We start from the raw sequence: 461,373 nt of genomic DNA on the forward strand, positions 1-461,373 counted from the left end.
TTTAATATAAGAGTTTCGCGGTGTAGCTCAGCTGGCTAGAGCGTCCGGTTCATACCCGGGAGGTCGGGGGTTCGATCCCCTCCGCCGCGATTATACATTTGGAAGAGCCTGGACCTTTAGCTCAGTTGGTTAGAGCAGACGGCTCATAACCGTCCGGTCGTAGGTTCGAGTCCTACAAGGTCCATTGTGACGTTGTTTATAGTTTTATTTTTATCATGGAGGATTACCCAAGTCCGGCTGAAGGGAACGGTCTTGAAAACCGTCAGGCGGGTAAAACCGTGCAAGGGTTCGAATCCCTTATCCTCCTTTCTTAGGAATTAAATTTCCTTAGTCTAATTATCGCGGGGTGGAGCAGTCAGGTAGCTCGTCGGGCTCATAACCCGAAGGTCGTAGGTTCAAATCCTGCCCCCGCAATTGCTTTTGATTTCAAAAGCACATAAAAAGAAAAGTATGGTTTGGTAGTTCAGCTGGTTAGAATGCCTGCCTGTCACGCAGGAGGTCGCGGGTTCGAGTCCCGTCCAGACCGCCATGCGGGTGTAGTTTAGTGGTAAAACCACAGCCTTCCAAGCTGTTGTCGCGAGTTCGATTCTCGTCACCCGCTTTTCTTTTTGGGCCTATAGCTCAGCTGGTTAGAGCGCACGCCTGATAAGCGTGAGGTCGATGGTTCGAGTCCATTTAGGCCCATAATTTTATAAAATGGCCCGTTGGTCAAGCGGTTAAGACACCGCCCTTTCACGGCGGTAACACGGGTTCGAGTCCCGTACGGGTCATAGTTTTGTTACGGAGGATTACCCAAGTCCGGCTGAAGGGAACGGTCTTGAAAACCGTCAGGCGGGTAAAACCGTGCAAGGGTTCGAATCCCTTATCCTCCTTTCTTAGGAATTAAGTTTCCTTAGTCTAATTATCGCGGGGTGGAGCAGTCAGGTAGCTCGTCGGGCTCATAACCCGAAGGTCGTAGGTTCAAATCCTGCCCCCGCAATTGCTTTTATTTTTTAAAGCATACATTTGCATAAAGCAAAAACGAATTGGTTTGGTAGTTCAGCTGGTTAGAATGCCTGCCTGTCACGCAGGAGGTCGCGGGTTCGAGTCCCGTCCAGACCGTTTTTGGCTCGGTAGCTCAGTTGGTAGAGCAATGGATTGAAGCTCCATGTGTCGGCAGTTCGATTCTGTCCCGCGCCATCCAAGAAAAATTTGCGGGTGTAGTTTAGTGGTAAAACCACAGCCTTCCAAGCTGTTGTCGCGAGTTCGATTCTCGTCACCCGCTTTTTTCTTATTTGGGGCCTATAGCTCAGCTGGTTAGAGCGCACGCCTGATAAGCGTGAGGTCGATGGTTCGAGTCCATTTAGGCCCATTTATTTCTTGGGGAAGTACTCAAGTGGCTGAAGAGGCGCCCCTGCTAAGGGTGTAGGTCGGGAAACCGGCGCGAGGGTTCAAATCCCTCCTTCTCCGTTTTTTATTTTTAATGGCCCGTTGGTCAAGCGGTTAAGACACCGCCCTTTCACGGCGGTAACACGGGTTCGAGTCCCGTACGGGTCATAGTGAAGCATACAAACATTGTTTGTATGCTTTTTTTATTTTTATTACAAAAAAATGTCGTTGAAAGCGTTGACATTTGTTGTAAATATGTTATTCTTTGGATGTAGGGATAAGTAAATAGATGGATAGTGATTGTTTAAAGACAAGCTAAACCTAATTTTTTCATGAAGCGACAGATGTGTCGTTCTTTTTGAAGAAATTGGGTTTTTCTTTTTTCAACGAAACACAAAGGAGGTGGGGCATTGATTATTCACAAAATTTTGAACAATAATGTGGTTATTACATTAGATGATGATAAACGAGAGCAAATTGTTATGGGCAAAGGAATTGCTTTTAAGAAACGCATTGGTGATTGGGTTCCTGATGAAAGCATCGATCAAGTTTTTTATTTAGCCAATCAAGAAACATCACTTAAGTTTCAAGAATTGTTAGGAAATATTCCTTTAGAGATGATGAAACTCTCGGATGACATTATTGTTTATGCAAAATCAACGTTGAAAAAGAGTTTGAATGATACCATTTATATTTCTCTGACGGATCATTTGTACACAGCTTTAGAAAGAAAAAAACAAGGAATTGCAATTAAGAATTTATTATTATGGGATATTAAACGTTTTTTTCCTGAAGAGTACGAAGTAGGAGTAAATGCTTTAAAAATGGTACAAAAGCGCGTAGGAATGGAATTGTCAACGGATGAGGCAGGTTTTATCGCATTGCACTTGGTGAATGCGGAGATGGAGGAAGAAGTCGGTAATATTTACGAATTGACAAAGTTGATGCAAGAGATTACAAATATCGTCAAATACTATTTTAAGGTAAGTTTTGATGAAGACTCTGTCTACTTTTATCGATTTAGCACACATTTAAAATTTTTCTGTTATCGCTTATTACACCAACGTGAAGTTGTCGAAAATGATGATGAAGAACTGTATGCGGTAATTAAAAAGAAATATCTCAACGCCTATCGTTGCGTGGAAAAGATCAGCTTGTATTTAAATGAGAACTATGACTATCAAGTTTCAAATGAAGAACGCTTGTACCTAACGATTCACATTGCACGAATTGTACAAACAACGGAACAATAAACGCACCACTTTGGATAGTGACATTCAGTTGGCTAAACCTTCAAATGAAAATAAATTTTTGGAGGAAAAAAAGATGGGAAAATATCATGAACTAGCAGAAAAAATTGTAAAAAATGTCGGTGGGCAAGAGAATATTAATAGTTTGACACATTGTATCACACGTCTTCGCTTCAAATTAAAAGATGAGAGTCAAGCGAATGATGATGTCTTAAAAAATATGGACGGTGTGGTAACTGTTATGAAAAGCGGCGGACAATACCAAGTCGTTATTGGGAACCATGTTCCAGCCGTTTACGAAGAAGTAGTTAGTATTGCAGGCTTGTCAGGAGAACGTGAAGAAGAAGCTTCCAGTGGGAATTTATTTGATCGCTTAATAGATATTTTAAGTGGTTGTTTCCAACCCTTTTTAGGGGCGTTAGCAGCGGCTGGGATGGTCAAAGGGTTAAATGCCTTATTGGTTTTCTTAAAGCTCTATACGGCTACGTCAGGGACTTATACCATGTTAAATGGGATTGGCGATGCAATTTTCTACTTTATGCCAGTTATTTTAGGTTATACAGCAGCTAAAAAATTCCGGTTGCATCCAATGGTAGGGATCGTGATTGGCGCAGCTTTATGTTACCCAACGATTCAAGGAAGTGCATTACAAACGGCCTTTGAAACAACAGCGGGTGCGGGAGCCGCAGCACCGTATAATTTATTCGGTTTACCTGCCTATAATACCTTTATGGGGATCCCTTGGGTCGGTGCGAACTATACAAGTAGTGTCGTACCAATCATCTTCATTATTGCTTTTGCGGCACAAGTTCAAAAAGTGTTTAAACGGATTATTCCAGAAGTTGTTCAAACGTTCTTAGTACCGTTTTTCGTCTTGTTGATTGCCTTACCAATTGGTTTCTTAGTAATTGGGCCAATCGTTAGCATGCTAACAGATTTATTAAGCGCTGGCTTTACAGCATTAATGAGTTTCTCACCAGCTTTGTATGGTTTGATTCTTGGCTTCTTCTGGCAAGTCTTAGTTATTTTTGGTTTACATTGGAGCGTTGTGCCATTAGCCATTATGCAAGTGACACAAGAAGGTTCAAGCCAAGTATTAACGGGATCATTTGCAGCTAGTTTTGCGCAAACAGCGGTTGTTTTAGCGATGTTCTTCAAATTGAAAGATAAAAAGTTAAAAGCTTTGTGTCCGCCAGCAATTATCTCTGGTATTTTTGGTGTAACAGAACCAGCGATTTATGGAATCACTTTGCCGAAAAAATGGCCATTTATTTATTCAATGATTGGTGGCGCTGTCGGTGGTTTATATTTGATGATCAACAATGTGACAGCTTATACAATGGGTGGTTTAGGAATTTTCGGTGTGCTAAACTTTATCAATGGTGATGATGCAAGTGGGATGATCCAGTCCTTTATTGCAATTGCCATTGCAGCGGTCGTTGGTTTTGGTCTAACATTCTTCTTCTGGAAAGACAATACAGTTGAGGAAGAAGAAGTGATTATTGATAAAACAACGATTAAAAAAGAAAATATTACAAGTCCAGTCAAAGGACGAGTGTTATCTTTAAAAAATGCAGAGGATCCTGCTTTTGCAAATGGAGCATTAGGAAATGGGGTCGTGATTGAACCAACGGAAGGCAAAGTGGTTGCACCCTTTGATGGAACGATTGTCACACTATTCCCAACAAAACATGCATTAGGTTTGATTTCAGATAACGGCACAGAATTATTGATTCATATTGGGATTGATACAGTTCAATTAGAAGGCGAAGGCTTTGAAGCTTTTGTAAAACAAGGTGACCGCGTGAAAAAAGGTCAAACATTAGTAACCTTTGATTTAGAAGGAATTAAAAAAGCTGGGTTTAGTACACAAATTCCAATCGTTGTGACGAATACAGCGGATTATTTAGATATTTTGGAAGTCGGCAGTAATGAAGTTTCAACAAGTGATGATTTGCTGACCGCTTTAATATAAAAAGATGTGGAGGAAGAGAATTTATGGCATTTAGAAAAGACTTTTTATGGGGTGGCGCAACAGCAGCCAATCAATGTGAAGGTGGCTATAACGAAGGCGGACGCGGTTTGGCAAACGTCGATTTAGCGCCAACGGGTCCAGATCGTTTTCCAGTAATCACTGGTGAAAAGAAAATGTTTAACTTTGATGAAGAACATTTCTATCCTGCACAAGAGGCAATTGATATGTATCATCGCTATAAAGAAGATATCGCCTTGTTTGGTGAAATGGGTTTTAAAACATACCGTTTATCCATTGCTTGGAGTCGAATTTTTCCAATGGGAGATGAAACAGAGCCGAATGAAGAAGGCTTGAAGTTCTATGAAGACTTGTTCAAAGAATGTCATAAATATGGGATTGAGCCACTAGTAACGATTACACACTTTGACTGCCCAATGCACTTAGTGAAAGAATATGGCGCTTGGCGTAGTCGTAAGTTAGTAGGTTTCTATGAAAATCTTTGCCGTGTAATTTTCAACCGATATAAAGGATTAGTCAAATATTGGTTAACATTTAACGAAATTAATATGATTTTACATGCACCATTTATGGGAGCAGGTCTATACTTTGAAGAAGGCGAAAACAAAGAACAAGTGAAATACCAAGCGGCCCATCATGAACTACTAGCAAGTGCAATTGCGACAAAAATTGCTCATGAGGTAGATCCTGAAAACCAAGTAGGTTGTATGTTAGCGGCTGGTTCCAACTACGCTTATACTTGTAAACCAGAAGATGTTTTCGCTGCTCGACAAGCAGATCGTGAAAATTATTTCTTTATTGATGTCCAATCACGTGGGGAATACCCTGCGTATGCTTTAAAAGAAATGGCCCGTAAAGGTATTCAAATTGAAATGGAAGAAGGCGACGAAGAACTTTTAAAAGAACATACGGTGGACTTCATTTCGTTCTCTTATTATTCTTCTCGTGTCACATCAACAGATCCAGAAATTAATGAGCAAACAGCTGGTAACATCTTTGCCTCTGTGAGAAATCCTTATTTAAAAGCCAGTGAATGGGGTTGGCAAATTGATCCGCTTGGTTTGAGAATTACGATGAATGATTTATATGATCGTTATCAAAAACCACTATTCATTGTTGAAAATGGCTTAGGAGCGGTAGACACACCAGACGAAAATGGTTATGTAGTCGATGATTATCGTATCGATTATTTGGCGGCGCATATTCAAGCGATGAAAGATGCCGTTGAACAAGATGATGTCGACTTGTTAGGCTATACGACTTGGGGCTGTATTGATTTAGTATCAGCTGGAACTGGTGAAATGAAAAAACGCTATGGCTTTATCTATGTGGATCGCGATAACGAAGGAAATGGTACGTTAAAACGAAGCAAGAAGAAATCGTTTGATTGGTACAAAAAAGTAATCGCAACAAATGGTGAAGATTTAAGTAATTAATAAAATTAGCAACTATTAAAGGGCGTTTGACGTTGGTAGAAAAAACAAGGACTCTTCTGCCAGCGTCAATTCCCTTGATGGTTTCTTTGTTATGCCTAAAAACAGAGGGAAAGAGGGATTTTATGGGATTTCCAGAAAATTTTTTATGGGGCGGCGCAACAGCTGCTAACCAATATGAAGGTGGCTACCTTTCAGGAGGCAAAGGTCTGAGTACATTAGATGCAATTACTGGTGGTAGTCAAACAGAACCGCGACGGATTACGTATTTAACTAAAGAGGGCCAAAAAGCTTCGTGTACGCGCGATCAAGCATTACCCGAAGGAGCGATTGGCTATATCGATGAAGAATTATACTATCCTAGTCATGTAGCGACGGACTTTTACCATCATTACGAAGAAGATATCGCCTTATTTGCAGAAATGGGTTTCAAATGTTTTCGGCTGTCTATCGCCTGGAGCCGGATTTGCCCAAATGGAACAAAAGAGATTAATGAAGAAGGCTTAGCCTTTTATGATAAAGTTTTTGATACTTTGCTGCGCCATGGAATTGAGCCTGTTGTGACGATTAACCATTTTGATATTCCGATGTATTTGGCCGATGAATATGATGGTTGGAAAAATCGTGAAGTGATTGATTTCTTTGTTTTCTTTTGCGAAACCATTTTTACACGTTACCAGGATAAAGTGAAGTATTGGATGACTTTTAATGAAATTAATTTTTTAAGAAGTTGGACGCAAATTGGGATTCACAATAATGATAAACAAAGTAAATATCAAGCAGCGCATCATCTATTTGTAGCAAGTGCGAAAGCAGTTGAATTGGGACATTCCATCAATCCAGATTTCCAGATTGGTATGATGGTGGCTTATATCCCGAGTTATCCTTTGTCCTGCAAACCTGAGGACGTGATGGCAGCTGTTCAATTTAACCGAGAGCAAGAATTTTATATGGATGTCCAGGCTAAGGGCTATTATCCAGCGCATAAGCTCAAAGAATTTGAGCGTGAAGGAATGACAATTCAAATGGAGTCAGAGGATTTAGCGATTATTCAAAAAGGAACAGTTGATTATATCGGGTTTAGTTATTATATGTCGACCGTTTCGACTGCTTATCCAGAAGAAGTAAAATATGTCGGAGGCAACCAAATGCCTGCGGTTAAAAATCCTTATTTGCAAGAATCTGAATGGGGCTGGGCTGTCGATCCTTTAGGGTTAAGAATTTCATTGTGTCAGTTGTCAGATCGTTACAATATGCCATTGTTTGTGGTTGAAAACGGGTTTGGCGCGGTAGACACATTGCAAGAGGATGGCTCGATTGTCGACGATTACCGCATTGATTATTTTAAACAACATATTGAAGCCATGAGAACCGCAATAGAAGAAGACGGGGTTAACTTAATTGGTTATACGCCATGGGGTTGTATTGACTTAGTTTCAGCAGGGACTGGCGAAATGAAAAAACGTTACGGCTTTATCTATGTAGATATGGATGACGAAGGTCAGGGAACCTTGAAACGAACTAAGAAAAAATCATTTAATTGGTACAAACAAGTTATCGCTAGTAATGGTGAAAACTTAACAACTGAGTAGAAAATGAGGGGAAATAAAAAATGAAAAAACGATTGACGATTGTGGGGATGCTTTTTCTGGCCATTTTAGTAATGGTTGGTTGTGGTAAAAATCAGCAAGCAACGACAAAAGAAAAAGAGACAAAACCTGAAGAACTAACTCTTTACATTGTGCGCCATGGAAAAACTATGTTAAATACGACGGACCGCGTACAAGGATGGTCAGATGCGGTCTTAACACCAGAAGGTGAAAAAGTTGTGACCGCAACTGGAATTGGCCTGAAAGATGTTGCCTTTCAAAATGCATATAGTAGTGATAGTGGCCGCGCCTTGCAAACTGCTCAACTTATTTTAGATCAAAATAAAGCAGGCAAAGACCTTGAAGTCGTGCGTGACCCAGATTTACGTGAATTTAATTTTGGTAGCTATGAAGGGGATTTAAACAAGACAATGTGGCAGGATATTGCTGATGATCAAGGTGTTTCCTTAGAAGAATTTATGAAAAACATGACCCCTGAATCCTTTGCCAACAGTGTAGCTAAACTGGATCAACAGCGCGAGGAAAGCAAGAATAACTGGCCTGCAGAAGACTATGCTACAATTACCAAACGTTTGAAAAAAGGCTTAGATAAAATTGTTGCCACAGAATCAGCCAATCCCGGGAATGGCAATGTTTTAGTGGTCTCTCATGGCTTGAGTATTTCAGCGTTGTTAGCAACTTTATTTGATGATTTTAAAGTCCCAGAAGGCGGGTTGAAGAATGCTAGTGTTACAACGATTCATTACAAAAATGGCGAGTATACTTTGGATAAAGTCAATGATGTCAGCTACTTAGAAGCAGGCAAAAAAGAATCAAAATAATCTAAGGCGTCGAGAAACAGTCTAGTTAGGAGTTGGTGGAGCAAGAAAAGGGTTGCTCCACCAACTCCTATTGTTTTTTTATTAAAAGTGAAGGCTTACCTCATCACATTTTTAAATAGAAGTGGTTCGAGCTCAAAAACGATTTATCGCATGACTATGCTGACTAGATTTTGGACCGTTTTTATACTAACTGAATAAAAGCATGTTCTGATGGGGTATTTTTACATTTATATTAAGTGAAAATTAGAAATTATTTTTTTAATTAGTGAATCAACTATTAAATAAATAGCATGAAAACATTGTGACATGTATCTGTTAAAAACCAGTCCTTTTTATGACTATTGTTGTTTTAGTTAATGAAATAGGTTGTTATTTATTATCTAAATTGTATAAGGCTGTTACTATGCTTGCTTATATTAGTAATGTGTTCCTATAAAATAGAATAATAGCTATGTCTATTTAAAATAGTGTATGCTACTATTTTTTACAACAGACAAATTTATGAAAGTAAGACTGTTTGTTGAAAAATAATTTATATATTAATGAAAAAGTTTAAGAAAGTGTATTGATGGTTTCAAGTGAAGCGATATAATTAATTTCATTAGAGAGAAGTGGTAGAATGGCGAGAAAGCAATGGTTTATTGTTAAGTCAATGTTACTATCATTCCTTATTTTGGGAGTCCTTTCCTTCATTTTCAAAGAATATATTTTTGAAAATGTTGGTTTATTGAGGGCTTCGTTAGCTCTGATAGTATTTTTCATTGGCGAGTATATCTATTTAGACTATACTTTATCAAATAACAGGGCTTTATTGATCTGTTCGGTGTTGATATTTCTGCTTTCAGCTTCATTGTTATTTTAATAAGGGAAGTGTAGGAAAAATAAATGATGATTTGAGACGGTTATTATCAGCTACTTAGAAGCAGGCGAAAAAGAGACAAAATAATCCCTGGCGTCGAGAAACAGTCTATTTAGGAGTTGGTGGAGCAAGAAAAGGGTTGCTCCACCAACTCCTATTGTTGTGTTCTTTTTTTATTAAAGGTAGAATCAGAAAGAAGAATTTTTTCATTGGGAGGAAATGAGATGAAAAATAGAACAAAATCACGCTGGAAAAAAATTGTCCTAGGACTCGGGCTTTTTTTAGTAATCTTAGTCATCGGCCTGACTATTTTTATTAAAAATAGTACGTATCAAGCGACCGATTCGGCCTTAAAAATAAGTCAAAGTGCCACGCAAGAAAAAAACTATGATTATTACACAAACGGGCAAAAAAATGATACAGCACTGATTTTTTATCCAGGTGCATTGGTTGCGCCCGCTAGTTATAGTGAATGGGCGCAAGAAGTTGCTACGAAAGGTTATGATGTCTATATTGTTCATTTTCCTTTGAATTTAGCGGTTCTTGCACCAAATGCTGCAGAACAAATTATAAAGGATCATCCACAACAAAACTTCGTTTTGGCTGGGCATTCTCTGGGTGGTGTGATGGCTAGTCGTTTTGTAGCGGAAAATGAGCAACGAATCAAAGGCATGATTTATTTAGCCAGCTATCCTGACGAAAAAGGTGCACTAAACAAGCAAAATCTGCCGGTTCTGTCAATAACAGCCACAAACGATGGTGTTTTAAATTGGACTAGCTATCAAAAAGCCAAACAGTTTTTGCCAAAAGATACGCAGTATGTATCTATCGAAGGTGGGAATCATGCAGGGTTTGGTAATTACGGTGTCCAAAAAGGAGACAACAAAGCGACAATTTCTAATGAGCAACAGCAAACAGAAATCAGTCAATTGATTGTAGCATGGCTACAATCACACCCCAATAAATAATCCGATGAGCCGAAATGTTATTTTTTCGGCTCATTTTTACTGCGATAAACAGAGGGGGTTACGCCTGTTTCTTTTTTAAAAGTGGTGGCAAAATATGCTGCGGTTTGGAAGCCAACTTTTTTCGCGATTTGTTGAATCGTAAGGGGTGAATGGAGAAGCAATTCTTGGGCGTGCCTAATTCGGACACTTGTTAAATAAGCTGACGGGGTTTGTTTCGTTTGCTCCTTAAAGGTTCGCTGCAAATGAAAGGGACTACCGTGGCAGGCTTGCGCTAAATAGTCTAAACTTAATGGTTCCGCTGAATGCCGATCAATAAATTGCTTAATTTGAGCAACCCATTCCTCATTAGGAACGACTTGCCCGGTTGGTTGACATCTTTTACATGGACGAAAACCAAGTGTTAAAGCTTCCTGAGCCGTTTTGAAAATCAGAACGTGGTTCTTGTTGGGCACACGGGAAGGGCACGAAGGACGACAAAAAATTTTAGTTGTGGTCACACCATAAAAAAAATCACCATCAAATTGCGTATTATTATTTTGAATGGCTTCCCAACGTTTCTGAGTAAGTCGATACGTTGTTTTCATTGTAAGCACACCTCCCATTTTCTTCATTGTAAAAGAATCCCTAATAAAAACAAGTAAAAAGTGATAGGAGCGCAAGATTTTGAAAGCCAAAAGAATTATAATGAAGATAAGAAAACACGAGAAAGAAGTGTAGAAATATGGCAAAAAAGATTTATTATGCGCAACAAGAATGGCAGAAAGATCACTATTATCTTGGTGTGACAGACGCTGGACTAGCTTTTGTAGGTTCAGCCAATCAATCGATAGAAGAGCTGAAAAACTGGTACCCTCAAGCACAATTAGAAGCTTCTGAAAAGAAAACTGCGCCTTATAAAGAAGCATTAATAAGTTATCTTAACCAACATTCGACAACGTTTGCTTGTCCCATAGACATCGAAGGAACGCCCTTTCAAAAAGAAGTTTGGCAGGCGTTGCAAGAAATCCCTTATGGTGAGACAATGACTTATCAAGAAATTTCAGAAAAAATTGGGCGTCCACGTGCGGTTCGAGCAGTTGGCACAGCGATTGGGAAAAATCCTTTATTAATGGTCATTCCTTGCCATCGAGTCATCGGCAGCAAGGGACAATTAACCGGTTACCGTGGTGGTTTAGCAATGAAACAAGCATTATTAACATTTGAACAGTCTTAAAAGGAGGCGGCGATGAACAACTATCAATGGTATACAGAACAATGGGGAAAACCTACAAGAGAGGATGATTTGCTGTTTTTATTGTTGACGGTGGGTGTTTTTCAAGTTGGTTTAAGTTGGAAAGCAGCAGCAGGGAAAAAAGTAGCATTCATGAAAAATTTTTGCCAAATGAAGCCGGAAAAAGTTGCCGCGCTGTTGCCTGACGAAGTCGATCAAATAGTAGCTGATCCAGATATGATTCGAAATCGGCGCAAAATTGAAGCAACCATTAAAAATGCGCAAGCAATTTTAAAAGTACAAGAAGAATTTGGCAGTTTTGCCAATTATCTATGGCAATTTGTAAAAAACGTCCCCGTTTTATCTATTTATGAAGAAGCATACCAAGTCCCGCGCACACAGCTTTTGTCAGATAACGTAGCAAAAGACTTAAAAAAGAGAGGATTTTCTTTTGTAGGTCCGATTGTCACCAATATGTTTCTGAAAGCTAGCGGGATTATCCAAGTGGAAATTTTAAATCCAGAATAAAGGAGTGTTAGGATGTTTGAAAATGAATCTCTTAGTTTTGAAGAACAAACAATTATTCAAGCAGCAGAGCGTTATGTTCAACAAGAATTAGCCAACGAAGCAAGTGGCCATGATTGGTGGCATATTTATCGAGTGACACAATTAGCAAAAACAATTGCAGAGAAAGAACAAGCAAATTTATTTTTATGTATATTAACAGCATTGTTACATGATATTGGCGATGAAAAATTTAACGAAAGTGAAGAGGCTGGCTTGCTAAAGGTGCAACAATGGTTGGAAGCAAATAACGTATCAACAGGGCAAACGAATCACATCCTTTCCATTATTGCTAATATGTCCTTTAAAGGAGGAAATACTGGGAAAACAGTCACTACATTAGAAGGAAAAGTGGTCCAGGATGCGGATCGACTAGATGCCATCGGCGCAATTGGAATTGCACGGGTGATGGCTTATTCGGGAAATAAAGGCCGTTTAATTCACGATCCTCACAAACAACCTCGTGAACAGTTAACCCAAGAAGAATACCGGAATGGGGAAGATACTGCTATTATGCATTTTTATGAGAAACTTTTAAAGTTAAAGGAACAAATGAATACAAATTATGGTCGCTTATTGGCGGAAAAGCGTCATCAATTTATGGAACTTTATCTGGAGGAATTTTATCAAGAGTGGGATGGACACCGATAAATGAGGGCCAACTAAAACAGTCAGTACATTTCTTTTTGAATTTTAAGAGAACTCTTTTTTACAAATACCTCAGAAGTGGTAAAATGATGGATGAATAAACGGGTGGTTTATCTTAGTTTTACGTTACATATAGGAGGTAATTATGGAGACAAAAAAATCGAGTGGCATGTTTGCAGTTATTGCCGCACTGATTGCGAATATTTTAGTAGCGATTAGTAAATTTGTTGGTTTTGCTTTAAGTGGTAGTACCGCTATGATGAATGAAAGTATCCACAGTGTCGTGGACTGTAGTAATCAGGTGTTATTACTTTTTGGGAATAAGCGCGCTTCTCGTGGACAAAGTGCGTTACATCAATTTGGAGAAGGCCGTGCAAAATACTTTTTTAGTACAATTGTTGCAACGATGCTCTTTTTTGGTGGGGGCGCGTTAGGCGTAATGGAGGCTATTCAGAAGTTACTGCATCCCTCTCATGAAGTAGAAAATGTGGCTATTGTCATTGGTATTTTAATTTTTGGTTTGCTTGTGGAAGGTAGCTCTTTGCGTGTAGCGATGAAAGAAATCAAAGAATTGAATACAGAGAAGTTATCGCTCTTAAAATTTTTGCGAGAAAGTCGTCACAGTGAAATTTTAATTATTTTTACGGAAGACTTTTGTGCGGTTATTGGTTTGTGTTTAGCTTTGGTGGGGACCCTTTTAACGATGGTAACTGGGATTGCTGCATTTGATGCTATCAGTGGTTTACTGATTGGTTTACTATTAATGTGTGCAGCCATTTTCTTAGCGAAAGAATTTTATAGTTTGATTGTAGGCGAAAGTGTGACCGCTACAGATTTAGCAAAAATTAAAACCGCATTTGATCGGGCGGATGTTGAAAAACTAATTGATGTAAAGACCGTTCATTTAGGCCCAACTGAAATTTTAGTAGCGGCAAAAATTGATGTGGTAGAACCAATGGAAGAAGATGCACCTGATGTTGTGAATGCGATTGAACGAGACATTCGCAGTAAAATGCCTGATAAAAAAATCTATATCTATATTGAAGTTGACGATTATGATGTGAATTACGTTCGTAAATAACAAATGAAAGAATAACTTTAAAAAACAATATGGGGGAAGAAACGATGCAAGAGGCAATTATAACAAGTACAGTAGATTTAACCAGTGGTGGTTGCAACGCCTGTGGTTTAGTGGAAGATACCGTCTACACATTAGCAATGAATGGAGTGGACATTCCGTTAGATGGCTTGACTGTTGCTCATCTAGTTTCTGCTGTTGTTGCCAGAAATGGATTTAAACAGGAGCTACAAATGGATATGCTAGATGACGAATATATCCTTTATCGAAAAGAAGACACAGCAGTAACCTTTAAAGAAGCGTACAATCATTTAAGCTACGATAACGGTTCTGAAAAAATCCAATCTAAAAATAAACTGGAAGATTTACCAGAACTTTTTGAACAAGTCAATCAAATCCTAACAACTGTTTTTGGAATTGAAACTGTCAATTTTATTATAGAATAAAGTACAAAATAGAACAGAAATTGGACAATCAATGAGTGAAAGAGATTGTCCAATCTCTGTTTTTTAATGTATAAATAGAAAATAAAGACAAAAAATGATTAAGTTAAGTGAACGCCTTTATCGACATAAATGATGTCACCGACCACACCACTAGCTAGTTCACTGACTAAAAAGGCACAAGTGTTTCCGACTTCTTCAATGGTTACGCCTGTTTTATCTGGTGTCCGCTCATTAGAAATACTAATCAATTGATCGTAGTCTTTTACACCAGTCACAGCCAATGTTTTAATCGCTCCTGCGGAGATTCCGTTGACACGAATTTTATCTGCAGCTAATTCAAAAGCTAAATATTTCACGGCAGTTTCTAAAGAAGCTTTAGCAATCCCCATCATATTGTAGTTAGGAATCGCACGTTCGGAACCTAAATACGTCAATGTGACAATTCCTGAACCAGGATTTAACAAAGGTTTCGCATAATGAGTGACTGCTAAAAGAGAGTAGCTACTAATATCTTGTGCTAATAGGAAACCATCACGAGTGATGTCACTAACGTTTCCAGACAATTCTTCTTTTTTGGCAAAAGCAATCGCATGGACTAGTCCATCGATTGTACCCACTTCATTTTTAATTGTTTCAAAGGCTGCTTGAATGGATGCATCAGAAGCAACATCGCATTCCACCAACAAATCATTTTCATCTGCTAATTTAACCACTTGCTTTTTCATGCGTTCGTTTTGATACGTATAAATAACATTGGCCCCTTGATCTTTTAATGCTTTTGCACAGCCCCAAGCAATACTTTTTTTGTTGGCAACACCCATTACGACGACATTCTTATTTTGTAAAAACATATAAAATCTCCTTTAATAAAAAATTTTTGTTGATAGAATAGGCTTTTCTTCATCAAAATGTAAAAGTTACATTTATTGAGTTGACGAATAAAATTTCAACTGGTATTATCTGTGTGAGAATGATAACAAAATCTTCTCAATTTTCTAATCTTGAAAAAAACAGACATTTTTCCTGATGTCTGAATTATTAACCAAAATACTTTGAAAGTCAAACTATTTTTCTTATTTTTTAAGAAAAAGTGCTGGAAACCGCATGAAATAATAGTTTGATAATCAAAATAAACTCGGAGGTACAGTATGAAAAGAGTGGTCATAACCGGCATGGGAGCCGTAACACCATTAGGCAATACCGTAAAAGAATTTTGGCATAATCTAGTGGATGGCAAGCTAGGAATTGGCAAAATTACTAAATTTGATTCTGAAGATACTGGGGTAGCTTTGGCTGGCGAAGTGAAAGAGTTTGACCCAAGTGCTGTTTTAGAACGCAAAGAGCAAAAAAGAATGGACTTATTTTCTCAATATGGCTTGGTGGCTGCTTTAGAAGCGTGGGAAATGAGTGGTTTAACAGAAGCAACGATTGACCCGACTCGTTTAGGTGTGATTGTCGGTAGTGGAATCGGCGGGATGACTACCTTACAAGACCAAGTACGGGTAATGGATAAAAAAGGCGCAAAACGCGTAACACCATTTTTCGTGCCTATGGTAATTGCTAATATGGCAGCGGGAAATATTTCGATTCGTTTAGGTGCAAAAGGACCTTCTCAAACTATCGTGACTGCTTGTGCTTCTGCGACGAATGCGATTGGTGAAGCTTTTCGCACGATTAAATATGGTTTAGCGGACATGATGGTAACTGGGGGGACAGAAGCTACAGTATGTGAAATTGGGATTGCAGGCTTTGCAGCATTGAATGCTTTAAATACAACAGAAGATGCGACTCGGGCTTCGATTCCTTTTGATAAAGAACGAAAAGGTTTTGTGATGGGTGAAGGCGCAGGAATGCTGGTTTTAGAAGAACTCGAGCATGCACAGAAACGTGGCGCAACTATCTACGGCGAAATTGTTGGATATGGCAGCAACTGTGATGCTAGCCACATGACCGCTCCTTTAAAAGACGGTAGTGGCGCGGCGGCTGCGATGGAAATGGCGATTGCAGAAGCAGGGATTACACCGGAACAAATTGGGTATATCAATGCTCATGGTACGTCAACCCCAGCGAATGATGCTGCGGAAACAACGGCCATCAAGCGTGTCTTTGGTGAGCGAGCATCGCAAATTCCAATTTCAAGTACAAAGAGTATGACTGGACATTTATTGGGCGCGGCTGGCGGTATCGAAGCGATCGCTTGTGTGCAAACATTGCAAGAAGGAAAAGCTCATCCGACAGTAGGCTACCAAGTAGCTGATCCAGATTGTGATTTAGATTATGTCACAGAAGGTGCACGTGACATTACAGCGGACTATACAATTAGTAATTCGTTTGGCTTTGGTGGCCATAATGGTGTAATTTGCTTGAAGAAATGGGAGGAAAACTAGTATGAAAAAAGTAATGACTGCAACAGAAATTATGGAAATGATTCCTAATCGCTATCCGATTTGTTATATTGATTATGTGGATGAAATTATTCCAAATGAAAAGATTATTGCAACAAAAAATGTGACAATTAACGAAGAATTTTTTCAAGGACATTTCCCTGGAAATCCAACAATGCCAGGCGTTTTGATTATTGAAGCATTGGCACAAGTAGGTTCGATTTTAATCTTAAAAATGGATCAATTTGAAGGTGAAACGGCCTATATTGGCGGTATCAACAAGGCCAAATTCCGTCAAAAAGTGGTCCCTGGTGATGTCTTGAAATTACATTTTGAAATCGTCAAATTACGTGACTTTGTCGGCATCGGCAAAGCGACTGCTTACGTGGAAGATAAAAAGGTCTGCGAATGTGAATTGACGTTTATTGTGGGACGATAAGAATCAATCAATTTTGGATACGTTAGTTTCCCTAAGAAAAGGAATAAGTCATATTGGCTTATTCCTTTTTAAATTTATATAAATAACACTAACGCAAAAAAACATGCTATAATCATAAAAAGCTTATGTGAAGGTAGTAAGCTTATGAGTAAAACAATTTACAGGAGGGTTTTTCTTTTGGATATTTTAGTAGAGTTTTCGGGACATAAATTGGCGAATGTGTTAATGAACGCATCAGGCATTCATTGTATGACAATTAAGGAAATGGATGAGTTAGCGGCTTCTCAAGCAGGTGCTTTTGTCGCTAAGACGGCAACACCTAATCCTCGTCAGGGCAATGAGGAACCTCGGTATTTTGATACACCATTAGGAAGTATTAACTCAATGGGCTTGCCTAATTTAGGGATTGATTATTATTTAGATTATCAGATTGCACGTCAAAAGGAATTTCCCGAGGAGTTACGCTTTTTATCTGTATCTGGTATGAATTATGAGGAAAATATCGCTATTTTAAAAAAAGTGCAAGAAAGTGAATACACAGGAGTGACAGAATTTAATTTGTCTTGTCCCAATTTGCCTGGTAAACCGCAAATTGCTTATGATTTTGAATTAACAGAAAAGCTTTTAACAGAAGTTTTCCAATTTTTTACTAAACCATTAGGTGTAAAATTACCCCCATTTTTTGATATTGCACATTTTGACGCAATGGCTGAAATTTTAAATAAATTCCCTTTAGTTTACGTGAATAGTATTAATAGCATCGGTAATGGTTTATATATTGACAGTGACAAGGAAGAAGTGGTCATTAAACCAAAAGGAGGCTTCGGTGGACTGGGCGGCGAATATGTCAAACCAACAGCGTTAGCCAATGTTCGTGCGTTTGCGCAACGTTTGAAACCAGAAATCAAAATTATTGGAACGGGCGGTATTACATGCGGAAAAGATGTTTTTGAGCATCTTTTATGTGGTGCGACATTAGTACAAGTCGGCACACAATTGCATCAAGAAGGTCCACAAGTTTTTGAGCGTCTAGCCAAAGAATTACAAGAAATCATGGCAGCAAAAGGTTATGAAAGTATTGAAGAATTTCGTGGGAAATTGAAAGAGATGTAACAAAAAAGAGGTCGGGACAGAACCGTTTAGCTCCGAGAAATAAGAAGAAATTTCCGGAAATTGCTCTTTAATTTTTGGAGAATTTCGGCTTATTTCCGAAGGAGTTGGTTCTGTTCCCGCCGTTTATCAGTTTTTGAGCGTGGAGCAAAAATCCAAAGTGATTTTTGTCCCACGCTCTTTTTTGTTATTTCACAGCCTTAACATTTTCCATAAAGGCTTCCAAATATTCAGGTTGTGTTAATTGTTGGTTACAGGTGTCGCTATCATGGCAAATGTAATTGCCTTTTTTCGTGTAGGTTCCGTCACCGCCTGATTTGGTGGTAGCTAGGAACATAGACACATTCGTGATTGTTTGACAGATGGAGCAAACACCTTTAACAATGGTGGGTGAAAGGGTGCCGTGGACGCCGATTAATTTATTTTCTCGATAAGCTAAGATAAATTTTTTCTGAGTCCCAGCGTCGTTCCAACCGACATAGGTATTGTTCCGTAAATCCATGTTTTCCCACTCAGGAATCTTTAACTTCTTCACTTTGCGAAAGACTTTCGTGACTTGTGGTGTTGAAGGTTCTTTAAAGGGCAACACGGTTTCTTTTAATTCATCTAAATATTTTTCAGCACGTGCGCGTGTTAAACGACGATCCATCACTTTGTCCAACAAAATCGTAACAGCAGGGTGTTCTTCTGGAAATAACCCATTGATTTTTTCGGCACATAGGGCCTGGACAGTTTTGACAGTCGTAGCATCGTTAACAGACGTATAGGTGTTTAGTAACACAGCGACTTGTTCTTTAATTATGTTAAATTGGTAAGGTTGAATAGTTGGGTTCATGATTTTAAATTCCTTTCAAATAGACCGAGTACATACGCTGAAAGGCAATTTGTCTCACCAACGTATGTTTAGTGACAGACAACCTCATGTGTTTTTGATAAAGATAGCGTTTGACGTATCATATCATCACCCCCTTTAATGATTGATTTTTTCTATGTAAAAAGTGAAAATAATTGATGAAAGCTTGGTAATTCTAACGCAATTCAAGAAAAAAGGCAAGTTAAACTCGTTTTATTTCCCAATTCAATGTCTGGGGAGTGATAAACTTCTAAAAAAGATACGTGATTTCCTAGATTAATCCTAGGTTATTTGCTACAATAATGAAGAATTAACCAGAGAAAAGGAGAAATTACAATGATTGCAGCAAGCGATTTAAAAGCCGGTATGACTTTTGAGCAAGACGGCAAATTAATTAAAGTAATGGAAGCTAGCCACCACAAACCAGGTAAAGGTAACACGGTTATGCGTATGAAATTAAAAGATGTTCGTACGGGTTCAACAACAGATACAACAATGCGCCCAGATGAAAAAGTGAAAAAAGCGCACATCGATACAAAACCGGTTCAATATTTATACAGCCAAGATGATATGGCTATTTTCATGGATTTAGAAACATATGAACAATATGAAGTACCAACTGCTTTAATTGAAGAAGAACTAAAATATTTATTAGAAAATATGGAAGTAAAAATTCAATTTTATGGTGAAGAAGTCATTGGTTTAACTTTACCAACAACGGTAATCTTACGTGTTGCTGAAACACAACCTTCAATCAAAGGCGCAACAGTAACTGGTTCTGGTAAACCCGCTACAATGGAAACAGGATTAGTTGTTAACGTTCCAGATTTTGTTGAAGCAGACGAATTATTAGAAATCAATACTGCGGAAGGTACGTATTTAAAACGTGCTAAATAAGTAGCAGAAAAACAGAAGGCTAGCCTTCTGTTTTTTTTGGTCTATTAATTCTTTTACCTATAAGAAAACCATTGGTGTGATAGGAAATAGCAATCGTTAGAATCGTTGACACTAGAAAATGGGAAATGGTATAGTTTGGTCAACACATGACGAAGGAGGAAATCAACCATGACGAAAAAACAAGCTAGCCTTTTTTTAGAAACGGAAAGCTGTTGTTGTATGGTGCAAAATAGTGCAGCATACTCTTTTGTGATGGGGAAAACCTCCGTTATTTCTGAAAAATTGCCTAACACGATTCCTCTCTGAATCTAGACAACCAGAAATAAACAAAAAAGGTGCTGATGCGATCAGCACCTTTTTGTTTTATGTACATGTATTAGAAGGAGGAATTCGCTATGATTGTTCAGTCAATTTTAGACACAATCGGAGCAACACCATTATTTGAATTTACAAGTGAACAATATCCTATGCCAGAAGGCACTAAAATTTATGCGAAGCTAGAATATTTGAATCCAGGTGGCAGTGTCAAAGATCGGCTTGGTGTGCATCTTCTCAAAGAAGCAATGAAAACGGGAAAGATAAATCAAGCCACAACAATTATTGAACCGACAGCGGGGAATACAGGGATTGGCCTGGCATTAGCAGCCAGTCAACTGGGCCTCAAGACAATCTTTGTTGTGCCAGAAAAATTTAGTCAGGAAAAACAACAGCTGATGCAAGCGTTAGGTGCTAAAATTGTCCCTTCGCCAACAGAGCAAGGGATTGTCGGAGCGATAACTAGTGCCCAAGACTTAGCCAAGGAAATTCCTAATAGTTACGTGCCGTTACAATTTGAAAATCCGGATAATCCTGCTGCTTACTACGAAGGATTAGGACCTGAAATTGTTCAAGACCTAGGCGGAAAGATTACTAGCTTTGTCGCAGGTTTAGGCAGTGGTGGAACGTTTGCAGGTGTTGGCAGATATCTCAAAGAACAAAATAGTAAGACGCAATTATGGGGCGTGGAGCCAGAAGGTTCAATTTTAAATGGCGGACCTGCACACGGACATGAAATCGAAGGCATTGGCGTGGAGTTCGTGCCGCCTTTTCTTAAACAGATTCCTGTGGACGGCTTTTATACCATTTCAGACGAGGATGGTTTTTTCTGGGTCAAACAATTAGCCAAGAAAAGCGCTTTGCTGGTGGGAAGCTCCAGCGGCGCAGCGTTTGCGGCGGCATTAAGAGAGGCGCGCCGCTTACCAGCAGGCAGCACAATTGTAACTATTTTTCCTGACGGTAGTGACCGTTATTTATCAAAAAATATTTATTCTTAGGAGGAAAACTTTTATGAAATTCAATACCAAATTAATTCATGGCGGCATTAGTAAAGATACAACAACAGGTGCAGTGAGTGTTCCTATTTATCAAACGTCAACCTTTGAACAAAACGGCGTGGGCCAGCCAAAAGAATATGAATATTCTCGTTCAGGTAATCCCACACGTCACGCGTTAGAAACCTTAATCGCTGAGTTAGAAGGTGGGAGCCATGGCTTTGCGTTTAGCTCAGGCTTAGCGGGTATTCATGCAATCATTTCTATGTTTGGACCCGAAGATCATATTTTATTAGGTGACGATGTCTATGGGGGCAGTTTCCGTTTATTGGACAAAGTATTTGTAGCAAATGGGTTAAGCTATACGATTGTAAACGCCAGCGACTTAGCAACAATTGAAGCCGCAATTCAGTCAAATACAAAAGCCTTGTTTTTGGAAACACCAAGTAATCCACTGTTAAAAATTACAGATATTGAAGCGGCGGCTAAGCTTGCTAAAAAACATCAGTTGTTAACTATTGTCGATAATACATTTGCGACGCCTTATTTTCAACGGCCGTTAGCGTTAGGTGCTGATATTGTGGTTCACAGCGGGACAAAATATTTAGGGGGCCATAGTGATGTAGTTTCTGGTTTAGTCGTAACGAATCATCCAGAAAGCGCAGAAAAGATTGCCTTTTTACAAAATGCGATTGGCGCTGTTTTAGGACCACATGATAGTTGGTTGGTCCAACGTAGTTTAAAAACATTAGGCGTCCGGATGGCAGCGCATGCCCAAAATGCTCAAAAAATCGCAGAATTTTTAGAAGCGCATCCAGCTGTAGCAACGGTGTATTATCCAGGACTAGCGAGTCATCCTGGTCACGAAATTGCGCAAAAACAGATGTCGGGGTTTAGTGGTATGATTTCTTTTGAATTAGCCAAGGATGAGCAAGTCGTTCCTTTCGTAGAAACGTTGGAAATTTTTACTTTAGCGGAAAGTTTAGGTGGCGTAGAAAGTTTAATTGAAGTACCTGCCATTATGACTCACGCATCTATTCCCAAAGAAAATCGTGAAGCTGTGGGAATTAAAGATGGACTCATTCGTTTATCTGTAGGAATTGAAGCAGTCGAAGATTTATTGGCTGATTTAGAAAAGGGATTACAAGCATAAACAAAAGGCCCTCGTCTTTAGACGAAGGCCTTTTGTTTATAATTCTTCTCCATTCGTAGCAATCACTTGTTGATACCAAGCAAACGATTTTTTCTTTCGCCGTTCCAACGTTCCGTGACCATCGTTGTCCTTATCTACATAAATGAAGCCATACCGTTTCTTCATTTCGCCTGTACTAGCGCTCACTAAATCGATGAATCCCCAAGGTGTATAGCCCATCAAATCAATGCCGTCATACGCAACGGCTTCTTTCATCATCTCGATATGTTCACGTAAATAAGCGATTCGGTAAGTGTCGTTAATCGTTCCGTCTGGTTCTAGCTCATCAATAGCACCAAAGCCATTTTCAACAATAAAGAGTGGTAATTCATACCGATCATTGAACCAATTCATTGCATAGCGTAAGCCCATAGGATCGATTTGCCAACCCCAATCAGATGTTGCTACATAAGGATTTCGCACCAAGTCTTTTGCTTCATTGTAGTCAAAAGTAGGGGCCTTTTCTGCACCTTTCACAGCAAACGACATGTAATAGCTAAAGCCAATATAATCAACACAGCCATTAGCCAAATCAGTTAAATCTTCTTCTGTGACATCTAATGAAATGTTTTTTCGTTTCAAATAGCATTGAATTGCACTTGGATAATGACCGCGGACATGAACATCGGTAAACCAATAACGTTTTTGCATTGCGCTAACACTCATCATCATATCCTCAGGATTACAAGAATAAGGATAAATAGGCACCATCGCAATCATACAGCCAATTTGGAAGTCGGGATTGATAGCGTGGCCAATTTTCACTGCACGTGCGCTAGCGACTAGTTCATAATGAGCAGCCTGATACATAATTGCTTCGCGGTCTTCTCCTTCCTGGTAAGCAATACCAGAGTTAGTAAAAGGTGCAAAATCTTCTTCATAATTGGCTTGGTTGTTAATTTCGTTAAAGGTCATCCAATATTTGACTTTTTTCTGGTAACGAGTGAAACAGACTTCAGCAAATTTGACAAAAAAATCAATGACTTGGCGATTGCGAAAGCCGCCATATTTTGTGACTAAATGATAAGGCATTTCAAAGTGAGACAGTGTCACGACTGGCTCAATGCCATTTTTCAAACACTCGTCAAAAAGTGCATCATAAAAACGAAGGCCTTCTTCATTGGGCGTTTCTTCATCTCCGTTAGGAAAAATTCGTGTCCAAGCAATAGAGGTTCGGAAACAATTTAAACCAAGTTCTTTGAATAGTTGAATATCTTCTTGATAGCGATGGTAAAAATCAATCGCTTCATGGTTAGGATAGTGTTCATCTGGTAAAACGCCTGCGGTAATTTTACGAGGAACGCCATGTGCACCAGCAGTCATTACATCCGCCACGCTCACCCCTTTACCGCCTTGGTCCCAGCCTCCTTCTAATTGATGAGCAGCGACAGCGCCGCCCCAAAGAAAATCATTTTTCAAAATTGACATATCGTTTCAGTCCTTTGTTCAAATTTTTATACGTTTTGTGCTTCGACTTTTTCAAGGGTTTCTTCAGTAATTGGTTGATTGGTTTCTTCTGCGTAATTAAGTGCATCCATTTTTTTAGCAAACGGTAAATAGATAAAGAAACTCATCGTTAGTACCACTACTTGAAGCAACGCTGCTTGCCAACCACCAACTAAAAGTCCAGAAATGATTGGAGGAGTAGTCCAGGGAACTTGTACCGCAGTAAAGAGAGGAACCAGTCCTGTGTACAAGGCAAAATATGTCACAACAGAAGAAACAATCGGTGTGATAATGAATGGCACAGCCATGATTGGGTTCATCACGATAGGTGTAGCAAAGACAATTGGCTCGTTAATATTGAAAACAGCTGGCCCAATTGAAAGCCGACCTAATTGCTTGAACTGAGCTGATTTGGCAAAGAAAACCATGAACACGACTAACCCGATTGTCATGCCCGCACCAGTGACCGTTAAAAATTGATCTAAAAATTGTTGTGTAACAATATGGCCGCCATTAGCCAGTGTTAAGTCTTTTCCTGATTTCAAAATTTCGGTGTTTTCTAAAGAGTTTGCTTGTAAAATAGGGCCCATGATACCGCCAACGATTGTTGACCCGTGAACACCGAAAAACCAAAAGAGCGGAATGACAAAACCTAATAGTAATGCGCCACCTAGTGAATCTGTGACTCCTTGAAGTGGTGATTGTAGCACTTCGTAAATAAAGTCAAAGAATGTCGTATTGAAGACTTTATCTAGAAGAATGAAAATTAGCATTGCACCAGTTACAATGACGCTGGCAGGAATTAACGCAGTAAAGGAATTGGCCACATTTTCTGGTACAGCTTCTGGTAATTTGATACGAATATCATGACGTAAAAACCAACTATATACAACGCCGACTAACAAACCAACAATAATAGCTGTAATCATCCCTTTGCCAGCTGTCCAATATTTGTTGATGACATTGCCAACTACTGCGCCAGAAACCGCATCTTTGACTTCAGATGACATAAACAAAATGAAAACTACCATGGCAATCATGCCCGCTGGGAGGCCTTCAAATCCCTCGCTTTTTACATATGAGTAGGCAATACCGATGACCGCAAATAACGACATAATCGCAAAAGATGCCCCATATGCTTGATTGAAATAAACAGCCAGACCGCTTGCGTTAACCCATTCAGAAATAGCTGTAACTGGGAAATTCGCTAATAGAAGAAACACGGAACCAACAATGGTAAAAGGCATCGTGTAAAGCATCCCGTTCCGTAAGGCAGTAATTGCTTTGGTATTGACGAATTTTAGTACTGGAGGTAATAATTTCTCGTTAATCCATTCGTTCATAAAAATCTCTCCTTTGAAGAATAATATAAATGCAAATGTATCCGTTTATATATTTACTATATAAGGTTATTTGAAGAAAAAATAGACTTTTGCTTGAATGAGAAACATGTACCAAGAAAAAAAACAAAAAAGCTCATACTGTTTTAGACAGCATGAGCTTTTGTGAAAAACAACTAGAAAGGTGTTTCATCTAGTTCCTTTAAAAGTTGACTTGCTTGATGAGCTAGGAGTTCAATTAAAGCAATGACAGGGATTTGAGTGGTTGTATTGACTGATTTATCTGCAAATGGAGAACGTTCGTCGGGCATATAATAGGAGATGTTGTAGTCAGCCAAGCGGGCAATAGTTGAATGTTGATTGTTGGTAATGCTTAGCACTTTGGCGCCAGCTGTTTTAAAATCGGTCATTTGTTTAATCATTTCATTGGTTTCCCCAGATACAGACAGAATCAAGGCTAATGTATTTTCAAATCCGCGCTTGGGGATAGGCGTAAAGGGATCAGCAATACTGTAAGAATTGATATTTAAGTTGGCAAAATAACGACTGCCATAACTACCTAAAATTCCGCTAGTACCAATGCCAGTAAAGGCAACGTGACGTGCTTGAACAATCATTTGGATTGCTGGACGAAGCATTTCGTAATAGGTTTCTTGGTTTAATTTTTTCAAAAAAGCATCGACGTGAACCGTGGCATCATAAAAATTTTCAAACGTTTGTGTTTGTTTGGCTTCTTCTTTCACTGCATATTTTAATTCGGAAAAACCAGCATAGCCCATTTTGTTACAAAATCGTAGAATCGTTGAGGTGGAGACATGACAGGAAGTAGCCAGTTGGCGAATGGTCTGTTGAGGGATTTGGTGCAGGTGTTCCAATACATAATGGTAAACGAGCATTTCTAATTCATTCAAGGTCTGAACCTTCTCTAAATCAAACAAAGTAATCCTCCTTTATATAAAAACTGAATATGTTATTTTTTTGTGTAAATCAAATAAACCAATTCTTATTTTTCTTGAAAAAAATGTAAAATAACTCAATAAAAAGTTTCTTATTTCCTATTTTACAAAAAGTAGCCCAATTATCCTAGTTTTTCTCTTTTTTCTTTTAAAAATAACAATGCGCACCCCTAGAGTTTTTTGTGAAAACAAGCTAAAATAGATAAGAAGAGAAAAGGAGGCGTTGATGTGGCACGGGAAGTAATTTTATTTATTGCAGCGAGTATTGATGGTTTCATTGCGGACAAAGCGGGCGGTGTTGCTTGGTTAGAAGAGAATATTCGTGGCGATGAAGAAGATCGTAGTTACGATGAAATGTATGAAAAAATAGACACTGTGGTAATGGGGCGGACTACTTATGATCAAGTGACACAAGAATTGTCCCCAGATGTGTATTTTTATGAAGACAAGCATTCTTATATCATTACCTCTCATCCAGAAACATCAACTGCTTCAAGAACTTTTACCAAGGAAGATCCCGTCACATTAATTCGTCGTCTCAAAGAAGAAGACGGCGCGGGAATTTGGATTGTTGGAGGCCCAAAAGTGGTTCAACCGCTTTTGGCAGCTGATTTAATTGATACCTTCATTTTGACGACAATACCACTGTTTCTGGGTGAGGGCATTGCTCTATACGAGACAATGGCTCAATCAATCCCAGTTCGTTTAAAACAGGTTTATCAAAAAAATGAGTTGGTTTATTCGATTTATCAACGTGAAAACAAAAATTAAAAAATAATTATTCGGTTGGGCAAGTTGCTTTCAAGGTTTTGAGTTTCTCATAGGGCGAGAGGAACAAAGCAACAGTTGTCTAGCCGTTTGTGTTGTTTTTGATTGACAAAGAAATGGTAGAGGAGAAAAAAAATGAAACATCAGATCAAAAAAAGGTTGTATATTTCACCGGTTCAAACAATTGTCTTAGGCTTTTTTTTATTAATTGTTGTAGGCACAATCTTATTAATGATGCCTTTTTCTGCACAAGCTGGACAAAAAACGCAATGGATTGATGCTTTTTTCGTGGCAACTTCCGCCGTCTGTGTTACAGGGCTTTCGCCTTTGAATACGGCGGAGCATTGGAGTCCTATCGGGCAAGTTATTATTATGATTTTGATTGAATTAGGCGGCTTAGGCTTTTTAACCGTTGCCACGATTTTCTTTAGTTTGCTGCGGAAAAAAGCGTCACTAAGTGTACGGATGTTGTATCAAGAAGCTTTAAATGTTAGTGAAGTTTCCGGAGTTTTTCGTTTAATGAAATATATTATGAAGTTTGCGGCCATTATTCAATTACTTGGAGCCTTCTTGTTGTCCTTTCAATTTGTGCCAACATTTGGGTGGAAAAAAGGGATGTTTTTTAGTCTCTTCCATGCCGTTTCGGCATTTTGTAATGCTGGCTTTGATTTGCTAGGGGATAGTATGGTTCCTTATCAAAATTCGCCTTATCTTTTACTAGTCATTAGCTTTTTAATTATAGCTGGTGGTTTAGGATTTATTGTGTGGCGCGATATTTTTGCAATGATTAAAGGCTATAAAAATAAAATTAAGCACCGTGTTAGTATTCATACACGCCTTGCTTTAACGGTGACCGCCACCTTTTTAGTCTTAGGGACCGTTATTTTTTACATTTCAGAATATCGCCATTTTCCAGCTGACATGTCTTTTTGGCAGCGTCTTGTCAACAGTTGGTTCTTGTCGGTTACACCAAGAACGGCTGGCTTTTATTCAGTTGATTATTTGAAAATGAGTAATCCAGGCCTGATTGTCACGATTTTGTGGATGTTTATTGGTGGCACTTCAGGATCAACCGCTGGCGGCTTGAAAACCACTACGTTTGGTGTGTTATTTTTACAATTTCGTGCAATTTTTAAAGGGAAACAGCGAGTGGAATTCCATGAACGCACAATTCCTGAGCGAGTAGTGCTCCAAGCGTTTACTTTGTTCTTCTTGGCAACTTTTTTATGTGTAACTGCTTCGGTTATTCTCTCGTTTACAGAAACATTACCTTTAAAAAACGGGATTGAGTATATTGTTTTTGAAGTGATTTCTGCATTTGGAACGGTCGGTTTAACAATGGGGTTAACACCAGATTTAACTGTTTTTGGTAAACTGGTGATTATTTTTCTAATGTTCATCGGTCGTGTGGGTGTGTACACGGTGTTATTGTCATTAATTAAGAAAGGCTTGGAAAGTCAGTCGAAAGTTCAATATCCAAAAGAATCAGTGATGATTGGTTAATAGAGAAAGAGGGAAATAGAATGGAATTTTTAGGTATTTTATGTTTGATTTTAATTACAACGACTTTAGCAGGTGTTGCTTGTAAAAGAGTAGGAATTCCTGCGGTAATTGGGCAATTGCTAGTAGGGATTGTGTTAGGTCCAGCGATGTTAAATATTGTGCATCAAGATGTGTTTGTGCATGACTTTTCAGAAATTGGTGTCATTATGCTGATGTTTATTGCTGGAATGGAATGTGAATTGGAATTATTGAAAAAATATGCGAAACCTAGTGTCATGGTCGCTATTTTGGGCATCGTTTTACCGGTTGGTTTTACTATGTTGATTGGTCAGCTGTTTGCTTTTTCTTGGAAAGAAGCTTTTTTCCTTGGGTTAGTTTTAGCAGCAACGTCGGTCAGCATTTCAGTAGAAGTATTAAGAGAGTTGAATGTTTTAAGTAGTAAAGAAGGTGCAACGATTCTTGGGGCTTCCGTCGTTGACGATATCGTGGTCGTGATTATTTTAAGTGTCGCTGTCGGCATGATTGGTGCAAGTACAGGCGGCAATACAGAAGTCAGCTTTATTGTTAAGTTAATTGAACAAGGCTTATTCTTTATTGGGATTTTCTTTTTGGTCCGCTTTATTGCTCCCTATTTACTACGTTTAAGTCAAAAAATGAACATTGGGTCGTCTGTTATTATCATGTCATTGATTATCTGTTTGGGCATGGCTTATTTGGCTGATTTAGTTGGTTTAAGTTCTGTCGTAGGTGCTTTTTTTGCAGGGATTGCTGTGGGACAAACGGATGCAAAAACAGAAATTGATTTCAATATTGAAGCTATTGGCTATGCCGTGTTTATTCCCGTCTTCTTTGCCAGCATTGGCTTATCAGTGACATTTAACACGTTAGGAAAGGATTTACCTTTTATTTTGGTAATGACGATTATGGCGATTTTAACGAAATTACTGGGCGGCGCCTGGGGAGCGAAAATGGTTGGTTTCTCCAATACAAGTTCTTTAATGGTCGGTGCTGGGATGGTTTCGCGTGGGGAAATGGCATTAATCATTGCGCAAATTGGTTACCAATCTAAATTACTTTCAGAAGCGTATTATACGAGCATGATTGTGGTAATTATCTTAACGACCTTAGTTGCACCGTTCTTATTGAAATACTTTGTTAAAAAACAAGAATCTGCGTTGCAATAAAAAAAGATGAGCAGAAGTTGTTGACAAAAAAATAAAATAGCTATATGATGAGTTCAAGATAAACGACTACGTTTGTAGTCAAAAACCTTGAACTCTTTTTTTATTGATGAAGGAGGAATTTAACGAGTATGGCAAAAGATAAATTAGCGACAATTACAGATGCAGAGTGGGAAGTCATGCGGGTTATTTGGACCCAAGGCAAGACCACGAGTCGTGAAGTGCATACACTTTTAAATGAGAAGAAAGAATGGAAATCAACGACCGTCAAGACGTTACTAAGTCGTTTAACAGATAAAGGGTTAGTTGGAACGGAGAAAGCAGGCAATAAATATATTTATTATCCGCTAGTAGAAGAACGTCGGAGCGTTGAAACGGTGGCAGACGAACTTTTAGCCAAGGTGTGCAGCCGTAAAGTTGGTTCCGTGGTAGAAACAATTTTAACAGAGAGTCAGTTGAGTTATGACGATTTGGATCGATTAGAGGAACTCTTGAAAGAGAAGCGCAAGACGGCGGTTGAATCCGTCCCTTGCAACTGTATTCCTGGTCAATGCCAATGTCATTTAATTTAAAAAGGAGTGAAAAAAATGGAAAGTAAAACGTTTGATATTGAAGGGATGAGCTGTGCTTCCTGTGCCCAAACGATTGAAAAGGCTACGGCGAAGTTACCTGGGATGGCAAAGGCAAGTGTCAATTTAGCTACGGAAAAATTAAGTGTCACGTATGATCAGACGGAAGTCACAGAAGAAGAAATTAAGGAAGCTGTGTCAGATGCTGGCTACAAGGCGATTAGCCCAGCCAAGCAACGAACGTTTACGATTGAAGGAATGAGTTGTGCTTCCTGTGCCCAAACGATTGAAAAAGCTGTGAACCAATTATCTGGTGTTCAACAAGCGATTGTTAATTTAGCCACGGAAAAACTGGTGGTTAGTTATGACGACCATCAAGTAACGAGTGCTAAAATTATCAAAGCAGTTACGGATGCAGGTTATCAAGCGACAGAAGAAGTCGCTGCAGGTGCAACAGCGGACCAAGATCGTGAAAAGAAACAAAAACATATTGCTGAGATGTGGCAACGTTTTTGGATCTCAGCGGTGTTTACAGTGCCCCTTCTTTATATTGCGATGGGACATATGGTAGGCTTACCATTGCCGGATTTTTTGAATCCAATGACACATGCGATGACCTTTGCAATGGTTCAATTGATTTTGACTTTACCCGTTCTATATGTCGGCAGAGAATTTTTCACAGTTGGTTTTAAAGCATTGTTTAAAGGGCATCCGAATATGTTTTCTTTGGTGGCTTTAGGAACCAGCGCTGCTTTTGTGTATAGTTTATATGGCACAGTCATGATATTTTTAGGAGACACAAGTTTTACAATGGCTCTTTATTATGAATCAGCGGGTGTTATTTTAACCTTAATTACATTAGGAAAATATTTCGAAGCTGTTTCAAAAGGGAAAACCTCAGATGCGATAAAAAAATTAATGGGTTTAGCGCCGAAAACTGCTCATATTTTACGTGATGGCGCAGAAATTGAAGTGCCAGTTGATGCTGTTCAGTTGGATGACATTGTGATTGTTCGCCCAGGAGATAAAATCCCTGTTGATGGAGTGATTGTTTCAGGCAGTAGTTCTGTGGATGAAGCCATGTTAACGGGCGAAAGTTTGCCTGTTGAAAAGAAAGTCGGTGATGCAGTAATTGGTGCTAGCATCAATAAAAATGGCAGCTTTCAATTCAAGGCGACAAAAGTGGGAAAAGAGACGGCCCTTGCCCAAATCATTCAATTAGTGGAAGATGCGCAAGGCTCAAAAGCGCCGATTGCACAATTAGCTGATAAAATTTCGGGTGTTTTTGTCCCAATCGTCATTGGTTTGGCTGTTCTTTCTGGCTTGGCTTGGTTCTTTTTAGGACAAGAGTCATGGATTTTCGCTTTGACAATTACTATTTCTGTGTTAGTGATTGCTTGTCCTTGTGCGCTCGGCTTGGCAACGCCGACTGCGATTATGGTGGGGACAGGTAAGGGCGCTGAAAATGGCGTTTTAATTAAAAGTGGGGATGCTTTAGAAACCACTCACAAAATTCAAACAATCGTGTTTGATAAAACAGGGACTATTACAGAAGGCAAACCGGTGGTTACAGATATTTTAGTTGCTGATTCAGCACTTTCAGAAGCTGAGTTACTAACATTAGCAGCTTCTGCAGAACAAGGATCAGAACATCCTCTAGGTGAAGCAATTGTGGGAGCGGCTAAAGAACGTCAATTGCCATTAGCAGAAGGAAGCGATTTTTCAGCGATTCCAGGTCACGGCATCCGTGTGACAGTCAACGAACGAGTCCTACTTTTGGGCAATATAAAATTAATGAAAGAAGAAGCAATCGAGCTATCAACGTTTGTTCAACAAGCGGATCGTTTGGCAGAAGAAGGGAAAACCCCAATGTTTGTGGCAAAAGATGGTTCGTTTGCGGGTATCATTGCGGTAGCAGATACTGTGAAGGATAGCAGTCAAACAGCCATTGCACGTTTGCATAAAATGGGGATCGAAGCCGTAATGATTACGGGAGACAACAAGCGTACTGCAGAGGCGATTGCGAAACAAGTAGGTATCGATCGTGTCTTAAGTGAAGTTTTACCAGAAGATAAAGCGTTAGAAGTGAAAAAACTACAAGCAGAAGGCAAAAAAGTTGCGATGGTGGGTGACGGGATTAATGATGCACCAGCACTTGCCCAAGCAGATGTGGGGATTGCTATTGGTTCAGGCACAGATGTTGCAATGGAATCGGCCGACATTGTGCTAATGCGTAGTGATTTAATGGATGTGCCTACAGCAGTTGAATTAAGTAAAGCGACCATCAAAAACATCAAAGAAAATCTTTTCTGGGCATTTGCCTATAATACATTAGGTATTCCAGTGGCTATGGGTGTGTTACACTTATTTGGTGGACCTTTGTTAAGTCCGATGATTGCAGCAGCAGCTATGAGTTTTAGTTCAGTCTCTGTCTTACTAAACGCCTTACGATTGAAAGGATTTAAACCTTCGACGGTGAAAAGAACTAGTGGAAGTCAAAAATAAAATTGAAAAGGATGAAGTGAAATGGAAAAAACAGTAAAAATTGATGGGATGAAATGTGATGGCTGTGTTCAAGCGGTCACTGAAAAATTTAGTGGAATTGACGGCGTAACGAATGTTGCGGTTCACTTGGCAGATCAAACAGCCGTTGTGACAGCAGATCGTGAAGTAAGCCAAGATGAACTGAATACCACGTTGGCAGATACAAAATTCAAGGTTGTCAGCGAATAACAAAAAACAGGGCCTACCATCATGAGTAGGCCCTGTTTTTTTGTTATGGAAGTTTGGCTTTGATTTCCTGATAAATCTTAGTCGTTTCTTGACCATCACGCGCAGTATAATAATAAACTTTCTTCCGCGTTTCTATTTTCAGAATCGGATGACTTTTTGTATAAATTAGTAAATAAGCAGGTTTTCCAGCGACTTTAAATTCTCCTGTTAAGTAACTATCTGTCGCAGCACCCATTGTGCGGATGCGTTCTTGAGGTAAGTCATCAATCAAAGAAACAGCAGTGATTTGGTTAAAAGGAATTGACCTTGTTTTTGCTAATGGGGCAGATAACTCAATTTGTTTATTTTCAATAGTTGCTTGAAAGGCATGACTAGAAAAATCATTTATAAACATCGGCACTGTGGCAAAGAACAGCACCGCAATCGTTAAAATACCAGTAGCGGCTAGAATAATTTTCCCAGCAGGCCGTCCTAGGTTAATAGATAAATTCATACCAATGCGATCAGGAACCATGATTTTGGGGTCCTTTGGATTGATATAAATCCCATACCGCCAATATTGATCATCATCCCCATAGCGATAATCGCCAGCCTGTAAAACGAATTGATCTTGTTTTTTGCGCATTGAAAATAGGTAGTAGAAGAGAAAGCCTACATAAACAAACAAAAGAATAAAATAACAAAAAGTAAGGGCCATCGCAACCGTATAATCAATTACAATTGTGAAAGTTGGTAAAATGGTTAGCGGTGCAAAAACTAAGGCGGATAAAACCATTAAAACAGACCAATGATGCCGAAATAAATCATTAATTTGCTGATTAATTTTTGAGTCACTAGTTAGCGGTTTGACAGGTAAGCGCGCGATAAAATAATAGCCGCCAATGAACAAACTTAACATCAAAACAGTAATTAAGAAAAGAATCCAGGAACCAATCGCCGTTTGCAAGGAATAAAAGCCCCCAGCAAAAGTAAGAATAATCGCAGGTAAAAACCACCAAAATGAAATAAGTTTCTGGTTTTTATTTAAAACTAATTGCGTATCGATTAAGAGAGGACGCTTAGGTAGCAACCAGCCGTTTTGCATTTTTAAAGCGGCCATTTTGCGAATATAAACGATTTGCAGATAGTAGCCACTGCCAATAAAACTAAATAAAAGTAACAGAAAAAGAAACAACAAAATCGAATCATAAGGAATAAATAACAAAGGTAAACTAAGAACACTAAAAACGGCTGCTAGTTGAACCAAGCGTTTTTTATAACGTTTTCGGATTGCTTGAACGCTGGGATCTTGTAGTTTATCTTCTGGTAAAGTGTTTTCCAAAATAATATTTTTGTGAGGATTTGCATAAATCCCCATAGTAAATGCCATAAAAAAAGCGACAGAAACTAGGATGAAATAAAAGAATACCGCCATTATAATGCACGCCCTTTCGAATCAAAATTTTGATAAATTTTCTGAATAAGTGCTTGGATTTCTGCTTCGGATTGCTGATGTAAAAAACTTTCAGCCAACAGAAGTTCTAAACGCTCATGCAATTGCTGTTGCCAAACAGCGGTAGCAGGTAACTTTGCGGCAATTTTGGTGCCGTTACGACGGTCAGTCACAATATAACCTGATTGCTTTAACTTATTATAAGCTTTTGAAACAGTCATCATATTGACCCCGATTTCGTCCGCCAATTGTCGGATAGAAGGCAAACTTTCATTGGGAACCAGTTCACCTTTGGCAATGCCTACAATGATTTGATCAATGAGTTGCTGATAGATGGGCTGTTCGCTTTGTTCATCTATTTCTAAAAGCATCGAATCACTCCTGTCTTATTTGTGCTATCTGTATTATATATACTAATACAAAAAGAGTTGGAAAGCAAGGAATTTAGAGTAAATGGTTGTTTCTGTTTAAAGAGAAGCATATAATGAAGAAGAACGTAAAATGAAAGGACGATGAAAATATGACAGCAATTGAACCAAAATTAACAGAGAAATTCCATCAAGATTTCTTGAACAATAATAAACAAAATGCCTTACAACGTAGTGTAGTAAAAAATGGTATCAGCGCTTCAGGTGAATCTGTACAAGGAGCCGTGAATAACGTACCCGTCTTTTCAGTCGACTTAGCTACTGGAAAAGTGGCCAATCAAAAACAAAGCGGTCGCTGCTGGATGTTTGCGGCGTTAAATACATTTAGACATAGAATGTTAAATGCGTTTCAATTAAAAGATTTTGAATTATCACAAAACTATACATTTTTCTGGGATAAATATGAAAAATCAAATTATTTCTATGAAAATATTATTGCAACAGCCGATCAACCGTTGACTAGTCGTAAAGTGGCCTTTTTATTAGCGACACCACAACAAGATGGTGGGCAATGGGATATGATCGTTTCAATTTTTGATAAATATGGCGTAGTGCCTAAAACGGCAATGCCTGAAAGCAGCAATAGTTCCAATTCACGTGATTTAAACAACTATTTAAATAAAAAATTACGCAAAGATGCAACAATTTTACGTAGTTTAATTGAAAAAGGCGCTTCTGCTGAAGAAGTCCAAAAAAACAAAGAAGCAATGTTACAAGAAATTTATAATTTCTTAGCAATCTCTTTAGGAACGCCGCCAGAAACCTTTGATTTTGAATACCGTGACGAAGAAAAAAATTATCATTTGGATCAAAATCTAACACCGCAAACATTCTTTGAAAAATACGTTGGCGTTAATTTACATGATTATGTAAGTATTATTAATGCTCCTACAGAAGATAAACCCTTCAACAAAACATACACTGTTGAAATGTTAGGGAATGTTGTCGGCGGCAAAGAAGTTAAATATTTAAATGTAGAAATGGCTGCTTTCAAAAAATTAGCTGCTGCACAATTGGAAAAAGGCGAATCTGTTTGGTTTGGTTGTGATGTCGGACAATCTTCAACACGTGACACAGGAATTATGGCATTAGACGTTTACGATATGAACGATCTTTTTGATATTGATTTTACGATGACTAAAGCAGAACGTTTAGACTTTGGTGAAAGCTTAATGACACACGCCATGGTTTTAACAGGTGTTGATATCGTTGATGGTCAAACAACAAAATGGAAAGTGGAAAATAGCTGGGGCGAAAAAGTCGGTGAAAATGGCTTCTTCGTTATGAGCGATGCGTGGATGGACGAATACACTTATCAAATCGTTGTGCACAAAGATTTATTAACTGATGAACAGAAAAAAGCTTGGGAACAAGCGCCAACTGTTTTGGCACCTTGGGATCCAATGGGAGCATTAGCATAAAACAGAAAAAGAAGGCCCCGCCGTCATGGCGGGGCCTTCTTTTTACGTTGGGCGGCGAACTTCACGGATTTCGCCCAATGTTGTATAATCATTGCCTGCTAAACGAGCAATCGGTTGGAGTTTTTCAGGTAAAATGTACTGATGTTCTTCATCGAAAACGGCTGAATCAAAATAGAAATCGGTAATTTCTACAATGAATAAATCCGTAATAATTTGACCTTCATGGTTAGCAATAGGTACATATTGATGTAAGCGAGCTTCCATCCGAATCGGCGCGGCTTTGATTGCTGGAACAGCAACAGTCTGGCTGGCAATGGTTTCAATACCGAATGTGTCAATTTCACTGATCTCTGCTGCTAAAGGTGCCGAAGTCTGATTCATTTGAGTAAGAACGTCTTCGTTAACGAAATGGATGACAAGTTCTTTAGTAGCCAAGATGTTTCGTGCCGTATCTTTAGGCTCTTTGTCTGGTCGTAAAATGGACAACGTTGCTAAAGGAATTTCAGCTGCCGCCGCATTAAAGAAACTAAAGGGAGCAGCGTTGACGACACCTGTAGCTGTATCTTGTGTTGTAACCCAAGCGATTGGCCGAGGAATAATACTTCCTGATAAAAATTTATACGCTGTTTTTGCAGATAACTCGTTACTATTGTAATGAATCATAGGAGCCTCCTAGAAAAAATACTAATTTCTTTGAACATTCGCATCTGAAGTATCGAAAGGACGCACAAATTCTTCAATCCCTGCCCGTTTTGGTTCTAAAAATGGCGGTAATGATAATTTTTCACCAGCGTGTTCATAGGTTTCATCCTCTAAAAATCCAGGACCATCGGTTGCCAGTTCAAATAAAACATGTGTTGCTGCCAAGAAATATTCAGATTTAAAGTAAAAACGTTCCACAAAGCCAGAATTAGGAAATTCCAAACGATTAATTTTTTCAATCCAGAAACGTAGTGCTTCCTCATCGGCAACGCGCAAGGCTAAGTGATGGACATTGCCGTAGCCTTCTTGGGCCGCTGGCAAATCTTCTCGATGCTCTACGATAATGCTGGCACCATTCCCACCTTCGCCAACTTCAAATAAATGGAAACTACCTTCAGCATCAATCAATTTGAACCCTAAAACTTCAGTTAAAACTAGTTGCAGATGTTCGTAATTTTCGACAGTTACAAAGGCTGGACCTAAGCCGATTAAAGCATGTTCACTAGGAACGTTAGATTTTTTCCAAGGCGTGCCAGCTGCAACACCTTGGTTCTTTTCATCAGAAATAAGTTGGTAACGTTGATTGTCAAAATCTTCAAATTCTAAATACTTTTTACCAAAACGTTCTTGAATTTCTCCATGATCAATTGCATATTCATTAAAGCGTGATACCCAGTAATCCAAAGCAGCATCATCTTTTACACGGAAGGAAGTACGAGAAATTGTATTGGTTCCTTTGGTTCCTTTAGGTAAGCCTGGAAAGTCAAAGAAAGTCATATCTGTTCCGGGAGAGCCGGCATCATCAGCAAAAAATAAATGATATGTTTCAATATCGTCTTGGTTGACAGTCTTCTTAATTAAACGTAGACCTAAAATATCGGTGAAAAAGTGATAAATTTTTTCAGCACTTGAAGTCATGGCAGTGACGTGGTGTAAACCTAAAATTTGTGTATTCATAATAAAAATCCTCCTAAAAGAAAAATAATTTTTTAATTAATTAACTTACTAAAAGTAAGTTTAAATGATTAGTCCTAAAAATGCAAAAGAAATGTCTCGAATTCGAACTATTATTTTTTAGTTGATTTTTTAAAAAAATAAGAATATAATAGCCTGAGATATTTTAATACATAAACTTTCGTAAACATCGCCGGATGCTTGCGACTAAAGTGTTAATGAACAGTTCTTAGGCCATAGCTGAACTGTTTGTTGGCACTTTTTTTGTTTGGAAGGGAAGGAAAACAAGATGAGTAAAGCTTGGTTAAAAGTTATTTTTGGCGCTTTTTGTGAAGTGATTTGGGTCATTGGTATGAAGCATAGTACAACATGGTGGGAGATTTTAGGGACAGTAATCGCAATCTTTATCAGTTTTTATGCGCTGATTAAAGCAGGAGAGGAATTGCCAGTTGGCACAGCCTATGCTGTATTTGTCGGCTTAAGTAGTGCTGGAACTATTGTGACAGATCATTTTTTATTCCACACACCATTGGGCATAGGAAAAGTTCTTTTTCTGTTGCTGTTATTAATAGGTGTAATTGGCTTAAAAATGGTAACTGGAAATAAAGAGGAGGAAACAAGATGAGTTGGTTATACTTAGTTATTGCAGGCTGTTTTGAAATCTTTGGCGTAGGTTCAATTAAATTATTTACAACAAAAAAAGACTTACGTTCATTGTTAATTTTAATTCTAGCGTTTAGTGGTAGTTTCTTATTTTTATATTTAGGGATGAGACAATTACCGATGGGCGTTTCTTATGCGGTTTGGACAGGAATTGGTACAGCAGGAGGCGCTATCTTAGGAATGCTCTTAGGTGAATCAAAAGACCTACGCCGGATATTTTTTATTTTTTTAATCATTGTTTCTGTGATTGGTTTAAAATTAATTGGTTAGAAGGCGAGAGAACATTGTTTGGATTATTGAAAGACAGGTGAGTAAAATTTAAAAAGAGACAGAACCAAATGCGGTGTTCTGTCTCAAAATAGCTTTTATTTTACAAGGTTACTATAACGTGTCGCAAATTCATTGTTGTAGGACTTGCCGTTGACATCTTGACCAACGTCCCAATTTGCAGACCAAGTCATTAAGCCACGGATAGGATTACCGTCTTTTGCTAACTGATCAAAAGTTTTGGCTACAGGGGTAGCCTCAACGACATAGCCGCTACCAGCAGCATCCCGATTTGCTGGTAAACCAAGGACTAATTTATCGTTTGGTATCTGTAGATAGCCGCGCGTGCCATGGATTAATGAATCAGACATATAATAGAGGAATTCGTATTTTAGAGCATCGTTGCTTTGAGCAACCCAAGTCATAATTTCATCGACCCAGACACCGTCGCCGCCTTGGTTATATAATTGTGGGGCAATGTAATCATAATAACCATTTAGGGAAGTAATGTATGTTTCATAAGCGGCACCAGGTTTTAAATAAGGGAATTCTGGCGCCATCGTAATGATGAAATTTTTTCCTTGTGCTCGATAATGGTCTTTGACTATTTTCAATGCAGCAGGGATGACGGTTTGGTTGTCGCCAGCAGTAATCGCCAATTGCTCTAAGTCAATGTCTAAACCATCAAAGCCGTATGTTTCCACTTGACGAATGATTTCATTCGCAAAGGCTTGTTCATCGCCTTTGACTAATTGGATATGTGCATCTGCTCCACCAAGTGCCAATAAAACTGCGCGACCTTGACTATTTAATTGTGCGACTTCTTGTCGGAAGGCAGTGTCTGTTTGGTTATAAGGCTTGAACGTAGGAATCCGTGTCGTGCCATCGCTTTTCATGAAGGAAACCGGTACGACATTGTAGGCTTGATTTACTTCTGAAAGGTTTAGTGATGCTGATGTTCCTTGTTTGTAACCATCGCGTCCTTTTGAGGCCCAGTTATGCCAATATCCAACCAACACTTTTTTGCCAGAGATATCTACCATCGTATCCGCAGCATCTGCAGAAGCTTGAGTAGGCGTTAACCACAAGCCAACTGCAACGGTTGAAAGAAGGAGAAAAGCAGGAATTATTTTTTTTAGCTTCATTTTTTGAGAACTCCTTTAATGTAGTTTAAGATGTGAGTATTTTTACTGAATGTTCACATCAATCGCTTGGTAAAAGGCGTTCACCGTATCACCAATGCCCCAGACAGCGTAAATGACATGATAACCTTTGCGGTCTGTCGGAATATTAATTGTTTGTTTAACAACTTTATTAGGAACTTCTTGTTTACCGTCAATTGAAGCAATTTTGTCGAAGTTTTTAATGTCTAATGGTTGATTGGGATTCCAGCCATTTTTAGTAATATAGTAATCCCAAGAAGCAGTTCTATGTTGGGCAGTTAAGTTCCAAGTGATGTCAAGGGGACCTGTTGTAATGTTTGTTTTGTGCCAACGAGTAGCTGTTTGTTCATCCAAAGGTTCAAAACCTGAGACACCTGCACTGGCTAATTTACCAGTAATAAACGTATTTTTGGGCGCTTCGATACTTTGAGGTTCCCATTGTGCACGACCAACATTTGTATTTAAGTTACCACCAGCAGAACTACCAAAGAAAGCACGACTTCCAGGACTTGCTACGTAACCATGAGCCTCTGAAACAGTAGGGGCCAATGCAGCGCCACCTAAAACAAAACTAAAAGCCAGGACGATTGTTAATAAACTCTTTTTCACGAAAAAAACCTCCTAAAAAATTATTTTGTATGCGCTTACAGATAGGAATATAACATAATAATCTTTCGGATACAAATAATAAGAAATGTTATTTTTAAAAATAAAACAATATTTTTTAAGTAATATTAAGAATGTTTTTAAATAATATAAATAATAGTGTTTTTCGAAGTTTTGTTAATTTTTCATTCGGAATCGCAATTGAAGAAATCACGTGGTATACTTTTAAGAAGAAACAATGACACGAAAGTAGCCATTGGAAAAAGGAGATTATTTCGTGGGAAAAAAACATACATCCTCTTATGAAGTTGCCTACTATGACGGCGATTTTACTGGTGCAATGAAGATACCGGCTTTGTTAGCGGTTGTCATTAAAGTATCAGAAGAACAAACAGAATTACTAGGAAGAGATGCGGCTTATGTCGCTCAATTTGGTCTAGGCTGGGTCATCACCAATTATGAAATAGAGATTCACCGTTTACCAAAAGTTGGTGAAAAAGTAGCAATTACAACGCAAGCTATGAGTTATAACAAATATTTTTGTTATCGTAACTTTTGGGTTCATGATGAAGAAGGCAATGAATGTGTCTTTGTGAAATCAACCTTTGTCTTAATGGATCAAAAAAATCGGAAAATCAGTAGTGTGTTACCAGAAATTATTGCACCTTTTGATTCTGAAAAAATCACTAAAATTTATCGCCATGAAAAAATTGAAAAAGTCACAGAGGGGAACTTTTTACCTTATCGTGTGCGTTTTTTTGATATTGATGGCAATCAACATGTTAATAATGCGATTTACTTTAATTGGTTATTGGATGTGTTAGGGTATGACTTTTTAACAACGCATCAACCGAAAAAAATTCTTGTGAAATTTGATAAAGAAGTAGAATATGGCCAAGAAGTCGAAAGTCATTACGAAATTGTCGAACAAGAAAATCAGTTGAAAACGCGCCATGAGATTCGGATTGATGGTCAAACCTATTGTGAAGCGAATATCGATTGGACCAACTAAGTTGAGAGGACGGTTTAGAAAAATAAAAAGTTACGCAGAGGAGGAAGGACATGATTCGCTTAGGATTAACATCTTTTAGTGAACACGACTATTTAACTGGAAAAAAACGGGCCACGCTTTATGAATATGCCAGTCATTTACCGCTAGTTGAAATGGACACGGCGTATTACGGGATTCCTCCCAAAGAACGAGTAGCTGAATGGGTCAAAGCAGTTCCCGAAAACTTTCGCTTTGTCATGAAAGTTTATAGTGGAATCAGTTGTCAAGGTGAGTGGCAAACCTATTATGCAAGTGAAGAAGAAATGATCACCGCTTTTTTAGAAAGTATGGCCCCATTAATTGAAAGTAAAAAATTATTTGCCTTTCTGGTACAATTTTCAGGAACATTTGGTTGTACGAAAGAAAATGTCGCTTACTTGCAAAAAATTCGTCACTGGTTTAAAGACCTACCTATCGCCATTGAATTACGAAATAATTCATGGTATCAACCAAACTTTGTAAAACAAATGTTGCAATTTATGAAAGAAAATCAATTTTCACTTGTGATTGTAGATGAACCGCAGATTCCTACGAATCCAGTGCCCTTTTATCCTTATGTAACGAATCCTAATCTCGTGCTCTTCCGGTTTCACGGACGTAATGCGGCTGGCTGGTTAGCCAATGATGCAGAGTGGCGAAAAAAAAGAACCCTTTATCATTATAATACGCAGGAAATCGCTGATTTAAGCGAAGCTGTTTTAAAAATGTCGCAAGAAGCTAAAGAAGTGGGCGTAATTTTTAATAATAATTCTGGCGGCGATGCCGCAGAAAACGCTCTACAGATGCAAAAAGTCTTGAATTTGAGTTACGATGATTTGAATCCAAAACAATTAGATTTATTTTGAGAAAGAAGGTAGCTGAATGTCTGAAAAGCAATCCCCTTATGAAATGGCTTGTGCCTTCCACGAGGTTTTTAATCCACAACAACCAGAGCAACCAACTGCTTTTTCGCCAGAGCTAGCCAGTCGACGAGCAGAGTTTAAAGTCGAAGAACTTGTGGAATTTTTATATAGTGCTGCTAATAATGACCAAGTGCTTTTTCAACAATTGGTCGACGGATTAAAAAAATCTGTCGATAAAGCAGAGCAGAAAGTCTTGGCGAAAGGCAAACCAGTATCTGATCCTTTAGTGGAGGAAGTGGATGCACTAGTCGATTTATTGTATTTTACTTATGGTTCGTTTTGCTTAATGGGCGTCAATCCAACAAAAATTATTGAAATCGTTCATCAAGCCAATATGGGGAAATTATTTCCAGATGGGCAGCCACATTATGATCCGGAAACAAATAAAGTATTAAAACCTGAAAATTGGGAACAAGATTTTGCGCCAGAAGCTAAAATTAAAGCGGAAATTCAACGCCAATTGAAAATTACTGAGACCAATGAAAAAGACGAATGAGAAAACTCATTCGTCTTTTTTATTAATCATGGAAGAACGTCCGATATAAGGCTTTGATGGCTTTTTCCTCTTGCTCTTTTTTGATACCAAACATAATACTTACTTCCGAAGATCCTTGGTTAATCATTTCTAAGTTGATTTTTTCTTTGGCTAACGCCATTGTACTTTCAGCAGTAACCCCAATTCGTTGGCGCATGCCTTCCCCGACAATCATAATCATGGAAAGGTGATGCGTGATGCGTAACTCATCAGGCGCTAAAACTTCTTGGAGTTGAGCCATCAGTCTATTTTCAATTTCAGCTGTTAACTGGTCTTCTCTTAAAACAATTGTGATGTCATCAATTCCTGAGGGCATATGCTCATAGCTTAAGGCTAATTTTTCTAGTACTTCTAAAAGCCGTCGCCCAAAACCTAACTCTCTATTCATTAAATACTTACTAATGTAAATACTTGCGAACCCTTGATCACTAGCAATTCCTACAACAGGGGCATGCTTCACTTTGCGAGAAGTGGTAATTAGGGTGCCAGGATGATGTGGGTTGTTAGTATTTTTGATAACGACTGGAATATTTGCGCGATAGGCAGGCATTAAAGCTTCGTCGTGGAGGACGGCAAATCCTGCATAAGCTAACTCCCGCATTTCTCTGTAGGTCAATTCTTGAATCGTTTGAGGCTGTTCAATAATTCCAGGATGGGCGACATAAATTCCGTCCACATCGGTAAAGTTTTCATACAAATCTGCTTGAACACCTGCGGCAACAATGGACCCTGTGATATCGGAACCGCCACGAGAAAAAGTACAAATTTCGCCGGCTTCTGTATAACCAAAGAAACCTGGAATAACCAAGATTTGTTGAGTCTCACGATAGGCACTAATTTTCTCTAAAGCTTTTGGTAAAATGCGGGCATTGCCTGGCTCAGGTGTCACTAGGAGACCTAATTCTTTTGGACTAATGTAGCGAGCATCTAAGCCATTCTGATTGAAAAAACTGGCAACAACTTTTGCATTATTGTCCTCGCCGCTAGCTAAAAAATAGTCAAATAAAAAAGCATTGTTTTCTTTTGGTAAAGTGGCTAATTGGCGAATCGAAATAGCAATATCAGCTAAAACTGCTTTATCCAAGTGTAATTCATCAAAAAGATCTTCATAACGACGAATGATGGCAGAGATTGTCGATTCAATTTCCTCATTATTTAAGTAGCGCTGATAGTATTGAATCAATAAATCAGTCACTTTAATATCTTGCGGGGTTCGCTTTCCAGGAGCAGATACAACAACAAACGTTCGGCGCGGCTCTTCCTTGACGATTTGTAAGACTTTCTGTAACTGTGGTGCTGATGCTAGCGAGCTACCGCCGAATTTAACTACGTTCACGTTTATCACTCCTGTTTTTAATTATTTTCTCATTTGTAGATTAGTAAAAGGATACCGAAAAACATTTAGAAAAGCAACCACTTATTTTCAGAAAGTTAGGAAATCATGAAAATATTTGTTCTTCATTTTTCCTTAAAATTTTGTTAAACTGTAAAGATATGAGTCGTAACGAAGGAGTTAAATAGTATGACAGAATCCAAAACTGCCATTATTTTTGATATGGACGGTGTCCTAGTAGATAGCGAAGCTTATTATTATGAGCGACGTAAAGCATTTTTAGCGGAATTTGATTTGACCATTGAGGGCCTAACCTTGCCGGAATTAGTCGGTGCGGATATGCGTTCATTATGGCAAAAGATTGAACAAGTCAACAAAAAAGAGCTAGATATTGCTTTTTTAAATGAACAATACATAGCCTATAAAAAAGCGCATCCGATAGATTATTTAGCTGTGCTTGATGAAAATGCGAAACGTGTTTTACAATTTTTAAAAAGACAAGGCTATAAAATCGGATTAGCTTCTTCTTCCACAAAAGACGCAATTGAAGAGGTTTTGACAGTGGGGCAATTAAGTAGTTATTTTGATGCGGTCGTGAGTGGGGAAGATTTCGAAGAAAGTAAACCGGCGCCGGATATTTATCTGCACACGTTACAAGAATTAGCTGTTGCGCCACAGGAATGTATAGCCATTGAAGATTCAGAAAAAGGCATTGCCTCTGCCAAAGAAGCTGGGCTAGAAGTTTGGGCGATGCGCGATGAACACTTTGGGATGGATCAAAGTCAAGCGGATGCCTTCTTAACACAACTAAGTGATATTTGTAAAAAAATTAGTGAAAATCGGATCGATGAAAGCAGTGAATCAACCCCTTCGTAAGAAGATCGCGGGTTTTCTTAAAAAAGTTTGTTATAACTAGTGAATGAATATACAGTTTGTGCTATAATTTTCTATAGGTATTTCTGCAAGAATGCCCTTTTTCAAGGGTCAGGAACAATAGATAACCGTGTGAAGAGAACAAACAACCTTTCTTTTATTATAGAAAAATTATCGGAGGAGCCAAAATGAAGAATAATTGGATTATCATTTTAGTACTAGTAATCGTTATTATTGCTGCGGTGCTATACTTAATTGGTTATTTTATGCGCAAAAAAAATCAAGAACAATTAGATGAATTAGAAGTTCGTAAAGAAGCCCTGTTTGACTTGCCAGTCTTTGAAGAAATCGATGACATTAAAAAAATGCATCTAGTTGGACAGAGTCAAAATAGTTTCCGTGAATGGAATCAACGCTGGGTAGAACTATCGACGCGTTCTTTCGCCGAACTAGAGAGTCAAATTTATGAAGTCGAAAATCAAAATGAAATTTTCCGTTTCATGAAAGCGAAGAAAGCAGTCGTGGAAGCGAATGAAACGATGACCGAAATGGAAGCCGAAGTGGAAGTCATTCGTAATGGCTTGAAAGAATTACGTGAAAGTGAAGAGCGCAATTCATTGGAAGTTCAAAAAGCTTTGGATGTCTATGAAGAATTAAGTAAATCACTAAAAGATGATAAAGCTAGCTTTGGTCCAGCTTACTCCGAAATCCAAAAACAATTAAGAAACGTCGAAATTGAATTCACACAATTTGTCACACTAAATACATCGGGGGACCCAATCGAGGCTCGAGAAGTCCTAGAAGATGCAGAACGTCATACGTATGAATTGGAAGACTTAATGAAACGGATTCCACCAATGTATGAAGAATTAAATGAAACTTTCCCAGATCAATTAAAAGAAATCGAAGAAGGCTACAACCAATTATTAGCTGACGATTATGTGTTCCCTGAACAAAACTTTGCTGAAGAAATTCAACATGCGAAAAAACGTGTCGAGAATTCAATGGCTGATTTAGAGAAAACAGAGATTGCCGCAGTAGAGGTTGCGAACCGTGACACAGCAACGGCGATTGATGCATTATATGAAGTGATGGAACGTGAGATTGAAGCGAAGAAATATGTCGTGACCAATCAAAAAATTATTGACGATTATATTTCTCATTCCTTAAAAAATAACCGTCAATTAATGATTGAATTGGACCATGTATCACAAAGCTACACCTTAAATAACAACGAGCTAGGACGTAGTCGTGGCTTCCAAACGGAAATTGAAGAAATTATCCGCCGTCAAAAAGACTTGGAACCTCGAATGAAAGAACATACCGTTCCTTACTCTGAAATTCAAGCGTTCTATAAAGAATGCTATAAGATTTTAGATGATATTGAAAATCAACAATTAGAAATCGATGCTTCATTGAAAGAACTAAGAAAAGGCGAAAAAGTCGCCCAAGAAAAAGTTGACGAATACGAATTCCGTTTACGGAGTATCAAACGGTATGTTGAAAAGCAACGATTGCCAGGTTTGTCTGCTGATTACTTAGAATTTTTCTATGTGGCAACGGATCGAATTGAAGATTTAAGCCGAGCCTTAAATAAAATGCGCATTAACATGGATGAAATCAATCGTTTGTGTGACTTATGCGAAGATGATTTAGAGTTATTAGATAAGAAAACAAAAGATTTAGTCAATGCAGCAGCTCTGACAGAACAAATGATGCAATATGCAAACCGCTATCGTCATACTCACGAGAACATCCGAGCGGCTTTAGATAAAAGCATGTATTTATTCTCGACAGAATTCCGTTATCAAGATGCATTAGATGAAATTGGAACGGCATTGGAAGCTGTTGAGCCAGGGGCGTTCAAACGAATCGAAGATTTTTATTTTAAAAATATCAATAACCCTAATTTAACAGCAATTTAATTAAACAATCACTAAACAGAGGTTTGTCGACAGACAAGCCTCTGTTTTTATGGCGTGGGGGTGACTTGAAGTGATACTTTAGAAAGTATATAATGGGAAAGAATTTTAAAAAAGAAGGGTGACAAATGATTTATTTTGATAATAGTGCAACTACACCGATTTACCCCCAGGCTTTAGATACATATGTAAAAACCAGTCAGCGGATTATTGGCAATCCGTCTAGTCTGCATGACTTAGGCAACCAAGCCAATCGGCTCTTACAACAAGCACGGAAGCAGATTGCGGAGCTAATCAATGTTTCAGCAAATGAAATCTATTTTACAAGTGGCGGAACTGAAGGAGATAACTGGGTTTTAAAAGGAACGGCAATCGAAAAACGAGAATTTGGTAATCATATTATTATTTCTGCAGTGGAACATCCAGCAGTTACAGAAACAGCGGAACAATTAGTCGAACTAGGTTTTGAACTTTCTTATGCGCCAGTGGATAAAGAAGGTCGTGTGAAAGTCGAGGAATTACAGAAATTAATTAGAAAAGAAACGATTTTGGTTTCTGTTATGGCAGTGAACAATGAAGTGGGAACGATTCAACCAATTAAAGAAATCAGCGAGGTTTTAGCGGAGTTTCCTAAAATTCATTTTCATGTAGACGCGGTTCAAGCAATTGGGAAAGTTAATTACTCAGAGTGGTTAACGGATCGGGTGGATTTTGCAACGTTTTCTGCACATAAATTTCATGGACCACGAGGCATTGGTTTTATGTATTGGAAACAAGGAAAACGTTTAGCGCCGCTTTTAACAGGAGGCGGGCAAGAAAACAACCAACGCAGTGGGACAGAAAACGTACCAGCAATTGTGGCAATGGCCAAAGCGTTGCGTTTGCATTTAGAGAACGAACAACAACGGCCGCAACATGTGGCGACATTACGGAGTTATTTATTAAAGGCGCTAGAAGAATTTCAAAATGTGACTGTTTTTTCACAAGATAATGAACATTTTGCGCCACACATTTTATGTTTTGCTTTGAAAGGGATTCGTGGCGAAGTGCTGGTCCATGCATTGGAAGAAAAACAGATTTATATTTCGACTACGAGTGCTTGTTCTAGCCGGAAAAAAATGGCTAGCAGCACCTTGTATGCCATGCATGTGCCAGGGGAATTAGCGACTTCCGCTGTGCGCATTAGTTTAGATGAAAGCAATACAATGGCAGAAATTGAACAATTTATGATTGTTTTCAACCAACTTTATCAAAAATTTTCTCGTGTAAATTAATAAAAAATAAGTCGGAGCCTAGAAATAGGCTCCGACTTATTTTTGCTCTCTTTATCGATTGAAGCGGTAGCCACTTCCCCAGAGTGTTTCAATTGGAGAGTCAGAAAGATTGGCTTTTTTTAATTTTTCCCGAATCCGTTTAATGTGAACAACGACAGTCGAAACCTCAGTATCTAAGGCATCAAACCCCCAGACACTTTCAAAAAGTTCTTCTTTATTCCACACACGGTTAGGATGTTCCATCAAGAAAACCAACAATTTGTATTCTTTGCTTGTAAAAATAACTTCATTTTCTAAAACAAACACTTTGTGGGCGGCAGTGTCGACAGCGATTTCATTGATTTTTAGTAATTGTGGTGGTTGTTCTGCCTTGCTTAACAATTGATAGCGGTTCATATGAGCTTTTGCTCGAGCGACCAATTCATTGGGACTAAACGGTTTAATTATATAATCATCCGCACCTAAGCCAAGACCACGAATTTTATCAATATCTTCTTTTTTAGCCGAAACAATCATGATCGGCGTTTGCTTTTTTTTCCGAATTGCACGACAGATTTCAAAACCATCCATAGTTGGCAGCATCACATCTAAAATAATTAAATCAAAGGGCTCATTTAAAGCTGCTTCCAATCCTTTTTTTCCATCATGTTCAATTGTGACAGTCATATCGTTAATTTCTAAATAATCTTTTTGCAAATCAGCAATGCTTGGATCATCTTCAATAATTAATACATGTGGTTTCATTTTTCATCCTCCAACAACGGCAGCGTAATTATCACGTTGGTGCCGTCTCCTTTTTTACTTGTGACAGTGATTGTTCCCTGATGATAGTCAATAATTTGTTTGACAATACTTAATCCCAAGCCGCTTCCTTTAACTGTTGGGGTTCGAGATTTGTCTACACGATAGAAGCGTTCGAATAAATAAGGTAATTCTTTTTTATCGATACCAATGCCGTTATCTGTAATGGTTAAAACTAAGTCTGTTTGATTATGCGTTAAAGAAATCGTAAAGGCTAGTTGTTCTTTAGTGGGATCCGCAAATTTAATGCTATTTTGAATTAGATTGGTAATCACGCGATTCATCTGCGTGGGATCCATTTGAACGTATAAAGCTTCGGTGGGAAGTACAGAAGTAATCACGAGTTCTTGTTCCAAACGGTATTCTTCAAGAATATGTGCAATAAAACGAGTGAAATTGGTCTTTTCCATTGTAAAGACAGCACGGTCTAGGTCTAATTTAGAATACAAAAATAATTCTTCAATTAAATCATTGAGGCCTAAACTTTTTTCATGAATGACCGTTAAATAGCGCTGTTTTTTTTCTTCGGTATTGGCAACACCATCCATCAAGCCTTCAACGTAACCAATGATAGAAGTAATTGGTGTTTTTAAGTCATGAGAAATATTGGCAATTAATTCTTTTCGATTATCTTCATATTTTTCGCGTTCCGCATTGGCTTCTTCTAAATCTTGCCACATTTGTTCAAAACTAAGTTGGAGCTGTTTGACTTCCGTTGAGACGGTTTGGTGGTTAGTTGGTGTAAATGGATTTTCTTTTTGGGCATCCTTACCCAATGTTTTAGTCGCTTTTTCTAATGCTTCTAATGGCTCGATAGTGGTTTTGGTTAAGCGCTTATTAATGAGCCAAGCTGCCGCAATTGCTACAAGGACAATTAACAAAATCATCCAGATAATCCAGCGTGTGAAGAATTCAAAAAGGCTACTTTCGCGTTTCAAGATAATAAAGCTCCCATTAGAACCATCTAAATAATGAAAATCGGATTTGACATAATGATACAGACGCCCTGCGTTATCCAGTGTGCCAGTTGGCGTAATATTATTCATTTCGTAGTTTGGAATATGTACAGACAAAGATTTTTCTACTAAATTATCCGAATAATAAGGAAACCGTGCATTCTTTCGAATAATCACACTTAATCCTTTTGCTTCAATTGTTTGAATCGTTTCCTTTAATTCTTTACTCAAAGGTGTATCTAGTAATTTCGGTGATTTTTTTAGCAGTTGATCTAAGGCCAAATAACTTTCTTCTTCGTTAGCGGTCAATGGTCGTTGCTTATTCATCATTCGGTAAGCTTGGGGCAAACTGGGGACAGTTCCTAATGTGATGTAAGAAGCTAAGGATAAAACAGCTAAAACAGAGGCTAAAGTAATAATGATGGCACTAATATAAGAAATAAAAAAGCGGCGTTTAATGGTCAAAAGCGTCCCTCCTAGTGGTTTTAATCTATTTCTTACTTATAGTGTATTACAAGTAAACAAAAAAAAGCTAGTATTGTTATTAACTTTTTTTCATTTGTTTATAATTTGTTCATTTTTCGGCAAGTAGGAGTTTATAAGGCTTTGCTATTCTAGGTATATCAAAAAGAAAAAAGGGGATTACCAACTATGAAAAAGAAAAAAGTTTTTAGTACGATTACCTTATTAACCTTTAGTACGTTGTTGATTGCAGGCTGTGCTGGCGGAGCCAACTCTGCAACAGATAAATCAAGTGCAGCTAGCTCAAGCACTGCAGTCTCTAGTACAGCGGAAACAGCTAAAGAGCAATCAAAAGGACAAGAATTAACAGAAATTTTATCCAGTACTGATTGGCAAGGTACAAAAGTTTACGACAAAAACAATAATGATTTAACAGCAGAAAATGCTAATTTTATTGGTTTAGCAAAATATGATGGTGAAACAGGTTTTTATGAATTTTTCGACAAAGAAACAGGTGAAACCCGTGGCGATGAAGGCACATTCTTCGTGACAGACGATGGCGAAAAGCGTATCTTAATTTCGGATACACAAAACTATCAAGCAGTGGTTGATTTAACGGAAGTGACGAAAGATAAATTTACCTATAAGCGAATGGGGAAAGATAAAGATGGGAAAGATGTAGAAGTCTTTGTAGAGCATGTCCCTTATTCTGATAAAAAGTTAACCTTTACGAACGGTCGTAAAGATTTAGAAACAGAAACTGGCAAAATTGTTACTAATGAACCTGGGGATGACATTTTAGGGGCCACATTATGGAATGGCACGAAAGTTTTAGATGAAGACGGTAACGATGTTACTGAAGCAAATAAAATGTTTATTAGTTTAGCGAAATTTGATAATAAAACAAGTAAATATGAATTCTTTGATTTAGAAACGGGTAAAACCCGTGGAGATTTTGGTTACTTCCAAGTAATTGATAATAACAAAATCCGTGCTCACGTTTCAATTGGTGACAATAAATATGGAGCTGCATTAGAATTAACAGAATTAAATGATAAACGTTTTACGTATACACGAATGGGTAAAGACAATAACGGCAAAGAAATTAAAGTCTTTGTGGAACATGAACCATATGAAGGAGACTTTACGCCAGACTTCACGTTCTAATTAGTTAATCACGAGTGGATGAAGCGGTCAAAAGGAAATAAAGGATTCTTTTGACCGCTTCATTTTTAATAAAAAAATAGTTTATAGTTGTTTTTAATCGTTTATAAATTGTTCATTTTTCTGACAGTGGTAGTTTAGAATCGTTTGTTAAGATTGGTTTATCAAAGAAAAGGAGCGATGCTTTATGAAAAAGAAAGTATTAAGTTCGATTACTTTAGTAACATTAAGTACGTTACTTATAGCAGGTTATGCAAGTCCAGCATTTGCAGGTCATGCAGCCAATCCAAATAGTGCTACAGCAAATTTAGGCAAACATCAAAACAATGGCCAAACAAAAGGCGATAAGGCGACTAAGATTTTATCTGGCACGGACTGGCAAGGAACCCGTGTTTATGATGCTGCTGGTAATGATTTAACGGCAGAAAATGCTAATTTTATTGGGTTAGCAAAATATGATGGTGAAACCGGTTTTTATGAGTTTTTCGACAAAAACACTGGGGAAACCCGTGGTGACGAAGGAACATTTTTTGTGACGGGTGATGGCACAAAACGAATTTTAATTTCGCGGACACAAAATTATCAAGCCGTAGTGGATTTAACCGAAGTGAGTAAAGACAAATTTACTTACAAGCGTTTAGGGAAAGATAAACTGGGGAATGATGTTGAAGTTTACGTGGAACACATCCCTTATCATGGGAAAAAATTAGCTTTTACAAATGGACGTGAAGCATTAACCAATCAAACTGGCAAAATTGTGACAAATAAATCAGGGGATAAAATTTTAGGAACAACCTTGTGGAATGGCACAAAAGTCGTAGATAAAAACGGTAATGATGTGACAGCGGCCAATCAAAATTTCATTAGTTTAGCGAAATTTGATCCAAACACAAGTAAATATGAATTTTTCAATTTACAAACAGGTGAAACCCGCGGCGATTTTGGGTACTTCCAAGTGGTGGACAATAACAAGATTCGGGCCCATGTATCTATTGGGACGAATCGTTACGGTGCGGCGCTAGAATTAACGGAACTAAACAATGATCGATTTACGTATACTCGAATGGGTAAAGATAATGCTGGTAATGATATTCAAGTGTTTGTAGAACATGAACCTTACCAAGGCACATATCATCCAGCCTTTACTTTCTAAAAGTCTCTTGTCTTCTCTCTCATTTAACAAAAGAACGTCCCCCAACGTTCTTTTGTTTTCTCTTCTTCTATAAATAAATTGTTATTAGTTACAATTAATTATTATTATTAAGATAATTATAATAATTATTATTTAATAATTTGTTCATATTATGGACAGGTGGAGTTAATAACTACTTGCTATCCTTAAATTATCAAGAGGGAAAGGGAGTAGTAGCTTATGAAGAAAAAAATCGTTGGTACAATTACATTGTTGGCTTTAAGTGCGTTATTAGTTGGTGGAGCAGGAGGGGCTTTGACGGCAGAAGCATACGTTCCTCAAAGCGTAGACAATCCCAATAATTTAGGGAATTTACCTGAGTATTTACGCTCGATTGGTATTCGGCAAGATGAAATGTTATCGGAAAAAGATTGGGCAGGTCAACGTGTCTATGATAAAAATGGGACCGATTTAACCGCTGAAAATCAGGATTTATTACATGCAATTAAGTTTGATGCAACCACTAGTTTTTATGAGTTTTTTGACAAAGAAACTGGGAAATCCACAGGTGATGAAGGGACCTTCTTTATGACCGCTGGCTTATCTGATAAGAGCTACTTAGTAATTATTTCTGAAACAAAGAATTATCAAGGTGTTTACCGGTCAAGAATGTTGTACCAAGATACTTTTACGTATACACAAACAGGGAAAGACAAAGCAGGAAATGATGTGGAAGTTTTTGTAGAAAATAAAGCAACCTCTGGTCCTGTCTATGGATATCCGCAACCTTTCCCAAATAATCGTCCGAGAACACTGGAATTTACGAATGGCCGACGTGCGATGACAGAGCAAACAGGGGCAATCGATATTAATCGACCTGGTGATGAGATTCTTGGAAAAACATCTTGGTTGTATGGTACGCCTGAGCGCTTATGGAACGGCACGAAAGTAGTGGATAAAGATGGCAATGATGTAACATCGGCTAATCAAAACTTCATTAGCTTAGCGAAATTTGACCAAGACAGCAGCAAATATGAATTTTTCAATTTACAAACGGGTGAAACCCGTGGCGACTATGGCTACTTTAAAGTAGGAAATCAAAATAAATTCCGTGCCCATGTGTCCATTGGAACCAATCGCTATGGCGCTGTCTTAGAATTAACAGAATTGAATGATAATCGTTTTACGTACACACGAATGGGTAAAGATAACGAAGGAAACGATATCCAAGTCTATGTGGAACATGAACCATACCAAGGAACTTTTGATCCTGAATTTACCTTTTAAGAACAAAACATACGAATGGAAACCAAAAAAAGTTTCGACTTCTTTTGGTTTCTCTCTTTTTAAAATAGAAAAACAGAGAAAGCGTTTTAATCGACAAATAAAAAAAGATTCGTTAGATTAGAACCACTGGAGACAAATCTCATATTTCTCTCGAGGAAAGGAAGTTGAGCACAATGAACAAAAAAATTTTAATGGGGCTATTAAGTGTCGTGACCATTCCATTACTTGCTGCGTGTCAAGGAGGAGAAACACCTTCTGCAGCATCAAAAAATAGTCAAACGGTGACTACTCAAAGTAGTGCAAAAACTGAAAGCACCAGTACAACCCGTTCGGTGGCTCAAACAACATCAAAAGAGGAAGTGAAAGAACCGATGAAGACCTATGAAGTGGGTGCGCTGTTAGAAGCAGCCAATCAACGAGATACGAAGAAGGTCAAGGAAATTTTACAAGATACTACTTATCAAGTGGATGAAGTCGACACAGAAGGCAACACACCGCTCAATATCGCTGTTCACAATAATGATATTGAGATTGCAAAAGCGTTGATTGATCGGGGTGCCGATATTAATCTGCAAAATAGCAGTAGTGATAGTCCCTATCTTTATGCGGGAGCGCAAGGACGTACGGAGATTTTAGCATATATGTTAAAAAATGCGACACCAGATTTAAATAAGCATAACCGTTACGGTGGCAATGCGTTAATTCCGGCAGCTGAAAAAGGACATATTGACAATGTGAAGCTCTTGTTAGAAGATGGACGAGAAGACATAGATTTCCAAAATGACTTTGGCTATACCGCGTTGATTGAGGCAGTGGGGTTACGTGAAGGGAACCAACTATACCAAGATATTGTAAAATTGTTAATGGAAAATGGTGCGGATCAATCCATTAAAGACAATTCTGGTCGAACAGCAATGGACTATGCCAATCAAAAAGGTTATACGGAAATTAGTAAAATTTTAGCACAGTACAACTAAGTATTGTGTCCTTTCGGGAAGGAATAAATACAGGTAGGAGTGAAGGAAAGCATGAATTATTGGTTAAAAAATGTTCGAATTGAAACAGGGTATCAAAAAGAAGGTGACTGGTTATCTGGGACAGTAACCAAAGAAGTGGCAATTGAAATAACAGATGGAGTATTTACGAAAATCATCCCCAATGAAGAATTGGTAGAAGAACCTGGGTTGACAATTATTGATGGTCACCATCAATTGATTTTACCAGGTTTGATTGAAAAACATTGTCACTTTGATAAAAGTAAACTAGGTGTTCCGTGGTATCCGGTGACGCCAGCGAAGTCAATTGTGGAACGTGTCGAAGCAGAAATCCCTTATTTAGATAATTTAGAACTTTCTTTAACAGAACGCGCCAACCATTTAATTGACTTAGAATTACCACATGGCGCGACAGCCTTCAGAACACATGTCGACGTGGAACCGATGACAGACTTACGTTATTTTGATGAAGTCCAAGCATTGGCCCAAACGAAACCATTTGCGGTAGAAATTGTCGTCTTTCCACAGCACGGCTTACTACGTTCAGATTCCGTTGAATTAGTTGATCAAGCATTGGCAAAAGGTGCCGATTTTATTGGTGGCGTGGATCCTTATTCACTAGATGGTGATTACAAAAAATCATTGGCTGAAACATTCCGCTTAGCAGATAAACATGGTGTCGGTGTGGATATTCATTTACATGACCGTCACGAAGCTGGGACAACAACGATTAAAGAAATTATCCGTTTAACGAAAGAATATGGCCTACAAGACAAAGTATTTATCAGCCATGCCTTCGGGTTAAATGATTTCATTGGTGAAGAACGTGATGAAGTTTATGATGCTTTAGCAGCAGAAAAAATTCATATTAATTCCAGCGTGCCAATCACACCTAACACGATTCCGCCAATTATGGAATTGTTACGTCATGGAGTCAATGTCCATCTTGGTTGTGACAATATCTACGATTGCTGGTCTCCTTATGGTGATGGCTCATTACAAGAAAAATTGGCTCGTTTAGGTGAACTTTTTAATGTGAAAGATCAAGATGCTTTAACCCAATTATTGGGCTTAGTGACAGATGGTGTCACAACTTTAGACGAACAAGGGCAAGCAAATTGGCCGCAAGTTGGTGCTGAAGCAACTTACTTACTCACTGAAGCAGAATGTGCGGCGGCTTTTGTCGCTCGTCAGACACCGGTGGAAATCAGTGTGGTAAAAGGAACCACACTTTATCAAAAATAACAAAAAGAAGCGAGATTTCTCGCTTCTTTTTGTTATTAAATTTATTTGGATTAGACGCTTAATTTTACAATTGAAAACGACATCCATCTTATATTTCATTGATGAAATTAGTGAGAAGAAGTATGATTTAATTTAGCTCTGATTACTTTTGATACATCGTTTTTCAACTGATCGAAATCTGATCTATAAGTAGCAATAAAAACCAATAAATCAACGCCTTCTTGCGTATCTAATTGGAAATCATAACCGTTTAATTGTAAAAATAAGTCGGTTGCCATTACAGCTGTCCGTTTAATTGCATTGTAAAAACAATGCTTTGTTGCAATGTTAATCATTAAAATAGCTGCTTTTTCTTCAATTGTTGGGTACAGGTCAACGTCAAAGACGAATTGTGCTGGTTGGTTGCTAGCCATTTCTAATGCATTACGATCTTTGATGCCAATTTGTTCTGCGGGAGAATACGTTTGGATCAAGAAAGTATTCATTTGAAATAGATCATCCGCTGATAAATAATAAATACTTTTCATTTAGTAACCAATTCTTTGTACAGCTCATTATGTTTTTGTTTTGAGTTCTCCATCATTTGTTGTAATTTTTTTTGATGTTCTGACATATTTTTTTTAACAATAATATCTTTTAATTTTTCTTCGTCTACATAAACGGTGTCTGTCGCAGTCGCACCAATGCTTTCTAGAAACTCTTTTGACAATGTCATAACAACAGAATTCCCAACTTTTCTAAGTTTTCTTTCTTTGATTTCCACTAGTAACCCACCTTTCGTATATATTGTATATACAGTATATCATGGATCATAAAAAAGTTTCTATCACAAGTCTAATACTTTAATAAAATTTCTTGATTGCTTATCGTTCCTTCAGCCAGCTATCCAATTGCTCAAATAAAGTGATGACCGAAGGATCTTTGGTTTGTTTTAAAAAATCATGTTCTAAATAGTAAACCGCTTTAAAGGTACTCTCAGGAATGGTCCGTCCGATTTTTTTGCTATAGCGGAACGGCACTTCTTCGTCTGAGCTGCTAGCTGTACTGAAACAAGGTGGAAACGTTTTTAATGTTTCGTCTGACAGTGCGTAAGCAGACCAGTCCTCATTTTCTGGTAATCCGTAAAAGTGCGGCAATAGCCCTTGCTGAATACTGTAATGATACAGCAGATAGCGAGAAAGAAAAGGATCATCCCAAACAGGCTTTGTTTGGTCAATGGTAGCTATTTCTTTAGCGGAAATGGTTTGCTTTAATAATTTTCGTGGCTCTTTAATAAATTCTAAATCTGTATAGCCGTAAAAATTGACTAAAAATTGTGGCGTCAAATTTAGTGTTTGTAATTGTTTGGTTAACTGTAACATTAAATAACCGCCAGCGGAACGCCCGCACAAACCAAAGGGCTGGTTTTGAATAATCTCTTCGTTTAGCAATTGGAAGGTTTCTGTGAGCGCCCCTAAGATGTGATCGATTTTTGTATTTGGAGCCAACAAATAGTCCAGTGCTAAAACGGTATAGCCATTGCTTGTAAACAGCTCCTTCAGTTCTTCTGGTAAATCACTTTTGGTTCCATAAATCATCCCGCCACCGTGTAAATAGACGACATAGTTCGTTGATTCAGTCGTAGTGGGGTAGATAGTAACTGTTGCGCCATTAGCGAGTGTTTGATTGTTTTTCAAGTGCACGTCTCCTCATCTTTATAATGTATGTGGCAATTTCATAATTTAACAATTGCAAGGGATTGGCTAAGTCAATATCAAGAAGTTGTTCCACTTTGTTTAAACGATAACGAATCGTTTTTGAATGAAGGAACATCGCTTCAGAGGTCTGTTTATAGTTGCGATTATTTTGGAAAAAACTGTACAAGGTTTCAAACAAATCGTAGTTATTTTCGGCTAATTGATAAAGTGCGCGAGGAATTAATTCGTCTAAATTTTCCAATTGGTCTTCGCGGATAAAATTTTTAAATACCCCGATATCGGCTAAGGTGACAATTGGTCCGTTATAAAAAGTTTCATTAAAGCGCAGAATGTCCAGACATTCAATCAGTAGCTCTTTAATCCCTTCTCGTGATTTTAAACTGCTGACGGCAACGGTAAGCGTGTCGTTTTCTTCTAAAAGTTCAGCTAATAAACGACTTAATTGCAGCTTTGTAATTTTTCCATCACTTTCATTGAAGTTAAAAAGGACCGCCGAATAATTTAGCTGATCAAAGAAGATGGATTTCACACGCAGGGTACGAAGTAAGACAATAATTCGTTCTTTCATGAGTTGTGTATTGGTGTCTTTGGTAGAAAAAGCAATCGCTTGGTAAGAATCTAGTTCTTGCATTTGCACTTCACGAAGCAAACTGTTTAGCTCGTCAGGATTTTGCGGTGTATTTTGTAAAATAGCATCCGCTAAGTTGTTCAAACGAGTATACCGTTCTTTTTTTAACAAATTTTCGGTATTGAATTTTTCTTGCAAGACATCAATCGCATTTTCGATAATCACTAAATCCGTTTCTTTAACCTTTTCATCTTGTAAATAAACCAGAAGTAAACAATTAGTGGAATAACTATTGAAAATAGAAACTTCTAGTGCCAACTGTTTTTTGGGGTTGGCATGAGAATAAAGTGTTAAAAGAGAGTAATCATTTTTAGTGAACTCACTGTTTTTTAGTTTTTCTCTTGAGAGCACAATCGCATCATGGGGTAAGTCGCCATCGCTAATTTCCAGATGTTTATCCAACATTTTTAAAGCAAAGGGTAATTTAATGATGTCATAAAATTCTTGCATAATCGTCTCAACCGTTGGGTAGTGGCGCTCTAATTTGGTGAAACGTTGGCGTACATCGTAATACGTACGTAAGACATGCGACTGATAATTCAACAAAGGCTCGTAAATCGTAAACAGAATTTTTTCATAGCTAATGTCTTGTGTGATTTTAATTAAAGGAATTTCATAATTGAAACATAATTCGATAAACCACTCTGGAATCATTTTAATGAATCGATCTGTTTTCAAAATTAAGCCGCTGATGCCAATTCGGCGCATCTTTACGAAAAAATTTTCCAACTCTTTTTCTGGTAAATCATGCAATGCGTAGAAAGAAGTCAAAATTAACTGATTCTTTCTACTCCAGTTCTCAATGTCAATCGCTTCTAAGACCATTGCCGAGTCAACTTCATTGTCTAAACCAATCTCTTTCGTCAAAATTTTACCTTTTTTTAAGTCACCTATCGATAATAACTCTCTTAATTTCATCATTTTCTCCTTTTTTCCTCTTATGGATAAAAATTATACCATTTTTTTAGAATTATGTCCGATGAAAACACTTTCTCGTTTCGATACAATAGCATTGTAAGGAATAGATAGGAGGATGAACAATGTTACACACAGTAATTTTGAAAAACAATTACCAAGACTCCATCAACTTAATGTTATTGACCAATAAAATCAATGCATTAGATGGTGTAACCATGAGTCAAATCATGATGGGAACAGATGCCAACAAAGACATCCTTAACAACACGAACTTGTTAACGGATGAGGCCAATAGTGCATCTGCAAACGACATGATGATTGTGGTTGACAGTGAAAAAGAAAACATCATGGAAGAAGTTATGCCAGCGATTGATGAATTCTTAGATGATTTATCAGCAAAGGGAACTAGTGAAGAAGCACAAGCAGCGACTTCTTGGTCAGAAGCGTTTGATCTTTTACCAGAGGCGAATGTAGCGCTATTCAGTATTCCTGGTGAATATGGTGCGCCAGAAATGGAACGTGCCTTAAAAAATGATTTACACGTGTTCTCTTTCACGGATAATGTGTCAATTGAAGATGAAGTACGTTTGAAAAAATTAGCGCATGAAAAAGGCTTACTAATGATGGGGCCTGACTGTGGAACTGGTATTATCTCAAGTATTCCAATCGCCTTTACAAATGTTGTTTCTCCAGGAAACATTGGCGTTGTTGGTGCTTCAGGGACAGGGATTCAAGAAGTTACAACGATTATTGACCGCTTAGGTGGCGGAGTTGTTCACGCCATTGGAACTGGTGGTCGTGACTTAAGCGACAAAGTAGGCGCTATCACAGTGAAAGATGCTATTGTGGCCTTAGAAAATCACGAACCAACCGATGTGATTACAGTCATCTCTAAACCACCTGCAAAAGAAGTTCGTGATGAAGTGGTTGAATTATTACAAAGCATTTCAAAACCAGTCGTTGCGATTTTCTTAGGAGAAAAACCAACAAGTCACGAAGGCAAAGTTTATCTAGCTCATACATTAGAAGAAACAGCTAAAATTGCTGTTGATTTAGCAAATGATGTGGCCGTGAAGAAAAATTACTTTGAAGCATTAGCAAAACCAGCTGTACCAACATTACCAGAAGATAAAGTTGTAAAAGGCTTATATTCAGGTGGTACATTAGCTTCTGAAGCAGGTATGTTAATTTCTGAAGCTTTAGACCTTGGCGGTTTAGTGAAAGCAGAAGGTTATGTCTTGAAATCTCATGGTTATGAAGTCATTGACTTAGGCGATGATATGTATACACAAGGTCGTCCACACCCAATGATTGACCCAGATGTTCGTATCGAAAAAATTCGTGAATATGCACAAGATGAAAAAACGGGGATTATCTTATTCGATGTGGTGTTAGGCTACGGTGCTCATGAAGACATGGTTGGTGCGTTATTACCAGCAATTGAAGAAGCGCGTGCCACAGCCAAAGAAGCAGGACGCGATCTTTACTTTGTTGCAACTGTTTGTGGGACGACGAAAGATCCGCAAAATTACCAATCGTCGGTTGATCGTTTGAAAGAAGGCGGCGTTTTAGTTGCAGAAAGCAATGCTAAAGCTGTTCAATTAGCTTTATTACTAAAAGGAATCGAAATTTCAGAAGACGATAAAGAAGTGGTTGCTTACAACGGACCAACTGTCGATGTACCAAAACCAGGCGAAAAAGTAATGGAACTATTAACAACCAAACCAAGAATTATTAACGTTGGGTTGCAAAGCTTTACAGAATCAATCGTTGATTACGGTGGCGAAACTGTTCAATTCAACTGGCGTCCGCGTGCCAACGGCAATAAAAAAATGATTAAAATTTTGGATGCCTTGGAAGATTACAGTGAACAAATCGAAGCTGAAAATCACAAAGTAACAGACAAAATTAAAAATGCACAACCATTCTTAGTAGATGTGGTACCTGCGAAATCAGTGATTCCAGAATTAAATGATGACGCACAAAAAACATTACTTCATGCTGGACCGCCAATCCAATGGTCTGAAATGACTGGACCAATGAAAGGTGCTTGTATCGGTGCTGCATTATTCGAACGTTGGGCAGACAATGAAGAAGATGCTTTGAAGATTTTTGAAGCTGGCGAAGTACGTTTCATTCCTTGTCACCATGTAAAAGCAGTAGGACCAATGGGCGGTATTACTTCTGGTAATATGCCAGTCTTTGTTGTAGAAAATCGCTTAGAAGGTAACGAAGCATACTGTATCTTGAATGAAGGTATCGGTAAAGTATTGCGTTTTGGTGCTTATTCACAAGAAGTAGTTGATCGTTTAGATTGGATTAAAGATGTTTTAGGACCAACTATTGCGAAAGCCTTGAAACTTTCTGAAGAAGGCTTGAACTTAAACGTATTGATTGCGCGCTCTATTACAATGGGTGACGAGTTCCACCAAAGAAATATTGCCGCATCTTTGAACTTCTTAAAAGAATTGTCTCCATTAATTATCAAAACAGATATTCCAGAAGATCAAAAATACGAAGTAATCAAATTCTTAGCTGACACAGATCAATTCTTCTTAAATGTCATGATGGCAACTGGAAAAGCAATTGTTGATGGTGCCCGTAAAGATACCAACGGAACGATTGTCACAACGATGACTCGTAACGGCGTGAACTTTGGGGTCCGGATTGCAGAAACAGGCGATCAATGGCATACCGCACCAGTAAATACACCAAAAGGTCTTTACTTCACTGGTTTCAGCGAAGAAGACGGAAATCCTGATGTCGGGGATAGTGCAATTACTGAAACAGTAGGCGTTGGAGCAATGGCTATGGTAGCTGCACCTGGCGTAACACGGTTTGTTGGTGCAGGTGGCTTTGAAGATGCGTTAGCAACCTCAAATGAAATGGCAAAAATCTGTGAAGGACACAACCCAACATTCTCAATTCCAACTTGGGATTTCCAAGGAACTTGTTTAGGAATTGATATCCGTAAAGTGGTGGAATTAGGAATTACACCAATCATCAATACAGGGATTGCACATAAAAATGCCGGTGTTGGTCAAATTGGTGCAGGGACAGTTAGAGCACCTCTAGGCTGTTTTGAAAAAGCCCTAGAAGCGTATGCTGAGAAACTAGGCATTACGGTTGAATAACCAACTAGTCATTAGTGACTACATTTTTCCTATCCACCAATATGGCAAGATGGGAACCATTCACAGTGTTTTTGAACGTTCATTTAATCTGAAAGTCCAGGATCAATTAATCAATGTTGCAAACTTCCATAATTATTTATCAAGCTTTGGTATGTTTTTGCCAGATCAATTGTTTCAAGAAATCTTTCCGTATGTACAACAAGGTAATAAAGTCAAAATCACAGAAAATCAGTTGACCTTTTACAGTACAGTCGGCGTGAAAACGATCCAACTCACACCTGCCGAGGTCGTTTCTTTAAACATTACTCATTTCAAGTTAGAAAAAGACCAATTACGCTTGTTGCGAGACCGCTTATTAGCGAGAAACTTAGAACGTAGAATTGGCCTGCCTTTAGACGAACGAGCAAAGCATATTTTCAAAAAAATGAGCCAAAAACAAAAAGTTTGGACACTATCGGAATGGCAAGAAGTAACGAATTATCTGATTGGTCGGGGCAAAGGGTTAACCCCGAGTGGTGATGACATTTTAGTGGCGTATCAAACAATTCTGTTCATACTTGCTGATGAAAGAGCTGCGGCGTTAGCCGCTACTCTTTCGGCAGCAAATTTATCCACAACAGATGTTAGTAAAGGCTATATTGCAAGCTCGGCTAAAGGATATGTAAATTCATTGTTGTATCAGTTACTCTTGGATTTGGAGAACCATCGGGATAATAGAGTTGACGAAAATATTGACAGAATTATACAAATCGGACATTCCTCTGGTAAAGATATGTCATTTGGAATGTTACTAGCTTTACAATCTGTAGAGTTAGATGAGAAGTGAGGAGAAGACATGGAGAATAGTAAAAAAAATCAAGCAGTGCAAGTGAGCAATAGTTACTGGATTAAAGTCGTAGCCATTTTCTTCGTAGGCTGGATTTTAATGTACGCAACACGAACTATTTTTAATCCAGTGATGGGGGTCATTGGAGAACAATTTGGTCTAAGTAACACACAACTTGGTTTAGCCAATAGTATCTTCTTTCTAACCTATGCTGTTGCACAGATTCCTTTTGGGATGATTGGCGATAAAATTGGGCGGAAATTAGTCATTGCTGTTGGGTTTATCGTTCTTGCTATTTCTACTTATTTTAGTGGATTAGCGACAACCTTTGTTATGTTTTTAGTCATTCGTGCAATTGCTGGTATTGGACAAGGAGCTTACTATGGCCCGCAATATGCGCTATCGACAGAAGCGATTCCAGCAAGTAAACGGACCATCGGTAATGCCATCATCAATAGTGGGATGGCCTTCGGTACATCAGGTGGGTACCTACTTTCAAGTAAGTTGGTTTTAGAAAATGGTGAACATTGGAGCAAACCATTCTTTATCATGGCGATTCCAACGTTTATCGTAGGAATTCTTTTCTATACAATTTTGAAAGAAAAAGTGATTCGTCCTGGTGAAGAAGCTGCACGAGCAGCTGCTGAAGAAGGACCACAAGAAAAGATCTCATTAAAAGAAATTTTCTCAAATCGTAATTTATTAGCCGCATTTATTTTATGTTTCACAAGTATTTATGCAAACTTTGTCATTATTACTTGGTTGCCACAATTTTTAATTGCTGAACGTGGCTTTACAGGAGCGAGCGTTGGTTTCATTTCATCACTTGTACCATGGGCCTCTATTCCAGGCGCCTTAATCTTCGCTCGTTTGAATGATAAAACAGGTGCGACGAAAAAATTAGTCTTTACATTAGTACCTTTAGCAATCCTATCTGTCTTTGCGATTGCTTTTGTAACAAATCGGACATTGTTAATTTCTGTTTTAATTCTTTATGGGTTAACAGGGAAATTAGCGTTAGATCCAATTATGGTGACTTTTGTTACCAAACATGCACCAAAAGCGGCCTTAGGAACAACGTTAAGTGCCTATAATTTTATTGGGATGTCAGGGTCAATCCTAGCACCGTATGTCACAGGATATTTAGCAGATACAGCAGGCTCAATGCAAGTTGGCTTCTATCTTTCTTGTGTACTATTAGTTATTGGTTTACTAGCTTTTGCTTTCTTAGCTAAAGATGAAAGTAAACCGAAATTAGGTTAATTATCCCTTCGATAATGACTGAAACAATCAAAATGAGCAAGACAAAATCTTTCATTTCGTAAACAAATTATTTCTTATCCGTCGATACTGAAAAGATTTTGTCTTTGCTTTACTAAAAAGGAGCGAATCAATCAATGAGTTTAAACGTAATTGCCCTAGGTGGGAATGCTATTTTAGATACGGATCCAACAGATGAAGGCCAAAAAGCCGTCGTTAATCACGCGGCCAAATATATTGCAGAATTTGTTGCTAAAGGGGAACAAGTCATTGTCTGTCACGGAAACGGACCACAAGTAGGGAATTTGCTTTTACAACAAAAAGCAGGCGAAAGTGAAAAAAATCCAGCGTTGAAATTGGATACTTGTGTTGCGATGACACAAGGAAGTATCGGTTACTGGTTACAAAATGCTTTAACTAATGAGTTTGAAAAACGTAACATTGCTAAACCAGTTATCTCTGTAGTTACGCAAGTGCGTGTGGACAAAGAAGATCCTTCGTTTAAAAAACCATCCAAACCAATTGGTCCATTCTATACAAAAGAAGAAGCTGACGCGGAAGCAGCCAAAGATGGCTCTACGTATGTGGAAGATGCTGGCCGTGGCTACCGAAAAGTTGTTCCATCACCAATGCCTAAAGAAATTGTTGAAAAAGAGGCGGTTCGTGCTTTAGTAGAGGCGGACGTTTTAACTATCTGTTCTGGTGGCGGGGGCATTCCGGTCGTAGCAGAAGACGGACAATACGTAGGTGTGGAAGCGGTTAACGACAAAGATTTCTCTGCACGTGTTTTAGCTGAAAACGTTGATGCAGACCGTTTGATTATTTTGACAGGCGTTGATAACATCTACATTAATTACAATCAACCAGATCAAAAAGCATTAGAACAAATCAGTGTAGCCGAAGCAGAAGAATACATTAAAGAAGGTCACTTTGCTGCTGGTAGTATGCTACCAAAAATCGAAGCTGCCTTAGACTTCGTAAAAGGTGATGACAAACGGAAAGCAATCATTACTTCTATCGAAAACTTAGAAAACATCGATAAAGAAGCAGGAACTGTGATCAGTCAAAAGGGGTAGTTTACCATGAAAAAACCGTCCATGATCACCCAAATTGCAATTGCTGTTGTCGTAGGAATCCTCGTAGGACTCTTGATTCCTGCTAGCGGCAATTACTTGAAAATAGTTGGAGATGTCTTTTTGCGACTGATGCAAATGGCTATTCCTATCTTGATCTTAGGACAAATTGTCCAAGCAGTTGGCAGTATTAATCCAAAAGAATTAACGAGCCTTGGGGGTAGAACAATCGCTGTTTTCGGGATTTCCTCCTTAGCTGCCGCTTTATGGGGCGTCCTAATGGCAGTCATTTTTAATCCAGGATACGGTGTTAAAATGACTGGCTTCCAAGATGCTTCTATTAAAGCGCAAGAAATCTCAATCACTGATACGATTTTAAATTTCGTTCCGAAAAATATTTTTGATTCACTGACTCAAGGATCGATTATTCAAATTATTGTCTTTGCATTATTTTTTGGTTTAGCACTGAATAAATACTTACAAAGCCATCCAGAGACACAACTCTTCCAAATAATTGTGGACTTTAATGAAGTTATCATTACAGTCATTCGATACGTCATGTATCTAGCACCTCTGGGGATTTTTGCTTTAATTGCTTCAACAATTAGTCACTTAGGCCTTCAAATTATTTTACCGTTAGTGAAGTATCTATTGGTCTATGGATTAGGAACTATTTTATTTTTGGGCATCTGGATTTTGGTTATCACATTGTACTGTAAAGTAAGTCCACTACGTTTAATTACAAACATGAAAAATATGTCTGTGATGGCCTTGGCGACAACTTCTTCAGCAATTACTTTACCAGTAGCTTTGGAAGAAACAGAAACAAAATTAGGTTTAAGTAAGCGAATTACTAACTTAGTGTTGCCGTTAGGTATGTCGTTAAACAGTAACGGTTCAGCGATGCATATGGCTTTTACTGTAATGACTATCGCTCAGATGTATCAGCTAGAGTTTGATATTACGAAAATGATTTACTTAGCAATTACAGCAACGTTTGTCTCACTAGCAAACGCAGTTGTTCCCGGTGCGGGCTTAGTCTCACTGGCAGTGATTGTTCCGCAAATGGGTTTACCCATTGAGAGTATTGCAATTTTTGCAGGCGTCGAATGGTTTGTTGGCATGTTACGAACAATTTTAAATGTCAATTCAGATGTTTACTCTGCTATTCTAGTTGCAAAATCAGTGGATGAAATTGACTATACTGTCTTTAACAGTAGCAATAAGTAGTGAAAAAAGGGGAGGAAATGCAAGGACGAAGAAGAAAATCACTTGTTTTCTTTCCCTTTTTTAAGATTAATGATAAAGGAGCAAGCGCAATGGAAGAAATGGTTGTCGTTACACCGGAGAAATTAGAAAAGCTGATGAAACAAAAATTAGAAGCTGCTGGTTTACATTCTGAACATGCCGAAGAAGTTGCTCGACATTTAACTTTTGCAGATGCTAGCGGTATTCATTCACATGGTGCGGTTCGTATGGATTATTATGCGGAACGGATTGCAAAAGGCGGGATCACGATTGATCCCGAATTATCATTTGAAAAAACTGGACCGTCCACTGCCATTTTTCATGGCGATAATGGCGTGGGTCAATTTGTTTGTAACGAAGCATTAGCTGCTGCAGTTGACCTAGCCAAAGAATCAGGGTTAGCATATGTTGGCGTTTCTCAAACGAGTCATAGCGGGACGTTATCGTATTATGTTAAAAAAGCAGCGGAACAAGGCATGGTTGCTCTTTCGATGTGTCAATCTGATCCAATGGTGGTACCGTTTGGTGGTACAAGCAATTATTTTGGAACAAATCCAATCGCTTTTGCAGCACCTAGAGCAGGTCATGAACCAGTCGTGTTTGATATGGCTACGACAGTACAGGCTTGGGGGAAAATTTTAGATGCACGTTCAAGAGATGTTGAAATTCCCGACACATGGGCAGTAGACGAAAAAGGCCAGCCAACGACTGATCCTTATGAAGTACGAGGTTTATTGCCGATTTCAGGACCAAAAGGATATGGACTAATGATGATGGTCGATGTCTTAGCTGGTTCGTTGTTAGGCTTACCTTTTGGCAAACATGTCAGCTCCATGTATGCGGATTTAACGGAGAAACGGAATCTGGGTCAGATGTTTTTAGTCATTGATCCAAGCCGCTTTACAGATTCTGAACGATTTAAAGAAAATATTAATCAAATGGTGGAAGAACTTCATAGTGTGCCTACAGCAGAAGGGTTTCAACAAGTTTACTATCCAGGAGAAATTGGTCAGCTAAACTATCAAAAAGCCATGTCAGAAGGCATTGAAATTCCACAAAGTATTTATGATTATTTAGTTAGTGAGATTGTACATTACGATAAATATGGCGGGCAAGGTGCCTTTGCCAAATAATGAGGAGCGCAGAGAGTATTCGCTGCTGCGTTGCTCTCGCCTTCTTTCTATTGGAGGAAAGTAAAATGAAAAAATCGTCAAAAGTAGCACTTATTTTTGCATTTTTAGTTAGTATTTTTGTGCCAGTTGCGGCCTTTGCTGATGAGATTGGGGATGTAGTTGCCCCGACAGGAATCATGGCATTAGTTGTGATTATTCCATTGATTGTTGTTTTGGTTCTATTGTTTATGAAAGTCGATATGATTATCGCTGGTTTAATCGGTGGCGTCTTAGCGATGCTGATTGGTGGCATTGGACTAGAAGAAGCGAATAAACAGATGTTGGAAGCTATCCCAATGATGTTAGGAATTACCGTTCCCATCATTAATTCAGCTGTTGCGATGGCGGTCTTTAAAGCAGGTAGTTATTCAGCTGCATTAACTTTAGCCAAACGAGGCACAAAAGGAAAAGTCGAGTATGTTTCAGCTTTTATTGTTATCTTATTAGCCGCAGCCACATATATGTCAGGAATTGGTGGCGGAAGTGCGATGGTTATTGCGCCATTGGCCTTTGCTGCAGTTGGCGTTGTTCCTGAATTAATTGCAGCAATGTCTTTAGCTGCTGCGGTATCATTTACAACATCACCCGCTTCATTAGAATCAAGTATTGTTTCAAAATTAGGCGATATCAGTGTCGGTTCATATGTTTCAACCATGCGACCTTACTGGTTATTCTTCGTAGCATTAGCGATTGTGTTAGCCTTTTGGGGAACGAAACATAGAAATGTTGGCTTTAAAGAGTCGGCAGATGATGAATTTGATAAAAAGAGCAATGGTGAATTATTTAAAATTACCTTGCCAGCCATTTTCTTATTGTTTGCTGTAATTTTCGGACCAATTGTGAATGATTTAATTGGTTTTGCCTTCTTTACGCCACTTGTATACATGATTTTAACATTAGTTTTAATTTTCTTATGTACAGATTTCTCAATGAACAAATCTGTCGAAGCGATGGTAGATGGGTCTACATATATTTTGACTCGTTTATTCCAAGTAGGGATTTTCTTAGCCTTTATTAATGTTATTGCACAAACAGGAACGTTTGCTGTCATCGCAGGTGTTGCTGAAAATGCACCAGCCTTTATTGTCGTGCCAGTTGCCATTTTAACAGGGATTTTAATTGGGATTCCAGCTGGGGCCTACGTGGGTTCTGTTTTAACTTTAGTGCTACCAGTTGCTGTATCGTTGAACTTCCCGCCGTTAGCATTAGGTTTTGTAGCAATGGGTGTTGGTTTAGGTAGTCAAATGAGTTTCGTTAATATTACTATGCAAGCTTTATCTTCAGGCTTCCAAATTCCAATTTTGGATGTTGTTAAAGGAAACGTGAAATGGTTAAGTATTGCCTCTGTACTATTATTAGTTATCGGTTTAATCTTTGGATAAAAAACAATTTAGGGAGTGGAAAACATGGATTTATTAATTAAACAAGTTCGTCTTCAAGACGGTGAAGCATTACAAGATGTAGCTATTAAAGAAGGAAAAATCATTGAAATCGCCCCAGTTATTACTGGCGATGCCAAAGAAGTCATCGAAGCAGATGGTCGTGTTTTAATCCCAGGTTTTGTAGAAAGCCATTTACATTTGGACAAGGCATTAATCGCTGATCGTAAACCAAATAAATCAGGTACGTTGAAAGAAGCAATTGAAGTAACCGCAGAATTAAAACCAACATTTACCGAAGAAGACATTTACGACCGTGCCAAACGTGCCTTAGAAATGTTAATCGTTCATGGAACCACGGCGTTAAGAACGCATGCAGAATTTGACCCAGCGCAAGGTTTTACTGGCTTCAAAACAATTATGCGTTTGAAAGAAGAATACAAAGAGTTAATTGACATGCAAGTAGTTGCGTTTCCGCAAGAAGGAATTTTTAAAGCCCCTGGAACAGAACAAATGATGTATGAAGCAATGGATATGGGCGCAGACGTTGTCGGCGGTATTCCTTATAATGATGCACCAGCGAAAGAACATATTGATTTAGTGTTTGAAATTGCTAAAAAATATGATAAAGATGTAGATTTACACCAAGATTTTGCCGATGAAGCTGATGATATGAGTATTGAATATTTATGTGAAAAAACCATCGCTGAAGGCTACCAAGGCCGTGTTTCAGTGGGCCACTTAACGGCATTGCATGCCTTACCTGAAGCAGAATTGGCGCCTATTATTGCAAAAATGGCGGAAGCGAATATTAGCGTGATGGCTTTACCAGCAACGGATTTACATTTAGGGGCTCGTGGTGATCAGTACAATGTTCGACGTGCGGTTACGCCAATCCGTAAATTACGCGATGGTGGCGTGAATGTCTGTATTGCTACAAATAATATTCGCAATGCTTTTACACCATATGGCACAGGGGATATTGTTCAAACAGCGATGTTAGCCATTCCTGTTGGACACCTAGGTGGAGCGGATGACTTAAAAACAGTGCTACCAATGGTAACAACAAGTCCTGCTCGTGCGATGGGACTAGAAGGATACGGTGTCGCAGTTGGGAATAAAGCAGATTTAGTCTTATTAGACACAAAAGTGGTTGAACATGCGATTATTGATATTCCAGAACGGTTATATGTTATTAAAAACGGCCGTGTTACAGTCAAGACAGACAAAAAAGTCGAAATCATTCGTTAAGAAAAAACAAAAAGCTCAAAATGTTAGTTGTCAAAACTAACATTTTGAGCTTTTTTGATAAAGGTGAAGATGTGTTTGATTGATCCTGTTTTAGTTATTTTTTTGTTCCACGAGTTCTATTTATTAACAGAATTAAATCATTTCTTTGCTACCAACCGAACTAATTGTTCTTGAATCGCTAGTAAGTCAGTTAAAGAAACTTGCGCATTAATTAATAAAAATGGTGCAGCTTGTTTTACTTGCAGCAAAGGCGTAGTGCTTAAATAAAGGTCGTACCTATCTTCTTCAGACAATTGATTAATTGCAAGGTGATAGAAACTTGCAAACGTTTCACGAATTCGTTGAATGATAATCGCTTCAATCGGTGTAGGTAAGTCTGTTTCTATTTTTATGTGAATTGTTTGATTGAAAGCTGTTGGAGCAGTAATTAACGTGTAGGCCATCGATAATTGAAGGCCTAAGCCAGTTTGTTTAGCTGGGTTCGAAACATAGATGTCTTGCTCGGCGACTATCTTTTGTGCATGCTCAAATAAATGAGCAAAATTTTGTAATAAATACTTCTTAATATTGTAGCCAGTAAGTGTAAAATCCATTTGTTCAAATAACTCTACGAAAAGAAGACCAGCCACTAATTGTTTTGTGAATAAGCCCCTGTTTTTTGTCGTTTCAAAGGCATGAGGGTTTTCTGTTTCAAGGGAGTGAAGAATCTTTTTAATAAAAGAATTCGTCTCTGAAAATGATTGGTTAGGTTCGATTAAATCTGTAAAGTGTTTGTTCGAGAGTTGTACTGTTGTATTTGTTAATAGAAATAAAAAAATCAGATGACTTTCACTCTTGGGTAACAGAAAGGCGTTCGTTAATTGATTTTCTAAATGTTCTTTTAGTAGATGATGAGTATCAACAAATTGAAGCAGTACTTCTTGATCTTCATCAGATAAAGAAGAAATAGATTCAGAAAGCAGGAAATTTGTCTGGAATCCCTTTCGATAACGAATAATATTTACCGCTAAAATATAACAAATAAGTTTCATATTCAATTGATTGGCTGGGAAATAGCCTAAAGCAATCAGCTCTTTCGCAAGGGTTTCACATTTTGTTTGCGAGACGTCAGCAAATGGCCAATCGAGACCAGAAAAAACGCGCCAAAAGAAAGCAATCATGAAAAAACGAATGCGTGGTTCAGCACCAACTAAACGAATCTCGCCTTTGGTTCTCTGGATCGAAAAATCAAAGGTTTTTAAAATGGTATCTAACTCAGCAACCTTATGCCGAACAGTTGATTCGGATAAGAATTGGTCCATACTAAATTTTGTTAAATGAATATTGCTTTCAAAGAATAGTTTTTCGAGCAATGTAAAATACGGACTACTTTGCAAAATTTGCTTCGTCAAAATTTTATATTCTTTTTTTGATCCCATGAAACAATAGCCTTTACCTCGCTTGGCAGAGAAAATATGTGAACAATTATTAGCCAATACATAAGGTTTACTAATTAAGGATTCGTAGTATTTATTGATTGAACGTCGATCCATTTGTAACAATTGACTAAGTGTTTCAATACGAATAAAGTTTTTTTTATGATACAACAAACGCAGTAAATCCAATTCCTTTTTAACTTCTGAGCCGAAAAAAGTGTCTAATATTTCCATTATTCTTCTCCAATTGGTTCGATTCTTTTTGTTAAAATAAGTATAACTTGTTTTTTATTCGATTGTTTAAAAAAATGTACTTAACAAGTACATTTTTTTGTCTCCTTAAAAGTTATTTCTGTAGTAAGTTACATATATCGCTCAAATTTCATTTGAATGAGAAATTACTTACCACAAAGGAGTTAAAAAAATTGAAAAAAACAACCTTATTTTTATTTATGTTCTTTTTCCTAATGACTATTTTTAGTATAGACGTTTCCGCAGAAACATACAATTTTAACTATAAAAATGACGAACAAGGTCATTATTTAACGAACGGAATTAGTGAGGGAGACACAAACAATTATGATTATGGTCATGCCCCTGAAGCGACATTTGACGAAGAAAAATATGTGAATTATGGAGATGAAGCTTATTTGAAGAAAAGTGTGGCGGCTGTAACAGGCCAGCAAGGGCTTTTTAATGTGACTTTAGATGTAAAAGGAAATCAGACAGAAAGCCCTATTGATCTAGTGTTAGTGATTGACTATTCTTCATCAATGAAAGGTGAAAAATTAAACAACGCTTTGAAAGGCTTGCAACAATTCGGCGAAGAACTATCAGATTCATTAACAGATGGTCATGTTCGAATTGGTATTGTTGCCTATAATCGACTAACTTACTCCACCGCGGATTTTTCTACAGACATGAATGACTTAGAAGACTTTTTAAGAAATACAGCCGAACCACATTCAGGTACATTTATGCAAAAAGGCTTGCTAGAAGGGCAACGTCTATTGGCTGAAAAAAGTCGTCCAAATGCAAAAAAGATGTTGGTTCATATTGGTGATGGTAGTGCAAATGCTAGTTTTTTACCTAGAGAAAATGCTCAAAGCTATCCCAATAATGGTGAAATTATCGATTACAACGGTTACCATACATCGTCCTACATGGAAGAGTTTCAAACAGAATCCAATCAGTACTATACAAGTAACAGTGCTTCTACTGATGCTAACGCTATCCAAACAAACAGTACAACAGTGACAGATAATACGTTAGGAACCATTGTTTCTCTAAAAAAATCAGGAGATACTTATTATTCAATTGCAGCTAATCCTTCGTTAAGAGGAGAGTATATTAGTAGGAATATAGCTTCTGATCCTAAAAATTATTTGATTATTGATGAAAATTTATCTGGTTTGGGCACTGCACTGAAAGAATTAGCTGGGAGTATCAATAATACTATCCATGAGGGGCTCATTATCGATCCAATGGGAGAAAATATTCTTTTACAAGGTGCTGGGAATTTCACAGAAGATAACTACCAACTAAAAGGTTGGCGAAAAATGCCAACGGGTGAATGGTTAGAGGCTAGTGACTTATTGACTGATGTCGTAGTTACAGAAGAAAATCAAGTGCTCCATATTTCTACTATTTCATTAGGAAAGAACGAACGTTTAACATTAACTTATCAGATTAGATTGAACACAGAAACAAATGATTTTAAAGGAGATACATGGTTTTTATGTAATGATCGTACTACGTTACAACCAACTCCAGAAGAAGAAACAGTTGATTTTCCGATTCCAGCAATTAAAGCACCTACTGTACAATTAAAATTGATTAAGAACTGGGAAAATATTACAGAAAAAGAAATTCCAGAAGCAATTCAATATCAAGTAACTCGAAAAGCGACAACAGATGAAACTGCTTGGTCCACTTCAGAAGTCATGCAATTAACCCAAAAAGAAGGCTATCAAAAGCTGATTAATCAAGTAACGGTTAATGGCGCAGAAGTAGCATTACCAAAGTTTAATAACAGGGGTGAAGACTTTGTATATCAGATAGAAGAAGTGAACGTGCCAGCTGAATTTGACAGTATAATGACAAAGACAAAGGATGAATTTATCCTTACAAATCGTCGTAAAGAAGTTGTTTCCAGCACAACAGATACAAGTACGAATGAGTCTTTAAGTTCTGAGACTGCTACGACAAATTCGAGTGCTGAAAAAACAATTGTTGTAGAAACTACCACAACAACCTCAGAACTCAAGAATAATAATTTCTCAGCAGAGACGAACACAACAGCAAAAAAAATAACGAAGGCTACCCCCAATGATAGACATTTGCCAAAAACAAACGAAACCCAGAAATTTCAAAGAGTATTCTTACTATTAGGTGGTTTGTTGGTAGGTTTATCTGGATTCTATTTACTTAAGCAGAGAAACTAAAATAATTCTTTAAATAAAGCAATAAAAGGCGGCTCAACGAAGCGGCCTTTTTCTTGATTCATTACCAAAATATAACGAATTTTGTAACAAAAACGTTTAATAAAAAGAAGGAAAAATGATTAATTTTACGAAAAAAAGCATATATCGACAAAAAAGAAGCAAAATTTGAATAAAAAAAGAAAAAATATGAAAAAAAATCGAAGAATTGTTTAACAATTGAAAACACGTGAAAACCAGTAATGGCAAGGTGTAAAAGCCTTACAAAAGGTAAGTTTACCTATTATGGAGAAAGAAGGAGTGATCTGAAATGTTTTTGTAACATTTCTATTGCTTAATTGAAATATGGGTGTGGTAGAATGTTTTTGTCGTAAGAAAAGATTAAGATATTTTAAATAAACTTTAGAAATTAATTCGGAGGAATGACAAGTGAAGAAACGTCTATTTGCATCAGTATTACTATGTTCATTAACGCTATCAGCAATTGCTACCCCAAGCATCGCTTTGGCGGACAATGTTGATAAAAAAATTGAAGAAAAAAATCAAGAAATTTCATCATTAAAAGCAAAACAAGGGGATTTAGCTTCACAAGTATCTTCTTTAGAAGCAGAAGTATCTTCAGTATTTGATGAAAGCATGGCTTTACGTGAACAAAAGCAAACACTAAAAGCAAAATCAGAACAATTACAACAAGAAATTACAAACTTGAATCAACGTATTGAAAAACGTAACGAAGCAATCAAAAATCAAGCACGTGATGTTCAAGTTAATGGACAAAGCACAACAATGCTAGATGCAGTTTTAGATGCGGACTCAGTTGCAGATGCAATCAGCCGTGTTCAAGCTGTTTCAACAATCGTAAGTGCCAACAACGACTTAATGCAACAACAAAAAGAAGACAAACAAGCGGTTGTTGATAAAAAAGCTGAAAACGAGAAAAAAGTGAAACAACTTGAAGCAACAGAAGCTGAATTAGAAACAAAACGTCAAGATTTACTTTCTAAACAATCTGAATTAAATGTAATGAAAGCTTCATTAGCATTAGAACAATCATCAGCTGAAAGTTCTAAAGCTGGCTTAGAAAAACAAAAAGCAGCTGCTGAAGCAGAGCAAGCACGCTTAGCTGCTGAACAAAAAGCTGCAGCTGAAAAAGCTAAACAAGCTGCTGCAAAACCAGTTCAAGCTAAAGCTGAAGTAAAAGCAGAAGCACCAGTTGCCTCTTCTTCAACAACAGAAGCGCAAGCACCAGCAAGCTCAAGCTCAGCAACTGAATCAAGCACGCAACAAACAACTGAAACAACTACACCAAGTACAGATAATAGTGCAACAGAAAATACTGGCTCTTCTTCATCAGAACAACCAGTACAACCTACAACACCAAGTGATAATGGAAATAATGGTGGCCAAACTGGTGGTGGAACAGTTACACCAACACCTACACCAGAACCAGAGAAACCAACACCACCAACACCAACACCTTCTGCTGATCCAACAATCAATGCATTGAACGTTCTACGTCAATCATTAGGTTTACGTCCAGTAGTATGGGATGCAGGTTTAGCAGCTTCTGCAACTGCTCGTGCAGCACAAGTTGAAGCAGGTGGTATCCCAAATGATCACTGGTCTCGCGGAGATGAAGTTATCGCAATTATGTGGGCTCCAGGTAACTCAGTAATCATGGCGTGGTACAATGAAACAAACATGGTAACAGCTTCAGGTAGCGGTCACCGTGATTGGGAAATTAACCCAGGTATTACACGTGTCGGTTTTGGTTACTCAGGTAGCACAATTGTAGGACACTCTGCCTAATCAGCAATGATAAAAATAGACGTAAGCAGCTTCTGAAAAGAAGCTGCTTTTTTCGTTACTATTTCATCCGTCTCCGTTGACAAATTTGCTAAACGTGGTATTCTAATTATAATCTAATAATTTCCGTTGAATAGGAAAGTAAATGCAAGACAGCTGGTAGAGAGACTTTGGTTGGTGAAAAAAGTTAGATGTCTGTATCGAAAAATGGCCTAGGAGGAATTTTTGTCGAAACGTAGGCAAAAACGTAATGTCTTTCGTTAACAAGACCGCTGATTATGATTGTCAGTTGAAGGGAAAGAGTCATCTTTCCGAAAAAAGGTGGTACCGCGATAATAATCGCCCTTTTACTAGTTACGGCTAGTAAAAGGGCGTTTTTTTATAAATAAAAATAGGAAAGAGTGAGGCAAATGAGTAGTCAGATTCCTTTTACAGTTGATCATGTGGGAAGTTTTTTACGTCCAGAAACAATTAAGAAAGCACGGAAAAAGGTCCAAGCAGGTGCTTTATCTCAAGCAGAGCTACGTCTTATTGAAGATGAAGAAATCAAAGCATTAGTAGCAAAACAAAAAGCTGGCGGCTTACGGGGAATCACAGATGGTGAATTTCGTCGCGGTTTTTGGCATATTGATTTCTTAGAAGGATTAAATGGCGTGACAGGCTATATTCCAGAAACGGGGTATAACCAAACCTTTCATGGAAAAGCAGCTCCGGCCTATAATATCCGCGTAGTGGATAAAATATCTTTTCCTACGCAACATCCATTTTTAGAGGACTTTTCATTTTTAAAAGAGGTGGTGGAAGTTGGTGATGGCACGGTAGCCAAAGCAACGATCCCTAGTCCGACCATGATTTTACGTCAAGAAATTTTATCCAACGACGGCACCTCGCGCATTCAAACAATTTATCCAGAGATTGGTGATTTTTATAAGGATTTAGCACAAACATATAAAGACGCAATTGCGGCCTTTTACGAGAGAGGTTGCCGTTATTTGCAATTTGATGATACAAATTGGGCGTTTCTAGCGGATCAGACAAAACAAGAAGAATTACGAGCAAAAGGAATACAGCCAGAAGAAATTGCACAAGTGTGTACCATGATTATTAATGAAGCCTTAGCTGGCAAGCCAGAAGATTTAACTGTAACCACACACATTTGCCGTGGGAACCATGCTTCGTCTTGGTTATTTTCAGGTGGTTATGAACCGATAGCAAAAGAATTATTTGCTACGAATTATGATGGTTTCTTCTTGGAATATGACTCAGATCGTGCAGGGGACTTTTCACCATTAAGACATTGGCAAAATAATGGCAGCAAAGTCGTTTTAGGTTTAGTTACTTCTAAGTTTCCTGAATTAGAAGAGACTGAACAAGTGAAAGCACGAATTGAAGAAGCCCAACAGTTTGTTCCTTTAGAAAACTTAAGTATTAGTCCGCAATGCGGTTTTGCTTCAACGGAAGAAGGAAATCGTTTGACGGAGAAAGAACAATGGCGCAAAGTTCAATTACTTCAAGAAATTGCTAGAGAAGTATGGTAAAAAAACTGGGACATAAGTCTAAACGGCTTATGTCCCAGTTTTTTCATTGTATTATTTTAAATATTGATCTTTAGTAAAATTCGTGTGTTCATACTCGCCGTTGTCACCATAAAAGCGGTTATAGCGTTGTTTGAATTTGCGGAATAAATAAATGACTGTCACTTTAACTAGGCAATACATTGGAATCCCAAAAATAACGCCCATTAAACCAAACAGTTCGCCCATAACTAACAAGACAAGTAAAATAGTAATCGGATGGACTTTTAATTTATCGCCCATCACACGAGGAATAACAAAATCACCATGAATCAATTGGATGGCAAACCAGACGATAACAAATTTAACTACCATAAATGTGGAATCCTGAAAGGCAATAATCAATCCAGGAATAAAGGCAATAAATGGCCCGATATAAGGAATAATACATAAAATACCCGCAGCTAAAGCTAAAATGCTACCAAATTGTAAACCAATTAATAGAAAAGCTGGCCAATACATAATCCCTAAAACCAACGAAGCAATGACTTGACCTTTTAGATAATCGCCAATTTGAATGTTGGCAATTTGGCTATATTCGTCAAAATCAGGACGAAAAGCTGGGGGAATGATGCCTTTTACAAAGCGATAAAACTTTTCTTTGTCTTTTAAAAGGAAAAAGGCGATGATAGGTCCTGTAAACAAGGTTAGGAAAGTAGAAGAAACTGCAGAAAAGACGCTTCCCAGACCTTGTGCGCCTGTTTGTAGGTAATCCCCTGCAAAGTCTTTAAAGGAGTTTGTAAGTTTGCCCCAGAGCTGATTAATCGACTCATTAGCAGATTCTAAATCTTTTGCAAAAGGTGTTTTAGCCATAAATTCTTGTACTGTTTGGAGCGTGCTTTTCCAAAAACTTGGGAATTGTTTGATTAATTCTTCCGTTTGGTCTTGGATAATTGGGAAAAGTTGCAGTCCAGCTAACACTAGTAATGCAATAATTAAGACATAGAGAATCGCAATCGCCCAAACACGGGGAATTTTTTTCTCAAGGCGTTTCACCATTGGATTAAGCAAATAAAATAGAATAATACCAAAAAGTACCGGGCCTAAGACGGCACTAAAAATAACAAAAATTGGTTTAAAGATAAATGAAACAGTGTTGAATAAAAAGATAGTTACAGCAATTAGACAAAGGATAGTTAATGTGTAAAGTAAATTTTTCCCACCTAAAAAGCGGATCCACTTGGTACTTTCTTTATCCATAAGTTGCTCCTTTCGTTAAGCTTTATTTCTAAAATGACCAATAATTTCAATGACACCCATGAAAATCAGGATAAATCCAAAGACTTGCATCAAAACTAAGAGACTTTTGAAGGGGTTGAAAACTAAAACAGCTCCAGCGATTAAAACCAGAATACTGTAGATAAGCGCGCCTGTTTGACGAGTATTTAAAGCAAAAGTCAATTGAACGAGGCCGTTTATAACAATGCTAATCCCTAATAAAAACGGCAGAATCGAAACGATCACTGGTGCAAAAAATAAAAAGGCTACTGCTAAGACGACAAAGATTAAACCTGTTACGAAACCAAGTCCCCAGCTACCCGTTTGTTTTTTTATTTTGTAGTCATCATAAATATTAATTAACCCTAAAAGCATCAAATAACCAGCAATTAAATAACCGACGAACTGGAAGAAAGCACCGGGATTAAAGACAATGGCACTTCCGATAACGATAAAGACGGCGTCGCGCAATAGGGTATGGCGCCGAAAATTTTCTCTAAAAGTTTGGAACATAAAAATCCTCCTCAATGTTATTGTTTCTTTTATTCTAGCGGAAAAAAGAAAAAAGTGCGAGTGGTAGCTCTAAAAAGTGTTGGAAACTGTGTCTTTAGAAAAAATAACATTAAAAATTAAAAAAGTCTTACAAATGAGCGAAAATTGGCATATAATGGAAAGTGAAATTTTATTTTAAGAAGGAGAGATTTGATGGATTTATTACCTTTATTAGGCGTATTGATCGTCATTGTCGGCTTCGCATTGAAATTTGATGCTATCTTGATTGTGATGGTTGCTTTAATAGTGACGGCTTTTACTGGCGGGCTTGGTTTGACATCAATGCTAGAAACACTAGGAACAACCTTTGTGAATAATCGAGGCATGGCTATCTTTATTATTATTATGTTAGCAACAGGAACGTTAGAGAGAAATGGCTTGAAAGAGTCAGCGGCTACGTTGATTAAACGATTCAAAAAGGTATCTGCTGGTGTGATTATTGACATTTATGGTGTCTTTCGGATTATCTTCGCCGCTTTTAACGTAAGTTTCGGTGGGGTAGCAGGTTTTGTGCGTCCGATTATTTTGCCAATGGCGTTAGGAACAATTGAATCAAAAAATTTACCAATGGTGCCAGAGTATGAAGAAGAACTAAAAGGGATGGCTTCAGCCATGGAAAATATCTGTTGGTTCTTTGGTCAAGTTCTGTTTGTTGGTGGGGCTGGGGCATTGCTTGTTCAATCAACATTGAAAGATTTAGGCTATGAAGTGACATTAGGTAAATTGGCTTTAGTGGAAGTACCAGTCGCCTTAGTTGCCTTAATTTCGGCAAGTATTTACTTTACTTTAAAAGAAAAAAGATTACGTAAAAAATATTATGGACAGGAGGGACTGAAATGAGTTTTTTCACAGATCCAAGTATTGATTTGAGTGCAAAGTTATTGGAAGTCCTTTATATTTTTATGGGTATTATCTTGTTATATACAAGTTTTCGTAGTTTTCGTGATAAAACCAATCAACATGCGTATGGGACTAGTTTATTCTGGGGGATTTTAGGGATCTTAATCGGTTTTGGTCGGTTTATTCCACCAGTTGCCTGTGGCGTACTTATTTTTGTGATGACAATTCCGGCAATTCTTCAAAAAGTGACAAAAGGAGAAAGTCGCTTACCTTCGAAAGAATACATGGAAAAAATGTCTCAAAAATTAGGAATGAAGATTTTTATTCCCGCACTAAGTATCGGGGTTTTTGCAATTCTTTTTGCCACATTGACTACTTTAGGAGCTTTAGTCGGTGTCGGTGTTGGTGTCTTTGTAGCGATTTTCATCATGATGTTCTTTTCTAAAAATAATACGCCGAAAGTATTTTTTGATGATGCGGCGGAAATGTTAGAAACAGTCGGTCCTCTTAGTACGTTGCCAATGCTATTAGCTTGTTTAGGTGCTGTTTTTACTAGCGCTGGTGTTGGTGAGATTATTTCAAAAGGGGTTAGTGCCGTAGTACCAGCAGGAAATGTCAATGTAGGGATTATTATTTATGCTGTGGGAATGGTTATTTTTACGGCTATCATGGGCAATGCCTTTGCAGCAATAACCGTGATGACAGTCGGAATTGGTGTGCCGTTTGTCTTTTCTTTAGGTGCAGATCCCGCATTAGTTGGGATGGTTGCCTTAACATGTGGTTTTTGTGGTACACTGTTAACACCGATGGCTGCGAACTTTAATATCGTACCTGTAGCCATGTTGGAAATGAAAGATAAGTACGGCGTCATTAAAAATCAATTGCCGATTGCACTCTTCATGTTAATTTTCCAAATTGTTTATATGATTCTATTCAAATAAGAAAGGATGATCGAAATGAAAGTTGTCGTTACTGGCTTTGATCCATTTGGAGGAGAAGCAATCAATCCTGCCTTTGAAGCAGTCAAAAAATTACCTGCTGAAATTGCAGGAGCTGAAATTATTAAAGTTGAGGTGCCAACTGTTTTTGGCACTAGTGGTGAAAAAGTGGCTGAAGCAATTGAAACCCATCAACCAGATATGGTGATTTGTGTTGGACAAGCAGGCGGCCGCCAAACAGTCACTGTTGAAAAAGTGGCGATTAATTTAGCGGAAGCGCGTATCCCGGATAATGCAGGACAACAACCAAGCGATGTGCCATTGGTTGAAGATGGAGCAACAGCCTATTTTACAAATTTACCGATTAAAGCGATGGTAAAAAATTGTCATGACCATCAATTACCTGCAGCGATTTCTTATACAGCAGGAACCTTTGTATGTAATGATATTATGTATCACTTACTACACTTAATTAACACTAAATATCCAACTATTCGTGGCGGATTTATTCATGTTCCGTTCCTACCAGAACAAACAATTGATAAACCAACGTTTGCTTCTATGTCATTAGAAGCAATCACAGATTCTTTGTTCTATATGATTGAAGCAGCGGTAAAAACGCAAGAAGATATTCAACTACAAGGTGGCACAACCCACTAATTAACTGGCGCTTTCGTGAGAACGGAGGCGCTTTTCTATTTTTACAAAAAGAAAAAGTAATTTTTGTTGGCGTGTGAAAAAATTTTTTATGCTATTTTCGTTGACAAGTCGGTTTCTTCTTGGTATATTGAGATTCATAAATTATTAGCCCAGTAGGAAATAGATGTTTTGTTCAGAAAGTCGATGGTTGCTGCGAATCGATCAAGTCTATTTGTGAATTACACTAATAAGTAGTGACAATTACATAATACATAAGCGAGAAGCAAGTAAGCTTCTAATTAAGGTGGTACCACGGAGAGATTCGTCCTTATTCTTTAAGGATGAATCTCTCTTTTTATGTAGCTTTAGGAGGCGTTTTCAATGAGTTGTGGAGGGGTTATTCGTTATCATAAGATCCTTTAATGTCAGAGTATTCAGAAAAAAGATTAGAGGAGAGTAACGAAATGAAAGAAAAACAGAAAAAGAAGACCGTGAGTGTTCGAGAAGCAAGTATCGTGTTATTAATTATTGTGGCAGCTATTGCAACAGGAGTAATTGGCTTAAAGATATCGCCAAATATTACTATTTTGTTTGTGATTGCATTGATTTTAGGCTACGCAATGTTTCGTAAAGTACCATTTGATCAAATGCATAAAGGGATTGTTGATGGCTTGAAGCCAGGAATTATTCCAATTTTTATTTTCATTTTAGTGGGGGCATTGATTGCCGTTTGGATTCAAGCAGGAATTATTCCAACGATTATGGTTTTTGGTTTTAAAATGATTAGTGTTAAATGGTTTGTGCCGTCAGTTTTTATTGTCTGTGCGATTGTCGGCAGTGCAGTAGGTAGTGCTTTTACAGTGATGTCAACAATTGGAATTGCCTTTTTCGGTATTGGCAGTACCTTAGGGTTAAATCCTGCTTTAGTTGTGGGGGCGATTGTTTCTGGTTCAGTTTTTGGTGATAAAATGTCACCTTTATCAGAATCAACAAACTTAGCCGCAGCGATTGTTGAAGCGGATTTGTTTAAACATATAAAAAACTTGATGTGGTCGACTGTACCAGCATTTATCGTCTCTTTAATCTTGTTTATGATTTTAGGGCAAACGTACGCGAATACTAGTCTGACAGAAGTAGTCCAAGTTATTCAAGTATTGGAAGACCACTTTACCATTTCCATTTGGTCATTGTTACCATTAGCCTTAATGTTAATCTGTGCCTGGCGCAAAATTCCAGCGATTATCACGATTTTGTTGAACATTATTGTGGCAGTAATTATGATTATTATTCAAAATCCGAAAGTATCGTTGCAGGCATTAGGAAACACATTGGAAAATGGGTTTGTTTCTCAAACGGGGAACGCACAAATTGATCAATTATTAAGTCGTGGCGGGATTATGAGTATGATGCCGACTGTGGCACTTATTATTCTAACGTTGTCTCTAGGTGGCTTATTAATGGAATTAGGATTGATTTCTGCGGTCATGGAAGTTGTTTCGCAGAAAATGAGCAGTACACCGAAATTGATTTTATCAACGTTATTAACAGGAATTGGCGTAAATATTTTTATTGGTGAACAATTCCTATCGGTTATTTTACCAGGGAATGCCTTTAAAGAAGTTTACAAAAAAGAAGGCTTGGATCCGACTGTTTTAGGCAGAACCTTGGAGGATGGCGGGACGGTTATTAATTACCTCATTCCTTGGGGGATTGCAGGTAGCTTCGTAGCGGGGACCTTTGGCGTACCAACGTTGACTTACTTACCATTTGTTTTCTTTAGCTTATTATCGCCGGTCTTCTCAATGGTCAGTGCGTTTACTGGTTTAGGGATTAAGCGGTTATCAGCAGAACCTGTTACCGAAAAATAGGTTGATTAAAATAGAACAGTTGATGGGGAATACTGTAGTTTCTCTCTGTCAATTGTTCTATTTTTCTTGTAAAAAAGGTTGCATTTTTAGAAAGAAACAGTTATAGTTGACTAGTCAATTGTTGACGAGTCATCTTTTTAAGGAGGAAACTATGTCGTTATCATTACGGGAAGTCAGCCAATTATTATGTCAGTTAAAGGTATTAGATCAAAAAATTACCAAAGTTTTTGAAGAGCAAGTTGGCTTGAGTTTGACTCGTTATGAGTTGCTGATGATTTTAAAAGAACGTCAGCCGTGTCTTCAAACGGAGATTCAAGAACACTTAAAAATCGATAGTGGTGCGGTCACTCGCCATTTGAAAATTTTAGAAGAGAAACAGTATGTGACACGACAGCGAAATCCAGAAAATAATCGGGAAGTGCTAGTGCATTTAACAGAAAAAGCACAACAAGAACTACAGCAATGTACAGCCAAGCAACAAACGGTAACAGAAATTATTCCCAGTACATTTACAAAGGACGACTGTCGCCAATTAAAAGAACTTTTGACAAAACTAGATCAAAGCATTACAACGAAAGAGGTATGATAGAATGACAACATATACAACGAATGATTTTTCAGAGATTGTTTTTGGCCGCAAATCGGTTCGGGTGTACGATGAAACCCATAAAATTTCTCATGAAGAAATGTTAACAATGATTCAAGAAGCGACCACTGCCCCTTCTTCTGTTAACATGCAACCATGGCGTTTTGTCGTAGTGGAAAGTGAAGCAGGCAAAGAAAAATTAAAACCCTTAATTCGCTTTAATACGCGTCAAAATGAAACATCTTCTGCAATGCTCTTAATTTTTGGTGATCTAAACTGCCATGAGCGAGGAGAGGAAATTTACAATCAAGCCTATGCTAGTGGTAAAATGCCTAAAGAAGTGCGGGACCAACAATTAGCAGCCATTATTCCCCATTATGAAAGTTTAAGCAGAGAACAAATGAATGACATCGTAAAAATTGATGCGAGTTTAGCAGCTATGCAATTTATGTTAGTGGCCCGAGCTCACGGATATGAAACAAATCCAATCGGTGGTTTTGAAGCGGAAAAATTAGCCGAAACATTTGGTTTAGATCAAGAGCGCTATGTCCCAGTAATGATTTTATCTGTGGGTAAGGGCATGGAAACTGGCTATGAATCTGTTCGTTTAGCACCAGAAAAAATCACGACATTTGAATAGGCAATAAAAAATGACGGCGTACGCTTGCATTAACCAACTTTCTTAAAGAAAGTTGGTTAATGCAACAGCGATGCCGTCATTGTCGTTGGATAAAGTGACTTCCGTTGCGATGCTTTTAAGCTCGTCAACGGCGTTTTCCATAGCAATCCCCGTGCCGGCCCATTCCAACATTGTATAATCGTTGTGACCATCACCAAAAGCAATTACTTCTTCAGCAGCTATACCTAACTGTAGGGTTAGTTTTTCTAAAGAACGCGCTTTATCAATATTTTTAGCGGTAAATTCAAAATAGAAAGGAGCGGAAAAAGCAGCGGTGACGGTTTCTTTGAAAGGCGCGTAGATAGCCTCATGATATTTTTGTAAATAGGCGGGTTCACCAGCAATTAAAATTTTGTTCAAGGGAAAGTTTAGTCTGGCGGCTAAATCACGCCACTCACATAATTGAAAGTTGCCGCCCCGTGATTCATATTCAATAATATTAAAATCACCAGTCTCTAAATGTAAGGTGTTATGAAAAACATCATTGACATACATAAATGTTTCATCATTAATCATTGGAATTACGTCAAATTGTTTCAAATGTTCTAAAATTTGTTGACTCAATGATTTTGAAATTGTCTGGTTAAATAGTTGTTGCTGACTGCCATGATGGGTGACACAAGCGCCGTTATAGGAAAGTAAGTGTCCATTATAATGAGCCATCTCCAATTCATCTGCTAAGGGCCGCATACCGTTAGTCGGGCGGCCAGAAGCCAAAATCAGTGAGAGGCCTTGTTTTTGTGCAGCTACTAATGCTTGTCGCGTTTTTGGTGAAATCTTTTTTTCTGAAGTTAATAAGGTACCATCAATATCCATTACAATTGCTTTGATTGCCATAATTGGCCTCCAATCCGAAGAGTTTCTTTCTTTTAGTATAAAAGTTTTTTCTATTAATGTAAACGGATTCTCTTGTGAGGTGTATAAAAGAATTATTTTACAAAAATCTATACTATTTTTTTGTGAAATTTCATATAATAGAAGTATTCTAATTATCTACATAGAGAGCGAGGGACAAGGAATATGAAGGAAAAAGAAATGCATTCGCTCTTTTTTAAACATAAGTTTGTGAAAGTAACTCCCTATTTACGTCGTTTTGGTCATCGTTTGAGTGGGATGATTATGCCAAATTTGAGTATTTTTATTGCGTGGAGCTTATTGTCTTTGGTGGCTGGCTATACGACAGGGAATCTACGGCTAGCTCTTTCTGAAGTCGAAACGATAATGATTCGAGTTGTTTTACCGATTTTAATTGGTTTTACAGGCGGAAAAATGTTCGAGGAACAACGTGGCGGCGTTGTTGCTGCTATTGCGACAGTGGGCGTGATTGTTTCCACAGATGTTCCACAGTTGTTTGGTGCTATGTTTATTGGCCCTTTAGCAGGATATACTTTCGCCAAAATTGAACAAATTTTCTTACCGAAAGTTAAAGAAGGCTATGAGATGCTGACTAAAAACTTTTTAGCAGGAATTGTGGGAGGACTGCTTTGCTGTTTTGGTATTCTGGTTGTAGCTCCTACTGTTGAAAGCGCTAGTTTTTGGCTGTATCAATTTTCTTCTTGGTTAATTGAAGCCAATCTTTTACCATTGGTTCACGTTTTCTTAGAACCCTTAAAAGTGTTATTTTTTAATAATGCGATTAATCATGGCTTATTAACGCCTCTAGGTTTAGAAGGTGCTAGTCAAACAGGTCAGTCCATTTTATTTTTATTGGAAACAAACCCTGGACCAGGCGTGGGCGTTTTGGTTGCTTTTCTGCTGTTTGGTCCTGTAGGACAACGAAAAACAGCAGGAGGCGCCACCATGATTCAATTGATTGGGGGTATTCATGAAATTTATTTTCCGTTTGTTTTGATGGATCCGCGCTTATTTTTAGCAGTAATTGCTGGAGGAATGAGTGGTACGCTTGTTTTTCAAATATTTAATGTGGGGCTAAGTGCTCCAGCTTCGCCAGGTTCATTGGTTGCGATTTTAGCCAATGCCCCGACTGATGCAAGGCTGGCGGTTTTTAGCGGAATTTTTGTTAGCTTTCTGTGCTCTTTTGCAATAGCAAGCTTGTTATTAAAACGTCAACGAGGAACTGAACCAGTTTCAATGATAAAGATGAAGGAGAAGGAGGAAGACCAAGTGGAAACAGTCACACCTAACTATCAGCAAATTTTATTTGTTTGTGATGCAGGAATGGGCTCAAGTGTCATGGGGGCTAGTTTGCTAAGCCGACAATTAAAAGCTGTGGACTTGGAGATACCTGTGACTTACCAGTCCGTTCATCAGATGAAGTGGAAGCCTAAGACATTAGTGGTCATTCAAGCAGAATTGAAACAGTTAGCACAAAAGTACGTCCCAGAAAAGGATATGGTGAGTGTTCAAAATTTTTTAGAAATTAAATCCTATTACCCGCAAGTTTTAGCCAAACTGACTGCTTCTTCTCAAGAGCAATCTTCACTTGGTTCAGAGTCTACTGAAACGAACCCGATAAAACAAATACAGAAGCTTGTTTTTTTATATGCCGAGAATGTTCGAGGATCGCAAACAATGGGAATGGAATTATTGCGGCAACAAGCGGCGAAACAAGGAGTCGCGATTGAAGTATCTAAAGAACCACTGGAAACAGTCTTTTTTACCAAGGAGACAACCTACGTAGTGACTCGTGAACTGGCGCAAGCCTATCATTTAGATATAACGCAACAAAATTTATACGTAGTTACTAGTTTTTTGAATAAGAAAGAGTATCAAGAATGGCTGGAAGGAGGAGCTGATAGATGTTTTTAACGACAAGAGAAACTGTTCTATTAACGGAATTAGTGAATAGTCCCACCCCCGTTTCAGTAAACCGCATGATGAATTTGTTAAAGGTTAGCCGCCGGACGGTATATCGTGAATTAGAAAATTTAGAAACCTCGCTAGCATCGATGGGCGCGACGTTGGAAAAAGTAGCTCGTGGGCGCTTTTCGATTCAAGCAGATGAAGCAGCGATGACGGAAATTCAGGCTGCTATTTTAGGAGAAGAGACACAGGAACTTTCTACTTTGGCGCGGCAACATGCGATTTTATTGACATTACTTCAAACAAAAGAGCCAGTCTCTATGCATTATTTTCTGGAAACGTATTGTATTAGTAATACGACTTTTTATGCCGATATTAAACAATTAGAAACACGGATTGCTCGGATTCCGTTGACGATTTCTCGGAATCAAGGCTATGAAGTGACTGGTTCTGAAAAATATCGCCGTCTTCTAATGGCGAATATTCTAAGTATGGAAATTAATGAGTACCAATTTTTTCATTTTACCGAATTAACAACAAACGACCATTTTTTCTTTCAGTTTATTCATGCAGAACATTTAGCATTTGCACAAAAAATTGTTCAGCCAGAAGTAGAAACTTTATTTCCAGCATTAAGTGATCGCAAATTACAACATTTGATTTTAATGTTAACAATTGCGATGGATCGGGTCACTGCAGGTTTTTATTTAGCTGATGAGACCTATACTGGGCAGATGAATAAGGCCTTTCTAAATTGTTCTAAACGACTTTTTTCAAAAGTCGCTGCTGAAACAAAACAACTATACGCTGTCAGTGAGATTGTTTTTTTTGCTAGCTTATTAAGTGATTTTTCTAATTCTTTTGATGAAGATTTTTTTGATGAACATTTTGACACTCAGCTGGCTTATGCAGTGAAACAACTGATTGAAGCAGTAAGTCAAGAAACGGAAGTTAATTTTTTCGAAGATACCAATCTGTATAAAATGTTGTTGACGCATTTATCAGGTGTTTTTTCTCGGGCGGTTTTACAAGAAGAAGATTTAACGAATCCCATTTTAGAACGGATTATGAATCAATATCAAGAAATAGCTGCGGCTTTACGCCAAGCGTTGCCGCAAATTTTTCCGCAAAAGAATTTATCGGAAGAGGAAATTGCCTACATGGTACTTCATTTTGCCAATTCTTTAGAGCGGAGTCCCAAAATTATGGAAGTTGATATTGCTGGTTTTTCTCCTAGCGGTTTGGCTTCGACAAGTATGCTGGAAATGCGATTACGGCGCTACTTTCCTTTTATCAACCAGATTCATTTTTTTCGGATTGCGGATTTAGGTAAGGTGAATGTTGAGGAAAACTATGACTTAGTGATTTCCACTTCGTTATTACCAGGATATAACGGTAAATATAAATTGATCTCACCGTTACTTTTAGACGATGAAATCCGCCAATTGAAAGAAGAGTTTAAGCGGATTAGTCACGAAAAACGCTCGCTTAGGAAAGCGCCTGTGAAAAAAATAGGTGGCGAAGAAAGCTACGAAACAGTGGTCGCTTTCATGGAAGAAATTAGTAAACTATTAGAAACATTTTTCATAGCAGATTTAAATAATCAAGCGGATTTAGCAGAAACCGTTCAACAAGCTCTCGCGCAACTTTCCGCAGATTTAATCACCGATAGTGCAATCGTCTGTCAGCAATTGATGAAACGTTACGAGCAAGCGCCTATTGGGATTCCTCAGACGGAAATGGCCTTATTCCATACCTCAAGTACAGCAGTGACACAGCCTGTTTTTTGTATTTTTAATCTGGCCCAGCCACTTATGATTGAAGGTATGGATAAAAAGCCGATGCAGTTACAACGTATGTTACTCATGCTAGCGCCAATGCCGATTGATGAAACAATCGGGAAAATTTTAGGAAAAATCAGTGGTGCGATTATTATGAATGATTTAAATACAGAAATTTTTCATTCAGGAAATGAAGCCATTGTTTATCAGTTGCTTTCGTCATTATTAATTGAAGAAATGAAAGGCTAGGTGTTGAGAGATGTTTGAAATTACAGCGGAGCAAATAATGTTGAATCAATCGTATGCTAGTTGGGAGGAAGCACTTGCAGCTTCTGGTGAATTACTGCTAAAAAATCAGTTGGTCACGCCTGACTATGTCAAAGCAATGTATCAACGTCAACAAAAAGTCAGTGTGTATATCGGTAACTTCGTGGCATTGCCTCATGCGGAAGGACAAGATGAACAAGTTTTAAAAGAAGGGATTTGCTTTATTCAAGTGCCTGATGGGGTCAACTTTGGTACGGAAGCAGATCGAAAAATAGCTACTTTGTTATTTGTCGTTGCTTTAAAAAGTCAACGGCAACTAAGCATGCTTCAAGAATTAGCTTTTTTCTGTTCAGATCTCGAAAACATTCAGCGGCTCAGTGATTGTCGAACAATAGATGAAGCGCAAAAAATTCTGGCTCAAGCCTAAAGTTACGTCTGAAAAAATCAATTCAATTTGAAATGTTCAATAATTATTGAAATAATTTTATATTAAAAAATAAAATATTTTAATTTGATAGATTAAACAAAAAAGATAAGAAGATTCCTTGACAAAAAATAGGCCCTATGATAAATTTAAAGTAACTTGTGACAAAGTCGTGCATGGATGCACTAAAAAGACACCCTATTGTGGTAGGGTGTCTTTTTTTGCTGTTTAGACAGCAGCGGTTGGAAGCAACTTGTTTATTCCTCGTTCTGTTTTTCCAACCAAATGGTTACAAGTTTCAGGACAATCCCGACAAAAATCGGCACAAGAATTTTTGTGACAATCTCGTACATGTGATGCACCTCCTTTCGAGGCAAGTCGCCAATTTGAGTATAGCATAAAAAGTTGTTCATTTATTATTTAAATTATTAGAAATGGAATAAGCGCGTGTTTTCTGGTTTTCGTAACGAGAGAACACGTGCTTTTTTCTTTCAACTTTTGGCACAATGGTTTGTGCCAAAGTACGACTTTTTCCAGATTCGGAAAGCGGATACAATTTAGTCAACAAGAAAAGTTACTTGAGAGAAGGGGAATAAAAATGGAACAAGTACCAGAAAAAAATAAAGTATCAATTAAAGCAAAAGTCCAAAGACTTGGCAGTACCTTATCTAGCATGGTGATGCCCAATATCGGGGCGTTGATTGCGTGGGGCGTTTTGACAGCGCTATTTATCCCAGATGGATATCTGCCAAATAAAGCCTTTGCCACGATGGTTGGCCCAATGTTGACCTATTTAATTCCATTATTAATTGGCTATACTGGTGGGAAAGTAATTGCAGGTGATCGCGGTGCCGTAGTTGGCGCAATTGCGACAATGGGCGTGATTGTGGGAACCGATATTCCGATGATGCTAGGTGCCATGATTATGGGTCCACTTGGTGGCTTTACAATTAAGAAATTTGATCAGTATTTCCAACATCGGATTAAAGCTGGTTTTGAAATGTTAGTAAACAATTTTTCAGCTGGATTGATTGGTTTTGCATTAGCTTTACTTGGTTTTTCAGCGATTGGCCCAATTGTCGATGCGCTGACTGCTGCAATGGCACGTGGTGTGGAAATCATTTTAAATGCTCATTTGATTCCATTAACGAGTATTTTTATTGAACCGGCAAAAGTGCTCTTTTTAAACAATGCGATTAATCATGGCATCTTAACACCCTTAGGGACAGAACAAGTCTTATCAGCTGGCAAATCAATTCTTTTCCTATTAGAAGCAAACCCTGGTCCTGGGTTAGGTGTCTTATTAGCATTTATGTTTTTTGGAAAAGGTGCGGCAAAATCTTCTGCGCCGGGAGCAATAATTATTCATTTCCTTGGTGGTATCCACGAAATTTACTTCCCATATGTAATGATGAAACCGTTATTATTCTTATCGGTTATTGCAGGTGGCGCGACAGGTAGTTTGGTTTTCCAAACGTTAGATGCTGGTTTACGTGCGCCCGCTTCACCAGGCTCCATTATAGCTATTTTAGCGATGACACCAATGGGTTCTTACTTACCAGTTATTTTAGGTGTTTTGGCAGCAACTGCTGTTTCCTTTGCAGTATCCGCAGTCATTTTAAAAGCAGATGCGAAAGAAGAAAGTGATGAATTTGCCCAAAAAGTGAAAGAAACCCAAGCTGCTAAAGCAGCATCAAAAGGATTAACTGTCACAAATGGTAGTGCTTCATTGTCAGGAATTCAACAAATTATTTTTGCTTGTGATGCTGGGATGGGCTCTAGTGCAATGGGGGCGTCTATCTTACGGAAAAAGGTCCAAGAGGCTGGTTTAGTACAAACTGTGACGAATCGGGCTATTAATAATTTGACCGATGAGGGAAATACATTGATTGTCACACAAGCGGAATTGCAAGAACGGGCCAAACAGAAAGCACCTAATGCAACCTTTGTAGCAGTTGAAAATTTCTTGAACTCACCACGTTATGATGAAATTGTGGCTGAACTATCAGGTACCAAAGAAAAAAACGACGCACAACCAACAGCCTCCAAAGCAACACCTGCTTCTGAAATTGAGGGAGATTTAGCAAATGTCAATGAAATTCTTTTGGTTCACGATGACCGTGTCGGGTCAGCAACGATGGGAATGAAAGTCTTAGAAGAAATTTTAGATAAAGAGAAAATTTCAATGCCGATTCGAAAAATTAATATTAATGAATTAACTCAACAAACACAGGCTTTAATTGTCACAAAAGCTGAACTAACGGAACAAGCCCGTAAAAAAGCCCCGAAAGCGACACACTTATCAGTAAAAAGTATGGTTAATCCCCAAAAATATGAAACAGTGGTTTCGCTCTTAAAAGAAAGTGCCTAGAGAGGAAGAAAACAATGGAAAATCTTACGAATATTTCAATTGAATTAAATCAACAGTTTAATACAAAAGAAGAAGCTATTCGCTTTTGCGGCGAAAAACTAGTCGAGGCAGGCTGTGTTGAGCCCGCTTATATCGAAGCAATGATTGAAAGAGACCAATTGCTATCTGTTTATATGGGGAATTTTATTGCCATTCCTCATGGAACAGAAGAAGCCAAAAAATTAGTGAAAAAATCAGGAATCTGTGTAGTGCAAGTCCCAGAGGGTGTTAATTTTGGCACCGAAGAAGATGAAAAAATTGCTACCGTATTATTTGGGATTGCCGGAGTCGGTGAAGAACATTTGCAATTAGTCCAACAAATTGCACTTTATTGTAGTGATATGGATAACGTGGTGCAACTTGCCGACGCATTAAGTAAAGAAGAAATAACAGAAAATTTAGCCATTGCTTAAAGGAGAGAATAAGAATGAACGCAGTACATTTTGGAGCAGGAAATATTGGACGCGGCTTTATCGGCGAAATTTTAGCTAAAAACGGGTTTCATATTACGTTTGTGGATGTTAATGAAACCATCATTCAAGCGTTAAAAGAACGTAAAAGTTATACAATTGAATTGGCCGATGCCTCACATCAACAAATTAACGTTGAAAATGTGACCGGGTTAAATAACATGACAGAACCAGAAAAAGTGGTAGAAGCAATTGCGGAAGCCGATTTAGTCACGACGGCAATTGGTCCCAATATTTTACCAAGAATTGCTGAATTAATTGCTCAAGGAATTGATGCACGTGCCGAAGCAAATTGTCAAAAGCCGCTGGATATTATCGCTTGTGAAAATATGATTGGTGGTTCAACCTTTTTAGCAGAAGAAGTGGCCAAATATTTGAAAAAACCAGCTTATGCTGAACAATGGATTGGTTTTCCTGATGCGGCGGTTGATCGGATTGTTCCATTACAAAAACATGAAGACCCACTTTTTGTTCAAGTTGAGCCTTTTTGTGAATGGGTCATTGATGATACCAACCGAAAAGCCAAAGAGATTCAGTTAGAAGGCGTTCATTACGTTGCTGATTTAGAGCCGTATATTGAACGAAAATTATTTAGTGTAAACACTGGCCATGCTACAGTTGCCTATACAGGGGCGTTGTTAGGCTATCAAACCATTGACGAAGCGATGCAGGACGCCTTAGTGGTAGCACAACTCAAATCAGTTTTGCAGGAAACCGGTAAACTTTTAGTGGCTAAATGGAATTTTGATGAACAAGAACATGCAGCCTATATTGAAAAAATTATTCAACGTTTCCAAAATAAATATATTTCAGATGCTATTACACGTGTAGCACGGACACCAATCAGAAAATTAGGTGCGCAAGAACGGTTTATTCGACCAATCCGTGAATTACAGGAACGCAATCTAGTGTCGCCGCATTTATTAGCAATGATTGGTATTGTCTTTAATTATCATGATCCAGAAGATGAACAAAGCCGTCAATTACAGGAAATGCTTGACCAAGAAAGCGTTGATACAGTGATCGCTGAAGTAACGGGCATTGAAGATCCAGAAACGGTTAAAAATATTAAACAAAACGTAGAACGCTATGCGCGACCACAAGTAGCATAATAACAAAATCCTTCTACCAAGATACTTCACATTTCTTAATTAAAGAAAAAAACAACCGCTCACTGATTAAAGTGAGGGGTTGTTTTTAACATATTGACTAAGTGGTTTTTGATAAAGCTCTCCTTTGAAGGTACCTGTATTGAAGTATTCAGCTAATTGGTAACCAATGAATGGGCCAGTAGTGAGTCCTGATGAACCAAGTCCGCTAGCAACCACAAGGTGGGGCATTTCTGGCAAAGGGCCAAAAAACGGAGCGAAATCGGATGTATAAGCACGTGTACCGACGCGGTAATGCATGGGTTGCTTAAAAAGCTGCTCTGCTTCTTTTAGAAATGGCGCAGTCCCAGAAGTTAGTTGTTGAAAAGCGCTAGCAGTCTCTTCTAAATCCCAGGCTTGTTCATTTTCGTGGGTGGCACCTAATAAAATTTTTCCTTGATTAAAAGGAATTAAATCGGCTTCGCCATCTAACATAGCAACAGGCCATTGCTGACTATTTGTAAAAGGGGTCTCGAAAACTAACAATTGTCCTTTTTGGGGACGAATGTCCACAGATAAATTTAAAGTAGCGAGTAATTCCTTTAAATGAGGACCAGGTGTTAAAGCGAGAAAATCAACGCTCTTTTTTTCTGAATTTGTGACAATTTCCCACCCTTGATTCAGTTGTCGAAAGTGCGCCCGTTGTGAGCAAAAAGTGACCCCTTTAGCTTCGGCGCGTTTCTGAAGATGGTTTAGATAAGCTGGTCCATCTAGGCGACCGCCGCCAGAAATAAAAAGTGAGGGAGTTTCCTTAAGTAGCGGTAAGAACTTCGCTGTTTGAACCGCTGACAACATCGTGATTTCTCCAATTTCGGGTGCAGTTTGCTTACGCTCTTCTGCCAAATGGGCTAAGTCTGCCAAAGCAGCTGCCGGACGCAAAATGACTGTCCCTGATTGACGATAAATATCCTCCGTCAGCTGAAAATCTTTGACTAGCTTTGGAAATAGGGCAGCGCCCTCTCGCGCTAATTGGTACCATTTCTTATTCCGACGTTTGGATAGCCAAGGGGAAATAATCCCAGCGCTCGCTTTAGTCGCTTGGCCGATCCCTTCATCATAAACGGTAATGTCAAATTTTTGTGGATCTAAATAATTAGCTAACGTCATTCCGATAATGCCGCCGCCAATAATGGCAATTTTTTTCATGCTTCTTCTCTCCTTCGAACAGTTGTATTGTAACACAAAAAAACCGCCTCTAGACAGAGACGATTGGGAGATAACTTGTTAACGGGTCCTTCTATGTGTGTAAATAGAATTGCCGCCTTCTAAAACGTGAACAATTTCTTGTGCCATTTCTGCCACAGGCACGGGATCATAGCCAATAAATAAGTTCTTTAAAAAGGGGATTTTCTTAAAAAAATAAATACATTTACTAAAAAGTATGGTGCCGGTACGTTCTTGACCTACAAGTAAACTAGGATAAAAAATCACTGCTTCGGCGACTTCTTGGTGGATTAGTTCCTCCGCTGCCAATTTGGCCTCCATATATTTTCTCAAAGGGAAAGGAACAGTATTGGCTGAAATAAATAAAAACTTAGCTGGCTTTTTTTGTTGTGCTAAAAAAGAGCTGATTTTTTTCACGGGCGTCAGAATTAGCCGTTGATAGGTTTTCTTTTTTCGTGGATTTTCAAATAAAATACCTACTGTATCAATGACCCAGTCAGCACGCTGGACTTGTTCTTGCCAATTCGTGTCACGAGTAACATCGGAGCATACCCACTGCACTTGGTGGCTCCAAGATGCGGAGAGCGTGGTAGGCTTTCCATGACGTGAAACACTGATGACTTGATGTTGGCGTTGGACTAAAATTTTCGCGATTTGTTGACCTAAAAAACCGCTACCGCCAAAAATAATGACTTTCATGGCAAGCCCTCACTTTCAATTGTTTCTTCTAGTGTACCTTAAATAAAAAAAGAAGCAAAAAATCTCGATTGCGCATAGTTTAGTTATAAATAACATAAAAATAACCTTTTTAGATTGTTGAAACACAAAGACCCAACAATGGTTATTTATTGTCGTGAAATAAATAAAAAAATGAACAAAAATGAAATAAATCAGACTAAAGGCCTAGAGAAATGCCCTTGTTTCTTGAATTCAAGCATGGTTAAATAGTTATAAGTGAACGACCGAGCAATTTAGTTTGTTGGGGAAAATAGACAGAATGAGGAGATGAAACGAAGAAAATGAAGAAGAAAACGATAATTATATTGGGGGCAGTTGCGGTAATTGCGGTTGGGGGCATCGTAACTGTGAATGCGTTAAATAAAAATGCACAACAAGTAGCTGTCAAGCAAGCGCCTAAAGATGACTGGGGAATTGACTATTTTGATGTTCCTGACTTGCAACAAATTTATATTAACGGTGTCATCCAACCGGAACAAATGGAAGCCTTTGCGCGTGATCAAAAAATAACAAAGGATCCAGAGATTAAGGTGAAAAACGGCGATGTCGTAGATGCAGGCACAGAACTATTTACTTACGAAGATGAGGCGGTCACAAAAGAAATTGAGGCACAACAAAATAGCTTAGCCAAATTAGAAACGAAGCGGGCGAATATCTATAATAAGTGGAATCGGGCCATTGATAAATTTAATAAAACTAAAGAAGAAGACCGCACGATGTCTGGTGATGATTTAAATGAACAATATCAAACAGAAGTCGATGCAGTAGATGAAGAGATTACCTTCACCAATGAAACCTTAGCGGATTTAGGAGCGAAGCAATATATTTCCACAAAGGCTAATTTCAAAGGTCGCGTATCAATTCCAGAAGTAAAAGATGCCAATTCACCGATTTTACGGTTAACTTCAGAAGATCTTTATTTAGCTGGGAAAGTGAATGAAAAGGACTTGACTAAAATTAGTGTTGGGCAAAAAGCTAAACTAACTTCTGTTTCCAATAATGTGGTTGTGGATGGCTCAATTTCTTACATCGATGATAATCCTCCTGAAGGCAACAGCGATGCCGCGAGTGGCAATCCAGAGGGCGGCACAACGATGTCTAGTTATAGCGTCAAAATTGCGTTGGCCAATTTAGACAAAGTCAAAAATGGCTATCATATGCAAGCAACCATTGATTTAGGCGATTTAGGGGCGATTGAGTTACCGAAAAAAGCGATTCAAAAAGAGGGTGAACAGGCCTACGTTTTAGTGAATGATTTTGGAACCATCATTCGTCGTGATGTCCAAGTCGGGCAAGAAAATGGCGACAAAATGGCGATTGAATCTGGCTTAGAATCAGCCGACCGAGTGGTTATTTCTTCAAAAAAACCAGTAAAAGTCGGTGATATTGTTGAATCAGATGCAGCGATTGCTTCTGATGAATCAGCAACCAACGAATCACTGACAGATGCGTCGAAATAGGAGGGCTTGATGGTGGAAGCAAACAATACAAATCAACCCCTCATTGAATTGCGGGACATTAACAAGTTCTATCCAGTAGGTAAGGAAAAACTACATGTTTTAAAAGAATTGAACTTGACCATCCATCAAGGAGAGTTCATTTTAATCATGGGGAAGTCCGGCAGCGGTAAGACAACGCTGATGAACATTATTGGTTTCTTGGATCGCTTAACAGACGGAAGTTATCATTTCTCAGGAACAGATGTTTCAAAATTGTCTGAAAATAAAAAATCAGCCTTTCGCAATGAATATCTAGGGTTTATTTTTCAACAATTTTTCTTGATTAATTCCTTAAATGTTAGTCAAAATGTTCAATTGCCCTGTGTTTATGAAGGGAAAAAAAGCCGCGCTGAGAAAAAAGCGATTGCTGAAAAATACCTAAAAATTGTCGGTTTGGAAACAAAAGCCAAATCAAAAGTTACTGAACTTTCTGGAGGACAGCAACAAAGAGTAGCCATTGCTCGTTCCTTGGTGAATGATCCATTATTGATTATGGCTGATGAACCGACTGGGGCATTGGATAGTGAAACGGGTACAGAAATTATGGAATTATTGAAAGAATTGAATGAACAGGGCAAAACAATTGTCATGGTGACACATGATGAAGATATGAAAAAATATGCCTCACGAGTGATTCATATGAAAGATGGTCGCTTTTTGGAAGAAGAGGTGATTAGATGATTGCTAATTTATTTGTTAGTACTTTTTTAAGCTTAAAGGCACATAAGTTGCGGGTATTTTTAACGATGGTCGGGATTATTATTGGGATTACATCAGTCGTAACGATTTCTGCGCTAGGTGAAGGGATGAAGCGTCAAGTTGTGAAGGCATCCAGTGCAGTGAACGCGGATGTTTTGAAGATTCATTATACAATGTCAGATGGTAGCAGTGACAATTTTATGTCCTATGAAGAGCCAGATTATACGTTTAGCCGAGTGGACTTGAAAAAATTACAAGACATTCAAGGAATTGAAAGTATTTATCCTCAATATGGTGAATCAATGATGGGGGGCGGAGACAATTTGTTTGTACCAATGGATTATTTTGGGGCGCAGGCGAATTTATCCATTACGTCGACTAAAGGGCAGAATGATATTTTATATGGTCGTGATTTTCAACCGAGCGATGCAAATACAGATGCGATTGTCTTAAATCATGATATCTTTGAAGCGCAAATTCGGCTTGATGATCCTAGCCAACTCATTGGAAAAGCTGTTTCAATTGGTGGTTATATGTACAAGGTGATTGGTATTTTAGCACCAAAAGATTTAGATAGTTTGGGCATGAACGATGATTGGGCAACTGCTATGAGTAGTTTTGTTTCTCGAGAATCATATAATAAATTAGCGAAAACAAAAGCAATTAGCGGCATCAATATTAAAGTTCGTGAGGGAGCGGACCGTGAAGCAATTTTAGGACAGGCAATCACTATTTTAAGTGAAAATCATCCTGAAGTGAAAGGAACGTTTAAAGAAAACGACCAAGACCAACAACTCCAACAACAAATGGAAGAAATGGTCACGGGTATGACAATGTTTCTGATGGCAATTACTGCAATCTCCCTATTAGTCGGGGGGATTGGCGTCATGAACATCATGTATGTGTCTGTCACGGAACGGAAACGAGAAATCGGGATTCGTCGGGCCATTGGTGCTAAACCACGAGTCATTTTATTCCAATTTTTAATGGAAGCAGCGTTTATCACATTGATTGGTGGTTTGATTGGTGTCGGCTGCGGCTACTTATTGGCAACTGTGGTCGGTGGGTATATTTCGATTACGCCAATTATTACGCCGTCCATCTTTGCTATTTCAACATTGGTTTCGGTCTTCACAGGTATCTTTTTCGGGATTATTCCAGCAATTGGTGCCTCGAGGATGGATCCGATTAAAGCGATTTATAATTAAAAAGAAGAGCTTGGTAGTCACATCTTTTTTGATGATCCTATCAAGCTCGCTTTTTTATTTCATGTCACTAAGAATTTTCTGAATCAATTCTTGTTGAAACTCTTTGGTATATTGTTCGGTGAGTTTCGCTTGTTCTTCTTGGGACATTGATGGATTCGCCATCATAGCAGCCATCATTTTTTTGCCAACTGTTTCAGTCCCTTCTTTTTTGATATCAGCGGCATGTTGTTCCATATATTCGCCTAATTTTTTGGCTTGATCAGCACTTAAAACTAGCCAGTCACTAGCAACGTTGAAGGTGTTTTCTTGTTTTGCAAATTGGTTATCGTTGTCAGCAAGGCCAAATAGTGTTTTGGCCCAAGACTCTTGATAAGACCATTTCGTTGTTTTTTGGACTAATGTGGCTTTTTGAGCATCTTTTTGAACTGTGTTTGTGACATTTTCCGTTCCTGTTTTTTGTAGTTTCTTTTTATCTGGTGTGTTATATAAATAAACTTTTTCGGAACCATCGCCCAACGGCTGGTACAATAACATGTTGGGGCCATCTTTGCTTGAACTACTGCTTTTTAGTTCAAACGTTTTGTCCTGAGTAACTTCGGTCATACCAAAATGATCTTTATCGTTTAAAACGATAAGACTTAACGAAGCTAAGAACCCTAAACCAAAAATAACCATACAGAATTTATGCCAGACTTTTCGGCCAAATACATTCGTATAGGCAAAGCCTAACACGCAAAGGATTAAAAGGAAAATAATCATTATTTCATTGCACCTACTTCCTTAACAGGCATCGCTTCTTTTTTATTTAAGAAGAAAGTAATCGCCAAGCCGAGAACGCCAAAGATTGTTGCCACGAAGAAGGCTGCGTGATAACCGTTTAATGTTGCGTTTGTTGCTTGATCGCGATAAGCGAGTGGGGCTGTTTTTAATAAGTCCGATGCAGGTAAGCCGTCTTTGGTAACATTTGTTAAAACACTAATCAAAACAGCTGTTCCAATTGAGCTGGCTACTTGTCGGAAGGTGTTGTTTACAGCAGTTCCGTGACTTAATAAATTCATTGGTAAAGCATTCATGCCAGAAGTTGTCACAGGCATCATGACCATCGAAATACCAAACATCCGAATCGCATATAGGACAATGATATAAATAATAGGTGTTGCTTTTGTTAAGAAAGCAAACGGTAACGTTGCAGCTGTTAAAATAAACATCCCAGTAATCGCAAGACGACGGGCACCAATTTTATCAAAAATGCGACCAGTTACTGGCATCATAAGTCCCATGACTAACGCTCCTGGTAAAAGCATTAACCCTGAATGGAAGGCAGATTCGCCACGAATATTTTGGATATACAAAGGTAAAACCATTTCGGCGCCAATCATTGCCATGTTGGTTACGCCAGATAAAATGGCCGCAACAGTAAAGACTTTTGATTTAAAAACGCGTAGTTCTAAGAAAGGTTGTTCTAAATGCAATTGTCGATATGTAAAAAGACATAAAACAATCGCACCAACAATTAAGAATCCATAGACTTGCGGGCTACCCCAACCTTTATCACCAACGCTTGAGAAACCGTAAAGTAAGCTACCAAAGCCGAGAGTAGAAAGAATGACCGATAAGACATCGATACTTGGATTAGATAATTGAATGACATTTTTCATTAAAAATGAAGCTAAAATTAGGACTAAAACGACAATTGGAATGACCATCCCAAAAAGGTCACGCCATGTATAAGAATCAATAATCCAACCAGATAATGTTGGACCTAAAGCGGGTGCTAATCCGATAACAATTCCCGTTGTGCCCATGGCAGCGCCACGTTTTTCAGGCGGGAAAATTGAAAGCATAATTGTTTGTAAAAGAGGCATAGATACACCGACCCCTGCGGCTTGAACAAGACGTCCAGTCAATAACATGCCGAAGTCTTGCGCTACAAAACAGATGATGGTTCCGATTAAGAACGTTGACATCGCTGTTATGTATAATTTTTTTGAACTGAATTTGTTAATCAACCAAGCACTGATGGGAATCATAATGCCGTTCACAAGTAGGAATCCAGTGGTTAGCCACTGTACACTTGAAGCTGAGATATCAAATTCTTTCATTAATGTAGGTAAGGCCGTCGTTAAAAGCGTTTGGTTTAAAATCGTACAAAATGTTCCGATTAGTAAAACACCGACTAGTAACGACCGGTTATAAGGTTTTCCGTGAATATCCACAGGTTGTTGTGAAGTCACATATATCGCTCCTTTTTCTGTAAGTTTCAAATTAAATTGCATTAACTACTTTACAACTAATTAGAATCTTTGTCAACTTACTTGACAAAGGTGTAAAAAAAACTACAATTAAGGAAAGGATAAGGGAAAGGAAGTTAAACTAATGTGGTCAAAAATGATTCAGCGTTTGTTAAATGAAGAAAATTTGTTGATAGGAATTAGTGAACTAAGTGAAATTGCTGAAGTTTCGCCACGTCAACTTCGTTATTGGGAAGAAAAAGGGTATATTTCTTCTATTGCGAAAGACGCAAACGGTCCACGGAAATATCGGTTACATACAGTCGTCAAAGTGCATTGGATCAAGCGTTTTTTAGATGAAGGATATACGTTACAAAGTGCGGTGGAAAAAGCAGAAGAGCAGCATCGTAATGTGGGGATGACGAAAAAAATCTTTAGTCAAATGTTTCATGGTATCTCAGAAGTTTGTCCCAATTACGTAGCGATTGATTTGGGCGATTTCGATGAAGAACAAAAATTATATGTTGTATTTAATGAAACCACAGAAGTCAGTGAGTATCTTTTAATTCCTAAGGATGCAGATGTTTCTGATGAGTTAAAGAAAAGAAAATAAGAATGAAATAGGACTGGGAGAAAGACCTGAAGTGAAAGTAAAACGTTACTGAATGAATCTTCGAGTTCTTTTTTTCTTGCAATTTCTTTATTTTTCTATATAATTTCTTATATGGAAAAGGAGGGTTTCGATGAAAGAAACAAAACCTTACGGAACAGTCTTGTTAAAAGCGGCTAAAATCATGGACTGTCTAAGTTTACAACCCGATCAAACCTTACAGGAAATTGCAAAGAATACCGAAATGACGGCATCAACGGCAATCAAAATTTTAGAAACCTTAACATTAATTGGCTATGTTCAAAAAGACACGAACAAGACGTACCGCTTAGGAACAAAATTGATTCGCTATGCGAATCAAAGTGTGGAGCAAATCGATTTAGCTGAAATTGCGGTACCTTATTTAGAAAACCTTCAAAATACGGTCGATGAAACCATTCATTTAGGGATTTTAAATAATAATGAAATTCTGTATATCAATAAATTAGAACCGAAAAATCAAACGATTCGCATGTCCTCGAAAGTGGGAATTACTCGACCTTTGTATAATTCGGCCATGGGTAAAGCCGTTTTAGCAGAATTTTCGGAAGAACAAGTGCAACAATATTTAGACACGCAGACATTAATTCCCTATACCGAAAATACGATTACCAATCCCTTGCGTTTGAAAAAAGAATTAAAACAAGTGCAACAAACGGGGGTTGCTTACGATGATGAAGAAATTGAACAAGATATTTTCTGTAGCGGAGTATCTTTAATGAAAGATGGCGAAATTGCGGGTGCTTTTAGTGTAAGCATGCCGAAATATCGTTTGACAGAGGAAAATAAAACGACGATTAATCAAGCCCTTTTGGCAACAAAAGCAGCGATTGAAGCGAAATTATAGTAGAAAAAGAAAGACAAACAAAAGTCGATTGGGATTTTTGTTTGTCTTTCTTTTTTTATTTTTGTAAAAACGTTTGCATTTTCTTTTTTTATCTGTATAATGAAGTTGTGAATTTCTTTATAATAAATATATATTTCTAAATAAGAAATGAGGGAGTCTGTTGAAGCGAGTATCAATTTTACAAAAATTAGAAAATGCTGGCGTGATTGCTGTGGTTCGCGGAAAGACAAAAGAGGAAGCGCTAAAAGCTAGTCAAGCCATTGTAGCAGGCGGTATGCGGGGGATTGAGTTAACCTTTACTGTTCCTCAAGCAACAGAAGTGATTCAGGAATTAGTTGCGTTATACCAAGAGAATCCTGACGTAGTCATTGGTGCGGGGACAGTTTTGGATGCTACGACTGCTCGTTTAGCTATTGTAGCAGGGGCTGAATATATTGTGAGTCCAAGCTTCGATGAAGAAACCGCTAAAATTTGCAATTTATATCAAGTTCCTTACTTGCCAGGCTGTATGACCATCACAGAAATGAAAGAAGCACTGAAAAGCGGAGCAGATATTATTAAACTATTTCCGGGAAGTGTTTATGGACCGAGTGTTATTTCAGCATTTAAAGCGCCATTGCCTCAGTTAAATATTATGCCAACGGGTGGTGTCAGTTTGGAAAATATGGCCGAGTGGTTCGCTGCAGGTGTGACGGCCGTCGGTGTTGGTGGCAATCTGTTAGCGCCAGCAGCAACTGGGGATTTTGAAAAAGTTCGTGAGGTTGCCCAAGCCTATATGGAAAAATTCCAAGCAATCAAAGGGGTGTAGGCACATGGGGAAAGTCGTAACATTGGGAGAAATCATGTTGCGTTTGTCTACGCCTGTCGGAATACGCGTAGCACAAACAGAAAATTTCGCTGTACATTACGGCGGTGGTGAAGCGAATGTAGCGATTTCGTTAGCGAACTATGGCCACCAAGTGACTTTTGCTAGTAAAGTGCCCGATAATTCATTAGGAGAAGCCGCCAAAAAGCATTTAAGTCGTTATGGGGTTTCAACGGAATTTGTACGAACTGGCGGAACACGTCTAGGAACGTATTACTTGGAAACTGGTACAGGAGAACGAGCAGCCAGTGTTGTCTATGATCGCGCCTATTCAAGCTTTGCTCAAATCGAAGAAATGGAATGGGACTTACATGAGCTGTTTTCAGGAGTAGAGATCTTTCATATTTCAGGGATTACAGCGGCGTTATCAAAAAATTGGCAAAGTATGACGGTTGCGTTAGTTAAAGCAGCGAAGCAAGCAGGGTGCCAAGTAAGTTTTGACATTAATTATCGAGGGAAACTTTGGTCCCAGAAAGAAGCGAGCGTGGCATTGAAGTCCATTCTTCCATTTGTTGATATTTGTTCAGCTGGGGTATTAGATGCTCGTTATTTATTGGAGATTCCAGAACCAGAGGAAGAACTTGAAGACGCATTAACGTGGTACTACCGAAAAATGCAAGAACGTTATCCCAACATTCAAGTATTTTATTCAACCAAACGTCAAGTTCATTCAGCGACAGATAATGAATTAATCGGAACGCTATGGTACAAAGGTGCGTATTATACGTCCAAATGTCATCGATTACAACCGATTGTTGACCGTGTCGGTGCCGGTGATGCGTTTGCTGGTGGGGTTTTACATGGCATATTAGCTGCCTATGATCCACAAACCTGCATTGATTTTGCGACAGCGGCTAGTGCGTTAAAACATACTGTCCATGGTGATTGTAATCAATTTAGTCAAAAAGAAGTCCTTGCTTTTTTGGCAACGGGCTCAGGAAAAATAAATAGATAGGAGATTTTAGTTATGCAAAATATGGAAACACGTTATACACATAGTCCGGCGGATATCCGTCACTATTCAACAGAACAATTGAGAGATGAATTTTTAGTAGAGAAAGTTTTTATTCCAGGTGCAATCAGCTTAACCTACACACATAATGATCGGATGATTTTTGGTGGTGTGACACCGACCACAGAAGAATTAGAAATTATTTTGGACAAAGAATTAGGGGTTGACTATTTCTTAGAACGCCGTGAACTAGGGGTTATTAATATTGGGGGACCAGGCTTTATTGAAATTGATGGCGCCAAAGAAACAATGAAAAAACAAGATGGCTATTATATTGGGAAAGAAACAAAACATGTTCGTTTTTCTTCAGAAAACCCTGATAATCCAGCGAAATTTTACATTAGTTGTGTCCCAGCACATCATAAATATCCGAACGTAAAAATTAGTATTGATGAAATTACCCCAATGGAAACGGGTGATCCATTAACATTGAACCAACGTAAAATTTACCAATACATTCATCCGAACGTTTGTGAAAGTTGCCAGTTACAAATGGGTTACACCATTTTAGAACCAGGTAGCGCTTGGAATACAATGCCTTGTCATACACATGAACGTCGTATGGAAGCGTATGTTTATTTTGATATGGAAGAAGATACGCGGATTTTCCACATGATGGGTAAACCAGACGAAACGAAACATTTAGTAATGAGTAATGAACAAGCAGCTATTTCACCAAGCTGGTCAATTCATTCTGGGGTTGGTACAAGTAATTATTCCTTTATTTGGGCCATGTGCGGAGAAAATATTACGTACACAGACATGGATATGGTTGCAATGGATCAATTAAAATAAACCAAAGAAAGAGGAGAAAACATGGAATTTAAAATGAATGATTTTCAATTAGATGGAAAAGTAGTGTTAATTACAGGTGCTGTTTATGGGATTGGCTTTGAGATTGCGAAATCCCTAGCTGAAGCAGGAGCAACAATTGTTTTTAATAACTTATCTCCTGAATCAGTTGAACAAGGCTTGGAAAATTATCGGGCCGCAGGGATTGAAGCACGTGGTTATGTGTGTGATGTCACTGATGAAGAGCAAGTTCAAGCGATGGTCGCTCAGATTAAAGAAGAAGTCGGCTCTATTGATATTTTAGTCAATAATGCGGGAATTATTAAACGAATTCCAATGGTGGATATGTCAGCAGAAGAGTTCCGTCAAGTGATTGATGTTGACTTGAATGCGCCATTTATTATGGCAAAAGCGGTTATTCCAGATATGATTGAAAAGGGTCATGGCAAAATTATCAATATCTGTTCAATGATGAGTGAACTAGGTCGTGAAACAGTTAGTGCGTACGCGGCAGCAAAAGGCGGACTAAAAATGTTAACGAAAAATATTGCTTCTGAATATGGACAATATAATATTCAATGTAATGGGATTGGACCTGGCTACATTGAAACGCCACAGACGGCGCCATTAAGAGAACCAGGGCATCCATTTAACGAATTCATCTTGGGACGAACACCTGCTAATCGTTGGGGCACGCCAGCAGACTTAGCTGGCCCAGCAGTTTTCTTAGCATCTAACGCTTCTGACTTTGTTAACGGACATATCTTATATGTCGATGGTGGAATTTTAGCTTATATTGGAAAACAACCATAAAAAATAAGTAAAAGGAGCGAGACTAGCAATCGCTCCTTTTACTTATGGCTAGCCTTCTACTAAAAACTCACATAAAAGAAAGAAGCAATCGCCACAGCAAATGAAATAATAGCAAACACTAAACTACTCCATAGTCCTAACAGAATAAATGGTGAGGTTCTTTTGCCGCCCTCTTTCTTTAAGTAGGAAAATGTCCGTCCAGTAACAATGAATTGCCAGATACTAATCAATAAAAAAATACCGCCAATTAAGTAACGCATGTCCTCGTCCTCCTTCTATTTAGTATACCACTTGATGAAAACGTTATCAAAACGCTGTATAAAAAAGTTGCCTTTCAAAAAAAGAGAAAGGCAACTTTTTGACGGTTTAACGGACGTCACCCATTAAGTTTTGGATTGGTTTTTTCACAATGAATAAGAGAATCCCAGCAACGACAGCTACAAGTCCGACAATCCCAAAATATGCTGACTCTGTTCCAGGTGTATAGAAACGAGCAATTTGAGCGTTAATGGCTTGTGAAGCGGCATCTGCTAATAACCAAATAGCAACGGTTTGAGCTTCGAAAGCTTTCGGTGCTAATTTTGTAGTAATCGATAAGCCAACGGGAGATAAACACATTTCTCCGACAATCATAATGAAGAAACTAAAGAATAACCAAAGTGGACTCACCCGTCCTTCGGTACCATAAAGTATACCTGGCAACATTAATAAGACGAAGGAAAGACCAGCAAAGACTAGCCCTAGTGAAAACTTCACAACTGTTGATGGTTGACGTTTGCCTAGTTTTGTCCATAATGTAACAAAAATAGGGGTCAAAATAACTACGAATACAGGATTTAATGATTGGAACCAGCTAGCGGCAATCGGGAAGCCAAACAAACTCGTTTGCGTCCGTTCATTTGCAAATAGAGCAAGAATAGACGAACCTTGTTCTTCCAATGACCAGAAAACAATTGCTGCTAAGAATAATGGCAAATAAGCCAGAACTTTTGGTTTTTCTTCAGCAGTGACATCTTTAGACGTTAACATTTTGCTGAAATAATAAACAGGTAACAGGATTCCTAACACGCTGATGGTATTAATAAAGAAATCAATTGTTAAATGTCCTGTGACATAGGCGCCACCAAAAATAAGTAAAGCAACGACAATTGCCAACATAAATGCTTTAGCAAATTTCTTTTGCTCTTCTTTAGACATTGGATTAGTTGGGGCCTGACCAATCCCAGCAAGAGATTTACGTCCTTGGAAATAATATTGTAGTAGCCCGAAGAACATCCCTACTGCGGCAACGGAAAAGCCTAAATGATAATTATATTCTTGTCCTAAAGTTCCGACAACAAGGGGAGCGATTAAGGCTCCGATATTAATCCCCATGTAAAAAATGGAGAAGCCTGCATCTCTACGTAAGTCAGTTTTTGAATAAAGATGGCCAACCATCCCTGAAACGTTTGGTTTTAACATCCCAGTCCCAAATACAATTAACATAATAGAAACGAATAAGGCGGGGACACCAAATGGGGTAGCGAGAACAATATGTCCAGCAATGATTAACAAACCACCAATAAAAACAGTTTTCCTTGAACCTAAGACACGGTCAGAGACCCAACCGCCAATGATACTGGACATGAAAACCATTGATCCATAAATGGACATGATGGCTAAGGCAGTTGCTTTGGGGAGACCTAAACCGCCATTGGCTACGGTATCGTAAATGTAATACATTAGAATAGCACGCATGCCGTAGTAACTGAAACGTTCCCACATTTCTGTGAAGAACAGTGTTGCTAGTCCTTTCGGTTGTCCCAGAAAGGATTTGTCTAATTTCTCAAGTTGTTCTTTGTCACTCATAGATAAAACTCCAATTCTTATAATATTCAGAATATTTGATAATAAAATGACTTAAATGTAGATTCATATATTTTATTACTCATAGATTGGAAAATAGAAAGAGAAAAAACTGATTACGTTTTTAAATAACAAGCGTTCGAGTGATTGTTTGTTTTTTATTCGTGAATTACAATAAAAATGAATATTTATTCTGCTTTATTTTCAATACTTTGTTTTCATAGTTGCTTTAGCTGTTCCTTTTTTGAATAAGATTAAAATGAATAAATAACAAGCAAAATATAAGATTTTTTTTGTTTAACTCTTTTTGTTTCAATAGGAAGTGCTTAGTGTTTTTTCAGAATCGAAAAATGAATACGACAAAAAATTTATCTATATAATAGAAGGAAAAATATAAATAGTGAATGATAAAAAAATTCAAAGAAAACACCTGTTCTTTTTAGGCGTGAGTTTTTGAAAAAAACATTCTTATGTCTAGTATCTTTAACATTTTGTTACTTTTTGACTGAAACGAATGTAAAAAAACCGACATTTAAGGGCTAATCAAGGGTTGGAAAACGGTTTCTCAAAAATAAAATCCTGTTTTTTTAACTTTTTTTCGCAAAATATAAACAGGATAATATCAAGCTTCCAGCAGCTTTTTATTACAAAATGTAACAAAACCGACATTCTAGTAATAAATTGTCACGAGATATTCACCTACGGCCGGCCATTCGATGATAAAGTATGTGAAGTCGTTTCGATAAAGCGAAGCAGACGTGGTTGTTGCCGAGTGCTAAGAGCAACAATCAAATATTTTTAATTACAAAGGAGAAACATACATGAAATCAATCAAAACGATTTTACTTGGAACAACTTTGGCCGCAGGTTTAGGATTATTCTTAGGAACAGACGCAAACGCAGAAAGCTTATATACAGTTAAAGCAGGAGATACTTTATCAACAATTTCTCATCAATTTGCAGGAGACAATAGCTTAATTCAAAAAATTGCTTCTGATAACAAATTGCCAAACCTTGATTTAATTTTTGAAGGAGAACAATTAGTTATTCGTTCAGAAAAAGAAGTTGCTAATACTCCAGCACCAGCTGTAGAAGTTGCACCAGTTCAACAAGTAGTTGAACAACCTGTTGCACAACCAGTACAACAAGAAGTACAACAACCTGTTGCTCAAGAAGTAGCGCAACCAGCAGCACCTGCCGCAAGCAGTGATGCAAAAGAGTGGATCGCACAACGTGAATCTAGTGGTTCTTACGATGCAACAAACGGTCAGTATATCGGTCGTTACCAATTATCTGCCTCTTATTTAAATGGTGACTATTCACCTGCCAACCAAGAACGCGTGGCAGATCAGTACGTAGCAGGTCGCTATGGTTCATGGGATGCAGCTAAATCATTCTGGTTAGCAAATGGTTGGTACTAAAATTAAATAAACGAAGTAATCTAATTACTTATTAAAAACCATAAACAAAAAAACAGTAACCTGTAAAGATTACTGTTTTTTTTGTCGATTTGTTAAGGTACAACGCCCCACGCTCGTCAATTGGTGGTCTGCGTTATATATTTTTGCTTCCCAAACTTGAAGGGTCTTTCCCGAGTGATCGGGCGTCGCAATCACGGTAAGGCTACCATCATGGACACTACGAAGATGATTTACTTGTAAGTCTATGCCGACAGCAAAAGTGTTTTCAGGAACGTTTTCGTTCGCACCTAAACTACAGGCAGTTTCAATTAAGACGCCGTTTAAGCCCCCGTGGACAAAGCCATAGGGTTGTTTATGCACGTCTTTTACCGCTAAAGTAAGCTGACATTTCTCAGCAGAAACGTGTTGAATCGTGATACCTAAATACTCTAAAAGATGAATAGTAATCAGTCCTTTCTAATAAAAGAGAGAATAAAAGGTTTTTTATTTATTATACAGGAATGAAGAAAATTTGAAATAGCCATGTTTTTTCTTAAAATTCAAGCGACTTTTTCTCTAAAGTGCCGATTCTTGTGTATAATAGAAAAGATGAGATTAATGAAGGAGGTTTCCTAATGAGAAACTGGACAACAATTAAAGAATATGATGAAATTTTATTTGAGCAAGAAGGCAAAGTAGCAAAAATTACTATCAACCGCCCGCATGTTCACAACGCATTCACACCAAAAACAGTCATGGAAATGATTGATGCATTCAACATTAGTCGTGATAAAGAAGATGTCGGGGTTATTATTTTAACAGGCGCAGGTGACCAAGCATTCTGTTCTGGTGGCGATCAAAAAGTTCGAGGTAATGGTGGTTACGTTGGCGAAGACAACATTCCACGTTTAAATGTGTTAGATTTACAACGGTTAATCCGTGTCATTCCCAAACCAGTCATCGCAATGGTGAAAGGCTGGTCCATTGGCGGCGGCAATGTTTTACAATTAGTTTGTGATTTAACAATTGCGGCGGAAAATGCTAAGTTTGGGCAAACAGGACCAAATGTCGGTAGCTTTGATGGTGGATACGGCTCAGGTTACTTGGCGCGCGTTATCGGCCATAAAAAAGCGAAAGAAGTTTGGTTTATGTGTAAACAGTATTCTGCTCAAGAAGCTTTAGATATGGGCTGGATTAATACGGTTGTTCCATTGGATCAAGTAGAAGATGTGACAATGGAGTGGGCAGAAGAAATGTTAACCAAAAGCCCGATTGCTTTACGGATGATTAAAGCCTCTTTAAATGCCGATACAGATGGCTTGGCTGGTGTGCAACAATTAGCTGGTGATGCGACACTTCTTTACTATACAATGGCTGAAGCACAAGAAGGCCGAGATGCATTTAAAGAAAAACGGACACCAGATTTCGATCAATTCCCTAAATTCCCATAAACCAATGACTTGGTTAAATAAACAAGTACAAAAACGTCCCGATCATCCTGCTTTTTATTTTCAGGATGAATCTTGGACGTTTTTAGAAGTGCAACAAGAAGTCAGCCATTGGGTAGCCACATATCAACAGGTGCTTGCACCAGAAGAAAAACGTGTGGCTTTATTCAGTAAGAACAGCAAAGAGTTGTATTTTTCAATTCTAGCCTTATGGGAATTGGGGAAAGAGTTATTATTTTTAAATACGCATTTGACACTTGCTGAACTGACTTTTCAGTTAAAAGATGCGCAAGTTAAAACGATTATTGGTGCGCCTGAAACGCAGGCTTTGTTAGAAGAAATTTCTTTTGTCGACGTTCAGCCAATGATTAAAAAACAGCATAGTCTTTCACATCAGGAGTTTCAACAGCCAAGTGACTTAGAGTCGGTGGCTTCTATTATGTATACATCGGGAACTACAGGACAGCCTAAAGGGGTCTTGCAACGGTTTAAAAATCATTTTGCCAGTGCTAGAGGCACCCAAGAAAATATGGGGATTACTGCTGAAGATTGTTGGTTGTGTGCAGTCCCATTATTTCACATTAGCGGATTGTCGATTGTTGTTCGACAACTCGTCTTAGGTTGTAGTATTCGCCTTTACGATAAATTTGATGAACAGCAAGTGACACAAGATTTACAAGAAGGCCGTGGAACCGTCATTTCAGTGGTTGCGACAATGTTACAACAATTATTGTCTGTCTATCCTGAAGCTGGCTACAGCGTCAGCTTTAAAGGAATGTTATTGGGCGGCGGACCGATTGCACCGGATAAATTAGCGCAGTGTGAGGAAAAAGGGATTCCAGTCATTCAATCTTATGGGATGACGGAAACGTGTTCGCAAGTTGTTGCCTTGAAATTTGAAGATGCGGCACTGAAAATCGGCTCTGCTGGGCAACCGTTAAAAGATATGCAGATCAAAATTGTTGATGAACTAGGACAAGAACAGCCAGAAAAGCAAGTCGGGGAAATTTTACTTAAGGGACCAAACGTTGTTTCAGGTTACCTTAACCATCGTCAACCTGAAAAATGGACAGCAGATGGTTGGTTTAAAACAGGCGACATGGGCTATTTAGATGCACAAGGTTACCTGTATTTGGTTAGTCGTTTAAGTGAACTCATTATCTCTGGTGGTGAAAATATTTACCCCACTGAGGTTGAACAGGTGTTACAGGCGATAACAGGAATTAAAGCAGCGGCAGTTGTAGGAGAACCAGATGCGCAATGGGGAGCCGTCCCAGTTGCATATGTGATTAGTGACCAAGAAATCACCTTAGCGCAAATTCAAGACCAGTGTTCACGAAAACTGGCAAAATATAAACGACCGAAACGCATTTATTTTTGTCATTCTTTCCCGCAAACAGCGAGTGGAAAGATTGCCAAACATCGTTTCATGACAGAAGAAAGAGAGGCGTTTTTAATCAGATGAAATTGCCTGATGAATTACGACAAGCCTATCAGAAGAATGCCCGTCAGTTCAGTTGGGTTTTTCCATTAGAAACAGAACAAACAGCCTTGGCAATTTTTGCCGCTGGTGAAAAGGCATACCAAGGAGAACGTTTTTTTTGGCAAACGCCGAAAAAAGATTTTGCTTTGGTTGGCTTCGGATATGAAACTATCTTAAAAGGCGCAGAAACAGAAACGCATCAATTGAACAACTTTTTAAAAAAAGAGGCGGCAACTCGTTTTCAAAATATGTCTATTTCTGGTACGGGGGCTCTTCTGTTTGGCGGTTTGCCTTTTGATACAGAACAAACGCCTACTGAGGCCTGGGGAGAGTTAGGGGAAGGTTGGTTTTATCTACCAAGTATTCTATTTACTTTTTCAGGTTCACGTATTTATGGAACGCTGAACTTTTCAGGTTCTAGTGAACAAGAAGTCGAGGAACGTTGGTCGACTTTGGTGGCTCAGTTTGATCGCTTGTTAGCTACCTGTGAGGAGTTGCCAGCTGTAGCGGAAACAAAGATTGACAAGGAAGAAGTTGCCGTGACTGAATGGCTACAAGCTGTCAACGAAACCGTAGCAGTCTTAAGAGAAGATGGCCCTTTAAAAAAAGTGGTTTTGGCTCGACAACTTGCTGTGAGCAGTCCTGAAAAAATTCGAAGTAACCAAGTGCTCGTTAATTTAATGGCACAACAACAAAATACGTATTTGTTTGCTTTAGAAGCCAAAGACACAAGTTTCATTGGTGCAACACCAGAACGACTTCTGTTGGGTACTAAAGAAACGTTTGCGACCGCTTGTATTGCAGGAACCATTAAAACGGGTCAAACACCAGAAGAAACGAAAACTTTAGGAGCACAACTTTTACAAGACCGCAAAAATACCGGAGAACACCAAATTGTGGTGGAACGTTTAGCGAAAGAGTTGGCGAAGATGACGACTTCTGAAAACAGTATTCAAGCATCCATTATTTTGGAAAATCGAGATGTACAACATCTTTATGTGCCAATCTCGGGTCAACGTAAGCCGGGAATTTCGTTCTTGGAAAGTGTGATGCAACTACACCCAACGCCAGCTTTAGGCGGTGAGCCCAAAGAGTTGGCAGTCGAATGGATTCGACAATATGAGCCAGGGAGTCGTGGGTTATATGGTGCGCCAATCGGTTGGATTTCAGGGAATGATGATAGTGGCGAGTTTGCTGTGGCCTTGCGTTCAGGTGTCTTTGCTGGTCAGCAAGGCGTTCTTTATGCAGGTTGTGGTATTGTTGCGGATTCCAAAGCAGAGCTAGAAAGAGAAGAAACGAAAATAAAATTTCAACCGATGTTACGAGGAATTGGAGGGCAGGTTTAATGAATCATCAAGAAACAATGACCGATTATTTAATAGCCTTTATTGAAGGCTTAAAAAATAGTGGGGTTGAACAAGCAGTCATTAGTCCAGGGTCCCGTTCCACACCACTGGCTTTATTACTTCATCGGGAAACCGCAATCCAAACTTTTGTCGATGTCGATGAACGTTCCGCTGCTTTTTTTGCTTTAGGATTAAGTAAAGCGAGTCAAAAACCAGTGGTCTTACTTTGTACCTCTGGAACAGCAGCTGCAAACTATTATCCAGCAATTTGTGAAGCCAATATTAGCCATGTACCCTTAGTCGTTTTAACAACGGATCGGCCGCATGAGTTACGTCAAGTTGGCGCTCCTCAAGCCATGGACCAATTACAAATGTATCAAAATCATGTGAAATTATTTGTTGAAATGGCTTTGCCAGAAGCAACAGAAGAGATGTTGAATTACGCCTATTGGCAAGGCGCTAAAGGAACAGCTTTCGCGCAACAAACGCCTGCAGCACCTGTTCATTTAAATTTTCCTTTGCGGGAACCATTATTACCTGACTTAGAGAGAAAAACAAAGAGTTCTCAACAAACGGCTTTATTCGCTGGTCAATCAATCCTTTCTACAGAACAAGTGCAACAGTTAGCGGATCAATGGTACCAGAAAAACGGCGTCTTGGTTGTCGGTGGCAGTCATACAGAGGAAGAAGCGGCGTTATTTATTCAATTAGCCGAAGCTTTGAAATGGCCTTTACTAGCGGATCCTTTAGCAAACATTGTGACACATGGTCAAAATAGTGAAGTTGTTATTGCACACAGTGATCTGTTTCTAAATGTGGCGACCTTGCCACAAGAACCAGAAGTGGTAGTGCGTTTTGGTTCGCTGCCAATTTCTAAAAACATCATGTTATGGTTGAAACGCTTAGCAACGACAGAGACTGCTTTTTATTTTGTGGACGAAAATGGGCAATGGCAAGAGCAATTGAAAAAATCACAAACAGTTATTCAGGCAAAGGAAACTACGTTTGTAGAACAATTGCTAACGGTTGTCAAACCAACAGAAGCGACTTGGTTAGCACAATGGCTCCTGCTGGAAAAAACGGTCTCTGAAGTTCTTCTAGAAACGCTGAACGCGACAGAATTAAATGAAACAACAGCCAGCTTAGCTGTTCACCAAACGATGAAAGAGAACGGTCAGTTATTTGTATCTAATAGTATGGCTATCCGCTACTTAGATCGATTTATGGATAGTCGCCCTTATCGGATGTTTGGAAATCGCGGCATCAACGGGATTGATGGGATTGTTTCAACTGCTTTAGGAATGAGTGCCGTAGCACCGACACAGCAAAACGTTCTACTGATTGGTGATTTAGCACTATATCATGATATGAATGGTTTATTTTTGGCTAAACGTTATCAGTTGCCGTTAACAATTGTTTTATTAAATAACAATGGTGGCGGGATTTTCTCTTTTCTATCTCAACGAACTTTACGTGAGGACGATTTCGAGCCTTTATTTGGAACACCGCTTGATTTAGATTTTTCGTTAGTTGCTGAACTTTACGGTGCTTCGTACCAAGAAGTCAAAACAATCGTGGAGCTTAAGCAAATTTTACAAGCAGCGGCTGAAGAACCACAATTTCAAGTGATCGAAGTCAAAGGAAATCGTCAAGAGAATGTTCATTTGTACGAATCAATTTTAGCTGAAATTGGTAGACGAGTAGAAAGACAGGGGATTTCATGGAACGGTTAATTCGGGGGATGCAGTACCATTATCAATGGTTAACACCTTTTGATGCAAAGCGAACGACACTAGTCTGTTTACATGGTTTCACAGGAACGTTAGCCACGTTTGCAGCCGTTTTCCCCAGTCAAACACCTTATAACGTTTTAGGAATTGACTTACCTGGGCATGGCGCGACTGCTAGTTTGGTAGCACCAGAGCGTTATACCATGAAACAGGTTTGCCATGATCTTGCTGAACTAACCGAATCGCTAAATTTGCCTTGCTTTTGTTTATTAGGCTATTCAATGGGCGCACGAACAGCTTTAGGTTTTGCATTACATTATCCACAAAAGGTACAGCATCTTTTATTGGAAAGTGGATCGCCAGGTTTGGCCACCGCCGCAGAACGTCAGACTCGTATCTGTCAAGATCATCGTTTGGCGGAACGTCTCTTAGAGGAACCGCTGGTGGATTTTATTGATTTCTGGCAAGAATTACCGTTATTTCAAACGCAAAAAGCCTTGCCTGTGGCACAGCAAATGGCCATTCGTCAGGAACGTTTGAGCCAATCGGCCTTTGGGTTGGCTAGTAGTTTGTGGTATATGGGTACAGGAGCGCAAGAGAGTTACTGGGAACGTCTAGCAGAATTGCAGCCGATTCCTACCGATTTATTGGTAGGCGGCGAAGATCAAAAATTTATTGGAATTGCGAAAAAAATGCAGGCACGTCAACCGTTGTTGAGGCTGACAATTTTTCCTGAAGCAGGACATTGTATCCATTTAGAACAACCAACGATTTTCTATGAAAAGGTGACAGCGTTATTGGAAGGAGCCATCTGAATGAACATTCAATCAATTGAAACCTATCAGGTTCGTTTGCCTTTAAAAACGCCGTTTGTCACGAGCTATGGTCGCCTGGAAGAAAAAGCGTTTGATTTATTTGTAATAACGGATGAGCAAGGAAATCAAGGGTTTGGCGAATTAGTGGCTTTTGAGCAACCTGATTATGTGCAAGAAACGTTGGTAACCGAACGCTTCATCATCCAACAGCATTTAATTCCGTTACTTTTAACAGAAGCGCTTGAACAGCCGCAAGAGGTTTCAACAATTTTTGAAGAAGTTAAAGGGCATTGGATGGGAAAAGCTGCGTTAGAAACTGCCATCTGGGATTTATATGCCAAACGGCAACAGAAGAGTTTAACTGAATTTTTTGGACCAACGCGGAGGAAAATTCCTGTAGGGATTAGTTTAGGGATTCAAGAAGACTTACCTCAATTGCTTAAACAAGTTCAGTTAGCTGTAGAAAAAGGGTATCAACGAGTGAAGCTGAAAATTCGTCCCGGTTATGATGTGGAACCCGTTGCTTTGATTCGTCAACATTTTCCTAACTTGCCTTTGATGGTTGATGCCAATTCAGCGTATACATTGGCTGATTTGCCTCAATTGCAACGTTTAGATCACTATCAATTAGCGATGATTGAACAGCCTTTTGCTGCAGATGATTTTTTAGATCACGCACAATTACAAAGAGAACTGAAGACAAGAATTTGTTTGGATGAAAATATTCGTAGTCTCAAAGACTGCCAAGTGGCGTTAGCATTGGGCAGTTGCCGTAGTATCAATTTGAAGATTCCTCGTGTAGGTGGGATTCACGAGGCGTTGAAGATTGCCACATTTTGCCAAGAAAATGATTTATTGGTTTGGTTAGGTGGCATGTTTGAGTCTGGTGTTGGACGTGCATTGAATTTGCAATTTGCGTCACAGCCTACCTTTTCCTTTCCAGGTGATATTTCAGCAACGGAACGCTATTTTTATGAAGATATCATCACGGAACCTTTTATTTTAGAGCAAGGGACAATGACCGTGCCTCAGGGACATGGTATTGGTGTTACACTTTCCCAGACGAATTTGCTAAAATACAGTCAGTATCAAAAAATCATGTAATGATAACAAAATTGCGCCTATGACTATGCAGAGAAGCATAATCTAGGCGCAATTTTTTATTTTTCTAATTGACTCGCTGCGGCTTCATCCAAGAGAACCGTTAAATTTGGATGGAGTTGAAGAATAGAGGCAGGATACGTTTCTGTGACAGGTCCTTGGAGCACTTGTTTGACCATCTGAGCTTTTTGTTCACCATTTACAATTAGGACAAGATGCTTAACTTTCATGATGCTGGCTGGCCCCATCGTAACAAAGGTCATGCCTGGCTGCATCATTTCAGGAACAAACCAAGGCTCTGAACCAGTGACGGTCACTTGGTAGGTTTCATTTTTAAAATGAGTGGTAGTGGGCATGTTCCCGCAAAAATGACCATCTGCTCCTAAGCCAATTAACATCAAATCTAAGCCGCCTGCGTCAGCAATCCGTTGTTCTTGTTGTTGAAAGTTTTCCACAGTTAATGGATGGATGTTTTGCTCGGATATTTCCGCAGGTGTCAAATACAGCGTCCGCAAATCTGTCAGAGTAATGCCTTCCTTTTGATGAGGAACGGGGATTTCATCAAAGTTATAATAATGAACATTATCAAAGTCAGATGAGTTTTTCACAATCGAGGCTAATTTTTGGTAAACAAGTGCTGGCGTTTTACCAGCGGTAATTGATAAATTCACTCGTTTATCTTGGCTCATCGTGCTTAGAAGTAACATTTTTGCCCATTCGCTCATCGTGTCGAAATCTTGTTTAATTAAAATTTTCATACTTGCTCACTCCATTCTTTGAATAAGCTAAGTATAATTTGTGGGAACCATCCCATGTCAAGCTCTTCACAAAAAGGATTTAATTAACGGTAGGCAAAAGAAAGAGGAGCAGCCGTCAAAACGACGACTGCCCCTCTTTTTAAAACTTAAGATAACCTGCAACGAGTTAACTTTTAGCTTTCTGTTCCACTTGCTCCAACGCTGGTCTAAACGTTCTTTTGACCAACACTGTTTAACAAAGAATTTTATTTTATTGTTCTTTTAACCATTTTTCTAGTTGTAAACGTTGCACTTTCATAGTAGCTGTGTGAGGGATTTCATCAAAAGCCATAATGATAGGTTCGTTTAAATGTGGTAAATCGGCTACTTGTGTCCACCAAGCGTCCCAATCCATTTCTTCCCCAGGGACAACCGCTAAAATTGGCTGAGGTTCATTTTCTTTGCCACGGACAATAATCACTTCTTCTAAGAAATCTAATGCATCCAATAAATGATCTTCAATAGCTAAATTACTGTCGATGTTTTCAATTAGATCTACTTGGCGATCTTTCAAGAATAAGTGGCCGCGTTCATCTAACATTCCGTAATCGCCGCTGTCCCACCATTCGCCGTAGACATTTTCTGTAAAGCGGGCATCTTCTTTGTAATATGTTAAGGCCCGTCCTTTTGATAAGAATTGGATATGGCCGTCCGTCATCGCAGGTAAAACTTGTCCTTTTTCATCGGTAATTCGAGCTTGTGTTAAATCCTCTAAACCAACGCCCATGTCACGAGCATCTGAATCTTTTAGGGATTCTAAAGTATGCGCTCGTAAGATCATTGGCCCGCATTCACTTTGTCCATAAACTTGTAGGAAAATTGGTTCATTGGCAGCAGATGCTTTTAAGAAAGCCACCATTGTAGCGTTGTTAATTGCATCAAAAGTAGAATGATAATAATGGACACTAGCGAAAGCTTCAGGTTTTTCTTTGGCCAAACGAACCCATTGAACGAAGTTATTGGGGTGTGTTTCTACAGCGATTGGTTGATAGGTGCTGAACATTTCAGCGACTTTTTCGCTCGAAGCATTTGCTAAAGGCATCATAGGGAAGCCCATGGCCATTAAAGAAGACACGCCAATGTTAAAACGAGAATGAACTGGCGAAATATGAAAGCCAACTAATTTCTTTTCAGCAATTTTTGTGAAAATGGTTTTTTGCCATTTTGTACGCCAACCCATAGAGTGATTGGAATGACAGATAAGTTTAGGAATACCTGTTGTTCCAGAGGTGTGGGTCATGTAGGCAATTTCGTCTTTAGTCAGTTCGTCTTGAGGAACTTCCGTGGCATCAGCTTCTAAAAGAGAAGCAACCGAAAGTTTTTTATTGGCAGAGCTATTACGAACAGCTTGAACTTTTTCAGCAGTCACATCATCAAATAAAATATAAGGATCTTCTAAACGATCAACGAATACTTCAATTGTTTCAAAAGGTAAATGGTATGAAACCATTACAGGAACGGCTGCTAGATATGAGGCTGCAACAGCTAGTAAATACGTGTCGAATTTAGGACTTTTATAAATAATAATTTTGTCGCCTTTTTTTACACCTAAAGCGGCTAATTGATATGCCCGTTTCAAAATTTCTTGATGGCTTTCACCATAAGTTGTTTCTAAGCCAAGTGCAGGAAAAGCAGGCAAAGATTCATCAAAAATAATTGGAACAGTTGGTGTTTTTTCTGCGGCTTCTTGATAGTTTGTGTAGAGGTTTAATGGTTGATAATCAAGTAAGTGTGTCAAGGGAAAGTCTCCTTTGTAAAATAGTTTGTGTACAAATGTACAAGTTCACTTTATCCTATCATAGAATGGGTTCTTTTTCTACGTCAAAAATACAACGTTAAATGTTATTTTTTATTATTCACAAGCACAACGTTTGCTGTATCTGACAAAGTTTCCTACAATAATTATGTAAGTAACAAGTTCTCAGAAGTGTAAAACTTTACAAAGGAGAGGAATTTACATGAAAAAAATCTATGAAACAACTATCATTAATACGGGTGGACGTGCAGGAGAAGTTCACTCACCGGATAAATCATTTTCTTATGCGGTTGCTTCGCCAGGTGTTAAGAAAGAAAATACAACAAATCCAGAACAATTATTCGCAGCGGCTTACAGTGCTTGCTTTAATGGTGCATTAGAATTAGTGATGGATCAAGAAAAAGTCGAAGGTAAAAGTACAGTAACTGCACGTGTATCCTTATTCCAAGGAGAAGATGGGTTTAGCGTTGGTGCTGAATTAGAAGTTCATATTGATGGGGTAGATCAAGCTAAAGCAGAAGAACTTGTTAAAAAAGCCCACGAAATTTGCCCATATTCTAAAGCAACAAGAAATAATATAGATGTTAAATTAACAGTGATTTAATTAAAAAAGAAGCGCTTTGTCATATAGACAAAGCGCTTCTTTTTTAGATAACAGTCCACAAATTATACATATTTAACAAAATAACTAAAAAAACAACTAAACTATAAATTTGGGCGACCCGTTGTTGAGATAATTTTTTACTGAAAAGACCGCCGACATAACCACCGAATAAAGCGGCAGGAATAATAGCCCAAAGAATTGTTAAATCAAAAACCGCAAACCCTGTGGTCAAGCCGATATTGCCAAGTTTGGCGAGTTGGGAGAAAAAAATAGTAATGATGGAATAGACAGTTGCTGATTTGATATCCATTCCAAAAAAGAGAATAAGGCAAGCTACATTAATGGGACCGCCACCGATGCCTAAAAAGGTTGATAGAATCCCTAAGCCTAATCCGACAATCAGAAAAATGCTCAATCCGTTGAGGTGTAAGTGCCAGTTGGAAAATTGATTGTAGAGAAGAACCAAAACCAAGGTCACCAACATGATGATATATTGGATTAGTTGTACTTTTTCTTCATTTGGCGCTAGTGCAATCGCCTGATTAAGAAGTAAATCACCTAACATACCGCCGACTAAGGAACCAAACGAAATACTCGCGGCTTTTTTCCATTCAATTTGGACACCATTTTGATACTGTTTATAAGTCGAAGAAATGGACATGACAAAAACAGCGACACTTGAATAGAACGCAATACTATTTAACGAATGGAACCCAAGAAAATCCAAAACAGGCTTAATAATGACGCCTCCACCCATCCCAGAGAGCGCCCCAACTGTATTGGATAGAAAAATAGTTATGAAATAAATCAGCAAAACCCGCACATAATCACTCCTAAACCGTTTTCTTTTAGTATAGCATAAAAATTATATAAGAAATGTAATTTCATTTGAAAATATTTTTAAAAAGAACTTGAAATGACATTTCTTTAATGGTATTCTACAAATACAAAAAAGAAAACGCATTCAAGGAGGATGAGAAAGCATGACAGTATCGATTGGTATTATTTTGATTTTATGTCTTTACACAGTTGTTGGTGTACTTGACCAAATTTCTATTCAGATTGGTCCATATACACCATTGTTTGCTGCAACGTTTACTGGCCTAGTCTTAGGAGATGTTCAAACAGGTTTGATGATTGGGGCAACGCTTCAATTGATGACATTAGGCGTAGCGACTTATGGAGGAGCAACAGTCCCAGACTTTCTTTCAGGGGCCATTATGGGAACGGCTTATGCAATCATTTCAGGGAAAGGGGCAGAGTATGGTATCGGAGTTGCGGTTCCGATTGGGTTATTATTAACACAACTAGATATTTTAGGCAGAATGGCTAATACGTTTTTCCAACACAAAGCAGATCGCTATGCGGAAGAAGGCAATTATAAAGGGGTCGAGCGCTGCAATGTTTTAGGAATTTTTCCTTGGACGATTTCTCGTGTCATCCCAGTATTTATTGGCCTAGCTTTTGGTGAACAAGTTGTAAACGCTATCAATAATTGGATTCCTATTTGGGTGATGAATGGGTTAAAAGCAGCAGGTGCTATTTTACCAGCGATGGGGATTGCTATTTTAATGCGTTACTTGCCAATTAAAACATACTGGCCTTATTTTATTATTGGGTTCGTGTTACTTGCTTATGGGGCCCAATTCTTCTCAGTTTTAGGTGTCGCACTGGTTGGCTTGGCTTTAGCAGCGATTTATGTGATGAATCATAACAAAGGCGGCGCAGCTACAACAAGTGGCACGGTTATTTACGAAGATGATGAGGAGGTTGAGATTGATGACTAACAAATTAACAAAAAAGGATATTAATAAAGTTTACGTCCGTAATCTTTTTGGCTATCAGTGGGGCTGGAACTATGAAAAAATGCAAGGACTTGGTTACGCTTGGGTGATGATGCCTGCATTAAAGCGACTATACAGTGAAGATCCAGTAGCTATGAAGAAAGCCTTGAAGACACATCTTGGCTTTATGAATACAACGCCAGCCATGTCGCATTTAATTGTCGGAGCTGATATGGCTTTGGAAGAAGAAGTTGGCATTGAAGATGAAACGGCCATTACTGGTTTGAAAACAGGTCTAATGGGTCCGTTTGCTGGTGTTGGTGATACCATTTTTATCGCGATTTATCGTGCGATTGTTTTTTCGATTGCAGCTTACATGGCGCAAGGGGGCCAGGTTGTTGGGTTACTGATCCCGTTAATTGCCGGAGCAGTGGTCCTATGGGTTCGCTATAAATTCACTTGGATTGGTTACCATCAAGGGAAAAAAATTGCGACAGAATTTGCGGATAAAATGAAATTGTTTACGCAAGGTGCAGCTATTTTAGGTTTAACGGTGGTCGGCGGTTTGATTCCTTCGGTAATTACTTACAAATTAGATTTAACTTATAAAATGGGAGATGTAACATTATCTGTTCAAGAAATGTTGGATAAAATTTTACCCGCATTAATTCCTTTAGGGATTGTTCTTTTATCCTATTGGTTACTAGGGAAAAAGAAAATGAATTCAACACGGCTAATCTTTGTTTTAATTTTAATTGGCATGGTTTTAGGTAATTTACAACCAATGTTGGCTTGGGTTGGCGGTTTATTTTAAAAAAATAGTATATAATAGGAGAGATTTATTATGACAATTGTACATGCAAGAGTAGATGAGCGTTTAATTCACGGACAAGTTGCAACCGTTTGGACGAATACGGTTGGCGCACAAAGAATCATGGTAGTAAATGATGCCGCTGTCAAAGATCAATTACAAATTGGTGCCTTAAAAATGGCTAAGCCTGCAGGAGTTAAATTATCCATTTTATCGAAACGTAAAGCGATTGAAAAAATTTTAGCAGGCAATTATGATGAAGAAAAAGTCTTTTTAATTACGAAAGACATTGCAGACATGGCGGCTTTAATTGATGGCGGTGTTCCGTTACAGAGCTTCAATGTCGGCAATATTTCTCAAAAAGAAGGCAGTCGAGCAATTAAAAAATCTGTTGCATTAACCGATGAAGATATTCAAACTGTTCGTCGTTTAACAGATAATGGGGTGACTATTACCGCACAGATGATCCCTTCTGAACCAAACGAAGCAATTTTAACTTTCATAAAATAGAAATGGAGATGAGAAGATGGAGCCAATCCGTTCAATCAGACAAAAATATAAGGACTTTTCCAAAGTAAATAAGAGAATCGCAGACTATATACTGAAGGATCCGACCCGTCTTCTCTCATTAACAGCAAACGAAATTGCTAGCAATAGCGAAACTTCTCCAGCATCAGTTACCCGTTTTTCTAAACAATTAGGGTTTGACAGCTGGGAAGAGTTAAAACTATCCATTGCAGCGGTACAAGCTGCCAGTAACGGTAAAAAAGATATTGATCCAATTGTAGCGGCAGATGATTCGGTGGATACTATTTGTATGAAAGTAGAATCTTTATTAAATGCTACGATTGAGGATTTATTTTATACAGTGGATAAACAAGCCTTGGAACGAGCAATCGCGCATGTTAAAAAAGCGGAAAAAATTCATTTGGTTGGAATTGGTGCCTCTTCTTTAACGACTTATAATCTTTATCACAAGTTTAACCGCGCTGGTCGCCAAGCAATTTTTAATTATGATAGTCACATGATGTTGGAGTTTTTAAATTATGCAACGGCACAAGACATTTTGATCACGGTCTCCTATAGTGGTTTGACAAAAGAAGCCTTAATCGCCTGTGAAATTGCCAAAAATAGAGGCGCAACGGTTATTTTTATTACCAGTAACGATGGAGAAAACGTGCGATCATTGAGCGATGAAGTTCTTTTAGTCCCCAATAATGAGCACCTCATTCGAGTTGGGGCTATTTCATCGATTGCTTCGTCAATGGCAATTGGCGATGTTCTGTATTTAGGTTCAATTCAAGATGATTTAGACACAGAAATCGAACGAAATATGATTGAAACGAGTCAACTTGTCAGCCGTCTAAAAGAGAAGTAGGGGTGTGCAAGCAAATGAACTTAGAAGGATTAACGACAGAAGCCAGAAATGAAGCGACTAAAAAGATTGACCAAGTGTCAACATTAGAAATGGTGACTTTAATAAATCAAGAAGACCAAAAGGTAGCACAAGCAATTGAAAAGGTGCTTCCGCAGATTGCTGCAGCAATTGATGCAGCGGCAGAACGATTTAAAAAAGGGGGCCGTTTAATCTATTGTGGTGCAGGAACGTCTGGACGTTTAGGTGCTTTGGATGCGATTGAATTAACGCCCACATATAGTGTGTCGCCAGAACGCGCATTTGGTATTTTAGCTGGTGGTGAAAAAGCAATGTATCAAGCAATTGAAGGCGCTGAAGACTCGAAAGAATTAGCTATCGAAGATTTAACGCAACATCAATTGACCGCCCGAGATGTCGTAATTGCGATTGCTGCTAGTGGTCGGACACCATATGCTGTTTCCGCAATTGAATACGGAAAAAAAGTGGGCGCTCTAACCATCTCCGTGACCTGTAATAATCAAAGTCCGATGAATCAATTGGCGGAAATTGGGATTGCGCCAATTGTCGGACCGGAAGTCATTACAGGGTCAACTAGAATGAAAGCGGGTTCAGCACAGAAAATGGTGTTAAATATGTTTTCAACAGGGATTATGGTTAAAGTAGGGAATATCTATCAAAATTTGATGGTCAACGTACAACCAACGAACGAAAAATTAATGCAACGTGCCACGAATATCATTAAAGAAGCAGCAGAAATCGAGGAATCGCAAGCCAAAGAATATTTGGAGGCAGCGCAGCTAGAAGTGTCACCAGCTATTGTAATGGCGAAAGCCCACGTTGATTTTCAAAAAGCCAAACAACTATTAGCAGAACATGACGGACGGATTTCAGAAGTTTTAGCATAGAAGTGGTGAACAATGAATCAAATCGCAATTCAAGAAACAATTCAGAGACTGATTAATCAGCAAGTCGTTCCGGGTGTCGCTTGGGGGACGATCACAGAAGATAGCTTATCAGAACAGTATACGGGCTTTTTAGGTAATACTGGTCCATTTGCAAGACAAAAGGTTTCATCAGCTAGCCTGTATGATTTAGCGTCCTTAACGAAAGTTATTGGGACAACAAATCGAATGTTACAATTAATCGATACAAATCAGCTTGCTTTTTCAACCACCGTGGGGGAAATCCTACCTGATTATCAAGGACTATCTTGTTCGATTGGGGAGCTTCTACTGCATCAGAGCGGACTGCCAGCTGATGTTGCCGATAAGAAAAATGTCACAAAAAAAAGCTTGCAAGAAATCATTTTGACGCATTCGTTATCTGAACGAGGAAAAACCATTTATTCTGATTTAGGGTATTACTTATTGGGAGAAATTATTCAAGTATTGGATCGCTGCTCATTAGAAGAGAGTTTTCAAACATACGTATTTCAACCAATGAACCTACAGCATACAAGTTTTACGGTCAGCGATTTTGCCCAGGCAGTGCCCACAGAGATTACAAAACAACGCGGCGTTATTCAGGGAGTGGTCCACGATTCGAAAGCCTATCAACTAAAAGCGCCAATCGGCAGTGCAGGTTTATTTGCAACTTTACCAGATTTACTCACTTTTGTTCAGTGTTTTATGAACAATCGCTACCCGTCTGGCAAACCATTATTTTCTGAAAAAATGTTCGATACTCTCTGGTCTATGAACCAAGGGGGACGTACATTTGGTTGGGAAGTGAAAAAGACGCAAGCCGGGGCAGACTATTTGTATCATACTGGCTTTACTGGAACGGCGATTGGTATGAAAAAAGAGACCAAAGAAGCCCTAATTTTGTTGACGAATCGGATTCATCCCACTCGTGAAGAACGTGGTTTTCTGAAAGCACGAACAAAAATTTATCAGCAGTATTTTTAGGAGGATATGATGAAACCAAAATTAATTTTAATGAGCCATGGACGGATGGCAGAAGAAACCTTAGCTTCTACTCAAATGATTGTCGGGGAATTAGCAGATGCTGCGATTGTGTCAATGACCGCAGAAGATGGCTTGAGCGGCACGCAAGCAAAACTGGCAGCAATCTTAAAAGAAGCTGGCAATGTCCCGACGCTTGTATTAGCTGATTTAAAAGGAGGAACACCTTGTAATGTGGCTATGATGGCCATGGGCACTTATCCGCAATTGCGAGTAGTCGCTGGACTTAATTTAGCAATGGCAATTGAAGCAGCCGTCTCACCTGTGGAAAATGTGGATGAATTAGCTGCATATTTAACGCAAATTGGCCAATCTGCGGTGACCACGATTGACTTACCTGAATTAACAGATGAAGAAGAATTTGAAGAATAGCAAAAAGGTGTTGTCTCAAAGACAACACCTTTTTTTAAGAACCAGGGATATTCCGTGGTTCGTTTTTGGTTGTGACAAAGAAAAAGAACAGACTTAGTAAAATAACTAGGATGCCATCGTTAAACATCGGATTTACGAAGTTTAAAATAGCACTTAAGATGACTGGCACGGTAGCACAATACGTAATAATTTTTAAACAATCAATCAAACGTAAAGAATAAAAACGTAATTTTGAATAGAGAGATGCACCGATAGCGGCAATCAGTAAGTCTAAAACTAAACCGATTAGAACAGGGTAGATAGCCACTAAAAAGACAATGAGTTTTGTCCACCAAGGGATTGCTGCTTCGCTTAGCGCAGTCTTGATACTCTGAGCGTTAACGCCATCTAAGGTTCCTTTACTATAGGGGAAGATAAATTGGTCGGTGCCTAGAATTGATTCAGTTGCGCCTGAATTTGGTAAGGCGACTACAAATTCATCTTGTAAAAAAGCCAAACCAAACGCATTACCAATTAAATCCTTTTGGACATCAGCGGCTGTACGTTTTCCATCTGGATCAAACGTAAAAATAATCGAGTCGGTTTGATAAATAAAACCAGATTCTTTGGCCTTTGTTTGCAACGTGCCATTTTCAATAGAAAAGTCAGGCAACTTTTCTGCAATTTTTTGGCCATCTTGTTGCACCTCTTGTAGCACAGAAAAGACTTGTTTGGTAATAGGTAGTGCTAAAATAGCGCTTAAAAAAACAGCATAGAGAATTACTTTCCAAAACGCCATTTTTTTCGCACGCCGTAATTCTGAAACTGAAAAAAAGGCCTGCTTAAATAATTGCAATGTATTCATTTATTTACTCCTCACATCATTCTTCTACAGGTCATTCTAGCGAATTTATGAGGGAAACACAAGGTAATCTCCCTCTTTTGTAAAACTTTTCTTTTGGCAAGCAAACTATTTTGTAGAAAGCGGTTCACTCTGTTATCATAATAGTTGTATGAAAGACGTATGTTACATACTAAAAAATAGGGGGATTTAAAAAATGACTTACACATTACCAGAGTTACCATATGCTTATGATGCATTAGAACCTTACATTGACGTGGAAACAATGCACTTACACCATGATAAACACCACAACACTTATGTGACTAACTTAAACGCAGCGATTGAAAAACATCCAGAATTAGGCGAAAAATCTGTAGAAGACTTAATTTCAGATATGAATGCTATTCCTGAAGATATCCGCACAGCCGTTCGTAACAATGGTGGCGGTCACGCAAACCATACATTCTTCTGGGAAATTATGGCACCAAATGCTGGTGGACAACCAACTGGCGCTATTAAAGAAGCAATCGATGAAACATTTGGTAGCTTTGATGAAATGAAAGCTGCTTTCAAAACAGCTGCAACTGGCCGCTTTGGTTCAGGTTGGGCTTGGTTAGTTGTGAATAACGGTAAATTAGAAATCACTTCAACACCAAACCAAGATTCACCATTAATGGATGGCCAAACACCTGTTTTAGGTCTTGACGTTTGGGAACATGCGTATTACTTAAAATATAAAAACGTTCGTCCAGATTACATTGAAGCATTCTGGAACGTTGTTAATTGGGATAAAGTAAACGAACTTTTTGCAGCAGCAAAATAAGTTTGCCAATTGTGAAGGAAAGAGTCAAATGACGGCTGTCATTTGACTCTTTCCTTTTACAAATCCAGGGTCGAAATAGTTATTCGTTTATGGCATACTAAAGTAAGTAGGGAAAGATAACGGATACATAAAGAAGGAGCTAAAAAAATGAATGTTATGATGCAAAAAGTACACGGGTCAGAAAATGATTTCTTTTTATTGGATGAAACACAGTTTGAGCGTTCTTTAACCGCTGAGGAAATTGAGCAATTGCGCATCCAGTTATGTTCGCGGGAAACAGGATTATTGGCGGGAGCAGATGGGTTACTTTTGGTAGGAGAAGGGACTCACGGCACGTCCAATGCTAGAATGCGAGTGATTAACAGCGATGGTAGTGAAGCAAGCATGTGCGGGAACGGCTTGCGTACGGTTGCCCGTTATTTAGCTGAAAAAAACCAAGAAAAATCATTTACAGTTGAAACAATGTTTGCAGATTTGAAAGTACGTCAAGCCCCCAATTTAGCTGAAGAAGTAGCGACTTACCAAGTGGAAATTTCACCAGTAAGTTTTGAAGCAGTCACTATCCCAATGCATTTAGGGGTCCAAACATTAATTGATGAAATCGTACCAGCCTTATCTAACACCATTCGCTTTACAGCGGTAGCAGTGCCTAATCCGCACCTTGTAGCATTTGTGGATCATGAAACCTTAAATGGTCCAGAATTTGAACGAATCGCTACCTATGTAAATAATGAAAATCCATATTTTCCAGAAGGGATAAATGTGAGTTTTGTTGAAATTCTTGGCAAAAATCAACTATTTGTTCGAACGTATGAACGTGGTGTAGGTTTTACAAGTGCTTGTGGGACAGCTATGTGCGCAAGTAGTTTACTTTATACGTTATTGAAAGATGGTGTTTTTTATGAAGAAATAACCGTCAAAAATGCTGGAGGTATGGTGAAAACAGTCGTCCACGAAACGTCAGATGGCAGTTATTGGATGGAATTAATTGGGAATGCCACGATTACGCATTTGATTGAAGGATCACTGACTGATTTACTAAATGGTGCATTTGAGAAAATAACTATCACTGAAACGAATGAACAAAAACATTATCAAGAATTTCTGCAAACACTTTCTCAAAAATAACAATTGTTCCTTGGTAAAGCGCTCTTTTATTTTACAATTGTGTTAAGTTCTTGTTCCAAAAAATAAAAAATATTGCTTGAATAAGCAAACTATGAGAAAATAAAGGGCATGAATTAAGAATTATTCTTAGATAAACGAGGAAGTGTCTTATGAAACTATGGAAAAAAGTAGTACTGGGCTTCTTGAGCGTCTTGCTAGTGGTAGTAGCTGGGGTATGTGCTTACGGGATTAAGATGTATTCAGATGCCAATTCAACAATTAATGGGATCTATCAATCAGTTAACCGTAAGTCCAATAAAGGAGCCACGGCCAATATTGATGCGCAAGAACCATTCTCTGTTCTTTTAATGGGGATTGACACAGGCGATTTAGGCCGAACAGAACAAGGTCGTTCAGATACTACAATGGTTGTAACCATCAACCCGAAAGAAAACAAGTCCACAATGATCAGTTTGGATAGAGATATTCTAACAGATATTGTTGGAAATGACACACAAGACAAATTGAACCATGCCTATGCATTTGGTGGCGCCGAAATGGCGATTAATACAGTCCAAGAATTACTGGATATTCCCATCCATCACTATGTATCCATCAATATGAAAGGGTTAAAAGACCTGATTGATGCGGTAGGCGGTATTGAAGTAGATAATACGATTGGTGAATTTACGTTGGACGGTATTACTGTTCCAGCAGGTAAAATCAAGTTAGATGGCACGACAGGTTTGGCTTATGCGCGGATGCGTCACGAAGATCCTGAAGGAGATGTGGGTCGTCAACGCCGCCAACGAGAAGTTGTTGAGAAAATCGTGCGCAAAGTCATGAGTTTTGATGGTGTTTCAAAATATCGAAAAATTCTTGATGCTGTTGAAGCCAATGTAAAAACAGACTTAACTTGGGATGACATGATGGACATCCAATCAAAATATTTGTCTGCCTTTAAAACAATTGACTCTGAACAATTACAAGGATACAGTGCAACTATTGATGATATTTATTATCAAGTCCTAGATCCAAATAGTTTATACAAAACACAAACAACACTTAGAAAACAACTTGGTTTAAAAGAACATGCTTCTGAACGTGAAAAAGATTTAGCCTTTTATAATCAGTTTAGCTATGCTGTTACAGATACTGCACTGATTGGTGAATCTGGTGATTCAAGTGCCAATAGCTCTACTAGTTCGAGTAGCACAGCGGACACCACAGCCGGTCAAACAGAATACAACGGCAATACGCAACAAGCAGCAGAAGGAGCCTATGATCCGAATACGTACGTTGACCCAAATACGTACGTTGACCCAAATACGTACACAGATCCAAACGCTTATGCTGATCCAAATACGTATGTGGATCCCAACGCACCACAATATTAATCTGTTAAACAAGCTCGAAAACTTCTATTTCTGATGGAAATAGAAGTTTTTTTCTTTTATTCTAGAAATTTTTTTCAGAAGGTGTTATAATTGGACTATACCAAAATAAACCGTAAGGAGCGTGTCAAAATGCAAATTATCCGTGTAGCAAATGCAGAAGAAGGCGGCAAAAAAGCGTTTGAATTAATTAAAGAAGGTATGAACAATGGTGCGAAAGTTTTAGGCTTAGCAACAGGTAGTACACCAGAAACATTATATAAAGAAATGACAGCAAGTGATGTCGACTTTACAGAAATGACTTCTGTAAACTTAGATGAATATGTTGGTTTAGGTGGCGAAGATGAGCAAAGTTACCGTTATTTCATGAACAAACACTTATTTGACAAAAAACCATTTAAAGAAACATTTGTACCAAATGGTAAAGCAGAAGATTTAGATGCTGCTTCCGCAGAATATGAAAAAATTATCGATGCACATCCAGTAGATATCCAAATCTTAGGTATTGGTCAAAATGGACACATTGGTTTCAACGAACCAGGCACACCTCTAGATAGCTTAACACATGTCGTTGAGTTGACTGAATCAACAATCAACGCAAATAAACGTTATTTTGACAAAGTAGAAGATGTCCCAACACGTGCTGTTTCTATGGGGATTGGCTCAATCATGAAAGGTAAAAAAATGATTTTAATGGCTTATGGCGAAGCAAAAGCAGAGGCCATTAAAGGGATGATTGACGGACCAGTAACAACAGACATGCCAGCAAGTGCATTACAAAACCATCAAGATGTTGTTGTAATCATTGATGATGCAGCTGCAAGTAAATTATAGTCATTGATGAAAAAGAACTTGAAACATAAGGATTTCCTTATGTTTCAAGTTCTTTTTTTGTTATACTGGAAGTAATAGAAGAAGAGGTGAAAAGGATGTTACAGCTAACAATTCCAGAAATTATTTTACGGTTAGTCCTAGCGATGGTGATGGGTGGCGCAATTGGTTTTGAAAGACAATATAAGAATCGCCCAGCAGGGATGCGCACTCACATTTTAGTTTGTATGGGCGCGGCTATTATTGCGTTAATTCAGTCGCAAATTGCAATCAATGCATTGAAAGATGCGTTAGCTAATCCGGCTTTGACGGGGGTCATTCGTTCAGATCAAGCAAGGTTGATCGCACAAGTTGTAAGTGGAATCGGCTTTTTAGGTGCTGGAACCATCATTGTAACGAAACAAAGTGTCACCGGATTGACGACAGCAGCGTCACTATGGACCGTTGCTGGTTTAGGGATCGCGGTGGGCATGGGCTACTATACGATTGCCTTAACAAGTTTTATCGGTGTATTATTTGCCTTAACCATTGTCAAACGAATTATTCACGTACCAACAATCAAAAAATTAGAAATTCGCTATCAACATAAACAAGAAACCAAAGAATTTATTAATCAGTATTTTGAAGAAAAACATATTGAAATTTATGATGTGAACTTCAATGTTTCTTGGGTGGATGATACAAAAATCTATACGAATATCTATACTATTGATTTGCCTAAAGGCCTAACGTATGCCGATGTTATCGAAGACCTATCTGTTTCAAATAATGTAACAAAATTACGATTGATTAATGTGTAGGAATTAAAAAATATCTCATGAAATGGATGCTTTTAGCGTTTGGTTTTATAGGGATAATGAAAATAGAGAGGGATGTAGGATGAAAAATAATCAAGAAAAAGCTAATGAGAAAATGAATATCTCTAATTCTTCTTTTGATAAAATGAATATAAAAGTAGATCCTTCGCAAAATGGTTCACCCCTTCCATTTCAAGTGGGAGATTTTGCTTCTACCAGATTTGAAAAAGGAGAAGAAAAATCTAGCCGAGAAATACTCCAATTTTATTTGGTGGGCATTATTTTATCTCTTATTGGGTATCTAGGGTTAATAAAAATTCCCGTATTTAAGAATGTTTTGGAAAATACTATCGGTTCTTTTGTTATTTTAGCCTGCATCATAATTTTTAGCTTTATTTTCTCCAAAATTATCCAGGTTGCTTTTAAAAGAAAAAAGTAAGCCATTTTGCATAAGCTAATTGTTATCCTGTTTATCAGGGGCAATGAGAAAAGAAATTACTTATAAGTTAGAGTAGGGTACATAATAAAATGGTTTCATACTCTAATTTATATATATATTTTACTTAGGGAGGTGAAAAGTATGTTTGGTTGGATTAGTTCTTGGTTCGGTGGCGGCTCATTCGGCGGTGGCGGCGCCTCAGGAAGTTGGTAAAATAAAAAGCTAGAAACGTTAATCGTTTCTAGCTTTTTGCTATTTATCTAAACCGTAAAGATAGTCATCATCTTTCATGGCTTCAACTGTTCCTAGTAAATAGCCATTTCCTACTTGAGAGAAGAAGTCATGGTTGCTAGTTCCTGTCGAAATACCATTCATTACAATCGGGTTCACATCATTGGCTGTATCCGCAAATAAGGGATCCATACCTAAGTTCATTAAAGCTTTGTTGGCGTTGTAACGTAAAAAGGTTTTTACTTCTTCGGTCCAACCTAAGTCATCATATAATTCTTCTGTATAACGTTCTTCGTTTTCGTACAATTCGTAAAGTAAATTATACATCCAGTCTTTTAGTTTATCTTGCTCATCTTCTGGTAATTCATTAAATCCTAATTGGAATTTATAGCCAATATACGTGCCGTGCACTGATTCATCACGGATAATCAATTTAATAATTTCAGCGACGTTCGCTAGTTTATTGTTTCCTAAATAGTAAAGGGGAGTGTAGAACCCAGAATAGAATAAAAACGTTTCTAAAAATACACTAGCAATTTTTTTCTCTAATGGAGTGCCGTTTTTATAAATTTCGTTAATCCGTTCTGCTTTATATTGCAGATGTTTGTTGGTATTTGTCCACTCAAAAATATCATCAATCTCTTTTTTTGTATTTAATGTACTGAAGATAGAAGAATAACTTTTGGCATGGACAGATTCCATGAATTGGATGTTATTTAAGACGGCTTCTTCATGGGGCGTCCGCACATCATTTCTCAGTTGATCCATGCCGCTTTCTGATTGAACAGTATCTAATAAAGTTAAACCGCCGAAAACGTAGCCGACAGTAGTTTTTTCTAAATCGGAAAGAGTCCGCCAATCATCTAAGTCATTGGATAACGGAATCCGTGTATCTAACCAAAATTGTTCGGTTAATTTTTCCCAAGTGGATTTATCAATGACGTCTTCAATGGCGTTCCAGTTAATTGCTTCATAATACGTTGCCATGGTTATTCCTCCTGTATGCTGGGACAGCAGTCTGTTTGACTAGTTGTCTCGTTTCTTCGCTTAAAACGTTCTACAGAGTCCAAATAGGAGCGTGCAGCCGTTCTTCTTTGTCCAGTATATCTGAAAATGTCCTGTTTAAAAAGAGAACATTCCTAAAAAATAAGACGCTCAAGCAGAACGCCTTATTTAAGTGCTTTTCATTAAATCACGCAAGACTCACATTGATTGCTGCCAATTTCTTCAGCATCATCTGTAAATGTACGAATATAGTAAATTGATTTAATCCCTTTGTTGAACGCATAATGACGTAAAATGTTCAAGTCACGGGTTGTTTGTTTTGGTGTTTCTTTCCATTCATACAAGCCTTCAGGGATTTCTGAACGCATAAACAAGGTTAAACTCATTCCCTGATCAACGTGTTGTTGCGCTGTTGCGTAGACATCAATCACTTTGCGCATATCCATGTCGTAAGCAGAAGTATAGTAAGGGATTGTATCATTAGCTAAATAAGGCGCTGGATAGTAAATCTTACCAATTTTCTTCTCTTGACGTTCTTCAATCATGCGAGTAATTGGATGAATGCTGGCACTAGTATCATTAATATATGAAATTGAACCATTTGGCGCTACGGCTAAACGATTTTGATGATAAAGACCATCTTTTTTCACAGCATCGCGTAACGCAGCCCAATCTTCAGCCGTTGGAATCTGAATGTCTTTAAAAATTTCTTTCACTTTATCAAATTTTGGTGTAAAGTTGCCTTCAATATATTTATCGAAGTAAGCACCAGAAGCATAATCTGATTTTTCAAAATTGTGGAAGACTTGGTTACGTTCTCTCGCAATTTGGTTACTTTCCATTAAAGTCCAGTAATTTAATAACATGAAATAAATGTCTGTAAAGTCTAATGATTCTTCAGAGCCGTATTCCATATGATTTTTAGCGAAGAAGGTGTGTAAGCCCATTGCGCCTAGCCCGATTGTATGGCTTAAACGATTTCCATTTTGGATAGTTGGTACGACATCAATTTCAGAAGCATCTGTTACAAAAGTTAACGCACGCGTCATAGCGCGGACAGATTTTCCAAAGTCAGGACTTTCCATTAAATTAACAATGTTAGTTGAACCTAAGTTACAACTAATATCTGTTCCTAAAACTTCATATTCTTGTTTCCCATTAATAACAGAAGGCGTTTGAACTTGAAGAATTTCAGAACATAAGTTACTCATGATAATCTTGCCATCAATCGGATTGTTTTTGTTAGCTGTATCAATATTGATGATATAAGGATAGCCAGATTCTTGTTGTAATTTAGAAATTTCATTTTCTAAGTCACGGGCTTTAATTTTACGTTTACGTATGTTTGGATTGGCCACTAGGTTATCATATTCTTTGGTGATATCTACATAGGAATAAGGCACACCATATTCGCGTTCCACACTATAAGGACTAAATAAATACATATCTTCGTTGTTACGTGTTAATTCGTAAAATTTATCAGGAACAATAACACCCAGAGACAACGTTTTTACACGGATTTTTTCATCAGCGTTTTCTTTTTTAGCAGATAGGAACATTTCAATATCTGGATGGAAGACATTTAGATAGACCACACCAGCACCTTGACGTTGACCTAGTTGGTTAGAGTAGCTAAAGCTATCTTCAAATAATTTCATAACAGGGACAACACCACTTGCTGCGCCATCGTAACCTTTGATTGGTGCGCCCGCTTCACGTAAGTTGGAAAGAGTAATCCCTACGCCACCGCCGATTCGTGATAATTGAAGGGCAGAATTAATTGAACGCCCAATGCTGTTCATATCATCTGTTACTTGAACTAAGAAACAAGAAACCAATTCACCTCGACGTTTACGCCCAGCGTTTAAGAAAGAAGGTGTGGCTGGTTGATACCGTTGATGGATCATTTCATCCGCCAATGTTAAAGCCAACTCTTCATCGCCATCCGCAAAATACAAGGCATTAAAGGCAACCCGATCTTCATATGTTTCTAAATACTCTGTTCCGGCGTTGTTCTTTAAAGCGTATTGAGAATAAAATTTATAAGCCGCCATGAAAGACTTGAATTGGAAATGTTGTTCATCTAAGAAAGCATATAATTTTTCAATAAAGTCCATTGAATATTTTTCGATGAATTCAGTTTCAATAAAATCTTCTTTCATTAAAAAGTTGATTTTTTCTTCAGCAGAGCTGAATTTACGTGTATTCGGTTCTACATTTTCTTTAAAGAAGGCTGCGAGTGCTTCTTTATCTTTATTTAAAGGGATTTGACCATCAACAGGACGGTTAATCTCGTTATTCAGTTTGAAATAGCTGACATCTTTAATTTCTTTTAGACTCAATTTCTTCCACTACTTTCTTAAAGGTCTCCACGTCTTCGTCTGTTCCGCTAAACTCAAAGGAGTATAGAAGCGGAACGTGGTAATCGCGGGCAATATCTTTGGCGGTATAGACAAATAATTCAGCAAAATTACGGTTGCCCCCACCAGCTACACCAACTAACAGTTCTTGGTTACTTTTATAATCAAGAAAGTCATTCACTACCTCTGTAATTTCTGCATCATAGGTAGGAATGACAAGAATAAAAGGCTCATTTATTTCAAAAAAAGGATTCGCTGGCTCAAGTTCATAAGCAGGCAAATCCAATTTTTTAATAAAGCGCCTTGTTTGACCGGTGACTGAAAAATAAACAAGTTTCATCTTAGCTAGCCAATTGTTTTAATTGGTCTGGACGGAAGCCAACAACGGTTGTTGCTTCAGATGTGATTACCGGTACGCTTTGGAACCCTTGTTCTTTTAACCAGTCGATAGCATCTGGTTGTGCGTCGATATTGATTTCTTCAAAAGCGATGTTATTTTCACTTAGGAAACGTTTCGCCATTTTACATTGGATACAGTTATTTTTTGAAAAGATTTTTACGTTCATTGAAAGTTCCTCCTCTTTTTTTCTACATAGACTAGTATAAATCTATGTAGAAAAAAGTCAACACTTTAACACTATATATTGTGGTGCGTTTTTCTCATAATACTAGTTTTTGTGTTTTTGAAAGAAAAATGAAAACACGTGAATCCTCGTTTTTGGGAGAAAAAACACATTGGTCAGTGTTTGACAAACAAAAAAATTAAAATTTTGAAAGAGAACATTTAGTGAAAAAACACTAAATATTGTGTTGACATTTGAGTTAGGCACAAGAAGAAAAAATAAGCGGATTTGTTATTGAATGAGTGGAATTTTATAGTAGCTAGTAACATAAAAAACAAGAGCTGACTTTTTTCAAAAATGGTAACCTGAAAAAAGTGTCTCTATATAGAAGGAAAATAGAAGAAAACAGGAGATACATCCAGAAATTCATTGACTTTCCGTGTAAGCAAGCGTATTCTTTTAATTGAGAACGATTCTCATTTTCGTTTGAAACTTTTTCACATGGAGGAAAGTAAATGATTACGTTAGCGCAGGCAGAAGTTGGTAAAGTCTATACAGTCGAAAGCGTCCAAGCAGATGTTCAGACAAAGAAACATCTGAACAATTTAGGTGTCGTTGCAGGCCAAGCAGTTGTCCTTGTCAATTATCAGAATCAAAATGGTATTGTTTTATTACATAATAGTCGAATTGCGCTGACAGATACGATTTTACAAGCGATTCATGTGGAGGAGCGCTCGGTGAATGAGAAAGTTTGGGTCTCCTTGGATACCTTGAAAGTTGGAGAACGCGCTACAACAGTAGGGATCCACGGACAAGGAGCGGTGAAACGTCGGTTGATGGACATGGGCTTAACAAAAGGAACAGTAATTTTTATTCGTAAAGTAGCTCCTTTAGCTGATCCAATTGAAATCAATGTACGTGGCTACGAACTAACGTTACGAAAAAGTGAAGCGGAACTAATCTTGGTTGAAAAGGAGGAAAGCGAATGACTCAGCAAATTGCACTAGCCGGCAACCCTAATAGCGGTAAAACGACAACGTTCAATATGTTAACAGGAGCCAACCAATATGTTGGAAACTGGCCAGGGGTGACTGTGGAACGCAAAGAGGGGGTGGCAAAGAAAGATAAGACACTCATTATTCAAGATTTGCCAGGGATTTACTCTCTTTCTCCTTATACGCCTGAAGAAATTGTGGCACGAGATTATCTTTTGGAGGACCAACCTTCAGTGATTTTGAATATTCTCGATGTGACCAATTTGGAACGGAATCTTTATTTAACAACACAATTAATTGAAACTGGATTACCGGTTGTTTGTGCGTTAAATATGATGGATTTGTTGGAAAAAAACGGCCAAACATTGAATAGTGAAAAGTTAAGTTATGGCTTAGGCGTGCCTGTCGTTGAGATTAGTGCTTTGAAGAATCGTGGGTTGGATCATGCTTTAAAACAAAGTAAGCAGCGAGCGAATGCCATAGAGACAGAGGTTATTTATCCTTCTTATGATAATCGCTTAGAAGCAGCACTTGCTGAAATTGTTGATATTTTAGGAAATACTGTTCCTGAAACGCAACAGCGTTGGTATAGTTTAAAACTTTTTGAACGAGATGTTCGAACCAAAGAGCAATTATTATTGAGTTCTTTTCAAGAAAAAGAAATTGAAGAAGTCATACAAATTACCGAAAAAATCTTTCAAGATGAAAGTGAAGCCATTATCATTAATGAACGCTATGCCTTTATTGCTCGATTAATTGCTTTGTGTGCGACGAAAAAAACAGAAATGACATTTACTCACAGTGATAAGATTGACCGAGTGGTAACCAATCGGTGGTTGGCGTTGCCAATCTTTGCGTTTGTGATGTGGTTGGTCTATTACTTGTCTATTCAAACGGTTGGTACAATGGGGACAGACTGGTTAAACGATGTCTTTTTTGGGGAATGGGTTCCTCAATTTGTGGGAAATTGGTTGGCGCAATGGCAAGTAGCGCCATGGATGCAAAGTTTAATTTTAGATGGGATCATTGCAGGTGTTGGGGCTGTGTTAGGCTTTTTACCACAACTGGCCGTCCTGTTTTTATGTTTAGGTTTTTTAGAAGATTGTGGCTATATGGCACGGATTGCCTTTGTCATGGATCGCTTGTTTCGGAAATTCGGCCTATCTGGTAAGTCGTTTATTCCAATGTTAATTGCGACAGGTTGTGGGGTCCCAGGCGTGATGGCTAGTCGAACGATTGAAAACGAACGCGATCGGCGAATGACTATTATGGTCACGACTTTTATGCCGTGTTCGGCGAAGTTGCCAATTATCGCTCTGATTGCAGGTGCATTTTTTCCTAACCAAAGTTGGGTCTCGCCCTCTGCTTATTTCTTAGGGGTTGCTTCCATTGTGTTATCAGGAATTGCTTTAAAAAAGACCAAGCATTTTTCGGGAGATCCAGCACCATTCATTATGGAACTTCCCGCCTATCATTTGCCACAGCTTAGAAGTGTGGTTCGGCATGCCTATGAACGATGTCGCTCATTTGTAAAAAAAGCAGGTACGATTATTTTTGTTTCCAGTATTCTCATTTGGTTCATGTCCCATTATTCTGTGACGTTTCAACCCGTTCCAGAAAGTCAAAGTATTCTAGCATTTCTAGGAAAAGGGTTGGCGGTGCTATTTATCCCATTAGGCTGGGGTAATTGGCAAGGGGCAGTTGCCACAATTACAGGATTGATAGCGAAAGAAAATATTATTGGTACCTTAGGCATTTTATTTGGCAATGTGAAAGATGTTTCTGAAAACGGGGTAGAAGTCTGGGGCGCACTGCAACACACCTTTACGCCAGTCGCGGCCTATTCGTTCTTAACTTTTAACTTATTATGTGCACCTTGTTTTGCTGCAATTGGCGCAATTCGTCGTGAAATGGGAGACCTCAAATGGACATTAGGAGCCATTGGTTATCAATGCGGTTTGGCTTATATGGTTAGTTTTGTGATTTATCAATTGGGCCATGTGTTAGTCGAAAAAGGCACACTAACTCTGGGGACTTTTTTAGCGATGGGTGTTGTTTTAGCTGGATTTTATTTCCTTATAAGAAAACCAAAGCCAGGCAAAGAAAGTGTCCAAGCAATCACTTCTTTAGAAAGAGGGTAATAACGGATGGCAACAATTATTTTATCCATTTTAATTTTTGGAACAGCAGGAATCATCACCTATCGACGAATCAAAAAAGGGGAAAGTTGTGAAGATTGTCAAACAGCTTGTCCTGTAAAAAAAGAACAATCTTCACAAGAATAACAACTGAAAAAAATTCCCTCTTGTATAAATAATAGCGGAGTGCTACAATATTGAGGTAGCTGAAAAGCTATTTTATACAACGGGGGCATAGCTCAGTTGGTTAGAGCATCTGACTCTTAATCAGAGGGTCTAGGGTTCGAATCCCTATGCCCCCATTGGGTGCCAAACCCACGAGAACGGTATTCTGTCGGCGTCTTAGGACGTTTCGAAGACGGAGTACGCGTTCTCTTTTTTTACATAAAATGTCGTGTGTCGTGAGAGATACACTAGTTAAATCGGTTAAAGAATGCTACGCTTAGAAGAGCGAGAAAGTACGTTATATAAAAAAAGTTAAAAATTTTTCAGGCTAAAAAAGCGAATTTAACAAAAAGCGCACTTTTTGGTTCCTATGAAACGAAAAAGTACGTACTATACAGCATGTACGGCACGGTATATGATGATATCAGAAAACGTTAAAGGAGCGAATCAAATGATTACATCACTAGCAGATACAGTAACATTAAACAACGGCACTAAAATTCCAGGAATGGGTCTCGGGGTATTCCAAATACCAGATGAAGAGACAGCAAAAGTGGTCGAAGAAGGGATTATCAATGGTTATCGTTTAATCGATACAGCGCAAATCTATGGCAATGAATCTGGCACAGGAGCGGGAATTAAAGCAGGCTTAGCGGTAACTGGTTTGAACCGTGAGGACTTATTTGTTACCTCGAAAGTTTGGAACGCGCATATTTCCTATGATGAAACAATTCAAGCTTTCAATGATAGTTTGGAACGTTTAGGTTTAGATTATTTAGATTTGTATTTAATTCATTGGCCAGGAAATAATTCTTACAAAGAATCATGGCAAGCTTTAGAAACTTTATATGCTGAAGGAAAAGTGAAAGCAATTGGTGTCAGCAACTTCCAAGTTCATCATTTAGAAGATTTACTTTCTTATGCAAAAGTTGTTCCGGTAATTAACCAAGTGGAACTACATCCAAAATTGGATCAAAAAGAAGTGCGTGATTTCTGTGAAAAACATGATATCAAAGTCCAAGCTTGGTCACCATTGATGCAAGGCCAATTATTATCGAATGAAACCATTTTGGCGATTGCTGAGAACCATAATAAATCAGCAGCGCAAGTGATTTTACGTTGGGATATTCAACAAGATATCTTATTAGCCGTGAAATCTGTCCACAAAGAACGGATGATTAGCAATGCAGCGGTCTTTGATTTTGAACTAAGTGCAGAAGAAATGGCACAAATTAACCAATTGAATGAATCGTTACGTGTGGGACCAGATCCAGACACGTTTGATTTCTAAAAATTAACTAGGAGGAGATACAATGAGTGAAGCAGTTAAAGGTTTTTCAGTAGTCAACCACGTGGGGATTACAGTCAGTAATTTGGATGAATCAGTAAAGTTTTATGAAGCATTAACAGGAACAAAAATCGCAAATCGTGATGAAATTGGTGGAAAACGGATGGCCCAAACACAAGGGTTAGATGATACATTAATCAAGTATGCCAATGTGCATCTAGAAAACATCAATATTGATTTATTAGAATATGTTAAACCAAACTCAGAAAAAGCTTCTTATTCCAACGAACAAATTAGTGCAATGCATATGTGTTTCGAAGTGGAAGATATTGATGCAGCTGTTGCACGTTTAAGAGCGATTGGCGTAGAACCTGATGGAGAGCCGATTACATTCCAAGAAGAAGATGGCTTGAAGAGCGGTTTTGGTACAGGTGTCGCTTACTTTACCGATCCAGATGGTACAAATTTAGAATTGATTGCTCCTAAAGGTCCATTTACACGAAATTAAGTTAAAAGACTTTCAAACAAACATCAAAAAGCCCCCCCGCATTCTAGTATCACTAACTAGAATGGGGGCTCTTTTTATTTTTTGAGACAGAAGTCGCTAAAGAAAAGATATTCCAAATCCGTAATTGATGGTATACTAAAACGTAACAAATAAAGGAGGAAGACAATTGATTCTTAGCGTCTTAACAGTTATTTATTTTATTAATGCAATTATTGCGGGAATTACCATTTTGTTAAAACCTCGAGATGTAGCAGCAATTTGGGCATGGCTACTCGTACTGATTGCTCTACCCGTTTTTGGTTTTTTCTTATATTTATTCTTTGGGCGCGGTTTAACCGACAAAAAGAAATTTTATTTGCAACAAAGTGATTTGCGGGAATTAGAGAATTTTCAGAATTTCCAAGAAGAAAGTTTTGAACTTTATAGTCAAAAGATGCCGACGGAGGAGCAACAACAGTTTACAGACTTTTTTTCCTCGTTGAATAGGATGCCTCTGACTAAGAAAAATGATGTTCAAATTTTTACGGATGGTACGGAAAAATTCAATGCGTTGATGGCGGACATAAAAAAAGCTCAGCACTCCATTCATATTGAATATTATGCCTTTGTAACGGATCATATCGGCACCAAAATTTTGAACTTATTAGAAGAAAAGGCGGCTGAAGGGGTTGAAGTGCGGTTGCTTTACGATGCCTTTGGCTCAAAGGGCACCAAGGTTCATCATTTGAATGAATTGAAAAAAAACGGTGGTTTTGTCCAAACGTTTATTACTTCTCAAAAAGCACTTTTGAAGTTTCGTTTGAATTATCATGATCACCGGAAAATTGTTGTTATTGACGGAAAAGTAGGCTACATTGGCGGCTTTAATGTTGCCGATCAATATGCCGGAACGACTAAAAAGTTTGGCTATTGGCGGGATACACATTTACGGATTCAAGGGCCAGCAGCCTCATTACTGCAAATGCGTTTTTTAATGGATTGGAACGTCTCTTCCCCCGAGAAAAATCGTGTGGCGTATCAATTGGATTATTTCTTTAAACTTGAAGCATTGGTGCCAGAGGCAAATACATCCATTCAGATGATTGCCAGTGGTCCTAACAGTGACCGTGAACAAATTAAATTGGCCTTTATTAAATTGATTACTTCTGCCAAGAAAAGAGTCTGGATTCAAACGCCGTATTTAGTTCCTGATGATAGTGTCTTGGCTGCTTTAAAGGTTGCTGCGGCTTCAGGAGTAGATGTTAAAATTATGATTCCAGATAAGCCCGACCATCCGTTTATTTATCGAGCAACACAGTATTACGGCCGCTTGTTGATGAAAGAAAATATTGAAATTTTAATTTATAACGGTGGTTTCTTACATGCGAAAACAATGATTATGGATGATGAAGTCTGCACAGTAGGTTCAGCCAATCAAGATATCCGAAGTTACAAATTAAACTTTGAAGCAAATGCTGTGTTATATGATAAAAAAATCATTGATCAATTAGAAGCAATTTTCTTAGAAGATCGAAAAAAATGTACAACAATGACTCCAGAAGTTGTTCGCGACATGTCCAAATGGTTGATTTTTAAACAACAAATTTCACGATTATTTTCACCAATTCTTTAAAACTGTTTTTCACAAAATGACGAACTTCGGATCAGAAGTTCGTCATTTTTCTTCGGGAATTCTATAAAAGTATAGAAAATCACAAAAAAAGTCAAAAAAATTTTAAAGAATATTTTTTAAATTTTTTCGTTATTTTTTTATCTTTAGTTGCTGTTAAAACAAATAAATCTTATTGTAAATTTGTTATTTTATTTTTGCGAAAAAGGGACATCTTTTATAAAAGTAAAAAAAATTAAGCAAAGAGTGTTGACAAAAAAAACGAAAAGGAATATGCTACATGTACAAGTTAAATACAAAGCAATGACAGAAAAGCAGTAGAGAAATAACCACTGTTACAGAAAGCTAGTGGCGCTGGAAACTAGTACACGTTATTTATCGAATTACATTCTTGAGCTTCTGCCTACAGGGCACGGGTAACAGCGTTATTTGTTAAGAGGTATATAGTATTTTAAATAAATTAAACTATGTATAAATTTGGGTGGTACCACGAGAAATTCGTCCCTAAGTCGTTTCGACGGCTTAGGGATTTTTTGTATTCTTTTTTTGAATACGTGGCAGACCAAAGAAAATTTCGTGAACCCGTGTATACATAGAAATAAACACGGGATATCGTGTAAAAACAAGTGTGTTAATCGTTTATTTCTTTAAATGAACGATTTCCTATAAAGAGATAATTATAAATATGGAGGGTGATAACATGAATATCATTGACGAGCTAGCATGGCGTGATGCAATCAATCAACAAACAAACGAAGAAGGATTAAGAGAACTTACAGAAAATACGAGCATTTCGCTATATTGCGGTGTCGATCCAACTGGAGATAGCATGCATATTGGACATTTAATTCCTTTTATGATGATGAAACGATTCCAATTAGCAGGTCATCACCCATACATTTTAATTGGTGGCGGAACTGGAACAATTGGTGACCCAAGTGGACGAACAACTGAACGTGTTTTACAAACGATGGAAGCTGTGCAACATAATGTGGACAGTCTTTCAAATCAAATGAAAAAATTATTTGGTAAAGATGCTGAGGTAACAATGGTGAACAACTACGATTGGTTATCAGAACTATCTTTATTAGATTTTTTAAGAGATTACGGGAAAAACTTTAATGTCAACACGATGTTGGCAAAAGACATTGTCGCTAGTCGTTTAGAAAGTGGCATTTCCTTTACAGAATTCACATACCAAATTCTTCAATCAATTGACTTTTACACATTGCATAAAAAACATAATATTCAATTGCAGATTGGTGGCGCTGATCAATGGGGCAATATCACTGCAGGATTAGATTTGATTCGTAAAAAAGAAGGACCAGAAGCCAAAGTATTCGGGTTAACCATTCCTTTAATGCTAAAAGCAGATGGTACAAAATTTGGGAAAACAGCGGGTGGCGCTATCTGGTTAGATCCTAAGAAAACCTCACCATTTGAATTCTACCAATTCTGGTTAAACCAAGATGATCGTGATGTCATCAAATACTTGAAATTCTTTACTTTCTTAGATAAAGAAGAAATCGATGCGTTAGCTGAAAAAGTTGAAAAAGAACCAGGTAAACGTGAAGCACAAAGACGCTTAGCTGAAGAAGTGACACGATTTGTTCACGATGATGCAGCATTAGAAGAAGCGCAAAAAATTTCAGAAGCTCTTTTCTCAGGCAATATTAAAGACTTAACGATTGAGGAAATCGAGCAAGGGTTAGAACATGTGCCAACTGTTGAAATTACCAAAGATGCTAAAAACATCGTAGATTGGTTAGTTGACACAGAAATCGAACCATCAAAACGTCAAGCTCGCGAAGATGTGAGCGGAGGAGCTATAAGTATTAACGGTGACCGAGTTACCGATTTAGATTTTGCAGTCGATCCAACACAACATTTCGATGGAAAATTCGTTGTTGTACGGAAAGGGAAGAAAAATTACTTTTTAGCAAAAGTAATGGATTAGAAATTGATAATAATTTCACGAAGAGAAGACGTGTGATTATTTGATCAAAGTTAAAATTCTATTTCTCCTTACAGGTAGTGGTGAAACCGTTAATACACCTAATAAGAGTGGGATTGTACACACAATCCCACTCTTATTTTTTTATATAATGGTTCTGACAAGACACCTTGTGAAAAAATTATAAAATTAAAGAGCTATGATAACCATTGTTATTTTTCTTCTTTACACTTTAGCCGTTTGGGTGTAAGTTGTGAATGCAAAATCTAATTCATTAAAATTTGTAAGGAGGAATTTTCGTATGAAAAACGAAAAATTAGCAAAAGGCGAAATGAACCTTAATGCACTATTCATTGGGGACAAAGCCGAAAACGGACAATTATATAAAGACTTGTTGATCGACTTAGTAGATGAACATTTAGGATGGCGTCAAAACTACATGCCACAAGACATGCCAGTTATCTCTTCTCAAGAACGCACATCTGAAAGCTACGAAAAAACTGTCAACCATATGAAAGATGTATTGAATGAAATCTCTTCTCGCATGCGTACACATTCAGTTCCATGGCATACAGCAGGTAGATATTGGGGACATATGAACTCAGAAACATTAATGCCTTCTCTATTAGCTTACAACTTTGCAATGCTATGGAACGGGAACAACGTTGCCTATGAATCTTCTCCAGCAACTTCTCAAATGGAAGAAGAAGTAGGACATGAATTTGCTCACTTAATGAGCTACAAAAATGGTTGGGGACACATCGTTGCTGATGGTTCTTTAGCTAACTTAGAAGGCTTATGGTATGCCCGTAACATTAAATCATTACCATTTGCTATGAAAGAAGTAAAACCAGAATTAGTTGCTGGCAAATCAGATTGGGAACTATTGAACATGCCAACAAAAGAAATTATGGACTTATTAGAATCAGCTGAAGATGAAATTGATGAAATCAAAGCTCATTCAGCTCGTTCAGGTAAACATTTACAAGCAATCGGTAAATGGTTAGTCCCACAAACTAAACACTATTCTTGGTTAAAAGCTGCTGATATTATCGGTATCGGTTTAGATCAAGTTATCCCAGTACCAGTTGACCATAACTACCGTATGGATATCAACGAATTAGAAAAAATCGTTCGTGGCTTAGCAGAAGAACAAATTCCAGTGCTAGGTGTTGTCGGTGTAGTTGGTTCTACTGAAGAAGGTGCCGTTGACTCAATCGATAAAATTATTGCTTTACGCGATGAATTAATGAAAGACGGTATTTACTATTATGTACACGTGGATGCTGCTTATGGTGGTTATGGACGTGCCATCTTCTTAGACGAAGACAACAACTTCATCCCTTACGAAGATTTACAAGATGTTCATGAAGAATACGGTGTCTTCAAAGAGAAAAAAGAACACATTTCAAGAGAAGTGTATGATGCATATAAAGCAATCGAATTAGCAGAATCAGTAACAATTGACCCTCATAAAATGGGTTATATCCCTTATTCAGCTGGTGGTATCGTTATCCAAGATATCCGTATGCGCGACGTTATTTCTTACTTCGCAACTTACGTATTTGAAAAAGGTGCCGATATTCCTGCATTACTAGGTGCTTATATCCTTGAAGGTTCAAAAGCTGGTGCAACAGCTGCTTCTGTATGGGCTGCACATCACGTTTTACCTTTAAACGTTGCAGGTTATGGTAAATTAATTGGTGCTTCAATTGAAGGATCACATCATTTCTATAACTTCTTGAATGATTTAACATTCAAAGTTGGCGACAAAGAAATCGAAGTCCACACATTAACTCATCCAGACTTCAACATGGTTGACTATGTGTTTAAAGAAAAAGGCAACGATGATTTAGTAGCAATGAACAAATTAAACCATGATGTATATGACTATGCATCATACGTTAAAGGAAATATTTACAACAACGAATTCATTACTTCACATACTGACTTTGCTATTCCAGATTATGGCAACAGCCCATTAAAATTTGTAAACAGCTTAGGATTTAGTGACGAAGAATGGAACCGTGCAGGTAAAGTAACTGTGTTACGTGCTGCTGTAATGACTCCATACATGAACGATAAAGAAGAATTTGATGTTTACGCTCCTAAGATTCAAGCTGCTTTACAAGAAAAATTAGAACAAATTTACGACGTAAAATAATTGAATCTTAAACGGAAAAAAGAAATGGTAACCGAACGAGGGAACGTTGGTCTGGTTGATTTATTCAATAGATAAATCAACCAGACGGCTAACCTCTTAACCAATTCTTTGTCTGGGTAAGAGGCAGTCGAATGACTGTTTTACTCAGCGTATAACAGTCATTCATGCTCCTTATCCAAAATCTTATAAGGAGTGTACAAAATTGGATAAACAACAAGTTAAAAAAATTGAATTAGGTACTTTTATCGGTTTAACAATGGCATTGTGTGCAACTGTACGTAGTATCCCAACACTTGCTGCTGTTGGTTGGACATTAATTTCTTACACAATTTTCGCGGTCTTATTCTTTGCTGGTCCAATCGCATTGATATCTGGTGAATTATCTACGATGCTTCCTCAAGAAGGTGGCCCTCAACTTTGGGTTAAAACTGCCTTAGGTAGCAAATGGGGTTTTGTTGTCGCTTGGTTACTATGGGTGCAAATGTTCCCAGGAATGGTAATGGTTGCTTCTACATTAGGCCCTTTGCTAGGTAATACATTTGGTAATGTTCATTTAGGTGAAAATCATTGGTTCGTATTAGGTTGTATCTTAGTGATTTACTGGATTATTACAATCTTAAACTTGAAATTTGACATGGCGAAAGTTGGCGGAAATATTGGTGTTTGGCTAGGTGTTTACATCCCAGTATTAGTTATGTTTGTTTTAGGTCTTCTTTCAATGATTAAAGTAGGCTTAACACCTGGCGGCTATTTAGGTGCCTTCTCTTGGTCAAAAGTTTTACCAAACTTAGAAAATATGGACACATTTAAATATCTAGCAGGGATTGCGTTTATCTTTGTTGGGATTGAAATGTCTTCTGTTTATATTCCTCGTTTGAAAGATGCAACAAAAAATTATACAAAAGGCGTTTTCATTTCATTAATTGGTTTAGTTTTATTAAACGTTATTAATGCAATGTTTGTTGCTAATATTGTTCCAAATGGCAAAATGGAATTGTCTAACATTACACAACCAATTTTGCTTTATTGTGACGTTTTAGGTTTACCAACAATTATTGGTAATATCTTTAGTTTCATGGTCTTCTTAGGTGTGTTATTACAATTATCTGCTTGGGTTACTGGACCATCAAAAACAATTATTCAAGTTGCTCGTGATGGCTTATTGCCACCAAAATTTGGTTTCCATCGCGAAAATAAATATGGCGTTTCTCGTAACGTTGTGTTAACACAATCTGTAGTTATCTCATTATTCGCTTTACTTTATGGGGTAATGGATGATGTCAACGCTGTATTCTTAACTTTAACAAATGCAACAACAATTATTTATAGTATTGTGTATGTATTGATTGCGATTTCCCTAATTAAATTACGTAAATCTCAACCAGATACACTACGTCCTTACCGAATTGGTAAAAAAGGTAATGGCTTAGCTTATTTAGTGGCAGCAATGTTAATTTTTAGTGTTATCATTGTTATTTTCGCCACATTAGGTACAACAACCGTGACTGATGCAGTCTTAGTTGCATTAATCACTATTGTTATGTTTGTGATTCCGTTAATCATTAATCGCTTTAAAAAAGCAAGTTGGGCAACGGAAGTAAAAGAAGATTTAGGTGAATAAAAAGGCTAGCAATTATTTTGCTGAGTGCCTCTTCACCTGATGACTATAGTAAATTGTCGTTTGGAAACTGAAGCAAGTTCGATTATTGCTTCAGTTTTCGCTTTCCATAAAAGGAGGTTTTCATATGAAATCAACGAAACCCACTGTTTCGTTCGCTGAAAGTTTAGGCATTTTGATTGCCTTGTTAGCGATTCTCGGGTACTTAATTATTGGTCAAAAATTAACCCCTCACATACCGATTCTTTTTGTATTCATGTTGTTGTTGCTTTATGGCAAATGGAAAGGATTTTCTTGGGATGAAATCCACGAAGGTATTGTGGAAGGGATTAAACCAGGGATCATTCCGATTATTATTTTCTTGCTGATAGGTGTCTTAGTTGCTACTTGGATCTTATCTGGGACGATTCCAACAATTATGGTCTATGGTTTTAAAATTATCTCAGTGAAGTTCTTCTTACCAACCGTTTTTGTGGTCTGTGCACTAGTTGGTGTGACGGTAGGGAGCTCCTTTACGACTGTTTCAACTATGGGGATTGCCTTTCTAGGTATTGGACATATTCTTGGATTTGACAATGCGATGACAGCTGGCGCAGTTGTTTCAGGTGCCTTTTTAGGGAACAACATTTCACCGTTATCTGATACAACAAACTTAGCTGCTGGAATTGGTGGCGTGAACCTTTTTGAACATATACTAAACATGATGTACACTGTTATTCCGGCGTTTATTATTTCGATTGTCGGCTATATCTTCTTGGGACATCAATCTGGTTCGGCGGATTTAAAATCGGTTGATGCAATGGTCCAAACGTTACATCAAGGGTTCTGGATTTCACCGATTACATTGTTGCCAGTAGCGGTTTTATTCTTATTCGCCTGGAAAAAGGTACCGGCTATTCCAACGTTACTAGTCGGCTCTACAGTGGCGGTCATCTTAGCTTTTATAAATGATCATCACCTAAGTTTAGCGAAAGTTTCTACCATCTTAATGAGTGGTTATGTGGCAGATACAGGGGATCAAAGTATTGATACACTTTTATCTCGTGGTGGGATTGAAAGCATGTTAGGTTCTGCTGCGTTGATTATTTTGGCATTAGGTTTAGGCGGCTTGTTGATTAAGTTTAACATCGTGGCTACTTTAATTGATAAAATTAAAGGCTATGTGAATAATCCAGCCAAATTAATCGCTTTAACTGCCTTAAGTTCTGTGGGAATTAACTTACTAGTTGGCGAACAATATTTGTCAATTATTTTACCAGGGGAAACATTTAAATCCTCATTTACTCGTTTAGGTATTGATAAAAAATATTTAACTCGTACTTTGGCAGATGCTGGGGCGGCAGTCAACTCGTTAATTCCTTGGGGAGTTAGTGGTACCTTCATTATGGGAACGTTAAAAGTTGGTGCACTAGAATACTTACCGTATGCCTTTTTCCCATTGCTTTGCCCTATTATTACCGTCATTCTGGGGATATTCTTAAAAAAACAACAAGGGGAAAACAAAAAAGCACCAGGGACTAACGTTGAATTGTGAGTTTTTTCAGATAATTAAACAATTGGTTACGATTGAACCTCAGTGTCTCTGCTGATTGGTTCAATCGTTTTTTCGTCACAGATTTTTTACAATTCTTCATATAATCTTTGAAGCTCCTTAAAGGCAATTTAATTATTCTAAGTTATGATACAAAGGATCAATCAAATAGGTGGATGAACGTGGTGTTAAACTCATAGAGACTAACAGTAGTTTATTCTTGCTCAATGTTGAGGTGTAGGTTCGAATCCTACCGTCCACTTTCTGTTATTTAAACCAACTAGAACGAAACACAAACAAGTGACGGATACACATGATTAAGGTACAATAAGGGTAGGGAAAACAAGGAGGAATTCTTATGAAAAAGATAGGGCTTATTTCTAGTACTTTTCTTTTAACCCTTGCTTTAGCAGCATGCGGCGGCGGAAAAAGTACAGAAAATACGGATAGTCGTTCCAGTGCTGCGGAAAGTACCACAGTCGAGAGCACAAAAGCATCTGCTACAAAAGAATCAAGTAGCAAAGCAGCAACAAAATCTAGTGATGCGAAATCGTCAGGAACAACAACAGCTGATTCGAAAGCAACAGCTTCTTCTACGAAGGAAGCGACAAATAATGGCTCAGCAGAGAAGCAATCACCAGCGAAAAATGCGAATCCAGATGACCAAGCCAACCAAGTGCTTAACCAGCTAGCAAACATGTTTCCTGGTCAAGGCTTACCGCAGGCAATTTTAACGAGTCAAACGAATAACTTTTTAACTGCAGCGACAACTTCACAAGCGGATCAAAACAATTTCCGTGTTTTATATTATGCAGAAAAAGAAGCGATTCCAGTGAATGATGCACGTGTTAATCAGTTAACGCCAATTAGTTCTTTTGAGAAAAAAACATATGGCTCTGATGCCGAAGCAAAAAATGCAGTGAACCAAATCATTGACAATGGCGGTCAACCAGTAGATTTAGGTTACAATATCACTGGTTATAAACAAGGGGCGGCAGGTTCTAGTTACTTATCTTGGCAAGAAGGCAATTGGAGTTTAGTCGTACGGGCCTCAAATATCAATGGTGAATCGCCTGATGATTTAGCGAAAAATGTTGTCAACATTTTGGAACAAGAAACATTACCAGCACCGAATACCGTTGGTCAAATCACACTGAACGTGGCAGGAACCACTGACTATAATCGAAACTCAGTAGTTTGGCAAGCCGGTACAGTCGTTTACTCTGTCCATCATTTTGACCCAATTCAAGCAGTGAAGATGGCAACATCGATTTAAATAATCAAAAGAAAGCGTGCAACAATGCCCATTGTCGCACGCTTTCTTTTATTATTTTTGTTCTGTATAACCTTGTGACTCCACCAATTCTTGGCTTTTCTTCATGCTGATTCCCTTAGAAGAATCTCCATCAATCTGGATACCATCCACTTTTTTTGCTTTATCATAATCAAGTTTTTCATAATTAATCGTCAATTTTTCGATGGCTTGTTTGTCCTCATAGGTCAGTTTGTAATCAAGCCCTTTGATGTCCTCATATTGTTTAGAAACGGGTTCCAACGCTGTTTTTGCCTCTTCTTTTGTAATCCCCAATTTGTCATAAGAAACAATGTTTTTAGCCGTTTGCGTTAAGACTTTATCTCCTTGGTACGTATAGGTTAAGGTGGAATCAATCCCATCTTGTGGCGAACCTACAAAGGTTTTTGTCTCTATTTTTGAACCGCAACTTGCAAGAAAGAATACCCCAATAAAAATTAAAAATACGCGTAAAAATTTTTTCATTTCTAGATAACCTCCTTTAGCTGTTTATTCTTGACTGTAACATAACACGCCAAATAATTACTGTTAAGTAGAAAGCTTGTGAGAAGTCCAGCAAATAAAAAACTTGCCTCTTCATTTTTATGAGAAGAGGCAAGTTTTTTATTTAGTAATATCACTTAAATCTGGTTGTGAGTGGGCCAACCGACTGGCAGCCGCAGCCGCAATTGCGCCCACGATATCATCCAAGAATGTGTGGACATGTTCGCCATCATGCGCATTTAACTCTTTTAAAATGCCTGGTTTTACCTTGTCGATATACCCATAGTTCGTAAAACCGATAGATCCATAAACATTTACAATGGAGAGCGCCATAATTTCGTCAATGCCATAAAGCCCTTCATCTTCCGTTAAAATTTCTTGTAACGGTGAGAGTAGCTTGTTTTCTTCTGCCAGAATATCCAGTTGGACACCTGTAATAATCGCGTTGTGTACTTCACGCTTTGTTAACACGGCATCAACACTTTCTAAACAAGTATCTAATGTTAAATTGTCAATATAATCTTTTTGTAAAAATAACACAAGTTCAGCTAAATCATTCATTGTTACGCCACGTTCTTGCAATAAACGACGTGCGCTATTTTCTAACGTATCTCCTTGGATTACCATTTTTTGTCCTCCTAATTTCTGCTTTAGTTGAAGTTCTTCTTTCATGGTACCAAAAAGAACGATAAAGGGGAATTAGAATCTATTTTGGTAGAGAATAATTTAGTTGAAGTGTTATTTTTAGTTAAAAATTACTAAGCGTTCGGTTGTAACGATGCCATCACTTGTTTTAATTGTGTCACTGATTTTTGGAAGAGTTCTTTTTCAGCGGCATTTAGATTCAATTCAATAATGTCAGTCACACCTTGATTGCCAACGACTGCAGGAATCCCTGTAAATACATCTTGTTGCCCATATTGCCCATCTAAGTAAGCTGAGACAGGTAAAATAGCTTGTTCATTATTTAAAATGGCTTTAACAATGCGTGCAGTACTCATACCAATCCCATAATAGGTCGCTTGTTTGCGATCGATAATTTCATAAGCTGTATTTTTCACTTTATCAGAAATGATTGGTAAATCGTCACTAGTTAAGCGCTCTGTTGTATCCACAATTTCTAAAATAGGTTTGGTACCAATCATGGTATGAGACCAAACAGCCACTTCAGAATCCCCGTGTTCGCCAATAATATAGCCGTGAACATTGCGTGGATCAATCGCTAAACGTTGAGACAGTTCTTTGCGGAAACGAGTTGTGTCCAAAGTTGTACCAGTTCCAATTACTCTTGAGACAGGTAAACCAGAAGCTTGCCAAGCCACATAAGTCAGTACATCGACAGGATTTGAGGCAATCACTAAAATTCCATCAAAACCAGATTTCATGATATTGTTAACAATTGTTTTCATAATTTCTGCATTGATTGAAACCAAATCTAGACGACTTTGCCCAGGTTTTTGATTAGCGCCAGCTGTAATCACGACGATATCGGCATCTTGGCAGTCTTGATAGTCGCCAGCCCAGACGTTTACATTTTCTTGACCCCAAGACACACCATCTAATAAGTCAATTGCTTCGCCTTCAGATTTGGCTTTGTCAATATCAACTAAGATTAATTCATTCGCAATCCCTTGGTTGATCATGGAATAGGCAATACTTGTGCCAACAAAACCAGTACCAATAATTGCGACTTTTTTGTTAAATACTTTCATCGTTCATCTCTTCTTTCTGTAATATTTCTTTCTTAGTGAATTATATCACGAACTTTTTAGGTGTAGTTATACCAATCTGTAATAGTCTTTATTAACAATTTAAATAAGGGAAGCGTGCTTTTTTTGTTATGATAAGAGTAGGAAAATAGAGGAGATAAGGAGGCAAAATGACAACGACAACAGTATATTATGCAAGCAATAATGAAAAACAGCCGAACTGTTTTCAACTAGTTATCGGTAGCTTTAGCTATGAACTTCCAAAAATAGAAATCTACGAAATCCTGGAATGTGTCGCTTCAGCATATGGCTATCAAAAAGAACCATTCATTGAAGAACAAACAGAATGTTTTGTTAAAGGCAACCGTTGTATACATGTTTCCCAACAAGCGACGACGTTGACTTTTGTTGTGAATGATCTGCGTTTAGTAATGGAAAAACAATGCCGGAATCACGAAGAAGTCTTTCAAGAAGTCAATCATATTTTATTGAATATTTTTGAGGAGACCCCTTGTGTTTTTCTCGAAAAGTAGGAAAGAAGGATTAAGATGAAACAGGTGAAAATAACAACTACCTCAGATTTGATTAATGGCGGCTGCAATGCCTGTCCGAATGTGAAGTGTACGAATTATCTTGTTCATGTAGAAGATGAAACAATTGCGTTAGAAACACTAACCGTTGCAGATTTAGTAACTTTATTAGCACTCAAAGAAGGGTTTCGTCAAAAATTAGTTATGGAAATGTTCGAAGAATATACGGTGTTTGAAAGGGAAACTCATCAAGTTGTATTCAAGGAAGAGGAAACGAGAATTCTTTTTCAATCAAAAAAACAGACCATTCAAAGCACTCTTTTGTCTAAAGAGCCACAACAAGTGTTCCAAGAAACCCAGCAAATTTTACACCAACTATTTGAGTTAGAACCTTTTGAATTTGAATTGGTAGAGGAAACTGATGAATAAAAAACAGGAAAACGATTTAGCGAAAGCTAAGTCGTTCTCCTGTTTTTTAGGTTTGTCGTTCACGAATTTTTTCAACGATTCGGTTATAAACTTCAGAGAAGGAAGTATTGGCATGGTGATCGGTCTGGACAATGAAAATTTTTCGAGAAGCAAAGGACTGATCAATTGGTTGCCAAGGGATCTCATCGGAAATAGATAATCGAGAAACAATTGATTGCCCAATGTTATTTTTTAGCAATTGTAACAGGACTTCGTTGTTGTTTAATTCGATAATTGGTAAGTTGATGCTGTGTTCGTTGAGATAAAGCTCATTGAAAAAACGTAAGCCAGAGTTCTTTTCTCTTAAGAGCCAAAATTTTGAAGCGGCATCTCCTGCTAGAACTAGTTGATCTTCATAAACAATTTCTTTGTGTAGATTTTTGGTTTCAATGGGTTTTTCAATTAGTCCAATGTGGGCATGATTATTTTGAACCATATCCACGACTTCGTTTGAATTCATCAGTTGAATCGAAAAGTTGATGAGTGGAAAAGCGGTAACCAAACTCTCCATAATATCTGGCAATAAATAAATAGCAACTGTATTTGAAGAGGCTATAATGCAGTCTTCTTTAAAATTCTCTTTTTCTGCAGCTTGCGCAAAAGAAGTAGTTAAGCTTTCAATAATCGAGAGCATTTTTGGATATAAAAAATCAGCTTCTTTGGTAGGAATAACCGATTGTTTTCCATTACGATAGAACAGCTTGATCGAAAAGTGTTGCTCTAATTTCTTGATTTGCAAAGAAACAGTTGGCTGAGAAATATACAATTGTTTGGCCGCCGCACTAAAATTTTTGGTTTCATACACAGCAATAAATGTTTTGATCCATTCGAACATAAAATCGCCTCTTTCTATTTACTATCTTAATAGTTGGTATTGCAAATATTTATTTTACAAATATAAATATTTCATTTAGTATAATAACATACTTTTGATTAATATCAATAATAATAAATAAAGACGGAGTGTGACTACATAATGGTAGAAAGTGCGAAAAAATTCTTGCGGAAAGTCCCGATTCCCATTTGCGGACTAATTTTAGGGATGGTTTCTTTGGGGAATTTACTTTATTCCTTGGGATATGCAACAATTGGGACCATTTATTGTGTACTTGGCAGTCTCTTAATGATTTTAGTTATTTTAAAAATTATTTTTACAATGAAACATGCATTAAGCACCTTAGATGATCCAATTATTGCTTCGGTATCACCAACATTTACAATGGCTTTAATGGTTATCTGTGTTTTCTTAGATCGGATATTTACCAATGCTGCTTGGATTAATGTGTTGTGGATTGGCGCAGTGATTTTACATTTTATTTTAATGATTTATTTTGTAGCGGTGCATATTTTTCCAACAAAAATCGAATTGGAACACATTTATCCAAGCTGGTTTATTACGTTTGTCGGCATTGGCGTTATTCCTAATACTTCTCAATTGTTTATCAATGAGTTGGGAAAAATTGTTTTTTGGGTAGCGTTGTTCTTTTATTTACTCTTGTTACCAATTTTAATCAAGAGAATTACGAAGTCGAAAGAAATGCCTGAATCGACCATTCCTTTATTGACGATTATGACAGCGCCAGGTTCGTTATGTTTAGCTGGCTATATTTCAATGGGTGGTCATTTGTATATGCCATTAGTTGTTTTCTTGCTAATTTTATCTCAATGTATTTATGGGATTGTAGTTGTGAATCTATATAAAATTATGCAAGTGACATTCTATCCAAGTTATGCTGCCTTTACATTCCCATTAGTGATTTCTGCGACAGCATTAGTCAAAGTTAAACCTTTATTTGCAGAAAAGGTAGGCCTAACGAGTCTGCTAAATATTTTGTCTACTTTTGAACTTTTATTAGCTGTGGCTATTGTAAGTTATGTGTTCATTCGATATTGCATTTTTTTATTCCAAAGAGAAAATAACACGAAAAAAGTGGAATTAAATTAAAAAAAAAGAGAGGAAGCAAAGAGGTGAAGAAACTATTAATTACTGGAGGAGCTGGCTTTATTGGTTCTAATTTGGCTAATTTTTATAGTCAACAGTATCAAGTTTTTGTGATTGATGATTTGTCCATGGGGCGAGTGTCAAATTTGCAACAAACTGAGCAGTTGGTTTTTATTAAAGGAAGTGTGACGGATCAGCAATTATTGGACGAAGTACTTTCAAAGCATTCGTTTGAGTACATCTTTCATCTTGCGGCTGTGGCAAGCGTGGCAAGTTCTGTGGCACAGCCTCTAGAGACCCACGAGGTCAATTTTTTAAGTGTATTGAAAATACTGGAATCAATAAAAAAATATCAAAAAAAGCTCAAACGTTTTGTTTTTGCTTCGTCGGCAGCCGTTTACGGTGCAGAGCCAACGTTGCCTAAAAGAGAAACTTCGGTGATTTGCCCTTTGAGTCCCTATGCTATTGATAAGTTTGCTGCTGAACGTTATGTTCTCAATGAATACCATTTACATGGGGTACCCACAAGTGCAGTTCGCTTCTTTAACGTCTATGGTCCCAATCAAAATCCTGCTTCACCCTATTCTGGTGTCCTGTCCATTTTGATGGATCGTTATATCCAATTAGAGCAAGGGCAAGCGAGCCAATTTCAAATATTTGGAGATGGTCAGCAAACACGTGACTTTATCTACATTGAGGATGTCCTAACTGCATTAGATTTAGTAGCAACCAAAAGTGAAGCGTTGGGACATGTTTATAATGTGGGTACCGAAGTTGCCATTTCCCTTAATCAATTAATTGAAGAAATGAACCAATTAGTGGGACTTTCTTTGCCAGTTTCTTATCAAAAGGAACGAGATGGCGATATAAAATATTCTCTTTCAGATAGTTCTGCTTTGAAAGGCTTAGGTTTTTCACCCGTTTATTCAATTCAAGAAGGACTTCAAAAATATCTTAAGTTTACCCATAATACCCAAAATAGATAAAAAAAGACGAGACTTATTTGTTAAGTCTCGCCTTTTTTTGTGCAAATGTTTCGCCCCAATGGCAAAGTGAAGAGAGGGCATCATAAAGAGCATATCCTTCCGGAGTGAGCGTATATTCCACACGAGGGGGCAGTTCGTTAAAGGATTCTCGATGGACTAGGCCATCTTTTTCCATTTCTCTCAAGCGATCTGTCAGGACGCGCTGAGTGATTCCGTCGAGCGCACGCATCAATTCACCGTTGCGCTTGGTTCCTTGGAATAATTCATCCATTAATGATAATTTCCATTTGCCGTTAATGGTGGAAAGGGCTAAGTTGATACTGGTTTGTTTATCAGTTGTCATAGTTTCTCCTTGTGACACGTAATGGTTACTTTTTTCTTCCTAGGTGAATAAAAAGTGCGTACTTTTTTTCTCCATCATAGTGAGTAATAATAACTATGTCAAGTAAGGCAAGAGGAAGGAAGAAGAAATATGATGTATCAAGATGTTGTTCGCAGCCGCCGCTCAGTTCGGGATTTTATGCCAGATGTTGAGATTCCAAAAGAGGAATTAATGGCCATAATTGAGGAAGCGATGTTCGCGCCAAATAGTACCAATTTAAATTCATGGCGTTTTTTAATTGTCACAGAAAAAGAACAAAAAGAAGCCCTTTACGAAGTTTCGATGCAACAACCAGCAGTTAAAGGGGCAGCGGCGGTGATTATTTTATTAGGTGATTTGACTGCTTATACAGTGGCCAATGCAGATGAAATCAGTGCTAAAGCTGTCGCACAAGGAACGATGACGGAAGAAATTCGTCAAGGAATTAATGAAAATGTTTCTTGGTACTATGATGTTAGCGAAGAACAAAAAAGAGAGTGGCTAATGTTAGACCAAGGCTTAGTTGCAATGCAGCTGATGCTTTCTGCAAAAGATCGAGGCTATGATACAGTGGCGATGTCTGGGTTTGAAACGGAAGCTGTTCGCAAGTTATTTAATATTGAGGATCATTTAGTGAACGGACTGATTATTCCGATTGGTAAAGCTCAAACACCCGGCTTTGAAACAGTCCGACGAGATGTTTCAGAAGTAGTAACTTGGTTAGACTAAAAAGCTAAACAGTTCTGTAACTGCTGTTTATTAGATTTTGAGCGTGGAACAAACATCCAAAGTGATTGTTGTCCCACGTTCGTTTTTTTGTTGATCATCCGCTTTTGAGAATGGCCAGAGAAGACGTTTAGTGAACCAATTTTGAAAGAAAGTGATACACTAGAAGAAAAAGAAGTGGGGCGACCTTATGCGTTATGTCATAATGCAGTCACGAGATATTCGTGAAAATTTAGCAACGGAAGATTATCTATTAAACACTCTCTCTTTTGAAGAGCCCTTAGTGTTGTTTTATATTCAGGAACCCTGTGTTATTTTAGGCCGAAATCAAAATGCTTATGAAGAAATTGACTTAGCTTATGCTAGAGAGAAGGGAATCGTTATTACTCGCCGTTTATCGGGCGGTGGTGCTGTTTATGATGATCTCGGGAATGTCAGCTTTAGTTTTGTTGTTCAGGAAGGACATCAAGCTTTTGGGGATTTTAAAGCGTTCACTAAACCAATTATTGAAGCATTACATAAAATGGGCGCAACGGGGGCCGAGATTAGCGGTCGCAATGATTTATTAATTGATGGGAAAAAATTTTCTGGCAATGCCATGTATACAAAAAAGGGGAAGATGTATACTCATGGTACCTTGATGTATGATGTTGATTTGGCAGAAGTTCAACGTGTTTTAACTGTTTCTAAGAAAAAAATTGAATCAAAAGGGACAAAATCTGTTCGGGGACGCGTAACCAATTTACGGCCGTACTTAGACGAAAAATATCAACAATTAACCATTGAGGAATTTCGCAATCGTTTACTGATGGAGCTCTTTGATGTCGAATCTCTAACTGAAATTGCTGAGAAAGAATATGTCCTAACCAAAGCAGATCAACAGGAAATTAGGAAATTGGTCGCTGAAGTGTATGGCAATGAAGCTTGGATTTTTGGTGAAGCGCCTAAATTTACGATCAAAAAAGAAGAAAAGTTTAAAGGCGGCATCGTGGATGCACGTTTGACTGTTGAAAAAGGTAAAATAATTGAGTTAACGATTTATGGTGATTACTTTGCCAAAAAAGAAACAGCGGAAATCGTTGCGGCTTTATTAGGTGTGGACTATCAGTATTCATCAATTTGGCAAGCATTAGCAGCGTTTAACTTTGAAGACTACTTTGTAAATATCACCAAAGAAGAATTTGTTCATTTATTGGTGGATTAATAAACGTGCTGGGACAAAAGTTAAAGAATCTTTTGTCCCAGCACGTTTATTTAATGATGGTTGGCTCTTGCTAGAAAAATTTCCCATGAACGTCCCAATTGCCAGTATCTTTGGCTTTTTTCAATGTTTGCATGCGACGGAAGCCAACAGGATGATCGGATAAGAAGTTACTCAATTTAAGCCAGATGGTATCATCATGTAAATCAATACTGTGAAAGTATTCTTCTAAATCCACACGACTGCCCATGTATTTTCCTGAAAATAAATAAATCATGCTTAAAGCACCTTCTTCGGCGTAGTATAAACCTGCGCGATCAGCGGTATATTCTTGCGTTCTTGTAAAACTTTTATCTAACGCAACTGGTTTCAAAATAATGGATAACATTAGCCGCCATAAATTAGTGTGCCCACATTTATGGTGTCCTAGCTCGTGTGCCAAAATAAAGCGAATCAGCGAAAAATCGCCTGTATTGTACGCGATATCCAACAAATCACTGTGAATGACAACATAGCGTCTGTGTAAAGAGCATTTTGCCGCAAAAGCGTTTAAGACACCATTCCCGTTGATTAAATAAAGACGTGGCATCCTTAATTTTTTAGTGCCAAAGCCCATTTCTTTTGCCAAATCAATATACAAGGAATAAATTTCTGGTAACTGATTTTCTGTAATTTCCACTCCGTTAGAAGCAGTATCCATGTACATATAACGAATGGTAAAAAAAGCAATGACTGGCGCAATTGGTGCAATTAAGACAATTAATAACCAGTCAGGAATCGGCAAATCACTCAATATCAATAAAGCAACTAACCCCAATGCGAAAAACAATAAAACAAAACCAATGATAATCATTGGTACTTCAAAACGATAACGTAACTTAGCAACAGAAATTTCTTTCTTTTTTTCCTGCGGTTGACACATAAACATTCCTCCCCAAACATTTCCCAAACACTTTTTCAAATAAAATGACTTACCTGTTACTTCTAATATACCATTGGTTAATCGATAATGACAATGGTGGGAACTTGAATAAAGGTAATTATATCAAGTGATTAATGAAAGGGACTCGTTGTACGCAGGGAATTGGTCTATCTTGATTAAATAAAATTTTAATAATCTAACTGTTTTAGACGTAATAAAGTAGTTTCTGGAGTTAATTTTTTAATAACATACAAACGCAAAATCGCATGTTCAATTTTTTGTTCTTCTGGCGATAGCTCCGAATTTATATAGGATAACTTCTCGATTAAATAGGTTAAAAATGAGCCAGCGCCTTGGCTACCCACTAAAAAGCTCATTTCTTCCGTTTCGGTTAATTGTTGTTTTTTTAAGTGGTATATTTCTTGTGCAAGTGCCCCCGAGATAATGATTTCATCTGTTTGCTTGTTCAAATTTGTTAGTAAGTCGCTTTTTGTTGCTACTGTAACAGTTTCCATTGCACTCATCCTTTGCTTTTATATGATACATCTAGTATAACATGGTCTCACTTTTTTTTATTTTTCCTCTTGCTCTGGTACGCGTTTCATAAGGTAAGCTAGGTGTATCAAAATATTGGAGGGTATGAAAATGAATGTTATAGTGGAGATAAGCGATAGACTTGGTATGGATTACTATTTTGTCTCGGTGACTACGACGGCCAAAAGTCTGCAGTTAAATAGTCCCAAAAAATACTATAAGATTTGGCATCAAGAAATTCCGTACCATCAGATAACGGAGTGGCACTTGACACAGCAGGAGGATATTCAGGAAATTTCTTTTGCTTGGCAGGAGACCTTTTATCGTTTTGTTGATTACGGGACAGGGATTGTGCCTTATTTAACTCAATTTTGTAAAGTAATGAGGTGAAAGTATGACAACAATTCGAGAAATTGCGCGCCTTTCAGGATCTTCAGTTACGACTGTTTCGCGTGTGATTAATCATCATCCGTATGTTTCTGAAGAAAAACGACTGAAAATCCAAGCAATTATCGATGAGTTGGGCTATAAGCCCAATATATTAGCGAGAAATCTTAGCTTTGGGAAAAGTAATACATTAGGTGTCATGGTTCCTTATACGAATCAACCTTATTTTGATGCTATTTTAAGTGGGATTATCCACCAAGCATTTCAACAAGGGATGATGGTCAGTTTATTACCAACGGATTATGATAAAGAAGTTGAAAAAAGTTACTTGGAAAAAATGGCCACGGGTGCGTTTGATGGCATGATTGTTTTGTCAAAGGCAAATCCTTTAAGTGTGTTTGCTCCGTATAAAGAGCAAGTTGTTTTTTGTGAAAAAATAGAAGACCCTAGTTATGCTAGTATCTATATCGATCGTTTAACCGTTTATCGGCGGGTCTTCCAAGCGTTGAAACAACAAGGATGTAGTGAAGTGGCAATTACGATTAACCGTGCACCAGAAAAAAGTACAAGCGCACGCTATTTAGTTGACGCATATCAGGAAATTTATGGAGCGATTCCTGAAAATCGGTTATTTAAGGACTGTTTAACCTATGAAGATGGGTGTGAAGTAGGACGTCACTGTGGGCAAGATCCAACGCTACAAGCGGTTGTGACCAACGGTGATGAAATTGCCGCAGGGATTCAAGCCGTTATTGAAAGACCACTCTTTTTAGTGGGACAGGAACAAACTTTATTAAGTGAAATTTTAAATTTTTCAACAATCTGTCATCCATTAATGGAATTAGGGGAAAAAGCCACACATTTATTTCAAGAAAAACGGCCGAAAACGATTCAATTGACTTCTACATTTATTAATCGACAACCAGATTTTTCTTTTTCTTAGAAAAAAGCTGGTTGTTTTTTCTTTGGTAGAATAAGGTTTTTCACTAAAAAATAAAAAAACTTACAAAAAGTAAGACGAAAAGCTTTACTTACTTTTAGTAAGGTAGTATAGTAAGCATGTAAACAAAATTAAATGAATTTACTGAGGAAATTCGAAAGGATGAACATATTATGTCAAAATTTACTGAAATGATGAAAAACCGTCGTTCAATCTATGCTTTAGGAGAAAACTTACCAATTTCAAAAGAAGAAGTAACTGCTTTAGTAAAAGAAGTTGTTAGAGAAAGTCCAACAGCTTTTAACTCTCAAACACAACGCGTGGTGTTCTTATTCGGCGATGCTCACAAAAAATTATGGGCAATGACTGAAGATGCCTTAAAACCATTAACTCCAGCAGAAGCATTTCCAAACACACAAGCTAAATTACAAGGTTTTGCAGCTGGTGCGGGTACAATTTTATTCTTTGAAGATACAGATATCGTGAAAAACTTACAAGATAGCTTCCCATTATATGCGGATAACTTCCCTGTTTGGTCTGAACAAGCAACTGGTTTAACACAAGCGAACGTTTGGACTGCCTTAGCGCAAGAAAATATTGGAGCAAACTTACAACACTACAACCCAGTCATTGACGAAGCGGTTGCTGCAGAATGGTCAATTCCTGCAAACTGGAATTTGCGTGCACAAATGGTCATTGGTTCCATTGAAGCGCCAGCTGGCGAAAAAGAATACATGGAAGATAGTGCTCGTTTTAAAGAATTCAACTAAATCATTGCTTTAGTAAAACGAAGAGGAAAGGAGTGAAAGCAAATGGTTCAAGCATTACCAAGTAATATTGGGATTCAACAAGTCACTTTGAAAGTGGCTGATTTAGATAAAATGGTAAACTTTTATACGAAAACAATTGGCTTAAAACTTTTAAAACAAGGAGAGGGACGTGCTTGGCTAGCGCCACAAGGCACCAACGATGCAATTCTTGTCTTAAAAGAACTAACAGCTGGGGAAGAAAATCAGGGTACCACTGGCTTGTACCATATTGCTTTCCTGCTACCAACCCGCAAAGATTTAGGCAATATGTTGCTGTGGCTTTTGCAGGAAAATGTGCAAATTGGCGCAGCAGATCATGGCTATAGTGAAGCCCTTTACTTAAGTGATCCAGAAAATAATGGCATCGAAATTTATTGGGATAAACCAGAAGAAGTCTGGGATATTCGTCCAAATGGTGAAATTATCGGTGTGACAGAAGAATTAGACGGTGATAGTTTAGCTGCAGAAGCTGACGGTCACTGGCTAGGAATTTCCGAAGGTTCTAAAATTGGGCACATTCATTTGAAAGTGGCCGATTTAGATGCCACTGAAACGTTCTATAAAAACTTAGGGTTTGGCTTAAAGTCTAACTTTGGTCAACAAGCGAAGTTTTTTGCAGCGGGTCAGTACCATCATCATATTGGGACAAATACATGGAGCGGCAAACAGCTGCCAACGATTCAAGAAAATCAATTTGGCTTAGAAAATTACACCTTCCGTTTGCCAACTGCGGCAGATTTAGAGATAGTCCAAGCCAATGCGGAAGAAGCAAAGTTACATTTTATTGCCAAAGATCATTTACTTGCGTTAGAAGATCCTAGCGGCATGATTATTCAATTTACCTATTAAAACCACTCTCAAACTAGCCCTTCGTTAGAAAATGAAGGACTAGTTTTTTTGTCTTTTTTGCATTATTTTGCATTTGTTTGCAAAATAATGCAAAAGATGCTATCTTTACTTAGAAGAGGTGAGGAAGCATGTTGATTGAAGAACGTTTAGCCAAGATTCAAAAAATAGTGAATGAACAAAAAAGTATTTCCATGGAAGCGTTAGCGGAGCAAGTCTCCGTTTCAAAAGATACTATTCGACGAGATTTAATTCGTTTAGAAAAGGAAGGACATTTAAAGAGAACGCACGGTGGCGCTATCTCAGTGCAGTCTGAAGCAACTATTTATGATTATGCTCAACGAATAATGAAGCATCCAGAGAAAAAACAAGCCATTGCCCAAAAAGTTTGGGCAAATATTCCCAAACAAGCGTCCATTTTTTTTGATTCATCAACCACGGTGGAAGCAGCTATTCGAGCGATGGAAAATAGTCCGATTCACGCGATCACGAACTCTCTCAGTCATGCGCTACTTCTAGCGCAAATGGATCAGACAAAAATTACAGTATTACCTGGGCAACTGCATAAACAACAACTCTTTTTGTTTGGGGCAGAAACAGTCGCTAAGGTTGGGGAATTTGCCCCCGACTATACATTATTAGGTGTGTTTGCGTTATCTGAACAAGGATTATTTATTCACACAGAAGAAGAAGGTCAAGTCAAACGGCGAATGATTCAACAAGGCAAACAAGTCATTGCCTTAGCAGACCAAACGAAATTAAACAAAACGGGTTTATTTAAAATTTGCGAATTAACAGAAATTGATTGTTTAGTGACAGATACACGACCTGATGAAAAATTCTGTGAGCAGTTAGCGCAAGCAGGCGTAACGTTGATTGTCGCAGATGAATAATGGAGGATAATAATGAAGCGAAAAATTAATTATACACATATTGCTGAACCTACTGTTTTTGAGAATGTTTTTCCAACGTATTTGACGAATGAAACGATGATGGCGCGTAAGCAGAAAGTATTACAACGAATGGAAACAGAAAAATTCGATCAATTGGTCTTCTATGCAGACAAAGAGCATGGCAGTAATTTTGAATACTTAACTGGCTTTATTCCGAGGTTTGAAGAAGGACTCCTTGTGTTAAATAAGGATGGTGCGGCGACAGTTATTTTAGGCAATGAAAATTTAAAACTGTGCCAACATGCCCGCATCTCAGCCGATTTAATTCATTATCCAGCTTTTTCGCTACCGAATCAACCAATGGCTGGGGAACAAAAGTTGTCGCAGATTTTTGAAACGCTTCTCGATGAAACTGCTCAAAAAATAGGTATCGTTGGGTGGAAAATGTTTACAACACAACAGCAAGAACCTGCTACGATGTTTGATGTGCCACATTTTATTGTCGAAGCACTGAAAAAAGCGCTGCCGAAAGAAGCTCGTTTACTAAATGGGACCCACTTATTGATTGGAGCAAAGGGGGCCCGCACAACAAATAATGCTAACGAATTGGCGCACTATGAATATGGGGCGAATTTGGCTTCTCGCAGTATGTTAAAGGCCTTAAATGCAATTGAAATAGGACAGCGTGAAACGGACATTGGGGCTTTGTTAAATGATGAAGGTCAAACGCCGACGGTAGTAACCATTGCGGCAACTGGTCAACGTTTTGAATATGCAAACATGTATCCGACTGCCAAAGAAATTCAGTTAGGTGATGCCTTATCATTAACTACAGGCTACAAAGGCGGCTTGTCTAGCCGAACAGGTTTTGTTATTGAAAACGAGCAGCAATTGCCAGAAGCGCAACGTGATTATTTAGAACGCGTAGCAAAACCCTATTTTCAAGCTGTCGTTCACTGGCTTGAAACCATTCGAATCGGACTGTTAGGGCGAGAAATGTACCAAGCGATTGAAGAACAGTTACCAAAAGAAATCTATCACTGGCATTTGAATCCTGGGCATTTAGTTTCGGATGATGAATGGATGTCGTCGCCTATTTATCCAGATTCAGCCATTCGCTTGGAAAGTGGCATGCTCTTTCAAGTGGATATTATTCCTTCTGTACCTGGTTATACAGGGGTGAGTGCAGAAGAATGTGTGGCTTTGGCTGATGAAACACTGCAAAAAGAGATTCAGCAAACTTATCCAGACATGTGGCAACGGATTACGACACGCAAAGCCTATTTAAAGGAGACATTGAAGATTGACTTACCAACGGAGGTTTTACCAATGTCTAATTTAGTTGGTTACTTACGGCCTTTTTATTTAGCTAAAGACAAAGCTTTGTGTGTAGAAAAACCAGCGCTTAAATGAATAGGCTCCTTTTTTTGAGTTTCTTTTGGGCCTTATTTATAATCAATATAGCGAAGGAAGAATACCAGAAGAGAGGCGTGATGGTAAATGCACTATCCTGAACATCTGAAAAAAGCAGTTTTAGCTAAAGCGAAAGACTTACCATTAGAAGGTTTTGTGGAAGGTCAAGGTCCGCAACAGCCAAAAGTGATGCTGATTGGGGAAGCCCCTGGAAAAGAAGAAATTAAAGAAAACGTACCATTTATAGGGCGTTCAGGTCAATTGTTGATGGAACAATTACAACAAGTTGGCTTAAGTCGTGAAACGGTGTATATCACCAGTGCGGTTAGGAGTCGGCCTTTTTCTGTAAAAACGAAGCAGATTGCAAAAACGGGAGAAAGAGTAACCAAGTTTCCTAATCGAACGCCCACCAAAGAAGAAATCAAAATTTTTGCGCCTTTGCTTGATTGGGAAATCGCTGTTTGCCAACCTGAACTAATTTTGACACTGGGGAATATTGGGTTGCAACGACTTTTAGGACCAAAGCCAACAATCACTGCAGTGCACGGAACGGTCATTCAGTCGCCCATTCAAACATTTGATGAGCAATCACAAAACTATCATTGGACGCAGAAAACCTATCAAATCATTCCACTCTTCCATCCAGCGGCTGTCTTTTATAATTATCGTTTAAAAGAAGTCGTGAAAGAAGATTGGCAAGTGGTTCAAAAACAACTGCAACTGCTTAAGAAAGTTTAAAATGAGAAAAATAGAAGGATGGTTGTTTTTTCGAAGAGAGAATGCTACCCTAGAAGTATCAATAAATAGACAGATTATTTAATCGCTGGGTTGAATAATTGAAGGATTCTGATTTTTGCGTAAGCCTTGAAGCAAAAAGAATGAGTCCTTTTTTTGTTAGAAGGAGATTTGGGTATGGAGCAAACACAGCAAAACCATTTTACTGCGTTGTTTTATAAAAATGTTCTGTTAGGAATTTTAAGTATGGCGGCGCAATCAATTTTTATTTTGGCGGACACATTTTTCATTGCAAATGGGATCGGCACCGAGGCATTGGCGGGGCTTAACATTGTCTTACCACTCGTTAATATTATTAATGGATTAGGTTGGATGTTTGGCGTTGGCGGCGCTACGTTGTTTTCGACCACGGTTGCGCAAAAAGAAATCAAAAAAGCCAATCAGTATTTTAGTTTAACGATTGGGTTAGTTTTCGTTATAGGGAGTCTCTTTACTTTAGCGAGCTTGATTTTTTCCGATCAAATTATTCGGGGACTTCAGGGGACCGGTGTCTTGTTTGGTTTGGCAAAGGAATATTATATGATTTACCTTAGCTGTTCATTATTATTTATTTTAAACAATTGCCTGATTACTTTTTTAAGAAATGACCATAATCCTCGTTTGGCAACGATTGCTTTTGTCAGTGGGGGAATTGTCAATATTATTTTGGATTATGTCTTTATTTATCAATTTGGGTGGGGCATGGCAGGCGCGGCCATTGCAACGGTGATGTCACCGTTAACAAGCTTAATCCTGATTACGTTGCATAAGTGGTCGCCGCAACGAGTTTTACGTTTTGAAAAGTTTAAAGTGAAATTTCAGGATGTTCGAGAAATTATGTCGATTGGTTTTTCTTCCTTTTTAAATGAATTTTCTTCGGCCTTTGTCATGTTTTTATTTAATATTGTTTTGTTAAACTTAGTTGGTCATGTGGCGATTTCAGCTTATGCGATTGTTGCCAATCTCAATATTATTGTGATTGCCATTTTTACAGGGATTGGGCAAGGGGCGCAACCATTACTCAGCCGATACTATGGTTTAGGGGAAACGAAGGTGTTGCGTAAATTTGTTAAACTTAGCTTTATTACGTATTTGGTTGCCGGCTTCCTGTTCTTTTTAATCAGTCAAGTGTTTACGGGACAAATTATTGAGGTCTTTAATAGCGAAGGGAACGACCAGTTGGCGCAAATTGCTAGGACAGCCATCCGCTTATATGCGATTTCCTTCTTGTTTACAGGATTGAATTTTATGGGGATTTATTACTTTTCGGCAGTTCGTAAACCGAAAATGGCACTAATGATTTCCTCTTTGCGTGGGTTCTTTTTAATTGTGCCAGTTTTATTTATTTTGGTGAAATTACTAGGATTAACCGGTGTTTGGTTAGCCATGCCTGTGGTTGAATTTGTTACGTTTGGACTAATGCTTGTGGGCTACCTTGCGTATCGAAACTATTTGAAAAAAAGAGAAACAGTAACCTGATGTTGGTTACTGCTTCTTTTTTGCTTAGTTTACATAGTTTTCAGTTAAAGTCATGAATTGTTCCACATCTTTTAGGACTTGATCAATGCCGGCTTGCCAGAAATCAGGTTTTGTTAAGTCAACATTTAAATGTTTTTTCGCTAATTCTTCGCTTGTCATCGAAGCAGTGTCTCTTAATAACGCAATGTATTGGTCTTCAAAAGAGCTGCCTTGTTGATTGGCATACGCATAGATACCCATGCTGAATAGATAGCCAAAAGTATATGGGAAATTATAGAAAGGCACATCATCAATAAAGAAGTGCAATTTGCTCGCCCAGAAATGAGGATGATAACTGCCAAGACTATCTTTGTAGCTTTCTTTTTGCGCCGCTAACATTAATTCAGTAATATCTTCTTCCGCTACTAAACCTTTTTGGCGCGCTTGATAAAAATTATTTTCAAAGATAAAACGTGCATGAATGTTCATAAACATGGCAATGGCATTTTGCATTTTTGTGTCTAAAAGGTTAATCTTTTCAACGTCTGATTTGGCCTCTTTTAAGGTAGCGTCAGCAACAATCAATTCTGCAAAGGTACTAGCTGTTTCTGCTACGTTCATGGCATACTCTCGATTCAATGAAGGTAAATCCCACATCACGCTACTATGGAAAGCGTGACCTAATTCATGGGCTAAAGTAGCTACTTCGTTGATTGAATTGCCAAAGGTCATGAAAATCCGCGACTCTTGTGTTTCAGGTAATTCTGTACAATAACCCCCAGGACGTTTGCCTGGACGATCTTCAGCTTCAATCCAACTTTTTTCAAAAGCCATTTGGGCAAAATCGGCCATTTTCGGACTGAATTTACGGAAATTTTCTAAAATAAAGGCAGCGGCTTGATCAAAGGAATACGTTTTTTCTTCTAAATCACCTAAAATAATTGGTGCATCTTGGTCTTGCCAATCCATTTTTTCTTTGCCGAATAATTGCGCTTTGCGCGTTAAAAAGTCGACGAATGGTTGTTTATTTTTTTGGATGGTTTCCCACATAACCGTTAATGTTTCTTGACTCATTCGATTATAGTTTAAGGGATTTTCTAAATAATCTGTAGTGCCATGCAATTTGTAATCAGATAAACGGAACCCATCTAAGTGATTTAGGGTGTCTGCTAAAATTGAAGCTTTGCCACTCCAAGCTTTCTCCCATGCTGTAAACAAACGTTGACGAACCTCTTTGTCAGGATCTCCCATCATGCGGTTAAAGGCTTGGCCTGCAGATAGTTCTGTCACAGAGCCATCTTTTTCTTCAAAAGGAATCACGATGGAAGCAACAATCGTATCGTAATGTGTACTCCAAGCATTTAACCCATCTAGAGAAAGCGTATTGATGATATTTTCTTCTTGTTCGGAAAGCAGTTTTTTTCCATCACGGCGTAATTCATTTAAGCGAAAAGCCATTGTTTTAAACGGTTCTTCGGCTAACAGGGCTTGCCAATGTTCAGCTGAAATCTCGGTGATTTTTTTAGTAAAAATGGTTTCAGCTAATTGAATCGCTGGCAACAGATTGTATAAATCGCCTGATAAAATTTTGGCCTTGGTATCATTAGTATTAGCAGAAATTAAAGCAGTTAAAAAACTATTACATTGTGAAAAGCCATTTGAGATTTTCCCTTGTAACGTTAAGATTTCAGCAAATTGTTCTTTGCCTTGGGCACTTTCTGGTGTCCATTCTGTGATTAATTGATGGTACTCTTTTGTTTGTTCGGTTAATTGAGTCATTCGTTGGCTAAGTTCTTTGGACTCGCTCCCATTGGGGAAAATACTGTCTAAATCCCATGTAATAGAATAGGTCATATCCAATCCTTCTTTCATTTTTTTCTTTTCAGTATATCATAAGACCTAAGAGAAGTTGTTTCTTTTTCCCTCGAAACCGACTATAATAAAAAAGAATTTTCCGTGGCAGGCACGGGGCAACTTGAAACCAAGAAAAGAGGATTATATGAAAAATTATTTGAAAGATAGTAATTTATATTTAGTCATTGCGTTTGTTATTATGGCCATTTTATTTTTCAGTTCATCACAGACGTATGAACAGCAATCACAAGTTGGTCTTTTAGATAAACTTCTGAGCAGTCATCCTTTTGAAGAACAATTAAAAAATATTTCTTTTCAATATGCTGGCAGTGAAGTGAGCATTCAAGCTAGTGGTTATAGTAAATTTGTTGAATTTTTTATTCGTAAGGGAGCCCATTTTGGTACGTATTTTCTATTAGGTGGTAGTTGGTTTATTGGATTAGTACCAAGAATCAAAGGTCTGTTTTTAACAGCTGTTGTTTCCTGGCTAGCTGCTACTGGCTATGCAGGTTTAGATGAATTTCATCAAATGATCACAGGCGGAAGGACCCCTCTTTTTCAAGATGTTATGTTGGATGCCATGGGTGCTTTGACAGCCATCGTTATTTGTTTGGTGGTTCATGGTTTGAAGAAAAATAAAAAAAGAAGACGCTAATTTAGAAGAGCTTCGTTTATTCGTCAGAACGGTGGGTAAGCGAGGGTCTTTTTTTGGTAGCGCTTGTTCCTAACTGAAAAGAAGAGTAGAATATAGGAGAATAGTAACGAAAAGTCAGGAGGAATCAAGGATGTCAGGACACAGCAAATGGAGCAACATTCAAGGGCGTAAAAATGCACAAGATGCCAAACGTGGGAAAATTTTCCAAAAAGTTTCAAGGGAAATCTATATGGCGGCAAAAGCAGGTGGCCCTGACCCCACAATGAATCCTGCTTTACGTTTAGCAGTCGATAAAGCTAAGTCAGCCAATATGCCCAATGATAATATTGCGCGCGCCATAAAAAAAGCCAGTAGTGCTGGTGAAGGGGAACATTATGACGAGGTAACTTATGAAGGATACGGGCCAGGTGGCGTGGCAGTTTTAGTTCATGCACTAACAGATAACCGCAACCGAACGGCCACCAATGTTCGCGTCGCGTTTACTCGAAATGGTGGCTCTTTAGGTGAAACGGGTTCGGTGAATTATATGTTTGATCGTAAAGGCTATATTGTCATTAAGCGAGAAGATCATGCAATTGAGGAAGACGATATGCTAGAAGTCGTTTTGGAAGCAGGCGGCGAGGATTTAGAAACATCACCAGAAGTATTTGAAATTTACACAGCACCAGAAGATTTTACAGCGGTTCGCGATGCTTTAGAACAAGCAGGTTATTCATTAGCACAAGCTGAATTAACAATGGTTCCGCAAACCTTACTAACCTTGAACGATGAACAAAAAGCGCAATTAGAGCGTTTGGTTGACAAGTTAGAAGACGATGATGATGTGTCAGAAGTATTTACCTCTGCAGAAAATCTATAAAATAAAGGGATGCTTGGCATCCTTTTATTCATAAAATGAAAGCGGATACAGAATGGAGGGCATTTTGAAAAAGAGAATTTGTTTACAAGCAATCAGGGAAGAAGCGGAAGCCTATTATCGTAACGGTGATTTTTATTGCTCGGAAGCGATTGTGGCGACCATTCGGCAACACTTCGATGCGGAGATTCCCATTGAAGCTGTGGCCATGGCTTCTGGGTTTCCTGTAGGTGTTGGAGGAGCGAAGTGTATTTGTGGTGCTCTTTCAGGCGGGGTTATGTGTCTGGGCTACTTTTTTGGTCGGACAGAAGCCAAAGGAGAACAAGTAAATAAAACGATGGCTTTAGCCAACGAATTGCATCAAAGTTTTCGACAAAAGCATCGAGTGGTTTGCTGCAGTATTTTGACAAGTAAAATGACGATGGGTTCACCTGAGCATATGGAACAATGCATTGGCTTTACTGGAGAAATCGCTGAAACAACCGCAAAAATTATTGCACGAGAACTTGCTTACGAATTAGTCTAGTAAAAAATGAGAGAGGAGCAACCAGATTCATTCACCTGAATCTGGTTGCTCCTCTCTCATTTAATGCGTAATCAATTAACCAAGTACTTTTTCATAAGCTTCCACTTGAGATAAGACACGTTGGAGCTGTAATTCATTTTCAATATAGTTGATTGAATTACCTAAATCTTCTTGGCGGTTTGTTTCTAAACGATCGACTTCTTTTTTTGCTTCGTTCAATAAGTGTAGAACTTCTTCCTTAGATAACATGTACTCACCTCCTTGCGCAGTTCATCTACTATTAGTGTACTCCTTTTTTTCAAAAAAGGGCAATAATAGGATATTAAAAAACAAAAATAGCGGTCCTAACCGCTATTTTTGTTTACTCATGGCGTTGTTGTGCTAAAATCGCTTCGATTCGTTCTCTTTGATCTGCCAAAAAGTGAGGCAAATAAAGGGGGATTTCATCAAAGTTTGAGCTTTGATTTTCATAGGCTTCGGCATCTAGCAGGCCTTTTTGTGTGGCTACTTCAAATAACAAGTGGTTCGGTTCTCTAAAATACAATGATTTGAAAAATTCGCGGTCTTTAACTCCTGAGTTTGTAAAATTCTTTTCCTCTAACAGGCTATCAACTTGCGTTAATTCTTGCGTATCTTCCACCCCAAAGGCGACGTGATGAACGCCACCAATTCCTTCAATGGCAAGCGGATTGGTACGGTCATCAATGATATGAACCTCTTGATAAAACTGTGGATGATGATTTTCCAGAACGGTTACTTCATGTGCAGTTTCAAAAAAAGGTACTGTTTCTTTTTCATGCCAATGTAAATAATCCACTAAAGGTTGTTTGGTAGCTGCGGCATATTGGACGCGTAATTGAATTGCATCAATGCCTAAAATTGCATGTTCTACTGGAATTTCAGCATGCTCAGCTGGAAAATAATCTTCCGCATTTTCAAATTCACGTAACGGAACAAGCGCCATTTGCGTATTATCGGGCGCTTCAAAACGCAAAATTGGGTGTTGGTTAAATGTTTCCACACCATAGTGGCAGATACCCGCTTGCTCAAGACGTTCTGCCCAAAAATCCAAAGAGGTGCGCGTTGGTACTTTTAAAATAGTTCGTTCAATCGTATTTGTTCCAAAGGATTGATCTTGGCCATCATTCAATTCAAAAAAAGTTAATTCGGTACCTGTTCGTTGCTCATTATCTGAGAAAAACAAGTGATACATGGTGTGATCGTCTTGGTTGATCGTTTTCATTAGTAATTTTAATCCCAGTGTATTATGATAGAAGTCAAATGTAGGCTTTATCAATCGATTTAAAATAGAGATGTGATGAATTTGTGCATACATAGTAAAATTCCTTTCTTGGAGGTTTATTAAATGAAACAATTTTTTCAAAAAGGGTCGAAACCTAATCAATTAGTTGTCGCTTTCCATGGTACTGGTGGCAATGAATATCAATTATTAACGACCATCGCAACCCTTTATCCAGAAGCGAGTGTTCTAAGTTACTTAGGAACAGAAGGTGTAGGCGAACAGCGACGCTTTTTTGCGCCATTAGTCAATGGAGCATTACCTCGTGCTAACTTTGATGAGCGAGTGACGGCGTTTCTAGAAGAAGTTTGGCAACCGCAAAAGTTATACGATGAAGTTATTTTTATAGGATACTCTAACGGTGCCAATTTTATTTTAGGCCTGTTAGAAAAGAACCCGACTATTGCTAACACTGTTATTTTACTGCATCCAAGCAATTTAGGCTATCAATATGTATCTGGTGAGTTTGCGACAAAAGTGATTGTCACAACAGGGGCTCAGGATGAGTTGAGTATTCCGGGACAAGTTCTTTCTTTAGCTAATCAATTAAAGAAACATTTCCCAGTCGACTTTTTGCTCGTTGATGGCGGTCATGTCTTATCAGAAGAAGAAGTAACGAAAATAAAAGAAGTTCTTTAAAAAACAAGCTGCAACCTTTGCTAATAAGTGGTTGCAGCTTGTTTTTTTCATGTGTGTTTAAATGATTTAGTTCTTTTTATTAATGAAAGCTTCCGCAAGGGCAAAGTCTCCTGCGTAAGGTTCATCTACGCCGTTTACTTTTTGATAAAGGTCGGCGCCTTTACCAGCTAAGACAATCGCATCATCAGCCGTTGTGCTTAAAGATAATGCGTGAGCAATTGCTTCGCCACGATCTAAAACGGTGTAAACAGGCATTTCTTTGGTAATATGGGCTTGAATTTCTTGGCAAATTTTTGCTGGATCTTCACTGGCTGGGTCATCGGTTGTTAGGACTGCAACATCAGCCAATTCAGAAAGAACCCTACCAAAGTCTTTGCGGCGAGAAATCGCTTTGTCTCCCGTGCTACCGACAAGAACAATTAAGCGGCCGTCAGGATGTTCTTCGCGGACAAAGGTTAAAAGATTCTTCAAACTATCATAGTTATGAGCGTAATCAACATAGACGGTTGCACCGTTGGTATTCGTTAAAGATTCCATCCGGCCAGGGACGGTGGTTGCTGCGATCCCTTGTTGACACTCTTCTTTTGAAGCTCCCACAAGGACACTAGCAATCGCCGCACTTAACGCATTACCTTTGTTAAAATCACCACCTAAACGAAGGTGATAAGAGCCGGCCAATCCTAACGCATCTGCAGGACTTTCAACGATAAAACGTAAGGAATCATCTGAAGAAACAGCGAATGAATAGTCAACTTCTGAAGCTGGCTGACTGCCATAGACAATGGCAGGGACTTTTTGCTGTTGTGCGGTTTCTTTAAGTAATGGAAAATAATCAGCTTCGTGATTCAACACAATGACTTTAGAATGTGTAATCAATTGACGTTTGCAATAAAAGTAATCGTCAAAGGTTGGATGTTCAATTGGACTGATATGGTCGGGGGTAATGTTTAAAAAAATGCCGACATCAAAAAATAACTTGTAGACACGATTAGTTTTGTAGGCTTGGGAAGAAACTTCCATAATAAAATGAGTCATCCCGTTAGCAACAGCGGTTGCCATCATTCGATACAAGTCCAAAGATTCGGGTGTAGTCAAGGCAGATTTAAAGAATGTTTTGCCATCTAATGTCGAATTCATGGTAGAAAGCAAGGCTGTTTTTTGTTGTGTAGCAACATCTAAAATATATTTGGTGAAATAAGCCGCTGTTGTTTTACCTTTGGTTCCAGTAAAGCCAATCAGTTTTAATTTATTTTGTGGATAATCATAAAAAGCCATGCTTAACACAGCCATTGCTTTTTTAATGTCAGTCACGATAATTCCTAGTTGCGCCGGAACCTCATAAGGCACCTCAGAAACATAGATTTCTAGGCCGTCTTTTACAGCATTTTCTAAATAGATTTCTTTAAAGTTTAATCCTTTACAAAAAAAGAGTGTTTCTGCTGTTACGTCTCTCGAATCGTAAGAAAGAGCCGTTACTTCTCGTTGACCTAACGTGTCGGAAAGGGTCAAGTGCCAGCCTTCTGGTGAAATAAATTCTTTTAATAAATCTTCTTTTTCTAAGCAATCGCGAATTGCGAATAATGAAATCGTCACTTTTTTTGCCTCCAAACGTTTCAACGAAATTTCAAAACTGATGTCATTATAGCATTATTTTTCTTTTAAAAAAACCATCTCGTTAGCGTGAGAAAATCCATGAGAAATGTTAAAATAGGATAATTCTTCGAGAAAGTCGTTGCATATCCCAAGATGAACAATTAAAATAAAGAAAGCATACTCAAAGAATATTGGAGGACAAAATGATCAATCAACCAAATTCAGTTGATCAACCAATCCTGACGAACCAAGAAAAAATGGTCAAAGGCTCAGCTTGGATGACAGCTAGTAATATTATCTCCCGCATGTTAGGGGCGATTTACATCATCCCCTGGTACGCTTGGATGGGCGAGCACGGAAACGAAGCGAACAGTTTGTTTTCAATGGGGTATACGATTTATGCCTTATTCCTAATGATCTCTACCGCCGGAATTCCAGGTGCGATTGCCAAGCAGACCTCGCATTATAATTCATTGAACGAATATAAAATTAGTCGACAGCTTTTTTATCGTGCCTTACAACTAATGGGTGGCTTAGGTGTGGTTTTTGCTATTGTGATGTATTTGGCATCTCCGGCATTAGCAGCTTTGTCTGGCGGAGGTCCTGAATTAGTTCCAACAATGCGTTCATTAAGTTTAGCCGTTTTAGTTTTCCCAAGCATGAGTGTCATTCGCGGTTATTTCCAAGGAAATCAAGAAATGATGCCCTTTGCTTTATCACAAATTGTTGAACAAGTAGCACGAGTTTTTTACATGTTATTAACCGCCTTTATTATCATGAAAGTCTTTGAAGGTAATTACGTTACAGCGGTGACCCAAGCCACTTTTGCGGCATTTATTGGGATGCTCGCAAGTTTTGCGGTTTTAGGTTATTACATGTACAAACAAAAACCATTATTTGATTATTTAGAAGAACACAGCGCCAATGAACATGAAATTGCTCCAAAAGAGTTATTGATTGAAACTTTTAAAGAGGCGATTCCTTTTATCGTAGTTGGCTCAGGGGTGACGGTCTTTAAACTTGTCGATCAGTTTACTTTCTCAAACTTTATGCGTTTGTTTACGGATTATTCAGATACCCAATTACGAGAGCTTTTCGGTATTTTTAATGCCAATCCGGACAAATTAACCATGATTGTCGTGGCTTTAGCGACTTCGATTTCGGCTACTGGATTACCGTTGATTACAGAAGCGGTCACCTTAAAAAATCACCGTGAGTTAGCGCGTTTGATTAGTAATAATTTACAACTTTTTGTGTTTGTAATGTTGCCAGCAACGTTCGGTATGATTGTTTTAGCGCAACCACTATACACTGTTTTTTACATGCCAGATGCTTTAGGCACTTCTTTATTAGTGCAAGCTTGTTATGCTAGTTTATTCTTGGGCTTGTATATGTTAGTGTCAAATATGTTGATGGGGATGTATGAAAATCGTGACGCAATGCGTTATTTAGGAATTGGTTTAGCAGTGAAATTAATCGTGCAATTCCCCGCAATCCGTTTATTTGAAGTTTACGGTCCGTTATTAGCAACGATGATTGGCTTTACGGTTTCTTGCGTATTGATTCTAAGAAGAATTCGTCAAGTGACACGTTTTAATTACAAATTAACCTTACGGCGAACATTGTTAATGTTCTGTATTACAGTCATCATGATGATTATCGCTTTGATTTTCCGTCAGTTCTTGTATCTATTTTTAGATCCAACTAGACGTTTCCAAGCTTTCATTATCGTTGTAATTGTGGCTGCTGCAGGAGGCGCTTTTTATGGCTATTCGGTCTTGAAGATTCGCTTAGCTGATCGTTTATTAGGGAAAAATGCCGCAAAATTACGTGCAAAATTCAATATTAAATAATAGCTGATTGAACTCCTTTCAGCAGATTCTCTTAAGAGACAAGGCTTGAGACATCGATCGATTCGATTTATGTCCCAAGCTATTTTTTTAAAGGAAAGAGGAATGACGATGCGTTTAGATAAATTTTTAGCCGATGTTGGTATCGGTAGTCGTAAAGAAATCAAACAATTGTTAAAGAAAAAAGTCGTTACGGTGAATGGTGACGTCGTAAAAGAAGCCAAAACACAAGTAAATGAAGAAACAGATCAAATTGCCTTGATGGGAGAAATTCTTACGTATCAGAAATTCTTTTATTACATGTTGCATAAACCACAAGGTGTCATTTCTGCGACGGAAGATCAGCGAGATGAAACGGTAATTGACTTGTTAACTGATCAGGATTACCGTGCCGACTTGTTCCCAGTTGGTCGCTTGGATAAAGATACGGAAGGCTTGCTTCTGTTAACTAATGATGGCCAGTTAGCGCATCAATTATTATCACCCAAAAAGCATGTGGATAAAGAATATTTAGCTGAAGTTGAGGGACTTGTGACAGCGGAAGATTGTCAACTGTTTGCGCAAGGATTTGCCTTGAAAGATGGAGAAATGGTTAAACCAAGTCGTTTAGTCATTGAGACGATCAATGAGGAAGAAGGGACTTCCGTAGTCCGTTTAGTGATTCAAGAGGGGAAATTCCATCAAGTCAAACGGATGTTAGCCACTGTAGGCAAACCTGTGATGTATTTAAAACGATTACGAATGGGCGAACTATGGTTAGATGAAACGTTAGAACTAGGGGAATATCGGCCCTTAACAGAAGCCGAATTACAACAACTACAACCTAAACAATCATACCTCAATTAAAATAAACAAAAACCCAGCCCTTTCTGCGGAAAAGATAAAAAATTTCTCGAAAAATAGTGTCGGGTTTCTTTCTTTTTCTGCATAAAATGGTATGATTGACTATGTAGAACTTTATGAATAGGAGTGACAACAAATGACAATTGATTGGACAAAAGAAGTCGAAGCACGTAAAGACGACTTATTAGAAGATTTACAAAACTTATTACGGATCAACAGTGAACGTGATGATGCACAAGCAACACCTGAAGCGCCCTTTGGACCTGGGCCAGTTGCTGGCTTAAAACACATGTTAGCGTATGGTGAACGTGATGGCTTTACGGTGAAAAATGTCGACAATTACGCTGGACACATTGAATACGGCGAAGGCGACGAAACGTTAGGGATTTTTGGTCATATGGACGTTGTTCCTGCTGGTGATGGTTGGGAAACAGATCCTTATGAACCAGTCATTAAAGATGGCAAAATTTATGCACGTGGCGCGAGCGATGATAAAGGCCCAAGTATGGCTGCTTATTACGCAATGAAAATTATCAAAGAATTAGGCTTACCCGTGTCTAAAAAAATTCGTTTCGTAGTAGGAAGTGACGAAGAAAGCGGCTGGGGCGATATGGATTACTATTTCCAACATGAAGAAGCGCCAGACTTTGGTTTCTCACCAGATGCTGAGTTCCCGATTATCAATGGGGAAAAAGGAAATGTGACTATTCGTTTAACTTTCCGAGGCGGTAACGGCGCTGATTATAAATTAGAAAGCTTCAAATCTGGCTTACGTGAAAACATGGTTCCGGGAACAGCAGATGCTGTTGTAACGGCTGCTTCAGCAGACGAAGCGGCTTCACTAGCTGCTAGCTTTGAAACATTCATCAAACAAGAAGCAAAAATTTCAGGTAACGCAGAACTTTCAGATAAAACAGTGACTTTCCATGTAGTTGGTAAAGGTGCTCACGGTGCTAGCCCACAATCTGGAATTAACGCAGCGACTTTCTTGGCAACTTTCTTAAATGATTACAGCTTTGCAGAAGGCGCATACAGCTTTATTAATACCATTGCTGAATTTATCCATGAAGATTTTTATGGCGAAAAATTAGGTGTGGCTTTTGAAGACGAAAAAATGGGTAAATTGACAATGAACGCTGGGATTGTTAACTTTGATCCAGAAAATCCTGAAAATAGCTTAGTAACATTAAACTTCCGCTATCCAAAAGGAACTTCAGCAGAAGAATTACAAGCAAAAGTTCAAGCAACAGTCGGTGAAACGGTCACTGCAACACAAGGAGATCGCAACCAAGAACCGCATTATGTACCAGTTGATGATCCATTGGTGGCAACGTTACTACAAGTTTACGAAGACCATACAGGCGAAAAAGGCCAAGAACAAATCATTGGTGGCGGTACTTATGGCCGCTTATTAAAACGTGGTGTTGCCTATGGCGCAATGTTCCCTGGCTACACAGACACAATGCACCAAGCCAACGAATTTATGGAATTAGATGACTTATTCCGAGCAGCTGCTATTTATGCAGATGCGATTTATCGTTTAGCGAAGTAAATTAAAAAAGCTGTTTTCGATTTTCGAAAACAGCTTTTTTTTGCAATTTTTGCCTTTTAAAAACCCAAAATCAGAACTGTCAATTTACTGAAAATTTCTTGCAAATCAAGGGATCCCACGATACGATAAATAGGAGAAAACGCAATGAGTGAAACACTTATTGTTAACTATTTAATCAAAGGACGTGTGAAGATGAACGTAGAAGAATTAGTTCAAAAAGCAAAAGATTTAATTGGAGAAGGCAACGTGGAACATGCGCAACAATTCATTGAAGAACATAAAGATGAATTAGGCGAACACTATCATAAAATTACAGCGCTGTTAGCTGATACAACGACCGATGGTTTGTTTGATAAAATTAAAGGATTGTTTCAATAGTTGAAAAAAATCTGAGATAAAAGTGTTTAGCTCCAAAAACCAAGTAGGTACGATGATTTCATCTGTTCATGCTTCACAGTGAAACATTGCAACTTTCGCCGTTTAACAGTTTTTGAGCGTGGAGCAAAAATCCAAAGTGATTTTTGTCCCACGCTCTTCTTTTTTTATTTAACTTTTAACCATTGTTTTGGCAACACATACGCAATTGGATTAAAAAGATAATCCGCTCCCCGTTTCACCACAGGCATATTCGTAATAGCTAAAATGAAGAGGGCTAAGAAGAAAAGTGCCAGGATTCGGAAAGTAAACCATTCTTTAAAGAGTGTGTCTAATTGTAAACCACTTTCCAACAGAATAATTAAGGGCATATGCAAGAGATAAGGGTAGAGGGTATCTTTTCCTAGGGCGCTTAAAGGTAACTTTCGTTTCGGCAATAATGCAAACCAAGAAAGAGACACCAATGCTGCAGCAACGTAAAAGAACAGCTGAATGAAACTACTGTATTCAAAGGCCGGACTAATTTCAGCGTAGGAAGCCCAACCAGTTAAGAAGCCCCAAAATTTCGTTGCCAATGACCATTGACTATTTACAAATAAAAAGGAGCTTAAAATTACACCTATCGCTGCCCATTTGACTTTGCGATGATCTAAAAAGGTTTGCAGCTTTTGAATATCCATTAAGTAGCCACAATAAAAGAAAGGGAAGAAGCCCAGAGTCCGTCCTAAAGACAAGAAACCTTCCACAGGTAAATAGCCTGAGGCGCAGCCGATAACAATGATGATTGGCAACATGATTTTCGGCTGAACGCGCTGAAGAAAGATGGTAATTAAGTAGAAACTTGCTAAGGAAAGTAAGTACCAAGGAACGCCTGTTTCGTTCAGTAAATCAAAATTCATTTTATTTGCAAAGGCGAAATTAGCAAGCGTAATCAACAACTTTGCTAAGAGATAAAGCCAAACAAAGGAAAGTAAGCGTAGATATTTTCGTTGTTTAATGGCATGTTTACTAAAGAGTCCAGAGACAAAAATAAAGGCTGGCATATGGAATGAATAGATCCAAAAGTTGATCGTTTCCATGAGTCGTGAAGGAGAAGCTTCACGATCTAAAATATGCCCAAGAATCACTAAGAAAATTAAAAAAAGTTTCACGTTGTCCCATTTATAAATTCGCTTGTCGTTTTCCATAACGATCACTCCTTTTAGTAGAAAACAGTTCACTTTTGTTTAAGGCAGAAGAGGACAATTTTTCCATTCATTGAGTAGATAATTGTAGATACGAACCGGCAGCCGTTAAATGAGCCCCACATACTTGCGCTTAAAACAAAAAATTAGGCAGGATGTTAGTCTTAAATTATACTGAAAGAGTGACGATCCTCCAAAGATTTTGTTTATTAAGAAGTGAAAGATGCGGTGAAAATAAATGATAAAATTTCAAAATGTTTCAAAAGTATATCAAGAAAATGCTGTTTTGTCCGATGTGAATTTAACAATCCAACAAGGCGAATTTTTTGTATTAGTAGGGCCGAGTGGTAGTGGAAAAACGACGACTTTGAAAATGATTAATCGGCTCATTGAGCCAACGACAGGTGAAGTGGCTCTCAATGAACAAGCGGTAACCAATTATCCTTTACGTGAATTACGACTAAAAATTGGCTATGTTCTTCAGCAAATTGCCTTATTTCCTAACTTAACCGTGGCGGAAAATATTGAGTTGATTCCTGAAATGAAAAAATGGCCCAAAGAGCAACGCAGAGAGCGAACCATTGAACTATTGAAAAAAGTTCAGCTGGATCCTGAGGAATATCTGCATCGTAAGCCAGCAGCGCTTTCAGGAGGCGAACAACAACGTATCGGAATTTTACGCGCCATTGCAGCTGAACCAGAAGTGATTTTAATGGATGAACCTTTTAGCGCGCTAGATCCAATTTCAAGACATCATCTTCAACGTTTGGTGAAAGAACTTCATCAGGAATTAGCGAGTACCATTGTTTTTGTAACCCATGATATGAATGAAGCTTTATTGTTAGGTGAGCGCATCTGTATTATGGACGCTGGCAAAATTATTCAAGTCGATACGCCAGAAGCCATTCAAAAACATCCGAAAAATAATTTTGTCGGTCAATTTTTCAAACAATCTTCGCCAGAACTAGCGAACTATTGTGGCGCTGACTTGACTGCATTTTTAGAAGCCGCAGATGAGACGATTGAGCCAGTGCCGACTGTTTTCATGGAAACCAATTTAAAAGAGATTGTCCAACTCATTAATGCGCAAGAGAAAGCAAATTTAGTAGAAAAACAACAAGTTTTAGGGTGTATCACCTCAAAAACGATTACTCGTTTTATGGAACAACTGTTGGAAAGCGAGGGACAGTAGATGCAAGCACTGATTGAAACTTTTTTCGCTCGAAAAGAAGAATATCTGCAAGCGTTAATCGAGCATATGCAATTGTCCTTTATTTCGTTATTATTCGCTGCATTGATTGCCATTCCTTTAGCCATTTATTTAACGAGTCATCGCAAGTTAGCGGAAAGTCTGTTACAAGTGACTGGGATTTTCCAAACCATCCCTTCTTTAGCCTTGCTAGGCTTACTGATTCCGTTAATTGGTATTGGTCGACCACCGGCAATTGTTGCGCTAGTGATTTATGCCTTATTCCCAATTTTACAAAACACCTATACTGGTTTGACGGAAATTGATCCTTCGTTAGAAGAAGCCGCAGAAGCATTTGGTATGAGTAAAAAAGAAAAATTGTTTAAGTTTGAGATACAAATGGCGTTACCATTTATTATTTCTGGGATTCGAACGGCTACCGTTTTAATTATTGGTACGGCCACATTGGCAGCGTTAATTGGAGCAGGCGGTTTAGGGACCTTCATTTTATTAGGAATTGATCGAAATAATTTATCGTTGATTTTTATTGGAGCTCTTTCATCAGCTGCACTAGCAGTCTTATTTAATTATGGAATTCATTGGTTGGAAAAAGCGAATGGGCGGCGACTAATCATTGGCGGTACTATTTTAGGCCTTTTGTTAGGTGGTTCATTTTTCTGGAATCAACAAACTTCTTCAAAGGAAAAACAGCTGACAATTGCTGGCAAATTAGGAGCGGAACCAGATATTATTATTAATATGTATAAAGCCTTAATTGAAGAAAATAGCGACATTCAGGTGACGTTAAAGCCAAACTTTGGCAAGACTACTTTTTTATATAATGCCTTGAAATCAGATGAAATCGATCTTTATCCAGAATTTACAGGAACAGTGATCGAGACCTTTTTAAAAAATCCTCCTCAGCTAGACAATCAACCTCAAGTAGTCTATGAAGCGGCACGCGCTGGCTTGAAAAAACAAGAAAACCTTACTTTGCTGAAACCGATGCGCTATGAAAATACGTATGCCGTCGCAGTTAAGCGCTCATTTGCAAAAGCGCATCAATTAAAAACGATTAGTGATTTACAGAAAATTAGCAATCAGTTGAAAGCAGGTTTTACGTTAGAATTTATTGATCGGCAAGATGGTTATAAGGGATTACAAGAAAAATATCATTTAAATCTGAATGTCCAATCGATGGAACCAGCATTACGCTATCAAGCGATTAATAATGGTGAGGTAAATGTGATTGATGCCTATTCAACGGATAGTGAATTGAGACAATACGATTTAGTAACGTTAGAAGATGATCAAGCGCTATTTCCGCCTTATCAAGGAGCACCACTTATTAAAACAGCAACGTTGGAAAAATATCCAGAATTAGCAGAAATATTGAATAAATTGGCAGGAAAAATTAGCGAAGAAGAAATGAGTGAAATGAATTATCAAGTCAATGTAGAAGGGCAAGATCCTAGCATAGTGGCGAAAGACTATTTAAAAGAAAAGAATCTTCTTAAATAAGTATTTTTTACTGAAAAAGACTGGTATATAAACACTTATCCAGTCTTTTTCAGATAAATAAAGAGTTTAATGTGAAAAGTACCTGTATTTTTACTCATTTTTGGATATAATAAAAGAAATGAATGGAGAGGAGTGGTCTATATGAAAAAAGCAGAACGTCAACGTTTGATTAAACAATTAATTATGCAACAAGAAATTGAAACACAAGATGAATTAATCACTCGTTTGGAAGAACTTGGCGTCCGAGCCACTCAAGCGACTGTTTCAAGAGATATCCGTGAAATGAGTATTGTTAAAACACATGGTGCAGATGGTCGTGTCAAATATGCAATTTTTTCTCAAGCACAAGGCACAAGCAGTGAAGAGAAATTACGAGAATCAGTGAAAGATTCAGTTGTTCGAATGGAGCGAGTACAATTTATTGTCATCTTGCATACAGAGATGGGAAATGCCGATGTGGTGAGTAACTTTTTAGATGAAGTAGCTTATCCAGAAGTGGCTGGTACAGTGGCTGGTGCGGATACGATTATTGTGATTACACGTTCAGAAGAGGATGCGGAACACTTTATCGAACGCATCGAAAATATGATTTTTTAAAATTGAAAGCATCAATAGAAGGGAGTTTTTTTCTTGGTAGAATTGAAAGCGCTACAAAACGGTTCGGATATTCGGGGAATTGCTTTGGATACGGAAGAGCAAACTGCAACATTAACCGCAACAGCAGTAGCCGAGATTGCGGTGGGCGTGGTTCGTTGGTTACAGGATAAAAAACAGCTGCCACGAAAGGCACAACAGCGCCTGACAATTGCAATCGGACATGATAGTCGTCTAACGGCGGAGCCGATTAAGCAAGCATTAGTAGATACGTTTCTTTCATTAGGTATTCAGGTGATTGACGTTGGTTTAGCTACGACGCCTGCTATGTTTATGGCTACTCAATTTCCAACGCTTCAATGTGATGCAGCGATTATGATTACAGCTAGCCATTTGCCTTACTACTTTAATGGCTTGAAGTTCTTCACAGCAGAAGGTGGAGCAGAGAAAGAAGATATTCGGTATATTTTATCTCATACTGATCCGCTGACAGCCAATGAAAATGGCACGCTGATGAAGCAAGAGTTACTGCCAATTTATGCGGAACATTTGGTGGCAAAAATCCGCCAAGGAATTCATTCGCCCGAAGAGAAACCTTTACAGGGCTTTCGAATTATCGTTGATGCGGGTAATGGGGCTGGGGGCTTCTTTGCGGAGCAGGTTCTTCAAGTTTTGGGCGCTGATACGACGGGATCACAGTTTTTAGAACCAGATGGGCATTTTCCTAATCATGTACCTAATCCAGATAATTCTGAAGCAATGAAAAGTATTCAAACGGCTGTTTTAGCTAATCAAGCAGATTTGGGCATTATTTTTGATACAGATGTAGATCGTTCGGCTGTGGTGGACCAATCAGGTGAGGTACTAAACCGAAATAATTTAATTGCTGTTTTAGCGGCAATCGTTTTAAAAGAAGCGCCTGGTAGTTATATTGTGACAAATTCGCCAACCTCAAGTCATTTAAAAACATTTATTGAAGAAAAAGGCGGCCAACAGATTCGTTATATTTCTGGTTACCGAAATGTCATTAATAAAATGATTGAATTGAATCATGGGGGCTTTCAGACGCCGTTAGCCATTGAAACCAGTGGTCATGCAGCGTTTCAAGAAAACTACAATCTGGATGATGGTGCATATGTCGTGGCAAAAATTTTAATGTTGTTACCAGAATTGAAACAAAATAATCAAACGTTAGGTGATCTAATTGCTACATTGAAGCAACCGGCAGAAACCAACGAATTTCGCTTCAAAATTACTGCGGAGGATGTTACTTGTTATGGGCAACAAGTCTTGCGAGACTTTGAATTGTTTGTAGAAAATCAAGCAGACTTTGCTGTGGACCGTGAAAACCAAGAAGGTGTTCGAGGAAACGTGTCTGGTCAATATGGCAGTGGGTGGTTTTTGCTACGCTTAAGTCTGCATGAACCGTTGCTTGTTCTTCAGGTAGAGAATGACCAAAACGATAAAAATGCGTGTGTCATCGAAAAAATTGCCACTTTTTTACAAAAATACGAGGAAATAGATAGTCAGCAAATAGAAAAATAATCTAGGAAATTAAAGGTGTTCTTATGTAAAATGTCTTAAAAGGAAAACACATTGGCTTTTCTCATTTTAGAGAAGAATATATCGAATATATTGCAAAACAGCAATGGGATAATGAATTGCTTCGGCATTTGAGCTGGGATGCTTTACATCCGTGGGGGCTTGAAGAATGGAAAGATTTCACGATTAATAAAGGAGAAGATGATCGATTTCTATTTGCTATTTTAGAAAATACGACAGAGAAATTTATTGGTTGGGTCTCGTTGTCTGATGTACAGTTGAAAAATAGAGGGGCCAATTTAGGGATTGCTATTTTACAAAAAGAGCAACGAGGTCAAGGATATGGCTTTGAGGCGGTGTCTTTAATTTGTAAATTTGCTTTTTATGAATTGGGTTTGCACAAAATCAGATTAGCTATCAATAGTAACAATCAAAAAGCGATTCATGTTTATGAAAAAGTAGGCTTCAAAAAAGAAGGAATTGATAGAGAAGCGTTATTTCAAGATGGCCAATGGCTAGATATCTACAATTACGGAATTTTACAAAAAGAGTGGCTACAAATGATTAAGGCTGAGAGTTAGCTCAGGAACTGTTTAACACCAAGACACTAAGCAAACGCAGATATGCCGTTCTCAGCAGTGAATGTGCGGTAAAATAAAAAAGCAGAAGAAATCGGCGGTTACCGTCCGATTTCTTCTGTTTTTTACCATAGACCAGGCGCTGCAGTCACAACGATTTGTTTTTTTGTAAACGGATGGAGTAAATGAAGTTGTGAAGCATGGAGCATTAAACGAGCTGCCTGCGATTTTGGGTTGTATAACGGATCACCAATAATTGGATGCCCTTCGCTAGCTAAATGGACCCGAATTTGGTGCGTCCGACCTGTTTCTAAAACACAGGTAACTGCGGTTTGATTATTAGAAAGAGCTTGGACCACTTGGACATGTGTAATCGCTGAATCCCCTTTTTGAGGATCAATCCGTCGTTTCCGGCGATCATGCCGATCACGACCAATCGGCTGATTGATTGTCTGTTCTTTTTGGTTAAAGTGACCAGCTACAATCGCTTGATATTGGCGGTAAATTTGTTTTGTTTCTAATAAACGCCCTAAAATAGGTAAGACAAAAGGATTTTTAGCAAAGACAATCGCACCACTGGTTTCTTTATCTAATCGATGAACGACATAAGGGACCTGATTTTTCTCAGCTAAATAGGCAGCAACATGATTTAACAAGGTGTCTGTTTCCTGTGGCTGATTTGGATGGGTTTTAATGCCATAAGGTTTATTTACAATCATTAAATGTTCATCTTCATATAGAACCTTCACACGCGTTGCTTCCCCCAAATGAATAGTGGGACGTACATAATCGGTTTCTTCAAACGTTAAGGTGACACAATCGCCAGCTTGGACTGGAAAATGAAAAGCAGCTGTTTCTCCATTGATTTTGACATTTTTTCGCGTGCGTAAAAAATGGCGCACTTTTCGAGGGACTAGCCACTCATTTTCTAATAGTTCTTTTACAGTCATTGTTGAAAAATTTTCAGGTAATCTCATTGAATATTCCACCAAATCCCACCTTTCACTGATTCGCTATTTAGTGTAACAAAGCTACTCAAAAGGTCAAGTCAGAACGGAAAAAAAGCTGAAATTTGTTAGAAAGGCAGTTCCTTGAGAGATTCTTAAACAAATTTACATAAAAAACGAAGAAAAGCATGATAGAATAGAGGCTAAATAAAGACTCGTTTCTAAGCGTAAGCAATTATTTACCTCTAGTGAAGGCCATATTTCCTTTGCTACAGCGAAAAGATCATTGAAATTGTTTTTCAAGAATTTTTCATGCTTTAGACCTAGGTCGTACCTGCAAGAATATGGTAGACTTAGCCAAGAAACGTAAACAGAGGGAGTACTATGGATAATCTTAAACAATTTTTTAGTAAAGTCGGTGTCGGATTACGTCATTTTTGGACGTGGATAAAGCCTTATTTAATACAATTCCATCAAGCCAGAAAGCGGATTTGGAAAAAGTATCAAATCAATAAAATTTTCTTGTTAATTGGTTTGGTAGTCGCTTTAGGTGCCAGTATTTATTTATTTTACTTAGCCAAGTCCGCAAACGTTGAGACCCTAAAATCGGGGCTAAGTGAATCAACACGCGTTTATGATGAATCAGGAAAAGAAGTCGGAAAATTATTCGGACAAAAAGGGACTTTTGTGGAACTGGATAATATTTCTCCTTATATTCAAGATGCGGTTATTTCAACTGAAGATCGCGGGTTTTATCAACATAAAGGGTATTCCATTAAAGGGATTGCTCGTGCGGTTGTTGGAAAATTGACCTTCGGGAAAATCGGTGGCGGTGGTGGCGGAAGTACAATTACGCAACAATTAGCCAAAAATGCTTACTTAACGCAAGAGCAAACGTTAGATAGGAAAGCCAGAGAATTATTTTTAGCGATTGAAATCGAAAAGAAATATTCGAAAAAAGATATCTTAGCAATGTATTTAAATAATTCTTATTTTGGTAATGGTGTCTGGGGCGTGCAAGATGCAGCTCGTAAATATTTTGGCGTGGATGCGTCCCAAGTTACAGTGGGGGAAGCCGCAACGCTAGCGGGCATGTTAAAAGGGCCAGGAATCTATAACCCAATTGATTACATTGACAATGCCACAGCGCGACGGAATACCGTTTTACAACTTATGGTCGACAATAAAAAACTGTCTCAAGAAGAAGCCAATCAAGAAGCGAGTGTTAACTTAGCGAATCTATTAAATGACACCTATGTTGGCGACGAAAATAGTTACAAATATCCATATTATTTTGATGCGGTAATTGATGAAGCGGTCAATCGTTATAAATTTAAAGAAGAAGATATTTTAAATAAAGGATACAAGATTTACACTTCTTTAAATCAGGGGTATCAAGATGCGATGGATGCAACTTATAAAAATGATGCACTATTTCCACCCAATGCAGAAGATGGTGCCATGGTTCAGAGTGGTTCTGTAGCCATTGATCCGAAAACTGGCGGCGTGCAAGCACTGGTGGGCGGTCGAGGGGAACATGTTTATCGAGGCTTTAACTTTGCAACGCAAACAAAACGTTCACCAGGCTCGTCCTTAAAACCAATTTCTGTCTATACACCAGCTTTAGAGGCTGGCTATAAACCAGACTCTGTTTTAGAAGATAAACCACAAGATTATTATCCAGCGCAAAACTATAGCCGCACGTACAGTGGAGAAGTTCCTATGTACCAAGCCTTAGGAGAAAGCTTAAATTTACCAGCGGTATGGTTATTACATCAAATTGGTTTAGATAAAGGCTATGAAAAAACAGAGAAATTTGGCATTCCATTATCAGAAAAAGATCGGTACTATGGTTTAGCCCTTGGGGGATTACAAACGGGTGTTTCGCCACTAACTATGGCGGGAGCTTATAGTGCCTTTGCCAATGAAGGCTATAAAACTGAAACGCATTTAATTACAAAAATCGTCGACTCAACTGGCGCAATTGTAGTTGATAATACTAAAGTCAAGAAAGAACAAGTCATTACCAAAGATGTTGCAGACGGGATTACAAGTATGCTGCTAGGGGTCTTTAGTTCTGGGAGCGGGGTCAACGCACAACCAGCAGGCTACGTAATGGCTGGTAAAACAGGTACGACAGAAACCAACTTCGATAGTAGTAAAACGAACGATCAGTGGGTGATTGGTTATACACCAGAAGTTGTCATTGCTACTTGGCTAGGCTTCCAAGAAACCAGTAAAACCCATTATCTGGAAGGTAGTAGCGCCACATATGCTTCTCAGGTGTTCAACAGTCAAGCCAGTGGCATCTTGCCACAAGTCAAACAAGCACAATTTCCTGTCGCGGATGCTTATGCCACAGGTGGGAAAGTTGTTGATAGCAACGATAGTTTAACTGGTGGTGCCAATTCTAATTGGCGGGATAACTTGAAAGATTTTGGAAACTCTGTTCAAGATGGCGCTAGCAATTTCGGAGATACATTGAATGAAGTTGGGGGACAAATTAAAGACGGCGCGAAAAAAGTCAAAGACAAGATTGAAGGAATTTTCGGAGGCTTATTAGGAAATTAGTTGGGAAAACCTAAGAGAAATGGTACAATAAAGATGAAACTATTGAGAAAAGAGGGATTCCATTGAGTAACATTTATGATACAGCCAATCAGATTGAACGTGAACTACGTGAGTTAGACGAATTTAAAGCATTACAAGCAGCGTATGAAGAAGTAAAAGCAGACGAAGCAGCTTACACATTGTTTAAAGAATTCCAAGGATTCCAACAAGGACTTCAAGAAAAACAAATGCGCGGCGAAGAATTCACGGATGAAGATGCTGAAAAAGCACAAAGCATTGCAACGAAAGTGCAAGAAACAGCAGTTATCAACGAATTAATGCAAAAAGAACAAGCGTTTAGCTTAGTTGTCAATGATTTAAACCGAATTATCATGACTCCTGTGCGTGATATGTATAACGATTAATAATAAACCCCCAGATAAGCAAGTGCTTCTCTGGGGGTTTATTATTATTTAATTTTGTGAATAGCTAGCTACTCTTGGTAATTTTGAATCGATAATTCTATAAAGTTTGTTAGCCAGTTTCCAAAATTTAAAATGTAAGCATGAGGGCCAATTAAGGTAATTCTAACAAGGTTTCTAGGCAAAAGCTGATATTCAAAACTTTTGTTTTGCTGATTACTACCGTAAACAGAGTTGAAATGTTTTAGTATTTTATTTTTAACGAATTCAATATCACTTTCTGTGTTAAGTGAGAAAGTCAATGTTACAAGGCCTTCATTGTTTTGTGGAACATCTTTTACATAAGATTCGATAGCGGTGTTCTTTACAATGATATCATCTGATTTTCCTAAAAAATCATAAATATCTCGTTCTGAGAAACGCCATTGTCCACCAATTTTTGTTCCTTTTATTTTTCCTTCTTTCAAATAATTTCGAATGGTTCTTGTGGTCACATTTAATTCTTGGGCTAATTGTTCTACAGACAACATATTTAGAAGTCTCCTTTAAATATTTATAATTTTATTAGCGTATTGACTATTTTTTTTATCGTGAGAGGTAAAGATGAATATTTTATCTTTGACACATTCTAATAATGTTTCAAAGATTGCTTGACTGGATTCTTCATCAATATTACTGGTACTCTCGTCTAAAATATAAACATCGGCATCCGCTAAAATAAGTCTTGCGACTGCAATTCTTTGTTTTTCTCCACCAGATAAATTACTACCGTTTTCAGTTAAAACAGTTTCCCAGTCCTTAGTTTTCAAAATAGGATTAAGAATGCCTGTATTTAAAATAAGTTGTTTTTGTTCATAGGATAGAGGCGTTCCCATACCAATATTTTTTTCTAAAGTTTCTGTGAGTATTGTTGGTTCTTGTGCCAAATAGGCAATTTTGTTTCTCAAACTTTTATTATTTATTGCATTGATTGGTAAATCGTTAATCATAATTCCTGCTGATTCTCGAAACTTTAGTAATAGTTTTAATAAAGATGATTTACCACTTCCAGATTTTCCCGTTAAATAAACTCGATCCCCATTTTGTAGGTTTTCTTGGATCCTGTATTGAAATTGGTTGCCGTCTATCTCGAATGTTGGAAAAAATAACTGGATGCTTGCAATAGCATCTATATCTATGTCACCATCTCTTTCTATATTTTTGTCTAAACTATCTTTTATAAATGTATTTGCTGTTGTTAAAGTATTTAAATCGATAGTAACTTTAGATAATTCACTCAAAGAGGAAAAAAACAAAGGCAAAAGGATACTTAATATAATTAGACTGGAAATGGGCAAGTTATCTGCCGCAATTAACATACTTGTTCGAATATAAACAAAAGTTTGGAAACTTTGATTAATAAAAGCAACAATACTACTAGTGCTTTGAGCGAATTTATTAGTACTAGCTACGGATTGATACATTAAATTGATTTTTTCGTAGAGTAAATTTTCTAATATTTCAGCTGAAATACCGGCTTTAACAGCATCTTGATTTGATAACGTAGAAATTAAATTTTTGTTTGCAACAGCTGCATTTTTTTGCATGTTTTCCATTCGAACTTTTAATTTTTTATTTATATACTTAAATCCAAAATAGTTTAAAGGAATCAATAAAACCATGAATAAAACAATTTCAATAGAAAGATAACTGACCATAAGTAAAGATAAAAGGATAGTGAAAATTGATTTAATTGTCACACTGAAGCTAGATATCAAAAATAAATAAAGTGCATCCACAGCACTAAAAATACGATTAATCAAATAGGTTGGCTCAAGAGTAATGTAAGAGTCATACTTAAGGTGTATCATTTTATTAATTAGAGTAAATAAGTAATTGGAATTGAATCTTGCAGCAAAATTTTCTTTATAAACCATGATAACTAATTGTATTACTAAAGACAATAACATGGCTAAGAAAATATAGATCATTGCCTGTGAATTAAGGTTTTTTTTATTTGTTAGATATTGAATGATAATTGGTGCAATTAAAGAGGTTAATGTGGTGACTATAGCAGTCAAACTAACTAGAAAAACAAATTTTTTATTTTTTTTCATAATCTTTTCCATGATTTGCAACTCCCCTTTCGTACTTAAACACATTGTATATAATTTCATAATAGATATCAATATTTTCGCTGTTTTTCCTAAATTATATTGAATAAAGAGGAAAATATTTGACCTTATGAGGAAAAGCATGTATTATTTGAAATATATTTAAGGAGCTGATTATTTAGGAGAGGAGGAATTTTCTATGAAATTTAATAAACCAGAATTGAAAAAAATTGGCAAAACAATTCAATTAGGCTGTATGTGTGGAATCCTTGTAGGTACTGGAACTTAAAAAACAATTTTGAATAAAGAAATGTAACTTAATCAAATTTTTCATTTAATATTACGAAACGATAAATCTTAGCTCCTTAAATTTTCTATCTTTAATTAATAATGTACGCTTAAGTTTAAATGCTCTCAGGTATACAAAGAAGGGAAGGATAATTTTTGTTAAAATTTTATTTTTATAGAAACAAGGTTATAGTACATAATCCAATTATTAGTAGTTGGATTGGTATAGAAGAAAATGAACTTCCTATTCTCGAAAAATATCTAAAAACTAGAGATAGACATGATATCTCAAAAGACTTATTAAGAAAAATAGAATTGTATAGAATCTTTGATTTCACTGACTTGGAAGTAGAGGAGAATTTTCATAAATTAATAGAAAATTTCTCTATTCCACGCACGGTATATATTGTTGTAACCGAAGAATGTAATTTAAAATGTACCTATTGTTATGCTGAAGCAGGTCCAGGTAAAAAGCTACGTAGAGAATTAGATTACGAAGAGTATGATAAGATTTTTAAACAGTTAAAGGTAGCTGGAGTAAAAAAAATTGTTTTTACAGGTGGAGAAGTTGGTTTAAAAAAGAACTTCTATAAGATATTAGATAATGCATATAAAAAAGGATTTATCTGCAACTTAATATCCAATGGTAGAGTAGCCTATAACATCAAACAAGCTAAGTTTTTATCTGAACGTTGTTACAAAATTACAATCAGTTTAGACTCTTTAAATGAAAATAACAATGATGACAATAGAGGAAGAGGATGCTTTAAAGTTGCTACAAAGGCTTTAGAGAATCTAATAAAACTTAACTTTAAAAATTTAGCCATTAATCAAACAATTACTAAAAATAATATTGCTGACATTGATACAATGGTTACCTTTGCAAAATCTCATAAAATAAACTTAAATATTGGAACTTTCTGTAAATTGGGTAGAGGATTTGACGATATTTCTCTTACAAAAGATGAAAGAAAAGAGATTAATCGGATTGCGATGAAATACAAGAAAGCTTTAAATCCATTTACAATTAAAGTTCATTGTGGTCAAGGTATCGGAGAATTTTCAATTGATCCCATGGGAAATGTCTATACTTGTAAGTTATTGGATCAAAAAGATTTTTACTTAGGGAATGTTAGAGCCGAACCGCTAGACTATATTTTTAAGAATAAAAAAATTGATCACTTCTCTTATTCGTCCCTTGGTATGGAGCCGTGTAAAAATTGTTCATTCAAACTGCTTTGTGGAGGCTCGTGTAGAGCAAATCATTATTATTCAAAGTCAAAGGATGATTCTTCGAATGTAATCAATAATGAGGAATGCAAAATAATCAAAGGAATGATTTTGGAACAAATGTATCAATTTGTATATGGAGGTAAAGAGCATGCTTAGTATTAATGAAAAAATTAATTATGAAGACAAAGGAGAGTTTTTAGTTATATCATTAAATGAGGATGGCTTTATGCTTGAAGATAAAACTTCAATATTTATTTTTCATAGAATCGAAGCTAAAAAATTTAAGAATATTGATGAAGCTGTGTCTAGGTTATCTAAAGAATTTGATACAGATAATCAAAATATGTATATAGTAAGAGAACAAATTAAGGCATTTATAGAAGAGCTATTGAAATATGATGTGGTGGTGATGAGGCAATGAGGTTTGTTGCAGAAGGAGTATCTATGTTGCCAACATATAAAGAGGGAGATATTTTAGTAGCACAATGTAGTAACTTTGAAATAAGTACAGGTAAAATTGTTGTAATAAAAAGTCTATACAACAACTTTTTTGCACATAGAGTAGTTAGTATAGGAGAAGGTCTAGCCATATGTAAAGGAGATAATTTTAAATATTTTGATCCCCCTGTAAGAACTAATTCAATTGTAGGCGTGATAGAGGATCAGGCAGATGACAGCTATGTGAAAGAGAAGATAAAAATAAGAGCAATATATAGTAATGAAAAAATTAGTGACAATTTTAATATCTTGGTTCTTTCTAAAAATCTATTGAGAGAGATACATTTAGAAAATTTGGTGAACTTTGAGGTACCTGTTGATTCAGAAGAATTCTGTATTTATTATAGATATTTAAGCAATAATTTACCTAAAAACCAAAATGATTTTTTTAATAAATTTGATTCAATATTCAGTATTTGAACTTATAGAAAGGACTACTTTAGTACCTGTTTTTAGAGTAATCCTAAATTTGAAATCATTTATAAAAATTTTCACTTATTATTCTTACCAATTATAGCTATTTTACTTTTATGAATATAAGAAGAAACGGACAATCTAAATACTTGCTTTTTCGACAGAATCAGTTAACCTGATTCTTTTTTTATTGAAAAAACGAACAAATTTTCGTATGTTTTTACTGACCAAGCTGGCAGAAAATGATATGATAAAGGAAGGAGAAAAGGAGGGGAAACGATGAAACTATTGCATACAGCTGATTTACACATGGATCGGTCTTTTGAAGGGTTAACTGGGATCCCGACAGCCTTAGCGAAGCGCTTAAGAGAAGCTAATCAACAATTGTTGATGAATATCGTAACAGTTGCCATTCGAGAAGCGGTGGACTTGGTTATTTTTGCAGGAGATACGTTTCATCAAAGTCAGACCTCTATTTCAATGCAAGCCCAATTGATGGCCGCATTAGAACAGTTGAAACAAGCAGAAATTCCTGTGATTCTAACATTTGGGAATCATGATTACTATAAAAAAGACCGCTATTGGTTTTCTTTTCCAGACAATGTTTTTTTATTTGAAAAAGAAATGGTTGAGACACTGTATTTTGAAACGAAAGCGGGCGAACAAGTGGCTGTTTCAGGGTTTAGTTATGAGCATCCCTGGATTGATGAAAATAAAGCACTAGAATTTCCTATCAAACAAGCAGAATCTGACATTCATATTGGGATTTATCATGGAGACACCAGTCGGAAAGCGCAACAAAATTATGCTCCGTTTACATGGAAGGATTTAAAAGCCACTGGCTATAATTATTGGGCATTGGGCCACATTCATCAGCCGCAAATTGTTAGTGAACAACCGCTAATTGTTTATCCTGGAACACCTCAAGGGCACACGAAAAAAGAACAGTCTTTACAAGGGGTTGCAGTGGTCACACTTTCCCAAAATCAAGCGACTGTTCAATTTGAAAAAGTCGCAGAAATAGATTGGACGAATGAAGAAATATCTCTGGCGCAATGCCGTGACACCCAAAGCGTTTTGTCTTATCTTGAAACCAGTTTGCTGACGAAGTGGCATGCGCATCAGCAACAGCAATTGATGGCGTTGACACTGAAAGAAACGCAACATTTGGATGTGACCGTGGTGCAAGCCATTGTCAATGGTGAACTATTAAGCTACTTACAGCAGCAGCTTTTACAAAAAACGCAAGGTGATTTTTTTGTTTATCGCCTAATATTGCAAGCAGAGGAACCAACGAAAGAACCGATCTATTTAGCCGCTAGTCCCAACTTATTAACGGCATTAGAAAAAACATACTTAGATCCAGTTATTTTTGAAGATACCACCAAGGAATTGTTACGTTATCCAGAATTTGCTGGAATTTTTTCAATGGATGAGCAGTGGCGATTAGAGAGCTTGCGCCTAGCACATGAGCAAATTAATGAAGACTTTACTATTCAGGAGGACCCACTATGAAATTACTTGCAGTAGAGATTGTGGGCTTTGGAAAATGGCAACAACAGAAAATTACATTTGAATCTGGTAATCAATTGCTGTACGGCGCAAATGAAGTTGGCAAGTCCACATTGTATCAATTCATTCAAGCAATGCTGTTTGGTTTTCCCACAAAGGGCAAAAGAAAACGCGATTACGCACCTAAAAATGGTGGTTCGTATGGTGGTCGTTTGTGGTTGGAACATCCTGTGTTTGGGGAAGTTCAAGTCGAGCGTTTTAAAGAAAAAAATAAAGGGCAAGCAATCATTTATTATCAACAACAAATGGGGGATGAAAAAACCTTACAGCAAATGTTACATCCGCTAACGAAAAAGTTATTTCAAGAGGTTTTTACTTTCCAACAAGAACAATTAATTACGAGTGACAAGTTGACAGAAGAGGAACTGCAAACATCCTTGTTAGCCATTGGTGTTTCTGGTAGTCAACAACTTTTGACTTACCGAAATGCGTACTTTAAAGAAGCACAAAAAATCTTTAAAGGTAAAGGACAGCAGCCATTACTCAATCAGAAGTTGGCGGCTTATCAAGAACTAAAAGAGCAAATTCAAGAGAAAGAAGCGCAGCAACGAACTTTTCAACAATTAGAAGAAACGATTCGCGAAACAGAACAACAGCGAGTGACACTGCAACAGCAATTAAAAGAAACGCAACAGGACTTGTTACAGGTTGCGGAACAGCAACGTCACTTTCCCTTGTACGAAGAATGGCAGTCACTACCTGAAGAAACAGAGAACGTTGTTTTAGTAAAAGAAGACCAAGTTCAATTAGAAGAAACCTTTCAAGAATATATGTACCTAGACAAAGAACGACAACGTTTGACCAAAGAGTTATCTCTTCAGTCAGAAGCGCTCGATGTTCCAGAAGGCTATGCTTTTTACCTAGAACAAGAAGCATTGATTCAACAATTGTTGAATCAACGCTATGATATGCAACAATTGATGACGGAATCGGAATGGATGACCCAAACCTTTGAGCAAAATCGTCAAGAAATGGTCCTTTTAGAGAACGAATGGTCATGGTCGCCTGAACGACCACCACAGCTTTTTTATGACAACGAAACCGTTCAAAAGTGGCGCCAACAACAAGTTGCGTATACGCAAGCTCTTCAAAAAGGACAAGAACAGAAAGCATTCTTGACTTCTCAAATTGAAAATCTGGAAGACCAGTTAACGGATTTTGAAAAAGCGCATGCCGCATTTTTTGGTGAAGCGACGCGTGCCCAAAAAGCGCAGAAAACAAGTCAACCACTTTGGTTATTGCTAGGAAGTATCCTTGCATTACTCGGTTTCTTTTTGCCAAGCCCTTTAAAATGGGGCCTAGTTCTCGTGGGAGTTAGTTTTATCGCGAAAGAAGTGCTTAGCTACGCCACTAGAAAAGAAGTTTCCTCTGATGAAGTGAAAGAAGAGTGGCAGACAAAACTTTCGCAACTAGATTATTTAAATGAACAGTTCCAACAGGCGCTGAATCAAGAACGTGAGGCACAACTGCAAGTGGAACAACTTGAACAAGCAGTAGCGGAGCAAGCCCAAGTCCATCAATTAGGAAAAATGCAACAAATTGATACTTTAATGAATCAGCGGGAATTGATTACGCGCTATTTATTGCTTGTTCAAACAAATGAAGAACTCATGAGTCAATTGAAGGAAAATCAACAAAAACGCCAAGTATTTGAAGAACAAATCTTCCCATTGATGACGCATTTACCCTTGCAAGGAAAGAGCCTTTCCGAAAAGTTACACTTTTTAGAAGGATTTGCTGAAGAAATGGAGAAGGTTCGCTTTGCTCAGGAGTATCAAGCAGATGGCTATCTCAAACAGCAGTTACGAGAGTTGAAAACTAAACAGCAAGAAGCATTAACACGAATTCAGCCTTTACTAATTCGTTATCGGATTCTATCAATCGCTGATGTTCCAAGTAGGATTCAACAGCTGACCACTCAGCAAGCTCAAGTTGGTCGTGGGCAAGAATTAGCGACACAATTAGGCAATCTGTTTCCAGAAGCGGTAACAGAAGCAGCGTTAAAAGACCGTTCTTTACAACTGGCGCAGCAACAAGCACTGGAAGAAAGTCAGTTAAATAAAATACAAGAACAGTATCAAGCGCTGATTTATGAAAAACAACAATTAATGACGGATGGTACCTTAGATGAGTTGTATCAACGACAAGCAATTTTAAAAGCGGAAATCAAAGAACTAGCTCAACGTTGGTCTGGGTATCAACTAGCGGGACAACTGCTAATGGACCTATTAACAGAGCTTTCGGAACAACAATTGCCCAGCTTATTACAGTATGCATCAAGCTACTTTGCACTTTTAACAAATCAGCGTTATCAATCAATCCAAGTAGCCGAAGGTCAACTAGTTGCGGTGACGAAAGAACAAGAAATGTTTTATTTACATGAATTATCAACTGGCACTAAAGATCAATTGATGATGGCTGTTCGTTTTGCCTTTTTAGCAGTCCAAGGCGAGCAACTGATTTGTCCAATTATCATTGATGATGGCTGGTTACACTATGATCATCAAAGAAAAGTCCAATTAGCTGAATTATTTACTAAGTTTGGTCAAAAACAGCAAGTCATTTGTTTTTCTTCTGACCAAGAAATGGTAAGCTATTATCAGGACTTACAACAAAGAGTAATTGCGTTAGAAGGAGGAAGCGTCAAGTGAAAAAATTACGTGAATTAACAGTAGAAGAACTTTTTGAATCATTTGTTCTAATTAAAAATGCCGATGTGCGTGTAGCTAAAAATGGGAAAAAGTTTATTGCCTTTACCTTTCAAGACACATCTGGCACGATTGACGGAAAATATTGGGACGCCTCTGAGGATGAAATTACACGATTTACTGCGGGAAACGTTGTTTTACTGAATGGGAAACGAGAAGTTTATCAAAACAAACCCCAAGTAAAAATTTTACACATGCGTTTAGCGACAGCAGAGGAACCAAGCCAGCCAAGTTTATATATGGAACGAGCGCCTTTGAAAAAAGAAGAGATGGTCGAGGAAATCAATCAAGTAATTTTTGAAATTACCAATGCTCATTGGAATCGTATTGTGCGCTATCTCATGACGAAATACCAACAAGAATTTTATGAATTTCCTGCAGCCAAACGGAACCATCATGCTTTTGCGAATGGCTTAGCTTACCACACTGTCTCAATGTTGCGCCTAGGCAAAGCAATTGCTAAGGAATATACTGAAATTAACACGTCACTATTATACGCGGGGATTATTTTACATGACTTAGGAAAAGTTTTAGAATTATCTGGCGCTATTACGACAGAATATACGGTGGCAGGGAACTTAATTGGTCATTTAGTTTTGGTGGATGAGGAAATTACCAAGGCGTGTTTGGCTTTGAAAATTGATGATCGAGAAGAAGACGTTGTCGTTCTTCGGCACATGGTCTTAGCCCACCATGGATTATTGGAATATGGCTCACCTGTGCGACCAAGAATTATGGAAGCGGAAATCTTACATCAAATTGATACCATGGATGCATCCATTCAAATGATGCTAGGGGCCATTCGGCAAACACAACCTGGGGAGTATACTGAACGAATCTTTGGTTTAGATAACCGCAGTTTCTATGTTCCAAAAGATAAATAAAAAAAGGGAGTGGTCAATCGACCACTCTCTTTTTTATGCTTATTTAGAAGAAGATTCTGTTGTTTTGCTTGAAGAATCTGTTGCTTTTTCAGAGTCGCTTGTTTTGGTATCACTTGTTTTAGAATCACTTGATTTTGATTCTTTTTTCTCTGAAGAAGAGCTTGAAGATTCAGTTTGCATGTAGCCTGCTAAAGCGTTCTTGAAGGCATCATCTTTAATTTTCACATTGGCCGCTTTTAATTCGTCACTAATAACTTTTGATTGGAATGTTGGGTCGGCTAATTTTGTATCTTCAGCAATTTTCTTGATCTCTTTTTCATAAGGTTTCATGTCATTGCCTTTTGCTTTGTTTTTCGTCATTTTCACTACATAGTAAGTTGTTTGGTACGTTTGTGCGTTTGTTGCAGCAATTGGTTCTGATACTTCGCCATCTTTTAGTTTGAAGGCTGCTTCTTTAACTTCGGCAGGAACAGTTGTTGATTGTGAATCAAATTTGATTTTACCGCCGTCTTTTTTCGTTGCAGCATCGGTTGATTTGTCTTTAGCAATTTTTGCGAAATCGCCGCCGTCAGTGATTTCTTTCTTGACAGCTTTTGCATCATCTTCTGAAGCAACTTGGATAATTTGTGCTTCTACTTCTGGATGGAAGCTTGCCCAAGCTGTTTTTAAGTCTTCATCTGTAATTTTTAAATGATCTTTCAAACCTACTTGCATTGCTTCTGTTTGTTCTAAACGTTTCTTGAATGATTTTTCAGTTAAACCAGCTTGTGTTAGTGCATCAGAGAATTTTCCGCCTTGCGCTTCCACTTGTTTTTTAGCGTCATCAAATTTCTTTTGAATGGCTTTGTCAGTTACTTTGTCGCCATATTTTTCATCAAAGACTTTATAGATAACCATTTGGCTAAATTCTTGTTGGCTCGTGCTTTGTTCTTTAATTTGGTTATAAAAATCATCAACAGTAATTGTTGAACCTTTCATTGTTGCGATATCTTTTGAACCGCTTGAACACGCTGCTAAACTAAAAACGGCCATTGCGCCCGCTGCAGCTAAGATTAGTTTTTTCTTCATTCTCTTATGCACTCCTGTTTTTTTTAGTTTTATTTCTGTTATAACTATACCATACCTCATTTTGAAAAAGAAAGAGTCTCAGGCATAGTTTCAAACAAAATTCGTATTTACGTCACACTTTTTATTTTTTTAATAACAAAAGAAATAATTAACATCAAAGACTTTACTTTTGCTTGTTAGTTTGTGTGTCGGGTAATTCAGCCGTGATTTTGGCAATTTGTTCTTTAATTTGAGCAATCCGAGGTTCCGCTTGGAATTTGAAATCAGTGATTTCTTGTTGCAGGTCTTTTGAAAATTCAGTTGCCAGTGGAACGTTTTCTTCGACAACTGCCAAATTTCGTTGCACCTGATCCCAGTCATTCGTGACTTGATTTTTCAGTGAACGATAGTCCTCTAGCTCATTGATTAAATGTTGTCGTGTTTCTTTCCCACTTCTTGGAGCAGCCAATAAACCGCCAATGGTACCGGCAGCTGCGCCAAAAAAGAGGCCTTTAATAAATTTTTTCATTTAGTTCACCTGCTTTGCAATGGTCTCAGCAATTTCTTGCATCGCTTCGGCGGAATAGTCCTCTTGATGGTTGCCAAAATGAATAGAGAAATCATCTTCTTTTGAATAACGGGGAATCAAATGAACGTGGGAATGGAAAACGGATTGATAAGCCACTTCCTTATTGTTATTTAAAATGTTTAATCCTTCCATTTCTGGAAAAGCTTTTTCTAATGCTCGTGCTACTTTAGGAATACGAGCAAAGACGTCACTTGCTAAAACGTCATTATATTCAAAAATATCAGCAACGTGTTGTTTTGGAATCATTAAGGTATGTCCTTTGGTCACTTGTGTGATGTCTAAAAACGCGTAGACTTTCTCGTCTTCATAGACTTTATAACTTGGGATTTCGCCGTTGATAATTTTACAAAAAATACAATCATTCATGAAAAATTCCTCTTTTCTCTAGGTTCTTTCCTTTACTTTACCACAAGTTGATTTCTCTGTGGATGAAAAAGTACGTGAGTTCGCTAAAAAGTTCGTTTCATTTCGTGTATAATAAGAGAAAGAAAAAAATCCATTTAATTAAGGGAGTAATTTTTGAATTCTTGGTTCGCTTAGGGTTTAATAATGGTAGAGAGAAAAGGTTGGAGGCAAAAGAAATGAGCTTAACAATTGAACATTTAACAGGAGGTTACGGCCATATTCCTGTCTTAAAAGATATTAATTTTGACGTCAAGTCTGGTGAAATGGTTGGTTTAATCGGCTTGAATGGTGCGGGGAAAAGTACCACCATCAAAAATATTATTGGGTTACTTACGCCGCAAAAAGGCAAAATTATGATTGACGGGGAAACATTGCAACAAGCCCCTGAAGAATATCGTAAAAAAATCGGGTATATTCCGGAAACACCTTCTTTATATGAAGAATTAACATTGAAAGAGCATATCGAAGTAACGGCCTTGGCTTATGATATTCCATTAGAAGAAGCATTCAAACGAGCAGAACCATTACTAAAAACGTTCCGTTTAGACAATAAATTGGAATGGTTTCCTGCTAATTTTTCAAAAGGCATGAAACAAAAAGTCATGGTACTTTGTGCATTCTTAATTGAACCGAGTTTATATATTATTGATGAACCTTTTCTAGGCTTAGATCCTTTAGCAATTCATGCTTTATTAGAATTAATGGATACGATGCGTAAGCAAGGGGCAGCGATTTTAATGTCCACGCATATTTTAGCAACAGCTGAAAAATATTGTGATCGTTTTGTGGTACTACACGAAGGGAAATTACGGGCAAACGGTACAATGGCTGAATTACGTGCAGAATTTAATTTACCAGAGTCTTCTTTAGATGATATTTATCTTGCCTTGACGAAGGAAGAAAAGGTGGGGTAACATGGGCGAATTTTTTAGTCAACGTTTGTCACGGCATTTCAAAAAAATGTCCAAGTACTTGCGCTATATTTTAAATGATCATTTTGTTTTAGTCTGTATGTTTTTATTAGGCGGATTAGGTCTGTACTATTCCCAGTTGTTAAAAGAATTACCTCGTGATTTTGTTTGGGGCAGACCGTTAATTCTATTGGGCTGGCTGCTACTCATTCAAGTTGGTAAGTTGGCTACTTTGACAGAAGAGCCAGACAAGGTTTTTTTATTACCAAAAGAAAAACAATTCGCTGCTTATCTGAAACGGGCGCTGCGCTACTCTTTAATTTTACCGATTGTGGTCAGCTTTCTAGGAAGTGGCCTATTGATGCCGTTGATTGTAGTCACAACAGGTTGGTCGTTTCAAACCTTCTTTTTATTTTTGGTCATGCTAGTTTGTATGATTTATACACATCTTAGTTTACAAAGCTATGGGCTCTATCATCTTTCGTCAACCACTTACCGTAGTTGGTGGTTCGTTTGGTTGATCAGTAGTCTCTTGATTATGACGGGAGCCATTTACTGGACGCCTTGGGTTGGTGTGATTGGTGGTATCATTCTGGCCGTTTGTTTATCGAGTATTTGGCAAAATAAGATGAAACAGAGTTTCTTGGATTGGGAAAAAATGATCCAAAAAGAACAAAACAGAATGCATAGAATTTATAAATTCATTCAGCTGTTTACAGATATTCCTGAAGTGAGTAGTACAGTGAAACGTCGTAAATACTTAGATCCTCTCCTCGGAGTAGTCAAAAAAACATCTGAGAACACGTATGCTTACTTATTCATTCGGAGCTTTTTACGAGGTAGCGAATATAGCGGCTTATTGTTTCGTTTGATTTTGGTTGGTGGCGTGCTACTCTTCTTTTTACAAGAATTCTGGATTGCGTTGGTAGTTGCTTTATTGTTTGTCTATTTAATCGGGTTCCAGTTGATTCCCATGTACACGCAATTTGATTATATGGTGATGACACAGCTATATCCAATTTCAATAGAAAAAAAACAAGCAGCAATTCGCCGGTTAATTGGCGGCGCATTGTCTGTTGCGGCCATTATTTTTGGTGGGATTGTCTGCCTTCGTTTAGGCAATTTGCAAAATAGCTTGATCATTCTGGGTGCCTTAATTGTAGAAGTTGTGATTTTCACTAAAATGTATGTTCCAATGCGCTTGAATAAGTTATAAAGATGAGAAAACCCAGCAAAATTTACAAAAGAACCACATAGAAGCTTGACGAAGCAAGGTTTGGCGACTAAAATGGTAATTGCTGTAAAAATTGCAATAAAATTGTGTTGAGATAGGAGATAATTTCCATGGAATTTCAGTTGGATAAAGACTGGCGTCTGCAGCCGATAAAGGGCGCAACTGGTCAAACATACATGGGAATAAAAGAAACAGAGAAAGTGTTCATTAAACGAAACACTTCTCCACTTCTTGCAGCATTGTCTAAAGAAGGGTTAGCCCCGAAGATGATTTGGACAAAGCGGACAGCGAATGGCGACGTACTAACAGCCCAAGAATGGCTGGAAGGACGTTTATTACATGCGGACGAAATTGGCAAACGCAATGACGTGATTGACGTGTTATACCAATTGCATCATTCCAATTTGCTGAAAGACATGTTGAAAAAAATTGGTGGCGAAGTTTGTACCCCGCTAACAATGTTGAAAGAGTATAAGCGTCAACTACCTAAAGAATTAAAACGAAACAGTTATTTAAAAGAAGTAATCACTTATTTATATAATCATTTACCAGAATATCCAGAGACTAGTTATGTAGCTGTCCACGGCGATGTGAATCATCGGAATTGGTTAGTCTCGAATAATTATCTCTATTTAGTAGATTGGGATTCTGTGATGGTCGCGGACCCAGCGGTAGATTTAGGAATGATTTTGAGTCATTATGTGCCTCGTTCCGGTTGGAATCAATGGTTACTATCTTATGGTTTAATTCCTAATGAAAGTACAGTTCAACGAATTTATTGGTATGGTTTATTTAGCTTTTTACAAGAGATTGTTCGTCATCACCAAGAGGGCGAAAGAAGAGCAATGACTGCAGAAATTTTACAATTAAAACGAATGTTTAGTAGTTAAACTAATTCATTTAACATCCACACAGGCTGGCGAATTTCACCAGTCTGTTTTTAAAAGAAAGGAATTTTAAATATGCGTGTAAGAAATAGACCCGGAGCAGCAGAATATATGGCAAAATATCCACAATATGTGGTAGAAGGTCCTGAAAAATGGCAAGGGAAATGGCAAGAACGTTTTGGCAATAATCATCCCATCCACATTGAAATTGGTTCAGGTAAAGGTCGTTTTATTTATGAAATGGCTAAAGCACATCCTGAAATTAATTATATTGGTATCGATATGCAATTAAGTATTTTATCGATTGCATTAGATAAGCTAGTGGCCGAGCCGTTACCTAATCTACAGTTATTGCGAGTAGACGGCGAAGCATTAACAGAATATTTTGCTGAAAATGAAGTAGATTTAATCTATTTAAATTTTTCAGATCCTTGGCCAAAGAAAAAACATGAAAAACGTCGTTTAACGTATAAAAACTTTTTAGCGACAGATGAAATTATCTTAAAACCAAATGGAGAAATTCATTTTAAAACGGATAATCAAGGGCTCTTCGAATACTCATTAAGTAGCTTTTCTAAATATGGCATGATTATTGAACGTGTATGGCTAGATTTGCATAATAGCGAGTTTGAAGGCAACATTATGACAGAATACGAAGAAAAATTTTCTAGTCGTGGTCAACGAATTTATCGAGTAGAAGCACGTTTTGTTGCAAAATAAAAACAAGCATTCCTTTATTTTAAGTGAAGGAATGCTTGTTTTCTATTATTTAAGAAAGCCTAAGTTGTCGTTCTTAAAGCATAGGCGTCCAATAAAATTCTGGCCAGAATGGATAATGGTAACCGTGAACGCACTTCATAATCGGGGAAAAAGGAGCCTTCTGATTTGAAGCCTACGAACGGAATTTCAATGTATTTCATTAAACTAGAGTGTTTGCTTGCAGTTAAAAGGATAGTCCCAATTTCTGAGTCGTAACAGTTTTTACCAGCGACAACTAATTCTTGGGTTTCTCCGTTTAAAGAAACAAAAAGAGCCACATCTTTTTTTGATAACTTTTTACTAATATTTTTAATAATTTCTGGGTCCGTATGCAGTTCACAGTATTTGCCAGCCAATTGAAACTTAACCATCATTTCCTGAGCAATTAATTCTGAAAAACCTCTAGCAAAGATAATAATCCGTCGAGAAGCCTTGATTTTTTGGATCGCATCTTCGATATTACCAATTTCAATCATGTTAATCGTGCGAGTTACTTCTTCTTCATTCTTTAAAATGGCTGTCCGAATTCCTCGGTCTACTTTTTCTAATGCTGAAAAATTTATATTTTGGTTTTCTTTATCTTTCAAGTGATGCTTGAAGGATGTGAAACCTTCATAGCCTTTCTTTTTCATGGTTCTTACAATCGTCGCAGTTGATACGTTGGCTCGTTCGCTTAATTTTACAATGGAATAATCAGGGATTTCTAAAATATGTGTTTCGATAAAATGCCAGAGATATTGCTCTGACTCACTCAATTTTTGTTCCATAATGGCCAGCCCTTCTTTCTTTCGCTAAAAAACATTTATAAGCCTATTTTTAATGAAAAAAAATAAAAAAGCTAGAGAAATTATGAAATTGTAAATGTTTTCTATATTTTTGCGAAAGAATGAAAACCTTTACATAGTATTTTGAGACATAATAAAGAGGAGAAAGGAGGAACTACAGTGACTATTTATACATGTACATTAAATTTAGCCATTGATTTATTTATCGAAACAGAAGAGCTAGTTCCTTTTGTCGTGAATCGCACGAAGGAAGATGATATTCAAGCAAACGGGAAAGGAGTCAATGTTTCCCTAATTTTAAAGATGTTAGGGATTGATAATACCGCTTTGGGAGTCAAAGCTGGTTTCACTGGGAACTATGTCGAGGATTATTTAAAAGAAAAAGAGATAACCACTGATTTTATCGAAGTCGCTGGCACAACGAGAATTAATGTGTTTACAAAAGTTACCCAAGATCAAAAGGAATACAAATTAGTCAATAAAGGACCAAAATTATCTGAAGAACATGTACGACGTTTTTTGAAAAAAATTTCAGAGTTACGTAAAGGGGATTATTTGTGCGTATCAGGAAGTTTACCACAAGGGGTTTCGCCAAGTATTTTGATTGAAATTAGCCGAATTTGTTTTGAAAAACAGGTGTTCTTAATCTTAGACAGTAGTTATGAAGAAATTTTAGATTGTTTGCCTTATCAACCATTTTTATTGAAACCAAATGAAGAAGAACTTCAAGAGTGGTTTCATACAGAAGTGCAGACTAAGGATGATTACATTTTTTACGGACAAGAATTACTGAAGCGGGGAGCCAAAAATATTTTACTTTCTTTAGGTAGTGAAGGGGCTTTATTTATGAATAATGAAAAGGTTCTTTCAGGTAATTCACCAACTGGAATGGTTGTGAATACAGCTTGTTCAGGGGATGCAATGTTAGGTACCTTTTTAGCTGGTTGGCATCAAGGACTTTCATTGGAAAAAAATTTAAAAAGAAGTATTGCAGCAGGTAGTTCAACAGCATTTCGCAAAGGATTGACAGATTTTTCAGATGTTCAGGAGTTAGAGCAACAAATAAAGATTCAAGAGGAGGAATAAACAGATGGCTACGTATCAATTAATAGCTGCTACAGGTTGTCCGACGGGAATAGCGCACACGTATATGGCACAGGAGGCATTGGAACAAGCTGCAAAACGTAAAGGTATTACGATTAAGGTTGAAACACATGGTCAGATTGGCATAGAAAATGAGTTAACACCTGCAGAAATCCAAGGAGCGGAGGCAGTCATTATTGCCGCCGACAAAGACGTTCAAGCAGAACGTTTTGCTGGGAAACGAATCATTGATGTCCCTGTCAGTGTGGGGATTAAAGAAGCAGATCGCTTAATTGAAGAAGCACTCGCAGGCAAAGGATCGATTGCAGCCGAAAACCAAGCAGTGGACGAACTTGAACAGGAGACACAAATTTCTTCAGGAAATGTTGGACATAGTATTTATAAAAACTTAATGAATGGCGTCTCTCACATGTTGCCGTTTGTAGTAGCAGGCGGCGTTTTAATTGCTCTTTCTTTTGCTATTTGGGGCATTTATTCATTTGATCCAGAAAGTAGTCAGTATAATGCTACCGCTGCTATGTTAAAAAGTATTGGTGATGCCTCAATGGGAATGATGGTGCCAATCTTATCTGCGTATATCGCAGAGGGGATTGCGAAACGACCTGGTTTGGTTGTGGGCTTTGTCGGTGGTTTGATTGCTAACACGGGTGGTACTGGCTTTTTAGGAGGGATATTATCTGGTTTCCTTGCTGGGTATTTCATTCTTTTATTACAAAGAGTATTTAAAGGTTTGCCTAAATCATTAGATGGTTTAAAAGCAATTTTCCTTTATCCAGTCATTGGCGTTGCAGTTATTGGTATCACTATGTCTTTATTAGCAGATCCGATGAAAGCTGTTAATGAAGGAATGATGAGCTTTTTAGCTAGTTTCCAAAACTCCAGTCCGTTGGTTTTAGGAATAATTGTGGGTTGTATGTGTGCCTTTGATATGGGAGGTCCAGTTAATAAAGCGGCCTATGTTACTGGGACGGCACTCTTAGCTCAAGGAAATACTTCTTTTATGGCAGGAGTTTCTGCTGCCTGCATAGCGCCACCTTTAATTACAGGCTTTGCTACATTATTCTTTGGAAAATACTTTGACACAAATGAACGCAATGCGGGGCTAGTGAACTTTATTTTAGGCTCCACACATATTACAGAAGGCGCTATTCCGTTTGCGGCAAAAGACCCATTAAAGGTTTTACCAATTATGATGCTCGGATCTTCAATTGCGGCAGTCCTAACGTATATGTTTGGGGTACAAGTGCCAGCACCTCATGGAGGATTTCTTGTTTTACCAGTTGTTACTCACGCTGTTCAATGGGTTCTGGCAATTTTAGCTGGTTCATTGGTAGGCGGTTTATTGCTAGGTTTTGTACAAAAAAGTAGAATCGCCAAACAAGAGCAATCGTTATCAAAAAAATGAAATAACAGGAATTAGGAGTGGATGGAATGGCTTTTATTAAAGAAAATCATATTTTTTTAAATCAACAGTTACAAACGCAAGAGGATGTTTTTCACTTTTTAGCAAAAAAATCAACAGAATTGGAAGTTGCTCAGGACGCACAGGAAGTTTTCAATAAGCTGAACGAGCGAGAACAAGAAGGAACAACGGGGATGATGAATGGGTTTGCGATACCTCATGCAAAAGCAGTAACGATTCAACAAGCGGCCATTATCATCGTTACCTTGGACCAAGGTGTTGAGTGGCAGAGCCTTGACAACCAATTAACGGAGTTTGTGATTGCGCTGTTTATTCCAGATGCCGAAGCTGGCACGACACATTTGAAATTACTCTCTTCTGTTGCGCGCCTCCTATTAAGAGAAGAAGTTACTTCTGGACTGAAACAAGCAAGTTCGCCAGCTGAAATTGCTACGTTACTAAATAATCAATTAGGAGAGGGAACAGAATGAAAAAAATTAGTGAACAAAAACGTAAACATTTAGAAAATCTGGTAGATGATCAAGGGATTATTGGCGCACTAGCCATTGATCAACGTGGGGCCTTAAAACGCATGATGGGAAAATACAAAGAGGTGACTGCGCAAGAAATCAGTGACTTTAAAGTATTAGTATCTCGTTGCTTAACACCAGAGACTTCAGCAATTTTGTTGGATCCAGAATATGGCCTAGCTGCTGCTGAAAATCGAGCACAGACTTCAGGTTTGTTACTTGCGTATGAAAAAACGGGCTACGATGCTTCGACACCAGGACGGTTACCCGATAGTCTTGATGTTTGGTCGGTTAAGCGTTTAAAAGAAGCGGGCGCAGACGCGTGTAAATTTTTACTTTACTACGATGTTGACGAAAGTGAAGCAATCAATGAACGAAAGAAAGCTTATATAGAACGGATTGGTTCAGAGTGTTTAGCCGAAGAAATTCCATTCTTTTTAGAAATTGTCTCTTATGATGCAAACAATTCGGATAGTGCTTCAAAAGAATACGCTAAAGTAAAACCGCACAAAGTAATTGAAGCGATGAAAGAATTTTCAAAGGATCGCTATAATGTTGATGTTTTAAAAGTAGAAGTCCCTGTGAATATGAATTTTGTAGAAGGTTTTGGCACTGAAAGTCTTTATAGCCAAGATGAAGCGCAGGCTTTTTTCAACATGCAAAGTGAAGCAACACAACTTCCATTTATTTTCTTGAGTGCAGGGGTTAGTGCTACGATGTTTCAGGAAACATTGAAATTTGCAAAAAAAGCAGGTTCCTCGTTTAATGGAGTCTTATGTGGTCGGGCAACTTGGGCAGACGGCGTGCTTCCATTTGTTCAACAAGGTGCTGAAGCAGCCGTTGCGTGGCTTGAAACAACTGGTAAAACAAATGTTGACGAATTAAATCAGGTTTTAAGAGAGAGCGCAGTATCAGTCTTTGAAAAAATCCAGTAATTAAGCTGAAAATACTTACTGAATTTGAACTAATTGGTCATCTGAATTAAATTTTTTCAGAAATCGTCTTCTTTAAGTGAACTCAATGTACGCAAACTCAAAAGATATGATATAATTATTTCGATATCGATGTATGAACACCCAAAAAGTAACAGTGCTTTACTTTATTTGGGGAAAGTTGGGGTATTATGGGAATTCCTAAAGAAGGCGAGTTTGTAACCATTCAGAGTTATAAACATGACGGACATTTACATCGAACGTGGCGTGATACGATGGTACTAAAAACGAGCGAGTATTCTTTAATTGGTGTGAACGATCACACGTTAGTAACGGAATCCGACGGACGTCGGTGGGTGACTCGTGAACCAGCCATTGTTTATTTTCACAAGAAATATTGGTTCAATATAATAGCAATGATTAGAGAAAAGGGGGTTTCGTATTACTGCAATCTGGCTTCGCCATATGTTTTAGATGACGAAGCGTTGAAGTATATTGATTATGATTTAGATATCAAGGTTTTTCCAGATGGTGAAAAACGTTTACTAGACGTTGATGAATATGAATTTCATAGCAAACTAATGGATTATCCAGAAGATATTGACTTCATTTTAAAAGAAAATGTCAAGACTTTAGTGGATTGGATTAATAACGAAAAAGGCCCCTTCTCGCCCGAATATGTAGATATCTGGTATCAACGTTATCAACAGCTATCAAAAAAATAGCCGATGTAAACAGCCCACAAAAGGAGCTTGGAGCATTAGCCAAAATGGCTAATGCTCCAAGCTCTAAATTTTCCGATTTAATTGGTGTTATAGTTCTTTATTCATTTCGTAGTGTTCAATGCCAGCATCCATAAAAGGTGCTCCTGTTTTTTGATAACCTAAACGTTCATAGAAGCCTACAGCGGTGACTTGTGCTCCTAGAGTAATCTTGTGGTAGCCTTGTTCTTTGGCAAAATTTTCCGCCGCTTCCATAATCACTCGTCCATAGTCGGCGCCACGGTAAGCTTTTTCAACGGCCATTCGTTGTAATTTCATAACGCCATTTTCTAGTGGAAGCAAGCGACAAGTTGCGACAGCTACATGATCCGTGTACAAAACAAAGTGAATACAATGTGCTTCATATTCATCGATTTCCATCTCTTCTGGTACCCCTTGTTCCGCTACGAATACGCGTTGACGAAGCCGGACAGCATCTAAATAAAGATCACTCATGGTATCTTTTGTTTGAGCTACATGCATAGAAAAACCCCCAAGTTCAGAATCTGTTTCTATTTTATTATACCACGAAAAAGTTCTAGCAATGAAGTATTCTCAATGACTGAGGGGGGAAGGTGTGATAAAATAAAACAGCAACAATTGAATAAAAATAAAGGAGGAGCCGCTGTGATTAATCGATTTAAAGAATCGAAATTATTTTTCTGGTCAGTTGAATTACTTGTCGTGGCCATGCTATTATTTATTGCTTCGAAAATTAATTTCTTATTTGCACCGATTGGGACATTCTTTTCAACGTTGTTTGCCCCAGTCTTAGTAGCAGGCTTTTTGTATTATTTACTAAATCCTGTGGTCAATCTACTAATGAAGACGAAAATGAAACGAATTTATGCCGTCTTACTGGTATTTTTATTACTAATCATCGCATTAGTTCTGATCTTATTAACAATTATCCCTAAGTTGGCAGATCAGCTAGCTAGTTTAGCATCAAGTATGCCGGATTTCTTTAAACAAGTGGAGACCTGGATTTATGAGATTGCGGAGTTACCTATTTTTAAACAAATTGATTTAACAAGCTATATTGAAAAAATGGATATTTCTTATGCAAATATTATCCAACAATTTTTAAGTAGTTTATCAAGTAGCTTAGGTTCAATCGTATCAACGGTGGCGTCAACCACCATTGTTTTGGTCACTGCGCCATTTATTTTATTTTATATGTTAAAAGATGGAGACAAGCTAGTACCAGCGATTCAACGTTTTTTACCTGAAAAAAGAAAAGATGATATCGTGGATCTTTTAGGACAATTGAACCAAACCTTATCCAGTTATATTAGTGGACAAGCGATTGAATGTTTATTTGTCGGTACATTTACGATTATTGGGTATTCATTGCTTGGCGTTCGTTATGCCTTTTTATTTGGTGTCATTGCCGGCTTTACGAATTTAATTCCCTATCTAGGCCCTTATCTAGGATTAGCGCCCGCTGTCTTAGTGACCATCTTTAATGAACCCGTCAAAGCAGCCTTATGTTGTTTAGTGGTGCTAGTGGTTCAACAATTGGACGGAAATATTATTTATCCAAACGTTATCGGAAAATCTCTAAAAATCCATCCATTAACGATTATTTTAATTTTATTGGTAGCAGGAAATTTAGCAGGTTTGCTAGGTATTTTCCTCGGCGTCCCATTTTACGCAATCTGCCGGACCATTATCTACTATGTTATTGATATGGTCAAAGCGGGTCGTAGTGAAAAAGTTACCAATGCCGTTCTTTTAGGGAATGAAACAAATACGAAAGAAAATAACGGTTAATGATTGAATCCGCTAATCTTTCGTGCTATGATTTTATGGATTAGGATAGAAAATAACCTGTCATAATACTGATTGTGTCTGTTTCTAAGCCTAACCATAAAAAGAGGAAGAACGTTAAAAGAGTACGAAAGTACAGCCTCGGAATTATCAACAATTAAGGAGAGAGAGAACATTATGAATAATGCTGACCCTGAGAGTCAGTCGCTAATTGCGCAACTTCTATTATTAGTCGTGTTGACGTTTATCAATGCCTTTTTGGCAGCGGCGGAAATTGCAGTCGTATCTGTTAACAAGAATCGTGTGGAACAAAAAGCGGAAGACGGCGACGCAAAAGCTCAAAAATTGCTTAAGGTATTGCAAGACCCCAATAACTTTTTATCCACAATCCAAGTAGGGATTACTTTGGTTAATATCCTATCTGGTGCTTCATTAGCAGAGACTTTATCTAGTCGTTTGGCCCCTGTATTAGGTGGCGGCGCCGCAGCTAAGAGTCTTGCCAGTATCATTATCTTAGCATTGTTAACGTACGTTTCTATTGTATTTGGTGAATTATACCCTAAACGAATTGCTATGAATAAATCAGAAGAAGTCGCTCAATTGACTTCTGGTGCAGTTCGCTTTTTAGGAGTTATCGCGCGTCCCTTCGTTTGGTTGCTATCGGCTTCGACCGATTTATTATCCAAAATCACACCAATGACTTTCGATGATGCTGATTCGAAGATGACACGAGATGAAATGCGCTATATGCTTGAAACAGAAGGTGTTTTGGAAAACGAAGAACTAGAAATGCTACAAGGTGTCTTTTCATTAGATACAAAAGTGGCACGAGAAGTAATGGTTCCTCGGACAGACGCATTCATGGTTGACATCCAAGATGATGTCCAAGAAAACATCAATTTAATTTTAGGAGAAAATTATTCTCGGATTCCTGTTTATAGTGAAGACAAAGATAAAATTGTTGGTATTTTACATACCAAAACGTTACTAAAAGCTGCACGTAATTTAGGCTTTGAAAACATTGAATTAGGCGCGATTATCCAAGAACCATTATTTGTCCCAGAAACCATTTTTATTGATGATTTACTTTATGAGTTAAAACGAACACAAAACCAAATGGCGATTTTACTAGATGAATATGGCGGTGTTGTCGGTTTAGCAACACTGGAAGATTTACTAGAAGAAATCGTTGGTGAAATTGACGATGAAACAGATGAAGTAGAAAATTTATATACACAAGTGGCTGACAATGAATATTTGGTTCAAGGACGCATGTTAATTGACGAATTTAATGAAGTATTTGAAACAGATTTACACATGAGCGATGTTGATACAATGGCAGGTTACTTAATTACAGCATTAGGAACCATTCCTGATGAAGGGGAAAAACCTTCTTTTGAAGTGGGCAATATTAAGTTAACTGCTGAAGAAATGGAAGGCACACGTTTGCTAGTCTTACGCGTTCATTTCTACGATGAAGAAACTGTCGATGAAGAACCAGAAGAAAATCGTCGTTTTTTCCGTAAAGAAATGGAAGATGACGAACCAAGACGTTAAAAATAACCTGTGACATCAGTCGTTTTGACTAATGTCGCAGGTTTTCCTTTTAAAAAACAGCCAACAGCAGCTCTTTATTCTCAAGGCTTGACATGATATACTAGCAAAGGTTAATCAAAAATTATGCTGAAGAAAATAAATAAATAAACATCACAAGTGATAAGGAGATTTTTATGACGATCAATCAAAAAGAAGCAGTCGATAGTCGCCGTACGTTTGCGATTATTTCCCATCCGGATGCTGGGAAAACAACGATTACTGAACAATTATTATTATTTGGGGGCGCCATCCGCCAAGCTGGAACCGTCAAAGGGAAAAAAACAGGGAACTTTGCCAAATCTGACTGGATGGAAATTGAAAAACAACGGGGAATTTCGGTAACGAGTTCTGTGATGCAATTTGACTATCAAGACAAACGGATTAATATCTTGGACACCCCAGGGCATGAGGATTTCTCAGAGGATACGTATCGGACATTGATGGCCGTGGATAGTGCTGTGATGGTTATTGACAGTGCCAAAGGGATTGAAGCACAAACGAAAAAACTTTTCCAAGTTGTTAAAAAACGTGGTATTCCAATTTTTACTTTTATTAACAAATTGGACCGTGACGGACGGGAACCATTGGAACTTTTAGAAGAATTGGAAGAACTATTGGATATTGAATCTTATCCAATGAACTGGCCAATTGGTATGGGAAAAGGCCTAGAAGGTCTATACGATATTTATAATGAACGTGTGGAATTATATCGTCCAGAAAATAATGGCGGGGAGCGTTTTATCCCTTTAAAAGATGGCGATATCCCGAGCGATTTACCATTGCACAATAACAGCGTCTATCAACAAGTGTTGGAAGATGTTGAGTTATTGGTAGAAGCAGGCGATGAATTTAGCGAGGAAAAAATCGCTCGTGGTGATCAAACGCCAGTCTTCTTCGGTTCTGCTTTGACAAACTTTGGGGTTCAAACATTTTTAGAAACCTTCTTACAATTTGCGCCTGCGCCACATGCGCATAAAACAGAAGAGGGTGGCGAAGTAAGTCCTTATGAAAAAGAATTTTCAGGCTTTGTCTTTAAAATTCAAGCGAATATGAACCCAGCCCATCGTGATCGAATTGCCTTTGTTCGAATTTGTTCAGGTGTTTTTGAAAGAGGCATGGACGTGACCTTAGGTAGAACAGGTAAAAAAGTCAAATTAAGCAACGTGACACAATTTATGGCGGATGCCCGCGAAAACGTCACAGAAGCTGTTGCAGGCGATATTATCGGCGTGTATGACACAGGAAATTACCAAATTGGCGATACTTTGTATGAAGGGAAAATGAATGTTCAATACGAAGAGTTGCCGTCATTTACCCCTGAATTATTCATGAAAGTGACTGCCAAAAACGTGATGAAACAAAAATCTTTCCATAAAGGAATTTACCAACTGGTTCAAGAAGGAGCCATTCAATTATATAAAACATATTTAACAGAAGAATATATCATTGGCGCCGTAGGTCAATTGCAGTTTGAAGTTTTCCAATACCGAATGTCCAATGAATACAATGCTGAAGTAGTAATGACGCCAATGGGTTCTAAAATTGCCCGCTGGATTAATCCAGAAGATTTAGATGAACGCATGAGCTCTAGCCGAAACATTTTGGCACGGGACCGTTTCGACCAACCATTGTTCTTATTTGAAAACCAATTTGCGGAACGCTGGTTTGCGGATAAGTATCCAGATGTTGAACTGAAAAGTTTGATGTAAAATTAATTTGTAATCAATTAGTAGCTGAATCTTTAGAAGATTGAAGCTCGGCGCAGTCATTCTCAAGATGATTGCGCTGAGCTTTTCTTGTTATAAGGTATTAAAGCAGGCGTGATTGTTTTTTTTGAGATAGAATACTTACTATAACGAACCTATCAAGGAGTGGACAAGAACATGAATTTTTATGGCATCGAGTATTTAAAAAGCCAATCTAATTTAAATGATTACTTAAAGTATTTTTTTATTTTTGCTTTGTTAATCGGGCTAGTCATTGTGTTTAGTTTTTATGTGCGACATCAAATTCAAACGAAATATCGTGAATTAAGTATTATTATTTTTTTATCATTATTATTTGTTTTAGGGGTTCAATATTCCAATTACCAACTGAACCAAAATCAGCATTCACAATCTTCACAAATGGTACATTTTGTCGAACAAGTGGCACAGGAAAAAAAGGTTTCTCCAGAAAAAGTTTATGTCAATGGTACACAATTGGCTGACGGAACCATAGTTAAAATTGACGAAGTCTTTTATAAAATGAGTTTAAGTACGGATCAGCAGTCTTATACGTTACAAGAAACGTATTTATTAACACCAACGATTGAAATCATAAAGTAAAGTGAGGGAAAATTAATGCAGTTTTATAGTCCAATTATTATTAAATTTGCTTTAGGTATTATTTGTTTAATTGTCCAAATTAATTTGATGGGAAAAGGCAATTTGGCGCCCACATCGGCTATGGACCAAGTGCAAAACTATGTATTGGGGGGCATTATTGGTGGTGTTATTTATAATGATTCAATTACGGTGCTCCAATTTGTATTAGTGTTAATTTTGTGGACATTATTAGTCTTAATTTTAAAATTTGCAAAAGAACACAATCGCTATGTGAAGCAAATTGTGGATGGTAAACCCATTACTTTAATCAAGGATGGACAGGTTGTGGTGAAGGAATGTTTGAAAAATGGTATTTCTGCAAATGATCTAATGTTTAAATTACGAGCAAATGGTATTTATGAAGTCCAGCTTGTTAAACGGGCGGTTTTAGAACAAAATGGTCAATTAACAATCGTCGAATATGGCGATGAAAGTATTCGTTATCCGATTATTGTGGACGGTCAAGCCAACATGGATGTCCTAGAGTTAATCAAAAAAGATGAGCACTGGCTGTTAACGCAAATCCAAGAACAAGGCTTCCAAAGATTACAGGAAATCTATCTAGGTGAATATTTATCTGGACAGTTAAGTTTATCACCATATGAAGGAAAAACGATTTCTTAGCTATACTTTTCATCCTACTTATATTAAAATAAAATGGTAATTCAATGAGTTTTAAAAGGAGGAAAAATGAAAACTAAAAAGATAGTTGTCGGGTTATTTTGTTCAATGATTGTTTTAACGGGGTGCCAACCAGATCAACGAACTGAAAAAATGAAAGAAAGTACTGAAGCAGAAGCAGTCCAAGTAACGAGTGGTGCCTCGGCAGCCACTAATGCCACTTCTGTAAAGCAGGAGGAGCAGACAAACACGGAGGATCAACCGAAGGAGAGTGCTGCCAAAGTGAGTTATGAGCGTAATGGACATACCTTTGAAGTTGATGCTGTTTCTGGCGCTACAGTAGAAGCTAATAATGGACAATCAGGAATTAGTCCAGAAGAAAAAGCCCAGAAGATGTATTGGTCAGGTCGTCCAGAAATCGGAGAAGTTCAAGGGGATTATTATCATCATGAAGTCGTGTTTGATGGCGGCTATACGGCTTTAATTGATGTCGTTGTTAAGGATCAACAAATTCAGTTAGTGGAATTTGATGAACGTGGACCTAAAAACTATTATTCTGAAGAATGGGCAGGAGTGACAAAACGTTTATCCGGCTATGCAAATTTTCAAGCGAACAACGCCCGAACTGATCAATCGTTAGTGACCGTTGTTAATACGATGACTTTTCTAGAAAATCAAATGGTTGCTGAAAATCGCCTAGATGGCGCATTCCAGACAGCCAAAGGTCAATCCAATAGCGCTAATAATGGTTATCTTCCTGCTGCTAGGGCTTTAGCCAAGGAAATCAAAGAACCTTCAAAAGAACATTATACAAGTCTAACAGAAGATTTTGGAGAGGGGCTTTCTGGACGTTTAACGGTTATTACGTTAAAAGATTCAGGGAAAATAACCGATCTTCGTTATGATGAATATTTTGCAGATACAGAAGAAGAGATTAAAGACGCAAAACTGAAGGCTTATTCTCGCCAATCAAAATATTTTTCTAAAGATTATGCTCAAAAATCGGGGGAAAATTTCAAAAAAGAAGTGGATGACTTAAGAAAAAAAGCAATCGAGGAAAACAAATTAGTCAGTCCGACAAATGAGGAAGCCTGGTCGGAAAATTATCAAAGGCTTGTAAAAAAAATAACGTCACAATAAATTAAAAAACTGCCGAAGTGGGGAAACTTCGGCAGTTTTTTTAGTTTTCCATGAGGGAAACTTTTAATGGAACAGACACTTCGGTCACATGGTTTAACTCAATGATAGAAATTTCATCTGGGTCATAAGCCTCTTTAGGTAATCGTTTTAACAGTTTTGCTAAAATTTCTTTTACTTCTGTCGGACGAATGCGACGATTTTTATTCATAATCAGAACTTCCACATGGTGAGCTGCTTCTGAATAGACAGCGGTCGTGTTTCCTGCTGAGTAGACTTTTACAAAGTAAGCATCCGTGTTTTCCAATTGTTTATTTACTAATTGTTTGTAGCTATTGGTCACATTCACTAATTTCATTTTATCACCTCATTATAGTTGTGTGCTGCAAAAGAGCGTTTCCAATTATGTACAGGAGTTCCAGATTGAATTTTTTCTATGAGGAACAAGTATACGAATATCTTTCTTCTATTATAGTTTTTTTTGATGAAAATAAAAAGTGAAAAGCATAAAAAAATCCGCACGCATTGTTATTAATGCGTGTGGATTTTTGATTATTCTGCTTGGTCAGATGTTGAAGTTTCTGTTTTAGTCACTTCTTGTGCGCCAGTTACGATAATTTTACCTTCGTTATCTAACGCTGCGACTAATTGATGATTTTCAGGATGATCTAGATAGTATTCAGCAATGCCGTCTTCAATTTGTTCTTGAATTGTTCGACGTAAAGGACGAGCGCCCATTGCAGGATCATAACCTAAATCAACGAGTTTCTCTTTGACTTCTGTTGGAACCTCAATGTGTAATTTTTGTTTAGCTAATAAGCCATTTACTTCTTCTAACATCAAGCTGACAATGTTCATCAGGTTTTCTTTGCTTAATGCTTTGAATTCGATAATACCATCGAAACGGTTAAGGAATTCGGGGGTGAAGAAGTTGTTCAATTGACCTAAAACAGATTTAGTCACACCTTCACGGGCAGCGCCAAAGCCAACGTTGGCTTCCACAGCACCTGTTCCAGCATTACTTGTCATGATAATGATGGTGTCTTTAAAGCTGACCGTACGACCTTGTGCATCTGTTAAACGACCATCGTCGAGAATTTGTAAAAACATGTGTAAAACATCAGGATGCGCTTTTTCAATTTCATCCAATAAAATTAAACTATAAGGATTACGACGGACTTTTTCTGTGAGTTGTCCAGCTTCGTCATACCCAACATAGCCTGGAGGAGAACCAATCAGTTTAGAGACACTGTGTTTTTCCATGTACTCACTCATATCGAAACGAACCATCGAATCTTCTGAACCGAATAGCTCAAAGGCTAATTGTTTTGCTAATTCTGTTTTACCAACGCCTGTTGGCCCTACAAATAAGAAGGAACCAATTGGGCGGTTTTGTTTGCCTAGGCCTACACGATTGCGACGAATCGCTTTAGCTACTTTATCGACGGCATCATCTTGTCCGACAACATGAGCTTTTAAGTCAACAGCTAAATTTTTCAATTGGGTTTGTTCTTTTTCTTTTAAGTCACCGACAGGAATGCCAGTTTTTTGTTCCACAATGGCTTCAATATCTTTTTCAGTGATGACGGGTGTTTCTTCATCGCTGATTTGTTTTTCTTTCATTGCTTGTAATTTATTGATTTGATCACGATAATAAGCCGCTTTTTCAAAATCTTCTTCTGCGGAAGCTTGTTGTTTTTGTTGTTCCGCTTCTGCTAATTTTTTATCAATTGTTTTTGGATCGACGAGTTGAATAGTTAGATTCATTTTTGAACCAGATTCATCTAACAAGTCAATCGCTTTATCTGGTAAAAAGCGATCTTGAATGTAACGATTGGATAAGTTTGCTGCTGCGTTAATCGCTTCATCTGTATATTTAACATGATGATAATCTTCATAACGTTTTTGCAAACCATGTAAAATCGTTATGGTTTCGGCAACGGTTGGCTCATCTACTTGGACTGGTTGCATCCGACGTTCTAAGGCAGCATCTTTTTCAATAATACGGTACTCATTTAAAGTTGTGGCACCGACTAATTGTAATTCACCACGTGCTAAGGCTGGTTTTAAAATATTGCCAGCATCCATATTGCCATCACCAGCAGCACCAGCACCCACAATTTCATGGACTTCATCAATAAATAAAATGACATTTTCAGCTTCAGTGATTTCTTCAATCAATTTTTGCATCCGTTCTTCAAATTGTCCGCGAATACCAGTTCCTTGAACAAGTGAAACCACATCTAAACGAATGACTTCTTTGTCCAATAATTTTTGGGGCACATCGCCATCGACAATTTTTTGGGCTAAACCTTCGACAACGGCTGTTTTACCAACACCTGGTTCACCGATTAAAACGGGGTTGTTTTTTGTACGGCGATTTAAGATTTCAATGACACGCTTAATTTCTTGGTCACGTCCTACCACAGGATCGATATCTCCTTGGCGTGCCGCTTCGGTGATGTTAATCCCATACTCGCCTAGTAAACCTTGACCAGCGCCAGCGCCTCCGCGAGGGGGTTGACCTCCATTACCACCATCACCAAATTGAGTGGGTGGTGTTTGTTGTTCATAAGGATTACCTTGTTGCATTTGGCGAGAAAGAGAACGATATAAATCGTCTAAACTCCCAAAGCCAAAAGGGTCTTGTCCCATATTTTGAGGGGAATTATTTGCTTGATTTTTTAATTTTTGATAGCAGCTTTGGCAATAGTCCAGTTGTTTTCTTTGACCATTCACATTTGCATATAAATGAATTGTTGCTTCATTTTGTTGACAATTTTGACAAATCATTGAATGAAACACATCCTTTCAAAATAACTGAGGCCAGAAAAATAGCTGTTTGCTCTATTATTTCTAGTAAACAGACCATTTTTCCTCAAACCAGCCAAGTACTAGATAGCAGGAATAAATTCTGTCTATAAAACCACTTGACCATTTTTGACCTTTGAGGTTATTATAGCATTTTTTGTAAGAGAATCAAGTAAAAGACCTTGTTTAAAAAAAGGCAAAGATTCGATTTTTTTACAGACAATTGCGCCATTTTCAAGTAAACTATAAGAGTTGATATTTAAGAGAAAGAGTGGTGAAATCAATGGCTGAAAATCCTTTTGTAGAAAAAATTGCTTCATTAAAAGCTGGAGAAATCTCTGAATTAATCGTGGAGCAAAATGAATTTTTCCAATTTCGTGATGCTTGGATTTCTTTGCCTGACCGCGCGGAAATTGTTGGAGAAGCGGGGTTAAATGGACGAATCATTTATCGTTACCAAAAAGAGGAAGAATAGTCAGTGCAAAACATCACGAAATTTAAGCAAAAAGTGTTGTGTAAGATAGAAAAAAATGGTAATCTTAGAAACTGAAAGGGTCTTTTTTCGAGTAGACGTTTGATTTTAGCGTATCAAGAAAGGAAAACCCTAACATAAAAATTTTTTATTTACGAAGGAGACCGATTTATATGGAAAAGAAAGAATTTCACATTGTAGCAGAAACAGGAATTCACGCACGTCCAGCTACTTTATTAGTACAAACTGCAAGCAAATTTAACTCAGATATTAACTTAGAATACAAAGGTAAATCTGTTAACTTAAAATCAATCATGGGCGTTATGTCTTTAGGCGTTGGTCAAGGTTCTGACGTAACAATCACTGTTGATGGTGCTGACGAAGCTGAAGGAATGGCAGCAATCGTTGAAACATTACAAAAAGAAGGATTGGCTGAATAATGTCTGAGATGCTAAAAGGGATTGCCGCAAGTGATGGCGTTGCTGTTGCTAAAGCTTACCTGCTAGTTCAACCTGACTTGTCTTTCAACAAAACTTCCGTAGAAGATACTGATGCAGAAGCAACTCGCTTAGACGATGCTTTAGCAAAATCTACTGAAGAGTTGCAAGCAATTCGCGACAAAGCAGCTCAAAGCCTTGGTGAAGCAGAAGCGCAAGTTTTCGATGCTCATTTAATGGTTTTATCTGACCCAGAAATGGTTGGTCAAATCAAACAAAATATCCAAGACAACAAAGTCAATGCAGAAGCTGCCTTGAAAGAAGTTACGGATATGTATATTGGTATGTTTGAAGCAATGGACGATAATGCTTACATGCAAGAGCGTGCAGCAGATATTCGTGACGTTGCCAAACGTATCTTAGCACATTTATTAGGTGTGACTCTTCCAAATCCTTCAATGATTAACGAAGAAGTAATCGTGGTTGCCCATGACTTAACACCTAGTGATACTGCACAATTAGACCGTACGTATGTTAAAGCCTTTGTGACAGACATCGGCGGACGTACTTCTCACTCAGCAATCATGGCTCGTTCGTTAGAAATCCCTGCAATCGTTGGTACAAAAGAAATTACTGACAAAGTAAAAGCAGGCGATATTTTAGCAGTGAACGGAATCATTGGGGATGTTATTATTGACCCAACAGATGCTGAAAAATCTGAATTTGAAGCAGAAGCAAAAGCTTATGCAGATCAAAAAGCAGAATGGGATAAACTAAAAAATGCAGAAACAGTGACAGCTGACGGCAAACATGTTGAGTTAGCTGCAAACATTGGTACACCAAAAGATTTAGAAGGCGTACACAAAAACGGCGGCGAAGCTGTTGGTTTATATCGTACAGAATTCTTATACATGGATTCATCTGACTTTCCAACTGAAGAGGACCAATACCAAGCGTATAAAGCAGTTCTTGAAGGAATGGAAGGAAAACCCGTTGTGGTTCGTACAATGGATATTGGTGGGGACAAAGAGCTTCCTTACCTGACATTACCACACGAAATGAACCCATTCTTAGGTTACCGTGCATTACGTATTAGCTTATCAGAACTAGGTGACGGCATGTTCCGTACACAAATGCGTGCATTATTACGTGCGTCTGTTCATGGTAACTTACGTATCATGTTCCCAATGGTTGCTACTTTGAAAGAATTTAGAGCAGCGAAAGCAATCTTTGAAGACGAAAAACAAAAATTAGTCAACGAAGGTGTTGAAGTTTCAAACGATATCCAAGTAGGTATTATGATTGAAATTCCAGCAGCTGCCGTATTAGCTGATAAATTTGCCAAAGAAGTTGACTTCTTTAGTGTTGGAACTAACGACTTAATCCAATACACAATGGCGGCAGACCGTATGAACGAACGCGTTTCTTACTTATACCAACCATACAACCCATCAATCTTACGTTTAATTAAAAATGTAATTGATGCAGCACATGCTGAAGGTAAATGGGCTGGTATGTGTGGTGAAATGGCGGGCGATCAAACAGCTGTTCCATTACTATTGGGTATGGGCTTAGATGAGTTCTCAATGAGTGCTACATCTATCCTTAAAACACGTAGCTTGATGAAACGTCTAGACACAACTAAAATGGCTGAACTTGCTGACCGCGCATTAAAAGAATGCGACACGATGGAAGAAGTCGTTGCATTAGTTGAAGAATATACAAAATAATTAAGTGATTATGAAAGCACATCGACAATTGTCGATGTGCTTTTTTATTGTTGCGATTCACGTATTTTTTTCTTGAAATAATAAATCGTGCTTCCCAAAATGAATAGAAAAACCAGCGTGATGCTACTCACTAGTTTCCAAGGGAAATTGGTGTGTTTTTCAGGTGGGAGGTTGACGGCGGTAGCATTGTATTTTTTAGCTTCTTTTTCTTGGATGACTAAGTGTTTTTCCCACGAATAGTCTTGATAGCCATCGTTTACTTTGATTTTTACAGTATAATTTCCAGGAACAAAAGGTTGTTCCTTTAAGTCAATCCGATAATTAAAATTTGTATTAGGGGCCATTGTTAACGACTCTTGGTGATTTTCGTAGCGAGGTTTAGCTTCTTTTTCATAATATAAAGAGGCATCGACTTGTAATTTTTTAATCATAGCCGCTTGTTTGTTTTGGAGATTCATTAATACGCGGTTACGACCGTTAGCTTGATCGGTTTTTACTTCATTTAAAGATAATTCTGGCTGAACAGGTTCATCTGTTTCACTAAGTAAGACGCCGACTACATAAGAAAAACGATTATTGATGGCCACGCCGTTTTCTGAGTGAGCAGGTTGTTCATCTGACTTTTGTTCAAAGTAGAGTCCTCCTAAAACATAACCATTAAATGGTTTTTCCGGTAAAGTAAGCTGACATTCAACAGTCTTGGTTGAGTGTTTAGGTAGGTGGATTTCTTTTGGCAATTGCGCAATCTCATTAAAAGTAAAAGGTGCAGATGGATCTTTTTTTGTTTCAGCATGAGAATAATCTGCCAAGCCATTATCATTAGTAATCGCTGCATTGGCTGAAGCTAGCACGGTAATGTCGTTGGCTGTTTGATTCGTTAGTTCGATTTGTAGCTTTTGTGTTTGGTTTGGAGCGACACGTAAATCAAAATAACTTGTTTCTTTGGTTCGTTGATTGTCGGGTAAAATGGCTTTTACAGAAAAAGTCATTTCGCTTGCTTCTACAGAATAAGAGCCAATAAAAAATAAAAAAATGATGACGCTAATAGCATGGAGCCATTTAAAAAGCTGCTGATTCATAGTGTGCACTCCTTTTTGATAATTTTTTATAAGAAGGTATTGCATGAAGTTGTTTCATGCAATACCTTGTTTGTTTTCTTTTAAAGTGGTGTATCATCCAAAATCCAAGTAAGCGTTGTTTTATATTGTTTAGCTGCAACTTTTTTCGTTGTCGCAGGAACAGTTAATTGAATGCCTTGAGCAGCGGTCGCTCCGCTACCAAAAGCTAATGTCCAAGTGCCCATTCCTGTTGAAAGAGCGGCAGTCGCCACAGGAGAAGTAGCGGCACCAGTTGGATCCAAGGTTACTGGGACCGTTAATGGCGCCAAAGAAAGTAACTGTGTTGAATTGGGTGTTGCTGCTAAAAAGGTCAAGGAAGCATTATCCAAAACAGCGGGTGTTGAATCACTTGTAGCAAATTGCGCACTCTGTTTAACTGATAATTTCCAGCCAAGATTTAGACCACGTTTGTCAGTTACTTGAACATAGTTTGGCACGCTAATTAAATCGCCAGTACTATTTTGCACTTGGTCTAGTTGTGCCGAATAGATTGCTGTACCGGCTTGAATTTGTTTTGATCCAAAATGGATATTTGAAACATAGTCAATACTAAGGGGTCCGGCTGTACCAGGTTGATGAGGATCAGCAGGATTAGGTGTCACAGGCTGAGAAGGGTTCGTCGGGTTGACAGGTGGCGTGACAGTATTATCAAGAGCAAACGTAATATCAGCGTTGGATTGAATAGAAGCGACTTGAGCTGCTTCAACTTTTGGACTATTTAAAAGCATAAGAGGCGTAGCAACGAACAAAATGCTTGAAATGCGCACGATCTTTTTCATTTTTTATTCCTTCTTTCTTGTTTATTTTTAACTTTTAAAAAAGCTAAAGCCTAATTAGAGGGGTGTATCAGAAAGAATCCATTGTAATTCGGCAGTGTAAGATTCTTTGACCGTTAAATTAAGGTCAGGAGCAACGCTTAAAAAAAGTCCATTTTGTTGGTTCCAAGGAATTTCTACATTGTTATCGTCCGTTGCGGTGTATTGATAAACTTCGGTTGCTAAAGAGGAGAGAGGAAAATCACTGCCATTTTTTCGATAAATGAAAGCTTGCTGGATCGTTTTATTTGTAGAAGTTGAATGCATGGGCTGACTCTCTCTTACCAACAAATGCCATGGTGTTTTTGCAACACGACCATCGGCAATGAGGAAAGGAGCGCTGATGGTCGATGGTGAGTATATGGTTCGTTTGCTGGGAAAAGGTAAATTTTTAAAGGAAACTGTAGTTGGCATCTGCACAAAACGGAGGGTACCGTTTTTGATAGGTAAAGACTGTTCCTTAGTGATTGGCGTAATTGGCGTTCCGCCACCATCATTGCCAGTAACCGTGCTAGAAAATAAAAGAAATTGGTTTATCCATTCTTCTGTAACCGTTGCTGTATATTGTAAGGTGAATTGTGTATTGGCTTCCGTAAAATTATCTGCTGGCAGCGAATTATGATAACTCCAATACGGCAAACCAGTGGAACTATCAGTTAAAAGTTGAAGCCCAGCTATTGGCGTACTTAAACCTGCTGCTGATTGTTTTGTTAATGTAGCAGCTGAAAGTTGGGACAGTCCTTTAGGCACCGTTGCTCGTAATTGCTGATTCATCCACGTTGCTGGTTGATTGGTTAAACGTGTGGTTAACGTAAAACGAATGATTTGACCACTTACGACAGAGTTTGCAGCTTCCCAGAGCCCTTGTGCATTTTTCCGCTCAATGATTTGCGTGACCGTTAGTTGAGGCACAGGATAAGCAACTGTTTGAGAAACAGTAGAACTGGTTAGCAAAGGCAGGCCAGTGCGATTGCTGAGCCCTTGGACCCACAAGCTGACCGTTTCTCCTCCTTGGAAAGTGGGTAAATTAGCAAATTGAAAATGGCCATTGGAATCTAAGGACGTTGTGGAAATAGAACCACCATTTATTTGTACTTTAACTTGATAGGTTCCGTTAGATGCTTGAGAAGCTTTACCTGAAAGTTGAGTTGAGCCGGCATTGGCGACTACGTTTGTGACTGGTTGGATTGACCAATTGACACTTTGGTCAGCTGAGGGGCTGCTTTGAATATAGTCGGTTGACGTTTTTGAACGAGCAAAGACAATTGTAGAGAGCGTGTCGCCATATTCTAATGGTGAAGCTAAAGAGATCGAGAAATTTCCGGCTGCATCGACAGAAATCCCTTTCACCACAATGGGGGTAGTGGTGCCATCATGGCGGTTCAAGGTTAATTGAACAGAGTAGTTATAGTTTGGGTCTTGTACTTGTTGAATGGTCCCTGTTACAGTAGTGTCCAGATGAATTGATTGAGTTAGTTTGGCTGGTGTGACTTGAGGAACGGGATAATTCCCTAAACTAAGTTGAGCTTTGCTAATTACGCCTGTTTTTGTATTATTCCCAATAATAATATTAATTGCACCTAATCCAGTGCCAACATCTGTAAAGGTTCCTCGAATCGGATAGTCTTTGCCGTTAAGAGCAGGAGGGATTGAAATTCCTCGTTTATAAAGTGCGCCCACATCAAACGAAATGGCGGCAGACCATTTGGTTCCGGGAAGTAACACCAAGGTGCTACTTGGAAAAGTCAGATAAACAGAATGATAAGTGCTACTATAAGAGAGGCTGACGCCGTTAGTTGAACTGTGAATATCTTGAGTGGCTGTTCCTGGATAACTGACAGTCCCTGTTAAAAGAGTCAGAAAATCTTGTTGCTTTAGAGTGTCGTTATCTAACTGGCTTGAAATTTCTGTAGGAAGTTGAATAGCAATAATCGGTCGATCATTAATTGCTAAGCCGATAAGTGTCACACTGTATTCATACGAAAGTGTGATAATATCTTGGTTATACGTTCCCGTGCTTAAGGTACTTTTTAAGGTGCTATTACCAACAGAAACACTAGCTGGCGTAGGTGCCATAGGTTCATCGTTTTCAGAGGAAGCATGGGTTTGCTCGGTTTCTTGTTCCACAATATCGGTTGCTTGAGTTGTTTGTTGTTCTGTTGAAACTGAGGTAAATGTTTCACTAAAAGTAGAGGCGTGAGTTGTAGGGTTCAGTGTTTCAGAATGAGCTATCAAAGGTTGAGTCAGCGATAAAAAAAGCCATGATATGATGCAAGAAAAGATTCCCCAGACGAACTTATTCAAAACCATCCTCTCCTTTTTTTGATATTATATGTATAATGATGAAAATATATAATGCGTAAATATTGAGTACATACATTCTATAATGGGCCATTCATAAAGTAAAGCGATTACATCCGATGATGAACAAGATATTTTGTTCACAATCTTTTAGGATTTTAAGAAGGAAATTTCTCGAAATTCTATGCTTTTTTAATCCGAAAAAATTAAAAAACTGATAGTTTGCTAAAAATCGAGTCTTTCTTTCACTTCTTAGCACTTAAAATATTTACATTTTCCTAGGGATAGTGTACTATTTAAAGGTATGCATAAATAAAGTTTGATGTATAAAATTAAATGTTATTCGGAGGGAAACAAATGTCTGCGAAATGGGAAAAAAAAGGCACTAATGATGGTGTATTAACTTTTTCAATCGAACAAGCAGTAATCGAAAAAGGATTAACGCAAGCGTTCAATAAAGTGAAAAAAAACTTAAACGTACCTGGTTTCCGTAAAGGAAAAGTATCACGTACTGTTTTTAACCGTATGTATGGAGAAGAAGCGTTATACGAAGATGCGTTAAACGCTGTTTTACCAGAAGCATATGAAGCGGCTGTTTTAGAAGCAGGAATTGAACCAGTAGCACAACCAAAAATTGATGTTGAAAGCATGAATAAAGGGGAAGACTGGGTTATCACTGCTGAAGTAACTGTAAAACCTGAAGTAAAATTAGGCGAATACAAAAACTTAACAGTGTCTAAACAAGACCGTGAAGTAACAGATGAAGACGTGGAAGCACGTTTGAAACGCGAACAAGAATCTCAAGCTGAATTAGTAATCAAAGAAGATGCCGCTGCTGAAAATGGCGACACTGTAGTTATCGACTTTGAAGGCTTCTTAGGCGACGAAGCATTTGAAGGCGGCAAAGGCGAAAATTACTCATTAGAATTAGGTTCTAATTCATTTATTCCAGGCTTTGAAGACCAATTAGTTGGCAAAAAAGCTGGCGAAGAAGTAGAAGTAAACGTTACTTTCCCTGAAGATTACCAAGCAGAAGATTTAGCTGGTAAAGAAGCAGTCTTCAAAGTAACTGTTCATGAAGTAAAAGCAAAAGAATTACCAGAATTGGATGATGAATTTGCAAAAGACGTTGACGATTCAGTAGAATCATTAGACGAATTAAAAGAAAAATTCCGTAAAGAATTGACAGAAGCAAAAGAAGCAGCAGCTGAAGAAGCAAAAGACGAAGAAGCAATTCGTTTAGCTGTTGAAAATGCTGAAATCGTTGAATTACCACACGTAATGGTTCACGACGAAGTTCACCGTTCAATGGATGAATTCTTAAACAACATGCAACGCCAAGGAATTTCTCCTGAAATGTACTACCAATTAACTGGTTCTACAGAAGAAGATTTACACAAACAATTTGAAGGCGAAGCAGAAACACGCACAAAAACAAACTTAGTGATTGAAGCAGTTGCCAAAGCTGAAAACATCGAAGTAACACAAGAAGACATCGATGCTGAAGTGAAAGATTTAGCAGAACAATACAACATGCCTGAAGCGCAAGTACGTAAAGTATTAAACAACGACATGTTAGAACACGATATTCGTATGAAACGTGCTGTTGAAACAATTACTGAAACAGCTGTTGAAAAATAAACATTTTTAATAAGCTCTTCATTCGATAGAGTTTTCTAAAACTGTAGATGGAAGGTGTCTTTCATCTACAGTTTTTTTCATATAAAATAACTTTTGAAAGGGTGTGTCAAAATGGATAAAAATTATTCGAAAATTAAATATGGATTAGTGGTGTTTGGCATCTTATGCTTGACGTACAATCTCTGGGAATTTTTTACGGCTAAGTATTCAACAAAACAAGGTGTGACGTTTGTTATCGAATGTTTACTTGGAATTGGGCTGATCTTTTTACCGGATCTTGTCAATAAATTTTTAAAAATTATTATGCCACCGACTATCGTTTATTTTTACTGGTTTTTCTTGTTTATTTCAGTATTCCTAGGAACCTCGTTGCATATGATTTCAATCATTTCGTTCTGGGATAAAATTTTACACTTTGTTAGTCCGATGCTGTTAACTGCTGTGGGTTATGGTATTGCTGCTTTCCTATTGAAGAAAACGAAGTACGCCGATGTTTCCCCGTGGTTATTTTTATTATTTGGGTTTGCATTTGCAGGGCTTTGTGGCGTCTTCTGGGAATTCTGGGAATTTATCTGCGATTCATTAGGAAACATGAACTTACAACGCTATAATATGTCCAACGGCCAACCATTTATTGGGCGTGCTGCTTTGATGGATACGATGGGGGATTTATTTACCAATACCCTTGGGGCCTTTGTGATGGGCGTGTACACGTATATCAGAAGCAAAGGAAATCCTGAGTATTTAGAAAATTATGCGATAAAGAGAAAATAATATAGGGAAGTAAAAAAACAAGTTCTTTTAAAAGAGCTTGTTTTTTTGTATTAAATTATTAAGAATATGCGAATTTGCATTTTTAACTAATAAAATAGTTTGGTAAAATTAGAATATAATGGTTATGTAATGATTTTTTTATGTGGATGCACCCCAGTGATATGTTCTAAATACTTATCAAAAGAACAAGTAACTAGAAAGATCAATACTTTGATGACTTATTATTCTTTAATACTATAAAATTGGAAGGGAGGAAGATTAGGGAAAATAACTGCCAAAGACAACGCAACGGGGAAGTGATAAAAAAACAAAATTGGTGTATTTAAGAAAGTGAAAAAAGCAGCGTCTTATGAAAAATTGTATCTTAAAAATAATCTATTTGATTACATATACTTTTAATTTTTCAATGAGATACTTTACGAAAAAAAGAAGTGGAGTGTAGGTTGTATATGAAAGAAACTGTGAAAAAAGCAAAACAAGAAATGAAAGATAGAAGTAGACCGTATCAGATGTATGGGTTTTATTTAGCAATTCCAATAATCCTTATGGTCATTTTTATTTTTGGATTTTTAGGAGTTGAAACCAATAAATCGTGGGGCTCGGTCTTATTTGTTACTACACTTATTGCGAACATGGGAGTGAGCAAGTTAGAAAAATTACCTAAAAGAAAATATGTTGCACCTGTACTAGTCTATGTAACGGAGGCAATAGCTGTATTCCTTTTACTTGTTTTCTTTGGTGCAATTATAGCTGGAGGGGCAAATTTTGTGATAATTGAATTAATTTTGTATGTTGTATTAGTATTAAGGATTATTACAATCATTTTTTTCTTTATTACTGCTAATGATATAAGAAAAGTTTATCCAACCATGAAACAAGAGGCCAAAGATTCACGAGCAGAATATCTAAGAGTAAAGAAGTTAGCTCAAAAAAGAATATAGTATAGTTAGTAATTCTATAATAAAAAAGCGATTCAACAATGGTTGAATCGCTTTTTTGCTGTTTTTTTTAAGCAGGTACTTCGACAGTTTTTTTCAAAAGTCCGTAGACAATTCCTGAAATAATCGCCCCAATTAAGATGAACAATAGATATAGTAATGGATTACTTAATAGGAAGACGACGAAGATTCCTCCATGTGGTGCTAATAATTTGATACCAAACGCACCAACCAACGCACCAGTAAAGGCAGAACCTACCACGAAACTTGGAATCACACGTAATGGGTCAGCTGCTGCAAAAGGAATTGCCCCTTCAGTGACAAAAGAAAGGCCCATTACAATATTGGTTAAGCCGGCATCTTGTTGATCTTTTGTAAATTTATTTTTAAATAAACGAGTTGCTACGAAAATTGCTAATGGAGGAACCATTCCGCCAGCCATTACAGAAGCCATGACCACGCTGCCACCTTCTGCAACAGTACTTGCTAGCGTAGCTGTACCGAAAACATAAGCAGCTTTGTTAACTGGTCCACCTAAGTCGATGGCCATCATACCAGCTAATAAGGCACCAAGTAAAGCTGCATTTGTGCCATCTAAGCCAAGTAGGAAATGATTTAACGCATCATTAATTGCTTTCATTGGGATGTTAATGACTAACATTAATAAGCCTGTAATAATCAAACCAAAAACTGGATAGAATAAAATGGTTTTAATTCCATCTAATGATTTTGGCAAGCCTTTGAAAACTTTACGTAAAAGAACCACTACATAACCAGCTAAGAAACCACCGATTAGGGCCCCAAGGAACCCAGCGCCTCCAGCGTTTGCTAACGCACCAGCGGCGAAACCAGCAACTAAGCCTGGACGATCCCCAATACTAGAAGCAATAAAACCAGCTAAGACAGGTAACATAAAGCCAAATGCTGCGCCACCAATTTGGTTAAACCAGCTAGCTACGTCATTGTAATTACCTAAATTGGCTAATTGATCTTGAGGAACCCCGATAAATTGATCAATCATAAAGGAAAGAGCAATGGCAATTCCGCCACCAATAACGAAAGGTAACATATGAGAAACACCATTCATTAAATCTTTATAGATACGAGAACCGATTGAACCTTCCGCTGAATCCTCTTGGTCGCTTGCAGCCGAGTCACTGCCATGGAAAGTAGGAGCTTCACCACTAATGGCTAAGTTAATTAGTTCTTCGGTTTTACGAATTCCATCACTGACGGGACGATTGACTAATTTTTTACCATCAAAACGATTCATTTCTACTTTTTTATCGGCTGCGACAATTACGCCATCAGCACGAGCAATATCTTCAGCAGTCAAACGATTTTTAATTCCTTCTGAACCGTTTGTTTCTACTTTAATGTCTACGCCCATTTCTTTTGCTTTTTTCTTCAGTGCATCTTCAGCCATGTAAGTGTGAGCAATTCCTGTAGGACAAGCAGTCACAGCAATAATATATTTACGATTGCTTTCTGGTGCTGGCGTTGTTTGTTCTTGTTCTGCTTTTTCTTCCGCTTCTTTTTGATCTTCTGCTGCTTTGAAAAGAGCTTGGACTGCTTCTGGAGTTTCCGCTTCTTTCAATTTGCCAACAAAGTCTGGATCGATAAGTAATCGAGAAAGGGCCGCAAGCGCTTGGAGATGTGTATCATTGGCGCCTTCTGGAGCAGCAATCATGAAGAATAGATAAGTAGGTTGTCCATCTAGTGCTTCATAATCAACACCTTTTTTACTTTTAGCGAAAAGAACTGTCGGTTCTTTTACGGCACTATTTTTTGCGTGAGGCATAGCGATGCCGTCGCCTAAACCAGTCGATGTTTGTGCTTCGCGTTTTAAAATTCCCTCTTTGTAAGTGTCAATGTCAGAGATGCGGCCACCATCGTATAATTTTTGGACCATTTCATCAATCGCGCCTTTTTTATCAGTAGCTTGTAAATCCATAATCATGACATCTTTTATTAATAAATCATTAATGTTCACTCTATTTTCCTCCCTTAGTGGATTTATTCTGAAATTTTTTCAATTGTTACTTCGTGAATAAGTTCTTGGATAAAATCTTCTGAGGCTAAATCATCAGAAAATGCGGTCGCGCTACCGCAAGCGACACCCCATTTGAAAGCCTCTAAAGGATCTTGTGTTTTTGAAAAGTTGCCAATAAAACCAGCAATCATTGAGTCGCCAGCGCCGACAGAATTTTTCAGTGGACGTTTTAAAACGTTGGAACGATAAACACCTTCTGTTGTGAAAAGTAATGCACCATCACCAGCCATTGAGATAATTACGTGTTGCGCTCCTTCTTCTAGTAACCGATGTCCATAAGGTAAAATGTCTTCAACACTTGTAAAGGTTGTATGATATAATTCTGCCAACTCATGATTATTTGGCTTGACCAATAAAGGCTTTTGTGACAAAGCGTTCATTAAATCTTCACCTGTTGTATCAATAACAAATTCTGCGCCTTTTTCCTTCACAATTTGGATTAACTCTTCGTAAAATCCTTTGCGTAGAGAAGCAGGTGTACTTCCTGAAAGAACAACAATATCACCAGCCTGAACACGACTAACTGCTTGTTTTAGTTCTTGAATTTCTTCGTTTGTTAGAGCAGGTCCTAAGCCGTTAATTTCTGTTTCAGTATCTGATTTCAATTTAATGTTGATTCGTGTATCAGCAGACACGGGAGTGAAATTCGTTTGGATTTCTTCTTTTTTCAACCAATCGGCAATGAATGAGCCTGTAAAACCACCTAAAAAACCTAAGGCAGTGGATTCTGTCTCCATACGTTTTAAGATACGTGAAACGTTGATTCCTTTGCCGCCAGGTAATTTAAAATCATTCGTCATCCGATTTAAATCACCAATTTGTAGATGATCGACATGAACGATAAAGTCGATAGAAGGGTTTAAAGTCACTGTGTAAATCATTTGTTTGCCTCCATTAAAATAGTTTTTTGCTGGAATCCTTGAAGTGATTCAGCAGGGCAGTAGTCAGTTAGTAAAGTAACTGACTCTAATTCTTCCACTTTGGTAAACGTTACTTCATTAAATTTTGTATGATCCAGTAAAACATAGGCTGTTTCTGCTTGATGAATAGCCAAGGCTTTTAGCGCTGCTTCTTCGGGATCAGGCGTTGTTAAACCAAACTCTAAATGTGCGCCGTTAGTTCCTAAAAAAGCTTTGTTAAAACGAAAATGTTGTAGCTGTTCCATACTAGTGGCACCAATGATTGCTTTAGTGGAGAGCTTCAAAGTACCACCAAGCATAATAGTGGGAATTTCCATATCGCTAAGTTTTGCAGCATGATGTACGGAATTCGTCACTACATGGATTTGTTTCCCAACTAAAAAAGGGATCATTTCTAACGTGGTTGAACCAGCATCTAAATAGATCATATCGCCATCTTGTACACAACTAGCGGCTAAAGAAGCAATCTTTTGCTTTTCGTGCGTGTTTTTGATTGATTTTTCCGTCATGTTTTGTTCAAAGCCTAAATTAAGAATACGCTTAGCGCCGCCGTGAATGCGTTCTAACAAATTGGCGTCTTCTAATTCTTGTAAATCGCGGCGGATTGTGGATTCTGAAGCATTGAACAAGCTAGCAAGTTCTTGCGATTTGACGACTGATTTTTGATCTAACAATTGTAAAATTTTTTGATGTCGTTCTTCCGTAAGCATTTTCATCCCTCATTTCATGGATATAATAGCACAAATGAAAACGCTAATCAATCTAAAACGGTCAAAAACATTCAAAAAAATTAAAAAACAGTCATAAAAAAAGAAAGCTGCTGAACTCAGGTTCAGCGGCTTTCTTTAATTCACTAAATCATTCGGTAAAGTTTTTTGATAAATCTCTTTTTTGACTTGGTAAGCGAGTTTTTCATCGGTCAAAATAATGAGCACATCGCCAACATGCATAACAGTATCACCATGTGTTAAAATTTCCGATTCGCCACGGCGAATGGAAGTGAGCAACATTTGTTTAGGCCAGACAAAATCACGTACCATCGTATCATCTAAGGAACTTTCTGCAGTGATAGGGAATTCAATAATCGTTTTGTGGCCACGAATATTACTTACTTTAGAAGGAACCAAACGTTCTAATAAGCTTTCATAAATTGGCTTGCCGCCAAGACTATCGATGGTAATATAACTAACTAAAGCGACAACCCCTAAAGACATTAAATGAGAAAAATTGCCGACCATTTCTGTTACTAAAATAATTGCTGTTAACGGTGCTTTACCAATCGCAGTAAAATAACCAGCCATGGCAAAAATTAAAAAGTTTTTCACAAAAATTGGATCCATCCCTACGTATTGGACAAGTAGACTGCCATACAATGTTCCGATAATGGCACCTAAAGTTAGAATAGGCAAGAAAATACCACCAGGGAGATTCGAACCGTAAGAAACCATTGAAAAAACAAAACGTAAAACCAGTAAGCCGACTAAAGCCCAAATCGTGGCCGGTTGATTGCCTAAAGCTAAAACAATTTGATTCCCACCGCCAAGTAAATGTGGAAAGAAATAACCAATCGGTAAAATCAAAATAAAAGGAATAAAACCATAATAATTAGAAGAAAGGCCTTTGATTTTTCCATATACTTTTGGTAAGGACAACAATGTTTTTTGATATATCCAACCTAATAATCCTAGCAAAACGCCCAGCAGGACTAATGTCCAATAGTACTCTAAAGGCAAAGATTTAACGGGACCAATATAAAGAACTGGCTGCAATCCGAAGAAATGCAAAGAAACAAAGTTAGCGGAAATGGCCGCAGAAAAAGAGGTTAACCAAACTAAAGGTGAAAAGGAATGGTGAACCTCTTCTAGAACAAATAAAAGTCCTGCGATTGGTGCATTAAAAGCGGCGGCTAAACCAGCACTGGCACCACTACTGATTAAAATTTTTTCTTCAGACTTGGTGCTTTGCCGCCATTGACTATAGCCTTGTCCAACCACTGCACCTAGTTGAATTGAAGGACCTTCACGTCCCAAAAATAGCCCAGGACTAATCGCTAAGATCCCACCGATAAATTTTTTCCAAAGCACTGGAAACCAATGAATTTCTAATTGACCTTGAAGTTGTCCTTCCACTTGGGGAATGCCACTGCCTTTAATTGCTGGTTCGCTCTTAATCAGTCGTCCTAATAAATAAGCAAGCACGAGAGAAAATAAGAACCAAGGAATCATCCAAAAGGTTTTTTCGTGAAACGTTTGATACAGATGCACGACTTGTTCGCCAATTTTTTCAATGCCTAAGCGAAATAAGCTGACAACAAAGCCGACCAAAATTCCGACGACGATGCCTTTAAGGATAAAGCCGATTCGGGTACCATCTAATTGTTTAATTTCATGTACATCATTATTCATTTCATTTTTAGCCTCCATCACTACTTACTAATGTACTGCGGTTTGACTTGATTTACAAGAAAATTTCATATAAAAAGAAAAAGATTTTTTGTTCTTTTCTAAAGAACTTCAAAGGGATTTTTGGTATACTGTATAAGATTGAAAAAAGAGAGAGGACGTTTAATATGACACAAAAACATGCCTTGGTTCAGGGAATGAATCCTCGACAAGAAGAAGCTGTTTTGCATACAGAAGGACCACTGTTAGTCATGGCTGGTGCTGGTAGTGGAAAAACGCGGGTTTTAACACACCGAATTGCCTATCTAATTGAGGAAAAAGAAGTAAATCCATGGAATATTTTGGCGATTACGTTTACCAATAAAGCTGCTAAAGAAATGAAAGAGCGTGTAAATAAATTACTGGAAACGGGTGGCGAAGATGTATGGGTCTCCACTTTTCACTCCATGTGTGTAAGAATTTTACGTCGTGATGTGGATCAGATTGGTTACAACCGTAATTTTACAATTATTGACCCATCGGAACAAAAAACATTAATGAAACGCATCTTAAACGACTTAAATATTGATTCAAAAAAATATGATCCTCGCTCAATTTTAGGTACGATTAGCAATGCCAAAAATGAATTACAAACGCCTGAAAAAGTTGCTGAAATGCAAGGTTCCTTATATGAAGAAATTGTCGCAAAATGCTATGAAGCCTATCAAAAAGAATTACGCAAAAACCAATGTATGGATTTTGATGATTTGATTATGAATACGATTCGTTTATTTAATGAACAACCAGATACGTTGGCGTTCTACCAAAATAAATTTCACTATATTCATGTGGATGAATACCAAGATACCAATCATGCACAATATACCTTAGTCAATTTATTGGCTGCACGTTTCAAAAATCTGTGTGTCGTAGGTGATGCCGACCAAAGTATCTATGGTTGGCGCGGGGCGGATATGCAAAATATCTTGGATTTTGAAAAAGATTATCCAGATGCCAGTGTAATTTTGCTAGAACAAAATTATCGATCCACCAAAAACATTTTGGCGGCTGCGAATGATGTCATCAAAAATAACCGTAACCGCCGCGAGAAAGAACTGTGGACAGAAAATATAGACGGTGAAAAGATTGTCTATTATCGTGGAGACACAGAACGGGATGAAACACAATTTATTGTGAGCCAAATCCAAAAAGAAATGCGGGAAAATGACCGAATTTATGGTGATTTTGCGGTATTATATCGGACCAATGCCCAATCCCGTGTAGTGGAAGAAATGCTCTTGAAATCTAATATTCCGTATACCATGGTGGGCGGACATAAATTCTACGACCGTAAAGAAATTAAAGATATTTTGGCTTATTTAAGTTTGATTGCCAATCCAGATGATTCGATTAGTTTTGAACGAATTGTCAATGAACCAAAACGAGGAATCGGTAAAAGTTCAATTGAAAAATTACGACTATTTGCGGATACGCATGGTTGGGCTTTGCTGGAAGCTGCCCAAAATGTTGATTTGGCAAATATTTCAGGAAAAGCGGGTAAAGAGCTTGGTAATTTTGGCATGATGATTCAAGACTTAACGAAAACAGTGCCCTATTTAACGATTACAGAATTGGTGAAAGAAACTTTACAACGTAGTGGTTATCGGGAAGCTTTGATGGCGCAAAATAATTTAGAGTCTCAAGCTCGCTTAGAAAACTTGGACGAATTTTTATCTGTGACACAAGAATTTGATAAACGTTTTGAAGCGCAAAACAACGACGATCCAAATGGCGAAGAAACAAAATTGGCGGATTTTTTAACAGATTTAGCCTTGGTTTCTGATTTAGATAATTTAGAAGAGAGCTCTTCGCAGGTAACCTTAATGACGTTGCATGCGGCCAAAGGGCTGGAATTTCCAGTGGTCTTTTTAATGGGCTTAGAAGAAGGGGTTTTCCCATTATCACGTGCCATGCTAGAAGAAAGTGAACTGGAAGAAGAACGGCGCTTGGCTTATGTTGGTATCACCCGAGCTGAAGAAGCCCTGTTTTTAACGAATGCTTATTCGAGAACATTATATGGTCGCACGCAATATAATCGACCAAGTCGCTTTTTAGAAGAAATTGAGGCGGAGCGTTTAATGAAACAAGGGGCGGCGGCCAATTTACAGAAAGCTCCAGCGCGCACCTTTGATCCTAAAGTATTCAAGCCCAGCGCAAGTAAACCAGCTTATACACAGCCAGCTACAAAATCAGTTAGCAACAAAGTGGCAAGTGGTGGCGAAAAAGTTTCTTGGCAAGCAGGTGATAAGGTCCAACATAAAGCATGGGGCGTTGGTACAGTCGTTCGTGTAGGCGGTTCGGCCAAAGACTTAGAGTTGGACATTGCTTTCCCAGAAAAAGGCATAAAACGGTTGTTAGCGGCATTTGCACCAATTGAAAAAATTTAACATGTAAAATAGGTCAGCGATTTAATGAGAAATCATCATTAGATAAATTCTTTTTATTTTCTATCTTAGTGTAAATGTGTTAAAAAGACGATAAGAGCATTACACTTATGAGGAGGAGTTCTACGATGGAACAACAACCATTAACATTAACGGCGGCGACAACTCGTGCGCAAGAATTAAGAAAACAACTCAATCAATATTCCCATGAATATTATGTCAAAGATCAACCATCCGTAGAAGATTATGTTTACGATCGTTTGTATAAAGAGTTAGTCGATATTGAAACGGAGTTTCCTGATTTAATCACGCCAGATTCGCCGACACAACGTGTAGGTGGCAAAGTTTTATCTGGTTTTGAAAAAGCTCCGCATGACATTCCAATGTATAGTTTAAATGATGGGTTTAGCAAGGAAGACATTTTTGCTTTTGATGAACGTGTTCGTAAGGCGATTGGTAAACCCGTTGCTTACTGTTGTGAGTTAAAAATTGATGGGTTAGCAATTTCATTACGTTATGAAAACGGGGTGTTTGTACGCGGAGCAACACGAGGCGATGGAACGGTTGGTGAAAACATTACAGAGAACTTACGAACGGTTCGCTCTGTACCGATGCGTTTAACGGAGCCCATTTCAGTGGAAGTTCGTGGCGAGTGCTACATGCCTAAACAATCCTTTGTCGCATTGAATGAAGAACGTGAAGAAAATGGCCAAGATATTTTTGCCAATCCTCGGAATGCAGCGGCGGGAAGCTTGCGCCAATTAGATACAAAAATTGTGGCGAAACGGAACTTAAATACGTTTTTATACACAGTTGCTGACTTTGGACCAATGAAAGCGAAGACGCAGTTTGAGGCATTAGAAGAGCTTTCTGCAATTGGTTTTAGAACCAATCCTGAACGTCAATTATGTCAGTCAATCGATGAAGTTTGGACCTACATTGAAGAATACCATGAAAAGCGGAGCACTTTGCCATACGAAATCGATGGAATTGTGATTAAAGTGAACGAATTTGCGTTGCAAGATGAATTAGGTTTCACTGTCAAAGCACCTCGCTGGGCGATTGCCTACAAATTTCCACCAGAAGAAGCAGAAACAGTAGTGGAAGATATTGAATGGACAATTGGGCGCACGGGGGTGGTCACTCCTACTGCGGTCATGGCTCCTGTACGAGTCGCGGGAACCACGGTTAGTCGGGCAAGTTTGCATAATGCAGATTTTATTCAAATGAAAGATATCCGTTTAAATGATCATGTTATTATTTACAAAGCCGGCGATATTATCCCAGAAGTAGCGCAAGTCCTAGTTGAAAAACGTGCAGCCGATAGTCAGCCTTATGAAATGCCGACACATTGTCCGATTTGTCATAGTGAGTTGGTGCATTTAGATGAGGAAGTGGCGTTACGTTGTATTAATCCTAAATGCCCTGCGCAAATTAAAGAAGGGCTGAATCACTTTGTCTCACGAAACGCAATGAACATTGATGGCTTGGGGCCACGAGTGTTAGCACAAATGTATGACAAAGGATTAGTGAAAGACGTAGCGGATCTGTATTTCTTAACAGAAGAACAATTAATGACTTTGGATAAAATCAAAGAAAAATCAGCAAACAACATTTATACTGCCATTCAAGGGAGTAAAGAAAACTCTGTAGAGCGTTTGATTTTTGGCTTAGGGATTCGCCATGTGGGTGCGAAAGCGGCGAAAATTTTAGCGGAGCATTTTGGTGATTTATCAACCTTAAGTCGAGCAACTGCGGAAGAAATTGTGGCTTTGGATTCAATTGGTGAAACAATCGCCGACAGCGTTGTGACGTATTTTGAAAATGAGGAAGTTCATGAATTAATGGCTGAACTGGAAAAAGCCCAAGTGAACTTGACATATAAAGGTCTCCGGACAGAACAATTAGCAGAAGTGGAGTCACCTTTCAAAGACAAAACAGTTGTTTTAACAGGAAAATTAACGCAGTACACTCGCGAAGAAGCCAAAGAAAAAATTGAAAATCTTGGTGGAAAAGTTACAGGGAGTGTTTCGAAAAAAACTGACATTGTGGTTGCTGGCGAAGATGCTGGCAGTAAATTAACCAAAGCTGAAAGCTTAGGCGTGACCGTTTGGAATGAACAAGAAATGGTCGATGCGTTAGATGCAAGTCATTTTTAAGAAGAAAAATTAACGTTGTCAGATTTTATGTAGTAATTTGATGGTATGCTTATTTTAGTCATAAAAGTTATATGAACGAGGACTTTCTGAGTTGAGAAAGGAGGTTGATGCTTATGCGCAATTCTTCTTACTTTAACGAAAGGAGCAATGTTTTTGTCCGTTGAAGCAGCGCTAGGACTGATGATTGGTTTTGCAACACTTGTTGTGACCATTATCTTCGGCATCTTAGCGCTTGTCTTAGACAACAAAAATAACCGTTCATAAGCTTTGAGGAGCTGAACGGTTAAGCGTTTGAAATAAAACCAATAACTCAGTAAGCCGCTAGTTCTTATAACTAGTAGTGGCTACTAGAGAGGTATGTTCCTGCATATCTCTCTTTTCATTTTCATAATAACATGTTTCCATCATTTTTGCGAGCGACAAATTATCAATGAAATTCAAGGTTTCATCTAAAATATCCGACCATTTTATGGTAGAATAGAAACAGAGTGAACAGCTGTGCTAAGCTGTTTAAAGAAATACAATCCAATTGATTAATCTGAAAATGAAAATTTCAGTAAATGATAGAAAGAAGGGTATCTATGGCAATTACAGAAGAACAAGTCAAACATGTCGCTAAATTATCAAAATTATCTTTCTCCGAAGAAGAATTAGCGGACTTTACCAATCAACTAGATAAAATTATTGATATGGTGGAATTACTAGAAGAAGTAGATACAACAGGGGTTCCTTTTACTTCAAATGTGAATGAATCAATCAATGTCATGCGTGAAGACGTAGCGACACCAGGAATGGACCGTAAAGAATTAATGCGGAATGTTCCGGAATCAGAGAATGGTTACATTAAAGTGCCTGCAATTATGGATAACGGGGAGGCAGGAGCCTAATGGAAAAATTATACGACAAATCGTTAACAGAGTTACATGATTTATTGGTTTCAAAAGAAATCACAGCAGTTGATTTAACCGAAGAAACATTAAATCGTATTCAAGATACAGAAGAACAACTAGGTTCTTTTATCACAGTTAGTGAAGAAAAAGCAATGGCATTAGCCAAAGCGATTGACTTAAAAGGCATCACTGAAAGTAATCCATTAGCTGGGATTCCAATTGGGATTAAAGACAACATTGTCACAAAAGATATTTTAACAACAGCTGGCTCAAAAATGTTACACAATTTTGACCCAATTTATGATGCGACCGTGATGGATAAAGTCTATCAAGCAGATATGATTCCAGTCGGAAAATTGAACATGGATGAATTTGCCATGGGCGGAAGTACGGAAACGTCTTACTTCAAGAAAACAAAAAATGCTTGGGATCAAACCAAAGTTCCTGGCGGTTCTTCTGGTGGTTCAGCTTCTGCTGTCGCAGCCGGACAAGTCCCGGTTTCTTTAGGGAGCGATACAGGTGGCAGTATCCGCCAACCAGCCGCATTCAACGGTATTGTGGGCTTGAAACCAACATATGGACGTGTGTCTCGTTTTGGTTTGATTGCTTTTGCTTCAAGTTTAGACCAAATTGGTCCATTGACACGAAATGTTAAAGACAATGCCTTAGCTTTAAATGCAATTAGTGGTTATGACGAAAAAGACGGCACTTCTGCAGGCGTTTCTGTTCCTGATTTTACGGCAGATTTAACTGGCGACATCAAAGGCATGAAAATTGCTTTACCAAAAGAATACTTAGGTGAAGGGGTACAACCTGATGTTCGTGAAGCGGTATTAAAAGCAGCAGAAACATTTAAATCTTTAGGAGCAACGGTGGAAGAAGTTAGTTTGCCACATTCTAAGTACGGCGTAGCGGTTTATTATATTATTGCCTCTTCAGAAGCAAGTTCAAACTTACAACGCTTTGATGGCATTCGTTATGGTTACCGTTCCGAAAATGTCCAAAATCTAGAAGATGTCTATGTTAATTCACGTTCTGAAGGTTTCGGAACAGAAGTTAAACGTCGGATTATGTTAGGAACATTCTCTTTAAGTGCTGGTTATTATGATGCGCACTTTAAAAAGGCTGGTCAAGTCCGTACACTAATCAAACAAGATTTTGAGAATGTCTTTGCGGATTATGACTTAATCATTGGCCCATCCACACCAACAGTTGCCTTTGGTCTAGGGGAAAACATCAATGATCCAATCACAATGTATATGAATGATATTTTAACCATTCCTGTCAACTTAGCAGGACTACCAGGCATGTCCATTCCAGCAGGATTCTCAGAAGGCTTGCCAGTTGGTTTACAAATTATTGGAAAACATTTTGACGAACATACAATGTATAAAGCAGCCTATGCTTTTGAACAAGCGACAGATTTCCATACGAAAAAACCAGTCATTTTAGGGGGGAACGATTAATGAACTTTGAAACTGTCATTGGATTAGAAGTCCACGTAGAATTGAAAACCAACTCTAAAATTTTCTCCTCTGCGCCAGCGCATTTCGGAGCAGAACCAAACAGCAACACAAATGTGGTTGACTGGAGTTACCCAGGTGTTTTGCCTGTCATGAATAAAGGTGCCTTAGAATTTGGCATGAAAGCAGCTCTTGCTTTGAACTGTGAAATTTCAAAAGAAACACATTTTGACCGTAAAAACTATTTTTACCCAGATAACCCGAAAGCATATCAAATTTCTCAATTTGATCAACCAATCGGACATGATGGTTGGATTGAAATTGAAGTTGAAGGGAAAAAGAAAAAAATTCGTATTGAACGAGTGCATTTAGAAGAAGATGCCGGCAAAAACATTCATGGCACAGATGGCTATTCTTATGTAGACTTGAATCGTCAAGGTACGCCTTTAATTGAAATCGTTTCTGAAGCAGACATGCGTTCACCAGAAGAAGCGTATGCTTATTTAGAAGCGTTGCGTTCAATTATCCAATTTACAGAAGTTTCTGATGTGAAAATGGAAGAAGGTTCTATGCGTTGTGATGCCAATATTTCTTTACGTCCGTATGGTCAAGAAGAATTTGGTACTAAAGCGGAATTAAAGAACTTGAACTCTATGAACTTTGTAAAAAAAGGTTTAGCTTATGAAGAAAAACGCCAGGCCAAAGTCCTATTATCTGGTGGCGAAATTCAACAAGAAACACGCCGCTTTGATGAAGCAACTAGTACAACGTTGCTTATGCGTGTTAAAGAAGGCTCAAGTGACTACCGTTACTTCCCAGAGCCAGATGTTCCTCGTTTTTCAATTGATGATGAATGGATTGAAAAAGTTCGCGCTAGTTTGCCAGAAATGCCAGCCTCACGTCGTGCCCGTTATATCAGTGAATTAGGGTTACCTGAATACGACGCAATGGTCTTGACTTTAACGAAAGAAATGTCAGATTTCTTTGAAGCAACCTTAGCAAACGGTGCAGATGCGAAACAAGCATCAAACTGGTTAATGGGCGAAGTTTCTGCTTACTTAAACAGTGAAAAAGTTGAATTAGCCGATACTAAACTAACACCAGAAAATCTAGCGGGTATGATTACTTTAATTAACGATGGCACAATCAGCTCGAAAATTGCGAAGAAAGTGTTCAAAGAGTTAATTGAAAACGGTGGAGATGCTAAAGAAGTTGTCGAAGCAAAAGGCCTTGTTCAATTATCTGATCCAGCGCAATTATTACCAATGATTAACGAAGTTTTAGACAACAACCAACAATCAATTGATGACTTTAAAAACGGAAAAGACCGTGCAGTTGGTTTCCTTGTTGGACAAATTATGAAAGCAACTCGTGGACAAGCAAACCCAGGTGTGGTTAACAAGTTATTGCAAGAAGAGCTTTCAAAACGATAAGAAAGTAGCAGGCAAACCATGAAAAAAGCTAGAGTGATTTATAATCCAACGTCAGGAAAAGAGTTAGTTAAAAAGAACTTAGCCGATATTTTATCTATTTTAGAAGAATGTGGTTATGAAGCCAGTGCATTTGCGACCACACCAGAAGAAAATTCAGCACGCAATGAAGCACATCGTGCTGCGCGTGCAGGATTTGATTTATTAGTAGCAGCAGGTGGAGATGGGACCATTAATGAAGTAGTGAATGGGATTGCTCCGTTGAAGCGGCGCCCTAAAATGGCCATTATTCCTGCTGGAACGACGAATGACTATGCACGGGCCTTGAAGATTCCTCGTGATAATATCGTTAAGGCAGCAGAAGTGATTAAAAAAAATCAAACTGTCAAAATGGATATTGGCCAAGCCGGCAAAAATTACTTTATCAATATTGCGGCGGGTGGTCATTTAACGGAACTGACTTATGAAGTTCCGTCAGAGTTGAAAAGTATTTTTGGTTACTTAGCGTACTTAGCCAAAGGAGCCGAAATGTTGCCGCGAGTGAAGCCGATTAAAATGCGCATGACATATGATGAAGGTGTGTACGAAGGCAACGCATCAATGTTTTTCCTAGGGCTGACTAACTCGGTGGGTGGTTTCGAGCAAATCGTACCAGATGCTAAATTAGATGATGGTAAGTTTTCATTAATCATTGTAAAAACAGCCAATATTTTTGAGATTCTTCATTTAGTTGCGTTAATGTTAAATGGTGGAAAGCATGTTGAAGATCATCGACTAATCTATACAAAGACCAGCTATTTACATGCAGAAACGTTAGAAAAGAACAATAAAATGATGATTAATTTAGATGGTGAATATGGAGGCGATGCTCCAATGACCTTTAAAAATATGCATCAACACATTGAAATTTTTGCAAATGGTGATGCACTGCCGTCCAATGCAATTATGGGTTCTGTCTTAACTGGTAGCGATGAGATTGTCGTAGAATCAGAAGACGAAGAGGAAGAAGCATATAACGAAGCCAGCAAAGAATTTGTCAAAGAAGTTGAACGACTAACAGACGAAGATATTGATGGCGATGGAAAGATTGCCGAAAAAGAAAAGCACTAGGTAGTCCGTGAATAGCTAATGAAAGATTTAGTTGATAAGATCTTTCATTGGCTATTTTTTGACTAAGGGAAAGGGTCTCATTCTTTTATTTACCCAAAAAGCTCAAACGGAATTGCTAAATCGCCATGAAAATTCGTTGTTGCTTTTCTTAGGTATTTTCATTAGAATGAGTGAAGTGTATAAAAAGAAGGAGCGACTTATGAAAAATTATCCAGTAAAGAAAAATGACGTCATTGAAGTAGAAATCATTGACTTGACGCATGAAGGTTTAGGCGTGGCAAAAGTGGACCATTATCCATTGTTTATTGAAAATGCCTTACCAGGTGAAAAACTTGAAATCAAAGTCTTAAAAACAGGCAAAAGTTTTGGTTATGGGAAAGTATTGACTGTCCTAAAAAGCAGTGAACAGCGTGTTCCCGTGAAAGATGAAAACTTTACAAAAGTCGGAATCAGTCCGTTGCAACATTTAGCGTACGGCGCCCAACTATCATTTAAAACGCAACAAGTCGAAAATGTTATGCAACGTGTTGCTAAATTACCAGAAGTCCCTGTTTTACCAACAATTGGGATGAACGATCCGTGGCATTACCGGAACAAAGCACAAATTCCCGTGCGTAAAATTGACAACCAACTACAAACAGGTTTTTTCCGGAAAAATAGCCATGATTTAATTCCAATGGAACATTTTTATATTCAAGACCCAGAAATTGATGCAGCAATTGTTAAAATCCGTGACATTATGCGTAAATATAGCGTAAAACCTTATAACGAATCTGATAATACAGGGAACTTACGCCATATTGTCGTTCGTCGTGGCTACCATACTGGGGAGATGATGGTTGTTCTAATTACGAGAACACCGAAATTATTCCCAATTAGTAAAATTGTGCCAGATATTTTGGAAGCTATTCCGGAAGTAGTCAGCATTGTACAAAATGTAAATTCAAAACGAACCAATGTCATTTTTGGCGACGAAACCATCTTATTACATGGGTCTGAAAAAATTACAGATACTATTTTTGATTTGAAATTTGAAATTTCCGCGCGTTCATTTTATCAAGTAAATCCACAACAAACAGAAGTGATGTATCAAAAAGTTAAAGAGTATGCGGCTTTAACAGGCAATGAAATTGTGGTGGATGCCTATTGCGGGATTGGAACGATTGGCTTAACTTTAGCCCAAGATGCAAAGCAAGTTTACGGTATTGAAGTAATTGAAGAAGCGGTCAAAGATGCAGAAAATAATGCTAAATTAAACAACATTGAGAATGCCACTTTCACGGCTGGTTTAGCGGAAGAATTATTGCCAAAATTAGTTGAAAATGGCTTGCAACCAGATGTTGTGGTGGTGGATCCACCACGGAAAGGGTTAGACGGTCAATTAGTAAACACATTAATTGAAACGCAACCTGAACGAATTGTTTATGTCAGCTGTAATCCAGCCACACTCGCTCGCGACATTGCATTATTAACAGAAGGTGGCTATGAAGCAAAAGAAATTCAACCAGTGGATAATTTCCCACAAACGACCCACATTGAATCTGTCACGTTATTAACAAAGGCGGTGGATTAAATGAATGAAAAAGAAAAAATGTTAGAATTAATTAAAAAGAAACAAGGTGGTGGCCGTTCTAAAAAAATGGAAACTCCCAAAAATGATCGTAAAAACATGCGCAAAGGGCCTAAAATTTTTAATAAATAAGCGGTTATCAGTAAAAAGTTGTCTCCCATTAATGAAATGGGCGACAACTTTTTTGTTAAAGCATTCCTAGCCAAACAAATAAGTTGTTATTTTGCTAGTAAATCTGTTATTTTAGACAAAAGACAAGGAGGGCTATTCAGTGGAATATGTAACAACATTAGAAGAATTAGAAGAAAAAATTACAGACAATCGTCTACAAGCCGTCTTTTTGACAGCAAAAAATTGTAGTGTTTGTACAGTTGATAAACCGATTGTCGAAAAAATTGCAACAAAATATGAATTTCCTACATACATTGCAGAAGCTGATAAAAGTCCAGAAATAATTGGACAATTAAATGCTTTTTCTGCACCGACCATTATCTTATACTATGAAGGAAAAGAAATTCATCGCCAAGCTAAAATTATTAACTTTCAAGAAATTGAAAAGAGAGTTCGACAAGTACAAGAAAATAGTTAATCAAAAAGGAAGCCACCGATCACGGAGAGGCTTCCTTTTTAATTATCTCGCTAAATGTTCAGTTTGTTGTTGAGAAAAAAGTTGATAACTGACAAAAACTTCTGCTCTTTTGTTTACTTCTAATTTAACGAAAATATTGTGGATATGTGTTTTTACTGTCCCGATTGATAGGAATAGTTCGTTGGCTATATCTTGATTTGTTTTGCACTCTAAAAGTAACGAAAGCACTTCTCGTTCTCGTTGCGTTAATTGATAGGCATCACAAAAAGGCGCCAAAAGTACGGGTTCATCTGATTGATTTTCTTCCAATTTAGCAGCGTCTTTTTCAAGAACCGACAGAGGAAAATCACGATTACAGAAGTAGATAATGGCGATGGAGAGAATGATTGTATAAATATCTTCAGAAACGTTTCGGTTGTTAATTTTAAAGACAATATCAGAATATTGGTCAATGTTAAAAATAACGAAGGTATCTTCCAAAAGAATCGCCACACCGAAACCAATGCTTAGCCAACCAATAAAACGAAGATATTTTTTCGCAAGGGCTGATAAAGGATCTATTCGTAGTTGATAGAGCGCATAGCATCCAAGGTAAATTAAAAATAGCTGATTGGGTAAATAGTACAACCAAACTTTTAAGGCGGAATTTTGTGAAAATGGAATAGCTAGCATCCATAAACCAATTAAAAATAACCAGACAAATTGATAATTTTTAAAAGGACGACCACTAATAGTATTGATAATAGCCAGATAGGCAAAATTACAACAAATAAAAATGATGGTCTTTAAAAAAGGTGCGGTCATAAAGGTCTGATTATATTCGGTTGCAAACGAATTAATGAACTCAGTCATATAAACAATCACATTGTCACAAATAAAAATAACCATTAAAAAGAGAAGCAATAAAAAAATCGGTTGTTTATTTTTCAAGTAAAGATTTAAGGTAAAGGTTGAAGTAAACGAATATAAAATAATCAACAAGATGTTATAAATAAAAACAAATGTCACGATTGGAAACCCCTTTCATCTTTTATTTTAAGTGAATGATTTTTCAAAATAATTATACCATTTTCAAATCTATGATTGGTCAGAAATTAGAGAGAAATCCGCCTAAACTTTTATAAACCCCTGGTGTACCAACGGTTTATAACCATAAATAAACTTTTTTTACTGAAAAATCACACCAAAAAAGAAAGCGTTTTCTAACTTTTGGCGGATAGTAAACTCTTCGCTAAACTTGGTAAAGTCAATGTGTAAACAAAAACAACTTTTAGGAGGAACACATCATGAAAAGAGATTACGTTACAACAGAAACATATACGAAAGAGGAAATGCACTACTTAGTCGATTTATCATTAAAAATTAAAGAAGCGATTAAAAATGGGTATTATCCGCAACTGTTAAAAAACAAATCTTTAGGAATGATTTTCCAACAATCTTCAACTCGAACACGAGTATCTTTTGAAACTGCAATGGAACAATTAGGTGGACATGGCGAATATTTAGCACCTGGTCAAATTCAATTAGGGGGACATGAAACGATTGAAGATACCAGCCGCGTATTGTCACGTTTAGTAGATATTTTGATGGCTCGTGTGGAACGTCACCATAGTATTGTTGATTTAGCTAATTGTGCTACTATCCCAGTCATTAACGGTATGTCTGATTACAATCATCCAACCCAAGAATTAGGTGATTTGTGTACCATGGTTGAGCATTTACCAGAAGGCAAAAAATTAGAAGATTGTAAAGTTGTCTTTGTCGGAGATGCGACACAAGTTTGTTTTTCTTTAGGATTAATCACAACAAAAATGGGCATGAATTTTGTTCACTTCGGTCCAGAAGGCTTCCAATTAAATGAAGAGCATCAAGCGAAATTAGCAAAAAATTGTGAAGTTTCAGGCGGTAGCTTTTTGGTCACAGATGATGCAAGTTCTGTTGAAGGCGCTGATTTCTTGTACACGGATGTTTGGTATGGCTTGTACGAAGCGGAATTATCTGAAGAAGAACGTATGAAGGTTTTCTATCCAAAATATCAAGTGAATCAAGAAATGATGGATCGAGCAGGCGCCAATTGTAAATTCATGCACTGTTTACCAGCAACACGTGGGGAAGAAGTAACTGATGAAGTAATTGACGGTAAAAATTCTATTTGTTTCGATGAAGCAGAAAACCGTTTAACATCTATTCGTGGCTTATTAGTATATCTTATGAATGATTATGAAGCAAAAAATCCTTATGATTTAATCAAACAAGCAGAAGCAAAAAAAGAACTAGAAGTTTTCTTAGACACTCAAAGCATTTAACGGCCAACTGTCCACTGATTGAAAAAATGAATCAGTGGACAGTTTATAAAGAGAGGAAGAGTCTTCATGGAGGGGAAAAAGAAATTTAGTTTAACGAGTGCCATTTTATCAGTCATCTGTGTGGTTTTCGTTGCTGAAGCAGCGGCGCCTGTTGCTGCAATTGGTAATTCTCAGTTTTTTTGGTGGATTTTCTTATTAATTGCATTCCTATTGCCATATGGGTTAATTTCATCAGAATTAGGAACAACTTATATTGGTGAAGGGGGCATCTATGATTGGGTGACCAAAGCATATGGTCATCGTTGGGGTGCCAGAGTTTCTTGGTATTATTGGATTAATTATCCATTGTGGCTAGCTTCATTAGCCGTTATGACGCCAGAACTATTAACGACAATTACAGGTATTAAGTTTTCAACACCGATGATGATTATTGTTGAATTAATTTTTACTTGGATTGTGGTTTGGATTAGTTTTTATCCAGTCAGCGACAGTATCTGGATTCTAAATGGAGCTGCCGTAATCAAGATGGTTTTAGCTGTCTTAATTGGTGGGCTAGGATTGTATGTAGCCTTGACGAAAGGTGTTGCCAATGAATTTACCTTGAAATCAATGCTGCCAACGTTTGACTTAAGGAGTTTATCTTTTATTTCTGTAATCATTTTTAATTTGTTAGGGTTTGAAGTCATCTGTACGTTTGCAGATGATATGGAAAATCCTAAGAAGCAAATTCCACAAGCTATTGTAGCAGCGGGGTTAGTCATTGCGGCCATTTATATTTTTTCAGCCTTTGGAATTGGGGTAGCGATTCCCACCGATCAAATTAGTACCGGCAGTGGTATGATGGATAGCTTTAAACTATTGACAGGCTCGACAGAAGGTTGGTTCATTATGTTGATGGCTTTCCTATTCCTTCTTACGTTGTTCGGCAACATGATTTCTTGGTCATTAGGAGTCAATAATACAGCTTGTTATGCTGCTGAAAATGGTGACATGCCTAAATTTTTTGAAAAACGTAGTAAGAAAAATGACATGCCAATTGGGGCTGCTTTGATGAATGGCATTGTGGCATCGGTGGTCATTGTATTAGCACCAATTTTACCTAATCAAGATTTATTCTGGGCCTTTTTCTCCTTGAATGTCGTCCTATTCTTGTTATCGTATATCCCAGTTTTCCCAGCTTTTTATAAGCTTAGAAAAATTGATCCCGATACACCACGTCCGTTTAAAGTTAACGGAAAACCAGGATTTTTAAAAGTTTTAGTGGTTTTACCAATGATTATGATTATTATTTCACTGATTTTCACAGCAGTACCTTTAGACTTTAGTCCCGCAGCATTAAATGAAAAATTACCAATCACAATTGGGGCAATCATTTTTATTCTGTTTGGTGAAGTAATTATTTACGTGAAAAAAATTAAGAAGGGAACGAAAGAAAATGGCTAAACGAATTGTAGGAAGTACCCCTAAACAAGATGGCTTTAGAATGCCAGGAGAATTTGAACCACAAGAGAAAGTTTGGATGATTTGGCCAGAAAGACCGGATAATTGGCGTGATGGTGGTAAACCTGTCCAAGAAGCTTTTACTAATGTGGCCAAAGCAATTAGTCAGTTTACACCGATGAATGTGGTGGTTTCTCAACAACAATTTCAAAATTGCCGTCGCCAATTGCCGCCAGAAATTACGGTTTACGAAATGTCAAACAATGATGCCTGGGTCCGTGATTGTGGACCATCATTTGTCATTAACGACCATGGAGAAATCCGTGGTGTGGATTGGACATTCAATGCTTGGGGGGGATTAGTAGATGGATTATATTTCCCTTGGGATCAAGACGATTTGGTTGCACAAAAAATTTGTGAAATTGAGCATGTAGATTCTTATCGTACAGATGATTTTGTTTTAGAAGGCGGTTCATTCCACGTAGATGGACAAGGAACAGTCTTGACTACAGAAATGTGCTTATTAAGTGAAGGTCGAAATCCACAACTTTCAAAAGAAGCAATCGAACAAAAATTATGCGACTATTTAAATGTTGAAAAAGTTCTTTGGCTAGGTGATGGAATTGACCCAGAAGAAACCAATGGTCACGTGGATGATGTAGCTTGTTTTATTGCACCTGGTGAAGTGGCTTGTATTTACACTGAAGATCAAAATAGCCCATTTTATGCAGCGGCACAAGATGCGTATCAACGTTTGCTTAAAATGACTGATGCTAAAGGACGCCAATTAAAAGTCCACAAATTATGCTGTCCTGTCAAAAATGTAACCATTAAAGGCTCCTTCAAAATTGATTTCGTGGAAGGAACCATGCCACGAGAAGATGGCGATATTTGTATCGCATCCTATATGAACTTTTTAATTACAAATGATGGCGTGATTGTGCCACAGTATGGTGATGAAAATGATCGTTTGGCTTTAGAGCAAGTTCAAACGATGTTCCCAGATAAAAAAATTGTCGGCGTTAATACGGTAGAAGTTGTTTATGGGGGCGGCAATATTCACTGTATCACACAACAAGAACCAAAGCGCTAGGAGGGAAACAGATGTCAAAAATAGTGATTGCATTAGGTGGAAATGCGTTAGGAAATTCTTCGAAAGAACAATTGGCAAAAGCACAAACCGCTGCAAAATCGATTGTTGATTTAATTGAACAAGGCCATCAAGTGGTGATTGCTCATGGCAACGGGCCACAAGTTGGCAAAATTCGCTTAGCTTTTGAGGAAACGAGTCAATCTCCAGAAGATGTCGTGCCGTTTCCTGAATGCACAGCAATGAGCCAAGGCTATATTGGCTATCATTTACAACAAGCAATTGATGAAGAACTAGTAGCCAGAAATTTAGGGGAACAACCAGTTGTTACGTTAATTACACAAGTCGTGGTGGATCCAAAAGACCCAGCGTTTACAAAACCAACAAAACCAATTGGTGGTTATTATGACGAAGAAACAGCCAAGCAGTTGATGGCGAAAACTGGGAACGTCTATCAAGAAGATGCGGGTCGAGGCTGGCGACGGGTAGTTCCTTCGCCAAAACCAGTTGATATTTACGAAAAAGTTAGCTTGCGAACACTTGTTGATGCAGGACAAATCGTAATTGCTTGTGGTGGTGGCGGGGTTCCTATTGCCTATGATGGTCCAGTCTATCATGGTGTAGATGCAGTCATTGATAAAGACTTTGCGGCAGCAAAAATGGCTGAACTCATTGAAGCAGATGTTTTTGTGGTATTAACTGCAGTGGAACATGTTTTTGTTAACTTTGGTCAAGCAAATCAACAAGCTTTGACCGATGTTACGGTTACGGCAATGCAACAATATATAGAAGAAAATCAATTTGCGCCAGGTAGTATGTTACCTAAGGTGGAAGCGGCCATCAGTTTTGCAGAAAGTAAACCAAACCGCCAGGCGATTATCGGGCTTTTAGAATTAGCTTCGGAAGCAATCAAAGGAGAAAGTGGTACACGAATTACACAATAAATTCTCAGTATTTAACTTTCACAAAAGACTAAAACATACGCATTTAGCGGACTAACTTAATCGTTAGAGAGTAGGACATCGGTCGTTTTGACGGATGTCCTACTCTCTATTTTGTCTTTTTAACGAACAAAACTGTTAGTTGTCATGCAAAAATAAACATAGTAAGATAATCTTTAAATGGTATAGGAGGATAAAAATGTCTAAATTTTTAAAAGTAATCGGAATAATTGCTGTTTTGTTAGTCATAATAGGCGCTGCAGCGTATTGGTTTATACTCAAAAAGTTCACTCCTGAGGCAGAAACCCCAGCAATGTACAATCAAGAGAGAATCGTTAAAACGATTGAAGACCAATTAAAAGAAACGGATGTACAAAAAGCTCGGACCAAAGCACCGTTGATTATTGAAAAAAATATCACTGAATTACAGCAAGCGATTGCCAACGGAGCATTGACCTATGAAGAACTTACGGCGTTTTATTTGGACCGTATTTTACAGTTCGATCAAATAGATAATGGCATGAACAGCATCTCTGAAATCAATCCGCAAGCAATTAAGGAAGCAAAGGCATTTGACCAGCAAGCCTCTCAAACACCTAAGAAGCCTTTGTATGGTATTCCTGTGACTTTGAAAGAAAATATAAATACGACCAACATGATTTCGAGTGCAGGAGCTTATGCCTTACGCACGTTCAAGCCTAAGGAAGATGCGGAAGTAGTTAAGAAGTTAACAGAGGCGCAAGCTTTGATTTTAGGAAAAGTAAACTTATCTGAACTAGCGAATTATATGTCAATGAAAGCACCAAGTGGCTATAGTTCCAAACATGGACAAACACTTAATCCTTATGGGCCACTCAAAATAACACCTTCAGGTTCAAGTTCTGGGAGTGCGGCTAGTGTGACGATGAATATCGGCGCCTTCTCTTTAGGCACTGAGACGATGGGATCGATTGTTTCCCCCGCTTCTCATCAATCAGTGGTTGGTTTTAAACCGACCCACAGTTCAGTAAGTGGCGAAGGTGTTTTACCATTGGCACCATCATTAGATACAGTTGGCCCGATTGCCCGAAGTGTCGTTGATGCTGCACAAGGCTATAATGCGTTTAAGAAAGACACGGTTCCGAGCATTGATTCAACGAAATTTACTAAAAATAACTTACAAGGTCAACGCATTGGGTTGCTAGAAATGCCAAGTGCTGAAGAAGAATTTGCGACTGCTAAAAAGGCCCTCCAAAAAGCTGGAGCAGAAGTGATTCCGGTAACGCCAGACATGGAAGGGATTGATGGCGGGGCAGTTATTTCCAATGAATTTAAGTTTGCATTGGAAGAATTTGCGAAACGTTATGACTTACCATTTAAAACACTGGAGGAACTAATTGCGTATAATCAACAAGATAAAAAGGTTCGTGCCAAGTATGGGCAAGATTTATTAGAAGCAGATGTTAAAAAGAAACAACCAGATAAAGAAATCATTCAAACAACCATTAAAAAAGCACAACAAACGTTTGATGCGTTGCTAAAAAAACAACAATTAGACGGATATGCCTTTATTGATTCTGAAGGTACGGGTTTAAGTGCCGTGGCAGGATATCCTGAATTGACGGTTCCTTTGGCGAAAAACAGTGAAGGACAACCTTATGGGCTGACTTTTACACAAACTGCCAATAAAGAGCAAACGTTATTTGAGCAAGCTTACAGCTTTGAACAAAGTACCAAAGGACGGATAGTACTTTCAGACAACGAGCTGTTGGCAAACAGTAAAAAAATAAATAGAGATGAGCAGTAAAGGGAAACTAGGAATGGCGAAACATCCGTATCAAACCTAATAAAGATAATCGACCTACAAATGAAAGGAATTGTTTGTAGGTCGATTATTTAGGTTAGTCATTTTTTTTGCTTTTTTAGGCGAATGTTTTCATGTAATAAGTTAATAAGTGGCCAGATTCGAGAAATACGGCCATCAATTTTTAAGCATTTCAATAAAAAGAGTGAACGATGGCTGTGTTTGAAGCATGAATATGTGTGGTTGCTTCCGCTTTCGCAACATTAATTTGGAGCGCTACCGTCGTAAAGGGTTCTGCCGCAGGAATCATTAGATGGAAACAAATCCATGAATACATAGAAGATTAAAGCAAGATGAAGAAAATATTGTGGCAATAAAGGATATCAGAATGCTTGTAGAATGACTATATGTAGTGTCTTTTTGTTTTTTTAATCAATATATAGTATTAAAATCTTCTTTTTATTCCGAAATCTGATTGACTTGTTTTTTAAAACGGAGTACTCTTATTGAGACGTCAACAGAGAAAAGTTTGGTTTTAGGAAGGTCGGAAATTTGTCGTGAATAAGAATTTTTTGGTGAATGATTTTAAAGGTTGGGAAACGAGAAGTTACTTGTTTTTAGCTTTGATGGTGGGGGTACAGTTGATTGCATTTGCTATCAATCCATCGAATTGGATTACGTTAGTAGGTGGTTTAGCCGGCATCATTTGTGTGAATTTAATTGCCCAAGGAAAAGTCAGCAATTACATTTTTGGCTTAATCAGTGCAGTGATTATTGGCTATTTTGGGTTAGTAACACGGGTATATGCGGAAGTTCTTTTACAAAGCTTCTATATTATTATGGACATTACAGGGCTTTATGCTTGGCTTCGGGCTAGCGAAGATGGCTCGGGTCAAGTAACCGAAGTAAAAGTTTTAAAAGGTATTCAGTGGTTGTATGCCTTTTTCACGTGGCTGCTCATTGGCGTAGCTGCATATATTTTGTTAGGTTTTGTAAATGATGCGCAACAACCATTAGATGCAATCACGTTCAGTGTTTCAGCGACAGGGATGTTATTGATGATTAAACGTTATCAATCGCAATTCGTGTTTTGGCTACTAGGAAATATTTTTTCAATTTTGTTATGGTTCCGAGCAGGGACGCACGCTGGTGGTGATTATGCGATATTTGTTATGTATTGTATGTATACTTTTAACTCAATTTTTGGTATGTTTAATTGGTTGAAGATAAAAAATAAAATGGAAAAAAATAGGTAGGGAGTTCGATGGCAGTGATTGTTTTAGCAGGTACGATTGGCGCTGGTAAATCTAGTTTAACAGCTTTAATTGCAAACCGTTTAGGTTCAGAAGCCTTTTACGAATCAGTTGATGATAATGAGGTATTACCTTTATTTTATGCGGAACCGGAAAAGTACGCATTTTTATTACAAATTTATTTTTTAAATAAACGTTTTGATAGTATTAAACAAGCATTAACGCATGAAAATAATGTATTGGATCGCTCGATTTATGAAGATTCATTACTTTTTCATTTAAATGCAGATTTAGGTCGTGCCAACGAAACAGAGGTCAAAGTGTACGATGACTTATTACAAAATATGCTCCAAGAATTGCCTTATGCTGCGCATAAAAAAAGACCTGATTTGTTAGTTCACATTCGTATTTCATTTCCCAAAATGTTGGAACGCATCAAAAAACGTGGCCGTCCTTATGAACAAATTGAGACAGATCCAACGTTGTATGATTACTATCAAATGTTGAACGAGCGTTATGATCAATGGTACGAAGACTATGATGAAAGTCCTAAAATTCAAATTGATGGCGATAAATATGATTTTGTCGAAGACCCTGAAGCGTGTCAATATGTCTTGGCGTTAATTGAGAAGAAAATTGAAGAATTAGAAAGATAAATAAAAAGAAGCAAGTCCGGACTTGCTTCTTTTTGACTTAAAATGTGGATAGATAGGCTAAAGTTGCTACTAAATAAAGGAGTGTAGTGCTAAATTATAGAATCGGATTTTAACCTTCCCCTAAGTTAAAATCGGATAATCTATCCATCGACAGTTTAAGTTTGTATAAAATAGCGGTAGCTATTATCAACGAAGTCATTCATCGGTTGACCTGACTTCTCTAGAAGTATACCATCGAAAATAACCAACAGTTGTTCAAAATTTGGACTTAGTAAGTGTAAATTTTGATTGAAAGTTTCTGTAAATCAATCATTTATTCAAAAAATAATGCTCGAAAGAAGGAAGATAAATGGGCCAAATTTGGTTTGAACGCATTCTACGTTGGCGCAAAAAAGCGCAACGATTTTTACAAGGACGTTATGCCCGGTTTGATGAATTGAATCGAACGCTGTTGCTAACAAGTGTTGTGCTGGCGCTCATCAATATTTTTACTGGCTATCTTTGGGTTCGGTTATTGATTTTAATCACAGTCGCCTACGTGTATTATCGCTTTTTTTCAAAACATATTCACCCGCGATTGAATGAAAATCAACGGTTTATTCTTCGAAAACAACACCTAATGCAAAAAGTTCATGCTTTTCGCAAGCGACACCTGACTCAGAAAAAGTATCGTTATTTTAAATGTCCAAAATGTCAGCAGTCATTACGTGCGCCGAAAGGACGAGGAACAATCAAAGTCACTTGTTCAAACTGCCAAAATCAATTTATCAAAAAAGTCTGACCTTCTGTGTTTTTTGGTCTAGGCAACTTTCGGACTTGTGGTATACTTGAGAAAAGAAACCATTGGATATTCTAAAAGGGGAATATCTTGTTAAAAAAGGAGAGAAAAAACAATGGAAATTAAACGCCAACAAGAAATTGTTGAAGCGTATCACTATGATATGCGAGTACCTGATTCAGAAGTAGAGACAGATTTACGTGTCAGTTTTTCACCAATTGAAGTAGAAGAAGAAAATTATCCAGAAAATAGCTCAGCACTTGTTGCTCGCTTAGAATTTCGAATTGTCTTTGACGAATTTGTTTTATCAGGGGCGATTAGCCAAATTAATCACATTATTGATCGTAAAATTGAAAAACAAGAAGATATTTCGCAAGAAGAAGTCGATGAACTTGTACGTCCTTTATTTAGCATCGTCGAACGTTTATCTTATGAAGTAACTGAAATTGCTCTGGATCGTCCAGGTGTTCAATTGAATTTTCAACAATCAGAAGAAGCGTAACCTTTAAAAACAGCGTTTATAACGGATTCCGTTACAAACGCTGTTTTTATTCTTGTGAAGATTTAGCAACCAAAGCTTTTTTAAACTGTTCATAATTTTTTGTAGCGATATCCACATAAGCAATCGGCTGACCAACTTTGGTGATTTTTTCGGGAAGATAGGGAGCGAGCATTTCATTGTACAAAATGAACGCAGCTTCTGGTACTTCCTCTGAAAGAACATCATAACTGATAAAGTCAATTTCATAGGTTGGTTGAAAAAAGGCTTTGATGTTTTGCTGCTCTTTATTTGAAAAGAGCCAAGGACCCGCATTTGCAGGGCTTCCCACAAATAACGTCGCTCCATCACGGTTGACAGAAAGGATCCAACAAATTTTTTGCATACGCTTACACCTCCTAGAACTAAGTATACCACGTCAGCTTAAAAGAAAGAGGACAAAAAACAAATTATTTTTACAGTGACTAGTAAAACAACACTTGGTGATAGTTTTAAACTATCACAACGGTTATTTTCTATCAAAAAGTAAGCAAATTATCCCACTATTTGTTATAAAATAAGGTACAATAGAACTATCACTGGAAACAGTTTGCTGTTTTCAGGGTATTTACTGGAGAGTGAGTACCGGGAACCTTTACTTCCTTTGATGTACTTGTCATTAAAAACATAGGGAGGAACTAAAATGACAACATTCATCACTGTATTAGTGATCCTTGCATTTATTGCTGTGTTATTCGGTTTCTACCAAATGCAAAAGAAACATTTAAAATTCTCAACACGTGTCTTTTCAGCATTGGGCGTGGGGATTGTTTTAGGTGCAATTATTCAATTTGCTTTTGGTACAGACAGTAAAATTACTACGCAATCAATGGAATGGATCGGGATTGTAGGTAATGGTTATGTAGCGTTTCTACAAATGCTCGTAATTCCGTTAGTATTTGTATCTATCGTAGGTGCATTTACAAAAATGAAAGAATCCAATAAATTAGGAAAAATTAGCTTTAATGTGTTAGCCACCTTACTAGGAACAACAGCAGTAGCTGCCTTGGTGGGGATTGGAACAACCTTAGCGTTTGGTCTTCAAGGGGCGAAATTCACGCAAGGTGCTGCAGAAACGTCAAGAATTGCCGAGTTAGCGACGCGTCAAGATGCGATTCAAGATTTGACGATTCCCCAACAAATCGTTTCATTCATTCCTAAAAATGTCTTTGCTGACTTTGCGGGAACACGACCAATGAGTACCATTGGGGTGGTAATCTTTGCTGCGTTTGTTGGTGTCGCTTATTTAGGCGTTCGTCGTAAAGCGCCAAAAGAAGCTGAATTTTTTGCAAATTTAATTGATAGTTTATATAAAATTACCATGCGAATTGTTACCTTAGTTTTACGCTTGACCCCTTATGGCGTGTTAGCGTTAATGATTAATGTTGTAGCAACAAGTGATTTTGTTGCGATTATTAACTTAGGTAAATTTGTGTTGGCATCGTATGTGGCCTTAATTATTGTTTTTGCCATTCACATGTTGATTTTAATTACTTTAAAAGTCAATCCAGTTACGTATCTAAAGAAAGTTTTTCCAGTCTTGAGCTTTGCTTTTACTTCTCGTTCAAGTGCAGGAGCTTTACCATTAAATATTGAAACACAAACCAAAGCACTAGGTGTTGATGATGCCACAGCAAACTTTGCTGGTAGTTTCGGTTTATCTATTGGACAAAATGGTTGTGCCGGCGTTTATCCAGCTATGTTAGCAACCATCGTTGCACCAACTGTTGGAATTGATGTCTTTAGTTTACAATTTATTTTAATGTTAGTAGCAGTTGTCACAATCAGTTCATTTGGCGTAGCCGGTGTCGGCGGCGGAGCAACCTTTGCTTCTCTAATCGTTTTAGGCGCAATGAACTTGCCGGTTGCAATTGTTGGTTTAGTAATTTCAGTTGAACCACTTATTGACATGGCGCGGACAGCTGTTAACGTTAACGATAGTATGGTTGCAGGTGTGTTAACAAGTGCTCGTATTCATGAATTAGATCGTGATGTCTTAAATGATCGCGACGTTGTCTTAGATGCAAATATCTAAATCAATAAAACGAAAAGTGTTTGAGCTGTGTCTTGCTCAAACACTTTTTTTTTGATTTTAAGCGAAAGTGCAGTAATTATTTAAAAGAACGTATATAATAAGTTGTTAACTAAATTCAAAAGGACGTGAAGGAATGTTTTCAAACCAAGTAAAGATTATGTTATATGTGAATAATGTTGAGGAATCTAGTCAATTTTGGCAAACGTTTGGCTTTGTTGAAAAGGAAAGAGAGGAAGTTGACGGCACATTGGTGGTAGAAATTGCGCCAAGTGAATCAGCAGAGACGATTATTGTTTTATATGATTTGGCCTTTATTCAAAAACATTCACCAGAAGTGGCGGGGAATACCCCTTCTCTAATGTTTGCTAGCGATGATATCATTGGTCTCTATAAAAAAATGCAAGAGGCTGGGGTTACTGTTGGTGAAATGGTTCAATTGCCAACAGGCTTAGTTTTTAATTTTGCAGATAACGATGATAATTACTTTGCTGTGATGGGGCAAGAAAGTAAATAAAAAACAGCTTGGCACCAGAATCTAGATTGATTCTGGTGCCAAGCTGTTTTTTATAAAAGTTGAAAGTTTTATAAATTTTACTAAAAACTGTAATTTTCATGAAAATATAGCGTATGATAATGCTGTTAATAGAATAGGCGGAGGTAAGCGGTATGCGTAAACGACATGCAAAGAAAAGACATGGAGGAGTGAATTGGCTTTTTATAGTATGTTTGTTGGTGGTGATTGGTGGTAGTGGTTATTTAATAAAAACGTTCTTTTTCACTAGAGATTCACAAGTTAGTCAAGAATCGAAAGTGGTCTTGGAAGAAGATCGCCGAAGTGATAATTATGCGAATTTAACCAAAGAAATAGTTGCACCAGATAGTGGCGAACTTGATCAAAAAATTCAAGAAACAAATTATATTGGTTCGGCTTTGATCATTAAAGATGATCAGGTTTTAGTAAATAAAGGATATGGCTTTGCCAATTTTGAAAAGCAACAAGCCAACACGCCAAACACAAGGTTTCAGATTGGCTCAATTCAAAAATCTTTTACCACAACCTTGATCTTAAAAGCGATTGAAGAAGGTAAACTTACATTAGATACAAAACTCGCTACGTTTTATCCGCAAGTACAAGGTGCTGAGGACATTACGATTAGCGATATGTTGAATATGACAAGCGGTTTAAAGTTATCAGCAATGCCTAATAATATCGTTACCGATGAAGAAATTATTCAATTTGTTAAACAAAATACCATTCAAGTCAATAAAGGAAAATACAATTATTCCCCAGTAAATTTTGTCCTTTTAGCAGGAATGTTAGAGAAAATGTATCAACGTACCTATCAAGAATTATTTAATAATCTTTATCACAAAACGGCTGGTTTAAAGAATTTTGGCTTCTATGAAACCTTATTGGAACAACCCAATAATTCAACAAGTTATAAATGGACAGAAGATAATTCATATAACCAAGTGCTCTCAATTCCCGCAGCTAGTTTTGCCCATGAATTTGGGACTGGGAATGTGGATATGACGACAGGTGATTTGTATTGGTACTTACATCAATTAATGAGTGGACACTTAGTTTCCACCGCACTTTTGCAAAAATTATGGACGTCTTCTCAGCAAAGTTCTTATCATGGCGGCATCTATGTTCATGATAATTATTTACGCTTACACGGCGTTGAAGCGGGTCAACAAGCCCTGGTTTTATTTTCAAAAGATATGAAAACCGGGGTCATATTGCTAACTAATTGTGTGAATCCAGCGAAATACAAAGAATTAATTGGTTCGTTGTTCCATGATGTAACCAATTTAACTGTTAAATTTTAAAGCAGAAGCAACAACGATCACTCCAAAGCCTTTTTAGGTTTCTTCTGAGAAACTTTATATTAAAATAAAGGGAAGAACGATCAAAGGGAGTGACGAAGATGAAGCAATCAAAAAATAAACAAGTTGTTATTGGTGAATCAACGGAAAAAAACATTTATCTTCAAGATATAGAACAGGAAACGCAAGCTTTTATTCTCCAAAACAATCCACAATTGACAGCTGAATCGATGATTACATTGGCGGAGTTACTTAATTATCGTTTGGATTACATGAAACAATTGGTCGCAAATGATTCTGAAAAAATCCAACAACTGAATGAATTGGTGGTTCAACATATCAAAGAAGATAAGCTGATTTCCAATAATATGAATGAAAAGATGGAAAAGAAATTAACCTTTGGCCAACGAGCAGCGGATACCATTGCTAAATTTGGCGGTAGCTGGGTGTTTATTGGCTTCTTTTGCTTCGTGTTGATTGCTTGGATCGTGATTAACTCTACCACTTTATTGGGACAACCATTTGACAAATATCCTTATATTTTGCTAAATCTCGCCTTATCTTGTTTAGCAGCTATCCAAGCACCGATTATTATGATGAGTCAAAACAGACAAGAAGCCCGTGATAGAGAACAAGCGAATAATGATTATAAAATTAACTTAAAAGCAGAAGTAGAAATTAATTTATTACATGAGAAAATGGATTATATTATCAATAATCAACTAGAAAATTTGGTAAAAATCCAAAATATTCAAATTGAACTTTTAGGTGAATTGCAAGAACAACTCGCCGCGACTTCTGAAAAGGAGTAATATAAAAAAGTAGCTCGTTGTTGCGTAATAATTATTACGCAACAACGAGCTACTTTTTTATTGTGTGTAAATACACAAGCAAAATAATCGCTTTCCCTTTTTTATTCACCGTATAATGGGATAGAATGACTTTATACAAAAGGGGAAAACAAGATGAAATACCAAGTATTACTTTATTACAAATATACAACAATTGAAGATCCAGAAGCTTTTGCGAAAGAGCATCTAGCTTTTTGCAAATCATTAAATTTAAAAGGCCGTATTTTAGTAGCGACAGAAGGGATTAACGGAACGTTATCTGGTACTGTCGAAGAAACAGAAAAGTACATGGAAGCAATGCAAGCAGATGAGCGCTTTAAGGATACATTCTTTAAAATTGATCCAGCAGAAGAAATGGCGTTCCGCAAAATGTTTGTTCGCCCACGTTCTGAATTAGTGGCGTTGAACTTAGAAGAAGACGTTGATCCATTAGAAACGACGGGGAAATATTTGGAACCTGCAGAATTTAAAGAAGCCTTACTAGACGAAGACACTGTTGTAATCGATGCTCGTAACGATTATGAATATGATTTAGGTCATTTCCGTGGTGCCGTGCGCCCAGATATCCGTAGCTTCCGTGAGTTACCACAATGGATTCGCGAGAACAAAGAACAATTTATGGATAAAAAAATTGTTACCTATTGTACTGGCGGGATTCGCTGTGAAAAATTTTCTGGCTGGTTATTAAAAGAAGGATTTGAAGATGTTGCTCAATTGCATGGTGGTATCGCCAACTATGGAAAAAATCCAGAAACACGTGGCGAACTTTGGGACGGCAAAATGTATGTCTTTGATGACCGAATCAGTGTCGAAATTAATCATGTTGATAAAAAAGTTATTGGGAAAGACTGGTTTGATGGGACACCTTGCGAACGCTACATTAACTGTGCAAACCCAGAATGTAATCGTCAAATCTTAACTTCAGAAGAAAATGAACATAAACATTTAGGCGGCTGCTCATTAGAATGTAGCCAGCATCCTGCCAACCGTTATGTAAAAAAATATAATTTAACAGAAGCAGAAGTTGCTGAACGTTTAGCTTTGTTAGAAGCGGTTGAAGTATAAAAATAATAAAAAAATAAACAAAAAAACTTCGAAAATTATTTTTCGAAGTTTTTTTGTTTATTTTTTTTGTCTTTAAAAGTGTTGATTTTAAAGCTTTCTTAGCTAAAACCATTTTATTTTTTAAAAGCGTCTGAAAAAAATAAAAAAATCTAATAAATATTTCTTTTATATAATGTTTATTGGCTGGGCCAGTCAATGTTGAAAATGGGGAAGGAGGAATTCAGATGAAAATCATAAAAAGGTTTAGTTTGGTATGTTTAGGGCTATTGATCATTGGGTTGCAAACAAAAAGCGTTATGGCTGAAGAAAATAATTATGAATCAAATGGTCAAGCGAGCTTCTATGGTACCTACGTTTATGAGAATGAAAAAGAGTCAAATGACGTAGCGGATACCCAACAATCAGAAGAACAGGGAAGAAACAATTTAACTGCTTCTGGACAAGCAGTTTTACCTAAAACAGGCGAGTCTGAAAATCCGCTGTATTCCTTGATAGGAGTTAATTTGTTGGGGGGAGTCATTTATTTAATTAATAAAATGAAACGAGAGAAGGAGCTTATTTAATGAAAAAAACTGTTTTACTTACATCGGCAACCATACTTTTAGGCGTAGGGTTTCAAGCAATAAACGCATCAGCAGCAGAAACTTTTCCGAAAGAATACAATACGGAAGGCACAATTACTTTTGAAGCAGGCGATAACGAAATCACACCACCTGTTGATCCAGAAAATCCCGATCCTACTGATCCAGTAGACCCAATTGATCCTCCAGGGCCAGGAACGGGTGGTGCCTTATCAATTGATTATGGTTCAAAATTTAAATTTGGCACACAAAAGATTTCTACGGCAGATCAAACGTATTATGCTGCGCCAGATGAAATGAAAGATGGTTCAAAAAAACCAACCTATGTACAAGTAACTGATAAAAGAGGAACGTTAGCAGGATGGAAACTAACGCTTTCCCAACCTGAACAATTTAAAACAGCTACTGGAGAGGAACTAGTCGGCGCTCAATTAACGTTTACAAAGGCAGAAGCTGCCTCAATGGTGGATGAAAAATATAAACCTACTGAAGTCAGTAGTACTATTTCCTTAACACCTGGTGTAAATAATAATCTAGCGATGAACGCTAAAAAAGAAACAGGTGTTGGGACTTGGGTTTATCGCTTTGGTTCAAATGAAGCAACAAATAAAGAAGCTGTCCAACTATTCGTTCCCGGAAAATCTGTAAAGCTTGCACAACAATATTCAACGAAGTTAGTTTGGGCATTAGAAGATACTCCCGCTAATAATTAAATAAAGGAGAAAAGCAATGAAAAAACAATTCACAGGAATCGTTCTATGCGGTACATTTGCAGTTGCTGGTTGGTCCTTACAAGCGAAGGCAGAAGAGCCAAAAGAGTATCGTTCGAATGGTTTAGTAGAATTTATTCCGAACGTAGATCCGACAGAACCGGTTGATCCAGAAAATCCCGATCCAGAAAAGCCAGTCAAACCAATTGATCCGACAGACCCAGAAGGTCCTAATCCAGGTACCCAAGGACCATTGTCTATTGATTATGCTTCAAGTTTTGACTTTGGGAAAAATCGTATTTCGAATAAAGACCAAGTATATTTTGCAAGAGCACAGCAATATCAAGAAAATCAAAAAGATACACCAAATTTTGTGCAAATTTCTGATAATAGAGGAACCAATAGTGGTTGGTCTTTAACGGTTACGCAAAAGGAGCAATTTAAAGCAACAAAGGCTACTTTAAATAGTCAGTTGACAGGTGCGCAAATTTCTTTAACTAACCCGACTGTTAATAGTAATGCGCAAAATGTTGTGAAACCAGAGGCAACAAATAAGATTGCCCTTGTTCCAGGGACCGCATCGCTAGTGGCAGCTGCGAAGCAAGGAACTGGTGCGGGAACTTGGGCTACTTATTGGGGCAAAGTAGAAGTGGTTGCAGAACGCGATGAAACCAATACGGTACACAATGTTAATGTTACAAAAGATGTTGCGCTATCAGTACCAGGGTCAACCCCTAAAGATGCTGTGAAATATCAAACAAAATTATTGTGGACGTTGACGGATGTACCAGGAATTTAAAAAGTAGAGGTGAAGAGAGATGCGAAACAAACAAAGCCTAGTCTTTTTGGCAAGTAGTTTATTCTTACTACTCCTTGCGCCTATTACTAGCGAAGCGATTAGTAATCCTTCGACAAATATCAACGAAGTCAATCGGGAAATAGTGGAGGAATCGGCCAATGATCAGGCAACTAGCGCTCCTTCTCACTCGGAAACATTAGAGCAAGAACCTTCCCTAGAAACGACAACAACAACCGATAATCATCCAGCAGAAACAGACCAATCAACGGCTACTTTAGAACCTAGCGAACAACAAAAGGATGACGATAACAGTGCAACGGAATCGGCGATAGTTGAACCACAGCCGCGCATGTTGGCTGCGCCATACGCTACTTCATTGCCGGATGATCCTAATATCATTCCAATCGACAAGGTGTTTCAAGAGCCAATTGGAAATGCAACAAGTATTTTAGAAGGTGGGAAGTTATTACAACTAAACCCAGCTGTTAAATCACAAAAAGGCGCTATTTGGTCAAAAAAACCAATCAGTTTATTGTCGGATTTTACCTTTAAAAGTTATTTGTATTTAGGAAACGAGTATGCAAATGCTGGTGATGGTATGACCTTTACCTTAACGAATGATCCTAGAATGTCCACAACGCCTCAAGAAGTCATTGGTTCACCTGGGATGGGAATCGGTGCATACTCCACGAAAGCGGGTCAACCTTATGTTAGAAATGCCTTATCGATTGAGTTTGATACCTATAAAAATACTGGTAGTTCCAACCGAATGGACCGAGAAATTTCACAAGATAAGGGAAATGGGCATTTAGCTTTTGTCACTCCGAAAGCTAATAACAACAGCTATACAGGGGAGCATTCAGGCGTCACCGTTGCGCCAACCTATCTATCTAATGGAACCTGGCGCATGTTGACTGTTCATTGGAATGCCGCAGCCAAAGCATTAACATATGATTTAGAAGGTGTGGGCACGAATACGTATGTAGTTTCAGATTTAAATGCACAATTTGGCGCAACAACGGTTTATTGGGGCTTTACATCTTCCACAGGTGGCAAATACCAAGAGAATGCTTTAGCAATGACACAAATTCCTACCAACGTTACGTCACAAGCAGCCCTTAGCGTGAACGGTCAGGAGTTTAGCTCAGCTGTTGAAGCAGTGAAAAATGATCAGGTGATACTACGGAATACATTGAATATTGACAATGACTTTATCGAAGATCGTCAACCGCAAGTAAGCATTGACTTACCTGATGAATTAGCATATGAAGAAAATTCATTAACGATTGATGGTAAAAAGGTAGCAGCCAAAGATCTGACACAAACAGGGAATCACTTAACAGTTGCTTTAAATGACTACCTAGTTTTAAAGAAGGACATGATGATTGAATTAAAAACAACCCTTCAAGATAATACGCCCGAAAAAGTTTTAACTATGAACTTTGACTATTATGAAGAAGGAACCTTACTGCAAAAGTCAAATAATGTAACGATTACTATTCCTAAACCAACAGAAAAAACAGTAACCGTTTTTTATAAAGACGCGGAAGGTAAAGATATTGCTCCACCTAAAAGTGTAACAGGGAAAATTGGTGCACCCTATCAAGAAAAACCCCTAGATATTTCTGGCTATGTTTTTACAAAAGACTCAGGCAATGCGGAAGGAACAATGACAGAGGAAACAAAAGATATTTATTTTTACTATCGTTTAGGGGAACTATATTTTAAAGAGGCACCAAAACAGATTACTTTTGGTACGGAAAAGATACGTAATCAACCACTAATTAAACTTGGGCATCCCACCGAAGGACTCAAAGTCGTGGATGAACGTAACGCAAATAATTGGCGCTTGCAACTAAAGCAAACGCAACCGTTAACAAATGATTCAATTGTAATGCCAGATGTTTTTTCTTTCGTTTCAACTGCTGGAAGCTCTCAGATTACAAATGAGGCAATTACGCTTTTAGAAAGTAATCAGAAAGGTGAAACAGATTTAACAGCATTACTTGATGAATCAAAACAACAAGGAATTCAAATCAATGTTCCTGTAGCTTATCAAAGAGTTGGAACATTTAAAGCTCGTTTATCTTGGGCGTTAGAAGACGTACCAGGAAATTAAAGAAAAGAATGGAGAAAAGAAAATGAAAAAAGTAACAACAGTATGTTTATCCACATTTATTTTAGGGAGCTTAGGCATGACTTCTCAAGCCTTTGCAGAAGATGGCGGTAGTTATACATCTAATGGTATCGTAGAATTTACACCAAGTGAAGATCCAACTAATCCGGTTGACCCAACGGATCCAACTAATCCAGTTGATCCTATTGACCCAACAGATCCTGAAGGTCCTAATCCAGGAACAAACGGTCCGTTGTCAATTGATTATGCGTCAAGTCTAGACTTCGGTGTTCAAAAAATCACGTCGAAGGATCAGACTTATTTTGCTGCTACCCAAAAATACAAGACGGTAGGCGCAACCGATGAAGTCAAAGAAGGGCCTAACTATGTCCAAGTAACAGATAACCGTGGAACCGAAGCTGGCTGGTCATTAAAAGTGAAACAAGAAGGACAATTTAAATCAACTTCTGGTAAAGAATTGACTGGGGCAGCTATCACGTTTAAAAACGGAAATGTAGTGACTGCTTCAGATTCAGGTAAACCAACAGGCCCAGCCACAATCACGTTGAATTCAGATGGTAGTCAATCAGATGTAATGAGTGCAGCAAAAGGAAACGGTGCAGGAACTTATTTATTTGATTGGGGAACAGATGCAACTACAGCTGCTAAAAGTATTGAGTTAACTGTTCCAGGTTCTACAACCAAATACGCTGAAAAATACGCCACAAAATTAACATGGACGTTGACAGACGCTCCAGGAAATTAAACGAATTTTAAAAAGAAGAATAGCGGGGAACATGGTTACCTGCTATTCACTACATATAGAAAAGGAGTAAATAATTTGAACAGAAAAAAACAACGATTTCTTTTTTTTCCGATACTACTAATTCTTTTAGCGTTAGTACCTAGCAATGGTTTTGCCAGTGAATTTAATTTTGCGGTTACGCCTATTCCATCAGAAAAACAAGTAGATAAAGAAAAAACTTACTTTGATTTATTACTAGAACCAAATGAAGAAACTGAGTTGAAAGTGAACTTACGCAATGATACAGATAAAGAAGTAAAGGTAGGTATTTCCATCAATAGTGCCATTACCAATTCAAATGTAATCGTGGAGTATGGTGAAAATAAGGGAAAAAAAGATCAAAGTTTAGCGTTTGATATAAAAGACTATGTTCAATACCCTAGCTCAGTTCGTTTAAAACCGAAAAGTGAACAAACGGTTTCTATTAACGTCAAAATGCCTAATACACCCTTTGATGGAGTGTTAGCTAGTGGTATCACTTTTAAAGAAGAAATGTCGGATGAAGGCAAACGTCAAGACGATAAAAGTCAGGGGTTATCCATTAAAAATGAGTATTCGTATGTCGTCGCATTATTGATGCAACAAAACAAAAAAAAGGTTGAGCCAAATTTACTTTTGAAAAAAGTCTCACCAGGACAGATTAATGCTAGAAATGTGATTTTAGTCAATCTACAAAATGATCAAAAAACATATATTAACCAAGTTGCCTTTTCGGCAGAGATTACCAAAAAGGGGCATGAAGAAGTTTTATATAAAGAGGAAAAAGCAAACATGCAAATTGCGCCAAATACCAATTTTTCTGTTCCTATTGCGCTAAAAGGGCAACCACTTAAGCCAGGAGATTACCATTTGTCTATGACCGTTGTTGGGAATAAAGATGCTGCAGGCTCATTTAAAAAATCAATAAACAATGAATCGATATCTTTTAGAAATCAATGGCAATTTGAAAAAGACTTTACAATTAATGGTGAAGTTGCCAAAGAATTAAATGAAAAAGATGTGACCTTAAAAGAAAATCATTCGAATTTATATTTGATGATTGGCTTACTACTATTATTGATAGTGATTTTAATCATTGCTTGGTTGATTTGGCGAAAAAAGAAACAGGAAAAAAACGAAAGAGAAATATAAAGAGTAGTTAATTTTTGATTTGATCATCGGCAACGTTTTTGTTTGTTTTTACTTATCAAACATGCAGTTTATTCAACAAACCTAACTCAAAAAAAGAAATAATAAGAAGGAGTATTGTTAAATATCGTCTGATACCACTTTACTAGTTATATTTTTTGTTTTGTTATGTAGCTAAAGTATTTGGCAATATATGTGAGAAAAATGGATAAATACAAACATTTACTATTATGGAGTACATTGTTACTCTCGTTTTTTCAAGTAACCACTGTGCAAGCAGCAGAAGAACGGAATCCAATTTATAATCCGACCAATCCAACAGAAGAAATTTATCCGATTGAGAATACTGGCACACCAGAAAAAATGGAAGAAACAAATGAAAGTACTATTACTAGCGAAACGCAAGCGGAAGAAAGTAGCGAAGACGTTAGTAAAAAAGAAGTGACAACCAATAATCCAAAAACAAATGAAGAAAGGCCTTCTTCCAAGAAAAGTCAGCATCAAGTATTTTTCACGGATGAATTATTTGATGCTAGCCATATCACCATTGTACCAAATAGCACAGGCGGTGCTGGAACGGAGGGGCAAAACACTTTTTACTTGAATTTCATACGGGAATTAGTAGGAACGGCTATTTATGGGAGAAAGAACTGATAAATGATGAATTATGAAATTTTTTTAAATAAAGAAGATCAACGAAGTTATTCCTTGCTAAGGCATTTAGAAGAAAGTCCCACGCTATCAGGTACTTTTATTGCACTTCGCGAAGAATTATCAATGTCGAATTTTTTAGTCAAAAAAACATTAGAAAAATTAAAAGCAGATATTGACAATCTAAAGTTAAGCGACAGCTTAACTTTAGTCGTTTCTGATGTAGATGTTACACTTGAAATTGATGGAAACTATTCAAGTAAACTTTTGCTCACGAAATACTTAACAGAATCGCTCTCTTTTAAATTAGTGTTGTCTTACTTTAGAGGAAATTATAGTTTGACAAAGTTTGCTGAATGTAATCATGTCAGCACCTCTGTGGCGTATAGTACCTTACAGCGGCTAAAAAAAGCCTTAAAGGAGTATCAGATCTATTTTAGTAAGCGGGAAATTGTCGGCAATCAAAAAGCAATTTCATTTTTTTTGTATAAATTGTTCACGCTTTCCAATCAACCAATTTCCGAACTATATTCGGTAAAAGTTTATAATGAAGCGAAACGTGTATTACAGTCTGTTGAGTTAAACTATACTTTCACCACCTATGAGCGACGCAATTTTTTCCATTATTTAGCTATTATGATTAACAACGAAGGACGTGCGGTGGAAGGGATCGATACGCGTGCACTGAATACATTTTCAGAGGAACTAATAAAAAAATCGCAAGTGGCATGGGCATTGGCCTCAAAATCATTAACGTATACGATTGTTTTTTTCTTATATTTGCATGGCAAACTAGAGAAAAAATATGTCATTCACGAAGATCCTACGATTGAAAGCCTAACTCGTGTTTTCATTGGAAGTTTTGAAAAAGCATTTAATTGTTTAGAGGAGTCAACAAGGAATACTCTAGAAGAAGGGTTAGCAATTATTCATTTCAATGTTATTTACTTTCCGATTAATATGTTTGACGATTTTGAAATGGATTTACAGTTTTTTAAGCAAACATATCCGGAATTTTATTTTTATTTAATTGAATATATTCGTTGGTTAACAGCAAAACATAAAAAAATTGCGAAAGCCAATCACTGTTTGTTTTTTAACTATCTATTGTTGCTAATTAATCATGTTCCGGTTCATTTAATTGCAGAGCCAGCCAAGGTCCTAATTGATTTTTCTTATGGAAAAGAGTATAACCAATTCATCAAAAAAAATTTATCCGTCTATGTGAATTTGAATGTAGAAATTATTGACCCGTTATCAGATACCTTACCAGATGTGGTGATTACCAATTTAAATAACTTGTATCAAGAAGAACAGAGTAAAGTTATGGTTTGGCTGGATCCACCTCGTTCGATTGATTGGGTCAATTTAACGCAATCATTATTGACTATTCAAGAAGAAAAATATCAACAACAAAAAGAATCGACAAAGACAAGCGGTGATCCTATCGAATAGAATCATCGCTTGTCTTTGTGTTTAAGTCTTTACAAAACCACCCAAGTGTTTTATAATATGAATATACATTCATATGAATAGAAAAACATTAATGAGGAGGCGCATAACAATGTCAAAACAAACAGGTGCACACACACATGAAGAAAAAGGTAAAAACGTTCCAGTTATTCTCTTTTTTACAGGATTGGCTCTTTTCTTTATCGGTTTATTTTTAGGGAACATGCTCTTAGTGAAAAATATTCTTTTCTCGTTAGCTGCTATTTTAGCTGGTTATCATATTATTGGGGAAGGCTTTGGAGATACGTATCGGGATACGAAAAACAATCGAAAGTTTTCGCCTAATATTCATTTGTTAATGACCTTAGCTGCAGTTGGTTCAGCATTAATGGGAAGTTTTGAAGAATCAGCATTGTTGATTTTGATTTTTGCGGCGGCGCATTTCCTTGAAGATTATGCCCAAGGCAAAAGCCAACGTGAAATTACAAAACTATTAAATTTAAATCCAACAGAAGCTCGCCTGATAACAGACGACGGCTCAATTCAAACTGTGTCAGTTGAACAATTGAAGATTGGTGACCGCGTGCAAGTCCTCAATGGTGCGCAAATTCCGACAGATGGCGTCGTGATTGAAGGAAGTACCGCTGTGGATGAATCATCTATTAATGGGGAAAGTATTCCCAAAGAAAAAAATAGTGGGGACCCAGTTTTTGGTAGTACTATGAACGGTTCAGGCACAATTGTTGTTGAAGTAACGAAAGATAGTTCAGAAACAGTTTTTGCAAAAATCGTACAGCTCGTGAACCAATCACAAGAAAATCAATCAGAAATTGCAAGCAAAATTAAACGATTTGAACCGAAATATGTCACACTAGTTTTAGCAGTTTTTCCACTAATTGTTTTAGGTGGCGCATTACTTTTCCAATTGACTTGGGCTGAAAGTTTTTACAGAGGCTTGGTCTTCTTAATTGCTGCCTCCCCTTGTGCTTTAGCAGCGAGTGCCGTTCCGGCAACTTTATCAGGAATTTCCAATTTAGCGAAACAAGGCGTTTTGTTTAAAGGTGGCTCATTCTTATCAAATTTAGCTGAAGTGAAAGCACTCGCTTTTGATAAAACAGGCACACTAACAAAAGGCAAACCTGAGGTCACAGATTATCTTTTTGTTGATGGCTTAGAAGCTCGCCAAGACGAATTAGTAGCTGTTTTAACAAATATGGAGAAAAAATCCAATCATCCATTGGCGACGGCGATTGTTAATCGCTTTGAAGCAGAAACAACGGCTTTAAATTTAGAAGTAGAAAATATTGTCGGGGTGGGTTTAGTAACGACCATTGCAGACACAACTTTTAGAATTGGTAAACCATCTAGTTTCGAACAAGTGCCAACAATCATTGAGAAACAAACAACGAAATTAGCGAGTGAAGGCAAAACGGTAGTGTACTTTGCCGAAAATGAACAAGTGATTGGTTTGGTGGCATTGATGGATGTTCCTAATGAAGAAGCAATGAACGCCATTCACTATTTCAAGTCACAAAATATTGAAACAACAATGATTACAGGAGATGCAAAACTTACGGGTGAAGCAGTTGGTCGCTTAGTAGGCGTGGACCAAGTTTTTGCTAATGTTTTACCTGAGGAAAAATCAGCGATTGTTGATCAATTAAAACGCGAAGTAGGAATGACTGGGATGGTTGGTGATGGCATTAACGATGCGCCCGCTTTAGTGAATGCTGATATCGGAGTGGCGATGGGGGATGGTACAGACATTGCTATCGATGTTGCAGACGTGGTAGTGATGAAAAATGATCTTTCTAAATTAGGCTATGCTCACCGTGTCTCAAAACGCTTGAATAAAATTGTGCAGCAAAATATTATTTTTTCAATGTTAGTGGTAGCAACATTAATTATCTTGAACTTTTTAGGTATTGCGAATATCGCATTTAGCGTACTTATTCATGAAGGAAGTACCTTAGTGGTCATTTTTAATGGCTTGCGTTTATTAGTTAATACAAAATAAGTCAAATAGTCATTTGCAAGAAAGGAGAGAAAGCGATGAATTCTTTAAAAATGATTGAACTTTCTCTCACCGACGTTGTCATTCGGATGGCTCTAGCCGTGGTTTTTGGAGCTTTGATTGGGTTAGAAAGAAGTATTAAAAGAAAAGGCTTCGGTATCAGTAGTAATGCCATTTTATGTTTGGCCTCCTGTACGATTTCCATTTTACAGATTCAATCGGTGGATATTTTAGTCGATGTGGTGAAACAAAATAGCGCCTTGGCATCCATTATTTCTATGGATATTACACGATATGGCGCCCAAGTGATTAGTGGTGTAGGCTTTCTCGGTGCAGGGATTATCGTTTTTAGAGAAAGGAAAGTTTCTGGGTTAACGACAGCAGTAATGATGTGGAATGTTACTATTATTGGTTTAGTCATTGGGATGGGCTTTTTAACCATTGCGTTTATCAATCTCGTGGCAACTTTGCTAGTATTAGCTCTGGCCCATTTTAAACGAAAAACTCCTTTAAAACGATTGCAGCTTATCGTAAAAATGAAGGAACCCATGATTAAAGAAAGCCGCCTGCATGAACAACTTCAAGCTTCTTTAGAAAAAGGGGAGCGCTTAGTAGAATTGACTTTGGAATCCGAACAAGAGGCAGTGACAGCAAAGATTTCTTATGTAGGCAAAGAAGATTTCTGGCATTCCAACTTGCACCATCTCTTAAAAGAAAAAGGGCACGTTCAATCTGTCTCTGTCACGGAAACAATTTAACCATAAAATAAAGCACTTGGGCGCTAGCGCGCGCCAAGTGCTTTTGTTTAAATATTTAATACTTTATCTAAGAAATCTTTTGTTCGAGGGTTTTGAGGATTTTCAAAGACTTGCTCTGGCGAACCATCTTCTAGGAAGTTACCGCCATCAATGAACATTACTCGGTTAGCCACTTCTTTTGCAAAGCCCATTTCGTGAGTAACTATGACCATTGTCATTCCTTGTTTTGCTAAATCTTTCATTACACCAAGAACATCGCCAACCATTTCTGGATCAAGAGCTGATGTTGGCTCATCGAAAAGCATAATATCAGGATTCATCGCTAACGCACGTGCAATTGCGACACGTTGTTTTTGACCACCAGATAAAGAATCTGGATAGGCATCTTTTTTATCTGCCAACCCAACACGTTCTAAAAGTTCTAACGCTTTTTTCTCCGCTTCGTCTTTTGACAAGCGACCTAAATCGGTTGGTGCTAAAACAATATTTTCTAAAATAGATAAATGTGGAAACAAATTGAAATGTTGGAAAACCATGCCGATATGTTGACGGACTTGGTTGATGTCCGTATTTTTATCTGTCAAGTTCGCACCATCAATAATAATGTCTCCGCTAGAAGCTTCTTCTAATTGATTCAAGCAACGTAAAAAAGTACTTTTACCAGAACCAGAAGGACCGATGACGCAGACTACGTCGCCTTCGTTAATAGAAACATTAATGTCGTTTAAGACCGTGTTGTCACCATATTTTTTTACTAAATGTTCAACTAAGATTTTTTCAGTCATATTAGTTCACCTTCTTTTCAAGGTTTTTCGCTAATTTAGTTAAGCTAGTAATTAAAATTAAGTAGATTAACGCAATAACGAAGTAAACCATTGTACTTTGTAATGTCCGAGCAACAATAATTTTTCCTGTTTGTAGTAGTTCGATTAAGCCAATTGCTGAAAGGATAGTTGTATCTTTCAATGAAATAACAAATTGGTTAATGAATGAAGGAATCATAATGCGAATCGCTTGTGGTAAAATAATTTTTTGCATTGTCCGATTATAGGAAAGACCTAAACTTCTTGAAGCTTCCATTTGGCCAACTGGAACAGCTTTGATTCCGCCGCGCACAATTTCAGAAATATAGGCACTGGCATTTAAAGTTAACGTGATAATCCCAGCAATGAAGACCGGGATATTAAAGCCAAGCACACCAGGTAATCCGAAATAGATGAAGAACGCTAAGACCATTAAAGGAATTCCACGAATTAAATCAACATAAATGGTTGAAAGTACACGTAATGCTTTGATTGGTGAAACGCTGAATAATCCGAAAATAACGCCGACAATTAAAGCAAGTACGAAGGAAATCAACGTTAATAGAATCGTCATCCATAAACCGTGTAACAATTGTTTCCAGTTGTTTTGCATGAAGCCAACAAACGTAGATTCGTCAGCTGTTTCTTCTTTGGCTTCGTTGCCATCTTTCACGTAAGTGCCGATAATTTTATCGTATTCACCTGTACGTTTCATTTCTTTTAAGCCTTCGTTAAACATTTCAAGTAGTTCAGGATTTTGCCCTTTTTTGACAGCAAAACCGTAAGAACCACCTTTTTCACGAGGAATTGGTGTCGCTAGTGGTTGATTTTGCGCAACCCCATAGCCAATGACAGGATAATCATCCATCATGGCATCAACTTCGCCAATTTCTAATGCACTGTATAATGCATCAGTTGTGTCTAAATACTTAATTGAGTAATCATATTTCTTTTTATTTTTTTCTAAGAAATCAGCACTTTCAGTACCAATTTTTACGCCGACTTTTTTGCCTTTTAAATCATCATACGATTTAATTTTGTCATTGCCTTTTTTGACCGCAATTTGAATACCGCTATCAAAGTAAGGAACAGAGAAGTCGAAGGCTTTTTTACGATCATCCGTAATCGTCATGCCTGCAACCATCCCATCTGCTTGACCAGATTCAACAGCTTGGACAGCAGAACTAAAACCAATAAATTTAAATTCAACAGTAAAACCTTGCAATTCAGCTGCACGTTTGACTAAATCTACATCAATTCCGACATAATCGCCTTGGGCATTTTGAAACTCAAACGGAGCAAATGTAGAATCACTAGCAATCACATATTTCTCTTTTTTAGGAGTGATTTTTTTCATCTGTTCGCCAGCGTCTTGTGTGTTTGTTTCATCGCCTGTCGCTAAGTAGTTGTTTAAAATTTTATCATAAGTACCATTGTCTTTAAGATTTTTCAAACCAGCGTTGAACTTTTTGATTAATTCAGGGTTTTGACCTTTTTTCACTGCGAAACCATAAGAACTGCCTGTTTCTTTATCGCCAACTAATTGTAATTTTTGACCATTTTTCACTGCGTAGCCCAATACAGGATAATCATCAACGATTGCATCCGCTTCGCCGTTTTCTAAGGCTTTATAAAGACCCGTTGCATCGTCAAAATTTTTGATGGTGTAGTCATATTTCTCTTTATTTTTTTCAAGGAAATTGGCACTTTCAGTTCCAACTTTAGCCGCAACCGTTTTGCCTTTTAAATCATCATATGATTTAATTTTGTCGTTTCCTTTTTTTACCGCTAATTGTAAACCGCTATCGAAGTATGGATCTGAAAAATCAAAGGATTTTTTTCGCTCATCCGTAATACTCATTCCAGCAATCATGCCATCAATTTGTTTAGATTGAATCGCTTGGACTGCACTATCGAAGCCTAATGGTTTTAAATCCACTTCAAAACCTTGATCTTTGGCAATCGCATCTAATAAATCAACGTCAATACCAATGTATTTTCCTTTTGAGTCTTGGAATTCAAAAGGGGCGAATGTTAAATCCGTTCCAATTGTATATTTCTTTCCTTCTGCATGTGCTGAAGTGCCACTAATGAATGTTAGCAGAGTTACCATCATCACAAAGAAAGAAAGTAAAAAGTGTTTCCTTTTCATAAAATACCTCCTAGTTTTGCATATTGAACAATTATATAGTAAGAAATAGGAAGCTGACAAGTATTTGAACGCTAAAAAGAGAAAAAAACTCTAATTTCCTTACATTTCATGTTATAAAACATGACATAGAAAATAAGAACAAAAGATTAAGATCAGTTGAAGTCCGAAACAGCAAAAGTGGCGAAAATATGTTCGGTATGTTAAACTAATAAGTGGACATTCTGCCAGAATGGGCCGATAATTTAAGAGAAATTAGACACTTTGAGGGGGAGTTATAAATGATCGAAAGAGAAACTTCCAATACCTTTCATTTGGCTTCTAAATATGAGCCTGCCGGAGATCAGCCAGCCGCTATTGCTGAACTAGTTGACGGTGTCAAAGGTGGAGAAAAAGCTCAAATTTTACTTGGAGCGACCGGAACAGGTAAAACATTTACAATCTCTAATGTGATTCAAGAAGTGAACAAACCAACATTAGTGATTGCACATAATAAAACACTAGCTGGACAATTATACGGGGAATTTAAAGAATTTTTCCCAGATAATGCGGTCGAGTATTTTGTCAGTTACTATGATTATTATCAACCAGAAGCATATGTACCCTCAAGTGATACATATATTGAAAAAGATTCCAGTATTAATGATGAAATTGATAAACTACGCCATTCAGCGACAAGTTCTTTATTGGAACGAAACGATGTCATCGTGGTAGCGTCAGTTTCTTGTATTTTTGGTTTAGGGGATCCGCGGGAATACAGTCAACAAGTTGTTTCATTACGTGTGGGAATGGAAATGGATCGTAATGAGTTACTAAAAAGCTTAGTCGATATTCAATTCGAACGAAATGATATTGATTTTCAACGGGGGCGTTTTCGTGTCCGCGGTGATGTGGTTGAGATATTCCCAGCTTCACGGGATGAGCATGCGCTACGTGTTGAATTTTTCGGAGACGAAATTGATCGAATTCGTGAAGTAGATGCGTTAACTGGTGAAATTGTCGGCGAAACAGAGCATGTCGCTATTTTTCCGGCAACACACTTTGTGACGAACGAAGAACATATGGAACATGCCATATCGCAGATCCAAGAAGAATTAGAGGCACGTTTGAAAGTGCTTCGCAGTGAAAACAAATTATTGGAAGCTCAACGTTTGGAACAGCGAACTAACTATGATATTGAGATGATGAGAGAGATGGGCTATACGTCAGGGATTGAGAATTACTCTCGACATATGGATGGTCGCCAAGAAGGAGAGCCGCCATATACGCTGTTGGACTTTTTCCCAGATGACTTCTTACTTGTAATCGATGAGTCTCATGTAACAATGCCGCAAATTAGAGGAATGTATAATGGCGACCGAGCACGGAAACAAATGTTAGTGGACTATGGTTTCCGTTTACCAAGTGCACTTGATAACCGACCGCTTCGTTTAGAAGAATTTGAACAACATGTAAACCAAATTGTTTATGTATCGGCAACACCAGGCCCTTATGAAATGGAACAAACAGAGACTGTTGTTCAACAAATCATTCGACCAACAGGTTTACTAGATCCAGAAGTAGAAATCCGCCCAATTATGGGTCAAATTGATGACTTGGTGGGCGAAATTCATGAACGGATCGAAAAAGATCAGCGGGTGTTTGTCACAACCTTAACGAAGAAAATGGCCGAAGATTTAACCGACTATTTCAAAGAATTAGGCTTAAAAGTTAAATATTTGCATAGTGATATAAAAACACTGGAAAGAACGGAGATCATTCGCGATTTACGATTAGGCGAATTTGATATTCTAATAGGTATTAACTTATTACGTGAAGGAATCGATGTGCCAGAAGTTTCCTTAATTGCGATTCTAGATGCGGATAAAGAAGGCTTCTTACGCAGTGAACGCTCGTTAGTGCAAACGATGGGACGGGCTGCCCGGAACGCCGAAGGAAAAGTCATTATGTATGCAGATAAAATCACCGATTCGATGCAACGAGCTATGGATGAAACGGCACGACGTCGGGCAATCCAAGAAGCATATAATGAAGAACATGGCATTGAACCAAAAACAATTATTAAAGAAATTCGTGATTTGATTTCTATTTCCAAAACAGCTGATAAAGATGAAACAGTGGTTCAATTGGATAAATCATATGAAGATTTATCAAGACAAGAAAAAGCTGATTTATTAATGAAACTTGAAAGAGAAATGAAAGATGCAGCCAAAGCATTAGACTTCGAAACTGCAGCCACATTACGAGATACCATTCTTGAATTGAAAGCTGCCAAATAAGTCAACCAACGGATTAAGTAAAAGATACGATGAACCATCGTGTCTTTTACTAATCTTTTCTCTATAGAATGACTTGAAATGATTTGACGTAAGAGATTTAGTAAAAGGAGAACATATATGGCAAATGATAAAATTGTGATTCATGGTGCACGCGCCCATAACTTAAAAAATATTGATGTCACGATTCCTCGTGACAAAATGGTTGTTGTAACTGGACTATCTGGTTCTGGTAAAAGTTCATTAGCATTTGATACGCTTTACGCAGAAGGGCAACGACGTTATGTAGAGAGTCTCTCTGCTTATGCGCGACAATTTTTGGGACAGATGGATAAACCAGATGTTGACAGCATCGATGGTTTAAGTCCAGCTATTTCAATTGATCAAAAGACGACAAGTAAAAACCCACGCTCAACAGTAGGGACGGTCACAGAAATCAATGATTATTTACGATTGTTATTTGCTCGGGTAGGTCATCCAATTTGTCCTAACGATCATATTGAAATTACCAGTCAGTCTGTTGAACAGATGGTTGATAAAGTCTTAGAGCTACCAGAGCGAACAAAAATTCAAATTTTGGCGCCTGTTGTGGTCAAGAAAAAAGGCCAACATAAAAAAGTGTTTGAAATGATCCAACGTGAAGGGTATGTCAGAATGCGGGTGGATGGTGAAACCTATGATGTTAGTGAGGCACCAGAACTTGAAAAAAATAAAAAACATGATATTGCGATTGTGATTGACCGTATCGTTGTGAAAGAAGGCATTCGCTCTCGCTTGTTTGATTCGTTTGAAGCGGCTTTGCGTTTAGCTGAAGGTTACGCAATTGTTGATGTGATTGGTCAAGAAGAAATGTTGTTTAGTGAACATTATGCTTGTCCTTATTGTGGGTTCACAGTCGGTGAATTGGAACCGCGCTTGTTTTCATTTAATGCACCATTTGGCGCTTGTCCCGATTGTGATGGTTTAGGTGTTAAATTAGAAGTGGACAAAGACTTAGTGATTCCAGATCCCACTAAAACCTTGAGAGAAGGAGCCATTGTTCCGTGGAACCCTATTAGTTCCCAATATTATCCACAAATGTTGGAACAAGCAGCCACCAGTTTTGGGATTGATATGGATACGCCGTTTGAAGAATTACCTGCAGACCAACAAGAAATTATTTTAAATGGTTCTGGCGAGAAAAACTTTCATTTTCATTATGAAAATGACTTTGGTGGTGTTCGTGATGTGGAAGTGCCATTTGAAGGGATTTTAAAAAATATTAAACGACGTTATCATGAAACAAATAGCGATTTTACACGAGATCAAATGCGGTTATACATGACAGAATTGACTTGTCGAAGCTGTCAAGGGTATCGTTTGAATCCGCAAGCTTTAGCTGTGAAAATCAATGGCACGCACATTGGTGAAGTCAGTGAATTAGCAATAAAAAATGCGGTCCAATTTTTTGAAGGTGTGTCTTTATCTGAACAAGAAACAACGATTGCTCGGCCAATTTTAAAAGAAGTCGAAGATCGGTTAACCTTCTTAAAAAATGTCGGGTTAGATTACTTAACCTTAAGTCGAGCTGCTGGTACACTTTCTGGCGGAGAAGCACAAAGAATTCGCTTAGCAACACAAATTGGCTCAAACTTATCAGGCGTCCTTTACATTTTAGATGAACCATCAATTGGTTTGCATCAACGAGATAACGACCGCTTGATTGACTCATTGAAAAAAATGCGGGACTTAGGCAATACATTAATTGTGGTGGAACACGATGAAGATACAATGATGGCTTCGGATTACTTGATTGATGTGGGACCTGGCGCTGGACATCTGGGCGGTGAAATTGTAGCCGCTGGTACGCCGGAAGAGGTTGCTAAAAATCCGCATTCATTGACCGGACAATATCTTTCTGGGAAAAAAGTGATTCCTGTACCAAAAGAACGTCGCAAAGGTAATGGCAAAGCGATCAAAGTCACTGGTGCCAGTGAAAATAATTTAAAAAATGTCAGTGTTGAATTTCCGCTGGGTGAATTTGTTGCTGTCACAGGCGTTTCAGGTTCAGGGAAAAGTACTTTAGTCAATCAAATTTTGAAAAAAGCGCTGGCCCAAAAATTAAATCGTAATTCCAATAAACCTGGGAAACACAAAAGCATCACTGGTTATGAAGCCATTGAAAAGATTGTTGACATTGACCAAAGTCCAATTGGTCGAACACCAAGAAGTAATCCAGCGACTTATACTAGTGTTTTTGATGACATTCGCGATTTGTTTGCCCAAACAAATGAAGCCAAGGTTCGTGGCTATAAAAAAGGTCGCTTTAGTTTTAACGTCAAAGGTGGCCGTTGTGAAGCTTGTCGCGGGGATGGTATCATCAAAATTGAAATGCACTTTTTACCTGATGTCTATGTGCCTTGCGAAGTTTGTCATGGCAAACGTTATAATTCTGAGACGTTAGAAGTTCATTATAAAGGCAAAAACATTTCTGATATTTTAGATATGACGGTGGAAGATGCCGTAGAATTTTTCAAACATATCCCTAAAATTCATCGTAAATTGCAAACAATTGTGGATGTAGGCTTAGGCTATGTGACATTGGGGCAGCCAGCAACTACTTTATCTGGTGGAGAAGCACAGCGGATGAAGCTAGCGAGTGAACTTCATAAAAATTCTAATGGGAAAAACTTTTATATTCTGGATGAACCAACAACAGGCTTGCATACCGATGATATTGCGCGGTTGCTTCTAGTATTAGAGCGTTTAGTGGAAGCGGGCAATACCGTTTTAGTGATTGAACATAACTTGGATGTCATCAAATCTGCGGACCATGTGATTGATCTAGGGCCAGAAGGTGGCGACGGTGGTGGGACGATCGTGGCGACAGGAACACCAGAAGAAGTTGCTAAAGTCAAAGACAGTTACACAGGATATTATTTAAAACGTGTTCTGAAATAAACATTAATGATTAGATAAAGAACCTTGTTTTTATGGGAAACAAGGTTTTTTTATTATAAAATAACAAATATTTTTTAATTAAAATTAAAAATAAATGTTGACTTAATGTGTAATTAAAAGATATACTATGTTTGTTAACAAAATAACAATGAACACGAAGGGAAGTCTTAAATGAAAAACAAAAAAATAACAACAGGTTTATTAACAGCAGGAATGGTCTTAGCTATCGGAATCACACCTTTTGTACATAGTAACACAATGGAAGCAGCGACCTTAATTTCACAATCAGACCATGAAAAAGTAATGAGCTTTACCAAGAAAGACTTAAAAGAAGCAACGGGCATTCAATTGGAGCCGGCGACAGTACAAGCCGTTCATCAGGAATTAAAGCAACAAATCACCTGGGAAACATTAGGCTATTCCACAATTGATGCGCAAAATATTGCGACACGTTTTACACAAAATACATATCAGGCTCTGGGGATTTTAACAGATATCGCCAACCATTCAGACCTTCAATTGAAAGTCATTACCATTAATAATCCATATCTAGCAACAGCTAAAATTGGTACCTTTAAGTGGGAAACCGTAACTCCTGAAGTTGGCGGGGACCATGAAACAGCAGACAATGAACTAACCACACCGACACCGACTGTTGCCAGTCTTCAAGAGATTGACGTAGAAATCGAATACGATGAAAATGAAATTGAGTTCACCTATGAAATAAAATCGAACGGAACAATTGAAGCAACGTATGAAGATGAATTTGCTGATTTAGAATTAGAAGGTAAGGCAGCACAAGACAAAATCATGACTCTTTTAGATGGATTGTCAATCAAAACAGCTACAAATGAACAAATTAAAGAACACATTACGAAAAAGTTAGCCGTGAATGAACAAGTAAAACAATTTGATTTTGAAGCTAATTTTACTGATAAAACAGAAATTGAGTTTGTATTAAAATAACACAGAATTATATAGTATAATTCAGCAATTAAAACAGCATTGACAAAAATGTCAATGCTGTTTTTCTATGAAAGAATAGAAATCTTTATAAGAATGATTGAAAAGCTTTCTTTGATACGCCCGGGGTGTTATAATATAGTGATGCAAGTGAAGGGAGTGTTGAATATGCCAGAAAATTTACAACTGGTTATTATTACAGGAATGAGTGGCGCTGGAAAAACAGTCGCTGTTCAAAGCTTTGAAGACATGGGCTATTTCTGTATCGACAATTTACCACCAAGCTTAATCCCAAAATTTTGGGAATTAATTAAAGAATCTGGAAAAGTTACCAAGATTGCGTTAGTGATCGATTTACGTTCACGGACCTTCTTTAGAGAAATTCAGGATATGTTAGTCGAACTTGAAAATACTAATTTTATTGATACAACGATTTTATTTTTAGATGCCACCGATGAAGAGTTGGTTTCTCGTTATAAAGAGACCCGGCGTGCGCATCCAATGGCGATGGATGGTTTAGTGACAGAAGGTATTCGTAAAGAACGTGCAATGCTGGAAGAAATCAAGGCGGATGCTCAGTTGGTCATTGACACCACGGACTTGTCCCCTCGTCAATTGCGGGAACGTTTGAATAAAGAACTAGCAACGAGAGAGACACACGAATTTCGAGTGGAAATGGTGTCCTTCGGCTTTAAATATGGGTTGCCGATTGATGCAGATATCGTTATGGATGTTCGCTTTTTACCTAACCCCCATTATATTGATGAACTACGACCGTTAACTGGAATGGATCAACCTGTTTATGATTATGTGATGGGCTTCCCAGAAACAGATGAATTTTATACCAAATTTATCGATTTACTGCGAACAGTCTTACCTGGATATAAAAAAGAAGGTAAAAGTAGCGTCACCATTGCAATTGGCTGTACTGGCGGACAACATCGCTCTGTTGCATTGACAGAACGTGTTGGTGCTGAATTAAAAGAGGAAGATTACCATGTAAATATTACCCACCGCGACCGCTTAAAAAGAAAAGAAACGGTTAATCGCTCTTAATGAAAACCTATCGAATTCGTAAACCGAAGATCGTGGTTGTTGGTGGTGGAACAGGCTTGCCAGTAATTTTGAAAAGTTTAAGAAATCAAAGTGTTGATATTACTGCCGTCGTAACGGTCGCTGATGATGGCGGTAGTAGTGGCGAGCTTCGTTCCTCTATTAATAACATGACACCTCCGGGAGATTTAAGAAATGTTTTAGTGGCATTGTCAGATATGCCACAATTATATGAAGATATTTTTCAATATCGTTTTGATAAATCAGATAGTCATTTTGCCAATCATGCAATCGGTAATTTAATCATTGCTGCTGTCTCAGAAATGAGAGGAAGTACGTATGAAGCGATTCAATTGCTTTCAAAAATGATGCATGTTGATGGACGGATTTATCCATCATCAGAACGGCCATTAACGTTACATGCCGTATTTAAGGATGGCTCAGTGGCGGTGGGAGAATCAAAAATTGCACTGGATCGCAAGACGATTGACCATGTGTTTGTAACAAATACACACGGAGAAGAACAGCCAAGAGCTGCGCGTAAAGTCGTCAAAGCAATTGAAGAAGCAGACATGGTCGTGTTAGGGCCAGGGAGTCTTTTTACAAGTATTTTACCTAATTTAGTTATTACAGAAATTGGTGAAGCCATCAAACAAACGGCAGCCGAAGTAGTCTATATTTGTAACATCATGACCCAAAAAGGGGAAACGGAACATTTTACGGATGCCGATCATGTTCGTGTCTTAAACGAGCATCTACAAGCGCAGTTTGTTGATACAGTACTGGTTAACACAGAAAAAGTACCAGAAAATTACATGGATCCTGAAATTTATGATGAATATTTAGTTCAAGTAAAGCATGATTTTCAAGGATTACGTGAAGAAGGATGCCGAGTCATTTCGACAGACTTTTTAGAATTAAGAGATGGCGGAGTTTTTCATGATGGGGAAAAAGTTGTTGAAGAACTTTTCCGTATCGTATTTGGAACGAAATATTAATTAATCAAAAGAATCAAGAGAGGAGGAGCTTAGATGTCTTTTGCCTCGGATGTCAAAAAAGAGTTAACTGGTTTAGAAGTCCATCGAGAACACGCGAAAGCAGAATTAGCAGCATTAATTCGGATGAACGGCTCACTTAGCTTAGTTAATCAACAGTTTGTCTTGAATGTACAAACGGAAAATGCTGCAATTGCTCGTCGAATGTATTCATTGCTGAAAGATCATTACCATGCACAAGCAGAATTATTAGTTCGTAAAAAAATGAAACTAAAGAAAAATAATGTTTACATTGTGCGTCTAAAACAAGATACACAAAAAATTCTAGCTGATTTGGATATTATGGATGGGGTCGTTTTTAATGGCAATGTGTCAAATGAAATCATGGGTAACGCGCAAAAAATGCGTTCCTATTTACGCGGGGCCTTTATGGCTTCTGGCTCAGTTAATAATCCGGAAACAAGTCGCTATCATTTAGAAATTTTTTCAATTTATGAAGAACACAATAATGATATTTGTAAGATGTTGAATTACTATGACTTAAACGCTCGAACATTGGGACGCCGAAATGGATATATTTGTTATTTAAAAGGTGCTGAAAAAATTGCCGACTTTTTAACGTTAATTGGTGCCACGAACTCTATGTTGAAATTTGAAGATGTCCGGATTGTCCGTGATATGCGGAATTCAGTAAATCGTTTAGTGAATTGCGAAACAGCGAATTTAAATAAAACTATTGATGCGGCTTCAAAACAAATTGAAAATATTCAATTTATTGAAAGTACAGTAGGGCTGACGTCATTACCGGAGAAACTTCAGGAAATCGCAGAATTACGGTTAGAGTATCCGGAAGTTAGTCTCAAAGAACTAGGGGAAATGATTCCTTCAGGAGCTATTTCTAAGTCAGGTATTAATCATCGTATTCGAAAAATTAATGAATTTGCAGAAAAATTACGAGAAAAAAGTGCGTAACTTTTCTGCTCCAGAAGTGAAGAATAACATTTCCGTTTGAAGTGCTATCCTTCACTTTTTCTTTAAGCGTGTAAAAAAAATTAAAGTGTGCAAAAAGTGTGTAGCACTGAAATGTAGTGTTGACCTGTGGTTTAAAGAAACGACGTTGGCACGAATGTTGCATGTAATAAAATGCAAGCGATTACTTATTGCTGTTTTTAACTAAAAGATTAAAAACTATTGGAGGGGTCAAAATGGTTCAACGATTAATTAGTGCAAATGCATCAGAAATCAAACGGATGTCAAAAGAAGAGCTGTTTCAGAGTATTAAAGCGAGCGAAGGGCGCGTAATTTTATCGGAAAATGTGGTAGTTCATCCATCCGTAGCAGGTGATATCACTTGTGCGGAAATGTCAAAAGCATATGGCGCAGACATGATTTTATTGAATGTTTTCGATGTTAATCAACCGATTGTAGTAGCCGCTTATGAAGGGCAATATACTGCGGAAACATGTGTCCCTAATGATGAGGTTGTTCATCGTTTGAAAGAACTAGTCGGTTTACCGATTGGCATGAATGTCGAACCTGTTGATGAAAATTTAGACTTAGCTTCAACGAGAGTTTCGATTGAACCAGGTAGAAAAGCATCAGCAGCTACTTTCAAAAAAGCCAATGAACTGGGTTTGGATTTTATCTTATTGACAGGTAATCCAGGAACTGGCGTGACCAACGACTTGATTGCTGAGAACGTGGCCTTAGCCAAAAAACATTTTGATGGCATCATTATTGCCGGAAAAATGCACAGTTCAGGCGTAGATGAACCAGTGGTCAGTTTAAAATCAGCTGAACAATTTATTGAAGCGGGCGCTGATATTGTCTTAGTCCCAGCAGTCGGCACGGTTTGGGGCATTGATGATCAACAAGTCAAAGAAGTTGTGGATTTTGCACATTCAAAAGGAAAATTAGTTATGAGTGCCATTGGAACTTCACAAGAAAGTGCTCAACCTGAAGTTATCCAAGCAATCGGCATTAGAAATAAAATTTTAGGCGTAGATATTCAACATATTGGCGATGCCAATATGGGCTTAGTTGGTATTGAAAATATTAAAGAGCTTTCTGATGCGATACGTGGGAAAAGACATACTGTTGCTAGAATGGCTCGTTCGATTAATCGTTAAAAAAGTGAACAGAGGCACGAATTCAGAAAATTTGAATTCGTGTCTTATGATTTTTTTATTGAAAAACGGTATACTAAAAGAGAAATAAAGGTTTGAAAGGATGAGGTTTTTTATGGATATTTCAGTAATTGATGCAACAAAAGTTAACACAGAAACAGGGCTTCATATTGGTGAGCGCAATGCCCCTGTCAAAATGATAGAATTTATCAATGTTCGCTGTCCTTATTGCAGAAAATGGTTTGAAGAGTCTGAGGAACTGTTAGCACAATTTGTCAAAAGTGGTAAAGTTGAACGTATCATTAAGCTGTTTGATAAAGAAAAAGAAAGTTTACAACGCGGCAATGTGATGCATCACTACATTGACTATTCAGCGCCTGAACAAGCACTGTCAGCATTGCATAAAATGTTTGCTACGCAAGATGAATGGGGAAACTTAACCTTAGAAGAAGTAGCGACGTATGCTGAAAAAAATCTGGGCTTAAAAGAACAAACAGATGCAACGCTTGTTTCCGCCGTGATTGCTGAAGCCAATGCGGCGCACATTCAATTTGTACCAACGATCATCATTGGTGAGCATATCTTTGACGAAAGTGTCACTGAAGAAGAATTACGAGGATACATTGAAAAATAAAAAAATGGAAACAGCGACCGTCGCTGTTTCCATTTTTTATTTTTAATTTAAGGCGCTACTATTTTCCATTACTTCATCGATTAAACCATATTCTTTTGCTTGTTCGGCAGTCATATAGTTATCACGATCGGTATCACGTTCAATTACTTCAATTGGTTGGCCAGTTCGTTCAGCTAAAATTGAATTTAAACGTTGACGAGTGTCTAAAATGTGACGAGCAGCAATTTCAATTTCTGTTGCTTGCCCTTGAGCGCCACCAAGTGGTTGGTGAATCATGATTTCCGCATTTGGTAAAGCGAAACGTTTGCCTTTTTGACCAGCTGTTAATAAGAAGCTACCCATAGAAGCCGCCATTCCTAATACGATCGTTTGGACATCCGCTTTAACGAAATTCATGGTATCGAAAATCGCTAAACCTGCAGAAACGCTACCACCAGGAGAGTTAATGTACAAGTAAATGTCTTTTTCTGAATCTTGGGCATCTAAGAATAATAACTGTGCAATCACTGAGTTTGCCACGTTATCATCGATAGGGCCGCTTAGCATAATGATGCGGTCTTTTAATAAACGAGAATAAATGTCATAAGCACGTTCACCGCGAGATGATTGTTCAATAACTGTTGGAATTAAATTCATAAGTAAATCCTCCTATATAAAGAAACTTTTAAAGTCATTCTATCACAAAGCACTTTGAATGCCTATGAAAAGTATACCTCTTTGGTCAATAAAGGTCAACGAAGTCGCTTGAAAAATTTTGTATCATTTTTTATCCGAAACTTTTGGATTATGTTATACTAAAATGGAAAATTAGAAAAGAGCGAGGGGAAAAATATGTTTGTTTTTATCGCCGGAATGGTAGGTGTAATCGTCGGTGCGCTAATAGTCACAGCAAGTGCCGCCTTACATTCATCTTACAAAGAGCGAAAAGAAGTACGTTATCGTGAACTAGAACATTTGGTTAAAGAAATTGAATCATTGAATTTATTAAATAAAAAAGTCAAAGAAATTTTACAAAAGCGTGAATTATATATAGACAGATCAATTGAATACTTATCGATGGATGATTGTTTCATCAGCATCGATGATTTTATTTATTTGGAATCATTTTCTGCTCAAAATAATTTTTACTTACCGACGTACTTAATTGAAGAATTTTTCAAAAAAATTGCGCATCGTAAAGTCATTTTGACGGCCAGCGAAGTTGCTGAAATGGGTGGTCACACCTATAAAGGCGGCCGTGTTATTTTAGAAAATTTTTCAGACGAGATTTTAGCAATTATTGAAGATAAAAAACGTAAAATGCAGCGTTTGTCTAACGAACCACTTCATTATTTTAAAGCGATTAAATAAAAAAAGAACCAGCGTACCCGCTAATTTTTTGGGGTATCTGGTTCTTTTTCTTGTTGTTCCATATCGGTCATAGTGTCTTCAATTTCTTTATGTAAGAAATAAGAAATAACTGTACGGATGATCACCAAGGTTGCCAATTTCAAAATATCTTGAAAAGTTGGTTTGACAATGGATTCAATAATATCAGCAGCAATTAAAATTTCTAAACTTAACAGAATGTAGCTGCCAAGGAAGTTTTTGATGAACGTATTCATTTTGGTTAAGGTAAAGCGGCTTTGATTTTGTCGTTCACTTTTAATGAAGTCTTTTCCTGCTAAACAAACACCCCAAACTAAAACAATAATCGAAAAAACATTCAGTCCTAAAATACATAGCTCAAAAAGTGGGGTTAAAAGCGTCATTAACTGATGGGGCCACTCATTCATCGTATTCACTCCTACCAAAAAGCCTTTTCTTTAACTATAACGAAACGGCTGACTAACGTCAAATATTGTTGAAATAAACGGGCTAAACTATTTAGCTTATAGAACAAAACTAAGAAAATTATGAATAGCATCTAACAATTAAGTAAAAGGACTGTAAAGGTTCTTTTACTTTTTTTGTGTAAAAAAAGACTTTTAAAAGGAATCAGGTGTCAAAAAGTAAGTGAAAACCAACTTTGTCAGTGGATAGTCTTTTCATTAATTTTTAAAAGACAAATTTTACGTTTTCAAGAGCCGAATACTGCCAAGTTTTAGCCTATAAAGGTGATAGAATCAGAAATTGAGTAAGAGATGTGTCACAAAAACAAGGGGACACATCGACTTGATGAAAGATTTAAGGAGCTGTAGTTGAAGTAAAGAGAAGCAAGTGTCCCAAACACTAGCGAAAGAAAATAGGGAGGATTAAAATGTTTAAGAAAGCAACGAAATTATTATCGACAATGGTGATTGTCGCTGGAACAGTTGTGGGAAATTTCAGTCCCACAATGGCTTTAGCCGAAGGAGTGGTTAAAGCAGGAGATACAGAAGGAATGACCAATACGGTGAAAGTGAAAGACGACAGTCTAGCTGATTGTAAACGGATATTGGAGGGACAAGCTACTTTCCCAGTTCAAGCGGGTGAAACGGAACCGGTTGATTTAGTGGTTGTTGAAGATGCCAGTGGTAGTTTTTCAGATAATTTTCCACATGTAAGACAAGCGATTGATGAAGTGGTTCAAGGATTATCTGATCAAGACCGCGTGATGCTGGCTTCGTATCGTGGCGGAAAACAATTTATATTTCCTGATGGAAAAGTAAAAATTAATTCAGCTGATTATGATATGAATGTGCGTGTTGATACTCAATTAACCCATGATAAAAGCCAATTTGTTTCTGGCTTTGGAGATGTTCGGACGTATGGTGGTACACCAACTGCCTCAGGATTGAAACTTGCTTTAGATACGTACAATCAAACACACGGAGATTTAACGAATCGAAAAACATATTTCTTATTAGTGACAGATGGGGTCGCTAATACACGTTTAGATGGTTACTTGCATAAAACCAACACCAATGATTCAATCAATGAATATCCAGATCCAAGACATCCTTTTCAAGTTTCGGTTGAGTATAGTAATGACTATCAAGGTGCAGCAGCAGAAGTTTTAGCGTTAAACCAAGAAATTACTAACCAAGGCTATGAAATGATTAATGCGTATTGGGAAAGTGTTGAATCTTTAAGTTCAGTAAATTCATATTTTGATAAATATAAAACAGAAGTGGGTCCTTTTGTAAAACAAGAGTTGCAACAAGGATCTAGCACACCAGAAGATTTTATTACAAGCCAATCTATTGATGATTTTACAACCCAATTAAAACAAATTGTCAAAGATCGTCTGGCGCAATCGACACCAGCAACAGCTTCATTAACAATTGCTGATCAATTTGACATTCAATCGGCGACCGCTACGGACGATGCTGGAAATGATGTGCCTGTTCAAATTAACGGACAAACCATTTCAGCAACTAGTACAGAAGGTTACGTAGGAAACATCACGATTCACTACGAAGTCAAAGAAAATACAGCGATTGATGCAGCAACCCTTGTAAGTAGTGGGACAATGAATCAAGGAACAATTGCTAAGGAATTTCCAGAAGCGACGATTCCTAAAAATGACAATGCGCATGCGTGTGACGTGACGCCAGAAGATCCAACGATTACAAAAGATATCGAAAATCAAGAGCACTTAGATTTAACCAATCGTGAAGATAGTTTCGATTGGCATGTCAAAACAGCCTTTGGTAACGAAACAAGTACTTGGCAACAAGCCAGTTTAGTGGATGATATTAACCAATTATTAGATATCCAAACAGTCGTTGTCACAGATGAAAATGGTAAAGATGTTACAGCTAACGGCACAGTAACACAAGAAAATAACAAAGTAACTTTTGAAATGAACAAACAAGCAGACAGCTATGACTATTTAAGTGGTCATACGTACACAATGACCATTACTACTAAAATCAAAGCTGATGCAACGGACGAAGAATTAGCACCTTATATTGAACAAGGTGGCATTCCCAACCAAGCCGACTTAAACTTTGGTAACGAAGGGGACGTGTTGCATTCCAACAAACCAACTGTAACACCGCCGCCAGTAGATCCAAATATTACTAAAGACGTAGAAGGTCAAGATCACTTAGATTTAACCAACCGCGATCAAGAATTTAAATGGAATGTCAAAACAGCCTTTGGCAACGAAACAAGCACGTGGACCCAAGCCAGCCTGGTAGATGACATTAATAAAGTGTTAGACATTACAGACGTGAAAGTTACTGATGAAAATGGTAAAGATGTTACAGCCAACGGCACAGTAACACAAGAAAATAACAAAGTAACTTTTGAAATGAACAAACAAGCAGACAGCTATGACTATTTAAGCGGTCATACGTACACAATGACTATTACCACTAAAATTAAAGCTGACGCAACGGACGAAGAATTAGCGCCTTATATTGAACAAGGCGGGATTCCCAACCAAGCCGACTTAAACTTTGGCAACGAAGGTGACGTGTTACATTCCAATAAACCAACAGTGACACCGCCTGCACCAACGCCAGAAGATCCAACGATTACAAAAGATATCGAAGGTCAAGAGCATTTAGATTTAACCAACCGCGACCAAGAATTTAAATGGAATGTCAAAACAGCCTTTGGCAACGAAACCAGCACGTGGACCCAAGCCAGCATGGTGGATGATATTAACCAATTATTAGACATCACAGACGTGAAAGTTACTGATGAAAATGGCAAAGATGTTACAGCTAATGGCAAAGTAACACAAGAAAATAACAAAGTAACTTTTGAAATGAATAAAAAAGATGACAGCTACTCATACTTAGCTGGACATACGTACACAATGACTATCACCACTAAAATTAAAGCTGATGCAACGGACGAAGAATTAGCGCCTTATATTGAACAAGGCGGGATTCCTAACCAAGCGGACTTAAACTTTGGCAATGAAGGTGACGTGTTGCATTCCAACAAGCCAACCGTAACACCGCCTGCACCAACGCCAGAAGATCCAACGATTACAAAAGATATCGAAGGCCAAGAACATTTAGATTTAACCAACCGCGATCAAGAATTTAAATGGAACGTCAAAACAGCTTTCGGTAACGAAACAAGCACTTGGACCCAAGCCAGCATGGTGGATGACATTAATAAAGTGTTAGACATCACAGACGTGAAAGTCACAGATGAAAATGGTAAAGATGTTACAGCCAATGGCACAGTAACACAAGAAAATAACAAAGTAACTTTTGAAATGAACAAACAAGCAGACAGCTACTCATACTTAGCTGGACATACGTACACAATGACTATTACCACTAAAATTAAAGACGGCGCAACCGATGAAGAATTAGCGCCTTATATTGAACAAGGCGGGATTCCTAACCAAGCGGACTTAAACTTTGGCAACGAAGGGGACGTGTTACATTCCAACAAGCCAACCGTAACACCGCCTGCACCAACGCCAGAAGATCCAACGATTACAAAAGATATCGAAGGCCAAGAACATTTAGATTTAACCAACCGTGACCAAGAATTTAAATGGAATGTTAAAACAGCCTTTGGTAACGAAACAAGCACTTGGACCCAAGCTAGTTTAGTGGATAACGTCAACCAATTATTAGATATCCAAAAAGTCGTTATCACTGATGAAAATGGTAAAGATGTTACAGCTAACGGCACAGTAACACAAGAAAATAACAAAGTAACCTTTACTATGAACAAAAAAGATGACAGCTACTCCTACTTAGCTGGACATACCTATACCATGACCATTACAACCAAAATTAAAACTGACGCAACGGCCAAAGAATTAGCGGCTTATATTGAACAAGGCGGGATTCCCAACCAAGCCGACTTAAACTTTGGCAATGAAGGTGACGTGTTGCATTCCAACAAGCCAACCGTAACACCGCCTGCACCAACGCCAGAAGACCCAAAAAAACCTGAACCTAAACAACCGCTAAAACCGAAAAAACCGTTGACGCCTACAAATCATCAAGCACCAACGAACCCAGTCAATTTTGGGAAATCAGCAAGTAAAGGAATTCATTTACCAATGACTAATACAACAGTAAATCCACTTTACATGATCGCAGGTTTAATTATCCTTATAGTGGCTATTAGCTTTGGTATAACAAAAAATAAAAAAAGAAAAAATTAGACAAACTAAAAAGGAAGAAAAAACATGAATAAAAAAATTTCGTTCAGTCTGTTAATTTTGTTACTTAGTTTGTTGGTAGGTTTTACATTTATTCCGCATAAAAAGGAATTAAGTTTCAATGAGTATCAAGAAAAAAAACACTCTGGCGAAACATTTTATGTTGTTTTAAAAAAGAAAAACTGTTCAGATTGTCAGGATTTCGAGAAACTATTACAAGCACCTAAACAGGTTTACTATGTAGAATTAACCAACAAAGAGACCATGAAGGAATGGTCAACATTTATCCGAGAAAATAAAGTTTTACATGTGCCATCTATGTTTAAAATAGATAACGGCCATCTCAAGAAAATTGATGGAGAAGGAGATGCGAATCAATTATTCGCAAACTATCAAAAAATAACGAAGTAAAAAGAATAAAAAGACAAGCCAAGTTTCCTAAATAAAGGAAACTTGTCTTGTCTTTTTTCTAGTAATAGTCGTTTATTAAATAACATGTGAAATGTTTTACAAATCCATTTTGGTTTGATAAAATAAACGCGAACATATGAATTTGTTTTCATTTGTTTTGGAAGGAGGAACGAATGATTGAATTGATTTTACTTTTGTCGGTGATTCTTTTAGGTTTATTGATTGGAAATAAAAGAGTTGATAAGTGGCTTTTTCTTAAGGCATTACTTTTGTTTTCTGTTATGCTAAGTGTGAGCATCTTAATTTCGGTAGCTATGTATTTATTATTAACAATAGGCGTTGCAAAAGTAATAGGAGAGCAGTTAGAGTCGTTATTTCTTTTAGGGATAGTCGTTATCATCAGTACGAGTCTTTTATTATATTTTTTATTGAATTTAACGACGAAAAAAATTGTTTTACCCATCGCTTTAATGAAAATAATTGAATATTATATTCAATGGGTATTGATTTATGTTACTATTTATCAAGTGATTTTTGATCAGTTTATTGTTTCTTCAGAAGTAAAAAATACGTTACAAGGGACTATTGATGAGCCAGTCGCAATCATTATTGTTATTTTGCCATCATTTATTTCAATTTGGATTGCCGTTGTTTTATTTAGGCTTCGTATGGAAGAACTTTAATCAGATACTTTTAGAATGGAGGAGTTTGTATGTCTGCTTGGCAAACATTTAAAAATGGAACAAGGCAATTTTTTAAAGACATCTTGCAGTACTTATGGTTATTTTTTACTTTAAATGTTTTATTATTATTGGTGGGTGGGGCTTTTAGTTGGGCTACTTCCAACGCACTAAAAACTCAAGGTATTCCTTATCTTTCGTTTAATAACCTGAATTTACTGTTAGAAAAGCCGCTTGCTCTGGTGTTATTAATTCTCTTGTTGTTACTTTTTTTAGGTGCAGTTTTTTATCAGTTTACCTTTTTATTATTAGGGATTTTTCAAATACGGCAGGATCATCGCTTTCATTTTAAAGGAGTTACCAAGGCATCTTTTAAGGTTCTTAAAAAGCAAGGTGCCCGTTCGTGGTTATTCTTTTTCGGTTATTTTGTTGTCATTGTCCCTTTTGGTAACCTGATTTTCCAAAGTAATCTATTGACGAAATTTGTGATTCCAGATTTTATTGTTGAATTTTTGTCCCAACGAATTCCTTACTTGGTTGGGTTACTGGCCTTTGGGTTATTAGTCTGGTATTTAGCTATTCGTTTCATTTACACGCTTCCATTAATGATTCTGGAGAGAAAAAAAGCGGGCGAGGCAGTTAAGGCTAGTTGGTCAATGACAAACAAACGATTATGGTTCATTATTCGTAATATTGCATTTGTGACGATCGCGGTATTTGTTTCAACGTATGTTATTTATGTGTTACTTTATCTTCTACAGTTGAAGTTAGATACCTTGAGCGATACCATTAGTTTGCTAGGTGGGATTTTAAATTTAACGGTTGTCCAATTTTTACAGTTTGTCTCTAATGCTTGGCTTTCAGTATTACTGATTAATTTCTTATATACACAATTAAATGTTCAAGCAGAAACGACGACAAAAGTTGCCTTTGACAAAGAAACGAAACGTAATAAATTAGTGACTATCGGAATGGGCCTAGGACTATTCACCATTTTTGGCGGCTATATAATTTTCAACGCTGTTTACTTAACAGGGCTATTAGAATCAAAACCTTTGATTATTTCGCATCGAGGGGTCACCAATAGTAATGGCGTGCAAAATACTATTCCTGCTATGGAAAGAACCATTAAATTTAAACCAGATTATATTGAAATTGATGTTCAAGAAACCAAAGACCATCAATTTGTTGTGATGCATGATGCAAACCTTCAAGAACTCGCCGGCGTCGATGGCACGCCACAAGAATTTACGTTGGCTGAATTAACAAAAATGACCGTTAAAGAAAATGGCCAAGAAGCACCAATTGCCAGTTTTGATGATTATTTAGCGAAAGCAAACCAAGCCAAACAAAAATTACTAGTAGAAATTAAAACGTCTAAACAAGATAGTCAAGGTGCGCTATCTAACTTTATTGAAAAATATGAACGTCCTTTGATAAAGAATAACCATCAGGTTCAATCTCTCGACTACAATGTGATCAAAGCGTTTAAAAAAGCCAAATCAAAAGTAAAAGTTAGTTTTATTTTGCCCTATAATTTCACTTTTCCAGAAACACAAGCTGATTTGTATACAATGGAAGCTACCACGTTGAACGATACCTTCATTTTAAAAGCTGACCAACAGAAAAAAGCAGTTTATGCTTGGACAGTTAATGACTCAGAGGTATTAAGTAAAATGCTCTTTATGGACGTTGCTGGAGTGATTACCGATGATTTGGAGTTAGTCAATGAAGAAGTCAATGACTTTGAAAAAAATCCATCGTACGCGGATCGTATTTTGCATTATATTTTTATGCTACCAAGTGTGGCTTCTCAATAAAAAATGAAGAAGAGGGTTAAACGAAATGAAAAAAGAATTTTCGCGAGTACTTCTTAAAAATCAATCAGATGAAATTCTTATTTTAAAAGATCGGCCAGACACTTGGAATTTCCCTGGCGGAAAACAAGAACTTGGTGAATCAGCGCTGGAATGTGCGATTCGTGAAATGAAAGAAGAATTAGCAGTGGAAATTACTGAACTTGAAGAAATTTTTACTGGACCACTCGTTTTTGATTCAATCGTTTGGCAAGGACATTTTTATTTTGCCAAACAAGCCCAAGGAAAAGTTACGCTGAACGAACCAAATAAAATTAAAGGCGTACAATTTATTAAGCGGTTTGAGGAAGTAAATTTTTCACCAGGATTAGCTCCGCTATTTGATTATTTGGCGCGTAGCGATTATTTAAAGTTAAACAAAACTAACTGGAAATAGAAAGAATAGGAGTGTTTTTTGCTAGGGCTTTGTCAAGCGCATCTTTGATTATTTTAGAAAGTCCAAGGAAAAGTCGTGGGCATTGTTTATTTCTAATAAATATGTTATAGTAATTAAGTAATCAATTTTGATAAGTAATTTGAGTTATATATTTAAAAACTATACTTCTCCTTTTGCCACTCAACATTTTTTGCAATAACTTGCATATTTTTATGCACTAGGAGGAAATATATATGAACAACGGTACAGTAAAATGGTTTAACGCAGATAAAGGTTTTGGATTTATTACAGGTGAAGATGGCAATGATGTATTTGCACATTTTTCAGCTATTCAATCAGATGGATTTAAAACTTTAGACGAAGGCCAAGCAGTAACTTTTGATACTGAAGAAAGTCCACGCGGCTTACAAGCAACGAACATCGTAAAAGCTTAATAATGAATGAAAACGGACCACGTGTTGGTCCGTTTTTTTGATAGCTGTTGTCTGATCTCGTCATTAATTACATAGCAAAACAAAGCAGAGGCCATTTAAAGGAGGAGAATCTGAAGACGACCTTAACTGAGCTGTTACTTGTAAGTGGATTATTTTGGCTAGTAATCATAATTGGTGTGATTGCGGGTAGCATATTTCTAATTAAGTATTTTAGAGGTCGGAGCTGAACGGTTCTGTTCCCGCCAATTATCAGGTTTTAAGCCTGGGACAAAAATCCAAAGTGATTTTTGCCCCAGGTTCTTTATTTAATTAGGGTATTAAGTTTTAGGTAAAATAATTAACAAATTAAAAGCAATTTACTATATAATCAGAAAGGGATCTTTAAGAGAGAAGCAGGTGTTTACTTGTCGTAATACTTTGTTTAGCAGATAGAAAAAGGAAACGTTATGCGTTACAATAGGAACGGAGGAATTTTAGCCTTATTGGATTTTTAGCTGAAGCAGAACAAATGTTGTCGCGTTAAGTGCGATTGAGCTTGCCACAAGCAACATTTGAAAAAACTACGGATAGAAAAATCATTCCTAAACAAGAAAAAAACACTCTTTAGATGAATAAAGAGTGTCCAGAAACGTTGATAAATCAACATATTTAAATAACGCGCCCTGAGGGAATCGAACCCCCGTCTCAAGAACCGGAATCTTACGTGATATCCACTACACTAAGGGCGCGGCACGAATACTAGTTTAGCTGATATTGACAAAAATTACAAGAGGGAGGACGAAAATAATGAAATTTGAGCAACGAATGTCCCAACAACAAAAACAAGTCCAGAAGTTGGCCATGACTCAACAGCTTCAACAATCCATTCAAATTTTACAATTTAATACGGAAGAACTCGCTGCCTTTGTTGAAGCGAAAGCACTAGAGAATCCATTGATTGATTTACAAGTAGATACGCAGTACACCACAGATTTTCCGATAACTAGTCGTTCTTACACCAACCAAGACGAAGAAAATAATTATATGAATCAAATTCCAGACTATCATTTATCATTATTTGAGTCTTTAATTGATCAAATTCATTTGAATTATCGAGATACATACTTGCGAACATTGGTATTGTTTTTAGTAGAATATATAGACGTGAATGGTTATTTAACGATTTCGTTAGAAGAAGCGGCAGAGAAAACCGAAGCAAGCGCCATTCAAATGCTAGATGCATTAACTTTGTTACAACAGCTAGATCCAGCAGGTGTGGGGGCACGCAATTTACAAGAATGTTTGATGCTACAAACAGAACGAGACGATACCGCGCCTAATTTAGCGTATATTTTATTGGAGGAAGAGTTTGATGCCTTAGTGAGTCGTAAATGGGGCCCGTTAGCTAAAAAATTCGGGATTGAATTAGCAGAAATTCAATTGATCTTTGATTATATACAAACGTTATCGCCAGCGCCAGGGAATATTTTTGATGCGACCGAGGAATTGTATATTCGACCAGATTTAACTGTCCGAATCAAGGAAGATCGAATAGTGGTGATTTCCAACAAAGCTGGTCGACCGACATTAAATTTTCAAGAAAATTATTTCAAACGAATGCAAGAGACTGACGACAAAGAAGTCCAAGAATATATTAAGGATAAGAAAAACGAATTTGAATGGTTAGAGCGCGCAGTGAATCAGCGGGGGGATACAATTTTACGTGTAGGGCAAGAAATTGTGCGCCGTCAAGAAGCCTTCTTTTTAGAAGCAGATCGGCCATTAAAACCAATGACTTTAAAAGAAATTGCGGATGCTTTGTCTATTCATGAATCGACAGTTAGTCGTGCGGTTAATGGAAAATATCTAGAAACCACGTTTGGTGTCTTTGAATTGCGCTCATTCTTCTCCACAAGTATTCTTTCATCAGAAGAAGATGGCGAGGATGTCTCAACAACGATGGTTAAAAAGCAACTACAAAAATTAATTGATCAAGAAGTAAAAAGTAAACCGTTATCTGATCAAAAATTAGTCGAGCGATTAAAAGATTCAGGTATGGAAATATCCCGGCGAACGGTGGCAAAATATCGTGAAGCCCTAGGGATTCCATCTTCATCTAAACGAAAACGATATGAGTAAACAACCAAAGCTTATGAGTGATTTTCATAAGCTTTGGTTGTTTTTTTACAATTTAAAAAATGTTGGTTTTTTGAATTGTAAAAAAAGCCTAAAGGAGACAAAGTTTGCTTGCCATTTCCTAGGAAAAAACGTATATTAAAGTTACTTGCTTCTTTAAATAAAGGAAAAGAATAATTTTATAGAAAAGTTGGAAAGCACAAATGAATCAGACAGCAAATAGCAAGAAAAAACGCTATATTACAGGTTTTGATGGCATTCGGACGATCGCTGTAATTGGCGTGATTTTGTATCACCTTTTTCCCCAAGTCATGCGAGGTGGCTACTTAGGTGTTCCGATTTTCTTTGTTGTTTCAGGTTATCTTATTAACGACTTGTTGCGGCAAGAATGGGCAGAAAATCAGACCATTGATTTAAAAGGATTTTATGTGCGAAGGATGAAACGGCTGTATCCAGCATTAATTGTGATGCTTTTAAGTGCAGTTAGTTATATTACACTCTTTCAGCAGGATTTATTAAACAATATTCGCAGCGTTGTCGCTAGTAGTGTTTTTTATTACAACAACTGGTGGCAAATTTTTAAAGGGTTTTCTTATTTTGATGGATTTGCGACACAATCGCCATTTGTACATATTTGGTCATTGGCAGTTGAAGCGCAAAATTATTTAATTTGGCCATTACTTTTTATTCTTCTGGAACGCTTTGTTCGTAAGCGCGGTCGAATTTTCAGCTTAGTTTTAATCGGCGCCTTAATTTCGGTGACGCTGATGGCCGTTTTATATGTTCCTGGCGCAGATCCTACACGTGTCTATTATGGAACAGACACACGTGTTTTTTCTATTTTACTAGGTAGTGCATTGGCGTATGTTTGGCCAAGCACACGTTTGAAAGAAGAAATTCCAGAAGCCTCTAAAAAAATCTTAAATGGTGCTGGTTTAAGTGCCTTAGTTCTTTTAGTATTAGCCTTTTTAACATTATCAGATCATACAAATTTTGTTTATTACGGCGGCATGTTTTTAATTAGTTTGGCAGCCACTGTCTTAGTGGCCGTCACTGCACATCCAGGGGCAGATATGAATCGTTGGTTAACGAATCCAGTCTTTACGTGGATAGGTAAACGGAGTTATGGCATTTACTTGTATCAATTCCCAATCATGATTTTTTATGAGGCCAAAATTAAGACCTTATCGGACCATGTTTTTCTACATTCATTGGTTGAAATAGCATTAATTTTAGTCGTGAGCGAATTGTCTTATCGTTTTATCGAACATCCACTGACACGATTGTCTTATAAGGATGTCTGGACTCAATTCACTGAGTTCTTACGGAAACCGTGGGACCTTCGTGAAAAAGGGACAATGGCCTTTATGACAGTGATTAGCGTGATTGCAGTATTCGGTTTAATTGTGGCTCCAGCAAACGCTAAAAGTGCGCAACAAGAGCAACTAGAAAAAAATATTGCGAAAAATCAGCAAAAAATTGAAGAACGTAAAAAAGAAGTCCAAGAAAGTGGCACGAAAAATAGTAGCACGTCCACAGAAAGTAGTACAAAACCGAGTGAAAGCCAAGACGTTCTACCCACACAACTTACACCAGAGCAAGTAAAAAAAGCGCAGAATTTAGAAATCACAACTATTGGTGATTCTGTTATTCTAGATGGTGCTAGCGGGTTACAAGATATTTTCCCTAAAATGATTATCGATGGGGAAGTGGGCCGTCAATTGTATAGTAGCATTTCACTAATTGGTGAACTAGACAAAAAGAAAATGCTCAAAGATACTGTTTTAGTGAGTTTAGGTACGAATGGTCCTTTTACAGAGGCACAATTTGATGAATTTATGAAAGCGTTAGGTAATCGAAAAGTTTATTGGATTAATGTTCGCGTCCCAACTAGAAGATGGCAAAATCAAGTGAATAGTTTACTTAGTCAAATGGACAAAAAATACGATAACTTAACGGTCATTGACTGGTTTAATTATAGTAACGCCCATGATGATTGGTTTTATGATGACCGAGTTCATCCAAATGTGGCAGGTGGCGAGCAATATACACACTTTATCGCGGAGAAAATTTTACAGTAGCAAGAAACTTCCAGCTCAGATGAAAGGGGCTGGAAGTTTTTTGTTGCAGATAAAGAAATCGTTTACAAAATATGGTGTTTACGTTACGATAAATAAATAATCATCGTTTTTATAGGAGGTAGATAATGAGAGAAAATCGGAGTGAGAACAGCGAAATTTATGCTGAAGATATTAGTTTTTTCTACAAAAAAAATTATTTTGTTTTGGAAGATATTAATTGGAAAATCGAAAAAGGACAATGTTGGGGGATTCTCGGGCACAACGGTGCGGGAAAAACGACACTAAGTTATTTAGTTTTAGGATTGCTGAAGCCGAGCAAAGGTGTAGTACATAATTATATAAAAAAGTAGAATATCTTCCGGAAATGGGTGGTTTCTATGAACGACTGACAGTCAGAGAAAATATACTTTTTAAATTGGAGCTGTCGGGGGAAAAACAAAAGTCAAAAAAATTGACACAAGTGTTAAAAGAATTTGGATTAATAGACTATGAGTTTAAACGTGTAGATAAATTGTCACAGGGATTAAAAAAAAGAGTTGCTTTAGCAATGCTTTTTTTAAGAGAGAGTGAAGCTTATTATTTTGACGAACCTACGAATGCTTTGGATCCAGAAATGAAAAAGAAGTTACGACAATTAATTATTCATTTAAAAGAAGCAGGAAAAATCATTTTAATTAATAGTCATGATTTAGCTTTCGTTGAAGAAATATGTACTAATTTTTTAATATTAAATAATGGAAAAGTCTGCTTCAATGAGCCAAATATAGGAGTCAATTTAGAAGAAATCTATTTGGAAAAAGTAGGTGAACACCATGAATAAAGAATTTTTTTATGAAATCCAAGTAGTGATTAAACGTGAGTTTCTGGAATTAAAAAGTCATCTTTGGAAATATTTCGGCTTAATGCTTTATTTGATTTTTTTTACAGTTTTCATTAGTAAAAGCGGCGGTTCAGAAGGAATTGTTTTGCCAAATGAAGCTAACTTATTTTCCAGCTTTACTTTGGCCGGTAGTTTTGCTGCTATGTTTATCATGAGTACAATGCTTCAAGAAAAAAAGCAAATGACTTTACCTCTATTAATTCTGTCTTCTGTCAGTATAACTAGGGTAGTTGTTGGGAAAATAGTGGTTGCTGTAATGATTAGTGTACCTTTTCAAGTGTTTCAACTACTTATTAGTCTTGTTATTTTAAATAACCAAAAGAGTCCATATCTTTATCTGTTGGCACCACAGAACATAGTTACTTTCCCTTTTATTACTTACCTGTTAGGAAGTTTAGTTCTATTGCTTTCGGTAATTATCAAAGATAAAAAGGTGGCAGAGTATCTTTCTGTTTTTTGTTCGCTGACTTTAGGTGGCATTCTCGCAAGTGCCTATATTTTATTCAATGTACAGTTTTCTTTAGTAAAGATTTTACTTTATTTTCTGTTTTTAATAAGTTGTAGTATTTTGCTAACTATGGCAACAAGTAAGATAGTTAAAAATTCGCTATTCTTTATTGAATAGTGTGATAGAAATTTATAATAGGTTAATGATTTTCTTGAAAACCTAAGCTTTTTTTTTAGATATCTGGTATACTGTTTTTGTTACAAGTTCCCGAAAGGATTTAGCAAGTAATTGTCGTTACTTACTAAAGATGCCTTGTAACCGAAACTATTTAGGGGGAATAACATTATGACAGAAAGACATTTATTTACATCAGAATCCGTTTCAGAAGGACATCCAGATAAGGTAGCTGACCAAGTCAGTGATGCAATTTTAGATGCGATTTTGGAGAAAGATCCGATGGCCCGCGTGGCATGTGAAACATCCGTAACAACTGGTTTAGTCCTAGTATTTGGAGAAATTTCTACAACAGCTTATGTAGATATCCAAAAAATTGTTCGTCAAACTGTGAAAGATATTGGTTATACACGAGCAAAATATGGATTTGATGGAGAGACTGTCGCAGTTCTTGTAGCAATCGATGAGCAATCACCTGATATCGCTCAAGGGGTTGACGCAGCCATAGAAGTGCGTGATCAAGATGAAAAAGACGATATTGGCGCTGGTGACCAAGGCTTAATGTTTGGTTTTGCCGTTGACGAAACACCAGAATTAATGCCATTACCGATTGCGTTAAGTCATCGTTTGGTTCGCCGTTTAGCAGAATTGCGGAAGGAAAAAGTCTTACCTTACTTACGTCCTGATGCAAAATCTCAAGTAACAGTGGAATATGATGATCAAGGTCAACCACAACGTGTGGATACGATTGTCATCAGTACACAACATGATGATGAAACAACCTTAGAACAAATCGAAAAAGATATTAAAGAACAAGTAATCAATGAGGTGATTCCTCATGAACTTTTAGATGATGAAACAAAATACTTTATCAACCCAACTGGTCGCTTTGTAATCGGTGGCCCTCAAGGAGATGCCGGCTTAACTGGTCGTAAAATTATCGTTGATACTTATGGCGGTTATGCTCGTCATGGCGGCGGTGCTTTTTCTGGAAAAGATGCAACCAAAGTTGACCGCTCTGCTAGTTATGCTGCGCGTTATATCGCGAAAAACATTGTTGCTGCTGGTTTGGCGAAAAAAGTAGAAGTCCAATTAGCTTATGCAATTGGTGTGGCGCAACCAGTGTCTATTTCTATTAATACGTTTGGTACGAGTGCTCTTCCAGAAAGTAAATTAATCGAAGCAGTTCGTAAAAACTTTGATTTACGTCCAGCAGGTATTATTGAAATGCTAGATTTACGTCGCCCAATTTATAAACAAACTGCGGCTTATGGTCATTTTGGTCGAACAGATATTGATTTACCTTGGGAACAAACAGATAAAGTTGAAGCGTTAAAAGCTAGTTTAGCTGAATAATTAAATAAAAAAAACAAGAAGTCAGCCAAGTATTGGCTGACTTCTTGTTTTTTTTGCAATAATTTTTTTATGAAAAAGCATTTTTTTTAAGACATTTTGTTCTTTTTTGTATAGAATAGCTATGGAGCAATTTAGAAAATTGACAATTGAATAGAAAAGGATGTGAACAAATGGCAAAAGAAACAAATGTTAAGTTAGTCACGGTGAGTGTTTTTGTGGCAACATTTATGACAGCCATTGAAGGGACCATTGTGTCTACTGCGATGCCAACGATTGTCGGCTCGTTACATGGCATGGAAATTATGAACTGGGTATTTTCAATTTATTTATTAACGAATGCGATGTTAACACCGATTTATGGGAAACTTGCGGATAAAATTGGTCGTAAACCTGTCTTCATGATTGGCATTATTATTTTTATTTTGGGCTCCTCGTTGTGTGGCTTTGCTCAAGATATGTTGACCTTAATTATTGCCCGCGCAATTCAAGGTGTGGGGGCAGGCGCAATTTTACCAGTTGCGTTAACGATTATTGCCGATATGTATACATTGGACAAGCGAGCGAAAATTTTAGGTTTAAACAGTGCCGCCTGGGGAATTGCTAGTATTTTTGGTCCGTTAGCAGGTGGTTTTATTGTAGATACAGTCGGTTGGCATTGGATTTTCTTCATTAATGTTCCTATTGGACTTGTTTTATTGGGCTTGATTAGTATTTTCTTAGTTGAACCAAAGCGGGAACGGACCAAGATGCCAATGGATATTTTGGGCAGCGTTACTTTGATGGCAGTGCTGCTAACGTTATTGCTAGGTTTTCAAATGATTAGCGATAATGGTTTTACATTAGTAACATTTGGTTGTTTGAGTTTGAGTGTGCTCTTTTTTGTAGCATTTGTGATGATAGAAAAACGCGCGCAAGACCCAGTGATTGATTTGCATTTATTTAATCAACCAACGTTTGTTTTAGTAAATCTTATTGCAGCGCTTATTAGCGGTTTCTTAATGGGGATTGATGTCTACATTCCGATGTGGATGCAAGGTGTCTTAGGAAAAAGTGCAGGAATTGGTGGCTTAGTTTTAGCGCCTATGTCGTTACTTTGGATGGCTGGATCATTTATAGCAAGTAGCTTTATGGAAAAATATGCTATGAAAAAAGTCTTAACGATTGGGTTATCGATTCTATTAGTCGGGACCATTTTTTTAGTGGTAATGCCAATGGCCGTTCCGTTTTGGCTTTTCTTTGTAGTGTCTTCTGTCTTAGGAGTTGGTTTTGGGATTACTATCACAACGACTACGGTGACAGCACAAAGTACAGTGGATCCTGAAAAAATGGGGGTTGCAACATCGTTTAATACGTTGGTGCGTACAATTGGGCAGACTGTGATGGTGTCAATTTTTGGTGTGATTTTAAATGCAGGAATGTTTGCGAAATTGGAAGCGAGCGCGTTAAACGTCGATGCAGATGTCATGAATCAATTAGTGAATCCACATACTGCAAATTTAATTCCAGCTGCGTTGTTAAAACCATTACGCGGTATCCTCTATGCAGGTCTGCATAATGTTTACTTAGTCGGTGCGGGCTTAGTTGTTGTCGCTCTTTTGTTAAATATTTTCGCAAAAGCGCAACGAGCGAAGGTTTAGTGGTACACTAATAGAAAGAGTATTGGAGGGAAAAGTAGATGGCCTTTTTACAAGCAAATATTTATTCAAATGTATTGGAAATGGAAGTGAATGTGAACGTAATTTTACCACAAGAAACGGTAAAAAAAGTGGGCACAAGTACCCAAGCAGCATTAACAGATATTCCCGTGTTGTATTTATTACATGGGATGGGAGGGAATCACAGTGTCTGGGCTCGCAGAACCTCTATTGAGCGGTATGTCGCTGATTTGGGGATTGCTGTCATTATGCCGTCCACGGATTTAGCTTGGTATACGGACACACAATACGATATGAACTATTGGACGTTTATCTCAGAAGAATTACCGAGAATTTGTCATCAACTCTTTCCACAGTTAAGTACAAAACGAGAAAAAACCTTTGCCGCTGGTTTGTCAATGGGTGGTTATGGCGCCTTGAAATTAGGATTAGCGAAACCAGAATCTTTTGCAGCCGTTGCTTCTTTGTCTGGGGCAGTTAGTTTATCATCCACTAGTTTTGGGGAATTATTAAAAGTCCGTAAGCGAAGCTATTGGGAAGGTATTTTTGGCCCGTTAGATCAAATTGAAGGTTCCATTCACGATCCGCTGTATTTATTACAACAATTAGTAGAAAGCCAAACAGAAATGCCCCAATTTTACCTTTGTTGTGGGGAGCAAGATATGTTACTTTCTGCTAATCAACAGATGGCTCAAGCGTTGGAACAGGCACAGGCAAGTTACACTTTTGAAACTGGACCAGGAGAACATGACTGGGTGTTCTGGGATGAATGGATTCAAAAAGCCTTGGCTTGGCTACCAATACCAAAATAGAGAAAGTAGTTTTCAATATTTATTTTAAAAGTTAACCCTTGGTCTGTCAGTCGAAATGACTGACGGACCAAGGGCTTTTTTTATTTAGATGAAGATGTGTTGTCTGCTTGCAACCCATCTAAGTAGGTTTTAACGGCTTGAATAAAGGCGGATTTCTGGTGGATGGAGTGTCGAAATTGAATGCTTTCCTCCATGTACGTTAACTCATTGTCGGAGACATATTGTTTCATGTGCAGCACTTGTTCTTTTAAATAGTCATCTCCGTTCAACACTTGCGAAACGAGCTGTTTTTCCTCCGTTGCGTCCATAATCATCCCAAATAAAAGATGTTGTAAAGACGTTACTGCTAAATGAGTCATTTCTGGTGAAAAACCTGCTTCTCTTAAAATGCCCATCATTTGATTCAAATGGCGTAATCGTTGGGGATAGGCAGGGACGGTTTGGATTTCGATAGCTACGGCACAGGGAAATTGTTGATAGAGATCATAATAGTTTTCCATGAAGGCTAGTAAGTCAGAATACCATTCACCACATAATGCAGGTTCTTGAAAGTGCTCTTCAATCGCTTCAGCCATACTTTGAAGTAAGGCTTGCTTATTTTTAAAATACCAATAAATTGCGGGCGCCTGTACACCAAGCTGTTTGGCGACTTTACGCATAGAAAGTTGTTCTAAAGTGGGACTTTTTTCTAACAAAGAAAATGCGGCTGCAATAATCGTGTCTTTTGATAATTTCGGTTCCATGATTTTAGCTCCTATTAAACGTTATCTTCGTAAGTTTATCAAAAAGAAGGTACACTTTATGATAGGAAAAACTTGTGAAAAATTAACTTGTTCGCTTGTATTTTACCACTAAAAATGGTAAATTATGAATCGGCCTTATTTTACAGTGTTAAATTGGTGAAGTCAATGAGCAAATTGATTTTTTTGTAATGGGGAAGAATTCGCAGACCAACACTGAAGAAGCAGGGAACTATTTTAAGAAAGTAGGGATAAGATGGACCTTATTATTCAACACGCCAAAAAATACAAAGGCTCGGTAGTTATTGCCTTGTTGGCGGTGATCGTAATGGTTGTCTCAGCACTTTGGCAACCAAAATTGTTACAACAAGTGTTGGAAGCAATTATGAATGACGATAGCGACAAAATGAAAAACTTAGGGATTCAATTAATTGCCATTGCAGGATTAGGACTCGTTGCAGGGGTTATTAATACAATTTTTTCTGCCAAAGTTGCCCAAGGTGTCAGTGCTGACATTCGTGAAGCAACTTTCCGCAAAATCCAAACCTTTTCATTTGGCAATATCGAAAAATTTTCAGCAGGTAACTTAGTTGTTCGTTTAACAAATGACGTTACTCAAATTCAAAATGTCATTATGATTGCGTTGCAGACACTTTTTAGAATTCCTTTTTTATTTATCGGGAGTTTTATTTTAGCGATGCTAACCTTGCCACAACTATGGTGGGTGATTGTTGCACTTGTCATCGCAGTTATTTTGATTTCTATGCTGTCCTTTTCGCAAATGGGCAAGCATTTCATGATTATTCAAAACTTGATTGATAAGATTAATGGTATTGCAAAAGAAAATTTGTTAGGCATTCGTGTCGTCAAATCATTTGTTCAAGAAAAAAATCAATTGTCACGTTTTACAAAAGTGAGTGAAGAATTAACCACCCATAACTTAATCGTAGGTAGCTTATTTGCTGTGATGATTCCAGCGTTTATGTTGGTGGCGAACTTAGCCGTTGTAGGCTCGATTTTCTTTGTGAGTAACTTAGTCAAGGATGATCCAACTTTAATCGGTGGTGTCGCTTCCTTTATGAACTATTTAATGCAAATCATGATGGCGATTATTATCGGCGGAATGATGATGATGATGACTTCTCGTGCCGCTGTTTCCATTAAGCGGATTAAAGAAGTGATGGAAACAGAACCAGATGTTACCTACAAAAAAGTCCCAGAACAAGAGTTAATTGGTAGTGTTGAGTTTGATCACGTATCTTTCCGTTATCCTGGGGATGAAGAAGATACCTTGAAAGACATCTCTTTCTCTATTCAGCCAGGTGAAATGATTGGGATTGTGGGCGCAACTGGGGCTGGTAAATCTACATTGGCACAATTAATTCCACGTTTGTTTGATCCGACAGAAGGAAAGATTGAAGTTGGTGGTGTCGATTTACGAGAAGTGAACGAACACAGTTTACGAAAAACAGTTTCCTTTGTGTTGCAAAAAGCAATCCTGTTCTCTGGAACGATTGCGCAAAATCTACGCCATGGTAAACGTGACGCTTCTGAAGCGGACATGGAACGGGCTTCAGGCATCGCCCAAGCCAAGGAATTTATTGAAAAATTGGCAGAAGGTTATGATGCACCCGTCGAAGAACGAAGTAATAACTTTTCTGGTGGACAAAAACAACGGTTATCAATTACTAGAGGTGTGATTGGTGAGCCTAAAATTTTGATTTTAGATGATAGTACCAGCGCGTTGGATGCTCGTTCGGAGCGGTTAGTCCGAGAAGCGTTGGATAAAGAGTTAAAAGAGACTACCACGATCGTTATTGCCCAAAAAATTTCTTCTGTTGTCCATGCAGATCGTATTTTAGTATTGGATAATGGACGTTTAGTCGGGGAAGGCACGCATGAAGAATTAGCAGCTACGAACCCCGTGTATCAAGAAATTTACGAAACTCAAAAAGGAAAGGAGGAAGCTTAATGACTGATTTAATAAAAGCTAGTAAATTTTTCTATCATTATTTAAAACGTTACAAAGTTTCTTTCCTCTTTATTTTCTTAGCAATTTTCGCAGCGACTTATTTACAAGTCAAAGCGCCGCAATTCGTTGGGGAAGCTATTCAGGAATTAGCGAAATATGCGGTTAATGTGATGCAAGGAAAAGACGATAAAAGTGCGTTCGTTTCTGTCATTTGGAAACTACTCATTTTTTATGTCTTAACTAGTGCCGCTAGTTTCATTTATAGTATTCTCTTTACACAAGTCGTGGGGAAATCGACAAACCGCATGCGGATTGGTTTGTTTAACAAACTAGAAAAATTGACGATTCGTTTCTTTGATTCTCATCAAGATGGTGAAATTTTAAGTCGTTTTACTAGTGACTTAGACAACATCCAAAACAGTTTAAACCAAGCGTTGCTACAAGTATTAACCAATATTGCCTTATTGGTTGGTGTCTTAATCATGATGTTCCGTCAAAATGTGGAACTGGCATGGGCCACAATTGCTTCTACGCCGATTGCGATTTTAATTGCGGTCTTTGTGATTAGCAAGGCGCGCAAATATGTCGATTTACAGCAAGATGAAGTGGGTAAATTAAATGGCTATATGGATGAAAAAATTAGTGGGCAACGTGTGATCATCACTAATGGCTTACAAGAAGAAACCATTGACGGCTTTTTAGAGCAAAATGAAAAAGTCCGTGCAGCTACGTATAAAGGTCAAGTGTATTCAGGATTACTTTTCCCAATGATGCAAGGAATGTCATTAGTCAATACGGCAATTGTTATTTTCTTTGGTGGTTGGTTAGCAATCAATGGCTCTGTTGATCGTGCTGCTGCGTTAGGTTTAGTCGTTATGTTTGTCCAATATTCTCAACAATATTATCAACCATTAATGCAAATTTCTTCAGGTTATAGCATGATTCAATTAGCTGTTACAGGCGCTCGTCGTTTAAATGAGATGTTTGATGAACCAGATGAAATTCGTCCCGAAAATGGCGAAAAATTAGAAGAGATTAACAAAGCTGTAGCTTTAAATCATGTTGTTTTTGGCTATAATCCAGAAACGCCTGTGTTGAAAGATGTTTCTATTCATGTGGATAAAGGTGAAATGGTCGCTTTAGTCGGACCGACAGGCTCAGGAAAAACAACGATTATGAATTTAATGAATCGCTTTTATGATGTGAATGAAGGCGCCGTGACGTTTGATGGTGTGGACATTCGTGAAATGGATTTAGATAGCTTGCGTTCACATGTAGGCATTGTTTTGCAAGAGTCCGTTCTATTTTCAGGAACAATTCGTGAGAATATTGCTTTTGGTAAGCCAGAGGCCACGGATGAAGAAATTGTTCAAGCGGCGAAACAAGCGAATATCCATGAATTTATTGTAAATCTTGAGCAAGGTTACGATACTGAGATTACGGAAGAGAATAATCTTTTCAGTACGGGGCAAAAGCAATTAGTAAGTATTGCACGAACGATTATTACCAATCCAGAATTATTAATTTTGGATGAAGCAACAAGTAATGTTGATACAGTAACAGAAGCCAAAATCCAAAAAGCGATGGACGAAGCAATTAAAGGGCGCACCAGTTTTGTGATTGCCCATCGTTTGAAAACGATTCTAAATGCGGATCGGATTATTGTTTTACGAGACGGTGAAGTCATTGAAGAAGGCAACCACCATGAACTAGTTGAACAAGATGGATTTTATGCGGAACTTTATAAAAATCAATTTGTTTTTGAATAAGTTGAAAGAGGTCGGGACAGAAGTGTGTAACTCCGAGAAATAAGAAGGAATTTCCGAAAATTGTTCTATAATTTTTGGAGAATTTCGACTTATTTCCGAAGGAGTTGCTTCTGTTCCCGCCGTTTATCAATTTTTAAGCCTGGAACAAAAATTCAAAGTGATTTTTGTCCCAGGCTCTTTTTGCTATGCTAAATAGAAAAAGGAGAAATATCAATGGAAAAATGAGGAATGTACGGCAATTACGGCGCACGTTTTTGGTGCTAAATACTTTATTTGTACTGAGTGTATTCAGAGAGAATCGATGGACAAAATCGGCGCTGCTTTTTTGGTTGTTGGCTAATAGTTTTTTATCTGGACTGCAGTGGTTGATTTATTTTGGGGGCGAAAAAGGCTGGCTGATACATCTGCAGCGGTGGTATTATTGCGCGATTCTTCTCCAAATAGCAGGCACATTGATTGTATATTTTTCGTTTTTTGTATAAAGGTCTCTCGTTTCTTGCCGGAGAATATGCTAAAATAAAAAGCAGCAGGGGGCGAGAAAACCATGGAAAAGCCAAATAAACGCAAAGCTGATTTAGAACGTACACGGCAAATTATTTTGTCTGTCGCTTCTGAATTATTCATGACAAAGGGGTTCAAAAATACCTCCACTCGTGAAATTGCTTTAAAAGCGAACATTACCCAACCGAATCTCTATCACCATTTTAAAAATAAAAAAGAACTGTATTTAGCTGTGATTGAAGAATTAACGTCCCGTGTTCAGGAAGAATTAGTCCCAATTGTTTCTGGAAATGCATCAGTAGAAGAAAAACTTTATCAATTAATCAAAGTTTTGTTAGATGAACATCCGACCAATCTTTTCTTAATGTTGAACGACATGTTTCAAGAAATGGGCCCTGATTACAATCGTACGCTGTATCAAATTTTCAAAAAAACCTATATCAATAATATTGCGGCTATTTTTGAAAGTGAACCTGAAACCAATTGCTTACAAGAGGGCATCAGTGTAGATGATGCAACTCGGTTTATTTTATATAACGTTAGTGCATTATTAAGTATTGAAAAAACGTACCAGCGAAAAACAGTGGATGACGATGTCAAAAAATTTATTCAATTTATGCTACATGGCGTTCTGAAAAGTCACAAATAAAAAATAGAGAAGCCCTGTTGAAAAACAGACTTCTCTATTTTTTTGTAAAATTCACTTATCAATCGATAAATAATTATTGATTTATCGATTGATAAGTGATATAGTTTATTTCGAAAAGAAGAAAGAGGTGAACCATTCATGTTTTTAGGATTTAATGAAATGAAGTATTCAAAAGGACGGTACGTCCTTGTAGTTTTAGTAATGGTCTTGATTGCTTGGTTAATTTTTATTTTGTCAGGTTTAGCGAACGGTTTAGCTCAAGGAAATCGTTTAGCGGTAGATCAATGGCAAGCGAATCAAGTGGTTTTATCAAAAGAGGCCAATAGTAATTTAAATGTATCAGTGTTAGATGAGAACGTGAAAGAAACGATTTCAGGAGGCAAAATTGCACCGATTGGTCAACAGTCGTTAGCCATCCGCCCAGCAGATGACAAAAAGGCTGAATTAACGAATGTTAGCTTATTTGGGATTGAAAAAGAAAGTTTTTTAATGCCAAAAGTGATTGAAGGAAACGCATTTACTGATAAAAATCAAGTGATTGCTTCAGAAACATTGAAAAATCAAGGATTTAAAATTGGCGACAAATTAACTGCAGGGAAATATGATGAGCAATTAGAAATTGTCGGCTTTATTTCTAAAAGTAGCTATAACATTGTGCCAGTTATTTACACTTCTCTGGATACTTGGCGGTCAATTAAATATGGTGACAATCCAGCAATGGCCAAAATGGTTAATGGTTTCATTGTTCGCAGCAAGGACAACACGGAAGTTAAAACGACTAATAAAGACAGCCAAGTTCTTTCAATTTCAGATTTTATTGAAAAACTGCCAGGATACAGCGCTCAAAACTTGACCTTGGATGGCATGATTTATTTCTTGATTGTGATTGCAGCGTTCATTATCGGTATTTTTATCTTTGTGATGACTTTACAGAAAACAGCAATGTTCGGTGTCTTAAAAGTTCAAGGGGTGCCGACTAGTTTCTTAGCAAAGGCAGTCATGCTACAAACCGCTTTATTGGCTGTTCTAGGAGTGGCGATTGGTCTTGCTTTAACGGGAATTACCGTGCTCTTTTTACCAGAAGCGATGCCTTATGCAACTAATGGACCACGCATGATTTTGTTTAGTGTACTATTGATTTTATCTGCATTAATTGGCGGGGCATTTTCAATTCGAACGATTGCTAAAATTGATCCGTTAATCGCGATTGGAGGTTAGAGACATGGCAAATGTTTTAGAAATGAAAAATATTTATAAAAAATATGGTGAAAAACATACAGAAGTGATCGCGTTAAAAGAATTATCTTTTGCGGTTCAGCCAGGTGAATTTGTCGCAGTAATTGGTCCTTCTGGTTCTGGTAAAAGTACCTTTTTAACGATTGCAGCTGGTTTACAGGCACCGACAAGTGGTGAAGTCATTGTTGGCGGGCAATCACTAAATAAGTTAACGAAAAAACAACGTTTGGCGCAACGTTTTCAAAAAATCGGCTTTATTTTACAAAGCTCTAATTTGGTGCCATTTTTAACAGTGGAAGATCAATTTCACTTAATTGAAAAAGTTGATAAGTCACGTAAAAATAGTGAATTAAAAGAGCAATTGTTAGAGACGTTGGGGTTAAAAGAATTACGAAATAGTTATCCTCGTGATCTCTCTGGTGGGGAAAGACAACGGGTAGCCATTGCGTGTGCATTGTATCATGAGCCAGACGTAATTTTGGCAGATGAACCTACGGCTAGTTTAGATACAGAAAAGGCGTTTGATGTTGTCCAATTACTAGCGAAAGAGGCTAAAGAGAAAGATAAAGGAATTATCATGGTGACACATGATGAGCGTTTGTTGAAATACTGTGATCGAGTGGTTCGTATTCGTGATGGTGAATTGACAGAGTAACAAAACAAATAAAAGAGAACATGGTCGGATTGCTAGAGACAATCCGATCATGTTCTCTTATTTCTTTTCAATACAGAAAAGAACAGGTGGCTGATTTTTTTGATTGATAAACTCATAACGTAAGACACTGTATACATCTTGTGGTAAGGCTTGCGTGTAATTCGTGACCAAATCAAGTTCCTCTGAACCACCTTCGTGGCCATAATAAACGACTAAAATAATGCGACTTCCTTTTACCAAATGAGGCAGTAACCCATCTAACGCCTGTTTAGTCGTAGCGGGTTTTGTAATAATTTCCTTATTACTTTTAGGTAAATAGCCTAAGTTAAAAATAGCGGCAGTGATTTCTGTTTCTTCATCTAGGACAGCATGAAGATGTTCATGTCCTAATGGAAATAACGTAGTTTGTGGGAGTAAATTAAGTTCTGTTAACTTTTGTTCTGTATTGATCAACGCTTCTTTTTGGATATCAAAGGCGAAAACTTCACCAGAAGGGCCAACCAGCTCTGCTAAGAATGCTGTATCATGACCATTTCCCATTGTTGCATCAATGACGAAGTCGCCAGGTTCCACCACTTCTTTTAAAAGTTGGTGACTAAAATGTAGGGCTGTTTGTAGCATTAATTGAAAACTTCCTTTCCTGAAATGACAGTATATTTTCCTTGATAACTGTTGCGGCGTTTCATTTCCGCATCAATCGCATTGAGGACTTCCCATTTTTTCAAACTCCACATCGGTCCGATAATTGTTTCAAAGGGAGCATCGCCTGTCAAGCGATGAATAACAATTTCGGGTGGAATCATTTCTAACTGATCACAAATCACTGAAACATAGGCTTCTTTGCTCATCAATTGTAAGCGTCCTTCATTATAATCCCGCATCATTTTGGTATTTGTCATTAAATGAAGTAAATGCAGTTTAATCCCTTGGATATCTGAATCCTGAATAGTTCGCCGCACATTTTCGCGCATCATGGCAGGTGTTTCCCCAGGTAGCCCGTTAATTAAATGTGTACAGACCCGAATCCCGTGTTTCCGTAATTTAGCCACACCATCTAGATATGTTTGATAATCATGCGCGCGATTAATGGCAGCGCTAGTTTCCTCAAACGTGGTTTGCAAACCCAACTCTACCCATAAATAAAAGCGTTCATTTAATTCGGCTAAATAGTTCACCACCTCATCAGGCAAACAATCAGGACGGGTACCAATGGATAAACCAACGACGCCTTTTTCATTGACTACTTGTTCAAACCGATGACGAATAACGTCAACTGGCGCATGTGTATTGGTGAAATTTTGGAAGTAAACAATGTATTGATCGACAGTTGGCCATTTTTGATGCATCAATTGGATTTCTTTTTGAAATTGAAGCGGCAGGGGATCGCTAGGTGCAACAATCATGTCGCCTGAGCCAGAAACACTACAGAACGTACAACCACCTTTGGCAACCGTCCCATCACGATTGGGGCAATCAAAGCCACCATCAATTGGCACTTTAAAAATCTTTTCACCAAACTGTTGACGAAGTGCATAGTTCCAAGTGTGATAGCGTTTATTTGGATCATCTGAATAAGGAAAAATTTGCATAATCAAGACTTCTTTCTAGCGTTGTTTGCTTTGAAATCGCCAAACAAAGCGTTTTTCTAAATAAATAGGGTAACTTAATAACAACCAAGCTAAACCAAGACAAAAACCACCTAAGATATCGCTAGGGAAATGGACACCTAAATAGATTCGACTAACCCCAATCATGAAAATCCCAATACCTAGTAAAATTTGCACACAAAGGCGGACCGTTTTATTTTTAATGAAAATTGGCAGAATCAATAAAATAGTGCCGTAGAACAAGGTACTTCCTACAGCATGTCCGCTAGGAAAACTATACGTATGTTCAGTTACTAAATGCTCCAAAGTAGGACGTTGGCGCATAAAGAATAATTTTAATAAAGAATTACCTACGCCAGCAATTAAGGCAGTATTAATAAAGAGCCATAATGCTTCAGCATAATATTTCCAAACAATAAATAGAGCAATGACAACGATCGCTAAGATGATAATCGTCAATGAATTGGCAAATTTGGTGTACCAAATAAAAAAGTTATTTAGCTGTGGAAAAGGACGACGAACAAAAGAAGTAATTGTTTGATCAAAGCCTTTGAGCCAGGTTGGATAAAAACGAACAACATAGCCTAAAAACATAAATACTAAAAGAAAACAACTACCTGCAAATTGATAATAAAGTTTGTTTTTCATAAAAAATCCTTTCAAAATTTAATCGCAACAATCCGTATTATACCATCAAAAGGGTAAAAAATTAAAAGATAATTTCATTGCCTGATTAGAGGGGATACAGATATTAAAAAAGTTCTGGCACCACAATGAGAGATTGTGCTGCCAGAACTTTTTTTAATGGCCATGTTTATTGATTATCGTCGTCAGGAGTATCAACGGTAATATCGCCGAATTCGCTAGAAAGGTTAAACTCTGTATCCGCACGACCATTCTTATAAGATGTTCGCTCTTTGTTTAAAAGTTGAACATCGCCTAATTTTGATTCCCCTTTGATTGAAATGTTACGCAAAATTTCTCCAGAATTTACATAAATATCTCCATGGACAAGAGCGACAGTTAATTTTTTAGGCACAGCAGGCATGTCTAAAGAAAAATCACCATTTTCACTTGAAAAGTTAGCTTCTCCTTTGAAATCATAGACGCTAATATCGCCATCTGTCGTTGTTGCTTGGATGTTTCCACGAGCATTTTGCACTCGAATATCACCAGAAATAGTAGTATTTTTGATTTCATCGAAATAGGCTGAATCCAACGTTATATCGCCGTCAGTGGTTTCAACTGTTGCTTTTTTAGCGGAAGTATCCGCTGAAAGGTAGATACCATCTGAAGAGTTAAGCGTCATTTTTTTGGCTTTAACACCCGATAGACTAACATAAGAATTTGGTAGATTAGTTGTTAATTCGTCTACGTTAAAAGCATTCAATGAAACTTGTGAATGGGTTGAGCCATCAATTACTAACTTTTTCACATTATTAGGAATCTGGACACTCACGTTCGGTGTGAAGTCACTAAAAATACCAATATTAAAGAATGACAATTCGGGTTGGTTTTGTGTGCGAGTGGTATTGATGGTTGCTGTTATTTTATTTTTTTCTTCTTTGACATCTAAGGTGCCTTCAGCTTTTGAATAAAAGGCATTATTCGGTGATCGTAATCCCATTTTGTTACTATCAGTTTTATAAATGGTATAAGGGCCTTTGCCTTTTAAGGATAAGTGAAGTTCTTCGCCTGCTTGTTTATTTTTTAGTGTATAACTTTCTTTTAGCGGCGTGACTGATTTTTCCGCTTGCTTGTAATAATAGACGGCGCCAGATCCACCAATTAGCATCGCTAAGACAGCAATGGATAAGAGAATCCCTGTTGTTTTTTTCATTAGATATCACCTCGTAAAACAGCAATGTTCCATTGGAAATAACGCTTAAAGACATGTGCTGAAAATTTTAAAATTGGTAGAAACAGTAACCAACCAATGATTGATGCACCAAATAAAAAGAGACTCATAGATAATTGGAAAAAGGAAGCGGCATTTGCTTGGGCAATAACACTATAAATACCATAAATTGGTGAAAATAAAGTTGCAGCTCCGGCAATGCCACAACCGACGTACATTAAGGCAATCCCTAAAATAACCCAAAACATGAAGAAAAAATTTAAACAGAAAATACCAAGCACTTGGAAAAATCGGGTTAGTGGCCGATGCTGTGGTCGTTGATAGTATGGAGAATCATTATCATAGTAAAATTCAGATTCTTCTTCATAGGGATGATCATAAGCAGGTGTAGCCGCTGGAATTTCTTGCCAGCCATTATTTTCAATTTTTCGTTCCGTCAATTCGATGCCTTGTTCTTTTAAAATTTCTTCTGCGATAACCCGTGGTTTCCCCAATGATTTTGCCACTTGTTCCTCTGTTTCGCCTTCCGCAACACGAGCATCAAATAACGCCTTGTATTTCGCAAGAATAATAGCTTGATCTTTTGGATTTAATGCTTTTAAATAAATTTTCAGCTCAATAATAAAATGTTCTTTATTCATTCCGCTCCCTCTTTCTACACGATTCATTTCTCATCTTAAACTATAATTTCTTTTTGAGCGAATAACAAGAGGAATTAAAAAAATCAGACTAAGGTAAAGAAGCGTCTACAACTAAAGTCGCAGTTTTTTTCCGAGTAGTAACAAGAGAGGAAATCCATGTTAAAAAACATTACTTCTTTACAATCTAGTTACAGTAATATGAAATTTTGTTGAAGTGTTTTTAATTCGCCAGAAAAAAAGGTATACTTGTTATAATAACAAAACTAAAAAATTACATTTACATATAAGTTAAAAAAGGAAAGTTGGGGACGTATCAATGAAGAAAGAATCAATGTCACGTATCGAAAGAAGGAAAGCACAACAAAGAAAGAAAACGCCAGTACAATGGAAGAAGAGCACTACTTTATTCAGCTCGGCGTTAATTGTTTCATCTGTAGGAACGCCCGTTGCGTTACTACCAGTGACTGCTGAGGCAACAGAAGAACAGCCAACAAATGCGGAAGTTGCCCAAGCACCTACTACGGAAACTGGCTTAGTAGAGACACCAACAACAGAAACTACGCCGGGAACTACGGAACAACCGACAACGGATTCGTCAACAACGACTGAATCGACAACTGAATCATCAAAAGAAACACCAACAACACCAAGTACCGAGCAACCAACAGCTGATTCAACTACACCTGTGGAATCAGGAACGACTGATTCTTCAGTAGCAGAAATTACGCCAGTAGCTCCTTCAGCAACCGAGTCTGAAGCAGCGCCTGCGGTTACACCCGATGATGAAGTAAAAGTACCAGAAGCTAGAGTAGCTTCTGCGCAAACTTTTTCAGCGTTATCACCGACGCAAAGTCCTTCAGAATTTATTGCCGAGTTAGCTCGTTGTGCACAACCTATTGCGCAAGCCAATGATTTATATGCATCAGTGATGATGGCTCAAGCAATCGTTGAAAGTGGTTGGGGAGCAAGTACGCTATCTAAGGCACCAAACTATAACTTATTTGGGATTAAAGGCAGCTACAATGGACAATCTGTCTATATGGATACATGGGAATATTTAAACGGTAAATGGTTAGTGAAAAAAGAACCTTTCCGTAAATATCCTTCTTACATGGAATCATTCCAAGATAATGCGCACGTGCTAAAAACAACTTCTTTCCAAGCGGGCGTTTACTATTATGCTGGGGCTTGGAAAAGCAATACAAGTTCGTACCGCGATGCAACTGCTTGGTTAACAGGTCGTTATGCGACAGATCCTAGCTACAATGCTAAATTAAATAATGTCATTACCGCATATAACTTAACTCAATATGATACACCATCTTCTGGTGGAAATACTGGGGGCGGAACAGTTAATCCAGGAACAGGCGGCTCGAACAATCAATCAGGAACGAACACGTACTATACTGTAAAATCAGGAGATACCTTGAATAAAATTGCCGCGCAATATGGTGTGAGCGTTGCTAATTTACGCTCATGGAATGGCATCTCTGGCGATTTAATTTTCGTTGGTCAAAAGCTCATCGTGAAAAAAGGTGCTTCAGGTAACACTGGTGGCTCAGGCAACGGTGGTTCTAACAATAATCAATCAGGAACGAACACGTACTATACTGTAAAATCAGGGGATACCTTGAATAAAATTGCCGCGCAATATGGCGTGAGCGTTGCTAATTTACGCTCATGGAATGGCATCTCTGGCGATTTAATTTTCGTTGGTCAAAAGCTCATCGTGAAAAAAGGTGCTTCAGGTAACACTGGTGGCTCAGGCAGCGGTGGTTCTAACAATAATCAATCAGGAACGAATACGTATTACACAATTAAATCAGGCGATACCTTGAACAAAATTGCCGCGCAATATGGTGTGAGCGTTGCTAATTTACGTTCATGGAACGGCATCTCTGGCGATTTAATCTTCGCTGGTCAAAAAATTATTGTGAAAAAAGGTACTTCAGGTAACACCGGCGGCTCAAGCAATGGTGGTTCTAACAATAATCAATCAGGAACGAATACGTACTACACGATTAAATCAGGGGATACCTTGAACAAAATTTCTGCACAATTCGGTGTTAGTGTGGCTAACTTACAAGCCTGGAATAACATCAGCGGTAGTTTGATTTTTGCTGGTCAAAAGATTATCGTGAAAAAAGGCGCTAACTCAGGTTCAACGAATACGAACAAGCCTACGAATAATGGTGGCGGTGCGACAACATCTTACACGATTAAATCAGGCGATACGTTGAATAAAATTTCTGCACAGTTTGGCGTGAGTGTTGCTAATCTACGTTCATGGAACGGGATCAAAGGCGATTTAATTTTTGCTGGTCAAACAATCATCGTGAAAAAAGGCGCTTCTGCAGGTGGCAATGCTTCTTCAACAAATAGTGCATCAGGCAAACGCCATACAGTTAAAAGCGGTGATTCACTTTGGGGCTTATCAATGCAATACGGAATCAGCATCCAAAAAATCAAACAATTAAATGGCTTAAGCGGGGATACAATTTATATTGGTCAAACTTTAAAAGTTGGTTAATTTAAGATTGAAAAAAATAGCTATCTTTGGTAACATGAGTCTTATAATAGAAAAAAACAATGAGAAGGAATAGTAGAAAGAACCATGTGATAGAGAGCGTATGGCTGGTGGAAATACGTACAGAAGCTTTTGAACTCGCCTTTAAGTTACTTTTTTGAACAAACCAAGTAGGAAAAGTCGGTGACGATCGTTAAGACGTTTGAGGTTAAGGTGACGGTGACTGACCGTTTCTTTGACGAATTTAGGTGGTACCACGTTGCATTTGTATGTTCACGTCCTATAGGACTTTTTCCTATAGGACTTTTTTTTATCACTAAGTGGCTAGTTTAAGTCAGAATAGTGACAATGGCTGCAGGTGGCAAATTTTAAGAATGAAAAATTTTATATTACTAGGAGGAATAACATGAGCTACAATCACAAAGAGATTGAGAAAAAATGGCAAAAATATTGGGCTAAGAACAATTGTTTCAATACATTGGACGACCCAAATAAAGAAAAATTTTATGCACTAGATATGTTTCCCTATCCATCTGGACAAGGCTTACATGTAGGTCACCCGGAAGGCTATACAGCAACCGATATTCTTTCACGTATGAAACGTGCGCAAGGCTATAATGTGTTGCATCCAATGGGCTGGGATGCGTTTGGTTTGCCAGCAGAACAATATGCGTTAGACACAGGAAATGACCCAGCTGAATTTACTAAGAAAAATATCGAAACATTCCGTCGCCAAATTAATTCATTAGGATTCAGCTATGATTGGAATCGCGAAATTAATACCACTGATCCTGAATATTACAAATGGACACAATGGATATTTACAAAATTATATGAAAAAGGGTTAGCTTATGAAGCAGAAGTTGCGGTTAACTGGGTACCTGAACTAGGAACTGTTATTTCAAATGAAGAAGTCATTGATGGAAAAAGTGAACGTGGCGGTTATGATGTGGTTCGCCGACCAATGCGTCAATGGATGCTGAAAATTACTGCTTATGCAGATCGCTTATTAGAAGATTTAGAGCTTGTTGATTGGCCAGAAAGTATTAAAGATATGCAACGAAATTGGATTGGACGTTCTGAAGGAGCCAATGTGACCTTTAAAGTCGCTGGTACAGAAGAAAGTTTCACGGTGTTTACAACCCGTCCTGATACCTTGTTCGGTGCAACCTATACTGTTCTAGCTCCTGAACTAGAACTAGTGAAAAAAATTACGACACCTGAACAAACAGCAGCTGTAGAAGCATATATTGAAGAAACCTCAAAAAAATCTGATTTAAATAGAACGGATTTAGCAAAAGAAAAAACAGGTGTTTTCACAGGTGCGTATGCGATAAATCCAGTCAATGGCCAAGAAATTCCAATTTGGATTGGCGATTATGTTTTAGCAAGCTATGGCACAGGCGCAATCATGGCGGTCCCAGCGCATGATGAACGGGATTACGAATTTGCGAAAACATTTGGCATTGATATCCTACCAGTAATCGCAGGTGGCGACATTACAACAGAAGCCTATACAGGTGATGGACCGCATATCAATTCTGATTTCTTAAATGGATTAAACAAAGCAGAAGCCATCGCTAAAATGAATGAGTGGCTAGAAGAAAATCACGTAGGGAAAAAAGAAGTATCTTATCGTTTACGTGACTGGTTATTCTCTCGTCAACGCTACTGGGGTGAACCAATTCCTGTGATACATTGGGAAGATGGAACAACCACAACGGTTCCTGAATCTGAGTTACCTCTACGTTTACCAGTAACATCGGATATTCGCCCAAGTGGAACTGGGGAATCGCCATTAGCAAACATTGATGAATGGGTCAATGTCGTCGACCCTGAAACTGGCATGAAGGGAAAACGTGAAACGAATACTATGCCACAATGGGCTGGAAGCTCTTGGTATTACTTACGATTCATTGATCCTCATAATAAAAATGAAATTGCTGATTTTGAAAAATTAAAACGTTGGTTACCAGTTGATATCTATATTGGTGGTGCCGAACATGCGGTGTTGCATTTACTTTATGCTCGTTTTTGGCATAAATTCTTATATGATATTGGTGTGGTTCCTACCAAAGAACCTTTCCAAAAATTATACAACCAAGGTATGATTTTAGGAGAAAACAACGAAAAAATGTCTAAATCACGTGGCAATGTTGTAAATCCCGATGATGTGGTGGCTAAATATGGTGCGGATACGTTACGTCTTTATGAAATGTTTATGGGCCCATTAGATGCTTCCATTGCTTGGAATGAAAATGGCTTAGAAGGAAGTCGTAAATTCTTAGATCGCGTTTGGCGTCTGATTGTTGATGAAGAAGGCAAAATGCGTGACCGAATTACCACAATTAATGATGGCCGTTTAACGAAAGTTTATCATCAAACGGTTAAAAAAGTGACAGAAGATATGGCAAACTTGCACTTTAATACAGCGATTTCTCAATTAATGGTTTTTGTGAATGAAGCCAATAAAGTGGATGCCTTACCTTATGAATATGTGGAAGGATTTGTCCAATTACTTGCGCCAATCGCGCCACATATTGGTGAAGAGCTATGGCAAATTTTAGGTAACGAGGAAAGTTTAACTTATGTCCCTTGGCCAACCTATGATGAAGCGGCTTTAGTAGAAGATGAAGTGGAAGTAGTTTTCCAAGTGAACGGAAAATTACGTGGCAAACAAAATGTCGCTCGTGGGTTAAGCAAAGAAGAATTAGAACAAATTGCAATGAACCATGAAGCTGTTAAAGAATTTATTGAAGGAAAAACAGTGCGCAAAGTGATTGCTGTTCCAGATAAATTAGTAAATATTGTTGCAAATTAAGTTATATATTTTAATACTAACTAGTAATATTCATTTATACTCATATGAAATTTCCGATAGTTTCTAGCTAGAGACTATCGGAAATTTATATAAGAATGAATAGGATATTTCATGTTACAATTTCCTTGCATTATTTATTTTTTATAAAAATAAGAAAAGTCAAGTCCAGACTCCTGTGTAAAATGCTATACAATGTTTTTACCATTTCTACTTATCAAAATTGATGTATTTTCTTGAAGAATAAATCCATTCATCATGTAGGTCCATAAGAACGGCTCCAATTAAGCGATTGGCTGATGTTTGATTGGGGAAGATGCGAATAATCTTTTCTCTTCTGCGTACTTCTTGATTCAGTCGTTCAATTAGATTGGTACTCTTTAGTCGATTGTGGGAATTTCCTTGTACGGTATATTGAAAGGCGTCTTCGAATCCATCATCCAATGATGCGCAAGCTTTTGAATATTTTGGTTGATCGATATAATCATGAATCAATCGATTTTTAGCCTCACGCGCTAAGTTAATATCTGTGAACTTAAAAATTCCTTTAACAGCTTCTCTGAAAGATTTTGAATTTTTTTTAGGAATGGTGGTAAAGATATTTCTTAGGAAGTGAACTTGGCATCTTTGCCAACTTACGTTGGTGAAGGATTTTCTAATGGCAGAGACTAATCCTTTGTGCGCATCAGAAATAACGAGTTCCGTACCTTGTAAACCGCGTTCTTTTAGGTATTCAAAAAATGTTGTCCAGGTCTCTTCGCTTTCGCCACTTTGAATCATGAAGCCGATAATTTCACGGTCGCCATCTTTGGTTATTCCAATCGCTATATGACAGCTTTTTGAGAGTACTCGATTTTCTTCTCGTACTTTTATATAGAGTACATCGGTCATTAAGTAAGGATAATTTTTTTCTGATAATAAACGATTCTGCCACTCGTTAACCATAGGTTCTAGCTGTTCTGTTAAGCTAGAAACGAAGGACTTAGAGACGGATTTACCACAAAGTTCTTCCACAATTTTTGATACTTTACGAGTTGAAACGCCTGATACATACATTTCCAACATTGAAGCCATGAGGGCTTTTTCGTTTCGTTGATAACGTTCAAACACTGTGGGTGAAAAATGGCCATCACGTGTTCTGGGTACTTTTAATTCTAGCGTGCCTACACGTGTCGTAAAGCTGCGCTCATAATAGCCATTTCGTTGACTTTGTCGGTTTTCTGTTCGTTCATATTCTTTTGCTTGAATATATTCTGTTCGTTGATTTTCCATTAGTTGATTAAATACCGTTGTTAAAATATTTTTAGAAACGTCATCCTTTACAGAATATTCAATAATGCTTTGAATCTCTTCGCTTTTCAGTGTAAAATGTACTTGGGTCATGTAAAAGTCCTCCTGGGTATGTTTTTGTCGTTAAAAACATTGTACCGTAAAAGGACTGTTATATGGCCTTTTTACTTTTACACAATTATACGGACTTTATCATAAGAAATTTTTTTAATTGTTAGTGTATTCTATTTGGAGGTTTATGAGAAAGGATAAAGATAATGAAAATAGAAAATTCAATTTTTAAATTGATAAATATAGTCAGTTCATTAGTCATTTTATTGACTATTTTTGGAGCTGTTCAATCCGATAATTTAAACTTGTCAGAATTAAAAGCGTCTCACCTGATTTGTATTCTATTTATAATAGTTGCTATGACAATGTTGATAGTTTCTAGCTATTATAGAAAAAGATTCCTTATTTTTTTTGAGAATATGATATTTTTTTTGAAAAAACATCTGAAAAAAATAACATTTATATTGATTGCCATTACAGTTGTTTTCCAAATAATTATTGTAGCAGTAACTACCGCCCCAATTGGTTGGGATGTTGGTAGTATTTTTAATGGGCTAAAAAACTTAGATGTAACCAATGAATCCATTAGCAATTATTTATCAATGTATCCTAATAATTCTTTTTTCTTTTTTTTAATGTTGGGAATTATTAATTCAGTGAATCACTTTTCTCCTAATATTGGTAATACATGGCTTTTTTGGCAGTTATTGAATATCGTTGTTTTAGATACGGGTATAGGTGTATTAACAGTAGCAGCTAATAGACTTTTTTCGAAAAGAGTTAGTTATCTAGTTTTATATCTATCTATGTTTAGTCTAGCATTATCACCATGGTTATTAGTTCTTTATACTGATAGTCTTTCCTTTATGTTTGTTTCTTTAGTACTATTGGTTTATTCTTTTCTTGGAAAAAAGAATAAACATCATTTTATATGTATTCTTTTTTTAGGGATATTATGTGGAATTACCTTTTTGATTAAACCTTCTGCAATTATATTTTTAATTGCTTGGACAATAGTATTTATAGTAATTTTTGTTGCAAATTACAAAAAAAACAGGAAATATGTTAACATACTCAGTGTTTGTTTATTTGTTATAGGAATGGTAAGTTCAGTAACTACATTTACTATTTATAAAAATCAACAGACGGTTATTCAATATGATAAAGAAAAACAATTCCCTATGACACATTGGATGATGATGGGTTTAACTGGAAGTGGCGGTTATAACTCACAAGATGTATCAACCATGAGTAAGCTCAAAACAACTAAGGAAAGGAAAGAGTATGCAGGGAAGACAATAAAAAAAAGGCTCCAAGATTATGGAGTAGGTGGTTATCTGAAATTTATTATCAAAAAGCATTTTAATAATACTGATCGTGGTGATTTTGGTTGGGGAAGCGATGGAACTCCTCAAAAACCAGAAAATAAATCTAAATCTAAATTTCAGAGTTTTTTCAGAGATTTTTACTATCAGCAAGGAAAAAGAACAAGGACACTCCGTTTTTATATGCAAATTTTATGGATATTTACGTTATTTGGTATGTACTTAACAACGGTCTCTTTTGATAAAAAACAAATTTCATATAGAGAATTAATCATAAAGCTTACTATTATTGGAGCTATGATGTTTCTACTATTATTTGAAGGTGGTCGCTCACGCTATTTAATTCAATTTTTACCATTTTTCTATTTACTTTCAGCAATTGGATGGGAAAGTGTGTTAACAGCAACTAATAGGAGGAAAAAAGAAAATGTCAAAACTTTTTATAGTAGTACCATGTTATAATGAAGAGGAAGTACTACCTATTTCCAGCAAGGTATTGTTGGATTTTTTAAAACGAATGATTGCTAAGAATAAAGTAAGTACAGAAAGTTCCATTTTGTTTGTGGATGATGGTAGTAAAGATAAAACATGGGCTATTATTAAAAGACTATCTGAACAAGAAGAACATTTTAAAGGTCTTAAATTTAGTCGCAACTTTGGTCACCAAAATGCACTTTTAGCTGGTATGACGACAGCGGTTCAATTTGCAGATATGATTGTTACGATTGATGCAGATTTACAAGATGATGTCGAGGCAATTGAGGGAATGATTGATGCTTATCATGATGGAAACGATGTTGTTTATGGCGTTCGTAGTAACCGTGATACAGATACCGCGTTCAAAAGAAAAACTGCAGAAATGTTTTATTCATTTATGAATAAACTAGGTGTGAATACCGTACCAAACCATGCAGATTTTCGTTTGATGAGCAATCGAGCGACTAAGGTATTACTAACTTTTAAAGAAGAAAACTTATTTTTAAGAGGGATGGTTCCATTAGTTGGATTTCCTAGTACAAAAGTTTATTATTCAAGAAATATTCGAGTAGCTGGTGAGTCAAAATATCCGCTAAAAAAAATGCTTAATTTTGCTATGGAAGGCATTACTTCCTTTTCAATTGTACCAATAAAAATGGTTAGAAACATAGGGTTTATTACTTTATTAATTGGTATCTTTTATATGATTTATAGTTTAATACAACATTTTACAGGAAATGTTGAAGCTGGTTGGTCTTCTCTTATCATCAGTATCTGGTTTTTAGGGGGAATTCAATTAATCAGTCTGTCTATTGTGGGCGAATATATTGGTAAAATTTATTCCGAAGTTAAGGGGCGACCACGTTTTATTATTGAAGAAGAAGTCTAAATTAAAAAATAGAATTTTTTAGTAAAATACAAAATTGAGCTCGAATACCGGCTGGAGAAATCTGGCCGGTATTTTTATGAAATGAACCGTTTACAGTATTGAACACTGAACCGAAGTTTCGTTTTGCTTCGCTGATAATTAGAGGAAATCAATTTATTAATTTCTTTTGTCAAGAATCGCTTTTATATTCGAGTGTTTAGCAATATGGAAAGGACAAAACTTTATCATTAAACAAATCAAGAAAAGGATTCAGCTAGAGCATCATTCTTAATTAGGATGTTCCGTTTTGATTATGTTTCGAATGCTTAAATTCAGGTGTATCCGTTGGCAGTTTTTTGATGAAGGACCTTAAAATTAAATTTTTCTACTATTTTGACTCATTCTTGTACAGTGGAATATGAAGAGATATTAAATTGCTTTGTCCAGTGTTTGATAGCATCTTTTCTCCATTTTGATAAGCTTTTACTACTTTGTTCTTGAATGCATAATCATATTTTGCTAGTTTAAATACGCCTCCAAAGTTAGATTTTTGTTCTAATTTTGGAGGCGTATTATACAGCTATATGGTCCTTCTTTTTTATAATAAATGTAAATGTCCATTTGGAAAATGATAATTGGAGCGGCGTTTAAATTCAAAGGTTGCGTCATCTTGGCTCAGCAACGGTTCGTTATGTGGATGGACACGACAAAGTTGTTTAATTTCATCCATGTTTTCAAAATTTTCGACTAAAATGCCGAAATCGTTCTCGCAAGTATAGTTGTAAACGACTGCGGTAGGATGTTGTTTAATCCCCATTTCTCGAGCAACTTTTTGGTCGGTTTGGAAAGATTCTTTGACAAAATCGGATTGTCGGTCTTTACGATACATATCAATATCCCCGCCGGCCGCTAGAAGTAGTTCTTCTGATAACTCAGGAGAGTAAGCTAGACCGTCTTCAGCTACTGCTTTTTGTAAGCCAATCAACAATTGTCGGCCTTTTTTTCGGCCTTGTAACTGTGCTGCTTTATAGTCAAGAGCGGCTGAGTATAAATCTTCAAAAATTCGATTCCGTCGTTTAATGTCATTAATCGGAATATGTTGACGACTCAAAAATTCATTGATCGTTTTCATGTTTAATAAAGGGATAAAGCGCAATTGTATTTTTTTCTTGTCGTTAACAGACAATTGTATAATTTCTTTTTCAATTTCTAAACAGACGCCGCCTAAAGGATTGACGAACAAATAAATTTCAACCATTCATACTTCCTCCAATGCCATGCTTTTTCAAATACAGGTGCCAGAACGTCAGTGCTTCGAATACTAAGGGGCAGTGGTCCGCATCATGCGTTGAATCTTGTTAGGTGCAAGCGTAATGGGAATGTTCAAATCAGCCATTAATGTTTGAAACGCTTGCTTGCCGCTTTCAGCTTCAGTAACTTCTAACTCTAATTCAAAATCGTGCTGTTGGTTATACCAACTTTCGTCTAACGCAAGTAGTCCTTGAGGAATTTGTTTTTCTGCACGTGCTGTTTTTAATGAACCAATTAAATGGATCGAGGCGATTTCAATACCTAATTCTTGTAATTTCTTCGCCACAGCCCCCTCAGTAGGGAGGTGATTCCTCTTGATAAAGTGGTTCGCCGTCTCAAGCGATAAAGGGTCATTGATTTCTAATAATCCTTCTGGCGCAGGAACTTTTAAGGTTAACTCACCACGATCTGCTAATACGCGAATTCTTAAGCCCATTCGTTGTGCTTTTAATTGAAAATCGTCCGTATCAAAATAATGATTTGTTTGCGTAAAAAAGTCCGTTTTTTGAATAGCAAAATGGTCGATTAATCGATTGAAATCTTGTGGACTAACTAATGTTTTAAATTCAATTTCTAAGTGCTCACTCATGGGGTTCTCTCTCTTTCTTAAATCACTCCAATTTTCACATATTATATAGGTTTCCGTCAAGAAAAGTGGTCTTCTCTGTGAAAAATTTTTCTAATGAAAGGCGTTTGGAAATCAAATAGCGAATAACACCCTATTTTAGGGAGGACTGTGGTAAAATAATCAGTGAATGAAATTCAAGGAAATTGAGGGATCTACCATGGAACGAGAGTGGGAGCTGTTTTTAGCGCCATATGAACAGGCGGTCAGCGAATTAAAAGTAAAACTACGAGGTATTCGTAAACAATTTCGGGAGCAAGATAAACACATACCAATTGAATTCGTTACAGGACGTGTGAAACCAGTAGATAGTATTTTGACCAAGACGGCTATTCGGCATATTCCTTTAAATCGGATTGAAGAAGAAATGCAAGACATTGCTGGTTTGCGGATTATGTGCCAATTTGTGGAAGACATTTACCAGGTAGTCGCACTTTTAAGAAATCGTAAAGACTTAAAAATTGTGGAAGAACGGGACTACATTGAAAATAAAAAAGAAAGTGGTTATCGTTCGTACCATGTGGTGGTGGAATATCCTGTGCAATTAGTCACTGGGGAAAAGATTATTTTGGCCGAAATCCAAATTCGGACACTTTCCATGAATTTTTGGGCAACGATTGAACATTCTTTGAATTATAAATATCAAGGTGTCTTTCCTGAAGAAATGAAAGAACGCCTTCAGCGAGCGGCAGAGGCAGCCTATTTATTAGATGAAGAAATGTCATCTATTCGTGAAGAAATTCAAGAAGCACAACATTACTTCTCTCATGGCCGTGGATTGCTAGAAAACGAATACTATAAGCAAATTAAAAACGAAACACCAGAAAATCAGTAAAGGAGTCTGCTTATGAAAGTGGCGATTGTTCATAACTCGGAAGAAAAATCGAAACAAGTCACAAAACAACTGACAACACTATTAGAGCAAAACCAAATTCAAATAGACAATCGTCAACCTGAACTTGTGATTTCAGTCGGCGGAGATGGTACGCTTCTTTCCGCTTTTCATCGATTTAATCATCTGTTAAACGAAGTAAGTTTCTTAGGTGTACATACCGGACACTTGGGTTTCTATACAGATTGGCGTGATTATGAATTAAAAGAACTAGTTGAGAGTTTGTGTATTCATCGTGAAAAAAGTACGAGTTATCCATTATTAGATGTGCGGATTCGGTTTAGAGATGGGAAACCAGATAAACATTTTTTAGCATTAAATGAATCAACAATTAAACGAGGAAACCGGACGATGGTGGGCGATGTGTTTATTAAAGACGAACTGTTTGAACGATTTCGTGGTGATGGGTTGTCGATTTCGACCCCAACCGGCTCTACTGCGTATAATAAAAGTATTGGTGGGGCTGTTTTGCATCCTAGCATTAATGCGTTTCAGTTAACCGAAATCGCCTCCTTAAACAATCGTGTCTTTCGAACATTGGGGTCACCGATTGTAATCGCACATACGGAGTGGCTGGAGATTAAATTACAGGAAAGTGATGATTATTTTGTCACGGTGGACCAATTAGATATTTATCAAGAAAATATCGCTTCCGTCTGCTATCGAATTGCAGACGAACGGATTCATTTTGCCTCTTATCGGCACATGCATTTTTGGCATCGAGTGAAAGATGCCTTTATTGGTGAGGATTAATTAAACGATGGAATTTCAATGGACATATGACAAAGAAACAACACAACAAGTGAAATATTTTTTAAAGGAACAAGGCGTTTCAAAAGGGTTATTAGCTAAGGTGAAATTTCAGGGTGGTAAAATTCAAGTGAATGGGACCGCTCAAAATGCCATCTATCCTTTACAAACTGGCGATGTCGTTAAAATGACGATTCCAGATGAAGCGGAACATGAGACATTATTAACAGATGATGAACCGATTGAAATTGTGTTTGAAGATGATCATTTTTTAGTAGTTAATAAGCCCGCTGGCATTGCCTCGATACCTGCTCAGTATCATCCTTCAGGAACGATGGCGAATCGTGTTAAGGGCTATTACAAGCGTCAAAATTATGTGAATCAAGTTATTCATGTCGTGACTCGTTTAGATCGAGATACTTCTGGGCTGATGTTATTTGCGAAACACGGCTTTGCTCATGCTTTAATTGATCAAGAATTACGAGAAAAAAAGGTGACAAAAATTTATTATGCCCTTGTTGGTGGAGCGATTGAGCAGTTAAACGAGCATCAATTGATTGAAAAGCCAATTGGGCGCGACTTGTCCTCTTTATTAAAACGCCAAGTTATCGAAACAGGTCAATTTGCTAGTACAGAATATTGGCTCGCAAAAAGAGGAGCCCAAGCAGCAGCTGTGCGCATTCAGCTCCATACAGGACGAACACATCAAATTCGGGTACATTTTGAAGCAATTGGCTGTTCATTATTAGGGGATGAGATGTATCATGGAGAGATGGATCAAGGAATTGAGCGGCAAGCGTTGCATTGCATGGAACTAATTTTTACTCATCCTTTTACCAAAGAAACGGTTCATCTGATTTCCCCACTAGCGGAGGATATGAAAAGTGTAGATGATACGTTATAATAATAAAGAGGCAGGAGGGGAAAGTGTAAGATGAATGAAGGCCAAGAAATGGAAGAGCAATTTGCCCTTCTTTTAGAAACGCTAAAAAATCAACAAATGAACGAATTTCGTGAGCTATTTTTAGCGTTACACATTTATGAACAAGGACAATTTTACCAATCGTTAGATGAAAAAGACCGACAACATTTATACAATTACCTATCTCCGAAAGAATTAGCGGATATGTTTGATGTTATCGAAGAAGATAATGAGAATATGAAAGATTATTTAGCTGAAATGCGCCCAAGTTATGCAGCCGATATGTTAGCTGAGATGTATACCGATAATGCGGTGGATTTACTAAATATGTTAGACAAAAGTCAAAAGGCGAAATATCTTAGTTTGTTAAGTAGTGAAGAAGCAGGCGAAATTAAAGAGTTACTTCATTACGAAGATGAAACTGCTGGGGCGATTATGACCACCGAATTTGTTTCGATTGTGGCGAATCAAACAGTGCGTTCTGCGATGTACGTCTTAAAGAATCAAGCGGACATGGCGGAAACAATCTATTACGTTTACGTAGTCGACCAAGAAAATCATTTAGTCGGCGTTATTTCGTTGCGGGATTTAATTGTTAATGATGATGATACCTTGATTGCTGATATTTTGAATGAACGGGTTATTTCAGTTCATGTTGGCGATGACCAAGAAGATGTCGCGCAAACAATTCGTGACTATGACTTCTTAGCTGTGCCAGTTACAGATTATGATGATCATTTGTTGGGGATTGTAACAGTTGATGATATTATTGATGTTATCGATGATGAGGCCGCTAGCGACTACTCTGGTTTAGCCGGGGTCGACGTTGAGGAAGTTAGTGAGAACCCTTTAAAAGCCGCTTCTAAACGATTACCTTGGTTAATTACGCTGCTGTTTTTAGGGATGTCTACGGCCTCGTTAATCAGTAATTATGAGTCGTTAGTTAGCGAAGCGAGTATTTTAGCCGTTTTTATTTCTTTAATTACCGGAACAGCCGGCAATGCCGGAACACAATCATTGGCGGTCGCGGTACGCCGTTTGGCTATGAAAGATGAAAAGGATAGTAATTTTGGTCGCTTAATCTTAAGTGAAGTACTCACGGGACTAGTGACGGGGGCTGTGACAGGTTTAACCATTATGATTGTGGTTGGCGTGTGGCAACATAATCTTCCGCTTGGATTTGTGATTGGGATGGCAATGCTCTGTGCAATTACTGTGGCGAATTTAGCAGGGAGTTTAATCCCGATGTTAATGGATAAATTAGGGTTTGATCCCGCAGTTGCCAGTGGCCCGTTTATTACTACCTTAAGTGATTTAACCAGTGTATTAATTTATTTCAATATTGCCAGCATGTTTATGCGTTATTTTGTTTAAAAAATTGCACTTATTTATCATGAGACTGAGGTAAAAGGATTCGTTGGTTTGCTTGAAATCAAAAAAGTGAGATAGCCGTTAATACGACGGCTACCTCACTTTTTTAGATACAAGAAATTAAACAATTTTTGTGCCATGGACTTCTGTGACTTTTAAAGTGTCCATCACAGTTTGAACGTTTTCTGTGGAAATACCGCCACCTGGTAAAATAAGAATCCGTTGATCTGCGTAGGCAATTAATTCTTTTAAATGATCAAAGTTGTCTTCGATAGGGGTACCAGCTGGCCCGCCATGAGTTAAAATACGCGTCACACCACGCTCAGCTAACCAGTCGATCGCCTTAAATTGGTTTTCTTTCGACAAGGCATCAAAAGCCATATGAAAAGTGATTTGCAAGCCTTCAGCTGTTTCAATGAATAAGTCCAAAGCTTCTTCATCTAACCAACCATCCTCAGTTAAACAGCCAATAACAATGCCGTCGGTTCCTAATTTCTTTGCTTCGATTAAATCGGTATGCATAATTTTTAATTCAATATCATTATAGACAAAATTGCCGCCACGAGGACGAATGATTGTCATCACTGGTACAGAATGTTCGCCAGCGTATGCTAAGACTTCTTCAATAACACCAGTACTTGGCGTCGTTCCACCCACGGCTAAGTTATCGCATAATTCGATGCGATTCGCACCTTTTTGAATGGCTTGGGGAATCTTAGTGAAATTTTCGGCACAGAATTCTTTAATCATTTCTTATCGCTCCTTGCTTTTTCTTCACAGGCATTGTACCATAATTCTGCTTACTACCATAGCCCTGAAAAAAAGAGTGCAACTTTTTATAAGAGAAAATGTTCATTTGATGAACGTAAGGAGTTTTAAATGTTAAAGAAAATTGAACGAGCACAACAATTATTGAAAAAAGAAGCAGCTGTATTTCGCTGTCCAACTTGTCATCAACCAATGCATGTAGAAGGGGTTGGTCTGATTTGTCAACAGAGGCATCAATTTGATTTATCCAAGAAAGGCACGTTATACTTTCTAAATCATGGCGTTCAGACAGAATATAATAAAAAAATGTTTACTTCTCGAGGAAAAATGATTCAAAGTGGCATGTACGCGCCTGTTTTAAACAAAATTATGCACTATCTTCCTCAAAATAAAACAGTAGTCGATGTTGGTTGTGGTGAAGGGAGTTTTCTAGCTGAGTTAAGTCAAGCAGGCTTATCTGGACTGAAAATCGGGTTTGATTTATCAAAGGAAGGAATCTATTTAGCAAGTAATCAGCCAATTGATGCGTTTTGGTGTGTGGCGGATTTAACGAATTTGCCATTTGCGGATCAAGGGCTTGATACGATTTTGAATATTTTTTCTCCTTCACATTATCAAGAATTTCGGCGAGTACTAAAAGCTGACGGGACTGTGATTAAAATTATTCCTGAAGAGAATTATTTAAAGGAATTACGAGCGGCTTTTTATCCCAATGACGAAAAGAAACAAAGTTATTCCAATCAAAAAGTAGTCCAACGTTTTGCCGAGGAATTAGCTGTGGAAGTAGATGAACGAATAACTTATTGCTTTGACATTCCCGAGGAAAGACGGTTGGATTTATTAGAAATGTCGCCATTAGAGTGGCAAGTTTCTCAAAAAGTTAAAGCCGAGCTACAACAGCGACCATTGGAAAAAATCACGATTGACGTCCGCTTGTTAGTAGGTCGTAAAAGATAGACTTTTTTGTGAAGAAAATCCTAAAAAAGTCTTGCAATAAAGTGACATTGGTGTTATATTACTTACAAGTTGTTTTTTCATTGGTTTTTATCAGGGTCCTGTTCTGATAAAAGTTAGTGAAGAGACCTTCACTAACGTAACGACTCGCCGTGCTAGACACCGAGACGGTACGTTTTTTTTATTGGTTAGAATAGCTGCCGCCTGACATCATCGCGTCATGCGGTTTTTTTTTGAAAATAAGTATTGTGGGCGCTATTTATTTTGAATTTATGCTAAAATGAACACGATTGATATTTGAGGAGCTGAAGATAGTTGACGAACCATATTGTTTTATTTGAACCACAAATTCCAGCAAATACTGGAAATATTGCACGGACATGTGCAGCGACGAATACACCGTTGCATTTAATCGAACCTTTAGGATTTTCAACAGATGATAAACACTTAAAACGTGCCGGATTAGATTATTGGAATGATGTAAATATTACGTATCATAAAGATTTGGCTGCCTTTTTAGCCCATGTGGCAGGCAAACACTTGCATTTAGTAACCAAATTTGCTCACCAAACATACAGCGAGGTCAATTATAATGATGGCGAGGACCATTATTTCCTTTTTGGAAAAGAAACAACGGGCTTACCAGAAACGTTTATGCGAGAAAACGAAGAAAAGTGTATCCGAATTCCTATGAATGATGAACATGTGCGCTCGTTGAATCTTTCTAACACTGCCGCACTAATTGTTTATGAAGCCTTACGTCAGCAAAATTTTCCGAACTTAGAACTGACGCATCATTATGAAAATGATAAATTGGATTAAAAAAAGTTAAGACAGTAGCGCTTTTTTCAAAAATGTCAGAAGAAAGTGGTTTTATTTTTACTGTTGGCCAATTTCCAAGCCTAGAACAAAAAACAATTTAGATTTTTGTTCTAGGCTTATTTTGCTTGGATTACTAGAAACTTCCATGGATATTTTCGCAGGGAAGTGATAAACTAGAAAGACATATGAAGAGATAAAGAAGTTTGGAGAAGTTACATGAAATTATATTTTACACGACATGGAAAAACTGAATGGAATCAACAGAAACGATTTCAAGGAATGACAGGAGATTCGCCGTTATTACCAACTAGTTATGATGAAATTAAACAATTAGGCCAATATTTACAAGATATTCCGTTTGAAAAAATTTATTCTAGTCCGCTATTACGTGCCAAAAATACTGCGCGGGGAATTCAACAAGAATTGAATCGTCCAGTTGAAATTGTTTATACAGATAGCTTAAAAGAATTAGGTTTAGGTCGTTTAGAAGGACAATATATTGAAGAAATGCGTAATTTTTATGGAGAAGAATTAGATCATTTACGGCATCGTTTAGATTTGTATGATCCAACAATTTTTGATGGTGAACCAATCGAGCAAGCGATTCAACGGATTTCAGAAACAGTTGCTGAAGCGGCGAAGCAGCACGAAGGTCCAGTTCTATTTGTCGGACACGGAGCAGCGCTGACGGCGGCAATCCAAGCGATGGCTGGTAAACCATTATCAGAATTACGGACAATGGGCGGGCTGTTAAACAATAGCCTTTCAATCCTTGAAACCAAAGAGGCATCAAGGAACATGCCGTACGACTTAACGTTATGGAATGATACGTCTTTTTTAGCTAAAGAAAAAGCACAATAAGCGCACAACAGAAAGGAGGGCTTGTAGTGGTAACACTTTTTGGTGAGGACGAAGAAAAAGCCTTTATTGTTGGGACTGTACAAGCAATCTTTTTTGAAAATCCCAGTAATTTTTATAAAGTCGTTCTTGTAAATGTGACCGATACAAATACAGATTATTTAGAAAAAGAAATTGTAGTAACTGGAAGTTTTGGCCAAGTTCAAGAAGAGGAACCCTACCGTTTCTTTGGTCATTTTGTGGACCATCCTCGTTATGGCAGACAGTTTCAGGTGGATAGTTATCAGCAAGAAAGACCGACTTCGGCTAGTGGGGTGGTTAACTATTTATCAAGTGACAAATTTCCTGGCATTGGTAAACGAACCGCTGAAAAAATTGTTGAAGTATTAGGGGAAAGTGCGATTGACCGAATTATTGATGACCCGAGTGTTTTGGAAGAAGTTACTGTTTTAAATGAAAAAAAACGTCAAGTAATCGTCGAAACAATTCGTTTGAATCACGGGATGGAGCAAGTGATTGTGGGACTAAATCGATACGGCTTCGGTAGTCAGTTAGCTTTTTCAATTTATCAAACGTATCAAGAAGAAACCCTTTCTGTGATTCAAGAAAATCCCTATCAGTTAGTTGAAGATATTGAGGGAGTCGGATTTAAACGAGCGGACAATATTGCTGAACAAATCGGCATTCAGGCGGATTCTGCTGTTCGAATTCGAGCGGCGATTTTACATGAAGTGTTTGAACACTCCATTCGCTCAGGCAATACGTATGTTCAAGCAGATGTTTTGTTAGAAGAAGCGATTCGGACCTTGGAAGCAAGTCGCCCAGTGGAAATCTCACCTGATCAAGTGGCCAATGAAATCATTACGTTAGTCGAACATGGAAAAATCCAACAAGAAGAGACTAAACTTTTTGAGAACAGTCTCTATTTTTCTGAATGGGGCATTGGTACTTCGATTCAGCGTTTACTTTCTCGTAAAAAAGAAATTCATTACGAGGAAGAAGAAGTCCAAAAAAATATCCGAATGATTGAGAAACGTTTAAATATTCAGTATGGCGACTCGCAACAAGCAGCGATTGAAGAAGCGATTAAATCGCCGTTATTTATTTTAACTGGAGGGCCCGGAACAGGGAAAACAACTGTTATTAATGGGATTGTCTCGTTGTTTGCGGAGCTAAATGGTCTTTCATTAGATCTCAAAGACTACACGCAGGAGATGTTTCCAATCTTGCTAGCGGCGCCAACTGGGCGAGCAGCGAAACGTATGAACGAAACGACAGGTTTACCTGCAAGTACCATCCATCGTTTGTTAGGCTTGACAGGTCGTGAAAAAAATCCGAGTTTAACCGCCAAAGAATTAGAAGGCGGTTTGCTAATTGTAGATGAAATGTCAATGGTGGATACTTGGTTAGCCAATACGTTATTAAAAGCTATTCCGACAAACATGCAAGTGATTTTTGTTGGTGATAAGGACCAGCTACCGTCTGTCGGTCCAGGTCAAGTCTTACATGACTTATTGCAAATTAACGAAATTCCCAAATGTGAGTTAAACGAAATTTATCGTCAAGGAGACGGTTCAAGTATTATTCCTCTTGCCCATGAAATTAAAGAAGGAAAGTTGCCTGCTGATTTTCAAAAAAATCAAAAGGATCGCTCGTTCTTTGCAAGTGATATTGGTCATATCGAAGAATACATTCGACAAATCGTCACAAAGGCAAAAGCAAAAGGGTTTACGCCACAAGATATCCAAGTTTTAGCGCCAATGTATCGTGGCGCAGCCGGCATTGATGCCTTGAATAAAATGATGCAAGAAATCTTCAATCCAAATGATGGTAAGAAAAAAGAAGTCAAATGGAATGACACCGTCTATCGGATTGGGGATAAAGTTTTGCAACTAGTCAATACGCCAGAATTAAATGTGTTCAATGGAGATATGGGAGAAATCGTCGGAATTACTTTGGCCAAAGACTCAGAGGACAAAGTGGACGAGTTGGTTTTACAGTTTGATAATAATGAAGTAACGTATAAAAGAAATGAATGGAATAAAATTACGCTATCGTATTGTTGTTCGATTCATAAAGCGCAAGGTAGTGAATTCCGCATGGTGTTACTGCCAATGGTTCATCAGTATAGCCGAATGCTGCAACGAAATTTGTTGTATACAGCAGTGACACGTAGTAAAGAATTATTAATTCTATTAGGGGAGGTTTCTGCTTTTGAAACATGTGTCAAAAACGAATCGGCTAGTCGCATGACGATGCTAAAAGAACGAATCGTGAACGCAGAACAAATGACCTTAACGATTAGAACTCAGTTAGAAGCCTATGAAGAAGGTTTAACGGCAGACCATCCATTTACTGAAAAGGAAACAAAAGCTGTCTCTTATGAAACTGAACAGCAATCAACGAAAGCCGATCAGATCAAAGAAACAGACGAGCAATTAGTTGAAACAACGGTACAAGAAGTTTCACTATTTGCTGATGAAGGGGAAGAGTCAACCCCAGAAACAGCAAAGAAAGCGACAAAAGTTGTCGAAGAACCATTACCAAAAGAACCACGACTAACAGTCGAAATTATTCAAACAAATGCTGTTGATCCAATGATTGGAATGAAGGAAACGACGCCTTATCAATTTATGTGAGAAAAGGAAAGAGTGCCATAAGTCGTTTTGACTTATGGCACTCTTTTTCAACCTTAAGGGACTCAGTTAAAACCAAAACAAACGTTTTTGTGTGGTATAAACCATATCAATACTTCGTTTGCCTAAAATCTCGCCATCTGCGTGAATGGTTTGTGGAATCGTCGAAACAATTCGAATTTTGCTTGATTGAAAATGATGAAAATGCTTAGATTTCCCTTGTTTTTGGCGAAGCAATAGGAAAATAAGCCACAAAATTTTAAAAATATTGATTCGTTCCACGACAACTAAGTCCACGACTGCTTTGCGAGGATTGGCCGTCGGCATAATTGATACGCCCCCGCCAAAATAAGGATGATTTGTGACCGTACATAGGAAAGCACGATTAAATGTGTATTGTTTACCATTCATTTCAACTAAAATTGGAAAGCCTTTTTGTTTAAAAAAGACATGAATGATTGAAGAAATATAGGAAAGCGAGCCAAGCTTAAATTTATTTAAGGCTTTTTTTGATGACGATTCGTTGGTTTTTTCCACGATTGCCGCATCTAACCCTAAGCCAACATTATTGGTGGCTAAGCCGATTTCTTCTTGGTTGGCTTCTACATAATGAATCGTTTGAATTTCTTTTGGTCGTCTGGTGCGCAGGATTTGATGCAATGCTTTATCAATATTCCTTGATAATCCCACCCCTCGTGCAAAATCATTTCCAGAGCCGCATGGAATATAGCTTAAAGGAATAGCTGAATCATATGGAAGTAATGAATTAATGACATTATGTAGTGTGCCATCGCCGCCTAGCACGACTAGGATTGGAAAAGTTGAAACGTCTAAGTCTTCAGACCAAGGAAGTAAAGTTGTTTCTGCAAGTTCCTTCGTCAATTCTTTTTCATGTCCAGCGTAATCAGTGTAAAGAGCCGTATATTTAAGTTCTTGTTGCTTGAGTTGTTGAATCACTTTTCTAGCGACTTTTCGGCCATTGCCGCTACTTGCTTGCTCGTTGATAATAAGATAGTAGTGAATGTTCATTGAGCTCCTCCTTTGAATCGCTATTGTCCATTATACCAGAGGGAGGAACTTCTGCGAATAAAGATTGCTTAAAAAAGTAAAAAATGACTAGAAAAAGGTACGAAACAATGCACGAGAGGTGAAAACTGCAAATAAGTGCAAAGTAAAACAGGGCTTTCATTGACTATTTTGACTTTCCATATTAGAATGTGAACTGTTGCAATTGTAACCAAGGTTCATCAACCATCCCTTGTAAAAAAACTCGGAGAAAGAAGGAAAAAGTATGCAAAATTCGTTTCAAGCCAATCGAAAGCTAAGAACAGTCTTAGCCAATGGTATCATTATGGGCTTATATATTGTCCTCTCTTTATTGGTTCGGCCAGTTTCTTCTGGTATGATTCAATTTAGAATTTCAGAAAGTTTGAATCACCTAGTCGTTTTCAATCGCAAATTGATGTGGGGTGTTTTAGGCGGCGTTATCTTTTTTAACTTATTTTTTGGTTTCGGTGTAATGGATGCTCTGTTTGGTGGAGCGCAAACATTATTTGCGTTGAGCTTAACAGCTTTTTTACAAAAAAAGGTACCAAGTATTCCTGTTAGAATGTGTCTAAATAGTCTATTTTTCACTGTAAGTATGTTTTTTATTGCCTTTATGCTAGTACCAAGTGGCGGCCAAGCATTTTGGACAACTTATGGTTGGTTAGCATTAAGTGAAGCGATTATTATGACGATTTCAGCACCAATCATGTACTTTATCAACAAGTCATTAAAATTTGAAACACGTATTTAATTGAAAAGATGTGGATAGAAATGATTCATCCTTTGAATGGCAGTGAAGAAAAGTGTCGTTGCTATTAGTGAACTAAGTGGTAGAATGAACTGTTTCTACCTCGTCTTTTTTACATAAAGAATAAGATCTACATTTTTTCTAAAAATTTTCATGTAAAACTTTACTAGTCTGTTGGAATACACTATGATAGTGTAAGATAAACGGACTATTGGAAAGTCACAGCAGAGGAGTTTGAACATGTACACATTTAAAATCGGTATTCCGGCAGAAGTACACGATACATTTGTTAAAAATCACCCATTATGTAATTTACTACAGTCATCTTCATGGGCAAAAGTCAAGGATAACTGGGGTTCTGAAATTGTTGGGGTTTATGAAAAGGATACATTAGTTGCATCAAGTTTAGTTTTAATCAAACCATTACCAGCCGGTTTTACGATGTTATATACACCAAGAGGTCCAGTAATGGACTATACAAATGAACGTTTGATCAGCTACTTTATGGCTGAATTGAAAAAATTTGGCAAGAAAAAACGAGCTTTATTTATAAAAATGGATCCAGCGGTTCACTATCAAGATTTCCATTTGGGAGAGGAACATCAACCGCATGCTGAAGCGACAGCTATTATTGAGACCTTGAAAAAAGCAGGGGCCAAATATCAAGGACTGACAATGGATATGGGGGCCACCATCCAGCCTCGCTTCCAAGCGAATATTTATCGTGAAGATTTTAGTGAGGAACAATTGTCAAAAAGTACCAAGAAAATGATTAAAACAGCTGAAAAAAAAGGGGTCGTTGTGCAGCAAGGGCATGTTGACTTTGTTGATGAATTTGAAAAAGTCATTCAATCAACCATGGAACGCCAACATATTTCTTTGAGGAATAGTGATTACTTTAAGAAGCTGTTGAACATTTACCCAGAAGACTCCTTTATTATGTTGGCGCAAGTCAATTTAAAGGAACGCTTAGATAGCACGCAACAACGCTATGACAAAAATCAAAAAGACTTGAGTAATTTGAAAGAAAATCAAGTGAAAAAGCGCCATAATTTAGAAGAATTAGATACTTCCTTGACTCGGGAACTAAAAGAATTAGAAGAAAATATCGCAGAAGCTGGTGAAATCGTCACGGTTGCTGGCGCCTTGGCTGTGACATTTGGTCCAACAAGTGAAATCCTTTATGCTGGCTTAGATGATCGTTATAAACGCTACATGCCAACTTATGTGACTTGGCGAGATGCCATTCAAGAATGTTTTAACCGTGGCTGCGAAAGCTGTAATATGGGCGGCTTAGAAGGTAGTTTAAATGATGGCTTAATTAAGTTTAAAGCGAACTTCAACCCAACGATTAATGAATTTATTGGGGAATTCGATTTACCGGTTAATAAATTATTATTTAAAGCCAGTGAATATGCTTATAAATTACGAAAACAAAAAAAATAAATAAAAAACACAGGGACTAAAAATCAAACTTGATTTTTAGTCCCTGTGTTTTTTTCTATAGTTTTTGTGTTGCATTCCGTTTCATTAAGCGAAGCAAAACGCTAGCAATTGCTGAAGCAGCTACACCAGCAACAAGAGCTTCTGGCACACCAGAACTGAAAATCGTCGCAATAATAGCTAGGTAAACAGCAGTTCCAGCTTTACCAATAATTTCAGCATAAGCTGAATTAAAAAGAAAATAAATCATGTTCATGACTAAAATGGTATTCGTTGCTGAGCCTAAAACACCAGCCACAAATAAGGAGACAGGTTGCGCTTTTTCCTTCGTTAATTTATTTAGCCATTTGTAAGCGAAATAAGGAACGACCCCAATTAAAATCCGCGGAATGAGCACAATTAAAAGTGCCTTCCAACTACCATGATCGGTACCGATCACAGGAATAAATGGAGAAAAAACAAACGACAAAGGTGTTGGTGCTGTCGTATTTTTAATTAAGCTAATGATCCCAAACGTGCCGCCCAACATACTACCGATTTTTGGCCCTAAAACAATGGAACCAATAATTACAGGAATATGCATCGTGGTCGAATTTAAAGGACCTAATGTGATAAATCCTAGTGGGGTTAAAGCCAGTAAAAGTAAGATAGCTAAGAACATTGCTGTTAACGTAAATTTTTTCGTGTTATTCATAAATTACTCCTTGTTATCAGATGCTAAAATTTTCATCACTGTTTGAAGGATATCTTCAACAGTGGCAAGTGCGCCACGACCATAATCGCCACAAGCTAATAGAGCTTCACGTGGGATTATTTCTTGATAGCCGACTTCTTTTAAAATGCCAATATTTCGTTGGACAATGGGGTTTTGGTACATATACGTATTCATCGCGGGCGCAATAATTTTGGGTGTTTCAGGATAAAGCGCCAAAGCAACTGTTGATAATAAGTCGTCGGCAATCCCATGGGCTAATTTCCCAATTGTATTGGCCGAAGCAGGTGCTACTAAAAATAAATCCGCTTTTTTAGCTAATTCAATGTGATTAATTTTACTGGGATCAATTTCCATCATGACATCCGTATGCACTGGATTCTTAGAAAGTGATTGTAACGTCAGCGGAGTGATGAACGCTGTGCTGCTTTTAGTCATTAAAATTTCCACATTGTAGCCAAGCTTAGCTAGTTGACTTGTAATATCTGCTGCTTTATATGCAGAAATGCTGCCAGAGACGCCTAATAAAATAGTTTTCATTGTTGTTCTCTCCATTTCTTTTCAACATTTTTAACGATCATTGAACCAATCCCTTGTTTTGAACAAGCTTCTTGGACAATGCCCGTTTCGTTAATTAATAATCCTTCGTGTTCTGTTTCATGAACGTTCATCAAGTCATTGGCTAAGACAAAGTCACACCGATTTTTAACCAAAGCGGCTTGTGCAACCTGGACAAGTTCTTCTTGTGAAACGTCGACAAGTAATTTAAAGCCCACTAAAACAGTTTGGGGTTGCTTGTCACGAATCATTTGGATGACTTTAGGATTTTTCTTTAGAAAAATTAATAATCGGTCCGTATCAGATGAAATTTTTGTTGCTGTTTGAGGAATATCAGCAATCTGATTCAATGTGTTTTGAACGATAGTTGCCAAGGCTTCTTTGGTCTTTGGCAATGTTTGTTCGCTTAATTGTTGAGCAAAAGAATCAATAAATTGTTCTTCCGTTTGCGCGGTTTCCGTCGTAAAATCACTGACTGCCATTGCGTGAACAATCGCATCAAATTGCTTTTCAGCAAAGAGTTGTTCTAACGTAGTAGCTAATTCAACCGTTGTTTCTATTTCTTTAATTGATAAGTCCAATTGTTGGGTTGGACGTAATGCATGTTTGGTTGTTACGTAGGTTACGTTGTGTCCAGCAGCTAAAAAACTTTCAGCAATTGCTTTTCCTAGTCCGCCAGAAGAATGATTGGTAATCGAACGAACATTATCAATCGGTTCTGACGTTCCGCCAGCAGTAACTAAAACATCCATAATCAAAACGCCTCCTTAAGAAATTCGGACAATGGTCCGTCCAATATGTTGGCCTGCTTGTAATGCTTCAAAAACAGGGGGAAGTTCTTCTAAAGTAATCTCTTGATACACAGCTTTTTCAGTGATGTCTAAATCAGTGGCAAGACGTTGCCAAACTATTTTTCGTTTGTCCATACCAACATTAACCGAATCAATGCCCAATAAATGAACGCCCCGTAAAATAAAGGGTAAAACGGTTGTCTCTAATGTAATTCCAGCAGCGCGGCCACAAATGGCTGAACGGCCATCATAACGAAGTTGTGGTAAAACAGCAGAAGTAATTTCCCCACCAGTGGTATCAATTGCAAAAGCAAAACGCTGTTTCATCAATGCTTTAACAGGAGTTGCTAAGAAATCTTCTACTAATAAGCATTCACTAACACCTAACTCTTTTAAAAGCTCAAAAGAATCTGGCTTTCTAGTTAATGCAGTGATTGAAGTGTAGCCTAATTGATGCAACATCGCAATAGACAATGTCGCAACACCGCCTGTCGCACCAGTTACAATAATGGGGGCTTCTTTGTCGTCGCGTAAGCCATCGTCTTCTAAAGCTGTGACAGATAATCCTGCCGTAAAGCCAGCAGTTCCGAAAATCATTGCTTCTTTGAGACTCATTTTTTCAGGAAGTGGAACTACCCAATCGCCAGGAACACGCACATATTCAGAATAACCACCAGTATGAGTAACCCCTAATTGATAGCCTGTTACGATCACTTTATCGCCTTCTTTGAAACGAGGATCTTCCGATGTGACAACGGTGCCACTGACATCAATTCCTGGAATCATTGGATAATTGCGAATCACACCGCCGTCTTTTTTTGAAGCTAAAGAGTCTTTAAAGTTAACTGAGGAGTAGGCTGCTTTGATTACTACAGTGCCTTCTGATAAATCGTCTAAAGTAATGGTTTCTAGTTGACCAATAACAGATGTATCTTGTTCTCTTAACGTAAATGCTTGAAATGAATTCATATAAAAACTCTCCTTCCAATTATGTAAAAAAGCAACTCGTCTTATTTTATCATATTCTGATTTTTTCGTATCATTTTTCTTCTTATAAACAGTAAGTTATACAGAAAAGAAAGATTGTGTGACAATTAGACTAGAAAAATAAAGAAAAATGGTTGAAATTTTTCAAAAAGTTCGTATACTAAAAAAGGTAAAACTAAACTGTAAGTTTAGTATTACAAAACTTTTGTTGAAAAGATTAGCTGAAAATAGAAACGAGGTGTGCCATGGAAATTGGTGAGAAGTTGAGAAATTTACGCATTCAGAAAAATTTAACACAAGAAGAATTAGGCGAAAGAACGGATTTATCCAAAGGCTATATTTCCCAATTGGAGCGGGATTTAAGCTCACCATCAATGGAAACATTTTTCTCAATTTTAGAAGTACTAGGCGTGACGCCAGAGCAGTTTTTTAGTCAGCAACCGCTTGAACAGAAAATTGTCTACAATGAAGAAGAAAGTACCCTCTATTATGATGAAGAACATGGCTATGAACTAAAATGGTTAATTCCAGCCTCAAATGAAAAAGAAATGGAACCTGTCATTATTACTTTTGATAAAAATGGCGAATACAAAACGTTTGAACCTTCTCTATCGGAAACATTTATTTATGTGATTGATGGCTCCATTCGTTTGACATTAGGGGAAGCCACGTATATTGCTAAAAAAGGTCAAACAATGTATTACCAAGCAACAGAACCTCACCAAATTAGCAACAATGGTCGAGGAAAAAGTCGTGCGTTAATTGTGGCGACAGAATCGTATTTATAAAGGACGAAATGGAGGAGTTTATCCAGTGAGAAACCATGTGATTTCATTTGAAAATGTTGTCAAACAATTTGACGATGAACCAGTATTAAAAAATGTCAGCTTTGAAATTGAAGAAGGAAAATTTTATACCTTATTAGGACCTTCAGGATGTGGCAAAACAACGATTTTGCGTATTATTGCGGGATTCAATGACGTGACTTCTGGCGATGTTTATTTTGATGGTAAAAGAATAAATGATGTACCTGCCAATAAACGCCAAGTCAATACCGTGTTTCAGGATTATGCTTTGTTTCCTCACATGAATGTTTTTGATAATGTTGCGTTTGGTTTAAAAATCAAAAAACTATCCAAAGCAGAAATTGAAAAAAAAGTGAAAGAGGCATTACGTTTGGTTCAATTACCCGGCTACGAAACACGTGAAATTAGTGAAATGTCTGGGGGCCAGCGTCAGCGGGTCGCAATTGCACGAGCGATTGTCAATGAGCCAAAAGTATTGCTTTTAGATGAGCCGTTATCCGCTTTAGATTTGAAATTACGCACAGCGATGCAATATGAACTACGTGATTTACAACAACGTTTAGGAATTACTTTTATTTTTGTGACCCATGATCAAGAAGAAGCATTAGCGATGAGTGATGAAATTTTTGTCATGAATAAAGGTCATATCGTGCAAAGTGGCACACCAGTCGATATTTATGATGAACCGATTAATCACTTTGTTGCTGACTTTGTAGGGGAAAGTAATATTGTGGATGGCGTGATGCTGGAAGATAATTTAGTTTCATTTGTGGGCAAAAAGTTTGAATGTGTCGATGGCGGCATGCGGAAAAATGAACCTGTAGAAGTCGTTTTACGTCCAGAAGACTTAACGATTACCACGCTTGAAAAAGGCAAGCTAACCGTAACGGTGGATACACAGTTATTCCGCGGCGTTCATTATGAAATTATTTGTTTTGATGAACAAGGAAACGAATGGATGGTGCATTCCACTCGAAAAGCCAAAGAAGGCGCTCAAGTAGGGCTCTCTTTTGAGCCAGAAGATATTCACGTGATGCGCTTCAATGAATCAGAAGAAGACTTTGATGCCCGTTTAGAAAGTTACGACGAGTAAACGAAAGGGGAAAATAAAATGAAAACAATGCGTCGAATTTATTCGATTCCCTATGTAATGTGGTTACTTTTATTCGTCATTGCGCCAGTGCTAATGATTATTTATCAATCATTTTTCGATATGAATGGCCAGTTTACCTTGGCGAATTACCAAACGTATTTTACATCAGGAACGTATTTAAGTATGACCGTTAATTCGGTTTGGTATGCTTTTCTGATTACCATTTTTACGTTATTGGTAAGTTATCCTACGGCTTATTTTTTGACAAAGCTCAAGCATAAACAGTTGTGGTTAATGCTAGTTATTTTACCAACATGGGTGAATTTATTATTAAAAGCTTATGCCTTTATTGGGATTTTCAGTATTCATGGGAGTATCAATCAGTTTATGAGTTTTATGGGTTTGGGTACGCACCAAATTCTGTTTACAGATTTCAGTTTTTTATTTGTCGCAACGTATATTGAAATTCCATTTATGATTATGCCGATTTTTAATGCCTTAGAAGAGATGAATCCTTCATTGATTAGTGCTAGTCGGGACTTAGGAGCTAGCAGTGCGGAAACGTTCCGCCGTGTCATTTTTCCTCTCTCCCTAAACGGTGTGAAAAGTGGTGTTCAAGCTGTCTTTATTCCTTCGCTCTCGCTCTTTATGTTAACACGTTTAATTGGCGGCAATCGGGTGATTACGTTGGGGACGGCGATTGAGGAGCACTTCTTAGTAACGCAAAACTGGGGCATGGGTTCAACAATTGGTGTGATTTTAATTGTTGCCATGTTTATTGTGATGTTGCTGACGGGTGAGAAGAAGAAAGGGCGTGGCAAATAATGCAAAAGAAAAAGTTTAAATGGTCTTATGTGTATTTATTCGTTGTCTTTGCGCTACTGTACGCACCAATCTTTTATTTGATTTTTTATTCGTTTAACGACACGCAAACGATGAATCAGTTTACTGGTTTTACGTTAGATAATTATCGGAACGTTTTCGAAGACACACGCTTGTTAACCATTGTTCTGAATACGTTTTTGCTAGCTTTCTTATCGGCTTTAATAGCAACCATCATTGGAACATTTGGCGCGATGGGGATTTATTATACAAAACGTCGTAAAAACCGGAACACGTTGCTTAGCTTTAATAACATTTTACTCGTTTCACCAGATGTTATTATTGGAGCCAGTTTCTTAATTTTCTTCACGGCAGTAGGGTTTATCAGTTTAGGTTTTACAAGTGTATTATTGTCGCATATTGCCTTTAGTATTCCAATTGTTGTTTTAATGGTTTTACCAAAACTACAAGAGATGAACGATTCTATGGTAGATGCGGCACGGGATTTAGGGGCCAATAATGTTCAAGTGATTAAAAATATTATTTTGCCTTTTTTAGCGCCAGGAATTATTGCTGGCTACTTTATGGCCTTTACTTATTCGTTGGACGATTTTGCCGTAACATTCTTTGTGACAGGCAATGGTTTTTCAACATTATCTGTTGAAATTTATTCACGAGCACGTCAGGGAATTAGTTTAGAAATCAATGCCTTAAGTGCGTTAGTGTTCCTATTCTCAATGATTCTAGTTGTCGGTTATTACTTTATCAGTAAAGACAATACGCCAAAACGTTTAAAGAAAATGCGTCGGGAACAAAGTGAGGTGGCCAAGTTAAAATGAAAAAATTACAGTCACTTTTTATTGGAATTATCGCTATTATTGTCATCTTGTTTTTTGGCGTGCGCCAATTGGAGAAAGCAAGTGGCATGGCAGGAGCAGATACCTTGACCATTTACAATTGGGGGGACTATATAGATCCGGCCTTGATTAAGAAATTTGAAAAAGAAACAGGCTATAAAGTCAATTACGAAACCTTTGATTCTAATGAAGCTATGTATACAAAAATTCAGCAAGGTGGCACAGCCTATGATATTGCCATTCCTTCTGAATATATGATTCAAAAAATGATGAAAGCGAAGATGCTTTTACCACTTGATCACAGCAAATTAAAAGGCTTAGAAAACATTGATGCACGCTTTTTAGATCAATCCTTTGATCCCAAAAATAAGTTTTCCGTTCCGTACTTCTGGGGCACGTTGGGGATTATTTATAATGATAAATTTATTGACGGTCGTCAGATCCAACATTGGGATGATTTATGGCGCCCGGAATTAAAAAATAATGTCATGCTGATTGATGGCGCTCGCGAAGTGTTAGGATTATCTTTGAACAGTTTAGGCTATTCGTTAAACAGTAAAAACGACCAACAATTACGTCAGGCTACCGATAAGTTAAACCGATTAACGAACAATGTCAAAGCAATTGTTGCCGATGAAATCAAAATGTACATGGCTAATGAAGAAAGTGCAGTTGCTGTAACTTTCTCTGGTGAAGCTGCTGAAATGCTAGAAAACAATGAACATCTACATTATGTGATTCCCAGTGAAGGCTCTAATCTCTGGTTTGATAACATTGTGATGCCTAAGACAGCCAAAAATAAAGAGGGTGCCTATGCATTTATGAACTTTATGTTACGACCAGAAAATGCAGCACAAAACGCAGAATATATTGGTTATTCCACACCAAATAAAGAAGCTAAAAAACTATTACCAAAAGAAGTTGCTGAAGATAAACAATTTTATCCAGATGATGAAACCATCAAACATTTAGAAGTTTACCAAGACTTAGGTCAAGAATACTTAGGAATTTATAATGATCTGTTCTTGGAGTTTAAGATGTATCGGAAATAAAAAAAGTACCTTCATAACTTTCGAATCGCCCCTAAAAGCTAGATTTTTAGTCTAACTTTTAGGGGCGGCTTTTATTCATACAAGCTTCTAATTGAGGCACGAAGAAACCTGTGCTACACTTTGTATAAAGCATAAAAGGAGCAAAGAAAATGAAGAGGAAAACAATCCGAATACTACTAATCAGTAGCGGGCTTATTTTAATCCTGCTGGTAGGTTACCGTTTGTATCTAGAATATCAAACAGATATTCAATTATTTTTGAATCCTAAAGCCAGTAAGACACAATTATTAGAGCGAATTCGTTCACATGGTTTTTCAGCAGCGCTATTGTTAGTTTTTTTGACCGCGATCATGTGTGCAGTACCAGGGATTCCAACCTCGGTAATTGGTGTGATTGCAGGATTGAGTTTTGGTCCCTTCAGCGGCACACTCATTAACGTTTTAGGGAATAGTTTGGGAAATTTAGTTGCAATCTTTTTGATGCATCATATAAAATTTTTAGATAGAAAAACGGAGACCAATCATTGGGTCCAGTCCATTCGACGGATGAAGCATCCAAAAATTGGGATTATGGTGGGCTACATGATTCCAATTATTCCTTCTTCTGTGATTAATTTTGCTGCAGATACTATGCAGTTGCCATTAAAAAATTTAATAGCCGCTATATTCATTGGTGTAATTCCTTCCTCAATACTTTACGCATGTGGAGGCGAAGCGCTCTTTCATGGATATAATAAAACGGCAGTATTGTTAATTGTGAGTGTTCTTTTGTTCGTTGGCTTGGTGGTCATTATTGAGAAAGATAGAAAAAGATTTCAAAAAACTGTTCTTTAAGAACGGTTTTTTTGTGCATTTGAACAATAAATCCTGTTAAATTTACAATTTTAAAAAGAAAGGACTTTGATAGAATGAAAGCGTAAACAATTTAAGGAGCTGATTTTGAATGCCAGATATTACAATATCTTGGGTTGCTGCAATTTTAGGATTAGTTGTAGCGATAGTATTAATTTTGAAAAAATTTAATCCTGTGTATTCCTTGTTTTTTGGTGCAATTGTTGGTTGTCTTATTGGAGGCGCTTCCCTGTCAGATACAGTCGCTGTTCTATTAAACGGAACACAAAGTATTATGGGAACCGCAATCCGTGTTTTAGCAGCCGGCATGTTGGCGGGTGTGATGATGGAATCTGGTGCGGCAGAATCAATTGCCAACGCCATTGTACAAAAGCTTGGCGAGAAAAAAGCTATTTTATCTTTGGCATTATCCACAATGGTAATTACAGCAGTGGGTGTATTCATTCCTGTTGCAGTGTTGATTGTTGCCCCGATTGCTCTATCTGTTGGGAAAAGTACGGGTATCAGTAAGTTATCATTATTGATTGCCTTATCAGGTGGCGGCAAAGCGGGCAATATTATTTCGCCTAATCCAAATACTATTGCAGCGGCGAACGGCTTTAATTTACCTTTAAGTGACGTTATGATTGCTGGTTTTATTCCAGCCGTATTTGGCTTAATTACAGCTGTTGTTCTTGCAAATATCATGAGAAGTAAAGGATCAATGGTCAAAGAAACGGATCTTGTAGAGGAACAAACAAAAGAATTATTACCTTTGAAAAAGGCGTTGATCGCGCCAGTGTTAGCGATTGTCTTATTATTACTTAATCCGATTGGCGCCGTTTTAAATATTTCTTTCATCAAAAGTTTGAATATTGATGCTCTGTATATTTTGCCGTTCGCCTCAGTTGTTGGGACAATTGCGATTGGGCAAACAAAACAACTGGCCTTTTATGCGTCTTCTGGCTTGAAGAGAGTAACCGATACCGTTTTAATTTTAATTGGTGCAGGTGCAATTGCTGGATTAATTTCTGTTTCTGATTTATCAACACAAATTGTCCACTTAATTTCTGTTATGGGAATTTCTGGAACCTTCTTGGCACCGATTTCTGGTATTTTAATGGGCTTAGCAGTTGGTTCAACATCCACAGCGGTTATTTTAGCGACAGGTTCTTTTGGACCAGCGATTTTAGATATGGGCACATCTTCACTTTCAGCAGCAGTCATGGTGCATACTGGGGCAACTGTGATTGATAGTGTTCCTCAAGGCAATTATTTCCATATTACGGCACAAAGTATGAATATGACGATTAAAGAAAGAATTCGAGTGATTCCTTATGAAATGTGTGTCGGTGGGGTAATGACGATTGTTGCAACCATTTTATATGGCTTTATTTTAAACTAGTTGGAAAGTAGGCGCGAAAAGATGACGAAAAAATTTGTTTTGGCTCCAGACTCATTTAAAGAAAGTATGAGTGCAAAAGAAGCCTGTCTGGCAATGGAAAAAGGGATTTTAGCTGTATTTAAAGATGCAGACATTCAACACGTCCCGATGGCAGACGGCGGGGAAGGAACGGTGGATTCCTTAGTGGATGCAACAGGAGGCACAAGAGTACCAGTGCGTGTGGCAGGACCGCTTCCTGATCAAATCGTTGAAACCTATTACGGCTTATTAGGTGACCAAGAAACGGTGGTCATTGAAATGGCGAAAGCCAACGGAATTGAATTGGTCAAAGCAGCAGAACGTAATCCCTTGATCACTTCTACTTATGGTACAGGAGAAATGATTCAACATGCGCTCAATCATGGGGCAAAAAAAATCATTATCGGCATTGGTGGTAGCGTGACAAATGATGGGGGTGCAGGTATGATTCAGGCACTTGGTGCGCGTTTGTTAGACAAGGAAGGGCAAGAATTGACGCGTGGCGGTGGTGCATTAGATAAACTGGCGCAGATCGATTTAACACAGTTTGATCAACGTATTTTTGCTACCGAAGTTCTAGTAGCAAGTGATGTGAATAACCCACTAACAGGGCCAACAGGGGCGTCTCATGTCTTTGGCCCGCAAAAAGGTGCGACAGAAGAAATGGTGGCTCAATTAGATAAAAACTTAGCCCATTATGCAGCGATTATCAAAAAAGAGGTCGGCATTGATGTTGAGATGATGCCAGGCGCAGGAGCTGCTGGTGGTTTGGGTGCAGGGTTACTAGCATTCACAAAAGCTCAGTTACGCCCAGGAATTGATATTGTCGTAGAAGTGAATCAATTAGAAGAAAAAATAAAAGCCGCTGATTATGTCTTTACTGGTGAAGGCGGGATGGATTTTCAAACAAAATTCGGCAAAGCCCCTTATGGCGTCTCACGTTTGGCCAAGAAGTATCAAAAACCGGTTTTCGCTTGTGCTGGCTATATCGGCAAAGATGTGGATGTCCTCTATGAAGAAGGGATGACGGCTATTTTTGGAATTTTGGCCAAAGCCGAACCATTGGAAGCAGCATTGAAAAATGGACCAGTTAACTTAGAAAGAACCGTTGAAAATATTGCTCGTACATTACAGCTGGTGCCTTGTGACTAAGAACTAACCATGGTATCATCAGTAATGAAAGCTGAAATAAAAATGTTCAGTCGTTGATCTGAAGAATTAAGCGTTTGGGACATAAGTCATTGCGGCTTATGTCCCAAACGCTACTCGCTTTTTAGAAAGTTGGCGATAGCAATGTTAAAATTAGACAAAATCCAAGCAAATAAAATTGTTGAAAAGTTGATGGCAGATATTCCTTATAACATCAATATTATGGATGAACGAGGAAAAATTATTGCGAGTGGAGATTCTGCTCGAATTGGGGAGCGCCATCGTGGCGCAGAAAGAGCCATCAATGAACGAAAAAATATTGAAATTTATAAAGATACTTCTTTAGAGAAAAAAGGCACCAATGAACCGATTATTTTGAATGATCACATTTTAGGTGTCGTAGGCATTTCAGGAGAACCAGACGAGGTGCGCAAATTTACCAAGCTTGTGCGCTCGATTGTTCTTTTACTGACAGAAGAATTAAATACACAACAAGAACGCGAAAAAAAGAAGAAACAAAAAAATCAGTTTATCCAGCACTTAATGCATGTTGATTCTGCTTACTCAGAAGCCTTAAAACTTGAAGCGTTGGAACTATATAACCTTCAATTAGATGACCAGAATCATTGTGTACTGACCAAGGACAAGCGCTTATTATCCAGTTATTATCCTGGCCATGAAATATTTGAATGGGAAAATTGTTATCTGGTGATTACTTCTGAACCACCTCAGATAACAAAGCCAGTAACAGAATACCTTGTAATAAGTTCGGAAAAAGCCACGATTCAACAAATGGTCCAAGAGGCACAAAACACGTATTTACTTCTATCATTTCTCCAATTAGAAAAGGCTAAGTTTTACCAAGCAGAAGATTTTTTCATTCAAGGAATTTTTAATTTTCCTTTTCATATTGAATTGGATTTTTTTGAAACCATCCAGACGATTTATGATGAATACTATGAAACCGTTATTTTTTTCGCCAATCATAACTTAAACATCAATGAAACCTCACAAGTATTACATATCCATCGAAATACATTGAATTACCGCTTGAAACGAATTCATGAATTGACGGGGATGGATCCAAAAGTTTGGCAAGATTTTTGGAAATTGTTCTATTATTTTGCCTATTGCTTTAAAGAACGTTTTGAAAAGTAGTGAGGAGCAGGAATGCTTGTTTGTTAAGCAAGTGTCAGCATATTTTTCGCCAGAATCAAAAATATCTTTTATAATAATTGTAAGGAATCAAACGATTTAGATATCAATGAGGAGTGGTGCCAGTGAAAAAAGCAGTTTTAATTGTTAACCCCAGTTCTGGTGGTGAAAAAGCCAAAGAATTTGAAACGTTAGCAGAAGAAAAATTAAAGCAGTTATTTGATGAAGTTGTAGTGAAACAAACAGAAAAAGGCGGCGATGCAGAACAATTTGCCCGTGAAGCTGCGGAAAGTCACTTCGACAGTGTTTTCGTAATGGGGGGAGATGGAACCGTTAATGAAGGAATTAGCGGGTTGGCAGAACAAGATTACCGCCCAAAATTTGGCTTTTTTCCTTTAGGAACGGTGAACGATTTAGCGCGAGCCTTGAATTTACCGATGGACCCTGAAGAAGCGATTCAACAATTAGATTTAGAAAAAACCAGTGCTTTAGATGTGGGGAAAATCAATGACGACTACTTTATGAATGTCGTTGCGATTGGGACGATTCCAGAGTCAATTAACGACGTGGACGTTGAACAAAAAACGAAGTTAGGAAAACTCGCTTATTTTATTTCAGGTGCCAAACATTTAGCGAATGCTCAAACGTATCCTTTTCATTTAAGCTTGGATCAAAAAGAACAAACCATTGAAAGTAGTACCGTTTTAGTTGGCTTAACGAATTCAATCGGTGGGTTTGAAACATTATTACCAGAGGCCCAAGTGGATGATGGCAAACTTCATTTAGTTTATTTAAAAGATCAATCATTGTGGGATGCAGTAAAAGCAGTCCCAGATTTGTTAAAAGGAGTCGACCAGTCCACTGATAATTTAGTTTACCTAACCTTTAAAGAAGGAACAATCTCCTTAGAAAACCAAGAAGAATTAACCACTAATGTGGATGGTGATGAAGGAGCTGCTTTGCCAATTACGCTGGAAATTTTACCTAAACACTTGACGGTCTATTGCGGTGAAGAACAAACAAAATAGCTGATTTTTTGAGAAAAGCTAGAACATTTCTATTTGTTTAAAAAACAGATAAGTTCTGGCTTTTCAAATCATCTAAAAGAGAATCAATCAGGGGCTATGCTATACTTTGTTTCTACATATTGATAGATAAGGGAGTTAATGAGATGAGAAGAAAAAAACATAAAAACAAAAAGAAACAAGAACTTTTTGAAGAGATTGAAAAACAAGAATTAGCAGAACAAGAAATTAAGCAATTGAATGAAGAAATCGAAGACCCAGAATTTCGTTCTTTTTTTCAAGATGTCTTGAAAAAATTTCCACAAAAAACGTCTACGGCCATAATGAATGCTTTCGCAACTTCTAAAGGTAAAGCAGAACAATTAGTGACGAACAGTCAAACACAACTCGACAAAGTATTTGATGAATTTTTGGCTGGTGTTTCACCTGACGTGAAAAAGAAAAGTCATCAAACGATTCATTTTGCTGCATTGTCAGCAGCAATTATTGGGTTTTCGCCAATTCCATTTTCGGATGCTTTTTTACTGGTACCTGTTCAATTAACTATGATGTCACGGCTGCATAAAATTTTTGGTCAGTCTTGGTCTGAAAGCTTAGGGAAAAGTTTAACCAAAGAATTAGTAGTGGTTAGTTTAGGTAAGAGTGCAGTCGGGAATATTCTAAAAGTGATTCCTGTTGTCGGAACTGTGACTGGTGGCATGGTCAATGCTTCAGTTGCGGTAGCAATTACGGAAGCGCTTGGCTGGGTGACCGTCAAAATGTTAAACGATGGTGTTGATATCTTTGATGATGTGATGTCTTTCAAAGGACAATTTTCAACATTATTTAAAGCCATCCAAAATGCTAAAAAGAAATAATCGCTGTATTGATTAACTAGGGTGAGACACATTTAAACTTTTTTAAGTAATTCGTAGCAAATTTCCAAGGTTTTCGTCACAAATTATTCACAGGTTCTCGTTAATATATAAGCATACCAACAAAACACCCAACATAAACACTTTTCATTTTTACTCCTCAAGTAAAAATAACTCCTTTCCACTCAGTCTACCCAACTGAGTGGTTTTTTTTTGCGAAAAAAGAGGGCGTTGAACAATTTGTTCAACGCCCTCTTTTAATAGATGGGGAAGTCATTTGTTAAGAATTATTTTTTCCATTCTGCTACTTGGTCTTTATGTGAATCAACCCAATCGCGTGCAGCTTCTTGTGGGTCTTTGCCTTCGTTAATTTCTAACATGACAGATTCCATATCCTTAGTGGTCCAATGGAAATTATCTAACACTTTGTAAGCTTCTGGTTGATCTTCTTTTAGGCCTTGGCGAGCCATTGTGTGAATCGCTTCTTCGCCGCCCATAGTGCCTTTTGGATCAGCTAAATATTTTAAATCATATTTTGCAAACATCCAGTGAGGAGACCAGCCAGTAATAACGATGTCTTCGTTGTTTTTAATTGCTTGTCCTAAGGCGACAGTCATGGCACCTGATGAAGAAGTTTCAACAGACCAATCTTTCAAATTAGGATAAGCTTCTTTAGTTTTCTCTGCTGCTGCAACAACACCAGCCCCAGGTTCAATTCCAGTAATCTTTTTCCCAGCTTGATCAGATAAATCTTCGATAGAATCAACATCCATATAAGAAGGGACGACAATTCCTAGCTTCGCACCTTTAAGGTTTTCACCAAGGTCGTCTAATTTATCTTTATATTGTTTATATTGCTCTGCGTGTGTTCCTGGTAGCCACGCACCAACCATGGCATCTGTTTCACCTTTAGCTACAGATTCCCACATAATTGCGTTATCTAAAGGAGTCGTTTTAACATCATACCCCATATCTTTTAAGACTTCGGCAACCACATGTGTGGAGGCTACTTCGGTATCCCATTCCACATAAGAAAGGGAAATTTGCTTATCATTTGTTGTTGTAAAAATTGAAGCACCAACTAAGCCAGCAACAATTACAACAACCGCTGCAATAATCCCATATTTTTTCTTTTTAGAGGTGGCACCAGCTGCTTTAGGGGCTGCTTTTTTATTATTTAAATGTTGAGTAAAACGGTCAATGATAATCGCTAAAATAACTAAAGCCACACCATTTACGAAACCGTTCCCGACTTGCGCACGTTGTAAAGCAGAAAGGACGCCACGTCCTAATCCAGGCGCACCAATCATTGAAGCAATAACTACCATTGATAGAGCTAGCATGGTTGTTTGGTTAACACCAGCCATAATCGTGTTTTTCGCTAAAGGTAATTCTAATTTGAATAATTTTTGCCAGCCAGTACTACCGTAAGAATCAGCTGCTTCAACAAGTTCATTTGGCACTTGTCGAATTCCTAAGTTCGTAAAGCGTACGGTTGGTGGTAAAGCGAAGATAACAGAGGCGAAGACCCCAGGAACCATACCAATTCCGAAGAATGCAACGGCTGGAATCAAGTAAACGAAACCAGGCATTGTTTGCATGAAGTCCAAAATCGGTGTAATAATACTCTTGGCTTTTTCGCTTTTCGCCATTAAAATCCCTAGTGGCACACCAATGATAATGGAAATAACACTAGAAAGTAAAACTAACGTAACGGTACTCATTAAATCGTTCCATAAGTTTTGGTTATAGATAAACATTAAGCCGATAAATGTGAATAAACTTAAGCCAATTTTTTTATTAGAAATAAAGAAAGCAGCAATCGTTAATAGCACAATCAGCACAAGTGGTGGTACGGCTGTTAGTAAGGCAGTAATGTTGTCCATTACACTTTGACCAATTGTTTGTAAAAAGCTGAATAATCCAGCAAATGTTGAAGTTAACCAATCAGTAAAACTTTCAACCCAAGACGCGACAGGTAATTGATACTTATTCATGTTCGTTCACCTCTGTTTCTGCAAGTGCTTCAAGTACGCTACCACGGATGACCACGCCTAATAGTTTGCCGTTATCAGTCACAGCAAGAGGCGTTTGTGCATCATAAATCAGTGGGAAAATATCATTCACTAACATATCTTTGTCGATTGTTTGAATTTCTGGATCCACACATTCTACAAGAGAAGTCCCATTTTTACGCGCTTCTAAAGCTTTTTCTGCGCGTACAACGCCTTTTAGTTGGCGTTTTTTATCCACGGCAAGTAACATACTCACTTCTTCTTGACGCATCCGTTTTAAAGCAACAGTTGGGCCATCAATTTCAATGTTAGTAGTTAAAGCAGGTACCATAATATTCTGGGCAGTTAAGACTTTTGAACGATCCACATCTTCCACGAAGGTTCGCACATATTCGTTGGCTGGGTTGGTTAAAATTTCTTCTCCAGTCCCAATTTGCATAATTTGACCATCTTTCATCAAGGCAATCCGGTCGCCGATTCGTAAAGCTTCATTCAAATCATGTGTGATAAAGATAATGGTTTTTTTGACATTTTCTTGTAAATCTAATAGTTCGTCTTGCATTTCACGACGAATTAACGGATCAAGAGCAGAGAACGCTTCATCCATTAATAAAATTTCTGGATCGTTAGCTAAGGCACGAGCAAGGCCGACACGTTGTTGCATCCCACCAGATAATTGACTTGGTAATTGGTCTTTAAAAGCAATTAAGCTAGAATTTTCTAAGGCTTTTTCAGCTTTTGCTTGGCGTTCTTCTTTAGGAACACCACGAATTTCTAAACCATATTCCGTATTTTCTAAGATAGTTCGATGGGGGAAAAGACCAAAGTTTTGGAAAACCATGCTCATTTTATTTCGACGTACTTCACGTAATCCTTCTTTATCTAAAGAAGAAATATCTTGTCCATCAATATAAATATTTCCTGAAGTTGGTTCAATCAAACGATTTAATAAACGAATTAATGTTGATTTCCCACTTCCTGATAACCCCATAATAACGAAAATTTCGCCTTCTTCAACTTCGAAATTTACATCATAAACACCGACTGTGGCACCCGTTTTTTCTAAAATTTCTGTTTTGCTTTTGTTGGCACGAATCATTTCAAGTGCCGGTTTGGTTTTCTTACCAAAGATTTTGGTAAGGTGATTTACTTTTACTTTTGGCAAATCATTGTTCCTCCTCAATAAAAAAGTGACTACATCAGACTACTATAAAGTTGTCACTTTGTCAAATTAGATGAAAATCTTTCTGAAAATGAAGAAAAACAGTATTTTAACTAGGTTTTATAGTGGTTTTTTATGAAAAATAGAAATAATAAATAAAAAAAGTGACTATTTACCGCAAGATAAGTAGTCACTTTGTTTTAAATTTCTTGATCAAAGTATTTTAATGAATAGTACTCAATGGGATTTTGAAATAAGTAACCATAAAAAAGAACTTGAACAACAGTGGTTAAAGAAATTTCCGTTTTTAAGTTCAACACAAGCACAGTTGCTAGAGATATACAGATAACAATTCCTAGAATATAGAAATAACGTAAAATCATTTGATTTGCTTTTAAACGGATAACTTGCCAGCGTTCATCATTTTTATATTCAACTTTTTTCTGTTTTTTGAATCGTTCAGTTAAATACATAAAAATCGCTAAGATACACATCGAACTAATTCCTAAAAGTGGTTTCAGTGTTTCAATATTCATTTAGTTTCCTCCTTTTGTTGATAAAATACTTCTGTGACGGGTTTTTTAAAAGCTACTGCAATATCAAAGGCTAGTTCTAAAGAGGGTGTGTATTTATACTTTTCAATAGAAATAACTGCTTGGCGTGAAATCCCAACTTTTTCTGCTAAATCAGCTTGTGTCCAGTTTTTTTGGGCTCTAAGAACCTTAAGTTTGTTTTTAATCAATGTAACTACCTCGTTTCTAAATGTAACGACTTCGTTACTTTATTTTAGCAATTTGAAAGGAATTTGTCAAAAGAAAAAAAGCTCAAATGAGCTTTTTAAGGATAGAAAAAATTCTGCACTCGTTGTAACGTTGATTCGTCATGTCCAACAAAATAAAGTGTGTCGTTCAACGAAATCTTTGCATATGGACCAGGTGAGACCAGAAGCTCTTCTTTGTGTTTGATGGCGATAATCGTTGCCGAAGTGTTTTGCCAAAAATTCATTTCGCTAATCGTCGCCTCAAGATAAGCAGCTTCTTCTGTTAAAACTAATGAATAAGGATTCATTGGATTGAAAGAATCAAAACGCTTTGTTTGTTCAACAAGAGTATCTAGAATGCTAGAAAAATGAGTAAGTTCTTCTTTTTGTTTCGCTACGCTATCTAGCAATTCTTCTTTAATTTCAGCAATCGTTTGAACGTCTTGATATTGTGTCACAAAGTCCTGCGCTTTTTCTTTTGATGCCACATAGAAGCCGCTGCCGTGTTTGGCTTTAACGATTTCTAAATCGACTAAAACGATAATGGCTTTGCGAGCTGTTTCTGGCGACACTTGGTATTGGTTAGCTAGGGTGGAACGGGCATGGATTTTATCTCCAACATGTAATTTGCCTTCTGCAATTTTTTCCGCAACATCAACGGCGATTTGTTGATATTTGGGCTTCGTTAAACTGATTTTTTTGGAAGCCATAGTGAATCCCTCCGTTAATTGTTATTTTCCATTTCTTCTAATTCTAAACTGAAATTTTCCCATTGCTCAAGTAGTTCATCTTGTTGCTGACGAGCGTCATCTAATTGTTGGTTTAAAGCCAGCAATTCAACATGATTTTCTAGAATGTCTGGTTGACTCATTTGTGCTTCTAATTGTGCAATTGTCGTATCTAACTGAGCAAGATTTTCTTCGACTTGTGTTATTTTTCTCTGCAAAGTACGGAGTAATTTTTGTTGCTCCTTATTTTGATAAAAGGTATTTTTGGCTGTGACTGGTTCGGGTTTTTTCGCCGCTTCTTCATTAGCTAAGAGGGCAGCGATTTCTTCTTCCTCTTGTTTCTTTTCTAAATAATAATCATAGTCGCCTAAATAAAGTTTGCTGCCTTTTTCAGAAAGCTCAACAACTTTTGTTGCAATTCGATTGATAAAGTAACGGTCATGGGAAACGAAGAGGATGGTTCCTTCATAATCAATCAGCGCATTTTCTAAAACTTCTTTATTATCGATATCCAAGTGATTGGTTGGCTCATCGAGAATCAAGAAATTGTCACGATCCATCGCTAGTTTTGCTAATGCCACACGGGCTTTTTCGCCACCGCTTAATAAAGGAATCGTTTTTTCAACATCATCTCCACTGAAGAGAAAGCCGCCTAAAATACTTCGAATCTCTTTTTCAGGTGTGGTTGGGTGTTCATCCCATAATTCCGCTAAGACCGTTTTATTGCCATGTAAATTGGCTTGCTCTTGGTCATAGTAACCTACAGAAACATTGGTGCCAAAAGTTTTACTTCCTTTAATGAAAGGAATGCGGTCAATAATTGATTTCAAGAGAGTGGATTTACCAATTCCGTTCGGTCCGACTAAGGCAATGGCTTCTTTACGACGAATATCCAAGTGAATAGGTTCGGATAAAATATGTTCTGGGTCGTAACCAATGGCGGCATCTTCGACTTGTAAAACAACATTTCCCGAGACTTTTTCACTATCGAAAAGAAAATGCGCCGATTTTTCATCTCCTTGAGGTCGGTCTAAACGGTCCATTTTTTCTAATACTTTTCGGCGACTTTGTGCACGTTTCGTTGTAGATGCACGAACCAGATTTTTGGCAACGAAATCTTCTAACTTATTGATTTCTTCTTGTTGCTTTTCATACGCTTTCCATTCACTGGCTAATTGTTCTGCTTTTAACTCTAAGTATTTGGAATAGTTTCCTTTGTAGTGAGTCATTTTTTTGCGACTCAGTTCATAAACTTCATTAACTACCTTATCTAAAAAATAACGATCGTGGGAAACAATCAATAGGGCGCCGGCATAGCTTGGCAAATAAGATTCCAGCCAAGAAAGCGTCTCGATATCTAAGTGGTTTGTAGGCTCGTCCAGAATTAAAATATCTGGTTTTTGTAAAAGCATTCTTGCTAATGCAAGCCGGGTTTTTTGACCACCAGATAAGGTTTGAATATCTTTCTTGTAAAAGGATTCATCAAAGCCAAAGCCGTGAAGGACTGAGCGAATTTCATTTTCATAGCCGTAGCCATTTTTTTCAGAAAATGTATGTTGCAATTGATCGTACTCTTTTAAAATTCCTTCATAAACGGAAGTGGTTGGCTCCATTTCACTAATTTTAGTTTCTAATTCTCGCATACGCTGTTCCATTTCTAGGATGTCAGCAAAGGCTTTTGTCATTTCTTCCCAAACGGTTTTATCTGATTCTAAGCCGGTATTTTGAGCTAAATAACCTAACGTAGCAGTTTTATTTTTGGCAATGGTTCCGCTATCGGGAGCATCAATGCCTGCAATGATTTTTAAAAAAGTCGATTTTCCAGCACCATTACGACCAACTAAGGCAATCCGACTTTTTGTTGCAATTTCTAAATGTATGTTTTCAAACAATGTTTCCGAGCCAAAATGCCGGGCAACTTGATTTGCTTGTAATAAAATCATCAGTAGTCCTCATTTCTAAATTCATTGCCCTTAGTGTAGCATAAAATCTGCTAAAATAGCACGTATCAAAAAATGCTTTGTGAAGGTTTATACCTTTTATCACAAACTTTTGAAGAAAAATGCTATTTTTGAGCCATAGAATTGCTTTTTATTGTGAAAAACTGCTATTATGTTAATGGATAAGATTTAAGTGAAAGTATTGGAGGTCCAATTGTGAAAGATCAAGTTATTCCAAAAGCAACGGCGCGACGCCTTCCTTTATATTATCGCTACTTAAGAATGTTACATGATACAGGAAAAAATAAAGTCTCATCAACTGAATTAAGTGAAGCGGTACAAGTAGACAGTGCGACTATTCGTCGTGACTTTTCATATTTTGGTGAATTAGGTAAACGTGGGTACGGCTATGATGTTGAAAACTTAATGAACTTTTTTGCAAAAACATTGAATGAAGATGAGTTAACCAATGTCGCATTAATCGGGGTTGGTAATTTAGGAAGTGCTTTATTAAAGTACAAATTCCATCAAAGCAACAGTATTCGTGTAAGTTGCGCATTTGATGTGAATGAAGATATTGTGGGACGCATTGTTGACGGTATTCCGGTTTATCCAATGGAAGATATGATGGAACAAATCCGTGTTCAACAAATCGAAGTAGCTATTTTAACTATTCCAGCTCGCAAAGCGCAAGAAGTTGTAAACAAACTTGCCGAAGCAGGGGTTAAAGGAATTCTAAACTTTACGGCTGCGCGTTTAGTAGCGCCACCTGAAGTATTAATTCAAAATGTTGACTTAACCAACGAATTACAAACATTGATTTATTTCTTACATCATGACAACGAATTGATTGACGAAGAAGAATAAGCAAAAGAAAAGGGCCTAGTCTTTAGACGAAGGCCCTTTTCTTATTGAATTGCACCATTATGCAAAAGTAGTTGAACAATAATCACAATCGTATTCATGCCGCAATGGGCAATAATTGAGGTCCAAATTTTTCCAGTTTGCTTGTACAAAAGAGCAAAGAAAAATCCCATAAAGAAATAAACAAAAAAGTGACCATCGGCATGTGCGAGTGAAAAAATCGCCGAACTAACAGTAGCCGCAATCCAGAAATTTGTAAAAGGCTGGATTAAATGGATAAATGCATAACGAAAGACGAATTCTTCCATAATCGGACCACCGATAGTAGTTGCCAAAATGAATAAAGGATTTGCCAAAATCACCGCCACAATAGCTTGCGTATTTTGAGAAGTAGCTTGTTCTCCTGTGATGGCTACTTCAATGGCAAAAGTAACCCCTTGAATCAGCATGGCAATGAAAATCCCACTAACACCTAGTAAAAAAATAAAAATAGGTGATTTCAAGGTTGCTGTTTCCTCTAAAGGAGAAGGTTCTGTTGTTTTTAAAAAGATGCCAATCATTACAAGGGCGCCAATAATGTAGAGAGCAGTTGTCACATTAATCGCTGCATTGGGGGAAATACCCGAAAAAAGTAACGGCCCGAAAAAAGCGATAATGTATGTGAATAAAATAAATAAACTTGATTTTCTTAAGGTCATGGTGAATCCTTTCTATAATTATTTTTTACGATTATTGCGATATCCTAATAAAAGAAAAACGAATAAGAAAAAGAAAAGAGATTCCCAAAGTGTCGAAACAATTCCTTCTGTGACACTGAAAACAAGATTTCCTAAATTCGCTATCACAAAATAAACGAATGTTGCTATTAGTGCTGTAAGTAAACGTTGTTTCATTTTATTCGCCTCCAATCGTAGTCAATTTATTTTACCATGAATTAAAGGATTGGAAAAACATTCCATGAAAAAAAGAATACGCAATAAAAAATGCGTATCTTATAATTGACAAGAAAAAGAGAGAAAAGACTTGCATTTTTAGAGTGAAATGAGTATTATAAATAGTGTGAGTTAGCACTCTTGTGTATCGAGTGCTAAAATAAGCGAAAACTTTTTATTTGGAGGGATTTATTGTGTTAAAACCATTAGGCGATCGCGTCGTAATTAGAGTCGCGAAAGAAGAAGAAAAAACTGTTGGAGGAATTGTTCTTGCATCCGTTGCAAAAGAAAAACCACAAACAGGTGAAGTTATCGCAGTAGGTGAAGGTCGTGTGCTTGAAAATGGCACAAAAGTTCCGATGGAAGTAAAAATTGGTGACACAGTAATGTTTGAAAAATATTCAGGAACAGAAGTGAAATACGAAGGCGTAGAATACTTAATTGTATCAGCCAAAGACATTATTGCCACTGTTGAATAATAAACAACTTTTACAGAATAATATAATAGAAGAAAAAAATTATGAGGTGAAGAAATCATGGCAAAAGAGATTAAATTTGCAGAAGATGCACGTGCAGCAATGCTACGCGGAGTAGATGTATTAGCAGATACAGTGAAAGTGACATTAGGCCCTAAAGGTCGTAACGTTGTTTTAGAAAAATCATTTGGTTCACCATTGATTACTAACGATGGAGTAACAATTGCTAAGGAAATTGAATTAGAAGATCATTTTGAAAACATGGGCGCAAAATTAGTTTCAGAAGTTGCTTCTAAAACGAATGATATTGCTGGTGACGGAACAACAACAGCGACTGTTTTGACACAAGCCATTGTTCGTGAAGGCTTAAAAAACGTAACTGCTGGAGCTAACCCATTAGGTATTCGTCGTGGGATTGAATTAGCAACAAAAACAGCAGTAGAAGAATTACACAATATTTCATCTGTAGTTGATTCAAAAGAAGCGATTGCACAAGTCGCTGCTGTTTCATCAGGTTCTGAAAAAGTCGGCCAATTAATTGCCGATGCAATGGAAAAAGTTGGTAACGACGGCGTAATTACCATTGAAGAATCAAAAGGGATTGAAACAGAATTAGATGTGGTTGAAGGAATGCAATTCGACCGCGGTTATTTATCTCAATACATGGTTACTGACAACGATAAAATGGAAGCTGTTTTAGAAAATCCATATATCTTAATTACCGACAAAAAAATCTCAAATATTCAAGATATCTTACCTTTATTAGAACAAATTCTACAACAAAGCCGTCCACTATTGATCATTGCGGATGATGTTGATGGAGAAGCTCTACCAACATTAGTATTGAACAAAATCCGTGGTACATTTAATGTTGTCGCAGTAAAAGCGCCAGGATTTGGTGACCGCCGCAAAGCGATGCTTGAAGATATTGCTATTTTAACAGGTGGTACAGTAATCACTGACGACTTAGGGTTAGAGTTAAAAGACACAACCATTGAAAACTTAGGAAATGCTAGCAAAGTAGTTGTCGACAAAGATAACACAACAATTGTTGAAGGTGCTGGTTCAAAAGAAGCCATTGATGCCCGCGTTCATTTAATTAAAAACCAAATCGGCGAAACAACGTCTGATTTTGATCGTGAAAAATTACAAGAACGTTTAGCTAAATTAGCTGGCGGGGTTGCTGTCGTTAAAGTCGGTGCTGCAACTGAAACAGAATTAAAAGAATTAAAATTACGAATTGAAGATGCGTTAAACGCAACACGTGCCGCTGTAGAAGAAGGCATGGTTTCTGGTGGTGGTACCGCACTTGTCAATGTAATTGGTAAAGTCGCTGCGTTGGAAGCTGAAGGCGATGTGGCAACAGGGATCAAGATTGTCGTTCGTGCATTAGAAGAACCAATCCGTCAAATCGCTGAAAATGCTGGTTATGAAGGATCAGTGATTGTTGACAAACTAAAAAATGTTGACTTAGGTATCGGATTCAATGCAGCTAACGGTGAATGGGTAAACATGGTTGAAGCCGGTATTGTTGACCCAACAAAAGTAACTCGTTCTGCCTTACAAAATGCAGCTTCTGTGTCAGCTTTATTATTAACAACCGAAGCAGTTGTTGCAGACAAACCAGAACCAGCTGCACCAGCTCCTATGATGGATCCATCAATGGGCATGGGCGGTATGATGTAAAAATAAAAAAGTATTCTAAAAGCTTACGATTGAAAAATCGTAAGCTTTTTTTTACATAAAGAATAAATAATCTAAATAATATCTTTGCTTGTAGTGTTTTCTCAAATATTTACTCATTTAACAAAAAAGATGATAATTTAAAGGCTTCGTTTTAGCTAGACAGCCTTGTTTTTATTCGATAAAATTTAGTAATAACAATCATTTTTTGAAAACTAGTAGTTGGTAATTTTTATTTATTAATAGAATATAAATAAAAATTATTATATTTTGAAGGGGAATATTAGGAAGATTGAGGTGGAAAAATGGAAAAATATACAATTGGTGTCGTTCCTTTGACAATTGAAACAAAAGAATACTGTCAAAATTGGTTTGTTAGTAATCAAGTAGAATGTCAGATCATCCAAGGAACAAATATACTTCTTCATTTGCACCATATTGATGGATTAGTGATTGAAGTTACTGATCACCAGCAAGTAAATACTTGTTGTGAGTTATTAATGACAATTCGCAAGCAGTCAGACTTGCCAATTTGGTTATTTTCTCGGACAGAAGCAATTAGTAAAGTCAATCGAATTATTTATTTACAATTAGGCGCAGATGGCGTTTTTGATCATTCTTATGATCGTCAAGAATGCATGTTAAGCATGAGTAATTTATTGCAACGTGTAAAAAGACGTTTTTATCCTAAATTAGCTATTGCAAACGAGGAACAAACAGTTACTAAGAATCTTTCTGAGAGATTGTATTTAATTGCGCCAAATTTGAGTGTTTGCTTGGGAAGTGGAGAAGAAATTCTTTTAACAAAATTGGAATTTTTCACAATAGAGTATTTATACAAACACGCAGGACAAACAATTACATATGAAGAACTCTACAAAAATGTCTGGAAAGATACTGCGAATGAACGAAAATATCGTGTCGCTAATGTGATTTTCCATTTGCGTAAAAAAATTGAACAAGATGTGAACAAACCACAATATATCAAAACAATTCGCTCAAAAGGCTATATGTTAACGGTGTAAAAGGTACGAAGGAGGAGAAACAAATGTGGCAATTTTTGACTAAAAACAATGAAGATGAGGAGTATGAGAAGATGCCGGATTTTGAAAATGAACAATCGGTGAAAGCACAACCAACGGTAACAGAGGAAGCAATCTTTGATGACGAGGTCGTTTATGCAAAAGAGCAAGCTGCAAAAGTTAAGCAGGTCAAGCAAGAAGTGCCGACTGAACTGTCGGAAGAATCGTTTTCTTTTGCTGAAAAACTAGAAGAAGAAAATCAACTATATCAGCAATCCATAAAAAAACTAACGGATCAATTATTAATGCAAACCAATGAAGTGGAAGCATTACGAAAACAAGTAGTCGAAAAAGACGTGCAACTTGAACAGCTTAAAGAAACATTAACGGATAAAGAAACAACTATCACTTCTTTACAGAAACAATTGTCTGAAGCAAAGATACAACAGAGACAGACTAGCGAAGAGAACTTAGACACAGCCGTTACGCTTTCTCAAAAAGAAATTGGTGAAGTCTTATTAGAAGCCAAACGTCAAGCAAAAGAAACAATTGCTCAAGCTAACCAACAAGTTGCAACGGTTCATGAAGAAATGGAACAACGTTTAGCAACTTTAACGCGCATGAAGCAAGTGGCAAGAGAGTACCAAGCTTATTGTGAACAAATGCTAACCATCAAGAATGAATCAACAGGAATGTACCAACAGATAGAGCAATTATTAGCAGAAATAAAGAGGTAAATGAAGGAGAAATGCGATGAAAAAAAGAAAGGCAAGATATTTGAAGTTGGTATGTCTTGGAGTCTTAGGGACTTATGCTGGCGCCAGTTACTACAATTCGGAACCATTAATCGCTCAAGAGGAGACCGAAACGAGTCACGAAAACCGACAGCTAGTGCTGGAAGAAAAAAGAGCGGACCAAGTCAATCAAGACCAAGGAACTCTTACTTCTTCAACGCTGAACGAAACAGTAATAAGTTCGTCTGAACAACAAGAAAGTTCAATACAAGATGACAGCAGTGACCATCAGGAAAATAATGTGGAACCTTCAGAATCTGAAAATAGTTTACCGCCACAAGAAAAGCCAATTGCTAGTACTAAACCAACCGAATCGTTACAAAATGAGCAACCAGTATCTGAAGAGCGTAAAGCGCTCACTGAGAAGTCACCTCATAATCAGGAACCACAAAATTCTACATTAACTGAAAAGACCAAAGAGCCGTTGGTACATTCAGAGGTAGACAATAGTCAAGAAAAGGAAAAGCAAGCAGGAATTCAACAACAAGCCGAGGCAAATTTTGTTGTCCAAGAGAATACTTCTACTTCTGAGTTTATTAGAAAAATCGGTGAAGAAGCACGAGTTATTGGTCAGCGGCATGATCTATACGCTTCTGTCATGATAGCTCAAGCTATTTTAGAAAGTGGCTCGGGCAATAGTGCGTTAGCCGCGCCGCCTAATTATAATTTATTTGGCATTAAAGGCGCTTATCAAGGTCAAAGTGTCAGCTTTTCCACACAAGAAGATGATGGTAAAGGGAAGATGACCACCATTCATGCCGATTTTCGTCAGTATCCTTCCTATAAAGAGTCATTAACAGACTATAGTAAATTAATCATCAATGGGTTGGCGGGGAATCCGACGTTTTATCACGGCGTTTTGAAAGCAAACACGACGAATTATCAGCAGGCAACAAAATTTTTAACAGGTCGTTATGCAACGGATACATATTACGATAAAAAATTAAACGCGTTGATTGAAACCTATCAATTAACTGAATACGATCAAGAAAAGAAGAAACCAGTAGTGACTAATTTGGCAGAAGAAAAGAAACCTTCGTTTGATAAGGAAGCAGTCAAAGAACAGCTAAAAAAAGAAGCAGTCATCTATGAAGTAAGCAAAGGAGATTCTCTCGCCACCATTAGCCAGACGTTTGGTGTGTCAGCAACAGCCATTTTAAAACAAAATTTAAAGACTCAAGAAATGTTTTATATTGGCCAAAAAATCACGATTCCTCAGCATACAGCGGCGACTTCTCTCGAACCGAAAGAACAAGCGTTACTTCAATCACTAATAATCAGTAAATCGGTGACTAATGCTTTGGAAACAGCAGAGCAATCAAATGGTACAGCGAATGACTCAAAAACAGAGTCTACTGAGTATTATGAAGTAAAAAGAGGAGAGACACTCGCAAAAATTGCTAAAAAAACGGGCTATTCCTTAACCGCACTCAAGCAGGCAAATGACTTAACGTATTCTGTATTAACCGAAGGACAAACGATAGCACTTCCTAAGCTAAAGGACTAATGCTGATTTAACTTATTGGTTGATGGAGTCATATATTATTAGACGAAGAGAAGAGGAGAAGTTCATCCATGGATGAACTCTCCTCTTCTCTTACTATGTTTTTCATAAATACCTTAATAAATAGTAAAATTAGCAAGAGAATTGTGTCTTTACACAAAATAGATAGGTTTTCTTGCCGAAGTTTGATAAAATGATTAGTTGAAAGGATGCGTGAAAATTGAAAGAATTATTTCGTAAATACCGAGAAGTATTGGCTTATTTATTTTTTGGTGGTGCAACGACTGTCGTCAACTTAGTTGTATTTTTTGTTTGTCAAAATGTGTTAGGGTTGGATTACAAGATAAGTAACACAATTAGTTGGTTTTTATCTGTTCTATTTGCCTTTTTCACGAATAAATATTGGGTATTCGCAAGTAAGCATGAAAGCATAGCTGGTTTTTTTAAAGAAATGGGCTTATTTTATTGGTACCGAATTTTATCTTTTGTGGCTGATATGGGTTTAATGATTCTCCTAATTGATGGCATTCATTTTTCATCGTTTTGGGCGAAAATGATTACACAAGTTGTAGTAGTGATTTTAAATTATTTCTTCAGTAAATTTTTCATTTTTAAAGAAAAAGAGGTCTAAGCAGATTTTAGGCTAAAAAAAATTTTTTTGTTATAATATAAACAAGTTTTTAATACAAAGAATAGAGGTAGAAAACGATGGACTATACATATGCAGATGATAGTTTGACATTGCATACAGATATGTATCAAATCAATATGATGCAAACATACTGGAAATTAGGGAGAGCAGATTTACATGCTGTTTTTGAATGTTACTTTAGAGAGATGCCCTTTAATCATGGCTACGCAATTTTTGCAGGTTTAGAACGTTTAGTCAATTATCTCGAAAATTTAACGTTCACAGAATCTGATATTGCATATCTCCGAGAAGTTGAAGAATATCCAGAAGATTTCTTGACGTATTTAGCAAATTTTGAATTTAAATGTACTGTACGCTCTGCTTTAGAAGGGGATTTGGTTTTTAATAACGAACCGTTAATTCAAATTGAAGGTCCTTTGGCACAATGTCAATTGGTAGAAACTGCCTTGCTAAATATGGTGAATTTCCAAACATTAATTGCGACAAAAGCGGCTCGAATTAAATCCGTGATTGGTGATGATCCTTTATTGGAATTTGGAACACGCCGAGCACAAGAATTAGATGCTGCCATTTGGGGCACAAGAGCCGCCTATATTGGTGGGGCGGACGCGACAAGTAATGTTCGGGCTGGTAAAATTTTTGGCATTCCGGTTAGTGGGACCCATGCCCATTCATTGGTTCAGTCGTATGGAAATGATTATGAAGCATTCATGGCGTATGCCAAAACACATCGGGATTGCGTTTTCCTTGTTGATACGTATGATACTTTGAAAGCGGGAGTGCCAAGCGCAATTCGAGTAGCTCGAGAAATGGGGGATAAAATTAATTTCCTAGGTGTGCGGATTGATAGTGGCGATATGGCTTATATTTCTAAACGAGTTCGTGAACAACTGGACGAAGCAGGCTTTACTGAAGCAAAAATTTATGCATCGAACGATTTAGATGAAAATACGATTTTGAATCTAAAAATGCAAAAATCAAAAATTGATGTATGGGGCGTGGGTACCAAGCTGATTACGGCCTATGATCAACCGGCTTTAGGAGCGGTGTTTAAATTAGTTTCAATTGAAGGTGAAGATGGTCAAATGAAAGATACCATTAAACTATCTAGCAATGCTGAAAAAGTGACAACACCAGGAAAAAAACAAGTTTGGCGTATTACACGTAAATCTGATAAAAAGTCAGAAGGGGACTATGTGACACTTTGGAACGAAGATCCTCGCCAAGAAGAAGAAATTTATATGTTCCATCCCGTTCATACCTTTATTAATAAGTATGTCCGTGATTTTGAAGCACGGCCAGTACTCCAAGATATTTTCGTTGAAGGAAAACGTGTGTACGAATTACCAACTTTAGATGAAATTAAACAGTATGCAAAAGAAAATTTAGATTCACTTTGGGAAGAATACAAGCGGGACTTGAATCCGCAGAAATATCCAGTGGACCTTTCAACAGATTGTTGGAACCACAAAATGAATTTATTGGAAAAAGTGCGTAAAGACGTTAAACATTTAACGGAAACGGTGAATAAGGAGGCCTAGAAATGACAACACTTCAAGAAAAAATCATTCAAGAGTTAGGTGTTTTACCGACAATTGATCCAAAAGAAGAAGTTCGTAAAAGTATTGATTTTCTGAAAGCTTATTTAACTAAACATCCTTTTTTAAAAACCTTTGTCTTGGGAATTAGTGGCGGACAAGATTCAACATTAGCTGGGCGCTTAGCACAATTAGCGATGACTGAAATGCGCGAAGAAACAGGAGATATGTCGTATCAATTTATTGCGATTCGCCTTCCCTATGGTGAGCAAGCAGATGAAGCTGATGCACAAGCCGCGCTAGCCTTTATCCAGCCAGATGTTTCTTTACGAGTGGATATTAAACCAGCAGTGGATGCAATGGTTGGTTCGCTAGAAAACGCTGGCGTTCAAATTAGCGATTTTAATAAAGGGAACATGAAAGCACGTCAACGTATGATTACACAATATGCAGTAGCTGGCGAAAATGCTGGCGCAGTAATTGGCACAGACCACGCAGCCGAAAATGTCACAGCTTTCTTCACCAAATATGGCGATGGCGGAGCGGATATTTTACCGTTATTTCGTTTAAATAAGCGCCAAGGGAAAGCTTTGCTGAAAGAACTTGGGGCACCAGAAGCCTTGTATCTAAAAATACCAACAGCTGATCTAGAAGATGACAAACCGTTAGTTGCAGATGAAGTTGCCTTAGGTGTCACGTATGATGCCATTGATGACTATTTGGAAGGCAAAAAAGTCTCGGAAACAGATCAACAAACAATTGAAAACTGGTATAAAAAAGGACAACACAAACGGCATTTACCCATTACAATTTTTGATGATTTTTGGAAATAAAAATACAGACCATCGGCGAATGAACGATGGTCTGTGTTTTTTTACATAACTACTTTTCAGAAAGTAAACGTTGCTACAGCAACTATCCTATGATAATGAAAGTCGTTTTCATTTAGGCGTTTTCACTTTCTTTTTCAAAACAGAAAAGGTACGCTCAATAATGTAAAGTGAATGATAGGAGAGAAAAAGAGATGAAGCATGTAACAAAATTGGGGATTACAATTATAACAGGAGTTTTGGCATTATTATTTGAATTTATTTTACATCAGCCGAATTGGGCGTATGGCATTATTTTAATAACAGGTTCTGTAATGGCGTTAATGATGTTCTGGGAAATGATTCAAACCTTACGTGAAGGAAAATATGGTGTCGATATTTTAGCGATTACCGCTATCGTCGCAACCTTAGCTGTGGGAGAATACTGGGCCAGTTTGATGATTTTAATTATGTTGACTGGTGGTGATTCATTAGAAGACTATGCCGCTGGAAAAGCTAACCAAGAGCTGAAGTCATTATTGGATAACTCGCCACAAAAAGCTCATCGCTTGAATGGCGAAAATTTAGAAGATGTTTCTGTTGAGGAAATCAATGTTGGCGATGAATTAGTAGTAAAACCAGGGGAACTAGTTCCAGTTGATGGCTTGGTAAAAACCGGGACATCAACAGTCGATGAATCTTCATTAACAGGAGAATCAAAACCAATTGAAAAAAATCCTGGTGATGAATTAATGTCGGGTTCCGTGAATGGTGATGGCTCTTTGAAAATGGTTGCTGAAAAAACTGTAGCCGACAGTCAATATCAAACGATTGTGAACTTAGTGAAAGAATCTGCGGCACGTCCAGCTCATTTTGTACGTTTAGCAGACCGCTATGCGGTACCTTTTACACTAGTTGCCTACTTAATTGCAGGTGTTGCTTGGTTTGTTTCAAAAAGTCCGACACGTTTTGCGGAAGTCTTAGTTGTTGCTTCGCCGTGTCCTTTAATTCTATCTGCCCCAATTGCTTTAGTGGCAGGGATGGGTCGTTCAAGTCGTCATGGGGTCGTTATTAAATCGGGAACGATGGTCGAAAAATTAGCTTCTGCAAAAACGATTGCGTTTGATAAAACAGGCACGATTACGCAAGGACAACTTTCTGTTGATCAAGTCCAACCAATCAATGCTGGAATAACTGCTGCTGAATTAGTGGGATTGGCAGCAAGCGTGGAACAAGAATCAAGTCATATTTTAGCTAGATCAATTGTTGCTTATGCCAGAAAGCAAGATGTCCCATTAAAAAATATTACAGATCTAGCGGAAGTTTCTGGTGCTGGCGTGAAGGCATTTGTGGATGGTGCTGAGATACGGGTAGGTAAAAAGAATTTTGTGACACAAGAGTCTCAAGCAACTGAAAAAATTGATAAAACGACTATTCATATTTCACGTAATGGCACATATTTAGGCCGAATTACTTTTACAGACACTGTACGCCCAGAAGCAAAAGAGACTATGGAAAAATTACACCAATTACATCTTCAACGAATTTTAATGCTGACGGGGGATCAAGAATCCGTCGCAGAAACGATTGCTGCAGAAGTAGGAATTACCGAAGTACATGGGGAATGTTTACCACAAGATAAATTAACTATTCTAAAAGAATTGCCCAAAGAAAACCATCCAGTCATCATGGTAGGAGATGGTGTAAATGATGCACCTTCGCTTGCTGCTGCAGACGTAGGTATTGCTATGGGCGCTCATGGAGCTACTGCGGCTAGTGAAACTGCTGACGTTGTTATTTTAAAAGATGACTTAAGTAAAGTCAGCCAAGCGGTCGAAATTGCCCAAGATACCATGAAAATTGCCAAACAATCTGTATTAATCGGAATTTTTATCTGCGTTTTACTAATGCTAATTGCTAGTACCGGGATCATTCCGGCGCTAATCGGGGCTATGCTACAAGAAGTCGTGGACACTGTGTCAATCTTATCTGCTTTGCGTGCTCGTCGAATTGGCAAGTAAGGTGGAACAATTAATTGCCTGAATGTCCAGCTTAGTGGTAAAATAAAGGTACGTTTTTAATATTAATAAGTTACAGGGGAGAGATTGTGCAATGAAAGGAAACCAAATAGATGGGCAACCAGTCACGGAAGAACAACTATTAAAAGAAGGCTACCGTAAATATACGGGGGAAGGAATTGATATCTTTTATAATAAAGATATTTGTGAACATATTGGTAATTGTGTTCGCGGAAATCCAGAAGTCTTTGAAGTTGGTCGGAAACCATGGATTATTCCAGATAACGGAAGTGTTGAAAATGACATGATTGTGGTAGATTCATGTCCAAGTGGTGCTCTAAAATATATTCGGAAAGCAGGGAACGAATATGCAAATTAAAGAAGAAAACAATCGTTTTGCTCTATATAACGATGAAAACCAAGAAATTGGTGAAATGACATGGTCAGATGCTGGCGAAAGCATGATGATTATTGACCATACGTTTGTTGATCCAACTTATCGTGGACAAAAATTAGCTGAAAAACTTGTTTTAGCCGGTGTTGAAAAAGCGAGAAAAGAGCATAAAAAAATTATTCCGCTATGTCCATTTGCCAAAAAAGAATTTGATACTAAACCTGAATACGGAGACGTATTGAGAAAATAAAAAATAAGTTAGCAACAGCCGCAAGTAGAAATCTGATTCCTACTTGCGGCTGTTGCTATTAGAGACAAATAAGGAAAGACATTAAATTTCACTGGTGTTTACAGATAAAATATGCTACATTAAAGTAGATGAATTTCGCATATTTGTATAAAAAGGAGAATTAACGCATGTATAATCTAATCTTAACGTTGGTCATCATTTTATCTGTTTTAATCGTCATTACTGTTATGATGCAACCAAGCAAACAAAACAGTGCAGCAAGTGCCTTCACTGGCGGTGCAGATAAATTATTTGGGAAGCAAAAAGCGCGCGGTTTTGAAGCTGTTATGCAACGCTCAACAGCAGTTCTTGGCGCAATTTGGATGATTTTATTATTTGTTTTGGCGTTCTTATCTTCAAAATAAGTACGTAATCTTTTAAAATGACAAGTTTAGAACAGAGAGATGAGTGCGGACACTTATTTTTCTGTTCTTTTTCTTTCTGAAAAAGTCTTTGAAACTTATCATTTCGGAAGGTTTTCTTTTGAGAATATGATAGAATGAAGCTGAGGTGAGCGAAGTGGCAAAAAAAATCAATTTACCGAAGCCGTTATTTTCAGAAAAAGGAAAACGGGCGGTCCTTTTATTACACGCTTATTCTGGCAGCAGTAATGATGTACGGATGTTAAGCAGACGTTTAGAAAAAGAAAATTATACTGTCTATTCGCCTAATTTTTCAGGACATGGCACGCTAGTTCCTGAAGATATTTTAGATCAAACAACGGAACAATGGTGGCAAGATACACAAGAAGCAGTCGCTTTTTTGAGAGAAAGAGGCTACCAAGAAATTGCCATTTTTGGTTTATCAATGGGCGGGATTTTCAGTATGCATGCATTAACGGAACAATTAACAGGATTAATTGGTGGTGGATTTTTCTGTTCACCGATCTACCCTGTCGAAAATAAAGTCCCAGAAAATTTTGTATTATACGCAGAAAACGTGATGAAAATCGCAGAAGTTCCTGCAGAGGAACAACAAAGCCGGTTGCAATCGATTGAGCAACGAGTCAAACAACAATTAGGAGCGATTGAAACAATTGCTAGTCAGACGGCAGACAAACTAAACAAAATCCACGCACCTCTTTTCTTAGCGCAAGCTGGCAAAGATGAAATGATTGAGCCAATGGGCGTCTATCAAACGGCCCAAGCGCTAACACAAGCACGTGTGACCTTACAATGGTACCCAAACAGCGGACATGTCATTACGGTGAGTGGAGAACACAAACAATTAGAGCAAGATGTGGTGCAATTTTTAGCAACACTACCTTGGAATGAGGAGAAATAATGACAAAACAAACAATTAAAGAGCAAATTTTACATTTCATGGAAAGCCAAAAAAAGAAAAGCTTTTCAATGGAAGAAATTGCACAAGGCTTGAATTTAGAAAAAAGTTCAGATTTTAAAATTTTAGTGCAAACCATTGCACAAATGGAACGAGAAAAGTCAGTTAGTTTCAACAAAAAAGGCAAAGTCCTGTTACCAATGAAAGACTTATTAATAGAAGGAACGTTTCGTGCAAATGAACGAGGCTTTGGTTTTGTAACCATCGATCCTGAAGAACCAGATGTTTATATTCCTAAAGAGGCAACGAACTTTGCAATGGATGGGGACACGGTTTTAATCGACGTGATCCAACATGCTGATCCTTTTTCAGATCGCGGCGCAGAAGGTAAAGTCAAAGAAATTAAAGAGCGAGCAGTGAGCCAAGTTGTCGGAGAATTTGTGGCATATAGTGAAGAAGAAATGGCAGAAATGGGACTGTATGGCTACATGATTCCCAAAGATAAGAAATTGAATCAGTATACTGTATCAATTGCACCTGAAGGGATTAAGCCAGTAGATGGTAGCATTGTCATTGCTGAAATTACCTATTATCCAGATCAAGAATATCCAACAAGTATGGAAGGACTAGTCAAACAAGTGATTGGTCATAAAAATGATCCAGGAATGGATATTTTATCAATCGTGGTGGCTCATGGAATTCCCACAGCATTTCCTGATGAAGTTTTGGCTGAAGCGGACCAAGTACCAGAAACTATTGCAGAAAGCGATTTAGTCGGTCGTCGGGATTTACGTGATCAGTTGATTGTGACGATTGATGGAGAAGATGCGAAAGATTTAGATGATGCAGTAACGGTACAAAAGTTAGCAAATGGTAATTTCTTTTTAGGGGTGCATATTGCAGATGTTTCTTATTATGTAACTGAAGGAAGCCAATTGGATATGGAAGCGTATGAACGTGGCACAAGTGTCTATTTGACAGACCGAGTTGTGCCAATGATTCCGCAGCGATTATCAAATGGGATTTGTTCGCTAAACCCACATGTTCCACGTTTAACCATGAGTTGTGAGATGGAAATTACACCAGAAGGAGAAGTTATTTCGCATGAAATTTTCCAAAGTGTAATCCAAACAACGGAGCGAATGACCTATACAGCAGTCAATGAAATTTTAGAAGAGCAAAAACCTGAAACGTTAGAACGCTACAAAGAGCTAGTTCCCATGTTTAAAGAGATGGGCGAGCTGCACCATATATTAGAAGAGATGCGTATGCGCCGTGGTGCGATTTCTTTTGAAGATCGTGAAGCCAAAGTCCTAGTTGATGAAAATGGTCATCCCCAAGATATTCTTTTACGCACGCGTGGCGTGGGTGAACGATTAATTGAATCCTTTATGTTGGCAGCGAATGAAACTGTGGCACGTCATTATCATGACTTAAAACTGCCATTTATTTATCGGATTCATGAACAACCAAAAGAAGAAAAAATGCAACGTTTCTTTGACTTTGCTGCAGTACTTGGCATTCTTGTTAAAGGAACAAAAGAAAACATTTCACCAAAAGATTTACAAAAAGTTTTAGAGCAAGTTGAAAATAAGCCGGAAGAAGTGGTTATCAATACGATGTTGCTAAGAAGTATGCAACAAGCGAAATACTCAGAAGACAACTACGGACACTATGGGTTGGCTGCTGAATATTATACGCATTTTACTTCACCAATACGTCGTTATCCAGATTTAATTGTGCATCGTTTGATTCGCAGCTATAGCCAAGATCAATCTGAAAAAAATCAAGAAAAATGGAACGAAGCATTACCAGAAATTGCCAATCATAGTTCAAGTATGGAACGTCGCGCAGTTGATGCAGAGCGTGAAGTGGACGCCATGAAGAAAGCCGAATTTATGGTAGATAAAGTGGGAGAAACGTATGACGGGATTATCAGCTCAGTCACAAAATTTGGTATCTTTGTGGAACTGCCTAATACAATAGAAGGCTTAATTCACGTGAACAACTTAAAACAAGATTATTTCCACTTTATTGAAAATCATATGGCGTTAGTTGGTGAACGGACGGGAATGACTTTGAAAATTGGTCAGAAAGTTCAAATCCGTGTTGAAAAAGCTGATCCAGAAACAAGAGAAGTTGATTTTGAATTGATTTCAGCTGAGGAAGTCGCGCCAGTCGAAGGACCAAAAGGACGTAAAAAAGGTAAAGCCAATTCTTCAACTCGGTCAAATAATCAACGAAGAAATAAAAAAGATGAATCATTTGATGGTAAGAAAAAGAAAAATAAGAAAAAAGGCAAAGGCAAAAAACAACCTTTTTATAAAGAAGCAATGAAACAAAAAAATAAAAAAGGGAAAAAGAAGAAGTAGAGGAGGTCGCTTATGCCAAAAGGGGAAGGAAAATTAATCGCACAAAACCGCAAAGCTAGACATGATTATTCAATTATCGATACGGTTGAAGCTGGGCTTGTTTTACAAGGAACAGAAATCAAATCTATTCGAAATGGTCGTATCAATTTAAAAGATGGTTTTGCACGAATTCGAAACGGAGAAGCCTTTTTGTATAATGTTCATATTAGTCCATATGAACAGGGCAATATTTTTAATCATGACCCATTACGTACCAGAAAATTATTATTACACAAAAAACAAATTAATAAGTTAATCGGCGAAACCAAAAATACAGGTATCACATTAGTACCTTTGAAGGTCTATATTAAAGACGGCTATGCCAAAGTTTTGATTGGTTTAGCTAAAGGGAAAAAGCAGTACGACAAGCGTGAAGACTTGAAACGTAAGGAAGTTGACCGACAAATCAGCCGAACATTAAAAAATAACCGACGTTAAAAATGTAAATTTATTCTTTTTCGCATATTTGCTTGCCTTTCTTCGGATTAGGTGTAAAATCTGGTAAGTGTTGAGTAAATGAATGTAAATGATTCATTTTTTAATCGCTTCGGAAAGCAGTACCACCCTGCATTAGATTGGTTTATGGAAAAGGTTTTCCAACCAATTTTCAACACATGAAATTTTAAAAGTAAACTATTTGTAAATTATCAACAAGTGGTGGTACGATAGCTTTGCCAGGGATTATCACTCAGGAGTAGGATGAAACTTCTGAAAGATTGTTGGAAAAGAGGTGAATTGATTTGGAAGAGAAGAAATTACTCTTCAATATCGGACCAATTTGGTTTGATGGAACCATTGTTTTGATGGTGCTGTTGACGTGTATCATTGTTTTCGCCTTTGTCTATGCTTGTACGAGAAATATGAAGCTACGACCTAAAGGCAAACAAACGGTCATCGAATGGTTAGTGGATTTTATTCGTGGAATCATTACAGACAATTTACCTCGTAAAGAAGTGAGCAATTTTCATTTAATGGCGTTTACCCTGTTCATGTTTGTGCTTGTTTCAAACATCTTGGGTCTCGTTACAAAAATCGTTGTGGGCGACGATCTCAGCGTTTGGAAAAGTCCAACCGCCGATCCAATCGTAACCTTAACGTTAGCGATGATGATGATTGTCTTAACACACTTCTTTGGTATGAAACGCTTTGGTTTTAAAGGCTATCTAGTTAATAGTTATTTAAGACCCGTTGGTTTCTTACTACCGGTAAAATTAATGGAAGAATTCACGAATCTATTAACATTAGGCTTGCGTTTGTACGGAAACATTTTTGCCGGCGAAGTTCTATTGGGCTTAATTGCTGGAACCGTAGCAAGCGTCGGATTATGGGTTATCCCACTAGCAATTCCGCTAGAAATGATTTGGGTAGCATTCTCAATCTTTATTGGATGTATCCAAGCGTTTATCTTTGTGACACTTTCAATGGTTTATATGTCACACAAAATTGAAACAGAAGAATAATCAAGAAATACGAAGGACAAAAATTATCTTTTAGGAGGATTTTACACAATGGAAGGATTAAATTTTATCGCAGCAGCAATTGCAATTTTCGGTTCAGCTATCGGAGCCGCTATCGGTAACGGACAAGTTATTTCAAAAACAATCGAGTCAATGACTCGTCAACCAGAAATGTCTGGTCAATTAAGAACAACAATGTTTATCGGGGTCGCTTTAATTGAAGCTGTGCCAATTTTAGGTGTCGTTGTTTCTTTATTACTTTTATTCAGATAAGCAATAAAATGGAGGCAGGACGCTGATTATTATCGGGACCGTCACTGCTTTCTTCTATCTTTAGCCTTTTCAATAGCTGGTGATAAAGCAGTTGAAGAAGCTAAATCGATTTTTGCAGGAAAGGAAGTTGAGACTTCATGCTACTTACTACATTGGTAGTCGGTGAAACGGCTCCTAGTACCACACTAGGCACGATGATTGTTGTCAGTGGTGCATTTTTAATCTTGATGCTCTTATTAAAGAAATATGCATGGGGAGCAATCGTAGATATTTTGACACAACGTGAAGAAAAAATTGCCAACGATTTAGACTCTGCAGAACAATCTCGCGTAGCAGCAGCGAAAATGGAAAAAGAACGTCAACAACAATTACTTTCTTCCAGATCAGAAGCAGCTGAAATTATTAAAAACGCGAAAGAAAGTGGAGAACAGACTCGCCAAAAAACATTAAAAGAAACAACTGCGGAAGTTACTCGCCTACGCGAAAAAGCTCGGACAGATATTTCTCAAGAACGTGAAGAAGCATTGTCTTCAGTAAAAAATGAAGTGGCAGATCTTTCTCTTCAAATTGCAGCCAAAATTTTAAATAAAGAATTAACACCAGATGCACATGAAGCATTGATTGATTCTTATATTGAAAGTTTAGGTAAAGCAAATGAAACTAGATAAATATACAGTTGGTAAACGCTACGGCAAGGCTTTGTTTGAGTTGGCAGTTGAAAAGAACCAAGCTGAAGCAATTTATCAAGAATTATTGACGCTTCGCGAAGTCTATCACCAAGTACCTGGTATTGGCGATATTTTAAGTGATGATCGCTTAGAACCTTATGAAAAAGACAGCATCATGGAAAAACTAGTAACAGGTTTTAGTGAAATGATGCAAAACTTTTTGCGAGTGGTTTACGAATATCGTCGCATGTATGATCTGCTCTTGATGATTGATGAATATGAACGACGTTATGATGAGCACCAAGGACTAATTTTGGGTTCAGTGACAACAGCCATTCCTTTATCAAAAGAACAACATCAAGCAATGGAAGAAAAAGCTGCCCAATTATTAGGGTATGAACAAGCGCATTTAGTCAATTTAATTGACCCGTCAATTGTCGGCGGAGTGGTTATTGAAGCAAACCATCAAGTAATCGATGGCAGCATCCGCAAACAATTAGAACATATGCAGCAGAAGTTATTAAAATAATCTTTAGGACTACAAAGAGGTGAATTGAATGGCTATCAAAGCAGAAGAAATCAGTGCCTTGATTAAAGAACAAATCGAAAACTATCAACAACAGCTTGCTGTTGAAGAAGTTGGAACAGTCACTTACGTCGGTGACGGAATTGCCCGCGCCCACGGTTTAGAAAATGCCATGAGTGGAGAACTTGTTGAGTTTTCAAACGGTTCATACGGAATGGCACAAAACTTAGAAACAAATGATGTAGGGATTATTATCCTTGGCGATTTTGAAACCATTCGTGAAGGAGATAAAGTACAACGCACAGGCAAAATCATGGAAGTACCCGTTGGGGAAGCTTTGATTGGCCGTGTTGTTAATCCATTAGGTCAACCATTAGATGGTTTAGGCGAAATTAAAACAGACAAAACACGTCCTGTGGAAGCAACAGCTCCCGGTGTTATGCAACGTCAATCTGTTGCTGAACCAATGCAAACTGGCTTAAAAGCCATTGATGCCCTAGTACCAATTGGTCGTGGACAACGGGAATTAGTTATTGGAGACCGTAAAACAGGGAAAACATCGATTGCAATTGATACAATTATTAACCAAAAAGGACAAGATGTAATTTGTATTTATGTAGCGATTGGTCAAAAAGAATCTACTGTTCGTAACCAAGTAGAAACACTTCGTAAATTTGGTGCCTTAGATTATACAATCGTTGTGACTGCAGGAGCTTCGCAACCAGCACCATTACTTTACATTGCACCATATGCAGGAACTGCAATGGGTGAAGAATTCATGTATAACGGCAAACATGTCTTAATTATTTTTGATGACTTATCAAAACAAGCCGTGGCTTATCGTGAACTTTCTTTACTATTACGCCGTCCACCAGGTCGTGAAGCTTATCCAGGGGATGTCTTCTATTTACACTCACGTTTGTTAGAACGTGCAGCTAAATTAAGTGATGAATTAGGTGGCGGTTCAATGACAGCCTTACCATTCGTTGAAACACAAGCAGGCGATATTTCTGCTTATATTCCAACAAACGTTATTTCAATCACTGATGGACAAATTTTCTTAGAAAGCGACTTGTTCTATGCAGGCACTCGTCCAGCCGTTGATGCTGGGTTATCTGTTTCTCGTGTCGGAGGATCAGCGCAAATCAAAGCAATGAAAAAAGTTGCCGGAACGCTTCGTTTAGACTTAGCTAGTTACCGTGAGTTAGAAGCCTTTACACAATTTGGCTCTGATTTAGATGCGGCAACACAAGCTAAATTAAACCGTGGTCGTCGTACGGTAGAAATTTTAAAACAAAAACTACATGCGCCACTGCCTGTAGAAAAACAAGTCTTAATTTTATATGCGTTAACACACGGCTTTTTAGATAGCGTGAGCGTAGATAAAATTTTACACTTTGAACAAGATTTATTCGATTATTTTGATGGTAAACATGCAGACTTATTGGAAACTATTCGTACAACGAAAGACTTACCAGATACTGATGCATTAGATGCAGCGATTACAGAGTTTTCTGAAATGTTTGCAGCGGCAAACAATAGCGGAGATTCAGCCAAAGAAGCTTTAGAAAAAATCGATAACGCATAAGAGAGGTGAGCGACATTGGGTGCTTCATTAAACGAAATCAAACAACGCATTGCATCAACAAAAAAGACAAGCCAAATTACCAAAGCGATGCAAATGGTTTCTGCAGCCAAATTGACCAAGTCAGAAGGCGCCTCTAAAAGCTTTCAAGAATATTCTTCAAAAATTCGTAGTGTCGTTACGCATTTAGTAGCTGCTCAGTTAAGTGAATTACGTGAAACAGAACAATCTTCTCTTAGTGAAGGGAACTATCATGTGATGTTAGCACAACGACCTGTCAAAAAAACAGGCTATATCGTTATCACTTCTGACAAAGGGTTAGTTGGTGGCTACAATAGCTCAATCTTAAAACAAACCATGAGTATGATTCAAGAAGACCACGATTCTAATAAAGAATATGCCTTAATCGCCATTGGTGGTACAGGGGCGGATTTCTTTAAAGCACGCGGAATCGATGTTTCCTATGAGCTAAGAGGCTTAACGGATCAACCAACGTTTGAAGAAGTCCGTAAGATTGTGACAACGGCAACGACTATGTACCAAAACGAAGTGTTTGATGAATTGTATGTTTGTTATAATCACCACGTTAACTCACTAACGAGTCAGTTTCGTGTGGAAAAAATGTTGCCAATTACTGATTTAGATCCATCAGAGGCGACCTCTTACGAACAAGAATATCTTTTAGAGCCTTCACCTGAAGCAATCTTGGATCAATTATTACCACAATATGCAGAAAGCTTAATTTATGGGGCGATCATTGATGCGAAAACAGCAGAACATGCTGCTGGGATGACCGCCATGAAAACAGCCACTGACAATGCGCAAAATATTATTAGCGATTTAACAATTTCTTATAACCGTGCTCGTCAAGGGGCGATTACCCAAGAAATTACAGAAATTGTTGCTGGTGCAGCTGCACTAGAATAATCTAGTCTTACGTTTGAACGTTTATAAAAACGTTCAAAGCGTGTGACTTTATGAAGACTGGAGGAAAGAAATTATGAGTTCAGGAAAGATTGTTCAAGTAATCGGTCCCGTTGTTGACGTGGAATTTTCATTAGATCAATCCTTACCCGATATTAACAACGCTTTAGTCGTTTATAAAAATGGCGAAGCAAAACAAAAAGTAGTACTTGAAGTCGCTTTAGAACTAGGTGATGGAGTGATTCGTTCTATCGCCATGGAATCGACAGATGGTTTACAACGTGGAATGGAAGTTATCGATACAGGAAAATCAATTTCAGTTCCTGTTGGTAAAGATACATTGGGTCGTGTGTTTAACGTTTTAGGAGACACAATTGACTTAGAAGCGCCATTCCCTGCAGATGCTGAACGTAGTGGGATTCATAAAAAAGCGCCAGCATTTGATGAATTAAGTACCAGTAATGAAATTTTAGAAACAGGGATTAAAGTTATTGACTTATTAGCACCTTATCTAAAAGGTGGTAAAGTCGGACTTTTCGGTGGTGCCGGTGTTGGTAAAACCGTCTTAATTCAAGAATTAATTCATAATATTGCCCAAGAACATGGAGGGATTTCCGTCTTTACTGGTGTTGGTGAACGGACACGTGAAGGGAACGACCTGTACTATGAAATGAAAGATTCAGGCGTTATTGAAAAAACAGCCATGGTTTTTGGTCAAATGAACGAACCACCAGGTGCACGGATGCGTGTGGCCTTAACTGGGTTAACGATTGCTGAATATTTCCGTGATGTGGAAGGACAAGACGTGCTATTATTTATTGATAACATTTTCCGTTTCACCCAAGCCGGTTCAGAAGTTTCTGCCCTTTTAGGTCGGATGCCGTCAGCCGTTGGTTACCAACCAACCTTAGCGACTGAAATGGGACAATTACAAGAACGGATTACTTCAACGAAAAAAGGATCAATTACCTCTATTCAAGCAATCTATGTTCCAGCCGATGACTATACCGATCCAGCGCCAGCAACAGCGTTTGCCCATTTGGATGCAACAACTAACTTGGAACGTAAATTAACCGAACAAGGGATTTATCCAGCGGTAGATCCGTTAGCTTCATCTTCTAGTGCCTTGGCTCCTGAAATTGTTGGAGAAGAACACTACGAAGTGGCTACCGAAGTGCAACATATTTTACAACGTTACCGTGAATTACAAGATATCATCGCTATTTTAGGGATGGACGAATTATCAGATGACGAAAAAGTACTTGTTGGTCGCGCACGCCGTGTTCAATTCTTCTTATCTCAAAACTTTAACGTTGCTGAACAATTTACAGGTCAACCTGGTTCTTATGTACCAGTTGCGGAAACAGTTCGTGGCTTTAAAGAAATTCTTGAAGGTAAACATGATAATCTGCCAGAAGAAGCCTTCCGTAGTGTCGGTAAAATTGAAGATGCCATCGAAAAAGCGAAACAATTAAACTACTAGAAAGGCGGCAAACACAATGGATAGTCTTACTGTGAATGTAGTAACGCCTAATGGTCTAGTTTATGACCACCATGCAAAAATCGTTGTGGCGAAAACAACAGATGGTGAAATTGGTATTTTACCAAAACATGCGCCAATCATCGTTCCGCTAGCGATTGATGAAGTCCGCATCAAACGGACCGATTCAGATACACATGTTGACTGGGTAGCTGTAAATGGTGGTATCATGGAAGTCCGTGATAATGTCGTTTCTATTATTGCCGATAGTGCTGAACGTGAACGAGATATCGATGTACCTCGTGCTGAACGAGCAAAACAACGAGCAGAACGTTTAATTGAAGAAGCCAAAGCAAAAGACGACCGCGATCAACTACGTCGTGCGACTGTTGCTTTGCATCGTGCAATCAACCGGATCAACGTATCGAAACATGGGTAAAAAAGGCTGAAGGATTCAGTCACTTTTGTAGAGTTTAAGGCGCTTGCTATTGAGTCAGGTGCCTTAAACTCTATTTCTTCGTATTTTTTAATAAATAGTGTCAAATTTTGGCATTTCAAGTGGATTAATTATCGGTTTTTATTATTTTGTGATAAAATGTTCCTACGTTAGAAAAAAGGAGGCTCCTTATGCAATACTATGGAGTAGATGCTATTGTTCGAATCGTTAGTCATCTTATGTTCATTTACATAAGTTTTTGGGCGTTGCAATCATTGCGTATTGAGCAATTTTTCAAAACCCAATTTACACCGCAAATTAGAATGTTGATGGTATTTTTCGCCATCGCTATCGGATACACAGTTAGCTCGTTTGCTTTAGAATTGATTGCGCTTTGTCGAAATCTTTTCATTGTGTATTTTCCTTAAAAATTGAAAAATAAAAAAAGGTACAATTTTTAGTTGAATAATGGTATAATAGTAAAGATTTTGAATAGGAATACCTATTCTCATTTTTTTGGGGGGAACAAAATGGAACAAATTATTGTTCATGGTGGTAATACAAAATTAGAAGGAACTGTAAAAATTGAAGGCGCCAAAAACGCTGTTTTACCAATTTTAGCAGCTACTCTTTTAGCTGAAGAAGGCGTTACTACTTTAAAAAATGTACCAATTTTATCTGATGTATTTACAATGAATCAAGTAATTAAGCATTTGAATGTAGCCATTGATTTTGATGAAGACGCGAATGAAGTAACAATAGACGCAACACAACCTTTAGGGATCGAAGCAAACTATGAGTACGTTAGTAAAATGCGTGCTTCTATCGTTGTAATGGGACCTTTATTGGCTCGTAATGGCCATGCCAAAGTGGCAATGCCAGGTGGCTGTGCCATTGGCAAACGACCAATTGATTTACACTTAAAAGGCTTCCAAGCATTAGGTGCAAAAATCATCCAAAAAAATGGTTATATTGAAGCAATTGCGGATGAACTAATCGGTAACACTATTTACTTAGACTTCCCAAGTGTCGGCGCTACGCAAAATATTATGATGGCTGCTGTTCGTGCGAAAGGAACAACCATCATTGAAAACGTTGCTCGTGAACCTGAAATCGTTGACTTAGCAAACATTTTAAACAAAATGGGGGCCAATGTTATCGGTGCTGGGACAGAAACGATGCGTATCGAAGGCGTCGATAAATTACATGCCGTAGAGCATTCAATCGTTCAAGATCGAATTGAAGCAGGTACGTTCATGGTAGCTGCAGCAATGACTGAGGGCAATGTTTTAATTGAAGAAGCAATTTCTGAACATAATCGTCCGCTAATTTCTAAATTAACTGAAATGGGTGCAATCATTGAAGAAGAAGAAAACGGCATCCGTGTAATTGGACCAAAACATCTAAAACCAACAGATGTTAAGACAATGCCGCATCCTGGTTTCCCAACAGACATGCAAGCGCAAATGACAGCGATCCAAATGTTTGCTGAAGGAACAAGCATCGTGACAGAAACAGTCTTTGAAAATCGTTACCAACACTTAGAGGAAATGCGTCGAATGAACGCTGACTTAAAAATTGATGGCAACATCGCCGTTATTAATGGTGGCAACGAGTTACAAGGAGCAGCAGTGGAAGCCACTGATTTACGGGCAGCTGCCGCATTGATTTTAGTAGGGTTACGTGCAAATGGCATTACACGTGTCTCTAATTTGAAATATTTAGATCGTGGCTATTATGAGTTCCATAAAAAACTTCAAAAATTAGGCGCGAACGTTGAACGCGTCAATGATGAAAAAATTGAAGAAAAACAAGCAACGACAGTAATCTAAAGGAGTCAAACGTATGAGTTCATTTCGTTATATTTTAGTAACATTATTGAAAATTCTAGTGGTCATTTCGTTAGTCATTATCTTATTTGTTGTGGGAACAATGATTGGTTATGGTTTGATTGGAAATGGGAATCCGATGGATGTCTTTGATGAAAAAATTTGGACTCATATTATGAACTTCTTTAAATAAAAACTTATTTTAAGGCGGTGAACAAAAGTCAATTGACGATTGTTCATCGCCTTTTCTTTTTCCTGAATATCTATTTTATTCTATGCTATAATAATAGAAGTAAGATAATGAAGGAGTGGGATGGAAGATGCAAGCAACCGTAACAGAAATAGGCAAACATGCAATCGATGATTCAGAAAAAATGATTATTCTTTTTGGTGAAACTGCTACCGATACCTTGAAGCAACATGCAGTTATTCAATCATTCCCAGAAAAAGACCAAGTTACCTTGGCAGAAGGAGATCATCTGAAAATTGGCGATACAAACTATACAATTACAAAAGTGGGTTCTTTTGCCAATAGTAACTTGCAAAGTATCGCTCACAGCACTTTAATCTTTGCTGATGCACCAACCGATGAGGATGATGTTATCCGAAATGGTGTTTATTTAACGCCCCATCAGTTACCAAAGATAACGATTGGAACAACAATTGATTATTTAGTAAATGGAGCGTGAATCAATGGATAAAAAACAAACGACTGATAAACGCCTGTCTTGGTTTTGGCGTTGGTTTTTAAATAATCAAGTAGTAACAGCCTTACTGATTGTCTTATTGGTGCTGTTAATTATTCTAACTTTTACGAAAGTTTCTTATTTATTTAAGCCCGTCTGGCAGTTTTTCGGCGTTGTCGGCTTACCAGTAATTATGGCGGGGATTTTATATTATTTATTAAATCCAATTGTCGATTATTTAGAGAAAAAACAAATCTCACGTGTCTGGAGTATTATCGGCCTATTTATTTTAATTGTGGCACTACTCATTTGGGGTGGTATTGTAATCGTTCCTAAAATTCGTGAGCAATCTGTCAGCTTTGTGAATCATTTTCCTCAATATATTGATACAATTGATCAAAAATCGCAGGAAATATTAAGTGATCCACTTTTCGCACAATTTAGAGAACAACTTGAAGCGGCAGGCGATAAAGTTGTCAGTTCGTTAGGTACTATTATTAAAAACGTCTCAACGTTCACAGTACAAGGAATTGGTAATTTCTTTGGGGCGGTGGCTACGATCTTTGTCGCCATCATTACGATGCCCTTTATTCTATTTTATTTACTGAAAGATGGCAAAAACTTAGCGCCATATTTAATGAAGTTTTTACCAGTGAAGATGCGTAAACCAACCTTAAAAGTTCTTGCAGAAGTCAATGATCAAGTCTCTTCTTATATTAGAGGACAATTAACTGTCGCTTTCGCAGTGGCAATTATGTTTATGATTGGTTTTTCTGTCATTGGCTTAGATTATGCAGTCACTTTAGGTATTGCAGCAGGCTTTTTAAATTTAATCCCTTATTTAGGGTCATTTTTAGCCATGATTCCAGCAGTCTTTTTAGGAATTGTCAGTGGGCCAGCTTTGTTAATTAAAGTCTTGATTGTTTTTGCCATTGAGCAAACGGTCGAAGGTCGGTTTATTTCACCACTTGTCCTAGGCAGTCAGTTATCCATTCATCCAGTCACCATTTTGGTTGTTTTATTAACGTCTGGTAAACTATTTGGGATTGTCGGGGTGATTTTAGGAATTCCTGTTTATGCCGCAGCTAAGGTGATAATTACACACATTTTTGAGTGGTACCAAATTGTTTCCGGTTTGTATGATGAAGATAAGCCAGATCAACAAGAATCTACGTAACAAAAGAGACAAGCAGTGAACGAACTGCTTGTCTCTTTTTGATGTAAATCACTCGGAAAATTTAGAATGTTTTACCGTATTCAGTTGCTTTGGTCATGGCAGTATTTAAAAGTTCTTCCGCACGATCAGGGAAATGATCGATTCCTTCGATGAATAATCCGTCGACTTGATCAACACCAATAAAGTTTAGAATCGCTTTAATGTATTGAGAAGCAAAATCTTTTCCTTCGTAGAAGCCGCCATTTGATTGGATGTGTAAGGCTTTTTTACCACTTGTTAGAGGTTTTGGTCCTTCTGCAGTATATTGGAATGTTTTTCCAGCAACGTTGATTGTATCTACCCAAGCTTTTAAGCGTGTCGGTACGTTTAAGTTCCACATTGGATTAGCAATTACTACTTTGTCTGCAGATAAAAATTGATCAGTTAATTCATTAAAACGAGCCACTTTTTGTTGTTGGTTTTCGCTTAATGTTTCAAACGCTGCGCCAGCGCGAAGTGCACCCCAAGCAGATAATAATTCTTCATCGATTTCCGGCATGTTTGTTTCTGGTGCATAAACATCTAAAATTTCGATTTCGTCTGATGGATTTGTTTCACGGTATGAAGCTAAAAATGTTTCTAACGCACGAACTGAGCGTGATTCTTCTTTTGTTAATGGATGTGCTTTAACAACTAATAATTTTGACATTGTGTAATCTCCTTAAAATAAATAGTTTAAAAATTCAACATCTCTATTTTACTAATAAAAAGTAAGAGAAAGCAAGTCTTTTTTTTACTTTTAGTAAACTTTTTTTTAAAATGGATCAACAGAGTAAAAAATAAATAAAAATATTTTTTTGGAAAGGCTTGCATATTAAAAAAAAGCATGCTATTATTACTTTGTAAATAAGGATTGTTACTGCTTTGCAGGCAAAACCAGAGTCTTCCATTAACACAATCAGTGGAGGGATTCTGGGCTTTTTTTATAAAAAAGTGAGGTTGCATTCATCATGAGGATTGAAAAAGTTTTAAATAATAATGTCGTGCTTTCAAGAAATGAGCAAGGCGAAGAAATTGTTTATATGGGACGCGGCTTAGCCTTTCAAAAGAAGATTGGAGACACGATCAATCCAGATTATGTTGAAAAGGAATTCGTGTTAAAGGACTCCGCTATGGCAGGACAATTCCAGCAGCTGTTTGAAGACGTCCCCACCAAAGAAGTAGAAGTCGTCAAACAAATCGTTGATTTAGCAGAAACAACGCTAGCGATTGAGCTTTCATCAAATATTTATTTAACTTTAACGGATCATATTCACTATGCGTTACTTCGAGCCAAAGAAGGAATTGATATTCCGAATCCTCTTGTATTCGAAACACGCAAATTTTATCCTAAAGAATTTGAAATCGCAAAGCAAGCATTAGCGATTATTGCTGAAAAGCTAGGGGTTCAATTTTCAGAAAATGAAGCGGGCTTCATTGCTTTTCATATTGTGAATGCTGAACAAGGAAATGGCAATATGGAAGTTACCATGGAAGCAACCAAGATGGTTCGTGATATTTTAACGATTATTAGTCGCTACTTTGGACAGGTGTTTGATGAAGATTCATTGAACTATCAACGAATTGTTACACATCTTCAATATTTTGCGCAACGTTATTTAAAACAAGAAGCGCATGATGAGGAGGACGAATTTCTTTTTGCATTGGTCCAAGGAAAGTATCCTAAGGCGTTTCAAGCGGTCCAACGTATTAATGAGTATTTATTAAAAAGCTATGATCGACCAATTGATCAAGCGGAAATGATTTATTTAACCATTCATATCCAAAGAGTGGTCAATGATAAAAAAGCATAACAACCAATAATCGCGGATTGTTACTGATAATGCAGGCAAAACCTAGATTGAAAAACCGATAATGATTTTCGCAGACTGCGCAGCTGTGAAGAGAAGGATCTGGCTCTTTTTCAATGTAGGTTTTTTTGATATTAAAAATTAATGGAAATGAGGATCTAGAGATGAGTAAAAATCAAGAAATTGCAGCACGTGTGTTAAAAGCTGTTGGGGGCGAAGGCAACGTTAATAGTGTTGTTCACTGTGCTACGCGCTTACGTTTTAAATTAAAAGATGAAAATAAAGCAGATACAGCTGCATTGAATGCTGACCCAGATGTTATTCAGGTAGTTCAAAGTGCAGGACAATATCAAGTGGTTATTGGCAGTCACGTTAGTGATGTCTATAAGGATTTGATGGCCAACAGTGGACTAGGTAATGATTCTGATAATAGAGAAAAAGAAAGTGGCGGAAATATTTTTAACCGTTTAATTGATATTATTTCTTCTATTTTTACACCGTTTTTAGGTGCAATGGCCGGCGCTGGGGTTCTAAAAGGCTTCTTAACATTAGCTGTAACTATGGGCTGGTTAGCTGACACTTCAGGCGTATATCTTGTTCTCTTTTCGATTGCAGATGGCTTATTTACTTTCTTACCAATTATGTTAGCGTTTACGGCTGCTAAAAAATTCAATACTAATCCCTTTTTAGCGGTTGCTTTGGCGATGGCCTTAGTTCATCCCAGCATTACTGCTTTAGCAGGCAAAACAATTAGCTTTGCTGGTCTTCCAGTGATTATTGGGCCAAGTGGCTATACTTCTTCGGTTTTACCAATTATTTTGGCTGTTTTTGCACAAAGTTATGTGGAACGTTTCTTCAAAAAAGTAATTCCGAGTTTTCTACAAATTATCTGCGTTCCGTTAGCTGTTTTCCTTATTATGGCACCTGTTACCTTCTTAGCTATTGGTCCTATCGGGACGGTCATCGGCGATTGGTTGGGACAAGGATACAACGCAATTTACGCTTTTAGTCCAATTATCTCAGGGTTATTAATGGGTTCGTTGTGGCAAGTCTTGGTAATGTTTGGTATGCATTGGGGCTTTGTACCAATTATGATGTTAAACTTAACACAAGGTGGCGATACGATGGTACCAATGTTATTACCAGCCGTTATTGCACAAGGCGGGGCTGCTTTAGCTGTCTTTTTCCTAACAAAAAATGTGAAATTAAAAGGTTTGGCTTTGTCTTCAAGTATTACGACTATTTTTGGAATTACTGAACCAACTGTATATGGCGTGACTTTACCATTGAAAAAACCATTTATTGCAGCTTGTATTGGTGGCGGTATCGGTGGTGCATTTGTGGCTATGAATCACGTGAAAAACTTTACGTTTGGCTTGGTTAGTATGTTGAGTTTACCTGGGTTTATTCCTGCAGAGACAAAAGATACTGCACCGATGATTACTGGTGCGATTGGTGCCGGAATTGCCTTTATCATTGCGTTTGTCTTAACGTTTGTCTTACGCTTTGAAGATCAACCTAATCCAGAAACAGCAACTGAAAAAACAGAAACTGATAAGATGGTGGCACCTGTAAAAACGAATCAAGAAGACAAAATTATTTTAGCAAGTCCACTTCAAGGTGAAATTTTACCGCTAGAAAAAGTACAAGATCCTGTTTTTGCGTCAGGTGCTTTAGGAAAAGGTGTTGCAATTGAGCCGACTGAAGGCAAACTGTATGCACCCGCAGATGGTGAAATCACCACATTATTTCCGACAGGACATGCTGTTGGCTTGACGACAACAGAGGGCGTTGAATTATTAATGCATATTGGCATGGATACAGTCGAATTAGATGGTAAAGGATTTGAATTATCAGTGAAACAAGGTGATTCTGTTAAAAAAGGAGATTTGCTGGTTACTTTTGATATTGCTGCCATTAAAGAAGCTGGTTATCCGGTAGTTACACCGATTGTGGTAACGAATACGAATGATTATTTAGATGTTTTGGATATGAACCAAACAGACGTGTTACATGGTGAAGACTTTTTAGCCATTATTAAATAAAAGACAATTGGAGGAGGAACAAGTATGACAACAACGACAAAATTTCCAAAAGGATTTTTATGGGGCGGTGCGACCGCAGCCAATCAATTAGAAGGGGCTTACTTAGCCGATGGTAAAGGGTTATCTGTGGCAGATGCGATGCCGGGAGGAAAACAACGTTTCGCTATTTTAGGAGATGAAGCGTTTGATTGGACGATTGACGAAACGAAATATCGCTACCCTAATCATACAGGAATTGATCACTATGATCGCTTTAAAGAGGACATTGCGTTGTTTGCTAAAATGGGCTTCAAATGTTATCGCTTTTCAATTGCGTGGTCGCGTATTTTTCCACAAGGAGATGAAACACAACCGAATGAAGCCGGCTTGAAATTTTATGATGCGGTTATCGATGAATGTTTAAGCTATAACATTGAACCAGTAATTACGATTTCTCATTATGAAATGCCACTGCATTTAGCGAAAGAATACAGCGGGTGGAAAAATCGTCAATTAGTTGACTTTTATGAACGTTTTGCGGAAACTGTTTTAACACGTTACCACCAAAAAGTTAACTATTGGATGACATTCAATGAAATTAATTCAGCTTTTCATTTCCCAGCGCTTAGTCAAGGATTGGTAAAAAGCAATGGAGCCAATGATTATCAAAACATTTTCCAAGCATGGCATAATCAATTTGTTGCAAGTAGTAAAGCTGTAAAAATTGGCCATGAATTAAATCCAGAATTACAAATTGGATGTATGATTATTTATGCCACAACGTATGGCATTGATTCGAATCCAGTCAATCAAGTTGCTACAATGATTGAAAACCAAGAGTTTAATTATTATTGTACAGATGTTCAAGTTCGTGGTGAATATCCAGCATACGCAGAACGCATGTATCAAAAATATGCTGTGAAAGACTTAGTTATTGAAGAAGGAGATTTAGAATTATTAAAAGAATACCCAGTGGATTACATTGGCTTTAGTTATTATATGTCGACTGCTGTCGATGTTACTGGTACTACCAACGATACAGCAAATGGGAATCTTTTAGGCGGCGTTAAAAATCCCTTCTTAGAAGCAAGTGAATGGGGTTGGCAAATTGATCCCGAAGGCTTACGAATCGCCCTAAATGAATTATATAATCGTTATCAAAAACCTTTATTTATTGTGGAAAACGGCTTAGGTGCAATTGATAAAGTAGACGAAAATTTCTATGTGGCAGACGACTATCGGATTGATTATTTACGTCGTCATATTGAAGCAATGGCAGAAGCAGTTGCAGACGGCGTCGATTTAATGGGCTATACGCCGTGGGGCTGTATCGATTTAGTCAGTGCTTCCACAGGTGAAATGAGTAAACGGTATGGGTTTATTTACGTTGATTTAGACGATGAAGGAAATGGTACTAAAAACCGTTATGAAAAAAAATCGTTTAATTGGTACAAACAAGTTATTGAAACTAATGGACAAAACTTAGACTAGTTATTGTAATTAAACAAAACAAGATAAGCGTAGTAGGTTGTTGCTTCTGTTTCCGCTGTTTATTAATTTTTAAGCTTGGACCAAAAATCTAAAGTGATTTTTGGCCCAAGCTCTTTTTTGTCAATTTTTCAAAATAGTGCACAATACGTTATAATAGAAACAACTGAGAGGAGCGTTTCTAATGATTAAGCAATTACAACATCCATTTTTTGTTATTATGGGTCCGAGTGGTTCTGGCAAGACCGCAATTACAAGTAAGGTTTTTCCGAAAAACTATAAAGTTATCTCGCATACTACGAGGAAAAAACGATTGGATGAAGTGGATGGCGTGGATTACTATTTTGAAACAAAAGCAAGTTTTCAAGCCTTGATTGAAACCAATCAGTTAGTGGAGTATGATTTTTACCATGGAAACTATTACGGTGTCGGTGTAGCTGCCATCGTTGAAACAACGAAAGAGCATCCAGCCTATAATGCGTTAACTTTTCCAGGCTTTCAAGCGGTCTTTGAGCGTTTCGGCGAGTCCGTCATTCCAGTTTTTTTTGACGTTTCAAAAGAAAATATTTATCAACGTTTAAAACAACGAGAATCTGATCCTAAAATTATTGAAGAACGTTTAAACCTTTATGATCAAGAAATTCTTATCAAAAACCAATTGGAACAATATCCTAATTATCAACGAATAGATGCCAATGGACCTATAAAAGAGGTCGCTGGCTTGTTACAAGAATGCATCAAACACTATTATTAATCAAGCAACTGGTGAGACAGAATCTAACATCAATTTTGTCTTGCTAGGTGCTTGATTTTTTTTGTAAAAAACTTGCATTCTGAATAGAGAGTGCTATAATGACATGGTGTCATATGACAATGTGTCATAAAAGGGAGGAACACAAATATGCCTACGAATACGTTTTTTCATTTGCCAGAAGAAAAGCAACAACGCTTATTAGATGCTGCGCAAATTGAATTTTCGCGCCATTCTTTACAAGAAGCGTCAATTGCAAATATTGTTAAATTAGCGGGAATTCCGCGCGGTAGCTTTTATCAATATTTTGAGAACAAAGAAGATTTGTATTTTTATTACTTTGCGACATTAAGAAAAAATAGTGAACGAGATTTAGAGAAACAAATTATTGCGGAAAATGGTGATTTAATCGAAGCCATGGATGTCTATTTCTCCAAAATGATTGTCGAAGTGCTAACTGGAGAGAATGCTTCTTTCTATCGGAATTTATTTGTCAACATGGACTATCGTGCTTCACGTCGGGTGACGGATAATTTAGCGACTGGGGAAGAGGAAAAAAATAGGAAACAGCACTGTCATAAGCATAGAGGAAGAAAAGGCCATGCTGCCTATGCAGAACATCTTTATCAAATAATCGATCGTTCGAAATTAACCATTGAAACGCCAAAAGAATTCACATGGTTCATGCAGACGGCGATGCATGCCGTTTTCTCAACAATTGTTGATGGGTATCGTCAACAAAGAGAAAATCCCGCCTATGATTCAACTGAAGCAGTCAAACAATTAAAAATGAAATTAAATTGGTTGAAAAATGGCGCTTATAAGTAACAAAAAGGAGGAGAAGTTAGTTGATTAAACTAGTCAAACGGATGTCGTTATGGTCGGTCTTTGCAGCGGTTTTATTTATGATCGTGCAAATTATCGCAGATTTATATCTGCCCACATTAACATCTAATATCATTAATGACGGTGTCGCTAAAGGAGATATTAACTATATTTGGAGTACAGGAGTTGTCATGTTAGGCTTTTCTTTGATTAGCATTGTCGCTTCTATTGGAAATACCTTTTTTGCCACCAAAGAATCACAAAGTTTAGGTAAAAAATTACGGACTGATATTTATCGAAAAGTTGAAAATTTTTCTAATAATGAATTTGATAAATTTGGGACAGCTTCGCTAATTACACGAACAACCAATGATGTCAATCAGATTCAAATGGTTATGCAAATGTTTTTACGTTTAATGATTAACGCACCTTTAACGTTAATTGGTGCAAGCTTTATGGCGTATAATAAGGACCCGCAATTAACGAAAATTTTTCTATATGTTTTACCAATTATGGCTGTTTTAGTGGGAGGTATCATGTTTTTAGCGGTTCCGTTATTTAAAAGCATGCAAAAGAAAACAGACCGTTTAAATTTAGTTTTTCGTGAAGGACTGACAGGGGTTCGTGTGATTCGGGCCTTTGGCAAAGCAAACTATGAAGAACAACGTTTTGATGAAGCCAATAAGGATTATACACAAACGGCGATTAAAGTGAATACGATTGTCGCTTTGATGATTCCTTTAATGACACTCATTATGAGCGGTACCAATATTGCAATCACCTGGTTTGGCGGTCATTATATTGCGGAAATGCAACTAGAAGTAGGGAACTTAATTGCCTTTATGACTTATGCCATGCAAATTCTGATGAGTTTCATGATGTTATCTATGATTTTTGTCATGGTACCGCGGGCGCAAGCTTCTGCTGATCGGATTAATGAGGTGCTAAATACTGATTCAGAAATCAAAGATGTACCCAATCCAGAACTACTCTCTCTAAAAGGCGACAAAGCAACATTGGTATTTGAACATGTTAATTATCGTTACCAGCATGCTGAAAACTTAGCACTGGAAGATATAGATTTTTCAGCAAAATCTGGGGAGACGGTCGCGATTATTGGTGGGACTGGTTCTGGGAAAACAACGCTGGTTAATCTTTTACCACGCTTTTATGATGTTGAATCTGGCAAGATTTTGCTAAATGGTAAAAACATTAAAGATACGTCACAGCATAATTTACGAGAAATGATTGGCTTTGTACCGCAAAAGGCTGTTTTATTTACAGGAACGATTCGTGAAAATATGCAATACGGCGCCCCAAATGCGACCGATGAAGAAATTTGGCAAGCCTTAGAAATTGCGCAGGCGAAGGCGTTTGTTTCAGAATTGGCAGAAGGTTTGGATAGTCATGTCGAACAAGGTGGCGGTAATTTTTCTGGCGGACAACGCCAGCGGTTGGCTATTGCTCGTGCTTTAGTAAAACCAGCAGATGTCTATGTTTTTGATGATTCCTTTTCTGCATTGGATTTCAAAACAGATGCTAATTTAAGAAAAGCCTTAAAAGAGCAGATGACGGATGCAATTGTCGTTTTAGTGGCCCAACGTGTAAGTACGGTTATGGAAGCATCGACAATTTTAGTATTAGACGAAGGGAAATTAGTTGGTAAAGGAACGCATGAAGAGTTATTAGCGAATAACCAAACGTATCAAGAAATTGTACATTCTCAATTGAGAGAGGAGGACCTTGCATGAGTAGTCGACCAAAAGGCGGACCAATGGGCGGTGGACCAGGACGCAACATTGGCGCAAAAGGGCCAAAACCAAAAAATTTCTGGAAAACAGTGAAACGTTTATTTCGATACATGTCTAAACGAATGCTGTCAATTATTGCTGTCTTAGTATTAGCAATCGCAGCCGTCGTTTTCCAAATTCAAACACCAAAAGTATTAGGACAGGCAACAACTGAAATTTTTAAAGGCGTCATGAAAGGCGCTGCTGAAATGAAACAAGGCTTAAAAATAACTTCTTTTCCAATTGATTTTGACAAAATCGGTCAAATTTTATTAATTGTTATTGCCATGTACCTTATTTCTGCTGTCTTTAATTTCTTGCAGCAAGTAATTATGACACGTGTTTCACAGCGAACAGTTTATGAATTACGTCAAGAATTAGAAGCGAAAATGAACAAAGTTCCAATTTCCTATTATGATACTCATAGTAATGGGGACATTATGTCACGGGCAATTAACGACATGGATAATATTGCGAGTACTTTACAACAAAACTTAACCCAATTAATTACCAGTATCGTGACATTTGTGGGTGTACTTTGGATGATGCTGACCATTAGCTGGCAGTTAACACTAATTGCTTTAGCAACAGTGCCATTAAGTTTAATTGTTGTGATGGTTGTGGCACCTCGCTCGCAAAAACATTTTGCGGCTCAACAAAAAAGCTTAGGATTATTGAATAACCAAGTCGAAGAAACCTACGGTGGTCACGTAGTAGTAAAAAGTTTCAACCACGAAGAAAGTGATCAAGAAGTATTTGAAAAAGAAAATGAAAAATTATATCATGCTGGTCGCAAAGCACAATTTATTTCAGCGATCATTATGCCTTTAATGAACTTTATCAAAAATCTAGGCTATGTGTTTGTTGCAGTACTTGGTGGCGTAAAAGTAGCGAATGGTATGATGGATTTAGGGGATGTCCAAGCATTTCTTCAATATACCAATCAATTTTCACAACCGATTACTCAAATCGCTAATTTAATGAATACAATCCAAGCTACGGTGGCTTCGGCAGAACGTGTCTTTGAAGTATTAGATGAAGAAGAAATGGTGGATGAACCTTCTGGCATACCAGTGGAAACAGATAGTCCTTATCGTGTTTCTTTTGAACATGTTGCTTTTGGCTATTCACCAGAGAAATTATTAATGAAAGATTTCAATTTAAATGTTAAACCTGGGGAAATGGTCGCAATCGTGGGCCCAACAGGTGCTGGAAAAACAACCCTAATTAACTTATTGGAACGCTTCTATGATATTAGTAGCGGCAGCATCAAATATGATGGCGTAGATACGCGCGATTTATCTCGCGAAGAGTTGCGAGCACACTTCTCAATGGTTCTTCAAGATACTTGGTTGTTCACTGGAAGTATCTATGACAATATTCATTATGGTAATGACCAAGCGAGCGAAGAAGAAGTGATCCGTGCGGCGAAAGCAGCCCATGTGGATGATTTTGTCAGAAAATTACCAGAAGGCTACCAAACGATTTTAAATGAAGAAGCCAGCAATATTTCTCAAGGTCAACGACAATTAATTACAATTGCTCGAGCATTCTTAGCAAATCCAGACGTTTTAATTTTGGATGAAGCCACCTCAAGTGTGGACACTCGAACAGAAATACTGATTCAAGCAGCAATGAATCGTTTATTGGAAAATCGGACCAGCTTTGTAGTTGCTCATCGCTTGTCGACTATCCGTGATGCTGATACGATTATCGTTATGGCAGAAGGTTCAATTGTGGAAACAGGAACCCACGATGAATTAATGGCAAAAAATGGTTTTTATGCTGATTTATATAACAGTCAGTTTTCAGAAGAAGTAGCCTAAAAGGCGAAGCAAAAAAATAGTAATTCATGATGAGGCTTCAGGAACCATAGTCGTAAAGACTGGTTCCTGAAGCCTTATTTTTTTGACAAAAAGTTAGCGAAATTGAAAAATTTCTATTTTCTTTTGAGAAAAACAGGATATTACTTGATGAAATAGCAAGAGATGTATAAAATGGGAGAGAAGAAAATGGAGGTAACAGAAAAAATGACTGAATTTCAATTAGAAAAAACTGCGACATTAAAAACAATTGCCATTCGTGCGAAAAAAGTTGGTGAAATGGTCGACTTTTATAAAAAAGTAATGGGTTTTGTTTTAAAGTCAGAAGAAAATAACCTGTCTATCTGGGGTACACGTGAAGCAGGAACGCAATTATTAATTTTAGAAGAAACTAGAAAAGCCGAAGATTTTCATAATGAAGAAAAGCAAATGGCTTATTTTTCAATTAAAGTTCCTACGGAAAAAGAATTTTTACAAATTGCTCAACGAGTGCTTGAACAAGACTACCCAATTGATGAAAGTTTCCAAATTGGCACACGACAAAGCATGTTCATTACTGATCTTGAAGGCAATCAATTTGAGATTTTTCACGATGAAGCAACAGCAAATTCGACTTCTGAAAAGCAACCAATTGTGCTTAAAGATCTTATCAGTGAGGACTTAGAGCCACATCAAGGGTTAGCCGCTGGCTCATATTTAGCGCATGTGCAATTAAAAACAAACAATCAAAAAGAAATAAAAGCATACTATGAGGAAGTTCTGGGTTTAAAACGCAATGAAAAAGATCAATTTGTTTTAGAAGATGGCAAAGCAACTATTGGATTCCAAAAACCTGAAACAAGTGAAGTGGATCAATTACCTGATCCACACTTAGGTTTAGATTTCTTTACCATTAAGCTCTCTGATCAAGACCATATTTTAGCAATGGAGCAACAATTAACAGCAAAAAATCAAGAGTTCTTTATTGACCAGAAAAAAGCGATTGTCACTGTGTTTGATCCAATTGGCTTGGAATGGTGGTTTGTCTTAAAATAAACGCTTAGACAGACAAAATAAGCTTGTTTTAGCAAGTCTGGAATAAAGTCGGAATAAAAGTTTAACGCTGCTTTTGTTCGGGACTTATTCTAGACTTTTCCTTTAATATTAAAAATAGTAGGTGAAAAAATGTACGAAAAAACAAAGTGGAAAATTCAAAATATGATGAAAAAAAGTGTTTTTTCGGGGGCTAGTTTTTGTTTCATTGAAGGTGAAAAAGAGGAGAGCAATTGTTGGGGACTCGCACAAGTAAAACCCACCAAAGAACAATTAACCTCGGCCATGCTGTTTGATGTGGCTTCTTTAACCAAAGTAGTCGGCACTACCACCGTTATTTTGCAATTAGTGGAAGAAGGAAAAATTATTCTAGATCAATCATTACAAACTTATTATCCCTCTTTTCAAGATTCTAATATTACAATCCGGCATTTGTTGACACATACGGCAGATTTACAAGGCTATATTCCTAATCGTGATCAGCTGAATGCCCAAGAATTAAAAGACGCCTACAATCATTCATTTCACGCAGGCAAAGCGATAGGTAAAAAAGTTGTTTATACAGATGCAGGGACTATTTTATTAGGCTTTATGTTAGAAGAAATGTTCCAGCAATCAATGATAGAAATTTTATCTGAGCGAGTATTGCTTCCTTTAGGGATGAACGAAAGTACGTTTCTACCAAAGAATCTTTTAAACTGTGTGCCAACAGAATTACATGAACAAAGAGGGTTGATTCGAGGTACAACCCATGATCCTAAGGCATTTGTTTTACGGGAACATGCAGGGAATGCTGGCTTGTTTAGCAATGTCTATGATTTAACAAAATTTGTTCGAATGTATTTAAATCGAGGCAGTTATCACAATCACCAATTCTTGAAAAAAGAGACAATTGATTTGTTACTAGTTAACCAAGTGCCAGCTGCAGATAAACCACGTTCTCTAGGCTGGGATTTTAAATATGATGTAGCTACGCAACGGCCATTATTATTCCATACAGGCTATACAGGCACTTTTTTGCTAATTGATGTGCAAAAACAATCAGCGTTTATCTTTTTATCTAATCGAGTCCATCCAGAGGACCACCGGAATACTTATATCGAAGAAAGAGATCAGTTGTTGGCAACCTATTTAAAAGAGAAATCATCAGTTTCAGATGAAATGACTAGTTTTTAGTGATATAATGAGAGCGAATTCAATTTGGGAGGTCACAGTCAATGCAAGAACCATTATTTTTACAACCTGTTTTTCAAGAAAAAATTTGGGGCGGCAATCGTCTACACACGCTATTTGGTTTCGATTTACCGAGCGATAAAATTGGTGAAGATTGGGCCATCAGTGCACATCCACATGGCGTTAGTACTGTTTTAAATGGCGAATTTAAAGGAAAAAAATTAGATGAATTGTGGGCAGACCATCAAGAGTTATTCGGCCATGCAGGTGGCGCTGTCTTTCCATTATTAACGAAAATTTTAGATGCTGAAGATGATTTATCCGTGCAAGTTCATCCTGATGATGCATATGGTCAAAAACATGAAGGCGAGCTAGGCAAAACTGAATGTTGGTACATTATTGATGCAGAACCTGGCGCTGAAATCATTTATGGACATCACGCGAAAACAAAAGAAGAACTAGCTGAAATGATTGAAGAAGGTCGTTGGGACGATCTTTTAAGAAAAGTACCAGTGAAAAAAGGCGATTTTTATTATGTACCAAGCGGCACTATTCATGCCATCGGCTCGGGTATTTTAATTTTAGAAACGCAACAAAGCAGTGATACTACGTATCGGGTTTATGATTATGATCGAACAGATGATCAAGGAAAGACCCGGGAATTGCATATTCAACAATCCATTGATGTGACAACCGTTCCGGCGAAGGATCCTGACCTCTCTATTCAACAAGAAAATCAAGGACAATCAAGCATTGTTACTTATGTAAAAACAGATTTCTTTAATGTTTATGAGTGGCGTGTCAGTGGGATTCTAAAAGTTAAAAAACAAGCACCTTATACATTAGCAACAGTTATTGAAGGTGTGGGTCGATTGATTACAGAAGATGCTGCAAAAGCAGATGTGGCTACTTTTGATTTGAAAAAAGGCGATAGCTTTATCTTTCCAACAGATATTCCGAGCTGGCGTTTTGAAGGTGATCTAACGATTATAGCTTCAGAACCTGGCAGTCGCTAAAAAAAAGAGGAGATCATCAACAGATGATTTCCTCTTTTTTTGGTATTAAAACAGTTTATTTTGTTATAAAGGAACGTTTAGGTAAGGCAGCGATAACAGCTGTGACGATGATGACTGATAGCAGACGATCCCCGTAATCTGTTATCAATTGAACCAACAGGACGCTTGCTAACTGATTGAAGCCTAAACCATATAAAAATTGGACAATTATGTTGGAGCCAGCAGAAGTAATTCCACCAAATAAACAAACTGTAATCAAGGAAGAAATCACTGTTCCTGGTATCGTTAACCACAACGTTTTAAATGGTAATTTGGTTACTTTTAACTGCTGATGAAGGAGCAAACCTGCTAAAATTCCTGTGCAGAGTTGGACAGGTGAATAATACAGAGAAAAGATATCCGTTGTCAATCCAGTTAATAGACTTGTTAAAATACCTGTCAGTGCACCAAAGAGTGGGCCTAATAACGCACCTGTAAAAATAGTTCCCACGCTATCAAGATAAATTGGTAAACGAAGGAGTAACGCAATGGTACTGCCGAGGTAATTTAAAGCAACACTAAAAGCGATAATTGTAATGATTCGTGGTGTTATTTTTTTCATGGTTATCCCATCCTTAAATTTTTGAAATCTCTTTCGATCTCATCTATTTGTACATTTAAAAGAATGGATAGAAACTTCACGAAAAACTGTTGACTATCAACCGTAGTCAAGACATGACAATTAGCTGGTTGCTGCTGGAAATGATACTGATCGATCATTGATTGCCCCATAGCAATGCCGTCAGGAACAATTTGTCCGTAACTGGAAAAGCCTTGGCAGAGCGTAGGATCAATAAAATAAGCAACCGCTAAGGGATCGTTGATAACACACCCTAAAATACGTTCATATTTCCAATGAAAATCAAAATAAAATTGAGTAATCTCAGCGAGGTAATTCCCCATTTTGGGGTTGAGTCGTTGACAATAGTTGAGAATTGTTGGTGTAAAAACAATTTCTCGTGTGACATCTAAGCCGACCATCTCGATTTTTGCACCTAATTCCTCAAAAACCCAAGCTGCTGCATCAGGATCACACCAATAATTAAATTCTGCAACAGGAGAGCAATTGCCGTGGCTTTTAAAGGTACCACCCATTGAGACAAAACGTTGAAGATTTCGTCCCAGAAGAGGTTCTTTTTTTAAAGCCAACGCAATGTTTGTTAAAGGACCAAGGGCAATGATTGAACAATCGGTGGCTTGTTGAAAGGTTTGTGCTAAATAGTCGGCAGCGGAAAGCGCTTGTGCTTGGATTTTGCTAGTTCTGGGGAAATAAGTTTCACCTAAACCATCCATGCCATGTGTATCTTGTGCACTAACAAATGGCCGTTTTAAAGGGCTAGCAGCCCCTTGGTAGACAGGAATATCTAAGCGATTAACTTTTTCTAAACATTTAAAAACATTTCCCACGCCAATCTCCACAGGGACATTTCCGCAAACAACTGTAATCGCTTGGACATCTAGCTCTGGTGAAGCAAGTGCATACAAGAGAGCAAGCGTGTCATCAATTCCGGGATCACAATCAATAATTACTTTTTGCATTTTTTCCAATCCTCCTTTTTCGTTAACTGCAAATGATAACTCTTGTTAAAAAAGCTATGACTTGAGTTAGTATTGAGAGATACTTAGTTTTTTATTCTGGGAAGTTTCCGAACCAGTCCGAGAAATTCTCGATTTTAAATGCACCTCTTTATCTTACTATATTTTGTAAAGATGTAAATAGTTGTCGGAGAAATGAAAAAGAATCTAGCCCTATATGTAGGAACTAGATTCTTCTTTTATTTATAAAGCGTTTCAGGAATAGCGATCGGTTCACCATATTTTTTCTCTAAAGCGGTCCGAATTAACCGAATCCCTAGATTTTTGTTGCGTGCTAAGATTGGACCGTGGAAGTAGGAGCCAAACACATTTTTATAGACAACGCCTTCGCCATTATCTTGACCGTTATTGCCTTTGCCTTGTTTGACTGTTCCTAAAGGTCGTTCACCTTCTCCTAAAAAAGTCATGCCATTATGATTTTCAAAACCATAATACGTTTCATCAAATTCTTCATTATAAATTTCGATATCACCAATGAAACGATTGTTGTCTTGGCTCAAAGTGTAATGATCTAATGCACCGATTCCTTTAATTTTTTCGCCTTGTGCGCCGACATAGTAATGTCCTAGAAGTTGATAACCACCACAGATAGCTAACAAGACGCCGTCATTTTCAATATAAGAAGTCAAAGCTTCTTTTTTATTCTGAATGTCTTCTGAGATGATCAATTGCTCGAAGTCTTGACCGCCACCAACAAAGACTAAATCATATTTTTCGGGATCAAACGGTTCGTAGATACTGATAATTTCTGATCGGAAGGTAACGCCCATTTTTTCGGTTAAATATTTAAGCATCAATAAATTTCCGTTATCTCCGTAAGTATTTAATAAGTTGCCATATAAATGACAAACGACTAATTCTTTAGACACCATTCATTCCCCCTTGAATATACCCTTGGGCTGTTAATGATTTTCTTAATTGCAAAACAGCAGTATAGGTTGCCAAAATATAGACATGATCTGTCGGCAACGTTTTAATTTCTGAAATTACTTGCTCCAAATCAGGAATTTCTAGTAATTTTTCTTCAGGAATACCCGCAACTTTTAAACGCAAGGCCATATCTTCATGGCGATCACCACCAGCAATTACTTTTGGAATGTCCATATCAGCAAAGGCTTCATGATTACCATCCCAAATCCAACTGACATCAATTCCATCTGCATAATTGGCATTTAATAATGAAACCAGCGAGAAAGAGTAAGGGGCTAAGCCCATCATATCAATGACCTGATTTAAACCAACGGGATTTTTTACTAAAACTAACGTACATTCTTTATCGCCAACTTTAATAGTTTCTTGACGCCCAAAAACTTTTTCATCATAAGCTAAGCCTGCTCGGATTTTATCTGGTGCCACCTGATAATATTCTGCTACCGCTGTGGCCGCTAGCGCATTATAAACATTATACATCCCACCAACAGCAATGCCGTATTCTTCGCCATCAATCACAAAATCAGCAGATGTATTATCCATCCGGACCATCTCCGTTAACTGCACATCCAACTCAGGCCGTTTGAAGCCACAATTTGGACAATAGTAATCACCTAAATTAGCATACGTAATCATTTTATAATGAAGAATATGATTACATTTTGGACATAAAACCCCATCTGTATTGTAATGAGCCAATTGCTCTTTCGGTGGTAAATGATTAAATCCATAGTATTTGCGAGGATTTACAGTTTCTTTTGAATTAAAAATTGGCGAATCACCATTGCACAAAATAGTTGCTTCAGGAGCAGCAGCGGCGCCTTCCATAATTAAGCGATACGTCGTATAAATTTCACCATAGCGATCCATTTGGTCGCGGAAAATATTCGTAAAAACAAATAATTTTGGTTGAATATATTTAGTGACACGGCTTAAACTTGCTTCATCAATTTCTAACACCGCAAATTTCTTTTGTCCTTTTTTCGCCTTGGCATTTAAAAAAGTAGAGACAATTCCTTGCTCCATGTTAGCACCCGTTGGATTTGTTAATACCTCATCAAATTCTTGGCGTAAAATGTTAACAGTTAAAGCAGTTGTCAATGTTTTGCCGTTCGTTCCAGTGACTACGACAATTTCATAGTCTTTTGCCAATGTATCTAAAATTTTAGGATCGATTTTTAGGGCTAATTTCCCTGGGTAGCTACTGCCGCCTTTAAAAAATGTTTGTAAAACCCATTGCGAAGTTTTTCCTGCAGCAATTGCTAAATGACTTCGAATCCCCATTTGTTGTCCCCCAATTTCTATATCTTTAATTTTTCGTTATTTTAAATTAAACTCAATCTATCATACCATAACTAAAATAAAAAATTAATTCCTTTTACTTTTTCTTACTATTATTTAAAAAGTCTTTTAGAAAAAGTAGAATAGTGAAGGAAAAAAGAGAATAGACGACTTGTCTTAACAACAAATCGTCCATCGATTTCCATTTTTATTTCGCATCAATATAACTGTATAGCGTATATTTAGAAATATTGAAGAAGTTAGAAACTTTGTCCCCAGATTTAGTGACTAAGAAGGCGCCTTTATTATTTAAAAATTGAATACACTTGATTTTATCGTCCTTCGTCATTAATGGGACCGGCTTGCCAACTAATTTGACTGATTCGTGAATTAAATCGTCTAACAACTCATTAACATCCTGAGGAATGTAATCAGGGTCTTTATCTTCTTCAGGTTCTGCAGTGGAAATCAAAGATTTTAAGTTCGACTCTGCAGCAATCAATGTAGTGATGTCGTAGTTAATAGCAAAAATACCATCGAGTTGACCATTCTCATCTTTAAAATACATTGTACTAGATTTTAAAATACGACCATCATGGGTGCGGGTCAGATAGTTAATATGATCATTCAACTCACTAGGGTCTTTTTTTAAGGCTTCTAAGACTACTTGAGAAGGTCCATCGCCCAGATGACGAGAAGAGACATGACCATTTTCAATGGAAACAATAGAATTGTTAATATTGTCTTCATTGATTTGGTGGATAACGACTTCGCAGTTTTCACCAAATTGACCAGCTAAACCTTTAGCAATTTGTGTTAAAAAAGTAAGTTTTTCGTCGGATAACATAAATAAGCTCCTTTCTAATGTGCCTGGCACAAACAGTTTTTATAAGATTGTGTCAAATTTAACATAATATTTTTAAATGGAATAGGCAGGGCTAAATCCTTTAATGTCGCATACTACCTGTTCTGAAAAATAATGATAGCATGATAAAAATAATAATACAAGATAACGGCTGTCAAAATTCTAAAAAATATTTTTTAGGTAGCATTGTTTTTTTTAAGGTAAGGTGATATACTTTAATTAAGTTAATGAGTTCGTTAGTAAAAAAATGCAAGCGCTTCAAATGCTTTTCGTAAGGAATGTAGATTAGCAAAGCTAATCAAGCTATATTCGTGAATGATTGAGCGATTGATTTGTAAGCGTTTGCCACTTGTGGGGAATAGGTTGAAAAATAGGAGGAGAATACATGTTATTAATTGGAAATGGGCGTTTAATCACTCGGGATGCGCAGAATCATTTTTTTGAAAATGGGTGTGTGGCGATTGATGGTCAAGTTGTGAAACAAGTCGGAACGACAGAAGAATTAAAACAAGCTTATCCAGAAGCGACATTTATTGATGCTAAAGGTGGAGTGATTATGCCAGGCTTTATTAACATGCACAATCATATTTATAGTACCTTTGCACGTGGGTTAAGTTTAACGAATTATCATCCTAAAAATTTCATGGATATTTTGGTAGATCAATGGTGGCGAATTGATCGTGCCTTGACATTAGAAGACACTTATCAAAGTGGTAAGGTTGCTTATTTAGATAGTATTCGCAACGGTGTTACAACTGTCTTTGATCATCATGCTAGTTACGGAGAAATTACAGGGAGTTTAACCCAATTATCTAATGCAGCGGACGAGTTAGGGATTCGGACCTGCCTTTGTTATGAAGTTTCTGATCGCGATGGTGAGCAGAAAATGCGGGAAGCTGTTCAAGAAAATGCCGCCTTTATTAAAGCCAGTTCCTTAAGAAATGATGATATGCAAAAAGCGATGATGGGTATGCATGCAGCCTTTACTTTATCAGATGCTTCTTTAGAATTATGTGCAGCCAATACGCCAGATGGGATTGGTTATCATATTCATATTGCAGAGGATTTAGCCGATGTTCATGATTCTTTGAAAAAATATGGGAAGCCGATTGTGAACCGATTATTTGATTTAGGAATTTTAGGAAAACAGACAATGGCAGGCCATTGCATCCATATTGGACCTCATGAGATGGAATTACTAAGAGATACAGACACAATGGTGGTCACGAATCCAGAGTCGAATATGGGGAATGCGGTCGGTTGCCCACCTGCAATGCGCATGTTTAATGAGTATGGTATTTTGATGGGTCTTGGCACAGATGGTTATACGAATGATGTGACGGAATCTTATAAGGTAGGAAATGTTATCCACAAACATCATTTAGCTGATCCAAATGCAGCTTGGGCAGAAATTCCCGCAATGCTGTTTGATAATAATCCGCAAATGGCTAATCGCTATTTTAAAACAAAGCTAGGCGTTTTAGAACCTGATGCAGCAGCAGACGTCATTATTGTTGATTATCATGGCTCGACACCAATGACAAAAGAGAATTATAACATGCACATTTTATTCGGCATGAATGGTGGGATGGTTACTGACACGGTGATTAATGGAGAAATTCGGATGCGTAATCGTGAAGTTCAAGGAATTGATGAAGAGAAAGTTTGGCATGATGCGCAAACGCAAGCACAATCTTTCTGGAAACGAGTAAATCAATAGCTTTCATTATAAATAAAAGGAGTGACGTTAATGAGTGATATTATGCATCCCATCTCAATTGAGGCTTTATTAAATTGGATTTTTAGTGAGTATCAACAAGATGGCACAATTTTTGGCATTCGTAAATTTTATCATGCGGATCCTACAAAAACGATTTCGTTATTTGGAGAAAAAATGGAAACCCCTTGTGGTCCAGCAGCAGGTCCTCATACACAATTAGCACAAAATATTATTGCGGCCTATTTAACAGGTTCTCGTTTTTTTGAAGTTAAGACAGTCCAGATACTGGATGGAGAAGATTTACCAGTGAGTAAACCATGTATCGCAGCAGCGGATGAATGTTACAACGTTGAGTGGTCCACAGAATTGCGCGTTCCCCAAGCTTATGATGAATACGTCAAAGCATGGTTCGTTTTGAAGTTACTGAGTAAAGAGTTCGAGCTAGGTGACCCGAATGGTTTCATTTTTAACATGAGTGTTGGCTATGATTTGGCAGGGATTCAATCACCAAAAATTGATCGTTATATTAACGAAATGCAGAACGCAGAAGGAACGCCGATTTGGGCGGAATGCCAAGCAGCTGCCAAAAAATATCTATCTTATTTTAAAAAAGTAGATGACTTATATATCGAAGCAATTAGTCCTAAAGTCTGTCATTCTATTACGCTGTCGACTTTACACGGTTGTCCATCAGACGAAATTGAACGAATTGCGGCCTATTTATTAAGTGAAAAAGGGCTCCATTCCTTTATTAAATGTAATCCAACCATGTTAGGTTATGAATATGCGCGTCAAACGATGGATGAGCTAGGGTTTGATTATATGGTTTTTGACGATCACCATTTTAAAGAAGATTTACAATTTGAAGAAGCAGTACCGATGTTACAACGTCTGCAATTATTAGCCAATAGTAAAAATCTAAGCTTCGGAGTTAAAATTACGAACACTTTCCCGGTAACGATTGCAGCAAATGAATTACCTGGTGATGAAATGTACATGTCAGGACGTTCGCTATTTCCTCTTAGTATTTCATTGGCACAAAAATTATCAGAAGCATTTGATGGGAAACTACAAATTTCTTATTCTGGCGGTGCAGATATTTTCAATAGTAAAGAAATATTTGATGCTGGTATTTGGCCAATCACTATGGCAACGACGCTGTTGAAACCTGGTGGCTATCAACGAATGAATCAAGTTGCTAATGTATTAAGCGCAGCAGAATATCCTCAGATGGTTCATGTCAACTTGGATAAATTAGCCCAAGTTGTTGAGAAAGCTAAAACACAAGCGCGTTACCAAAAATCAATTAAATTACCAGAAAGTACCAAACTAAGAAAAACAGTTCCACTAACAGATTGTTATATCGCTCCTTGTCGAAGTGACGGTGGTTGTCCAATCAATCAGGATATTCCTGCTTACCTTCGTTATGTAAGTGAAGGCAATTATTTAAAGGCCTTGCAAGTAATTGTCGATAAAAATCCGTTGCCTTTTATTACTGGAACCATTTGTGCACATCCTTGTATGACTAAATGTACACGTCAATTTTATGAAGAATCTATTCATATTCGGGAAGTGAAGTTAGAAGCAGCTGAACATGCTTATGATGAATTATTGACGACACTAGAAAAGCCACAGCCAAAAGAAAATGCACCTAAAACAGCTGTTGTGGGTGGAGGCCCTGCAGGGATCTCTGCTGGGTATTTATTAGCACGTGAAGGCATGCCTGTTACTGTGTTTGAAAAATCCGAGACAATTGGGGGCGTTTGTAGCCAGATTGTACCAGAATTTCGAATTTCTATGGAATCTGTTCAAAAAGACGTTCAGTTAGCGGAATTTATGGGAGCCGAATTCCGTACAGGACAAGAGGCGCCATCATTGGCGGAATTGAAAAACCAAGGCTATACGAATGTTATTTATGCCATTGGTGCATGGAAACATGGGGTCCTTCGTTTAGAATCTGGTCGAGCATTGAACTCGTTAGAATTTTTAAAAGCAAACCGAGAAAATCCAACAATTAATCCTTATGGAGAACAGATTGTCGTCGTTGGTGGCGGAAATACAGCCATGGACTGTGCTCGTGCAGCCACAACATTACCTGGTGTTAAAAAAGTCTCAGTGGTTTATCGTCGGAATAAACGCAATATGCCAGCAGATGAAGAAGAACTTTATTTAGCCTTAGAAGATGGTGTCGACTTTTTAGAATTACTTTCGCCAATTAAACATGAAAATCAACAATTAACTTGTGAAAAAATGGTCCTAGGTGAACGAGATGCTTCTGGACGCCGTCGTCCAGTTGGTACAGGAGAAATGATTGATATTCCTGCTGATACAGTGATTGCCGCTGTTGGTGAAAAAGTAGATACAGAGTTTTACCAAGCATTAGGCATTCACACGGACACCTATGGGAAAGTCGTTTCAAATCAAGAAACATTGGAGACAAATATACCAGGCATCTATGTCATTGGTGACGCTAATTTAGGACCAGCCACAATAGTTGAAGCAATCGCTGATGCAACCAAAGCGGCCAATAATATTTGTCTTGTCCACAATCATCACTATGAAAAAGATAATTTAAATAGTGATGTTGCATTTGTTAGAAACAAACGAGGTATCCTTGTGACAGACGAGATGTCTTGTAGTCAAGCTAGTCGTTGCTTAGAATGCTCCACAATTTGTGAATCTTGTATGGATGTCTGTCCAAACCGAGCAAATATTGTTGTGTACGTCGAAGGAAAACCACAAATTGTTCATGTTGATCGGATGTGTAACGAATGTGGCAACTGTGAAACATTTTGCCCTTATGCAAGTGCCCCTTACAAAGACAAATTTACCTTATTTAACAGTGAAGCTGATTTTTATGACAGTACTAATTCAGGTTTCTATGTTCAAAATCCTGTGGATAAAATTTGTTTACTGCGTTTATGGGGAACGGTGTCAACAATTCAATTAACGGATCAAGGATTAGATGTACCAGAAGATTTAATCGCATTAATGGTAACTATGATTGAAGAATATGCTTATTGTATGCAAGCATAAAAGGAAATTTACGACTGGGGGATAAATAGATGTCTATTCTGCTCAAAGGTGGAACCGTCGTATCTGCATATAATCGTCGTCAATTGGATATTCGAATTGACGGCGAGCAAATTGTAGAGATAGGGGCAAATTTACCAGTAGAAAATTCTCAGATTGAGGATGTTACGGGGTGTTATGTATTACCAGGCTTTATTGATGCGCACACGCATCTGGAATTAAATAATGGCAAAGGTTCGTTAAGTACGGCGGATAACTTTACTACTGGCAGCCAAGCGGCGGTGGCCAAAGGTACGACTACGGTTATTGATATGGCTACACCTAATAAAGGTGGCTCATTGAAAGACTGTTTAGCTACTTGGAATCAATTGGCTGAAGGCAAGAGTTCATGTGATTATACTTACCATATGTCCATGATTGAATGGAAACCAACGATAGCTGCTGAAATTCAGGAAATGGTTGCTGCAGGTATTACTTCCTTCAAAATGTATATGGCTTATGATAACTTACGGACCACAGATGCGGAAATTTTTGAAGCGATGAAGGAAATAAAAAAAGTTAATGGAATGTTAGGCGTTCATTGTGAAAATGGTGATTTAGTAGATGAATTAATCCAATCATATGTTTCTCAAGGAAAGTTAGCCCCGCACTATCATCCGTTATCAAGACCGGCGGCTGTTGAAGCAGAAGCGGTAGCAAGATATTTGATGATAGCGGAAATGGCTGATTTGCCGGTTAATATTGTGCATTTAAGCACAAAACGATCATTAGAAGCGGTGGAACGGGCTCGTCAAAGAGGACAATCAGTCTATGTAGAAACTTGCCCTCAATATCTTTTACTAGATGATCACTTGTATGATGCGCCTAATTTTGAAGCAGCAAAATATGTCTGCTCACCGCCACTACGCAAACGAGAGGATCAACAGGCTTTGTGGCAAGGGATTAAAGAGGGGGCAATCAATACAATATCGACAGATCACTGCAGTTTTAATTTTCACGGACAAAAAACAGTTGGCGAAGATGATTTTAGTAAAATTCCCAATGGGATGCCAGGTGTTGAAACGAGACCAGAATTAATTTACACGGAAGGTGTGGCGAAGGGCCGAATCACCTTGGAAAAAATGGTTGCTTTGCTTTCTGAAAATATTGCTAAACAATTCTCGATGTATCCACAAAAAGGTGTGGTGCAAGAAGGCAGTGATGCCGATTTAGTTATTTGGGATCCTAGAACAACCGGCGTGATTGCTGCGAGAACGCAGTTACAAAATGTCGATTATACGCCGTATGAAGGATTTGAAACACAAGGACAGGCTCGAATGGTTTATTTAAGAGGTCAAAAAGTTGCTGAAGCTGGGCAAGTCATCTTGGCAAATCAAGGAAAATTTGTTTTTCGTAAAGCAACTTAAAAATAGAAGGAGGAGAAGTATTTTTGGAAAAAATTAAATGGACAGCAAATGAAATGCCGAAGACGGAGGATAAGTACTTACCTCTGATGTCTAAAGAAAAAATTGAGAAAGCTTTGGCTTTTCACAAAAGTTTTCCACAGTATTCAGAAACACCATTAGCAGAATTGAATCATATGGCCGCGTATCTGGGGTTAAATGATTTCTTTGTTAAAGATGAATCTTATCGCTTTGGTTTAAATGCTTTTAAAGTCTTAGGTGGTTCGTTTGCCATGGCTAACTATATTGCCGAAAAATTAAAGAAAGATGTTTCGGAACTAACATATGATGAATTAACTTCTGATCAATTACGATCAGCTTTTGGACAAGCTACGTTTTTTACAGCAACTGATGGCAACCATGGACGAGGAGTCGCTTGGGCTGCGAATAAATTAGGTCAAAAATCAGTTGTACTCATGCCGAAGGGTTCAACACAGACGAGAAAAGAAAATATTGAAAAAGAAGGCGCAACCGTCACAATCGAAGAAGTTAATTACGATGAATGTGTGCGAATGGCTAATAAAATGGCCGAAGAAACTGAAAACGGTGTCATGGTTCAAGACACCGCTTGGGACGGATATGAAAAAATTCCAACTTGGATTATGCAAGGATATGGAACGATGGCGTTAGAAGCCTCTCAACAATTAAGAAAATTTGGCTCTGAACGACCTAGTCATGTTTTTGTTCAAGCTGGTGTCGGCAGTTTAGCTGGGGCGGTGATTGGTTATTTTGCTAATGCTTTTCCAGAAAACCCACCGATTATGGTCGTAGTTGAGGCACAGGCGGCTGACTGTTTATATCAATCAGCAATTAAAAAAGACGGAGAAATTCGCTTTGTCGATGGTGATTTACAGACAATTATGGCTGGCCTAGCATGTGGAGAACCTAATACGATTTCTTTTGATATTCTAAAAAATCATACATCCTTCTTTGTTTCAGCACCAGATTGGGTTTCTGAAAAAGGAATGCGTATGTTGGGCGCGCCATTAAAAGGGGATCCGCAAGTTGTATCAGGCGAATCTGGGGCAGTAGCAATGGGCTTAGTAGCTACAGTGATGCAAGATCCCGACTATCAAGAATTACGTGAGGCATTGCAACTGGATGAGACGTCAAACGTTTTAATGTTTTCTACCGAAGGGGACACTGATCCAGACAATTATAAAAAAATTTTATGGAGGTAAAAGGAATGGATTTTAATGCAGTAAATGCAGCAGCAGAAGGTTACAGAGAAGATATGGTCAAATTTTTAAGAGACCTTGTCAAAATTCCAGGAGAAAGTGCAGAAGAAGGCAACAAAATTGCGCGAGCAAAAGCCGAAATGGAAAAATTAGGTTTCGATAAAATTGACATTGATCCTCAAGGGAATTTACTTGGTTATATGGGGTCTGGTGAAAAATTAATTGCTTTTGATGGGCACATGGATACTGTCGGAATTGGTGAAATGAGTAACTGGAAATTTGATCCTTACGATGGCTATGAAACAGAAACTGAGATCGGTGGTCGCGGTACGTCTGACCAAGAGGGCGGGATTGTTTCGGCTATTTATGGCGCTAAAATCATGAAAGATTTAGGTCTATTATCAGAAAAATACACTGCTTTAGTAACAGTTACTGTCCAAGAAGAAGACTGTGACGGCTTATGCTGGCAGTACATTATCAAAGAAGACGGTATCCGTCCAGAATTTGTTGTTTCAACAGAGCCAACAGATGGTGGGATTTATCGTGGTCAACGAGGCCGAATGGAAATTAAAGTTGATGTCAAAGGCGTTTCGTGTCATGGCTCAGCACCAGAACGTGGAGATAATGCCATTTACAAAATGGCGGATATCTTACAAGATGTTCGTGCCTTAAACAACAATGGAGATACAGAAAGCACAGCGATTCGTGGTTTAGTTCGTATGTTAGATCCTAAGTACAATCCAGAGTGGCAAGAAGCCCGTTTCTTAGGTCGTGGTACGGTGACTGTTTCGCAAATTTTCCATTCTTCACCAAGTCGGTGTGCTGTTGCGGATGGCTGTACCGTTTCACTAGACCGTCGAATGACTGCTGGAGAAACTTGGGAAAGTTGTTTAGAAGAAATTCGCAATTTACCAGCTGTTAAAAAATATGGAGATGATGTGACGGTTTCAATGTACAACTATGATCGTCCTTCTTATACGGATTTAACTTATGAAATTGAATGTTATTTCCCAACGTGGGTAATTCCAGAAAATCATGATGTAACAAAAGCCTTGATGGAAACGCACAAAAATCTCTATGGAGAAACACGGAAAGGCTCTGTAGAAACAGTGGAAATGCGTGAAGAACGCCCATTGTTAGATAAGTGGACCTTCTCAACAAATGGCGTTTCAATTATGGGACGTAATGGCATTCCTTGTATTGGTTTCGGGCCAGGGGCGGAAGCACAAGCACATGCACCAAATGAAAAAACTTGGAAAGATGATTTGGTTCGTTGTGCAGCCGTTTATGCGGCATTACCAACGGTCTATTGTGGTTAAGTAAAGGATTATTAGACAAGAAAAAAGGAGCAGATGGAATGGAAACGTTTAAAGAATATATTGAGAAATTAGATAAATTAGAATTTGAAAAAATGTACGAAAATGACTTTTTCCTAACTTGGGAAAAAACAAGAGATGAATTAGAAGCTGTTTTCACAGTTGCCGATACATTACGCTATTTAAGAGAAAATAATATTTCAACTAAAATCTTTGATAGTGGCTTGGGAATTTCTTTATTCCGCGACAACTCTACAAGAACACGTTTTAGTTTCGCTTCAGCGTGTAATCTTTTGGGCTTAGAAGTTCAAGATTTAGACGAAGGAAAAAGTCAAATTTCTCACGGAGAAACTGTACGTGAGACAGCAAACATGATTTCTTTTATGGCTGATATCATTGGTATTCGTGATGACATGTACATTGGTAAAGGCAATGCTTACATGCACGAAGTATCAGAATCTGTCCAAGAAGGATATAAAGATGGGGTATTAGAACAACGCCCAACGTTAGTGAATTTACAATGTGATATTGACCATCCGACGCAAGCAATGGCGGATGCGTTGCATTTAATTCATGAATTTGGTGGCATTGAAAACCTGAAAGGGAAAAAAGTTGCCATGACTTGGGCGTATTCACCATCTTATGGAAAACCATTATCTGTTCCTCAAGGAATTGTTGGTCTAATGACCCGTTTAGGAATGGATGTCGTCTTAGCACATCCAGAAGGTTATGAAATTATGCCAGAAGTAGAAGAAGTTGCGAAGAAAAATGCAGCAGAATTTGGTGGAAACTTTACTAAAACGAATAGTATGGCAGAAGCATTCAAAGATGCGGATGTTGTTTATCCGAAAAGCTGGGCACCTTTTGCGGCAATGGAAAAGCGAACTGAATTATATGGCAATGGTGACCAAGCAGGAATTGATCAATTAGAACAAGAATTACTTTCTCAAAATAAAAAGCACAAAGATTGGGAATGTACAGAAGAATTGATGAAAACAACAAAAGACGGCAAAGCTTTGTATATGCATTGTCTACCAGCTGATATTACTGGCGTTAGTTGTGAAGAAGGCGAAGTGGAAGCTTCTGTTTTCGATCGTTATCGGGTCGAACTTTACAAAGAAGCTAGCTACAAACCGTATGTTATTGCGGCTATGATTTTCTTAAGTAAAGTAAAAAATCCGCAAAAAACTTTAACAGACTTAGCGGATAAAGCGACACCAAGAGAAGTAAAATAATGAATTTGGCATGAAGACAGATGCTTTTTCTTTACACAATGAATCATTAGAAGTTGCCTCTTCAACATGAACAAATAAGACCTTCCCAAGTCTATTCATGAATGTGTGATTGTCTCGAGTCAAGAACGCTTAGTCATGTGCGTTGACTTCATGCAACGACAACAGACAGTTAATACGAAAACTCGTTGTGAAAAAGAAAAAGCATCGTCCTTTTTATAAAACAGAAAATGAGGTGAAGCAATGGGCAAACGCGTCGTAGTAGCTTTAGGTGGCAATGCTTTAGGAAATAATTTGACGGAGCAGATGACTGCCGTAAAACAGACCTCCAAAGCGATTGCAGATTTGATTGAAGCAGGATATGAAGTTATTTTATCTCATGGCAATGGTCCTCAAGTGGGGATGATTCAATTAGCTATGGAAGAATTTTCCTTTAATAATCCACAATATCCAGTTGTTCCGTTATCCATGTGCGTAGCCATGAGTCAAAGTTACATTGGCTATGATTTAGAGAATGCGCTACAAGAAGAGTTGCGTCAACGAAATATAAGTAAAGCCGTCACCACCGTAGTCACTCAAGTGGTCGTGGATGAAAATGATCCGGCGTTCAAAAAACCAACGAAACCAATTGGTCGCTTCATGACAAAAGAAGAAGCAGAACAATTAGTCAAAGAAAAAAATATACAAGTGATGGAAGATGCTGGCCGTGGTTATCGCCAAGTCGTCGCTTCTCCTAAACCAAAAAATATTGTCGAACTTCTCACGATTCAAACATTGGTTGATGCTGGCCAAACAGTCATTGCTGGCGGCGGTGGTGGCATCCCAGTCATTCAAGAAGGGAACCGACTAAAAGGTGTAAATGCAGTCATCGACAAAGATTTTTGTAGTGAACGACTGGCTGAACAAGTGGATGCTGATCTGCTCGTGATTTTAACAGCAGTTGAAAAAGTTTGTATTAATTTTGGTAAAGAAAATCAAGAAGCCTTAGGGAATATTTCAACAGAAAAAATGAAACAATATGCGCAAGAAGGTCAGTTTGCTCCAGGTTCAATGTTACCAAAAGTTGAAGCAGCGATTAAGTTTGCTGAATCTAAGCCAGGTCGAAAAACATTGATTACGTTATTAGAAAAAGCCAAAGAAGGATTATCTGGAAAAACAGGGACTTTAATTGAAAATAAAGAATCATAGAATGGAGGAAAACGATGACAAACAAAATGATTAATTCTGCACAGGCACCAGCTGCTGTAGGTCCTTATTCACATTCTGTCTTAGCGGGAAATACGTTGTACATTTCTGGACAACTAGGATTAGATCCGCAATCGGGCGAAATGAAGACTACAGTGGAAGAACAAGCAAAACAAGCTTTTATCAATTTAGGTTCGATTTTAAAAGAGGTCGAGATGACCTATGATAATGTTGTGAAAACAACGGTGTTTTTACAACATATGTCTGATTTTAGCAAAATTAACGAAATCTATGGGAATTACTTTTCAGAAGTTTTGCCTGCACGTTCTTGTGTAGAAGTAGCCAAGTTGCCAAAAGATGGTTTATTTGAAATTGAAGCAGTTGCTGTCAAAGGATAATTTTTAAGATGTTTCTGAGGGAAAAAGGATTGCATTCTTTACTGATTAAGGGAAACAATCCTTTTAGAATAAAAAGAAGAAGGAAACGATCCTATGAATGAAAAAAAAGAGCAAGCATTATTTGAATATGATGCGAAACTATCAATTTCTGAAGCAATTCCGATGGGATTGCAACACGTTGTCGCAGCAGTAGTAGGGATTGTCACACCGGGAATTATGATTGCCAAAGTTTGCCAATTAAGTCCTAGTGATACGACTATTTTGATTCAAACATCATTGATTTTTTCAGCAGTTGCCACGTTAATTCAACTTTTCCCTATTTTTGGAAAAGTGGGTTCACGGTTACCAGTTATGATGGGGGCAAGTTTTGCGTATGTACCGATTTTGATGGCCATCGGAGCTGATTTTGGGATTGCAGCAATTTTTGGTTCCCAATTAGTTGGCAGTATTCTTGTTATTATTGTTGGTTTGTTCATTAAAAAAATCCGTGTGTTGTTTCCGCCTTTAGTAACAGGAACGGTTATTTTAAGTATTGGCCTATCCCTGTTTCCTGTTGCGATTAAGTATATGGCAGGAGGAGCTGGTAGTGCTGATTTTGGTTCAGCCCGGAATTGGTTAGTTGCATTATTAACCTTTGCGATTGTCTTTTACTTCAATTATTTTGCAAAAGGATTTTTGAAGTTATCAGCAATTTTAAACGGAATGGTTATTGGTTATTTGATTTCTTTAGATTTAGGGATGGTTAGTTTTGAGCCAGTTCAAAATGCTAAAATCGTTCAGGTAATTACCCCGTTTCATTTTGGACTGGATTTTCAACTGGTGCCTATCTTTACGCTTGTGGTGATGTTTATTGTTGATGCTGTTCAAGCCATCGGTCAATTTACAGCAACAACGGTTGGGGCAATGGATCGGGATGCAACGGATGAAGAATTATCTGGCGGAATTATGGGGAGTGGTTTCACTAACTTTATTGGTAGTTTATTTGGATCAATCCCAGTGGCAACTTTTGGACAAAATGTTGGTCTGGTTACGGTAACAAAAGTGATTAATAAGTATGTTCTGGTTTTCGCTTCAGTTATATTATTAATTGCTGGTTTTGTTCCGAAAGTAGCTGCGTTATTAACTACGATTCCTTACGCGGTAATTGGTGGCGCAACGATTTCAGTTTTTGCTTCTATTTCTATGACAGGTATTCGGATGATTGCTTCGCAGGAAATGACTCCTCGAAATACTGGGGTTGTCGGAACAGCTCTAGCATTTGGAATTGGTGTCACATTGTCTACTGGAAGCTTAGCTGGTTTTCCAACTTGGGTAACAACGATTTTCGGTAATTCGGAAGTTATCTTAACCACTTTGGTAGCAGTCCTTTTAAATGTCATTTTAAAACCAAAAAAGCGCGTAGCACTTGAGTGAAGATTGCTTTTTTTGATACGAAAGTGAGTAAGCTTTCGTATCCTTTTTCCCTTACGTTATCTATAAAAAAATGAACGAATAAAGGAGGAGAAGATGTTTACGTATTCCTTAAACTTAAAATTAAAAACAGATCGGAACTTTTTTGGTCCTGGCGTTGTCGAAGTTTTACAAAAAATTCAGCAAACTGGGTCACTAAACTTAGCGGCAAAAGAGATGAAAATGTCTTATAATAAGGCATGGCGGATTGTGCGGGTAGCTGAAGAAGAGCTATCTTTTCCATTAATTATCAAAAGTGTTGGTGGTTGTAATGGTGGCGGGTCAATTGTTACGGATCAAGGAAAAGAGTTGATTGATCAATATCTTTTATTTGAGAAAAAAGTGTATCAACAGGTAGAGGCATGCTTTGAAGAAATATTTAAAGAACAGGATGTAGTATCGGAGGAACTGAAATGAGAGAAGTATTTCAGCGTTTGAAACAGGCAATATTGGAAAAGCAAGACACGATGTTATTAACGATTGGTACAAGTTCAGGATCTACACCACGAAGTCAAGGGGCTAGAATGCTGGTTTCCGCCGAAGGTAGAATAGCCGGAACTGTTGGTGGTGGCGCGGTTGAATTTCAGGCTGAACAAGTGGCAAAAAAGCTACTTATTGAGAAAGAAAATGCACAACGTCAATTTATTTTAGCCCCGAATAATATTGCTGATTTAGGCATGGTCTGTGGCGGAAATGTCACGATTTTTTTCCATTATCTTTCATGGGAAACGCCATTTTTAAAAGAGTTGTGTGAGTCCATAGAAACGCAATTTCAAAATAATCAACAAGGTTGGTTAATGACTGAACTAGATCAAAACAATTTAGGAAAAGTATCCTTTTATAGTGAAACAGGCAAATTGATTGGTTCCACTTCTTGGGAGGGGGAATTAAGTTTGCTACCTAAAGGTATCTATTGTGAGCAAAAAGAGGAAATCACTTTTTTAACAGAAGCGATCCTCCAAGTAGGGAAAGTGTATATTTTTGGAAGTGGTCATGTCGCACGCGCATTGGTACCTATTTTAAACTATTTATCGTTTTATTGCGTTGTAGTGGACGATCGTCCAGAATTTTTGACGGCACAAGCTTTTCCACAAGCTGAGGAACTACGGGTTATTCCTTTAGAAAATTTAGCTGCGTTTATTGAAATAACGGCGGACGATTATGGTATAGTAATTACCAGAGGACACAATTTTGATTTCATCGTTGCCAAACAGTTATTGGAAACACCAGCCAAATATATTGGTGTGATGGGGAGCAAACACAAAATTGCTTCACAAGTTCGACGGTTAAAAGAGGTCGGTTATACAATGACTGAAATTGAAAGAATTTTCATGCCAATTGGCTTAGACATTGCAGCCGAAACACCAGAAGAGTTAGCGATTAGCATCGCGGGAGAATTAATTCAACAGCGCTATCAATAATGAGGACTTTTGAGTTAAATAAAAAAGTTTTTTTGCTAAAAAATAATTTTTAGAACGAAGATTTGTGGTATAATCTAGGTGATTGAACACTAAACTATATCAGAAATCGAGGTGCAAGAAATGTATTCAATTATTGTAAATGGTCAAAGTGAAACCTGTGAAACAAACAAAAAATTAATGGACTTTTTGCGGGAGGATCTGGGCCTAACTGGAACAAAAGATGGTTGTAACCAAGGCTCTTGCGGCGCATGTACGGTGCTAGTAAATGGAAAGGCTTCCAAAGCGTGTTTGTTTACTCTAGAAAAATTAGCTGGTAAAGAAGTCACGACAATCGAAGGTTTAAGCCAACGGCAAAAAGATGTTTATGCCTATGCGTTTGCAAAAACGGGTGCAGTTCAGTGCGGGTATTGCATCCCTGGGATGGTTATTTCGGCACAAGGATTATTGAACAAGAAACCCGAACCCACAAAAGAAGACATTCAAAAAGCTATACGAGGAAACATTTGTCGTTGTACAGGATATGTGAAAATAATAGAAGCCATTCAGTTAGCTGCTAAAATGTTTTGTGAAGAAACGAGCATTCCGGAAGAACATTCAAATGGTAAATTAGGGGAAGACTTCCAACGGGTCGATGCAGTAGAGAAAACATTAGGCACAGGGATTTATGTAGATGACATTGACATAGAAGGAATGCTTCATGCATCTGCTTTGCGGAGTGCCTATCCTCGTGCAAAAGTTCTATCAATCGATAGTACCCAAGCGTTGGCGCATCCTGACTGTGTGGCTGTGTTCACAGCTAAAGACGTTCCAGGAAATAATAAAATTGGTCATTTAGAATTTATTTCCGATTGGGATGTAATGATTCCAGAAGGAGAAATAACACGGTACGTTGGGGATGCAGTGGCACTCGTTGTTTCAAAAAGAAAAGAAACCTTACCAGAGATAAAAAATTTAGTGGAAGTTGATTACGAAGAAATGATACCGCTTACTTCTTGTGAAGCTGCTTTAGCAGAAGGTGCACCAGCTATTCATGAAAAGGGCAATATCTTGTCTCATGAACACTTGGTACGTGGCAATGCAGAGGAAGTATTAGCAAATTCTGCGTTTATAGTGACAGAACATTATTCCGTACCAATTAACGAACATGCCTTTATGGAACCCGAGTGTGCGATTGCACAGCCTGAAGGTGAGGGCATTTTGCTCTTTAGTGCGGGTCAAAGTATCTATGATGAACAACGGGAAGTGGCTCGGATGTTAGGACTGGACAAGGAAAAAATTCATGTTCAATCAAAACTTGTTGGTGGTGGTTTTGGTGGAAAAGAAGACATGAGTGTTCAGCATCATGCATCCTTAGCCGCTTGGTTATTGAAGAAACCAGTAAAAGTACTGCTAAGCCGTGAAGAAAGTTTGATGGTTCATCCTAAACGCCATGGCATGGAAATGGACTTTACGACCGGCTGTGATGAAGAAGGCAATTTAACTGCAATGAAAGCAGTGATTTATGCGGATACTGGGGCCTATGCTTCTTTAGGAGGACCAGTATTGCAACGGGCTTGTACACATGCGGCAGGTCCCTACAAGTATCAAACGATTGATGTGGAAGGGTTTGCTGTATATACTAATAATCCGCCAGCAGGTGCATTTCGTGGATTTGGTGTTTGCCAAACGGCTTTTGCAATTGAAAGTAATTTAAACTTGTTAGCAGAAAAAGTCGGACTATCACCATGGGAAATACGCTTTAAAAATGCCGTCGCCCCAGGAGATACTTTACCGAATGGACAATTGGTCTCGAAAAATGCGGCGTTAAAAGAAGCCTTGTTAGCAGTTAAAGACGTCTATGAACAAGCGGAAGTTGCTGGAATTTCTAGTTTCTTTAAAAATAGTGGCGTGGGTGTGGGGCTACCTGATACAGGGCGTTGTATTATTTCTGTTGAAGAAGGAAAAATACATGTCCGCACAAGTGCTGCTTGTATCGGTCAAGGGATGGCAACCGTTACGACGCAAATTGCCTGTGAAACATTAAATTTACCACCAGAAATGATTGTTGCGGAAGCACCTGATACGAGAAGAACGCCGAATTCAGGAACGACAACGGCTTCGAGGCAGTCACTCTTCACAGGAGAAGCAACTAGAAGAGCGGCAATGCAATTACGGTATGAACTTGATATGGGACGTGCTTTAAGTGATTTGGAAGGTGAAGAATTTTATGGGGAATATTCAGCGAAAACGGATCCATTAATCAATGATAAAAAAAGTCCAGTTAGTCATGCTGGTTATGGTTATGCTGCTGAAGTAGCTATTCTAGATGACAAAGGAAAAGTAGCTAAATTTGTGGCTGCGTATGATATGGGGCAAGTGGTGAATCCACGAGCTGCTGAAGGTCAAATTGAAGGTGGGATTGCAATGGGCATGGGGTATGCTTTAACTGAAAAATTTGCCTTAGAAGAAGGCTATGTTAAAGCAAAATATGCAACGCTAGGATTAGTGAATGCCGCTCAAGTACCACCAATCGAAACAATTTTGGTTCATGCTGACAATCTTCACGAAGGTTTAGCCTATGGAATTAAAGGCGTAGGTGAGTTAGCAACGATCCCTACCGCACCAGCTTTAGCAGGCGCATATTTTGCCTTGGATGGTCAGCTCCGACCAAGTCTGCCTTTAGAAAATACCCCTTATCAAAAGAAAAAAAGATAAAAGGAGACAACTCATGTCACTCGTTAGTGTCATTATTCTAGCATCGGGCAATTCACAACGGATGGGCCAAAATAAATTGTTCTTAAAATATCAAGGAAAAACATTTTTAGAGCACACGTTAACCTTAGTGAATCAATTAGACGTATTAGAACGGATTTTAGTTGTTTCGCCTGAGAATCAGCCAGCGTTTCCTTTACCTAAGAACATTCAGGTGATTCTCAATCATCAATGGCAAGAAGGGCAAAGTAGCAGTATTCGTTTAGGAACTGAACAAGCTCGGGGAGCTGGCTATTTATACTTACCTAGTGATCAACCATTGTTAACACCTAAAATGCTACAACCCGTGTTAGATAAATGTCAGAGAAATAAAATTATAGTGCCATTACAAAAAGATGGTTGTCCTAGTAGTCCAGTATTATTCGGTAATAAATTTCGACAAGAACTATTAACATTGACTGGTGAAACAGGCGGACGCATGATTTATGAACGCTTTCCAGAAGCAGTTCAGATGTTGAGAATAGCGACTCCTGGCCGTTTAAAAGATATCGACACGCCAGAAGAGTACCAAAAATTAATTCAAGAAACCAATAGTTAGAGAGGAAAAACGTATGAAGGACTTGGTTTATTTAAATTATGCAGCGACTTCCTATAAAAAATTTCCAGCAACCATTGAGGCTTTGACTGCCTATTTAGCAGAAAATCAGTTCATGAATTACGGAAGAAATGCCCCTTTGCTTAGAGAGGGGCTTCCTCTTTTAGAGACACGTCAATTGTTAGCAGACTTTTTTCAGGCACCCAGTGCGGCTCAGATTACGTTTACGAATAACGCAACAACTTCCTTAAATCTTGCATTAGCGGGGATTTTACAACCTGGCGACCATGTGATTACGACTATGTTAGAACATCATGCAGTAGCTAGACCTCTTCACTTGCTTGAGAAAGAACGAGGCATTTCAGTGACGTATGTTGCTTGTCAAAAAACTGGCCTGTTAGATGTAGAAGATATTCAGCGAGCCTGGCGCACGAATACAAAAGCCTTGGTGATGACACACGCATCCAATGTCTTAGGCACAATTTTACCCATTGAAGAATGTTTTCAATGGGCTCAACAGAAAGGCTTACTAACTGTTTTGGATGCGGCTCAAACGGCGGGATTTTTACCAATAAAAATGACCCAGATGGCCATTGATGTGTTAGCCTTTACTGGACATAAAAGCTTATATGGATTAGCAGGTATTGGTGGGTTAGCTTATAGTGAGCGAGGGGCTGAAGCGGTTAAGCCACTGATAACGGGCGGCACTGGTAGCCATTCTAATTCCTTTGATCAACCCTCTTTTTTACCAGATAAATTTGAAGCTGGTACGTTAAACAGTTTAGGTATTTTAAGCTTAAATAGTTCTATTAAAGAGTTGAATAAAATTGGTTTAGCAGCGATTCAAAAGCACGAACGAACCTTAATGCAGAATTTTTTAGATGGTTTATCAGGGTTACCTGTCACAATTTTGGGAACCAAGGACGTGGCACAAACTGTCCCTGTTGTTTCTATCACACTGTGGAATCAGGAAGAAACAGTGGTGGCACAGCAACTAGCAGAACAATATGGCATTATGACGCGCGCAGGTTTGCATTGTGCACCATTAGCCCATGAAACAGCTGGGACTTTAGCAACTGGCACTTTACGTTTTAGCTTTGGTTGGCAGACAACGCCTGAAGAAATTACTTGGACAATTCACGCTTTACAAGAACTACTAATTTGAGAAGGAGCGGACAGCATGGATTTTTTATCACAATGTACATCAGGTGGCTGCGGGGCAAAAATTGAATCCCGTGTACTGAACCAATTGTTGCAACACTTACCCGAAACACCGGCAAATGAGCGGCTACTCGTCGGATTTGAACATGCCGACGACGCCGCTGTTTACCAAATAACGCCTGAAAAAGCTTTGATTTCAACGGTTGATTTTTTTTCACCAATGGTCAATGATCCGTTATCATTTGGAAAAATTGCGGTCGCTAATGCTTTAAGTGATGTCTATGCCATGGGCGGTACAGTCCTTTATGCGCTAAATCTTGTTTGTTTTCCACAAAAGATGTCAAAAGAATGGTTGGAACAAATGCTCTTGGGTGGCAGTTTAAAATTAAAGGAAGCGGGTGCTTTACTGGCGGGAGGCCATTCGATTTATGACCATGAACCTAAGTATGGCTTAGCGGTAACTGGAGAAGTTCATCCAGAAAATTTGTGGCATAATAATACGCCACAGGTGGGGGATGTCTTGATTTTAACTAAAGCATTAGGTGTAGGAATTATTCAAGCGGCTGTTCGGGGGCAATTGGCGAAGCAGACGGAACAAAAAATCGCACAAGATTCGATGGAACGTTTAAATAAATATGCCGCTGCGAATGCTCGATCCTACGCAGTACATGCTTGTACTGATGTGACTGGGTTTGGTCTATTAATTCATGCAAAAGAAATGGCTGATAATCAGGTAACGTTACTGATTGATACAGAAGCGTTACCAACCATTACAGGAGCGTTGGCCTACGCCGGAGAATGTTTAGTCACTGCAGCTGGGCAAAGAAACCGACAAACAATCGGAACGACAATCGATTATTCAAAAATTTCTATGGAAATGCAAGAACTTTTGTTTGATCCACAAACATCTGGCGGACTGTTAATTAGTGTTGCTGCTGACGAAGCGGCAGCCTGTTTAGCAGCTATTCAAAAAGAGGACCCTGTTGCCAAAATTATTGGTGAGGTTCTGCCAAAAGAACAACAAGCAGTAGTACTTTTATAGAGAGAAGGGCCAAATATGAAATTAGTAGATGCATTGGGGAAACCTTGCCCAATACCTGTGATTGAAACGAAAAAAGCTTTGGCGGAGCTAGGTTTAGCTGGAGGCACTATCGAGGTTTTAGTCGATAACGAAGTAGCCATTGAAAATTTAAAAAAATTAGCTGCTAAAAAACAGGCCACTTTGACTGCGAAGCAGATAGAAGCCACGGTTTTCTCTGTCAAAATTACGGTACCTGAAGAAGCGACTCAACAAACAAGTCAGTCAGCAACAGATTTAGTAATTACGATTGGCTCCGATCAATTAGGTACTGGAGACGAGCAGCTAGGACGACTATTAATGAAAAGTTATCTTCAATCCTTATCAGAAGCAGAAACTGTTCCTACACAGCTATTATTCTTTAATCGAGGGGCGTTTTTAACGAATCAAGCAGCGAATACCTTAGCTGATTTGCAACAATTAGCGGAGAAGGGAACCACGATTCAAACGTGTGGGGCCTGTTTAGATTTTTATCATTTAACAGACACCTTAGCTATCGGCTCTATTACTAATATGTACGAAATTGTTGAAACAATGAATCAAGCGGCTAAAGTAATTACGCTTTAACAAAAAAAGAAGGTGAAAAGATGGAGTATTTGCTAACCTTTCCGAATACACATTATGCTGTTCAGGCAGAACAAGTACTGTTGGCAAGAAAGGTGGCTGTTCGCGCCTTTACTTTGCCACCATCATTGACGGATGGCTGTGGGATCGGTTTACTCATTAATGAAGCGGAAATAACTCGCAGTGTATGTTTTTTAGAAGAAGCAAAAGTACGCGTAGCCTCTATTTTTTCTGTGAAAAATGACCTTGGGGAAAGGAGGTACCAACTGTGGAGTCCTTAAAAAAGTGTTTTGATTTACAAGGGAAGGAAATTGTGTCGATTGTTGGTAGTGGTGGGAAAACAAGCTTAATGTGGGCGCTAGCAAAAACATATCGAAAGGAAGCTGTTCTGGTTAGTACAACCACAAAAATTGGGTTTCCCCAACGTCAATTGTATGATTATTTTTATACAAACCATTTTGAAAAAATAACGCCGAATATCTGCGGAATCACTTTAGCAGGAACCGCTATCAACAATCAAACAAAACTAACGATGCCTGCAATGACCTCGCTTCAAATATTGTTTCAGCACTTCACGAAAGTTTTTTTAGAAGCGGATGGATCCAAACAACGACCTTTGAAAGGCTGGTCCTCTTATGAACCCGTGATATTAAAAGAAACAACCACCACAATTGGTGTGCTTCCGATTTCTGTGATTGGTCAAAAGATAGATGAAACGACCATTCATCGGTTGCCGCTTTTTTTGGAATTAACCGATGCGCAACAACAAGAACCAATCACAGAAACATTGTTAGCTCAACTCATTGCTCATCCAAAAGGATTGTTTAAAGAGAGCCAAGGCCAACGAATTTTGTGTTTAAATCAAACCCATACGCGAAGAGAGTTCGTTCAAGCGATGAATGTCTGTCTTCAATTACCCAAAAGCTGTTTTGAAAAATTAGACAAGATTATTGCTTGCAATATGGAATTAGAGAAAGGACTTATTTTATGGGAGAAATCAGTCAAAACATCCAAGAAAAATTAGTGATTGTTCGCGGAGGGGGCGATCTAGCGACAGGTGTTATCCAAAAATTATGGCACGTTGGCTTTAAAATACTAGTATTAGAAACAGAATGTCCTCTGGCCATTCGGCGGACTGTTTCAGTTTGTGATGCTATTTTCCAGAAAGAACAAAGAGTGGAAGATTTGGTTGCTGTTCGAATTACTTCATTAAAGGATTGCGCGAAATGTTGGCAGCAAAATAAGCTGCCTGTTTTTGTCGATCAAACAGCAAGTGCTATTCAACAATTGAAACCACTGATTGTTATCGATGCGATTTTGGCTAAGAAAAATTTAGGTACGCATCGAGGAATGGCACCGATTACGATTGCCTTAGGACCAGGCTTTTCAGCACCGCAAGATGTCGATGTTGTGATTGAGACAATGCGTGGACATAGGTTGGGACGTTTATACTTTGAAGGAACAGCTTTACCTAATACAGGTATTCCAGGTGAAATTGGCGGAAAAAGTGCGGAACGAGTTGTCCATGCCCCGGCTTCAGGACAAGTTACCCACCTTAAAAACATAGGGGATCTCGTGTTGAAAGGGGAAGCATTATTTTTAATCGATCAGGTTCCAGTTTATTCGCCTCTGACAGGGACTTTGAGAGGATTGATTTCAGAAAAGGTAACCTGTTATCAAGGGTTGAAGTGTGCAGATGTAGATCCTCGACCAGTTGAGAAAGTCGATTGCTTGACGATCTCCGACAAAGCTCGTGCATTAGGGGGAGCGGTTTTAGAAGCAATTTTTATGATTGGAAGAAGGAAAAATGTTTTATAAAAAAGAACCTAAATAATATTTTTTTTACCTTAAAAATATTGTTAAAACGGTTTGGAATGTGGTATAGTAAAGACGTAGTAAAAAATACTCTATCTCGAAAGGGGAAGAGTACATACTTAGTTAGATTAATTTGTGAATAAAATCATTTGTAAAAGTTATTTTTTTAGGAATTAATGTAAGGGGTTACAATTGCATTTGAATGCATTGAAATATTTAGGAAAAAAGAAAGGAAATGAATGAAGATGGCACTAGTAAAAATTGTTTATGCAAGTATGACTGGAAACACAGAAGAAATTTCCGAGATTTTGGAAGAACAGTTTCAAGAAGCTGGAGTTGAAGTAGAACGTGAAGAATGTTCAGAAGTTGATGTAGACTTCTTTGATGATGCAGATGCTTGTATTATCGCAACGTATACTTATGGTGATGGGGAACTGCCTTTTGAATTTGAAGATTTCTTTGATGAATTAACTGAAAAGGATTTAGCAGGTAAGCCATTTGGCGTTGTTGGTTCCGGTGATCGTGAATATGGTGAATTTTTCTGTAAATCAGCGCATGATTTTGTAGGAGCTTTTGAAAAAGCTGGTGCTAAAAAAGTAGCTGAAACAGTTGAAATTGAAAACAATGCAGAAGAAGAAGACATCGAAATGCTAAAAACATTTGTTAAAAGTGTTGCCACAACTTTATCTGATAGCGTTGCCTAAAGGTTTAAGAAAGTAGGAGTCAGAATGAAAAGGAATGATGAAGGTAGGTATTTCAATGTTTAATATTCTTCAGTCGACTCAATTATCTAGTAATACATTTGATTTTTGGCTGGAAGCGCCAAGAATAGCGACACATGCCCAGGCTGGACAGTTTGTTATTTTAAGAATTGACGAAAAAGGAGAGCGGATCCCTTTAACGATTGCGGAGACAAATCCACAAGCAGGCAGTATTCGAATTATTTTCCAAGTAATCGGTAAGACAACAGCTGCACTTTCCCAACTTAAAACTTCCGACTCTTTGTTAGATATCACTGGACCTTTAGGTATGCCCACAGAAGTGAAGCAATATGGAACGGTGATGGTTGTCGGTGGCGGGGTTGGCATCGCGGCTATTTATCCAATTATCAAGGCTTTAAAAGAAGCAGGCAACCGAGTGATTACGATTTTGGGGGCACGCACAGCTGAGTTAGTTCTGTTACAAGAAGAATGCCGTCGTTATTCGGATGAACTAATCATTACAACGGATGATGGTTCATTAGGTAAAAAGGGCTTAGTAACAGAAGCGATGGAAGAAGTTATTGCACGTGAATCTGTAGCGTGCAGTTGGGCGATTGGGCCCAGCATCATGATGAAATTTTGTACCTTGACAGCTGAAAAACATCAATTACCAATTTATGTTTCCTTGAATCCTATTATGATTGACGGAACAGGTATGTGTGGCGGTTGTCGGGTCACTGTTGATGGCACCATGAAATTTGCCTGTGTTGATGGACCTGAGTTTAAAGGCAATGAAGTAAATTGGGATGAATTCATTAATCGAATGAAGCAATATCAGGAAGAAGAAGCAGTTTGCTTTACAGATCGTTTGAAAGAGCAGGTGGAGAAAAATGGCTAGAAAAAGTCGTATAAAAACACCGATTGCGGAACAAGCACCTACTATCAGAAAGAATAATTTTGAAGAGGTTTGCTTAGGCTATACATTAGCAGAAGGGCAAGAAGAAGCGATTCGCTGTTTACAATGTAAAAATGCACCTTGTATTGCTAAATGCCCCGTGATGATTGATATTCCTGGATTTATTTTAGCTATTCGTGAAGGAAACATGGAACAAGCAGCCGATATTTTAAGTAAATATACGAATTTACCTGCTATTTGTGGACGCGTTTGTCCGCAAGAGAAACAATGTGAACAAGTTTGTAAATTAGGGAAAGCCAAAAACTTTGAACCAGTGGCAATTGGCAAATTAGAACGTTTAGTTGCCGATTGGGCATTAGAAAATCACAAGTTTCCTAAGAAAACAGCGGAACCAACAAAAGGGAAAATCGCAGTGGTCGGTTCTGGTCCTTCTGGGTTAACAGTTGCGGGGGATTTGGCAAAGCTCGGCTACGAAGTAATTATTTTTGAAGCGCTTCATGAAGCTGGTGGCGTATTAACCTATGGTATACCTGAATTTCGATTACCGAAAAAAATTGTTAAACAAGAAATTGCGAGTATTGAAGCCTTAGGTGTAACAATAGAAACCAATGTGGTAGTAGGTAAAACGATTACGATGGAAGAAATAATGTCAGAGTTTGATGCCTGTTATCTATCGGTTGGTGCAGGGGCACCAAACTTTATGGGAATCCCAGGAACTAGTTTAAATGGGGTTTATTCTTCTAGTGAATTTTTAACACGAATCAATTTAATGCATAGCTATGAGTTTCCAGAATATGATACACCGATTAAACGTGCTAAAAATGTTGTTGTGATTGGCGGCGGGAATGTTGCAATGGATGCCGCTCGTTCAGCCAAACGATTAGGCGCTGAAAATGTGAACATTGTGTATCGTCGTTCGTTAGAAGAATTACCAGCAAGAATTGAAGAATACCACCATTCCCTTGAAGAAGGAATTAACTATTATTGGTTAACGAATCCAATTGCTTATTTAGATGACCAACAAGGAAATCTAGCCGGTGTTGAATGTGTCAAAATGGTTTTAGGTGAACCAGATGCGTCTGGAAGACGAAGGCCAGAACCGGTTCCAGACAGCACGTTTACCATTCCTGCTGATGCAGTAATCGAGGCAATTGGCCAAGGGGCAAATCGCGTCTTGTTATCAACATATCCAGAAATAGAACTAAACCAATGGGGTTACATTCAAGCTGATCCTAAAACAGGAGCAACATCAATACCTGGCGTTTTTGCTGGGGGCGATATAGTCACAGGTGCTGCCACCGTTATTTTAGCGATGGGCGCTGGGAAAATCGCAGCTAATGCAATTGATCAGTATGTCAAAACACAAAAAACAACAGTCACAAGCAATGTTTAGGAAAGATAAAAGGTGAAAAAATGAAAAAAACAATGGATGGAAACACCGCAGCGGCTTATATTTCATATGCGTTTACAGAAGTTGCCGCTATTTATCCTATCACACCAAGTTCAACAATGGCTGAGTTGGTAGATGAATGGGCGGAAAGTGGTTTAAAAAATATTTATGGTCAAAAAGTTCAAGTTATTGAAATGCAATCAGAAGCTGGGGCAGCGGGAGTAGTTCATGGTTCGTTAAAAACAGGTGCGTTAACCACTACTTATACTGCTTCACAAGGTTTACTGTTGATGATTCCCAACATGTATAAAATCGCAGGAGAATTGCTGCCTTCTGTGTTCCACGTGGCGGCTCGGGCAGTAACGACAAGTGCGTTGAGTATTTTTGGTGATCATGGCGATGTGATGGCTACCCGCCAAACAGGTTTTTGTATGTTAGCAGAATCGAGTGTTCAAGAAGTGATGGATTTGTCGGCAGTTGCTCATTTAGCTAGCTTAGAAGGTAGTTTACCTTTTGTAAACTTTTTTGATGGTTTTAGAACGAGCCATGAACTACAAAAAATCGAAGTGATTGATTATGATGACCTGAAAGAAATGGTGAATCAGGAAGCTGTAACTCGTTTTAGAATGGGAGGCATGAATCCTAATCATCCCACTGTTTCAGGGACCGCTCAAAATCCTGACATTCATTTTCAACAAAGAGAAACAGTCAATAAAAATTACGAAGAAATGCCAAAAATTGTTCAAAAATACATGAAAAAAATTAACAATCTTCGTGGAACAACGTATGATTTAACCGATTATTACGGGGTTGAAGATGCAACAGAAGTCATTATTTCAATGGGGTCGGCTTCGCCAGTAATCAAACAAACAGTCGACTATCTCAATCAACAAGGACGCAAAGTTGGTTTTATCAATATTCATTTATATCGTCCATTTCCTACCGAAAACCTTCTTGAAAAATTACCAGCTACAGTAGAAAAGGTTGCGGTTTTAGATCGAACAAAAGAATCAGGAGCCGAAGGAGAACCGTTATTGTTAGATGTTCAAAGCGCTCTTTATCAACATGAAAATCGCCCAATTGTGATTGGTGGACGTTATGGGTTAGGTTCTAAAGACGTAGCGCCTAATCAAATTAAAGCGATCTATGATCATTTGTTATTGCCATTTAAAGAATTAAAACAACGCTTTACGGTAGGGATCGTTGATGATGTAACCTATCAATCATTGCCAGAAGAACCTACTTTAGATTTAACGCCAGATACTACCTTCCAAGCAAAATTTTGGGGCTTTGGTTCTGACGGAACTGTGGGAGCAAACAAGCAAGCGATTAAAATTATCGGAGATCATACCGACCTTTATGCACAAGCTTACTTTAGTTATGATTCTAAAAAATCAGGCGGTTTAACCGTTTCGCATCTGCGTTTTGGTAAAGAGCCAATTACTTCCACGTATTTAATTGAACAAGCAGATTTCATCGCTTGTCATAATGCTTCCTATTTGCATAAATACGACCTGTTAAAAGGTTTAAAAGATGGCGGAACGTTTTTACTGAATACTATTTGGGATCAAGAAAAGGTTCATCGTTTATTACCGGCTAAGTTAAAAAAATATATTGGGGAGCACCAAATCAAATTTTATATTATCAATGCGGTTGAGTTAGCTCGCAAAGTAGGCTTAGGTCGTCGGATCAATACAGTGATGTCTACTGCCTTTTTTGAAGTAACAGATATTTTAACGAAAGAGCAATATTTACCGTTACTTAAAGAAGAAGTGAAAAAGACTTATGGAAAAAAATCAATGGAAATTGTTGAAAAAAATTACCAAGCGATTGATGCTACCTTTGAATCGCTGCAAGAAATTGTAGTTCCAGAAGATTGGGCAACCATTGTTTTAGAGCCAGAAAATAAAGAGTCGGAAGCTCCAGCTTTTGTGACAAATATTTTAGAACCGATCAATCGTCAAGAAGGGGATCAGCTGACCGTTTCAGATTTGATTGAAAACGGAATGAAGGGCGGTGCCATTCCAATGGGCACTGCGGCTTATGAAAAACGTGGCATTGCGTTAGAAGTGCCTGAGTGGCAAATGGATAAGTGTACGATGTGTAATGAATGTGCCTTTGTTTGTCCACATGCGGCTATTCGACCATTTTTAGCGGATGAAGAAGAACTGAAAGAAGCACCTGCAGGTTTTGCCATGCGCGAAATGCGTGGCACTGATGGATTGATGTATCGTATCCAAGTTTCTTTAGAAGACTGTACAGGTTGTGGTCTTTGTGTTCAGGCTTGCCCTGTGAAAGACAAGGCGATTTTAATGAAACCTTATGAAACTCAGAAAGAGCAAGCAATGAATTGGGCCTTTGCGATGACTCTTAAACAAAAAGCCAACCCAGTCAAAAAACTTTCTGTTAAAGGTTCCCAATTTAATCAGCCATTGATGGAATTTTCAGGTGCTTGTGAAGGCTGTGGCGAAACACCTTATATTAAGTTGTTGACGCAACTATTTGGTGATCGAATGATGATTGCTAACGCAACAGGCTGTTCATCAATTTGGGGTGGTTCGTCACCGGTGACGCCTTATACAACGAACGAATGTGGCCAAGGACCAGCTTGGAGTAATTCGCTGTTTGAAGATAATGCGGAATATGGTTATGGTATGTATATTGCCAATCGAACGAAACGGCAACATTTAGCTAGTCTGGTTGAAGAAAGTCTTGCTAAAAACGTCGGATCAGATTCACTTCAAGCCTTGTTAAATGATTGGTTGGAACACATGGCTGAAGGGGAAGGAACACAACAGCGAGCAACCAAACTAGCGGCGGCATTAAGTGAAGAAGCCGATGAAGATCCACTTTTAACAAAAATTTACGAACAAAAAGATTTACTAGTGAAAACGAGTCAATGGATTGTCGGCGGCGATGGTTGGGCCTATGATATCGGGTTTAGCGGCATTGATCATGTTCTTGCCAGTGGGGAAGATGTTAATATTTTTGTTATGGATAACGAAGTATATGCCAATACAGGCGGACAAACATCTAAAGCTACACCAGCTTCAGCCATTGCCAAATTCTCAGCGGGTGGGAAACATACCTCTAAAAAAGATTTAGGGATGATGGCAATCACTTATGGGAATGTCTATGTTGCACAAGTGGCTTTAGGCGCAAACTCAATGCAAACGATTAAAGCAATTGACGAAGCGGAGCGGTACCCAGGCCCATCAATTATCATCGGTTATACCCCATGTATTAATCACGGGGTCAAAGGTGGAATGGTTCGGACGTTAGATCAAGCCAAAGAAGCCGTTGAATCTGGCTATTGGCCACTTTATCGCTATAATCCAGAGTTAGTTAAGAAAGGCAAAGATCCGATGGTCATTGACTACAAGAAAACAGATTTTGACAAAATGCGTGATTTCCTTGAAAAACAAACACGTTACTCTGCGTTGCATACAATTAAAGAGAATCAAGAAGTAGTCGAACATTTACTTGATAAAACTAAAGAAGATGCAATTGAACGCTCTGAAAGTTATAACAAACTAGCCACACATATGAAAAAATAAAAAAACAAAGCCTCTTACTTGAGAGGCTTTGTTTTTTATCCAATAATAATTTTTTCTGAAGGGTATTCGTAGCCTAAGTCACGTGTTTCTTTTGGTACAAAAATCATTAAGGTATAAAGCATACCAATACGTCCAATAAACATCAATAAGGCAATCATTAATTTACCTACTGTTGTTAAATCGTCTGTAATGCCCAAAGAAAGACCGGTTGTCCCAAAGGCAGAAGCGACTTCCACAATGATTGAAATCAAGGGCAGATTTTCAGTGGCTGACAAAAAGACGACAGCGAAAAAGCACATAATCAAAGACAACATGAAGACGACAATCGATTTTTTGACATCATCGTCATCTATTTTACGGCTAAAGACGCTAATATCATCTTCACTTTTTAAAAAGGCTAACAAATACAAACCAATAATCGCAACAGTCGTTGTTCGAACACCACCACCAACAGAGCTAGGACTACAACCAATAAACATTAACACAGAAAAAATAATCAATGTTGTGATTTGGAAGTCCCCTAAATCATTAATTTGGAGGCCAGCGTTTCGTGTAGTCATCGAATAAAACATCGAACTTACCCAACGGCCACTTTCATTCATTGTCAAAAATAGGTGATCTTTTTCTAATAAGTAAATCAAAATAGTCCCACCAATAAACAGAACAATAAACGCTAGCAAAGCAATTTTACTAAACAATGAGAAGCGGAAAGGCAAGCCTCGTTTCTTCTTGCGAAAGTTCTTTTTCTTAAAATGTAACCACTCATGAATTTCCAGTAAAACGGGAAATCCAATCCCGCCGATAAAAATTAAGAACATAATTGCCAGTAAAAAGAGATAATCATGAGCAAAAGGAATAATTGAATCACCTGAAATATCAAAGCCTGAATTAGTTACTGCAGAAATAGCTTGATAAAAGCCATAAAATATCGCATCTCGCCAGTTCGTATAATAACCACTTATATAAAAATAAAGCGAAAAGAGCGAGCCGAAGATTACTTGGAACCAAATTAAAATCAAAAAAGTGGTGCGGATCAGTCGAACAATTCCGCTCAGTCGCGGCTGATTCATGTCAGTCATAATTAACTGACGTTGCTTTAATGTGATTCGCCGTTTTGATAAAATAAAAAAGACCGTTGAAATCATCATAATCCCTAAGCCACCAACTTGGAAAAGAACCTCCAATAAGACAATCCCACGATCATTAAAAACCGAATTAATATCGACTGTGGTGAGTCCAGTAACGCTGACTGTACTGATTGCTAAGAAAAATAAATCAATAAAAGGAACATGCGAGTCAGGTTCTCTGAAAATAGGGAGGCAAAACAATAAATAAGAAATAACCGTCATTAATATGTAGTAAGCGACGATGATTTGAATAGATGAAAAATTTTTGCGAATAAATCGATCGCTTTTTCGCTGTGCCAGCCACAGCAAACGTGTATGGTTCACTAGATAACCTCCCAATTCTAATTAAACTAAGTATACCAAAACTTTTCGCCTCAAACGAATAATTCTGCCAGAAAATCCTTGAAATGACAAATAAAAATAAGAAATTCGTTAGAAATAATTGGAAAACATCCACAAACAAGCGAGAACATGATATTTTATGAAAGAATAGAAAAATAGGTTGTTCCCCAAACAACTTATTAATAATTGGTCAGTTTGTCTAACGATACAACTTTAAAAAGTAGTGGTAGCTTTTTTATTTCGGTTGATATGTGAATGTGTTCACTTTATGTAACAAACTGTTATTTTTATTCAAATGAAAAATAAGAAATTGTGTTGGTAGAAATCAATAGTTTATAAGGTGGGAAAACAATGAAAAAAGTGTTAATGGGAGTTCTTTCCCTAGGGTTATTATTAGGTGCAGCAACAGGTTGTACAAGCGATCAAGAAAAAGCTGCTGGTAAAACAAAAGCATCTTCTGAAAAAACAGAAGCAACATCTGGTGCCTCTGCTAATGGTTATACAGATCCAAGTGAACTAAAAGACAGTTATGATGTTGTTATTGTTGGTTCAGGTGGTGCGGGGATGACCGCTGCATTACAAGCCAAAGAAGCTGGCATGAATCCAGTTATTTTAGAAAAAATGCCTGTTGCAGGTGGGAATACAATTAAATCGTCTTCAGGAATGAATGCTTCACAAACAAAATTCCAAGAAAAAGAAGGCATTAAAGATAGCAACGATAAATTCTTTGAAGAAACACTAAAAGGCGGTAAAGGAACCAACGATCAAGAATTACTACGTTATTTTGTTGATCATTCAGCTGAAGCAATTGATTGGTTAGATACAAAAGGAATTACATTGAGCAATTTAACGATTACAGGTGGAATGAGCGAAAAACGCACACACCGTCCTGCTGACGGATCAGCAATTGGGGGCTATCTAGTTGACGGTTTAGTACGTAACGTTCGCGAAGAAAAAATTCCATTGTTTGTTGATGCTGACGTCACAGACTTAGTTGAAGAAAACGGTCAAATTGATGGCGTAAAAGTGAAAATGAAAGATGATAAAGAAAAAACAGTTAAAGCAAAAGCAGTCGTTGTCACAACAGGTGGTTTCGGTGCCAACGAAAAATTAATTACACAATACAAACCAGAATTGAAAAACTATGTTACAACGAACCAAGAAGGAACAACAGGTGACGGTATCCAAATGATTCAAAAAGTTGGTGGTGCGTTAGTGGATATGAAAGAAATTCAAATTCACCCAACTGTTCAACAAAGCGATGCTTTCTTAATTGGTGAAGCAGTTCGTGGAGAAGGCGCAATCTTGGCTTCTCAAAAAGGAGAACGTTTTGTTAATGAGTTAGATACACGTGACAAAGTTTCTGCAGCAATCAATGCCTTACCAGAAAAATCAGCTTATTTAGTCTTTGACCAAGGCGTTCGCGACCGTGCAAAAGCCATTGATTTCTATGATCAAAAAGGTTTCGTGGAAAAAGGTGAAACGATTGAAGAATTAGCTGAAAAAATTGGCATGCCTGCCGATACATTGAAAGCAACGATTGATACTTGGAACCAAGATGTTAATGCCAAAGATGACAAACAATTTGGCCGGACAACTGGCATGGAAGCTGACTTAAGCACAGCCCCTTACTACGCAATTAAAATTGCACCAGGGATTCACCACACAATGGGTGGCGTGAAAATCAACACGAAAACAGAAGTTTTACGTGAAGATGGCACACCAATTAAAGGTCTATATGCTGCTGGTGAATTAACAGGTGGCTTACATGGTCAAAACCGTATCGGAGGCAATGCCATCGCCGATATTATCATTTATGGTCGTCAAGCAGGTACGCAATCAGCAGAATTTGCCTCTGCTCAAAAATAACTAGCATTAAAAAGTCTGAAATTGTAGTCAAATAACTACAATTTCGGGCTTTTTTATTGCATACTAGCAGGATCATTAGTTGTAGTATAAACAGCTCTGCTAAAATGACTTTGGCGTAGATTCTGTTTTTTTCAGAAAAATGCACGACCATTTTAGCTAAAAATACTGCTTTTTTGCTGAAAATATAGTAAAATACGTAAGGAACTAACGGAAAGGTGTAGTGAACATGGCTCAATTATTTTTCAAGTATGGCGCAATGAATAGTGGTAAAACCATTGAAATCTTAAAAGTAGCACACAATTACGAAGAACAAGACAAACCAGTTGTTTTGATGACCAGTGGACTAGATACACGTGATGGTGTCGGGAAAGTATCCAGTCGCATCGGATTACGCAGAGATGCTATTCCAATTTTTGAAGAAACCAATGTCTTTGACTTGATTAATGATTTGTCTTACAAACCTTTTTGCGTATTAGTCGATGAATGTCAATTTTTAAACAAGCATCATGTCATTGAATTTGCACGAATTGTTGACGAATTAGATATTCCAGTAATGGCATTTGGGCTAAAGAATGATTTTAGAAATGAATTATTTGAAGGCTCAAAGTATTTACTTTTATATGCAGACAAATTAGAAGAATTAAAAACGATTTGCTGGTTCTGTCATAAAAAAGCAACTATGAACTTGCACTATATTGATGGCAAACCCGTTTATGAAGGGGATCAAGTCCAAATTGGTGGGAATGAAGCCTACTATCCTGTTTGTCGCAAACATTATTTTCATCCAAAAACAGTGAATGAAGAACAGTAAGGAGAGACACTATGTACGATCAATTACAATCTATTGAAGATCGCTATGAGGAATTGGGCGAATTATTAAGTGACCCAGCAGTCATTAGCGATACAAAACGTTTCATGGAATTATCGAAGGAAGAAGCTAATACACGTGAGACGGTTGAGGTTTATCGCCGATATAAACAAGTTGTTGAAGGGATTAGCGATGCCGAAGAACTTTTAAGTGAAAACTTAGATGCGGAAATGGCCGAAATGGCGAAAGAAGAACTTTCTGATTTGAAAAAAGAAAAAGAAGTGTTAGAAGACCGCATTAAAATTTTATTATTACCAAAAGACCCAAATGATGATAAAAATATCATCATGGAAATCCGTGGTGCAGCCGGTGGCGATGAAGCCGCACTTTTTGCTGGCGACTTATTTAATATGTACCAAAAATATGCAGAAGCACAAGGGTGGAAAGCGGAAGTTTTAGAAGCGAACGTCACTGGAATCGGTGGATATAAAGAAGTAATTATGATGATTTCAGGAGATAACGTCTTTTCAAAATTAAAATACGAAAGTGGCGCTCACCGCGTGCAACGAGTTCCTTCAACAGAATCACAAGGACGGATTCATACATCGACAGCAACCGTTGTAGTTATGCCGGAAGCGGAAGAAGTCGAAATCGAATTAGCTGATAAAGATATCCGTGTCGATATTTATCATGCAAGTGGCGCTGGTGGACAGCACGTCAATAAAACCGCTTCGGCTGTTCGATTAACCCATTTACCAACAGGAATCGTGGTCGCAATGCAAGATGAACGTTCACAGCTAAAAAACCGTGAAAAAGCAATGAAAGTTTTGCGTGCTCGTGTGTATGACCAAATTCAACAAGAAGCACAAAGTGAATATGATGCTAACCGTAAATCGGCGGTGGGGACCGGAGATCGTTCAGAACGAATCAGAACGTATAACTTCCCACAAAATCGAGTAACGGATCATCGTATTGGTTTAACCATCCAAAAACTAGACCAGATTCTTGCTGGCAAATTAGATGAAATCATTGATGCATTAGTCTTATATGATCAAACATCGAAATTAGAAGAGATGCAAAATGGCTAAACGTTACTTTGAAGTCCTTAACTGGGCTTCTTCTTTTTTAGAGGCGCAAGGCAAAGAAGGCTATGCTATTCGCTATGTTTTTTTAGAACGTAAAGGTTGGGATAAAACGCAGTGGCTCCTGCATATGCAAGAAGAAATGCCCAAAGAAGAAGAGAAACAATTAAAAACGGATTTAGCCCAATTATTGACAGATTACCCAGCACAATATTTACTAGGACAAGCTGAATTTTATGGACATTCCTTTATTGTTAATGAACATACTTTGATTCCTAGACCAGAAACAGAAGAATTAGTCGAGCGTTGCTTAAAAGCCAATCCAGATACTCCTTTGACGGTCGTGGATGTCGGAACAGGGACAGGTGCCATTGCGATTAGCTTGAAACTGGCACGGCCCAACTGGCGAGTTATTGCCATTGATCTTTCAGAGAAAGCGTTGACTGTCGCTAAACAAAACGCGCAAGCATTAGGTGCTGGCATCGAATTTTATCATGGGAATGGCTTACAGCCAGTTGCTTCTGAAAAAATTGATCTGCTTATTTCTAATCCGCCCTATATTAGTGAACAAGAATGGCATTTAATGGATGCAAGTGTCCGAACGTATGAACCTAAAACCGCTTTATTCGCTGAAAATAACGGTTTGGCTTTATACCAACAATTAATTCATGAAAGTCAAACGATGCTTAAAGCAGACGGTAAAATTTATTTTGAAATAGGGTTTCAACAAGGCGCGGCCCTCCAAGAATTATTGAGCGCCGCCTATCCACAAAAAACAATTAAAATTGAAAAAGATTTATCTGGCAACGATCGCCTCGCGATAGCCGAGTAACTAAGGTTCTTCGTCGCCACTTTTCTAGAAGGAGCGATTTGCAATGGAAACAAAAAAATTAACCAAACAAGAAATAGCCCAAGCAGCAGCAGCCATTCAAGCAGGTGAGCTAGTGGCTTTTCCAACAGAAACTGTTTATGGCTTAGGTGCCGATGCCTTAAATGAAGCGGCAGTAAAAAAAGTTTACCAAGTAAAAGGCCGCCCCAGTGATAATCCATTGATCGTTCATGTGAACAACGTTGAAATGGTCAAAAAATACGTGGCGACCTTACCAGAAGTCGCTACAAAATTGGTGTCTGCCTTTTGGCCGGGACCATTAACTTTAATTTTTAATGTGCCTAGCGATACATTTTCTAAAACAGTAACAGGTGGTTTAGAGACAGTCGCTTTTCGTATGCCAGATAACCAAGCGACCTTAGCTTTGATTGAACAAGCCAATGTTCCATTGGTCGGACCAAGTGCGAACACTTCTGGCAAGCCTAGTCCAACATCTGCAGAGCATGTTTATCATGATTTGCAGGGGAAAATTGCTGCCATATTAGATGATGGCCCAACGCAGATTGGGGTGGAGTCAACGGTCTTGGATTTAACGGCGGAAGATGGTGTGCCAGTTATTTTACGACCAGGAGCAATTACCAAAGAGCAGTTGGAAAGCATTATTCCCCAAGTGAAAATCGATACACATTTAATTAGCGAAAATGCAGCACCCAAAGCGCCAGGGATGAAATACAAACACTATTCTCCTGATGCGGAAGTTTGGATTATAAGCGGTCAAACAGCAGAATGGCAAGCGGCGATTCAGCAAGCAAAAGAACAACAGGAAAAAATCGGCTTATTTTTAAGTGATGAACAGGCAGCACAACTAGATACAGAAAATGCGTTTGTTTATTCCTATGGTGCAGAAACGGTTGAAAATGCCACAAAAGAACTATTTGCAGGGTTAAGAGCGTTAGATGAGCAAGGAGCTACCACGATTTTTGCGCAAGGATTTGCAGAAACTGGTTTAGGCACTGCTTACATGAATCGCTTGAAAAAATCAGCTAATCAAAAATTTTTTGAAAAATAAGAGGTATTTGTAACGAAGCTGACACAGAAGTATGATACAATCAGACAAAAGAAAACAAAATGGAGTGTTGTTTGAATGGATTACAAAACGTATGACCCAGATTTATGGAATGCAATTGCAAGAGAAGAAGAGCGCCAAGAAAATAACTTGGAACTAATCGCATCTGAGAATGTTGTGTCAAAAGCAGTTATGGCTGCCCAAGGAAGTATTTTAACGAATAAATACGCAGAAGGTTACCCTGGCAAACGGTACTATGGTGGTTGTGAATTTATCGATATCGTAGAAAATTTAGCTATCGATCGTGCCAAAGAATTATTTGGTGCAAAATTCGCGAATGTACAAGCCCATTCAGGTTCTCAAGCCAATACAGCGGCATACCTTTCATTGGTTGAACCAGGTGATACCATTTTGGGGATGGATTTATCAGCTGGTGGTCACTTAACACATGGTTCGCCCGTTAACTTTAGTGGAAAAACCTATAATTTTGTCAGTTATGGAGTGGATCCTTCAACAGAAGTAATCGATTACGATGTTGTGCGAATTTTAGCAAGAGAACATCGTCCAAAATTAATTGTTGCTGGCGCAAGTGCGTATTCACGAACGATTGATTTCAAACGTTTCCGTGAAATCGCTGATGAAGTAGATGCCAAGTTAATGGTTGATATGGCGCATATTGCAGGCTTGGTAGCTTCAGGGTTGCACCCAAATCCAGTTCCGTATGCTGATATCGTAACAAGTACGACCCATAAAACATTGCGTGGTCCTCGTGGCGGTTTAATTTTGACAAATAGCGAAGAATTGGCGAAAAAAGTAAATAGTAGTATTTTCCCAGGCATTCAAGGTGGCCCATTGGAACATGTGATTGCCGGAAAAGCCGCAGCTTTTAAAGAAGCATTGGATCCAAGTTTTGCTGAATATAGTCAGCAAGTGATTGCAAATGCGCAAGCGATGACGAAAGTTTTCAATCAAGCGCCAGAAGCTCGTTTAATTAGTGGGGCAACAGACAACCACTTATTACTGATTGAAGTGACAGGTTTTGGTTTAAATGGAAAAGAAGCAGAAGCTATTTTAGATAGTGTAAATATTACTGTCAATAAAAATTCAATTCCGTTTGAACAATTAAGTCCATTTAAAACAAGTGGTATCCGTATTGGAACGCCTGCGATTACTTCACGTGGTTTTAAAGAAGAAGATGCGGTAGAAGTTGCTAAATTAATCGTTCAAGTTTTAAAATATCCAGAAAATACAGCAGTTCATGATGAAGTCAAAGCAGCTGTAGCAGCGCTAACTAAAAAATATCCATTATATAACTAACATCAGGGATAGCTGAAGCGCGATTCTCTGTACAAATAAGAGTCGGAGCTTAGGATTTAAGGAATTCAACTTGTGTCCTAGGCTCTTTTGTTTTACAATAAGAAAGAATAAAATAATGAAGGAGAATAGATATGGGAAAATTTCAAGTAATTGATCATCCGCTAATTCAACACAAACTAACAATGATTCGCGAAAAGAACTGTGGGACAAAGGTTTTCCGCGAAGTTGTCAACGAAATTGCTATGTTAATGGCTTATGAAGTATCACGGGATATGCCTTTAGAGGATGTTGTCATCGAAACACCGATGGGTAAATCAACACAAAAAACACTTTCAGGGAAAAAAGTAGCAATCATTCCTATTTTACGTGCCGGCATTGGCATGGTTGATGGGATTTTAGAATTAATTCCAGCAGCGAAAGTTGGACACGTTGGACTTTACCGTGATGAAGAAACATTGCAACCACATGAATACTTCGTGAAATTACCTGAAGACATTGCAAGTCGTCAATTATTTGTTGTTGACCCAATGCTAGCAACAGGTGGTTCCGCAATTATGGCCATCGATTCATTAAAAGAACGTGGTGCTAGCAACATTAAATTTGTATGTCTAGTGGCCGTTCCAGAAGGTGTGAAAGCTTTACAAGAAGCGCATCCAGATGTAGATATTTATACAGCAGCTTTAGATGAGCGCTTAAACGAAGACGGCTATATCGTTCCTGGTTTAGGGGATGCTGGTGACCGTTTATTTGGAACAAAATAATAACAAAAAACCGTTAGATAACCGATTATGGTTACTAACGGTTTTCTTTTGCTTGAAGAACTTTTCTAGGTGTATAATAAAAAATAAAAAAACAAAGGAGGAGCTATGAAAAAGAATAAAAAAGTCTTACACGCTATCGCTGTGATTGCTAGTGTGATGTCAGTTTTGATGTATGTTTCATATATTCCACAAATTTATGGAAATTTACATGGGGAAAAAGGCAATCCGACGCAACCATTAGTGGCAATGATTAATTGTATTTTTTGGACGATTCATGGGTTATATGGAGACGATGGAGAAACACGAGATAAGTCCATTATTTTTGCTAATGTGCCCGGAATTATTTTTGGTTTTTTTGCGTTTATTACAGCATTATAGTTTCCGACGAATTGGAAAGTATTCCAATTCTGTACATAAAAAAGAGCGGGGGAAATTTCCCACGCTTGAAGAATTAAATCTTTTTCAATTGTTTGTAATTAATAACAATCACACCATTGCTGTGCACCATTAAGTGATTGTTTTTTTGCGTTTCGTCAATTTCGACGACAGCGGCATTTTTTAATTGTTTCGTAACAACGCCTGTTTGTGGCTGTCCGTGAACAAGAAAAGTAACATGGGTGTCAACGGCGAAATCCTTACCAGCATCCGATGGAACAACAGGAGTAACCATACCATTAAAATTTGACATACAAAAAACCATCCTTTCTTGATATCTCTATTATACCACATTTTCAGAAAAAAGTTTGTAAAGTCGCTATTTGGCTTATTTTAAAGAGATTTTGCATAAATAAATAACAAACATACTTTACAAATAAAGTAGAAAGTCCTATAATAGATTTGTTTCAGGCCAGCTTAGCTCAGTTGGTAGAGCAACGCACTCGTAACGCGTAGGTCACAGGTTCGATCCCTGCAGCTGGCATAGATTGAAAAGACAGATACACCAAGCCGTAAAGGTAATAGGTATATCTGTCTTTTTTGTGTTTTGAAAGTTTTCGATGTCTAAAATTGCCTACTTATTAAAAATTAGTATTTAAAACGTGTTATTTTATAGTTCAAAAATATCATAATTATCAAATTTGTCACTCATTGATTTTTGAGAATTAGGGTATAAATGACCATAGGTACCAATGGTTGTAGTAATGGATGAATGACCTAATCGTTCTATTTAAATTGTTGAAAGACAATTTTAAAGAGACATACCTTAAACCTTTTGATAGTGCGGAATATGTATTGGGCATAAAAGGAATGATCCATTTACGGTTGCAAAAAATATTATATATGATTTATGCTGAATGTTTACTCAAAGGAGAAAAACTGTTTAAATAAAATCCTGTAGCTTTTACTTATGGACCAGTTTATTGGTCTGTATATCATAAGTATAAGAACGAAAATAAGCAAGTTGAAAAATCTGATATTTCGGAAACAACTGTAAAAAGTTTGTTAGATAATGAAAAATTAAATTGTTTAAATGATGCGATAATAAGGTTTTGTCTGTTACAGAGGGAAAAGAAGATTATGAAATTGTATCAGCGACTCATGCAAAAGACAGCCCATGGGAGTTAGTGTTTGAAGATGGTAAAAATAAAGAAATTACAGATGATTTGATTTTGAGTAATCATAATCAAGTGAAAAAATTTTTAGTTACAAATTAGTTAATTTGAATTGAAAGAGTAGAGTTCATGTATGAGCTCTATTCTTTTTTTTTATGAAAAATTACTAATGTTTCAATGATTGGTTGAATTTGTTGATAAAAAATTTTTTAGAAGGTACATACAATTTTAAATAGAAGTTTTGATTATTGTATAAATTTTTTTTGTTGATTTAAAAATTTATTGAACTAGCTGGGGAAAATAATACAAATAGAATAAAAAAATAATTATACAATAAAACTGTAAATATTAAAGGAGGAAAATGTAAATGAAAAAAATAAAAAAATATTTATCGTTAACAATGATTGTCACGTTGATTCTTATTAATTTTATTCAAATGCCAACGGCATTAGCTGTAGACTATAGTGATGGTTTTATAACAAAAGGAGAATTACAGGATACTGATGGAAATCCTAAGAATGAGTTTGAGATTGGTGAAACAATGATTGCTCATTATGAGTATAATATACCAGATGATGCAACGATAAAAGCTGGAGATACTATGACAGTTAAATTGCCAAAAGAATTGATTATAGCAAATGATACGTCATTCAATTTGGTAGATGATTTGGGCAATATAGTAGGAACAGCTAAATTAGATAAAACTACAGGTGAGGTAGTGATTACTTTTACTGATTACTATGAAACGAATACTGCCAATCGAAAAGGAAGGGAGCGTCAATAATTTTGTGTAAATAAATTGTCCTCCTGCAAAATAATTAGTTACTCAGTAAACATTGAAACTAATGTATCGGTTACCTGTTGAAAACCTTTATGGCTTCTGTTTAGAAATTTTTGATTGTATGTATCAAAAATGCTGACTAGAAAGCGTTCTAGTGATTCTTCATTTTGAAACTGCTCTTTTCTACGGCTGTATCTTTTAATTTGCTTATTGAAAGACTCGATTAGATTGGTTGAGTAAATGGTTCTACGAATGCTAGGTGGAAAATCATAAAAAGTTAATAAGTCTTGGTTTTCTATGAGTGACTGCGTCACTTTAGGATAGTTTTTCTTCCATTTCTCAATCATGCCGGATAAGAAGGTATTCGCTTCTTCTTTTGAGTTAGCTTGATAAACAGCCTTAAAGTCATCACAGATTTCTTTTCGGTCTTTGACACGTACTTTATGAGCGATATTACGAGATACATGGATACAACAATGCTGATATTTTGCTTTAGGATAAATTTGATGGATAGTATCTTTCATGCCTTTTAAGCCGTCCGTAATAAAAAGCAAGACTTCTTGAACTCCTCTGGAGTTAATATCCTGTAGCAGCTCATTCCAAACGTATGTTGATTCAGTTGGAGCAATCGCATAACTCAGTACTTCTTTAGTGCCGTCTTCTCGTATACCAATGGCAATATAAATCGCTTCTTTGGATACGGTTTGACGTTTTAGTGGAATGTAAGTAGCGTCCATAAAAATAGCGACATACTTATCATTTAAGGCTCTGGATTTAAAGGCATTTACTTCTTCAGTCAGAACTTTAGTCATGTTGGACATGGTTTGTGGAGTATAGTGATGACCGTACATTTTTTCGATCAAATCAGCAATTTCAGACATCGTAACACCTTTTTCGAATAAATGGATAATAGTGGTTTCCAATGTATCGTTTGTTCTTTTGTAGGCTGGTAAAGTTTGTTGTTTAAACTCACCATTACGATCTCTAGGTATTTCCAATGTTAATTCACCATATTCGGTTTTGATTGATCGAAAGTAAGAACCGTTTCTCGAATTACCTGAATTAAAACCAGTGCGATCATATTTTTCGTAATCTAAAAAAGCCGTTAATTCAGTCCGTAGGAGTGTGTTTATCGCTTTTTCTAAGTGCGAACGGAATAATTCATTTAAATCGCCTTTAGTGACTAGAGTTTGCACAATTTCTGTAGTAAAATCATTCATAGGGAAGTCCTCTTTTCTGTGAATTGGTTGTCGTTAACTTTATTCTACAGAAGCGACTTCCTTTTTTGTATGGATTTTTTCATTTACACAAAATATTTTACACTCTCAATTAACAGGGAGTAATAGACAATATGGATACATTAATGGATGAGATTCTTGAAGATGACTTTCGATATAAATTATTTATATATAAGGTACTTATGTTAAGTGAAGATTATTTAGAAGAAACTATTTTAGCTAATACCTTAGAATTATCATCGTTTAAGACTAGAAAATATTTAGTTGAATTAATTGAAGACGTTCAATTTATGGGCATAGATAGTTTTATAGTAGTAAAAGATAATAAAATAATTGAATTTAAAAATTTAACCCAAAAAGATTATAATAATATACGTAGATACTATTTCGAACATTCTTTACAATGTAATTTTTTAGTTCAAGTAGCTATATGTGAAAATTACTTAGTACCTGAATATGCTGAAATGTGTTTTCTGAGTAAGGGTTCTGCATATAGTATCGTAAAAAAAATTAATATTTTTTTGGTGAATTGGAATATAAAGCTGAAAAAAAGTAGGTTTATAGGTAATGAATTAGATATACGCTTATTTTGTTTTCAATTGCTTTTTTACTATTATGGTACTCACATACCTAGAAGTTTGCTTAAAAATGCTAATCGTATTGAAACTTTATTATCTGATTTACAATTAATATTTTCAAAATCATTTACAGCAAATCAATTCGCTCAACTGAAAATGATTTTATGTGTACAATATACAAGAATTAGCAATAAAAATTTTGCTGAAGAATCAATTTTAGTGAATGATATATCATTGATTGAATCTAACCTGTCAAAGTGGTTTAATAAAAACGATTTGTTCTTAGATAAATTTCAAGTTACTAGAGAATCTGAATTTATTATGTTATTTTTGGTACTGAACCAATACATAGAGAATGAGGGTTATATTTCCATAGAGGAAACAAAAGGTTTTAAATTATTATTACATCATTTGAATTTAAAAAAATTAGACTATATACCAGATGATTTTATAAAATTAGCTAAGTTGCTTTTTTTTAAATGGGAATATACCAAGTTTTCTTTTTCAGCATTTGTTGCTGATGATCAGTATGTCTTTTTTAAAGAAAGTTTTCCAAAAACACATGAATTAGTTCATAATATAGTTTCTTCGATAAAGAAGAACGACAGTAGTAAATGGAATATAATAAAAAAAACGCATTTATATTATGATTTGATGTTTGCTTTTTTGAAATTTAAAGATATGAGACGATTAGAAAAATTTATTTATGTAAATGTCGATTTTTCTGGAGGCGAAATCTATAACCAATTTATAAAAACAAATATAGATGCTTTTAATTATTTAAATATAATTTTAGATGAAAAATTAATGTCACATACAGATATATATATATCTGACATATATAATCATAAAGTGTTATGCAAACAAGTAATATGGAAAAAACCTCCACTTGAATATGACTGGAAGTTATTTGCTGAGATGGTTATTAAACTAAAAGGAGAATCTTAATGAAACGTTTCTATTTTACAGTTTTAAGTGTACTTGTTTTTTTAGGCCAAAATTTACTAAGTTTCCAATTATTTAGTAGAAATACTACCTATTTGAAAAATACTTATAGCACTAGTAATATAATTTTTGATCAGGTGAATAGAAACGAAAAAACTAATATAGTTACCTATAAATATAAAAAGAAAAATTTTGATTTAATAGAAAAAAAAATAGTACTCATGGAAAAGCAGTCAACAGGCGGAGGCGGTAAAAATAGAGGAACAGAAGTAGAAAAAATTATTACTTCTTTAGTAGGAACTTTTTTAATTGGAAAAAAATAATCATGCTTGTAATGAAAGGAAAAATAACATGAAATTAAAAAAAATTATCAATTTTGGAACTATATTTGCTACTATGTCACTAGTAAGTACACCAGTTGTATCGTTTGCTGAAACCGCTGACGAGATTTTAAACATTAAAAATAATATTAATGAAACTAAGGATAATACGTTAGCTCCAGAAAGTGAAAATAATACTGTAAATACAACAGTTCCTTCTAATTCAGAGGTTGAGAATTCTCAAGATTCTAGCGTTCTTCCTGATGAAAAAATAGCATCTCCAGAGGAGAAAATCAGTGAAAAATCTATTGGTATACCAAATGTGGAATTTAATAACGATGTTCCAACGAGTTATATACCTTCAAGTACAGGAATATCATTTACGTGGAATTTGAATACCATAAAGGATACTCAAGAAATCAAGCAAGGAGATAAGATTGTTTTAAATATATCTGGTGAAGGTTTAGATTATTCTACTATTAGATTCGCATCAGGAGGTAGTTCAGACCCCTATTTTGATTTAGTAATAGATGAAAAAAATGGACAAATATTGCTTGTGGCTAAGCAAGATGTAAATTTTAATGGAAATATTTCGGTTTCAATTACTGGTCGTCCAACTGGGGTTGAAGGACCTTTAGATTTTCCATTTACGTCTTCCTATATCAGTAGTGAAATTACATCGGAATTGTTAGCTGAAAATATGGTTTTACACGTTAAAAATAGTGGTGGATCATGGGCCATAGTAGGTACACCTGTAACTCCAGGAGTAAATTGGAATGCATTAGAAGCTGATGGACATGGTTTATATCAACCGAATAATAATGGAACAGGACTTCCTGGTAAATTTTATTATACACAAAATGCTCAAAACTGGTTTGCAGGAATTTTTAATGGAAAATATAATAATATAAGTGGAAGTGGTCCATATATATTCACAGTGGAATCTAATTATCCAATAGATACAGATAGTTTGAAAATATCTGGTGGAAAAATCGGAGAAATGCATGATGCTAGTACAGAATATTCGACTCAGTGGTCAGATGATAATAAAGTGTTGAGCATTGTTTTTAATGAATTAACTAGCTCTGGTAGCATGGGTAGTGCAATCGCAGCAGATTTCTATGTTTTAACAAATACAATTAATGATACTGTAAGTATAAAAACATCTGCAGTTGATGCTAATGGGGTCTCAATTGGTACTGGAAGTAATGGAGTGGGAACTTACTATCCTACGAATAGTGGAAGTTTCCTACCTTTTATCACAGCAAAGGATGCTACTGTTTATACAACTGATGCTCCGATAGATTTATTAGGGTTGGCTGAGGCATATGATCAGATTGACGGAGATATTACAGATAACATTAAAATTATTAATAATGGTGGTTTTGATCAGTCTAAGCCAGGTGAATATAAAATAAATTATCAGGTGATTAATTCAAAAGGGGAGAGTGCTGAATATACTAACTTGTTAACTGTAAAAGAAAACAAAAGCAGTATCAAAGGGCATGATTCAACAATTTATGTAGGCGAAAAATGGACGGCTTCAGATAACTTTGATAGCGCATTAGATAAAGATGGTAACGAAGTAGACTTTAGTAAAATCACAGTAAGTGGTGAAGTAGATACGACTAAACCCGGGGAATATCCAATTACGTATAGTTATGAAGGAATTAGCACTACAATTACAGTAACTGTAAAAGAAAACAAAAGCAGTATCAAAGGGCATGATTCAACAATTTATGTAGGTGAAAAATGGACGGCTTCAGATAACTTTGATAGCGCATTAGATAAAGATGGTA

At 37.7% G+C, this 461,373-nt stretch carries 426 protein-coding genes, 19 tRNA genes, 1 pseudogene, 2 riboswitches and 4 other annotated features (1 of these 452 cut by a window edge); of the genes and pseudogenes, 337 read left to right on the forward strand and 109 right to left on the reverse strand.

Features of this window, described 5'->3' with window-relative positions:
* Positions 1 to 16: 16 nt before the first annotated feature.
* From IGK96_RS01115 to IGK96_RS01220, 22 genes are all read left to right on the forward strand, one after another.
* Positions 17 to 90 (forward strand) — tRNA-Met (locus IGK96_RS01115).
* A gap of 20 nt (positions 91 to 110) precedes the next feature.
* Positions 111 to 184 (forward strand) — tRNA-Ile (locus tag IGK96_RS01120).
* A 33-nt stretch (positions 185 to 217) separates the two neighbouring features.
* Positions 218 to 307: transfer RNA gene (locus IGK96_RS01125), tRNA-Ser, on the forward strand.
* A gap of 33 nt (positions 308 to 340) precedes the next feature.
* Positions 341 to 414: transfer RNA gene (locus tag IGK96_RS01130), tRNA-Met, on the forward strand.
* A gap of 38 nt (positions 415 to 452) precedes the next feature.
* A tRNA-Asp gene (locus IGK96_RS01135) sits at positions 453 to 529 on the forward strand.
* Position 530: 1 nt separating this feature from the next.
* Positions 531 to 601 (forward strand) — tRNA-Gly (locus IGK96_RS01140).
* A gap of 9 nt (positions 602 to 610) precedes the next feature.
* A tRNA-Ile gene (locus IGK96_RS01145) sits at positions 611 to 684 on the forward strand.
* Positions 685 to 698: 14 nt separating this feature from the next.
* Positions 699 to 770, forward strand: a tRNA-Glu gene (locus tag IGK96_RS01150).
* A 12-nt stretch (positions 771 to 782) separates the two neighbouring features.
* Positions 783 to 872: transfer RNA gene (locus tag IGK96_RS01155), tRNA-Ser, on the forward strand.
* Positions 873 to 905: 33 nt separating this feature from the next.
* Positions 906 to 979 (forward strand) — tRNA-Met (locus tag IGK96_RS01160).
* Between the two features lie 48 nt (positions 980 to 1,027).
* A tRNA-Asp gene (locus IGK96_RS01165) sits at positions 1,028 to 1,101 on the forward strand.
* Between the two features lie 5 nt (positions 1,102 to 1,106).
* Positions 1,107 to 1,179 (forward strand) — tRNA-Phe (locus IGK96_RS01170).
* 14 nt (positions 1,180 to 1,193) lie between these two features.
* A tRNA-Gly gene (locus IGK96_RS01175) sits at positions 1,194 to 1,264 on the forward strand.
* Positions 1,265 to 1,277: 13 nt separating this feature from the next.
* A tRNA-Ile gene (locus tag IGK96_RS01180) sits at positions 1,278 to 1,351 on the forward strand.
* Between the two features lie 10 nt (positions 1,352 to 1,361).
* A tRNA-Ser gene (locus IGK96_RS01185) sits at positions 1,362 to 1,449 on the forward strand.
* Between the two features lie 15 nt (positions 1,450 to 1,464).
* Positions 1,465 to 1,536: transfer RNA gene (locus IGK96_RS01190), tRNA-Glu, on the forward strand.
* Between the two features lie 242 nt (positions 1,537 to 1,778).
* The gene (gene licT / locus IGK96_RS01195; RefSeq protein WP_002355181.1) at positions 1,779 to 2,621 is read left to right on the forward strand and encodes a BglG family transcription antiterminator LicT; all 843 of its coding nucleotides are present in this window, start codon (positions 1,779 to 1,781) and stop codon (positions 2,619 to 2,621) included.
* A gap of 73 nt (positions 2,622 to 2,694) precedes the next feature.
* Positions 2,695 to 4,593, forward strand: coding sequence for a beta-glucoside-specific PTS transporter subunit IIABC (locus IGK96_RS01200; RefSeq protein ID WP_002358327.1), 1,899 nt, complete (start codon positions 2,695 to 2,697; stop codon positions 4,591 to 4,593).
* A 23-nt stretch (positions 4,594 to 4,616) separates the two neighbouring features.
* Positions 4,617 to 6,047, forward strand: a complete 1,431-nt coding sequence (locus IGK96_RS01205) for a 6-phospho-beta-glucosidase (protein WP_438755744.1) — start codon at positions 4,617 to 4,619, stop codon at positions 6,045 to 6,047.
* A 122-nt stretch (positions 6,048 to 6,169) separates the two neighbouring features.
* Positions 6,170 to 7,636, forward strand: coding sequence for a glycoside hydrolase family 1 protein (locus IGK96_RS01210; protein WP_010713614.1), 1,467 nt, complete (start codon positions 6,170 to 6,172; stop codon positions 7,634 to 7,636).
* A gap of 20 nt (positions 7,637 to 7,656) precedes the next feature.
* Positions 7,657 to 8,475 carry a histidine phosphatase family protein gene (locus IGK96_RS01215; protein WP_002419252.1) on the forward strand — a complete coding sequence of 273 codons (819 nt, stop codon included), beginning with the start codon at positions 7,657 to 7,659 and terminating at the stop codon, positions 8,473 to 8,475.
* Between the two features lie 1,083 nt (positions 8,476 to 9,558).
* Positions 9,559 to 10,302, forward strand: coding sequence for an alpha/beta hydrolase (locus IGK96_RS01220; protein ID WP_010713613.1), 744 nt, complete (start codon positions 9,559 to 9,561; stop codon positions 10,300 to 10,302).
* Between the two features lie 17 nt (positions 10,303 to 10,319).
* On the opposite strand, the gene IGK96_RS01225 is transcribed toward IGK96_RS01220, so the two are convergent.
* A complete protein-coding gene (locus IGK96_RS01225) occupies positions 10,320 to 10,913 on the reverse strand; it encodes a bifunctional transcriptional activator/DNA repair enzyme AdaA (RefSeq protein WP_016618196.1) in 594 nt (197 codons plus the stop codon).
* Positions 10,914 to 11,023: 110 nt separating this feature from the next.
* Between IGK96_RS01225 and IGK96_RS01230 the strand changes: the two genes are divergently transcribed.
* From IGK96_RS01230 to IGK96_RS01250, 5 genes are all read left to right on the forward strand, one after another.
* Positions 11,024 to 11,515, forward strand: coding sequence for a methylated-DNA--[protein]-cysteine S-methyltransferase (locus IGK96_RS01230; RefSeq protein ID WP_010713611.1), 492 nt, complete (start codon positions 11,024 to 11,026; stop codon positions 11,513 to 11,515).
* Between the two features lie 12 nt (positions 11,516 to 11,527).
* Positions 11,528 to 12,040, forward strand: a complete 513-nt coding sequence (locus IGK96_RS01235) for a DNA-3-methyladenine glycosylase I (protein WP_002408650.1) — start codon at positions 11,528 to 11,530, stop codon at positions 12,038 to 12,040.
* 12 nt (positions 12,041 to 12,052) lie between these two features.
* A complete protein-coding gene (locus IGK96_RS01240; protein ID WP_010713610.1) occupies positions 12,053 to 12,727 on the forward strand; it encodes an HD domain-containing protein in 675 nt (224 codons plus the stop codon).
* A gap of 142 nt (positions 12,728 to 12,869) precedes the next feature.
* Positions 12,870 to 13,805, forward strand: a complete 936-nt coding sequence (locus IGK96_RS01245; RefSeq protein ID WP_071646528.1) for a cation diffusion facilitator family transporter — start codon at positions 12,870 to 12,872, stop codon at positions 13,803 to 13,805.
* A 29-nt stretch (positions 13,806 to 13,834) separates the two neighbouring features.
* Complete coding sequence (locus IGK96_RS01250; protein ID WP_002355192.1) at positions 13,835 to 14,248, forward strand: DUF4809 family protein; 414 nt, start codon at positions 13,835 to 13,837, stop codon at positions 14,246 to 14,248.
* 98 nt (positions 14,249 to 14,346) lie between these two features.
* Here IGK96_RS01250 and fabI read toward each other — a convergent pair whose 3' ends face one another.
* A complete protein-coding gene (gene fabI, locus IGK96_RS01255; RefSeq protein WP_002358338.1) occupies positions 14,347 to 15,099 on the reverse strand; it encodes an enoyl-ACP reductase FabI in 753 nt (250 codons plus the stop codon).
* A gap of 297 nt (positions 15,100 to 15,396) precedes the next feature.
* On the opposite strand from fabI, the gene fabF reads away from it, so the two are divergent.
* The 3 genes from fabF to IGK96_RS01270 all read left to right on the forward strand — a co-directional run bounded on the left by fabF (position 15,397) and on the right by IGK96_RS01270 (position 18,184).
* A complete protein-coding gene (gene fabF / locus IGK96_RS01260) occupies positions 15,397 to 16,635 on the forward strand; it encodes a beta-ketoacyl-ACP synthase II (protein WP_002358339.1) in 1,239 nt (412 codons plus the stop codon).
* A gap of 1 nt (position 16,636) precedes the next feature.
* Positions 16,637 to 17,071 (forward strand): 3-hydroxyacyl-ACP dehydratase FabZ, encoded by a 435-nt coding sequence (fabZ, locus tag IGK96_RS01265; RefSeq protein WP_002355197.1) that lies wholly within the window; start codon positions 16,637 to 16,639, stop codon positions 17,069 to 17,071.
* Between the two features lie 144 nt (positions 17,072 to 17,215).
* Entirely contained in the window at positions 17,216 to 18,184 is a 969-nt protein-coding gene (locus IGK96_RS01270; RefSeq protein WP_161975113.1) for a dihydroorotate oxidase, read from the forward strand.
* A gap of 184 nt (positions 18,185 to 18,368) precedes the next feature.
* Here the strand turns inward: IGK96_RS01270 and IGK96_RS01275 are convergent, their stop codons facing one another.
* Complete coding sequence (locus IGK96_RS01275; RefSeq protein ID WP_002355200.1) at positions 18,369 to 19,016, reverse strand: FusB/FusC family EF-G-binding protein; 648 nt, start codon at positions 19,014 to 19,016, stop codon at positions 18,369 to 18,371.
* Positions 19,017 to 19,370: 354 nt separating this feature from the next.
* On the opposite strand from IGK96_RS01275, the gene efp reads away from it, so the two are divergent.
* The 4 genes from efp (at position 19,371) to IGK96_RS01295 (ending at position 22,394) form a co-directional block, all read left to right on the forward strand.
* On the forward strand, positions 19,371 to 19,931 hold the full coding sequence (efp, locus tag IGK96_RS01280) for an elongation factor P (protein ID WP_002355202.1): 561 nt from the start codon (positions 19,371 to 19,373) through the stop codon (positions 19,929 to 19,931).
* A 168-nt stretch (positions 19,932 to 20,099) separates the two neighbouring features.
* Entirely contained in the window at positions 20,100 to 20,237 is a 138-nt protein-coding gene (locus IGK96_RS01285; protein ID WP_002366057.1) for a hypothetical protein, read from the forward strand.
* Between the two features lie 89 nt (positions 20,238 to 20,326).
* Positions 20,327 to 21,244: a PLP-dependent cysteine synthase family protein gene (locus IGK96_RS01290; RefSeq protein ID WP_002361143.1), complete on the forward strand. Its 918-nt coding sequence runs from the start codon at positions 20,327 to 20,329 to the stop codon at positions 21,242 to 21,244.
* A gap of 13 nt (positions 21,245 to 21,257) precedes the next feature.
* On the forward strand, positions 21,258 to 22,394 hold the full coding sequence (locus tag IGK96_RS01295; protein WP_010713605.1) for a cystathionine gamma-synthase: 1,137 nt from the start codon (positions 21,258 to 21,260) through the stop codon (positions 22,392 to 22,394).
* Between the two features lie 36 nt (positions 22,395 to 22,430).
* On the opposite strand, the gene genA is transcribed toward IGK96_RS01295, so the two are convergent.
* From genA to genR, 3 genes are all read right to left on the reverse strand, one after another.
* Entirely contained in the window at positions 22,431 to 23,861 is a 1,431-nt protein-coding gene (gene genA / locus IGK96_RS01300) for a 6-phospho-beta-glucosidase GenA (RefSeq protein WP_002355206.1), read from the reverse strand.
* A gap of 26 nt (positions 23,862 to 23,887) precedes the next feature.
* Positions 23,888 to 25,222, reverse strand: a complete 1,335-nt coding sequence (gene genB / locus IGK96_RS01305) for a PTS sugar transporter subunit IIC (RefSeq protein ID WP_085443053.1) — start codon at positions 25,220 to 25,222, stop codon at positions 23,888 to 23,890.
* A 173-nt stretch (positions 25,223 to 25,395) separates the two neighbouring features.
* Positions 25,396 to 26,157: a MurR/RpiR family transcriptional regulator gene (gene genR / locus IGK96_RS01310; protein ID WP_002355208.1), complete on the reverse strand. Its 762-nt coding sequence runs from the start codon at positions 26,155 to 26,157 to the stop codon at positions 25,396 to 25,398.
* Between the two features lie 246 nt (positions 26,158 to 26,403).
* On the opposite strand from genR, the gene IGK96_RS01315 reads away from it, so the two are divergent.
* The 6 genes from IGK96_RS01315 to IGK96_RS01340 all read left to right on the forward strand — a co-directional run bounded on the left by IGK96_RS01315 (position 26,404) and on the right by IGK96_RS01340 (position 32,929).
* Positions 26,404 to 26,946, forward strand: coding sequence for a dihydrofolate reductase family protein (locus IGK96_RS01315; protein WP_010713603.1), 543 nt, complete (start codon positions 26,404 to 26,406; stop codon positions 26,944 to 26,946).
* Positions 26,947 to 27,078: 132 nt separating this feature from the next.
* Positions 27,079 to 28,446 (forward strand): TrkH family potassium uptake protein, encoded by a 1,368-nt coding sequence (locus tag IGK96_RS01320; RefSeq protein ID WP_085443054.1) that lies wholly within the window; start codon positions 27,079 to 27,081, stop codon positions 28,444 to 28,446.
* A 20-nt stretch (positions 28,447 to 28,466) separates the two neighbouring features.
* Positions 28,467 to 29,630, forward strand: a complete 1,164-nt coding sequence (locus IGK96_RS01325) for a cation:proton antiporter (RefSeq protein WP_002355211.1) — start codon at positions 28,467 to 28,469, stop codon at positions 29,628 to 29,630.
* 128 nt (positions 29,631 to 29,758) lie between these two features.
* On the forward strand, positions 29,759 to 30,199 hold the full coding sequence (locus IGK96_RS01330) for a CopY/TcrY family copper transport repressor (RefSeq protein ID WP_002358353.1): 441 nt from the start codon (positions 29,759 to 29,761) through the stop codon (positions 30,197 to 30,199).
* Between the two features lie 15 nt (positions 30,200 to 30,214).
* The gene (locus IGK96_RS01335) at positions 30,215 to 32,701 is read left to right on the forward strand and encodes a heavy metal translocating P-type ATPase (protein WP_010777362.1); all 2,487 of its coding nucleotides are present in this window, start codon (positions 30,215 to 30,217) and stop codon (positions 32,699 to 32,701) included.
* A gap of 21 nt (positions 32,702 to 32,722) precedes the next feature.
* A complete protein-coding gene (locus IGK96_RS01340; RefSeq protein WP_002355215.1) occupies positions 32,723 to 32,929 on the forward strand; it encodes a heavy-metal-associated domain-containing protein in 207 nt (68 codons plus the stop codon).
* 43 nt (positions 32,930 to 32,972) lie between these two features.
* Here IGK96_RS01340 and IGK96_RS01345 read toward each other — a convergent pair whose 3' ends face one another.
* Positions 32,973 to 34,343 carry a PH domain-containing protein gene (locus tag IGK96_RS01345; RefSeq protein WP_002379043.1) on the reverse strand — a complete coding sequence of 457 codons (1,371 nt, stop codon included), beginning with the start codon at positions 34,341 to 34,343 and terminating at the stop codon, positions 32,973 to 32,975.
* Positions 34,343 to 34,732: a GntR family transcriptional regulator gene (locus IGK96_RS01350; RefSeq protein ID WP_002358356.1), complete on the reverse strand. Its 390-nt coding sequence runs from the start codon at positions 34,730 to 34,732 to the stop codon at positions 34,343 to 34,345. Before IGK96_RS01350 ends, IGK96_RS01345 begins: the two co-directional genes overlap by 1 nt.
* 149 nt (positions 34,733 to 34,881) lie before the next feature.
* Here IGK96_RS01350 and IGK96_RS01355 point away from each other — a divergent pair, with 149 nt between their 5' ends.
* Entirely contained in the window at positions 34,882 to 36,210 is a 1,329-nt protein-coding gene (locus tag IGK96_RS01355) for an aminopeptidase C (RefSeq protein ID WP_002364984.1), read from the forward strand.
* Positions 36,211 to 36,252: 42 nt separating this feature from the next.
* Here IGK96_RS01355 and IGK96_RS01360 read toward each other — a convergent pair whose 3' ends face one another.
* Both IGK96_RS01360 and IGK96_RS01365 read right to left on the reverse strand, forming a co-directional pair.
* Positions 36,253 to 36,873 carry a flavin reductase family protein gene (locus IGK96_RS01360; RefSeq protein WP_002395578.1) on the reverse strand — a complete coding sequence of 207 codons (621 nt, stop codon included), beginning with the start codon at positions 36,871 to 36,873 and terminating at the stop codon, positions 36,253 to 36,255.
* Positions 36,874 to 36,894: 21 nt separating this feature from the next.
* The gene (locus tag IGK96_RS01365; RefSeq protein ID WP_002355221.1) at positions 36,895 to 37,869 is read right to left on the reverse strand and encodes a ring-cleaving dioxygenase; all 975 of its coding nucleotides are present in this window, start codon (positions 37,867 to 37,869) and stop codon (positions 36,895 to 36,897) included.
* A 265-nt stretch (positions 37,870 to 38,134) separates the two neighbouring features.
* Here IGK96_RS01365 and IGK96_RS01370 point away from each other — a divergent pair, with 265 nt between their 5' ends.
* Together IGK96_RS01370 and IGK96_RS01375 are read left to right on the forward strand one after the other, a co-directional pair.
* Positions 38,135 to 38,491, forward strand: a complete 357-nt coding sequence (locus IGK96_RS01370; protein ID WP_162780851.1) for a DMT family transporter — start codon at positions 38,135 to 38,137, stop codon at positions 38,489 to 38,491.
* Positions 38,488 to 38,799: a DMT family transporter gene (locus IGK96_RS01375; RefSeq protein WP_002355223.1), complete on the forward strand. Its 312-nt coding sequence runs from the start codon at positions 38,488 to 38,490 to the stop codon at positions 38,797 to 38,799. The genes IGK96_RS01370 and IGK96_RS01375 overlap by 4 nt, the downstream gene beginning before the upstream one ends.
* Positions 38,800 to 38,894: 95 nt before the next feature.
* On the opposite strand, the gene IGK96_RS01380 is transcribed toward IGK96_RS01375, so the two are convergent.
* Together IGK96_RS01380 and IGK96_RS01385 are read right to left on the reverse strand one after the other, a co-directional pair.
* On the reverse strand, positions 38,895 to 39,941 hold the full coding sequence (locus IGK96_RS01380) for a chitinase (protein WP_002364979.1): 1,047 nt from the start codon (positions 39,939 to 39,941) through the stop codon (positions 38,895 to 38,897).
* A gap of 42 nt (positions 39,942 to 39,983) precedes the next feature.
* Positions 39,984 to 40,568, reverse strand: coding sequence for a lytic polysaccharide monooxygenase (locus IGK96_RS01385; protein ID WP_002355225.1), 585 nt, complete (start codon positions 40,566 to 40,568; stop codon positions 39,984 to 39,986).
* A gap of 274 nt (positions 40,569 to 40,842) precedes the next feature.
* Here IGK96_RS01385 and IGK96_RS01390 point away from each other — a divergent pair, with 274 nt between their 5' ends.
* Genes IGK96_RS01390 through IGK96_RS01400 form a run of 3 tightly spaced genes read left to right on the forward strand, consistent with a single transcriptional unit; the run spans position 40,843 to position 43,014 of the window.
* Complete coding sequence (locus IGK96_RS01390; RefSeq protein ID WP_002355227.1) at positions 40,843 to 41,577, forward strand: acyl-ACP thioesterase domain-containing protein; 735 nt, start codon at positions 40,843 to 40,845, stop codon at positions 41,575 to 41,577.
* A gap of 50 nt (positions 41,578 to 41,627) precedes the next feature.
* Entirely contained in the window at positions 41,628 to 42,461 is an 834-nt protein-coding gene (locus IGK96_RS01395; RefSeq protein WP_002358361.1) for a DUF72 domain-containing protein, read from the forward strand.
* A gap of 16 nt (positions 42,462 to 42,477) precedes the next feature.
* Positions 42,478 to 43,014, forward strand: coding sequence for a haloacid dehalogenase (locus IGK96_RS01400; RefSeq protein ID WP_002358362.1), 537 nt, complete (start codon positions 42,478 to 42,480; stop codon positions 43,012 to 43,014).
* 22 nt (positions 43,015 to 43,036) lie between these two features.
* On the opposite strand, the gene IGK96_RS01405 is transcribed toward IGK96_RS01400, so the two are convergent.
* Complete coding sequence (locus IGK96_RS01405; RefSeq protein ID WP_010824365.1) at positions 43,037 to 44,389, reverse strand: aspartate kinase; 1,353 nt, start codon at positions 44,387 to 44,389, stop codon at positions 43,037 to 43,039.
* A gap of 186 nt (positions 44,390 to 44,575) precedes the next feature.
* Here IGK96_RS01405 and IGK96_RS01410 point away from each other — a divergent pair, with 186 nt between their 5' ends.
* From IGK96_RS01410 to IGK96_RS01420, 3 genes are all read left to right on the forward strand, one after another.
* Entirely contained in the window at positions 44,576 to 45,262 is a 687-nt protein-coding gene (locus IGK96_RS01410; protein WP_002355232.1) for an HAD family hydrolase, read from the forward strand.
* A 185-nt stretch (positions 45,263 to 45,447) separates the two neighbouring features.
* Entirely contained in the window at positions 45,448 to 47,184 is a 1,737-nt protein-coding gene (ezrA, locus tag IGK96_RS01415; RefSeq protein WP_002355233.1) for a septation ring formation regulator EzrA, read from the forward strand.
* A 125-nt stretch (positions 47,185 to 47,309) separates the two neighbouring features.
* Positions 47,310 to 48,455 carry a cysteine desulfurase family protein gene (locus IGK96_RS01420; RefSeq protein WP_002355234.1) on the forward strand — a complete coding sequence of 382 codons (1,146 nt, stop codon included), beginning with the start codon at positions 47,310 to 47,312 and terminating at the stop codon, positions 48,453 to 48,455.
* A 51-nt stretch (positions 48,456 to 48,506) separates the two neighbouring features.
* Here IGK96_RS01420 and IGK96_RS01425 read toward each other — a convergent pair whose 3' ends face one another.
* Both IGK96_RS01425 and IGK96_RS01430 read right to left on the reverse strand, forming a co-directional pair.
* Positions 48,507 to 49,199, reverse strand: coding sequence for a response regulator transcription factor (locus IGK96_RS01425; RefSeq protein ID WP_002355236.1), 693 nt, complete (start codon positions 49,197 to 49,199; stop codon positions 48,507 to 48,509).
* On the reverse strand, positions 49,196 to 50,539 hold the full coding sequence (locus tag IGK96_RS01430; RefSeq protein ID WP_025192077.1) for a sensor histidine kinase: 1,344 nt from the start codon (positions 50,537 to 50,539) through the stop codon (positions 49,196 to 49,198). The genes IGK96_RS01425 and IGK96_RS01430 overlap by 4 nt, the downstream gene beginning before the upstream one ends.
* A 324-nt stretch (positions 50,540 to 50,863) precedes the next feature.
* Here IGK96_RS01430 and IGK96_RS01435 point away from each other — a divergent pair, with 324 nt between their 5' ends.
* The 5 genes from IGK96_RS01435 to IGK96_RS01455 all read left to right on the forward strand — a co-directional run bounded on the left by IGK96_RS01435 (position 50,864) and on the right by IGK96_RS01455 (position 56,497).
* Positions 50,864 to 51,841 carry a DUF4822 domain-containing protein gene (locus IGK96_RS01435; protein WP_010713596.1) on the forward strand — a complete coding sequence of 326 codons (978 nt, stop codon included), beginning with the start codon at positions 50,864 to 50,866 and terminating at the stop codon, positions 51,839 to 51,841.
* A gap of 184 nt (positions 51,842 to 52,025) precedes the next feature.
* Positions 52,026 to 52,991: a DUF4822 domain-containing protein gene (locus IGK96_RS01440; RefSeq protein WP_002367856.1), complete on the forward strand. Its 966-nt coding sequence runs from the start codon at positions 52,026 to 52,028 to the stop codon at positions 52,989 to 52,991.
* A 219-nt stretch (positions 52,992 to 53,210) separates the two neighbouring features.
* Positions 53,211 to 54,257 carry a DUF4822 domain-containing protein gene (locus IGK96_RS01445; RefSeq protein WP_010775524.1) on the forward strand — a complete coding sequence of 349 codons (1,047 nt, stop codon included), beginning with the start codon at positions 53,211 to 53,213 and terminating at the stop codon, positions 54,255 to 54,257.
* A 173-nt stretch (positions 54,258 to 54,430) separates the two neighbouring features.
* Complete coding sequence (locus tag IGK96_RS01450; protein ID WP_010775525.1) at positions 54,431 to 55,234, forward strand: ankyrin repeat domain-containing protein; 804 nt, start codon at positions 54,431 to 54,433, stop codon at positions 55,232 to 55,234.
* A 51-nt stretch (positions 55,235 to 55,285) separates the two neighbouring features.
* Positions 55,286 to 56,497 carry an amidohydrolase family protein gene (locus tag IGK96_RS01455; RefSeq protein WP_010713593.1) on the forward strand — a complete coding sequence of 404 codons (1,212 nt, stop codon included), beginning with the start codon at positions 55,286 to 55,288 and terminating at the stop codon, positions 56,495 to 56,497.
* A gap of 107 nt (positions 56,498 to 56,604) precedes the next feature.
* On the opposite strand, the gene IGK96_RS01460 is transcribed toward IGK96_RS01455, so the two are convergent.
* From IGK96_RS01460 to IGK96_RS01475, 4 genes are all read right to left on the reverse strand, one after another.
* The gene (locus IGK96_RS01460; protein ID WP_010775526.1) at positions 56,605 to 57,024 is read right to left on the reverse strand and encodes a type II toxin-antitoxin system death-on-curing family toxin; all 420 of its coding nucleotides are present in this window, start codon (positions 57,022 to 57,024) and stop codon (positions 56,605 to 56,607) included.
* Positions 57,021 to 57,260, reverse strand: coding sequence for an AbrB/MazE/SpoVT family DNA-binding domain-containing protein (locus IGK96_RS01465; protein WP_002358371.1), 240 nt, complete (start codon positions 57,258 to 57,260; stop codon positions 57,021 to 57,023). The genes IGK96_RS01460 and IGK96_RS01465 overlap by 4 nt, the downstream gene beginning before the upstream one ends.
* Before the next feature lie 100 nt (positions 57,261 to 57,360).
* On the reverse strand, positions 57,361 to 58,173 hold the full coding sequence (locus tag IGK96_RS01470) for an alpha/beta hydrolase (protein ID WP_010775527.1): 813 nt from the start codon (positions 58,171 to 58,173) through the stop codon (positions 57,361 to 57,363).
* Positions 58,148 to 59,740 carry a PucR family transcriptional regulator gene (locus IGK96_RS01475; protein ID WP_010713590.1) on the reverse strand — a complete coding sequence of 531 codons (1,593 nt, stop codon included), beginning with the start codon at positions 59,738 to 59,740 and terminating at the stop codon, positions 58,148 to 58,150. The genes IGK96_RS01470 and IGK96_RS01475 overlap by 26 nt, the downstream gene beginning before the upstream one ends.
* Before the next feature lie 122 nt (positions 59,741 to 59,862).
* On the opposite strand from IGK96_RS01475, the gene fdrA reads away from it, so the two are divergent.
* From fdrA to IGK96_RS01515, 8 genes are all read left to right on the forward strand, one after another.
* Positions 59,863 to 62,874 (forward strand): DUF1116 domain-containing protein, encoded by a 3,012-nt coding sequence (fdrA, locus tag IGK96_RS01480; protein ID WP_002355249.1) that lies wholly within the window; start codon positions 59,863 to 59,865, stop codon positions 62,872 to 62,874.
* A complete protein-coding gene (locus IGK96_RS01485) occupies positions 62,867 to 63,700 on the forward strand; it encodes a DUF2877 domain-containing protein (protein WP_002355250.1) in 834 nt (277 codons plus the stop codon). The genes fdrA and IGK96_RS01485 overlap by 8 nt, the downstream gene beginning before the upstream one ends.
* A gap of 9 nt (positions 63,701 to 63,709) precedes the next feature.
* The gene (locus IGK96_RS01490; protein ID WP_002355251.1) at positions 63,710 to 64,963 is read left to right on the forward strand and encodes an MFS transporter; all 1,254 of its coding nucleotides are present in this window, start codon (positions 63,710 to 63,712) and stop codon (positions 64,961 to 64,963) included.
* Between the two features lie 134 nt (positions 64,964 to 65,097).
* On the forward strand, positions 65,098 to 66,036 hold the full coding sequence (gene arcC, locus IGK96_RS01495) for a carbamate kinase (RefSeq protein ID WP_002355252.1): 939 nt from the start codon (positions 65,098 to 65,100) through the stop codon (positions 66,034 to 66,036).
* 6 nt (positions 66,037 to 66,042) lie between these two features.
* Positions 66,043 to 67,263 carry a dicarboxylate/amino acid:cation symporter gene (locus IGK96_RS01500; RefSeq protein ID WP_002361159.1) on the forward strand — a complete coding sequence of 407 codons (1,221 nt, stop codon included), beginning with the start codon at positions 66,043 to 66,045 and terminating at the stop codon, positions 67,261 to 67,263.
* 89 nt (positions 67,264 to 67,352) lie between these two features.
* Positions 67,353 to 68,414 carry an ureidoglycolate dehydrogenase gene (gene allD / locus IGK96_RS01505; protein WP_002413499.1) on the forward strand — a complete coding sequence of 354 codons (1,062 nt, stop codon included), beginning with the start codon at positions 67,353 to 67,355 and terminating at the stop codon, positions 68,412 to 68,414.
* The gene (locus IGK96_RS01510; protein ID WP_002383665.1) at positions 68,414 to 69,835 is read left to right on the forward strand and encodes a hypothetical protein; all 1,422 of its coding nucleotides are present in this window, start codon (positions 68,414 to 68,416) and stop codon (positions 69,833 to 69,835) included. The genes allD and IGK96_RS01510 overlap by 1 nt, the downstream gene beginning before the upstream one ends.
* 24 nt (positions 69,836 to 69,859) lie before the next feature.
* Complete coding sequence (locus IGK96_RS01515; RefSeq protein WP_002389547.1) at positions 69,860 to 71,083, forward strand: amidohydrolase family protein; 1,224 nt, start codon at positions 69,860 to 69,862, stop codon at positions 71,081 to 71,083.
* A 137-nt stretch (positions 71,084 to 71,220) separates the two neighbouring features.
* On the opposite strand, the gene IGK96_RS01520 is transcribed toward IGK96_RS01515, so the two are convergent.
* Positions 71,221 to 72,732, reverse strand: coding sequence for a helix-turn-helix domain-containing protein (locus IGK96_RS01520; protein ID WP_071646535.1), 1,512 nt, complete (start codon positions 72,730 to 72,732; stop codon positions 71,221 to 71,223).
* A 74-nt stretch (positions 72,733 to 72,806) separates the two neighbouring features.
* Between IGK96_RS01520 and IGK96_RS01525 the strand changes: the two genes are divergently transcribed.
* Positions 72,807 to 74,942, forward strand: coding sequence for a vWA domain-containing protein (locus IGK96_RS01525; protein ID WP_002366085.1), 2,136 nt, complete (start codon positions 72,807 to 72,809; stop codon positions 74,940 to 74,942).
* A gap of 61 nt (positions 74,943 to 75,003) precedes the next feature.
* Here the strand turns inward: IGK96_RS01525 and IGK96_RS01530 are convergent, their stop codons facing one another.
* Positions 75,004 to 75,183, reverse strand: a complete 180-nt coding sequence (locus IGK96_RS01530) for a hypothetical protein (RefSeq protein ID WP_002386074.1) — start codon at positions 75,181 to 75,183, stop codon at positions 75,004 to 75,006.
* Positions 75,184 to 75,368: 185 nt separating this feature from the next.
* On the opposite strand from IGK96_RS01530, the gene IGK96_RS01535 reads away from it, so the two are divergent.
* Both IGK96_RS01535 and IGK96_RS01540 read left to right on the forward strand, forming a co-directional pair.
* The gene (locus tag IGK96_RS01535; protein ID WP_085443033.1) at positions 75,369 to 76,748 is read left to right on the forward strand and encodes a PcsB-like coiled-coil domain-containing protein; all 1,380 of its coding nucleotides are present in this window, start codon (positions 75,369 to 75,371) and stop codon (positions 76,746 to 76,748) included.
* A 117-nt stretch (positions 76,749 to 76,865) separates the two neighbouring features.
* Positions 76,866 to 77,095, forward strand: a binding site (T-box leader).
* A gap of 60 nt (positions 77,096 to 77,155) precedes the next feature.
* Complete coding sequence (locus tag IGK96_RS01540; protein ID WP_085443032.1) at positions 77,156 to 78,283, forward strand: 5-methyltetrahydropteroyltriglutamate--homocysteine S-methyltransferase; 1,128 nt, start codon at positions 77,156 to 77,158, stop codon at positions 78,281 to 78,283.
* A 51-nt stretch (positions 78,284 to 78,334) separates the two neighbouring features.
* Here IGK96_RS01540 and IGK96_RS01545 read toward each other — a convergent pair whose 3' ends face one another.
* Positions 78,335 to 79,519, reverse strand: coding sequence for an AI-2E family transporter (locus IGK96_RS01545; protein ID WP_010713586.1), 1,185 nt, complete (start codon positions 79,517 to 79,519; stop codon positions 78,335 to 78,337).
* A 15-nt stretch (positions 79,520 to 79,534) separates the two neighbouring features.
* Positions 79,535 to 80,050, reverse strand: coding sequence for an HdeD family acid-resistance protein (locus IGK96_RS01550; protein WP_002381189.1), 516 nt, complete (start codon positions 80,048 to 80,050; stop codon positions 79,535 to 79,537).
* A 192-nt stretch (positions 80,051 to 80,242) separates the two neighbouring features.
* On the opposite strand from IGK96_RS01550, the gene IGK96_RS01555 reads away from it, so the two are divergent.
* From IGK96_RS01555 to IGK96_RS01580, 6 genes are all read left to right on the forward strand, one after another.
* Positions 80,243 to 80,929, forward strand: a complete 687-nt coding sequence (locus tag IGK96_RS01555; RefSeq protein ID WP_002355265.1) for a DUF969 domain-containing protein — start codon at positions 80,243 to 80,245, stop codon at positions 80,927 to 80,929.
* The gene (locus IGK96_RS01560) at positions 80,926 to 81,870 is read left to right on the forward strand and encodes a DUF979 domain-containing protein (RefSeq protein WP_002355267.1); all 945 of its coding nucleotides are present in this window, start codon (positions 80,926 to 80,928) and stop codon (positions 81,868 to 81,870) included. Before IGK96_RS01555 ends, IGK96_RS01560 begins: the two co-directional genes overlap by 4 nt.
* Positions 81,871 to 81,885: 15 nt before the next feature.
* Complete coding sequence (gene pcp, locus IGK96_RS01565; protein WP_002355269.1) at positions 81,886 to 82,527, forward strand: pyroglutamyl-peptidase I; 642 nt, start codon at positions 81,886 to 81,888, stop codon at positions 82,525 to 82,527.
* A 136-nt stretch (positions 82,528 to 82,663) separates the two neighbouring features.
* Positions 82,664 to 82,839: a binding site (T-box leader), on the forward strand.
* 89 nt (positions 82,840 to 82,928) lie between these two features.
* On the forward strand, positions 82,929 to 84,374 hold the full coding sequence (nhaC, locus tag IGK96_RS01570) for a Na+/H+ antiporter NhaC (RefSeq protein WP_002383673.1): 1,446 nt from the start codon (positions 82,929 to 82,931) through the stop codon (positions 84,372 to 84,374).
* A 151-nt stretch (positions 84,375 to 84,525) separates the two neighbouring features.
* Entirely contained in the window at positions 84,526 to 84,960 is a 435-nt protein-coding gene (locus tag IGK96_RS01575) for a MarR family winged helix-turn-helix transcriptional regulator (RefSeq protein ID WP_002362972.1), read from the forward strand.
* Between the two features lie 4 nt (positions 84,961 to 84,964).
* The gene (locus tag IGK96_RS01580) at positions 84,965 to 85,600 is read left to right on the forward strand and encodes a nitroreductase family protein (RefSeq protein WP_002358386.1); all 636 of its coding nucleotides are present in this window, start codon (positions 84,965 to 84,967) and stop codon (positions 85,598 to 85,600) included.
* Positions 85,601 to 85,642: 42 nt separating this feature from the next.
* On the opposite strand, the gene IGK96_RS01585 is transcribed toward IGK96_RS01580, so the two are convergent.
* Entirely contained in the window at positions 85,643 to 86,476 is an 834-nt protein-coding gene (locus tag IGK96_RS01585) for a Cof-type HAD-IIB family hydrolase (RefSeq protein ID WP_002379058.1), read from the reverse strand.
* Positions 86,477 to 86,659: 183 nt separating this feature from the next.
* Here IGK96_RS01585 and IGK96_RS01590 point away from each other — a divergent pair, with 183 nt between their 5' ends.
* From IGK96_RS01590 to IGK96_RS01600, 3 genes are read left to right on the forward strand one after another with little or no spacing between them, the layout of a single operon-like run.
* Positions 86,660 to 88,408, forward strand: coding sequence for a PTS transporter subunit EIIC (locus IGK96_RS01590; RefSeq protein ID WP_162780852.1), 1,749 nt, complete (start codon positions 86,660 to 86,662; stop codon positions 88,406 to 88,408).
* The gene (locus tag IGK96_RS01595; RefSeq protein ID WP_002355275.1) at positions 88,399 to 90,432 is read left to right on the forward strand and encodes a BglG family transcription antiterminator; all 2,034 of its coding nucleotides are present in this window, start codon (positions 88,399 to 88,401) and stop codon (positions 90,430 to 90,432) included. The genes IGK96_RS01590 and IGK96_RS01595 overlap by 10 nt, the downstream gene beginning before the upstream one ends.
* A gap of 10 nt (positions 90,433 to 90,442) precedes the next feature.
* On the forward strand, positions 90,443 to 90,877 hold the full coding sequence (locus IGK96_RS01600; protein ID WP_002358391.1) for a PTS sugar transporter subunit IIA: 435 nt from the start codon (positions 90,443 to 90,445) through the stop codon (positions 90,875 to 90,877).
* Positions 90,878 to 91,131: 254 nt separating this feature from the next.
* On the opposite strand, the gene IGK96_RS01605 is transcribed toward IGK96_RS01600, so the two are convergent.
* Positions 91,132 to 91,227 carry a type I toxin-antitoxin system Fst family toxin gene (locus tag IGK96_RS01605; RefSeq protein WP_015543884.1) on the reverse strand — a complete coding sequence of 32 codons (96 nt, stop codon included), beginning with the start codon at positions 91,225 to 91,227 and terminating at the stop codon, positions 91,132 to 91,134.
* Positions 91,228 to 91,472: 245 nt separating this feature from the next.
* Here IGK96_RS01605 and IGK96_RS01610 point away from each other — a divergent pair, with 245 nt between their 5' ends.
* From IGK96_RS01610 to IGK96_RS01620, 3 genes are read left to right on the forward strand one after another with little or no spacing between them, the layout of a single operon-like run.
* Positions 91,473 to 93,245, forward strand: coding sequence for a PTS mannitol-specific transporter subunit IIBC (locus IGK96_RS01610; RefSeq protein WP_002405272.1), 1,773 nt, complete (start codon positions 91,473 to 91,475; stop codon positions 93,243 to 93,245).
* 14 nt (positions 93,246 to 93,259) lie between these two features.
* A complete protein-coding gene (locus IGK96_RS01615) occupies positions 93,260 to 93,697 on the forward strand; it encodes a PTS sugar transporter subunit IIA (RefSeq protein WP_002355279.1) in 438 nt (145 codons plus the stop codon).
* 14 nt (positions 93,698 to 93,711) lie between these two features.
* The gene (locus IGK96_RS01620; protein ID WP_010775146.1) at positions 93,712 to 94,866 is read left to right on the forward strand and encodes a mannitol-1-phosphate 5-dehydrogenase; all 1,155 of its coding nucleotides are present in this window, start codon (positions 93,712 to 93,714) and stop codon (positions 94,864 to 94,866) included.
* Positions 94,867 to 94,932: 66 nt separating this feature from the next.
* Here IGK96_RS01620 and IGK96_RS01625 read toward each other — a convergent pair whose 3' ends face one another.
* Together IGK96_RS01625 and IGK96_RS01630 are read right to left on the reverse strand one after the other, a co-directional pair.
* Positions 94,933 to 96,048, reverse strand: a complete 1,116-nt coding sequence (locus IGK96_RS01625; RefSeq protein WP_010707863.1) for an NAD(P)/FAD-dependent oxidoreductase — start codon at positions 96,046 to 96,048, stop codon at positions 94,933 to 94,935.
* A 78-nt stretch (positions 96,049 to 96,126) separates the two neighbouring features.
* Positions 96,127 to 96,765: an NAD(P)H-binding protein gene (locus tag IGK96_RS01630; RefSeq protein WP_002397545.1), complete on the reverse strand. Its 639-nt coding sequence runs from the start codon at positions 96,763 to 96,765 to the stop codon at positions 96,127 to 96,129.
* 320 nt (positions 96,766 to 97,085) lie between these two features.
* Between IGK96_RS01630 and IGK96_RS01635 the strand changes: the two genes are divergently transcribed.
* Genes IGK96_RS01635 through IGK96_RS01645 form a run of 3 tightly spaced genes read left to right on the forward strand, consistent with a single transcriptional unit; the run spans position 97,086 to position 100,210 of the window.
* The gene (locus tag IGK96_RS01635) at positions 97,086 to 98,264 is read left to right on the forward strand and encodes an efflux RND transporter periplasmic adaptor subunit (RefSeq protein ID WP_002366099.1); all 1,179 of its coding nucleotides are present in this window, start codon (positions 97,086 to 97,088) and stop codon (positions 98,262 to 98,264) included.
* A gap of 9 nt (positions 98,265 to 98,273) precedes the next feature.
* Positions 98,274 to 98,984, forward strand: coding sequence for an ABC transporter ATP-binding protein (locus IGK96_RS01640; protein ID WP_002383683.1), 711 nt, complete (start codon positions 98,274 to 98,276; stop codon positions 98,982 to 98,984).
* The gene (locus tag IGK96_RS01645) at positions 98,981 to 100,210 is read left to right on the forward strand and encodes an ABC transporter permease (RefSeq protein WP_002355288.1); all 1,230 of its coding nucleotides are present in this window, start codon (positions 98,981 to 98,983) and stop codon (positions 100,208 to 100,210) included. The genes IGK96_RS01640 and IGK96_RS01645 overlap by 4 nt, the downstream gene beginning before the upstream one ends.
* A gap of 54 nt (positions 100,211 to 100,264) precedes the next feature.
* Here IGK96_RS01645 and IGK96_RS01650 read toward each other — a convergent pair whose 3' ends face one another.
* A complete protein-coding gene (locus IGK96_RS01650; protein WP_002361178.1) occupies positions 100,265 to 100,969 on the reverse strand; it encodes a DUF4811 domain-containing protein in 705 nt (234 codons plus the stop codon).
* Positions 100,969 to 102,486, reverse strand: a complete 1,518-nt coding sequence (locus IGK96_RS01655) for an MDR family MFS transporter (RefSeq protein ID WP_002389910.1) — start codon at positions 102,484 to 102,486, stop codon at positions 100,969 to 100,971. Before IGK96_RS01655 ends, IGK96_RS01650 begins: the two co-directional genes overlap by 1 nt.
* A 100-nt stretch (positions 102,487 to 102,586) precedes the next feature.
* Between IGK96_RS01655 and IGK96_RS01660 the strand changes: the two genes are divergently transcribed.
* From IGK96_RS01660 to IGK96_RS01685, 6 genes are all read left to right on the forward strand, one after another.
* Positions 102,587 to 103,054 carry a MerR family transcriptional regulator gene (locus tag IGK96_RS01660; RefSeq protein WP_002383688.1) on the forward strand — a complete coding sequence of 156 codons (468 nt, stop codon included), beginning with the start codon at positions 102,587 to 102,589 and terminating at the stop codon, positions 103,052 to 103,054.
* A 130-nt stretch (positions 103,055 to 103,184) separates the two neighbouring features.
* Positions 103,185 to 103,937, forward strand: a complete 753-nt coding sequence (locus IGK96_RS01665; RefSeq protein WP_002355294.1) for an IclR family transcriptional regulator — start codon at positions 103,185 to 103,187, stop codon at positions 103,935 to 103,937.
* A 160-nt stretch (positions 103,938 to 104,097) separates the two neighbouring features.
* The gene (locus tag IGK96_RS01670) at positions 104,098 to 104,745 is read left to right on the forward strand and encodes a bifunctional 4-hydroxy-2-oxoglutarate aldolase/2-dehydro-3-deoxy-phosphogluconate aldolase (RefSeq protein ID WP_002367887.1); all 648 of its coding nucleotides are present in this window, start codon (positions 104,098 to 104,100) and stop codon (positions 104,743 to 104,745) included.
* A 4-nt stretch (positions 104,746 to 104,749) separates the two neighbouring features.
* A complete protein-coding gene (locus IGK96_RS01675; RefSeq protein ID WP_010820631.1) occupies positions 104,750 to 105,757 on the forward strand; it encodes a sugar kinase in 1,008 nt (335 codons plus the stop codon).
* Between the two features lie 12 nt (positions 105,758 to 105,769).
* Complete coding sequence (gene kduI / locus IGK96_RS01680) at positions 105,770 to 106,609, forward strand: 5-dehydro-4-deoxy-D-glucuronate isomerase (protein ID WP_002355301.1); 840 nt, start codon at positions 105,770 to 105,772, stop codon at positions 106,607 to 106,609.
* A 21-nt stretch (positions 106,610 to 106,630) separates the two neighbouring features.
* Complete coding sequence (locus IGK96_RS01685) at positions 106,631 to 107,419, forward strand: gluconate 5-dehydrogenase (RefSeq protein ID WP_438755761.1); 789 nt, start codon at positions 106,631 to 106,633, stop codon at positions 107,417 to 107,419.
* 59 nt (positions 107,420 to 107,478) lie between these two features.
* Here the strand turns inward: IGK96_RS01685 and IGK96_RS01690 are convergent, their stop codons facing one another.
* On the reverse strand, positions 107,479 to 107,679 hold the full coding sequence (locus tag IGK96_RS01690; protein WP_002355314.1) for a hypothetical protein: 201 nt from the start codon (positions 107,677 to 107,679) through the stop codon (positions 107,479 to 107,481).
* Positions 107,680 to 107,785: 106 nt separating this feature from the next.
* Positions 107,786 to 109,267 carry a peptide MFS transporter gene (locus tag IGK96_RS01695; protein ID WP_002383692.1) on the reverse strand — a complete coding sequence of 494 codons (1,482 nt, stop codon included), beginning with the start codon at positions 109,265 to 109,267 and terminating at the stop codon, positions 107,786 to 107,788.
* A gap of 818 nt (positions 109,268 to 110,085) precedes the next feature.
* On the opposite strand from IGK96_RS01695, the gene IGK96_RS01700 reads away from it, so the two are divergent.
* A complete protein-coding gene (locus tag IGK96_RS01700; RefSeq protein ID WP_002355317.1) occupies positions 110,086 to 110,685 on the forward strand; it encodes a LysM peptidoglycan-binding domain-containing protein in 600 nt (199 codons plus the stop codon).
* A gap of 69 nt (positions 110,686 to 110,754) precedes the next feature.
* Here the strand turns inward: IGK96_RS01700 and IGK96_RS01705 are convergent, their stop codons facing one another.
* Positions 110,755 to 111,135 (reverse strand): PaaI family thioesterase, encoded by a 381-nt coding sequence (locus IGK96_RS01705; protein WP_438756289.1) that lies wholly within the window; start codon positions 111,133 to 111,135, stop codon positions 110,755 to 110,757.
* 110 nt (positions 111,136 to 111,245) lie between these two features.
* On the opposite strand from IGK96_RS01705, the gene menB reads away from it, so the two are divergent.
* From menB to menC, 6 genes are read left to right on the forward strand one after another with little or no spacing between them, the layout of a single operon-like run.
* Positions 111,246 to 112,115 (forward strand): 1,4-dihydroxy-2-naphthoyl-CoA synthase, encoded by an 870-nt coding sequence (gene menB / locus IGK96_RS01710; protein WP_002383695.1) that lies wholly within the window; start codon positions 111,246 to 111,248, stop codon positions 112,113 to 112,115.
* Between the two features lie 4 nt (positions 112,116 to 112,119).
* The gene (locus tag IGK96_RS01715; protein WP_085443035.1) at positions 112,120 to 113,577 is read left to right on the forward strand and encodes an o-succinylbenzoate--CoA ligase; all 1,458 of its coding nucleotides are present in this window, start codon (positions 112,120 to 112,122) and stop codon (positions 113,575 to 113,577) included.
* Positions 113,574 to 114,941 carry an isochorismate synthase gene (locus tag IGK96_RS01720; RefSeq protein ID WP_085443030.1) on the forward strand — a complete coding sequence of 456 codons (1,368 nt, stop codon included), beginning with the start codon at positions 113,574 to 113,576 and terminating at the stop codon, positions 114,939 to 114,941. The genes IGK96_RS01715 and IGK96_RS01720 overlap by 4 nt, the downstream gene beginning before the upstream one ends.
* Positions 114,941 to 116,674 (forward strand): 2-succinyl-5-enolpyruvyl-6-hydroxy-3-cyclohexene-1-carboxylic-acid synthase, encoded by a 1,734-nt coding sequence (gene menD / locus IGK96_RS01725; protein WP_085443029.1) that lies wholly within the window; start codon positions 114,941 to 114,943, stop codon positions 116,672 to 116,674. The genes IGK96_RS01720 and menD overlap by 1 nt, the downstream gene beginning before the upstream one ends.
* Positions 116,662 to 117,486 carry a 2-succinyl-6-hydroxy-2,4-cyclohexadiene-1-carboxylate synthase gene (gene menH, locus IGK96_RS01730; RefSeq protein ID WP_161975115.1) on the forward strand — a complete coding sequence of 275 codons (825 nt, stop codon included), beginning with the start codon at positions 116,662 to 116,664 and terminating at the stop codon, positions 117,484 to 117,486. The genes menD and menH overlap by 13 nt, the downstream gene beginning before the upstream one ends.
* Complete coding sequence (gene menC, locus IGK96_RS01735) at positions 117,487 to 118,590, forward strand: o-succinylbenzoate synthase (protein WP_010777379.1); 1,104 nt, start codon at positions 117,487 to 117,489, stop codon at positions 118,588 to 118,590.
* 56 nt (positions 118,591 to 118,646) lie between these two features.
* Here menC and IGK96_RS01740 read toward each other — a convergent pair whose 3' ends face one another.
* Both IGK96_RS01740 and IGK96_RS01745 read right to left on the reverse strand, forming a co-directional pair.
* Positions 118,647 to 119,345: a glucosamine-6-phosphate deaminase gene (locus IGK96_RS01740; protein ID WP_002355326.1), complete on the reverse strand. Its 699-nt coding sequence runs from the start codon at positions 119,343 to 119,345 to the stop codon at positions 118,647 to 118,649.
* Positions 119,346 to 119,595: 250 nt separating this feature from the next.
* On the reverse strand, positions 119,596 to 121,122 hold the full coding sequence (locus IGK96_RS01745) for an AMP-binding protein (protein ID WP_010777380.1): 1,527 nt from the start codon (positions 121,120 to 121,122) through the stop codon (positions 119,596 to 119,598).
* Positions 121,123 to 121,342: 220 nt separating this feature from the next.
* Between IGK96_RS01745 and IGK96_RS01750 the strand changes: the two genes are divergently transcribed.
* Entirely contained in the window at positions 121,343 to 121,744 is a 402-nt protein-coding gene (locus IGK96_RS01750) for an organic hydroperoxide resistance protein (RefSeq protein ID WP_002355332.1), read from the forward strand.
* Positions 121,745 to 121,787: 43 nt separating this feature from the next.
* Here the strand turns inward: IGK96_RS01750 and IGK96_RS01755 are convergent, their stop codons facing one another.
* On the reverse strand, positions 121,788 to 122,558 hold the full coding sequence (locus tag IGK96_RS01755; RefSeq protein ID WP_275887612.1) for a sulfite exporter TauE/SafE family protein: 771 nt from the start codon (positions 122,556 to 122,558) through the stop codon (positions 121,788 to 121,790).
* 169 nt (positions 122,559 to 122,727) lie between these two features.
* Between IGK96_RS01755 and IGK96_RS01760 the strand changes: the two genes are divergently transcribed.
* Genes IGK96_RS01760 through IGK96_RS01790 form a run of 7 tightly spaced genes read left to right on the forward strand, consistent with a single transcriptional unit; the run spans position 122,728 to position 128,053 of the window.
* Positions 122,728 to 123,531, forward strand: coding sequence for a PTS mannose/fructose/sorbose/N-acetylgalactosamine transporter subunit IIC (locus IGK96_RS01760; protein WP_002358431.1), 804 nt, complete (start codon positions 122,728 to 122,730; stop codon positions 123,529 to 123,531).
* Positions 123,524 to 124,342, forward strand: a complete 819-nt coding sequence (locus IGK96_RS01765) for a PTS system mannose/fructose/sorbose family transporter subunit IID (RefSeq protein WP_002355336.1) — start codon at positions 123,524 to 123,526, stop codon at positions 124,340 to 124,342. Before IGK96_RS01760 ends, IGK96_RS01765 begins: the two co-directional genes overlap by 8 nt.
* 30 nt (positions 124,343 to 124,372) lie before the next feature.
* Positions 124,373 to 124,849 carry a PTS system mannose/fructose/N-acetylgalactosamine-transporter subunit IIB gene (locus IGK96_RS01770; protein ID WP_002355337.1) on the forward strand — a complete coding sequence of 159 codons (477 nt, stop codon included), beginning with the start codon at positions 124,373 to 124,375 and terminating at the stop codon, positions 124,847 to 124,849.
* 16 nt (positions 124,850 to 124,865) lie between these two features.
* Positions 124,866 to 125,717, forward strand: coding sequence for a MurR/RpiR family transcriptional regulator (locus IGK96_RS01775; RefSeq protein ID WP_002355339.1), 852 nt, complete (start codon positions 124,866 to 124,868; stop codon positions 125,715 to 125,717).
* Between the two features lie 14 nt (positions 125,718 to 125,731).
* Complete coding sequence (gene murQ / locus IGK96_RS01780) at positions 125,732 to 126,622, forward strand: N-acetylmuramic acid 6-phosphate etherase (protein ID WP_162780853.1); 891 nt, start codon at positions 125,732 to 125,734, stop codon at positions 126,620 to 126,622.
* 12 nt (positions 126,623 to 126,634) lie between these two features.
* Positions 126,635 to 127,624: a serine hydrolase domain-containing protein gene (locus IGK96_RS01785; protein WP_071646549.1), complete on the forward strand. Its 990-nt coding sequence runs from the start codon at positions 126,635 to 126,637 to the stop codon at positions 127,622 to 127,624.
* 9 nt (positions 127,625 to 127,633) lie between these two features.
* Complete coding sequence (locus IGK96_RS01790) at positions 127,634 to 128,053, forward strand: PTS sugar transporter subunit IIA (RefSeq protein ID WP_002363016.1); 420 nt, start codon at positions 127,634 to 127,636, stop codon at positions 128,051 to 128,053.
* 34 nt (positions 128,054 to 128,087) lie between these two features.
* Here the strand turns inward: IGK96_RS01790 and IGK96_RS01795 are convergent, their stop codons facing one another.
* Positions 128,088 to 128,897: a DUF1189 domain-containing protein gene (locus tag IGK96_RS01795; protein WP_071646550.1), complete on the reverse strand. Its 810-nt coding sequence runs from the start codon at positions 128,895 to 128,897 to the stop codon at positions 128,088 to 128,090.
* A 193-nt stretch (positions 128,898 to 129,090) separates the two neighbouring features.
* On the opposite strand from IGK96_RS01795, the gene IGK96_RS01800 reads away from it, so the two are divergent.
* From IGK96_RS01800 to IGK96_RS01825, 6 genes are all read left to right on the forward strand, one after another.
* Complete coding sequence (locus tag IGK96_RS01800) at positions 129,091 to 129,699, forward strand: superoxide dismutase (RefSeq protein ID WP_002361201.1); 609 nt, start codon at positions 129,091 to 129,093, stop codon at positions 129,697 to 129,699.
* Between the two features lie 147 nt (positions 129,700 to 129,846).
* Entirely contained in the window at positions 129,847 to 130,827 is a 981-nt protein-coding gene (dapF, locus tag IGK96_RS01805; RefSeq protein WP_002361202.1) for a diaminopimelate epimerase, read from the forward strand.
* A 149-nt stretch (positions 130,828 to 130,976) separates the two neighbouring features.
* Positions 130,977 to 132,203 (forward strand): LCP family glycopolymer transferase, encoded by a 1,227-nt coding sequence (locus tag IGK96_RS01810; RefSeq protein WP_085443027.1) that lies wholly within the window; start codon positions 130,977 to 130,979, stop codon positions 132,201 to 132,203.
* 129 nt (positions 132,204 to 132,332) lie between these two features.
* A complete protein-coding gene (gene nagB, locus IGK96_RS01815; protein ID WP_002355352.1) occupies positions 132,333 to 133,034 on the forward strand; it encodes a glucosamine-6-phosphate deaminase in 702 nt (233 codons plus the stop codon).
* Between the two features lie 95 nt (positions 133,035 to 133,129).
* Positions 133,130 to 133,831, forward strand: coding sequence for an MgtC/SapB family protein (locus IGK96_RS01820; RefSeq protein WP_002355354.1), 702 nt, complete (start codon positions 133,130 to 133,132; stop codon positions 133,829 to 133,831).
* A gap of 79 nt (positions 133,832 to 133,910) precedes the next feature.
* On the forward strand, positions 133,911 to 134,267 hold the full coding sequence (locus IGK96_RS01825; RefSeq protein WP_010707845.1) for a hypothetical protein: 357 nt from the start codon (positions 133,911 to 133,913) through the stop codon (positions 134,265 to 134,267).
* Positions 134,268 to 134,519: 252 nt separating this feature from the next.
* Here IGK96_RS01825 and nrdF read toward each other — a convergent pair whose 3' ends face one another.
* The 4 genes from nrdF to IGK96_RS01845 form a co-directional block, all read right to left on the reverse strand.
* Complete coding sequence (nrdF, locus tag IGK96_RS01830) at positions 134,520 to 135,485, reverse strand: class 1b ribonucleoside-diphosphate reductase subunit beta (RefSeq protein ID WP_002355357.1); 966 nt, start codon at positions 135,483 to 135,485, stop codon at positions 134,520 to 134,522.
* A 200-nt stretch (positions 135,486 to 135,685) separates the two neighbouring features.
* The gene (gene nrdE / locus IGK96_RS01835) at positions 135,686 to 137,845 is read right to left on the reverse strand and encodes a class 1b ribonucleoside-diphosphate reductase subunit alpha (RefSeq protein ID WP_010775548.1); all 2,160 of its coding nucleotides are present in this window, start codon (positions 137,843 to 137,845) and stop codon (positions 135,686 to 135,688) included.
* Positions 137,826 to 138,203 carry a class Ib ribonucleoside-diphosphate reductase assembly flavoprotein NrdI gene (gene nrdI, locus IGK96_RS01840; protein ID WP_002355359.1) on the reverse strand — a complete coding sequence of 126 codons (378 nt, stop codon included), beginning with the start codon at positions 138,201 to 138,203 and terminating at the stop codon, positions 137,826 to 137,828. Before nrdI ends, nrdE begins: the two co-directional genes overlap by 20 nt.
* 1 nt (position 138,204) lies before the next feature.
* A complete protein-coding gene (locus tag IGK96_RS01845) occupies positions 138,205 to 138,429 on the reverse strand; it encodes a redoxin NrdH (protein ID WP_002355360.1) in 225 nt (74 codons plus the stop codon).
* 512 nt (positions 138,430 to 138,941) lie between these two features.
* On the opposite strand from IGK96_RS01845, the gene IGK96_RS01850 reads away from it, so the two are divergent.
* The 12 genes from IGK96_RS01850 (at position 138,942) to IGK96_RS01905 (ending at position 153,672) form a co-directional block, all read left to right on the forward strand.
* Positions 138,942 to 139,415: a ferrous iron transport protein A gene (locus IGK96_RS01850; protein WP_033597419.1), complete on the forward strand. Its 474-nt coding sequence runs from the start codon at positions 138,942 to 138,944 to the stop codon at positions 139,413 to 139,415.
* Complete coding sequence (gene feoB / locus IGK96_RS01855) at positions 139,412 to 141,562, forward strand: ferrous iron transport protein B (protein WP_002355363.1); 2,151 nt, start codon at positions 139,412 to 139,414, stop codon at positions 141,560 to 141,562. The genes IGK96_RS01850 and feoB overlap by 4 nt, the downstream gene beginning before the upstream one ends.
* Before the next feature lie 6 nt (positions 141,563 to 141,568).
* Positions 141,569 to 141,706, forward strand: a complete 138-nt coding sequence (locus IGK96_RS01860; protein ID WP_002355364.1) for a hypothetical protein — start codon at positions 141,569 to 141,571, stop codon at positions 141,704 to 141,706.
* 81 nt (positions 141,707 to 141,787) lie between these two features.
* A tRNA-Lys gene (locus IGK96_RS01865) sits at positions 141,788 to 141,861 on the forward strand.
* A gap of 278 nt (positions 141,862 to 142,139) precedes the next feature.
* Positions 142,140 to 143,015, forward strand: a complete 876-nt coding sequence (locus IGK96_RS01870; RefSeq protein WP_033921793.1) for an aldo/keto reductase — start codon at positions 142,140 to 142,142, stop codon at positions 143,013 to 143,015.
* A gap of 22 nt (positions 143,016 to 143,037) precedes the next feature.
* Positions 143,038 to 143,520 carry a VOC family protein gene (locus IGK96_RS01875; protein WP_033624808.1) on the forward strand — a complete coding sequence of 161 codons (483 nt, stop codon included), beginning with the start codon at positions 143,038 to 143,040 and terminating at the stop codon, positions 143,518 to 143,520.
* A gap of 166 nt (positions 143,521 to 143,686) precedes the next feature.
* Positions 143,687 to 145,132: a cardiolipin synthase gene (cls, locus tag IGK96_RS01880; protein WP_002355443.1), complete on the forward strand. Its 1,446-nt coding sequence runs from the start codon at positions 143,687 to 143,689 to the stop codon at positions 145,130 to 145,132.
* Between the two features lie 291 nt (positions 145,133 to 145,423).
* Positions 145,424 to 145,638 (forward strand) — a binding site (T-box leader).
* Between the two features lie 191 nt (positions 145,639 to 145,829).
* Positions 145,830 to 147,086, forward strand: coding sequence for a tyrosine--tRNA ligase (tyrS, locus tag IGK96_RS01885; protein ID WP_002355444.1), 1,257 nt, complete (start codon positions 145,830 to 145,832; stop codon positions 147,084 to 147,086).
* 298 nt (positions 147,087 to 147,384) lie between these two features.
* Positions 147,385 to 149,247: a tyrosine decarboxylase gene (gene tdc / locus IGK96_RS01890; protein WP_002355450.1), complete on the forward strand. Its 1,863-nt coding sequence runs from the start codon at positions 147,385 to 147,387 to the stop codon at positions 149,245 to 149,247.
* A gap of 202 nt (positions 149,248 to 149,449) precedes the next feature.
* On the forward strand, positions 149,450 to 150,868 hold the full coding sequence (gene tyrP / locus IGK96_RS01895; RefSeq protein WP_002355453.1) for a tyrosine-tyramine antiporter: 1,419 nt from the start codon (positions 149,450 to 149,452) through the stop codon (positions 150,866 to 150,868).
* A 124-nt stretch (positions 150,869 to 150,992) separates the two neighbouring features.
* Positions 150,993 to 152,399 carry a Na+/H+ antiporter NhaC gene (nhaC, locus tag IGK96_RS01900; RefSeq protein WP_071646554.1) on the forward strand — a complete coding sequence of 469 codons (1,407 nt, stop codon included), beginning with the start codon at positions 150,993 to 150,995 and terminating at the stop codon, positions 152,397 to 152,399.
* Between the two features lie 355 nt (positions 152,400 to 152,754).
* Positions 152,755 to 153,672, forward strand: coding sequence for a hypothetical protein (locus IGK96_RS01905; RefSeq protein ID WP_071646555.1), 918 nt, complete (start codon positions 152,755 to 152,757; stop codon positions 153,670 to 153,672).
* 51 nt (positions 153,673 to 153,723) lie between these two features.
* Here IGK96_RS01905 and IGK96_RS01910 read toward each other — a convergent pair whose 3' ends face one another.
* From IGK96_RS01910 to IGK96_RS01920, 3 genes are all read right to left on the reverse strand, one after another.
* Positions 153,724 to 154,173 carry a YehR family lipoprotein gene (locus IGK96_RS01910; RefSeq protein WP_002355456.1) on the reverse strand — a complete coding sequence of 150 codons (450 nt, stop codon included), beginning with the start codon at positions 154,171 to 154,173 and terminating at the stop codon, positions 153,724 to 153,726.
* A 138-nt stretch (positions 154,174 to 154,311) separates the two neighbouring features.
* Positions 154,312 to 154,818, reverse strand: coding sequence for a phosphatidylglycerophosphatase A family protein (locus tag IGK96_RS01915; RefSeq protein ID WP_002355457.1), 507 nt, complete (start codon positions 154,816 to 154,818; stop codon positions 154,312 to 154,314).
* Between the two features lie 131 nt (positions 154,819 to 154,949).
* Positions 154,950 to 155,903, reverse strand: a complete 954-nt coding sequence (locus IGK96_RS01920; protein WP_002358635.1) for an L-lactate dehydrogenase — start codon at positions 155,901 to 155,903, stop codon at positions 154,950 to 154,952.
* Positions 155,904 to 156,070: 167 nt separating this feature from the next.
* Between IGK96_RS01920 and IGK96_RS01925 the strand changes: the two genes are divergently transcribed.
* Entirely contained in the window at positions 156,071 to 156,433 is a 363-nt protein-coding gene (locus IGK96_RS01925; RefSeq protein ID WP_002382941.1) for a DUF4809 family protein, read from the forward strand.
* 15 nt (positions 156,434 to 156,448) lie between these two features.
* Positions 156,449 to 156,859 carry a DUF4809 family protein gene (locus tag IGK96_RS01930; protein ID WP_010828524.1) on the forward strand — a complete coding sequence of 137 codons (411 nt, stop codon included), beginning with the start codon at positions 156,449 to 156,451 and terminating at the stop codon, positions 156,857 to 156,859.
* Positions 156,860 to 156,905: 46 nt separating this feature from the next.
* Here the strand turns inward: IGK96_RS01930 and IGK96_RS01935 are convergent, their stop codons facing one another.
* Positions 156,906 to 157,733 (reverse strand): LysR family transcriptional regulator, encoded by an 828-nt coding sequence (locus IGK96_RS01935; RefSeq protein WP_002358639.1) that lies wholly within the window; start codon positions 157,731 to 157,733, stop codon positions 156,906 to 156,908.
* Between the two features lie 141 nt (positions 157,734 to 157,874).
* Between IGK96_RS01935 and IGK96_RS01940 the strand changes: the two genes are divergently transcribed.
* Together IGK96_RS01940 and IGK96_RS01945 are read left to right on the forward strand one after the other, a co-directional pair.
* Complete coding sequence (locus IGK96_RS01940) at positions 157,875 to 158,843, forward strand: TDT family transporter (RefSeq protein ID WP_002355462.1); 969 nt, start codon at positions 157,875 to 157,877, stop codon at positions 158,841 to 158,843.
* 23 nt (positions 158,844 to 158,866) lie between these two features.
* On the forward strand, positions 158,867 to 159,826 hold the full coding sequence (locus IGK96_RS01945; RefSeq protein WP_086317634.1) for a GDP-mannose 4,6-dehydratase: 960 nt from the start codon (positions 158,867 to 158,869) through the stop codon (positions 159,824 to 159,826).
* A gap of 13 nt (positions 159,827 to 159,839) precedes the next feature.
* Here IGK96_RS01945 and IGK96_RS01950 read toward each other — a convergent pair whose 3' ends face one another.
* Entirely contained in the window at positions 159,840 to 160,187 is a 348-nt protein-coding gene (locus IGK96_RS01950; protein ID WP_002355464.1) for a winged helix-turn-helix transcriptional regulator, read from the reverse strand.
* A gap of 111 nt (positions 160,188 to 160,298) precedes the next feature.
* Between IGK96_RS01950 and IGK96_RS01955 the strand changes: the two genes are divergently transcribed.
* A complete protein-coding gene (locus IGK96_RS01955; RefSeq protein ID WP_002355466.1) occupies positions 160,299 to 160,916 on the forward strand; it encodes a nitroreductase family protein in 618 nt (205 codons plus the stop codon).
* Positions 160,917 to 161,103: 187 nt separating this feature from the next.
* Positions 161,104 to 162,117: a lipoate--protein ligase gene (locus IGK96_RS01960; RefSeq protein ID WP_002389569.1), complete on the forward strand. Its 1,014-nt coding sequence runs from the start codon at positions 161,104 to 161,106 to the stop codon at positions 162,115 to 162,117.
* A 70-nt stretch (positions 162,118 to 162,187) separates the two neighbouring features.
* Here the strand turns inward: IGK96_RS01960 and IGK96_RS01965 are convergent, their stop codons facing one another.
* Positions 162,188 to 163,042 carry a M48 family metallopeptidase gene (locus IGK96_RS01965; RefSeq protein ID WP_002382951.1) on the reverse strand — a complete coding sequence of 285 codons (855 nt, stop codon included), beginning with the start codon at positions 163,040 to 163,042 and terminating at the stop codon, positions 162,188 to 162,190.
* 182 nt (positions 163,043 to 163,224) lie between these two features.
* Entirely contained in the window at positions 163,225 to 163,560 is a 336-nt protein-coding gene (locus IGK96_RS01970) for a hypothetical protein (protein ID WP_161975023.1), read from the reverse strand.
* 115 nt (positions 163,561 to 163,675) lie between these two features.
* Here IGK96_RS01970 and IGK96_RS01975 point away from each other — a divergent pair, with 115 nt between their 5' ends.
* The 8 genes from IGK96_RS01975 (at position 163,676) to IGK96_RS02010 (ending at position 171,111) form a co-directional block, all read left to right on the forward strand.
* Complete coding sequence (locus tag IGK96_RS01975) at positions 163,676 to 163,960, forward strand: hypothetical protein (protein WP_002366136.1); 285 nt, start codon at positions 163,676 to 163,678, stop codon at positions 163,958 to 163,960.
* Positions 163,961 to 163,964: 4 nt separating this feature from the next.
* The gene (locus IGK96_RS01980; RefSeq protein WP_002361227.1) at positions 163,965 to 164,900 is read left to right on the forward strand and encodes a LacI family DNA-binding transcriptional regulator; all 936 of its coding nucleotides are present in this window, start codon (positions 163,965 to 163,967) and stop codon (positions 164,898 to 164,900) included.
* A gap of 170 nt (positions 164,901 to 165,070) precedes the next feature.
* Positions 165,071 to 165,667 carry a nitroreductase family protein gene (locus IGK96_RS01985; protein ID WP_002355475.1) on the forward strand — a complete coding sequence of 199 codons (597 nt, stop codon included), beginning with the start codon at positions 165,071 to 165,073 and terminating at the stop codon, positions 165,665 to 165,667.
* 42 nt (positions 165,668 to 165,709) lie between these two features.
* A complete protein-coding gene (locus IGK96_RS01990; protein WP_002358647.1) occupies positions 165,710 to 166,555 on the forward strand; it encodes a VOC family protein in 846 nt (281 codons plus the stop codon).
* Between the two features lie 128 nt (positions 166,556 to 166,683).
* Positions 166,684 to 167,445 (forward strand): DeoR/GlpR family DNA-binding transcription regulator, encoded by a 762-nt coding sequence (locus IGK96_RS01995; RefSeq protein ID WP_002375902.1) that lies wholly within the window; start codon positions 166,684 to 166,686, stop codon positions 167,443 to 167,445.
* A gap of 12 nt (positions 167,446 to 167,457) precedes the next feature.
* A complete protein-coding gene (locus tag IGK96_RS02000) occupies positions 167,458 to 168,858 on the forward strand; it encodes a M24 family metallopeptidase (protein WP_033624812.1) in 1,401 nt (466 codons plus the stop codon).
* A gap of 87 nt (positions 168,859 to 168,945) precedes the next feature.
* On the forward strand, positions 168,946 to 169,596 hold the full coding sequence (locus tag IGK96_RS02005) for a uracil-DNA glycosylase (RefSeq protein ID WP_002355481.1): 651 nt from the start codon (positions 168,946 to 168,948) through the stop codon (positions 169,594 to 169,596).
* Positions 169,597 to 169,770: 174 nt separating this feature from the next.
* Positions 169,771 to 171,111 (forward strand): MATE family efflux transporter, encoded by a 1,341-nt coding sequence (locus IGK96_RS02010; protein WP_033624813.1) that lies wholly within the window; start codon positions 169,771 to 169,773, stop codon positions 171,109 to 171,111.
* A 24-nt stretch (positions 171,112 to 171,135) separates the two neighbouring features.
* On the opposite strand, the gene IGK96_RS02015 is transcribed toward IGK96_RS02010, so the two are convergent.
* Positions 171,136 to 172,962: a M3 family oligoendopeptidase gene (locus tag IGK96_RS02015; protein ID WP_002399760.1), complete on the reverse strand. Its 1,827-nt coding sequence runs from the start codon at positions 172,960 to 172,962 to the stop codon at positions 171,136 to 171,138.
* Between the two features lie 127 nt (positions 172,963 to 173,089).
* Here IGK96_RS02015 and IGK96_RS02020 point away from each other — a divergent pair, with 127 nt between their 5' ends.
* The 3 genes from IGK96_RS02020 (at position 173,090) to IGK96_RS02030 (ending at position 174,981) form a co-directional block, all read left to right on the forward strand.
* Positions 173,090 to 173,599: a VanZ family protein gene (locus IGK96_RS02020; RefSeq protein ID WP_002366143.1), complete on the forward strand. Its 510-nt coding sequence runs from the start codon at positions 173,090 to 173,092 to the stop codon at positions 173,597 to 173,599.
* A gap of 130 nt (positions 173,600 to 173,729) precedes the next feature.
* The gene (locus IGK96_RS02025) at positions 173,730 to 174,458 is read left to right on the forward strand and encodes a YebC/PmpR family DNA-binding transcriptional regulator (protein ID WP_002409141.1); all 729 of its coding nucleotides are present in this window, start codon (positions 173,730 to 173,732) and stop codon (positions 174,456 to 174,458) included.
* Between the two features lie 52 nt (positions 174,459 to 174,510).
* On the forward strand, positions 174,511 to 174,981 hold the full coding sequence (locus tag IGK96_RS02030) for a C-GCAxxG-C-C family protein (RefSeq protein ID WP_002384891.1): 471 nt from the start codon (positions 174,511 to 174,513) through the stop codon (positions 174,979 to 174,981).
* Positions 174,982 to 175,056: 75 nt separating this feature from the next.
* Here the strand turns inward: IGK96_RS02030 and IGK96_RS02035 are convergent, their stop codons facing one another.
* Together IGK96_RS02035 and IGK96_RS02040 are read right to left on the reverse strand one after the other, a co-directional pair.
* Positions 175,057 to 175,230 carry a hypothetical protein gene (locus IGK96_RS02035; protein ID WP_002355495.1) on the reverse strand — a complete coding sequence of 58 codons (174 nt, stop codon included), beginning with the start codon at positions 175,228 to 175,230 and terminating at the stop codon, positions 175,057 to 175,059.
* A gap of 112 nt (positions 175,231 to 175,342) precedes the next feature.
* Positions 175,343 to 176,317: a ring-cleaving dioxygenase gene (locus IGK96_RS02040; RefSeq protein WP_085442994.1), complete on the reverse strand. Its 975-nt coding sequence runs from the start codon at positions 176,315 to 176,317 to the stop codon at positions 175,343 to 175,345.
* A 30-nt stretch (positions 176,318 to 176,347) separates the two neighbouring features.
* Here IGK96_RS02040 and IGK96_RS02045 point away from each other — a divergent pair, with 30 nt between their 5' ends.
* Positions 176,348 to 176,920, forward strand: coding sequence for an alpha/beta hydrolase (locus IGK96_RS02045; RefSeq protein ID WP_071646562.1), 573 nt, complete (start codon positions 176,348 to 176,350; stop codon positions 176,918 to 176,920).
* Between the two features lie 66 nt (positions 176,921 to 176,986).
* Here the strand turns inward: IGK96_RS02045 and IGK96_RS02050 are convergent, their stop codons facing one another.
* Positions 176,987 to 178,513 (reverse strand): UDP-N-acetylmuramoyl-L-alanyl-D-glutamate--L-lysine ligase, encoded by a 1,527-nt coding sequence (locus tag IGK96_RS02050; RefSeq protein WP_002363136.1) that lies wholly within the window; start codon positions 178,511 to 178,513, stop codon positions 176,987 to 176,989.
* Positions 178,514 to 178,716: 203 nt separating this feature from the next.
* Here IGK96_RS02050 and IGK96_RS02055 point away from each other — a divergent pair, with 203 nt between their 5' ends.
* The 4 genes from IGK96_RS02055 (at position 178,717) to IGK96_RS02070 (ending at position 183,136) form a co-directional block, all read left to right on the forward strand.
* Positions 178,717 to 180,366, forward strand: a complete 1,650-nt coding sequence (locus IGK96_RS02055; RefSeq protein ID WP_002364837.1) for a putative polysaccharide biosynthesis protein — start codon at positions 178,717 to 178,719, stop codon at positions 180,364 to 180,366.
* A gap of 108 nt (positions 180,367 to 180,474) precedes the next feature.
* A complete protein-coding gene (locus tag IGK96_RS02060) occupies positions 180,475 to 181,209 on the forward strand; it encodes a pseudouridine synthase (RefSeq protein WP_033624815.1) in 735 nt (244 codons plus the stop codon).
* 133 nt (positions 181,210 to 181,342) lie between these two features.
* The gene (gene pepV, locus IGK96_RS02065; protein WP_002358655.1) at positions 181,343 to 182,758 is read left to right on the forward strand and encodes a dipeptidase PepV; all 1,416 of its coding nucleotides are present in this window, start codon (positions 181,343 to 181,345) and stop codon (positions 182,756 to 182,758) included.
* A 144-nt stretch (positions 182,759 to 182,902) separates the two neighbouring features.
* A complete protein-coding gene (locus IGK96_RS02070) occupies positions 182,903 to 183,136 on the forward strand; it encodes a hypothetical protein (protein WP_002373309.1) in 234 nt (77 codons plus the stop codon).
* Between the two features lie 164 nt (positions 183,137 to 183,300).
* On the opposite strand, the gene IGK96_RS02075 is transcribed toward IGK96_RS02070, so the two are convergent.
* Positions 183,301 to 184,320, reverse strand: coding sequence for an acyltransferase family protein (locus IGK96_RS02075; protein WP_016618146.1), 1,020 nt, complete (start codon positions 184,318 to 184,320; stop codon positions 183,301 to 183,303).
* 235 nt (positions 184,321 to 184,555) lie between these two features.
* On the opposite strand from IGK96_RS02075, the gene IGK96_RS02080 reads away from it, so the two are divergent.
* The 5 genes from IGK96_RS02080 (at position 184,556) to IGK96_RS02100 (ending at position 189,744) form a co-directional block, all read left to right on the forward strand.
* The gene (locus tag IGK96_RS02080) at positions 184,556 to 185,509 is read left to right on the forward strand and encodes an ABC transporter ATP-binding protein (RefSeq protein WP_002363150.1); all 954 of its coding nucleotides are present in this window, start codon (positions 184,556 to 184,558) and stop codon (positions 185,507 to 185,509) included.
* The gene (locus IGK96_RS02085; protein ID WP_010713901.1) at positions 185,510 to 187,027 is read left to right on the forward strand and encodes an ABC transporter permease/substrate-binding protein; all 1,518 of its coding nucleotides are present in this window, start codon (positions 185,510 to 185,512) and stop codon (positions 187,025 to 187,027) included. It begins immediately after the preceding gene.
* 141 nt (positions 187,028 to 187,168) lie between these two features.
* The gene (argR, locus tag IGK96_RS02090) at positions 187,169 to 187,624 is read left to right on the forward strand and encodes an arginine repressor (RefSeq protein ID WP_002355509.1); all 456 of its coding nucleotides are present in this window, start codon (positions 187,169 to 187,171) and stop codon (positions 187,622 to 187,624) included.
* A gap of 33 nt (positions 187,625 to 187,657) precedes the next feature.
* A complete protein-coding gene (locus IGK96_RS02095) occupies positions 187,658 to 189,166 on the forward strand; it encodes a phosphoglucomutase (protein WP_002367996.1) in 1,509 nt (502 codons plus the stop codon).
* A gap of 50 nt (positions 189,167 to 189,216) precedes the next feature.
* Positions 189,217 to 189,744, forward strand: coding sequence for a GNAT family N-acetyltransferase (locus tag IGK96_RS02100; protein ID WP_306297486.1), 528 nt, complete (start codon positions 189,217 to 189,219; stop codon positions 189,742 to 189,744).
* Between the two features lie 122 nt (positions 189,745 to 189,866).
* On the opposite strand, the gene IGK96_RS02105 is transcribed toward IGK96_RS02100, so the two are convergent.
* Entirely contained in the window at positions 189,867 to 190,730 is an 864-nt protein-coding gene (locus tag IGK96_RS02105) for an RluA family pseudouridine synthase (RefSeq protein WP_002364824.1), read from the reverse strand.
* Positions 190,731 to 191,072: 342 nt separating this feature from the next.
* Here IGK96_RS02105 and IGK96_RS02110 point away from each other — a divergent pair, with 342 nt between their 5' ends.
* A complete protein-coding gene (locus tag IGK96_RS02110; protein WP_085442996.1) occupies positions 191,073 to 193,259 on the forward strand; it encodes a PBP1A family penicillin-binding protein in 2,187 nt (728 codons plus the stop codon).
* A 62-nt stretch (positions 193,260 to 193,321) separates the two neighbouring features.
* On the forward strand, positions 193,322 to 193,663 hold the full coding sequence (locus IGK96_RS02115; RefSeq protein ID WP_002355518.1) for a YlbF family regulator: 342 nt from the start codon (positions 193,322 to 193,324) through the stop codon (positions 193,661 to 193,663).
* Between the two features lie 68 nt (positions 193,664 to 193,731).
* On the opposite strand, the gene IGK96_RS02120 is transcribed toward IGK96_RS02115, so the two are convergent.
* Together IGK96_RS02120 and IGK96_RS02125 are read right to left on the reverse strand one after the other, a co-directional pair.
* Complete coding sequence (locus IGK96_RS02120) at positions 193,732 to 194,190, reverse strand: helix-turn-helix domain-containing protein (protein ID WP_002368000.1); 459 nt, start codon at positions 194,188 to 194,190, stop codon at positions 193,732 to 193,734.
* Positions 194,191 to 194,205: 15 nt separating this feature from the next.
* Positions 194,206 to 195,768, reverse strand: coding sequence for an ATP-binding cassette domain-containing protein (locus IGK96_RS02125; protein WP_010713899.1), 1,563 nt, complete (start codon positions 195,766 to 195,768; stop codon positions 194,206 to 194,208).
* Between the two features lie 429 nt (positions 195,769 to 196,197).
* Between IGK96_RS02125 and IGK96_RS02130 the strand changes: the two genes are divergently transcribed.
* The 6 genes from IGK96_RS02130 (at position 196,198) to IGK96_RS02155 (ending at position 203,350) form a co-directional block, all read left to right on the forward strand.
* Complete coding sequence (locus IGK96_RS02130; RefSeq protein WP_080487735.1) at positions 196,198 to 197,430, forward strand: radical SAM/SPASM domain-containing protein; 1,233 nt, start codon at positions 196,198 to 196,200, stop codon at positions 197,428 to 197,430.
* Positions 197,423 to 197,695 (forward strand): hypothetical protein, encoded by a 273-nt coding sequence (locus IGK96_RS02135; protein ID WP_002368006.1) that lies wholly within the window; start codon positions 197,423 to 197,425, stop codon positions 197,693 to 197,695. The genes IGK96_RS02130 and IGK96_RS02135 overlap by 8 nt, the downstream gene beginning before the upstream one ends.
* On the forward strand, positions 197,692 to 198,192 hold the full coding sequence (locus IGK96_RS02140; protein ID WP_002419975.1) for a S24/S26 family peptidase: 501 nt from the start codon (positions 197,692 to 197,694) through the stop codon (positions 198,190 to 198,192). Before IGK96_RS02135 ends, IGK96_RS02140 begins: the two co-directional genes overlap by 4 nt.
* Positions 198,193 to 198,465: 273 nt before the next feature.
* On the forward strand, positions 198,466 to 199,701 hold the full coding sequence (locus IGK96_RS02145; protein ID WP_002379104.1) for a DNA repair exonuclease: 1,236 nt from the start codon (positions 198,466 to 198,468) through the stop codon (positions 199,699 to 199,701).
* Positions 199,698 to 202,409: an ATP-binding protein gene (locus IGK96_RS02150; protein WP_438755779.1), complete on the forward strand. Its 2,712-nt coding sequence runs from the start codon at positions 199,698 to 199,700 to the stop codon at positions 202,407 to 202,409. Before IGK96_RS02145 ends, IGK96_RS02150 begins: the two co-directional genes overlap by 4 nt.
* A complete protein-coding gene (locus IGK96_RS02155) occupies positions 202,406 to 203,350 on the forward strand; it encodes a 3'-5' exoribonuclease YhaM family protein (protein WP_002373338.1) in 945 nt (314 codons plus the stop codon). The genes IGK96_RS02150 and IGK96_RS02155 overlap by 4 nt, the downstream gene beginning before the upstream one ends.
* Before the next feature lie 39 nt (positions 203,351 to 203,389).
* Here the strand turns inward: IGK96_RS02155 and IGK96_RS02160 are convergent, their stop codons facing one another.
* The 3 genes from IGK96_RS02160 to IGK96_RS02170 all read right to left on the reverse strand — a co-directional run bounded on the left by IGK96_RS02160 (position 203,390) and on the right by IGK96_RS02170 (position 205,352).
* Complete coding sequence (locus tag IGK96_RS02160; protein ID WP_071646569.1) at positions 203,390 to 204,418, reverse strand: peptidylprolyl isomerase; 1,029 nt, start codon at positions 204,416 to 204,418, stop codon at positions 203,390 to 203,392.
* A gap of 163 nt (positions 204,419 to 204,581) precedes the next feature.
* Positions 204,582 to 204,926 carry a YtxH domain-containing protein gene (locus tag IGK96_RS02165; protein ID WP_002355526.1) on the reverse strand — a complete coding sequence of 115 codons (345 nt, stop codon included), beginning with the start codon at positions 204,924 to 204,926 and terminating at the stop codon, positions 204,582 to 204,584.
* A complete protein-coding gene (locus IGK96_RS02170) occupies positions 204,927 to 205,352 on the reverse strand; it encodes an HIT family protein (RefSeq protein WP_002355527.1) in 426 nt (141 codons plus the stop codon). It lies immediately after the preceding gene.
* 215 nt (positions 205,353 to 205,567) lie between these two features.
* Between IGK96_RS02170 and IGK96_RS02175 the strand changes: the two genes are divergently transcribed.
* The 4 genes from IGK96_RS02175 to trmB all read left to right on the forward strand — a co-directional run bounded on the left by IGK96_RS02175 (position 205,568) and on the right by trmB (position 209,143).
* Positions 205,568 to 206,305, forward strand: a complete 738-nt coding sequence (locus tag IGK96_RS02175; protein WP_002363160.1) for an ABC transporter ATP-binding protein — start codon at positions 205,568 to 205,570, stop codon at positions 206,303 to 206,305.
* 1 nt (position 206,306) lies between these two features.
* Positions 206,307 to 207,518: an ABC transporter permease gene (locus IGK96_RS02180; protein WP_010775585.1), complete on the forward strand. Its 1,212-nt coding sequence runs from the start codon at positions 206,307 to 206,309 to the stop codon at positions 207,516 to 207,518.
* Between the two features lie 128 nt (positions 207,519 to 207,646).
* Entirely contained in the window at positions 207,647 to 208,426 is a 780-nt protein-coding gene (locus tag IGK96_RS02185; RefSeq protein ID WP_002355531.1) for a phosphotransferase family protein, read from the forward strand.
* A gap of 72 nt (positions 208,427 to 208,498) precedes the next feature.
* Positions 208,499 to 209,143, forward strand: coding sequence for a tRNA (guanosine(46)-N7)-methyltransferase TrmB (gene trmB, locus IGK96_RS02190; protein WP_002355532.1), 645 nt, complete (start codon positions 208,499 to 208,501; stop codon positions 209,141 to 209,143).
* A gap of 59 nt (positions 209,144 to 209,202) precedes the next feature.
* On the opposite strand, the gene IGK96_RS02195 is transcribed toward trmB, so the two are convergent.
* Positions 209,203 to 209,949 carry a MurR/RpiR family transcriptional regulator gene (locus IGK96_RS02195; protein WP_002363162.1) on the reverse strand — a complete coding sequence of 249 codons (747 nt, stop codon included), beginning with the start codon at positions 209,947 to 209,949 and terminating at the stop codon, positions 209,203 to 209,205.
* 177 nt (positions 209,950 to 210,126) lie between these two features.
* Here IGK96_RS02195 and pfkB (IGK96_RS02200) point away from each other — a divergent pair, with 177 nt between their 5' ends.
* The 5 genes from pfkB (IGK96_RS02200) to bph all read left to right on the forward strand — a co-directional run bounded on the left by pfkB (IGK96_RS02200) (position 210,127) and on the right by bph (position 214,660).
* A complete protein-coding gene (gene pfkB, locus IGK96_RS02200) occupies positions 210,127 to 211,053 on the forward strand; it encodes a 1-phosphofructokinase (RefSeq protein WP_010775586.1) in 927 nt (308 codons plus the stop codon).
* A 4-nt stretch (positions 211,054 to 211,057) separates the two neighbouring features.
* Entirely contained in the window at positions 211,058 to 212,476 is a 1,419-nt protein-coding gene (locus IGK96_RS02205) for a PTS fructose transporter subunit IIC (RefSeq protein ID WP_002355535.1), read from the forward strand.
* Positions 212,477 to 212,502: 26 nt separating this feature from the next.
* The gene (locus IGK96_RS02210) at positions 212,503 to 212,964 is read left to right on the forward strand and encodes a fructose PTS transporter subunit IIA (RefSeq protein WP_010775587.1); all 462 of its coding nucleotides are present in this window, start codon (positions 212,503 to 212,505) and stop codon (positions 212,962 to 212,964) included.
* On the forward strand, positions 212,961 to 213,938 hold the full coding sequence (lacD, locus tag IGK96_RS02215; RefSeq protein ID WP_002375930.1) for a tagatose-bisphosphate aldolase: 978 nt from the start codon (positions 212,961 to 212,963) through the stop codon (positions 213,936 to 213,938). The genes IGK96_RS02210 and lacD overlap by 4 nt, the downstream gene beginning before the upstream one ends.
* 188 nt (positions 213,939 to 214,126) lie before the next feature.
* The gene (gene bph, locus IGK96_RS02220) at positions 214,127 to 214,660 is read left to right on the forward strand and encodes a biofilm phosphatase Bph (protein ID WP_002355538.1); all 534 of its coding nucleotides are present in this window, start codon (positions 214,127 to 214,129) and stop codon (positions 214,658 to 214,660) included.
* A gap of 87 nt (positions 214,661 to 214,747) precedes the next feature.
* On the opposite strand, the gene IGK96_RS02225 is transcribed toward bph, so the two are convergent.
* The gene (locus IGK96_RS02225; RefSeq protein WP_002373345.1) at positions 214,748 to 215,179 is read right to left on the reverse strand and encodes a GNAT family N-acetyltransferase; all 432 of its coding nucleotides are present in this window, start codon (positions 215,177 to 215,179) and stop codon (positions 214,748 to 214,750) included.
* Between the two features lie 75 nt (positions 215,180 to 215,254).
* Here IGK96_RS02225 and IGK96_RS02230 point away from each other — a divergent pair, with 75 nt between their 5' ends.
* The 6 genes from IGK96_RS02230 to IGK96_RS02255 all read left to right on the forward strand — a co-directional run bounded on the left by IGK96_RS02230 (position 215,255) and on the right by IGK96_RS02255 (position 222,189).
* Positions 215,255 to 216,469 carry an AI-2E family transporter gene (locus tag IGK96_RS02230; RefSeq protein WP_002384914.1) on the forward strand — a complete coding sequence of 405 codons (1,215 nt, stop codon included), beginning with the start codon at positions 215,255 to 215,257 and terminating at the stop codon, positions 216,467 to 216,469.
* A 174-nt stretch (positions 216,470 to 216,643) separates the two neighbouring features.
* Positions 216,644 to 218,023 carry a hemolysin family protein gene (locus tag IGK96_RS02235; protein WP_002363168.1) on the forward strand — a complete coding sequence of 460 codons (1,380 nt, stop codon included), beginning with the start codon at positions 216,644 to 216,646 and terminating at the stop codon, positions 218,021 to 218,023.
* A gap of 173 nt (positions 218,024 to 218,196) precedes the next feature.
* Entirely contained in the window at positions 218,197 to 219,771 is a 1,575-nt protein-coding gene (locus IGK96_RS02240) for a peptide chain release factor 3 (RefSeq protein ID WP_002355543.1), read from the forward strand.
* Positions 219,772 to 219,945: 174 nt separating this feature from the next.
* Positions 219,946 to 220,389 (forward strand): DUF3290 domain-containing protein, encoded by a 444-nt coding sequence (locus IGK96_RS02245; RefSeq protein WP_002355544.1) that lies wholly within the window; start codon positions 219,946 to 219,948, stop codon positions 220,387 to 220,389.
* A 15-nt stretch (positions 220,390 to 220,404) separates the two neighbouring features.
* Entirely contained in the window at positions 220,405 to 221,052 is a 648-nt protein-coding gene (locus IGK96_RS02250; protein WP_010713889.1) for a DUF421 domain-containing protein, read from the forward strand.
* A 66-nt stretch (positions 221,053 to 221,118) separates the two neighbouring features.
* Entirely contained in the window at positions 221,119 to 222,189 is a 1,071-nt protein-coding gene (locus IGK96_RS02255; protein ID WP_010713888.1) for a hypothetical protein, read from the forward strand.
* Between the two features lie 40 nt (positions 222,190 to 222,229).
* On the opposite strand, the gene IGK96_RS02260 is transcribed toward IGK96_RS02255, so the two are convergent.
* Positions 222,230 to 222,544, reverse strand: a complete 315-nt coding sequence (locus IGK96_RS02260) for a DUF1827 family protein (protein ID WP_002355547.1) — start codon at positions 222,542 to 222,544, stop codon at positions 222,230 to 222,232.
* 194 nt (positions 222,545 to 222,738) lie between these two features.
* The gene (locus tag IGK96_RS02265; RefSeq protein ID WP_002386935.1) at positions 222,739 to 224,979 is read right to left on the reverse strand and encodes an ATP-dependent Clp protease ATP-binding subunit; all 2,241 of its coding nucleotides are present in this window, start codon (positions 224,977 to 224,979) and stop codon (positions 222,739 to 222,741) included.
* 301 nt (positions 224,980 to 225,280) lie between these two features.
* On the opposite strand from IGK96_RS02265, the gene IGK96_RS02270 reads away from it, so the two are divergent.
* The 3 genes from IGK96_RS02270 (at position 225,281) to ptsP (ending at position 227,636) form a co-directional block, all read left to right on the forward strand.
* The gene (locus tag IGK96_RS02270) at positions 225,281 to 225,472 is read left to right on the forward strand and encodes a hypothetical protein (RefSeq protein ID WP_002366170.1); all 192 of its coding nucleotides are present in this window, start codon (positions 225,281 to 225,283) and stop codon (positions 225,470 to 225,472) included.
* Between the two features lie 170 nt (positions 225,473 to 225,642).
* Positions 225,643 to 225,909, forward strand: coding sequence for a phosphocarrier protein HPr (locus IGK96_RS02275; protein WP_002355551.1), 267 nt, complete (start codon positions 225,643 to 225,645; stop codon positions 225,907 to 225,909).
* Positions 225,909 to 227,636 (forward strand): phosphoenolpyruvate--protein phosphotransferase, encoded by a 1,728-nt coding sequence (gene ptsP / locus IGK96_RS02280; RefSeq protein ID WP_002361251.1) that lies wholly within the window; start codon positions 225,909 to 225,911, stop codon positions 227,634 to 227,636. The genes IGK96_RS02275 and ptsP overlap by 1 nt, the downstream gene beginning before the upstream one ends.
* Before the next feature lie 44 nt (positions 227,637 to 227,680).
* Here ptsP and IGK96_RS02285 read toward each other — a convergent pair whose 3' ends face one another.
* From IGK96_RS02285 to IGK96_RS02295, 3 genes are read right to left on the reverse strand one after another with little or no spacing between them, the layout of a single operon-like run.
* The gene (locus IGK96_RS02285; protein ID WP_071646574.1) at positions 227,681 to 228,760 is read right to left on the reverse strand and encodes a DUF916 and DUF3324 domain-containing protein; all 1,080 of its coding nucleotides are present in this window, start codon (positions 228,758 to 228,760) and stop codon (positions 227,681 to 227,683) included.
* Positions 228,761 to 228,795: 35 nt separating this feature from the next.
* On the reverse strand, positions 228,796 to 229,533 hold the full coding sequence (locus IGK96_RS02290) for a WxL domain-containing protein (RefSeq protein WP_002358689.1): 738 nt from the start codon (positions 229,531 to 229,533) through the stop codon (positions 228,796 to 228,798).
* 54 nt (positions 229,534 to 229,587) lie between these two features.
* Entirely contained in the window at positions 229,588 to 231,879 is a 2,292-nt protein-coding gene (locus tag IGK96_RS02295; protein WP_071646575.1) for a hypothetical protein, read from the reverse strand.
* 348 nt (positions 231,880 to 232,227) lie between these two features.
* On the opposite strand from IGK96_RS02295, the gene tig reads away from it, so the two are divergent.
* From tig to IGK96_RS02310, 3 genes are all read left to right on the forward strand, one after another.
* Positions 232,228 to 233,511, forward strand: coding sequence for a trigger factor (gene tig, locus IGK96_RS02300; protein ID WP_002355556.1), 1,284 nt, complete (start codon positions 232,228 to 232,230; stop codon positions 233,509 to 233,511).
* A gap of 111 nt (positions 233,512 to 233,622) precedes the next feature.
* On the forward strand, positions 233,623 to 234,285 hold the full coding sequence (locus IGK96_RS02305) for a hypothetical protein (RefSeq protein WP_002355557.1): 663 nt from the start codon (positions 233,623 to 233,625) through the stop codon (positions 234,283 to 234,285).
* 449 nt (positions 234,286 to 234,734) lie between these two features.
* Positions 234,735 to 235,226 (forward strand): hypothetical protein, encoded by a 492-nt coding sequence (locus IGK96_RS02310; RefSeq protein WP_025191303.1) that lies wholly within the window; start codon positions 234,735 to 234,737, stop codon positions 235,224 to 235,226.
* Between the two features lie 67 nt (positions 235,227 to 235,293).
* Here the strand turns inward: IGK96_RS02310 and IGK96_RS02315 are convergent, their stop codons facing one another.
* From IGK96_RS02315 to IGK96_RS02330, 4 genes are all read right to left on the reverse strand, one after another.
* Positions 235,294 to 237,216 carry a PTS fructose transporter subunit IIABC gene (locus IGK96_RS02315; protein ID WP_085443121.1) on the reverse strand — a complete coding sequence of 641 codons (1,923 nt, stop codon included), beginning with the start codon at positions 237,214 to 237,216 and terminating at the stop codon, positions 235,294 to 235,296.
* 23 nt (positions 237,217 to 237,239) lie between these two features.
* A complete protein-coding gene (gene pfkB / locus IGK96_RS02320; RefSeq protein ID WP_002363177.1) occupies positions 237,240 to 238,157 on the reverse strand; it encodes a 1-phosphofructokinase in 918 nt (305 codons plus the stop codon).
* A complete protein-coding gene (locus IGK96_RS02325) occupies positions 238,154 to 238,906 on the reverse strand; it encodes a DeoR/GlpR family DNA-binding transcription regulator (RefSeq protein ID WP_002381250.1) in 753 nt (250 codons plus the stop codon). The genes pfkB (IGK96_RS02320) and IGK96_RS02325 overlap by 4 nt, the downstream gene beginning before the upstream one ends.
* 135 nt (positions 238,907 to 239,041) lie before the next feature.
* Positions 239,042 to 240,601 (reverse strand): ClC family H(+)/Cl(-) exchange transporter, encoded by a 1,560-nt coding sequence (locus IGK96_RS02330; RefSeq protein ID WP_085443120.1) that lies wholly within the window; start codon positions 240,599 to 240,601, stop codon positions 239,042 to 239,044.
* Positions 240,602 to 240,765: 164 nt separating this feature from the next.
* Between IGK96_RS02330 and pcrA the strand changes: the two genes are divergently transcribed.
* Both pcrA and ligA read left to right on the forward strand, forming a co-directional pair.
* Positions 240,766 to 243,024 (forward strand): DNA helicase PcrA, encoded by a 2,259-nt coding sequence (pcrA, locus tag IGK96_RS02335; protein WP_002363179.1) that lies wholly within the window; start codon positions 240,766 to 240,768, stop codon positions 243,022 to 243,024.
* A gap of 125 nt (positions 243,025 to 243,149) precedes the next feature.
* A complete protein-coding gene (gene ligA, locus IGK96_RS02340) occupies positions 243,150 to 245,180 on the forward strand; it encodes an NAD-dependent DNA ligase LigA (RefSeq protein WP_010828568.1) in 2,031 nt (676 codons plus the stop codon).
* On the opposite strand, the gene IGK96_RS02345 is transcribed toward ligA, so the two are convergent.
* Complete coding sequence (locus tag IGK96_RS02345) at positions 245,177 to 245,392, reverse strand: hypothetical protein (RefSeq protein WP_002382998.1); 216 nt, start codon at positions 245,390 to 245,392, stop codon at positions 245,177 to 245,179. The genes ligA and IGK96_RS02345 overlap by 4 nt on opposite strands.
* Here IGK96_RS02345 and IGK96_RS02350 point away from each other — a divergent pair.
* The 8 genes from IGK96_RS02350 (at position 245,358) to IGK96_RS02385 (ending at position 252,232) form a co-directional block, all read left to right on the forward strand.
* Positions 245,358 to 245,444, forward strand: coding sequence for a hypothetical protein (locus IGK96_RS02350; RefSeq protein ID WP_306173767.1), 87 nt, complete (start codon positions 245,358 to 245,360; stop codon positions 245,442 to 245,444). The two genes, IGK96_RS02345 and IGK96_RS02350, sit on opposite strands and share 35 nt — an antisense overlap.
* Positions 245,445 to 245,761: 317 nt before the next feature.
* A complete protein-coding gene (gene gatC, locus IGK96_RS02355; RefSeq protein ID WP_002355569.1) occupies positions 245,762 to 246,067 on the forward strand; it encodes an Asp-tRNA(Asn)/Glu-tRNA(Gln) amidotransferase subunit GatC in 306 nt (101 codons plus the stop codon).
* A complete protein-coding gene (gene gatA / locus IGK96_RS02360; RefSeq protein ID WP_002368026.1) occupies positions 246,067 to 247,536 on the forward strand; it encodes an Asp-tRNA(Asn)/Glu-tRNA(Gln) amidotransferase subunit GatA in 1,470 nt (489 codons plus the stop codon). Before gatC ends, gatA begins: the two co-directional genes overlap by 1 nt.
* A complete protein-coding gene (gene gatB / locus IGK96_RS02365; RefSeq protein ID WP_002358703.1) occupies positions 247,536 to 248,966 on the forward strand; it encodes an Asp-tRNA(Asn)/Glu-tRNA(Gln) amidotransferase subunit GatB in 1,431 nt (476 codons plus the stop codon). The genes gatA and gatB overlap by 1 nt, the downstream gene beginning before the upstream one ends.
* An 18-nt stretch (positions 248,967 to 248,984) precedes the next feature.
* On the forward strand, positions 248,985 to 250,073 hold the full coding sequence (locus IGK96_RS02370; RefSeq protein WP_002383001.1) for a diacylglycerol kinase: 1,089 nt from the start codon (positions 248,985 to 248,987) through the stop codon (positions 250,071 to 250,073).
* Positions 250,074 to 250,272: 199 nt separating this feature from the next.
* Positions 250,273 to 251,646, forward strand: a complete 1,374-nt coding sequence (gene rlmD, locus IGK96_RS02375) for a 23S rRNA (uracil(1939)-C(5))-methyltransferase RlmD (RefSeq protein ID WP_085443119.1) — start codon at positions 250,273 to 250,275, stop codon at positions 251,644 to 251,646.
* Positions 251,647 to 251,775, forward strand: a complete 129-nt coding sequence (locus tag IGK96_RS02380; protein ID WP_002355577.1) for a hypothetical protein — start codon at positions 251,647 to 251,649, stop codon at positions 251,773 to 251,775.
* A gap of 139 nt (positions 251,776 to 251,914) precedes the next feature.
* Positions 251,915 to 252,232: a thioredoxin family protein gene (locus tag IGK96_RS02385; RefSeq protein WP_002355583.1), complete on the forward strand. Its 318-nt coding sequence runs from the start codon at positions 251,915 to 251,917 to the stop codon at positions 252,230 to 252,232.
* A gap of 42 nt (positions 252,233 to 252,274) precedes the next feature.
* On the opposite strand, the gene IGK96_RS02390 is transcribed toward IGK96_RS02385, so the two are convergent.
* Positions 252,275 to 253,120: a helix-turn-helix domain-containing protein gene (locus tag IGK96_RS02390; protein WP_002392183.1), complete on the reverse strand. Its 846-nt coding sequence runs from the start codon at positions 253,118 to 253,120 to the stop codon at positions 252,275 to 252,277.
* Positions 253,121 to 253,518: 398 nt separating this feature from the next.
* On the opposite strand from IGK96_RS02390, the gene ptcA reads away from it, so the two are divergent.
* The 9 genes from ptcA to IGK96_RS02435 all read left to right on the forward strand — a co-directional run bounded on the left by ptcA (position 253,519) and on the right by IGK96_RS02435 (position 262,981).
* Entirely contained in the window at positions 253,519 to 254,538 is a 1,020-nt protein-coding gene (gene ptcA, locus IGK96_RS02395) for a putrescine carbamoyltransferase (RefSeq protein WP_002355587.1), read from the forward strand.
* Positions 254,539 to 254,604: 66 nt separating this feature from the next.
* Positions 254,605 to 255,981 carry an APC family permease gene (locus IGK96_RS02400; protein WP_002355588.1) on the forward strand — a complete coding sequence of 459 codons (1,377 nt, stop codon included), beginning with the start codon at positions 254,605 to 254,607 and terminating at the stop codon, positions 255,979 to 255,981.
* Positions 255,974 to 257,071: an agmatine deiminase gene (aguA, locus tag IGK96_RS02405; RefSeq protein WP_002425494.1), complete on the forward strand. Its 1,098-nt coding sequence runs from the start codon at positions 255,974 to 255,976 to the stop codon at positions 257,069 to 257,071. Before IGK96_RS02400 ends, aguA begins: the two co-directional genes overlap by 8 nt.
* Before the next feature lie 11 nt (positions 257,072 to 257,082).
* On the forward strand, positions 257,083 to 258,012 hold the full coding sequence (arcC, locus tag IGK96_RS02410; RefSeq protein WP_002373405.1) for a carbamate kinase: 930 nt from the start codon (positions 257,083 to 257,085) through the stop codon (positions 258,010 to 258,012).
* 196 nt (positions 258,013 to 258,208) lie between these two features.
* Positions 258,209 to 259,795, forward strand: a complete 1,587-nt coding sequence (locus tag IGK96_RS02415; protein ID WP_010713879.1) for an amidase family protein — start codon at positions 258,209 to 258,211, stop codon at positions 259,793 to 259,795.
* 554 nt (positions 259,796 to 260,349) lie between these two features.
* Positions 260,350 to 261,048, forward strand: coding sequence for a nicotinamide riboside transporter PnuC (pnuC, locus tag IGK96_RS02420; protein ID WP_161975116.1), 699 nt, complete (start codon positions 260,350 to 260,352; stop codon positions 261,046 to 261,048).
* An 8-nt stretch (positions 261,049 to 261,056) separates the two neighbouring features.
* Positions 261,057 to 261,701 carry a deoxynucleoside kinase gene (locus IGK96_RS02425; protein WP_002355594.1) on the forward strand — a complete coding sequence of 215 codons (645 nt, stop codon included), beginning with the start codon at positions 261,057 to 261,059 and terminating at the stop codon, positions 261,699 to 261,701.
* Positions 261,702 to 262,050: 349 nt separating this feature from the next.
* On the forward strand, positions 262,051 to 262,482 hold the full coding sequence (locus IGK96_RS02430; protein ID WP_010828571.1) for a hypothetical protein: 432 nt from the start codon (positions 262,051 to 262,053) through the stop codon (positions 262,480 to 262,482).
* A 112-nt stretch (positions 262,483 to 262,594) separates the two neighbouring features.
* Positions 262,595 to 262,981 carry a DUF1149 family protein gene (locus IGK96_RS02435; protein ID WP_002358717.1) on the forward strand — a complete coding sequence of 129 codons (387 nt, stop codon included), beginning with the start codon at positions 262,595 to 262,597 and terminating at the stop codon, positions 262,979 to 262,981.
* Between the two features lie 46 nt (positions 262,982 to 263,027).
* On the opposite strand, the gene IGK96_RS02440 is transcribed toward IGK96_RS02435, so the two are convergent.
* Entirely contained in the window at positions 263,028 to 263,363 is a 336-nt protein-coding gene (locus IGK96_RS02440; protein ID WP_002366186.1) for a hypothetical protein, read from the reverse strand.
* Between the two features lie 297 nt (positions 263,364 to 263,660).
* Here IGK96_RS02440 and IGK96_RS02445 point away from each other — a divergent pair, with 297 nt between their 5' ends.
* The 15 genes from IGK96_RS02445 (at position 263,661) to IGK96_RS02515 (ending at position 279,812) form a co-directional block, all read left to right on the forward strand.
* On the forward strand, positions 263,661 to 265,052 hold the full coding sequence (locus tag IGK96_RS02445; RefSeq protein ID WP_002355598.1) for an L-cystine transporter: 1,392 nt from the start codon (positions 263,661 to 263,663) through the stop codon (positions 265,050 to 265,052).
* A 133-nt stretch (positions 265,053 to 265,185) separates the two neighbouring features.
* On the forward strand, positions 265,186 to 265,566 hold the full coding sequence (locus IGK96_RS02450) for a VOC family protein (RefSeq protein WP_002363195.1): 381 nt from the start codon (positions 265,186 to 265,188) through the stop codon (positions 265,564 to 265,566).
* Between the two features lie 152 nt (positions 265,567 to 265,718).
* Entirely contained in the window at positions 265,719 to 266,885 is a 1,167-nt protein-coding gene (locus tag IGK96_RS02455; RefSeq protein WP_002398113.1) for a serine hydrolase domain-containing protein, read from the forward strand.
* Positions 266,886 to 266,983: 98 nt separating this feature from the next.
* A complete protein-coding gene (locus IGK96_RS02460) occupies positions 266,984 to 267,694 on the forward strand; it encodes a DUF1003 domain-containing protein (RefSeq protein ID WP_002425487.1) in 711 nt (236 codons plus the stop codon).
* A 153-nt stretch (positions 267,695 to 267,847) separates the two neighbouring features.
* The gene (trhO, locus tag IGK96_RS02465; RefSeq protein WP_002358723.1) at positions 267,848 to 268,798 is read left to right on the forward strand and encodes an oxygen-dependent tRNA uridine(34) hydroxylase TrhO; all 951 of its coding nucleotides are present in this window, start codon (positions 267,848 to 267,850) and stop codon (positions 268,796 to 268,798) included.
* A gap of 179 nt (positions 268,799 to 268,977) precedes the next feature.
* A complete protein-coding gene (locus IGK96_RS02470; protein WP_016626125.1) occupies positions 268,978 to 269,361 on the forward strand; it encodes an LPXTG cell wall anchor domain-containing protein in 384 nt (127 codons plus the stop codon).
* Positions 269,361 to 270,092: a WxL domain-containing protein gene (locus tag IGK96_RS02475; protein ID WP_002361269.1), complete on the forward strand. Its 732-nt coding sequence runs from the start codon at positions 269,361 to 269,363 to the stop codon at positions 270,090 to 270,092. The genes IGK96_RS02470 and IGK96_RS02475 overlap by 1 nt, the downstream gene beginning before the upstream one ends.
* Positions 270,093 to 270,108: 16 nt before the next feature.
* Positions 270,109 to 270,888, forward strand: a complete 780-nt coding sequence (locus IGK96_RS02480; RefSeq protein ID WP_085443247.1) for a WxL domain-containing protein — start codon at positions 270,109 to 270,111, stop codon at positions 270,886 to 270,888.
* A 19-nt stretch (positions 270,889 to 270,907) separates the two neighbouring features.
* Complete coding sequence (locus tag IGK96_RS02485) at positions 270,908 to 273,007, forward strand: lectin-like domain-containing protein (RefSeq protein WP_033624836.1); 2,100 nt, start codon at positions 270,908 to 270,910, stop codon at positions 273,005 to 273,007.
* A 22-nt stretch (positions 273,008 to 273,029) separates the two neighbouring features.
* Positions 273,030 to 273,770 carry a WxL domain-containing protein gene (locus IGK96_RS02490; RefSeq protein ID WP_002375974.1) on the forward strand — a complete coding sequence of 247 codons (741 nt, stop codon included), beginning with the start codon at positions 273,030 to 273,032 and terminating at the stop codon, positions 273,768 to 273,770.
* Positions 273,771 to 273,845: 75 nt separating this feature from the next.
* The gene (locus IGK96_RS02495; protein WP_010713872.1) at positions 273,846 to 274,940 is read left to right on the forward strand and encodes a DUF916 and DUF3324 domain-containing protein; all 1,095 of its coding nucleotides are present in this window, start codon (positions 273,846 to 273,848) and stop codon (positions 274,938 to 274,940) included.
* 201 nt (positions 274,941 to 275,141) lie between these two features.
* Positions 275,142 to 275,591 (forward strand): hypothetical protein, encoded by a 450-nt coding sequence (locus IGK96_RS02500; RefSeq protein ID WP_010775629.1) that lies wholly within the window; start codon positions 275,142 to 275,144, stop codon positions 275,589 to 275,591.
* A gap of 3 nt (positions 275,592 to 275,594) precedes the next feature.
* A complete protein-coding gene (locus tag IGK96_RS02505; protein ID WP_002358731.1) occupies positions 275,595 to 277,043 on the forward strand; it encodes a helix-turn-helix domain-containing protein in 1,449 nt (482 codons plus the stop codon).
* 109 nt (positions 277,044 to 277,152) lie between these two features.
* Entirely contained in the window at positions 277,153 to 279,057 is a 1,905-nt protein-coding gene (locus IGK96_RS02510; protein WP_085443248.1) for a heavy metal translocating P-type ATPase, read from the forward strand.
* Between the two features lie 35 nt (positions 279,058 to 279,092).
* Positions 279,093 to 279,812 carry an MgtC/SapB family protein gene (locus IGK96_RS02515; RefSeq protein ID WP_002361276.1) on the forward strand — a complete coding sequence of 240 codons (720 nt, stop codon included), beginning with the start codon at positions 279,093 to 279,095 and terminating at the stop codon, positions 279,810 to 279,812.
* Between the two features lie 47 nt (positions 279,813 to 279,859).
* Here IGK96_RS02515 and IGK96_RS02520 read toward each other — a convergent pair whose 3' ends face one another.
* Positions 279,860 to 280,597: an amino acid ABC transporter ATP-binding protein gene (locus IGK96_RS02520; protein ID WP_002355616.1), complete on the reverse strand. Its 738-nt coding sequence runs from the start codon at positions 280,595 to 280,597 to the stop codon at positions 279,860 to 279,862.
* Position 280,598: 1 nt separating this feature from the next.
* Positions 280,599 to 282,767 carry an amino acid ABC transporter substrate-binding protein/permease gene (locus IGK96_RS02525; RefSeq protein WP_002355617.1) on the reverse strand — a complete coding sequence of 723 codons (2,169 nt, stop codon included), beginning with the start codon at positions 282,765 to 282,767 and terminating at the stop codon, positions 280,599 to 280,601.
* 278 nt (positions 282,768 to 283,045) lie between these two features.
* On the opposite strand from IGK96_RS02525, the gene uvrB reads away from it, so the two are divergent.
* The 8 genes from uvrB (at position 283,046) to IGK96_RS02565 (ending at position 293,751) form a co-directional block, all read left to right on the forward strand.
* A complete protein-coding gene (gene uvrB, locus IGK96_RS02530; RefSeq protein WP_002355618.1) occupies positions 283,046 to 285,043 on the forward strand; it encodes an excinuclease ABC subunit UvrB in 1,998 nt (665 codons plus the stop codon).
* A 117-nt stretch (positions 285,044 to 285,160) separates the two neighbouring features.
* Positions 285,161 to 287,980, forward strand: coding sequence for an excinuclease ABC subunit UvrA (gene uvrA, locus IGK96_RS02535; RefSeq protein WP_002361280.1), 2,820 nt, complete (start codon positions 285,161 to 285,163; stop codon positions 287,978 to 287,980).
* A gap of 171 nt (positions 287,981 to 288,151) precedes the next feature.
* Positions 288,152 to 288,946, forward strand: a complete 795-nt coding sequence (locus IGK96_RS02540; protein WP_085443249.1) for a YusW family protein — start codon at positions 288,152 to 288,154, stop codon at positions 288,944 to 288,946.
* A gap of 165 nt (positions 288,947 to 289,111) precedes the next feature.
* The gene (gene rapZ / locus IGK96_RS02545; RefSeq protein WP_002355625.1) at positions 289,112 to 289,999 is read left to right on the forward strand and encodes an RNase adapter RapZ; all 888 of its coding nucleotides are present in this window, start codon (positions 289,112 to 289,114) and stop codon (positions 289,997 to 289,999) included.
* Positions 289,999 to 290,994, forward strand: coding sequence for a gluconeogenesis factor YvcK family protein (locus IGK96_RS02550; protein WP_002355627.1), 996 nt, complete (start codon positions 289,999 to 290,001; stop codon positions 290,992 to 290,994). Before rapZ ends, IGK96_RS02550 begins: the two co-directional genes overlap by 1 nt.
* A gap of 33 nt (positions 290,995 to 291,027) precedes the next feature.
* Positions 291,028 to 291,963 carry a DNA-binding protein WhiA gene (gene whiA, locus IGK96_RS02555; RefSeq protein WP_002358736.1) on the forward strand — a complete coding sequence of 312 codons (936 nt, stop codon included), beginning with the start codon at positions 291,028 to 291,030 and terminating at the stop codon, positions 291,961 to 291,963.
* A gap of 233 nt (positions 291,964 to 292,196) precedes the next feature.
* Positions 292,197 to 293,120 (forward strand): DUF7916 family protein, encoded by a 924-nt coding sequence (locus tag IGK96_RS02560; protein WP_002366202.1) that lies wholly within the window; start codon positions 292,197 to 292,199, stop codon positions 293,118 to 293,120.
* 112 nt (positions 293,121 to 293,232) lie between these two features.
* Complete coding sequence (locus IGK96_RS02565; protein ID WP_010775633.1) at positions 293,233 to 293,751, forward strand: DsbA family protein; 519 nt, start codon at positions 293,233 to 293,235, stop codon at positions 293,749 to 293,751.
* 42 nt (positions 293,752 to 293,793) lie between these two features.
* Here the strand turns inward: IGK96_RS02565 and clpP are convergent, their stop codons facing one another.
* Positions 293,794 to 294,387, reverse strand: a complete 594-nt coding sequence (gene clpP / locus IGK96_RS02570) for an ATP-dependent Clp endopeptidase proteolytic subunit ClpP (protein ID WP_002355633.1) — start codon at positions 294,385 to 294,387, stop codon at positions 293,794 to 293,796.
* Between the two features lie 195 nt (positions 294,388 to 294,582).
* On the opposite strand from clpP, the gene IGK96_RS02575 reads away from it, so the two are divergent.
* Positions 294,583 to 295,101 (forward strand): hypothetical protein, encoded by a 519-nt coding sequence (locus IGK96_RS02575; protein ID WP_002355635.1) that lies wholly within the window; start codon positions 294,583 to 294,585, stop codon positions 295,099 to 295,101.
* A 20-nt stretch (positions 295,102 to 295,121) separates the two neighbouring features.
* Here IGK96_RS02575 and IGK96_RS02580 read toward each other — a convergent pair whose 3' ends face one another.
* Positions 295,122 to 295,526, reverse strand: coding sequence for a DUF1622 domain-containing protein (locus IGK96_RS02580; protein ID WP_002383026.1), 405 nt, complete (start codon positions 295,524 to 295,526; stop codon positions 295,122 to 295,124).
* A gap of 464 nt (positions 295,527 to 295,990) precedes the next feature.
* Here IGK96_RS02580 and IGK96_RS02585 point away from each other — a divergent pair, with 464 nt between their 5' ends.
* The 6 genes from IGK96_RS02585 (at position 295,991) to IGK96_RS02610 (ending at position 303,578) form a co-directional block, all read left to right on the forward strand.
* Positions 295,991 to 299,803, forward strand: a complete 3,813-nt coding sequence (locus IGK96_RS02585; RefSeq protein WP_104846698.1) for an isopeptide-forming domain-containing fimbrial protein — start codon at positions 295,991 to 295,993, stop codon at positions 299,801 to 299,803.
* A 24-nt stretch (positions 299,804 to 299,827) separates the two neighbouring features.
* Positions 299,828 to 300,211 carry a bacteriocin gene (locus IGK96_RS02590; RefSeq protein ID WP_002358745.1) on the forward strand — a complete coding sequence of 128 codons (384 nt, stop codon included), beginning with the start codon at positions 299,828 to 299,830 and terminating at the stop codon, positions 300,209 to 300,211.
* 173 nt (positions 300,212 to 300,384) lie between these two features.
* The gene (locus IGK96_RS02595) at positions 300,385 to 300,894 is read left to right on the forward strand and encodes an SA1002 family membrane protein (RefSeq protein ID WP_085443253.1); all 510 of its coding nucleotides are present in this window, start codon (positions 300,385 to 300,387) and stop codon (positions 300,892 to 300,894) included.
* A gap of 29 nt (positions 300,895 to 300,923) precedes the next feature.
* Positions 300,924 to 302,711, forward strand: a complete 1,788-nt coding sequence (locus IGK96_RS02600; RefSeq protein ID WP_002363211.1) for a glycerophosphoryl diester phosphodiesterase membrane domain-containing protein — start codon at positions 300,924 to 300,926, stop codon at positions 302,709 to 302,711.
* 25 nt (positions 302,712 to 302,736) lie between these two features.
* A complete protein-coding gene (locus tag IGK96_RS02605; RefSeq protein WP_002361287.1) occupies positions 302,737 to 303,144 on the forward strand; it encodes an NUDIX hydrolase in 408 nt (135 codons plus the stop codon).
* Between the two features lie 233 nt (positions 303,145 to 303,377).
* Positions 303,378 to 303,578 (forward strand): cold-shock protein, encoded by a 201-nt coding sequence (locus tag IGK96_RS02610; RefSeq protein WP_071646582.1) that lies wholly within the window; start codon positions 303,378 to 303,380, stop codon positions 303,576 to 303,578.
* Positions 303,579 to 304,234: 656 nt separating this feature from the next.
* Here IGK96_RS02610 and IGK96_RS02615 read toward each other — a convergent pair.
* Positions 304,235 to 304,306 (reverse strand) — tRNA-Arg (locus IGK96_RS02615).
* Positions 304,307 to 304,364: 58 nt separating this feature from the next.
* Here IGK96_RS02615 and rpoN point away from each other — a divergent pair.
* The 7 genes and pseudogenes from rpoN (at position 304,365) to IGK96_RS02650 (ending at position 313,099) form a co-directional block, all read left to right on the forward strand.
* Positions 304,365 to 305,696 (forward strand): RNA polymerase factor sigma-54, encoded by a 1,332-nt coding sequence (gene rpoN / locus IGK96_RS02620; protein ID WP_002361288.1) that lies wholly within the window; start codon positions 304,365 to 304,367, stop codon positions 305,694 to 305,696.
* A gap of 200 nt (positions 305,697 to 305,896) precedes the next feature.
* On the forward strand, positions 305,897 to 307,774 hold the full coding sequence (locus tag IGK96_RS02625; RefSeq protein WP_002373449.1) for an acyltransferase family protein: 1,878 nt from the start codon (positions 305,897 to 305,899) through the stop codon (positions 307,772 to 307,774).
* 125 nt (positions 307,775 to 307,899) lie between these two features.
* Positions 307,900 to 308,594: pseudogene (locus IGK96_RS02630) on the forward strand (ABC transporter ATP-binding protein).
* Positions 308,587 to 309,279, forward strand: a complete 693-nt coding sequence (locus IGK96_RS02635) for a hypothetical protein (RefSeq protein ID WP_010707812.1) — start codon at positions 308,587 to 308,589, stop codon at positions 309,277 to 309,279. The pseudogene IGK96_RS02630 and the gene IGK96_RS02635 overlap by 8 nt, the downstream one beginning before the upstream one ends.
* A 75-nt stretch (positions 309,280 to 309,354) precedes the next feature.
* Positions 309,355 to 309,450: riboswitch (SMK box riboswitch) on the forward strand.
* The gene (gene metK / locus IGK96_RS02640; RefSeq protein WP_085443254.1) at positions 309,448 to 310,632 is read left to right on the forward strand and encodes a methionine adenosyltransferase; all 1,185 of its coding nucleotides are present in this window, start codon (positions 309,448 to 309,450) and stop codon (positions 310,630 to 310,632) included. It overlaps the preceding riboswitch by 3 nt.
* 170 nt (positions 310,633 to 310,802) lie before the next feature.
* Positions 310,803 to 312,269 (forward strand): MDR family MFS transporter, encoded by a 1,467-nt coding sequence (locus IGK96_RS02645; RefSeq protein ID WP_085442963.1) that lies wholly within the window; start codon positions 310,803 to 310,805, stop codon positions 312,267 to 312,269.
* 38 nt (positions 312,270 to 312,307) lie between these two features.
* Complete coding sequence (locus tag IGK96_RS02650) at positions 312,308 to 313,099, forward strand: alpha/beta hydrolase (RefSeq protein WP_002366213.1); 792 nt, start codon at positions 312,308 to 312,310, stop codon at positions 313,097 to 313,099.
* 80 nt (positions 313,100 to 313,179) lie between these two features.
* Here IGK96_RS02650 and IGK96_RS02655 read toward each other — a convergent pair whose 3' ends face one another.
* Positions 313,180 to 313,842, reverse strand: a complete 663-nt coding sequence (locus IGK96_RS02655) for a TetR/AcrR family transcriptional regulator (protein ID WP_002358755.1) — start codon at positions 313,840 to 313,842, stop codon at positions 313,180 to 313,182.
* 253 nt (positions 313,843 to 314,095) lie between these two features.
* Between IGK96_RS02655 and erfC the strand changes: the two genes are divergently transcribed.
* The 5 genes from erfC to IGK96_RS02680 all read left to right on the forward strand — a co-directional run bounded on the left by erfC (position 314,096) and on the right by IGK96_RS02680 (position 320,621).
* The gene (gene erfC, locus IGK96_RS02660; RefSeq protein WP_002355662.1) at positions 314,096 to 315,811 is read left to right on the forward strand and encodes a multidrug ABC transporter ATP-binding protein/permease ErfC; all 1,716 of its coding nucleotides are present in this window, start codon (positions 314,096 to 314,098) and stop codon (positions 315,809 to 315,811) included.
* Positions 315,811 to 317,580: a multidrug ABC transporter ATP-binding protein/permease ErfD gene (gene erfD, locus IGK96_RS02665; protein ID WP_002358756.1), complete on the forward strand. Its 1,770-nt coding sequence runs from the start codon at positions 315,811 to 315,813 to the stop codon at positions 317,578 to 317,580. Before erfC ends, erfD begins: the two co-directional genes overlap by 1 nt.
* Before the next feature lie 544 nt (positions 317,581 to 318,124).
* Positions 318,125 to 318,730, forward strand: a complete 606-nt coding sequence (locus tag IGK96_RS02670) for a TetR/AcrR family transcriptional regulator (protein ID WP_002355664.1) — start codon at positions 318,125 to 318,127, stop codon at positions 318,728 to 318,730.
* Positions 318,731 to 318,868: 138 nt separating this feature from the next.
* Positions 318,869 to 319,948: an ABC transporter permease gene (locus IGK96_RS02675; RefSeq protein WP_002373458.1), complete on the forward strand. Its 1,080-nt coding sequence runs from the start codon at positions 318,869 to 318,871 to the stop codon at positions 319,946 to 319,948.
* 4 nt (positions 319,949 to 319,952) lie between these two features.
* Positions 319,953 to 320,621, forward strand: a complete 669-nt coding sequence (locus tag IGK96_RS02680) for an ABC transporter ATP-binding protein (protein ID WP_002363221.1) — start codon at positions 319,953 to 319,955, stop codon at positions 320,619 to 320,621.
* Between the two features lie 57 nt (positions 320,622 to 320,678).
* Here IGK96_RS02680 and IGK96_RS02685 read toward each other — a convergent pair whose 3' ends face one another.
* The 5 genes from IGK96_RS02685 to IGK96_RS02705 form a co-directional block, all read right to left on the reverse strand.
* The gene (locus tag IGK96_RS02685) at positions 320,679 to 321,242 is read right to left on the reverse strand and encodes a class I SAM-dependent methyltransferase (protein ID WP_002355667.1); all 564 of its coding nucleotides are present in this window, start codon (positions 321,240 to 321,242) and stop codon (positions 320,679 to 320,681) included.
* Entirely contained in the window at positions 321,242 to 322,210 is a 969-nt protein-coding gene (locus tag IGK96_RS02690) for a TIGR01212 family radical SAM protein (protein ID WP_002355668.1), read from the reverse strand. The genes IGK96_RS02685 and IGK96_RS02690 overlap by 1 nt, the downstream gene beginning before the upstream one ends.
* Positions 322,211 to 322,225: 15 nt before the next feature.
* The gene (locus IGK96_RS02695) at positions 322,226 to 322,876 is read right to left on the reverse strand and encodes a phosphatase PAP2 family protein (RefSeq protein WP_002355669.1); all 651 of its coding nucleotides are present in this window, start codon (positions 322,874 to 322,876) and stop codon (positions 322,226 to 322,228) included.
* A gap of 166 nt (positions 322,877 to 323,042) precedes the next feature.
* Positions 323,043 to 324,068, reverse strand: a complete 1,026-nt coding sequence (locus tag IGK96_RS02700) for a DUF4097 family beta strand repeat-containing protein (RefSeq protein ID WP_002366219.1) — start codon at positions 324,066 to 324,068, stop codon at positions 323,043 to 323,045.
* Positions 324,068 to 324,727 carry a DUF1700 domain-containing protein gene (locus IGK96_RS02705; RefSeq protein ID WP_010713859.1) on the reverse strand — a complete coding sequence of 220 codons (660 nt, stop codon included), beginning with the start codon at positions 324,725 to 324,727 and terminating at the stop codon, positions 324,068 to 324,070. Before IGK96_RS02705 ends, IGK96_RS02700 begins: the two co-directional genes overlap by 1 nt.
* Positions 324,728 to 325,043: 316 nt before the next feature.
* Between IGK96_RS02705 and IGK96_RS02710 the strand changes: the two genes are divergently transcribed.
* The gene (locus IGK96_RS02710) at positions 325,044 to 327,257 is read left to right on the forward strand and encodes an autolysin (RefSeq protein WP_048947686.1); all 2,214 of its coding nucleotides are present in this window, start codon (positions 325,044 to 325,046) and stop codon (positions 327,255 to 327,257) included.
* 50 nt (positions 327,258 to 327,307) lie between these two features.
* Positions 327,308 to 327,540 (forward strand) — a binding site (T-box leader).
* A gap of 120 nt (positions 327,541 to 327,660) precedes the next feature.
* Entirely contained in the window at positions 327,661 to 330,075 is a 2,415-nt protein-coding gene (gene leuS / locus IGK96_RS02715) for a leucine--tRNA ligase (protein WP_002364766.1), read from the forward strand.
* 207 nt (positions 330,076 to 330,282) lie between these two features.
* Here leuS and IGK96_RS02720 read toward each other — a convergent pair whose 3' ends face one another.
* Positions 330,283 to 331,455, reverse strand: coding sequence for an IS256-like element IS256 family transposase (locus IGK96_RS02720; protein WP_000195429.1), 1,173 nt, complete (start codon positions 331,453 to 331,455; stop codon positions 330,283 to 330,285).
* A 164-nt stretch (positions 331,456 to 331,619) separates the two neighbouring features.
* On the opposite strand from IGK96_RS02720, the gene IGK96_RS02725 reads away from it, so the two are divergent.
* Together IGK96_RS02725 and IGK96_RS02730 are read left to right on the forward strand one after the other, a co-directional pair.
* Positions 331,620 to 333,200 carry a glycosyltransferase family 39 protein gene (locus tag IGK96_RS02725; RefSeq protein WP_010828580.1) on the forward strand — a complete coding sequence of 527 codons (1,581 nt, stop codon included), beginning with the start codon at positions 331,620 to 331,622 and terminating at the stop codon, positions 333,198 to 333,200.
* Positions 333,166 to 334,104, forward strand: coding sequence for a glycosyltransferase family 2 protein (locus IGK96_RS02730; RefSeq protein ID WP_002376017.1), 939 nt, complete (start codon positions 333,166 to 333,168; stop codon positions 334,102 to 334,104). The genes IGK96_RS02725 and IGK96_RS02730 overlap by 35 nt, the downstream gene beginning before the upstream one ends.
* A gap of 577 nt (positions 334,105 to 334,681) precedes the next feature.
* On the opposite strand, the gene IGK96_RS02735 is transcribed toward IGK96_RS02730, so the two are convergent.
* Positions 334,682 to 335,341, reverse strand: coding sequence for a ClpXP adapter SpxH family protein (locus tag IGK96_RS02735; protein WP_002362545.1), 660 nt, complete (start codon positions 335,339 to 335,341; stop codon positions 334,682 to 334,684).
* 63 nt (positions 335,342 to 335,404) lie between these two features.
* Positions 335,405 to 335,983, reverse strand: coding sequence for a CYTH domain-containing protein (locus IGK96_RS02740; RefSeq protein ID WP_070415741.1), 579 nt, complete (start codon positions 335,981 to 335,983; stop codon positions 335,405 to 335,407).
* A 196-nt stretch (positions 335,984 to 336,179) separates the two neighbouring features.
* Between IGK96_RS02740 and IGK96_RS02745 the strand changes: the two genes are divergently transcribed.
* Genes IGK96_RS02745 through mgtE form a run of 4 tightly spaced genes read left to right on the forward strand, consistent with a single transcriptional unit; the run spans position 336,180 to position 339,957 of the window.
* Positions 336,180 to 336,854, forward strand: a complete 675-nt coding sequence (locus IGK96_RS02745; RefSeq protein WP_002356484.1) for a GTP pyrophosphokinase — start codon at positions 336,180 to 336,182, stop codon at positions 336,852 to 336,854.
* Positions 336,855 to 336,866: 12 nt separating this feature from the next.
* Positions 336,867 to 337,664, forward strand: a complete 798-nt coding sequence (locus IGK96_RS02750; protein WP_002356486.1) for an NAD kinase — start codon at positions 336,867 to 336,869, stop codon at positions 337,662 to 337,664.
* A gap of 7 nt (positions 337,665 to 337,671) precedes the next feature.
* Positions 337,672 to 338,565: an RluA family pseudouridine synthase gene (locus IGK96_RS02755; protein WP_070415740.1), complete on the forward strand. Its 894-nt coding sequence runs from the start codon at positions 337,672 to 337,674 to the stop codon at positions 338,563 to 338,565.
* 30 nt (positions 338,566 to 338,595) lie between these two features.
* Positions 338,596 to 339,957 carry a magnesium transporter gene (mgtE, locus tag IGK96_RS02760; RefSeq protein WP_002362548.1) on the forward strand — a complete coding sequence of 454 codons (1,362 nt, stop codon included), beginning with the start codon at positions 338,596 to 338,598 and terminating at the stop codon, positions 339,955 to 339,957.
* A 117-nt stretch (positions 339,958 to 340,074) separates the two neighbouring features.
* Here mgtE and cutC read toward each other — a convergent pair whose 3' ends face one another.
* A complete protein-coding gene (cutC, locus tag IGK96_RS02765) occupies positions 340,075 to 340,704 on the reverse strand; it encodes a copper homeostasis protein CutC (RefSeq protein ID WP_002359565.1) in 630 nt (209 codons plus the stop codon).
* Between the two features lie 129 nt (positions 340,705 to 340,833).
* On the opposite strand from cutC, the gene IGK96_RS02770 reads away from it, so the two are divergent.
* The 4 genes from IGK96_RS02770 to recD2 all read left to right on the forward strand — a co-directional run bounded on the left by IGK96_RS02770 (position 340,834) and on the right by recD2 (position 345,995).
* Positions 340,834 to 341,679, forward strand: a complete 846-nt coding sequence (locus tag IGK96_RS02770; protein WP_010707217.1) for a methyltransferase domain-containing protein — start codon at positions 340,834 to 340,836, stop codon at positions 341,677 to 341,679.
* 312 nt (positions 341,680 to 341,991) lie between these two features.
* Positions 341,992 to 342,498: a tRNA (uridine(34)/cytosine(34)/5-carboxymethylaminomethyluridine(34)-2'-O)-methyltransferase TrmL gene (gene trmL, locus IGK96_RS02775; RefSeq protein ID WP_002356493.1), complete on the forward strand. Its 507-nt coding sequence runs from the start codon at positions 341,992 to 341,994 to the stop codon at positions 342,496 to 342,498.
* A gap of 216 nt (positions 342,499 to 342,714) precedes the next feature.
* On the forward strand, positions 342,715 to 343,359 hold the full coding sequence (locus IGK96_RS02780) for a histidine phosphatase family protein (protein WP_002365042.1): 645 nt from the start codon (positions 342,715 to 342,717) through the stop codon (positions 343,357 to 343,359).
* 26 nt (positions 343,360 to 343,385) lie between these two features.
* A complete protein-coding gene (gene recD2 / locus IGK96_RS02785; protein WP_071646784.1) occupies positions 343,386 to 345,995 on the forward strand; it encodes an SF1B family DNA helicase RecD2 in 2,610 nt (869 codons plus the stop codon).
* 66 nt (positions 345,996 to 346,061) lie between these two features.
* Here the strand turns inward: recD2 and IGK96_RS02790 are convergent, their stop codons facing one another.
* The gene (locus IGK96_RS02790) at positions 346,062 to 347,021 is read right to left on the reverse strand and encodes a diacylglycerol/lipid kinase family protein (RefSeq protein WP_002356498.1); all 960 of its coding nucleotides are present in this window, start codon (positions 347,019 to 347,021) and stop codon (positions 346,062 to 346,064) included.
* A gap of 262 nt (positions 347,022 to 347,283) precedes the next feature.
* Here IGK96_RS02790 and IGK96_RS02795 point away from each other — a divergent pair, with 262 nt between their 5' ends.
* Complete coding sequence (locus tag IGK96_RS02795) at positions 347,284 to 347,790, forward strand: QueT transporter family protein (protein WP_002356499.1); 507 nt, start codon at positions 347,284 to 347,286, stop codon at positions 347,788 to 347,790.
* A 237-nt stretch (positions 347,791 to 348,027) separates the two neighbouring features.
* A complete protein-coding gene (locus tag IGK96_RS02800; RefSeq protein ID WP_016618424.1) occupies positions 348,028 to 349,233 on the forward strand; it encodes an aminoacyltransferase in 1,206 nt (401 codons plus the stop codon).
* Between the two features lie 55 nt (positions 349,234 to 349,288).
* On the opposite strand, the gene IGK96_RS02805 is transcribed toward IGK96_RS02800, so the two are convergent.
* Genes IGK96_RS02805 through IGK96_RS02820 form a run of 4 tightly spaced genes read right to left on the reverse strand, consistent with a single transcriptional unit; the run spans position 349,289 to position 352,260 of the window.
* Positions 349,289 to 349,924 (reverse strand): ECF transporter S component, encoded by a 636-nt coding sequence (locus tag IGK96_RS02805; RefSeq protein WP_002356501.1) that lies wholly within the window; start codon positions 349,922 to 349,924, stop codon positions 349,289 to 349,291.
* Between the two features lie 3 nt (positions 349,925 to 349,927).
* Complete coding sequence (gene coaC / locus IGK96_RS02810; RefSeq protein ID WP_002359573.1) at positions 349,928 to 350,482, reverse strand: phosphopantothenoylcysteine decarboxylase; 555 nt, start codon at positions 350,480 to 350,482, stop codon at positions 349,928 to 349,930.
* The gene (coaB, locus tag IGK96_RS02815) at positions 350,479 to 351,252 is read right to left on the reverse strand and encodes a phosphopantothenate--cysteine ligase (protein ID WP_002409489.1); all 774 of its coding nucleotides are present in this window, start codon (positions 351,250 to 351,252) and stop codon (positions 350,479 to 350,481) included. The genes coaC and coaB overlap by 4 nt, the downstream gene beginning before the upstream one ends.
* 15 nt (positions 351,253 to 351,267) lie before the next feature.
* On the reverse strand, positions 351,268 to 352,260 hold the full coding sequence (locus IGK96_RS02820) for a YhdH/YhfP family quinone oxidoreductase (protein ID WP_002382628.1): 993 nt from the start codon (positions 352,258 to 352,260) through the stop codon (positions 351,268 to 351,270).
* Positions 352,261 to 352,523: 263 nt separating this feature from the next.
* Here IGK96_RS02820 and IGK96_RS02825 point away from each other — a divergent pair, with 263 nt between their 5' ends.
* From IGK96_RS02825 to IGK96_RS02875, 11 genes are all read left to right on the forward strand, one after another.
* Complete coding sequence (locus IGK96_RS02825) at positions 352,524 to 353,066, forward strand: helix-turn-helix domain-containing protein (RefSeq protein ID WP_002356507.1); 543 nt, start codon at positions 352,524 to 352,526, stop codon at positions 353,064 to 353,066.
* A 25-nt stretch (positions 353,067 to 353,091) separates the two neighbouring features.
* The gene (locus IGK96_RS02830) at positions 353,092 to 354,177 is read left to right on the forward strand and encodes an ABC transporter ATP-binding protein (protein ID WP_002356508.1); all 1,086 of its coding nucleotides are present in this window, start codon (positions 353,092 to 353,094) and stop codon (positions 354,175 to 354,177) included.
* Between the two features lie 18 nt (positions 354,178 to 354,195).
* Positions 354,196 to 355,002, forward strand: a complete 807-nt coding sequence (locus tag IGK96_RS02835) for an ABC transporter permease (protein WP_010707223.1) — start codon at positions 354,196 to 354,198, stop codon at positions 355,000 to 355,002.
* Positions 355,002 to 355,838, forward strand: coding sequence for an ABC transporter permease (locus tag IGK96_RS02840; protein ID WP_002356512.1), 837 nt, complete (start codon positions 355,002 to 355,004; stop codon positions 355,836 to 355,838). Before IGK96_RS02835 ends, IGK96_RS02840 begins: the two co-directional genes overlap by 1 nt.
* Complete coding sequence (locus IGK96_RS02845; protein WP_002376560.1) at positions 355,835 to 356,908, forward strand: ABC transporter substrate-binding protein; 1,074 nt, start codon at positions 355,835 to 355,837, stop codon at positions 356,906 to 356,908. Before IGK96_RS02840 ends, IGK96_RS02845 begins: the two co-directional genes overlap by 4 nt.
* 149 nt (positions 356,909 to 357,057) lie before the next feature.
* Positions 357,058 to 357,741, forward strand: a complete 684-nt coding sequence (locus IGK96_RS02850; RefSeq protein WP_002368872.1) for a TVP38/TMEM64 family protein — start codon at positions 357,058 to 357,060, stop codon at positions 357,739 to 357,741.
* Positions 357,742 to 357,850: 109 nt separating this feature from the next.
* Positions 357,851 to 359,143 carry a GntP family permease gene (locus tag IGK96_RS02855; RefSeq protein WP_002370504.1) on the forward strand — a complete coding sequence of 431 codons (1,293 nt, stop codon included), beginning with the start codon at positions 357,851 to 357,853 and terminating at the stop codon, positions 359,141 to 359,143.
* Positions 359,144 to 359,164: 21 nt separating this feature from the next.
* Complete coding sequence (locus tag IGK96_RS02860) at positions 359,165 to 360,313, forward strand: glycerate kinase (protein WP_002356517.1); 1,149 nt, start codon at positions 359,165 to 359,167, stop codon at positions 360,311 to 360,313.
* Positions 360,314 to 360,454: 141 nt separating this feature from the next.
* Positions 360,455 to 361,468, forward strand: coding sequence for a CdaR family transcriptional regulator (locus IGK96_RS02865; RefSeq protein ID WP_002356518.1), 1,014 nt, complete (start codon positions 360,455 to 360,457; stop codon positions 361,466 to 361,468).
* A gap of 122 nt (positions 361,469 to 361,590) precedes the next feature.
* Entirely contained in the window at positions 361,591 to 362,493 is a 903-nt protein-coding gene (locus tag IGK96_RS02870; RefSeq protein ID WP_033625099.1) for a diacylglycerol/lipid kinase family protein, read from the forward strand.
* A 119-nt stretch (positions 362,494 to 362,612) separates the two neighbouring features.
* Positions 362,613 to 363,347: a YcjF family protein gene (locus IGK96_RS02875; RefSeq protein WP_071646782.1), complete on the forward strand. Its 735-nt coding sequence runs from the start codon at positions 362,613 to 362,615 to the stop codon at positions 363,345 to 363,347.
* A 284-nt stretch (positions 363,348 to 363,631) separates the two neighbouring features.
* Here IGK96_RS02875 and IGK96_RS02880 read toward each other — a convergent pair whose 3' ends face one another.
* From IGK96_RS02880 to IGK96_RS02905, 6 genes are all read right to left on the reverse strand, one after another.
* Positions 363,632 to 365,341 carry an ABC transporter permease/substrate binding protein gene (locus IGK96_RS02880; RefSeq protein ID WP_002356521.1) on the reverse strand — a complete coding sequence of 570 codons (1,710 nt, stop codon included), beginning with the start codon at positions 365,339 to 365,341 and terminating at the stop codon, positions 363,632 to 363,634.
* Positions 365,334 to 366,524 (reverse strand): quaternary amine ABC transporter ATP-binding protein, encoded by a 1,191-nt coding sequence (locus IGK96_RS02885; RefSeq protein ID WP_002388977.1) that lies wholly within the window; start codon positions 366,522 to 366,524, stop codon positions 365,334 to 365,336. The genes IGK96_RS02880 and IGK96_RS02885 overlap by 8 nt, the downstream gene beginning before the upstream one ends.
* Positions 366,525 to 366,721: 197 nt before the next feature.
* Entirely contained in the window at positions 366,722 to 367,057 is a 336-nt protein-coding gene (locus tag IGK96_RS02890; RefSeq protein ID WP_002359589.1) for a hypothetical protein, read from the reverse strand.
* Positions 367,054 to 367,263 (reverse strand): helix-turn-helix transcriptional regulator, encoded by a 210-nt coding sequence (locus tag IGK96_RS02895; protein WP_113851299.1) that lies wholly within the window; start codon positions 367,261 to 367,263, stop codon positions 367,054 to 367,056. Before IGK96_RS02895 ends, IGK96_RS02890 begins: the two co-directional genes overlap by 4 nt.
* Before the next feature lie 95 nt (positions 367,264 to 367,358).
* The gene (locus IGK96_RS02900; protein ID WP_002356525.1) at positions 367,359 to 367,991 is read right to left on the reverse strand and encodes a GntR family transcriptional regulator; all 633 of its coding nucleotides are present in this window, start codon (positions 367,989 to 367,991) and stop codon (positions 367,359 to 367,361) included.
* 14 nt (positions 367,992 to 368,005) lie between these two features.
* Positions 368,006 to 369,952 carry an ABC-F family ATP-binding cassette domain-containing protein gene (locus tag IGK96_RS02905; RefSeq protein WP_085443237.1) on the reverse strand — a complete coding sequence of 649 codons (1,947 nt, stop codon included), beginning with the start codon at positions 369,950 to 369,952 and terminating at the stop codon, positions 368,006 to 368,008.
* A gap of 213 nt (positions 369,953 to 370,165) precedes the next feature.
* Here IGK96_RS02905 and IGK96_RS02910 point away from each other — a divergent pair, with 213 nt between their 5' ends.
* A complete protein-coding gene (locus IGK96_RS02910) occupies positions 370,166 to 370,816 on the forward strand; it encodes a redox-sensing transcriptional repressor Rex (protein ID WP_002356528.1) in 651 nt (216 codons plus the stop codon).
* A gap of 41 nt (positions 370,817 to 370,857) precedes the next feature.
* Here IGK96_RS02910 and IGK96_RS02915 read toward each other — a convergent pair whose 3' ends face one another.
* The gene (locus IGK96_RS02915; protein ID WP_085443238.1) at positions 370,858 to 371,511 is read right to left on the reverse strand and encodes a CPBP family intramembrane glutamic endopeptidase; all 654 of its coding nucleotides are present in this window, start codon (positions 371,509 to 371,511) and stop codon (positions 370,858 to 370,860) included.
* Positions 371,512 to 371,529: 18 nt separating this feature from the next.
* A complete protein-coding gene (locus IGK96_RS02920; RefSeq protein WP_002356530.1) occupies positions 371,530 to 371,706 on the reverse strand; it encodes a hypothetical protein in 177 nt (58 codons plus the stop codon).
* A 233-nt stretch (positions 371,707 to 371,939) separates the two neighbouring features.
* Here IGK96_RS02920 and groES point away from each other — a divergent pair, with 233 nt between their 5' ends.
* The 28 genes from groES to IGK96_RS03060 all read left to right on the forward strand — a co-directional run bounded on the left by groES (position 371,940) and on the right by IGK96_RS03060 (position 397,657).
* Positions 371,940 to 372,224 carry a co-chaperone GroES gene (gene groES, locus IGK96_RS02925; protein WP_002356531.1) on the forward strand — a complete coding sequence of 95 codons (285 nt, stop codon included), beginning with the start codon at positions 371,940 to 371,942 and terminating at the stop codon, positions 372,222 to 372,224.
* A gap of 57 nt (positions 372,225 to 372,281) precedes the next feature.
* A complete protein-coding gene (groL, locus tag IGK96_RS02930) occupies positions 372,282 to 373,907 on the forward strand; it encodes a chaperonin GroEL (protein WP_002362559.1) in 1,626 nt (541 codons plus the stop codon).
* Between the two features lie 302 nt (positions 373,908 to 374,209).
* Positions 374,210 to 374,929, forward strand: coding sequence for a response regulator transcription factor (locus tag IGK96_RS02935; RefSeq protein WP_002384140.1), 720 nt, complete (start codon positions 374,210 to 374,212; stop codon positions 374,927 to 374,929).
* Positions 374,930 to 374,952: 23 nt separating this feature from the next.
* A complete protein-coding gene (locus tag IGK96_RS02940; RefSeq protein WP_104846657.1) occupies positions 374,953 to 375,663 on the forward strand; it encodes a hypothetical protein in 711 nt (236 codons plus the stop codon).
* A 16-nt stretch (positions 375,664 to 375,679) separates the two neighbouring features.
* Positions 375,680 to 377,227, forward strand: coding sequence for a glucosaminidase domain-containing protein (locus tag IGK96_RS02945; RefSeq protein WP_085443240.1), 1,548 nt, complete (start codon positions 375,680 to 375,682; stop codon positions 377,225 to 377,227).
* A gap of 217 nt (positions 377,228 to 377,444) precedes the next feature.
* Positions 377,445 to 377,855 (forward strand): GtrA family protein, encoded by a 411-nt coding sequence (locus IGK96_RS02950; RefSeq protein ID WP_002356537.1) that lies wholly within the window; start codon positions 377,445 to 377,447, stop codon positions 377,853 to 377,855.
* 77 nt (positions 377,856 to 377,932) lie between these two features.
* Entirely contained in the window at positions 377,933 to 379,417 is a 1,485-nt protein-coding gene (locus tag IGK96_RS02955) for a nicotinate phosphoribosyltransferase (RefSeq protein ID WP_010823898.1), read from the forward strand.
* A gap of 2 nt (positions 379,418 to 379,419) precedes the next feature.
* On the forward strand, positions 379,420 to 380,247 hold the full coding sequence (nadE, locus tag IGK96_RS02960) for an ammonia-dependent NAD(+) synthetase (protein ID WP_002356540.1): 828 nt from the start codon (positions 379,420 to 379,422) through the stop codon (positions 380,245 to 380,247).
* Between the two features lie 167 nt (positions 380,248 to 380,414).
* Positions 380,415 to 382,244: a heavy metal translocating P-type ATPase gene (locus tag IGK96_RS02965; RefSeq protein ID WP_025191376.1), complete on the forward strand. Its 1,830-nt coding sequence runs from the start codon at positions 380,415 to 380,417 to the stop codon at positions 382,242 to 382,244.
* Between the two features lie 91 nt (positions 382,245 to 382,335).
* Complete coding sequence (locus IGK96_RS02970; protein ID WP_002356543.1) at positions 382,336 to 382,620, forward strand: (4Fe-4S)-binding protein; 285 nt, start codon at positions 382,336 to 382,338, stop codon at positions 382,618 to 382,620.
* Positions 382,610 to 382,885: a GNAT family N-acetyltransferase gene (locus IGK96_RS02975; RefSeq protein ID WP_002356545.1), complete on the forward strand. Its 276-nt coding sequence runs from the start codon at positions 382,610 to 382,612 to the stop codon at positions 382,883 to 382,885. Before IGK96_RS02970 ends, IGK96_RS02975 begins: the two co-directional genes overlap by 11 nt.
* A 167-nt stretch (positions 382,886 to 383,052) precedes the next feature.
* Positions 383,053 to 383,289 carry a preprotein translocase subunit SecG gene (secG, locus tag IGK96_RS02980; protein ID WP_002356546.1) on the forward strand — a complete coding sequence of 79 codons (237 nt, stop codon included), beginning with the start codon at positions 383,053 to 383,055 and terminating at the stop codon, positions 383,287 to 383,289.
* Positions 383,290 to 383,434: 145 nt separating this feature from the next.
* Positions 383,435 to 384,208, forward strand: coding sequence for an alpha/beta hydrolase (locus IGK96_RS02985; RefSeq protein WP_002384145.1), 774 nt, complete (start codon positions 383,435 to 383,437; stop codon positions 384,206 to 384,208).
* Positions 384,208 to 386,577: a ribonuclease R gene (gene rnr / locus IGK96_RS02990; protein WP_002356549.1), complete on the forward strand. Its 2,370-nt coding sequence runs from the start codon at positions 384,208 to 384,210 to the stop codon at positions 386,575 to 386,577. Before IGK96_RS02985 ends, rnr begins: the two co-directional genes overlap by 1 nt.
* A 12-nt stretch (positions 386,578 to 386,589) precedes the next feature.
* Entirely contained in the window at positions 386,590 to 387,054 is a 465-nt protein-coding gene (gene smpB, locus IGK96_RS02995; RefSeq protein ID WP_002356550.1) for an SsrA-binding protein SmpB, read from the forward strand.
* Between the two features lie 302 nt (positions 387,055 to 387,356).
* Positions 387,357 to 388,076, forward strand: coding sequence for a F0F1 ATP synthase subunit A (gene atpB / locus IGK96_RS03000; protein ID WP_002356551.1), 720 nt, complete (start codon positions 387,357 to 387,359; stop codon positions 388,074 to 388,076).
* A gap of 48 nt (positions 388,077 to 388,124) precedes the next feature.
* On the forward strand, positions 388,125 to 388,346 hold the full coding sequence (gene atpE, locus IGK96_RS03005; RefSeq protein WP_002356552.1) for an ATP synthase F0 subunit C: 222 nt from the start codon (positions 388,125 to 388,127) through the stop codon (positions 388,344 to 388,346).
* Between the two features lie 137 nt (positions 388,347 to 388,483).
* Positions 388,484 to 389,014, forward strand: a complete 531-nt coding sequence (gene atpF, locus IGK96_RS03010; RefSeq protein WP_002365031.1) for a F0F1 ATP synthase subunit B — start codon at positions 388,484 to 388,486, stop codon at positions 389,012 to 389,014.
* Entirely contained in the window at positions 389,001 to 389,543 is a 543-nt protein-coding gene (gene atpH, locus IGK96_RS03015; protein ID WP_002356554.1) for an ATP synthase F1 subunit delta, read from the forward strand. The genes atpF and atpH overlap by 14 nt, the downstream gene beginning before the upstream one ends.
* Positions 389,544 to 389,571: 28 nt before the next feature.
* Complete coding sequence (gene atpA / locus IGK96_RS03020) at positions 389,572 to 391,128, forward strand: F0F1 ATP synthase subunit alpha (RefSeq protein ID WP_002356555.1); 1,557 nt, start codon at positions 389,572 to 389,574, stop codon at positions 391,126 to 391,128.
* 15 nt (positions 391,129 to 391,143) lie between these two features.
* Entirely contained in the window at positions 391,144 to 392,052 is a 909-nt protein-coding gene (locus IGK96_RS03025) for a F0F1 ATP synthase subunit gamma (protein WP_002359606.1), read from the forward strand.
* A 73-nt stretch (positions 392,053 to 392,125) separates the two neighbouring features.
* Positions 392,126 to 393,532, forward strand: a complete 1,407-nt coding sequence (atpD, locus tag IGK96_RS03030) for a F0F1 ATP synthase subunit beta (RefSeq protein ID WP_002356558.1) — start codon at positions 392,126 to 392,128, stop codon at positions 393,530 to 393,532.
* 16 nt (positions 393,533 to 393,548) lie between these two features.
* Entirely contained in the window at positions 393,549 to 393,968 is a 420-nt protein-coding gene (locus IGK96_RS03035) for a F0F1 ATP synthase subunit epsilon (protein WP_002356559.1), read from the forward strand.
* A 188-nt stretch (positions 393,969 to 394,156) separates the two neighbouring features.
* Entirely contained in the window at positions 394,157 to 394,393 is a 237-nt protein-coding gene (locus IGK96_RS03040) for a DUF1146 family protein (protein WP_002356560.1), read from the forward strand.
* Positions 394,394 to 394,495: 102 nt separating this feature from the next.
* A complete protein-coding gene (gene murA, locus IGK96_RS03045) occupies positions 394,496 to 395,797 on the forward strand; it encodes a UDP-N-acetylglucosamine 1-carboxyvinyltransferase (protein ID WP_002356562.1) in 1,302 nt (433 codons plus the stop codon).
* Between the two features lie 13 nt (positions 395,798 to 395,810).
* The gene (locus tag IGK96_RS03050) at positions 395,811 to 395,987 is read left to right on the forward strand and encodes a DNA-directed RNA polymerase subunit beta (protein WP_002356564.1); all 177 of its coding nucleotides are present in this window, start codon (positions 395,811 to 395,813) and stop codon (positions 395,985 to 395,987) included.
* A 127-nt stretch (positions 395,988 to 396,114) separates the two neighbouring features.
* The gene (locus IGK96_RS03055) at positions 396,115 to 396,483 is read left to right on the forward strand and encodes a PTS glucitol/sorbitol transporter subunit IIA (protein ID WP_002356567.1); all 369 of its coding nucleotides are present in this window, start codon (positions 396,115 to 396,117) and stop codon (positions 396,481 to 396,483) included.
* A gap of 4 nt (positions 396,484 to 396,487) precedes the next feature.
* Positions 396,488 to 397,657 (forward strand): AI-2E family transporter, encoded by a 1,170-nt coding sequence (locus IGK96_RS03060; protein WP_002381494.1) that lies wholly within the window; start codon positions 396,488 to 396,490, stop codon positions 397,655 to 397,657.
* A 61-nt stretch (positions 397,658 to 397,718) separates the two neighbouring features.
* Here IGK96_RS03060 and IGK96_RS03065 read toward each other — a convergent pair whose 3' ends face one another.
* A complete protein-coding gene (locus tag IGK96_RS03065) occupies positions 397,719 to 398,345 on the reverse strand; it encodes an FMN-dependent NADH-azoreductase (RefSeq protein ID WP_002367152.1) in 627 nt (208 codons plus the stop codon).
* A gap of 301 nt (positions 398,346 to 398,646) precedes the next feature.
* On the opposite strand from IGK96_RS03065, the gene licT (IGK96_RS03070) reads away from it, so the two are divergent.
* The 10 genes from licT (IGK96_RS03070) to manA all read left to right on the forward strand — a co-directional run bounded on the left by licT (IGK96_RS03070) (position 398,647) and on the right by manA (position 411,408).
* Entirely contained in the window at positions 398,647 to 399,489 is an 843-nt protein-coding gene (gene licT, locus IGK96_RS03070; protein WP_002359608.1) for a BglG family transcription antiterminator LicT, read from the forward strand.
* 161 nt (positions 399,490 to 399,650) lie between these two features.
* Positions 399,651 to 401,531: a beta-glucoside-specific PTS transporter subunit IIABC gene (locus IGK96_RS03075; RefSeq protein WP_438755812.1), complete on the forward strand. Its 1,881-nt coding sequence runs from the start codon at positions 399,651 to 399,653 to the stop codon at positions 401,529 to 401,531.
* 24 nt (positions 401,532 to 401,555) lie between these two features.
* Positions 401,556 to 403,001, forward strand: a complete 1,446-nt coding sequence (locus tag IGK96_RS03080) for a glycoside hydrolase family 1 protein (protein ID WP_113851297.1) — start codon at positions 401,556 to 401,558, stop codon at positions 402,999 to 403,001.
* A 181-nt stretch (positions 403,002 to 403,182) separates the two neighbouring features.
* Positions 403,183 to 403,752, forward strand: coding sequence for a guanylate kinase (locus IGK96_RS03085; RefSeq protein WP_002387147.1), 570 nt, complete (start codon positions 403,183 to 403,185; stop codon positions 403,750 to 403,752).
* A 147-nt stretch (positions 403,753 to 403,899) separates the two neighbouring features.
* The gene (locus IGK96_RS03090) at positions 403,900 to 404,577 is read left to right on the forward strand and encodes a TetR/AcrR family transcriptional regulator (RefSeq protein ID WP_002362260.1); all 678 of its coding nucleotides are present in this window, start codon (positions 403,900 to 403,902) and stop codon (positions 404,575 to 404,577) included.
* Between the two features lie 20 nt (positions 404,578 to 404,597).
* Entirely contained in the window at positions 404,598 to 406,325 is a 1,728-nt protein-coding gene (locus IGK96_RS03095; RefSeq protein ID WP_071646779.1) for an ABC transporter ATP-binding protein, read from the forward strand.
* Positions 406,322 to 408,190 (forward strand): ABC transporter ATP-binding protein, encoded by a 1,869-nt coding sequence (locus IGK96_RS03100; RefSeq protein ID WP_002362577.1) that lies wholly within the window; start codon positions 406,322 to 406,324, stop codon positions 408,188 to 408,190. Before IGK96_RS03095 ends, IGK96_RS03100 begins: the two co-directional genes overlap by 4 nt.
* Before the next feature lie 162 nt (positions 408,191 to 408,352).
* Complete coding sequence (locus IGK96_RS03105; RefSeq protein ID WP_071646778.1) at positions 408,353 to 409,222, forward strand: VOC family protein; 870 nt, start codon at positions 408,353 to 408,355, stop codon at positions 409,220 to 409,222.
* 129 nt (positions 409,223 to 409,351) lie between these two features.
* Positions 409,352 to 410,395 (forward strand): serine hydrolase domain-containing protein, encoded by a 1,044-nt coding sequence (locus tag IGK96_RS03110; RefSeq protein WP_071646777.1) that lies wholly within the window; start codon positions 409,352 to 409,354, stop codon positions 410,393 to 410,395.
* A gap of 41 nt (positions 410,396 to 410,436) precedes the next feature.
* Positions 410,437 to 411,408, forward strand: coding sequence for a mannose-6-phosphate isomerase, class I (gene manA, locus IGK96_RS03115; RefSeq protein ID WP_002356580.1), 972 nt, complete (start codon positions 410,437 to 410,439; stop codon positions 411,406 to 411,408).
* 55 nt (positions 411,409 to 411,463) lie between these two features.
* Here the strand turns inward: manA and IGK96_RS03120 are convergent, their stop codons facing one another.
* From IGK96_RS03120 to IGK96_RS03140, 5 genes are all read right to left on the reverse strand, one after another.
* Positions 411,464 to 412,009: an ECF transporter S component gene (locus tag IGK96_RS03120; protein ID WP_071646776.1), complete on the reverse strand. Its 546-nt coding sequence runs from the start codon at positions 412,007 to 412,009 to the stop codon at positions 411,464 to 411,466.
* 2 nt (positions 412,010 to 412,011) lie between these two features.
* Positions 412,012 to 412,986: a nucleoside hydrolase gene (locus IGK96_RS03125; RefSeq protein ID WP_002367139.1), complete on the reverse strand. Its 975-nt coding sequence runs from the start codon at positions 412,984 to 412,986 to the stop codon at positions 412,012 to 412,014.
* Between the two features lie 77 nt (positions 412,987 to 413,063).
* Positions 413,064 to 413,108, reverse strand: a riboswitch (PreQ1 riboswitch).
* A 114-nt stretch (positions 413,109 to 413,222) separates the two neighbouring features.
* Positions 413,223 to 413,915 carry a type 1 glutamine amidotransferase gene (locus IGK96_RS03130; RefSeq protein WP_002356583.1) on the reverse strand — a complete coding sequence of 231 codons (693 nt, stop codon included), beginning with the start codon at positions 413,913 to 413,915 and terminating at the stop codon, positions 413,223 to 413,225.
* Entirely contained in the window at positions 413,905 to 415,257 is a 1,353-nt protein-coding gene (locus tag IGK96_RS03135) for a Mur ligase family protein (protein WP_002362254.1), read from the reverse strand. Before IGK96_RS03135 ends, IGK96_RS03130 begins: the two co-directional genes overlap by 11 nt.
* A gap of 205 nt (positions 415,258 to 415,462) precedes the next feature.
* A complete protein-coding gene (locus tag IGK96_RS03140) occupies positions 415,463 to 416,101 on the reverse strand; it encodes a helix-turn-helix transcriptional regulator (protein WP_002381503.1) in 639 nt (212 codons plus the stop codon).
* A gap of 403 nt (positions 416,102 to 416,504) precedes the next feature.
* On the opposite strand from IGK96_RS03140, the gene ssnA reads away from it, so the two are divergent.
* The 23 genes from ssnA to nifJ all read left to right on the forward strand — a co-directional run bounded on the left by ssnA (position 416,505) and on the right by nifJ (position 444,961).
* A complete protein-coding gene (ssnA, locus tag IGK96_RS03145) occupies positions 416,505 to 417,839 on the forward strand; it encodes a putative aminohydrolase SsnA (protein WP_085443241.1) in 1,335 nt (444 codons plus the stop codon).
* A gap of 30 nt (positions 417,840 to 417,869) precedes the next feature.
* Complete coding sequence (gene ygfK, locus IGK96_RS03150) at positions 417,870 to 420,875, forward strand: putative selenate reductase subunit YgfK (RefSeq protein WP_085443242.1); 3,006 nt, start codon at positions 417,870 to 417,872, stop codon at positions 420,873 to 420,875.
* A 29-nt stretch (positions 420,876 to 420,904) separates the two neighbouring features.
* Positions 420,905 to 422,278 (forward strand): dihydropyrimidinase, encoded by a 1,374-nt coding sequence (hydA, locus tag IGK96_RS03155; protein ID WP_085443243.1) that lies wholly within the window; start codon positions 420,905 to 420,907, stop codon positions 422,276 to 422,278.
* Between the two features lie 23 nt (positions 422,279 to 422,301).
* On the forward strand, positions 422,302 to 423,495 hold the full coding sequence (gene dpaL / locus IGK96_RS03160) for a diaminopropionate ammonia-lyase (protein WP_002356589.1): 1,194 nt from the start codon (positions 422,302 to 422,304) through the stop codon (positions 423,493 to 423,495).
* Positions 423,486 to 424,811: a YgeY family selenium metabolism-linked hydrolase gene (locus tag IGK96_RS03165; RefSeq protein WP_002362247.1), complete on the forward strand. Its 1,326-nt coding sequence runs from the start codon at positions 423,486 to 423,488 to the stop codon at positions 424,809 to 424,811. The genes dpaL and IGK96_RS03165 overlap by 10 nt, the downstream gene beginning before the upstream one ends.
* A gap of 38 nt (positions 424,812 to 424,849) precedes the next feature.
* Positions 424,850 to 426,043, forward strand: coding sequence for a knotted carbamoyltransferase YgeW (gene ygeW, locus IGK96_RS03170; protein WP_002359643.1), 1,194 nt, complete (start codon positions 424,850 to 424,852; stop codon positions 426,041 to 426,043).
* A gap of 240 nt (positions 426,044 to 426,283) precedes the next feature.
* Positions 426,284 to 427,228 carry a carbamate kinase gene (gene arcC, locus IGK96_RS03175; RefSeq protein ID WP_010818467.1) on the forward strand — a complete coding sequence of 315 codons (945 nt, stop codon included), beginning with the start codon at positions 426,284 to 426,286 and terminating at the stop codon, positions 427,226 to 427,228.
* A 14-nt stretch (positions 427,229 to 427,242) separates the two neighbouring features.
* On the forward strand, positions 427,243 to 427,623 hold the full coding sequence (locus tag IGK96_RS03180; protein ID WP_002362244.1) for a RidA family protein: 381 nt from the start codon (positions 427,243 to 427,245) through the stop codon (positions 427,621 to 427,623).
* A gap of 93 nt (positions 427,624 to 427,716) precedes the next feature.
* Positions 427,717 to 429,036, forward strand: a complete 1,320-nt coding sequence (locus IGK96_RS03185) for a nucleobase:cation symporter-2 family protein (protein WP_113821028.1) — start codon at positions 427,717 to 427,719, stop codon at positions 429,034 to 429,036.
* Between the two features lie 93 nt (positions 429,037 to 429,129).
* Positions 429,130 to 429,489, forward strand: coding sequence for a winged helix-turn-helix domain-containing protein (locus IGK96_RS03190; RefSeq protein ID WP_002356595.1), 360 nt, complete (start codon positions 429,130 to 429,132; stop codon positions 429,487 to 429,489).
* Entirely contained in the window at positions 429,486 to 430,493 is a 1,008-nt protein-coding gene (locus tag IGK96_RS03195; protein WP_010776031.1) for an XdhC family protein, read from the forward strand. Before IGK96_RS03190 ends, IGK96_RS03195 begins: the two co-directional genes overlap by 4 nt.
* Positions 430,494 to 430,613: 120 nt before the next feature.
* Complete coding sequence (xdh, locus tag IGK96_RS03200; RefSeq protein ID WP_085443245.1) at positions 430,614 to 433,187, forward strand: selenium-dependent xanthine dehydrogenase; 2,574 nt, start codon at positions 430,614 to 430,616, stop codon at positions 433,185 to 433,187.
* 13 nt (positions 433,188 to 433,200) lie between these two features.
* Entirely contained in the window at positions 433,201 to 433,782 is a 582-nt protein-coding gene (gene mocA / locus IGK96_RS03205; RefSeq protein WP_085443246.1) for a molybdenum cofactor cytidylyltransferase, read from the forward strand.
* Positions 433,783 to 433,795: 13 nt separating this feature from the next.
* Positions 433,796 to 434,944, forward strand: coding sequence for a selenocysteine lyase SclA (gene sclA / locus IGK96_RS03210; RefSeq protein WP_113851296.1), 1,149 nt, complete (start codon positions 433,796 to 433,798; stop codon positions 434,942 to 434,944).
* A 15-nt stretch (positions 434,945 to 434,959) separates the two neighbouring features.
* Positions 434,960 to 435,982: a selenide, water dikinase SelD gene (selD, locus tag IGK96_RS03215; protein ID WP_002356601.1), complete on the forward strand. Its 1,023-nt coding sequence runs from the start codon at positions 434,960 to 434,962 to the stop codon at positions 435,980 to 435,982.
* 15 nt (positions 435,983 to 435,997) lie between these two features.
* A complete protein-coding gene (gene yedF / locus IGK96_RS03220; protein ID WP_002382672.1) occupies positions 435,998 to 436,585 on the forward strand; it encodes a sulfurtransferase-like selenium metabolism protein YedF in 588 nt (195 codons plus the stop codon).
* Positions 436,586 to 436,605: 20 nt separating this feature from the next.
* The gene (locus tag IGK96_RS03225) at positions 436,606 to 436,863 is read left to right on the forward strand and encodes a DUF3343 domain-containing protein (protein ID WP_070415729.1); all 258 of its coding nucleotides are present in this window, start codon (positions 436,606 to 436,608) and stop codon (positions 436,861 to 436,863) included.
* Positions 436,851 to 437,606, forward strand: coding sequence for a selenium cofactor biosynthesis protein YqeC (yqeC, locus tag IGK96_RS03230; protein ID WP_070415728.1), 756 nt, complete (start codon positions 436,851 to 436,853; stop codon positions 437,604 to 437,606). Before IGK96_RS03225 ends, yqeC begins: the two co-directional genes overlap by 13 nt.
* On the forward strand, positions 437,570 to 438,400 hold the full coding sequence (yqeB, locus tag IGK96_RS03235; protein WP_002356611.1) for a selenium-dependent molybdenum cofactor biosynthesis protein YqeB: 831 nt from the start codon (positions 437,570 to 437,572) through the stop codon (positions 438,398 to 438,400). Before yqeC ends, yqeB begins: the two co-directional genes overlap by 37 nt.
* Before the next feature lie 236 nt (positions 438,401 to 438,636).
* Positions 438,637 to 439,101 (forward strand): flavodoxin, encoded by a 465-nt coding sequence (locus IGK96_RS03240; RefSeq protein WP_002382673.1) that lies wholly within the window; start codon positions 438,637 to 438,639, stop codon positions 439,099 to 439,101.
* A 37-nt stretch (positions 439,102 to 439,138) separates the two neighbouring features.
* The gene (locus IGK96_RS03245; protein ID WP_002365019.1) at positions 439,139 to 439,996 is read left to right on the forward strand and encodes a sulfide/dihydroorotate dehydrogenase-like FAD/NAD-binding protein; all 858 of its coding nucleotides are present in this window, start codon (positions 439,139 to 439,141) and stop codon (positions 439,994 to 439,996) included.
* Complete coding sequence (gene gltA / locus IGK96_RS03250) at positions 439,989 to 441,407, forward strand: NADPH-dependent glutamate synthase (protein ID WP_010776028.1); 1,419 nt, start codon at positions 439,989 to 439,991, stop codon at positions 441,405 to 441,407. The genes IGK96_RS03245 and gltA overlap by 8 nt, the downstream gene beginning before the upstream one ends.
* Before the next feature lie 20 nt (positions 441,408 to 441,427).
* A complete protein-coding gene (gene nifJ, locus IGK96_RS03255; protein ID WP_070415725.1) occupies positions 441,428 to 444,961 on the forward strand; it encodes a pyruvate:ferredoxin (flavodoxin) oxidoreductase in 3,534 nt (1,177 codons plus the stop codon).
* A gap of 35 nt (positions 444,962 to 444,996) precedes the next feature.
* Here nifJ and IGK96_RS03260 read toward each other — a convergent pair whose 3' ends face one another.
* Positions 444,997 to 446,412 (reverse strand): Ktr system potassium uptake protein D, encoded by a 1,416-nt coding sequence (locus tag IGK96_RS03260; protein ID WP_002385738.1) that lies wholly within the window; start codon positions 446,410 to 446,412, stop codon positions 444,997 to 444,999.
* A 369-nt stretch (positions 446,413 to 446,781) separates the two neighbouring features.
* Here IGK96_RS03260 and IGK96_RS03265 point away from each other — a divergent pair, with 369 nt between their 5' ends.
* The 8 genes from IGK96_RS03265 to IGK96_RS03300 all read left to right on the forward strand — a co-directional run bounded on the left by IGK96_RS03265 (position 446,782) and on the right by IGK96_RS03300 (position 454,540).
* Complete coding sequence (locus IGK96_RS03265; RefSeq protein ID WP_002356617.1) at positions 446,782 to 448,299, forward strand: flavocytochrome c; 1,518 nt, start codon at positions 446,782 to 446,784, stop codon at positions 448,297 to 448,299.
* 226 nt (positions 448,300 to 448,525) lie between these two features.
* Positions 448,526 to 449,110, forward strand: coding sequence for a thymidine kinase (locus IGK96_RS03270; protein WP_002356618.1), 585 nt, complete (start codon positions 448,526 to 448,528; stop codon positions 449,108 to 449,110).
* Positions 449,111 to 449,121: 11 nt separating this feature from the next.
* Positions 449,122 to 450,195 (forward strand): peptide chain release factor 1, encoded by a 1,074-nt coding sequence (gene prfA / locus IGK96_RS03275; RefSeq protein ID WP_002356619.1) that lies wholly within the window; start codon positions 449,122 to 449,124, stop codon positions 450,193 to 450,195.
* A complete protein-coding gene (prmC, locus tag IGK96_RS03280; RefSeq protein ID WP_070415724.1) occupies positions 450,188 to 451,021 on the forward strand; it encodes a peptide chain release factor N(5)-glutamine methyltransferase in 834 nt (277 codons plus the stop codon). The genes prfA and prmC overlap by 8 nt, the downstream gene beginning before the upstream one ends.
* A gap of 43 nt (positions 451,022 to 451,064) precedes the next feature.
* A complete protein-coding gene (locus IGK96_RS03285; RefSeq protein ID WP_033625648.1) occupies positions 451,065 to 452,087 on the forward strand; it encodes an L-threonylcarbamoyladenylate synthase in 1,023 nt (340 codons plus the stop codon).
* Between the two features lie 75 nt (positions 452,088 to 452,162).
* The gene (glyA, locus tag IGK96_RS03290; protein ID WP_113821029.1) at positions 452,163 to 453,401 is read left to right on the forward strand and encodes a serine hydroxymethyltransferase; all 1,239 of its coding nucleotides are present in this window, start codon (positions 452,163 to 452,165) and stop codon (positions 453,399 to 453,401) included.
* A gap of 131 nt (positions 453,402 to 453,532) precedes the next feature.
* Positions 453,533 to 454,162 (forward strand): uracil phosphoribosyltransferase, encoded by a 630-nt coding sequence (gene upp / locus IGK96_RS03295; RefSeq protein ID WP_002356624.1) that lies wholly within the window; start codon positions 453,533 to 453,535, stop codon positions 454,160 to 454,162.
* Positions 454,163 to 454,267: 105 nt separating this feature from the next.
* Positions 454,268 to 454,540 carry a membrane protein gene (locus tag IGK96_RS03300; protein ID WP_002356625.1) on the forward strand — a complete coding sequence of 91 codons (273 nt, stop codon included), beginning with the start codon at positions 454,268 to 454,270 and terminating at the stop codon, positions 454,538 to 454,540.
* 73 nt (positions 454,541 to 454,613) lie between these two features.
* Here IGK96_RS03300 and IGK96_RS03305 read toward each other — a convergent pair whose 3' ends face one another.
* Entirely contained in the window at positions 454,614 to 454,850 is a 237-nt protein-coding gene (locus tag IGK96_RS03305) for a hypothetical protein (protein WP_002381528.1), read from the reverse strand.
* A 158-nt stretch (positions 454,851 to 455,008) separates the two neighbouring features.
* Between IGK96_RS03305 and IGK96_RS03310 the strand changes: the two genes are divergently transcribed.
* The 3 genes from IGK96_RS03310 (at position 455,009) to IGK96_RS03320 (ending at position 456,496) form a co-directional block, all read left to right on the forward strand.
* Positions 455,009 to 455,081, forward strand: a tRNA-Thr gene (locus IGK96_RS03310).
* Positions 455,082 to 455,649: 568 nt separating this feature from the next.
* Positions 455,650 to 455,814, forward strand: coding sequence for a hypothetical protein (locus IGK96_RS03315; protein WP_155282185.1), 165 nt, complete (start codon positions 455,650 to 455,652; stop codon positions 455,812 to 455,814).
* Between the two features lie 265 nt (positions 455,815 to 456,079).
* Complete coding sequence (locus IGK96_RS03320) at positions 456,080 to 456,496, forward strand: Ig-like domain-containing protein (RefSeq protein WP_438755824.1); 417 nt, start codon at positions 456,080 to 456,082, stop codon at positions 456,494 to 456,496.
* Positions 456,497 to 456,534: 38 nt separating this feature from the next.
* Here the strand turns inward: IGK96_RS03320 and IGK96_RS03325 are convergent, their stop codons facing one another.
* Entirely contained in the window at positions 456,535 to 457,713 is a 1,179-nt protein-coding gene (locus IGK96_RS03325; protein WP_000997695.1) for an IS256-like element ISEf1 family transposase, read from the reverse strand.
* 131 nt (positions 457,714 to 457,844) lie between these two features.
* Here IGK96_RS03325 and IGK96_RS03330 point away from each other — a divergent pair, with 131 nt between their 5' ends.
* The 3 genes in view from IGK96_RS03330 to IGK96_RS03340 are tightly spaced (at most 28 nt apart) and all read left to right on the forward strand, a layout consistent with a single transcriptional unit that may run on beyond the window.
* Entirely contained in the window at positions 457,845 to 459,257 is a 1,413-nt protein-coding gene (locus IGK96_RS03330; protein ID WP_085443387.1) for a helix-turn-helix domain-containing protein, read from the forward strand.
* Positions 459,257 to 459,577 (forward strand): hypothetical protein, encoded by a 321-nt coding sequence (locus tag IGK96_RS03335; protein WP_071646764.1) that lies wholly within the window; start codon positions 459,257 to 459,259, stop codon positions 459,575 to 459,577. Before IGK96_RS03330 ends, IGK96_RS03335 begins: the two co-directional genes overlap by 1 nt.
* Positions 459,578 to 459,605: 28 nt before the next feature.
* Positions 459,606 to 461,373, forward strand: partial view of a bacterial Ig-like domain-containing protein gene (locus IGK96_RS03340; protein ID WP_438755829.1) — the 5' portion only. It continues 1,625 nt past the right edge of the window; only the first 1,768 of its 3,393 coding nucleotides appear in the window; its start codon is at positions 459,606 to 459,608; its stop codon lies beyond the right edge, outside the window.

Source organism: Enterococcus sp. DIV0682 (assembly GCF_051712685.1).
GTDB classification, from domain to species: Bacteria; Bacillota; Bacilli; order Lactobacillales; family Enterococcaceae; genus Enterococcus; species Enterococcus faecalis.

What these genes read in the sequence shown, in the direction of transcription:
- IGK96_RS02010 (WP_033624813.1), top strand. Translation starts at nt 169,771, where the DNA reads ATGGAGCAAACACAGCAAAACCATTTTACTGCGTTGTTTTATAAAAAT.
- feoB (WP_002355363.1), top strand. Translation starts at nt 139,412, where the DNA reads ATGACTCAGCAAATTGCACTAGCCGGCAACCCTAATAGCGGTAAAACG.
- IGK96_RS02305 (WP_002355557.1), top strand. Translation starts at nt 233,623, where the DNA reads ATGGATAAAAATTATTCGAAAATTAAATATGGATTAGTGGTGTTTGGC.
- IGK96_RS01440 (WP_002367856.1), top strand. Translation starts at nt 52,026, where the DNA reads ATGAAAAAGAAAGTATTAAGTTCGATTACTTTAGTAACATTAAGTACG.
- IGK96_RS02485 (WP_033624836.1), top strand. Translation starts at nt 270,908, where the DNA reads ATGCGAAACAAACAAAGCCTAGTCTTTTTGGCAAGTAGTTTATTCTTA.
- mgtE (WP_002362548.1), top strand. Translation starts at nt 338,596, where the DNA reads ATGAATGAAGGCCAAGAAATGGAAGAGCAATTTGCCCTTCTTTTAGAA.
- IGK96_RS01360 (WP_002395578.1), bottom strand. Translation starts at nt 36,873, where the DNA reads ATGATTCATTACAATAGTAACGAGTTATCTGCAAAAACAGCGTATAAA.
- IGK96_RS01380 (WP_002364979.1), bottom strand. Translation starts at nt 39,941, where the DNA reads ATGAAGCTAAAAAAAATAATTCCTGCTTTTCTCCTTCTTTCAACCGTT.
- IGK96_RS02720 (WP_000195429.1), bottom strand. Translation starts at nt 331,455, where the DNA reads ATGACCCAAGTACATTTTACACTGAAAAGCGAAGAGATTCAAAGCATT.
- IGK96_RS01400 (WP_002358362.1), top strand. Translation starts at nt 42,478, where the DNA reads ATGTCTGAAAAGCAATCCCCTTATGAAATGGCTTGTGCCTTCCACGAG.
- IGK96_RS02565 (WP_010775633.1), top strand. Translation starts at nt 293,233, where the DNA reads ATGGATATTTCAGTAATTGATGCAACAAAAGTTAACACAGAAACAGGG.
- IGK96_RS02055 (WP_002364837.1), top strand. Translation starts at nt 178,717, where the DNA reads ATGATCAATCAACCAAATTCAGTTGATCAACCAATCCTGACGAACCAA.
- IGK96_RS01605 (WP_015543884.1), bottom strand. Translation starts at nt 91,227, where the DNA reads ATGTACGAGATTGTCACAAAAATTCTTGTGCCGATTTTTGTCGGGATT.
- IGK96_RS01365 (WP_002355221.1), bottom strand. Translation starts at nt 37,869, where the DNA reads ATGAATACACAAATTTTAGGTTTACACCACGTCACTGCCATGACTTCA.
- murQ (WP_162780853.1), top strand. Translation starts at nt 125,732, where the DNA reads ATGAACTTAGAAGGATTAACGACAGAAGCCAGAAATGAAGCGACTAAA.
- metK (WP_085443254.1), top strand. Translation starts at nt 309,448, where the DNA reads ATGACAGAAAGACATTTATTTACATCAGAATCCGTTTCAGAAGGACAT.
- IGK96_RS03125 (WP_002367139.1), bottom strand. Translation starts at nt 412,986, where the DNA reads ATGCAAAAAGTAATTATTGATTGTGATCCCGGAATTGATGACACGCTT.
- IGK96_RS02520 (WP_002355616.1), bottom strand. Translation starts at nt 280,597, where the DNA reads ATGACTGAAAAAATCTTAGTTGAACATTTAGTAAAAAAATATGGTGAC.
- IGK96_RS02260 (WP_002355547.1), bottom strand. Translation starts at nt 222,544, where the DNA reads ATGAAATTAGTGAATGTGACCAATAGCTACAAACAATTAGTAAATAAA.
- IGK96_RS02230 (WP_002384914.1), top strand. Translation starts at nt 215,255, where the DNA reads ATGACTGAGGGGGGAAGGTGTGATAAAATAAAACAGCAACAATTGAAT.
- IGK96_RS02515 (WP_002361276.1), top strand. Translation starts at nt 279,093, where the DNA reads ATGAATTCTTTAAAAATGATTGAACTTTCTCTCACCGACGTTGTCATT.
- IGK96_RS01930 (WP_010828524.1), top strand. Translation starts at nt 156,449, where the DNA reads ATGAAACAGGTGAAAATAACAACTACCTCAGATTTGATTAATGGCGGC.
- IGK96_RS02080 (WP_002363150.1), top strand. Translation starts at nt 184,556, where the DNA reads ATGATAAAATTTCAAAATGTTTCAAAAGTATATCAAGAAAATGCTGTT.
- coaC (WP_002359573.1), bottom strand. Translation starts at nt 350,482, where the DNA reads ATGAAAACTATTTTATTAGGCGTCTCTGGCAGCATTTCTGCATATAAA.
- IGK96_RS01450 (WP_010775525.1), top strand. Translation starts at nt 54,431, where the DNA reads ATGAACAAAAAAATTTTAATGGGGCTATTAAGTGTCGTGACCATTCCA.
- IGK96_RS02225 (WP_002373345.1), bottom strand. Translation starts at nt 215,179, where the DNA reads ATGCATGTAGCTCAAACAAAAGATACCATGAGTGATCTTTATTTAGAT.
- IGK96_RS02415 (WP_010713879.1), top strand. Translation starts at nt 258,209, where the DNA reads ATGTCTAAATTTTTAAAAGTAATCGGAATAATTGCTGTTTTGTTAGTC.
- IGK96_RS02185 (WP_002355531.1), top strand. Translation starts at nt 207,647, where the DNA reads ATGGAATTTCAGTTGGATAAAGACTGGCGTCTGCAGCCGATAAAGGGC.
- IGK96_RS02650 (WP_002366213.1), top strand. Translation starts at nt 312,308, where the DNA reads ATGGCCTTTTTACAAGCAAATATTTATTCAAATGTATTGGAAATGGAA.
- IGK96_RS01515 (WP_002389547.1), top strand. Translation starts at nt 69,860, where the DNA reads ATGGATTTATTAATTAAACAAGTTCGTCTTCAAGACGGTGAAGCATTA.
- tyrS (WP_002355444.1), top strand. Translation starts at nt 145,830, where the DNA reads ATGAATATCATTGACGAGCTAGCATGGCGTGATGCAATCAATCAACAA.
- IGK96_RS03090 (WP_002362260.1), top strand. Translation starts at nt 403,900, where the DNA reads ATGCCTACGAATACGTTTTTTCATTTGCCAGAAGAAAAGCAACAACGC.
- IGK96_RS01455 (WP_010713593.1), top strand. Translation starts at nt 55,286, where the DNA reads ATGAATTATTGGTTAAAAAATGTTCGAATTGAAACAGGGTATCAAAAA.
- IGK96_RS02745 (WP_002356484.1), top strand. Translation starts at nt 336,180, where the DNA reads ATGGAACGAGAGTGGGAGCTGTTTTTAGCGCCATATGAACAGGCGGTC.
- IGK96_RS02430 (WP_010828571.1), top strand. Translation starts at nt 262,051, where the DNA reads ATGGGCCAAATTTGGTTTGAACGCATTCTACGTTGGCGCAAAAAAGCG.
- rlmD (WP_085443119.1), top strand. Translation starts at nt 250,273, where the DNA reads ATGAAAAATTATCCAGTAAAGAAAAATGACGTCATTGAAGTAGAAATC.
- IGK96_RS02575 (WP_002355635.1), top strand. Translation starts at nt 294,583, where the DNA reads ATGTTTGTTTTTATCGCCGGAATGGTAGGTGTAATCGTCGGTGCGCTA.
- IGK96_RS02425 (WP_002355594.1), top strand. Translation starts at nt 261,057, where the DNA reads ATGGCAGTGATTGTTTTAGCAGGTACGATTGGCGCTGGTAAATCTAGT.
- ygfK (WP_085443242.1), top strand. Translation starts at nt 417,870, where the DNA reads ATGAGTGATATTATGCATCCCATCTCAATTGAGGCTTTATTAAATTGG.
- gltA (WP_010776028.1), top strand. Translation starts at nt 439,989, where the DNA reads ATGGCTAGAAAAAGTCGTATAAAAACACCGATTGCGGAACAAGCACCT.
- atpD (WP_002356558.1), top strand. Translation starts at nt 392,126, where the DNA reads ATGAGTTCAGGAAAGATTGTTCAAGTAATCGGTCCCGTTGTTGACGTG.
- IGK96_RS02125 (WP_010713899.1), bottom strand. Translation starts at nt 195,768, where the DNA reads ATGGAAAAGATTATGAAAAAAAATAAAAAATTTGTTTTTCTAGTTAGT.
- IGK96_RS01875 (WP_033624808.1), top strand. Translation starts at nt 143,038, where the DNA reads ATGAGTGAAGCAGTTAAAGGTTTTTCAGTAGTCAACCACGTGGGGATT.
- clpP (WP_002355633.1), bottom strand. Translation starts at nt 294,387, where the DNA reads ATGAATTTAATTCCAACAGTTATTGAACAATCATCTCGCGGTGAACGT.
- IGK96_RS01445 (WP_010775524.1), top strand. Translation starts at nt 53,211, where the DNA reads ATGAAGAAAAAAATCGTTGGTACAATTACATTGTTGGCTTTAAGTGCG.
- fdrA (WP_002355249.1), top strand. Translation starts at nt 59,863, where the DNA reads ATGTTACACACAGTAATTTTGAAAAACAATTACCAAGACTCCATCAAC.
- IGK96_RS01325 (WP_002355211.1), top strand. Translation starts at nt 28,467, where the DNA reads ATGGAATTTTTAGGTATTTTATGTTTGATTTTAATTACAACGACTTTA.
- IGK96_RS01765 (WP_002355336.1), top strand. Translation starts at nt 123,524, where the DNA reads ATGACTAACAAATTAACAAAAAAGGATATTAATAAAGTTTACGTCCGT.
- IGK96_RS02685 (WP_002355667.1), bottom strand. Translation starts at nt 321,242, where the DNA reads ATGCTACAAACAGCCCTACATTTTAGTCACCAACTTTTAAAAGAAGTG.
- IGK96_RS02035 (WP_002355495.1), bottom strand. Translation starts at nt 175,230, where the DNA reads ATGTTATCTAAGGAAGAAGTTCTACACTTATTGAACGAAGCAAAAAAA.
- IGK96_RS02625 (WP_002373449.1), top strand. Translation starts at nt 305,897, where the DNA reads ATGAATCAGACAGCAAATAGCAAGAAAAAACGCTATATTACAGGTTTT.
- erfD (WP_002358756.1), top strand. Translation starts at nt 315,811, where the DNA reads ATGACTGATTTAATAAAAGCTAGTAAATTTTTCTATCATTATTTAAAA.
- IGK96_RS01905 (WP_071646555.1), top strand. Translation starts at nt 152,755, where the DNA reads ATGAAAAAGATAGGGCTTATTTCTAGTACTTTTCTTTTAACCCTTGCT.
- IGK96_RS01650 (WP_002361178.1), bottom strand. Translation starts at nt 100,969, where the DNA reads ATGATTATTTTCCTTTTAATCCTTTGCGTGTTAGGCTTTGCCTATACG.
- IGK96_RS01970 (WP_161975023.1), bottom strand. Translation starts at nt 163,560, where the DNA reads ATGAGTGCAATGGAAACTGTTACAGTAGCAACAAAAAGCGACTTACTA.
- manA (WP_002356580.1), top strand. Translation starts at nt 410,437, where the DNA reads ATGCAAGAACCATTATTTTTACAACCTGTTTTTCAAGAAAAAATTTGG.
- IGK96_RS03040 (WP_002356560.1), top strand. Translation starts at nt 394,157, where the DNA reads ATGCAATACTATGGAGTAGATGCTATTGTTCGAATCGTTAGTCATCTT.
- IGK96_RS03065 (WP_002367152.1), bottom strand. Translation starts at nt 398,345, where the DNA reads ATGTCAAAATTATTAGTTGTTAAAGCACATCCATTAACAAAAGAAGAA.
- IGK96_RS02680 (WP_002363221.1), top strand. Translation starts at nt 319,953, where the DNA reads ATGGCAAATGTTTTAGAAATGAAAAATATTTATAAAAAATATGGTGAA.
- cutC (WP_002359565.1), bottom strand. Translation starts at nt 340,704, where the DNA reads ATGATTAAAGAATTCTGTGCCGAAAATTTCACTAAGATTCCCCAAGCC.
- IGK96_RS02150 (WP_438755779.1), top strand. Translation starts at nt 199,698, where the DNA reads ATGAAATTACTTGCAGTAGAGATTGTGGGCTTTGGAAAATGGCAACAA.
- IGK96_RS03055 (WP_002356567.1), top strand. Translation starts at nt 396,115, where the DNA reads ATGCAAGCAACCGTAACAGAAATAGGCAAACATGCAATCGATGATTCA.
- IGK96_RS01610 (WP_002405272.1), top strand. Translation starts at nt 91,473, where the DNA reads ATGGAACAAGTACCAGAAAAAAATAAAGTATCAATTAAAGCAAAAGTC.
- upp (WP_002356624.1), top strand. Translation starts at nt 453,533, where the DNA reads ATGGGAAAATTTCAAGTAATTGATCATCCGCTAATTCAACACAAACTA.
- arcC (WP_010818467.1), top strand. Translation starts at nt 426,284, where the DNA reads ATGGGCAAACGCGTCGTAGTAGCTTTAGGTGGCAATGCTTTAGGAAAT.
- atpA (WP_002356555.1), top strand. Translation starts at nt 389,572, where the DNA reads ATGGCTATCAAAGCAGAAGAAATCAGTGCCTTGATTAAAGAACAAATC.
- IGK96_RS01340 (WP_002355215.1), top strand. Translation starts at nt 32,723, where the DNA reads ATGGAAAAAACAGTAAAAATTGATGGGATGAAATGTGATGGCTGTGTT.
- IGK96_RS01555 (WP_002355265.1), top strand. Translation starts at nt 80,243, where the DNA reads ATGGATTTATTACCTTTATTAGGCGTATTGATCGTCATTGTCGGCTTC.
- IGK96_RS01915 (WP_002355457.1), bottom strand. Translation starts at nt 154,818, where the DNA reads ATGGTAATCCAAGGAGATACGTTAGAAAATAGCGCACGTCGTTTATTG.
- IGK96_RS01955 (WP_002355466.1), top strand. Translation starts at nt 160,299, where the DNA reads ATGATGTATCAAGATGTTGTTCGCAGCCGCCGCTCAGTTCGGGATTTT.
- IGK96_RS02070 (WP_002373309.1), top strand. Translation starts at nt 182,903, where the DNA reads ATGAGTGAAACACTTATTGTTAACTATTTAATCAAAGGACGTGTGAAG.
- nifJ (WP_070415725.1), top strand. Translation starts at nt 441,428, where the DNA reads ATGAAAAAAACAATGGATGGAAACACCGCAGCGGCTTATATTTCATAT.
- pcrA (WP_002363179.1), top strand. Translation starts at nt 240,766, where the DNA reads ATGACACAAAAACATGCCTTGGTTCAGGGAATGAATCCTCGACAAGAA.
- xdh (WP_085443245.1), top strand. Translation starts at nt 430,614, where the DNA reads ATGTATTCAATTATTGTAAATGGTCAAAGTGAAACCTGTGAAACAAAC.
- IGK96_RS02085 (WP_010713901.1), top strand. Translation starts at nt 185,510, where the DNA reads ATGCAAGCACTGATTGAAACTTTTTTCGCTCGAAAAGAAGAATATCTG.
- IGK96_RS02585 (WP_104846698.1), top strand. Translation starts at nt 295,991, where the DNA reads ATGTTTAAGAAAGCAACGAAATTATTATCGACAATGGTGATTGTCGCT.
- IGK96_RS02605 (WP_002361287.1), top strand. Translation starts at nt 302,737, where the DNA reads ATGAAAAAAGAATTTTCGCGAGTACTTCTTAAAAATCAATCAGATGAA.
- IGK96_RS02820 (WP_002382628.1), bottom strand. Translation starts at nt 352,260, where the DNA reads ATGAATTCATTTCAAGCATTTACGTTAAGAGAACAAGATACATCTGTT.
- murA (WP_002356562.1), top strand. Translation starts at nt 394,496, where the DNA reads ATGGAACAAATTATTGTTCATGGTGGTAATACAAAATTAGAAGGAACT.
- IGK96_RS01700 (WP_002355317.1), top strand. Translation starts at nt 110,086, where the DNA reads ATGAAATCAATCAAAACGATTTTACTTGGAACAACTTTGGCCGCAGGT.
- IGK96_RS02060 (WP_033624815.1), top strand. Translation starts at nt 180,475, where the DNA reads ATGCGTTTAGATAAATTTTTAGCCGATGTTGGTATCGGTAGTCGTAAA.
- IGK96_RS02040 (WP_085442994.1), bottom strand. Translation starts at nt 176,317, where the DNA reads ATGTATGCACAAATTCATCACATCTCTATTTTAAATCGATTGATAAAG.
- IGK96_RS02850 (WP_002368872.1), top strand. Translation starts at nt 357,058, where the DNA reads ATGAAGAGGAAAACAATCCGAATACTACTAATCAGTAGCGGGCTTATT.
- IGK96_RS03050 (WP_002356564.1), top strand. Translation starts at nt 395,811, where the DNA reads ATGAGTTCATTTCGTTATATTTTAGTAACATTATTGAAAATTCTAGTG.
- menH (WP_161975115.1), top strand. Translation starts at nt 116,662, where the DNA reads ATGGAACGGTTAATTCGGGGGATGCAGTACCATTATCAATGGTTAACA.
- IGK96_RS03120 (WP_071646776.1), bottom strand. Translation starts at nt 412,009, where the DNA reads ATGAAAAAAATAACACCACGAATCATTACAATTATCGCTTTTAGTGTT.
- IGK96_RS02175 (WP_002363160.1), top strand. Translation starts at nt 205,568, where the DNA reads ATGAGCTTAACAATTGAACATTTAACAGGAGGTTACGGCCATATTCCT.
- IGK96_RS01850 (WP_033597419.1), top strand. Translation starts at nt 138,942, where the DNA reads ATGATTACGTTAGCGCAGGCAGAAGTTGGTAAAGTCTATACAGTCGAA.
- IGK96_RS01375 (WP_002355223.1), top strand. Translation starts at nt 38,488, where the DNA reads ATGAGTTGGTTATACTTAGTTATTGCAGGCTGTTTTGAAATCTTTGGC.
- IGK96_RS02025 (WP_002409141.1), top strand. Translation starts at nt 173,730, where the DNA reads ATGTCAGGACACAGCAAATGGAGCAACATTCAAGGGCGTAAAAATGCA.
- IGK96_RS01585 (WP_002379058.1), bottom strand. Translation starts at nt 86,476, where the DNA reads ATGGCAATCAAAGCAATTGTAATGGATATTGATGGTACCTTATTAACT.
- IGK96_RS01655 (WP_002389910.1), bottom strand. Translation starts at nt 102,486, where the DNA reads ATGCAATTTAATTTGAAACTTACAGAAAAAGGAGCGATATATGTGACT.
- IGK96_RS02955 (WP_010823898.1), top strand. Translation starts at nt 377,933, where the DNA reads ATGGACTATACATATGCAGATGATAGTTTGACATTGCATACAGATATG.
- IGK96_RS01215 (WP_002419252.1), top strand. Translation starts at nt 7,657, where the DNA reads ATGAAAAAACGATTGACGATTGTGGGGATGCTTTTTCTGGCCATTTTA.
- IGK96_RS02295 (WP_071646575.1), bottom strand. Translation starts at nt 231,879, where the DNA reads ATGGTTTTGAATAAGTTCGTCTGGGGAATCTTTTCTTGCATCATATCA.
- IGK96_RS01975 (WP_002366136.1), top strand. Translation starts at nt 163,676, where the DNA reads ATGAAAATGAATGTTATAGTGGAGATAAGCGATAGACTTGGTATGGAT.
- IGK96_RS03085 (WP_002387147.1), top strand. Translation starts at nt 403,183, where the DNA reads ATGATTAAGCAATTACAACATCCATTTTTTGTTATTATGGGTCCGAGT.
- IGK96_RS01630 (WP_002397545.1), bottom strand. Translation starts at nt 96,765, where the DNA reads ATGAAAGTCATTATTTTTGGCGGTAGCGGTTTTTTAGGTCAACAAATC.
- IGK96_RS02860 (WP_002356517.1), top strand. Translation starts at nt 359,165, where the DNA reads ATGACGAAAAAATTTGTTTTGGCTCCAGACTCATTTAAAGAAAGTATG.
- IGK96_RS01560 (WP_002355267.1), top strand. Translation starts at nt 80,926, where the DNA reads ATGAGTTTTTTCACAGATCCAAGTATTGATTTGAGTGCAAAGTTATTG.
- ligA (WP_010828568.1), top strand. Translation starts at nt 243,150, where the DNA reads ATGGAACAACAACCATTAACATTAACGGCGGCGACAACTCGTGCGCAA.
- kduI (WP_002355301.1), top strand. Translation starts at nt 105,770, where the DNA reads ATGCAAAATATGGAAACACGTTATACACATAGTCCGGCGGATATCCGT.
- IGK96_RS02940 (WP_104846657.1), top strand. Translation starts at nt 374,953, where the DNA reads ATGTGGCAATTTTTGACTAAAAACAATGAAGATGAGGAGTATGAGAAG.
- leuS (WP_002364766.1), top strand. Translation starts at nt 327,661, where the DNA reads ATGAGCTACAATCACAAAGAGATTGAGAAAAAATGGCAAAAATATTGG.
- IGK96_RS01435 (WP_010713596.1), top strand. Translation starts at nt 50,864, where the DNA reads ATGAAAAAGAAAAAAGTTTTTAGTACGATTACCTTATTAACCTTTAGT.
- atpH (WP_002356554.1), top strand. Translation starts at nt 389,001, where the DNA reads ATGAAACTAGATAAATATACAGTTGGTAAACGCTACGGCAAGGCTTTG.
- IGK96_RS02560 (WP_002366202.1), top strand. Translation starts at nt 292,197, where the DNA reads ATGGTTCAACGATTAATTAGTGCAAATGCATCAGAAATCAAACGGATG.
- IGK96_RS02855 (WP_002370504.1), top strand. Translation starts at nt 357,851, where the DNA reads ATGCCAGATATTACAATATCTTGGGTTGCTGCAATTTTAGGATTAGTT.
- IGK96_RS02945 (WP_085443240.1), top strand. Translation starts at nt 375,680, where the DNA reads ATGAAAAAAAGAAAGGCAAGATATTTGAAGTTGGTATGTCTTGGAGTC.
- IGK96_RS01410 (WP_002355232.1), top strand. Translation starts at nt 44,576, where the DNA reads ATGACAGAATCCAAAACTGCCATTATTTTTGATATGGACGGTGTCCTA.
- IGK96_RS01245 (WP_071646528.1), top strand. Translation starts at nt 12,870, where the DNA reads ATGGAGACAAAAAAATCGAGTGGCATGTTTGCAGTTATTGCCGCACTG.
- IGK96_RS01275 (WP_002355200.1), bottom strand. Translation starts at nt 19,016, where the DNA reads ATGAACCCAACTATTCAACCTTACCAATTTAACATAATTAAAGAACAA.
- nadE (WP_002356540.1), top strand. Translation starts at nt 379,420, where the DNA reads ATGACAACACTTCAAGAAAAAATCATTCAAGAGTTAGGTGTTTTACCG.
- IGK96_RS01205 (WP_438755744.1), top strand. Translation starts at nt 4,617, where the DNA reads ATGGCATTTAGAAAAGACTTTTTATGGGGTGGCGCAACAGCAGCCAAT.
- IGK96_RS02445 (WP_002355598.1), top strand. Translation starts at nt 263,661, where the DNA reads ATGACAACATTCATCACTGTATTAGTGATCCTTGCATTTATTGCTGTG.
- IGK96_RS03100 (WP_002362577.1), top strand. Translation starts at nt 406,322, where the DNA reads ATGAGTAGTCGACCAAAAGGCGGACCAATGGGCGGTGGACCAGGACGC.
- IGK96_RS03140 (WP_002381503.1), bottom strand. Translation starts at nt 416,101, where the DNA reads ATGTTATCCGACGAAAAACTTACTTTTTTAACACAAATTGCTAAAGGT.
- rpoN (WP_002361288.1), top strand. Translation starts at nt 304,365, where the DNA reads ATGAAATTTGAGCAACGAATGTCCCAACAACAAAAACAAGTCCAGAAG.
- IGK96_RS03035 (WP_002356559.1), top strand. Translation starts at nt 393,549, where the DNA reads ATGGATAGTCTTACTGTGAATGTAGTAACGCCTAATGGTCTAGTTTAT.
- IGK96_RS01960 (WP_002389569.1), top strand. Translation starts at nt 161,104, where the DNA reads ATGCGTTATGTCATAATGCAGTCACGAGATATTCGTGAAAATTTAGCA.
- IGK96_RS01715 (WP_085443035.1), top strand. Translation starts at nt 112,120, where the DNA reads ATGACTTGGTTAAATAAACAAGTACAAAAACGTCCCGATCATCCTGCT.
- IGK96_RS01615 (WP_002355279.1), top strand. Translation starts at nt 93,260, where the DNA reads ATGGAAAATCTTACGAATATTTCAATTGAATTAAATCAACAGTTTAAT.
- IGK96_RS03330 (WP_085443387.1), top strand. Translation starts at nt 457,845, where the DNA reads ATGGATACATTAATGGATGAGATTCTTGAAGATGACTTTCGATATAAA.
- pfkB (WP_002363177.1), bottom strand. Translation starts at nt 238,157, where the DNA reads ATGATTTACACAGTGACTTTAAACCCTTCTATCGACTTTATCGTTCAT.
- IGK96_RS02725 (WP_010828580.1), top strand. Translation starts at nt 331,620, where the DNA reads ATGAAAATAGAAAATTCAATTTTTAAATTGATAAATATAGTCAGTTCA.
- IGK96_RS02235 (WP_002363168.1), top strand. Translation starts at nt 216,644, where the DNA reads ATGAATAATGCTGACCCTGAGAGTCAGTCGCTAATTGCGCAACTTCTA.
- IGK96_RS03130 (WP_002356583.1), bottom strand. Translation starts at nt 413,915, where the DNA reads ATGGTGTCTAAAGAATTAGTCGTTTGTCATTTATATGGCAACTTATTA.
- pcp (WP_002355269.1), top strand. Translation starts at nt 81,886, where the DNA reads ATGAAAGTTGTCGTTACTGGCTTTGATCCATTTGGAGGAGAAGCAATC.
- IGK96_RS02480 (WP_085443247.1), top strand. Translation starts at nt 270,109, where the DNA reads ATGAAAAAACAATTCACAGGAATCGTTCTATGCGGTACATTTGCAGTT.
- efp (WP_002355202.1), top strand. Translation starts at nt 19,371, where the DNA reads ATGATTGCAGCAAGCGATTTAAAAGCCGGTATGACTTTTGAGCAAGAC.
- coaB (WP_002409489.1), bottom strand. Translation starts at nt 351,252, where the DNA reads ATGGATGTTTTAGTTACTGCTGGCGGAACGTCAGAACCGATTGATAAT.
- IGK96_RS03320 (WP_438755824.1), top strand. Translation starts at nt 456,080, where the DNA reads ATGAAAAAAATAAAAAAATATTTATCGTTAACAATGATTGTCACGTTG.
- IGK96_RS01920 (WP_002358635.1), bottom strand. Translation starts at nt 155,903, where the DNA reads ATGAAAGTATTTAACAAAAAAGTCGCAATTATTGGTACTGGTTTTGTT.
- IGK96_RS02250 (WP_010713889.1), top strand. Translation starts at nt 220,405, where the DNA reads ATGCAGTTTTATAGTCCAATTATTATTAAATTTGCTTTAGGTATTATT.
- IGK96_RS01230 (WP_010713611.1), top strand. Translation starts at nt 11,024, where the DNA reads ATGGCAAAAAAGATTTATTATGCGCAACAAGAATGGCAGAAAGATCAC.
- IGK96_RS02730 (WP_002376017.1), top strand. Translation starts at nt 333,166, where the DNA reads ATGTCAAAACTTTTTATAGTAGTACCATGTTATAATGAAGAGGAAGTA.
- IGK96_RS01355 (WP_002364984.1), top strand. Translation starts at nt 34,882, where the DNA reads ATGACAGCAATTGAACCAAAATTAACAGAGAAATTCCATCAAGATTTC.
- IGK96_RS02140 (WP_002419975.1), top strand. Translation starts at nt 197,692, where the DNA reads ATGAGGTTTGTTGCAGAAGGAGTATCTATGTTGCCAACATATAAAGAG.
- IGK96_RS01740 (WP_002355326.1), bottom strand. Translation starts at nt 119,345, where the DNA reads ATGAAAATTTTAATTAAACAAGATTTCGACACGATGAGCGAATGGGCA.
- IGK96_RS02310 (WP_025191303.1), top strand. Translation starts at nt 234,735, where the DNA reads ATGAAAGAAACTGTGAAAAAAGCAAAACAAGAAATGAAAGATAGAAGT.
- IGK96_RS01575 (WP_002362972.1), top strand. Translation starts at nt 84,526, where the DNA reads ATGTCGTTATCATTACGGGAAGTCAGCCAATTATTATGTCAGTTAAAG.
- IGK96_RS03185 (WP_113821028.1), top strand. Translation starts at nt 427,717, where the DNA reads ATGAATGAAAAAAAAGAGCAAGCATTATTTGAATATGATGCGAAACTA.
- IGK96_RS03325 (WP_000997695.1), bottom strand. Translation starts at nt 457,713, where the DNA reads ATGAATGATTTTACTACAGAAATTGTGCAAACTCTAGTCACTAAAGGC.
- IGK96_RS01985 (WP_002355475.1), top strand. Translation starts at nt 165,071, where the DNA reads ATGTCAAAATTTACTGAAATGATGAAAAACCGTCGTTCAATCTATGCT.
- nrdI (WP_002355359.1), bottom strand. Translation starts at nt 138,203, where the DNA reads ATGAAACTTGTTTATTTTTCAGTCACCGGTCAAACAAGGCGCTTTATT.
- IGK96_RS02695 (WP_002355669.1), bottom strand. Translation starts at nt 322,876, where the DNA reads ATGAAAAACAAACTTTATTATCAATTTGCAGGTAGTTGTTTTCTTTTA.
- ssnA (WP_085443241.1), top strand. Translation starts at nt 416,505, where the DNA reads ATGTTATTAATTGGAAATGGGCGTTTAATCACTCGGGATGCGCAGAAT.
- hydA (WP_085443243.1), top strand. Translation starts at nt 420,905, where the DNA reads ATGTCTATTCTGCTCAAAGGTGGAACCGTCGTATCTGCATATAATCGT.
- IGK96_RS02510 (WP_085443248.1), top strand. Translation starts at nt 277,153, where the DNA reads ATGTCAAAACAAACAGGTGCACACACACATGAAGAAAAAGGTAAAAAC.
- IGK96_RS02595 (WP_085443253.1), top strand. Translation starts at nt 300,385, where the DNA reads ATGATTGAATTGATTTTACTTTTGTCGGTGATTCTTTTAGGTTTATTG.
- IGK96_RS02635 (WP_010707812.1), top strand. Translation starts at nt 308,587, where the DNA reads ATGAATAAAGAATTTTTTTATGAAATCCAAGTAGTGATTAAACGTGAG.
- IGK96_RS03190 (WP_002356595.1), top strand. Translation starts at nt 429,130, where the DNA reads ATGTTTACGTATTCCTTAAACTTAAAATTAAAAACAGATCGGAACTTT.
- secG (WP_002356546.1), top strand. Translation starts at nt 383,053, where the DNA reads ATGTATAATCTAATCTTAACGTTGGTCATCATTTTATCTGTTTTAATC.
- IGK96_RS01545 (WP_010713586.1), bottom strand. Translation starts at nt 79,519, where the DNA reads ATGGATAAAGAAAGTACCAAGTGGATCCGCTTTTTAGGTGGGAAAAAT.
- rnr (WP_002356549.1), top strand. Translation starts at nt 384,208, where the DNA reads ATGACAAAACAAACAATTAAAGAGCAAATTTTACATTTCATGGAAAGC.
- IGK96_RS01200 (WP_002358327.1), top strand. Translation starts at nt 2,695, where the DNA reads ATGGGAAAATATCATGAACTAGCAGAAAAAATTGTAAAAAATGTCGGT.
- IGK96_RS02840 (WP_002356512.1), top strand. Translation starts at nt 355,002, where the DNA reads ATGCAAAAGAAAAAGTTTAAATGGTCTTATGTGTATTTATTCGTTGTC.
- tig (WP_002355556.1), top strand. Translation starts at nt 232,228, where the DNA reads ATGTCTGCGAAATGGGAAAAAAAAGGCACTAATGATGGTGTATTAACT.
- groL (WP_002362559.1), top strand. Translation starts at nt 372,282, where the DNA reads ATGGCAAAAGAGATTAAATTTGCAGAAGATGCACGTGCAGCAATGCTA.
- IGK96_RS01685 (WP_438755761.1), top strand. Translation starts at nt 106,631, where the DNA reads ATGGAATTTAAAATGAATGATTTTCAATTAGATGGAAAAGTAGTGTTA.
- IGK96_RS01810 (WP_085443027.1), top strand. Translation starts at nt 130,977, where the DNA reads ATGAAACTATGGAAAAAAGTAGTACTGGGCTTCTTGAGCGTCTTGCTA.
- IGK96_RS02705 (WP_010713859.1), bottom strand. Translation starts at nt 324,727, where the DNA reads ATGAATAAAGAACATTTTATTATTGAGCTGAAAATTTATTTAAAAGCA.
- IGK96_RS03180 (WP_002362244.1), top strand. Translation starts at nt 427,243, where the DNA reads ATGACAAACAAAATGATTAATTCTGCACAGGCACCAGCTGCTGTAGGT.
- trmB (WP_002355532.1), top strand. Translation starts at nt 208,499, where the DNA reads ATGCGTGTAAGAAATAGACCCGGAGCAGCAGAATATATGGCAAAATAT.
- yqeB (WP_002356611.1), top strand. Translation starts at nt 437,570, where the DNA reads ATGGGAGAAATCAGTCAAAACATCCAAGAAAAATTAGTGATTGTTCGC.
- nagB (WP_002355352.1), top strand. Translation starts at nt 132,333, where the DNA reads ATGCAAATTATCCGTGTAGCAAATGCAGAAGAAGGCGGCAAAAAAGCG.
- fabZ (WP_002355197.1), top strand. Translation starts at nt 16,637, where the DNA reads ATGAAAAAAGTAATGACTGCAACAGAAATTATGGAAATGATTCCTAAT.
- rapZ (WP_002355625.1), top strand. Translation starts at nt 289,112, where the DNA reads ATGCCAGAAAATTTACAACTGGTTATTATTACAGGAATGAGTGGCGCT.
- IGK96_RS02645 (WP_085442963.1), top strand. Translation starts at nt 310,803, where the DNA reads ATGGCAAAAGAAACAAATGTTAAGTTAGTCACGGTGAGTGTTTTTGTG.
- IGK96_RS01800 (WP_002361201.1), top strand. Translation starts at nt 129,091, where the DNA reads ATGACTTACACATTACCAGAGTTACCATATGCTTATGATGCATTAGAA.
- IGK96_RS01940 (WP_002355462.1), top strand. Translation starts at nt 157,875, where the DNA reads ATGGTAGAAAGTGCGAAAAAATTCTTGCGGAAAGTCCCGATTCCCATT.
- ygeW (WP_002359643.1), top strand. Translation starts at nt 424,850, where the DNA reads ATGGAAACGTTTAAAGAATATATTGAGAAATTAGATAAATTAGAATTT.
- IGK96_RS01770 (WP_002355337.1), top strand. Translation starts at nt 124,373, where the DNA reads ATGACAATTGTACATGCAAGAGTAGATGAGCGTTTAATTCACGGACAA.
- IGK96_RS03135 (WP_002362254.1), bottom strand. Translation starts at nt 415,257, where the DNA reads ATGGGGATTCGAAGTCATTTAGCAATTGCTGCAGGAAAAACTTCGCAA.
- IGK96_RS01520 (WP_071646535.1), bottom strand. Translation starts at nt 72,732, where the DNA reads ATGGAAATATTAGACACTTTTTTCGGCTCAGAAGTTAAAAAGGAATTG.
- IGK96_RS03305 (WP_002381528.1), bottom strand. Translation starts at nt 454,850, where the DNA reads ATGTCAAATTTTAATGGTATGGTTACTCCTGTTGTTCCATCGGATGCT.
- IGK96_RS02835 (WP_010707223.1), top strand. Translation starts at nt 354,196, where the DNA reads ATGAAAACAATGCGTCGAATTTATTCGATTCCCTATGTAATGTGGTTA.
- uvrA (WP_002361280.1), top strand. Translation starts at nt 285,161, where the DNA reads ATGGCAAATGATAAAATTGTGATTCATGGTGCACGCGCCCATAACTTA.
- IGK96_RS02165 (WP_002355526.1), bottom strand. Translation starts at nt 204,926, where the DNA reads ATGAAAAAATTTATTAAAGGCCTCTTTTTTGGCGCAGCTGCCGGTACC.
- erfC (WP_002355662.1), top strand. Translation starts at nt 314,096, where the DNA reads ATGGACCTTATTATTCAACACGCCAAAAAATACAAAGGCTCGGTAGTT.
- IGK96_RS01580 (WP_002358386.1), top strand. Translation starts at nt 84,965, where the DNA reads ATGACAACATATACAACGAATGATTTTTCAGAGATTGTTTTTGGCCGC.
- IGK96_RS02970 (WP_002356543.1), top strand. Translation starts at nt 382,336, where the DNA reads ATGAAAGGAAACCAAATAGATGGGCAACCAGTCACGGAAGAACAACTA.
- IGK96_RS02370 (WP_002383001.1), top strand. Translation starts at nt 248,985, where the DNA reads ATGAAAAAAGCTAGAGTGATTTATAATCCAACGTCAGGAAAAGAGTTA.
- IGK96_RS01785 (WP_071646549.1), top strand. Translation starts at nt 126,635, where the DNA reads ATGAATCAAATCGCAATTCAAGAAACAATTCAGAGACTGATTAATCAG.
- IGK96_RS01980 (WP_002361227.1), top strand. Translation starts at nt 163,965, where the DNA reads ATGACAACAATTCGAGAAATTGCGCGCCTTTCAGGATCTTCAGTTACG.
- IGK96_RS03080 (WP_113851297.1), top strand. Translation starts at nt 401,556, where the DNA reads ATGACAACAACGACAAAATTTCCAAAAGGATTTTTATGGGGCGGTGCG.
- genB (WP_085443053.1), bottom strand. Translation starts at nt 25,222, where the DNA reads ATGAACGAATGGATTAACGAGAAATTATTACCTCCAGTACTAAAATTC.
- IGK96_RS02865 (WP_002356518.1), top strand. Translation starts at nt 360,455, where the DNA reads ATGTTAAAATTAGACAAAATCCAAGCAAATAAAATTGTTGAAAAGTTG.
- IGK96_RS02135 (WP_002368006.1), top strand. Translation starts at nt 197,423, where the DNA reads ATGCTTAGTATTAATGAAAAAATTAATTATGAAGACAAAGGAGAGTTT.
- IGK96_RS01640 (WP_002383683.1), top strand. Translation starts at nt 98,274, where the DNA reads ATGGTGGAAGCAAACAATACAAATCAACCCCTCATTGAATTGCGGGAC.
- IGK96_RS01845 (WP_002355360.1), bottom strand. Translation starts at nt 138,429, where the DNA reads ATGAACGTAAAAATCTTTTCAAAAAATAACTGTATCCAATGTAAAATG.
- IGK96_RS02540 (WP_085443249.1), top strand. Translation starts at nt 288,152, where the DNA reads ATGAAAAACAAAAAAATAACAACAGGTTTATTAACAGCAGGAATGGTC.
- gatC (WP_002355569.1), top strand. Translation starts at nt 245,762, where the DNA reads ATGGCAATTACAGAAGAACAAGTCAAACATGTCGCTAAATTATCAAAA.
- IGK96_RS02905 (WP_085443237.1), bottom strand. Translation starts at nt 369,952, where the DNA reads ATGATTTTATTACAAGCAAATCAAGTTGCCCGGCATTTTGGCTCGGAA.
- IGK96_RS01645 (WP_002355288.1), top strand. Translation starts at nt 98,981, where the DNA reads ATGATTGCTAATTTATTTGTTAGTACTTTTTTAAGCTTAAAGGCACAT.
- IGK96_RS02170 (WP_002355527.1), bottom strand. Translation starts at nt 205,352, where the DNA reads ATGAATGATTGTATTTTTTGTAAAATTATCAACGGCGAAATCCCAAGT.
- IGK96_RS02345 (WP_002382998.1), bottom strand. Translation starts at nt 245,392, where the DNA reads ATGGTCACAACAAGTGTTGCAAAACCAATCATCAGTCCTAGCGCTGCT.
- IGK96_RS01250 (WP_002355192.1), top strand. Translation starts at nt 13,835, where the DNA reads ATGGGGGAAGAAACGATGCAAGAGGCAATTATAACAAGTACAGTAGAT.
- IGK96_RS02525 (WP_002355617.1), bottom strand. Translation starts at nt 282,767, where the DNA reads ATGAAAAGGAAACACTTTTTACTTTCTTTCTTTGTGATGATGGTAACT.
- IGK96_RS02020 (WP_002366143.1), top strand. Translation starts at nt 173,090, where the DNA reads ATGAAAAATTATTTGAAAGATAGTAATTTATATTTAGTCATTGCGTTT.
- IGK96_RS01225 (WP_016618196.1), bottom strand. Translation starts at nt 10,913, where the DNA reads ATGAAGAAAATGGGAGGTGTGCTTACAATGAAAACAACGTATCGACTT.
- prmC (WP_070415724.1), top strand. Translation starts at nt 450,188, where the DNA reads ATGGCTAAACGTTACTTTGAAGTCCTTAACTGGGCTTCTTCTTTTTTA.
- IGK96_RS01600 (WP_002358391.1), top strand. Translation starts at nt 90,443, where the DNA reads ATGTTTGAAATTACAGCGGAGCAAATAATGTTGAATCAATCGTATGCT.
- fabI (WP_002358338.1), bottom strand. Translation starts at nt 15,099, where the DNA reads ATGTTTTTACAAAATAAGAATGTCGTCGTAATGGGTGTTGCCAACAAA.
- IGK96_RS02240 (WP_002355543.1), top strand. Translation starts at nt 218,197, where the DNA reads ATGACGATCAATCAAAAAGAAGCAGTCGATAGTCGCCGTACGTTTGCG.
- IGK96_RS02975 (WP_002356545.1), top strand. Translation starts at nt 382,610, where the DNA reads ATGCAAATTAAAGAAGAAAACAATCGTTTTGCTCTATATAACGATGAA.
- menD (WP_085443029.1), top strand. Translation starts at nt 114,941, where the DNA reads ATGAATCATCAAGAAACAATGACCGATTATTTAATAGCCTTTATTGAA.
- IGK96_RS02330 (WP_085443120.1), bottom strand. Translation starts at nt 240,601, where the DNA reads ATGAATAATGATGTACATGAAATTAAACAATTAGATGGTACCCGAATC.
- IGK96_RS01540 (WP_085443032.1), top strand. Translation starts at nt 77,156, where the DNA reads ATGAGTAGTCAGATTCCTTTTACAGTTGATCATGTGGGAAGTTTTTTA.
- IGK96_RS01285 (WP_002366057.1), top strand. Translation starts at nt 20,100, where the DNA reads ATGACGAAAAAACAAGCTAGCCTTTTTTTAGAAACGGAAAGCTGTTGT.
- IGK96_RS03165 (WP_002362247.1), top strand. Translation starts at nt 423,486, where the DNA reads ATGGAGGTAAAAGGAATGGATTTTAATGCAGTAAATGCAGCAGCAGAA.
- IGK96_RS02270 (WP_002366170.1), top strand. Translation starts at nt 225,281, where the DNA reads ATGGCTGAAAATCCTTTTGTAGAAAAAATTGCTTCATTAAAAGCTGGA.
- IGK96_RS01210 (WP_010713614.1), top strand. Translation starts at nt 6,170, where the DNA reads ATGGGATTTCCAGAAAATTTTTTATGGGGCGGCGCAACAGCTGCTAAC.
- IGK96_RS02740 (WP_070415741.1), bottom strand. Translation starts at nt 335,983, where the DNA reads ATGAGTGAGCACTTAGAAATTGAATTTAAAACATTAGTTAGTCCACAA.
- IGK96_RS01240 (WP_010713610.1), top strand. Translation starts at nt 12,053, where the DNA reads ATGTTTGAAAATGAATCTCTTAGTTTTGAAGAACAAACAATTATTCAA.
- IGK96_RS02015 (WP_002399760.1), bottom strand. Translation starts at nt 172,962, where the DNA reads ATGAAAGAAGGATTGGATATGACCTATTCTATTACATGGGATTTAGAC.
- dapF (WP_002361202.1), top strand. Translation starts at nt 129,847, where the DNA reads ATGAATGTTATGATGCAAAAAGTACACGGGTCAGAAAATGATTTCTTT.
- IGK96_RS03060 (WP_002381494.1), top strand. Translation starts at nt 396,488, where the DNA reads ATGGATAAAAAACAAACGACTGATAAACGCCTGTCTTGGTTTTGGCGT.
- IGK96_RS01720 (WP_085443030.1), top strand. Translation starts at nt 113,574, where the DNA reads ATGAAATTGCCTGATGAATTACGACAAGCCTATCAGAAGAATGCCCGT.
- IGK96_RS01695 (WP_002383692.1), bottom strand. Translation starts at nt 109,267, where the DNA reads ATGAGTGACAAAGAACAACTTGAGAAATTAGACAAATCCTTTCTGGGA.
- IGK96_RS01910 (WP_002355456.1), bottom strand. Translation starts at nt 154,173, where the DNA reads ATGAAAAAATTTTTACGCGTATTTTTAATTTTTATTGGGGTATTCTTT.
- IGK96_RS01425 (WP_002355236.1), bottom strand. Translation starts at nt 49,199, where the DNA reads ATGAAACCACATGTATTAATTATTGAAGATGATCCAAGCATTGCTGAT.
- atpF (WP_002365031.1), top strand. Translation starts at nt 388,484, where the DNA reads ATGCTACTTACTACATTGGTAGTCGGTGAAACGGCTCCTAGTACCACA.
- whiA (WP_002358736.1), top strand. Translation starts at nt 291,028, where the DNA reads ATGTCTTTTGCCTCGGATGTCAAAAAAGAGTTAACTGGTTTAGAAGTC.
- IGK96_RS02755 (WP_070415740.1), top strand. Translation starts at nt 337,672, where the DNA reads ATGGAATTTCAATGGACATATGACAAAGAAACAACACAACAAGTGAAA.
- glyA (WP_113821029.1), top strand. Translation starts at nt 452,163, where the DNA reads ATGGATTACAAAACGTATGACCCAGATTTATGGAATGCAATTGCAAGA.
- IGK96_RS01335 (WP_010777362.1), top strand. Translation starts at nt 30,215, where the DNA reads ATGGAAAGTAAAACGTTTGATATTGAAGGGATGAGCTGTGCTTCCTGT.
- IGK96_RS01395 (WP_002358361.1), top strand. Translation starts at nt 41,628, where the DNA reads ATGATTCGCTTAGGATTAACATCTTTTAGTGAACACGACTATTTAACT.
- IGK96_RS01235 (WP_002408650.1), top strand. Translation starts at nt 11,528, where the DNA reads ATGAACAACTATCAATGGTATACAGAACAATGGGGAAAACCTACAAGA.
- IGK96_RS01550 (WP_002381189.1), bottom strand. Translation starts at nt 80,050, where the DNA reads ATGTTCCAAACTTTTAGAGAAAATTTTCGGCGCCATACCCTATTGCGC.
- IGK96_RS02670 (WP_002355664.1), top strand. Translation starts at nt 318,125, where the DNA reads ATGGAAAAGCCAAATAAACGCAAAGCTGATTTAGAACGTACACGGCAA.
- IGK96_RS02005 (WP_002355481.1), top strand. Translation starts at nt 168,946, where the DNA reads ATGCACTATCCTGAACATCTGAAAAAAGCAGTTTTAGCTAAAGCGAAA.
- trhO (WP_002358723.1), top strand. Translation starts at nt 267,848, where the DNA reads ATGAAATACCAAGTATTACTTTATTACAAATATACAACAATTGAAGAT.
- yedF (WP_002382672.1), top strand. Translation starts at nt 435,998, where the DNA reads ATGAAATTAGTAGATGCATTGGGGAAACCTTGCCCAATACCTGTGATT.
- IGK96_RS01510 (WP_002383665.1), top strand. Translation starts at nt 68,414, where the DNA reads ATGAGGAGCGCAGAGAGTATTCGCTGCTGCGTTGCTCTCGCCTTCTTT.
- IGK96_RS01290 (WP_002361143.1), top strand. Translation starts at nt 20,327, where the DNA reads ATGATTGTTCAGTCAATTTTAGACACAATCGGAGCAACACCATTATTT.
- licT (WP_002359608.1), top strand. Translation starts at nt 398,647, where the DNA reads ATGAGGATTGAAAAAGTTTTAAATAATAATGTCGTGCTTTCAAGAAAT.
- lacD (WP_002375930.1), top strand. Translation starts at nt 212,961, where the DNA reads ATGAAAAAAATTAGTGAACAAAAACGTAAACATTTAGAAAATCTGGTA.
- IGK96_RS01795 (WP_071646550.1), bottom strand. Translation starts at nt 128,897, where the DNA reads ATGAATACATTGCAATTATTTAAGCAGGCCTTTTTTTCAGTTTCAGAA.
- ptcA (WP_002355587.1), top strand. Translation starts at nt 253,519, where the DNA reads ATGAAAAGAGATTACGTTACAACAGAAACATATACGAAAGAGGAAATG.
- IGK96_RS02400 (WP_002355588.1), top strand. Translation starts at nt 254,605, where the DNA reads ATGGAGGGGAAAAAGAAATTTAGTTTAACGAGTGCCATTTTATCAGTC.
- allD (WP_002413499.1), top strand. Translation starts at nt 67,353, where the DNA reads ATGGAAGAAATGGTTGTCGTTACACCGGAGAAATTAGAAAAGCTGATG.
- IGK96_RS01475 (WP_010713590.1), bottom strand. Translation starts at nt 59,740, where the DNA reads ATGAAATTAAGAGAGTTATTATCGATAGGTGACTTAAAAAAAGGTAAA.
- IGK96_RS02195 (WP_002363162.1), bottom strand. Translation starts at nt 209,949, where the DNA reads ATGGAACAAAAATTGAGTGAGTCAGAGCAATATCTCTGGCATTTTATC.
- IGK96_RS03335 (WP_071646764.1), top strand. Translation starts at nt 459,257, where the DNA reads ATGAAACGTTTCTATTTTACAGTTTTAAGTGTACTTGTTTTTTTAGGC.
- IGK96_RS01590 (WP_162780852.1), top strand. Translation starts at nt 86,660, where the DNA reads ATGAAGGAAAAAGAAATGCATTCGCTCTTTTTTAAACATAAGTTTGTG.
- IGK96_RS02580 (WP_002383026.1), bottom strand. Translation starts at nt 295,526, where the DNA reads ATGAATGAGTGGCCCCATCAGTTAATGACGCTTTTAACCCCACTTTTT.
- IGK96_RS02690 (WP_002355668.1), bottom strand. Translation starts at nt 322,210, where the DNA reads ATGCAAATTTTTCCTTATTCAGATGATCCAAATAAACGCTATCACACT.
- bph (WP_002355538.1), top strand. Translation starts at nt 214,127, where the DNA reads ATGGGAATTCCTAAAGAAGGCGAGTTTGTAACCATTCAGAGTTATAAA.
- IGK96_RS01750 (WP_002355332.1), top strand. Translation starts at nt 121,343, where the DNA reads ATGAAAAAAATCTATGAAACAACTATCATTAATACGGGTGGACGTGCA.
- IGK96_RS03285 (WP_033625648.1), top strand. Translation starts at nt 451,065, where the DNA reads ATGGAAACAAAAAAATTAACCAAACAAGAAATAGCCCAAGCAGCAGCA.
- IGK96_RS02845 (WP_002376560.1), top strand. Translation starts at nt 355,835, where the DNA reads ATGAAAAAATTACAGTCACTTTTTATTGGAATTATCGCTATTATTGTC.
- IGK96_RS03245 (WP_002365019.1), top strand. Translation starts at nt 439,139, where the DNA reads ATGAAGGTAGGTATTTCAATGTTTAATATTCTTCAGTCGACTCAATTA.
- nhaC (WP_002383673.1), top strand. Translation starts at nt 82,929, where the DNA reads ATGTCAGAGTATTCAGAAAAAAGATTAGAGGAGAGTAACGAAATGAAA.
- IGK96_RS01870 (WP_033921793.1), top strand. Translation starts at nt 142,140, where the DNA reads ATGATGATATCAGAAAACGTTAAAGGAGCGAATCAAATGATTACATCA.
- argR (WP_002355509.1), top strand. Translation starts at nt 187,169, where the DNA reads ATGAAAAAAGCAGAACGTCAACGTTTGATTAAACAATTAATTATGCAA.
- IGK96_RS02735 (WP_002362545.1), bottom strand. Translation starts at nt 335,341, where the DNA reads ATGGTTGAAATTTATTTGTTCGTCAATCCTTTAGGCGGCGTCTGTTTA.
- IGK96_RS02110 (WP_085442996.1), top strand. Translation starts at nt 191,073, where the DNA reads ATGGATAATCTTAAACAATTTTTTAGTAAAGTCGGTGTCGGATTACGT.
- IGK96_RS03225 (WP_070415729.1), top strand. Translation starts at nt 436,606, where the DNA reads ATGGAGTATTTGCTAACCTTTCCGAATACACATTATGCTGTTCAGGCA.
- pepV (WP_002358655.1), top strand. Translation starts at nt 181,343, where the DNA reads ATGACAATTGATTGGACAAAAGAAGTCGAAGCACGTAAAGACGACTTA.
- IGK96_RS03300 (WP_002356625.1), top strand. Translation starts at nt 454,268, where the DNA reads ATGAAAAAGAATAAAAAAGTCTTACACGCTATCGCTGTGATTGCTAGT.
- IGK96_RS01775 (WP_002355339.1), top strand. Translation starts at nt 124,866, where the DNA reads ATGGAGCCAATCCGTTCAATCAGACAAAAATATAAGGACTTTTCCAAA.
- IGK96_RS01320 (WP_085443054.1), top strand. Translation starts at nt 27,079, where the DNA reads ATGAAACATCAGATCAAAAAAAGGTTGTATATTTCACCGGTTCAAACA.
- IGK96_RS02500 (WP_010775629.1), top strand. Translation starts at nt 275,142, where the DNA reads ATGGATAAATACAAACATTTACTATTATGGAGTACATTGTTACTCTCG.
- IGK96_RS01690 (WP_002355314.1), bottom strand. Translation starts at nt 107,679, where the DNA reads ATGCGTTACTTAATTGGCGGTATTTTTTTATTGATTAGTATCTGGCAA.
- IGK96_RS02915 (WP_085443238.1), bottom strand. Translation starts at nt 371,511, where the DNA reads ATGACCTTAAGAAAATCAAGTTTATTTATTTTATTCACATACATTATC.
- IGK96_RS01675 (WP_010820631.1), top strand. Translation starts at nt 104,750, where the DNA reads ATGGGGAAAGTCGTAACATTGGGAGAAATCATGTTGCGTTTGTCTACG.
- IGK96_RS01665 (WP_002355294.1), top strand. Translation starts at nt 103,185, where the DNA reads ATGAAAGAAACAAAACCTTACGGAACAGTCTTGTTAAAAGCGGCTAAA.
- IGK96_RS02710 (WP_048947686.1), top strand. Translation starts at nt 325,044, where the DNA reads ATGAAGAAAGAATCAATGTCACGTATCGAAAGAAGGAAAGCACAACAA.
- arcC (WP_002355252.1), top strand. Translation starts at nt 65,098, where the DNA reads ATGAGTTTAAACGTAATTGCCCTAGGTGGGAATGCTATTTTAGATACG.
- IGK96_RS02770 (WP_010707217.1), top strand. Translation starts at nt 340,834, where the DNA reads ATGTTAAAGAAAATTGAACGAGCACAACAATTATTGAAAAAAGAAGCA.
- IGK96_RS03110 (WP_071646777.1), top strand. Translation starts at nt 409,352, where the DNA reads ATGTACGAAAAAACAAAGTGGAAAATTCAAAATATGATGAAAAAAAGT.
- IGK96_RS01825 (WP_010707845.1), top strand. Translation starts at nt 133,911, where the DNA reads ATGAAAAATAATCAAGAAAAAGCTAATGAGAAAATGAATATCTCTAAT.
- IGK96_RS01860 (WP_002355364.1), top strand. Translation starts at nt 141,569, where the DNA reads ATGGCAACAATTATTTTATCCATTTTAATTTTTGGAACAGCAGGAATC.
- IGK96_RS02790 (WP_002356498.1), bottom strand. Translation starts at nt 347,021, where the DNA reads ATGAACATTCACTACTATCTTATTATCAACGAGCAAGCAAGTAGCGGC.
- fabF (WP_002358339.1), top strand. Translation starts at nt 15,397, where the DNA reads ATGAAAAGAGTGGTCATAACCGGCATGGGAGCCGTAACACCATTAGGC.
- IGK96_RS02675 (WP_002373458.1), top strand. Translation starts at nt 318,869, where the DNA reads ATGTTTTTAGGATTTAATGAAATGAAGTATTCAAAAGGACGGTACGTC.
- mocA (WP_085443246.1), top strand. Translation starts at nt 433,201, where the DNA reads ATGTCACTCGTTAGTGTCATTATTCTAGCATCGGGCAATTCACAACGG.
- uvrB (WP_002355618.1), top strand. Translation starts at nt 283,046, where the DNA reads ATGATCGAAAGAGAAACTTCCAATACCTTTCATTTGGCTTCTAAATAT.
- IGK96_RS02655 (WP_002358755.1), bottom strand. Translation starts at nt 313,842, where the DNA reads ATGGAACCGAAATTATCAAAAGACACGATTATTGCAGCCGCATTTTCT.
- IGK96_RS02550 (WP_002355627.1), top strand. Translation starts at nt 289,999, where the DNA reads ATGAAAACCTATCGAATTCGTAAACCGAAGATCGTGGTTGTTGGTGGT.
- IGK96_RS02390 (WP_002392183.1), bottom strand. Translation starts at nt 253,120, where the DNA reads ATGGTTATTTTTATTTGTGACAATGTGATTGTTTATATGACTGAGTTC.
- IGK96_RS03075 (WP_438755812.1), top strand. Translation starts at nt 399,651, where the DNA reads ATGAGTAAAAATCAAGAAATTGCAGCACGTGTGTTAAAAGCTGTTGGG.
- IGK96_RS02255 (WP_010713888.1), top strand. Translation starts at nt 221,119, where the DNA reads ATGAAAACTAAAAAGATAGTTGTCGGGTTATTTTGTTCAATGATTGTT.
- sclA (WP_113851296.1), top strand. Translation starts at nt 433,796, where the DNA reads ATGAAGGACTTGGTTTATTTAAATTATGCAGCGACTTCCTATAAAAAA.
- gatB (WP_002358703.1), top strand. Translation starts at nt 247,536, where the DNA reads ATGAACTTTGAAACTGTCATTGGATTAGAAGTCCACGTAGAATTGAAA.
- prfA (WP_002356619.1), top strand. Translation starts at nt 449,122, where the DNA reads ATGTACGATCAATTACAATCTATTGAAGATCGCTATGAGGAATTGGGC.
- IGK96_RS01820 (WP_002355354.1), top strand. Translation starts at nt 133,130, where the DNA reads ATGTTACAGCTAACAATTCCAGAAATTATTTTACGGTTAGTCCTAGCG.
- IGK96_RS02800 (WP_016618424.1), top strand. Translation starts at nt 348,028, where the DNA reads ATGTACACATTTAAAATCGGTATTCCGGCAGAAGTACACGATACATTT.
- IGK96_RS02180 (WP_010775585.1), top strand. Translation starts at nt 206,307, where the DNA reads ATGGGCGAATTTTTTAGTCAACGTTTGTCACGGCATTTCAAAAAAATG.
- IGK96_RS02210 (WP_010775587.1), top strand. Translation starts at nt 212,503, where the DNA reads ATGGCTTTTATTAAAGAAAATCATATTTTTTTAAATCAACAGTTACAA.
- IGK96_RS02435 (WP_002358717.1), top strand. Translation starts at nt 262,595, where the DNA reads ATGGAAATTAAACGCCAACAAGAAATTGTTGAAGCGTATCACTATGAT.
- atpE (WP_002356552.1), top strand. Translation starts at nt 388,125, where the DNA reads ATGGAAGGATTAAATTTTATCGCAGCAGCAATTGCAATTTTCGGTTCA.
- IGK96_RS02075 (WP_016618146.1), bottom strand. Translation starts at nt 184,320, where the DNA reads ATGGAAAACGACAAGCGAATTTATAAATGGGACAACGTGAAACTTTTT.
- IGK96_RS02780 (WP_002365042.1), top strand. Translation starts at nt 342,715, where the DNA reads ATGAAATTATATTTTACACGACATGGAAAAACTGAATGGAATCAACAG.
- IGK96_RS02805 (WP_002356501.1), bottom strand. Translation starts at nt 349,924, where the DNA reads ATGAATAACACGAAAAAATTTACGTTAACAGCAATGTTCTTAGCTATC.
- IGK96_RS02935 (WP_002384140.1), top strand. Translation starts at nt 374,210, where the DNA reads ATGGAAAAATATACAATTGGTGTCGTTCCTTTGACAATTGAAACAAAA.
- menC (WP_010777379.1), top strand. Translation starts at nt 117,487, where the DNA reads ATGAACATTCAATCAATTGAAACCTATCAGGTTCGTTTGCCTTTAAAA.
- IGK96_RS01620 (WP_010775146.1), top strand. Translation starts at nt 93,712, where the DNA reads ATGAACGCAGTACATTTTGGAGCAGGAAATATTGGACGCGGCTTTATC.
- IGK96_RS02455 (WP_002398113.1), top strand. Translation starts at nt 265,719, where the DNA reads ATGCGTAAACGACATGCAAAGAAAAGACATGGAGGAGTGAATTGGCTT.
- IGK96_RS02275 (WP_002355551.1), top strand. Translation starts at nt 225,643, where the DNA reads ATGGAAAAGAAAGAATTTCACATTGTAGCAGAAACAGGAATTCACGCA.
- IGK96_RS01330 (WP_002358353.1), top strand. Translation starts at nt 29,759, where the DNA reads ATGGCAAAAGATAAATTAGCGACAATTACAGATGCAGAGTGGGAAGTC.
- IGK96_RS01990 (WP_002358647.1), top strand. Translation starts at nt 165,710, where the DNA reads ATGGTTCAAGCATTACCAAGTAATATTGGGATTCAACAAGTCACTTTG.
- IGK96_RS02795 (WP_002356499.1), top strand. Translation starts at nt 347,284, where the DNA reads ATGCAAAATTCGTTTCAAGCCAATCGAAAGCTAAGAACAGTCTTAGCC.
- IGK96_RS01660 (WP_002383688.1), top strand. Translation starts at nt 102,587, where the DNA reads ATGTGGTCAAAAATGATTCAGCGTTTGTTAAATGAAGAAAATTTGTTG.
- selD (WP_002356601.1), top strand. Translation starts at nt 434,960, where the DNA reads ATGGATTTTTTATCACAATGTACATCAGGTGGCTGCGGGGCAAAAATT.
- IGK96_RS03270 (WP_002356618.1), top strand. Translation starts at nt 448,526, where the DNA reads ATGGCTCAATTATTTTTCAAGTATGGCGCAATGAATAGTGGTAAAACC.
- IGK96_RS01295 (WP_010713605.1), top strand. Translation starts at nt 21,258, where the DNA reads ATGAAATTCAATACCAAATTAATTCATGGCGGCATTAGTAAAGATACA.
- IGK96_RS02700 (WP_002366219.1), bottom strand. Translation starts at nt 324,068, where the DNA reads ATGAAAAAAACAACAGGGATTCTCTTATCCATTGCTGTCTTAGCGATG.
- nrdF (WP_002355357.1), bottom strand. Translation starts at nt 135,485, where the DNA reads ATGGCAACGTATTATGAAGCAATTAACTGGAACGCCATTGAAGACGTC.
- IGK96_RS01595 (WP_002355275.1), top strand. Translation starts at nt 88,399, where the DNA reads ATGTTTTTAACGACAAGAGAAACTGTTCTATTAACGGAATTAGTGAAT.
- genA (WP_002355206.1), bottom strand. Translation starts at nt 23,861, where the DNA reads ATGTCAATTTTGAAAAATGATTTTCTTTGGGGCGGCGCTGTCGCTGCT.
- IGK96_RS01270 (WP_161975113.1), top strand. Translation starts at nt 17,216, where the DNA reads ATGAGTAAAACAATTTACAGGAGGGTTTTTCTTTTGGATATTTTAGTA.
- IGK96_RS01925 (WP_002382941.1), top strand. Translation starts at nt 156,071, where the DNA reads ATGACAACGACAACAGTATATTATGCAAGCAATAATGAAAAACAGCCG.
- IGK96_RS03105 (WP_071646778.1), top strand. Translation starts at nt 408,353, where the DNA reads ATGTATAAAATGGGAGAGAAGAAAATGGAGGTAACAGAAAAAATGACT.
- IGK96_RS02490 (WP_002375974.1), top strand. Translation starts at nt 273,030, where the DNA reads ATGAAAAAAGTAACAACAGTATGTTTATCCACATTTATTTTAGGGAGC.
- IGK96_RS02325 (WP_002381250.1), bottom strand. Translation starts at nt 238,906, where the DNA reads ATGCTTACGGAAGAACGACATCAAAAAATTTTACAATTGTTAGATCAA.
- arcC (WP_002373405.1), top strand. Translation starts at nt 257,083, where the DNA reads ATGTCAAAAATAGTGATTGCATTAGGTGGAAATGCGTTAGGAAATTCT.
- tdc (WP_002355450.1), top strand. Translation starts at nt 147,385, where the DNA reads ATGAAAAACGAAAAATTAGCAAAAGGCGAAATGAACCTTAATGCACTA.
- IGK96_RS02290 (WP_002358689.1), bottom strand. Translation starts at nt 229,533, where the DNA reads ATGAAAAAGATCGTGCGCATTTCAAGCATTTTGTTCGTTGCTACGCCT.
- IGK96_RS01965 (WP_002382951.1), bottom strand. Translation starts at nt 163,042, where the DNA reads ATGTTTATGTGTCAACCGCAGGAAAAAAAGAAAGAAATTTCTGTTGCT.
- smpB (WP_002356550.1), top strand. Translation starts at nt 386,590, where the DNA reads ATGCCAAAAGGGGAAGGAAAATTAATCGCACAAAACCGCAAAGCTAGA.
- ptsP (WP_002361251.1), top strand. Translation starts at nt 225,909, where the DNA reads ATGTCTGAGATGCTAAAAGGGATTGCCGCAAGTGATGGCGTTGCTGTT.
- IGK96_RS02750 (WP_002356486.1), top strand. Translation starts at nt 336,867, where the DNA reads ATGAAAGTGGCGATTGTTCATAACTCGGAAGAAAAATCGAAACAAGTC.
- IGK96_RS02920 (WP_002356530.1), bottom strand. Translation starts at nt 371,706, where the DNA reads ATGAAACAACGTTTACTTACAGCACTAATAGCAACATTCGTTTATTTT.
- IGK96_RS01220 (WP_010713613.1), top strand. Translation starts at nt 9,559, where the DNA reads ATGAAAAATAGAACAAAATCACGCTGGAAAAAAATTGTCCTAGGACTC.
- IGK96_RS02000 (WP_033624812.1), top strand. Translation starts at nt 167,458, where the DNA reads ATGAAGCGAAAAATTAATTATACACATATTGCTGAACCTACTGTTTTT.
- nhaC (WP_071646554.1), top strand. Translation starts at nt 150,993, where the DNA reads ATGAAATCAACGAAACCCACTGTTTCGTTCGCTGAAAGTTTAGGCATT.
- IGK96_RS01790 (WP_002363016.1), top strand. Translation starts at nt 127,634, where the DNA reads ATGAAACCAAAATTAATTTTAATGAGCCATGGACGGATGGCAGAAGAA.
- IGK96_RS02145 (WP_002379104.1), top strand. Translation starts at nt 198,466, where the DNA reads ATGAAACTATTGCATACAGCTGATTTACACATGGATCGGTCTTTTGAA.
- IGK96_RS01460 (WP_010775526.1), bottom strand. Translation starts at nt 57,024, where the DNA reads ATGAAAAGTATTTATTATTTATCAGCGGATGATCTATTTCAAATGAAT.
- IGK96_RS01345 (WP_002379043.1), bottom strand. Translation starts at nt 34,343, where the DNA reads ATGGCGGTATTCTTTTATTTCATCCTAGTTTCTGTCGCTTTTTTTATG.
- IGK96_RS02460 (WP_002425487.1), top strand. Translation starts at nt 266,984, where the DNA reads ATGAAGCAATCAAAAAATAAACAAGTTGTTATTGGTGAATCAACGGAA.
- IGK96_RS02890 (WP_002359589.1), bottom strand. Translation starts at nt 367,057, where the DNA reads ATGAATATTGAAACACTGAAACCACTTTTAGGAATTAGTTCGATGTGT.
- gatA (WP_002368026.1), top strand. Translation starts at nt 246,067, where the DNA reads ATGGAAAAATTATACGACAAATCGTTAACAGAGTTACATGATTTATTG.
- IGK96_RS01490 (WP_002355251.1), top strand. Translation starts at nt 63,710, where the DNA reads ATGGAGAATAGTAAAAAAAATCAAGCAGTGCAAGTGAGCAATAGTTAC.
- IGK96_RS02245 (WP_002355544.1), top strand. Translation starts at nt 219,946, where the DNA reads ATGAATTTTTATGGCATCGAGTATTTAAAAAGCCAATCTAATTTAAAT.
- IGK96_RS01350 (WP_002358356.1), bottom strand. Translation starts at nt 34,732, where the DNA reads ATGCTTTTAGAAATAGATGAACAAAGCGAACAGCCCATCTATCAGCAA.
- IGK96_RS02285 (WP_071646574.1), bottom strand. Translation starts at nt 228,760, where the DNA reads ATGCAATACCTTCTTATAAAAAATTATCAAAAAGGAGTGCACACTATG.
- IGK96_RS01430 (WP_025192077.1), bottom strand. Translation starts at nt 50,539, where the DNA reads ATGAATAAGCAACGACCATTGACCGCTAACGAAGAAGAAAGTTATTTG.
- IGK96_RS02590 (WP_002358745.1), top strand. Translation starts at nt 299,828, where the DNA reads ATGAATAAAAAAATTTCGTTCAGTCTGTTAATTTTGTTACTTAGTTTG.
- IGK96_RS03195 (WP_010776031.1), top strand. Translation starts at nt 429,486, where the DNA reads ATGAGAGAAGTATTTCAGCGTTTGAAACAGGCAATATTGGAAAAGCAA.
- IGK96_RS02045 (WP_071646562.1), top strand. Translation starts at nt 176,348, where the DNA reads ATGAAACAATTTTTTCAAAAAGGGTCGAAACCTAATCAATTAGTTGTC.
- IGK96_RS01935 (WP_002358639.1), bottom strand. Translation starts at nt 157,733, where the DNA reads ATGTTCGAATGGATCAAAACATTTATTGCTGTGTATGAAACCAAAAAT.
- IGK96_RS02825 (WP_002356507.1), top strand. Translation starts at nt 352,524, where the DNA reads ATGGAAATTGGTGAGAAGTTGAGAAATTTACGCATTCAGAAAAATTTA.
- IGK96_RS02265 (WP_002386935.1), bottom strand. Translation starts at nt 224,979, where the DNA reads ATGATTTGTCAAAATTGTCAACAAAATGAAGCAACAATTCATTTATAT.
- IGK96_RS02610 (WP_071646582.1), top strand. Translation starts at nt 303,378, where the DNA reads ATGAACAACGGTACAGTAAAATGGTTTAACGCAGATAAAGGTTTTGGA.
- IGK96_RS02600 (WP_002363211.1), top strand. Translation starts at nt 300,924, where the DNA reads ATGTCTGCTTGGCAAACATTTAAAAATGGAACAAGGCAATTTTTTAAA.
- IGK96_RS01500 (WP_002361159.1), top strand. Translation starts at nt 66,043, where the DNA reads ATGAAAAAACCGTCCATGATCACCCAAATTGCAATTGCTGTTGTCGTA.
- IGK96_RS02205 (WP_002355535.1), top strand. Translation starts at nt 211,058, where the DNA reads ATGGCTACGTATCAATTAATAGCTGCTACAGGTTGTCCGACGGGAATA.
- IGK96_RS02440 (WP_002366186.1), bottom strand. Translation starts at nt 263,363, where the DNA reads ATGCAAAAAATTTGTTGGATCCTTTCTGTCAACCGTGATGGAGCGACG.
- IGK96_RS01995 (WP_002375902.1), top strand. Translation starts at nt 166,684, where the DNA reads ATGTTGATTGAAGAACGTTTAGCCAAGATTCAAAAAATAGTGAATGAA.
- IGK96_RS02030 (WP_002384891.1), top strand. Translation starts at nt 174,511, where the DNA reads ATGGAGGGCATTTTGAAAAAGAGAATTTGTTTACAAGCAATCAGGGAA.
- IGK96_RS02380 (WP_002355577.1), top strand. Translation starts at nt 251,647, where the DNA reads ATGAATGAAAAAGAAAAAATGTTAGAATTAATTAAAAAGAAACAAGGT.
- IGK96_RS03240 (WP_002382673.1), top strand. Translation starts at nt 438,637, where the DNA reads ATGAAGATGGCACTAGTAAAAATTGTTTATGCAAGTATGACTGGAAAC.
- IGK96_RS01525 (WP_002366085.1), top strand. Translation starts at nt 72,807, where the DNA reads ATGTACTTAACAAGTACATTTTTTTGTCTCCTTAAAAGTTATTTCTGT.
- aguA (WP_002425494.1), top strand. Translation starts at nt 255,974, where the DNA reads ATGGCTAAACGAATTGTAGGAAGTACCCCTAAACAAGATGGCTTTAGA.
- IGK96_RS02120 (WP_002368000.1), bottom strand. Translation starts at nt 194,190, where the DNA reads ATGTTGTCTGTAGAACAATTAGCCCAAGAATTAAATGTGACCACAAGA.
- IGK96_RS02475 (WP_002361269.1), top strand. Translation starts at nt 269,361, where the DNA reads ATGAAAAAAACTGTTTTACTTACATCGGCAACCATACTTTTAGGCGTA.
- ezrA (WP_002355233.1), top strand. Translation starts at nt 45,448, where the DNA reads ATGAAGAATAATTGGATTATCATTTTAGTACTAGTAATCGTTATTATT.
- IGK96_RS02900 (WP_002356525.1), bottom strand. Translation starts at nt 367,991, where the DNA reads ATGGCTTCCAAAAAAATCAGTTTAACGAAGCCCAAATATCAACAAATC.
- IGK96_RS02450 (WP_002363195.1), top strand. Translation starts at nt 265,186, where the DNA reads ATGTTTTCAAACCAAGTAAAGATTATGTTATATGTGAATAATGTTGAG.
- IGK96_RS01420 (WP_002355234.1), top strand. Translation starts at nt 47,310, where the DNA reads ATGATTTATTTTGATAATAGTGCAACTACACCGATTTACCCCCAGGCT.
- IGK96_RS02880 (WP_002356521.1), bottom strand. Translation starts at nt 365,341, where the DNA reads ATGAATAAGTATCAATTACCTGTCGCGTCTTGGGTTGAAAGTTTTACT.
- IGK96_RS02505 (WP_002358731.1), top strand. Translation starts at nt 275,595, where the DNA reads ATGATGAATTATGAAATTTTTTTAAATAAAGAAGATCAACGAAGTTAT.
- IGK96_RS01635 (WP_002366099.1), top strand. Translation starts at nt 97,086, where the DNA reads ATGAAGAAGAAAACGATAATTATATTGGGGGCAGTTGCGGTAATTGCG.
- IGK96_RS01625 (WP_010707863.1), bottom strand. Translation starts at nt 96,048, where the DNA reads ATGAAAAAAATTGCCATTATTGGCGGCGGCATTATCGGAATGACGTTA.
- IGK96_RS02160 (WP_071646569.1), bottom strand. Translation starts at nt 204,418, where the DNA reads ATGAAGAAAAAACTAATCTTAGCTGCAGCGGGCGCAATGGCCGTTTTT.
- IGK96_RS03265 (WP_002356617.1), top strand. Translation starts at nt 446,782, where the DNA reads ATGAAAAAAGTGTTAATGGGAGTTCTTTCCCTAGGGTTATTATTAGGT.
- IGK96_RS01760 (WP_002358431.1), top strand. Translation starts at nt 122,728, where the DNA reads ATGACAGTATCGATTGGTATTATTTTGATTTTATGTCTTTACACAGTT.